The following is a 458,091-nucleotide window of genomic DNA, read 5'->3' on the forward strand; positions in this document are numbered from 1 at the left end:
GGGTCCGCATCGGAGACATAGGCCTCGGCGGGAAGGACGGTGATCGCGCGGGTATCCACATCCGCTATCTCTCGCAGCTCGCGGTCATCCAGTCCGGTCAGGGATTTCACGCGCTCCGGGCGCGTCTCGACCAGGTATTCGACCAGCACCACCCAGAAGCTGAGCAGGCCACCCATGATGATGAAGCCGCCGGCGATATCGGCGATGGTGAAGGAGGCGTCGCGGAGGCCCTGCCCGAAAAGTACGGTCGCGACCGAGGTGCCCTGCTCGTAGCTGTGCACGGAGTCGACGACGAAGAAGCCGTAGACGATCACGGCGAGGTACCAGATCGAGAGCAGCCAGGCATCGGCGTGAGTGACCGCCCCGGCCATCCGTGACTTCTTACGAGCCCAGCTGAGCGTGGCGACGACCGCGAGGAACACCAGCAGGAGCGGCGCGAGAAAGAGCTGGATCGCGTAGTGCCAGCCGAGGATGACGCCGAAGAAGACGCGCCCGATCAGCATCCAGAGCGGGAGCACGATGGTTGCGGCGAACTGCGAGTTGAAGAGTGCTCGCCGGTACCACATGCCCCAAAGTCTACGCAACCCACGGGGGCACCCCGCCCCGGGAGACAATGGGGGGACCACGGTTCAGACAGAGGAGACACGTGATCGAGCTCAGGACCCCGGCCGAAATCGAGCAGATGAAGCCAGCCGGCGCCTTCGTGGCGCAGGTTCTGACGACCGTGCGCGAAGCCGCAACGGTCGGAGTCGACCTGCTGAGACTGGATGCGATCGCGGCGGAGATGATCCGCAAGGCCGGGGCTAAGAGCACCTATGTGGACTACCACCCGTCGTTCGGCGCTATGCCCTTCGGCAAGGTGATCTGCACCTCGGTGAACGACGCCGTCTTGCACGGGCTCCCCCACGCCTACCGACTCAAAGACGGAGACCTGCTCACCCTCGACTTCGCCTGCGAGGTTGACGGCTGGGTCGCCGACTCTGCCGTCTCGTTTGTTGTGGGCACTCCGCGCGAGGCTGACCTGACGATCATCGAGACGACCGAACGTGCACTCGACGCGGCCATCGCGGCGGCGCAGCCGGGCGGACGGATGGGCGACGTCTCCGCCGCAATCGGCGAGGTCTGCCATGCGGCCGGGTACAGCGTCAACCTCGATTTCGGCGGTCACGGGGTAGGCCGCACGATGCACGGCGATCCGCATGTGCCGAACGATGGGCGGGCTGGACGCGGCGTCCATCTGCGCCCCGGGCTGGTCTTCGCGATAGAGCCCTGGCTGATGGAGACCACCGATCGCATCTTCACCGATCCGGATGGCTGGACCCTCCGCAGCGCGGACGGCTCGCGGGCCGCACACTCCGAGCACACCATCGCGATCACCGAGGACGGCCCGCTGATCCTCACCGCCCGCGACTCCTTGGTCGAGTAGGCCGCGACTCGTTGGTCGAGTAGCGCCCGAGCGTCCGCGCGAGGACGCGTATCGAGGCCTCGATACGGCTGCTCCTCGACCAGCGGCAGTTACAGCGGGGGCAGCAGGTCGGGGCGCACGCGGCGGGTGCGCTCCAGCTGCTGCTCGTGCCGCCAGGTCGCGATTGCGCCATGGTTGCCGCTCAGCAGCACCGGGGGCACGGCGAGGCCGCGCCACTCCGCGGGCTTGGTGTAGCTCGGGTACTCGAGCAGGCCATCCGAATGGCTCTCCTCGACCAGGCTCGCCGGGTTGCCGACGACACCGGGGATGAGTCGGCCGATGGCCTCGATCATCGCCATCGTGGCGACCTCTCCCCCGTTCAGCACGTAGTCACCCATGCTCACCAGGCGCACCCGGGCGCGGGTGGCGGCATAGTCGACGACGCGCTGGTCGATGCCTTCGTAGCGACCGCAGCCGAACACGAGGTGCTGCTCGGCCGAGAGTTCCTGTGCCATCGCCTGGGTGAAGACCTCCCCGGCGGGTGAGGGAAAGAGGATGACCGGGGCCGCGCCCGCAGCCCCGTCAAGAATGCCGTCCAGGGCCTCGCCCCACGGCTCCGGCTTCATCACCATGCCGGCACCGCCGCCGTACGGGGTGTCGTCGACGGTGCGATGCCGGTCGTGCGCGGAATCGCGCAGATCATGAACGCCGAGATCGATCAGGCCGGTCTGCCGGGCTTTGCCGAGCAGGGACACGTCGAGCACGGAGAAGAACTCCGGAAAGATCGTGACGATGTCGATGCGCACGACGGAAAGCTATTCGGCAGGCTGGTCGGTCGAGCCGGTCTTGTCGTCCGCTACTTCTGACGCAATCTCGTCGGCGGTGTCTGCGACCTCCGACTCGTCGTCATCCTCGTCGTCGTCATCCTCGACCGGCTCGAAGAGCCCGACCGGAGGCGTGACGGTGAGGGTGCCCGCAGCGATGTCGACCGCCGGGACGATGGCCTTCACGAACGGAACCAGCACCTCACCGGACTCCGTCGTCACGTGCAGCAGATCCTGCGCGGGAAGGTGGTCGACGAGGGTGACCGAGCCGATCTTTTGGCCGTCGCGGATGACCGCGAGACCGACCAGCTGGTGGTCGTACCAGGCGTCTTCCTCGTCCGAGGCTTCGGCGAGGTCCTGGTCCACCCAGAGGATGGCCTTGATCAGGGTCTCCGCCGCGGAGCGATCAGAGACACCCTTGAAGAAGGCGACCGGGTGGGAGTTGTACCACTTCAGTTCCTGCAGCTCCAGCGTCTTGCCGTGCCAGGGTGAGCTGGTCGGCACCTGGAGGGTGAACACGGCGCCCGGAACGAAACGTCGCTCCGGGGCATCCGTGTACAGCTCGATTTTGATTGCGCCCTTGAGGCCATGGGCCTTCGTCAGGCGGCCGACCCTGAGCTGGTCGGTTGTCACTGGTTTTCCTGCTGATGTTTCCAAGCTGAGCGGCTGACTAGAAATCGGTGTCCACCACGTCGACGCGCACCTTGCGGCCGTCGGCGAGAGCCGAGACCAGGGTGCGGAGCGCCTTCGCGGTGCGTCCGGCGCGACCGATCACGCGACCGAGGTCTTCGGGGTGCACGCGCACCTCGAGCACATCGCCGCGCGGCGAGTTCTTCGCGAGGACCTGAACATCGTCGGGGTTATCGACGATGCCTTTCACCAGGTGTTCGAGAGCCGCTGAAAGCATGGGTCTTAGGCCTTGTCGGCGTTCGCAGCGTCGACGCCGCTGTTGTCGACCTGGGCCGGGGTCTCGTGCGTGACGGTGGTCGAGTCGTCAGCCTCTTCGGCACGAACGGCGTCGGCAGCAGCATCCGCTTCAACCGGGGTCGCAGCCGCGGTCGCCTCGGGGGCAGCCTTGACCTCGGCCTTGGGCTTGAGCACCGGCTTCTTCTTCTCGTCGGCGACGAACTCTTCCTTGGCCTGCTTGGTCTTCACCGTGCTGACCGCGTTCTTGTCACCCTTGAAGATGCCCCAGTCGCCCGTGAGCTTCAGCAGCGCGGCGACCTGCTCGGTCGGCTGGGCGCCGACGCTGAGCCAGTACTGCGCACGCTCGGAGTCGACCTCGATCAGCGAGGGCTCCTCGGTGGGGTGGTACTTGCCGATCTCCTCGAGCACACGACCATCGCGCTTGGCGCGCGCGTCGGCGACGACGATGCGGTAGTAGGGAGCGCGGATCTTGCCCATGCGCTTCAGACGAATTTTTACAGCCACAATTTCTCCGTGAGTTTTTGTTGGGGCGAGTTGCTTGCCGTGAGCGTGGGGTGCACACCCGGCATGAAAGCTCTAATGGGAGTCGATGCCCTTTGATTAGAGGGTCGAAGGGCGAAAGACTCGACTGACCATTCTTGCAGATTTCTGGGGCCTCGGTAACCAGTCCTGGTGGGGACTGGTTATGCGGGGCGCGCACTCCGTCCGATCATGGCGACTCAGCGCGGGCGACGGCGGGAGAGCGCAACGCCGACCAGGCAGACGACGCCGCCGGCAATGGCGAGCCAGCCCGGAATCTCGCCGAAGAACAGGAAGGCGAAGATGACGACGATGGTCGGTACGACGTAGGTGGTGACGCCGAGCTGCCCCGCCGGCATCTTCGACAGCGCGTAGGCCCACGTGCTGAAGGCGAGCGCGGTCGGCACCGCACCGAGATAGACGGCACCGAGGATGCTGCCCACCGGAGCGCGGGACAGATCGTGCACCAGCTGCCCGGCGAAGGGGCTGCACGCCACCGCGCCGATCACCGCACCGAGGAACGTGACCTGCCGCGCAGGCAGCCGCTTGAGTGCCGGCTTCTGGCAGAGCACTCCGATTGCGTAGGTGATCGCGGCGACAAGGGCCCAGATCAGCCCGATCGGGTCACCGAGGCCGGGTTGTTGCAGGGCCGAGAGCCCGGTGGAGATGCCGATCAGCACGACGCCAACGAAGGCAACGCCTGCCCCGATCGCCAACCAGCGCGGAATGCCCTCGCCCAGGAAGACGCCGGCACCGAGCGCGATCAGGATCGGCCCGATGTTGACCACCATGGCGGTGGTACCCGCGTCGAGGGTGTGTTCGGCCAGGTTGAGCGTCACGTTGTATGCACCGAACCAGGCCACTCCGAAGACGATGACCAGCAGCCACTCCCGCGCGGACATCCTGGTCCACCGACGGCCAATCATGACCACGCCCAGGATGATCGCGCCCACGGTTAATCGCGCCAGCGCTAACGCTCCCCCGCTGAAGTGCGGTGCCACCCCGCGAATCACCAGGAACGCGCTCGCCCACGCCAGCACCGTCACCACGATCGCGACGATTACGGAGGGGCGGAGTCCGGGGGCGCGAACGGGAGCGAGGGAGGCGGACGACGATGAGGAGGGCGTCGGGGAAGTCACGCTCACGAGGCTAGCGAATGCCGGAGTGCTCCTCTTCCGAAATGAAGGTCTTCCGAAATGAAGGTCTTCCGAAATGAAGGTCTTCCGAAATGAAGGTCTTCCGAAATGAAGGTGATTTTGAACTGGGCGCGGAGTGTTGACGACGACACACCGCATCCGTTCTGAAAAAGCCTTCATTTCGGAAATGTGCACGCCATCGGAAATGTGCAGGCCGTCGGAAATGTGCAGGCCGTCGGAGATGTGCACGCCATCGGAAATGTGCAGGCCGTCGGAGATGTGCATGCCATCGGAAATGTGCACGCCATCGGAAATGTGTACGCCGTCAGGTCAGCAACGTGCACAAGGTGCAGGGCCCCGCTTCGGAGAAATGGAGCGCCGGAAGCGCCGCTACTTCGCGTTTTTCGCGTCGCGCCAGTCGAGCCAGTCGCGCACCGGCGAGAGGTCGTAGTCGGGGCCGCTGATGCCGAGCGTGAAGAGCGTTGTACCGAGCTCGAACACCTCGTCGGCGTCGGCGACGGTGCGGCGAGACAGTTCGGTCGAGATCTCGATCTGGCTCGTGTCGCGACCGACGGCGTCACCGTGCTCGGCCAGGATGCCCAGCTTGCGCTCCAGGGTCGCCGCGTCGCTGAACGAGTGCCAGATGTCGGCGTGCTTCGCGACGATACGCAGCGTCTTCTTCTCGCCACCGCCACCGATCAGCACCGGGATGTGCCGGGTGGGCGGCGGGTTGAGCTTGGTCCAGCGCTCCTCGATGACCGGCAGGTTGGCGGCGAGCGCGTCGAGCCGCTGCCCGACGGTGCCGAACTCGTAGCCGTACTCGTCATAGTCGCGCTCGAACCAGCCCGAGCCGGTGCCGAAGATGAAGCGCCCGGTTCCGGTTCCCTTCGCGCTGATGTGGTCGATGGTGCGGGCCATGTCGGCCTGCAGGTTCGCGTTGCGGTAGCTGTTGCAGTTGACCAAGGCACCGAGTTCGACGCGGCTGGTCTGCTCGGCGAGGGCCGCGAGCATCGTCCAGGACTCGAAGTGCAGGCCATCCGGTTCGCCGGAGAGCGGGTAGAAGTGGTCCCAGTTGAAGAGGATGTCTACGCCCATCTCCTCGAGCTCGGCCGCGGTGTCGCGGATTTTCTCGTAGTAGGCGTGCTGGGGGGCGATCTGCACCCCGAGGCGGACAGGCCTGCCACCAACTGTGCTGCTCTTCTCTGAAGTCATGAAATCGAGCCTACGACTGCAAGACGGCGCGGAGGTGTCGACCCGGCAAATTCACGCTCGCGTGATCTCGCGCGCGGCGGCCAGCGCCTCGGCCGTCGCTCGAACCGCATCCACCCCGGTCGCGTCGCGGGCGCCCCCGACCACCAGATGACGGATGCCGGCGGCCACGAGCCCCGGCACGAGCGAGTCGTTCCGCTCCTGCCCCGCACACACGATCACCGTTCGCCCGGGGATCATCTCGATCCCCTCGGCGGTCTCGATCTCGACACCGTCAGCGGTGATCCGCCGGTAGCCGAGGTCGGTGCGCATGCTCACGCCGTGATCGCGAAGGCGCCCGAGCGCCACCCAGCGCGAGCTGATGCCGATCCCGGCGCCGAAGCGGCCGGAGCGGCGCAACACGGTCACCTGACTGCCGGGGCGGAGTCGCGTCGTGTGCCCCACCCGCGCCAGGTGATCGGTGGGCGGCAGGTCGAACCGCGCGGAGAACTCCACGGCGCGGGTGCGTTCGTCGTGCGACTCGACCAGGTACGCGGCGACATCCACGCCGATCCCTCCCCCGCCGATGATCGCCACCGTTCCCGGCGGCACCCCCTCGCGCAGCGCACGCTCGTAGCTCAGCACGTGCGGCAGATCGGCGCCGGGGATGTCGACCCGACGCGGCACAACGCCGGTCGCCACGATCACCCCGTCAAAGTCTGCGAGGTCGTCAGCGGTTGCGAGTGTCCCGAAGCGCAGCTCAGAGCCGGCGAGTTGCGTCAGCGCCGCACTCACGGTGAGCGCGTAGTCCTCCTTGCCCGGGATACGGGCCGCCAGAGCGAACTGGCCGCCCGGTTCGTCGGCGTCGAACAGGGTCACCGCGTGCCCCCGTCGATGGAGATCGGCCGCAGCAGCGAGGCCCGCCGGCCCGGCGCCCACTACCGCGACCGAGCGTCGTGTCTCGAGCACCAGCGGATAGCGCGTCTCCCGCGCCGCCCTCGGGTTGACCAGGCACGACACCGGTTCGAAGACGAGCGACCGGTCGATGCAGGCCTGATTGCAGCCGATGCAGGAGTTCACGGCACCGAAGTCTTCCGCGAAACTGCGCTCCACGATTCGCGGGTCGGCGAGAAAGGGCCGCGCCAGGGCGACCGCCGCGATGTCGCCCCGGGACAACACCGCCTCCACGTCGCGCAGGTCGGTGAGGCGGTTGCTCGCGATCACCGGGACAGCACCGTCGACAACGGCAGCGATGCGCTCGGCGTACACGAGCCAGGCGCCGTGCGGCACCGACGCCTGCACGGTCGGCACGCGCGACTCGTGCCAGCCGACGCCGACGCTCAGACCGTCGACACCAGCACCATACTCAGTTCTCGGCACCAGTGACCGAGCGAGGTCATCCGTCTCCTCCTGGGTGGACGATCCTGGCATCAGGTCGGCGCCCGACATCCGCACCAGCACCGGGAGGTCGCCCACCGCCGCCCGCACCGCGCGCAGCGTCTCGACCGCGAACCGCCGCCGCCGAGCGGCGTCACCGCCCCACTCGTCGTCGCGCAGGTTGGTGAGCGGAGAGCAGAACTGGTTGATCAGATAGCCCTCCGAGGCCATGATCTCGACCGCGTCGAAGCCGACCTCCCTGGCAACGGATGCCGCGCGCGCAAAGTCCTCGATGGTGGCGAGCACTTCGTGCCCCGAGAGCTGTCGCGGCACGGCGCCACGCGCGGCACTCCACGGCACAGCGGAGGGAGCCACCGCCTGCATCGGCCCGTCTGCGTCGGCGAGGCTCAGCGCGTATCGTCCGGCGTGGAACAGCTGCGCGGAGATCAAGCCGCCCGCCTCGTGCACGGAATCGGTGACCTTCTGCCAGCGTGAACGCTGATCGGTCAGCACCCCGTAGTCGGGACCGCCGCGGCCGACCGAGCTGACCGCGAGGCCGCCGGTGATGACGAGCGCGGCACCGCCGATCACCCGTTCGCGGTAGAACTCGGCGAGAGCCGCTCCCCCGTCGTCGGCCACCTCCAGCCCGGTATGCATCGAGCCCATGACGACCCGGTGCTGGACCTCCAGCCCGCCGAGCCGCCACGGACTGCGGGTGAGCGGAAGGAGGTTCACTCAGAACCGAACACAGCCGCGCGCAGGTCTCCCGTGGTGTCGGCCCAGAACGGCGGCGCGACCACGGTGAGCCCGCCATCGACGACGAGCGTCTGCCCGGTGATGTAGCCGGCCTGCGGAGACAGCAGGAATTCGACGGCGGAGGCCATGTCATCCGCTGTTCCGGGGCGGCCGAGCGGGATCTTCTCGATCACCGTCTCCATGGGGGCCATGCCGGGAACGCTGTTGTAGAAATAGTCGAGCGAGTCGGTATCGATGAGGCCGCCGTTGACCGCGTTGACGGTGATATTGCGCGGGCCGAACTCGGTGGCCATGAACTTCACATACGACTCGTTCGCGGCCTTGGCCGCGCCGAGCGAGGCATAGGTCGGGAACGCCCGCAACGACCCGTAGCTGGTGACCACCACGATGCGCCCGCCGGTCGCCGGCATGAGGTCGACCGCGCGCTGTGCGCCGAGCACGAAGGAGCGCACGTTCATCGCCCAGTTGCGATCGAGGTGGTGCAGCTTGAGTGCGCTGACCGGCTTGAAGGCGCTGGCGGCGGCGTTCGCGACGAAATAGTCGAGCCGGCCGAACCGCTCCCGTGCCGCCTCGAACAGCGCGTCGATATCGTCGGGCTCCTCCATGTCGGCGCGTACGGTGATGCCGTCGGCACCGGCAGCCCGCACCTCGGCGAGCGCCTCCTCGGCGAGGTCGGCGTTGGCTTTGTAGTTGATGACGATGTCGACACCGCGAGCGGCGAGCTTGCCGGCCAACAGTCGACCGATCCCGCGGGAGCTCCCGGTGATGAGGGCGACGGGCGAGTCTTCTGACATGTCTTCTCTATTCAGTTCTCGGGGGTTAGTTCGTCACAGCGCCGGTGACGACCGCGCGCCCGACGATGAGTTTCTGAATCTCATTGGTTCCCTCTTCGAACCGCTGCGCCCTGGCGTCTCGGTACACCCGCTCGATCGGGTTGCGCTTCCAGTAGCCGCTGCCGCCGTGCACCTGCAGTGCCTTGTCCGTGACCCGGGTGAGCATGTCGACGGCGATCATCTTCGAGGCGCTCGAGAGCACCCCCGCATCGGCTGCGCCCTCTTCGAAGGCCTTCGCCGCGTGGATGACCAGTGCTCTCGCCGCGGCGATGTCGGCGTAATTCTCGGCCAGGTAGAACTGGATCGCCTGCCGATCGGCGATCTTCTTGCCGAAGGTCTCGCGGCGATTCGCGTACTCGACGGCGAGCTCCTGGGCACGCTCGGCCAGGCCGACGCAGCTCATCGCGACGGAGACCCGGCTCGGCAGCAGGAATCCGCCGAGCATGATCGTGAGTCCCTGCCCCTCCTCGCCCAGCCGATTCGCCACGGGCACCGGGGTGTTATCGAAGTGCAGGATGGCGTGATCGGTGCCGCGAACCCCCATGGTCTCGGAGTCGTCGATCACCTCGGCGCCCGGAAGCCCGGCGTTGGGGACCAACAGCGCGACGGTGCCGTCCTGCCCGGTCGAGCCCTCGAGCCGGGCGAGCAGCAGCCAGTAGTCGCATTTCACCCCGAAGGTGATCAGCTGCTTCTCGCCGCTGAGATAGTAGGTGTCGCCCTCTCGACGGACGGTGGTGCGGATGTCCGCGCCGGTTCCGGCCGTCGCCTCCGTGAGTGTGAAGGCCACCAGCACATCGCCCGCCACCGACGGGCGTACGATCTGGTCGCGCTGCGCCTCGGTCGCGAACTCATCCATGGCCCGCCAGGTGCCGTTGATCACATGCACCAGCATGCGGATCGAGGCGTGCGAACGGGAGAAGATCTCCATCAGCTCCAGGTATCGGCTGAACGGGATGTCTTTGCCGCCGAGTCGTTCCGGAGCCGCCAGCCCGAGAAAACCGTGGGCCTTCAGGTCGAGAAACAGCTCGGGCGGCACGATCCCGGTCGCTTCGATCTGGTTCGCGAAATCCTCGCCGGGGCCCCGCACCCACGCATCGACGTCGGCTTTGAGCAACTGGAACGCCGCGTCGTCGAGGACGGCCATGTCGAGGACGGTCATACTGTCTCCTTCTGCATTGAGTGAGAAGTCTGCGTTGACTGAGAAGTCTGCGTTGACTGAGAACTCTGCGTTGACTGAGAACTGTCCGGTGGAGCGGCATCTCCCAGCGCAGCGGCGCGCTCTCTGAGGATATTCTTCTGCACCTTGCCCACGGCGTTTCGGGGCAGCGCGTCGATCGGCTCGATCCGCTCCGGCCAGTAATACTTCGAGACGCCGGCCCGATCGAGATAGCGCTGCATCTCGCGCAGCCCCAGCAGCGAGCCGCGGGCCGGAACGATGAACGCGCACGCGCGCTCACCGAGCCGCGCGTCGGGCATGGCGACGATTGCCACGTCGGCCACCTGCTCATGCTGGTAGAGCAGATTCTCGATCTCGGCCACCGGAATCTTCTCCCCTCCCCGGTTGATGACATCCTTCACCCGTCCGGTGAGATGCAGAAACCCGGACGCGTCGAGATACGCGAGATCGCCGGTGCGATACCAGCCGTCGGCGGTGAAGACATCTGCGGTGAGGTCGGGCCGCTCGAGATAACCGTCGAACATTGTGGGCGACAGCAGCTCGAAGTTGCCCTCGACCCCCGCGGGCATCCGGGCTCCGGTGTCGTCGACGATGCGGATGCGCACACCGCGCAGGGCGCGCCCGTCGCTGCCCCAGGCATCCGCTGCCCTATCGCCGGGGGCTGCCAGAGCGCCGAGACACGTCTCGGTGGTGCCGAACGCGCCGAGAACCGACGCGTCGAGCACCGTGGTGGCCCGCCCGGCGAGGTCTCGGGGAACCGCTGCACCGGTCACCACGAAGATGCGCAGCGACTCCGGCGCCGGAGCGCCGTGTTCCACCAGGTCGACCAGATCGGTGAGAAACGGGGTCGCCGCCTGCACGAACGTCGCCCGCGCCTGCCCGAAGGCATGATCTAGCGCGAGCGAGGCATCCCAGGCGGGCTGGATCACGCTGGCGACCCCGAGTCGCCAGGCCAGCAACATGCCATAGAGAAACCCGGTCTGGTGGGCGAGCGGCGAGGGAACGTAGATGCGGTCGTCGGCGGTGAGATCGAGGTGGCGCACCTCCATCGCCGTGGCCAGGGCGAGGGTGCGGTGAGAGTGCTGAACGCCCTTCGGCTCCCCCGTCGTGCCGGAGGTGAACAGTAGCTGGAACAGGTCATCGGGGCGAGGAGCGCGCGACCGGATCAGCTCGAGGTCAGGGGTCACGGCGGCGAGCGCACTGTCGTAGTAGCGCCATGACCAGTTGGTTGGGGCGTTGCGGTCGTTCGCTGCCTCCGGAATGGGAGCGGATGACGTCGACTCCTCGCTCCCATATCGGCTCTCGGAGCGCAGCACCACGATGTTCTCCAGGGCGAGCGACCTACCCTGGGAACGTGCTTCGGCCACCACGTCGATGAGTTCGGCCGCCGGGCGCCGCCTGCGAAAGACGTTCGGGAGGAACAGCACCCTGGCGTGCGAACGGGCGAGCGTCATCGTGACCTCGCGGGTGCCGAACACCGGCATGATCGGTGTCACGACGGCGCCGATCTGCGCGATGCCGAGGGTGATCGCCACGAACTCGCGCCAGTTGGGCAGTTGCAGTGCCACGGCATCCCCGCGCTGCACGCCGAGGTCGAGCAGCAGCGCCGAGATGCGATCGGCCTCGTCCTGGAGTTCGCGCCACGAGGTCGAGGCTGGCTTCTCTGCGCCCACCTCGATCACCGCCGGCGCATCGGGCTGTGCCACGGCGAGCGCGCGAACGGCCTCGGTGAGCACGAGCGGATCGGCCGCCAGACCGTCAGACCACCCCGGGGCTGCGCCGTCGACATCCGTAGCACCCTCCCGCGCGCCGCCCTCTGCCTCGGTCGCTACCTCTTCGGCCGCCTCCGCCGCTGCGGCCGCGGCTGGCGCCGCGATACACACGTCCAGCGCGATCGAGGTCATCGATTCGAGAAAGGTCGGGTAGCTGATGCGATAGGCCCGCGGATACGTCAGATCAGACTGCCCTGCCGCCCGCGTCGCAGCGACGGCAAGCGCCATCAGCACGCGATGGTCATTGAACGACGACATCCCGGCCGCGCGCAGCCCGGCCGACTCGAGACCCGTCACCCCGGTCACCCGCAGCTCATCGGCGGACTGCTCGACGGCGCCGCCCATGCGGTTCAGCTGCAACATCGCCGCCACCCGATCCGATTCCTTCAACCTGATGTGGCCGATGTTGCGAAAATTGCTGGTGCCGTCTGCGAACGTCGCCATCGTGGCCAGCACCGGCAGCAGGTCGGGAATGGGCTGACAGTCGATATCGAGCGGTTTCAGACGGATGCCGTCGTGCCGAATGCGCACGAACCCGGTCTCGTCCCGCTCGAGTGGCACTCCCATCGCGGTCGCCAGGTCGAGGAACTCCGCTTCGGGGTGATCGGTCTCGGCGGCGGTGGTGGCATGAAGCCCACGGAACAGCACGTCGGAGGGATGGATCGCCGCTGCCGCGATGCCGAATGCGGCCGAGCCGATGTCGGGCGGAAGCACGTATGTCGTCGGCGCGGCGGTCTGATTCGCCGGGATGCGGTAGGTGAGCCAGTCGTCATCGTGCTCCACCATCAGGCCGAACTGCCGCATCATCCGCACGGTCAGCTCTACGTACGGCTGCTCGTTCAGCGCCCCTCCGGTCACATGGATGACGGAGTCGTTCATGGCGAAGGGCGCGAGCAACAGCAGACCGCTCAGCCACTGCGACAGGGTGCCGGCGATGGAGACCTCACCGCCCGTCGGGCGCTGCGGGTGCACGGTGATCGGCGGGCAGTCATCCGTCGCTTCGAGGCGCACGCCCAGCTGGCGCAGCGAATCGAGCAGCGCTCTGATGGGGCGCCGACGAAAGTACTTCATACCGGTGAGCGTCGTCGGCCGGTCGGATAGTGCGGCAAGACCGGTCATGAAGTACAACGTCGTACCCGAAGAACCGACGTTGAGCAGCCCCTCGTTCCCCCGACTTCCGCGCTCGATCAGGTCGGTACCGTGGTAGCGACTGCTGCCGGCCGGCGCGCCGGTGACGAGGTAGTCATTTCCCTCGATACGGATGTCGGTGCCCAACGACCGCAAGACGCTCACCGTCCACTCCACCTGCCTGGTCGTCGAAATACCGGTGATCACTGACGTGCCCGGTGCGAGGGAGGCCAGCACGAGCGCGCGATGCGCGTGGTATTTCGAGACCGGGATGTGGAGCTCTCCGGTCAGACGGTGGTCGGTTCCCCTCACCAGCAAGCGCACGGAGCTTCACCTTTCCTCCGTCGCGAGGGCGGAAGAGGACGGTGCGGCCGAGACCGCACAGGCGGCGCTCCGCTCGGCTCACCACACGGAATCAGCGGGGAGCCGAGCCAGAGCGACGGGGATCGCCCGTCGCTAAAAAAGCTATTGCCTGATCGCCGCGGCGATCAACACGCGGAGGGGCCTTTTCTGGGCCAGGCTCAGCGCCGGGCAGGTTCAGCGCCGGGCAGGTTCAGCGCCGTTCAGGTTCAGCGCCGTTCAGGTTCAGCGCCGTTCAGGTTCAGCGCCGTTCAGATTCAGAGCCGGGGTCAGCCGCGGCCGAGGAACTTCTGCAGCGAGGCGAGTTCTTCCTCGCTCGGTCCTCCCGCTGACCCGGGGTTGCCCCCACCGAGCCCGAAGCCCGAGCCTGCAGCGGCGCCACTGGACGGCTTCGCTCCCGCGGCCATGGCAGCGTTCTCCGCCGCGCGCTTGGCCGGGTTGCCCGACTTCGAGCTCTTCTTCTTCGGCTGCTGCTTGCGGCCACCGCCAAAGTTCGCTCCCGGAATCGGGCCCATGCCGGGAACCTGTGGCACACCGCCCTTGGCGACGGTCTTCATCATCTTGGCGGCCTGCTCGAAACGGTTGACCAGGGCGTTTACCTCGGTGACCGTCGTGCCGGAACCGCGAGCGATGCGCACCCGACGCGAGCCGTTCAGCACCTTGGGCTGGCGGCGCTCCTGCATCGTCATCGACTGGATGATCGCCTCGGTGCGCGTGATCTCCGACTCGTCGAAGTTCTCGAGCTGCTGGCGCATGCCCTTGGCGCCGGGCAGCATCCCGAGCATGTTCTTGATCGAGCCCATGTTCTTGAGCTGCTGCATCTGCTTCAAGAAGTCGTCGAGGGTGAAGCTGTCCGTCGCGAACTTCTCCGCGGTCTTGCGCGCCTCCTCCTCATCGAAGGCACCCTGCGCCTGCTCGATCAGGGTGAGGATGTCACCGAGGTCGAGGATGCGGCTGGCCATGCGGTCGGGATAGAACGGCTCGAAGTCATCCAGGCCCTCACCGGTCGAGGCGAAGATGATCGGGCGACCGGTGACAGAGGCGACGGAGAGCGCCGCGCCACCGCGGGCGTCACCGTCGAGCTTGGTGAGCACGACCGCGGTGAAGTCGACGCCCTCCTGGAAGGCCTTGGCCGTCGCGACCGCGTCCTGGCCGATCATGGCGTCGATGACGAAGAAGACCTCATCGGGATCGATGGCCTTGCGGATGTCGGCAGCCTGCTTCATCAGTTCTTGGTCGACACCGAGACGGCCGGCCGTGTCGACGATGACAACGTCGTACTGCTTGTCGCGGGCGAACTTCATCGCGTCTTTGGCGACCTTGACCGGGTTGCCGACGGTTCCGCCGAAGAAGCCGCGGCTCGGGGCCGCGTCCTCGGCGCCCACGTTGCCGGGCTCAGGCGCGAAGACCGGAACGCCGGCCTGCTCGCCGACGACCTTGAGCTGGGTGACGGCGTTAGGGCGCTGGAGGTCGGCGGCGACCAGCAGCGGAGTGTGATTCTCTTTGGCGAGCCACTTGGCGAGCTTGCCGGCGAGGGTCGTCTTACCGGCACCCTGAAGGCCGGCGAGCATGATGACCGTCGGCGGATTCTTGGAGAACTGGATGCGGCGGGCTTCGCCACCGAGGATGGCGACCAGTTCGTCGTTGACGATCTGCACCACCTGCTGGGCCGGGTTCAGCGCCTTCGAGACCTCGTCACCGAGGGCGCGCTCGCGCACCTTCGAGGTGAAGTCTTTGACGACATCGAGCGAGACGTCGGCGTCGAGCAGGGCGCGACGGATCTCGCGGACGGTACCGTCGACATCCGCCGGGCTGAGCTTGCCCTTGCCGCGGAGGTTCTTGAAGGTATCGACGAGTCGGTCGGTGAGGTTTCCAAACGTGGCCATGGTGTCTCCAGTTTAACCCGGCATCCCCTGGGCACCCGCACTCTCTAGGCTCGGGGCATGCGCTTCGGAATCGTCATCCTCCCCCAACAGCCCTGGACGGATGCTCGCCGCCTGTGGGTCTCTGCCGAGACCCTGGGTTTCGACCACGCCTGGACCTACGACCATCTCTCCTGGCGCTCGCTCGCCGACGAGCCATGGGGCGCGACTATTCCGACGCTCACCGCGGCAGCGACGGCGACCTCGACCATCCGGCTTGGCACGTTCGTCGCCTCGCCCAACTTTCGGCATCCAGTGACGTTCGCCAAAGACATCGCAACCCTCGACGACATCGCCGGTGGGCGGTTCATCCTGGGAGTCGGGTCGGGTGGTACCGGATTCGATGCGTACGTGCTCGGCTATCGCGAGCTGAGCCCGAAGGAACGCTACGAGCGTTTCGCTGAGTTCGTCACCCAGCTGGATGCGCTGCTCCGCTTCGAAACGGATGGCCCGATCTCCCTCGATGGCGACTGGTTCACGGCGCACGAGGCACGCATGGTCGGGGTGCCGGCGCAGCTGCCGCGCGTGCCGTTCGTGATGGCGGCGAACGGGCCGAAGGCGCTCGCTCTGACCGCCCGCTACGGGCAGGGCTGGGTGACCACAGGGCGCGATGGCGCGACGGGCGAGGAGTGGTGGGAGTCGGTTCGCGAGCTGTCGTCGCGGCTCGACGACACGGGTTCCTCCGTCGATCGCTACCTTTCTCTCGACTCGGGCGGGCAGTACGCGCTCGAGAGCGTCGCGGCTTTCGACGACCTGGTCGGTCGTGCCGAGCACCTCGGATTCACCGATGTGATCACCCACTGGCCGCGCGAGTCGGGGATCTACGCGGGATCGGAGAGCGTGCTCGACGCTGTGGCAGCGCGCATCGCAGAACTCAGAGAAGCACAGTCTTTGGGAGAAGCACAGTCCTTTGGAGAAGCACAGTGATCACGCGTGACCTTGGCACCAGCGGTATCCCGATCACCGAATACCTCGTCGGTGGTGCAGCGATCGGCGGTATCGGTTCGGCTCCCTCCCGTGTCGGGCTCGGCATGAAGACCGATGAGGCGCTCGAGCGACTCGACGAGGCCTACGAGGTCGGCATCCGTGCGGTCGACACGGCCAACTCGTTTGCCCGAGGCGAGAGCGAACGCGTGATCGGACGCTGGCGTGAGGAACGCGAGCATGACGACGTGCTCGTCTCCACGAAGGTCGGCAATGTGGTCGAGCGAGGTCAGGAGACCATTTCCCTCTCGGCCGACCACATCGACCGCCAGCTCGCGCTCAGTCGGTCGCGGCTCGGGCGGGTCGATCTGTACGTCACGCATGCTGCAGACCCGTACACGCCGCTCGAGGAGACCGTCACGGCTTTTGCTGGGGCGATCGACGCCGAGCAGATCAGGGCGTGGGGATGTTCCAACGTCACCGTTCGCGAAGTCGAAGCCTGGCTGCTCGCCGCCGACCGGGCGGGGCTGCCTCGTCCAGCGCTGGTGCAAAACGAGTTCAGCCTGCTCACCCGAGCCTCCGAACCCGACCTGTTGCCGTTGCTTGCGGCGGAGGGCATTGGTTTCGTCGGGTTCTCGCCTCTAGCCGGCGGCATCCTGTCCGACCGGATGGTGGATGCTGCACAGCAGTCCGGCGGCGATCCGGACGAGTTGCCCGACCCCGCGCCGGGGAGTCGGCTTGCGCTGGCACCGGCGATGTACGCGTCGTCGTTCACGCTCGAGAACCTGGCCCGCGTCACCGCACTGCGGAAGCTGGCCAGGGAACTCGACGTGTCGACCAGTGGTCTTGCTCTCGCGTGGCTACGACGGCATCCGTTGGTCACCGCGACGATCGTCGCGCCGAGGCGGACCGCGCAATGGGATGCAGTCACCGAGTCGCTCGCGCTTGACCTTCCTGAGGATGTGGCCGAGCAGGTGAGCGCGCTCTTCCCGCTCTGAGCAGCGCGCGGGGTCTAATCGGGGGTGCGCTGGGTCCGACCGGTGGCGCCTGGGTCTGACGTGCGCTGGTCTGACCGGTCGTGCCACCGCTACCCAGTGCCCATCGGGATCACCACCTTCCCTCCGCGTCGGGGCACCCGGTCGGTGTCGATCCACGGTGGTGGGACGAAGTATGGCACCCGTTCGCGCATCACGATCTCCCATCCGTCGTCGTGGATGCGGTGGTGGTGGAACGAGCACAACGGGATGCCGTTGGCCAGATCGGTCGGCCCGCCGTTCGACCACCAGTGGAGATGGTGCGCCTCGGTGTAGCTGGGTGGGTGCGCGCAGGACGGGAAAACACAGCCGCCGAAGTGTTCGGCCAATGCCTGTCGTTGTGCGGTGCTGAACAGTCGTCGTGACCGGCCCAGGTCGAGCACCTCGCCCTCCCCACCGAGCACTGCGGGGATGATGTTCGCCTCCGCCGCAAGGAGACGTGCGGTGGTGGCGGAGATCCCGGCCTCGATGCCGTCTATCTGTGCGGCACCGCACCCGTCGAGGAGCTGGTCGAGAGTCATCCGTATAACCATCGTCACCAGAGGAACCGTTGGCGCCGTCCCGAAGGATGCAATGGCCGCCCGGAACAGCTCTTCGGCGGCATCGGCGCGGCGTTGTGGCATGGTGCGGTCGTCGAGATCCACCATCCCATCCGTGGCGAGCCCCTGCTGGTCGCGGTCGCGTTTTTGCCGCAACTGCTCCCCTACGAGATGGTCGATACCGGCGCGGACGAGTCCGGCTGTTTCGGGTGGCATGGTCCACACGAACCGGGTCATTCCGTCCGGAAGCTGCACCATCGTCAACGACCGGCGGTGCCGGCGGATCACATCTCGTGGTTCGGCACCGTCTTGGTCGAGGTGGTCACGGACGTGCCGGGCGATACCGGCGACCTGTTTCACCGTCAACCCAGGCGCGTGATCGACCAGTGCCCGTTCGCCGGCAAGACGTGCGTCGGCACTGCAGCGGGGGGCGGCCTGCTCGAGTTCGTGCACGATCACCGCCGCGGCGTCGGCACTGACCGCACCCGTGGCCAGCGCCTCCCCGATGGCTGGGTAGCGGGCGGGAAGCGCTGATCCGTCCACCGCGGTCGCCGCCCTGGTTGCCTCACCAACCTCACACAGTCGGACACCCTCAGCTGAGGTGAGCTGCCACAACTCGGCAAGGAACAGCCCCGGTCTCGAGTGACCCGCCCGTCGCGCTATGCCGTCGCCACCGAGGTGAGGTGCTGAGCGGTGCGCGAGTTCGCCAGCGACCTGCGTCTGTGCATGATCGAGAGCCCGCCGCACACTGCGGAGATCCGCGGTGAGCGCGAGAAACTCGTCCGCCGACAGCGCCTCGAGATCGACGTCTCCCCACTCGTCAGCGAACGCACCGATGCGTGACGCGAGGGCCCGGGTGGAGAGCATCATAGGATGAGTTTCTCACCGACCACCGACATTCCGATCGGGCCAATAATGCTGACCAGAGGGTTTTTATAAGTCCAACGAGTGGTGGGCCTGTGGAGGAGAGGAGGCGCCCTTCGACGAGCTCAGGGACCACACTCGCCACCATCCCGGCTACCGTTGCCGCATGAGCCTGATCCTGCCGTTCGGTGACCGCACACCCTCCGTCGCCCCCACCGCCTGGGTCGCGCCGACCGCCACGCTGATCGGCGGCGTCACACTGCACGATTCCGCGAGCGTGTTCTACGGCGCAGTTCTGCGCGCCGACACCGACGACATCACGATCGGCCCGGGCAGCAACCTCCAAGACAACGTGGTCGTGCACTGCGACGCCGGCATCCCGACGGTCGTCGGCGCGGGCGTCAGCGTCGGCCATGCCGCCGTGCTGCACGGCTGCACCATCGAAGACGACTGCCTGATCGGGATGTCCGCGACAGTGCTCAACGGAGCCGTGGTCGGCAAGGGCTCGCTGGTGGCCGCCGGTGCCGTGGTGCTCGAGGGCACGGTCATCCCGCCCCGGTCACTCGTGGCGGGAGTGCCCGCCAAGGTGCGCCGAGAATTGACTGCCGAGGAGATCGAGGGCGTGCGCGAGAACGCCAGACACTACCTGGCGCTCTCCGTGCAGCATCGCGAGCTGTAGCGCCCTAGTGCCGGGCGCGAAGCATCGCGAGCTGTAGCGCCCTAGTGCCGGGCACCCAGCGCCGCGACGATCAGCCCGGCGATCGGAATAAGCGCGACGACGAGCGCGACGGTGGAGAGCACTTTCGCGCTGGTGCGCAGCAGTCCGACGATCGAGAGCACCACGGCGACCACGAGGAGACCTGTGCCGACGTAGAAGATGACGATGCTGGCATCCGAGAGCCGACCGCCGAGAGCCGCGTCGACGCCACTGATGAACCCGCCGTAGCCGAGCCCGGCACCGACGATCGCGAGCACGAGGGCGACGAGGGCGGTGCGTCCGGGAAAGTAGCGGGGCTCGGGCGTCGACATGAGCTTCCTAACCGATGAGGTTCGTCACGAACACGTGCGGGGTGAAACCGGTGAGGTCACCGATCCCCTCGCCCTGGCCGACGAGCTTGATCGGGATGCCGGTCTTCTCTTGCACAGACAGCACGAAGCCGCCCTTGGCCGAGCCGTCGAGCTTGGTGAGCACGAGCCCGGTCACCCCGGCGTGTTCGATGAACGCCTGCGCCTGGGCGAGACCGTTCTGGCCGGTTGTGGCGTCGAGCACCAGGAGAACCTCGGCGATCTCGGTCTGCTTCTCGACCACGCGCTTGATCTTCCCGAGCTCGTCCATGAGCCCGCTCTTGGTCTGCAGGCGGCCCGCGGTGTCGATGAGCACGATCTCGATGCCCTCGCGCTGCGCCCGCTCCACGGTCTGGAAGGCCACGGATGCCGGGTCCTGCCCCTGCTGCTGCGGCCTCTGGATGGCGGCTCCACCCCGCTCCGCCCAGGTGGCCAACTGCTCGACGGCGGCCGCACGGAAGGTGTCTGCGGCACCGACGATGACGCTGCGACCGTAGTTGCCGAGGAACTTGGCGAACTTGCCGATGGTTGTCGTCTTGCCGACCCCATTCACCCCCACGACCAGCACGACGGCGGGGCGGTTGGAGAGGTGGAGGGTGGGATCGAGTGTGGAGAGACGCTCCTCGAGGGTCTCGCGCAGCATCCGTCGCAGGTCGGCCGGGTCGGTGGTATTAAACCGTCGAACGGATGCGCGCAACTCGGCCACGATCGACTCGGTGAGGTCTGGGCCGAAGTCGGCGGTGATCAGGGCGTCTTCAAGGTCGTCCCAGGTCGCGTCGTCGATGGTCTTGCGAGCGAACATGCCCTTGAGAGCGCCAGACAGGGACCACGGTGTTGCCATGGCACCATGCTACCGACCAGATCGGCGACGCCCGGAGCACGCCCACGCTGTCAGCGGGCAATTACCGCGGTGCGAAGGTTTCGCCGCGGTGCTCGAGCACCACCTCACGAGCGATCGAGGCGCCCCAGACTGCGTAGCTGTGGGAGAAACGGAGGTCGTTGGTCTCGGCGATCCAGACCTCTGCCGCGAGGCCCTCGGGAAATTCCGTGAACTGGCAGCGGGGATACCGCTCGGCGACAGTCCTCGACACCGCGTTGAGCTCTCGGCATTCCCGCCCGATCTCTCGCTGGGTGAACCTGGTCAGAGATCCGATTTTCTCAATCGGCGGGATCGCGGCGATTACCACGCAGCCCGCGGTACCGACCGCGGCCTGCACCGCCTCGATCGCGGCGACGAGGCCGTCGCTCCATTGACGCGGTGATACGAACATCATGCTCTCCAGCGCGCCGAGTTGGATGATGGCCACATCGACATCCGCAAGTTTCGATGCGCTCGCCGCCGCGGAATCCGGTACGGCTGCCAAGTGGAAGCCTTCGACGGGCACCAGCTGCCAGTTCACGCCGTGCCCCGTGCGGTGCGCGAGCGCCCGCGAGAAACAGGCACCGAGCGACAGATCGAAGGTGATCACTCCAAGACCGACGCTATTCCAGTCCCCGAGAATGGCGACGGAAAACGGATCTGGCCCCTCGACCGCACCCCGCGGTTCGTCGGTCGGGTACACCGAGTTCGACGAGATCTTGCGTCGGTACGACAGCTCCAACTGACACGCCGTCTTCGCGATGATGCGGCGTATTTCAGCTGCACGTTCTTGAATGGAGAGCATCACTGATCCCTCGTACGTTGTAACGAGTCCCCGCCCGGTGTGTCCCCCATTATGCCGACACGGCGCATCAGAGTCAACGTGTTTACAAGGCTCCGCGATGTAAACACACGTGGGTCAGGCGGTCTTCGACTCGATCCGTTGCCCGACTACCGCGCTGATCCCATCCGCCCGCATAGAGACGCCATAGAGCGCATCGGCGATTTCCATCGTGCGCTTCTGGTGCGTGATCACGATGAGTTGGGATGTCTGGCGCAGGTCTTCGAAGATCTGCAGCAGGCGACCGAGGTTGGCATCGTCGAGCGCCGCCTCCACCTCGTCCATGATGTAGAACGGGCTGGGGCGCGCTTTGAAAATCGCGATGAGCAGCGCCACCGCGGCCAGCGATCGCTCCCCACCACTGAGCAGCGAGAGCCTCTCGATCTTCTTGCCTGCCGGCTTGACGGTCACCTCGATGCCCGTGGTGAGCAGGTTCTCGGGGTCGGTGAGATGGATGCTGCCGCTTCCGCCCGGGAATAACACGGGGAACACCTGGTCGAACGCCGCACGGGTGTCTTCGAACGCGCTGGAGAAGATGTCCTGCATCTTCTCGTCGATCTCCTCGATGATCGTGAGCAGGTCTTTGCGCGTGCTAGTGAGGTCGGTGAGCTGTTCGGTGAGGAACTTGTGCCGCTGTTCGAGAGCCGCGAACTCCTCGAGAGCGAGCGGGTTGACCCGGCCGAGCTGAGCGAGTTTTCGCTCGGCCTTGGCAAGGCGCGCCTGCTGCTCGGCCCGCACGAACGGGATGCCGGGTGGCGGCGCTTCGACAGCCGGGTCGATTAGCTCGGGGCCGGCGTCGAGGGGCACCAGCTGGTCCGGGCCGTACTCCGCCACCAGCACGTCCTCGACCAGGCCGAGCTCGCCGCCGGCGCGCTCGAGCAGGCTCGACAGCTGCAGCTTCTTCTCGTAGACCTGCATCTCCAGGCCATGCACGTCATCGCTGACCGCGGTCAGCCGCTCCCGCAGCGCGCTCTCCCCGCGACGGAGTTCGGTCAGTTCCTCATTCTGCGCGGCACGCTCGGCCTCGCGCGCGGCGAGCTCCACGCGGGCTTCCGACACCGACCTGTCGACCGCGTCGAGCACGGCAGGCAGCGCGTCGACCACCGACTGTGCCGACGCGACCTGACGACGACGGATGACCGCGCGCCGCGCCGCTTCCTCGGCCGCGGCCCGTTCGGCCTGGAGCTGGCGCGCGAGTTGCTCCGCGCGGAGCTGTTCCGCCCGAACCCGCTCCCGCGCGGTCTCCACCTGCAGTCGGGCCTCCAGCTCCCGCTCGCGAGCTACCTCGAGTTCCTCGAGCACTCCATCACGGGCGGCGACGTCGAGGATCGGCCGGGGACGGGATGCCGCGTTCTCGAGTTCGTGGCGTGCGGTGTCGGCCGCGGCAGCGGCATCCGTCACCGTCTCTTCGGCGAGGGCGAGACCGCGCTCGAGGCGCTCGGCCTCGGCCTGTGCGGCCTCGACCTGCACGCGCAGGCGGTTGAGTTTCTCGGTCTGAGCAGCCAGGCGGGAGTCGAACTCGCGCAGCGACGCGAGAGCACGGCTCGACTGCTCCTTGGCGACCTGCAGGCGTCCGCGCTGCTCGGCCAGGGCGAAGCGAGCCCGGTCGAGCAGGGCCGTCACCTCGGTGAGGCGGTGATCTGCGGCATCCCGGTCGGCGACAAGTTCGAGGCGGGAGCGCTTGGCCCCGGAGCCGCCCTTGAGCACGTGGCGGCTGAGTACGTCACCGGACTTGGTGATGACTGTGAGGGAGTCGGTGGCGCTCGCCCGGTTCCACGCTGCGCGGGCGGACGGGATGTCGTCGGCGATCAGCACATCGCGCAGGATCGCCTTCACCCCGTCGGGCGCGGTGACCACGCTCAGTGCGCTGACGACGCCGGGGCCGGTGGCAGGAGCCACGGCATCCGTATCGGAATCGGCGATCACGAGCTCGATGCGGCCGAAGTCCGCCTCTCCCGCGTGCGCGAGCGCGTCGATCGCGGCGTCGCGATTCTCCGCAAGCACCGCGTCAGCGAGCGACCCGAGGGCCGCCGCAATGGCCGCCTCATACCCGGGTTGCACCTGCACGTTCTCGGCGACCAAGCCACGGATGCCCGCGAGCCGCGCGTTCACCAGAGCGCTCGAGCCGTCCTTCTGGTCGAGTGCCATCGACAGGGCGCCGGTGCGAGCGGCGAGCGCGTCACGTTCGCGCTCGTGGCCGTGCAGCTCGTCGCGCAGCCGGTCGATCTCGGCCTCCGCCTCCGTCACCTCGCCCTGGGCGATCTGATACGCGGCGTCGAGATCGGTGTCGGCGGTGTCACCGATCGCCGCCTCCGCTTCGAGGGAGGCGAACTGGGTCTGCGCGTTCTCGCGGCGTTGGAGGGCAGCATCGAGCGCGTTCTGCTGGCGCAGCACCTCGCCACGCACTGCGGCGAGACGGGAGGCGGCGGCGTCGCGCTGACCGGTGAGTTTGGAGAGCTCGAGGTCGTGCCGAGAGACGAGGGACGACTGGTAGGCGATCTGCTCGTCGAGGCCGTCGAGGTTGGCCCTGGCGACCGCCGTGGCTCCCTGGGCGTCACGCCAGACACCCTCCGCGTCCTCGATCGCGAGCGCGAGGCGCTGCACCTCCTCGGCAGCGTCGGCCACCATCTGGCGGGTCACGCCCTGACCGGTCTCCTGCACCTCGGCCTGCTGACCGAGGAGGGCGAGCCGCTGGCCCGCCAGCGTATAGAGGCCGCGGAGGCGTTCCTGCACCGACTCGAGTCCGAAGGCGGTACGACGGGCGAGGTCGACGGCGTCGCCCACCTGCGCCTGCTCGATGCGGGACTCGCGCAGTTTCGCCTGATCCAACTGTTCCTGCAACACGATGCGCTCGGTCTTGCGCTCGCTCTCGCTGCGTGAGTTCGCGGTGATGGCGGCGCGCAGCTCGACCACCTCGTCGGCCAGGAGGCGAGCCCGGGCATCCCGCACGATCGCGGCGATCGACTGCGCCTCTTTGGCGATCTCGGCCTGATGACCGAGCGGCTTCAGCTGACGACGGATCTCACCGGCGAGGTCGGAGAGCCGGGTGAGGTTGGCCTGCATGGCGTCGAGTTTGCGGAGCGTCTTCTCTTTGCGGCGGCGGTGCTTGAGGATTCCCGCGGCCTCCTCGATGAACCCGCGCCGCTCCTCGGGGGTCGCGTGCAGCACCGCGTCGAGCTGCCCCTGGCCGACGATGACGTGCATCTCGCGGCCGAGTCCCGAGTCGCTCAACAGTTCCTGCACGTCGAGCAGACGCACCGTACTGCCGTTGATCGCGTACTCGCTGCCGCCGTTGCGGAACAGGGTGCGGGCGATCGTCACCTCGGCGTATTCGATCGGCAGCGCGCCATCCGAATTGTCGATGGTGAGGATGACCTCGGCTCGCCCCAGCGGACCCCGGGTCGACGTGCCGGCGAAGATGACGTCTTCCATCTTGCCGCCGCGGAGGGTCTTCGCGCCCTGCTCCCCCATCACCCAGGCGAGCGCATCGACGACGTTGGACTTGCCGGAGCCATTCGGCCCGACGACGCAGGTGACGCCCTGCTCGAAGGCGAAGGTGGTGGGCTGGGCGAAGGACTTGAATCCCTTGAGGGTCAGGCTCTTCAGATACACGCCCGCCCCCTTCTGTTCGCCAGGAATGACTGCTATCGACCAGGCACCACGGTACCGGAACCCGCCCGCAATCCTCGGCAGGCCAGCGCTCAGACACAGGGGCCTGACAATTGTCACGCTCCGATCGTGACGACCGTCGTGGGCGGGCGGATGTCTGCTCCGCAAGGCTTGCAGTCATGACGACTCCTGCCATCCAGCTCAGCTCCCTTCGCAAGGACTTCGGCCATCTGCACGCCGTCGACGGAATCGACCTCACGGTGCGACAGGGCGAGGTGCTCGCGCTGCTCGGCCCGAACGGCGCCGGCAAGTCCACGACGATCGACCTGACCCTCGGGCTCTCCAGACCGACCGCAGGCAGCGCGACCCTGTTCGGTGCCGACCCGCGTGCGGCAATCGTCTCCGGGCGAGTCGGCGCGATGCTGCAGGGCGGTGCCCTGCTGCCGGAGACGACGGTGTCGCAGAGCATCGCGCTCGTGGCTGCAGCACACCGGGCGCCGCTCTCCGTCGCCGACGCGATGGAGCGGGCCGGCATCAGCGAGCTCGCTCACCAAAGGGTGTCCAAGCTCTCGGGTGGACAACTGCAGCGGGCTCGCTTCGCTGTCGCGGTGGTGTCCGACCCGCAGCTGCTCATCCTCGACGAGCCGACGGCGGCCATGGACGTCGAGTCGCGCCGCGAGTTCTGGCGCTCAATGCGCGAATTGACCGCTCAGGGAACCACCGTGGTCTTCGCTACGCACTACCTCGACGAGGCAGACAGCTACGCCGACCGCATCGTGATCATGAACGCCGGGCGCATCGTCGCCGACGGAACTCCGGCCGAGGTGAAGGCCGTGGTCTCGGGGCGTAGCCTCCGGTTCGCGGTAACCGGGGGTGGGGCGGATGCCGCGGCCGAGGTCATCCGTTCCCTCCCTGCCGTGCGCGACCTCCGCCGCCTCGCCGACGTCTTCACCCTGGTGTCGGACGACTCGGACTCCACCCTGCGCGAGTTGCTCCGCCGGGTGCCAGACGCCCGCGACATCGAGATCACCTCGCACAGCATGGACGACGCCTTCCTCGCGCTCACCTCCGCCGCTCCCCGTACCGCACACACGATCACTGAAGGGGTCTGACTATGCCGATCCGCTACATCCTGCTCGAGTCGTGGCGCCAGCTGCGCAACGTTCGCTCGCTCGCCTTCACCTTCGTGGTTCCCCTCGTCATGCTGTTGATCTTCGGATCGATCTACGGCGCTGCCGGACAGCAGGAACAGACCACGGGGCTGCCCTGGCTGATCGTCACCACTGTGCAGATGGCGTCGTACGGCGGCATGATGGCCGCCCTCTCACAGGCCTTCGCGATCACCACCGAGCGCTCGATCGGCTGGAACCGCCAGCTGCGGATCACTCCGCTCTCCGGTGCCGGCTACCTCCTGTCGAAGGTGTCGGCCGCGCTCCTGGTCGCCCTCACCAGCATCGTGCTGCTCTGTGCAGTGTCGATCGTCGCCCTCGGGGCGAGGATGGATGCCCTGCACTGGCTGCTGGCGATACTCGGGGTCTGGGTGGGCGTCATCCCGTTCGCGCTGATCGCCGTCGCGATCGGACAATTCGCGAAGCCGTCGTTCGCCCAACCGCTGTTCATGGTGGTCTTCCTCGGTCTCGCCGTGCTCGGCGGGCTGTGGATCCCGCTGGAGATCATGCCGAACTGGGTCATCGGCATTGCGCAGGTGGTGCCCTCCTACTGGTTGAACAAACTCGGGCAGATCGGCGCGCACGGCAGCGGAGATGCCCTCGTTCCGATCGCCATACTCGCGGCGTGGACTGTCGTGCTGGCCGCCCTGATCACCTGGCGCTACCGCCGCGATGCAGCGCGGTCCTGAGCTGGTGGAGACGGTTCGACTAGCGTGACTGACATGAGTGCCACCACCGATGTCATGACGCTCGGTGAGCGTCTGCGCGCACCGGGTTCTCGCAACTGGTACATCGGCAGCGGCGCCGGGCTGCTCTGGCAGACCCTCCTGGTCGTCTCGATCGTGGCGCTGCCGCTACCGGTCGGGCAGAAGGTCGGCGGGCTCGCGCTGCTTGCCGTGATCTACGCGGCGTTCCTGCTCGTCGGGCCCATCATCTGGCGGGAGAGCGCGCGCACCAAGATCCTGGTGACGCTCGGCTTCTGGGCAGTCAGCGCGATCCTGATCCCGCTCGTCGGGCCGGTGGCGATCTGGGTGTGGCTGCTGATCGTCTCCTTGGCCGCGTTCACGAACCTGCCGGTGGCGGCATCCGTTCCAATCAGTGCGGGGGTAGTCGGACTGCAACTGGCGATCGGCGCGGCGAACGACTTCACGCTTGGACTCGGCTTCGCCCCGATCGTCACCGCGGTCTGCGCAGCCACCTTCATCGGGCTCGGATTGCTCGGACGGTCGAACCAGCGGCTCGAGGTCGCCAACACCGAGATCGCCCGGCTCGCCGTGGAGGCCGAGCGTGCGCGATTCGGCCGCGACCTCCATGATGTGCTGGGGCACACGCTCACCGTCGTGACCGTGAAGTCGGAGTTGGCGCGCCGCCTGGTCACTATCGACCCGGCACGGGCGGAGTCCGAAATCGTGGATATCGAGCAGCTCGCCCGCGGCGCTCTCGCCGACCTCAGACTGGCGGTGACCAGCTATCGCGAGGTGACGCTGGAGTCGGAGCTGGCCACCGCGCGCACGGCTCTCGCGGCCGCTGACATCCGGCTGGACTTAGAGGATCGCGGAGCCCCAGACGATGCCGCACTGCGCAGCGTATTCGCCTGGGTGCTGCGCGAGGGGGTCACCAACGTCATCCGTCACTCGGGGTCGTCGACCTGCTGGGTGACGGTGAGCCCGGACGCGCTGACCGTGGCCGACGACGGTCGAGGAGGCACCGTCGAACCGGGCACTCTCGAGAGAGGCAACGGTCTGCGCGGACTGCGCGAGCGCAGCCGCGAGGTCGGCGCCGAGCTCGCGATCAGCCCGAGTGCGCGCGACGGCTTCGCCCTGACCGTGCGGGCCGCACAGAAGTTCCGGACAGCGCGGTGACCATCCGCATCGTGATCGCCGACGACCAAGCACTGGTTCGCGGCGCCCTCGCCTCCCTGCTTGACCTCGAGACCGACTTCGAGGTCGTCGGGCAGACCGGTCGTGGAGACGAGGTGCTCCCCCTGGTGCAGACCACGGCCGCTCATGTCGCCCTGCTCGACGTGGAGATGCCGGGCCTCGATGGATTGTCGGTGGCGCGTCAGCTCACCGAATCGGGATCGTCGTGCCGATCGCTGATCGTGACGACGTTTGGCAGACCCGGGTATCTGAGGCGATCGCTGGAGGCTGGGGCATCCGGATTCATCGTCAAGGACACCCCGTCCGATCAGCTGGCCGATGCCGTGCGTCGGGTCGCCTCCGGACTGAGAGTGGTCGATCCCGCGCTGGCCACCGAGTCGCTGGTGACCGGCGATTCGCCGCTCACCGCGCGCGAGACCGACGTGCTGCTCTCGCTGCGCACCGAGGGACGGATAGCGGATGTCGCGGCCGCTCTGCATCTCTCCGAGGGAACGGTGCGCAACCACCTGTCGTCCGCGATCGGCAAGACCGGCGCGCGCAACGGCGGCGAGGCCGTGCGTATCGCCGCCGACAACGGCTGGCTGCTCGGCTGAGTTCTTCGCCCGGCACAGCAACGCTTCGGTATCGATCCGCGCAGATCGCGACCCCAGGAGACTAACCTGGTCGGCTGCCCGGAACCGAGTGGCAGAGAGGTAGCGATGAGAACCCTCATCGACGAGATCCCCGTTCCTCACGCCGTCGACGACGGCGACTGGCCCGCTTTTGCCGCGGCCATGGTCGTACGCAACGCGGTGCAGGCCGCCGCCTACGGCACCGACGAGATGTTCATGTCGGCCGCGGACCTCCTTCCGTACTGGCGCGACCCGCACGAACCGAAGCGTCTCCTGGTCGCCAGGGTCGACGGCGGCATCGTGGGCAGGGCGGTCGTCGAGCGCCAGGACGAGTCCACCGAGGTCGCATGGGTCAGCGTGGAGGTGCTTCCCGAATTCCGCGGCCGCGGCATCGGACGCGCGCTTGCCGATCGAGCCGAGGAGCTGGCCGCCGACGTCGACAGACTCGTCGTCTACTCGCCGATCCCCGACGCACCGGGCGAGCGCCTGCATCCACCGACCGGCTTCGGATCGGTGCCGCAGGCGCGCGCCGAGGTGCGCTTCCTCCTCGCCCGCGGCTACACGCTGGAACAGGTCGAGCGGGCGAGCCGCCTGCCGCTCCCGGCGCACGACCTTCCGGCCGCACCCGCCCCCGACGGCTACCGGATGCACCGGTGGATCAACCGCACCCCGCCAGAGTGGCTCGCCGACATGACTGCGCTGTTCACGCTGATGAGTACGGACGAGCCGTCTGCGGGGCTCGACGAACCCGAGGACATCTGGACGCCCGAGCGCCTGACCGCCTACGAGGAGCGTCGCGAATCGAGCGACCGCACCCACCTCGTCAGCGCGGTCGAGAACACCGCCACCGGCACACTGGTGGGGATGACCGAGCTGGCGGTACCGTCGGAACTCTCGCGCCCCGCGATGCAGCAGGACACCATCGTCGACCGGGCCAACCGCGGACATCGGCTCGGGATGGTGCTCAAGGTCGCGAATCTCGAGTATTTGCAGAGGGAGCGGCCGGGACATCCGTCGGTCATCACGTTCAACGCAGAGGAGAACCGGCACATGCTCGACGTGAACGAGGCGGTCGGGTTCGTGCCGATGGGATTTGAGGGCGCCTGGAAGAAGGTGCTGCGGTAGGCCCGCTCAGCTGCCGCAACTCTGCCAGGCGTCGCTCGACTGCACCGCCTTCGCGAACGTCTCGACCGTCGCTCCGTAGCCGCCGTCGAGCGCCGTGGTCGCGATGGTGTCGAGCGTCGTGGCTCGTTCGGTCTTCGTCTCGCCCCGGAGCGACTTCAGGTCGGTCTTGAGTGCGTCCGGCAGCGGGCGAAGGCGAACACCCGGGTTCTCCGCGCGCCACTGCGCCTTGGCCTCGACCCCGGGGCCGTAGCCGCCATCCGCCGCCTTCGCGCGAATGGTCTTCACCTCGGCGCGGCGTTCCGCTCCTGGCTTCATGGCCTTGAGCGTCTTTAGATCGCTCCGCAGGTCGGCCGGTGCCGCCCGCAATGCCACCCGCAGGTGCTGGGCGAACGAGCACGTGGTGGTACTGGTCGTGGCATCCGCGGTACTGGCGTTCGCGGCGACCGCCCCGCCGCCGATCACGAGGGCGATGCCAGCCGCGAAGGCGGTGCCAGAGGTCAAGATCTTGCGTCCGGTGTTCATGGTGCGCTCCTGTCGAATCGTGGGTCGCTCCGTGCGACCGGGCTTCAGCATCCGCTGCGCCGATCAGCGGGATGTTCGGTGCATGTTCGGGGAATGTAAAGTCACTCCCCTTCCCCGCTGGCATCGCCGTGCGACCGAGCAGAATGGTGCGATGAGCGAGTCGCGCGGGCTGATCGTGGTGGTAGAAGACGAGCACGCCATCGCCGACCTCGAGCGGCTCTACCTGGTGGATGCCGGCTTCGGTGTGCACGTCGAGCGGGAGGGCAGCGCCGGGCTCGCCGCGATCCGACGCCTGCGCCCGGTGGCGGTGGTGCTCGACGTCGGACTCCCCGGCCTGGACGGCATCGAGGTCTGCCGTGCGCTCCGGGCTGCGGATGACTGGACGCCGGTGATCTTCGTCACCGCCCGTGACGACGAGGTCGACCGCATCATCGGGCTCGAGCTCGGTGCCGACGACTACCTCACCAAGCCGTTCTCACCCCGCGAGCTGGTGGTGCGAGTGAAGACGATCCTGCGCCGCGGCAGCATGGCCAGCGGCCCCGGTACGGTGAGAGTCGGCACGGTGACGCTGCACTCGGCGGAGCGGAGGGTGGAGGCATCCGGACGGCCCGTGCCGTTGACCAGTCTGGAGTTCGACCTGCTCGCCAAGCTGATGAGCGCCCCGGGGCAGGTGTTCACGCGCGAGCAGCTGCTCGCCACGGTGTGGGGACAGGCCGACTACGGACTCGGCCGCACGGTGGATGTACACGTGGCACAGCTGAGGTCGAAGCTCGGCGACGACAGCCCGATCGTCACCTCGCGCGGCGTCGGCTACGCCGCGCGCGACCTACGGAGCGAAGCGTGAGGGCCTGGCTCGGATCGCTCAGCGGGCGGATCACCCTCGTCACCGCCGGCGTCGCCGTGCTCGCTGTGCTCGTCACCGGGCTCCTGTCCCTGCAGCTGGTGCGCTCGTCGAACCTCAGCGAGGCGCGCAGCCAGCTCGCCACGCAGGCTCAGCTGCTGAGCGAGCATCCGGCGACAGCCTCGCGACTCGGCGAGCAGGCGCGACTCGCCCTCGGCGACACTGCCGTCGCCGTGGTCTCGCCCGACGGCACGGTGACCGGCGATGCCGCGGCCTATCTGCGGCCGGCGCAGCTGCGTGCCCTGCTCGCCGGGCGGCCGGTGTCGGTCGTGGAGCGACGCGCGGTGACGCCGGTGGTCGTCGAAGGCCGACCGACCGCGGCCGGCGGCGCCGTGGTGCTCGCCCGCACCGAGCAGAACCTCGAGGCACCCGCGAGGGCGACCACCGGCCGCATCGTGATCGCCCTGGTGGTGGGCGTCGTGATCGCGTTGGTCGCGGGGGCGCTACTCGGGCGCTGGATCGCCCGCCCCCTCGTCGTCGCGGCCGCTACCGCCCGACGGATGGCGTCGGGCGAGCGCGATCTGCCGCTGCCGGCGCGGGGGCCGTCGGAGATCACGGATGTCGGCCACGCTCTCGCCGCACTCGACACCTCCCTTAGCGCCAGCGAGGGGCGGCAGCGGGAGTTCCTGCTGTCGATCTCGCACGAACTTCGCACGCCGCTGACCGCGCTGCGCGGCTATGGCGAGGCACTCGCCGACGGCGTGATCCCCGCCGCCGAGACGGCGACCGTTGGCGCGACCCTGGTCGCCGAGACCGAGCGTCTCGACCACTTCGTCGCCGATCTGCTCGAGCTCGCTCGGCTCGAGGCCGACGACTTCGCCCTCAACCCGCAGCCGGTCGACCTGCACGAACTACTCGCCCAGGTACGGGACGCCTGGGGTGGTCGCAGCGCCAACCTCGGGGTGGCGCTCACCGTCGAGTCCGCCCCTCTCGACTCCGCCTCGCTCAAGCCCGCCCCTCTGGTTATCGTCACCGACGGGAGACGCCTCCGCCAGGTCGTCGACGGTCTGGTCGAGAACGCCCTGCGAGTGTCACCCGCCGGGTCGACGGTCACGATCGCGGCGCTGCGCGACGACGACGAGGTACGGCTGTCGGTGTCCGATGGCGGCCCGGGTCTCAGCCCGGAGGATGCGGCGCACGCCTTCGAGCGCGGGTTACTGCAGGCGAAGTATCGCAACGAACGCCCGGTCGGCACCGGACTCGGCCTGTCTATCGCGGCGCGGCTCGTCACCCGGCTCGGGGGAACCGTCGTGGCGGGCCCAGCCCCCGGCGGTGGTGCACGCTTCACGGTGACGCTGCCCGTCTGAACCTGCCCCGGTGACTCTGCCCCCGTGACGCTGCCCGAATTCAGGACACCGTGTCACTCGTGAGGCAGGAAGGACGGATGTTCTCCCCTCCCGCATCAGCCGCCACTTTCGCCACACGACCTCCTGAATTACGGGACTGGGCGGGGCGTGACGCCGGGAGCGGGGCGTCAGGTGGTGCGGAGGCGCTGGCAGAACGGGCAGTAGTGGCTGCCGCGGTTCATGAACTGGTCACGCACGATCGGGCGACCGCAGCGCGGGCAGGCCTCGCCGTGCTGCCCATAGGCGTTCAGCGAATGCGAGAAGTAGCCGCTCGCCCCGTTGACGTTCACGTATTGCGCGTCGAAGCTAGTGCCGCCCTCGGCGAGAGCCTTGCGCAGCACGATCCGCACCTCGGCCAGCAGGGTCTTCGCCCGCGCCCGGCTGAGCGTGTTCGTCGGCTGGTCATAGTGGATCCGCGATGCCCAGAGTGATTCGTCGGCGTAGATATTGCCGATCCCGCTGATCAGGTTCTGGTCGAGCAGCGCCCGCTTGATGCCGGTCTTGCGCTTCGCGAGGGCGGCGAAGAACCTGCCGTCGTCGAAGGCCGGGTCCAGCGGGTCGCGCGCGATGTGGGCCACCTGCGACGGGATCAGCGCGAGCTCCGACCCGAGACCGGCGGCACGGCCGTCATCCGTTGGCACGAGCCTGTCGATCGCCATCGAGCCGAAGATGCGCTGATCCACGAAATCAAGGCGGATGAGTTCGGCACGCAGATCGCGGTGGCCACTGTCTGGGCTCGGGGTGACCAGCCCCAGACGGATGCGCAGGAGGGAATCATCCGGCTGATCCAGCGAGCGCAACAGCACCTGGCCGCTCATGCCGAGGTGCACGACGAGGGCTTCGGGTTCGTCGACGCTGCCCGACAGCGGCAGCCAGAGGAACTTGCCGCGGCGCACCGCCGCCTCGATGGAGCGTCCCTCGAGGCGCTCGATGAAGTCTTCGCTCGGGCCTTCGTGGCGCCGAAGCGACCGCGACTCGAAGACCGAAACGGATGCGATCCGCGCACCCACCACGGCCGGCTCGAGGCCTGCGCGAACGACCTCGACCTCCGGCAGTTCGGGCATTTACAGCTCTGGCTCGAGGGGTCGAACTAGACGGTCGCGGAGGAGAGGGTGGTCCAGGCCTCGAGGGCCGCCGCCATCTCCGCCTGCTTCTTGCTGGTGCCGTCGCCCTCGGCGATGTTCTCGCCGCCGAGCGACACAATGGCGTGAAAACGCTTCGAGTGGTCGGGGCCGCTGTCGCTGACCTCGTAGCGCGGGAGCCCCTTGCCCTGGCGGGAGGCGAGCTCTTGCAGGCTGGTCTTCGGATCCATCGCTGCGCCGAAGCGCTCCGGGTCTTGGAGCAATGGGGCGATGAGTCGCAGCACCAGGTCGGTGGCGGCGTCGCCGCCGGCATCGAGGTACGCGGCACCGATGATCGCCTCGACCGTGTCGGCGAGGATCGAGGACTTGTCACGCCCGCCCGTCAACTCCTCCCCGCGACCGAGACGCAGGTGGCGGCCGAGGTCGATGGTGCGCGCTACTTCGGCAAGCGCGACGGACGACACCAGGGAGGCGCGACGCTTGGCGAGGTCGCCCTCGTCGAGATTCGGGTTGTTGCGGTAGAGCATCACCGTAACGGCCTGGCCGAGAATGGAGTCGCCGAGAAACTCGAGGCGCTCGTTGTGGCCGGTGCCGCCGTTCTCGTACGAGTACGAGCGGTGGGTAAGCGCGAGTTCGAGGAGTTCCGGGCTGATCGCTACAGCCAGGAACTCCTCGAGTTCACCCCGCGCGGCACTGGTGCCGGGCATGAATGTATTCGCTGGTGAGGCGGGCGTCTTAGACGTCTGCGACCTTGCGGCCCTTGTACTCCATGTACAGGGGCTGGCCGGTCGAGTCCTCGACGACCTTCGCGCGGTGGGGAAGGCTGTAGACGGTCTTGCCGCCTTCGACGGTCTTCACCAGGGTGGGAGGGGTGGCCTTCCACTGGGCGCGACGAGCACGGGTGCTGGCGCGCGACATCTTGCGCTTCGGAACTGCCATGGCTTTTCTCTCTCTCTCGCGGCGCCGCTGCGGGCGGCACCGTTCACTTCATTACTAAGACTGGGGCTGGTCTGTCGTGTCTTCGAGGCCGGCCAGATTGCCCAGGGCCGCCCACCGTGGATCGATGGCGTCCTCGTGCTTGTGGCCCGGGTTGTCGAGGAGTCGCACCCCACACTGCGGGCACAGACCGAGGCAATCGTCTTGACAGACCGGTTGGAACGGGAGTGACAGCACCACCGCATCCCTGATTACGGGTTCGAGGTCAATAGTGTCCTCGTGAACCTCGTACTCGAAAGCTTCGTCTTGAGAATACGCGAAAAGCTCCTGGAATTCGACCTGAAGCGGTTCTTCGACCTCGATGAGGCATCGAACGCACTCACCGGCGGCCGTTCCGTCGACCTCGGCAGAGACCAGGATGCCGTCATGCAGGGACTCCATGCGGAGGTTGATGTGCAGGTGCGCGCCCTCCTTCACACCGATGACGGCGTTGCCGAAGGACTCCGGCACGGTGACGTCGAGGGTGCGTTCGCGCATCTCGCCTGGGCGGTGCATGAGGTCATGGACTTCGACGGTGTACGGGGTTTTGATCACGTGAGGCACCCGACGAGTGTACGCGGGTGCCGCGGGGTCACGGCCGGTGCGGCGTGCGCCCTGGGCGAACCGCTTGTCGGTTTCGATACGCGAACGCGCCAGAGCGCGTGCGCTACTCATCCGGCGTTGGTCTCGACCGCGGTGAACGCCTCGTCGTAGATGGCGAGGGCACGCGCGACCTCGTCGGCGGTGATCACGCACGGTGGCACGACGTGGATGCGGTTGTCCGCCGAGAACGGAAGCAGTCCGCGCTGCAGCAGCTCCGTCTTGAGCGCGGCGATCACGGCGGGCGACACCGGTGCCCTGGTGGCGCCGTCATCCACCAGGTCGAGCGCCCAGAACACGCCGAGCCCACGCACCTCGCCGATCATGGGGTGCTTGGCCGCGAGCGCGGCGAGGCCCGGGCCGAGGACATCCGTTCCGATGGTCTTCGCGTTCTCGACGATGCCCTCCGCCTCCATTGCGTCGAGCGCGCCGACGATCGATGCCATGGCGAGCGGATGTCCGGAGTAGGTGAGTCCGCCGGGGAACACCGCATCCTCGAAGGCGTTGGCGATCGACTCGGAGATGATCACCCCGCCGGCCGGCACGTAGCCGGAGTTGACGCCCTTGGCGAAGGTGATGAGGTCCGGCGTCCAATCGCCCTCCTGCGCCGCGAAGCCCTGCCAGGCAAACCACTCCCCCGTGCGCCCGAAGCCCGACATGACCTCGTCGATGATCATGCGGATGTCGTACTTGTCACAGAGGGCTCGCACGCCGGCGAGGTACCCCGGCGGCGGCACCAGCACGCCGGCGGTTCCAGGAACTCCCTCGATCAGGATGGCCGCGATGGTCGACTGCCCTTCCGACAGGATGACGCGTTCCAGGTGGTGCAGCGCGCGCTCTCCCTCCTGCTCCACCGAGTCAGACCAGAACTCGGAGCGGTAGGCGAAGGGTCCGAAGAAGTGAACGTGTCCGCGGGCGAACTCGTTCGGCATCCGTCGCCAGTCGCCCGTGGCGACGATGGCAGCGCCGGTGTTGCCGTGGTACGAGCGGTACTGCGAGAGCACCTTGTCTTTGCCGGTCGTGAGCCGCGCCATCCGGATCGCGTTCTCGTTCGCGTCCGCGCCGCCGTTGGTGAAGAAGACCTTGTTGAACGGCTCGCCTGCCCGATCGAGGATGCGCTGGGCCGCCTTGCCCCTGGCGAGATTGGCGTTGGCCGGGGCGACCATGGTGAGCAGCTCGGCCTGTTCCGTGATGGCCCGGATGACCGCGGGGTGCTGGTGCCCGATGTTCATGTTCACCAGCTGGCTGGAGAAGTCGAGATACTCCGTGCCGTCGTAATCCCACACCGTGCTGCCGAGGGCTTTCGCAATGCTGAACGGCTTCAATGCCCCCTGCGCCGACCAGGAGTGGAAGACATGAGCTCGATCGAGCTCGAGGGTGAGTTCGGCGTCGCTGAGGGTGGTCGTGGTGTCGGTCATTTCGGTCTTCTTTCGGAGTCTTTCGATGGTGCTGGGCGGAGGCCGGTCGCCCGACCTCCGCACCGGTGATGGTGACTACTTGCCGCCCTCTGTGAGCTCGACTGTCAGGGGCGTGAAGGAGGTTCCCTTCACATCCACCCCCTCGGCTTCGAGCTCTGTGAGCGCCTTCTTCACATAGGTGTTGCTGTAGGCCGTCGACGGCGGGGCCTTCGTGATGATCGTCGAGCCGGTGTTGTCTTTCGTGCCCTCGGCGATCTTCGCGGTGCGATCCCACGATGACTTCTGGATGACGCCCAGCCCGTCGGTGGACGGCCAGAGCAGCTTGTTCACCTCGTTGGTCATCCAGAGCTGGTGGCTCGTCCCTAGCGTCGAGCCTGCTGCCGTCACGATGTCGGCCGCCTTCTGTGCGTTGTCGCGCGCGTAGACCCAGCCCTTGATCGAGGCCTTGATGAACTTCACGGTCTCGTCCTGGAACGCCTTGTCCTTCAGCTTGTCGGCGTCGGCCCAGATCGCATCCTGCAGCATCGCGGTGCCCTCTTTCTCCCAGTTGATGACGTTGAGGTCATCCGGCTGGTAGAGCTTGCCGGTCGCCGGGTTGACCGTCTCGAGCACCTGCGCGTACTCGTTGTAGGTCATGGCCTGCGCGGCGTCGATGTCCCCGGCGAGAAAGCCCTTCATGTCGAAGGCCTGCTGCACCAGGCTGATGCCGGTGTCAGTGTTGATGCCGGCCTTCTGCATGCCGGCGAACAGCTCCCACTGGTTGCCGAAGCCCCAGCTGCCGACCTTCTCGCCCTTCAGGTCGGCTGCGGTGGTGATGCCTTTGTTCTTGAACGAGATCTGCGTGGTTCCGCTGCGCTCGAAGATCTGGGCGACATCGGTGACGTTGACGCCCTGCTCTATCGACCCGAGCACCTTCGGAACCCAGGAGATGGCGTAGTCGGCATCGCCGTCAGCGACCGATTTGATCGGAACGGTGTCCGTTCCGGCCTCCTTGATCTTCACGTCGAGGCCCTCGTCTTTGTAGTAACCCTGTTCGACCGCGGCGTAGTACCCGGCGAACTGGGCCTGGGCCACCCACTGCAGTTGCAGGGTGACGGGAGTGAGCTTGCCGTCCGTCGAATTCGATGAACCACTGTCGCTCGAGCTGCTGCAGCCGCTCAGGACGAGGGCGGTCGCCGATGCGATAGCCGCCGTGCCGAGCACGATTCGTGTGCTGTGTCTCATTGGTGCTTCCTCCTTGGTACGTGTCTGTGGTGCGGGCCAGGGTGGTGCAGTGGTGATGTGGTGCAGTGGTGCAGCCGGTCGAGGGGCGACCGGACATCAGGACGGAGCGGGGCTGTGCCGCGTTGCCAGCTTCTCCAGTGCGAGGGTGACGAGGTAGAAGGCGAGTCCGAGCAGGATCGCACCGAGCACGAAGGCGTAGGCGAGCGTGTAGTTGCTGTAGGCGGCCGCGCTGGTGATCGAGCTGGCGAGGCCGTCGACCGGGCCACCGAAGTATTCGGCGATCAGCGCCGAGATCACAGCGAGCGAGGATGCCACGCGCAGCCCGGTGAAGATGTAGGGCAATGCTCCCGGCACGGTGACCGTGCGAGTGCGCTGCCAGGGCGAGGCTGCGTAGGCCCGCATGAGGTCTTGCAGAACCGGCCGAACCTGGCGCAGCCCGCGAAGGGTGTTGAAGTAGACCGGGATGAACACGGCGAGCGCCGCGACCAGCTGCCGGGCCGTCTCGGCTCCCGCGCCGAACATCGTGTACAGCACGGGGGCGAGCGCGACGATCGGCACCACCGACAGGGCCGTGACCACGGCGGCGGAGAGCTGATCGAGCACGCGAACGAGGGCGGAGAGGATGGCGCCGACGATGCCGATGATTCCCCCGACCACCAACCCGATCAGGGCGTTGAGTCCGGTGATGCGAGTGCCGGTCCAGACCGTGCCGACCGACTGCCCGAACCGGTCGGCGATGCTCAGCGGGCTCGGCAGCACGTACGGCTTGATGCCGAAGCCGACCACGATCAGCTGCCAGAGCAGCAGGGCGAGGATGCCGAGAATCAGCGGGGCGAGGATGGTGCGCGTTCTCGAGCCCCGCACCGTACCGGCTCTCATCGGGTCTCGACCCCGCGCGCTGCACTGGCGGCCTCGGCGACCGGGCTGCCATGCAGGGCCTCGCGCACCGCGCTGACGGCGGCGAAGAAGCTGGAGGCCTCACGAAGGTCGTCGGCACGTTCCCCCGCGGAGCCGAGCGCGACATCCACGATCTGACGGATGCGGCCGGGGCGCGGCGACATCACCACCACCCGGTCGGAGAGGAACACCGCCTCGGGGATCGAGTGGGTGACGAACACGACGGCGGCCCCGGTCTCGCCGCAGATGCGCACGAGTTCGGCCTGCATCCGTTCGCGGGTCATCTCGTCGAGCGCACCGAAGGGCTCGTCCATCAGCAGCAGTTCGGGGCTCTCGGCGAGCGATCGGGCGATCGCGACGCGCTGTTGCATGCCGCCGGAGAGCTGGTCCGGGTAGCGGTCGGCCACGTCGCTCAGACCGACCAGGGCGAGCAACTCCGCTGCCCGCGACTGCCGGGCGGGCTTTCCGACCTTGTGCAACTCGAGCGGCAGCTCGATGTTGCCGGCGACCGTGCGCCACGGCAAGAGCCCCGCCTGCTGGAAGGCGATTCCGTAGTCCTGGTCGATGCGCGCCGCGCGGGCCGTCTTGCCGAACACCCGGATGTCGCCGGAGGTCGGCTGGTCGAGGTCGGCGATCAGTCGCAGGAGCGTCGACTTGCCACATCCGCTCGGACCGATCAGCGAGACGAACTCGCCCGGAGCAACCGCGAGGTCGATTCCGTCGAGGGCGACCGTCTCGGCGCCCTTGGCCAGCCGGAAGATCTTGGACACTCCCGTTACGTGGACTGCGGCCGTGGTCATGCCGGCACCTCTCCCCTGCGATAGCGCTTCAGGGCGAGCCCGAGAAGTGCAATGAAAGCGGCAGCGATCAGCCCGATGGCGACCGCGCCGAAGATGGGTGCCCACGGCTTTCCCGGGTCGCCGCTGGACGCGGAGGCGTACTCGACCATCATTCGGCCGACCCCGCCCTTGAGACCGATGGAAACCTCCGCCACCACGGCACCGATCACGGCGTTGGCCGCAGCCAGGCGCAGCGCCGGCAACAGATAGGGCACGCTGGCGGGCAACCGCAGGCGGATGAGGGTCGTCCACCAGCCGACCGCGTAGGTGCGCATCAATTCGACGTGCGCTCGGTCCGGGGACCCCAGCCCGCGAAGGGCACCGATAGACACCGGGAAGAAGGCGAGGTAGGAGGCGATGACGGCAACCGTCATCCACTCCTGCCAGCGTGCATCGCCGAAGCGGATCTGGTTGCCGATGCCGGCGACGAGCGGCGCGAGAGCGATGAGGGGCACCGTCTGGCTCAGCACGATCCAGGGCAGCAGTGCCGCCTCGGCGGTACGAAGGCGCTGCATGAGCATGGCGAGTAGCAGCCCGACGACGACCCCGACCACCCAGCCGACCGCCGCGATGCCGAGCGTGAAGGCGGATGCCTGCAGCACCGCGACCCACAAAACCGGGGAGCCGGATGTCGCGGTCACCGGTTCTCCGAGCCGCGTGAACATCGTGATGAGGTGCGGCATCGCGAGATCGCTGGTGCGCGGAAGCACCGTCACCCCGCCGACCACCACGCCCGTCGCAGGGCCGACCGATTTGTACAGCTCCCAGAGCACCCCGAGCAGCACGACGCCGATGGCGCCGAGCAGCACCCCGGTCGCACCACTGCGCCGGGCACGGATCGTGGCTCTGTCAGTCACGACCGCGCCACCACGCGGTCGCGCATTGCGGGGATCACGGTCTCGCCGTAGACGCGGAGGGTCTCCTCCTTGTTGTCGTGCTGCAGGTAGGCGGCGAACTGGTCGACGCCGAGCTCTTTCAGCGCGGTCAGCTTCTCGATGTGCTGCTGGGCGGTGCCGAGGAGGCAGAACCGGTCGACGATCTCGTCGGGCACGAAGCTCGCGTGGGTGTTGCCGGCCCGACCGTGTTCGTTGTAGTCGTAGCCCTCCCGGCCCTTGATGTACTCCGTCAGCGCCTTCGGCACCGTGGAGTTCTCGCCATACTTGGCGACGATGTCCGCGACGTGATTGCCCACCATGCCACCGAACCAACGGTTCTGGTCGCGCATGTGGGCCCAGTCCTCGTCCGTGCCCGACGCCGAGACGTAGGCGGGGGCCGCGACGCAGAACGTGATCGACATCGGGTCGCGGCCGGCCTTCTCGGCAGCGCTTCGCACGGTCGCGATCATCCACTCGGCGACGTCGAGGTCGGCCATCTGCAGGATGAAGCCGTCCCCAACCTCGCCGGTGAGCTTGAGCGCGAGCGGGCCGTATGCGGCCACCCACACTTCGAGCTCGGAGCCGACGCTCCACGGAAACTGCAGCGTCGCACCGTTGTACTCGACCGACCGCGAGTTCGCCAGCTCACGGATGACGTGGATGGCCTCGCGCAGCGTCTTCAGCGTGGTGGGCGCGCCGTTCGTCACGCGCACCGCCGAGTCCCCCCGCCCGATGCCGCAGATGGTGCGATTGCCGTACATCTCGTTCAGGGTCGCGTAGGTGGAGGCGGTGACCGTCCAGTCGCGGGTGGCCGGGTTGGTGACCATCGGACCGACCTTGATCTTGTGTGTCTCGGCCAGGATCTGGCTGTAGATCACGTACGGCTCCTGCCAGAGCAGGTGAGAGTCGAAGGTCCAGGCGTAGTCGAAGCCGAATTGCTCGGCAAGCTTTGCGAGGTACACCGTGCGCGAGGCGGGCGGGTTGGTCTGGAGCACTGCGCCGAATTCCATGGGGTCCCGTTCAGTTACTCGCTGGTTGAGTAAGCCCCGACGGAGAAGGAGCCGTATCGAAACTGGGTTTCGATACGCGTGCTCCTTCGTCGCGCGCTACTCAACCAGCGTTGGTGTGGTCAGATCAGATACTGCGAGAGGCCGCGGGAGATGTACTTGCCGTCGCCCTTCGTTCCGAGGTACTGGCCTCCGTCGACGACGACCTTGCCGCGGGAGATCACCGTGTCGACGTGGCCGTCGATCTCGAAGCCCTCCCAGGCCGAGTAGTCCATGTTCATGTGGTGACTGCGGCCCTCACCGATGCCGATGGAGGTGTGCCCGTTCGGGTCGTAGATCACCACGTCGCCGTCGGCACCGGGCTGGATGACGCCCTTCTTGCCGTACATCCCGAACATGCGGGCCGGCGTGGTCGAGGTGAGCTCCACCCAGCGCGGCAGCGAGATATGCCCGTCGACGACACCCTGATACATGAGGTCCATGCGGTGCTCGACCGAGCCGATGCCGTTCGGGATCTTCGAGAAGTCCCCGATTCCCATGTCCTTCTGTCCCTTCATACAGAACGGACAGTGGTCGGTGGAGACCATCTGGATGTCGTTGGTGCGCAGCGACTGCCACATGTGGTGCTGGTGACCCTCCGCCCGCGATCGCAACGGCGTCGAGCACACCCACTTCGCGCCCTCGAAGTCGCCCCACTGCTCGCTCACCGCTCCCAGCTGCTCCTCGAGCGACAGGTAGAGGTACTGCGGGCAGGTCTCGCCGAACACGTTTTGGCCGTTGTCGCGAGCGATCGAGATCTGGTCGACCGCCTGCTTGGCGCTGACGTGCACCACGTACAGCGGCGCCCCCGTGAGGTTCGCGATCATGATCGCGCGGTGGGTCGCCTCCTCCTCCGCCTGCCACGGCCGTGAGGTGCCGTGGAAGTAGGGGGAGGTGTTTCCGGCCTCGAGCGCCTGCTTCACCAGAACGTCGATCATGGCGCCGTTCTCGGCGTGCATCATCATCAGCGCACCGTTCGATGCGCCCTTCTGGAACGCGCGCAGGATCTGGCCGTCATCGCTGAGGAAGACGCCCTTGTACGCCATGAACAGCTTGAAACTGGTGACGCCCTCGTCGATCAACTCGTCCATCGCCACCAGGGACGAGTCTTGAACGTCGCTGAGGATCTGGTGGAAGCCGTAGTCGATGGCGCAGTTACCGGCGGCCTTCTCGTGCCAGGCCTGGTAGCGGTCGATCACGTTCTCGTTCGGGTACTGCACCACGAAATCCACGATGCTCGTCGTGCCGCCCCAGGCCGCGGCCCGGGTGCCGGTCTCGAAGGTGTCGGAGGCGAAGGTGCCGCCGAACGGCATCTCCATGTGGGTGTGCCCATCGATTCCGCCCGGGATGACGTACTTGCCCGCCGCATCGATCACGGTGTCAACGTTGGCTTCGAGGTCGAAGCCGAGCAGGGTCGATCCCGGGGCGAGCACGGCGGCGATGGTCTCGCCGTCGATCAGCACGTCTGCCAGGCCGGTTCCGGTTGCGTTGACGACCAGGCCGTTCGTGATCAGGGTCTTAGCCATGTGGCACTCCTTCGCGGTCTACGGCTTCGGGATGCTGGTGTACGACTCCGGGCGACGGTCGCGGTAGAACTGCCAGTTGTCGCGCACCTGCCGCACCATGTCCATTTCGAGGTCGCGGATGACTACCTCCTCGACCTCGCCGCTGCCATAGCCGCCGATGATGTTGCCCTGCGGATCGACGAACTGGCTGTTGCCATAGAAGGTGACCGCCAGATCGCCGTACTCGTTGTCTTCGGTTCCGACCCGGTTCGCGGCCGCCACGAAGTAGCCGTTGGCGCCGGCCGCCGCGGGCTGCTCGATCTCCCAGAGCCGATTCGACAGACCCGGCTTGGTCGCGTTGGGGTTGAAGACGATCTGCGCACCGTTCAGGCCGAGCTCACGCCAGCCTTCCGGGAAGTGCCGGTCGTAGCAGATGTAGACGCCGATCGGGCCGACCGCGGTCTGGAAGACGGGGTAGCCGAGGTTGCCCGGGCGAAAGTAGAACTTCTCCCAGAACTTGTCGAGGTGCGGGATGTGGTGCTTGCGGTACTTGCCGAGGATGGTGCCGTCGGCATCCACCACCACGGCCGTGTTGTAGTAGACGCCGGGCATGTCCTCTTCGTAGATCGGGAGGACCATCACCATGCCGAGTTCTTTGGCGAGGCCTGCGAAGCGCTGCACGATCGGGCCGTCGGCCGCTTCGGCGTACGCGTAGTACTTGGCATCCTGAGTGATGCCGAAGTACGGACCGTAGAACAACTCCTGGAAGCAGATCACCTGGGCGCCGGCCGCGGCCGCATCCCTCGCGAACTGTTCGTGCTTGGCGATCATCGATTCTTTATCGCCCGTCCACGTGGTCTGGGTGATCGCTGCGCGTACGACAGTCATCCGTGCCTCCATTGGTCCTTTTTGTTATTCTGCTCCGTAAACATTTCTTTTACGTTTCTGCGACGTAAAAAAGTTCAGGTCTGGGGCGCCATGAGAGCGATCACCGATTCGGTCGAAGAGACGACACCGCACGGAATCGCCGCCGCCGTCGCTCGGCTGATCACCTCGGGGGAACTCGCTCCAGGCGACCGATTGCCGACCGTGCGGGAGCTGGCCGCCGAGCTCAGCGTGAGCCCGGCCACCGTCAGCCACGCCTGGCAGGCCCTCTCCGGGGTCGGGCTCATCGTCTCGCGCGGGCGCAGCGGCAGTTTCGTGCGGGCGGCACCGAGGCGCTGGCTGCCACCTCGCTACCAAGGGCTCGCGGGGCAGCTGGAGGCCACGCGGCTCGACCTCTCCACCGGCACGCCCGACCCGCTGCTGCTGCCGGCGCTCGGTCCCGCCTTCTCCCGAATCGCCCTCCGCGCCGATACCCCGAGCTACCTCGACCAGCCGGTGATCCCCGAGCTCGAGGCGGTGCTGCGCGCGGCCTGGCCGGCGCCGGTCGACGCGCTCACCGTGGTGGACGGCGCACTCGACGCGATATCCCGCGCAATGGATCTCGTGGTGCGGTTCGGCGACCGCGTCGTGGTCGAAGACCCCGGCTTCCCCCCCATCTTCGACCTGGTCGACCACGTCGGAGCCGTGCGCGTGCCGGTCGGTGCGGACGAGGAGGGCATGCGCCCCGAGTTGCTCGAGCGGGCACTGACCCTGCGGCCGAGCGTGATCCTGCTGCAACCGCGGGCGCAGAACCCCACGGGACGCTCGCTCAGCCGGGGCCGCGCAGAACAGCTGGCCCAGGTCATCCGTCGCAGTCGGCACGCCAGCGGCGCGATCGTGATCGAGGACGACCACTCCGCCGGGATCTCCGCGGTCGCCGACGTGAGCCTGGCGCAGTGGCTTCCGCAGCAGGTGCTGCATATCCGGAGCTTCTCGAAGTCGCACGGGCCCGACCTGCGCATCGCGGCCATCGGAGGGCCTGCCGAGCTCATCGAGCCGATCGTGTCGCGGCGGCTGCTCGGGCCCGGCTGGACCTCGCGCATGCTGCAGGCGATGCTGCACGACCTGCTCACCGATCCGGCGTCGATCGCCGAGGTGGCGGATGCCCGGCGCATCTATGCGGCTCGGCAGCGTGACCTCTCCGCGGCCCTTGCCGCCCACGGCGTTTCGCTCGCCGCGGCAGACGGCATCAACACCTGGCTCCCGGTGGCCGACGAGCGCGCGGCCATCGTCCAGCTCGCGGCGGCGGGCCTCCGGGTCGCGGCGGGAACGCCGTTTCAAGCGGATGCGGGGGCGTCGGCATCCTTCGTGAGGGTGACGGTCGGCGCACTCCGCGAGGACGTCGACTGGGTGGCCGCCCAGCTCGCCGCGGCCGCGAGCGCCTAGCTCATAGGCAGTCGCTCGGCGCGGCGCTCCCGCAACAGAACAAGCGCCAGCACGCCGCACAACAGGTAGAGCAGCGCCTGCGCATCGAGGATCGGCAGCACCCCGAACCGATCGGCGAGCGCCCCGGCGAGCAGCAGCCCGATGCCCTGAGCCGCCAGCATCGCCGTCTGCATGATGGACGTCACCCGGCCGAGCGCGGCGGCCGGAGCCGTGGCCTGCGCGAGCGACAGCTCCGCGGCTCCCGCCACGACCGCCGGGATGCCGATGGCGATGAAGAACCCCACGTAGACGGCGGTGGCCGAACTCACCGGGGCGAAGTTCCAGATCAGCAGCGCTGCCACGCCGAAGACGACGTTGCCCCACCCGATCAACGGCCGCGGCTCGAGCTTGCGCGCCAGAACACCGAGCACGAGCCCGCCGAGCACGCCACCGATCGCCTGAACCCCGCGGAACAGTCCGACCTCGGTGTCCGTGGCGTGCAATACGTCGACCACGAACACGACGAACAACACCAGAAAGATGCCCTGCCCGATCGCGCCGATCGACTGGATGACGAGCAACCCGCCGAGCGGACGTGACCGTCTCACCACCCGCCAGCCTTCGCTAAATTGCCGCAGCACCCCGCCGGGCGAGCCGGGCGACCGGGACAACGCAGGCGCGTGACAGACGAGGATGAGCGCGGCGCTCACGAGGTAGGTCGCACTGTCGATCAGCACGACACCGCCGAGGCCCATCGTGGCGAACACCAGTCCGCCGAGCGGCGAGCCGATCAGCCGCGACAGGTTGTCGCCGACCGACACCAGACCGTTCGCGCGAGTGAGCTGATCCCGCGGGACGATGCCGGGAAGAAAGGACTGTCGAGCCGGCAGGAAGACCGCCCCGAGACCGGCCTCGAGCGCCGCGATGAGGTAGACGACCCAGAGCCGGTCGTGCAGGGCGTCGGGGTCGACAGCGGCCCACAGCAGAGGAAGCAGAGCGGCTCCCTGCGCCAGATTAATCAGCACCATGGTGGGCCGGCGGTCAAAGCGATCGACCAGAACCCCCAGGAAGGGACCCAGCGTAAGCGCCGGAACCAGCTCAGCGAGGAACACGGTCGATGCGCCCAACGCCGAGCCGGTGATGCCGAAGACGTAGAGCGGCAGCGCGATCATCAGCAGCCAGTCGCCGGTGTCGGAGAGGAATCCCGCGGTCAGTGTCAGACGAAAATCACGGATGGCCAGCGGTGACCGCGTCGACGCAAGCGCCGTCACAGCGCACCGTCCGGGTGCGGGAAGGCGTCGAAGGCGAGGTGGACGACAGCGGCGTCGGCGGGAGCGTCGACGCGTGTCATGGCGATGTACGGACGGATGAGCGCATCCACCGCACCCCGCAGCGCCGCGAGTTCCTCGGCCGTCGCCCGCAGCCCGTAGTTCGACAGGCCGCTGGACTCCTGCCACTCCGTCGGCAGCGCGCCGAACCCGGCGATGTAGCGGCGGGCGAGGGCCGCGTCGTCGTCGATGGTGCGCTCGGCGAGGGTCGCGGCGAGCGAGCGTGCGGCCAGGTCATCCTGATCCCCCTCCAGACCGTGCCCGAGGTCGCCGAGATCGAGACCGGTGGCGACGCTGCGCCACGGGCGCTCGCGGGAATCCGTCGACTCGGCCTGCTCGACCAGGCCGAAGCGCGCGAGGGAGCGCAGGTGGTAGCTGCAGTTGGAGCCGGTCGACCCGAGTGCCTCGGCGCACTCGGTCGCGGTGCTCTGCCCGAAGGTCATCAGGTGATTGAGGATGCCCAGGCGCAAGGGGTGGGCGAGCGCCCGGAGCGCGCGGACATCCGTGACCGCCACCCGGTTTTCGGGGCGCGCGTCATTTGTGAAAGACATGTTTCACATATTAGCGTCCGGCGCGCACCCCGGTCAGTCGCGCAGGCCGACTGCCCCGCGCATCCGTGACCATACCGACGGCGGGAAGAGCACGGCGAGGGTTCGGGTACGCCCGGGAACCCCGCGCCGAAGCACGGCGATCACCGCCCGCATGTCGTCGACGGCGCCGCCATCGGCGACAGGGAACTCGGAGAATCGCTCGCGCTCGAGGGCCGCGACCAGCCGCTCGACGGCGTCTCCTCCCCCGAGCTCCGCCGCCGCCTCTCTGGGCGTCATGGTCTCTGAGATCGGTCGGCGGAGGTCCTCAGCGCTCTGTAGCACCTCCAGCCAGGCCACGAGCACGGGCGCACGCCCGAGCGCCAGATCGCGGGCGCGACGACGGCGTTCCCGCTGACGGATGACCGCGGGCGCGAGCAGGAGCACGAGCAGAAGCAGCACCACCAGGGCGATCCACCACGGCACATCCGCCGACTCCGCGGCCGCCGCGCTGCCGTCGGCCCGGGCCGACGCAGACGGTTCGGGCGCGGCGGTCGGCGCGACGGAGGCCGATGCCGATGCCGAACTGGTCGGCGTCGGGTTGTCGCTCGCCGAGGGGATCGGCACGTCGGGGGTCGAGAGGTCCGCGTAACTCGGCAGATCACCGCGACTCACGGTGGGCTCGAAGCGGGTCCAGCCGATCCCTTCGAAGTACAGCTCGGGCCAGGCATGCAGGTCGTGCGAGTCGACCTGGAAGGTGCTCCGACCGTTGACGTCGGCGATCTGGGTGCCGGGCAGGAACCCGACGGAGATGCGTGCAGGGATTCCGAGCACCCGCGCCATCACCGCCATCGCCGACGCAAAGTGGATGCAATACCCGGCCTTCTCGGTGAGGAAACGGGCAACGACTCCGGCGCCGGTGCCGTCGTAGCCATCGGCGACCGGTGCGGTCTCCGAGTATTCGAAGTCGCCGTCATGGAAAAACGCTTGCAGCAGCAGCGCCTTCTCATAGTTGGTCGGGGCGGTGCCCACCACCTCGCGGGCGGTGTCGGTGACCAGCGACGGGAGGTTGGCCGGCACCGCGAGATACTGCTCAAGGCCGGCCGGAACGGTGGTACCCGCCGCAAGCAACTGCTCCGGCGTCGGCTGCACCTCGAGATCGGAGACCTGATACTGCTGCCCCGTCACCGAGCGATTGGGGCTCGAGACTGCGCGCCCCTCGCTGTCCCAGAACCAGTCCCCCTGCAGCCCGGTGACCTTGGTCGCCGGATACGGCATCGGCAGCCATTCACTGGTCAATGACTCGATGGTGACGGATGTCGTGTCCCGTTTGCGCGGAACGTCCTGCCGGAGACCGGGGGCAGTATCGATCGCGTCGACCGAGTTCCTGCGGTCGAGGCGGAAGTCATCCGGCTCCCAGTTGACGCCGCGGAAATTCCCGACGCTCACCAACCGCAGGTAGTGGGCGTTGCCCGAACTGGTGGAGTAGGTGAGCACGTCGCGCGCCGAGCTGCGCCGTAGGTCATCTCCGAGCGACAGCACCGGGTTGACGCCGGTGCCGAACCCGGCTGACTGGCTCGTGGTGGAGTCGTCGATCTGCGGCAGCACGGCAGGGACAACCAGAGCAAGCACCACGGCGACCGCTCCCATCGCGAGGCTCAGTCGCCCCTGGCGTCTCGGCCCGCCCACCCGCAAGAGCAGCAGGTACAGCACGGTGGCGATGACGAAGACGATCGGGTCGGTCGCGCCGGGTTCGACGACACTCGGGACGGCCAGCAGCACGATGACCGGCACGCCGGCGAGCGCCGGTGCCCTCAGCAGGATGGCGAGCACGTCGGCGGCGAGCGCGATCCCCGCCACCGCGAAACAGAGCAGGAACGTGATGCCGGCGTCGGCGACCGCCGGCAGGGACTGGCCCGCGATCGAGAGATTCGCCTGACTCACCAGAGCCGAGAATGCGCCAAAGGTATCGGGCGTCGGGATGGCGGCGAGGATCGCCGTGGGCTGGGCGAAGAAGGCCGTCATCGCGCCGAGAAATACCGCCGCGGCTATCACCGGCGGCAGCCAGAGCGCACGCGAGAAGGTACGAACGAGCGCAGACACACCGAGGACGAGCAGAGCGACGAGCGACAGTTGGAACGCCCAGGCCGCCCCAGAGAGGATCACGTGCAGGCCCGAGATGACGACAATCAGCAGCGCGAGCAGCAGCAGGCTGACCTGCCAGTCGGAGGATGCCTTCCGGCCGTTCCACCGCGCCCGCTGGCGGTCGGCGCCCAGCGCTCGCCGCGGGTCGGCCGTCGTGGCGCCGGCGCCCCCTGCCCCGGGCGTGAGGAGGTCAACCCTGGGCACGCGCGGCCTCCAGCTCCGAGCTCAGGGAGAGCCAGGCATCCGCCGCGCTGTCGTCGGGATGCACGGCGACGCACACCCAGCCGGCGTTCTGGAGTGGTTCGGTCAGAGTGGAGGTCCATGGGTCGACCAGAAAGGCGACGGCGAGGTCGAATGACGAGCGCTGGTGCCGCAGCTGATCGACGATCGCGGTATCGGTTGCCGAGAGGATCGCGAACACCGAGCCCTGCGACCGACCCGCCCTGGCCGACTGGGGCACGAGGGAGAAGTTCTCCGCCTGCCGGGCCGACAGCTGGATCGCCGCGAGCGAACGCAGATAGCCGTCGATCTCCTCCACGTCTCTCAGCTGCCGAGCCCCTGTCTCGTTCACCTGCACGACGAAGCCACGTTCGGCCAGGTACACGCTGAGCGAGGCGCAGAACTCGATCGCCCACTCGAAGCTCTCGCTCTCGACCTCGTCGACCGTGCTCAGTCCGCGAGCATCGCGATAGCCGTGCCGCAGGGTCTCGAGCACGATGTGGGCCTCCGCGTGGCTGCGCTGCTCCTCCTGCCGCACCATCAGCTCGCCGTGGTGGGCCGAGGCGCGCCAATGGACGCGACGCATCGGGTCGCCGTCACGGTACTCGCGGGTCATCAGATCGTCTTCGCCACCCCACGATCTGCGCTGGCGCATGCGGGTGGCGCCGTCATCGGCGGCGATCGTCACCGCGCCCTCCGGCAATTCCTCGATGCGTGGGGTGACGGTCAGCTCCCCGGTGCCCTCCGCCACCACGGCACCAGCAACCAGCCCGAACGGGTCCGCGAAGTCAATAATGACGGGACCGACCTCGAACAGTCCGCGCCGGTCCGGTCGCAGCGCGTAGCCGAGACGCACCGCGCTGCCGCGCGAGGTGTGACGGATGCCGCGGGCCTCCAGCATCCCGAGTTCGAGCGGCACCGTCACGAAGGGTCGCCACGGCCAGGTATCGCGCCAGTGCGCCGAGGGACTCCGGTAATTCGAGAGGTTGGCGATCTCGAGCTCCACGGTGGTGATGCCACCCGCCTCGATCAACGGCGGGGTGAAGGTGCGATCGACGCGGTAGGCGAGGGGGCGGAACTGCACGTAGATCCAGGCAGAGAGACACAGCGCGAGGGCGAGCAAGGCCAGCACCAGCAGCTCGCGGTTCTGGAGCCCGTAGGCGATCGTCACCCCGAGCACGCCGGCCGCGCCGGTCACCCAGCCGCGCACCGTCGGCCGCGCTATCCGTCGCTTGGTCTTTCGCGCCGCCATGTCGTGGTTCAGGCCGGGCCGACAGCACCGAGCGGCACGGCGGTCGTCGCGACGATTCTGCGCACCGCCTCGCTCGCGGCGGCGACGCTGGCGGCTCCCCCGCTCGATGACAGTCGATTGGCCGGGATGAGGCGGTGGGCGAGCACGGACACGGCCAGGGCGTCGATGTCGTCGGGCAGCACGAACTCGCGTCCGTCGAGAGCGGCGCGGGCCTTGGCGGCGCGCACCAGGTGCAGCGTGGCACGCGGACTCGCACCAACACGCAGGTCGGGGTCGGAGCGGGTGGCCTGCACGATGGTCACCGCATACTGTTCGACCGGCGACGAGACGAAGACCTCGCGCACGGTGGCGATCATGGCGATCAGCTCCATGGTGCTCACGACAGGTTGCACGTCGTCGAGGGGGCTGGAGTTCTCTCTCGTGTGCAGCATGGCGAGTTCGGCAGCGGCATCCGGATATCCCATCGAGATGCGGGCCATGAACCGGTCACGCTGCGCCTCGGGGAGCGGGTACGTACCCTCCATCTCGACCGGATTCTGGGTGGCGATGACGGTGAACGGAGCGGCGAGGGCGCTGGTCTCGCCATCGACGGTGACCTGCCCCTCCTCCATGCTCTCGAGGAGTGCCGACTGGGTCTTCGGGCTGGCCCGGTTGATCTCGTCGCCGATCACGATGTTGGCGAACACGGGTCCGGGCTTGAACTCGAACTCGCGGCTCACCTGGTTGTAGATCGAGACGCCGGTGATGTCGGAGGGCAGCAGGTCCGGCGTGAACTGGATGCGGTTCACCGTGCAGTCGACCGTCTTGGCCAGGGTGCGCGCCAGCATCGTCTTACCGACGCCAGGAACATCCTCGATCAGCAGGTGCCCTTCGGCGAGTAATACGGTGAGGGCCATCTCCACGGCGTCGCGCTTGCCATCGATGACGGTCTCGATGCTCTCCAGAATGCGCGTACTCGTCCGGTGGAATTCCACACTCGACAGGATCCGCACCGCAGAATCGTTCGCCATTGACCTGACCTCCAGAAAGCCGTTCGTCGCCATCTCACCATACGGCGGGCCGCCTGGTCTCCTGTTTCTACACGATGCCGGTGGCCGGTTCGTTCACCCGGGGTATTTTCTCAGCGCGTGTCGACGAATGTTCACTGTTGCGCTGGGCCGTTCGTCATCCAGGAGGTGGCGGGGATGCCCGGCTCAGGTGCGCACGCGGGCGCGGCGCAATTGCGGCACGACGGCACGGCCGAGCAGGGCGATGCCCTCGAGCTCGTCGGGGCCGTGCGGGGTGCCGAACTCGACGCGGCTGGCGCCGGCATCGATGAGGAGCTGAGCCTGGCCGGCGACGTCGTCCGGGTCGCCGCTGAAGGCGAACAGGTCGAGAACGTCGCCGGGGATCGCTCGGCCGGCCCCCGCAGCGTCGCCCGACCGGAGACGAGCAGCGACGAGCTCGAGCAGCCCCTCCGGCAGCTCGACGGTCGGATCGAAGGCGGCGATCGCGTCGAGGTACAGGGCGACCTCGCGACGGGCGAGGGCGCGGGCCTCCGTGCGGCTGCGGGAGACGACGGTGACCGCTCCCGCGATGACGCCGACGGTGCCGCGGGGCCGGCCCGCGGCATCCTCTCCGACGGCGACCCTGCTGCGGGTAAGACGAACCATTGCCGGGTTGGCGGTTCCACCGACCTTGATCTCGTCGGCGATGCGGCCAGCCAGAGCTGCACCACGCGGACCCCAACTGCCGATCATCAGCGGCACCGTCTGCGGCGGGACGCTCGGGTCGAGACGCGTGCCGGGTTCGAGGGTGAAAACCGATCCGAGATACCCCACGCCGTCGCCCGAGAGCAACGCCTTGATGAACCCCGCTGCCTGCTCCAGGTGCGCGAGTGGCCGCGGCTGCTCCAGGCCGATCTGGGTTAGCCAGGTTCCCTTGACCAGTCCGAGGTAAGCGCGACCGGGTGCTCGGGCAGCGAGGGCCGCGTACTGTCCGGCGATCTCGTACGGATGCATGGTGAACGGGTTATAGCCCGCCACGCCGAGCCGCACGCGGGACGTAACCGCAGCCATCTCTAGCAACGCGGGAAGCGGCGGCTGAAACAGCAGGTCGGAGAACACCGAGACCACATCGAGACCGACCTCTTCGGCCAGCGCGGCGACCCGTGCATACCTGCCCGGTGCCTTGTCGGATTGAACGCCGATACCCATCTCGACGTCAGAACTCACGTCAGGTCGCCGCTCACGTCAGGTCGCCGCTCACGTCAGGTCGTCCGTGGCCAGGTCGACCCTGCCGATGCGATCAATGCGCATGATCAACCGTTCCTCCGGATCGGGGCAGGCGACGAGGGTGTCCCGCTCGAGCCAGTCACCCGCGGGCAGGTCGCGCTGCTTGGCCGGGATGAGCGGAAGAACCGATTGCAGCGCGTAGATGCAGAAGTGGCGATCATCCGGGATCCGCAGTTCGTTGGAGTTGGTGACCTCGCAGAAGTCCCCGACCCGCATGCCGCAGACCGAGCGCCCTTCGATCGCCTCGACCGTGACACGGATGTCGTGGAGGCTCGTGACTGCCCCCTCGAACTCTGCGCCCTCCCCAGCCTCAGACATCGAGCACCGCGTTTTTGTCGTCCCGCACCAGATCGCCTTCGATCATCACCCAACGGATGCCGCGGAGCGCAGCACTGTCGGCTAGCGGGTCGGAGTCCATAGCGATCAGATCGGCCCGCTTGCCGACCTCGATCGACCCGACCTCCGCATCCGCGCCCAGCCAGGCCGCCGGGTCGATGGTGGCGGCCTTCAGCGCGGCCGCCGGTCCGAGCCCGAAGTCGCTCATGTGCTCGATCTCGCGCACGGAAGCGCTCGTGCCCTCGAAGCGCCAGAACGGCGGCATGTCGCTGCCCATCAAGATCGTGACCCCGGCGTCGAGCGCCATCCGATAGCTCTCGACGTGCTGCGGCCCGGCGCCCAGCGACCGCTGCTGCATCCAGGCCGGCACCCCCAGCTGGTCGAAGAACGCGCTTGCGCGTGTCACGACCAGCGTCGGCACCAGCGCCGTGCCCTGCGCCGCCATCGCGGCGGCGACCTCGGGCGTGAGCTGGTAGCCATGCTCCACACAGTCGAGTCCGAGCTCGACCGCCTGCAGGATGATCGGCGCCGGCCCCGCGTGCGCCGTCACCTTCTTCCCCCACGCGTGGGCCGTCTCCAGCACCGCCTCCAGCTCGTCGGCAGCCAGTTGCGGGGTGGCGATCGCCTCGTGCTCGCCCGCGATACCGCCCGAGATCATCACCTTGATCAGGTCGGCTCCGGCCTTGAGCTGCGAGCGCACGCCGTGACGAAACCCGACCGGCCCGTCGCACTCCAGGGTGTCGGTGCCCTCGAAACCGTGCCCGCCGGTGCAGACCAGCGCCCGCCCGGCCGTGAAGATGCGCGGCCCGATCGTGCGTCCGGCGGCGATCGCGTCGCGCAGGGCGAAGTCGGCGTGATCTTTTTCCGCCACGCAGCGCACGGTCGTCACGCCCTCGAGCAGGGTGCGGCGAGCGCCGTCGGCCATGTACAGCGCGAGCTCATGCGCGGTCATCGCCGAGACGGCGTCGCCGCCCGGTCCCGGCAGCGACAGCGAGAAGTGGGTGTGCATGTTGACGAGGCCGGGAGACAGGTACGCCCCGCCGAGCGAGACGGCCGGGAGATCGCCCCACTGCGTTTCGACCGAGTCCCGCGCTCCCACCGCGGCGATGACGCCGTCGACGATTGCGACCGCAGAATTCGGGCGGATGTCGCCGCTCACCACATCGACGACCGACAGGTCGACCAGCAGCCGGTTCACCACTCCACCACCGTGCTCTCGAACGAATCCAGTTGATCGACCTCCGAGCGGTCGCCCAGCAGCTCCCAGCGCTGCAGCGAGAAGGGCAGATTGCCGTTCTTCCAGACCCAGTCATGGAAGGCGCGGAAGGAAAAGTCGCTCCCGTCCCGCTCGATGGCGTCCGCCAGTATCGCGATCAGCTGCAGTTTGCCGACCTGGTACGACATGGCAAGACCGGGGGTCGCCACATACATGGCGGTCTCCTCCGTTGCCGTTTCGACATCCATCGGCACCCGGCGCACGAAGGTATCCGCACCGGCGGCCAGGTCGAAGACACCGGTGGCAAGGTTCACGTCGACCAGCACCCGGAGCGCCCTCAGGCGCATGAAGTTCTGCACCACCGAGCGCGAATGCGGCGACCCGTCGAACAGCCCGGCCTGCAGCATCGCCTCCTCGTTGTAGAAGGCGATGCCCTCGTTCGCCACCGAGTCGAAGTAGTGCCGGCGCAGTGGGTTCTCGTGCGCCCATGACCGCACCAGCTGCTGATAGTGCGTGCCCTCGTGGATGATCCCGAGCCGAGGATCGCGGGCGTTCGCCGCGTAGAAGTAGGGCAGTTCTGGCCCCGGGTCGGGCGTGTAGGCCACCCCGTCGACACCCGGGCGCTGAACGTCGGTGAGATCGTCGTTCACCGCGAACCACTGCAGCGGACTCAGATACGACGGCGCGGGGTGCACGTGATAGTGCCCGTAACCCTCCTGGCTGAGCAGGTCGCGCTGCTCATAGAAGTCACGGATGCTTTGCTCATCCACCCGCTGCTGCGCGGTCTGCTCCTCCACCGCCGCGAACAACGGGGGCAGCTCCGACCCGCGAGGGCGGCCGATCGACTCCCAGACCACGGCGCGGCGATACTCCTGCTCGGCGGCCGCGGTGAGCTGTTCGGGGTCGTGCGCGATCAGGGCGACGTTGCGCAGGTACCAGAGAAAGCGCTCGCGGCCGACGACGACGGGAGGGCCGAAGGTCGGCAGCGCAGCGGCCAGCCAGTCGCGGTAGCCGGCGAGCGCGGAGCCCGCGGCAGCGGCGGATGACTCGAGTCGGGCGTGCTGCTCGGGCGGGACGACATCCCGCAATCCGTCGACGGATGCCGCCAGCCGCGGCTCGATGCCGTGCAGCATCGAGACGGCCGCGCCAGCAAGATCGGCGACCCCGGTTCCGGTGAGGTTGGCCTGCGCGACGGCGACCTGGGCGGGAACGGCGTCGAGCGCGGCGATCAGGCCAAGCACCCGGCGGTCACCGAACGGCGGTAGCGGAAGGAGGAGGTCGACGTACGGCCCGAGGATCTGGCTGAGCAGGAAGTTGGCGTCGCGCTCCCAGGAGCGCAGCACCTCGATGTCCCACTTCGCGCGGGCGAGGGTGGAGCCGATCAGGCGGTGGTCGACCTGCACCGAAACGGGTTCGGAGATCACGTCGTGGGCGCGCCACGCGGCGGTGAACTCGGCGATCGCGGCGATCCGGTCGGCCATCGAGTCGGCATCGATGCGCGGCAGCCAGAGCGGGTCGTGCGCGATCCGCGGGATGTCGTCGGCCGAGCGGAAGCTGGTCTCCTCGCGCCAGGCCCAGACCCGCGCGCCGAGGTCTGCTACCTGTTCCGAGAGGGTTGTCATACGGTCACTCCAGTCAATCGGGGCAGGACGGTCTCGCCGATCAGCTCGACGGCGGCTACGGGATCCGCGCCGAGCGGGGGTCCGAACGACAGGTGCTCCACCCCGGATTCGATGAGGGACAGGCAGCGGGAAACCACCGCATCCGGGTCGCCGGAAATGCCCAGCCGCAGCATCGCCGGGGTGACCTGATCGGCCGCACCCTCGGGGTCTCCGGCCCGCAGGGACGCGTCGATGCCGGCGAAGTCACCGCGGGAGAGTCCGGCCCGGGTGAGAAGGTAGGGCGAGAAGGCGGATCCGTAATAGGCGAGTTTGTGCGCGAGGGCGCGATCGGCGACCTCCTGATCGTCGTCGACCGAGAGCCAGACGCAGGCGGGAAGATCAAAGTCGGCGAGATCGCGGCCGACCTCGGCTGCGGCGGTCTCGACCTGCTCGCGTACCACCGTGAAGTGCTCCGGCGGGAAGAGCAGGGCGAGCACGCCGTCGGCCTCCTGGGCCGCGAAGGCCACCATCTTCGGGCTCATCGCACCGATCGAGATCGGTGTCGGAACCGGCGGGACGCGCAGATAGGCCTCCTCGGCCCATCCGCTCCCCGTGCCAGGAACGTCGACCGGCCGACCGCCATCCAGCAGGGCCTTGATCGCCCGGAATGCCTCCCGAGTGGTGGTGAGCGGTGTCGGCTGCGAGATGCCGACCCAGCCGAGGAACTCGGCGGCGCCCGCGGCCAGACCTAGGCGGAAGCGTCCGCCGGAGAGCTCCTGCATGGTGGCGGCCATCATCGCGATTTCCGCCGGGTGCACCGTGTACGGGTTCGCGATGCCGATGCCCAGCTCGATGCGCGAGGTCGCTGTGGCCAGCGCCCCGAGCAGCACCGGCGCCGAGCGGATCATCAGATCGTTCGACACCCAGAGCTGATCGAAACCGGCCGACTCCGCGGCGCGCGCCAGATCGAGCAGAGCGGATGACTCGACGTCGTTGTTGAGGCGGAGGCTGACGGTCACGGGCGCCCGACCACGCTGTTCTGATCCACGCTGTTCTGATCCACGCGGTTCCGATCCACGCTGTTCCGAACGACGCTCAGGTCCAGGAGCCGTCGCGCGGGACCGCCCTCCGGCTGCAACCAACACGCAGCCTCCCTGGTCTCCTCGATGTGCACGAGCGCGGGATCGTCGGTGATGCAGCGGTCCATCGCGTACGGGCAGCGCGGGTGGAACCGGCAGCCGGTGGGCGGGTTGGAGGGGTCGGGCACCTCGCCACTCGGGGCGACGGGAGCCGCGGCATCCACCCCCAGCTTTGGGATCGCCTTGATCAGCGCCTCGGAGTACGGGTGCAGCGGGTCGCCCCAGAGCGGCTCGGTCGGCGAGTTCTCGACGATGCGTCCGAGGTACATCACCGCGACCCGGTCGGCCATGTGCCGCACGCCCGAGAGGTCGTGCGAGATGAACAGCAGGCCCATTCTCCGGTCGGCCGCGAGGCTGGTGAGCAGGTTGGTGACCTGCGCCCGGGTGGAGGCGTCGAGCGCGGAGACCGGCTCGTCGGCCACGATGATCGACGGGTTCGGGGCCAGTGCGCGGGCGATCGCGATGCGCTGGCGTTGCCCGCCGGAGAACTCGTGCGGAAAGCGCGAGGCGACGTTCGCCGACAGCCCGACCGAGTCGAGCAGCTCGGCCACCTGCTCGGTCACTGGGCGCGGGTCGGTTGACGCCGCCAGGCCGTCGGCGATCTGCTTGCCGATGCGGCGACGCGGGTTGAGCGAGGAATACGGGTCTTGAAACACCATCTGCAGGCCGCGGTCGCGCACCGGGCGGGCTCCGCGACCGACCGGGGCGACCGGATGTCCCTCGAGCGACACTGTGCCGGAGCTCAGTTTCTGCAGACCAACGATCGCCCGGCCGAGGGTGGACTTTCCGCAGCCAGACTCCCCCACGAGGCCCACGATCTCGCCGGCCTCCACGCTGAGGGAGACGCCGGCGACGGCGTGCACCGTGGCGCGACCGGGCACGTGGTAGTCGACCACGGCATCCTGCACATCGAGCAGGGCTGGATTATCTGCAGCCATCGTCACACTCCTGTCTCGACGAGAAGGGTTACCCGGTCGGCCGGATCGAAGGGATCGACGTGGCAGGCGAGCTCACGCTCCGTGCCGACCGGACGCAGCGCCGGCACGTCAGTGCGACAGGCGTCGACCGCGAACGCGCAGCGCGGGTGGAATGCGCAGCCGCTCGGCCGGTTCTCCGCGGTCGCGGCGTCCCCGGGGATGGCCACCAGCGGCTCACCCAGGTTGTGGGCGTTCGGAAGCGCATCGATCAGGGCGCGGGTGTACGGATGCCGCGGGGCTGCGAGCACATCGCGGGTGACCCCGTGCTCGACCACCCGGCCGCTGTACATCACGTAGAGCGAGTCGGCGGTGACGTTCATGACGCCGAGATCGTGGGTGATGAAGACGACGGCCATGCCGGTGTCGCGCCGGATCTGCTGCAGCAGTTCGAGGATTCCGGCCTGCACGGTCACATCGAGCGCGGTGGTGATCTCGTCGGCGATGAGCAGCCGAGGGTCGCAGGCCAGAGCGCTCGCGATGGCGATGCGCTGCCGCATCCCGCCGGAGAAGTGATGCGGAAAGGCGGACAGCGCGTGCTGGGCGTTCGGGATGCGCACCAGATCGAGCAGCTGCACCGCGCGGTCCTGTGCCGCGCGCTTGCTGATGCTCTGGTGGGCGCGCAGTTGCTCGGTGAGCTGCGTCTCGATCGAGAGCATCGGGTGCAGGGAGGTCATCGGGTCCTGGAACACCATCGCGACGGTCTGTCCACGAACCCCGCGCAGCTGCTTCGGCGACATGGTGAGCACGTCGGTGCCGTCTAGCCGCACCTCGCCGGTGGCGCTGGAGCCGTTCGGCAGGAAGCCGAGGGCCGAGAGCGCGGTCACGGTCTTACCGCTTCCGCTCTCGCCGGCCAGCCCGACGAACTCACCCTCGTTCACGCGCAGCGAGACGCCATCTACCAGCACGCGGGGCGCGCCATCCGTGGGGAGGGAGATGCGCAGGTCATCGATTTCGAGAAGGCTCATGGCTCACCGATCCGTCGTGGCGAGGGACTGCGAAGAGCGCGGGTCGAGCCCGTCGCGCAGCACGTCGCCGAGGAAGTTGAAGGCGATCACGACCGAGAAGATCGCGATGCCGGGGAAGACGGCGATCCACCAGTAGTAGAAGACCCTGGCACCGTCGGAGACCATCGCGCCCCACTCCGGCGTCGGAGGGATGGCGCCGAGGCCGAGAAACGACAGGCCGGAGAGCAGCAGCACCGCGCTGCCGAGCTCCAGGGTCGACAGCACCAACATCGGACCCGCCACATTCGGCACGATCTCCCGCCACAGTGCTCGCGCCGACGAGATGCCCAGCAGTCGGGAGGCGGCGAGGAAGTTGCTTCCGCGCAGGGTGAGGACGAGCGATCGCATCACCCGGGCGTACGACGGCCAGGAAACCGCGACGATCGCAAACACCGCATTGAGCAACGACGGGCCGAGGGCAGCGGAGACGGCCATCGCCAGGATGATGCTGGGGAAGGCGAAGAACAGATCGACGATGCGCATCAGCACGCCGTCGACGGCGCCGCCGACATAGCCCGCGATCGCGCCGATCGTGCCGCCGACCAGCAGCGACAGCGCGACAAGCACGACGGCGATCGGCAGGCTGATTCTGGCGCCGTAGATGACGCGGGAGAGAACGTCGCGCCCGACCGCATCCGTTCCGAACAGATGCGCGCCCGACGGCGCGAGAAACCGCGGGGAGGCCTGAGCCAGTGGGTCGAACGGAGCGATGAGCGGCGCGAAGATGGCGACCAGCGCCCAGATGGCGATGATCGCGACGCCAACGTAGGCGAGGGGACGACGCCAGGCGCGCGGCACCCGGAATCGCACGCTCCAGCGATTGCGCTGGCGCTTCGATCCGGGGTGCGCCGGCCCGTCAGGTACCAGCATCGGGTCGGAGACGATGGTGCTGCTCATACAGTGCTCCAGGTCTTCATACAGCTCTCCAGGTCTTGGGCGTCACTGTCATGACGTACGGATCCGGGGGTCGACGAAGCCGTAGAGCACGTCGACGACGAGGTTGACCACGATGAACACGGCGGCAACGAACAGGGTCACTCCGACGATCGCCGGCAGGTCGAGGTTGGTCGCGCTCCGGAAGGCATACTGGCCGATTCCGGGCCAGGCGAAGATCTGCTCCACCAGCACGGTGCCCGCAAGCAGGGAGGCAAAGGCCGTGCCGAGCACGGTGATGATCGGCACCAGCGCGGCGCGCAGCACGTGCTTGCCGATGATGGTGCGCGGCGACAGGCCCTTCGCGTACGCCGAGCGCACGTAGTCGTTGCCGAGCACCTCGAGAATCGACGAGCGGGTGAAGCGCAGTAGCAGTCCGATCATCGGCGCGGAGAGCACCACCGCCGGAAGGATGAGGTGCGAGAGCGCGACGCCGAACGTGGTCCACTGACCGGAGAGCATGGCATCCACCGTATACAGCCCGGTGACGGTCGGCGGCGGAGTGTCGCCGGGGTTCAAACGCCCCGACGACGGGAAGATCCGCAGCTGCGTCGAGAACAGGAACATCGCCACGAGCGACAACCAGAAGATCGGGATGCTGACCCCACCGAGGCTGAACAGGCGCAGCGCCTGGTCGATCGGCCGGTTGGCGCGGAGGGCGGCGACGACCCCGAGACCGATGCCGAAGATGATGGCGAGCAGGGTCGCGGCGATGGCCAGCTCCGCGGATGCCGGGCCGAACTGGGCGAGGTCCGTCGCCACCGAGCGGTGACTCTGCAGCGACTCGCCGAGGTCTCCGCGCAGGAGATTCACGACGTACAGACCGAACTGCACGTAGAGCGGCTGGTCGAGTCCGTGCGCCTTCTTGTACGCGGCGACGATCTCGGGGTCGGCCGAGGCGCGATCGCCGAGCTGCGCGGTGGCCGGGTCGCCCGGCAGCACCGAGGTCAGCGCGAACGTGACGATGATCACGCCGATGCCGAGCAGCAGCGCGGCGCCGATCCGCTTCAGCAGGAATCGCCAGAGCATGCGGTCCTCCGTTGGGGCAAGTGTCGGGCTGTGGTGCTTTCCGGGCGGCCGTGACAACGACCGCCCGGAAAGGTGGTGGGGCTACTTGATGGCGGGGATGTCCAGTCCGTAGACCGGGCTGTACGTCACCGTGCCGACCGTACTGGATGACACGATCGAGGCGGCGGGCTGGAACAGCGGGTTGAAGACCCCGGCCTTGTTGAGGCCCTTCTGCAAATCCTCGTAGAGGGCACCGCGAGCGTCGTTGTCGACAGTGGACGATGCCTTCGTGGCGATGCCCTCGACCGTGGCATCTGACCCCGTGGCCCAGCCGGCGCGCAGACCGACCGTGGCACCCGGGCCGAAGACTAGGTAGTCCGACGGGTCCGGGAAGTCCGGGTTCCAGAGCCAGAGGCCCATCTCCTCGGTGCCGGCACGGTAGCTGTCCAGCGCCGTGCTCACGGGCGAGGGAACCAGCGTCACCGTGATGCCCACCTCCTTGAGGTTGGCCTGGATGCGCTCCGCGATCGGACCGAAGTCGAGACCGGCGACGGTGATGTCGCTGGGGTACTCGAGCTTCACCGTGGGGGCCGAACCGAGGGCTGCGACGGCGGCCTTCGCCTTGGAGACGTCGCGGACTACCGCGTCGCTCTCCTTGAGCGCTCCGAGGAACGAGTTCGGGATGACACCGGCGGCCCGCACTGCGCCGTCACCGGCCAAGTCGAGCAGGGACTTGTAGTCGAGGCCGTAGGTCACCGCCTCGCGGAACTTCGGGTCGGAGGTGATGGTCGAGATCGCCGGGTTGGCGTTCGAGAACAGGAAGAACAGCGTCGGAGACGGGGCGGTAGTGATCTCCACCGAGCTGTTGCCCTTGAGCGAGGCGATCTGGTCAGACCCGAGGTCGAGCGCCACCTGCGCGGTGCCCGAGGTGATGTCCTGGTTCTGGGTCGCCGCGGTGGCGTTGCGCAGCACGACCTTGTCGTACTTGGGCTTGTCGCCCCAGTAGTACTTGTTCGGCACGATCACGGTCTCCGTGGTCGTGTTGAACGTCTTCAGCGCGTACGGGCCGGTTCCCGCCGAGGTCTTGTTGAGGAATTTCTCGGCCTTGTCGGTCTCGTCGGCACCGACAGCGTCGGTACCGCCGTTCTTCGTGACCAGCGCGGAATCCAGGATGCCGAGGGTCGGGCTGGTCACGATCGCCGGGATGGCGGTGTTCGACTTCTCCGAAATGATCTCGACGGTCGTGTCGTCGACCTTCTTCGTGGTGAGGCCGTCCATGAGGAACGAACCGTTGCCCTTGATGTTCGTCACGCGGTTGAGGGAGAAGACCACGTCATCCGCCGTCAGTTTGTCGCCGCTGGAGAACTTGGCGTCTTTGCGCAAGGTGAAGGTGTACTTCGTCGCGTCGGCGTTGCCCTCCCACTTGGTGGCGAGCATCGCGATCGGCGTGGAGCTGTCGCCGTTCTTGAACGTGAGCAGGGTGTCGTAGACGGCGCGGCCGAGGATGTTTCCCGCGGTCTCGAAGTTGCGGGCCGGGTCTGCCGTCTTCAGGTCGAACGACTTGTCGATGACGAGGGTTCCGCCAGACGACTTCTGCGGTGTTGCTGCCCCGCTGCAGGCGCTGAGCAGAAGGGCTGCTCCGACTGCGCCCGCGAGGAGGGCGGTACCACGTGCACGATTTCTCATGGTGGTCCTTTCATGGGATGAGGTGAAGGTAACGTGCGTGCTGCTGGTGCTGTGCTGGTGCTGCTGTGCTGGTGCTGCTGACTGCGTTGCGGGTGCTGCGGTGTTTCCGGCCGGAGCCGGTCCTTCCCTGCCGACGCCCCTGCTGTCGGCGAGGGGCGAGAGCTCAGGGCAGGACGTCTTCGTGGTTGTGCACGTTCAGCCACGCACCGTTGACGCGGCGCCAGACGCCGGTGACGCGCACGCGCTCCGCGGGCAGGCTCGCGTCGCTGAAGGTGACGGTGAGCAGATGGCGGGTGAGCGCGGTATCGCCCCAGATGTCGATCACGGGTTCCGTGGCATCGAGGTCGTCCACCTGCGGTGCGTCGGCGCCGGTCGGGCGGGCTGCGCGGACCTCGTTCAGACCGGTCAGGCCATGAATGAGAGGTTCGTGGGCGGAATCCCACATCGTACCGTCAGCACTGATGTGCCGATCGACCCGGGCGCGGTCTCCGGTGAGAAACCCCTGGTACAGGTCGAGTTGGATCGCCCACAGGTCGGTCGCCTCACCATTGAGCAGCGGGTGGGCGGACGACTGAGTCTTCGAATCCATGACGCCATATAACCGTATAAACGTCACATGCAAGGTTCAATTGTGTTTCGAACGTGTAACTGAATGGCAAAAGTGCTGAAAATCTACTCAATTGCAAGTCCAGAGCAGTTGAGAGGGCCCGAGCTACGGCTCGTCGACGACCGCGGGTCGCGGGGCCAGCATCCGTGCCGCGTAGTCCTCGGTGATGAGGTTGCCGAGGCCGAGCATCGTCTCGATGCGGGCCACGTTGGGAATCTGCCAGACCTGGTCGAGCAGCAGTTCGCGCAGGTGTCGTTGATCGCTGAGTCGGAACCGGGCCAGCAGGTCGTATCGTCCGGCCACGACGGTCAGTTCTTCGAGCTCCGGGATCTCGCGGAAGGCCGCGAGTGTCGGCTCGATATCTCCACCCGATTCCAGGGTGATCGGCATGAACACCACGACGTCGTAGCCGAGACGATCCCAGTCGATGTCGATCGAATACTGGCGGATCACCCCGCTGCGCTCGAGCCGGGCGATCCGCTCGGCAACAGCCGGAGCGGACATGTTGATCTGCCGCGCCAGTGCTCGCTGCGACTGGCGGGAGTCCCTGGCGAGCTCCTGCAGCAGCGCCAGGTCGACCTCGTCGAGCTTCGCCCGCTCCTGCGGTCGCTCGATGGCGCCGGCCAGCACTGCGGTGTGACTCTTCTTGGCCATCGTCTCTCCAATGTCGAGGGGTATGACGTGTCGAGGGGTATGACGTGTCGAGGGGTATGACGCGTGTGTCGAGGGGTTATGACGCATTCTCAGCGACCCAGGTGACGCTCGGTCAGTGTAGTGAATGGCGCTGCACCAGCAGTCCGCCCTGACTCTCGGTGTACCAGTCGAGAAAGCGGCCGAGACCACGCCGAATCGTCTCCGGAGAGCTGGCTAACGACATCCGCAGCTGGTCGGATGCGACGCTGCCGAACGCACTCCCCGGCGCGAACGACACCCCGCGGCCGACCAGCTCGAGTGCCGCATCCCGTGAGCTGACGCCAGGAGCCAACGGCACCATCAGGTAGAACGCGCCGGAGGGGCGGCGCGGACGGATGTCGGCCTCGCTCAACAGCGACAAGGCCAGATCTCTGCGATCCCGGTATGCCGCGCGCATCGTCGCCACGGCATCTTGCGGCCCGGTGAGGGCGGCGAGCGCCGCGGCCTGATTCACCGAGGAGACACAGGAGATGAGCGCCTCTTGGACGTGCCCGACAATGGTCGCCAACCACGCGGGCATCACCAGGTAGCCCACTCGCCAGCCGGTCATCGCGTAGGTCTTGGAGAAGCTGAAGACCGAGACGACGTTGTCGCCGAACTCGTGTGCGCCCGACGGCTCGCCCTCGAAGATGATCTCGTCGTAGACCTCGTCGGAGACCACCATCACCCCGCGCTCGGCCGCGCCCTCGACGATGCGGCGCACCACGGCGCGCGGCAGAACGGCGCCGGTCGGGTTGCCCGGCGAGTTGAGCACCACGATGCGGGTTTTCGGTCCGATCAGCGCGAGCACCTCCTCCGGGTCTGGCACGAAACCGGCCTCAGGGCGCAGCGGGTAGCGCACCGGCTCCGCCCCGCGGATGCGCGTCATCGCCTCGTAGTTGGGCCAGGCAGGGTCGGGCAGCAGCACCTCATCGCCCGGCAGCACCAGCGCCTCGAACACCGCCGCAATGCCCTGCGATCCGCCCTGGCTCACCACGACGCAGCCCGGGTCGATCTCTGCTCCGTAGCGCAGCGCGAGCGAGTCGACCAGGGCGGTGCGCAGCGCCAGCGTGCCGGAACTCTGGGTATAGCGCACATCCCCTCGGGCCGCGACGGCGGCGGCGGCGGCCACGTGGGCAGGGGCCGCGAACCCTGGTTCGCCGATCTCGAGGCGATCGATCTCCACGGGTGACGTGAGCACGAGGTCGAGGATCTCCCGGATTCCCGAGGCTCGCGGGGCTCGCGGGGCGAAGGCTCTGGTGGGGTTGGGCACTGCGTCCTCTTTCTCGACTGTGGTGTGGAACATCATGGCGGGGCGACGATTCCGTCAGGTAACCGCGTGTGAATTCGATGTTACTTAAGGCAGATCGGGTCGATTACTTTTCAAACGTCAAGTCTGACTGTCATCATCGCTATAACCAACCACAACGGCAACCCACCAGGAGGAGTGTCATGTCCCCACAGCGCGGAGCCTGGGCGGTGGCGGGCGAGCCATTTATCGCCGCCCAGCTCACCCGACTCGGATTCGACTGGCTCTGCCTCGATCAGCAGCACGGCCGTTTCGACGATTCCCGAACCGACGCGGTACTCACCCACCGCCGTGACGACGCGGTGCCGGTGTATGTGCGGGTGCGCGCCCTCGACGCCGGACTGATCGGACGCGCGCTCGACGCGGGTGCCGCGGGCGTGATCGTGCCGCTGGTCGAATCGGTCGAGCAGGCCCGCGCAGCGGTCGCGGCCTCCCGCTACCCACCCGTCGGGACTCGCAGCTGGGGTCCGAACCTCGGGGCTCCCGATCGGATGCCTGCCACTGCCACGACCGCCAACTCCGAGATCCAGGTCTGGGTGATGATCGAGACCGCCACGGCGCTGGAGCACGTGGAGGCGATCGCCGCCGTGCCCGGTGTCGACGGGCTGTTCGTGGGCCCGTTCGACCTGGCGATCGCCCTCGGCGTGCAGGTCGACGCCATGATCGCGGATGACTCCCTCACCGCACCACTGCGTCGCATCCTGGCCGCGGCATCCGAGGCCGGCATCTCCGCGGGAGCGTTCGGCGGGGCGCCCGCACGCGGCGCGGTGCTGGCGTCGATGGGCTTCGCGTTCGTCGCGATCGCCACCGACACGGGGTTGCTCGAGCTGGGGTCATCCGCCGCCCTCGCCGCGGTGCCCGCTGATTGAGTAGCCCCGCTGGTTGAGTAGCGCACGCGCTCTGGTGCGTCCGCGTTTCGAAACCCCTCCGCACGTCCGCGCCGTCCGCGCCGTCCTGCGCCGCATCGAACGCCCGTTAGCGTTGACCGGGTGAAAATCACTGTAATTTCCGGCGGCGTCGGCGGCGCCCGGTTCACCCGAGGCCTGCGCGAACACGTCCGACGAGCACTCCCGGGAACGGATGTCCACGGCGCCGATCTCACCGCGATCGTCAACACCGGCGACGACATGTGGCTCACGAGCTTGCGCATCGCGCCCGACCTCGACTCGGTCATGTACACCCTCGCGGGCGAGAACGACGAGGTGCGTGGCTGGGGTCGCATCGGCGAGACCGAGCGCGTCAGTGCAGAACTGCGCGCATACGGCGTCGGCTGGCCGTGGTTCACCCTCGGCGACCTCGACCTCGGCACGCACATCACCCGCAGCCACTATCTGCGCTCCGGCCTGCCGCTCAGCGAGGCGACCAGGCTGATCACCGCTCGCTGGCCGCTCGGCGTCGAGCTGATCCCCGCCACCGACGACGAGGTGGAGACTCACGTGGTCACCGACGCGGGCACCATGCACTTTCAGGAGTGGTGGACCAAGCACCGCGCGGCACTGACCGCCCGTGCGTTTGTGCAGAAGAACGTCGACTCGGCGACGCCGGCCCCCGGGGTGCTCGACGCGATCGCCTCCGCGGATGTCGTGCTGGTGGCGCCCTCGAACCCGGTCGTGTCGGTCGGCACGGTGCTGGGCATCCCGGGTATCCGTGAGGCCTTGGCCGCGACATCCGCCCCCGTCGTCGGTGTCTCGCCGATCATCTCGGGAGCGGTCGTGCGCGGTATGGCGGATGCCTGCCTCAGCGCGATCGGCGTCGAGACCTCGGCGTTCGCGGTGGCCGAGCATTACGGCTCGCGTCGAAACGGAGGCCTGCTCGACGCCTGGCTGGTAAACGAGACGGATGCCGCGTCCCTCCCCGACATCGAGGCGCTGGGCATCCGGGCCGCCGCCGCCCCACTCTGGATGCGCGACGCCGACACCAGCGCCCAGCTCGCCGCCGACGTGCTGGCCCTCGCTACCGCTGGTTGAGTAGGCGGCTCGTTCCTCGCTGCCTACTCAACCGGCGTTGTAGGCTGACTCTCGAATCCGGTTCCACGCCCGGCTATGGGCGGCATCTTCTCAACGAGAGAGCGCCGCTGTGCCCGAAATAGATCTGCCTGCAATCGCCGAACCGTTCATCCCCGCCGCGTCAGCCATCTCCCGGGCGCTGAAACGCGCTGAGACCGGCGTGATCGTCGATGCCACCGAGGCCGAGATCCTGCTGCACGCCCGCGGCGCCGACCTCGACCGGCTGCTGATCGTTGCCTCCCGCATCCGCGACGCGGGTCTCGAGCGCACCGGACGACCTGGCGTGATCACCTACTCCCGCAAGGTCTTCATCCCGGTCACCCACCTCTGCCAGGACCGCTGCCACTACTGCGCCTTCGTCAAAACGCCAGCGCAGCTGAAGCGCGCAGGCAAGGAGATGTTCATGTCTCCCGACGAAATCCTCGAGGTGGCCAGGCAGGGCGCTGCGCTCGGCTGCAAGGAGGTGCTGTTCACCCTCGGTGACCGCCCGGAGGAGCGCTGGCCCGAGGCCGCGGAGTGGCTCGACGCCAACGGCTATGACTCCACACTGCAATACCTCCGCGCGATGGCGATCCGCATCATGGAGGAGACCGGCCTGCTGGTGCACATGAACCCGGGCGTGATGACCTGGGAGGAGATCCAGCGCCTCAAGCCGGTCTCCCCATCGATGGGCATGATGCTCGAGACGACCTCGCGCCGCCTGTTCGAAGAGAAGGGGCAGGCGCACTTCGGGTCTCCGGACAAAGACCCGGACATTCGTCTGCGCGTCATCGAAGACGCCGGTCGCAGCAACGTGCCATTCACCACCGGGCTGCTGCTCGGCATCGGCGAGACCTACGCCGAACGGGTCGACGGGATGTTCGCTATCCGCGCCGCCGCCCGTCGCCACGGGCACATCCAGGAAGTGATCATCCAGAACTTCCGCTCCAAGATGTCCACCGCGATGATGCGCCGGGACGACCTGCCGCTCGAGGAATACATCGCCGCCGTCGCCGTCTCCCGCGTCGTTCTCGGGCCGGGCCTGCGCCTGCAGGCACCGCCGAACCTCACCGACGAGACCGAGCTCGGGATGCTGGTGCGCGCGGGCATCGACGACTGGGGCGGGGTCAGCCCGCTCACGCCCGATCACGTCAACCCGGAGCGTCCATGGCCGAACATCGACGAGCTCGCGCGTCTCACGCTTCTCGCCGGGTATGAGCTGCACGAGCGTCTGACCGTGCACCCGCATTACGTGCGGGCGGAGGAGCCGTGGCTCGACCCGCGCCTCCTGCCCCACGTGCGCGCGCTCGCCGACGAGCGCGGTCTGGCGATCGAGGGCACGCTCCCGGTCGGACTGCCGTGGCAGGAGCCCGACCCCGAGTGGCTCGGCTCCGGTCGCGTCAACCTGCACACCGAGATCGACACCGTCGGGCGAACGGATGACCGGCGCAGCGACTTCGAAGACGTCTACGGCGACTGGTCAGAACTCCGCGAGACCGTCGGGGATACTCGCCGCGTGGCGGGTCATTCGGGCGACCCGGCCGTCGCCGCCGCCCTGGCGAAGGCCGAGACGAACCCGGCCGGGCTCTCCGACGCCGAGTACCTCGTGCTGCTGGGCGCGGAAGGAGGCGACCTCGACGCTCTCGCTGGGTTGGCCGACCGCATCCGTCGAGACGTCGTCGGCGACCGCGTCGGGTACGTGGTCAACCGCAACATCAACTTCACCAACGTCTGTTACACCGGGTGCCGCTTCTGCGCCTTCGCGCAGCGCCGCACCGATGCCGACGCCTTCACGCTCTCGATGAAGCAGGTCGGCGACCGCGTCGACGAGGCCTGGAAGATCGGCGCGACCGAGATCTGCATGCAGGGCGGCATCCACCCGGATCTGCCGGGCACGGCGTATTTCGACCTGGCTCGCCAGGTGAAAGAACGACAGCCGGGCATCCATCTGCACGCGTTCAGCCCGATGGAGATCGTCAACGGCGCGAGCCGCACCGCGATGTCATATCGGGACTTCCTCACGGCCACGAAGGAGGCCGGGCTCGACACGATTCCCGGGACCGCGGCGGAGATTCTCGACGACGAGGTGCGCTGGGTGCTCACCAAGGGCAAGTTGCCAGCTGCCGCGTGGATCGACATCGTCTCGACCGCGCACTCGCTCGGTATCCGCTCGTCGTCGACCATGATGTATGGCCACGTCGATAACCCCTCCCACTGGGTCGGGCACCTGCGCACGCTGTCGAAGATCCAGGATGATACCGGCGGGTTCACCGAGTTCGTGCTGCTGCCGTTCGTTCATATGTCGTCTCCGGTATATCTCGCCGGCGTCGCCCGCCCCGGTCCCACCGCACAGGAGAACCGGGCCGTTCACGCGGTTGCCCGGCTCATGCTGCACGGCCGCATCGACCACATCCAGACGTCGTGGGTGAAGCTCGGCACCGAGGGCACGCAGCTCATGTTGCAGGGCGGGGCGGATGACGTGGGCGGCACCCTGATGGAGGAGACGATCAGTCGCATGGCCGGCGCCGACAATGGGTCAGAGAAGACCGTCGACGAACTGGAGGCGCTGACGGCGGCGATCGGGCGCGAGGCGTATCAGCGCACCACGACCTACGGCGAACCGACCGACGAGCGCCGCGCCGTGGCCCGCGCGCACGCCGCCACCGGTTACGCCTCGACGGGCAAGTCCCTCAAGCTGCTGCCCCTGGAGGTCGCGCAGACCGCCCACTGACTACCCCTGCCGACGGTTGAGTAGCGCACGCGCTCTAGCGCGTCCGCGTATCGAAACCTGCCCGGGCCGGGCCTCGATACGCGTCCTCGCGCGGACGCTCGGGCGCTACTCGACCAGCGAACTGGTGCGGGGGCCGAGCCGGCCCACCAGCGCCTGCAGCTCCTCGCGCGTGTCGACGTCGCGGCGCAGGCCGGAGTCTTCCGCGATCTCCAGCGCCACGTAGCCGACGGCACGATGTGCCTCCGCCGAGCCGACACCGAACGCGGGAGCGTGGCTGGCCCCGTCTGCGGCGGTGATCAGCGTCGTTCCGGTGCCGGCGGCATCCGTCACCATCGCGCGGTCGTGCGCGGCGGCCGCGACCAGCGCTGCATCGAGTTCGGCGGGCGTCATGGCCGGCAGGTCACCGAGGAGAACGGCCACCCCGCGCCCCGGAGCCCCCATCGCCTCGGCGGTCTCCACCCCGAGGGCGATGGCGGCAGCGAGCCCGTCTGGCTCTTCTTCGACCAGCACCAGGGCATCCGTCTCGTCGAAGATCACGGATGCCTCGGCGCTCGTCACCACCAGAACCCCGCTCACGGCGGCCGTCGCCACGGCGGCCTGCACGGTGTCGTAGGCGATCGCGAGCGCGAGCGCGGCGCGGTTGCCGTCGTTGTCGGTGTCGCCGAACCGCGACTTGGCGTCTGGCGTGCCCTTCACCGGGATCACGACTACCCATTCGGTGGTCGGCTGCGGCTCGTGCGTGTCGGGAATCGTCTTCCCGGCCTTGCGAATGCCCGTCGTCGTCGGCAGCCGATCCGCCCTATACGCCTTGACCATGTGATGCCTTTCCTGCCGCGAAGCCCTCCGCATATGCCTCGTCACTGCCGAGGCGGAACATGTCATTCGGCCCGGTACGCGTGAGCACCCGGGCACCGGGCGCCTCGGGGTCGAGCAGGTGGCCCACACCCCGCACGACCGCGACCGGCAGCCCCTCGCTCTTTCCCTTGACCAGGTCGGCAGCGGCCGCGATCTCGTCGCCGACGGCGGGAACGGTGACGTCCAGTCGTCGCCCCTGGGCATCGAGGGTGCCGCGCAGGTCGTCGAGAACGCGGACTCCGCTGGAGCCGATGGCGACATCCGTCTGCCCCTCACGCCAGGCGCGACCGAGAGTATCGGTGATGATCACGCCGAGGCGCACGTTGAAGCGTGCCTCGAGCGCCGCGCGAAGCGCCGCGGCGGAGGCATCGGGATCGAGCGGCAACAGCAGCACCGTACCGACAGGCGTATTAGAGCCGTCGACCCCGGCCGCGGCTCCCACGATGCCTAGCCGGTTTTCGACGATGCGGGTCATTCCGCGGGTGGCGACGACGCGCACGGTCTCGTCGGTGATGGCTTGATCACGATCGTCCGCCTGGACGAATCGCCCCTCAGCCTTCGACACGATCTTGGAGGTCACGGCGAGGATGTCGCCGTCGCGCAGGTCGATCTCCCGCTGCCCGATCACCTCGGCGAGGTCGTCGCCGGTCACGATCTCGGGAATGCCCGGGATAGCCCAGATGGTGAGCGGGGCGGTCAGCACTGGGCTCGCATGGTGTCGATGGTCACGCTCTATTCTCCCGCCCCGCACTCAGTGATTCCGCACCAGCCGTGGCAGCACCTCGCGACCGAACAGCTCGATCCACTCGCGCTGGTTGCGGCCGACATTGTGCAGATAGATGCGATCGAAGCCGAGATCGAGGTAGCGCTGAATGTGCTCGCGGTGCGCCTCGGGATGCTCGGACACGAGCATCCGTCCGTCGAAGTCTTCGGGCCTCACCAAGCGCGCCAACTGCTCGAACTCATACGGTGAGCGGATGTCTGAGCGCGGAAAGCGCATGCCGCCGTTCGGCCATTCCGTGATCGCGTTAGCCATCGCCGCTGCCTGGGTAGGCGCCCAGCTGAGATGCAGCCGTAGCACCTTCAGGCCGCGCCGCGGGTCACGCCCGACCTCGCGCGCGCCCTCGTCGAAGCGCTCGAGCAGGCCGGCGATCTTGTCGATCGGGGCGCCATCGACGATGATCCCGTCAACCGTGCGGCCGGCACGCTTGGCGGTGACGGGGCCGGATGTCGCGATCAAGACGGGCGGCGGAACCGCGGGCATCGTCCACAACCTGGACGTTTCTAGCCTGAAGTAGGTTCCGCTGTGCTTGGTGTCGCGTCCGGAGGCGGAGGCCGCGAACAGCTTGCCGATGATCTCGACGGCCTCGAACATCCGGTTGATCCGCTCGGCGGTCTCCGGCCAGTATGTGCCGGTCACGTGCTCGTCGATCGCCTCACCCGAACCGATGCCCAGCCAGTGCCGGCCCGGGTACATCGCCTCGAGCGTCGCACTGGCCTGGGCGACCATTGCCGGATGCCAGCGGAAGGTGGGCACGGACATCCCGGTTCCGAGATCTCCCGTGGTCGTCTGACCGAGGGCGCCGAGTACGTTCCAGACGAAACTCGCCTCACCCTGCCGCGGCACCCATGGCTGGAAGCGGTCGGCAGCCATCACTCCGGTGAAGCCGTGTGACTCGGCGAGCGCGCTGAGTTCGAGCGCCTCCGTCGGGTGGAATTGCTCGAGCATCGCCGCGTAACCGATATGCACTGCATGATCATGCACTGCGCCGTCGTGGGGAAGCGCTGGCGAGGTCATTCCTCCATTCTGGCGTGGCGCACATTCTGGCGTGGCGCATCGTCGAGTCGGACCGGCCCGAAAAAGTTCTTGCGAATCCGCTGAGAGTGCGGCTACGGTGGTGCCCACGCCAACAGACGAGAGGAGCCAGCGTGTTTTACAACAAGATTTGGGAAATGACCCCAGCCACTGCCGCCGGCCTCGTCGGCGTCTTCTCCGCCTGACCGGTCGGTAGTCCACCACCGGTTCTGACGGTGGTGACGCTCACGAAGCCCGACCCTCGATCGCACGAGATTCTTCTCCGCGTCGACGGGTGACCACCACACGTTCGATCGCGCTTCTCCGCGCTGTCATCTGCACCGGGTTCCCTGGTTCATGGACGCGATCGGCCGTCCCCTCCCGCCGCCACGAGCGGCATCCGTCGGTCATGACGTCGCGCAATCCGCGCGCCGTCGTGTCGTCACGTAAGGAAGATCATGACCAACAGCCTCACGACCCGCCCCGGTCGTACCGTTCACCACGAGCATCTCAACCAACCCGAGCACGTCGTGGTCGTACGCCGTGTGGGCCTGCTCGACCGCGCTGCGCTGCACCTCGGAGTTGCGCTGGTCACGTGGAGCCGCCGGCCGCTCGAACTCGAGACGCGCGAACGACGCGCGAACCGGGCCGAGCAGCACCTGGCCCGCCTCGCTCGCGAGCGCGAGGCCGAGCGCCTGCGCTACCTCTGCGCTGCCCAGCGCTGATGCCGGCGCTGTCGTCGGCGCTCACACCGAACACCCCACCGAACCCCGTCGCCGTGCGGGTCTCCGCAGCCGAGACCCGCACGATGGCGGGGTTCGTGGCTTAATTGACGGCATGACCGAGCGCAACTTCACCATCGCCCGCACTCTCGACGTTGCCCCCGAGCGCGTGTACCAGGCCTGGACCGAGCCCGACCATCTCGGCTGGTTCTTCGCCGAGCCGGAGGCCGAGAACAAGCTCCCCGAGGTCGACCTCCGTGTCGGCGGCGCCTGGCGCCAGCTGATGGTCGTGGACGAGGATGACTCGTACATCACCGGCGGCATCTAGCGCGAAGTTGTCCCGAACGAACGTCTCGTCTTTACCTGGGGGGCCGTAGGCGGCTGGCCCGCCATCGACCCCGACGACCTCGACAACGCCCCTCTCGTCACCATCGAGCTCGCGGATGTCGACGGCCGCACCGAGCTGACCTTGCGTCTTGAACTCCCCGCCTCCCTCACCGACGAGGAGGTCGAGGACGAGCTGGCCACCGGCATGCAGCCCGGCTGGACGGCGACCATCGATCGCCTGGTCGCGGAGCTGAACGGCTGAGCCTTATGGACCGCCGAGCCAGTGGTCGATGCGATGGTGGTCAGGCGTGAAGCCGTGTGCGACGCCCCAGAGCACCGCTCTCGTCCTGCTGCTCGCACCGATCTTGCGGTAGATGTTGCGGATATACGACTTCACCGTGTTCGGGCTGAGGTAGGTGAGAGATGCGACGTCGGCATTGCTTTTTCCCTGGGTGATGAGGGCGAGTATCTCTGACTCTCGATCACTCAGGCCCTCGCTCTTGCCGGGCCAGTCGAGCGCTCGGGTGCTCGTGCCGGCGCGGGGCGGTTCGCTTACCACCTGCTCTCCCGCGTGCACGGTCTCGAGCGCCGCGACGAGGTCGCGCGCCGGAAGCGTTTTGGACAGGTACCCGTGCACCCCTTGCTCGAGCGCGCTGTCGACGAGCGCCGGGTGGAAGTTCCATGTGTACACGACCACTCTGGCCGCCCGCGGATTCGCCACCAGCTTCGCCAGCTCGCTCTGATCCGATTCTGGTTGAGCGAACGAGTCGTACATGACGATGTCAATCTCGTCAGATAGTTCGGCGTTTGCGTCGATCTCGCAGACGACAATGCGGTCGCGATACTGATCGAACATGTGGGCTAGTCCGGTCAGCACAACGTCATAGCCGTCGACCAGCGCCACGCGCACGGGTGGACGGGGTCTCGCCATAGGGGTGAGATTACACCCCCAAGGGGGTAACGCTAGACCTACGTCAGGGGTTTAGTGGTTACTTGCGAGGCTGTCCTCGCAAGCCAAGAGTGCGCGACAATCGCGCCACCCGAAAGGAATTACCAATGCTCGGTCTCATCATCAGCATCATCGTCATCGGTCTCATCGCTGGCGCCGTCGCTCGACTCCTCGTGCCCGGCAAGCAGAACCTCTCCATCGGCATGACGATCGTGCTCGGCATCGTCGGATCGTTCGTCGGCGGCTTCCTCGGCTACCTGATCTTCGGCGCCGACCCGTCCGGCGGCTTCTTCCAGCCCGCCGGTATCGTCGGCTCGATCATCGGCGCCATCATCGTGCTGCTGATCTGGATCGCCGTGCGCGGACGCCGCACGGCCCGTCGCTAGCCACCAGTCGCTAGCCACCAGCCACTAGCCACCAGCCGCAGACACAGCAATGCCCGGTCGACCCCATGGTCGACCGGGCATTGTCGTGCAAAGTGGGGCTAGCCGAGCGCACGCAGGCGCGGCGCCAGATCGCGCTCGAACAGGTCGAGGAACCGGCGCTGGTCCTGCCCCGGAGCGTGGAACACGAGGTGGTTCAGCCCGGCGTCGACATACTTCGTGATGTCGGCGACCACGGCATCGGGGTCGTTACCGACGATCCAGCGTGAGGCGACCTGCTCGATGGGGAGGGCATCCGCTGCCTGCTCCATCTCGATGGGGTCGGTGATGTCGTGCTTCTGCTCCTTGCTCAGCGCCAGCGGTGCCCAGAAGCGCGTGTTCTCGAGCGCCGTGTCGTAATCGGTGTCGTAGCTGAGCTTGATCTCGATCATCTTGTCGATGTGGTCGGTGTCGCGACCGACCTTGTCGACGCCCTCCTGCACGGCGGGCAGGAGCTGCTCGGTGTAGAGCTCCATCCCCTTACCGGACGTGCAGATGAAGCCGTCCCCCTCACGCCCGACGTAGCGGGCGACGACCGGCCCGCCGGCCGCGATGTACACCGGGATGGGGACATCCGGTCGGTCGTAGATGGAGGCACCGTGGGTGGAGTAGTACTCGCCGCGGAAGTCGACGCGGTCTTCGGTCCAGAGCTGGCGCATCAGGCGGATCGACTCGCGCAGGCGGGCGAAGCGCTCCTTGAAGTCGGGCCAGTCCTGCGGGCCGGCACCACGAAATCCGGTGGCCACCTCGTTCAGGGCCTCACCGGTGCCGACACCGAGCATGATGCGGCCGGGGTACAGGCAGCCCATGGTGGCGAAGGCCTGGGCGATCACGGCGGGGTTGTAGCGGAAGGTCGGCGTCATCACTGAGGTGCCGATCTGCACCGTGGAGGTGCGCTCCCCCACCGCGGCCATCCAGCTGAGCGAGAACGGCGCATGGCCTCCCTCGTGCCGCCACGGCTGGAAATGGTCGCTCACGGCGACGCTCTCCATTCCGTGCCCTTCCGCGGCGACCGCGATCTCGACCAGCTCGCGCGGGCCGAACTGTTCAGCGGATGCCTTGTAGCCGAGTTTCAGAGGAAGCATGAGTCCATTGTGCTCTCGTCAGGCCCGCAGCGCGGGCTCACGCGCTCTGCAGGAAGTGCGCCACCGCGTGCGGCACATAGGGCGAGACGTCGCCGCCGAGCGCGGCGACCTGGCGCACCAGTGAGCTGGAGACGTGTGCGTGGGCCGGGTCGGGGAGCATGAAGATGGTCTCGACTCCGGCGAGGTTACGGTTCACGATCGCCATCGGGGTCTCGTAGGCCACGTCGACCTGCGAGCGCACGCCCTTCACCAGCACGGTGGCGCCGACATCGGTCGCGTAGTCCACCAGCAGTCCGACACTCCACGAGGTGACGACGATGTTCTCGGGCAGGCGGCCCTCGACGATCGAGCGCTCGATCAGCTCGACGCGCTTGGCGACCGGCAGCAGTGCCGACTTGCTCGGGTTGTGCACCACCAGCACGTGCAGCTCGTCGAAGATGCCGGCCGCACGCTCGATCACATCCAGGTGACCGAGGGTGATCGGATCGAAGGAACCAGGGACGACGGCGATCCTGCTCATGCGGTCAGACTATCGGCCCAGCGTTACCACGCTGTTACCGACGGACGCCAGAATTCCAAACGGTCAGTTCTTCGCCAGGAAGTCGCGGCTGGTCTCGTCGAGCCGCCGCGCCAGCGCATCCCGCAACTCGGTGTGTTTCGCCAGCGACGGATCCGACGACAGGATGCCCGCGGCCAGCTCCCTCGCGTCGGTGATGAGTTCGCCGTCCCGGGCGACCCGCAACAGCCGCAGCGACGATCGGCCGCCGGACTGCGTGCTGCCGAGCACGTCGCCCTCGCGCCGCAGCTCCAGGTCTTTCTGCGCGAGCTCGAACCCGTCAAGGGTGGATGCGACGGCCTCGACCCGTTCGCGGGCGAGAGTTCCTTCCTCCGCGCGGGTGACCATGAGACAGAGTCCCGGCACCCCGCCCCGGCCCACGCGGCCACGCAGCTGGTGCAGCTGAGAGACCCCGAAGCGGTCGGCGTCGAGCACGACCATCGTGGACGCATTGGGCACGTCGACCCCGACCTCGATCACCGTGGTGGCGACCAGCACGTCGATCTCGCCGGCGGCGTATGCACGCATCGCCGCGTCTTTCTCCTCGCTCGGCATGCGGCCGGTCAGCGGCTCGATGCGGCGACCGGCGAGAAGTGGATGCGCGCGCAGCAGGGCCAGCGTGTCGGTGACGTTGGCAATCACGGTCGCTGAGCCTGTCGAAGCGTCGCCGTCCGGCCCTTCGACAAGCTCAGGGTCCGAAGTGTCGGCCGGGTCGATTGCCGGGCAGACGACGAACACCTGGTGCCCTTTGGCGAGTTCCTCGGCGGAGCGCTCCCAGACGCGGTTCACCCAGCTCGGCTTCTCGGCGAGGGGCACGACGAAACTCTGGATCGGCGAGCGCCCCCCGGGCAGCTCTGCGATCGTCGACACGTCGAGGTCGCCGAAGACGGTCATGGCGACCGTACGCGGGATCGGCGTTGCGGTGAGCACCAGCACGTGCGGTGGAGTCGCCCCTTTGCGGCGGAGCGCCTCGCGCTGCTCCACACCGAAGCGGTGCTGCTCGTCGACGACCACCAGCCCCAAATCGTAGAAGCCCACCGTGTCGCTCATCAGTGCGTGCGTTCCGACGACGATCTGCGCCTGACCGGTGACCGCCGCGAGCAGCGCTTTCTTGCGGTCGGCCGTCGCGAGCTGACCCGTGATCAGCGTGGGGCGCAACTGCGCTGCGAGGTCGGGACCGAGCGTCTTCACGATCGAGCGCAGGTGCTGCCCGGCGAGCACCTCGGTGGGCGCAAGCAACGCGGACTGCCCGCCGGAGTCGGCCACCGCGAGCATCGCCCGCAGCGCGACGAGTGTCTTGCCGGAGCCGACCTCGCCCTGCACGAGCCGGTTCATCGGGGAGGTCGAGCCGAGGTCATCCGCGATCTCCTCGCCGACCCTGATCTGGTCGCCGGTGCGGGTGAACGGCAGCCGCGCGTCGAAGCGTTCGAGAAAGCCGCCGGGCTTTGGAACACGGGAGACGGATGTCTGCTGCCGCAGAATCGCGCGCTGCTCGAGCAACGCGGCCTGCAACACGAACGCCTCTTGGAAGCGCAGCGACTTCTGCGCCGCGCGCCAGTCGATCTCCTTCTGCGGGCGGTGGATCAGTTCGAGCGCGCGCGAGTACGACATCAGTTTGCGCGCGGTGCGCACCTCGAACGGCACCGGGTCGGGCAGCGGCGGCAGGCCATCGAGCACCACGCCGACGGCGGCGGCGATCTGCCAGGACGCGATGGTGCCGGTCGCGGCATAGATCGGGATGGGGAGCTCTGCCCACTGCCGGGCCCGCTCATCCGCCGCGCTCGTGTCGCCGTCATCCGTGTCGGCCGGGAACAGCTCGTAGTCGGGGTGGGCGAGCTGCGGGGTGCCGCGGTACTCGTTGACCTTGCCGGCGAAGATGCCGCGCGAACCGACGCGCAGCTCGTTCTTGCGCCAGGCCTGGTTGAAGAAGGTGAGCGTGAGCACATCTGTGCCGTCACTGATCGTCACCTCGAGGATGGAGCCTCGCTTGGCCTGCATGGTGCGCTCCCGCACGTCGACGACCTCGGCCACGATCGTGACGCTCTCGTCGATGGAGAGTTGGGCGAGGGCCGTCAGCTCACCGCGCAGTGCATAACGACGCGGATAGTGGCTGAGCAGGTCGCCGACGGTGGCCAGCCCGAGGCCCTTCTGCAGCGCGGTCGCGGTGCGGGGACCGACGGAGACGCTGAGCTTGGCGTCGAGCGGGGAGTCCACCCCTTGAGGCTACCTGCGACGACCGACACGCCCGTCATGAGTCGGCAGCTATAGCCACTTCTTGCCCTTGAAGATCGAGTAGAGGGTCACGGCGACGACGAGCATCAGCCCGATCGCGACCGGGTAGCCGAATTCCCACATCAGCTCGGGCATTATTCGAAAGTTCATGCCGTAGATGCCGGAGATGATCGAGGGGGCGAAGAGGATGGCTGCCCAGGCCGAGATCTTGCGGGCCTCCACCGCCTGCCGGTTGCTCGCCTCGGTGACCCGCTGCATGTCCTCGTTCTGACGTTGACCGACCAGTGTGCCGTTGACGGTCAGAATGTCGCGCAGCAGGATGCGGAACTCCTCCACCCGATCGGTGATGCTCGCCACGTGGTCGGCGACGTCGCGCAGATACTGCTGAAGCTCGACCTCGATCTTGTACTTCTCGAACCCTTTGGTCAGGGTGGTCAGGATGTCGACCAGGGGACGCGCGGCGCGCTCGAAGTCGATCACCTCACGCGACAGCTCGTAGATGCGCCGCGAGACCTGCGGGTCACCGTCGAACACCTGCGTCTCGATCTCATCGATGTCGTTGGCCAGACCGGCGACCACCGGTGCATAGCCGTCGACCACGGCGTCCAGGATCGCGTAGAGCACCGCCTCGGTGCCGCGCGCGAGCAGCTCCGGTGTCTGCTCCAGCCGTCGGCGCACGATGCTGAGGTCGGGTGACTCGCTGTGGCGCACGGTGATGACGAAGTTCGGGCCGATGAAGACGTGGAGTTCGCCGAACTCCACCTCTTCCTCCACCTCCACGTAGCGGGCGGCGCGCAGCACCACGAACAGGGTGTCGCCGTAGCGCTCGATCTTTGGACGCTGATGCGCGACGATCGCGTCCTCCACGGCGAGCTCGTGCAGCCCGAACTCGCGGGCGAGCGAGCTGATCTCCTCCGGCGTCGGGCGGTACAGGCCGATCCAGGCCATGGCATCCGGTGCGGCGTCGAGGGCGGCGTAGGTGTCTGACAGGTTCTTGGGGCTGGCGATGCGCTTGCCGTCGCGGTACACGGCGTCGGCGATGAGGCTCGAGCGATGCTCCGAGCGCTCGGGCTCGAGCTGGAGTTGCGCTGTCTCGAGGGCGGGCCGCTTCAGCCGCGGGGTGAGCGCGCGAAAGGGCTTGCGGAAGTCTGGTGCCATGCCGCCACGGTAGACCCGCGGGGTGAACATCCGTCGCTCCCACACGCAATCCTGATGCCGCTACCGTGGAGACGATGACACGCATAATCTCCGGGTTCGCCGGCTCGATCACTCTGGGCACTCCGGGCAACGGCACCCGCCCGACCAGCGACCGGGTGCGCGAGGCGATCTTCTCCGCTCTCGACGCCCGCGGAGTGCTCGATGGAGCCCGCGTGCTCGACCTGTACGCCGGGTCAGGTGCGCTCGGTCTGGAGGCCGCCAGCCGCGGTGCTTCGCGGGTGCTGCTCGTCGAGCGCAGCCTTCCCGCCACCCAGACCAGCCGCAAGAACGCCGCACTGGTGCTGCGGCAGGCACCGAAAGGGTCGACCCTCACGATCGACGTGAGCAGCCAGCCGGTGCAGTCGTTCCTGTCGTCGAATCTGGCGGAGTGGGATGTCGTCATGCTCGACCCGCCGTACGACCTGGGCGAGATCGAGCTCATGCACAATCTCGCGGTGCTGGTGCCGCGCCTCGCTCCGGATGCCGTGGTGCTGGTGGAGCGCAGCTCCCGATCCCCCGAACCGGCCTGGCCCGAGGGGCTCGAGCTCGACCGTCGCAAAGACTACGGCGACACGACGCTGTGGTGGGCGTCGCCCACACCGCCGGTTGAGTAGGCCGCGACGAAGGAGCAGCCGTATCGAAACCCATCACGCGGCGGGCCTCGATACGCGTCCTCGCGCGGGCGCTCAGGCGCTACTCGAACGGCGGAGGGGTCAACCGGCGGCGCTATCCCACTCGCGATACGGATCCCAGCCGCCGGACTTCTCCAGCGGAACACCGGCGACCAGTACACCGCTTCCGGCGATCGCTCGCCCGATAACGCGGAACTCCGCCGGAATTTCCGCGCCCGGGGGAAATGCCGCGAGCAGGGAGTGATCCTCCCCGCCGAACAGAGCCTCCGCCGTCGGCAACGGGTCGAGGTCGATCGCCAGGCCGCTGGCGCTCGCCATGCGCCCGGCATCCAGGGCGAGGCCGTCAGACAGGTCGAGCATGGCGGTCGCTCCGGCGATGGCCGCGATCGGTCCTGCGGCGATCGGCGGCTGCGGAGCGAGTTGAGCGGCGGTGCTCGCACGAAGGGATTCGGCGAGCCGGGCATCCGGAATCCCGTCGGCGTCGACGGCCCCCTCGAACAGCAGGCGGAGGGCAGCGGCCGACTCCCCCAGCACGCCGGCGACGGCGATCACGTCACCGACCCGAGCTCCCGAGCGGAGCACCGGGGTGCGGCCCTCGAGGTCGCCGAACGCGGTCACGGCGATGGTCAACGTCGGCGAGACCGACAGGTCGCCGCCGACGACACCGCAGCCGGGAGCGAGATCCGCACATCCGTCGCGCAGACCGTCGGCGATGCCCTCCAGCAGCGCAACCGGGGAGTCGGCGGGGGCAGCAATGGCCACGACCAGGGCGGTGGGCACGGCGCCCATAGCAGCGACATCCGCGAGGTTGGAGGCGGCTGCCTTCCAGCCGAGATCGTGGGGCGTAGACCAGGCCAGCCGAAAGTCGGGTCCGTGGATCATCATGTCGGTGGTGACGACGTAGCGGCCGTCGGGGGCAGCGACCACTGCGGCGTCATCGCCGGGGCCGAGCAGCTGCGCGGAGGCGGCCGGGAGCCGCGGAAAGATGCGGGCGAGCACAGCACTCTCGCCGACATCACCCAGGGTGTCGTCACCTTCTGGAGATCCGGCAGGCGCACTCTGGGGCTTCGTCACAGTCGACAACGGTAGCCTGAATACGATGAGATCCGCCGCCCGCACCCGACTGCTGCCGTCACTGCTACTCGCTCCCCTGTTGCTGCTGACACTGGCCGCCTGCACCCCCACCGTCGCGCTCGAACCGGCGGCGGATGCCACCAACCCGAAGTGTGCGGACGTGATCGTGCACCTCCCCACTGCCGTCGCCACCTACCCCATCCGCCAGACGGACGCCCAGGCAACCAGCGCCTGGGGCAACCCGGCCTCGGTGCTGCTGCGCTGTGGTGTGGCGCAGACCGGCCCGACCGCCGACCTCTGCTATTCGGTGAAGGGTATCGACTGGGTCGAGGATTCGAGCCGTAAGCCCACCTATGTGTACACGACGTTCGGCCGCAAGCCCGCCGTGCAGGTGGTGATCGACTCGAAGCTGACGGATGGCCAGGGCACGATCATCCTCGACGCGCTGGCCGACGCGGTCGGCTACATCAAGCAGGACGAGCACGTTTGCACGACGGTGATCGATCCATACAAAAACGCCCCCAGCCCGACGCCGACTCCCTCGCCGTAACGCTGGTCGAGTAGCAATCGCGCGACCACCGCGGGCGGGTTTCGATACTCGTCCTCGTCCCTCGGGAGCTACTCAACCGACGAAAGCACCTACTCGACCAGCGGGAGGACCTTGCCGGAGTCGGTGTCGGTGGTGAGGTGTGGCGCGATGTCCCGTGGGTCCATGGTGCCGGCGAGCACCTCGGCGACCTGCGACACGATCGGCATGTCGACACCCTTCGCCTGGGCGAGCTCCAGAACGGGAGCGACCGACGACAGACCCTCGGCAGTCTGGTTCATCTGCTTGACGACATCGGTGAAGCTGTAGCCCTGGCCGAGCAGTCGGCCGGCCGTGTTGTTGCGCGAAAGCGACGACTCGCAGGTCGCGATGAGGTCACCGAGCCCCGCGAGGCCCGACAGCGTCTGCGGCAGTCCGCCGTACGCGACCGCGAAATCCGTCATCTCCACCAGCCCGCGCGTGATGATCGAGGCCTTCGTGTTCTCGCCGTACCCCACCCCGTCCACGATGCCGATGGCCACGGCGATGAGGTTCTTGAGCACTCCGCCGAACTCGGTGCCGATGACATCCGTGTTCACGAACGAGCGAAAGTACGGGTTGGTCGCAATGGTCGCGACCGTGGTGGCCGTCTCCAGCGAGCTCGACGCGACGACCGCCGCGGTCGGCTGCTCCTTCGCGATCTCGAGCGCCAGGTTGGGGCCGGATGCGACGGCCACGAGGTCGGGATGGATCTCCAGCTCCTGACCGATCACCTCGCTCATCCGAAAACGGGTGTCCTTCTCGACGCCCTTCATCAGGCTGACCACGATGGCACCCTGCGGGATGAGCGTGCGCACGGCTCTGAGGTTCTCGCGCAGGCTCTGGCTCGGCACCGACAGGAACACGATCTCGGCCCCGTCGAGCACGTCGGTCAAACGCGAGCTCGACCACAGGTTGCGCGGCAGGTTGATGCCGGGCAGGTAGTCGCTGTTGCGCTTCGATTCGGAGATCTCGCGGGCGAGCTCGGCGCGACGTGCCCAGATGGCGACATCCGCTCCACCGTCGGCGAGGACTTTGGCGAATGTCGTGCCCCAGCTGCCGGCGCCCAGCACCGCGACCCGGCGCGCCCCCGGCTGGGGAATGCGGATCGGCATGGTCATCGTGTTGCTCAAAATCGCCCGATCTCGCTCTGGTTGTGTTCGGCGGGGTCCCACAGTTTCGCGGGCGGCGTCTCGCCACGCAGCTCACCGAGAAGTGCCGCGATGTCGTGCATCAGCAGCGTCGTCGCCTCCGTGAGCATCGTCGAATCGAAGGGTCGTCCGCGAAAGGCAGACAGGTCGACCGGGTCACCGAACTTGACCGTGACGGTGTGCCGGGGAAACGGGTGGAAGCCTTTGCCGTAGCGCGGCATGATCTGCTGGTCGCCCCAGTGCGCGACCGGAATGAGGGGGATGTCGGCCTCGAGAGCGATTCGGACTGCACCGAGCTTGCCCCGCATCGGCCACAGGTCGGGGTCGCGGGTCAGCGAACCCTCCGGGTAGACGATTACGGCGAGGCCCTCCTCGGCGATCTTGCGGCCGGCGGCGAGCGGATCGGAGGTGCGGTCGGTGCCGGTGCGCTCGACCGGCACCTGGCCGGACTTGCGCAGCATCCAACCCACGAACGGGATGCGGAAGAGCGAAGCCTTGGCCAGGAAGCGCGGGGCACGGCCCAGCTTCCAGACCACCCGACCGATGACCACCGGGTCGATCTCGGTGAAGTGGTTCGGCGCCAGCACGAACGCCCCGGTGTTGGGCATCTTGTCGCCGTCGACGATCACGAACCTGGTGAAGACCTCGAACACCGGGATGACCGCGCCCGCGATGAACCGGAAGACCGCCGTCTTCTCAGAACGGGTCTTCCCTGGACTGGTCTTCTGTGGCTTCGGAGCTGTGCCCACCGCGCGATCAGCCTTCGAAGACGAAGTCCGCGCCGAGAACGGCGAGCTTGTCGACGAAGTGCTCATAGCCCCGGCTGATGATGCCGACGTTGCTGATGGTCGACTGCCCCTCGGCGGTGAGCGCCGCGATGAGGTAGCTGAAGCCGCCGCGCAGGTCGGGAACGCGAACATCCGCCCCCGTGAGTTTGGTCGGGCCGGTGATGACCGCCGCCTGCTCGAAGTCGCGACGGGCGACCCTCCGCGGGTGGTCGGGAAGACCCTGCTTGTGCACGACGATGTTCGCGCCCATCTCGTTGAGCGCCTCGGTGAAGCCGAAGCGGTCTTCGTAGACGGTCTCGTGCACGATCGAGATGCCCGGCGCCTGGGTGAGGGCCACGATCAGCGGCTGCTGCCAGTCCGTCATAAAGCCGGGGTGGACATCCGTCTCGATGGTGACCGGCTTGAGCTCGCCGCCCGGGTGGTAGAAGCGGATGCCGTCCTCTTCCACATCGAAGGCGCCGCCGACCTTGCGGAAGACGTTGAGGAAGGTCATCAGCTCGGACTGCTGCGCGCCCTCCACGAAGATGTCGCCGTGGGTGGCGAGTGCCGCCGCCGCCCAGCTGGCGACCTCGTTGCGATCGAACAGCGCGCGGTGCTTGTAGCCCTCGAGGCGATCGACACCCTCGATCAGGATGACGCGGTTCGGCTCGACCGAGATGATCGCGCCCATCTTCTGCAGGATGGCGATGAGATCCATGATCTCGGGCTCGATGGCCGCGTTCGTCAGCTCCGTGGTGCCCTTGGCGCGAACGGCCGAGAGCAGAACCTGCTCCGTGGCGCCGACGCTCGGGTACGGGAGGTGGATGTTCGCGCCGTGCAGTCCGTCGGGGGCGGTGATGTAGATGCCCTCGTAGCTCTTGTCGACGATGGCACCCATCGCGCGGAGCGCGTCGAGGTGGAAGTCGATCGGACGGTCGCCGATGCGGCAGCCGCCGAGGTCGGGGATGCGTGCCTCGCCGAGCCGGTTGAGCAGCGGACCGCAGAACAGGATGGGGATACGGCTCGAGCCGGCGTGCGCATCGATTTCGGCGAAGTGCGCCTTCTCGACGTTGCTGGTGTCGAAACGCAGTTCACCGGGGGCCGGGCTCGAGACCTTGACGCCGTAGACCTCGAGAAGCCCGCGAACGACCTGAACGTCGCTGATGTCGGGAACGTCGCGCAGAATGCTCGGGGTTTCTCCTAGCAGCGCCGCAACCATCGCCTTGGTGGCGAGGTTCTTCGCCCCGCGGACCGAGATCCGGCCCTTCAGCGGGTTGCCACCGGTGATCGTAATCTTGTCAGACTTCAATCCCACGCGAGCGCCCGCCTTCAGTGCGTCCCTGGCCTGTGCATCGGTCGCGATGGAGTTCATTCAGTTACCTGCAGTCTGTCGTTCGGGAATCGTTCGCGGACGCCAGCTTTCGCGGCGAGCCTCGAACTCGGTGATGTGCGCTTCGTCGCGCAAGGTGAGGCCGATGTCATCGAGGCCTTCGAGGAGCCGCCATCTAGTGTATTCATCGATCTCGAACGAGGCTGTGTGATCCCCGATGGTGACCGTCTTGCCGACGAGATCGACCGTTGCTTCGATGCCGGGATTCGCCCGGATCGCCGCCCAGGCCGCCTCGAGGGTCTCTTCACTGATCTGCCCGGTGAGCAGACCCTGCTTGCCCGAGTTTCCCCGGAAGATGTCGCCGAAGCGGGGACTCAGCACCACGTCGAAGCCGTAGTCGCGCAGAGCCCAGACGGCGTGCTCGCGGCTGGACCCTGTGCCGAAGTCGGGCCCGGCGAACAAAACGCGAGCGCCGGCGAAGGCTGGCTGGTTGAGCACGAAGTCGGGATCCTGACGCCAGGCGTAGAACAGGGCGTCTTCGAAGCCCGTCTTGGTGACCCGCTTGAGGAAGACCGCGGGGATGATCTGATCGGTGTCGACGTTTGCCCGCTCGAGCGGTACGGCGACGCCGGTGACGACGGATACCTTTTCCATTACGCGACCACCCCGTTCCGTACTGGCTGCTGAGCCGCTTGGTCCTGGTCTGAACCTACGCCTGCATTGGCCAGATCCCACGGACTGGACAGCGTGCCGCGAATTGCGGTCGCCGCGGCGACGAGCGGGGAGACGAGGTGCGTGCGACCGCCCTTGCCCTGCCGCCCCTCGAAGTTGCGGTTCGAGGTGGAGGCGCAGCGCTCTCCCGGCGCGAGTTGATCCGGGTTCATGCCGAGACACATCGAGCAGCCCGCGAAGCGCCATTCCGCGCCGAACTCCTCGACGATCTTGTCGATGCCCTCGGCTTCAGCCTCGAGGCGCACCCGGGCCGAGCCCGGTACGACCATCACGCGCACGCCATCCGCTTTCTTCTGCCCCTTGATGATCGACGCGAACGCGCGCAGGTCTTCGATGCGGCTGTTGGTGCACGAGCCCATGAACACGGCGTCGACGCGAACGTCTTTGAGCGGCGTACCGGGCGCGAGGTCCATGTACTCCAGCGCACGTTCGGCCGAGGCACGGGCATTCGGGTCCACGATGTCGGCCGGGTTCGGGATGCTCTCGCTCAACGAACTTCCCTGCCCGGGGTTGGTGCCCCAGGTGACGAACGGCTCCAGGGTGTTCGCGTCGAGGTAGACCTCGGCGTCGAAGACCGCGTCGTCGTCGGTCGCCAGCGTGTTCCAGTAGGCGACCGCGGTATCCCAGTCCTCCCCCTCGGGCGCGTGGGCGCGACCCCTCAGGTAGTCGTAGGTGGTCTGGTCGGGCGCGACCATGCCGGCGCGCGCGCCTGCCTCGATCGACATATTGCAGATCGTCATGCGGCCCTCCATGGAGAGCGCGCGGATGGCGCTCCCACGGAACTCGAGAACGTAGCCCTGGCCGCCGCCCGTTCCGATCTGCGCAATGACGGCGAGGATGATGTCTTTGGCCGACACCCCCGGCCGCAGTTCACCCTCGACCGTGATGGCCATGGTCTTGAACGGCGTGAGCGGGAGGGTTTGCGTAGCGAGTACGTGCTCGACCTCACTGGTGCCGATGCCGAACGCCATGGCACCGAAGGCACCGTGCGTGGAGGTGTGCGAGTCACCGCAGACGACCGTGATGCCCGGCATGGTCAGGCCGAGCTGCGGGCCGACGACGTGGACGATTCCCTGCTCGATGTCGCCCAGCGGGTGGAGCCGAACCCCGAACTCCTCGCAGTTGCGGCGCAGCGTCTCGATCTGCGTACGGCTGGTGAGGTCGGCGATCGGCTTGTCGATCGCGAGCGTCGGGGTGTTGTGGTCTTCGGTGGCGATGGTCAGATCGAGGCGGCGCACCGGGCGGCCGGCCTGACGGAGGCCATCGAATGCCTGCGGGCTGGTGACCTCGTGCACGAGGTGCAGGTCGATGTAGATGAGGTCGGGGTTGCCGTCTTCGCCCTTGACGACGAGGTGGTCGTCCCACACCTTCTCGGCGAGGGTGCGCGGGCGCGTGATGATTTCGCTATTCATGGTGCTGTCTCCTACAGAAAACGGTGGTCAGCCAACGAAGAACCCCGCGACGAGGGAGGCCTGGAAACTAGGACTCGTCGCGGCCGGGAAGGAGAAGCAGACCGGAAAACACATTTTCAGGCTAACACCGTTTGCGGTGGGGCCGTCTTTAGCGTCGCTCCCGGCCCACCGTGCTGGCCCGCCGTGCTGGCTCAGGCGTGCTGGCTCAGGCGTGCTGGCTCAGGCGTGCTGACTCAGGCGCGCTCGACCCGCACGACGTACTCGCCGAGCTCGAGCTCGGCACCGGCTGCGACCGCGGCCCGACGGCCGGGCTCGACATCGACCACGGAGGCATCCGGTTGCACGATGTAGACGCCATTGGTCGAATCGAGGTCGTGCACATAGAGCACGTCGTCGTCGACCTCGAGTAGGGCGTGGGTCTTGGAGAGCGATTTCGCCGGGTCGTCCACGGCCACAAGCTCGGCATCGGGTCTGTCAGCGGTCCGTACCGGGTTTCGACCGATGTAGAGCGCGCCGGCAAGCGGAACGACCTGTCCGCCGCGCGGAAGGATGATGCGCCAGCCCGGTGTCGCGGGTGCGGTGATGCGCGTCTCCTCGTCGACCGCGGGCTGAACGGGCACGCCGGCAACCACGGGGAAGAACACGATCTCCGCCGAGCTGCGGGTCTGCTCCTGCTGGCGCTCGGCCCGCGGGGTAGGCAGCCGAAAGGTGCCGGAGTCGACGATGCCGGGCGGCAGAGTGATGAAGTTCTCGGGGTCGGGCGCCAACGTCTCATCGGGCGCCGGCGTCTCGCCGGCGGCGTGAACTGCCGCGGGTTTCGGCACGGATGCCGGCGGTCTCGAGATCAGGAACGGGTTGTCGTCGCTCGCCACCGAATCCCCCTCGTTGCACGCCGGATACGCAGCTAACCTAACGCACGCTCCAGTGCCAGCCAGAGTCGGGCGGGCCAGAACCGCGAGGGTCAGAGCTTCGCGATCGCCGCAGTCCGCGCCTTCTGCCGTCTCGTCCGCTCGCGACGGGTCGCCGCACGCGCAGCACGGCGATACCGGAACGCCGCGATCATCCGTCGCAGACGCCCGGCGGAGGCGAGCGAGGCCGCGGTCGCGGCATCCGCCTGTGCCCAGAGCGAAGCGATGGTCTCGTCCTGCACGTCCTCGCCGGAGAAGACCGCGACATCCACTCGACCGGCAAGCGGCACGAATCCGCCCTCGGGCGCAACCAGGCCTTCGGCGGCAACGGACTGGTCGATCAGCGCGGCGGCCTGGATACGCGTGGTCTTGGCCGGGATGCCGACACCGAGTTCGCTGTACCGGTCCTGCAACTCGTCCCACGATCCGGCCGCACGCCGGTCGGCTGATCCGCCGGTGAGACGCCGACGACGCCGACGCCGTTTCAGCCCGCCGATGATGAGGAACGGCACGAAGAACAGCAGCAGCGGGATGAGTATGATGCCGCCCACGATGTAGGCCCAGACCGGAACCTGGAAGCCGGCCTTCTTGTCATCCGGGTTCTTGTCGCTGATCTTGACCGGGGTCAGCACCTCGTCCTGCTGCTGATTGGATGTCGGCGGCTGACGCACCTGCGGCTGCGGCTCGATCTTCGGCTTGGTGGTCTGCTCCTGGGGAGCATCCGTCTTGGTGGGGGTCGGGTAGAACGGAACCCAGCCGACTCCCTCGAAGGCGACCTCGTCCCAGGCGGTGACATCTTTGCCGGTGACGACGACCTCGTTCGTTCCCGTCGAGACCTTCGGGGCGAAGCCCATCACGACCCGCACCGGGTACCCGAGGCTCCGCGCCATGAGCGCGAAGGCGGAGGCGTACTGCTCTTCGTCGCCGACCATCGGTTCTTTGGTGAACAGCTCGGTGATGCGGTCGGAGCCCTCACCTGCGCGCGACGGGACCGGGTCGGAGGCGAGCCCGTGGCTGAGGAAACCGACCGTCGTGAGCGAGCGTTCGATATTGCGCAGCTGCTGGATCGTCGTCTTCGCCGTGCCCGCGTACTCGGTCGCCTTCGCGGAGACGACGTCCGGGACCTTCGTCACCGGCGGCAGAGTCAGGCGCGCGGTCGGCACCTTCGCGAGCGCCCTGTCATTCGGCACCGTGGGGCTAGTGACGCCGACCGAGTAGACGAGCCCCTTCTTCACGCCGCTGGTCACCGCTGCGGTACCGGTCGTCGGGTTGATCCGCACGGTGGTCGTGGGGTCGACGCCGGTGTACCTGTCGAAGTCGAGCGTGGTGGGGTATTCAGCGGTCGGGAGCCAGACATCCGCGTAGCCGTCGACCGTGACCTTCACGGTCGAGGTGCCACCGGGTTTCGCGAGCGGCGGGGCCGGGATGTCGCGACCGAGCAGCTCGAAGCCGCCCGAGTCGCTGGTCTGGGTGCTCGGGCTCGCCACGCTCCAGACCAGGCCGTCGTAGCTGTCGAGGGTCGCCATCCGCAGCTTCTGGCCCTCCTGGAGCCCCCGCACGGTGAAGAGGTCGGTCTTCGCCTCCTTCTTGGTGAAGTTGCGGAAGCCGGCGAGCGGGCTCGGATACTCGAGCGGATCGAACGGCGGGGTGATCTCCTGCCGCAGCACGAAGCGCGAGTCGGGCTTCGGGCTCAGCAGGTATCCGCCGCCCCCACCGATCACGACCGCACCGATCACGACGATGGCCACGCCGATGATCTTGCGCTGGCGAGCCGAGCCGTCCACGGTGATCGATACCGCGCCGCTCTGCTTGCGGCGCCAGCCCAGCCAGACCAGGGCGATCACGGCGAAGGCGACGCCGCGGATGCCCGCGAAGTACGGCTCGCGGGTTCCGATGATGATGCCGGCGAAGTAGAGGACCAGCGCGGGGATGACGAGCACGCTCGAGCGCAGCGCAGTGCGCTTCTTCCGCGGCAGCCAGCGCACCGCGACCGACACGCTGATCAGCGCGACCAGCCAGGTGGCGAAGTACGGCACTACGGCGATGTACGGGGGCGCCTCGACCGGCGTCTGCAGGGTCACGATGTCGGCCCAGCCGAACACCGCTCCCTGGAACGTGCCGGCCAGGCTGGTCAGGCTCGGGATGACTCCGCCGATTGCCTGCGCCGGCATCGCGAACGCCGTTCCGAACAGCACGTACGCGCCCAGAGCGATCGCGATGCTCGGCACGATCGTGATCCGGAACAGGAAGCAGACCAGGGCGGCCGCAGTGCCGACGACGAGTCCGCCGATCGCGGCGAGCAAATAGTTGTACGGACCGAAGGCGGGTTCGAAGCCGGCGATGGACAAACCACTGAGTACCGTGAGCACCGCGAGGTCGACCCAGGTGGTGCGGCTCACCGTCTGCAGTCCGCGCGCCCGATCGCGCGGCCGCATCGTCGCGGTCGCGGCGGTCATCGGCCGGTCCGATCGAGCAGGGCGGGCAGGTCGCTGAGTTTGCCGACCGTGGCGACGACGGTGTTGCCGATCTTGGAGAGCCCCGCGGGGGCATCCAGATCGATGCGGACAGCGATCATCACGGTGTCGCTGCCGTACAGGGTCGACACGGAGCGGATCTCGGTGGTCGGCGCCTGGGAGCCGACGACGAGGATCACCAGCGACGGCACCGGCAGCGCACGGGTCGTGGACCGCACGAATTCGCGAAGGTTGGGGAACGCGTCCGTGGTGGGAGCGATGCGGCACGAGTCGTCGAGCAGGGAGGTCATCGAGCGGCTGCGCAGCCGCGCCTCCTCCCAGATCACGTGCAGGCTGGTCTTCTCGCGGATCACTTGGCACCCGATGGAGGCCATCACCGAGATGGCGAGTTCGAACTCATCCTCGGAGGCGTAATGCGTGGTCTCGGCGCTCTGCATCAGCAGCAGTTGCGAACGACGGGTCTCGGTGTACTGGCGCACCATGAGCATTCCGGTACGGGCCGATGTGCGCCAGTGGACATTGCGGATGTCGTCGCCGGGCTCGTACGACCGCAGCGCGTGGAAGGCGAGGTCGCTGTCGGTGATGACGGTGCTCGTCTGCCCCTCGAGGTCGCGCACCAGGCCGGGCGCAGTCGCCATGAGCCGCGTCGTCTTGGGGTGTACGAAGAGCTCGACCTGGTCGGTCCACTTGACTGTGCGGCGGATGAGTCCGAGCTGATCCCCCCGCACCGAGATGGCCGGACCGGCGAGGATGAGCGCGCGCCGATGCGTCGGCATGGCGAAGAGTTCCTCGCTCTCCGCGCCCGGAGCCAGGCGCGGGATCGAGAACTCGGCGACTCCGGCACCGACGGGCAGTTCCATCCGGGTCGGGATGACCGGACGCTGGCCGGTGTTGACCACGAGCATCCGCCCGAGCGCACGCTCGCCCGCCGTCACCCGACGCGGGTTCAGCTCGATGGTCACCGCGTAGGTGGCTCGGCCGAACGAGAAGCAGGCCGCGACCAGAAGCCCGCCGAGGAGAGTCGCCCCCAGGAAGGTGAACTCGACCCAGCCGAGGATGATGCTGATCAGGAACGACACGATCGCCGCGCCCAGCGTCAGTCGCCCGACCATGCTGATCGAGGCCAGCACGGGCCCGAGATACCGCCACGCAAAGGCTCCCCCGCGCCGGGCGAGCGATCCGAGGGCACGACCAGCGTCCGCGATGGCGCGCCGAAGTTGTCGCACAGCGATGAGCGACTGCGACGGGCGGCGGGCGGGAGCTGTCGTCATCCGATCAGGCGGCCCGGTATGCCGGCGGCTCGACCTCGACGATGGCGCGGGAGACGATGTCGGCACCGCTGACGCCGGCGAACTCCGATTCGGGGTCGACGATGATGCGGTGCGCCAGCACGGGTACGGCGAGTTCGCGCACGTCGTCGGGGGTGACGAAGGTGCGGCCCTGCGAGATCGCCCAGGTCTTGAGGGCGCGGGCGAGGGCGAGGGCGCCACGGATGCTCACGCCGAGGGCCGCATCCTTGTCGACGCGGGTGGCGCTGACCAGCTGGCTCACGTAGCCCATCACCGCGGCATCGACGTGCACTTCGCTGGCGAGCTGCGACATCATCACCACCGACTCCGAGGCGATGATCGGCTTGATCGAGGATGCCCTGGCGCGGTTCGAGGAATCCATCAGCAGGCTGACGGTGGTGTCGTGATCGGGGTAGCCGAGGGAGGTCTTGATGAGGAAGCGGTCGAGCTGCGCCTCGGGGAGCGTGTAGGTTCCGGCCTGCTCCACCGGGTTCTGTGTGGCGATCACCAGGAACGGCTCCCCCACCGGGTGGCCGACGCCGTCGATGGTGACAATGGCCTCCTCCATCACCTCGAGCAGTGCGCTCTGGGTCTTGGGGCTGGCGCGGTTGATCTCGTCCGCAAGTACGACGGAGGCGAAGATCGGGCCAGGGTGGAACTCGAACTTGCCCTTGCTCTGGTCGTAGATGGTCACACCGGTGACGTCGGACGGCAGCAGGTCAGGGGTGAACTGCACGCGGGAGTGCGTGCCATCCACCGTATTCGCCAGCGCCTTCGCGAGCACGGTCTTACCGGTTCCCGGCACGTCTTCGAGCAGAACGTGGCCATTCGACAGCATCGCCGTGAGCACTAGACGGATGCTGTGCTTCTTCCCCAGGATCGCCTGGTCGATGTTGTCCACCAGACGCTCGAAGGCGCCGGAGAACCAGTCGGCTTGCTCTTGGGTTACGGGCATCGGTGTCGTCCTCTTGGTATCGGGATCGGGATCAGGGGTTGAAGTCGGCGTTGTTGCTGGTGACACCATCGACGATGACGTATTGGGTGTCGTATCCACACCACGGGCTGGGCGAGGTCGTCGGCTGACCGTCGGTGGTGGTGATCGTGGTTGTCGACGTCGTCTGCTTCTGGCCGTTGCAGTAGAACGAGATGCTCTTGCTGCCGTTGCCCATGTTGTGGGTAGTCACCTTGAACCGGTAACAGGTACCGCCCGTGTCACAGGTCGCGGTCGACCCACGTTCGAGATCGACGGACTTGACCGGGTCGGGCTTCTTATCGACGGTGATCGAGTTTGAGGCGCGGTTCGGGCCGGTATTTCCGCTTCCCGTGTTGATGGCGCGCACCGTGAACGAGTGCGATCCGACATCGCCGGTGCGAGTCGTACCGCTGGTGGCTGCGGTCCAGGCTCCCCCGTCGTAGCTGACCTCGTAGGTGACATTTCCCCCGCCGGTGTTGCCCGGAGCGGTCCAGGTCAGCTTCAACGACGCTGGGCCGTAGTCGTTGCCCGGGTTGCTGATCGTTGCGCTGGCGGGCGCGGCCGGGGTTCCGTAGGGGATGACGGTGTTGCTCGAATCCGACCACGCACCCCATCCGTCGGAATTGTAGGCACGGACCTGGAAGGTGTAACCCTGGCCGTTCCTGAGGCCCTTCGCAGTGTAATTTCCGGTCGCGGTGACGACGTCGTCACTGTCGTTCGGCGTGGACTTGATCTCGTACTTCGTGACCGAGAGACCGTGGTTGTCGGACGGCGCCGCGATGGTCATCTTCACCTGGCCGTCGCTCGAGCCGCTCGCCTGGCTGGTCGAGGGCGCCGGCGGCGCATCCGGCACGTCGTGGATCGTCGCCGTGAGCTGACCCGTCACGTTGCGGGCCGGATCCTTGGTCGCATCCTGCACGGTGTACGTCACATTCACGTCGCCGGTCTTGGCTGCGGTGGATGCGGAGACGGTGATCGAATTCGCCGTAAACGACACGGTGACCCCGGCGGGCGCGCTTGCTGCTTTCGCCGCGATGATCGTCAACGCCTGGTTCGGGAACGGGTTGATCCAATACGTCTCGGAAACGGCACCGTTCTGCGATGCACCCGCGCCACCGCGCTTGAAGTCGATCTTCTGAACGCTCTTCTGGTACGCGAGCGGACGGCTCGAGGAGACCACGCGTACGTTCACCTGGCCGGGGATGTGGAACTCGCCCGAGTTGACCGTGAACGTGATGGTCGACACGGCGCCGGGTTGCACGCCGAACGGCGCCGACAGGCTGAGCTTCGACCCGCTCGGCGATGAGACGACCTCGCTGTTCGAGCTCGAGAAGTCGCTGTAGGTGACTGCCGCGAGCACCTGCGGGTTGGGCTGGAAGGTCGAGTCACGCAGGTCGATCACCTGCGGGTCTTCACCGGCCTCGACCTGCACACTCGGCGGCGTGAAGGTCGGCGGAACGTCGGACTGGTCCGCCGAGCCGACCGTGATAGGCAACGTGAGGAGGGTGATCCGGTCCTCGGTCATGCCGGGGTCCTTGCCGTCGTTCACCCTGAAGGTGATGGCGGCCGGCCCGCGGTAGTCCTTGGCTCCGGTGAATTTCAGGGCGGAGGTGCTGACCCAGGGGGATCCGGCGGCGTTGGTGGCGCTGACATCCGCTTCTTTGGTGATCTTGGCCGGTCGCCCGGATGGGACGGTGATGATCTGCGACAGGGTGTACTCGCCTGTGCCGTTCATCTTCACGATCTCGGTGAGACCGGGCTTGATGCTGGGCGGAGCAGTGGATGCCTCGGCCGACCCTGGCTTCGGTGGAACGACCACGAACGCCTCACCGGCCAGGCCCGTCGTCTCGTCGGTGACGGAATAGGTGATGGCCATGCGGTGGTCGCTGGGGGTGACGACGATCTTGCCGTTGGGCTGGACGTCGCCGGCGGAGGCGTTCGCGCCCTTGACCGCGACGGTGAGGTCGGAGGCGACGCCCGACGGGTTGGACGCTCCGTCTAGGGCGTTCACCGTGATCGAACTCTTGCCGGTGAGCTGCTCGATCGTGATCACGTGATCGGCGGCCGACGGGTAGATCGGCTTCGCGTCGTTGGTCACCAGCACCTGCACGAACGCCGTGGCGGATCCGCCCTGCCCGTTCGTCACCTGGTAGCGCACCACGTAGGCGCCCTCGTTGTTCGGCGCCGTGATGAGCACCAGCGCTCCGCTGACCTTCGCGACGAGCGGCTCCTGCACCTCGGGCAGCTTCGGCTTGAGACTCAGCTCGTAGCCGTTCGGGTCGGAGTCGTTGAGTAGCACGGGCACGGCGGCGGTCTTGCCTGGCTTGACTTCGATCTTGTCGTCGACAGCGGTGGGCGGCTTCACCGTGGACGGACGCGGGATGACGCCAACCGAGATCGTGCCGGTCGCGGTCTTTCCGGCCGTGTCTTCGACGATGTACGTGAAGGTGTCCGTGCCGGCGGATGCCTCGTAGGCCTGGTAGGTGAACGAGCTGCCGGTGGTGCCGGTGATCCGTCCCAAGCTCGGCGCGGAGCCGATGCCGGTGAGCGCCACCGAGTCACCGTCAGGGTCGATGCCGTTCAGCGGAACCACGATCTCGACCGCCGCGCCCGCAAAGGCACGCCCGGTGAGGGTCTGCGGTTGCGGAGCGAGGTCTTTGTCCTTGCTCTTCGCGGTCACGGTGAAGGTCACGGTGGCGCTGGCCCGCTGGTCGTATTTGTCGGTGATGCCGTAGGTCACGCTGTAGGTGCCCGCGACGGTGGGTGCCTGGTACCGCACGAGGGATCCGCTGACGAAGGCACTCGCACCCTCCCCCTGGTCAGCCGTGGACGCGAGGGTCGGGTCAAGCGTGAACGGCACGTTGTCGGGTGACGTGTCGTTGTCGAGCACCGGAACGCTGGCGATGTCACCGGCCCGAACGGTGGCCGCGTCATCCGTCGCAATCGGGGACTGATGGTTCACGAGCGGCGGGATCGGCACCACGGTGACCGCCGCGCTCGAAGACTTGAGCCCATCGGAGACGACGTAGGTGAGCTGCACCTGCTGGGCGAGCACTCCGGGCGCGGTGACCCGCACGACCGAGTTGCCGAGCACCTCGACATTGAGCGCGCTGCCGTCCGGTCCCTTGTCCACCGACTGCACCACGAGCACCCGCCCAGACGGCGAGACGTCGTTGGTCAGCACGTCGACGGTGGTCGGCTCCCCCGGTCGCACGTACGCGACGTCCTTCACCGCAATGGGCGCGGCGTTGGAACCACTGGGGTTGGCTACGTTCACCAGGGCGATCCCCTGCACGGTATGTGCGCCCGCCGCGATCGTGTAGGCGAGATAGTACGAACCGGCCACGTTGGAGGTGAACTCGATGGTCGACTTCCCCTGGTCCACCGAGACCGTGGCGTTGCCGCCCGACTCGAGCTTCGCGCTGACAAGAGACAGGGGCTGGCCGGATGGCGAGAGGTCGTTCTCGAGTGGATGGATGACCACCGGCGTTGCACTCACCGCCGTCGCGAAGTCGGGCACTGCAACCGGGTCGAGGCTGTCGACCGGCTTCACGTCAACCTCGAGGCTCCCCGCGGTGGTGGTCTTGCCGTCGGAGATAGTGAACGCGACCTGTTTGGCGCCCGTCTGACCGGTCTTGCTGGTGAAGGTAATGGTGCCGTCGGCGGTGAACTGCACCAGGTCGGGCGTCGTCGCGGCGGCGCCGACCAGGTAGATCTCGTCGCCGTCCGGGTCGATGAAGTCGCCCAGTACGTTGTACGGGATCGCCTGCCCGACCTCGACGGTCGCCGTGCTGGTGCGCTTCTGGGTCGGCGCCGTGTTGGCGCTGAGCGGTCGGATGGTCACGTTGACCTGCGCCGACGCGTAGGCCTGACGTCCGTCGCTGATCGTGTAGCGGAAGGATGCGGTGGTGATCGCCCCGAGCGGCGGCGTGTACTGCAGGGCGCGCCCACCCTCGATGACGTCGACGGTGCCGATCGACGGGTCGATGTCGTCGACCTTCGTGATGGTGAGGACGTCGCCATCCTCGTCCGTGTCGTTGTCGAGCACCGGGAGCACGGTCGTGCGCTGCGGTCGCGCGCCGAAGTTGTCATCGACGGCCACCGGCGGATGGTTGGTTGCCGTGCGGTTCGCCACCGCATCCTCGAACGACTGCTTCACCGGGCGTTCCTTGCCGGTTTCGCCGTCTTTCGTCACCTCGTCGGGGTTTACCTGCGCCCAGTTGTTGACCAGACGGATGTCCGAGGACGCGATCCAGGCGTTGCCGTTCTGCAGATTGTTCAGCGCGATCACGCCGTGGTTGACGCGGAACTCGAGGTCACTGCCGCTTGTCGGCTCCCCGATGTCCTGCGCGATGGGCTGCTTGTCGTCGCAGGCGTAGAGGTACTTCTGCGCATCGGCCCAGGCCCCATAGGCACAGCCTCCCAAGAACACCGGGGCGGAGACGCCGCTCGCCGAGGTGACCGGTGTCGTGATCTTCGCCTGTACTGTCGCGGGGGCGCCGCCGCCCAACGGAACCTCGAGCAGCGAGTTGCCGGTGGCGACCAGCACGTAGTCGTTGTCGGGGCCGGCCTGCTGGATGCGCAGCGCGTCAGCGGTGAGTTTGGTGACCGATCCGTCCGAGCGGATCACCGTGTTCGCCCTCGTGTCAAGCACGACCGGGTGCTCCCCGACCGCGGTCAGCTGAGAGTTCTTCTTCGGCACGCCGAAGGTGACGGAGGTCGCTTTCGCACCGGGACGCTCCACGGTGACCAGCTTCTGCTGGGCGGGCGAGGTCGCAAAGATCTGACCGGTCTTGCTTGCGACGACGAGCGCGCCCAGACCGAGCTTGGCGGTGGGAGTCGTCTTGCCCGCGTCGAAGGTGAGCTTGTCGGCGGCGTCGATGACCCAGAGCTTGCCGTCCTGACCCAGAATGGCGAGCGTATTGGCGCCATACGCGACCTTCGCGCCGACCGGGATGGTGATCTTCTGGGTCAATGAGACGAAGGCGGGGTCGATGACCTGCGCGGTGCCCTGGGTGGTGTCGGTGAGGATCGTCGCCCCGCCGTCCTGCAGCACGTCGAGGTGGGTGGATGAGCCGTTCACCTTGGCGTCGAGCTCACCGATCTGGTGGTTGAGACGACCGCCGAGCAGCTGCTTGCCGTTCGTCACCCAGACGTTCTGGGCGGTCAGGTCGACATCGGTGACCGGGAAGCCCCGGTGCGCGATAGCCAGGGTGATCGGCACGCCGGCCAGCACCGCGATGGCGACGACCGACGAGATGACCTTGCGCCCGCGGAGTTTCGACCAGAACGCATTCTTAGTCGGCATCGTCACTCCCCCGCTTCCATTCAAGCAGAGGCAGGTCTTCCACACTCACGAGGTGGGTGGCGAGCGAATACTCCACGAGCCGCGCACGACGGTTGTTCGCGAGCTTGCCCTTGCCTCCGCGCAGCCCGGAGACCCCGATCTTGTCGAGCTTGTCGCACACGTTGTCGAGCTTGCGATTGAAGGTCGTCATCGACCAGCCGAGGCGGGCCGCGGCATCCGCAGAACTCGGCACCTCTCCTCGCCCCGGCACGGCCTGGGTCAGGATGTTCTCCGCCAACGACAGGATCAGCTGCTTCTGTGTGGCGGTGAGCGTCACCGGCATGATCGTTGTGGAGGTGGTGGTCGACGAGGCGAAGGGCGACATGCTGAAATACTGCTCGTCCGTGTGGATGGTGAAGTCGTAGGTGGTCGACCCCGCGCTGAACATGACGTGCATCGTCGGGAAGACGAGCGGCAGGCGCGCCCCGGACGCGAGCCAGGCCTGCACCGAGCCGGTGCCGTCCGACACTGTGGCCGCGAGCAGATTGCCGACGTTGCCGAGCCACCACATCTCGTGGTCCGCGTAGATGCGCAGGAATTGCCGATGAAGGTAGGGATTGTCGTCGATGGCGAGATCGCCCTCGCGACCGACGAAGAAGTCGCCGGGTTCTTCGATCGAGTACCACTCGCCGCAGAACTCCACCTTCACCACGTTCACCGGTCGCACACCGCCAAGGGGTTAGCCGAACTGATTCCATCGCGCAGCACGGCGACATTGATGCAGGTCTTCGAGCCGGGCACCACACCGGTGACGACGGCGGTCGGCTGGTCGGTCGGTGTCTGCTCGGTGGGCGACTCGGCCTTGGCCCAGAGAAAGCTGTCACCCTTCTTCGGTTTCGGGTTGGTCCAGGTGAAGGTGACGGTACTGCCGTCGGCACTGGCGACCGCCGCACCGTTGGTCGGCGCCGGTACCGAGGAGACGTCGATCACGCCGCCGTTTCCTCCGGGTGCCGCGGTCGGTCCGGCCGGGGTGGATCCGCCCTGCGGAACGACGAAGAACAGCACTGCGGCGATCACGATCACGACGATTGCGGCAGCGATGCCGATCAGGGCACCGCGCTTGCGTCGCGGCTGGTGCGCATCGGGCTCGGCACCGGTCTCAGCGCCGGCCTGAGCACCGCTCTCGCGCTGCGTAGAAGTCGCGGGCGGCGGGGGCTGCGCGGTCTCGCGGGGACGCATCACCGTCTCCTCGACGGCTACCTGAACCGGTGCGCGCAGTCGGGTGGATTCGACCTGCGATTCGACCTGCGATTCGACCAGCGATTCGACCTGTGCCGGATGCGGGACCGGGCGCTCGATGATCGGGGGCTGGATGATCGGGGGCTGGATGGCCACGGTCGCAACGGAGCGCACCCGTGTCTCGTCGGCATCCTGACCATCGCTCTCGCGAGCGGTCGCCTCGATGTGCAGGTTGGGCACGTCGATGGTGGTCGGGGCATAGCCGAGTTCGAGTTCCACCCGCTGGAGGGCACGAGCGAAGTCGAGCGCTGTAGCGAAGCGGTCGCTGCGGTCGGAGGCCATCCCCTTCCGCAGCACGGCGACGAGAGAGCGCGGCAGGTCGGTGCGGGAGAACGGGGTGATGGCTCCACGCTCGATGCGGCCGATCAGATCGAGGGTTCCATTCGAATGACCGCGCACCTCGAATGGCGTCTGCCCGGCCAGGATCGTGTAGATCGTCGCGGCGAGGGAGAACACATCGGAGCGCACATCGGGCTCGGGGTCGTCATCGAACATCTCCGGCGGCGACCAGGGAACGGACATCCCGACCGAAGCGCCTGTTCCGCTGGTTCCGGTGGTTCCCGTGGTGCCGGCCGCGCCCGCGAGGGCATCGGCGAGAGTGCCGGTGTGCAGCGGCAGAACGTCTTCTTCGACGGCGGAGGAGATTCCGAAGTCGGTGAGTGCCGGCCATCCGTAGTCGTTGGTGAGCACGTTCGCCGGCTTGATGTCGCGGTGAAGAATGCCGGCAGAGTGTGCGGTCGCCACCGCGCTCGACAGTCGCACGCCGATGCGCAGCGCGTCGGCGACCTCGAAGGTCTCCTGCTTGTATCGCTCGGCGAGGCTCGGGCCAGAGCAATACTCCATCACGAAGTACGGACGGTCGTCGGAGGCGACATCCGCCTGGTAGATCGTGACGATATATGGATGGGTCGAGAGTTGCGCCATGAGGTTCGCCTCACCGACGAACGCGGCTCGCGTCGCGGGCGTGAGGTCTTCGGTGAGCAGCACCTTCACCGCGACCCGGCGCTTGGGCAGCTTCTGCTCGTAGAGGAAGACGTCGGAGAACCCGCCGGAACCCAGCACCTTGACGAAGGTGTAGCCCGGCAGCTCGGGCGGCTGTGAGGTGGAGCGACGCATCAGTCTTCGTCCACCCGGAGGGTTATGCCGCCGCCGAAGTCGACGACGGTGCCGATGATCACCGCGGTCGGTTCGCCGGCGCGCAGCTTCTGGGGCTCCTTGCCTGGCAGCACCACCATGGTGCCGTTGCGCGAGTGGAGGTCGGTGACGACCACGGTCTCACCCTCGAGCACGAACCGTGCGTGGGTTCGTGAGATGTCCTGGTCGGCGGTGCCGACGGTGATGAGTCGAGGCACCTGGCCGCCGGAGATCTGCGTCACGCTCGGCGCTCGACCGACGAGGATCGGCTGCGCGAGCGGCTCCCGCGATCCGTTCGGCAGCGTCAGCACGATGTGGGGGGCCGGAGCGGGAACGGGCGTCGAGTGCGCGGTGCGCTTGGCCTTGCGCTCGTTGCGTTCCGTGCGGAGTTTGGCGATGTCCGAGGTCAGCACGGTCTGGCCGTCGTGGTCGCCCTCGACTTCTGTCTCGTCGCCGGCAGCCGGGACGGCGGATGCCTGCGGCTCCTCGGTCGCGGACGCCTCGGGTTCTTCGGCCACCGCCGCTCCCGCGACATCGCGGTACATCGTGTCGCCGAACAGGTCGTCGTAGCGCCCGCGCTCGGTCGTCGGTGCTGGTGCAGCTGCGGCGACGGCCTCGGGCAGCTCGCTCACGGTCGCCTCGGGGTCGATGTCCACTCGAACGGGCTGCGACGTGACGGCCGTGGGCGCGAACCCGGCAGCACCAACGGACAGCGAGGCGACCCAGGAGATGCCGTCGGAGATCGGCAGCCTTCCGACGCCGCTTGCCGCGGTCGCGCCCTCGATCGAGACCGTGAGACGGGTAGCTCCGGCCAGCACCTGTTCCGACCAGGTGGTGACTCCGGCGCCGGTCACGATGCGCTCAGCATCGGGACCCATAGCGGTGACGGTCACGCCACCCCGCACGATCACCCGTGGCTCACCGGTCGCCTCCACGAGCGCGAAGGAGGGGATGGCCGCCAGACCGTTTCTGGCGAGCAGGTCGAGCGCAGCGCGGATGCCGCCGTCTTCGCGAATGGCCGAATGCAGGGAGGTGATGAGCGCGGCATCCGTCGTTGTCTCGATCAGCAGCACTCGCTGCGGGGAGCACAGGGCGAGCCAGCCGTCGCTGACAGCGGGTACGTAGTCGAGAGTCATTGTGTGGAGAGTGGTTGTTGTGTGGAGAGCGGTCATTGCGCGGTCACCCTCTCGGCCGAGTCTCTTCGAGTTGTGCTGGCATCGCATCGCGATCGACGGTGTCGTCGCTCACGACCGCAGTTCCGACCGCCTCGGACTGGACGACGATGACGGTGACATTGTCGGATCCTCCGGCGGCGACGGCGGCATTCACCAGTCGTTCGGCAACGCTGATCGCGTACTCCCCCGGTGCCGTCCGTGCCGACTCGGCCGCGTGAAACACGATGATGCGCGCGATCTCGTCGTCGTCGAGCTCTTTGGTGAGGCCGTCGGAGCAGACGAGGAAGGTCTGGCGATCTCGAGCGGGGAGTAACCAGATATCGGCGTCGACCTCGGCCTCTGCACCGAGCGCGCGCGTGACGACGTTGCGCTCCGGATGGCTGTGCGCCTCCAGCCGGGTGATCTCGCCCTGGTCGACGAGTTCCTGCACCGCGGAATGGTCGACGCTCAGCTGCAGGAGGGTGCGACCGTCCCAGCTGTAGACGCGCGAATCGCCGACATTGAACGCCATCCAGTGGTAATTGCCGCGGGGTCCGGTTTCGACGAAGGCGACGCCGGAGAGCGTCGTTCCCGAGAGGGATCCGTCGGCATCCGCGCTGTCTCCGACGGCCAGCACCGCGTCGTTCGCATGGCGGATAGCGTCGAGCACGCGCTGTGGTGATGCGACCTCGGTGTCGACGAAAGAGTCGGCGAAAGCGGCGATCGCGGCCTGACTCGCTCGGTCTCCGAACGCGTGACCGCCCATACCGTCGGCCACGACGAACAGGGGTAATGCAGCGAGGTAGCTGTCTTCGTTGATGCGGCGAACCGCGCCACGATCGGAATACCCGGCGAACCGGAATCGCACAGTGTGGTTTGGTGCGGCGTGGTTTGGTGCGGCGTGGTTCGGCGCGGCGCCGTCAGACAGCACGATCTCGCGCTGGATCTCCATCGTCGGCGACACCTCCCCCCGCAACACTCTATGCGCTGCTCACACGGGCGCCTCCCGCAACCGTAACCGGCATCCGGCGCTCCCGACATGGGGACTGCTGCCCATGGGGCGCTCGCCCGTCAGCCGGCGCTCGCTACGACGAGACGGATGCCCGGTTCTTGTCGATGCGGATCTTGATCAGGCTGGCCACGACTGCAACCGCCATCGAGACGACGATCACACCGAGCGACATGAGCGTGGAAATCTCGGGTGCCCACTCGATGCCCTTGCCGCTATTGATGAAGGGCAGCTCGTTCTCGTGCAGGGCATGCGCAACCAGCTTGACGCCAATGAAGGCGAGGATGAAGGCGATGCCGTACTTGAGGTACACCAGCTTGTCGATGAGGTCACCGAGCAAGAAGTACAGCTGGCGCAGCCCCATCAATGCGAACACGTTGGCGGTGAACACGATGAACGCGCTTTGAGTGATGCCGAAGATCGCCGGTATCGAGTCCAACGCGAAGATGAGGTCGGTGGAGCCGATCGCCAGGAAGACGATGATCATCGGCGTGAGCACCTTCTTGCCGTCGATCACAGTGCGCAGCTTCGCCCCGTCGAACTCATCGGTGATCGGTACGCGCTTGCGCAGGAGACGGATGACTCCGCTCTCCTTATCTTCCATCTCGTCGCTGTTTTCGAATGCCTGCCTAATGGCGGTGTACAGCAGGAAGGCGCCGAAAATGTAGAAGATCCAGCTGAAGTGTTCGATCAGCTGTGCGCCGAGAATGATGAAGATCGCTCTCAAGACCAGTGCGATGATGATGCCCACCATCAGCACTTCCTGCTGGTATTTTCTCGGGACCGAGAACCTCGCCATGATGATGACGAAAACGAACAGGTTGTCGATCGACAGGCTGTATTCGGTCAGCCAGCCGGCGACGAATTGTCCGGCATGGTCGGCGCCGGCGAAGACGAACATCAACACAGCGAAAATCAGTGCAAGCAGCACGTAGAAGCCCACCCACAGGCTCGACTCTTTGGTGGACGGGATGTGCGGACGCTTGTAGGCCAGCACCAGGTCGGCGATCACAATGAGGATCAGCACGACGATGGTCGTGATCTCAAACGCGATCGGGAGTTGAAGTTCCAAGGGCGGGCCTTTCATCGGGGTCGGCGGGTACGCCGGATTCCCGAAAGTCTCTTCCGCGCGGCCGCGGTCTGACCGCTGTGCTGCACCACCGCACCCGGGTCGGCACCTTCGACGACCGTATTGACGATTGCGGCGTAGGGCGTGAGCCCCTGGGAATACTCCCCTTCGCTATCGCCAACCCTACCGGGTGAACTGGAGTGATGCCGGGCGTCGACCGTAATGCCGTGCGCTCGTGCTCGTGTCGTGCGGGCGCAGCGCGATGGGCATGCAGTTGCAGTGGGATTGGAATCCGGTTGGTGTGCGGAGTGGCATCACGTTTTCTTTCGCGTTTCCCCTCTCCCTCCTTTTCCTTCTCGTTCTCGTTCTCGTTCTTTTTTGTCGCGTTCCCTCATCCTGACCACGTCAGGTTGACCACCTTTCCTCCTCGTCTGGGTGTCTGGTCGGGGTCGATCCACGGTGGCGGGATGAAATACGGCACCCGGTCGCGCATGACGATCTCCCAGCCGTCGTCGTGGATGCGGTGGTGGTGGAACGAGCACAACGGGATCGCGTTGTCCAGATCCGTTACCCCACCACGGGACCACCACTGGAGGTGGTGGGCTTCGGTGTAGCTGGGTGGGTGTGCGCAGGCCGGGAACGCGCACCCGCCGTAGGTTTCGGCCAACGCGTGGCGTTGGGCGGGACTGAACAGCCGCCGCGACCTGCCCAGATCCAGGACTTCCCCGGCACCGCCGAGCACTACGGGGATGATGTTCGCATCTGCGGCAAGACGGCGGGCTGTGGTGGCGGAGATCCCGGCATCGATCCCATCGATCTGGGCGCTGCCGAGCCCGGTGACCAACTGGTCGAGGCTCATCCGCACGATCATCGTCACCAGCGGACCGCCACCACCCCGACCAGCAGCGCACGTGCAGTTGACCGCCTGCCGGAATAGGTCTTCGGCGGCATCGGCGCGGCGGTGCGGCATGGTCCGATCATCGATGTCGGCACTACCGTCCTGTCCCAAGGATTCGGGAACCCGGTCGCGGGCAGCCCGTAGCTGCTCGCTCACGAGCTGGTCGATCCCGGCGCGTGCTCCACCAGCAGTCGCTCCCCCGCCGCGCGCGCTTCGGTGGAGCAGAATGGGGCGGCCAGGTCCAGTTCGCGCACGATCACCACGGCCGCCTCCACCCCCACCGACCCGGCGGCGATCGCCTCGCCCACAGCCGGGTATCGGGCCGGCAATAGCGCGCCGTCCAAGGCGGTCCGTTGCCGCGTTGCCAGACCCACCTCACACAGCCTGGTTGCTTCGGCGACGCTGATCTGCCACAGCTCGGCCAGATAGGAGCCTGGTCGGGCATGTCCGGCCCGGCGCGCCATCGCCTCGCCGCCGCGGTGGGCAGCGGACAAGTCCGCAAGTTCTCCCGCAACTGCAACCCGGAGCGCATCGATGCGGCGCTGCACCGCCGCCAGATCCCCGATCAGCTGCAACAGCATGCCGGGTTGGTCAACGATGGTGTCGTCCCACGCCTGCGCGAGGGCCGCGAGATGGGCGGTCAGTGCGTGGGTGGAGACCTTCATGACCCGATTGTTGCAGCGACCACCGACATTCGAGTCGGCACCAATAATGCTGACCAGACCCTGTTTATAACCCACCACACCGGGCTACCTGTGGAGGAGAAGAGGGCCACCCTTCGACAAGCGCAGGGACCGAAATACTGACCGAGGGAGTCGGGAACCGGTTAGCGCAGTTTCGGGTTTTCCACGTCATCGGCCATGGCGAGGTAGCCACTCAAGCGATCGACGAAGTCGTCAGTCGGGCGGTATCCGGGGTCTGCCGAGGCCTTCGTGTACTCGGCCTGCAACTCGTCGATGGCCTGGTCGATCTCGAGCACGGCGAGTGCGTCGCGCTGCGAATCGTCGAGTGCCACCATGAACCCGATCGCGCGGTCGATATCGGCAGCTCCGCCGTAGACGTATTCAGACATGCGCTCAGCGTAGCGCTGAGCGCACACAGCACTCCTACCGGGCGTTTTCCCATCCATCACACCTAGGCTCACCGCCATGACGCCGCCCAACCAGCCCCGCCAGTTCCGCCCGCAATCCCGAAATGTCTCCGGCATCGGATACCTGATCTTCTTCAGCCGCTGGCTGCAGGCCCCTCTGTACGTGGGCCTCATCATCGCCCAGGTGATCTACGTGGTCGTTTTCATGGTCGAGCTCTACCACCTTGCCGAAAAGGTCGTCAAAGACCCGCTCCATATCGAAGAGGCCGCGATCATGCTCGGCGTCCTCGGCCTGATCGACGTCGTCATGATCGCCAACCTCTTGATCATGGTGATCATCGGCGGCTACGAGACCTTCGTCTCAAAGATCAAGATCGACGGGCATCCCGATCAGCCCGAATGGCTCTCCCACGTCAACGCGAATGTGCTCAAGGTGAAACTCGCCATGGCGATCATCGGCATCTCGTCGATTCACCTTCTCAAGACGTTCATCGAGGTCGGCGACATCGGCTCCAAGAATTCGGACACCAAATCGGTGACCGGGGAGACCTACACCGAGGACGGCGTGTTCTGGCAGGTCGTCATTCACATGGTCTTCATCCTGTCCGCGGTCGCGCTGGCCGGGATCGATCGGATGTCGCGGGGCTCGAAGCCGAACGCGATCGAGGCCGCACATTCTTCACCCGACCGGCCCGAGCTTCCCGCGTACGCGTCGTCCGCCTCCGCCCGCGACGAGCGCGAGGCTCAGGCACAGCACTACGAGCAACTCGCCCGCGATTTGCGCAGCACCCAGCACTAGCGATACCCAGCAGTAGCAGCACCCAGCTCTAGCAGCACCCAGCACTAGCAGCACCCAGCTCTAGCGGCGCCGAGCTCGAGCAGCACTGAGTACAGCCTGAGGGGTGCCCACGGGGCCACGTCGATTCGTCTGATGATGCTGAATAATCTCAGCACGAGCCATCACCGTGCCCACTCGGAGGAAAGCGCTGTGTCTTACTACGATCTGATCGACCAGCCCCACGAATCACCGACCATCGAGACCCTGGTCGGGGCGTGGCGGCTGCACCGCGTGGAGGGCATCTACAGTGATGGCGAGGTGCTGCAGCAGAGCGATCCGGAGGTGACCGGGTACCTCACCTACGCCGATGACGGCGTGGCGTCGATCGTGCTCGGAGCTCTCGATCGTCTGTATCTGGATGCCGGAGACTACCGACTCGACGAGCACTCGGCAACGGTCAGCCACCAGTTCGACATCGCGCTGTTCCCGCACTGGCACTGCGCTCCCTTCATGGCGCGAGCGCAAATCAAGGACGGCACGCTGAGTCTGCGACTGACCCCGTGCCTCGCTCCGGACGGTCGGACCCTACTGTTGCAGTTCTGGTGGACCAGAGTCGATGTCGGGTAAACCCGAAAGCACGAAACAAATGCTGTCAGGACGGAGACGTGAGAGGTATATTCATCAGACCTTCCCGCGATAGGGAGTTCCCTGTCGCGGAACCCTCCAGCCCGGAAGGAGGACTCGTGAATAACGGATCTCTCCTCGCGACGTACTTCAGAGCCCGCCGCGAACTCATCCAGCCGGAAGATGTTGGAATCACGCGCGAACCGAACCGGCGGGTGCAGGGCCTGCGCCGTCAGGAGGTCGCGGCCCTCGCCGACATCAGCTTCGACTACTACCTGCGACTCGAACAGGGCCGCCACCACCAGCCGTCCGAGCAGGTGCTCGCCTCCCTGGGCCGAGCGCTGATGCTCGACGAAGACGCGATGGCGTATGTCCACCGTCTGGCACACAACGCCGCCCGGCCGTTGCTTCGACCTGCCCCGCGCGCCGAAAGTCTGGATGAGAATCTCATTCGCCTGCTCGAGTATTGGTCGCACACCCCCGCGATCATCCTCGACCGCAATCAGGACGTTATCCGAGCCAATCGCATGGCGCTCGCGCTGGGCAGTGGCCATTTCAATCCCGGCTGCAATCTCGTCATGGCGCTGTTCGATGCCGAAGTGCGCGACACGTTCCCACGGTGGGAGGAGTCGGTCTCGCAGGCGCTCGCCGCGCTGCGCTACGAAAGCGACCCGTTCGATCCGCGATTGCGCGAGATCGTCGACATCCTCTCGACTCGCGAACCGGAATTCGCGCGGGTGTGGGCCCGCCATGACGCTCGGCCAATCATGTCGGGAACGATTCGCAGCGGCGACACTGCACTCGGACCCATCGACCTGCGGTTTCAGAACTTCTCTGTGCCCGGTCACGGCGGATATGCGCTGCGTACCTACTTCGGTGAGCCGGGAACGGATGGGGCCGCGGCCCTCGGCCAGCTGGCCCTGACCGTAGACCGAGACGTGGCTACGGAAAGCCAGCCCATTCCCATCGCGGGTTGGATGCCCGCACCCTAGTGACGCCAGGTCGGATGCATCAGACTGTGACCCTAGCTGACTTGGACGGTGAGAAACCATGGCCACTCCCGACATGACGGACATCGACCCGACCGTCGCCCCGAGCGGCGCCGGCTGCGTCGAGTGTGATGCCGACGGCTCGTGGTGGGTGCATCTGAGACGCTGTGCCCAATGTGGACACGTCGGATGCTGTGACGACTCGATCAACAAACATGCGACTGCGCACTACCGCGAGACCGGGCACACCATCATCCAGAGCTTCGAACCAGGCGAGGACTGGTTCTGGAATTACGAAATCAACCGGGTCGTTGCTGGCCCCGTCCTCGCCGCGCCGGACTGTCATCCGCTCTCCCAAACCAGCCCGGGGCCGGCCGATCGAGTGCCGCGAGACTGGCAGCTGATGCTGCAGTAGGGCGCGATCTCGAGCGGATGTCGCCAGCTCCCTGGGCTTCAGCCTTCAGTCCTCGTCGGCCGGGACCAATCGGAAGGTCGCGTCCGCGGCATCCGCCGACACCACGGGGTCGACATAGTCATCGGAGTACCGCGCGTACTTCAGGCGGTAAGCCGCGTCGATCTTCTCCGTGAGCGAAGAGCCGGCCTCCTCGAAAACGACATCCTCCTCGATGCCGCCGCCGCTGATGCGTCCGCGGTGTTGCACGAGCGCCCGCTGGAACCATGGGTTATCTCGGCCACCGCCGGAACGCACATAGAGGTCGTTGCCCACCGCCACCACCCAGACGATGACGGCCGGGCGCAGGCTTCCGTCCTCGCGCCGGGACTTCAGGTAGATCTCGTCGGCGCCGCTGAGCGCATCGAGCTGATAGTCGGTCCATGCCGTCATGATCTGTCCCTCTCGCTGTCGGCGGGCGCGGGGGTTCTCCTCCACCCGACAGCAGCAGGGTACTCCCGCACCGAGGGTCGGGACGGTGTCCCGGGAAGGGCGATCCGCGACGAGAGTACGTCTAGCGCGCTGAGGGGTCAGCGCGTCACCGTGCTTCGGGCCGGCCATTCCGCCAGGTCTGCGGCGGCATGGTAGGTCGCGTCGAGAAAGTCGAGCACCAGCCGGTCGGGATCCGCCGACGCCCGCACCACCTCGTACGGCAGAAGGAATTCACCGTACTCATCGCTATAGAAAGCCCCGGTTGGCACCGCGGCATCAGCGAAACCGTCGGGGGCCGGGTACGCGTAGGAGTAGAAGGCACCCTCCGCTCCGCCGCCCGGCCAGAACCCTGCGCTGCTGAGCTCGTGCGAATAGCCCTCGACCATCACCCGGTTGGGGCAGTTCGGCACCTCCCCGGGGTACCGGGGGGCTGGGCGCCCGGAGAACCGGGTCACCGCCAGGTCGAGCGCGCCCCAGAACAGGTGCACCGGGCTGGCCTTGCCGATGAATCCCGACCGGAACTCGCGCAGCACCCGCTGCGCCTGCACCAGCTGGCGCCAGAACAACACCATGCTGCTCGCGTCGTAGCTGGCGTGGGTCTCATCCTGCGCAAAGGGGATGGCCGGGTCGACCTCGTTGGGGACCGCGTAGATCGAAACCTGGATGCCGAGCGCGAGCATGGCATCCGTCACCTCCCGGTAGAAGGTGGCGACCGACATGGGGCGCAGAGCGATGGAGCGTCGGTCGCCCGTGCTGCGGCGGATCACCAGCTCGTGCGCAAGCAGATCGAACTCGATGTCGAATACCCCGTCGGTGTACGGGATCGCGCCCGTCGTAAGTCCGCGCGCGCTGACATACAGCGGCACGTGCCACCAGTGATTCTCAGCAGGCGTCGACACCATGCGAATCTTGCCGACGATCTGCGTCCAGAGGTGGAAGGTGTCTCGGGTTTCGTTCCAGTCCTCGACCGCGAGGGCCGGCCATCGTGCATCGGTCATGATTCGATCATGCATCGGTGCCCGCGGATTGGCCATCCGGAAATAACAGTGCATCCGGAAATAAAAGTGCCCGGCCCCCTTTTTTTACAGGGAGCCGGGCAGTTGTTGTGACCCCAACCGGATTCGAACCGGTGTTACCGCCGTGAGAGGGCGGCGTACTAGGCCGCTATACGATGGGGCCGTAGCGGACAACTCATCGAGTATGCCACACGCTGAGCCCGGTTACCAAAACGGCTAGGGACGCGCCGGCGCGAGCACCTTCAGAGCCCCGGGCCGCACCTCGATCGTGACCGGCAAAGGCCCGACTCTCTCGCCATCGCCATAGGCCGCAACGCCCTCCGCGGCGATCGTGACCCTCTTGACCCGACGCACGGTCACCCGGGGATCGGTCAGATGCTCGCCCCGGAATACGCGCGGAAAGATGCGCAGGAATTGCAATCGCGTCAGTCGCCCGACGACCAGAACGTCGAGCAGCCCGTCGTCCACCTCGGCATCGGGCGTGACGAGCATGCCACCGCCGAGCGAGACACCATTGCCGACCGAGATCATCATGCCCTCCACCTCGGTCACCTCTCCATCGAAAGTGAGGGTGTACCGAATGGGCTTCAGCCCGATGAGTTCGTAGAGCAGCGCCAGGTTGTACCGCATCGGACCCTTGGGCCAGGTCATCCGGTTGGCTCGCTCGTTGACGACCGCGTCGAAACCGGCCGAGACCATACAGGCGTACCAGGTCTCGCCGCCGTCCGATCGGTGGATGAGTCCGGCATCGATGGTGCGCGCGGGCAACTGCAGTTGCTTCAGCAGCAGGTCGATCGCGCCCGCACTGTTCTCGTGCGGGATGCCGAGGGCTCGCGCCATGTCATTGCCCGTGCCAGACGGAACGATGCCGAGCGGCACGTCCGTTCCCGCGACCAGGTTGGTTCCGAGGTTGACCATGCCGTCTCCCCCGACCACGATCAGCGCGTCGGGGCCGGTGGCGATGGCCGCCTTCGCCGAGGCGATCAGCTCGGCGTAACTGGGCTCCTCGAGCCTCGTCACATCGTGCCCTGCGGTGAGCAGTGCGGCGACGACCGCTGGCCCCACCTTGCTGCCCTTACCGAACGATGCCGTCGGATTGATCGCGACGAATACTCTGCGCGGCTTCGATGCCTCGACCATGGGACCTCTCGTGGTGCTGACGGTTCGCGCCAGTGTATTGGTGTCAGAGGATATTCGGGGGCAGGGCACGATCCGACGGGAGACGGATATGCGTCCTCGTTCCGTACGTCGTTGGTTGAGCAGGCCGCGACGAAGGAGCAGCCGTATCGAAACCCGCGCGGGCCTCGATACGCGTCCTCGATACGCGTCCTCGTCCCTCGGGCGCTACTCGACCGGCGAGGTCACCTCGGGCGGGAAGCGACCAACGTCACTTCAGGCGGGTCAGCCGCAGCAGCTGCGCATTGAGCGCCACGATGATCGTCGACACCGACATGAGCGCGGCCGCGAGTGCGGGCGGCAGCAGGATGCCCACGCCGAACAGCACGCCGGCCGCCAGCGGGATGCCGAGGATGTTGTAGCCGGCAGCCCACCACAGGTTCTGCACCTCTTTGCGGTAGGTCGCACGGCTCAGCGCGATGACGTCGGCCACCGCGCGGGGGTCGCTCGAGGCCAGCACGATGCCGGCCGATTCGATCGCGACATCCGTCCCCGCCCCGATCGCGATGCCCACGTCGGCCTGCGTAAGCGCGGGCGCATCGTTCACTCCGTCGCCGACCATCGCGACGCGCAGCTTCTGCGCCTGCAGCGCCGTCACGACGTCGGCCTTGCTGCCCGGCAGAACCTCGGCATGCACCTCGTCGATATCGAGCTGGCGTGCGACCCAGCCGGCGACTGCCCGCGAGTCACCCGTGACCATCGCCACCCGCACCCCGCGTCTCTTCAGTCGCTCGACAGCCTCCACCGATTCCGGGCGGATGACGTCGGCCACGGCGATCGCCCCGAGCACCGTCTGCCCATCGAGCACGAACACCACACTCTTGCCCTGCGCCCCGAACTCGCGGCTGACATTGACGAGATCGGCGGAGAGCTGGATGCCCCGTTCCGTCAGCACCCGCGGGCCAGCGACCGTCACCGTCCTTCCGCCGACCTTCGCCTGCGCACCCCGCCCGGCCAGCGAGGTGAATTCCGTCGCCGACTCGACGCTGAGCGCGGATGCCTGCGCCACGATCGCCCGGGCGATCGGATGTTCGGAGCGCCCCTCGACAGACGCGGCCAGCGCCAGCACCGCATCTTGCTCCCCTGCGGCGACGGGGACGACATCCGTCACCCCCTGGCGGCCCTCGGTGAGCGTGCCGGTCTTGTCGAACAGCACCACGTCGACGCTGCGAGCCTCTTCTAGCGCGAGCTTGGTGCGCACCAGGATGCCCGCACGAGCGCCCTTGGTGGTGGCGATGAGCGAGACCAGCGGGATGGCGAGCCCGAGGGCGTGCGGGCAGGCGATGACGAGCACGGCTACGACGCGTTCGAGCACGAAACCGGGGTCGCCGGGCGCAAGGATGAACCAGACCACGAGGGTCAGCACCGCGGCGCCGACGGCCACGTAGAACAGCAGCCCCGCGGCACGGTCGGCCAGCACCTGCGCACCCGACTTGGAGGCCTGAGCGTCGGCTACCAGCTTCATGATGCCGGCAAGTGCCGTATCTCCGCCGACTTTGGTGACCCGCACGGTAATGGCCCCAGCCCCGACGATGCTGCCCGCGATGACGCTGGAGCCGGGACTCTTCGCTATCGCTCTCGATTCCCCGGTGAGCAGCGCCTCATCGACGTCAGACGCGCCCTCGGTCACCTCGCCATCGGCGGGCACCGCGGCACCCGGCCGCACGACGACGACGCTGCCGACGGTGAGGTCGGCGACCGCCACCATCGTGCCGTCCTCGAGCTCGGCCTGGTCGGGCAACAGCTTGGCGAGCTGCCCAAGCGCGTCCTGCGCGCCCATTACCGCCGCCATCTCGATCCAATGGCCGAGCAGCATGATCGTGATGAGAGTCGACAGCTCCCACCAGAAGTCCATGCTGGGCAGTCCCAGCGTCACGGCGATGCTGTAGCCGAGCGCGACCACGATGGCCAGCGAGATCAGCAGCATCATGCCCGGTGTGCGAGACCGCAGTTCGGCGATGCCGCCCCGCAGAAACACCAGACCGCCGTAGAAGAACAGCGCGATACCGAATACCGCAGGGATGTACTGGCTGCCCGGGAATCGCGGACCGGAGAGTCCCAGGATGTCTTGGAGGCCGGTCGAGAACACCAGCGTCGGCACGGTGAGCACGAGACTGAGCCAGAACTTGCGCCGGAACATCCGCGGATCATGGCCGCTGTGGCCGCTGTGATCGCCGCCCCCGGCGTGATCGTGCACGTCGCGCGTGTCGTGCATCGAATGGTCGATCGTCGCGTCGCGTGCGGGCTGGTTCGTCATGCGCTCCATAATACCCCCGGGGGGTACTATCGAGCAACGAAGTGAGGCGAGTAAAGTCTCAGGTATGCGAGTGACCAAACAAGAACATGCCGCCCTGATCCTTCAGTCAGCGGAGAAGGTGCTGGTCGTCGATCCGGGGTCGTTCACCACCGCGCTCGTCGGTCTCAGCAACGTCGTCGGCATCGTCATCACCCACGAGCACGCCGACCATTGGACCGCCGAGCAGCTCACCCGCATTATCGACCGCAATCCCGACGCGGTCATCTACGGGCCCGCCGGGGTCGTCGCGGCGGCGAGCGACTTCCATGTCGTGGTGGTCGAGGCGGGTGACACGGTCACGGTAGAGCCGTTTACCCTGCGCTTCTTCGGCGGCGAGCACGCTGTCATCCATTCATCCATCCCGGTCGTCGACAACCTGGGCGTGCTCGTCAACGACACCCTGTACTACCCCGGAGACTCCTACACGATCCCTGAGGGCGTCGAGGTCGACACCCTCGCGGCCCCGGTTGGAGCTCCGTGGCTGAAGATCGGTGACGCGATGGACTTCGTTCTTGCCGTGAAACCGCGCCGCGCGTTCGCCGTTCACGAGATGACGCTCTCTACGGCGGGCAAAAACATGCAGCGCGAGCGGCTGGCCTGGGCAACAGAGCAGGGCGGCGGCGAGTTCTTCGTGCTCGAGCCCGGCGAATCGCTCGATCTCTAACCGCGGGTCAGGCCGCGACCATCTGCTCGCCGCGAACAGTGGCACGGATGACCGCGGCCGCGGCGCCGCGCGCCCAGTCGTCGAAGGTGTGGCTGGTCGTCACGATGCGGGCGTTCGCTGCGGAACCGAAAGCGTGCTCGGCAAAGGCCTCCCGCAGGCGCGTCTCGTATAGGTCGTAGTTCGCCACCGATTCGCCGGCGACCAAGACGATCTCCGGGCCTACCAGGTTCACCATCGCCGCAACAGCGGTGCCGATCACGCGGCCGGCCCGATCGAAGGCCGCAACGGCTGAGGCATTACCGGCGTGGGCCAGGTCGATGGCGTCCTGCAGGCTGAGCTCTGGGCGCTCTTCACTTGCACGGATGGCGGCGAGGATCGAACCGGACGACGCGACGGCCTCGACGCAGCCGTGGCGGCCGCACGTGCAGAGGTAACTCTCGGGAGCGAGCGGCAGGTGGCCGATCTCCCCCGCGACGCCGTTCGCCCCGGACACGACGTCACCGTTCACGTACAGCCCGCAGCCGATTCCGGCACCGATGGTGACGATGGCGAAGGTGCCAGCGTCGACCCCGACGCCGAACCACTGCTCGGCAATAGTGAGGGCGCGCACATCGTTCTCAATGAGCACCGGCGACTGGAGCTCGTCGGCGAGAATGCGTCCGAGCGGCACCTCGTGCCAGCCGAGCAGCGCGGAGTCGCGGACCACTCCGCCTCGCGTGTCGACGTCGCCAGAGACCGAGACGCCGATGCCCGCGACGCGCGCGGCCGAATCGCCGAGATCAGCCCGCAGCGAACTGACCGCGGAGACGACGGCGGTGACGATCGTCTCGACGGAGGTGTCTGCGACCGGAAGGTGCACGGAGTGGATGATCTCCGCGCGCATCGTCGTCGCGACACCGATCACCTCGTCGGCATTCACCTTCACACCGATCGACAGGAGCGAGTTCGGCATGACCCGCAACGGATACACCGGGCGCCCGGGGGCGAGACCACGCTGTTGCTCGTCGTCGACCACGACGAATCCTTCGACGATGAGCGGAGTGACCGCCTTAGTGACGGCCGCCTGCGACAGTCCAGTCTGACGGGTGATGTCGATCCGCCCGATCGGCCCGTGCGTGAGGATTCGGGTGAACACATCGATGGCGGCCGGCGTGCGCAGTTCGAGCCGCGGCGGCGCAGCGACGACCGGATCCGGTCGTGCGGTCGAAAGGGTCGTCATTCTCCTGCTCCCCGTGTGCCATCACGCTGATCGTGAAGGCGAGTGTATTGCCCAATTGATGGAAAGTGGACCTGCCCGCCGCGGTCGACGGGCAGGTCCACACTGCTAGTTCTTGCCGGCGATGACGTTCTTTGCCGCGGTGTACAGCTTCGGGAAGACCTCACCGTTGGTCTCGTGCAGCATGTACGACTCGAACATCGGGGTCAGAGTGGTGCCGATGTCCGACCCGTTGGCGTACGGCGAAGCCGGGTAGATTTCTTTCTTTTGCGCAGCGTTCTCGAACACGCTGAGATCGACGCCCTTCGACTTCTGCGATGCGGCGAAGGTCTTCATCGCGCCGGGAATCGACGGGAAGAACGAACCGCTGACGAGGGCAGCCTTCGTCTGGCAGCCCTCCGTCCCCATGTAGGAGATCCACTTCCAGGCTGCTTCCTTGTTCTTGCTGCCAGCCCAGATTTCGTTGCCGTTGGAGTTGCTCAACGACGCGCGCGTGGTGCCGTCCGGGCCGAGCACGGTCGGCGCGACACCGATCTTGAGGCCGGGCAGTTGCAGGGCGGTGGATGCGGTCCACGAGCCGTCTTCGAGAAGCGCGACCTTGCCGGATCCGAGCTGCTCGGTACCGCCGATGGTGAACTCACCGAACTTCGGCGCGATGCCGCGGTCACTCAGCCCACGCATGTACTCCATGGTCTGGGCGAAGATCGGCTTGTCGTACTGGAACGCGGTCGGCCACGAGTCTTTGTTGCCGAGGCGCCATCCGGTGGTCGAGATGAACGAGCCCCACGTGGTCTGCCCGAGGAAGTCGCTGCTGCCGAGGAGCCCGGAACCGTAGACGGCGACGTGGTCCTTGTCGAACCCGGCCTCGTCGGCGTGCTTGCCGTTGACATCCGTCGTCAAGCGAGCAGCGATCTTGTCGAAGGTGCCGCCGTCCTTCGGGTTCCAGGTCATCGTCTGGATGTCCTTGTCGGTGAGCCCGGCCTTCTCAACCATGTCTTTGTTGTAGAAGAATGCGGGCGCTGCCCAGTCGAGCGGAAGTCCGTACTGCTTGCCATCGGTGTACTTCCACGCGCTCACCCCGACGTTGAACCGGTCGAGGCTGTACTTGTCTGCCGTGATGTAGCTGTCGAGCGGCTCCAGTTGGTGCTGCTTGGCGTAGGCGTCGAAGAACTGCACGCTGTTCTAGAACGCGTCTGGCGCATTGCCTGCCACGAATCCCGCGGTGAGTTTAGTGAAGTAGGCATCCACCGCGTACTGCGAGATCTTGATCGTGATACCGGGGTTCTCTTTCTCGAACCCGGCGAGGCAGGACTTGTACGACGCTGCCTGCTTCTCGTCCCAGGTCCACCAGTTGACGGTCGTCTGGCCCGACCCGGAGTTGCCGCTGCCGGCGGCGCAGCCGACCAGCGGGATCATCAGAGCCGCCACCACGAGGGCGGGTATCAGTTTCGTGAGCTTCATTGTCTCTCTTTCTGTGGGGGGACATCCGCGGCGGCGCGCGACATTGCCGCGCCGCTCAGGATGGGTTCTCGGTGTTGTCGGTGAGTTCTGTGGAGTCGGTGAAGTGTGCTGATGAGCCCGGCGAGATCGTCGCTGCCTCCGGCCTCGTGCCCGTTGAACGGCCAGATCCGTATGGACTTCTCTCCGCGGTACGCGTTGTGGGCGGCGAAGACGCTCGACGGCAGGCTGATTCCGTCCATCAGTCCGATGGAGAACCATCCAGGAGCGACAGCGCGCCGGGCGAAGTTGACGCCGTCGAAGTACGAGAGGGTCTCAAAGATGAGGTCGCGATCGTGATGCCGCTGCGCAAGAGCGTCGCCGAGCTCGCGATAGGGATACGCGTCGGTGGCGACGGATGCTCGCGGGAAGTCGCAGAGGAACGGCGCCTGGAAGAAGCCCGCGACCAGGTCATCGACCAGCCCGCTGACCGCCAGCGCGATGCCACCGCCCTGACTGTTGCCAGCGACGGACACCCACGCCGGGTCGACCGAGTCAAGCGAGCGCACGGCATCGACCGCTCGCACCGCGTCGGCGAAGACGCGACGGTAGTAGTAGGTCTCGCGCGAGGCGATGCCACGGGTGAGCAGGCCTTTCGACGCCGGGCCCACTCCCGGGATGTCCTCGGTGACGCCGCTGCCCTGCCCGCGGGTATCCATGAGAAGGCTCGCGTAGCCGGACGCGGCGAGCACGATGTCGTCGAGCGGATGCCCGCGGCCAGCGCCATAGCCGTTGAAGTGCACCACGGCCGGGAGCGCTGCCGCGCGCTGCCGCGGAAGGCGAAGCCAGGCGTGCACGCGCGTGGCGTCGGATCCGGTGAAGGTGAGGTCGAAGACATCCACCTCGCGCAGTCCGGTGTCGACCGGGTTCAGTTCGAGGTCGAGCGGATATGCGCGTGCCGCGGCGATCGTCCGCGCCCAGAACTCGTCGAAATCGGCCGGGTCGTGCACCGAGCTGCGGTACTCCCGAAGCTGGTCTTCTGGCAGGTCGACGAACATCAGCGGGTAACCAGGGCGAAGTCGTAGGCCGACAACTCGATCGGCTCTGCACTCAGGAGCAGACTGAGCTCGGCGCCGCGGTACGTCACTCGCACCGGTTCGGCGCCCCCGGCCGTGTGGACGAGACTCGCTCGAACGAGCTCACCCGCGGCCCACTCGACATCGATCGACACCGCGCCCGGCAGGCGGATGCCGCGAACCGATCCCTCCGACCAGGCCTCGGGCAGTGCGGGGAGCAGGCGCACCACCCCGCGCTCCCCCTGCACGACGGTGGCCGCGATGCCGACGATGAATCCGTAGTTTCCGTCGAGTTGCACCGGCGGGTGCGTACTGAAAAGGTTCGGCGCCAGGCCGCCCCAGTCGCCACCATCAGCCTCGGCGAGCGCGTGGAGGTCGCGTTCGTAGGGCCGGGTCGCCTCGAGCAGCAGGGACCGCACCGCCTCCCCGTCGCCCAGCCGCGCGCGCAGCGCCATCTTCCACGCCCACGACCAGCCCATCGCGCCCGAACCTCGGCGATCAAGCAGCTGTCGTGCAGCCTCCGCGAGCTCCGGGGTGCCTTCGGGATGGATCTGCCCGAGCGGGAACAGCGCGACCACCTGCGATATGTGACGGTGCGCTGGATTCAGTTCTTCGTAATCCTCCGCCCACTCCTGCAACCAGCCACCGGCGGTGATCGCAGGAGCCGGGAGCAGCGGGATGGCCCGCGTGATGCGGGCGGTGAGGTCATCCTGCAGCCCGAGTACGGTCGCGGTGGCGATCGTGTCCGCGAAGACCCGGCGGATCAGGGAAATGTCCATCGCCGTGGAGCTGCCGAGCGACTCACGGTGTCCGTCGGGTCCGATGAACAGGTTCTCGGGGGATGTCGACGGGATCGTCCGCAGGCGACCGGCACCGTCTTCCGTCAACCAGGAGAGGGCGAATTCAGTCGCTCCCCGGAGAAGCGGGAGCGCGGTGCACTCGAGGAACTCCCGGTCGAGGGTCGCTTCGTAGTGCGTCCACAGATGGGTCGCCAGCCACATGCCCCCCATCGGCCAGAACGCCCACGACACATCGCCGTGACCCGCGCCGACCGGCAGCGCCCAGCCCCAGAGATCGGTGTTGTGGTGCGCGACCCAGCCGTTGGCCCCGTAGAGCTCCGCGGCGACGGCCGTGCCGTTCTCCGCCACCCGCTGGATCAGGTCGAACAGCGGCAGATGCGTCTCAGAGAGCCCAGCGAGCTCTGCACCCCAGTAGTTCATCTGGGTGTTGATGTTGATCGTGTAATTCGACGACCACGGCGGACGCTGCTGGTCGTTCCAGATGCCCTGCAGATTCGCGGGCGGTCCGCCCGGGCGCGACGAGGAGGCGAGCAAGTACCGCCCGAACTGGAACATCACGGTGGCAACCAGACGATCATCGCCGGAGCGCAGCACGTCGGTCGCGACTTCGAACCGGCCCGAGCGACGCTTTCCGATGGTGAGCGACGTGCCGCCGAGCAGACCACCGAGATCGCTACGGTGGTCGGCGAGCAGCCGTTCTGCGCCAACGGCGAGTGCCGCGGATGCCCGACTCTCCGCCTCGGCCACCCGGGCATCGGTCGCTGAACGCCCGACATCACGGCCGTCGCGGTGCCACCAGTGCTCGGCGTTCGTGGACGAGGAAAGAGTCAGCAGCACCCGCGTTGCGCCGGTGATAGTGACGACATCGTTTCCGGTAGTCAGCTCGCCATCGGTGTCCGCCGCGAGAGCGGCGACAGCGAAAGGGTCGAAGCGCTCGGCGTCGACCGCCGCCGCATACCGGCGGTCTACCGCAGACTCCTCGTGCAGCGGAGCGCCGTCGACAGGCAGCTCCACCCCGAGACTGACCACCCCGTCGGAGGCGGCGCGGTGACGGATGCGCTCCCCACTTCCCAGCGCGATTCTGAGGTCGAGCGGTGCTTCTGCCACGATCTCGACGCACATGGCTTGCGCGGGGCGCGATGCCCAGCTGCGGCGCATGACCGGCACGTCGCCGACGCGGAATCGTTCGGTCACGACTCCGTCGTCGAGATCCAGCTCGCGTCCCCCGTATGACGAGTCGCCGGGGCTGGTGACGTCGATGGTGAGATCCACGAAGGGGAGAAATTCCTGACTCCACCGAGCCTCGAACAGGTCGAGCAACAGAGACTCCGCGCGGCGGTAGTCACGAGCGTCGATGGCGGACCGGACCTCGGCCAGGCGTTCGGGCCCCGCACCGGCGGCGGTGCGCTCGGCGAGCGCAACGGCCGGGCCGTCAGGGCTGCCGGACCAGGCGAATCCGTCATTGATCTGCCAGCGGGCGGAGGTCGCACCACCGAAGACCATGGCGCCGAGTCGGCCATTGCCGATCGGGGCCGCCTCGACCCACTCCTCGGCGGGAGTGGGCCAGAACAGGCGGAGAGTGTCGGCGGGCATCACTTGATTCCCGAGAAACCGATGGAGTTGACGATGCGCTTGCCGAAGACCATGAACAGGATCAGCATCGGCAGCGCGGAGATCAGCGTCGCCGCCATGAGTCCTGCCCAGTCGGGCGATGCCTGCAGCACGGCGAGCACGAGAAGGCGAGCCGGGCATCACCGCGGTGTGCTGGCGAATTCGCGTTCAGGGATCCCCGCGGAACCTTGCGCTGTGGCCGGGCTTTGGAAGCTCGGGGTACTACCGTGATCGCCATTGACTTCACCTATCGTCGAGATCGACGAGGCACGAGGACGGCATCGTCGAGAACTGCGTGAATCGCCGGGCGATGTGCTCGTCGAGTCGCTTTCGGTAGCATAAGTATGAATAATTGATGCTGTCAACTAATTCGACGATGAAGGACAAAAGCATGCACCCCGAGCGCGACAACGTTATTCACCTGCGGGCCGGAGGGGTGTCCGTGGTCTTCGACGCGCGCCGCGCCCTGCCGCGCGTTCTGCACTGGGGCGCCGACCTCGGCGACCTGTCGACGGAGGAACTGGATGCGTTCGCGCTCATTGCTGGACCGTCCCAGTTGCATAACTCCCCCGACGAACCGCGTGCCTTCACCGTATGGCCGACGCAGTTCGACGGATGGTCGGGCACGCCGGCGATTACCGGTCATCGCGCCGGGGTCGCCACGACCCCGCGGGTCGCACTCGACCGGGTAGAGCGCGACCTCGAACCAGACGGCGGAACGGGCATCACCTTCTGGCTGACCGATCGGGTGAGCCTGCTGGAGATCCGACTGACCTACCGGCTCACCACGCAGGGACTGGTGGAGGTGCAGTCCACTGTGCGTTCCACCGCCGAAGCCGAATCGGCCGTCTACGACCTCGGCTCGGTCCTCACTCTGATGCCCGTGCCGACACGCGCCGGCGAGATCGTCGACTTCACCGGCAAGTGGTGCCGGGAGCGTTCGCCGCAGCGCGGCCCGCTGCGGGATGGCTCGTATACGCGCAACGTGCGCCGCGGCAAGCCGGGCGCCGACACGCCGTACTTGCTGATGGTCGGCACGCCCGACTTCGGATTCCGTCATGGCGAGATCTGGGCGACCCATGTTGCCTGGAGTGGCGACCAGACCTGGCTGGCCGAACGACTGCCAGAGGGCGCGGGCGGCTCGTCGTCGGTGCTCGGCGGCGGCGAAGCCCTAGTCCCGGGCGAGATCCGATTAGCGGCGGGCGAGTCGTACACCTCGCCGGTCACGGTGTTCGGCTGGTCCGACAGCGGGATGGACGGCCTAGCCGATCGGATGCACGCGCGCCTGCGCGCGCGGCCCCAGCATCCGAAGTCCCCGCGTCCGTTGGTGCTCAACACCTGGGAGGCGGTCTATTTCGATCACGACATCGACCTCCTCAGCGAGCTCACCGACCTCGCGGCCGAGGTCGGCATCGAGCGCGTCGTGCTTGACGATGGCTGGTTCGGCGGGCGCCGCAACGACGCTGCCGGACTCGGCGACTGGACGGTCAGCGCAGACGCCTGGCCGAACGGGCTGCATGCACTGGTGGACAGGGTGCGCGCCCACGGCATGAGCTTCGGGCTGTGGTTCGAACCAGAGATGGTCAACCTTGACTCCGATCTGGCGAGGCTCCACCCCGAGTGGATATTGGCCCCGAGCGCCGGGGTCGGGCCCTCCGCACGCCACCAATACGTGCTTGACATCGCTCGACCCGACAGCTTCGCCTACCTGCTGGAGCACATCGACTCCCTCGTCACCGAGTATGCGATCGACTTCATCAAGTGGGACCACAACCGCGACCTGCTCGAGGCCGTGATGCGGGAGCCGTCAGGAGATATCCCCGGCGTGCATCGCCAGACCGCGGCTCTTTACGCCCTGATCGACGAGCTGCGTGTACGGCATCCCGCGCTCGAGATCGAGAGCTGCTCTGCCGGTGGCGGACGCATCGACCTCGGCATCCTCGACCGCACCGACCGGGTCTGGGCGTCGGACTGCAACGACCCGATCGAGCGACAGGCCATCCAGCAGTGGACCGGGCTGCTGCTGCCGCCGGAATTGGTCGGCTCGCACGTCGGTGCCGCCCGATCACACACGACCGCGCGCGTGGCCGACGCCCCGTACCGATTCATTACCGCTCTGTTCGCGAGCGCCGGGGTCGAATGGGACCTCACCGCGACAACGTCGGAAGAGCTCGCCTCGGTGAAGGTCTGGGCCGCGCTGTACAAGGAATTCCGCGGTCTGATCCATAGTGGGCGCTCGGTGCACGCCGACCTCCTCGATGACGCGGTGCAGTTGCACGGGAGCGTGGCCCAGGACGGGTCGCACGCACTGTTCGCGTGGGTTCGGCTCGCGACATCCGGTGCTGGCCAGGCGGGACTCACGCAGATCCCCGGCCTCGACCCGAGCCGGAACTACGCCGTGCGGGTGCGCACCGATCTGGGCGAGCCCAGCCTTCACCAGGGCTTAGGCCCGGGCTGGTTCGAGGCCGCGAGAGCCGGTTCGCTCACGGTGAGCGGCCACGTGCTGTCGACGGTCGGGCTCACCATGCCTACACTCAATCCGTCGCAGGCGCTGCTGCTGGAGTTCACTGCCGTCTGATCTGCTTGCCGCTAGCTCAGGCCGCCCATGCGCTCGAGGGAGGCGGTGATGAGCGCGGTGGCGCCGTCGGGGATGATGTGGTGGTTGAGGTACGTGCCCTCGAACCAGCTGGAGACCTCGTCGGCGGGGAGCCCGACGGCATCCCAATCGATGCCCGGTGCCACCGAGGTGACCGGCTGGTCGGTGGCCGGGTCGACCCAGGCGCGAGCGATCTCGCGGTCGGGCGAACCACCGGCACCATTCCAGAGCAGGGCGACCAGGTGATTGTCGCCCTCGAGGTGCTCCTGTGCGACCTCGCCGGAGCCAAGCCATGGCAGGGTCAGCAGCTCACCCTCGATCTCTACCTCGAGAAGTTCGAGGAAGGCAGGGTCGGTCTCGCAGACATAGAGCGGGTACCCCGCCTCCTGCCACGCGGCCGCCTCTTCGAAGTCCTCCATGAGATCGGGCATCCGCGCGAAAAAATCGGCGGACAGGATGGTGGCCCACTCGAGCAGCACGGCCGTGTCACGCGACGACCAGGGGCTGCGCGCACTGCTCTCCCCGTTGGCGCGGTGGAAGTGGTGCTCGGTGCCGCTGGCGCTGCGGTCGAGATGCAGTTGGCCGTCCTCGTATTCGACGAAGAGCGAGCAGACCGAGTTCTCCTCGTCCCAGTCGGCAAACAGCTCCGGATGCGCGAGCGCTTTCGGCAACTGGATGCGCGCGGCGTTTTTCAGACCGAGATTGAACACCCCGCGGAAGATCGTGGTGGGAAGGCGAAGGGTCTCGTCGGCTGCCATGGCGGCTGGTTCTCTCTGTGGGGCGGGTCGCGGTGCAAGCTGCCAGGGTATCCGGTCACTCGGCGGTATCCAAAGACTGCGGCCGCGGCTAGGGCGTTCCGCCACGCCTGCGCAAAAGCGCGAGACTAGTGCGGTGACCACTCCCCCGTTGCCGCAGCTCCGCGACACGATGGCGCGCGCCGTCAGCGAAGCCGCGCCGTCGCTCATCGAACTCTCCCACGACATCCACGCCCGCCCTGAACTGGCCTGGAACGAGACTTTCGCCGCCGAGCGAACCGCGGCGCTGCTGGAGACATACGACTTCCGGGTCGAGCGCGGCGTGGCCGGCACCCCCACCGCCTTCGTGGCGACCGCGGGCAGCGGCAGCATGACCGTCGCGTTCCTGGCCGAATACGACGCCCTGCCCGGCATCGGCCACGGCTGCGGCCACAACGTGATCGCCGCGACCGGTGTCGGCGCGGGAATCGCCCTCGCCGCGGTCGCGGATTCCCTCGACGTCACCGTGCAGGTGATCGGAACCCCCGCGGAGGAGAGCGGCGGCGGCAAGATCCGCATGTTGGAGGCGGGCGTCTTCGATGGCGTCGCCGCCTCGCTCATGGCCCACCCCGGTCGCGAGGAGATCGCCGGCACCGTGTCCCTCGGCCTCACCGACCTGCAGGTCACCTTCCGCGGTCGGGAATCGCATGCCTCTGCCGCGCCGGAACACGGCCGAAACGCCGCGGATGCCGCCACCATCACCCAGGTCGCCATCGGTCTGCTGCGCCAGCACCTCCGTGCCGGGCAGCAGGTGCACGGCATCGTCGAGCACGGCGGGGTCGCCCCCAACATCGTGCCGGCCGAGACGGTGATGCATTATTATCTTCGCGCCCGCACCGCCGAGGCGCTCGACGACCTGACCGAACGGGTCCTGGCCTGCTTCGAGGCGGGCGCGATCGGCTCGGGCTGCACCGTCGAGGTCGAGGAGGTCTCGGCGCGCTACGACGCCCTCGAGCCCGACACCGACTTGGTGGAGCTGTACCGCGAAGAGCTCGCTCGGGCCGGACGCACCGCGATCCCCGCGGCCCGCGAGCAGGACTTCCCCCTCGGCAGCACCGACATGGGCAACCTCAGCCGGGTCGTGCCGAGCATCCATCCGGTGATCGCCATCGACACGGATGCCTACACCCACCAGCCCGGGTTCACCGCGGCGAGTGCGGCTCCCGGAGCCGATCGGGCGATCACGGATGCCGCGGTCGCCCTCGCGGGCACGGCGGCCAGCGCCCTGGCCGACCCGGTCATCCGAGCCCGGCTGGCCGCCCGGCTGGCGGGTAGGACGGTTCCGCCGGTCGAGTAGGCCGCGAGCGCTAGCGAGCAGCCGTATCGAGACCCGCAGGCACGCCGCCCCGGGCCTCGATACGCGTCCTCGTCCCTCGGGCGCTACTCGACCAACGAGAACGCTACTCGACCGACGACGGCGCTACTCGACCAGCGCCGCGAACCGCTGGCGGATGTCTGCCAGCTGCGCCTGGAGCTGCGCTGGCAGGCGATCACCAAACAGGGAGAAGAACCTCTCGGTGTCGTCGAGCTCGGCCGACCACGCGACCGGGTCGAGGGCGAACAAGGCGCTCTCGTCGACATCCAGTCCGTCGGTGTTCAGCCCGCCGCTGTCGGGTCCGCCCTCGACCGGAGCCCAGCCGAGCGGGGTGTCTCGGGCCGCGGCACTCCCGTCGACCCGATCGAGGATCCAGGCCAGCACACGGGAGTTCTCGGCGAATCCCGGCCACAGAAAAGAGCCGTCGTCGCCCTTACGGAACCAGTTGACCTGGAAGATGCGCGGCGCGCGGCCAGCCGACCGTGACCCGGTGCCCACTTCGAGCCAGTGCGACCAATGGTCGGCCATGTTGTAGCCGCAGAACGGCATCATGGCGAACGGATCGCGCCGCAGCTCGCCGAGAGTGCCCTCGGCCGCCGCGGTGCGCTCCGACGACACGGTCGCACCGACGTACACCCCGTGCTCCCAACTGCGGGCCTCGACGACCAGCGGTACGTTTGTGGCGCGCCGACCGCCGAAGACGATGGCGTCGATGACGACACCCTCGGGGTCGTCCCAGGCGTCGGCGATCGAGGGGCACTGCGCCGCCGGAACGGTGAACCGGGAGTTCGGATGCGCGGCTGTCGTTCCGGACTCCGGCGTCCATTCCTCGCCGCGCCAGTCCCGTAGCCCGGTCGGAACCTTCTCGGTCAGCCCCTCCCACCAGACGTCTCCGTCGTCGCGCAGCGCCACGTTGGTAAAGATGGTGTTTCCCCACAGCGTGTCTACCGCGACCGAATTGGTTGCGGCTCCCGTGCCGGGCGCGACACCGAAGAATCCCGCCTCCGGGTTGATCGCCCGCAGCCGTCCATCGGCGCCAGGGATCAGCCAGGCGATGTCATCGCCGATGGTCTCGACCTTCCAGCCGGGAATCGACGGCGCCAGCATGGCGAGGTTGGTCTTGCCACACGCGCTCGGAAACGCGGCGGCCACATGGAACACCCGCCCGCGCGGATTCGTCACCCGGATGATCAGCATGTGCTCGGCAAGCCAGCCCTCGTCGCGAGCCATCACCGAGGCGATGCGCAGCGCGAACGACTTCTTGGCGAGCAACGCATTGCCTCCGTAGGCCGATCCGAACGACCAGATCTCGCGCTGCTCGGGAAAGTGGCTGATGTACTTCGTGGCGTTGCACGGCCACGGCACATCCGCGGCTCCGTCGATCAGGGGCGCGCCAACGGTGTGGGCGGCCGCGACCCAGTCGTTCGTTTCGCGGATCAGGCGCAGGGCATCCGTTCCCATGCGGGTCATGGTGCGCATGCTGGCGACCACGTAGGGGGAATCGGTGACCTGCACCCCCAGCTTGGAGTACCGGCCGCCAACCACTCCCATCGAGAACGGCACGACGTACATGGTGCGTCCTCGCATGCTGCCCGCGAACAGACCATCGAGAGTGGATCGCATCTGCGCCGGATCACGCCAGTTGTTGCTGGGCCCGGCGTCGTCCTCCGACTCGCAGCAGATAAAGGTGCGCGCCTCCACCCGCGCCACGTCGCTCGGGTCGCTGCGCGCCAGGAAGCTCGAGGGACGAAACTCCGGGTTGACCTGCAGCAGGGTTCCGGTGTCGACCATCTGCCGGGTGAGCCGGTTGTACTCGACCCGCGATCCGTCGCACCAGACGACCTCGTCGGGACGGGTGAGCGCGGCGATCGCATCAACCCACGCCTCGACTCCCAGCGCCCGAGCGGCAGACGGGGAAACGGAGGCGGTGGGCTGGTCGATAGTGAACGGGCTGGGCGGGGCGATGGTCACGGCGGTCTCGTTTCGGTCGGTATCGATTGGAGCGGGGGCGACAAAGAACTGCTGGTTCTTCTACCCTGCGCGCAAATGAGAGGGAAAGATCGCCCCTAACGCTGGTAAAAAGCTCGATTCTTTCACTATGGTCAAGCCATGACCGATCTGATGACTCTCGGACAGCGCATCCGCTTCTACCGCACCGGCGCGAGACTCACCCTCGATCAGCTCGGCGCGGCCGTCGGCATCGCCGGCAGCCAGCTGTCACTGATGGAGAACGGCAAACGGGAGCCGCGCCTCTCCCTGCTTCAGTCACTCGCCCGCACGTTCGGCGTCGAGGTCGCCGACCTGCTGACCGTGACGCCGCCCACCGAGCGCGCGGCGCTAGAGATCGAATTGGCGAGCCTGCAAAAGTCGGCGGTGTATCGGTCACTCGGGCTCGCCGACATCCGTCCAAGCCGGGGAATGTCGGATGAGACCCTGCGCTCGGTCATCGGCCTGCACCGTGAGCTGGCTCGCCGCGCGCGCGAGGCGATCGCGACGCCCGAGGAGGCACGGCGAGCGAATACCGAGCTGCGCCAACACATGCGCACTCAGAACAACCACATCGCCGAGATCGAAGTGCTGGCGGAGGAGGCCGTCGCCGCCGCGGGTTACCGGGTGGGGGCGCTCACCCATCGAGCCGTCGGGCTGATGGCGGAGCGGCTCGGCTTCGAGCTGATCTATGTGAACGACCTGCCCCACTCCACCCGCTCTGTCACCGATCTGGAGAACGGCAGGATCTATCTGCCGCCGGCGTCGATTCCCGGCGGACATGGACTGCGCTCGATGGCGCTGCAGGCCATCGCCCACCGAGTGCTCGGGCACCACGAACCTGACACCTACGCCGACTTTCTGCGGCAGCGGCTCGAAATCAACTACTTCGCCGCCGCGTGTCTCATGCCGTTGAGCCAGTCGCTCACCTTTCTGCGCGCGGCCAAGGCCGAGCGCAACCTCGCCATCGAGGATTTCCGCGACGCCTTCGGGGTCACCCACGAGTCTGCGGCGCTGCGCTTCACCAACATCGCCACGGTGCACCTCGACATGCCGGTGCACTTCCTGCGGGTCGGCGAAGATGGCGCGCTCTATAAGGGCTACGAGAACGACGGGCTGCAGCTGCCGACGGATGTCACCGGCTCGACCGAAGGGCAGCTGGTCTGTCGACACTGGAGCGCCCGCACCGCCTTCACCCGCGCCAACCGCACCACGGAGTTCTACCAGTACACCGATACCCCCACCGGCACCTACTGGTGTTCGACGCAGACCGGCACGGCGAGCAGTGAGGAGTTCTCCATCACGTTCGGGGTGCCGTTCGCCGATGCGAAGTGGTTTCGGGGGCGCGATACGACCACGAGGGAGGCATCCCGGTGCCCGGATGACGGATGCTGCCGCCGACCGAGCGCGGAGTTGGCCGACCGTTGGAGCCACCGGGCCTGGCCGAGCGCACGGCTGCACGCGCACATCCTGGCACCGCTGCCGTCTGGCACCTTCCCCGGAGTCGACGACACCGAGCTCTACGATTTTCTCGAAGCACACTCGGCGCGATAACGGGCAATAAATCAGTTGCCGTCACCTCTTGCCGAAATGCGCAGACGAGAGAAAGGTTGATGTGTGACAAACAATTCGATGACCACTAACAGCACCGGCACCCAGCTCCACGAGATGATGGCCCCGGAGCAGAACCTCACGCGCATCATGCGAACCGGCACGGTCTGGTTCGCGGCGGCCGTTGGAGCCACCGCTTTCGTGCTCGGCACCCTGTTGGCTTCGGGCTGGCGCCCGACCGTTCTCCACGGCGGAGTTGCACTGCTGTGGTGGGTCAGTGCAACGGTGGTCGTCGGCAGCATCGGCCTGATCGGTTGGTCTGGTTGCCCGATCCTCGAGGTCGACGTGCCCACCGCTGACCGCAACAAGACCCGCACCATGCAGCTCGGCACGATGCTCTTCATTCTGGGCGGTGCCGGGGCGCTCCTCGCTGTCCTGCTCGGCCCCGCCTGACCTGTCGGCCAACAGATCTTCCTGGCACGGCGAGGTCGGCAGTGAGCATGGCGAGGCGGCGGTGGGTCTTTGCCGGCCAGCTCGGCCAGCAGTTCGACGACGGCGGGCCCATGCTGATCATCGAGGCGAAATCGGTCTTCGGGCGTCGCCCCATCCACCGGGCGAAAGCCCACCTCATTCTCTCCGCGCTGCGGCACCGGGCCCGCGAGCTGGGCGATCGCGCGGAGTTCCACCAGGTGCAGCGCTACTCCGACGTCGTTGACGGCCGAGGCGATCTAGAGGTGATCGATCCCCCTTCGTGGAGCGCGCGCCGCTTCGTGCAACGCCGCGATATCACTGTCTTGCCGAGCCGGGGATTCGTGACCAGCGAGGCGGACTTCGAGCGCTGGGCCGATTCGCGGGGAGCGCGCCGCCTCCTGCTGGAGGACTTCTACCGCGACGTGCGGTCGCGCACCGGAATTCTCATGGAGGGGCAATCCCCCTCGGGCGGAAACTGGAACTTCGACCACGACAACCGCCGCCCACCGCCCAAGAACGCCGCGACCCTGGGCCATGCACCGTGGTGGCCAGAAGAAGACGATATTGACGAGCGGGTGCGCCGCGACCTCGACCACTGGCAGGCGGAGGGATCCGTACGACTCGTGGGCGACGACGGCCCGCGGCGTTTCGCCGTCACCGACGCGGAGGCCAGGCTCTCGCTCGACGACTTCCTCGACTACCGGCTTTCCGACTTCGGCCCGTACGAGGATGCGATGCTGCAGGGTGATTGGACGATGGCGCACTCGCTTCTCAGCGTTCCCCTCAACCTTGGCGTGCTGAATCCGCGCGAGGTCGTCGATGCGGCAGAGGAGCGCTACCGCGCAGGCCACGCGCCGCTCAACAGCGTCGAGGGGTTCGTTCGGCAGATAGCAGGATGGCGGGACTACGTCTGGCACCTGTACTGGCATCTCGGCGAGTCATATCCGACCGATCACAATCATCTGAACGCCACGGCCCCGCTCCCCCCGGCCTTCCTCACGCTCGACCCCGACCTGATCACGGCGCACTGCCTGCACGAGACGATCGACGGCATGCGTCGGCATGGTTGGGCCCACCACATCCAACGCTTGATGGTTCTCGGAAACTGGGCGCTGCAGCACGGCTACGCCCCAGCGGCGCTCAACGACTGGTTCGTCGACATGTTCGTCGACGGCACCCCGTGGGTAATGCCCGCCAACGTCATCGGCATGTCTCAGCACGCCGACGGCGGCATCGTCGCCACCAAGCCGTACGCGGCCGGCGGCGCCTACATCTCCACCATGTCGGACTACTGCGGCTCTTGCCGCTTCAACCCGAAGGTGCGGCTCGGCGACGACGCGTGCCCATTCACCGCCGGGTACTGGGCGTTTCTCGACCGCACAGAGGGGAGGCTGGCCGGCAACGCACGGATGCGAGAGCCGCTGGCCGCGCTCCGTCGACTCTCCGACCGCGAGGCCGTCGTCGATCAGGAGCGGCGTCGCGAGGAGTGGTAGCCAGACGGCCCCATTGTGTGCGCGCGCATCATTCGTTTGCCCGGCGTTCCAGCGGGTTGTCGAACAGCGTGCAACTGCGGGCGAGTGGCGATCTCCAGCGCGCCGCGGGGCGCCGCGGTGCCGGGAATGGCGATGTCAGCGAGCCTCACGACGCGACCTCGTCCGCGCTCATCCGCACGATCGTCTTCCCCGTCGCCGAGCCGGGCGAGGAAAAGGCCGCGGCCGCCTCGTCGAGCGACACGACGGAGCCCACCAAGGTGCGCAGCCGGCCAGTCCTTACCCGCTCGGCGAGCTCCGCGAGGTCGCTTCGGCGCGGTTCCACCACGAAGAAGATTGCCGTCACACCGGCCCGCTGCGTTTCGGGGGGCGACGCTATGGAGACGAATCTGCCGCCCTCGGCGACCAGAGCCGCCGAGCGCGCTCCGATCTCACCCCCGATCACGTCGAAGGCGAGGTCGACCGAGCCGACATCGGCAGAGAAGTCGGCGTTCACGTCGACGAACCTGTGTGCGCCAGCATCCAGCGCTCGGTCTCGCTGGTCGGCCCGGCCCGTGCCGACCACGACCGCGCCGGCCTCCCGCGCGAGTTGAGCGACGACCGAGCCGACCCCGCCGGCCACCCCGTTGACGAAGACCGTCTGGCCCGACGTCAGTCGGCCGTGCTCGAACAGCCCCTGCCAGGCGGTCGAGCCCGAGATCGCGAGGCTCGCGCCCGTGACGAAATCGACGTCGGCGGGCAGTGGGGCCAGATTACGCGCCTCGACCGCGACGAACTCCGCCAGCGATCCGTCGCGCGCCCAATCAGTGAGCCCGTAGACACGCTGGCCGATCGACAGGCCGGTCGTGCCGTAGCCGAGAGCGGTCACGATCCCGGCAACCTCGTGGCCGGGAATGGACGGGGTGCGGTCGCGGCCGGCCCGGTCTGTCCAGGTCGCCGGCCACTCTAACTCACCGGGCGTGAATCCCGCGGCGTGAACCCGAACGATCACGTCATTCTCCGCGGCATGCGGGGCGGGCCGGTCATCGAGGCGCATCCCCGCGACCGAATCGACGCGATTCGGCACGACGATGGCCTTCATGGCGACTCCTTTTCAGGATGTTTTCTGGCGCCTATTTTGCCTCGGTGTCGCGGTGTGCGCCACAACCGAATGCCCCTCGGGCGTCACGCAGGCTGCCGGTCTGCGGAGCGTTAGGCCACTCAGCCTGCCTCGTGAGCCAGCGCGCCCGAGATGAGCAGCTGCACGAGCACATCGGCCTCGTAGTTGGCGTCATTGGCCGCGCCGATGCAGAGGTTTCCGACACCCTTGAGCAGGTTGTAGGCGTCGACCGTCGCAGCCGAGTCGACGGATTTTAGTGCCGCGTGGAGTAGAGAACCGCACACCGGGACGAGGCGATCGACGAAGTAGGAGTGCAAAGCATCGGACCCGGCGCTGTCTCCCTGAAGAGCGCCGGCAAGGCCGTGCTTGGTGACCAAGAACTCGACAAAGAGCGCCACCCAGGCTCGCAAGGCCGCCTCGGGCGTCGCGCTCTCCGCGAGCAGTCGCGGTCCGGCGTCGGCGCACGCCTCGACCTGATGGCGGTAGACCGCGACCACGAGTTCTGATCGGGTGGGGAAATGACGGTAGATCGTCCCCATACCGACTCCTGCCCTCGCCGCGATCGCACGGACGGGAGCGTCGACGCCGGACGTGACGAACACGGCCGCCGCCGCCTCGAGGAGTGCCTGCTCATTTCGTCTCGCATCGACGCGCATCGGCCGCGCCGCAGGTGGTCGCGACTCGTCGGTATCAGTCACAATCTCGCAGACCTTTCGATGTCGTCGACACTCGTATTTGCTATTCGGAACAATGCTCCGTATATTTCGGAGCGGTGCTCCGCTTCCAGTATGGCAGAGCCCGTTCCCGTTCGAAAGGAAGCAATCATGTCCCCAATTACGTCCCCAACCGTCGAGGCACTCAATTCCATCGTCGGCGCTGGAGTTCCGGTCGTCTCGGCTTCTCCCGTCGAGCTTCTCGCCCCCGCACGACCGGTCCCGCTCGAGGTGCGGATATCCGCCCCGGCAACCGGCACGGACCTCCCCGTGGTGCTGTTCTCTCACGGCAACGGGTGGAATCTAGACGGCTACGCGCCGCTCGCGGCGTTCTGGGCCTCCCGCGGATTCGTCGTCATCCAGCCCACGCATCTCGATTCCCGCCGCATCGGATTCGGATTCGACCACCCCGTGTTCCCGTCGATCTGGACAGAGCGGATCGCTGATCTCGGGCACATCCTCGACCAGCTCGACACCGTCGAGGCCGCAGTCCCCGGCCTCTCCGGTCGCATCGACCCCAGCCGCATCGCCGCGACCGGTCACTCCTGGGGCGCGCAGACCGCGCAGTCACTCCTGGGCGCACGCATCGTCGACAAGGCCGGCCACGTCGGTGACGACATGTCCGACCACCGCATCAGCGCCGGCATCCTGCTCTCCGCGACCGGTCTCGGGGGCGAGCACCTACATCCGTTCGCGCAGGCGAACTTCCCCTTCATGCACCCGTCCTTCCAGGAGCTGACCACGCCGACGCTCGTCATCGCCGGTGACCACGACCAGTCGAAGATGTCTAGCCGCGGACCCGACTGGTTTACCGACGGATATACGCACAGCCCCGGCGCGACCGACCTCATCACCCTGTACGGCGCCGAGCACGGGCTCGGCGGGATCGTCGGTTACGAGGTCGCCGAGACGACCGACGAGAACCCGGAGCGGGTCGCCGTCATCCAGCGAATGACTACTGCGTACCTTCGGAGCGCCCTCGACGTCGATGACGCGAGCTGGCCCGCTGCGCGCGCCGCCTTCAACGACGGCACGCACGAGATCGGTCGCGTCGAGACGAAGTGATGCTCGACGGATGCCGCGGCGAGGCCCCGCCGGCTATTCCCGAATAGCCTGGGACAGCCCCACCCTCTCGCCACTCTCGACCGCCTCCAACCAGCTCGCGAATACGGTGCCCCCCGGCCGCGTCGCCGAGCGACTCGGGGCGGTGAACGGGTCTCCCGCGTCGAACTCGATCGTCGAGGTGCGCTCGACCGGGGCGGTGGGATTCGCGCGTTCACTCTGAATCAGTTCCGCCAATCGACGCCCGATCGGTTTGACGACGCCATCGCTGTCGATCAACCCCAGGGTGTACTCGAGCTCGGGGAAGTCACCAAGCGTGCGACTCACATCGTGCGAGCACCACCAGGTGACGCCCCACAGCTGCGGGGAGTCGAGCGTGTTGCGCAGGCTCGACTCCAAGAAGTCGGGGGCGTCGGCCTCGGCCACCGCCGGGAAGGGAGCACCGATCTCCTGCAGCCAGACCGGTCGCTGCGGGTCATCCGACCATGCGGCCGCGAGCTGAACCAGATACTCGGCAAATCTCGTGCGGGCCGGATGCCCCGCGGGAAACTCGCGAGCCACCGCCGTGAAGATCCACGAATGCACCGTGGTGACATCCCCCAGAGCCGCGGCGTGCAGCGGCGTCACGGGAGACCGATCGTCAAACCACACATCGTCGTCGAACGAGTGCTGATGCTGACCGTGCGGCCAGCCCTCCCGCGCCGCCGCGAGCATCGTCTCCAGCCAGGCGCCCATCTGGTCGGCGCTGGTGACGAAGGCCTCCGGATGCCGGTCCAGCGCGAACTGGTCCGTCTCGTTTCCGACCGTGAGGCCGATAACGTTCGGTCTGGCCGACACCTCGCGAGCGATCGCGGTGATCAGCTCCGCTTCTGCCGCGACGACCTGCGGGTCGGTGAAGATGTTTCGGCGATGCCAGCTGGTCACCCAGCTCGGCAGGAAGTCGAAGCTCGACAGGTGCCCCTGCAGACCATCGACGGCGACATCCATTCCGAACTCCGCCGCGACGTCGACCACTGTCCCGACCTTTGCCAGCTCCGCACCGCGAATCAGCGTCCGCGACGGCTGCAGAAGCGGCCAGATCGGGAACACCCGCACGTGGTCGAGTCCGAGCCCGGCCAACACCTCGAAGTCGCGCCGCACGGCGTCGGCGTCGAAGTCGAGCCACGAGTGGAACCAGCCGTCGCGCGGGGTGTAGTTGGCGCCCCAGCGCAGCGGCCGAGAACGGGTGAGGGAAACGCTCATCGGCGGCGGAGCCTCACGGTGACGATCTGGAACGGACGGAGGCGCAACGCCAACTCGCCACCATCCGAGCTGACGAGAGCGGCACCATCGAGCGGCTGCTCGAGCAGATCGGTCTCCCACGCGGAATCGAATGCAAAGTCCGGGGTCACCGTCGCGCGGGCACGCGAGCCGAGGGGCTCGTACAGACGCACGATCACGTCGCCGCTCTCATCCTCTGCGAGCTTGACGGTCTCGAGCACCACGGCACCTTCGGTCCGCGCGATCGGAGCGACCGGGGTGGCCCCGAAGATACGGCGCTCGGGCAGGTTGATCGCGTAGCCGGCCTCAACCGCCTCGCCGAGCTCGGCACCGACGACCAGTCCGAAGCGCACGCGATGCTCGCCCTGGTCGGTCTGCGGGTCGGGGTACTTCGGCCCGCGCAGCAGCGACAGGCGCACGGTCGTGTAGCTGCCGCCGTCTTCGGACTCATGGCGCGCGACGTCGTGCCCGTAGGTCGAATCGTTGACCACTGCCGCGCCATAGCCGCGCTCCCCCACGTGCACCCAGCGATGCGCAGAGACCTCGAATCGTGCGGTGTCCCACGTCGTGTTCACGTGGGTCGAACGCACCAGGTGACCGAACTGCGTCTCGAATGCGGCCTGGTCGGTGTGCACGTCGATCGGGAAGGCGACCTTGAGCAGCTTCTCCTGCTCGTGCCAATCGACGATCGTGTCGATGTCGACGGTGGTGGAATCCGGAGCGACGGTGACGTTCTGCACGATGTGCGACGAGCCGAAAGCACGCGCGATCCGAACCGTCGCGCTGCCGTCGGCCGAGCGCAGCAGTTCGAGCGATTCGACGTCGCGCAGGTCGACGACCGTGTTCTTGTAGAACTCGTCGATGTCCCACGCGTCCCACATGTTGGGAAAGTCGTTGTGTACCTGCAGCAGGTTGCCCGACTCGCCGGCGGGCAGAACCTCGCGATCGGCGGCGAGGTCACGCACCGAGCCGAGCGTGCCGTCGGCCTCGACGACGATGCGGATACGCCCGTTGTCGAGCACGAATCCGCCGTTCTCGGCGACGGCGTCGACCGGGGTGGTGGCGACGACGCTCAGCGCGGCACCGTAGCTCGGCACGCCGTCTCGGGCGAACGGAGAGGCGTTGAACACCAGCTCCGCGTCGCCCTCGCCGGCCAGCGCACGCTGCGACGACTCGATGATCGCGTGCAGGTCTTCAGCGATCTGCTGGTAGCGCTCGGCGGCCTCGCGATGAACCCAGGCGATCGAGGTGCCGGGCAGCACGTCGTGGAACTGGTGCACCAGCACGAGCTTCCAGATGCGGTCGAGCTCGGCGTGCGGGTAGTCGGCCACGCCTCGGATGGCCGCCGTCGCCGCCCACAGCTCGGCCTCGTGCAGCAGATGCTCGCTGCGGCGGTTGCCCTGCTTGGTCTTGCCCTGCGAGGTCAGCGTGCCGCGGTGCAGCTCGAGGTAGAGCTCGCCCTTCCAGACCGGTGCATCGACATACTCGCGCTGGGCCTCGGCGAAGAACTCTGCCGGCGTGCGGATGACGACCTTCGGCGATCCCTCGAGGTCACGCGTGCGCTTCGCCGCCTGCAGCATCTCGCGGGTGGGCCCGCCGCCGCCGTCGCCCCAGCCGAACGGCACCAGCGAGTGATTCGATGCGCCTTTGTCACGGTAGTTGCGCACAGCGTGGGCGAGTTCCTTGCCCGACAGATTGGAGTTGTAGGTGTCAGCGGGCGGGAAATGGGTGAAGACGCGCGTGCCGTCGATGCCCTCCCAGTTGAAGCTGTGGTGCGGAAAGAGGTTGGTCTGGTTCCACGAGATCTTCTGCGTGAGAAACCACTTCATGCCGGCCAACGTCACGATCTGCGGCAGGGCCGCCGAATAGCCGAACGAGTCGGGCAGCCAGACCTCGTGCGCGTGGATGCCGAAGTTCTCCATGAAGAACTTCTGGCCGTGGACGAACTGCCGGGCCATCGCCTCGGAACCGACCATGTTGGTGTCCGACTCGACCCACATGCCTCCGACCGGCACGAAGCGACCGTCGGCGACGGCCTTCTTCACTCGCTCGAAGACCTCGGGGCGGTACTCCTTGATCCAGGCGTACTGCTGCGCCGACGACATGGCGAATTGGAAGTCGCCATCGCTCTCGAGCAGGTTGAGCACGTTCGACGACGTGCGCGCGACCTTGCGCACCGTCTCGCGCATCGGCCAGAGCCACGCGGAGTCGATATGCGCGTGTCCGATCGCGGTGACGGTGTGAGCGCTCGCGTTGGCCGGCGCAGACAGCACCTCCACCAGTTCCTGGCGAGCGGATGCCGCGGAGCCGGGCACATCGGAGAGCTCGAGAACATCCATCGCCCGTTCCATCGCCCGCAGGATGTTCCACCGACGCGGCTCGCCCAGCGGCAGCTCCAGCTCCAGCTCGAGCAGTGCGGTGAGGTCGGCCGCCAGCTCCCAGAGCTCGCGGTGGAAGACATCCACATCGGCCCGGGCGAGCGTGTAGATCGGCTCGTGCGATGAGGTCAGTTTGTCGCCCTCGTCGGTGGGGAGAAAGGGGTGAACGTCGAGCAGCAGGGGGTTGGCTGCCGCCTCGATGTAGAGATCGATGGGGTCGCCGGCCGCGCCTTCGACGGGGATCCAGACGTTGCGGGGGTTGAGTGCCTTGACCACCGAGCCGTCGGGCCGATAGACGAGGCCCTCGCTCTGGAATCCCGGCGAGTGATTCTGCCAGCCGAGGTCGATGACGATCTCCAGCTCGTTGCCCTCCGCCTCGGGGGGAACCGTGCCCGTGACATGAAACCAGGTCGTGCCCCAGGCGGGGCCCCACGGGTCGCCCACCGCGAACGGCTGATAGTCGACACCCGCGTCGGCCTTCGCCGTCGCGTCTCCTCCCGGGAGTGCGACGGAGGGCTGGACCGGCTCGCCACGACCGCCGGCGACATGCCATGCCTCCACGGTCAGTGGAGCCACCGGCTCGTGGACGGTGGTCGAGATGCGCTCGAGCAGCACGCGGGCGACTCGGTTTTCGATCAGGACGTGGTTGTCGTGCATGAAAAGCCTTTCGATGTGAAGCGGTAGAGCGATGGAGAAGATGCGCGAGAAGTCAGCCCTTGACGGCGCCCTCGCCCACGCCCTTGAAGAACTGACGTTGCAGGGCGATGAACAGGATGATGAGGGGCACCACCGCGATGATGGTGCCGGCAGCGACGACCCGCGGGTCGCCGGCGAAGGTGCTCTGCAGGTAGTTGAGGCCGATGGTGAGGGTGTATTTGTCGGTGTCGGTCAGCACGAGCAACGGCCAGAGGAAGTCATCCCAACTGCCGATGAACGACATCAGCCCGACGACGGCGAGAGTTCCGGTCACCGCGGGCATCGCGATGTTCCACAACCGGCGCCACGCGTTCGCCCCGTCGAGTGCTGCCGCCTCGTCGATCTCGTGCGGGATGGCCAGGAAGGCATTGCGCATGAGCAGCACATTCAGCGCGCCGATGCATCCGGGCAGCACTACCGCGACCAGCGTGTTGGTGAGGTGCACGGAGTTCATGATCTGCAGCAGCGCGATGATCGAGGCCTCGCCAGGAATCAGCAGTGCGCCGACGAACACCGACAGGGCGAGCGAGCGCCCCCGGAACCGGAGTCGGGCGAGCGCGTAGCCGGCCAGGGCCGACCCGATCACATTGATCGCTACGTTGGAGACCGCCACGATGAGCGAGTTGCCCACGAAGCTCAGCACGGGCACGATCGACGTCACCCGTGCGTAGTTCTCGCCCGTCGCGTGCTTCGGCAACCAGATCGGGGGGATCGCGTAGAGGTTGTCGCCGACGCCCTTGATCGAGGTGAGGAACTGCCAGACGAACGGCCCCACAGTGATAGCGAGCACGAGCAGCAGCAATAGGTAGCGCACCGCCAGCTCGGGCCCGCGAAGACGGTAGCCGTCTTTGGTCTCGTAGCCACGTCGGCGGCGCACACGCGTGGAGGTCGCTTCGGCGGTCATGACAGATCCTTCGAGTTGGAGACGCGCAGGTTCACTGCCAGCAATCCGACGGTCAAAACGAAGAGCACGACCGAGACGGCCGACGAGTAGCCGAGTTGGGCCGAAAGCCCGGTGCCGGATGACTGGATGAGGGTAACGAGGGTGCTGTCAGCGCCTCCCGGACCGGCCGTGGGACCCGCCAGCAGGTACACCTCTGAGAAGACCCGGAACGCCGAAACGGAGGAGATCACCCCGACCAGGATCATCGTCGCCCGCATGGCGGGCACGGTCACGATGAGGAATCGCCGGATGACACCGGCCCCATCCATCTCCGCGGCCTCGTGCAAATCGCGCGGAACGTTGCTGAGCACAGCCAGGTACACGACCATGTAGTAGCCGAGGCCCTTCCAAATGGTGACGACCATCGCGCAGAACAACAGAAGCACGGGGTCGGAGAGGAACGGGATCGGCTTCGAGATCACGTGTATCGACTGCAAGATTCCGTTGATCAGGCCGCGATCGTTGAACATCCACTGCCAGATGATGATCACGACGACGGTCGAGGCGACGACCGGGGTGTAGACGGCCGTGCGGAAGAACGCCGACCCGGGGATGACGCGTTGCATCAGAATCGCGAGCAGCAGGGGCAGCACGATCATGAACGGTACGACGCAGACCACGTAGAGCAGGCTGTTGCGGAACGCCACCCAGAACAGCGGATCAGTGAAGACGGTCGCGTAGTTCTCGAGGCCGACGAACTTGCCCGCGACGAACGGGCGGGCGTCGGTGAACGAGGTGACGATCGTCTGCACAAACGGCCAGAAGACGAAAGCCAAAGCCACGAAGAGCCCAGGCAAGAGGAACAACCACGGCGCCAGTCGTCCGTTCAGTCGCACCTGCGAACCGGCGGGAGCTGTTCGTTCCCTGCGGCGCTGTCCCGCGGGGGCGGCGGGTGCCGCCACCCCCGCAGGAGTCGTTCCGACGCTGGTCATACTCAGCCCAGCAACTGGTTGCACTTGGCCACAGCGTTGGCCAGCGCATCCTTGATCGGAGTCTTTCCGAGAATGGCGTCGGCGAACTGCTGCTGCACGTACGTCTCCATCGCGGCGGTGAACACGGGCGGGCGGAACGACTCGGCAGATTTCAGCTGAGCGGCGGCCGCGACGCGGAGTTCGGTGTTCTGGGTGCCGTCGGTCTTGGAGAAGAACGGGTCGTCGAGCGAGCCGGTCGACGACGGGAAGATGTTGACGATCTTCGCGAAGGCCATCTGGTTTTCGGCGTTCGTGACGTACTTCGCAAAGGCGACCGCGGTGGGGGTGTTCTTGCTCTTCGACGAGACCGACAGGTCTTGCACCGACATCTGATAGACACCGGTGCTGCTGAAGGCCGGCGCGATGCCGAGGTTCTGAGCAAGCTCGGGCGCGTTCTTGTCAAAGTTCTTGAGGTCGTAGGCGCTACCGGAGTTCATGGCGACCTGCCCGCTCATGAATGCGTCACCGACACCGGTGTAGCTCGCGCTGAGCCCGGCCGGCAGGATGCCCTTGGCGTCATACGCGGCCTTGAATTCCTTCAGCAGCTCTTCCGCGCGGGAAGAGTCGAAGGTGAACTTCGTCTGGTCGGCGGTGATCACCTTCACACCGTTCTCGGCCAGGTCGATGATCGTGGGAACGTTTCCCCACATGTAGAACTTGCCGTTCGCTGCCTTGCCGAGTTGTGCCGCCTGCTTCAACATGTCGTCGTACGACTTCGGCGGAGCTGCGGCGTCGAGGCCCGCCTCGGTGAACAGCTTCTTGTTGAAGAAGGTCGGCCCCGTGTTCAGGTACCAGGGGTAGGCGAACGAACCAGCGGGATCGGCGTACTTCGTGCTGTCCCAGGCGTCTGCGAGGTACAGCGACTTCGCTTTCGGGTCGGCCTTACCGAGATCGAGCAATGCTCCCGCCTGCGCGAGCGGGTAGGCGAGATCGGGCGCGGTATTGACCACGTCGGGAAGGCTGTTCGACGTCACCTGCGCCTGCAGCTTCTGGGCATAGTTGTCGGCGGGCTGATCGAGCCACTTGATCTCTGTGCCGGGGTGCTTCTTCTCGAACGACGAAATCAGGCCCTCGAAGTAGTCCTTGAACCCGGCCTTGAGGTTCCAGGTCTGGAACGTGATTGCGCCGGTTATCTTCCCATCGATGCTCTGGGGACTGCTCGATCCCGCCGAACCTCCCGCACAGGCGCTGAGCGCCAATGCCGCTCCTGCCGCGATCGCGATGATTCCCATCGTCCGTTTTCTCTTGCTGAACACCATTGCTCGCTCTCCTCTGAACTGCAGTCGTGATACATCCTGCGCACACCTTATGCGCATAAGTACGGGTGTAACCATATAATCACTTAAGCGCCTAAGTGACAACCGGTCCACCCGAGCGCGAGCAGCCGAGGAGGTGGGCGCAGTGAAGCGAGCCAGAATCCAAGACATCGCGGATGCCGTCGGAGTATCGGCCGCCGCCGCGTCGTTCGCCCTGAACGGCAAGCCCGGAGTCTCGGAGGCCGTTCGCCGCAAAGTACTCGACGCCGCGGAGACGATGGGCTGGCAGCCGAACGTCGCGGCGCGCTCCCTGGCGGGGGCGCGAGCAGGCGCAATAGGTCTGGTGATCGCCAGAACCACCGACAGTTTCGGCACCGAGAACTTCTTCCTGCGCCTTATCGCGGGTATCGAGCAGAGCATCGCGAGTCGATCGCTGTCGCTCGTTCTGCAGTTGGTCGATTCCGTGGAGGCGGAGATCGCCACCTACCGTCGGTGGTACTCGGAGCATCGGGTTGATGGCGTACTGCTCGTCGATCTGCGCGTGGACGACCCCCGCCCCGCTGTCTTGACCGAACTCTCCTTGCCCGCCGTGGTGATCGGCGGCCCCGAGTCGTTCGGCCTCCCCCACGTGACGATCTCCGACGACGCCGCGATGCGCATCATCGTCGCGCACCTTGTTGCTCAGGGGCACACCCACATCGCCTACGTGAGCGGGCTCAGCGAGCTCTCGCATACCCAGAGCCGCATCGACGCGTTCGAGCAGGCATCCGCTGCAGCCGGCATCATCGCCGACCCCGCGTATTCCACCGACTATTCAGCAGCCGACGGATCTCGGGCGACCATCGAACTGCTCATCCGCGAGCCGCGGGCGACCGCGGTGATCTTCGACAACGAGGTGCTCGCAATCGCCGGCCTCAGCGAGCTCGCCGACGCCGGGCTCGCCGTCCCCGAACAGATGGCCGTCGTCGCCTGGGAAGACAGCCCGATCTGGCTGGCATTGCGTCCCCACCTGACCGCGCTGCGGCGCGATCCCACCGTGCTCGGGAACGACGGCGCCACAGCGCTCCTCGCCGCGATCGACGGCGAACCGGTGCAGACGGTCGCCGAGCCGGTTCCGACCCTGATCATCCGGGAGTCGACAGGCGGATGACGTCGTGATGGAACCGGCCATCGAGCCGATCGGCATTGAGGTGGATGACGCGATTGACTAGCTCATCGCCGCGTCGCGGGCTGTCGCGCGTTCGCGCGCAGCCGCCACTGCCCCGCTGACACCAGGGGCGACAACGGTCAACGAACCCACGCCCGTTGCGACGAGCTCGATGCGGGCTCCGGCTTCCTGCGCGAAAAGAAGACCGGCCATATCGTCGATCGGGTCGTATGCCCCGAGGATCGTCGCAACACTGCGCCCGCAGCCGGTCGTGACCAGCGAGAGAGCGGATGATCCCATGATCCTGGTTGTCGCGTGATCGTTCGCGAGCTCTGTGATCACGGAATACATTCCCTCCCACGGAAGGTGACCCCGCCACTCGGTGAGAACGACGGTTCCGGCAAGCGACGAGGCTGGGGAACAATGAACCGGCAGGCCATTCAGTCGAGCACCATTTCCTCGTTCCGCAGTGAATATCTCCCCGCGAGAGGGGTCGACGACCACTCCGAGAAGAGGTCCATCGCCGTCCTCCAACGCCAGACTGAACGAACTCCACGGAATGCCGTTGGCAAAGTTGGTCGTGCCGTCTATCGGGTCGAGGTACCACGTCGGCGATCCCGCGTTGCCTCCTGTCGTTCCGAATTCCTCGCCGCTAATCGTGTGCGACGGAAACCGTCGGGAGAGCACGTCTCGCACTCGCGACTCGATGCGCTGGTCGACATCCGTCACGATGTCCGCGAGGTTCGCCTTCGCCGTCAACTGCAGCGGCTCCGAGTTGCGCATCTCCTCTGCGGCCCACCGGCCCAGTTCGAGTGCGGCTGCAGCCCACTCGTCGATGGTGGCGCGATCAGTCATGGGTACCCCCTGTCGAGCGGGCGGCGGCGCGCTCCCGCATGAGCATTTCGATGTCGTTCGAGATGATCGCATCGATTCCGAAGGACATCAGCCTGCGCATCATTTCGGCGTCGTCGACCGTGTAGGTGCTGGCGAACATTCCCCGGTCGTGAATCCAGCGCACTAGATCGCCTGTCACCAGGTCGTGAACCTGGTTGAAATACTGCGGTGCGATCCTGCCGAAGGTCGAGTCATCGGGCAGATCCGGTTCTTCCCAGCTCAGCGCGATCGTCGCGTCGCTCGACCGTTCCCTAACGCGCGCGAGGGCGTCAGGCGACCCGGTGAAGATTCCTCCTCCGGCGACATTCCGCGCTTCGACGGCATCGAGGCCCGCATCGGCTTCCGCAACGCTCGCGACATCGATCATGAGTGCGACCGAAAGCTTCCCCGCCACCGCCAGTGCTTCATCGAGGGTCGGGATCATCAGACCGTTCCCGCCCGCCCTGCCCGGAAGCTCGTCGACAGGCACCCTGATGACGGGTCGAGGGTCATCCCACAGACGTTCCAACGTCTGATCGTGAAGCACGACCGGCACGCCGTCGCTGGTGAGCTTGATGTCGATTTCGACCCAGTCCGCTCCGCAGGCGGCGGCTGCAGCAATCGAGTCGAGAGTGTTCTCCCGCGCCAGCATCGGCGCGCCCCGGTGGGCGATGGTGATCGTCACTGGTTCGCGCTCGCAAAAGTCGATGCCCGGGAGATCGTCACGAAGACATCGTTGCTGGCCCATCGGCGCAGTGCGGAGTCGAAGACGCGCAGTTCCTGGTCGCCCACCCGGACGATCAGTTCGCGATAGTGACCCAGCGGGATGTCGCGCACGATGGTTCCCGGCGCACCCGCACCGACCGCGGCGAGCTGAACGTCTTCCGGCCGGATGGCGACGAGGCTCATGCCTCCGGGTAGACGCTCGCCGCCGGTTACTGGCACGTGCACACCCGACGGCAGTTCGATCGACTGGACGTCACCGCCGTGCACGAACGCGTCCACGAGATTCATCGTCCCGACGAATCGGGCGACGAAGGGCGTCGCGGGATTTCGATAGATTTCGTCTGGGACACCGAGTTGTTCGATCTTGCCGTTGTTCATTACGGCAATCCGGTCGGCCAAGGACAGCGCTTCCTCTTGATCGTGGGTCACGAATACCGTCGTGATTCCGCTGCGCTTCTGGATCTCGCGGATCTCCTCGCGCACTCGCACCCGCAGTTTGGCGTCGAGATTCGACAGGGGCTCGTCGAGCAGAAGGAGGCTGGGTTCGAGCACGAGCGCCCTGGCGAGGGCGACACGCTGCTGCTCTCCGCCGGAGATCTGTCCGGGGCGGCTGCGGAGGTGGTGGCTGAGGCCCACCAGCTCGAGAACCTCCTCGACTCGGCGTGTGATGTCGCTCTTCTTCGTCTTGCGCACCTTCAACCCGTAGGCCACGTTGTCGAACACGGTCATGTGCGGCCACAACGCGTAATTCTGGAACACCATCGCGGTGGGGCGACGCTCCGCGGGAGTGCGCGTGTGGTCTGTACCGCTGATCGAGATCACCCCGGAGTCGGGTGACAGAAATCCCCCGATCATGCGCAGGGTGGTCGTCTTGCCGCAACCCGACGGGCCGAGGAGGCAAATGAGCTCCCCTGCCGCGATGTCGAGGTCCAGAGCGGAGACGATCTCTCGCCCTCCGAGCGATTTCGTCACGCCAGAGAGCCGCAAGTTATTCGGATTTTTCGATGTCATTCGTGGGATGCCTAACGGAGTTGAAAACCATCGGCTACGGCGCCGCTCATGACGTGCTTCCGCACGGTGAACAGAAGCAGTACCGACGGGATGGCCAGCAGGATGGAAAAAACGGCCGAGACTTGGCCCGGGTAGTGGCCGATGAGCGAGTACATCTCGGTGGGCATGGTGATGAAATCGGGTGCGCCGACGAGGAACGTGCCCTGCGCTTCGTCGAAGGCAGCGAGGAACGACAGGATGACGGCGACGAGAATGCCAGGCGCGGCAAGGGGGAATGTGATCGTCGCGAAGATTCGGAACGGACCCGCGCCGGCATCCCGGGCGGCTTCTTCCAAGTTTCGCGGGATCGCGGCGAACGCCGCGGCCGGTATCCACGTCATGAAGACGATGGTGCCGATGAGCTGAACGATGACGATCCCGAGGAATGTGCCCATCAGGTTGAGTGAGTAGAACAGGCTAGCCATCGCGATGAACAATCCGAAGCGAGGGAATGCGTTGGTGGCGAAAATGGCGATCAGTAAGAACCGCCGCCCCGGGAAGTCCATCCGAGCGAACGCGTACGCGGCGGGCAGACAGATGATCATCGACACGACGGTGACGACAGGGCTGATGATCAGGCTCAACCGAATCGACGGCAGCAGGTTCGCGTCAGCGATTACCTGATTCCACCAGGACAGGGTCCATTCGGTGGGAAGGAAATTCGGATAGAGCCATTTCGCGGAGAACGCGTTGATTCCGAGCCAGACCAGTGGCCCGACGATGAAGACGGCCATCACAATGACGAAAATCAGTCGGGCGGTTGAACCCATGGCCGCGTGAAAGAAACGTGAGCCCTGGCGGGTGACGGTCATCGTGAGTTCCTTGCTTTCTTGCTTCCCCGAAAATTGGCCCAGATATAGGCGACGGCGGCAACCGAGGCGAGCGCGAAGACAGCGATCGCCATGACCTGGGCTTGTTGCGGCATGTTGAACGCTGAATACGTGCTCGACATCAAGGGCCCGAGCATGTTGCCCCCGGTGGGCCCGACGATGTACGGGAGCGTGAAGCTTCCGATGATCCCGATCGCGGTGAACGTGGCGGCGATGATGCTGGGAACCGCGGTGAGTGGCACGAGGATGGTCCAGAGGCGTCGGTTTGCCGACGCTCCGACATCTTTCGCCGCCTCGATCAATCCTTCTGGCACGGAGGCGAGCCCCGACGAGATCATCAGAACGGCGAACGGAAGATTCGACCAGATCGAGCCGATGATCACGCCGACGATCGTGTAGCTGAAGGTCGGCGCATCCTCCCAGCCGAACTGCGCGGCGAGCGTCCTGACAAACCCATTCGGGGCATAGAACGTCACGATCGCGTAGGCACCGATGACCGCCGGGATGAACATGGGAACTACCGCGAGCCCGGCGATAGTCCGCGACATCCAGCCGTCACGGAATCGAAGGGTGAGTGCCAAACACCACGCCAGCACCATGACCACCGCTGTTGACACCACCGTTACGACGATGGTGACGCCCAGGCTGTCGAGGAACTGTGCGCTCGTGAAGACCTCCCGATATGCCTCGAAAGTGACAAGCCCGTGCGTCGGGAGGTGCTGATGCTGCGCGATGGTCGAGATGGTCTCGTTGAAACCACCGGTGTCGCCGAGGGTGTACATCAGGCCGGACACCACAGGGAGGCCTATGAAGAGAGCAATCACCAACACGGGTGCTGAAACGAGGAGGAGCCCTCTGATTGCGGAGTGATTTTTCATGTCAGCTTCCTGGGATGTCGCGGCCTGATGGTAATCACGGGTGGGCTGGCTCGTTATGGGACGAGCGTCATCCACTTGCTGTTCATGTCAGCCGCGGACTTGGACGAGTAGAACTGTGCGCCGCCTTCGGTGTCGAGACCCTTCAAGACGCTCTGCGTGTCTGCGGGCAGGTCGGTCTTGGGGATGACGGGGAAGCCCGCGATCTGCGAGACCATCTGCGCCTGCTGGGCCGGGTCGAGGACCCAGTTGAGAAGGGTTTCGGCGGCCTTGACGTGAGCGCTGTTCTTGGGGATAGCGAGGTAGGAAGCGCCGCCGGGCATAGCGGGGCCGGAGATCGACACGGCCTTCACCGATTTGCCGAGACTTCCGGCCTTCTTCGCGGTGAGGAAGATGTCAGACCAGCTCGGGACCATGCTGACTTCGCCGGTGCCGAGCAGGTTGAGCGAACCGGTGTTGCCGTCCGGGTAGTGCTGCTGGTAGATCGCGGGGGTCAGCGACTTGAGCACATCGAAGCCGTCCTTCCACTTCGACTGTGCCTTGACGTCGTAGCCGGTCGCCATCTTCGTGACCGAAGCCTCGTCCATGCCGCTGTCGAGCACCGCCTGCACGAATCCCTGGCCGGATCCACCGGTGCTGGGGTTGTTGTAGGTGAACTGGCCCGGGTGGGCTTTGATCCAATCGATGAGCTTGGGGAGGGTGGTCGGAGGCGCGGCGACCTTTGCCGAGTCGTAGGCCAAGATCACAGCAGAACCGCGATAAGGAATCTCGTCGTGCGTGCCGAGCATGTTCTCTGTCACGTTGGCGAGGTTCGGGATAGTGGTTTTCGAGATCGGTTTGAGCAAGCCGGCTTCGGAAGCGTCCGCGATAAAGCTCGCATCGATGATGACGTCCATCGGAGAGCCCTTCCCCGATTTGGCCGAGGCTGCGATCTTGGCGAGCTGAACAGCGTCGGTCGAGGCGTCCGCATTGCTGAACTTGACGGTGATGTTCGGGTATTTGGCCTCGAATGCGGGGATCAGTGTCTTCGTCCAGAGGTCCTGCACGCCGACGTCGCTGTTGGTGAAGAGCGAGATGGTTTCGGGAGCGGCTTTCGTGCCGGCATCCGCGGTGTGGGTGGATGACGCGCATCCAGCCAATGCGACCACGGCGCTCACGGCGATTGCTGCAACGGAGATTGTTCTTGAGATTCTCATTTTTCTTTCCTGGTTGGTTGCGTCTGCGACGGTGAAGATGGAAGAGCTTGGTCGGCGTGGCCGCAATCGTCGATCCACGCGGTGATCAGGTCACTGACGGCGGACGTGTCGGCGGCAATTTCAGATCGGTGGCCGAGTAGCCATGACTCGAGGCCGTGGAGAGTGGGGTTGCTGACTGCGCCGCCCAGTCCGCTGGCGGTGTACGACGCACAGAGGTTGGCGAAAAGAAGTCGGTCGGCAACCGCCATATCTGACGAGGCAGTGCGCATCAAGGCCGCCACGAATTCATCGCCGGCTCCCGTGGGATCGACCGCGCGGACGCGGATACCCGGAGATTCGCTGAGTACGCCCGATCCGGCGTCGAACGCGAGCGCACCGGAAGGCCCGCGTGTGATCACCGTCATGGCTACGAATTCGCCGAGACGACTGATCGCGTGTTCGACGGTGCTGGTGCGCGTGTAACTGAGCGCCTCGCGCTCGTTGAGCACGAAAACGTCGACATGCTGTAGCTGCGTGAGCACGTCGTCCGACCAGCCGTGCCGCTCATCCCAGCCGACGCCGCCGAAGACCGTCGTGCCCGCGGCGCGACGCTTGCGCACCCACGTCGGCAGCTCCAGGTCGAGGGCGACGAACATGGTGGCAGCATGGCCGACCGCGTCGACCTCGGAGGCGAGGTCGATCGGGTCGAGCTGACCATGACTGATGAACGACCGGTCTTCGGCCGTGGACAAAGCCACGCTTAGCGCGGTTTGCATCCCGCGCTGGCGACCGCTCGGAGCTAGCGAAAGTCTCTTTTCAGCGCCGAGCATGTCCGAAACGAGATCGCCCACCTCGTCGTCGCCGATCGCGGTGACCAGTGCGGTCGACGCCCCAAGCCGCGCAGCCCCGACGGCCGCGTTGGCGATGCCGCCTGGCGAAAGGGCGCGGTCAGTCGCCCAAACTTCTTCCCCAGGCGCTGGCGGCACCGAGATGCCCGCCATCACGACGTCGAGAAACACCGTGCCGACGAAGAGGGCGTCGATCGTGTCAGCCGTGGTTGCGGGCTCACTCTGTCGATTCATCTGGCCTCCTTCTGGTCGAACGGCATGACTGCCGCGGTGTAGATGTAGCGGCGATGCACCGCGCCGAAATGACACTAAGCGGTGTGAGCGTTTCGGAACGACCTTGAACGTCTCTGTTCACCGAGTGTTCAGAAGACCGCATTTTGTACGTCATTTGCGGGTCCGCGACGGCAATTTGGGCTAATTTTTCACAGCGTGATCGATTGTGATCGCTTTCCGGTGCTAGCATCCGATCATGCTTGCTCATCAACGCGACGAGAAAATACTCGACAGACTCCGGGAAACCGGGAGTGCTTCCGCTCAGGACCTCATGGCTTTGCTGAATGTCAGCGGTCCGACGATCCGACGCGATCTGGAGCGGCTCGAACAAGAGGGCGCGCTTCAGCGGGTACACGGAGGCGCCTACCTCGCCGGCGGCGCACCAGAAGCTGTGGCCGAACAGCCTTTCGGAGCCGTCGTGGATCAGAACGCATCAGTGAAAGACGCGGTCGCCGCCGCCGCCGCCGCGCTCGTAACCGATGGGCAGGTCGTCTTGCTCGACATCGGTACCACCACGATGCGTATCGCCCACCATTTGCGCGGTCGCAAGGTGACGGTGATCACGAGCAGCCTGGCGATTCTCGACGTGCTCAGAAACGACGATGTCGTCGACTTGGTACTTCTCGGCGGCGCTGTTCGCCGCAACTATCAAACTCTCGTCGGACCGCTGACCGAAGACGCTCTGGCGAGCATCAGCGCCGACATCGCATTCCTGTCGTGCACCGGAGTTCGCAGCGACGGCGCGGTGGTCGATGACATCTCGCGAGAAGCTTCAGTCAAACGCGCGATCGTGAGCGCCGCGAATCAAGTTGTGCTCGTCGCACCGGCGAACAAGTTTCCGGGCACTGGCTCGTTGAAGATCTGCGCCCTGTCGGAGATCGACGTACTCGTGACGAGCTCAGGCGCCGTCGAAGCGACTCTCGCCCAGTACACCGAGGCCGGCGGACGGGTGGTCTTCGCATGAAACTCGCAATCTTGGGCGGAGGTGGTTTCCGTGTGCCGCTCGTATTCCAGGCACTCGTAGAAGGCGAACATCTCGTCGACGACGTGTGGCTTTACGACGTCTCCGAATCTCGACTCGCCGTCATCACGGCGGTGCTCACGCAAATGACACCGCAGGGAAGTCGGATCCGCGTGCATTCGACGACATCGCTCGACGAGGCTATCGAGGGAAGCGACTTCGTCTTCTCGGCGGTCCGAGTCGGCGGTCTCGAAGCCAGAGTCGCGGATGAACGCGCCGCGCTCTCGCTCGGGGTGCTCGGGCAAGAGACCACGGGCCCAGGAGGCATCGCGTATGCCCTTCGGACGATTCCAGTTGCCATGCGGGTCGCCGACGTTGTGGCTCGACTGGCTCCGCTGGCGTACGTAATCAACTTCACCAACCCGGCTGGAATGATCACCGAGGCCATGCAGTCGATACTTGGAAACCGGGTAATTGGCATTTGCGACACTCCCAGCGGCCTAGGGCGGCGTATCGCGTCGATGTTCGGTCTCCCCACAGATCGCCTCGAGCTCGACTACGTCGGGCTGAACCATCTCGGATGGCTGCGCGGAGTGCGCTATCTCGGCAACGAAATCCTTCCCGATCTCTTCGCCGACGACGACAAACTCGGTCGCCTAGACGAAACCGGGCTCTTCGGGGCCGAATGGCTGCGCTCGTTGGGAATGATCCCCAACGAGTATCTGCACTACTACTACAACAACCGCGATGCTGTGGCAGCGATCTCGAAGGGTCGGACCCGCGGCGAGTACCTCCACGAGCAGCAGCACCGTTTCTACGAGCGCGTCGCGTATGACCCGTCCATTGCCTTGGCACTGTGGCACAGCACGAAAGCAGACAGGGAGGCGACCTACATGGAGAATGAGCGCGATCCCTCCGCCGCGCCCCATGATCTCGTCGGTGGAGGTTACGAGAAGGTGGCCCTCGATGTGATGCGCGCGATAGCGCACGATCAGCGAACGACGATGATCCTCAACGTACGAAACGGCTCCACGCTCGCCGGGTTGCCGGCGTCGGCGGTGGTCGAAGTGCCCAGCCTTGTCGATGCGTCCGGCGCCCATCCCCTCTCGACCGATGAGCCCGGTGGATCGGAGCTTGGCCTCATGCAGCAGATGAAGTCCGTCGAACGCCTGACGATCGCGTCGGTAGTGAGCTCAGATCGCAGTCTCGCCGTCAAGGCTCTCGGTCTCCACCCGCTGGTCGGGTCTGTCTCGACCGCCCGACAACTTCTGGCTGCGTATGAGGCCAACACCACATCGCTGTTCGCGGTAGCGGGCACGCACTAGCGCTGGTCAAAGAAACGAACCCCCGTCGGCTCTCGCCGGCGGGGGTTTTTTCGTCGGCCGACAGCGTCAGCAGCCGAACGCATGAGAGCCGATTAGACCTGAGCACAGCCAGCAGAGTTCATCCGCAAACACATGCGCAAAGCGGCGTAGATCTAATGCGAGTCGATTAAGCCAAAAAGGCGCGTGATCCGGGAAGTAGCCGGTCACACGCCGCGATTGAACGAATTTTGCTGGGGTACCTGGACTCGAACCAAGAACAAAAGAATCAGAATCTTCCGTGTTGCCAATTACACCATACCCCACCGGACTTCTCCGCGGAGGAGCCGACTAGTAACTGTAACCTACCCGCGCGGGCTGCTCCAAACCGAGGCGACTTCACGGCGTGTACACGGGTCGATGGTGCCAGAATCGCGATGTTCTTCGACGAATGGAGACCCCACGCCCGACCTGCTCACTTTCCTCTCCACGTGGCGCCTTGACCCTGTCGCGGTGGTTGCGCTGGTCGTCGCGGGCGGGCTGTACGGAGGGTCGGTGGGGATGCTGCGGCGCCGCGGCATCCGGTGGCCCCCGCTTCGCACGCTGGCGTTCTTCGCGCTCGGGCTGGGGTCGTTCGCCGTGGTGCAGTTCGGCTTTCTCGGGGCGTGGAGTACCGAGCTGCGCTGGGCGTTCACGACGCGTATCGCGCTGCTGCTGTTCGCGGTGCCGGGGTTACTGAGCCTCGGCTCCCCGGTGCAGCTGGGGCGGGCGGCACTCGCGGGGCTGCCCCTGCGGATGCTCGAGGCCGTTCTACGCTCCCGTCCGGTACGGATCATGGGCACCGCCGTCTTCGCCCCGCTGTTCGCTCTGGCGGCGTTCAGCGTCTTCCTGACCCCCCTCGCCGGAAGCCTGAGGGAGAGCGCGGTCGCGGGCGATCTGATCACCGTCGTCGTGCCACTGATCGGACTCGTCATGGTGCTGCCGATCGTGGAACACACCACGCAACGGGCGAGCTTCTTCATCACGGTCGAATTTCTGCTGGTGTTCGTCGAACTCGTGGCCGATGCCATCCCGGCCATCATGATCCGGCTGAACGCGCATGTGCTCGATATGGTCGGGCCGGTGCTGGGTGCGCTGCCGAGCTGGTTTCCGACTCGCTTACACGACCAGCACCTATCCGGCGATTTCCTGTGGTTCATCGCCGAGGTCGCGGACGTTCCGATTCTCATCCTGCTGTTCATCCGGTGGTCGCGGATCGATCGCACCGAGGCGCGCTCGTTGGATGACCTCAGCGACGAAGAGATGGATGCGTTGACCCGCGAACACCTGCGCGGCCCGCGGGAGTGAGCCGGGCATCCCGGTATCCTCGAGAGGCTCCCCCGCTCCACGAAAGGCCCCTGTGACGATTCGCGCCGCCGCTGACGGTTCAGCCCTCGGAAACCCCGGCCCGGCTGGCTGGGCCTGGTATATCGACGACGACAACTGGTCGGCTGGCGGCTGGAAGCACGCCACCAACAACCAGGGTGAGCTCACCGCTGTGCTGCAGTTCTTCCGCGAGACCAAGCACCTCGACGACGACCTTCTCATCCTTTGCGACAGTCAGTACGTAATCAATTGCGTGACCAAGTGGATGCCGGGCTGGAAGCGCAAAGGCTGGCGCAAGGCCGACGGCAAGCCGGTGATGAACGTCGACCTGCTGAAGGAGATCGACGCCGAGCTGGTCGGCCGCCGCTACCGGTTCGAATGGGTCAAGGGGCACGCCAATCATCCGCTGAACGAAGCGGCGGATGCCCGCGCCCGCGCCGTCTCGGAAGCCTTCCAGCGCGGCTCGGCCATCCCGTCCGGGCCAGGGCTGGCCGGGCGTGCGGCGCCTGCCGCCCCGGCGGTCGCCGTTCCTGCCGCCCCCGCCACTGAGGCTCCGTCGCTGTTCTCGTTCGATGACGAGGAGACGGTGTCCCTGACCGTGAACCTCACGCGGTCGGAGTACGACCGGCTCGCGGCACGGGCGAAGCTGCGCAAGTCATCTGTGGAAGACACGCTTCGCGGCCTGATCTAGTTCTGCGGGTCAGTGGCGGGGAATCCCGATCAGGTCTCGATTGATGGTCGCGGCGACGCGGGCCCCCGCGCCGGCTGCCACGATCAGCTGCTGCGGCCCGGGAGCGGTGGAGTCTCCCGCCGCGTAGATGCCGGTCGCGCTGGTGCGGCCGTCGGCATCCGTCACCAGCAGCCCCCAGCCGTCGAGGTTCGGGTTGAGCGCGTCGAGGTAGCCGAGCTGCGCATCCCAGTGCGGGCGCACGAAGCCGCCCTCGACGGGGATCAGCTCGCCATCCGCGAGTTGCACGCCGGCGACGACGCCGCGGTCGCCGACGACATCCGCCAGCTCGCGCCGCTCGATGCGCACACCGCGCTCGGTGAGCAGCGCCTCCTGGCCCGCGCTGATGCGCCCGACGCCATTGGTGAAGACGATGAGGTTGTGGCTCCACTGCGCAATCAGCAACGCTCGCGCCGCCAGATCGCTGGTCTCGCCGATGAGGGCGAGCGGCTTGTCGCTGTGCTCGTAGCCGTCGCACTCGATGCAGCTGAACAGCCCGAGGCCGTAGAACGCACGGATGCTGGGCAGCGTCGGCAGCGTCTCCTTCAGTCCGCTGGCCACCAGCACGGCCTTCGCGCGCACCGACCGGGCCGGGGAACCGTTGACGCCGCGGGCCTCCACGGCGAACCGCACCCCGTCATCCGCCCTCCCGACTTCCCCACGTTTGCCCGAAAATGCAGGTTCTGACCCCTCCAAACCTGCATTTTCGGGCAAACGTGGGCTTACGGAGGTGACTGTCGCGAGCTGGTGCTCGGCCTCGGGGTAGCCGGCGAGCTCCTCGCGAGCGAGGCGGCGCAACTCGTGCGGGGGCACACCGTCGCGGGTGATGAACCCGTGCGAGATCATCGTGGCCGCATTGCGCGGACGGTTGCCGTCGAGCAGCAGCACGCGCCGACGCGCCCGCGCCAGGTGGAGCGCCGCGCTCAAACCCGCGGGGCCCGCACCGACGATGACGACGTCGTAGTCGTCATCCTGCCGCTCTGCCATGGTCACAGGCGGGCCTGCAGCCTCGCGATCCGGGCCAGCGTGGACTCCTTGCCGAGCAACTCCATCGACTCGAACAGCGGCGGGCTGATGCGCTTGCCGCTGAGCGCGGTGCGCAGCGGACCGAAGGCGAACTTGGGCTTGATTCCCGCGCCGTCGACCAGGGTGGAGCGCAGCAACTCTTCGATCTCGGTCGCGCCCCACTGGTCGAGCTGCTCGAGAGCGCCATACGCAGCGTTCAGGATGTCGGCCCCACCCTCCTTGGGGAGCGCGTCGGCGTCGTACTCGATCTCGCCGTCCGGGGTGAAGATGAAGCCGAGCAGCGGGCCGGCCTCGCTGAGCACGGCCATGCGCTCCTGCACGAGCGGCGCACCCTCGTGCAAAAACACCCGCTCGGTCGGGGTGGGCGGGTCGGAGATGTACCCGGCGAGGTACGGAATGAGTCGCTCCTCGAAATCGGCCGGCTCGAGCATCCGGATGTGGTCGCCGTTGATCGACTCCGCCTTGCGCTGGTCAAACCGGGCCGGGTTGGGGTTGACGTTGGCGACATCGAAGGCGGCGACCATCTCGCCGATCGAGAACACGTCGCGGTCGTGGCTGATGGACCAGCCGAGCAGCGCCAGGTAGTTGACCAGGCCCTCGGGAATGAACCCGTGCACCCGGTGGTGGAATAGGTTCGATTCAGGGTCACGCTTGGAGAGCTTCTTGTTGCCGTCGCCCATCACATAGGGCAGGTGTCCGAAGCGGGGAACGAAATCGGTCACGCCGATCGCGATGAGGGCGTGATACAGCGCGATCTGGCGCGGGGTGCTGGAGAGGATGTCTTCGCCGCGAAGCACGTGCGTGATGCCCATCAGCGCATCATCGACGGGGTTGACGAAGGTGTAGAGCGGGGCGCCGTTCGGGCGCACGACCACGAAGTCGGTGAAGCTACCGGCCGGGAAGGTGATCTCGCCGCGCACCAGGTCGTCGAAACTCAGATCGTCGTCGGGCACGCGCAGACGCAGTGCGGGCTTGCGCCCCTCGGCGCGGAACGCCTCGCGCTGCTCCTCGGTGAGGTCGCGCTCGAAGTTGTCGTAGCCCTGCTTGGGGTCTTTGCCGTTCGCGACGTTGCGGGCTTCCATCTCCTCGGGGGTGACGTAGCTCTCGTAGAGGTAGCCGGCAGCCTTGAGCCGCTCGATCATGTCGAGGTAGATGTCCGTGCGCTGCGACTGGCGGTAGGGGCCGTTCGGGCCACCGACGACGACGCCCTCGTCCCAGTCCAGGCCGAGCCACCCGAGAGCGTCGAGCAGCTGCTCGTAGCTCTCTTCGCTGTCGCGGGCGGCATCCGTGTCTTCGATGCGGAAGATCAGCTTGCCGCCGTTGTGCCGGGCGTAGGCCCAGTTGAACAGCGCCGTGCGGATCAGCCCGACGTGCGGCGTTCCGGTGGGCGACGGACAGAAGCGGACACGGATGTCGCTCCCGGTCGCAGTGGTGAACAGGGCGGTCGAAGATGTGGTCGGCATGGCCATCCGATCCTATCGTTCGGGTGCCGTGGCGGGCTTATCGCCCTTCGACAGGCTCAGGGACCGCACGGCTCCAGACCGAGCGACCGAGCAGAATGCCGGTCACAATGGCGGCGACGCCAGGGAGGATCAACCCCCCGAGCACGAGCAGATGCCAACCGAAGATGCCATCGGATCTCAAGAAGTTCGGCAGGAACAGCAGGAGGGCGACAGTCGGCGGCACGATAGTGGTGACTAGCTTCTGACTTCTGGACCAGAGGGTGGAGGCCCACATCATCACGATCCCCACCGCCCAGCCGATAATCGGGAACACGATGCCGCCGAACATGATGAGCAGGACAGTGAGGATCGAGAACCAGCGCGATGGAGCCAGCGCCGGCTGCGTAGCGGGACTTTCCGCGCGCGCCTCTGCGGCGATGAAGGCAGGGTCGCCGAGGGACTCGATCCGCGCGGCGGCGGCCGCGGCATCCAGCCCACCGAGCTCTTCGGCGACGCCGGCGACGATGCCGTCGCGGACATCCGTCGCCACTCCGCTCAGCGCGGTCTCGAGCTGGGCAAGGTAGTTGCGCACGACCTGCGGTGCGGTCTGATCGATCATGATGCGTCCTCTCCGATGAAACCTTCGACCGTCTTCGCGAACGGCCCCCATTGCTGGCGGAAAAGGTCGAGCTGCCGCTCCCCCGCCCCGCTGAGCCGGTAGTACTTGCGCACCGGGCCCGACTCCGAGCCCTGGTCATACGTGGTGACGAGTCCTTGCGTGCGCAGGCGCGACAGGACGGGGTAGAGGGTGCCGATGCTCGCGATCATTCCGCGCGACTCCAGCGCCTCCGACAGCGACCAGCCGTACATCGGCTCGCGCGCGAGCAGGCCGAGAATGCAGTACTCGACCACTCCCTTACGGAGCTGAGCCCCCACATCCGCTGTCATGCGATACACGCTACCTTGCAACGCAAGACAGTGCAATCACACCGCGGGATATCGCGAGCGTCAGGCGGTGCGGGCCCAGGCGCGACGGGCGAGCAGCACGCCGATGGCGAGCGCCAGAATCACGGGCACCCCCGGAATCAGCAGCAGGGTGAGGTGCCAACCGGGCGCGGCAGCGGCCGCTGACTGCACCAGGGAGAGCACGATGAAGACGACGAGCCCCGATGCCGGCGGCGCGATCGAGGCGAGAAGCTTTTCGACGGTGCTGAACAACGGAGAGATCCAGAGCATCACGACGCCGGCGATCCAGCCGATCAGCGGCACGACGAAGGTGCCGACAGCAATGAGGGCGAGAGACGTGATGACCCACCAGCGCTGCGAGCTGGCGGCTCGTGGGGCGATGACGGACGGAGGGGTCGTGACGGTATCGCTCATGTTCATACCCTAGGGACATGTCGGCGGCTCTCGTTATCGTGGCACTGTGATCGAACGCGAGATCGTCTACTGCGAGAGCGCCGAGGCGTGGGAGGCCTGGCTCGATCAGCACGCGGCGGACAGCGACGGAATCGCCCTCGCCATCGCCAAGAAGGGCGGGGCTCACCCGAGCGTGAGTTACGCCGAGGCGGTCGACATCGCCCTCTGCTTCGGCTGGATCGACAGCCAGAAGAATCGCCTCGACGACCATCACTTCACCCAGAACTTCGGCCCGCGTCGGGCCCGCAGCATCTGGTCGCAGGTCAACCGCGACAAGGTCACAGCGCTGATCGAGGCGGGGCGGATGCGGCCAGCCGGGCTGGCCGAGGTCGAGAAGGCCCGGGCCGATGGCCGGTGGGAGCGCGCATACGCCGGGTCGAAGACGATCGAGGTTCCGGATGACCTGGCCGCCGCCCTCGCTGCGAGCCCGGATGCCGCGGCCTTCTTCGCGACTCTGACCAGCGTCAACCGGTACGCGATTCTGTTCCGCATCGGCAATGTGAAGCGCGCGGATACGCGGGCCCGCAACATCGCGAAGTTCGTCGCGATGCTCGAGCGGGGCGAGACGATCTACCCCTGACGTCGCATCAGGTGACGTAGACGAACGCCAAGCCGAGCCCGAGAATCGCGCCCCAGGCCACGAGCCCGGCGAGGATCGAACGGATGCCGGACCGCACGAGTTTCTCGAGGCGCAGCGATGCACCGATCGCGAACAGTGCTGTCGCGAGCAACGCATCGTGGACGACATCCGTCACCGCGTAGACGCCGCTCGGCAGCGGGACAAACGACCGGATCAGTACCGCCACGACGAAGCCGACGATGAAGAGCGGCACGATTGGCGGGAGTTTCGTCGCGCGCCCTTCGACGAGCTCGCGCCCTTCGACGAGCTCAGGGGCCATGTCGGTCCCTGAGCTCGTCGAAGGGCGGGCAATGCGCCGGCGGGTGTCGAACGACGCCACCGCCACCATCGGTGCGAGCATCAGCACCCGGGTGAGCTTCACGACGAGGGCCACCGCCAGCGCTGCCGCTCCCCCGGTCTGCGCGGTCGCGACCACCTGCCCGACATCGTGAACGCTCGCCCCGACCCAGCGGCCGAACTGCGCGGCGTCGAGGCCGAGCAGCGATGACAGCACCGGCAGCACCACGATCGCGAGCGTCCCGTACAGCGTCACGAGCGCGATCGGTCGCGCCGTCTCGCGCTCATCGACACCGCGCGCTCCCGCCATCGCCGCGACCGCCGAAACGCCGCAGATCGAGAATCCGGCGGCGAGCAGCACGGACTCCTCTCGCTCCAGCCGGAACAGCCGCGCGATCAGCCAGGTCACCCCGAAACTGACGACGACCAGCACCACGATCGCGACGATGCTGAGCCAGCCGAGCGAGGCGATGTCGCGCAGGCTCAGGTCGAGCCCCAGCAGAACGATGCCGAGGCGCAGGATGCGGCGGGACGAGAGAGCGAGCCCGGCCCGGAATGCCCCGTCCAGCGCCGATCGCGCGGGAGGCAGACATCCGACGATCGCCCCGAGAACGAGCGCGGCAGTCAGCCACGGCACCGCGGGAACAAGCAGGTGGATGCCGTACGCCGCGGCAGCGCCGGCCGCCGCGAGCGCGAGCCCCGGCAGCCAGCGCTCGCTCATGCCCGGTCGCGGGTCGGGTTGCTCAGGGTGCCGATGCCGTCGACAGTCACGTCGACGGTCTGGCCCGCGGTGATCTCGCCGCGGCCGATCGGCGAACCGGTCATGATGACGTCGCCGGGCAGCAGCGTGAATATGTCGGAGACGAATTCGATGATCTCGGGCACGCTGTGCAGCATGTCCCTGGTGTTGCCGGCGCTGCGTTCTTCGCCGTTCACCGCACTGCTTAGATCGGCGGCGGCCCAGTCGAACTCGGTCTCGATGACCGGGCCGAGCGGGGCGAAGCTGTCGTAACTCTTGCCGCGACTCATCTCGCCGTCGGCCTCGATGACATCCCGAGCGCTCACGTCGTTGCCGACCGTGTAGCCGAAGACGACGTCAGCGTAGTTCTCTGCCTTCACGCGCTTGGCGATGCGTCCGATCACGATCACCAGTTCGGCAGCGTGATCGATGGTGCCGACCGGCGGCAGCTGAATGGCGTCGCCCGGGCCGATCACGGTGGTGTTCGGCTTGAGGTACACCAACGGCGATGCCCCGCGCCCGCCCTCGTAGTTGCGCGCGATACCGACGACCTTGGAGCGCGGGATGACCGGCGCGAGCAGCTTGGCGGCCGCGACATCCACCCGCTCCCCCGTCGTCTCCATCCCCTGGAACATCGGGTCGCCAGTGAACACCACCCAGCCGTCGCCGTCGAGCACGCCGTAGCGGGGGTCTCCCCCGTCGACGCTGAATCTGCCGATCTTCATGGGTTACTCCGTCGCAGAATCGGCCGCAGCATCGGAGTCGAGACGCATCATCCAGCCGTGGGTGTCTTCGACCCGGCCGTATTGGATGTCGGTGAGCTCCTGACGCAGCGACCGCGCCAGCGACTCGTCGCCGTCGAGGTGGGTGATCTCGAAGTCGGCGCCCTTGAGGCTGCCGATCGGGGCGAGCACGGCGGCGGTTCCGCAGGCGAAAGCCTCCACGATGTCACCGGATGCTGCGCCCTCCCGCCACTCGTCGATGGTGACCTTGCGGCGCTCGACGCGGTGACCGCGGTCTTCGGCCAGCTGCAGGATCGAGTCGCGCGTGATGCCCTCGAGGATGCTGTCGGAGGCGGGCGTGACGAGTGTTCCGTCCTTCTTCACCAGCACGATGTTCATGCCGCCGAGCTCTTCAAGGTAGCGGCCCTCCTCGGAATCGAGGAACAGCACCTGGTCGCAGCCGTGGTCGTAGGCCTCGGCCTGGGCCACGAGCGAGGAGGCGTAGTTGCCACCGGTCTTCGCGGCACCGGTGCCGCCCTTGCCGGCGCGGGCGTAATCCGTCGACAGCCAGATCGACACGGGGGCGAGGCCGCCCGTGAAGTAGGCGCCGGCGGGGCTGGCGATCACGTAGTAGTTGACCTTCTCGGCCGCGCGCACGCCAAGGAAGGCCTCTTTGGCGAACATGAACGGGCGAAGGTACAGGCTCGTGTCCGGCGCCGACGGCACCCAGGACGCGTCGGCCTGGATGAGTTCGCGAAGCGACTGCAGGAAGTACTCGGTCGGCAGCTCGGGCAGCGCGAGGCGGCGGGCTGATCGCTGCATGCGCGCGGCGTTGGCCTCCGGGCGGAAGCTCCAGATGGAACCGTCCTGGTGGCGGTACGCCTTCAGGCCTTCGAAGATCTCCTGCGCGTAGTGCAGCACGGCAGCGGCCGGGTCGAGCTGGATCGGGCCGTATGGCTGCACGCGCGGGCGGTGCCAGCCGCCTCGGGCCGACCAGCAGATGTCGACCATGTGGTCGGTGAAGTGCTTGCCGAAGCCCGGGTCGGCGAGGATCTCGGCGCGTTCCATCTCGGCCAGGGCCGCGGTGTTGGGGTGACGCGTGAACTCGAGCGTCGAGGGGGCGAGCAGGTTCTTGATCATGCGGATCCTTTTATCGAAAAGAGTGGTCTAATTCTGCGCCAGGCGGGCGGCGATCGCGTCCCCGACCTCCGCGGTGGAGCGCCGGGTGGTGCCGCGCGCGGCGAGGTCGCTCGTCACGGCCGCGGTGACGGAGGCCGAGGCATCCGTCAGTCCCAGGTGATCGAGCAGCAGGGCGGTGGAGAGGATCGCCGCGGTGGGGTCGGCGAGCTGCTTTCCCGCGATGTCGGGCGCTGACCCGTGCACGGGCTCGAACATCGAAGGGTAGGTGCCGTCGGGGTTGATGTTGCCCGAGGCGGCCAGTCCGATGCCTCCGCTGATTGCGGCAGCAAGATCGGTGAGGATGTCGCCGAAGAGGTTGTCCGTGACGATGACGTCGAATCTACTCGGGTCGGTGACCAGGAAGATCGTCGCCGCGTCGACGTGCAGGTAGTCGACCAGGATGTCCGGGTACTCGGCCGAGACCGCGTCGACGGTGCGCTGCCAGAGGCTTCCCGCATTGACCAGCACGTTGGTCTTGTGCACCAGCGTGAGCTTCTTGCGCTGCCGTGTGGTGGCGGTCTCGAAGGCGAAGCGCACGACGCGCTCGACCCCGTAGGCGGTGTTGACGCTGACCTCGTTGGCCACCTCGTGCGGCGTGCCGACGCGGATGCTGCCGCCGTTGCCGACGTACGGCCCCTCTGTGCCCTCCCGCACGACCACGAAGTCGACGGTGCCGGGGTTGCTCAGAGGCGACTCGCTGCCCGGGAACAGCCGGGTGGGGCGCAGGTTGACGTAGTGGTCGAAGGCGAATCGAAGCTTCAGCAGCAGCCCGCGCTCGATGATGCCGCCCTTGAGGCGCGGGTCGCGCGGGTCACCGCCGACCGCGCCGAGCAGGATCGCGTCGAAAGCCTTGAGGTCGTTCAGCGTCTCTTCATTGAGGATCTCGCCGGTTTCGAGGAAGTTGGTCGCGCCGAGCGGGAACAGCGTGGTGTCGACGGTGACGCCCGAGGGCACCGCGGCCTTCAGTACCTTGACCGCCTCGGTGACGACCTCCGGTCCGATTCCATCCCCGGGGATGAGCGCGAGCTTGATGGTTCTGGACATGCCGGTGCTCCTCGAAAGACGTCTGCGGTATGCCTTTCAGCGTACCGGTCGGCGCTCGGGGTTCTCGGGGCGGCGTACTGTGCGGAGCGCTGCAGTCCATCGGTTGCAGTTCACCGCACGGAAGGGACTCACATCATGGGTATCGGCACCGGCATTTTCCTGTTCGTCGTAGGCGCGATTCTTACCTTCGCCCTCAACTTCCAGGTCACCTGGATCAATCTCGACCTCGTCGGCTACATTCTGATGGGCGCGGGCGTCGTGGTCTTCGTCATCTCGCTGATCTTCCTGCTGCGCCGCCGCTCGACGGTCTCGACGACCCGCACGGGCGTCGATCCGTCCGGAACCGAGCGCGTCACCCAGCGCGAGACCCGCGGCGACGGCCTGTAGCGGGCGCTCTCGATCGGTCGGCTACCCGAGGCGGCGTGCTCGCCGGGCGAGGCTGGCCGACGGCTTGTCGATTTCGTGTTGTCAGTTCGCGCTAACATCAGCGCGAACTGTCTTCACGTTTCGCAGATGACGCTGCTCCGCGACACGCGGCAATGTCAGTTCGGGCTGACATTAGTCCGAACTGTCATTACGAATGCGCGCATCCGTTCCGCCGCGACACTCACCCCACCGTGATCGGCAACAGCGCAACGCCCGTGGACGGGTCCGTGGCGAGACGACCATGCGTCTCCACGTCGAAACGGTCAGTTCCGTAGCGCAGCTTCTGGCGCTCGACGCCCTCCGCGATGAAACCGGCAGCGCGGGCGACGGCACATGATGCGGGGTTGTTCGTGCGGTGTCCGAGTTCCAGGCGGAAGAGCCCGCGGTCACTGAACGCCCAGTTCGCCGCTGTCGCGAGCGCAGCCGACGCTAGGCCGCGGCCGCGCGCCTCGGCAGAGAGCCAGTAGTACACCCACCCGGTGCCGTGCCGATCCTCCATCGCGGAGATTCCCACATTGCCGACGGCAATCCCATTCAGCTCGATTGCGAAGTTGCAGACGGCGTCGGATGTCGCGCCGAGAATGCCGATAGCCCGCCGCGCGCCATGGATATCCGCGGGTGTGGTGCCGCCGAATTGCGGGCCGAGATCGTCGGAGACGGTGACGGCTCGCAGGAGCGCGGAAGCGTCATCCGCTCTCCAACCGCGCAACAGCGCGGCGCCGCGGTCAGTCGTGGTTCGGTGCCTTCACCATGGCGACGATCGCCATGACAGTTCCGACGAAACCGACGAGCACGAAGACGCCGAGAAATCCGACGATGATGTCTGCAGCCATGATGTGTCTCCTTGTGCGCGTTCGGCGGTGCCCTTAACGGTACCAAGCCCGGATGGCCGAGAAATTACATCTCCATGTTCCACACGGGGCGCACCTCGATCGATCCGCCCGTCGGGCAGAGCGCCGCGAGGTCGCGCGCGATCGCCGGGGTATCGACCTCGATCAGGTAATACCCGCTGAGGAAGTCCGCGGCCGGATCGGAGAGCGGGCCGTCGGAGTACATGGCGGGCTGCCCCTCCCGGGACGGAACCACGGAGTAGCCGGTTTCGAGGCCCTGCAGCGCCTCTCCGCTGAGCACCTTTCCGCCGGTCGCGACGACCGCGGCCATGAACGCTTCGTGCTTCGCCATCTCCTCGGCGAAAGACTCCGGGCTGGGGTTCTCCCACGCGCCCTCGATGATGAGGAACAGATATCGATCGGCCATGTAATCCTCCAGTGGGTTTAGGACAAAGTACTCGCCGAGTTGCCCAAGATGGTCGTCGCTTCTCGCGATCGGGCAGCCATCTCGGGCAGTTCGCTCACGTTTGCCCAAATATGCAGGTCTTAGATGCCCAAAACCTGCATTTTCGGGCAAACGTGCGAGAGAACGTGGGGCCTGTGCGCGGCGCTAGCGGCCGCCGCCGCCTCCACCGCCGCCACCGCCGCCGGAGAACCCACCGCCGAAGGAGCCGCCGCCGAAACTGCCGCCGCTGCTTCCGCCACCACTGGTCCAGGTGGGCGTCGGGGTGGAAGTCGTTCCGACCGACGACGAGAAGCCGCTGAACGCCTGCGCGAACAGCAGCGAATTGAAGACGTTGGTGTTCGAGACGTACCAGTTCGGCGACTGGGAGGCCGCGTCGTACTTCACCGCGAGCTCCTTCGACCATTCCTCTTCCATGCCCCAGAGCACGGCGAACGGGAGCAGCTTCTCGTAGAGCTTGACGAGTTCCGCGCTGTCGCCGACATCCACCCGGTCCGCCCCTTCTGGGCTCTGCAACATGCGGAACCGGTCGGCTTCGGCGAGCTTCAGGTAGTCACGCATGCCGAGCAGATAGTCGCGCTGCTCCGCCCCGGCGTCGGTGAGCAGCGGGCCACGGATAGCCAGCCCGATCGTGATGAAGAATCCGACGAAGGTGAGGATGAGGGCGGCGATCATCCACGGACTGAACACCCCGGCGGCCGCGGTGAGGAAGCTGACGGCGACCACCACGACGAACAGGACGACGTCGATCAGGATCGCAACGAGGCCGGGAATGAACGATGCCTTGCGGGTGAACCCGCGATCCTGCAATCGCTTGGCCTGCGCGCCGGTGACGACGGCGAGTTTTCGAGCGAGAGCATCGTCAGTGATGCCGAGAGCCTGGGTGTCGCCCGGCTTCAGATCGGCACCGAATATCGCCACGAGCAACGAGCGTTCGTCGTCATCCACCCCGGTGTCGTTGAGGAGCTGCACGGTGAAATCGCCGCCCCCGTCGTCGACGGCGTAGTCGAGGATTCGCAGGTTGCCCCGCACCGCGAAACTCACGACCTGTGCGGAAACTGCGGATGCCGTGCGCCCGACGATCGCGCCAGCCTCCAGCAGATTGAGCTGCTTCGGCACGCTGTACTGGGGGATGATGACGCCGCGACCCTTCGCGTCCTGCTGGCCGAAGGCGAACCGACGGATGACGACGCCGATGAGGAACAGCAGGCTGATCACCGAGAGGGCGATGGCCAGAATCGTCGACCACAGCGGCACGTTGAATCCGAAGCCCTCGCGCGGAACTTCCACGAAACTCTTCGCGTCGAAGCCGATCGCGACCGTGAGGTTCTGCCGCGGACCGAGATTCGAGGCGGTCGCGGTGAAGAGTTGCTTGTCGTCAGTCTGGGTGATCGGGCAGGTCGTGTTCGAGTTTTGCGCTCCCTGGTAACAGGCCGCGCTGCCGTCAAGCAGATCGACGATCGACGGGTCGATGTGCACGCGGGCGGTGACCCTGCCGAAGCTCTGGGCGAACCCGGTGCCGTTGGTGTCCCAGTAGAACTCGTCGTTCTTCGCGTCGGGGAAATACCGCACGACGTTCTCTTGGGTGTAGGTGATGCGATAGGTCTGCTGGCCGCGCACGTACTCGTCGGTGCCGAGAGCGAGCTCGACATAGCCGTCGTTCTCCGTCTTCTCGAAGTTCACCGGGGCGCCGGTCGCGTCGGTAACCGATTCGACGTCGGTGTGCAGCGGCACGCCGTCGTAGTCCGTCGGGATCGCGCGGATGATCCCGCGGTTCTGGTCGAAGTCGGGGAACTGAGCGACGAAGGTCTCGACCGTCTTCAGCGTGCCGTGCCTCTGGGCGTTGCGGGAGAGATAGAAGTCGGCGTCGTACGACACGAAGCTGAAATCGCTGACGTCGCGCGGGGCCGTTGGAGCGTGGAGCGGGGCAGCGGATGCCGCCAGCGGGGTTCCGAGGAAGAGCGCGACGAGCGTGGTGACGGCAAGCGTTCGAACGACCCGGTTCACGGGACCGAGCCTAGGGGACGGGCTATTCGGTGATGTCGATCTCGCGGAGCAGGTCGGCGGAGATGGCGGTGCGCACGGTCTCGAGCAGGCCGTCCGGCACCGGCGAGTCGACGGTCAGCACGCTGAGCGCCTGGCCACCGGCCTCACGACGGCTGATCTGCATGCCGGCGATGTTGATGCCGGCGTCACCGAACTCCTTGCCGTAGACCGCGACGATGCCGGGGCGATCGGTGTACACCATGACGATCAGGTGATCCGCGACCGGTACCTCCACGTCGTAGCCGTTGATCTCGACGATCTTCTCGGTCTGCTTCGGCCCGGTCAGCGTTCCCGAGACGGAGATCTGGGTGCCATCGGCAAGCGCGCCGCGCACGGTCAGGAGGTTGCGGTATTCGTCGCTGACGGCATCCGTCACGAGGCGCACGGCGATGCCGCGCTGTTCGGCGAGCAGCGGCGCGTTGACGTAGCTGACCGACTCGCTCACGACGTTGGTGAACACGCCCTTCAGCGCGGCGAGCTTGAGCACGCTCACGTCGAACGCGGTGATCTCTCCGCGCACCTCGACATCGATCGAGGTGACCGGGCTGCCCGCCAACCCCGAGAAGATCTGGCCGAGCTTCTCCATCAGCGGGATGCCCGGGCGCACGGTCGGATCGATGATGCCGCCGGCAACGTTGACGGCATCCGGCACCAGCTCACCGCCGAGCGCGAGACGCACCGACTTGGCCACCGAGACCCCGGCCTTCTCCTGCGCCTCATCGGTGGAAGCCCCGAGGTGAGGGGTGACGACGACGTTGGGAAGGTCGAGCAGCGGCGAGCCGGTCGGGGGCTCGTGCACGAAGACATCCAGCCCGGCGCCCGCGATCTCGTTCGTGGTGAGGGCACGGTACAGCGCGTCCTCGTCGATGAGGCCGCCGCGGGCCACGTTGACGACAAACGCGGTCGGCTTCATCAGGGCGAGCTGGGCATCCGAGATCATGCCGGTGGTCTCCGGCGTCTTCGGCATGTGAATGCTGATGAAGTCCGCAGTGGCGAGCAGCTCGTCGAGCGGCAGCAGGGTGACGCCGAGCTGCTGTGCGCGCGAGGCCGTGACGTAGGGGTCGTAGGCGACGATGTTCATGCCGAAGGCCTGCAGACGGGCGGTGATGAGGGCGCCGATACGGCCGAGGCCGATGATGCCCACCGTCTTCTCGAACAGCTCGACACCGGTGTACTTCGACCGCTTCCACTGCCCCTGCGCGAGCGCGCCGTGCGCGGCGGGGATGTGGCGGGCGAGACTCAGAATGTGGCCGACCGTCAGTTCCGCGGCCGAGATGATGTTCGACGTCGGCGCGTTGACCACCATGACGCCGGCGGCGGTCGCCGCCTTGATGTCGACGTTGTCGAGACCCACACCGGCGCGGGCGATGACCTTGAGCTGCTTCGCCGCGGCGATGGCCTCCTCGTCGACCTGCGTCGCGGAACGAATCAGGATCGCATCCGCATCTTCCAGGGCCGCGAGCAGGGCGGTCCGATCGGTTCCGTCGACGTTCTTCACGTCGAAGTCGGGGCCGAGGGCCTCGACGGTTGCGGGGGAAAGTTCTTCAGCGATCAGCACGATCGGCTTGGCCACGAATCGAGTCCTTCGGTCAAAAGATGGGCAGCACGGAACGGCTACCCGAAAGCCCCTTCACCCTATCGGCAGCGGTCTGTGTGTGACTGCGCGTGACGCACAATGGAGCAATGAGCGCCTTCGACATCGTCCAACTGGTGCTCCGCATCCTCGTCGCCCTGATCTTCGTGCCGATGGGGATCAATCACTTCGTGCCGAAATCCGCGCGCGCTATGGTGGCGATGATCCCGCCATCGCTCAAGACCCGGGTGAGCGGAAAGACGCTGGTGCGGTTCACAGGAGTGTGCGAGATCGCGGGGGGCGTCGGCATCCTGATTCCGGCATCCCTGGTGCCCGGTCTCGCTTTCGCGGCCGGAATCGCGCTGGCGGTGTTTCTGATCGCGGTGTTTCCGGCGAACAACTTTGCCGCTCAGAACCCGGAGCGCTTCGGGCGAGCAGCGATCCCGTTCTGGCCGCGGTTCGTGGCGCAGGTCGTGCTGATCGCGGTCATCCTGGTCGCGGTCGTCTGAGCTACGCCGTCGTCTGACGGGGCGGGCGGATGTCGCGGCTCAGGTAATGCGCGTGAGCGAGAAGGCGATCGACTCGAGGGTCAACGCGCCGGCGGACAGCACGGCGAGCGCCATCACGAATACCCCGACGAAGGCGAGGATCGGGCGACGGCGGGCGATCACGAAGGCGAGCCCGAAGGTGATGAACGGCAGCGCCAGCAGCGGGGCGATCGCAGCCCACGGGAACACGAGCTCGGTACCGCCCGCCTTCTTCAGTACGCCGTTCTGCGTCTGGAGGTAGCCAGACAGCTCGAGGGTCTGCGCGAGCGCCTCGTAGAAGTAGAAGGCGAAGAGCAGCCCGAACACCACGGCGATGATCGCGTGGATCACGCCGAACTTGGTGCGTTCGGTGCTGAGTTCTGCGGCGCTCACGATCCGAATCCCAGCACGAAGGGCCACGGCGCAAGCACGACCACACCGAGCAGAAGCCAGAGGATGCGCCGTCGGGCCTTGGTGTTCGGCACCAGCAGCAGCACGCCGAAGAACCAGATCGCCGGCGACAGGAAGGCCAGGAACTGGGCGACCCGATCGAGGATCAGCGCCAGCGCACCTGCCGATCCGACGCCGATCGACTGGACCGCGATGATCCACCCCACGACGTAGAGCAGAAAGACCCCGGCGAAGATGCCGTAGACGACGAGCAGCACCGAGCTGGTCGGCTCCGGCGCGTCATCGATCTCGTCCTCATCGACAACGGGAGCATCGACGGCCGACTCGACATGAGTCGCGTCGCGCTCCGTGCCCCAGGTGAAGGCGTCGTCGTCGGACTCGTCAGAGGGATGCCCCTGTGCGCCCGATCCACTCATGACTTCAGCGTACTGACTTCGGCGCACCCGGGGCGCCCGTTACACCGCCGTCACATTCGTGATGTTGACTGCTGGAACAATGGATCTCATCAGCGTTCGAGAGGTGCGCGTCGCCCGAAACCGCGACGACATCGTCTTCGCGCCCGGTGAGCAGCCGCTTGGCGGCGGCACCTGGCTGTTCTCCGAAGAGCAAGACGGCCTCACCGGCCTCGTGGATCTCACCGGCATGGGCTGGCCGTCGATTACCGAGACCGATGCCGCGCTCACCATCTCCGCCACCAGCACGATCGCCGACCTCGCCGCCCTCACCCCCGCTGACCTGCGCTCGGACCCGCTGGCCGGCGGCCGCGACCGCGGTATCGGCGATGCCCGAGCGCTGTTCTGGCAGTGCGCCAACTCGCTGCTCGCCTCCTTCAAGATCTGGAATGTCGCCACCGTCGGCGGCAACATCGCCACCGCCCTCCCGGCCGGCCCGATGACCTCTCTGGCGGCTGCCCTCGACGCCACGGCGATCATCTGGACAGCGGATGACGGCGAGCGCACGCTCCCCGTCGCCGACCTGGTCACCGGGGTGCGGCAGACCGCTCTCGCACCCGGCGAGGTGCTGCGCGCGATCGAGATCCCGCGGAGTTCCCTCGAATCACGCACCGGGTTCCGGCGCATCGCGCTCTCGCCGCTGGGACGTACCGGCACCATGGTGATCGCGCGGGCATCCGCTTCGGGAGCCAGCCCCGAGGTCGTGTTCACGGTCACCGGGGGCACGACCCGGCCGGTGCAGCTGCGCTTCGACGAGCCGCCGTCGGCCGCCGCGCTCGAGCGGGCGCTGCTCGGCATCGACTGCTGGTACACCGATCCGCACGGCGCCGCGGATTGGCGTCGGGCGATGAGCGCGCGTTTCGCCGAAGAATTACGAGCGGAGCTGCAATGAGATTCACCGTGAACGGCGAGCAGATCGAGGCGAGTCCCCTGCCCGGCCAGGTGCTGCGCACGGTGCTGCGCGACCACGGCCACTTCGAGGTGAAGAAGGGCTGCGACGCGGGCGACTGCGGGGCGTGCTCGGTGATCCTCGACGGGTCGCCGATCCACTCCTGCATCTACCCGGCGCACCGCCTCGACGGAGCCGAGGTGACGACGGTGTCTGGGCTCGGAAGCCCGGAGGCGCCGCATCCGCTGCAGGAAGCCTTCGTGCACGCCGCAGGATTCCAGTGCGGGTTCTGCACGGCGGGGATGATCGTCACGGCGTCTACCTTCGACGAGGCCGACCGCGAGGATCTGCCGCGGATGCTCAAGGGCAACCTGTGCCGGTGCACCGGGTATCGGGCGATCGCCGACGCGATCCACGGCCTCGACAACATCGTGCAGCCGCAGGCCGGCGAGGCAGCGGGCCGCTCGGTGAAAGCCCCCGCCGGAATGCGGGTGGCCACCGGGCGCGAGGAGTACACCCTCGACCTGACGACCACCTCCCTGCTGCACCTCGCGGTGCTCCCCAGCCCGCACGCGCACGCGCGCATCCTCTCCATCGATACTTCCCGGGCGGAGGCCGCGGATGGCGTGCACGCGGTGCTGACCCACCGCGACTCCCCCGCCACCCTGTTCTCCACCGGTCGTCACGAGCATCGAACGGATGACCCCGACGACACGCTCGTCTTCGACACCGTCGTGCGCTTCCGCGGGCAGCGCGTCACCGCCGTCATCGCCGACACCGTTGCCCACGCCGAGCTGGCTCTCTCGCTCATCGATGTCGAATACGAGCAGCTGCCCGCCGTCTTCGACCCCGATCTCGCCCGCGCTCCTGGCGCCCCTCTCGTGCACGGCGAGAAGGGTCCGGAGAACCGGATCTCCGATGCGAGCCGCAACGTGCTCGCACAGCTGCACGGCGAGACCGGCGACGTAGACGCCGCGATCGCCGAGGCGGATGCCGTGGTCACCGGCGTCTGGCAGACCCAGCGGGTGAACCACGCGGCCCTCGAGACCCACGCCACCCGAGGCTGGCTGGACGCCGACGGCCGGGTGGTGTTGCGCACCAGCTCGCAGGTTCCGTACCTCGTGCGTGACGAACTGTGCCACATCTTCGGCGTCGAGCAGGACCGGGTGCGCGTGTTCACCAAGCGGGTCGGCGGCGGGTTCGGCGGCAAGCAGGAGCTGATCACCGAAGACCTGGTCATGCTCGCAGTGCTGCGCACCGGGCGTGCGGTGCAGTACGAGCTGCGCCGCAGCGACGAGTTCACGGTGGCGTCGCCCCGGCATCCGATGCGCGTCGGGGTGACCCTGGCCGCCCGCGCCGACGGCACGCTCACGGCGATCGCGATCGACGAGCTCATGGACACCGGCGCATACGGCAATCACGGCATCGGTGTGATGTTCCACAGCGTTCACGAGTCGATCGGCGTGTACCGCTGCGCGAACCGACGGGTGGATGCCGAGTCGGTCTACACGAATAATCTCCCGTCCGGCGCCTTCCGCGGTTACGGCCTCGGGCAGGTCATCTACGCGGTCGAGTCGGCGATGGACGAGCTCGCACTCAAGCTCGGCATGTCGCCATTCGAGCTGCGGCGCAAGAACGTGGTCGTGCCCGGCGACCCGATGGTGGTCGTCGATCCTGACGAGAAGACAGACCTCGACATGCACTCCTACGGGCTCGACCAGTGCCTCGACCTGGTCGAGGCTGCGCTGGCTGGTCCGTCGACGAGTTCAGGGACCGTGCGGTCCCTGAGCTCGTCGACGGGCCATGAGCTTGTCGAAGGGCGATGGAAGTACGGCACCGGCATGGCGATCGCCATGATCGCGAGCATCCCGCCGCGCGGCCACTATGCCGACACGGTGGTCACCCTGCTCGACTCGGGCGACTACGAACTCCGCGTCGGCACTGCCGAATTCGGCAACGGCACCACCACCGTGCACGGACAACTGGTGGCGACCGAACTCAATACCACCGTCGACCGGATACAGATCAAACAATCGGACACGGATGTCGCGCGTTACGACACCGGGGCGTACGGGTCTGCCGGTGTCGTGGTCGCCGGTAAGGCATTGCTGGCCGCCGCAGTGAAACTCAAACAGAGCATGCTCACTCGGGCATATGACCTGACCGGTGAGCACGGGGAGGTGGTTTCTGGCGGTGTGCTGGTGCCATCACGGCTGGTGTCGGCATCCGAACTGGGCGCGCTGAGTGCGGACGGCAGCCACGACGGCACACCGCGCTCGGTGGCCTTCAATGTTCACGGTTTTCGCGTCGCGGTCGATCCCGCGACCGGCGAGGTGCGCATTCTGCAGTCGGTTCAGGCCGCGGATGCCGGGGTCGTGCTCAACCCGGAACAGTTGCGCGGACAGATCGAGGGCGGCACGGCGCAGGCCATCGGCACGGCCTTGTACGAGGAAGTTCTGCTGGACGGCGCGGGAACGGTGACCACCACGGCGTTCCGCAACTATCACGTACCGCAGTTTGCGGACATCCCGGTCACGGAGGTGCTGTTCGCCGACACCTTCGACGACACCGGGCCGCTCGGGGCGAAGTCTATGAGCGAAGCGCCGTACAACCCGGTCGCCCCCGCGCTGGCGAACGCGATTCGGGACGCCCTCGGCGTGCGACCGTACGAGCTGCCGATGTCGCGCGACCGCCTCTGGCGCCTGCTGCACGCCCCCGTCTCGCCGGTTGAGTAGGCCGCGGCTGCCGCTGCTTGAGTAGCGCACGCGCTCTGGCGCGTTCGCGTATCGAAATCGGGGCAGGCCTCGATACGCGCCTCGTTCCTCGGGCGCTACTCGACCAACGGGAGTTCCGCGGTGGCTCGCCGATGGATCGGCCCGGCCGTCGCCACCAGCGGGAGCGTCGACGCTCTCGTTCGCACCGCGATGATCTCGGCCAGGATCGCGACGGCGGTCTCCTCGACCGTGCTCGCGCCGATGTCCAAGCCGATCGGCGACCGGAGCCGGGAGATCGACTCCTCACTGACCCCGCGCTCGCGCAGCGACGCGACCCGGCGGTCGTGTGTGGTGCGCGATCCCATCGCGCCGACGAAGGCGGCCGGGGTATCGAGGGCCGCGGCGATCAGTTCGGCGTCGAAGCGGGCGTCGTGACTGAGCACGCAGATCATCGTGCGCTCGTCGACCTGCTGCGCGGCCAGCCAGGTGGTCGGCCAGCTGACGACGACCTCGGCACCGGGGAAACGGGTGGGGGTGGCGAAGAGCGGACGCGGGTCGCACACCGTGATGCGATAGCCGAGCATCCGTGCCGCCTGGGCGAGGGCCGCCGAGAACTCCATCGCACCGAAGACGATGAGGTGGGGTGCGGGCGTCGACACCTCGAAGAACGTCTCGATGAGCTCACCGTCGCAGTCGATCACCCCGAGGCCCGTCTCGCCGATCGCGATGCGGGCGGCGAGTTCGGCGTCGAGGCGGGCCCGGTGTTCGCTCCGGACGAGCGAGAGCACGGATGCCGTGCCGGCCGCCCCGCCGGCCGTCACGACGCGCAGTTGGTCGGCCACGTCATCCGTCAGCAGCCGCACGTGCACCCGGATCTGTCCGCCGCAGGTCAGCCCGACCGAGAACGCGGTCTCGTCGCTGACGCCGTACTCCACGGTGCGCGGTAGCCCGTCGCCGAGCACCTCCTCGCAGACCCCGACCACCGCGCCCTCGACGCAGCCGCCCGCGATGCTGCCGATCACCTCGGCGCCGTCGAAGGCCATCGAGGTGCCGATCGTACGGGGGGCGCTGCCGTCGATGGAGACGGCCGTGGCGACGGCGATCGGGCGACCGCGCTCGCCCAGCGCGAGCAGGCGGTCGGCGAGTTCGAACATGCCGTCAGCCTCTCACGGCTGCGTTTCGAACGAGTTAACCGACTCCCACCAGTGCGGCGCTGCGGTCCCACAGGCCACGGCAGAGCGTCTCGTCGTAGGCCTGACGATTGGACTTGGAGACTGTGCGATGGGTGAAGTACTCGCCGTGCGGCCAGTCGACGCCGGGACGCGTGGTGGCCAGCCAAACCAGGGTGTCCGCCCCCTTCTCCGCCGTGGTCAGAAAGCGTCGAACCCCGCGCGCATAGAAGCGCCGAAGATGGCTGTTGCTGCCCGACGAGAAATTGGTGGCCACGATTCCCGGGTGGAATGAGGCGGCCGAGATGCCGCTGTCGCGATAGCGCCGGTCGAGCTCACGGGCGAACATGATGTTCTGGAGCTTCGTGGTGCCGTAGGCGCGCGACGGTCTGTAGTCGTGCGCGCTCTCCAGGTCGTCCAGGTCGACGCGGCCGAAGACGCGCCCCGCCGAACTCGCGGTGCCGATGACCGTCGCCTGCGACTCGACCAGGCGGTCGTGCAGCAGGCTAGTGAGCAGGAAGGGCGCCAGGTGGTTCACCTGGAACGTCAATTCGTGACCGTCGACCGTGACCGTGCGGTCGCCCATCAGGCCGCCGGCGTTATTCGCCAGCACGTCGATCCGCGGGTACGCGGCGAGCAACTTCTCGGCGAGCTCGCGCACGTCGTCGAGCTCGGCGAAGTCGGCCAGATACCAATTCGCACCGATCTCGCGTGCCACGGCCTCGGTCTTCTGCGGCGAGCGCCCGACGAGCACCACCCGCTCCCCCTGCTGCGTCAACTGCCGCGCGGCGGCGGCGCCGATGCCGTCGCTGCCTCCCGTGATGACGATGGTCTTGCCAGGCATGAGTCCCCTTCGCTCCCTGAAAGAATCGCACACCAATGACCGGCCGCCGCACCTGGTAGAACATGTGCATGCTCACCATTACCGGCGCCGACCACATCCTCATCGACGAATTCACCGAGGTCTCGGGCAACCTGCACCTCGACGACGGTGTCGTTCTCGCCGGCGCTCCCGCCGAGCGCGGCGAGGTGATCGATGCGAGCGGTTGTGTGGTGACGCCGGGGCTCGTCAACGCACACCACCACCTGCTGCAGAGCGCATTCCGCACCCTGCCCGGAACGCGGGGCGTCGTCATGTCGGAGTGGCTGCCCACGATGGCCGCGGCCTACACCCGGGTCGGTGTGGATGCCGAACTGGCGCACGCTGCGGCATCCGTCGGTCTCGCCGAGGCTCTGCTCAGCGGCGTGACCACCGTCGCCGACCACCACCTCACCTGGCCGTCGGGCGCCGACACCGTGGCGATCGCGACCGCGACGACGGATGCCGCCCGCGCGCTGGGCGCGCGCCTCGCCTTCGTGCGCGGCTCGGCCCGCGACGATCCGCAGGACGCGGCCGCCTCGGCCGCGGCGATCGTCGAAGCGCTGCTGCCCGGCACCCGAGGCGGCGTGAGCGACGACGGGATGCTGCAGCTCGCGGTCGGGCCGGCCGGGGTGCACAGCGACAGCAGGGAGACCTTCGAGCTGCTCGGAGAGGTCGCCGCGACGTACGCGCTGAAGCGTCGGACCCAGGCCAACGAACAGGTGGACGTCGCCATCGCGCTCGAGAAGTACGGCAAGCGCCCGATCGATCTGCTCGAGGAGTGGGGCTGGCTGGAGACGGGCGTGACGCTCGCGCACCTCTGCGACGTGACGGACGATGAGATCCGTCGGCTGGCGGCATCCGGAATCACCGCGACGCACGCGCCGGGCTGCGACCTGCCGATGGGCTGGGGCATCGCGCCGGTTTCCGCTCTGCGCGAGGCCGGAATCGTCGTGGGGCTCGGCACCAGCGGCGGCGGCAGCAACGACGCCGGACACCTGCTGGCGGATGCCCGGCTCGCGATGCAGGTGGCACCCCTGGTCGGCGCGCCGATCGCCGCTCGCTCGGTGCTCGGTATGGCCATGGCAGGATCCGCGGCGGGGCTCGGCCGGCCCGAGCTCGGGCAGCTGCGCCCCGGCGCCGCCGCCGACCTCTGCGTCTGGGACGTCTCCGGGGTCGCGGATGCCGGGGTCGCCGACCCCGTCGCCGGGCTACTGTGGGCGGCGCCCGGTCGCCGCCCGAAGCACGTGGTGGTGGCGGGAAGGGTGGTCGTGCGCGACTACGAGCTGGTCACCGCCGACGAGCGTGAGATCGTGGCGACCCTGAACTCCCGTCTCGGTCGTTCGTCGGTCGAGTAGGCGCGCGGGGGTTTCGATACGCGGACGCGCCAGAGCGCGTGCGCTACTCAACCAGCGGCGGCGGGCTAGAGCTCCAGCACCAGGCGGGGACAGGCCGCGCGCGAGACACAGATGTACATCACACGGTTTTCGGCCTGCTCGCTGGGCGTGAGAATCGAGTCGCGATGCTCCACCTCGCCCTCCAACACCTGCGTCTCGCAGGTGCCGCAGGTGCCCTCGTGGCAGCTCGAGAGCACGAACACGCCCGCCTCCTCCACGACCTCGAGGATGCTGCGATCCGGCGGAACGGTGAGCGTCTCGCCCGACAGCGCGAGTTCCACCTCGAAGGCCTCCGCGTAGACCGGGGCACCGAGTTCCTTGGCCTCGAACCGCTCGACGTGCAGCGGATGATCGCCCGCCGCCGCCTCGACCGCCTCGATGAAGTGCGCCGGCCCGCAGCAGTAGATCGCGGTCGCCGGGTCGAGCGCGGAGATGATGGCTGGCAGGTCCATCCGCGTTCCCTCGTCGGAGACGTGCAACTCGGCCTCCGGCACCTGGTCGAGCAGCGCCATTGCACCGCGGGTGCGTCCCGCGTAGTGCACCGAGAATTCGACCCCGGCCGAGCGTGCCGACGCCACCATCGCGGCGATCGGCGTGATGCCGATTCCCGCGGCAAGAAACAGGTACCGCGTGCCGGTGACCGGTGCGAATCCGAAGTGGTTGCGCGGGCCGCGCACTCGCACGGTGTCACCGACACCCAGGGAATCGTGAAGCCACGCCGACCCACCCCGGCCCGCGGTCTCTCGCAACACGGCGATGCGCCAGCGGCCGGCATCCGTCGGGATCAGCGAGTACTGACGCTCGCCCGCTGCCAGCAGCAGATCGATGTGCGCGCCGGGCTCCCACGCGGGAAGCGCGGCGCCCGGAGCCTCCAGATCGATCAGGACGACGGATGCCGCGGCCGGCGTCACCGCCACGACCCGGGCATCGATCTCCCGCTCGCCGCCCGAACTCACGGCTCGTCCCCCACAGCACCGTCCGCCAGACCATCGTCGTCGAACGAAGCATCCCCGATCAGGCCACCGACGAAGCGGGACTTCACCAACCTCGCCTCGGGCTTCTGCTTGACCACGAACAGGCGATATCCGCCCGGTTTCACGGCGTGCCAGCGATGCCGGATCCCGCCTTCGAAGTAGATCGAGTCGCCCTCGGTGAGCACCGAAGAATCGCGCCCCTCGAAGTCCACCGCCACGGTGCCCTCGAGAACGTAGAGAAACTCGTCGCCGTCGTGCTGGTAGAACTCCCCGAGCTCCTCGCTGTCGGCGGTGAACTCCATCGGGTGGAATCCGCGACGACCGTGCACCAACAGGCGACCGAGGCCGGCGCCGTATGGCCCTCGGGTTCCCTCGTCGGAACGCACCACGACGATATCGGGCTGGTCGGGCTGATCGTCCTCCTCACCGGCGGCGATGAGTTCGAGCTGGCTGCTGCCGAGTGCGTGGGCGATGCGCTCGAGCGAGGCCATGCTGGGGCGGGCCCGACCGCGCTCCAGCTGGCTGAGAAACGGATGCGACAGCCCGGCAATCCCCGCCAACTGCACGAGGGTCAGACCCCGCGCGAGGCGCAGTTCACGGATGCGAGCGCCGAGCCTCTCGGCGTGACGGTCGGTCTCGGCCTCGGTGGTCGTGACGGGGTCCTCCAGATGTCGTGGGCACAGAAATTGTGATGGGCACAGGATTTTATCGTGCGCAGAGCTCGCGAGTGCGGCTGCGCATTCAGGATGCTGTCGAGTTCGTCACCTCCCGCTATCTATGCTTAACAGATCGCAATGGGGCCGTTACATGTCGGAAACAGGATGTCCCTAGATTTTGTGATGTTGACAATATCAACATTCAGGTGCGACTGACTCGACGGTGCGACGGTCGCAAACATCCCCCCTTTGTTTTCCGCCACGACGTTTCCGGAGACACCGCATCGTGCCAAACCTCCCCCGCCGGATCTCTGTGATCCGGAATGCGACCCTCGCCAACGGTGACGTCGTGGACGTGCGGATCGACGGCTCCACGGTGGTCGAGGTAGCCCCGGCCCGTTCGTCCATCGGCGCCGGCGACCGCGACCGTGACGCCGACCGTGACAGCGACGCTCTCGACCTGCGCGGTTTTCTGCTTCTGACGGCACCGGCCGAACCGCATGCCCACCTCGACAAGGCGATGTCGTGGGATCTGATCAACCCGCCGATGGGCGATCTGGTGCGCGCCATCGACTCGTGGCGCGCCTACTCCTCGGTAATGACCGAAGACAGCATCGCCGACCGTGCCCGCTCCGCCGCACTCCGGCTGCTCGCCAACGGCACGACGGCCATTCGCAGCCACGTCGACCTGCTCGTCGGCGACGAGCCGCTGCGCGGGGTCCGTGCCCTCGTGCGGGTGCGCGACGAGCTGCGCGACCTGATGGATATCGAACTGGTCGCGCTGGCGGCATCCGATCTCCCCGACTCGACCATTGAGGAGGCGATCGACCTCGGCATCGACCTGGTCGGCGGGGCGCCGCACCTCGCGCCGGAGCCTCTGGCAGACCTGCGCCGCCTGCTCGCCGTCGCCGAGCGGCGAGGCGTGGGCGTGGACATGCACACCGACGAGAGCCTGACCGGGGCTCCGACGCTGGGCGAGCTCGCCCGCATCGTGCGCGACTGGGAGACTCCGGTCTCGGCCGGCCACTGCGTACGACTCGGCACCCTCGAGCCCGCCGAGCTCGCGGATGTGATCACAGAGGTGCTCGCCAGCGACATCGGCATCATCTCCTTGCCGATCACCAACCTCTACCTGCAGGGTTGGCAGCAACCGGTCTCCACCCCGCGCGGGCTCACGGCCCTGCGCGCGCTCCTCGATGCCGGGGTGCGGGTGGCCGCGGGCGCCGACAATGTGCGTGACCCCTTCAATCCGGTGGGCCGCAGCGACGCGCTCGAGACGGCATCCCTGCTGGTCACGGCTGGCCATCTCACGCTGGATGAGGCCTACGCCGCCGTGAGCGCTGGCGCTCGCGACGTGATGAATCTGCCGGTCGCCGGTGTGCAGATCGGCGCCGCAGCGGAGCTGGTCGCCGTGCGGGGCACCAATCTGTCGGATGTCGTCGCCAACGCCTCGGCCGACCGGTACGTCATCCACGCCGGCAGCCTCGTCGCTCAGAGCACCGTGAGCTACGAGATCGCCGCCATTCGCAGCAATTCACCACTAGTTACAGAAGCGAGGTGATGCTGCCCGTGTCCACGACAGCACCAGCACCCACACGAACGACGACGGGCACCCTGCTCGACTTCACCGACGTCGCCATGCAATTCCCCAACGGCACCGTCGCGCTGCAACACGTCGACCTCACGGTGAACCGCGGCGAGTTCGTCACCGTCGTCGGCCCGTCCGGCTGCGGCAAGTCCACGCTGCTGCGCATCGCCTCCGGACTCGAGATCGCGTCCCAGGGCACCGCCGAGGTCGATACGAACCGCATCGGCTACGTCTTTCAAGACGCGACGCTGCTGCCCTGGCGCTCGGTGCAAGACAACGTCGAGCTGTTGGCCGAACTGAATGGCGCCAAGAAGGTCGATCGGCAGGCGAAGGCAACCGAAGCGATCGAGCTGGTCGGCCTGAAGGGCTTCGAGAAGAACCTCCCCAAGCAACTCTCCGGCGGAATGCGGATGCGCGCATCCCTCGCCCGCTCCCTCACTCTCGAACCGGAGCTGTTCCTGTTCGACGAGCCGTTCGGCGCGCTCGACGAGATCACGCGTGAGCGCCTCAACGACGAGCTGCTGCGCCTGTTCGTGGAGAAGCAGTTCGCCGGTCTGTTCATCACCCACTCGGTGTCAGAGGCCGTCTACCTGTCGACCAAGGTCATCGTGATGTCCGGCCGCCCGGGAACCATCGTTGGGTCTTTCGACGTTCCGTTCCCGATGCCGCGGGACCCCGACATCCGTTTCACCGCCGAATTCGCCGAGCTCGTCGGCGAGGTCTCGCACGCACTCCGAGAGGGGCACCGCTGATGTCACAGAGCCCACTGACCATGACCTCGGGCGAGGTCGCCGCGGCCGTGGTGAACGCCCGTCGGGTGCGAGCGTTCTCGCGGAGCGGACGCGGCGGCAAGGCCGCGCTCTGGATTCTGCCGATCGCCGTGTTCTTCGTACTCATCGGTCTCTGGTACCTGATTGCGCTCTACTACGACAAAGCGCAGCAGCTCAGCTTTCTGGTGCCGTACCCGCACCAGGTGGTCGCCGTGGTGTTCTTCCCGAACTCCGCGATCGTGCCCTCCTTCTCCAGCCAGCTGCTCAACGGGCTGCTCAATTCCACCGAGGTGGCGCTGACCGGTCTCGCTATCGCCATCGTGATCGGCGTCGTCTGGGCCGTGTTGATGTCGCAGGCGAAGTGGGTCGAGCGCTCGCTCTACCCGTACGCGGTCATCCTGCAGTGCGTGCCGATCCTCGCGCTCGTCCCACTGATCGGCTCGCTGTTCGGCTTCGACTTCCCTTCCAGGGTGATCGTCACGGTGATGATCTCGCTGTTCCCGCTGGTCGCGAACACCCTGTTCGGGTTGCAGTCGGTCGACCGCGCACAGCGCGAATTGTTCCGCCTGCAGGGCGCGGGTCGCTGGACTACGCTCACCAAACTGCAGGTGCCCGCCGCGATGCCATCGATCTTCATCGGCCTGCGCACGGCCGCCGGTCTCTCGGTGATCGGCGCGATCGTCGGCGATCAGTTCTTCCAGCGCGGTACGCCGGGCCTCGGAGTGCTGATCCAGGTGGCCACCTCGCGGCTGAACGGCGCCGGCGCCTACGCGGCGATCATCACCGCCTCCCTGCTCGGCGTTGCCGTCTTCCTGCTGTTCGGCTGGCTGGGGCGTCTCGCCGTCGGTAAGTGGTACGACTTCAGCTGATTTCCGCTCTCTCGCTTTCCTGAATCACCTTCCGCACAGCACCCGCCCCATCCCCACCAAGGAGTATCAATGAACAAAACAGCAGTTCGCTCCACGATCGCGATCGGCGTCGTCTTCGCCGCCGGGCTCGCCCTCACCGGCTGCGCCGGAGGTAGCTCTACCCCCGCAGCGACGAGCGCCAGTGGCATTGGGGACGTGAACCTCTCGAAGGTCTGTCCGGCGGATGTCGTCATCCAGACCGACTGGAACCCGGAGTCGGAGCACGGCCACCTGTACCAGTTGCTCGGCCCCAACCCGGTGATCGACGCCGACAAGAAGTCCGTCTCCGGAGACCTGGTCTACAAGGGCAAGTCCACCGGCGTCAAGGTCGAGATCCGCTCCGGTGGACCCGCGATCGGCTACTCCACCGTCACCAGCCAGATGTACAAGGACAAGGACATCACCCTCGGCTACGTGACGACGGATGAGGCGGTGCAGCTCTCGGCCAAGAACCCGACCACCGCGGTCTTCGCACCGCTCGACATCGGCCCGCAGATGATCATGTGGGACCCGGCCACCTACCCCAAGGTCAAGACCGTCAAGGAACTGGGCACGGCCCTCGCCGCCGATGGCGGAGTGGTGCGCTACTTCGGTGGCGCCGCGTACATGGACTACCTGACCGGCTCGGGCACGCTGCCCAAGAGCGTGGTCGACGGAACCTACGACGGAACTCCGGCGAAGTTCGTCGCAGCCAAGGGCAAGGATGCGCAGCAGGGCTTCGCGAGCGCCGAGCCGTACATCTACGAGAACGAGATCCCGGCTTGGGGCAAGCCGATCGACTTCCAGCTGGTGCACGACACCGGCTACCCGGTCTACGCCTCGGCGATGTCGGTGCGCAGCGACGAGCTGTCGTCGCTCAGCCCCTGCCTGAAGAAGCTCGTCCCCGTGCTGCAGCAGGCCGAGGTCGACTACTTCAAGTCCCCTGCGGCCACCAACAAGCTGATCCTCGACCTCGTCGGTGCGTTCAACAACGGTTGGGTCTACACCCAAGGAACGGCCGACTACTCGGTCAAGGAGATGAAGAAGCTGAAGCTCGTCGGCAACGGCGACAACGCCTACATGGGCGACATGGACTCCGCCCGCGTGCAGAAGGTCATCGACATCGACACCCCGATCTTCACCGCGAGCAACTCCGCCCCGAAGGCCGACCTGAAGCCGGCCGACATCTTCACCAACGAATTCCTCGACCAGTCGATCGGATTCTGACCCGTTCATGAGTGAGCCATCGATGACGACGAGCGGCGGCGACCGGCTCGCCGGCAAACGCGTCGTCGTCATCGGTGGCGCTCGCGGGATCGGCGGCGAGATCGCCACCCGATTCGCGAGCGAGGGCGCACAGGTGGCCGTGCTCGACCGCCTGGTCGAGTGCGGCACTCTGCTTGCCGAACAGATCGGGGCGTCGTTCTTCGAGGTCGACCTCATCGACCCGGTCTCCGCCGAGACCGTGACCGCGGATGCCGTCGCCGCCCTGGGCGGTGTGGATGTCCTGGTCAACAGTGCGGGCATCCTGCGCTTCTCCCCGCTGCTCGATGTGACAGTCGCAGAGTGGAACGAGATCTTCTCCATCAACACCCGCGCGATGCTGACCACCATGCAGGTGGCAGCTCGCGCCATGATCGCGGCCGACCACGGCGGCAAGATCATCAATATCGCCAGCATGGCCGCCAAGGCGGGCGGCGCGAACGAGGGTCACTACGCCGCCTCGAAGGCCGCCGTCGTCGCCCTCACCCGCGTTGCCGCGCTGGAGTGGGGCGTGCACGGCATCACCGCGAACTCCCTCTGCCCGGGCTACATCCTCACCGAGATGGGCGCGGACACCCGCACCGACGACGATGTCGCGACCTGGTCATCCTTCTCCCCGCTCGGTCGACTCGGCGACGCCGCCGACGTTGCCCGGGTTGCGCTGTTTCTCGCCTCCGAAGACTCCGACTACCTCACCGGCCAGGCGATCAACGTCACCGGTGGGATGGTCATGCACTGATCGCTCACCCGCTCCACCCGAAAGGCACCACACCATGACCGACACCATCGACGCTCTCGTCGCGGAACTCCGCGGCATCCTCGGCGATCGCGGCGTGACGACCGAAGACGCCGTGCTCGACCGTGCCTCGGTCGACGGGTCCCGCCTCTCCCCCGTGATCAGCGAACAGCTTCCCCTCGGTCGCGCGGAGCTCGTCGCCTACCCGACCACGGCCGAACAGGTGGCCGAGGTCGTCGCCGCCGCGGTGCGCTACGAGGTGCCGGTCACACCGCGCGGCAAAGGCACCGGCAACTACGGTCAGGCGATCCCGATGAGCGGTGGCCTGGTGCTCGACCTCTCCCGCGCCCGTGCCATCGTCGAGGTCGGCGACGGCTATCTGGTCGCCGAGGCCGGGGCATCGATGGCCGCGCTCGAGCAGGCGGCGAACAAGGCCGGACAGCAGATCCTGATGTACCCGTCCACCGCCAACTCCAGCGTCGGCGGATTCATCTCCGGCGGATCCGGCGGCACCGGCTCGATCAAGCACGGCTCCAACAGTGACGGGTTCGTGAAGGCACTCGACGTGGTGCACGCGGTTCCGGATGCCCGGCTCGTGCACGTGGAGGGCGAAGCAGCCCAGCCCTACGTTCACAACTACGGCACCGCAGGAATCATCGCCCGCGCCACCATCGCGCTGGAGCCACTACAGGACTGGCGCGGCTTCTACGCGAGCTTCGACGACTTCGAGCAGGCGCTCAGCCTCATCCGCCCGTTCGCCGATCTCGAGCCGACACCGCGTCTGGTCTCCGCCGACCTCCCGACGCTTGCCGCCGCGCTGCCTGCCGACGAAGCGATCCCCGCCGACCGCTCGAGTCTGCGCGCGATCCTCGACGCTGCGACCATCGAGGAGGCGACTCGGCTGGTCGAAGCAGCGGGTGGCCGGGTCGAGGCGGTGCGCGAGGGCGCTCAGGCGTCGATGAAGATCAGCATGATGTCGTACAACCACCCGATCGAGTTCTTGCAGAAGGCCTACCCGGACACCTACTTCCACGTGGAGGTCTCGGGCGACGCGCTGGTCGACCGCATCGACGAGGTGCACGCCGTCTACCCCGGCGGCATGCTGCACATCGAGTCGCAGCACGGCCGCCCGATCGGCATGCTGGCCGGCATCTACACGAACGCCGAAGACGTCTTCGCGGGGTTCGAGAAGCTCACCGCGCTGGGGGTCGGGTTCCACAACCCGCATCAGTGGTACGTGGACTTCGAACCGGAGCGCACCATCGCCCTCGCCGCGACCACCGACCCGCAGGGCCTGCTCAACCCGGGCAAACTGGTCGACCCGACGCTCGTTACCGGACGGAAGGTGTCATGAACCGCGACCTCGTCAATCTGAGCGGGCCCGCGGCATCCGCTGCGCTCACCGCGGAGTCGATCCTGGTGCTGCCCACCGGCGCCATCGAGCACCACGGGCCGCACCTGCCGCTGTCGACCGACTACCTGATGGCCGACATGATCGGGCGCGCGGTGGTCGAGACCGCAGCGGACCAGGGACAGGATGTCTGGCTGCTCCCGTCGCTCGCCTACACCAAGTCCGACGAACACCACTGGGCTCCCGGCACCATCTGGCTCACCTGGGACACCCTGATGCAGACCGTGGTCGACATCGGCAACTCCGTGGCGAATACCCCCGCCAAGACGTTGGTCTTCTACAACGGCCACGGGGGCAACATCGCGCTGCTGCAGGTCGCGCTGCGCGAACTACGCCGCCGGTTCGGCCTGCGTACCTTCCTGATGGGCACCGGAATCACCGCCGGCGATGGGGTGAACGGGCCAGACGAACGCGGCTTCGGCATCCACGGCGGCCATGGCGAGACCTCGATGATCCTGCACCTCCGCCCCGACCTCGTCGACATGACGCTTGCCGACCGCTGGGTGCCCGACCACATCGCCGACACCGAATTCATCAAGTTCAACGGTGGCGCGGTCAGCTTCGGCTGGCTCAGCAACGACTTCGGGCCCGCCGGGGTGATCGGAGACGCGACCGGTGCCACCGCAGAGTGGGGAAAGGTCGTCTACGACCGGGCAGTGAGCAACGGGGTGGCAGCCCTGGCCGAGATCACCGGTTTCAGGCACCAGCCGTGAGCGAGCCTGCAAACCCCTGGGATGTCGTGCGCGCCTGGCTGCCCGCCAACGGCGATCCGGAGCGCCCGCAGATGACGCTCTCCACGGTCACCCCGGCGGGGGAAGCGGATGCCCGCACCGTGCTGCTCAGTGAGTTCGGCCTCGAGGGCTTCTATTTTCACACCGACGCGATGTCGCGCAAGGCGAGTCACATCGTCAACAACGCCTCGGTCGCGCTCACCTTCCTCTGGCCCGGGTTCACCAAACAACTCGTGGTGCAGGGCCGTGCCGAGATCGCCCCGCCGGCTGAGGCGACGGCGGCGTATCGCGCTCGATCGCCGTACCTGCAGCAGCTCGCCTGGCAGAACACCTTCGCGTTCGCGCAGCTGCCGGATGAGGAGCGCCACGCAGCCTGGAAGGCATTCGCCGAGGAGCATCACGGCGTGTTCGCCCAGCCCGACACCTGGATCGGCTTTCTGGTGCGCCCCACACGAATGACCTTCTGGCGCAGTGATCCGGAGGCAGCGAGCCGCCGGGTCGAGTACCGCGAGAGTTCGGGCGGCTGGACCGTCGCCTACCTGCCGGGCTAACCCACCCGCTCCTCGTCGACAAACCGCCGGTCGAGTAGCGCCCGCGCGAGGACGCGCGGGATTTCGATACGGCTGCTCCTTCGTCGCGGCCTACTCAATCAACGCCGGTTCGCCGCACCAACGCGCTAGAGCGCGTGCGCTACTCAATCAGCGGCGGGGAGGGGCTTGCGCGCGAGCAACACCGCGTCGATCGCGGTGCCCTTCGGCGTGTCCCGCTCGTACTGGCCGCTGTCGACGATGTCCAGGCCGGGCACCGCCTCGCGCAACTGCTCCGCCGTGGTCAGCACCGCAGCATCCTGAGGGCCGCCGACCCCCCGGATGATGTTGTCCCGGTCGTGATTGATCACCGCGAGCAGCCCGCCGGGGGCCAACGCCGCCGCCGCGGTGGCGAGGGCCGCGGCCAGTTGCTGCGCCGGCAGTTGCAGGTAGGCGATCAGCACGAGATCGACGGGTTCGCGGGCTCGCCAGGTCGTCGCATCCGCTTTCTGCCAGAGCACCTCGAGACCGAGCTGCTCTGCCCGCCCCGAGCCGACCGCCAGACCGGCCGCGGCGAAGTCGACCGCGGTAACCTGCCAACCGCGCTGTGCCAGCCAGAGCGCATTGCGCCCCTCGCCGGCGGCCAGATCGACGGCCGTGCCCGGCGTCAGCCCGGAGAGATTCTCGACCACCCAGACGTTCGGCTCGAGCGACCACACACTGTCACGGCTGTTCGCCGCCTCGCGATACCTCGCGTTCCAGTCATCCGAATTCATTTCGCGCGTATTCATCGCAACTCCGCTCCGATTCGGGCAATGGCCTCGGCGAACCAGGCCTCGCGACCGGCGGAGGTGCCGCCGGAGAGATTGACCCCGCGCACCCCGTCGAGCTGCAGCAGTTCGCGGCTGAGTTCGACGGCCGCCGCGATGCCCTCCTCGAACGGATCGCGGGCGGCGAGAATGCGGGCAAGAAGCCCCTCGGGGAGAACCAGGGTAGTGAAGCTCTCAAGCAACTCGGCGCTCTCCCGATCGACGACGACCGGGACGCAGGGAATGAACGCCATCGTCGCCCCGAGCTGCTGCGCGCTGTCGATGAACTCGCGCACCGGGCGCACCCCGCCGGCGTGATTCACGAAGCAGACCTCCGCGCCGGCGCGCATCTTCTCGACCAGCCGAGCGGCGCGGCGATCGACGGGCGGGGTCGCCGGCGCTTCCCCCACGGAGACCAGGTGGCCGGCTGCGCGGGCCACGGTCGTCGTCCGGGTGGAGTCCAGATCGAAGACAGGGGCGGCATCCGGCCGGTCGCCGGTCAGGGTGTGGTCGCCCGTGACGCAGTGCACCCCGGCGACGCCGACATCGGCGAGGGCGGCCAACTCGCCCTCGATCGCGACGCGGTTGCGGTCACGATTGTTGATGCCGGTCCAGACCGGGATGCCCGCGCTCTGGATGAGGTGCGCACGATAGGCGGGCGGGAACTGCACGCGAGCGTTGCCGGCATCGCCGGCGAGCACGGCATCCGCGTGCCCGACCAGGATGGCAGCACACTCCGCGATGGACGAAGCCGACAGCGCCCGCGCCGGGAAGTCGGCGACCACGATCTGCGTGGTGGCCAGCCGCTCGCGCATCGACGCGGCTGCGGCCGTCGGCGGTGCGATGGTGACCTCCCCCCGAAACTGCACGGTGGCGGTGTCGAGGAAGACGCAGGCGTGCGGGGAGACCTCGCAGCTTCCATCGAACTCGACGCCGCCGCACGGCCCGAACTCCATGTGCTTCGGACAGGCGAGGAGCGCGCTCATGACAGCGAAGTGCTCAGTCCTCTGTAGTGCGCGCCTCGGCGACACTCTCGTCGTAGCCGGCGTTCTTCAGCATGCGGCGCAGGTCGACGACCATCTGCTCGTCGACATCCTTGTGGCGTGGTCGCTCGAAGATCTCCGTCTCGGCGCCGAGGGTGACCTTGAACTTGCCGTCGTGGCGTTCCTCGACCGTGCCGGCGTCTTCGAGCAGCGCGACGACGTCTTTCCATTCGAGGTTGTGACTCACCGGATGCTGCAAGATCTTCGACAGGGTGTCGCGGTGATGGTTGCTGAGGTGTTGGATGTCCGCCATGGTGATCTTCCTTTCGCTGAGTCCGAGCGTAGTGGCGGCACGGGCGACAGTTCCGACCAATTCCAGCCCGATAATTGTCAGGGTCGGGCGTACGCCCGTAAACGGCGGGAGAGCGGATGTCTGAGACCTTCGAACTGGTTCTGAGAGGGTCATCCGTGCTCATCGACGGCGCCTTCCGCCCGGCCGAGATCGCAATCACGGGTGGGCGCATCGCCGCGATCTCCGACACCCACCTCATCGGTATCGAGACCGTCGAGTTGGCCGACGATGAGGTGTTGCTGCCGGGCCTGGTCGACAGTCACGTGCACATCAACGAGCCGGGACGAATCGAGTGGGAGGGGTTCGCCAGCGCCACCCGCGCGGCCGCCGCCGGCGGGGTCACGACCCTGATCGACATGCCACTGAACAGCATCCCGCCGACGATCGACGTGCCCTCGCTCGAGATCAAGCGAGCCGCCGCGACCGGTCAGATCGGCGTTGACATCGGTTTCTGGGGCGGCGCCGTTCCCCAGAACCTCGGCACGCTGCGCACACTCTGGGACGCCGGAGTCTTCGGCTTCAAGTGCTTCCTGTCCCCGTCGGGTGTCGACGAGTTCGACCACCTCAGCGCCGACGAGCTCGACCTCGCGATGGCCGAGATCGCCGGTTTCGGCGGGCTGCTCATCGTTCACGCCGAAGACCCGACCGTGCTCGACGCCCATGCCAACGACGGCGGCGCGGACTACCGCCGGTTCGTCGAGTCCCGCCCCGACCAGTCCGAGGTCACGGCGATCGCGCGGGTGATCGAGGGCGTGCGCCGTCACGGCACCCGCGCGCACATCCTTCACCTCTCGTCGGCCGCGGCACTGCCCGCCCTGCGCGCCGCCCGCGCCGAGGGCCTGCCGATCACCGTGGAGACCTGCCCGCACTACCTCAGCTTCGACGAGGAGCACATCCCCGACGGCGCCACCGAGTACAAGTGCTGCCCGCCGATCCGTTCCAATGCCAACCGCGACCTGCTCTGGCAGGGGCTCGTCGATGGCGACATCGACATCGTCGTCACCGACCACTCGCCCTCCACCGCCGAGCTCAAGTTCGCCGGTGACGGCGACTTCGGCGCGGCCTGGGGCGGCATAGCCGGCCTCCAGACCGGGTTGGCCGCGGTCTGGTCAGAGGCCCAGCGTCGCGGCATCCCGTTGCAGCAGGTGGTGGGATGGATGTCGCGGGGCCCGGCCGATCTCGTCGGACTCACCGACCGCGGCCGCATCGAGGTAGGCGCCCGCGCCGACCTCGTCGCCTTCGCCCCCGCCCAGGAGTTCACCGTGCACGCGTCGGACCTTCAGCACAAGAATCCCGTCACTGCGTTCGAGGGGCGCGAGTTGCGCGGGGTGGTCCGCAGCACCTGGCTGCGTGGCCGACTCACCGACGACGTTCCGCACGGTGAGCTGCTGACCCGCGCGTAACGCGAAACACACAATGGTGATGGCGGTAACACCCCCGTCACACGCGCGGTCCATGATTCGAGGATGGCAATCATCCTGGGCGACCACCAGTACGGCAAGGCCGAATCGCGCCTGGTGCGCATCTACCGCGACAGCCCGCGGCACGAGATCCGCGACCTCAACGTCTCCACCGCGCTGCGCGGCCCGTTCGAGGCGGCATATCTCACCGGCGATCAGTCGAAGGTGCTGCCCACCGACACGCAGAAGAACACCGCGTATGCCTTCGCGAAGTCGAAAGGTATCGAGTCGATCGAGGAGTTCGGTCTCGACCTGGCCCGACACTTCGTCGCCGATATCGACCCCGTCGAGGGTGCCCGGATCGAGATCGAGGAGTACGCCTGGGAGCGGGCGATCGTCGACGGCGCCGAGCACGACCACACCTGGCTGCGCAAGGGTCAGGAAATCCGCACGGCCGCGGTGACCGTCGGCGCGAGCGGAGAGCACGTGATCGGCGGACTCAAAGATCTGGTGCTGCTCAAGTCGACCGGCTCCGAGTTCGCCGGCTTCCTCAGCGACGAGTTCACCACGCTGCCCGAGACCCACGACCGGGTGATGGCAACGGCGCTCGACGCGAAGTGGCGCTACAGCAGCACGGCTGTCGCCTGGGACGAGGTCTACGCCGACGTGAAGAAGCTCATGGTGAAGCAGTTCGCGACGCTACAGTCGCTCGCCCTGCAGCAGACGCTCTGGCACATGGGCACCGCGGTGCTGGAGGCGCATCCGGAGATCGCAGAGCTACGCTTGAAGGCACCAAACAAGCACCACTTCGCTTACGACCTGGGACGGTTCGGCATCGACAACAACAACGAGGTCTTCACTGCCGCAGACCGCCCGTACGGCCTGATCGAGGCCACCATCACCCGCGATGGCGCTCCGGACTCCGGGGACGCCTGGCGCGCATCCGCGGGTCTCGCATGACTCCCGTGACTGCAGGCACGGCCGCGGTAGACGCTCGCTGGCTCGCCCGCACCGTCGAACTCGCGGTCGAGAACGTGGCGAACGGCGGCGGTCCGTTCGGCGCCCTGATCGTCAAGAACGGCGAGCTGATCGCCGAGGGGCAGAACCGCGTCACCGCGAACCTCGACCCCACCGCCCATGCGGAAGTTGTCGCCATCCGTGCCGCCTGTCAGGTCGTCGGCGACTTCTCACTCGCGGGCGCGACGCTGTACACGTCGTGCGAACCCTGCCCGCTCTGCCTCGCGGCGGCGCTCTGGGCCCGGGTCGACCGCGTGGTGTTCACCGCAGATCGGCATGACGCGGCCCGCGGCGGCTTCGACGACCGGGAGTTCTACGAGCTCTTCGGCAAGGAGCGCACCGAGTGGCACATCCCGATCGACTCGGTGCGAACGGATGACGCGCCCGCGCCGTTCGACGCCTGGCTCTCGCGCCCCGACCGCACCGACTACTAGCTCAACCGCTGGTGCCCTTCGGACCAACGCTGGTTGAGTAGCGCCCGAGGAACGAGGACGCGTATCGAAACCCACCACGCGATGACATCGACCCGGCTGCTCGCCCCTCGCGGCCTACCCAACCAGCAAAGACCTAGTTTCCGCGGTACGTCGAGTACGCGAACGGGCTGAGTAGCAGCGGCACGTGGTAGTGCTCGACGCCGTCGACGACCTCGAAGTCGATGGTCACCTGCGGGTAGAAGGTCGTGGTGCCGGTCATGCCGTAGTACGCCTTGGTGTCGAAGATCAGGCGATAGGCGCCCGCCTCGAGCGAGTCCGGTCCCAGGTCGGAGATGCGACCCTCGGCATCCGTGGCGGCGATCGCCAGCGGAGCGCCGGTGCCGTGCAGCAGCGCGACGGGAACGCCGACCGCGGGGGTTCCGGTCGCTGCGTCGAGGATGTGGGTGGTTACATGGCTCATGGTGCCTCCGGTGCGAAGAGTTTTTCGAGTCGAATGAGTGCGATCTCGCGCAGCTGGTCGCCGACGATCTCGAGCTCGGTGGAATTGGGGAGTTCGAGACGTCGCTCGAGCTCTGACAGGATCTCGGCCCGGTCGCGACCGGCGGCGCGGATGATGAACACGCGTCCGAAGCGCTCCTCGTAGGCGGCGTTGCCCGCGGCGATCGCGTCGACCAGGTCGGTCTCCTCGTCACCGAGCCCGGCCTGCTCATCGCGGCTGAACTGCCGCGAGCGGCCCTCGCCGACCGGCTTCTCGCCGATCCGCGGATGATGGGCGATGGCCTCATCGATCTCGCTCGGGCTGAGCGGCGACGCGGCCTCGTTCGCCCGCTGCAAGAGCTCGGCGACGGTGTCGTACGGCGAGTGCGACAGCACCTCGGTCACCCAGCGCTCGACGGCGAGGCTGGCCCATAGGCCGTCGCTCAGCTCGGTATCGCTCACGGGGATCATCTGCTTAACATTACCCATGACCGACCTCACCGGGATCGTCCTCGCCGCGGGAGCCGGCCGCCGCATGGGCGCGCCGAAGTCCCTGATGCGCACCGTCAGCGGGGATCCGTGGAGCGCACGCGCCGTCGACTTCCTCCGAGAATCCGGCTGCGATCGGTTCATCGTCGTCCTCGGAGCGGAGGTCGAACGGTCGAGCGCACTCGCCCCGGTCGACGCCGAGATCGTGGTCGCCGAGCACTGGGAGCAGGGGATGTCCGCCTCCCTCCGCGCGGGAATCCTCGCGGCGAGCGGGGCCGCAGCCCTCATCACGCTGGTGGACCTGCCGGAGCTGCCGTCATCCGTCGGGCAGCGGGTGGTCGGCGATACGTTCTCCGGCAGCACGCTGCGGCGTGCGGTGTTTTTGGGGCGGCCCGGGCATCCGGTGCTCGTCGGTGCTGAACACTGGCAGCCGCTCATCGCAACCCTCGACGGCGATCGCGGCGCGCAGAGCTACCTGAAGGCCAACGACGCGCTCGAGATCGAGTGCGGCGACCTCTCCGACGGCCGCGACATCGACACCTGACGCCGGGGGCGGCGTCGATGCGCGTCCGGCGAAGTTCTACCCGATGGTCGCGACCACCACGCCATCGGTGCCGTCGCTGACCTGCCAGACGTTGCCTCGTCCGCGAACGAGCAACTCGCCGTCGCCCACCACGAGCACTGTCGACTCGTCGATCGCGATGCCGCCCTGCACGAGCCCCGCCTCGGTGGCAGCGATCAATCGAGTGAGCGTCCCCCACTGGGCGGCGTGCACGTCGATGGCGAGATCGACGAAACCGAGCCCCTGCGCGATGGTGACCTCGTCGAGTTGCTCCGAGAAGTCCTCGTCGCAGATCGGAACTCCGCCAAGTCGCCATCCGCCGATGATCGCGGTGTCGGCCGCGATCGCCGCGCCCGCGGAGAAGCCGAGGTACGGGAGTCCGTCGGCCACAAGGAGGCGCAGTTCGTCCATGCGGGGTTCGAAGGCCGCAAGATAGGCCGGCGTGAGACCACCGGCGACGAAGATTCCGTCGATGTCGGTGAGCGCGCTGGAGGGCAGCGTCTGACCGAGCCGGACGAATTCGACGACGGGATCACAGGGCGCGACTCTCGCGAGCGCTGCCAGGTATTGCGCCTGGTGGTCGATGCTCGCCTCATCGCCGACGAAGACCAGGGCGAAGCGGGGCACGAGGCGTTCGGAGCGTTCCGCCCGCTCGGCCGCCTCTAACAGGAAGCCGCCGAAGATCTCGGTCTCGTGTTCGACGGACCAGCCGCCCCCGACCAGGTGGATGCTCATGCGATCACGGTAGCGCGAACCGCTGGTTGAGTAGCGCACGCCGTCTACGGCGTACGCGTATCGAAACCCGACGAACTACCACGCGGCCGACGCTTGACACTCAGGCCGGGAAGGGAATCCAGATTTCGAGCAATCAACGCCTCTCGCTTCTTGCGGCTCCACCCTTGGATCTGCTTTTCGCGCTGATACGCCTCGTCGATGCGCTCGCATTCTTCGGCGAACACGAGTTCGGCCGGAAGCCGCTTTCGTGTGTAGGCGGCGCCCATTCCGTCGCGTACTGCTGCGGGGGGTCTCGATACGCGTCCTCCCGCGGACGCTCGGGCGCTACTCGACCAGCGGGAACGCCGTGGACTACTCGAGCTCGTGCAGGGAATCGTAGGCGGCGCCGATCGCGGCGAGCCGGGCGCGGCCGCGCGCCGGGTCGGCCGCGAGCACCGCCGAGGCGAGTAGGCCAATGATGCTTGCGACCGCAGCGTAACTGTCGAAGGATGTCACGCTGCCGACGGCGATCTCGACGATCTCGTCGACGCGGCTGGCGTACCCGCGTCCCGTGGCATCCGTCAGCAGCACGACCCGCGCCGGCGACGCCGCGAGACCCGTGACCAGGGCACCGAACTCCCGAGGGCGCCGCGGAAATCCGACCAGCACCGCGACATCCCGAGCGTCGAGGGAGGCGATCTCCTCGCCGATCGACTGGCCGGGCTGCGGGGCGACGGCTACCGCATCCCGCGCCTGGGTGAGCTGTTGGCGCAGGTGTAGCGCCATCGGATAGCTGGTGCGGAACCCGATCACGACCACCCGCCTGGCCTCGGCGATCAGCCCGGCGGCGGCGGCCAGGTCGAGCCCGCTGACCGCCATCCGCAGATTCGAGATCTCCCGGTCGAGGTGCGCGCCGAAGTCGGACGGATGCTCACTCACCCGGGGCGCGCCGCGCAGCGTGCGCACATGGTCACGCAGCTCCTCCGCCGAGTCGAAGCCGAGGCGGCGATACAGCCGGGACACGGTCGCCTTCGATACCCCGCTGAGGCCCGCGACCTCCGTGGCGTTGTACACCGCGAGGTCATCGAGGTGGGCGTGCATGAAGTCAGCGGCTCGCCGTTCTTGGGGGGTCAGCGCCGGATACTGCTCCCGGATCCGCTCCAGAATCGTCTTCATGAGTGCCGCGCGGCCGTGGCGAGCACCGCCGCGTGCAGCGCGTCGACGGCGAGCGCGACATCCTCGACCAGCACCGACTCGTCGGCGTGATGGCTGATGCCGCCGCGGCAGCGCACGAACAGCATGGCGACGTCGGTGATCGCCGCGACCGCCATCGCGTCGTGGCCGGCGATGCTGAACAGCTCTAGCGGATGCTCGTCCCCGGTCGCGATGATGCCAGCACGGATGTCGTCCCGCAGTTCGGTCGCGCAGTGCACCGCCGGGGCGCTGTGCGTCTCGGTCACCTCGAGGGTGAGCCCGCGGGCATCCGCTATCCGTTCCAGATCGGTCAGGATCAGCGCCCAGGTGGCGTCGCGCCCCTCGGCGGACTCGTCGCGCAGGTCGAGGCTGAACTCGGCGAGGCCGGGGATCACGTTGACCGCGTCCGGCTCCACGCGGATATGCCCGACGGTGGCCGGGCTGCCGTTCGCGCGGGCGATGCGCTCGATCGCGACGATGGCTTCGCTTGCACCGAGCAGCGCGTCGTGGCGCAGCTCCCAGGGCGTCGCGCAATGCCGCGCCTCGCCGACGAGGGTGATCGAGAGGCGGCGAGCGGCGGCGATCGAGGTGACGACGCCGAGCGCACGCCCGGCGCTCTCGAGCCGAGGTCCCTGCTCGATGTGCGCCTCGAGGTAGCCGACCAGGGTGGCGGGATCGCGGGCCGCGTCGGCGATGCGGGACGGATCCAGGCCGAACCCGATGGCGGCATCCCAGAGCGTCTCGCCGGTGTGGTCGGTGAGTTCGGTCCACTCCGGATTCCACTGTCCGGCGAGCGCGCGCGAGCCGAGCAGCGTGGTGCCGAAGCGCGTTCCCTCCTCGTCACCGAAGGCGACGACCTCCACCGCGAACGGCAGCTCCCCCGCGGTCAGCCGACCGACGACAGCGATCGCCGACAGCACACCGAGGATGCCGTCGTACCGCCCCGCGCCGGGAACCGTGTCCAAGTGCGATGCGACGAGCAGCGCGGGAAGGCCGGGGACTCTGCCCTCGAGACGTCCGCACTGGTTGCCGGCGGCATCCTGCCAGGTGTCCATGCCGACCTCGCGCATCCAGCCGTCGGCGAGAGCGTTGACTCGGGCGTGCTCGGGCGAGAGATAGACCCGCTCGATGCCGTCGGGGAGGGAGGTGTAGGCCGCGAGCTCGTCGCAGCGGTCCATGATGACGTTGGCGTCGCGCCGATCAAACAGCTCAGTCATTGTAGAAATCCAGAGCCGCGCCGACTCCCGATCCCGCGGTCAGCGAGAAGCCGCGACGCCTCAGCACCTGCTCCAACGCCGCGAGGGTGGTGAGCACGGTGTCCCGTCTGGCGTTGTAACCCATGGTGCCGATGCGCCAGACTCGGCCGTGAAGCGGACCGAACGACGTGCCAATCTCGATGCCGAAGTCCTGCAGCAGGGCGGCACGAACCCCGTCGCCGTCGATGCCGGCCGGGATCTCGACACCGACGACGTTGTTCATGCGCACCGACTGGTCACCGAACAGCTCGAGTCCCATCGCGCTGAGCCCGGTGACCATCGCGGTGCCGTGCAGGCGGTGCCGCTCGACGGCGTTGTCCATCCCCTCCTGCACCAGCAGGCGCGCGCACTCGCGGGCGGCGTAGAGCATGCTGGTCGCCTCGGTGTGGTGGTTGAGGCGTTTCGGGCCCCAGTAGTCGAGGATCTGACTGAGGTCGAAATAGTTCGAGCGGATCGGGCTTGCGCTGACGGCATCCCCCTCCGAACGGATGCCGGCCTCCACCGATTTGCGGGAGTTCACGAGTTCCACGGCCTTTGCGGAGAGGCTGATCGGCGCGCTGCCGGACGGCCCGGCCAGGCACTTCTGCAGGCCCGCGGTCGCGACATCCACACCCCAGGCGTCGAGCTCGAAGGCGTTTCCGGCGAGAGAGGCGGTGACATCCGTGTACAGGATGACCCCGTTCCGCTCGCAGATCGCCCCGAGTTCGTCGAGCGGCTGCGCGAGGGTCGTCGAGGTGTCGCCGTGCACGATCGCGAGGATCTTCGGACGGATTCCGGTGATCGCGGCCTCGACCTCGGCCGGGGTGAAGACGGTCCCCCACTCGCGCTCGATCACGTGCACGTCGGCGCCGCAGCGCTCCGCGATCTCGCGCAGCAGGTGGCCGAACCGTCCGAAGATCGGCACGAGCACGCGGTCGCCCGGCTCGATCATCGAGACCAGCGCGGCCTCGATGCCGGCGCGGCTGGTGCCGTCGATCAGCAGGGTCGCCTCGTTGTCGGTGCGGAAGACGGCGCGGTAGAGCGCCATCGTCTCGTTCATGTACGCGGTCATCGCCGGGTCGTACTGTCCGACCAGCTGCGCGGACATCGCACGGAGCACGCGCGGGTCGGCATTGATCGGACCCGGCCCCATCAGCAGCCGTTGCGGTGGGTTGATCGGGGCGCTCTGAGTCAGTTGTTCCACGAGGGCAGTCTACGGAACAGGTGTTTCATGCGGGTTAATACTCAACCAACGAAATTCCGCTGGTCGAGTAGCGCCCGAGGAAGGAGGACGCGTATCGAGGCCCACCGCCCGAAGGGGTTTCGATACGGCTGCTCGCGCGGGCGCTCGCGGCCTACTCAACCAACGGGGCCATCAGCGCAGCACCCAGGGCGATCAGCGCCAGGTCGCTGTACCGCGGGCCGACCAGGCACAGGCCGACGGGGGCGGCGGCCGTGGTCTCCACCGGCACCGTCATCAGCGGAACGCTCAGCGCCGGCCGACCGGTAATCCCGGCGATGCAGGTCAGCCGCAGCGTGCTGCCCCGGATCGCCTCCAGCTCGGCACCCTCCGCCGTGGTCGACGGCGCGGCCGACGACGCGGAGGGCAGCAGCAGAATCCGGTCACCGAGCACCCGATCGAGGTGCGCTCGGGCGCCGTCGAAGGCGGATGCTCCGGCGAGCGCCTGTCCCTCGGTGATCCCTTTCGCCACGGCGAACCGCGCGGCGATGTCCGAACCGAGCGCGCCGGGATGGGCGTCCACCCAGGCGCCGTCCGACATCCAGGCTTCGGCTGCCTGCGTCACGCGGAACGCCTCGACCAATTCGTCCGGGTCGCCGAGATCAACCGAGGTGACGGAGAGGCCGGCGACGGCGGACGCGAAGGCGGCCTGCACCTCCGGCGTCGCCAGCGCGACCAGAGACGGGTCGACGACGAACGAGGGTTCGAGGGAACGCTGCGCCGCGGCATCCACCGAGACCGAGGCCGCCAGCTCCAACGTCGCGGCATCGCGGGTGAGCCAGCCGACGGTGTCGAAGGAGGGCGCGAGCGGCAGCATCCCGGCACGGCTCACGGCGCCATGGGTGGTGCGCAGCCCCCAGAGCCCCTGGTACGACGCGGGCACCCGAATCGATCCACCGGTGTCGGTGCCGAGGCCGATCGACGCCTGCCCGAGGGCGACCGCGGATGCCGGACCACTCGACGAACCACCGGGAATCGCCCCCGGCACCGCCCCATTCGGCGGGGTGCCGTAGTGCGCGTTGCGGCCGGCGATGCTGTACGCGAACTCGTCCGTCTGGGCGATGCCCTGCACGCTGGCGCCTGCCGCAAGCAGTTCAGCGACCACGGTGGCGTTGTCTCCGGCCGGCGCGCGCGCGGCGAGAAACGCCGGCACTCCAGCCCCGGTGGCGAACCCCGCGACGGCGAACAGATCCTTCACCGCTACCGTCTGCCCGACCAGCGGTCCGGATGCCGCCCCCGCGACGAGCGGGCTGCCCACGACCCGCCAGACGGCGGCCGCGATCGCCGCCGCTGGCTGACTCACGTGCGCGGCCTCGATCACCCACGACCCGTCTGTCGTGCGGCACCAGACCTGCGTCTGCTGACCACGTCCGCCGGTCGACGGGAGGGTCTGCGCGATGACGACGGCCGTGTCATCCGTGATCCGGCGCACGTGAACGTCGCCGATGGTGCGCGCGGGCGCTCCCCCGCGACCGCGACGGAAGGCGCTGATCGCGTCATGTCCAACCAAGATGCCGCCGGCATCCGCCCGGAGCGTCTGCGGGCCGGGGGCGAAAAACCCATCGAGTGCGACGAGGTCGTTCGCCATGAGCGCTCGCTCGTAGCCCCAGAACGCGTCGAGCAAACCGGCGGGCGCCATGTCGTACGTTTCTTCAGGCAAAGTCGGCCTTCCTTAGTCGAGCATGAACACCGGTGACGATGTCGACCACCTGGGAGATGTTGAAGTCGGTCGCGGCGCTGAGGTAGGCGTAGGCGTGAGCCGCATCCATCCCGAACCGCGCCTGAAGCAGAGCGATGGCTGCGCGGACGCAGCGCCGCACCGCCTCGTCGAGGTCCTCGCTCATGCCCGTCGGGATAAGGAACTCGGTCGTCTCGGCGAGCGGTCCGACCAGTTCCCCGAAAGCGGCAACGGCGGAAGCCTGCGGGATCACCTCGAAGCGCAGCGTCGCCCGCAGCGATGCCTCCATCGCGGTCAACGCGACCTCACCATCGCCCTGAGCGAAGTGCGGGTCACCGACATAGGCGAGCGCGTCCGGCACCTGAACGGGCAGGTACAGGGTGCTGCCGACGGTCAGCGGGTTGATGTCGATGTTTCCGCCGTGCGGCCCCGGTGGCACCGAATGCGGCCGCACGTCGCCGGGCACCGCCACCCCCATGATTCCGAGAAACGGATGCAGCGGAAAGCGCACCGTGTGCGCACCGTCCAGCACCCGCGGCATGGTGCCGTGCGAACCGTCGACGGCGGCGAACACGCTCACCACGTCCCCGTCGACCGGGTAGTCGGCTGGAAGCGCGCCGCGGCCGTGGCGATTCGAGATGACCCCGTACGGCACGCGCGGCAGCGTCTCCAGCACGGTGATCGCCAGCAGGTCCCCCGGCTGCGCGCCGGTCACCGCGATCGGTCCGGTGATGACGTGCGGGCCGTCGAGAGCGGGGTCACGGCGGTAGTCCGAGGCGGCGAGCGCGACGACATCCGCCAGCACCTCATGGGGCAGGACACCGAAGCCGTCGAAAAAGGCGAGCGGATCGCGACCCTGGTCTTCGTGGATGCCCTCGTGGCTGATCGTGTCGATCGTCACCTCAGTGCCGCTGGCGACCGTGAGCACCGGGACATCGGCGGCGCACGGCAGCCGTCCCCAGAGCACCCGTGCGGGATCCGCGGGCAGATAGACGTCCGAACGGATCGGCCCGACACCCGGTTGCAGGATCATGCGGCCACCATACCCATCGCGCGTTTCGTGCTGATCACACCGCATACAGCGACACATCGTGCGCCGCGAAACTGAACCACGCGGCACTCCCTGGCACCAGGTCGAGCGCGGCCGCCTGAGCCGGCGTCAGGTCGGCGAACAGCGCCTCGCTGCGCACCCGGATAACGTCCCCTCGCGGTTCGAGATCGCTCACCTCGATCGGCACGAGGTTCTGTCCCGGGCGAACGGATGGCTCGGCCGCCAGCACCTCGATCGCCGACGGTCGCACTGCCGCCGCGGCCGCGCGGCCGACCGGCAGGTCGGAGGTCGCGGTCACCACGCCGACCGCGGTGTCGATGCCCGCCGCGACGCTCCGGCCGAGCAGCAGGTTGAGCCCGGCCAGCTCCGCGGTGAACGGATGCCGCGGCCGCTCCAATACCTCGCGTGTCGGCCCCTGCTCAACCACGCCGCCGCGCCCCAGCACGATCACGTGATCGGCGAGGGTCAGCGCGTCGAGCACCTCGTGCGTGACGATGATCGCGGTGCGGCCCCGGAGCACCCGGCGCAGCATCCGGCGCAGCGTCGGCGTGACGGCGATGTCGAGCGCAGCGAGGGGCTCGTCGAGCAGCAGCAGGGCCGGCTCGGCGGCGAGGGCCCGCGCAATCGCCACGCGTTGTGCCTGCCCGCCGGACAATTCGCCTGGCTTCTTCTGGGCGAGGTCGCTGGCCTCCACCTCGTCGAGCCATCGCCGGGCCGTCTCGCGAGATGCGGCGCGGAGCTCGCCCGCGCTCCGGGGACCGAAAGCGACGTTCTCGAGCACGGTGAGGTGGGGAAAGAGCAGCGCCTCCTGGGCGAGCAGCGCGACGCCGCGACGATGGGGTGGCAGCCAGACGCCCGGGCCGAAGAACACAGTGTCATCGAAAGAAGAACTTCCGGAGTCGGCTTTCAGCAACCCGGCGATCAGAGAGAGCAGGGTTGATTTTCCGGCACCATTCGGCCCGAGCACCGCAACCGTCGTGCCCTCGGGAACCTCGATCGAGAGGTCGAAGCGGCGCGTGGCGACCGTCGCCTGGAAGGTGAGCCCGGTCACAGTGCCGACCGCCTCGTGATGCCGGAGGTGCGCAGCGTGAGTCCGACGACGAGCAGCGACACGACCACGAGCACGAGGGCGAGCGCGACCGCGGCATCCGGATCGGTCTCCCGCTGCAGATAGATCTCGAGCGGCAGCGTGCGAGTGACTCCTTGCAGACTGCCCGCGAACGTGAGGGTCGCCCCGAACTCGCCGAGTGCGCGGGCGAAGGAGAGCACCGCACCGGAGAGGATCGCGGGTAACACCAGCGGCATCGTTACGCGCCAGAGCACCGTGGACGGGCTTGCACCGAGCGTCGCCGCCACCGCCTCATATCGGGTCCCGGCGATGCGCAGCGCCCCCTCCAAGCTGAGGACGAGAAACGGCAGGGCGACGAAAGATTGGGCGAGCACGACGGCGGTGGTCGAGAAGGCGATCTGCACACCGAGCACCTCGAAGGTCTTGCCCAACAGCCCGGTGCGACCGTAGGCCGCGAGCAGCGCGATGCCCCCGATCACCGGCGGCAGCACCAGCGGGAGCAGCACCAGGGCCCGCACCGCCCGCTGACCGGGGAAGGTGGTGCGAGCAAGCACGAGCGACATGGGCACGCCGAGCACCACACACACCGCGGTTGCCGAGAGCGATGTGCGCAGGCTCAGCAGGAGGGCGTCACGGGATGACGGGGACGTGATGAGCGGAAGAAAATGCACCCAGTCGACCCGGGTGGTCATCGCCACGATCGGCAGCAGCACGAAGACCGCGCCGACCGCAGCGATGACGACGATCCATCGCGGCACCGCCGAATTCGTCATAGTGCGACCCTCGTAGCGAATGACACGTCCATATCGAGGGATTACGGCTTGCCGAACCCGGCGTCAGCGAGAACCTTCTGCCCTACCTTGCCGGTGACGTAGTCGATGAAGGCCTGGGCGACCTTCGGCGTCTTGCTCGCCTTGAGAGCGGCAATCGGATACGTGTTGACCGCCTTCGATGAGTCCGCGAACGGGATGCCCTTCACGGAGGAACCCGCGCCCGTGACGTCTGTGACGTAGACGAGCCCGGCATCCGCCTGTCCGGAGCTCACCTTACCCAGCACGTCGGTGACCGCGGTCTCCTCGCTGACGGGAGAGAGCTTCACGCCGGTAGCGGTCTCCACGGTCAGCGTTGCGGCACCGCAGGGCACGGCCGGAGCGCAGATGACGGTCTTGACGCCGGGCTTAGCCAGATCGGCGAAGTCCGTGATGTTCGCCGGGTTCGACGGCGGTACGGCGATCTCCAGCACGTTGGTGGCGAAGTCCACGGGAGTGCCCTCGACCAGCGACGCCGTTGTCAGCTTGTCCATGTTCTTCGTGTCGGCGGAGGCGAAGACGTCGGCCGGTGCGCCCGCGGTGATCTGGGTGACGAGGTCGGCCGAGCCGGCGAAGCTGGTCGCTACCGTCACGCCCGGATGCAGCTTCTGGAAATTGGCGGCCAGCTTCGTGAAGGTCTTGGTGAGCGACGCGGCACCGAACACGGTGATGCTGCCGCTGAGTGTGTCGGCCGTGGCGGTGGTGCTCGGGCTGGCGGCCGGTTTCGGAGCAGAGCAGGCGGTTGCACCGAGCATTAGTCCGAGAGCCACGGCGGCGATGACGATCTTTTTCACGGCGGTCCTTCGTTTGTCAGGCGGATGCGTGTCAGGCGGATGCGGGGGTTTCGACGATCACCGTCGTCGCCTTCACGACCGCCACGGCGATCGATCCCGGTTCGAGGCCGAGTTCGCGCACGGCCTCGCTGCTCATGAGGGAGACCACGCGATGCGGGCCGCACTGCAGCTCGACCTGCGCCATCACGGTGTCCATGACGATGTTGGTCACCAACCCGACGAATCGGTTGCGGGCCGAACTCCCGATGCCGGAAGGGTCGCCGGGGAGCACCGCGTGCTCACGGGCGAGGGTCGCCAGGGCCAGTCCGTCGACGACCGCGCGGCCGGAGTCATCCTTCGTGCTCGTCAGCACGCCCTGGTCGATCCAGCGGCGCACGGTGTCATCGCTCACGCCCAGATACAGCGCGGCATCTTTGATCCGTATTTGCGACATGGAGGTGAGTGTATATCCGAATCCTCGGAGATATGGGCCGAACTGTCTGGCTCACCCGGACGATTCCCCCACCACCTGCGAGAATTGGGGGATGTCCGAGACCCTCTCTCCCGACGTGCGCTACAGCCGTCAAATCGCTCTCCCCGGCTTCGGGGAGAAAGCCCAGGCCAAACTCGCCGGAGCCCGCGTGCTCGTCATCGGGGCGGGCGGACTGGGCAGTTCGGTGCTCCCGAGCCTCGCCGCCGCGGGCGTGGGGACCAGCGGCATCGGTGCGATCGGCATCGTCGACGACGACCGTGTCGAGACCAGCAATCTGCACCGCCAGCTCATCCACACGCCGGCGGATGTCGGCGCCGCCAAGGTCACCTCGGCCGCCGAGAGTATCGCCGCGCTCAACCCGGCTACCCGACTCGAGATCATCGACCAGCGACTTACCTCCGACACCGCCCTCGAACTCTTCGCCCTCTATGACCTCGTCCTCGACGGCAGTGACAACTTCCCCACCCGCTATCTGGCGGCCGACGCGGCGACGCTCACCGGCATCCCGCTGGTCTGGGGCGCCGTCTCGCAGTATGCCGGGCAGGTCGGCGTGAGCTGGGCCGAACGCGGGCCGCAGTACCGCGACCTGTTCCCCACACCGCCGGCGCCAGGCTCCGTTCTCTCCTGCGAGGCGGGCGGCGTTCTCCCCACAGTGGTCTCGGTGATCGGCTCGCTGATGACCGGCGAGGCGATCAAGATCATCACCGGCATCGGCGACCCGCTGATCGGGCGCGTCACCACCTTCGACTCGCTCAGCGGCGGATTTCGCGAGCTCTCCTACGAGAGAGACCCGGAGGCCGAGGCCGTGACCGAGCTGATCGAATACGACCTGTTCTGCGGCGTCGGCACGGGACTCAGCGCGAACGACCTCGCCACGCAGCTCGCGACGGACGACAACGGCATCGACCTGGTCGACATCCGCGAGCCGTGGGAGGTCGAGATCGCGAGCATTCCGGGATCACGAGCCGCGACCGTGGACGAGTTGCTCGCCGACCCACCGACCGGCGCGGTGCTGTACTGCCACCACGGCGTGCGCTCCGCCGCCGCGGTGGAGCGCCTCGCCGAACACGGCGTCACCGCCCGACACCTCGAGGGCGGCATCGACGCCTGGTCGCGCGAGGTCGATGCCGAGATCGCCCGGTACTGAGACGATGCGCATCGGACAGCACCGGCCATCGGTCGACGAGCACGCCGCGCTGATGCGGTCGCTTCTCGTGTTCGAGCGCCGCACCGAGACCGTTGCCCTCGACGAGGCGTTGGGGCGAATCACCGCGCGCGCCGTGACCTCGCCGGTCGACCTGCCGTTGTTCCGCAACTCGCAGATGGACGGCTTCGCGGTACGGGCCTCCGACATCGCCGCGGTTCCGGCCAAGCTCCCGATCGTCGGCGAGATTCCGGCCCGCCCCGGCCAGCCCGCTCCCCTCGCACCGGGCACCGCCGTTCGCATCATGACCGGCGCCGTGGTTCCCGACGGGGCGGATGCCGTGGTTCCGGTCGAAGACACGACCGTCGTCGACGGCGTGGCCGTCATCGAGACGCCGCGCGTGGTCGGCGAGTATGTGCGCGATCGCGGCAGCGACCTCCGCGCCGGCGACGAACTGCTTCCGGCCGCCACCGTGCTTCGCTCCCGTCACCTGGCCGCGCTGGCGGCCGCGGGAATCGCGAGCGTCGAGGTGCTTGCGCCGGTTCGCGTGGCCGTGATCACCACCGGCGCGGAACTCGCCGCGCCGGGTGTCGATCCCCAGCCAGGACAGGTCTACGACGCGAACGCGATCGCAATCGTGTCTGCTGTACGGGCGGCCGGGGCATCCGTCGTCATCAGCGCGCGGGTGACCGACGACCACGACACCTTCCGCGCTGCCCTCGCCGCCGCGACCGATGCCGCCGATCTGGTCATCACCTCGGGCGGTATCTCGATGGGCGACTACGAGGTGGTGCGCGAGGTGCTCGAGCCGCTCGGCGCGACCGTGACCACCATCGCTATGCAGCCTGGCGGCCCGCAGGCGACGGCCGTGATCGACGGCGTGCCCGTGATCAGCTTTCCCGGCAACCCGGTGAGCACCCAGATCTCGGTGGAGATGTTCGTTGCGCCCGTGCTGCGCGAGCTGGCCGGTCTGCCCGCCGCGCGGCGACAGTCTCGAGTGCTCGACACCGACGTTCGCTCCGTGCCGGGCAAGCGTCAACTGCTGCGCGGTCGCGCCGTGGGCGAAGATGGAGTGACCGTCGTCGGCGGCCCGAGCTCGCACCTGGTGGCGGGCCTCGCCGCATCCGACCTGTTGATCGACATCCCCGAGGCGACCGTGCAACTGAGGAAGGGCGACACCGTGGAGACTCTGGCCCTGTGAGCGACCTCAGCCATCTCGACTCCGAGGGTCGCGCCCACATGGTCGATGTCGGTGACAAGTCCGTCACCGCCCGCACTGCCACGGCATCCGGCCGCCTCACGACGACCCCCGAGGTCATCGCGCTCGTGAAGGCCGACGGGATGCCCAAGGCCGACGTGCTGTCCACCGCGCGCATCGCGGGCATCTTGGGTGCCAAGCAGACCAGCGCACTCATTCCGCTCTGCCATCCGCTGCCGCTCAGCTCGGTGAATGTGGACTTCGCCTACACCGATGAGGCGATCCTGATCTCCGCGACCGCCAAGACCACCGGTAAGACCGGCGTCGAGATGGAGGCGCTCACGGCCGTCGCCATCGCCGGGCTCACGCTGCACGACATGGTGAAGGCCGTCGATCCCGCGGCGGTGCTCGGCGAGATCCGACTGGAGGAGAAGACCGGCGGCAAGCGCGGGCACTGGACCAGAGACGGCGTCATCCCGCCCGCACCGCTTCGGCCGAATGCCGCCGCCGTGATCGTGGCCTCGACCGGTGGCGCCGCTGGCGTCCGCGAGGACACGACCGGCCCGCTCATCGCCGACTGGCTGCGCGTACACGGATTCGCCGTCGATGCCGTCACGGTCGTGGCAGACGCGGATGTCGCAGCCGAAGTCACCCGCGTGGTGGCCAGTCACCCCGCGGTCATCCTGACCACCGGAGGCACCGGGCTGAGTCCGACCGACCAGACCCCGGAGGCGACGCTCCCCCATCTCGACCGACAGTTGCCCGGCATCGCCGAGGCGATCCGCGCCGCGGGGCTGGCGAAAACGCCGACAGCGGCCCTGAGCCGCGGGCTGGCCGGTACCGCCGACGGCACCATAATCGTCAACCTGCCCGGCTCCCGCGGCGGGGTGAAAGACGGACTGGAAGTGCTCGACGGGCTGCTCGTGCACCTCGTCGCCCAGATCGCCGGTGGAGGCGCGCATGAGTGAGTTCGCCCTGGTCTCCGACACCCCGCTCGACGCCGCAGCAATCGAACAGACCGTGCTCTCGGACGAGCACGGAGCACTGGTGACTTTCCGCGGGATCGTGCGCAATCACGATCACGGGCTCGCGGTCAGTGCGCTCGAATACCAGGCTCATCCGGAGGCCGCCCGCTTCCTGGCCGAGTGTTGTGCGACCATCACCGCCGAGACCGGACTGCCCGTCGCCGCTGCACACCGCACCGGACATCTCGTGGTGGGCGACATCGCCCTGGTCGCGGCGGTCGCCGCCGGACACCGCGGTGAAGCCTTCGCCGCCTGCGAAAAGCTGGTCGACCTGATCAAGCAGACCGTTCCGATCTGGAAGCGCCAACATCTCGCCGACGGCGCCACCGAGTGGGTCGGCCTGTAGCCCCTACGGCGACGCCACTCAACCGAAGTTGCCGCTCAGCGCGGGGCCGCCCGTGTTCTGACTGATGATGTACTGCAACGGTGCGGTCGCGACGTTCGCGGAGGCGAGCGCGGGTGATTTCTGCACCAGGTCGTACACGCTCTCGAGGTGCTCTGGGCTCTCGGCGATCACCGCCGGAGCGGCCTGGCCGAGTGCGACGCTGACGACGCCCGGAACGGCGAGCACGGCCATCACCTGCCGCACGGATTCGCCGGGCGTCTTCCACACGGTCGGATACACCGGAAACCTGCCCGCGCTGTACGGCGTGGTGTCGGTGTCCGCGCCGCCGATCGTGCGCCCCAGGCTGAACTGGGCGTCCCACAGCTTCGCGTCTGGCACGGCGAACTTCTCGGAGATCTGCCGTTCGGCCGTCGCCGCGGCGGAGGCCTCGTCAGCGGTTGCCGTCTCCGCCATCGTCACGGAGACCGTGATGCGCCACAGGCTGGCATCCCAGCAGTCCGGCCCGGTCGGCCGCGGCGACGGTGAGGGGGTCGATGACGATGACGCGCTGGCAATGCCGCATTCCCCGACCAATCCTGACTCTTTCGACACCTGCGACGTGTCAACCGAGCTCACACCGGGCAGAGCGCTCAGCTCCGATCGCACGAAGGCGGCGATCGACGGCCCCCGCGCATCGGCCGGACGAGCGGACGCACTAGCGCACCCCGCAAGCCCGATCACCATCAGCACTGCAATACCAGCCCGCGTAGAAATCCTCACCAAGTGAGTCTGCCCCATCTCTCACGTTTGCCCGAATATGCAGGTTTTCGACCCCGAAAGTCTGCATATTCGGGCAAACGTGGGGTGGTGGGAGAGCGGATGCCGCGGCTCAGCCGCCGGCGAACGGCGGAAGCACGTCGACCCGGGCGCCGACCGCACGCCCGTCATCGCGCGACACCACCCCGTCGACGAGGAACGACCCGGACGCGAGCACCCGGCGCATCGCATCCCCATACCGCTCGATCAGCGTCGCGCGCAGCTCCCCAACCGTGGGCACCGCGGCGAGCGACTCTTCTTCGACGCCAGCGGCCTCGGCGGCGGCGGCGAAGTAGCGGATCAGTACCTCAGCCACCGATGGCCCCCATGCTGCGCTGCGGGCGCACGAAGTCATCCCGATCCATTCCATGCCCGGCCTGCTTGCCCCACATCGCCGCACGCCACCAGTCGGCGATGGTCGCATCATCCGCCCCGCCCCGCAGCAGTGCACGCAGGTCGGTCTCGTCGTCGCCGAACAGGCAGGAGCGCACGGTGCCCTCCGCGGTGATGCGGGTGCGGTCGCAGTCGGCGCAGAACGATCGCGTCACCGAGGCGATGATGCCGACCGTCGCCGGCCCGCCATTCACCAGCCATTCCTCCGCCGGTGCCGACGGGTCTTCGCGGTGCGGCTGAGTGAGCGTGAACCGCGCACCGAGCAGATCGAGCAGCTCGGCAGCATCCACCATGTTGTCGCGGGCCCATGCTTCGTCGGCGTCGAGTGGCATCTGCTCGATGAAACGCAGTCGCACGCCGTTGGCCAGCGACCACTCGAGCAGATCGGCAGCCCCGGCCAGGGTGTCGCGCATGAGCACGGCGTTGATCTTGAGCGGCGTCATCCCGGCCTCTTTGGCCGCCTGGATACCGGCGAAGACGCTCGGCAGCCGGTCGCGCCGGGTGAGGCGGGCGAAATGATCGCGGTCGACCGTGTCGAGCGAGATGTTGATGCGGGTGAGGCCGGCCTCGACCAGCTCGTGGATGCGGTGGTCGAGCCCGATCGCATTTGTCGTCATGGAGATGGATGCGCCGCCGCCGACCGCGGACGACCTGCGGATGATCTCGGCCAGATCCGCCCGCATCAGCGGCTCTCCGCCGGTGAAGCGCACATCGTGAACGCCGAGATCGCGCACGCCGATGCCCACCAGCCGTCCGATCTCCTCGGGGGTGAGGAGGTCGTCGCGGGCGATCGAAGGTAACCCAGCTTCGGGCATGCAGTACGTGCAGCGAAGCGAACACTTCTCGGTGATCGAGATGCGCAGATCGCGAGCGGTGCGCCCGAACCGATCGATCAGGCCCGGCACCTGGGGCCGACCATCCACCGGCGGAATGGTCGCCGGGTCGCGACGAATCGACGGGATGCCGAGCGCGAGGGATGCCATACGGTCGATCTTAAGCGAATCCCTTTCCGCCCTGGCCGCCGCATCACTAATCTGGACACATTCGATGAAAGGGGCCGGACATGGCTGTGATTTCTCGTGGGTTCGGCGGACATCGACGCGAAAGCGACCCCGACTTGCCGCCCGGCCAGTATCTGACCACGGACTTCCCGGTGCTTTCCGCCGGTCCGACGCCGCGCATCCACACCGACGAGTGGGAGTTCTCGATCGCCACCGAGTCCGGCGCCGTGCACAAATGGAGCTGGGACGAGTTGCACGCCCTCCCGATCGCCGATGTCGACACGGACATCCACTGCGTCACGCGCTGGTCGAAGCTCGGCACGCACTGGCGCGGAATCTCGCTCGACACCCTCTTCGAGGGCGTCGACACCTCGTATCAATACGTGATGGAGCACTCCTACGGCGGGTACACCACCAACGTGCCGCTCGCCGATCTCATGGGCAACAAGGCCTGGATCGTGACCGAGTTCGACGGCGCGCCGCTCGATCCAGAGCACGGTGGCCCGGCACGATTGCTCGTTCCGCATCTCTACTTCTGGAAGAGCGCGAAGTGGATTCGTGGCCTGGTCATGCAGAAGTCCGACCAGCCCGGATTCTGGGAGCAGAACGGCTACAACCTCTACGGTGACCCGTGGAAGGAACAGCGCTATTCGTGAGTGACCTCAGCGCGCCGCTATTTCACGACACCGAGGTCGACTCCGCGAGCGGCGTCGACACGACGGTCTGGCGCGTCGGCACCGTGGTCTCGGCCGCGCGGGAGTCGACATCCGGTCGCAGCCTCACCATCGACGTGCCCGGCTGGACCGGCAACCTCGCGGGCCAGCACACCGACCTGCGGCTGACCGCACCCGACGGCTATCAGGCGGTGCGCTCCTATTCGATCGCCTCGGCAGGCCCGGGCGAGCGCATCCAGCTCGCCGTCGACGAGGTGCCGGACGGCGAGGTTTCGCCGTACCTCGTCGAGGATGTCATGGTCGGCGACCAGCTGGAACTCCGCGGGCCGCTCGGCGGCTGGTTCGTCTGGCGCCCCGACGACATCGGACCGGTGCAGCTCATCGGCGGTGGTTCCGGCATTGTTCCGCTGATCGCGATGACGCGTGCCAGGGCAGCAGCGAAGAGCGCGACGCCGTTCCGCTTGCTCTACTCGGTGCGCACGCCCGAAGACGCCTTCTTCCGCGCGGAGCTCGAGGCCCCGGCGCCCGGGCTCGACGTCACGTGGCTGTACACCCGCAGGACTCCGGATGACTGGCCTCGCCCCGCCGCGCGGATTTCCCCCGCCGACCTGGCCGCCAACACCATCGCGGCAGACAACAACCCGATGGTGTTCGTCTGCGGCCCGACGGGGTTCGTCGAGGCGGTCGCAGACGCGCTGGTGAACCTGGGCCATCCGCCAGCACGCGTGAAGACCGAACGCTTCGGAGGTGCGTGATGACAAGCCATGTCGACGGCAACATTCTGGCCGGTCCGCTGTCGGAGCTGTTCAGGTTCGACGTGACGGTCGCGTCCGCTCGCTGCGTAACATGCGGCGAGGTCGCGATGCTCGCACAAGCGATGGTCTACGTGCAGCCGCGCGCCTACGTCGTGCGGTGTTCCCATTGCGACGACGTGCTGATGACGGTGATCGACGAGGGCGACGCAACGCAGCTCGACCTCAGCGGCATGGTCTGGATGCACATTCCCCGGTGAAGCCGTGACTCGCCCTGCGCAGGTCATCTAGGGCGGTTCTCCCGCTTTCCGCAGGCTCTCGGCGTAGGGTGCAGGCCATGAACCCGCACCGTGCCCCCCATTCCGGGGGTGAATCCTCGCAATCCCCGGCCCCAGGCCCTACCCTGGAGTCGTGGCACGGGGGTGTCACACGAGCGGGGGCTCCGATGACCAGCATTGCCGATTCGACCGACCGGACTCTCCCGCGCGCGGCCGTCTTCGCCGCGGCCGGTGAGAGCGCCCTCAAGCACCGCCGTCGCATCCAGGGACTCGCGGTCGCTTTCGGCGTGTCCGCCCTGGTCTGGGGCGGCATCATCACGGGTGTCATCGCCCTGGTCAACGTCCTCAACTAGATTTCCTCCCCGAACTGCCCGGGATGGCGGTTTCGGAAACAGTGCAGTTCGGAAACGGTGCACAGCGGATGCCGCTGCCCGCGAACAGCGAAACAGCCCGGGTTCTTTCGAACCCGGGCCGTTCCTGTATTTAGCTGGCTACTTAGCGCGCTGCGGAGCCATCGGTGTAATCGGTGTCCTGCTGCTTCCAGGCGAAGAGCGCACGCAGCTCCTTGCCGGTGGCCTCGATCGGGTGCGCGGCACCCTTCTCGCGCAGGGCGAGGAACTCGGGGGCGCCCGCATCCTGGTCCGCGATGAAGCGCTCGGCGAAGGCACCCGACTGGATGTCCGCGAGAACGGCCTGCATGTTGTCCTTCACGTGCGGGTCGATGACGCGCGGGCCGGAGACGTAGTCGCCGTACTCAGCGGTGTCGGAGACCGACCAGCGCTGCTTGGCGATGCCACCCTCCCACATCAGGTCGACGATGAGCTTCAGCTCGTGCAGCACCTCGAAGTACGCGATCTGCGGCTGGTAGCCGGCCTCGGTCAGGGTCTCGAAGCCATACTGAACGAGCTGCGAGACACCGCCGCAGAGAACTGCCTGCTCGCCGAACAGGTCGGTCTCGGTCTCCTCGGTGAAGGTGGTCTTGATGCCGCCGGCGCGCAGGCCGCCGATCGCCTTGGCGTACGACCAGGCGAGGTCCCAAGCCTGGCCCGATGCGTCCTGCTCGACGGCCACGATCACCGGCACACCACGGCCGGCCTCGTACTCGCGGCGCACGGTGTGACCGGGTCCCTTCGGGGCGACCATGATCACGTCGACACCCTCAGGCGCGGTGATGTAGCCGAAGCGGATGTTGAAGCCGTGACCGAACAGGATGGCCTTGCCGTCGGCGAGGTGCGGCTGGATGTCTGCGGCGTAGAGCCCACGCTGGTGCTGGTCGGGCGCCAGGATGACGATGACGTCGGCCCACGCGGATGCCTCGGCAGCGGTCAGCACGGTGAAGCCGGCCTCCTGCGCCTTCGCGACCGACTTCGAGTCGGGCTTGAGGCCGACGACGACCTCGACGCCCGAGTCGCGGAGGTTCTGCGCGTGGGCGTGGCCTTGCGATCCGTAGCCGATGACAGCGACCTTCTTGCCCTGGATGAGTGCGAGGTCGGCGTCGTTGTCGTAGAAGATTTCGGTCACTGTGCTTTTCCTTTTCGTTTTCCGCTGATTGCGTAGCGCCCGAGGGACGAGGACGCGTATCGAAATCGGCTGTTTCGTGGTTCTTTTTTAGTTGGAAAGATCTCGATCCGGCCCTTCGACAAGCTCAGGGACCGTGATATTCGGACTAGTTCTTGAAGACCCGCTCGGTAATGCTCTTGCCGCCACGGCCGATGGCGAGAAGGCCCGACTGGGCGATCTCCTTGATTCCATATGGCTCGAGCACCCGCAGCAGCGCCTGCACCTTCGCGGTGTCGCCGGTGACCTCGATCACGAGGGCGTCGGGGGCGACATCCACGATCCGGGCCCGGAACAGGGTGGCGGCCTCGAGGATCTGGCTGCGGGTGGTGTTGTCGACGCGCACCTTGATCAGCATGTGCTCGCGCTGCACGGTCTGTGCAGGGTCGAGCTCGACGATCTTGATCACGTTGATCAGCTTGTTGAGCTGCTTGGTGACCTGTTCGAGCGGAAGTTCTTCGACATCCACCACCACGGTGATGCGGGAGAGACCGGGGATCTCGCTCGCACCGACGGCGAGGGATTCGATATTGAACCCGCGACGGGCGAACAGCCCCGCAACACGCGTGAGCAGGCCGGGCTTGTCTTCGACCAGCAGGGAGAGCACGTGGTGACTCATCGCGTTACTCGCCTTCCCACTCGGGCGCGTGGTCGCGCGCGTACTGAACTGAGGAGTTGCCGACGCCCTGCGGCACCATCGGCCAGACCATGGAGTCGCGACTCACGATGAAGTCGATCACCACCGGGCGGTCGTTGGTAGCGTTGGCCAGCTCGATGGCCGCGTCCACTTCGTCTTTCGACGTCACGCGGAGCCCCAGGGCACCGTACGCGTCGGCGAGCTTCACGAAGTCGGGAACCATCGCCGTGCCGTGACCCGTGTTGAGGTCGGTGAACGAGTGGCGGCCGTCGTAGAACAGCGACTGCCACTGACGCACCATGCCGAGCGAGGAGTTGTTGATGATCGCGACCTTGATCGGGATGTTGTTGATGACGCAGGTAGCGAGCTCCTGGTTGGTCATCTGGAAACATCCGTCGCCATCGATCGCCCAGACGATGCGGTCGGGCTCTGCCACCTTGGCGCCCATGGCGGCCGGGACGCCGTAGCCCATGGTGCCGGCGCCGCCGGAGTTGAGCCAGGAGTTGGGACGCTCGTACTTGATGAACTGCGCCGCCCACATCTGGTGCTGGCCAACGCCGGACGCATAGACCGCCTCCGGTCCGGTGATCTGGCCGATGCGTTGGATCACGTACTGCGGGCTGAGCAGGCCATCTTCCGGCTCGTCGTAGCCGAGCGGGTAGAGCTTGCGCAGCTGGTCGAGCCGGGTCCACCATTCGGTGAGATCGGGCTTTCCGCTCTTCGCGGTCGCCTCGGCGAACGCGGTGGTCAGATCGGCGATGACATCTTTGGCATCGCCGACGATCGGAACATCCGCCACGCGGATCTTCGAGATCTCGGCTGGATCGATATCCACATGGACGACCTTGGCGTGCGGGGCGAACTCGCTCGGCTTGCCGGTCACCCGGTCGTCGAAGCGCGCCCCGAGCGAGATCAGCAGGTCGGATTCCTGAATGGAGAGCACCGCGGGCACCGTGCCGTGCATGCCAGGCATGCCGAGGTTGAGCGGGTTCGAGTCAGGGAATGCGCCGCGGGCCATCAGCGTGGTGACGACGGGCGCGCCAACGGCCTCGGCCAGTTCGAGCAGTTCAGCGGATGCCTGGGCCCGGATTACCCCGCCACCCACATAGAAGACGGGCCGCTTCGCCTCGGCCAGCAGCTGTGCCGCTGCCTGGATCTGCTTGCCGTGGGCCTTCGTCACCGGGCGGTAGCCGGGCAGGTCGACCTTGGGCGGCCAGATGAACGGCGCGCTGGCCTGCTGGGCGTCTTTGGTGACGTCCACCAGCACGGGCCCGGGGCGGCCGGTCGTGGCGATGTGCACCGCGGCCGCGATCGTGGCCGGCACGTCCTCGGGACGCGTCACCAGGAAGGAGTGCTTGGTGATCGGCATGGTGATGCCGGAGATGTCGACCTCCTGGAAGGCGTCCGTGCCCATCAGGGTCGAGAACACCTGCCCGGTGATCGCGAGCAGCGGCACCGAGTCCATGTAGGCATCCGCGATGGCGGTGACCAGGTTGGTCGCGCCCGGGCCGGAGGTCGCGATGGCGACGCCGATGCGGTTGGACGACGAGGCGTAGCCCTCAGCGGCATGTCCGGCACCCTGCTCGTGCCGCACGAGGATGTGACGGATGCCGGTGGAGGACATGAGCTCGTCGTAGAAGGGCATGATCGCGCCACCGGGCAGGCCGAAGACATCCGTAATTCCCAGCGCTTCGAGGGAGCGCAGGATCTGGCCCGAGCCGGTGAGGATCTCGGGGGACTTCGGCGTGGATTTACCGGCGGCAGGCACGGGGCTGGATTCCGTGGGCATCGATGATTCCTTGGGTATCTGTGGTGCGCGAGTGAGATGGTGAGGCGATCAGCCGGTACTGGTGTTAGCCAGTGATGGCGCCCTCCGCGGCGGAGTGCACGAGCTTGGCGTATTTCGCGAGGACGCCACGGGTGTAGCGCGGGGGAAGCGGAGCCCAGCCAGAGCGGCGAGCTGCGAGCTCAGCGGGCTCGACGAGTAGGTCGAGGGAGCGAGCGGCGATATCGACCCGTATTAGATCACCATCGCGCACGAAGGCGATAGGACCTGCGTCCACCGCTTCGGGTGCTATGTGGCCGATACACAGTCCGGTTGTGCCGCCTGAGAATCTGCCGTCCGTCAAGAGTAGTACATCCTTGCCGAGCCCGGCGCCCTTGATGGCCGCGGTGATGGCGAGCATCTCGCGCATGCCGGGGCCGCCCTTCGGGCCCTCATAGGTGATGACGACGATGTCGCCCTTCTGGATCGTGCCCTCCGTGAGGGCATCCATTGCCTCGCGCTCGCGCTGGAACACCCGCGCCGGGCCCTCGAACACGTCGGCGTCGAAGCCGGCGGTCTTGACGACGGCACCGCCGGGAGCCAGCGAGCCCTTGAGGATGGTGAGTCCGCCGGTCTTGTGGATCGGGTTGTCGAGGGTGCGCAGCACCGTGCCGTCGAGCGCGTCGGGGTTCAGCTCCGCCAGGTTCTCGGCGACCGTCTTGCCGGTCACGGTGAGGCAGTCTCCGTGCAGCAGTCCCGCGTCGAGCAGCGCCTTCATCAGCACCGGGATGCCGCCGTGCCGGTCGATGTCGGCCATGACGAAACGACCGAACGGCTTCATGTCGGCGAGGTGAGGAACCTTGTCGCCGATGCGGTTGAAGTCGTCGATGGTGAGGTCGACCTCGGCCTCGTGCGCGATGGCGAGCAGATGGAGAACGACGTTGGTCGAGCCGCCGAGCGCCATGGCGACCGTGATCGCGTTCTCGAAGGCCTTCTTGGTGAGGATGCCGCGGGTGGTGATGCCGAGGCGCAGCATGTTCACGACGGCCTCGCCCGAGCGGTGCGCGAAGTAATCGCGACGGCGGTCGGCGCTGGCCGGACTCGTGGAGCCCGGCAGCGACATCCCGAGTGCTTCGGCGACGCTGGCCATGGTGTTGGCGGTGTACATGCCGCCACAAGCACCCTCGCCCGGGGCGAAGGCGCACTCGATGCGGTGCGCATCCTCCGCGCTCATCGTGCCGGCCTTGAGACCTCCGACCGCCTCGAAGGAGTCGATGATCGTGATCTCCTTCTCGGTGCCGTCGGTGAGCTTGACCCAGCCGGGCGCGATGGAGCCGGCGTAGAGGAAGACGGATGCGAGGTTCAGTCGAGCGGCGGCCATGAGCATGCCGGGCAGCGACTTGTCACAGCCGGCCAGAAGAACGGAGCCGTCGAGGCGCTCGGCCTCCATGACCACCTCGACCGAGTCGGCGATGACCTCGCGGCTGACCAGCGAGAAGTGCATGCCGACGTGACCCATCGAGATGCCGTCGCTGACGGAGATGGTGCCGAACTGCAGCGGGTAGCCACCGCCGGAGTGCACGCCCTCCTTGGACGCCTGCGCGAGGCGGTCGAGCGAGAGGTTGCAGGGGGTGATCTCGTTCCACGAGCTGGCGATACCGATCTGCGGCTTCTCCCAATCGGCGTCTCCCATTCCGACCGCGCGAAGCATCCCGCGGCTGGTGGTGGCTTCGATTCCGTCGGTGACGACGCGAGAACGGGGCTTCCAGTCAACTGTTTCCGGCATGTGACGAGTTTAGGGGCGCGCGGGGTATGCTCTTGCGCTACTGCTCGTGGACGTCGCCGTCGCGCAGGTCGGCGAGCAGATTGAGCGCCCGCGCCACGTCGATCGGTCCGGCCACCCGGAAGTTCGCCAGTGTCGCGCCCTCGCCGCTCTTGAGGCCGACGTCATCCGCACCGAGCGCGTCGAACGCGTCTTCGTCGGTGACATCGTCGCCGGCGTAGAAGACGGCGCTGGCCGCGGTGTACTCGCGCAGGTGCTGCACCGCCTCGCCCTTGGTGGTCGACCGCACCGAGAACTCGAGCACGTTCTTGCCGTCGCGCACCGTGAGACCGGAATCTTCTGCGGCCGTCTCCTGACGCGCCACGAGGTGGGCGATTCGAGAATTGTGCTCCGTCGCGAGCCTGGTATGCAGCGCGAAGCCGGCGGGCTTCGGCTCGATCCAGACCTGGTCGAAGTTGTCGGCGACCTCGTTCAGCACGTCCTTCAGCACGTCGACCCGCTGCAGCTCGGTGGTGTTGAGCGACACGGCGTCCTTCGGATCGTCGAGGCGCAACTCGATGCCGTGCGAGCCCACGAGCAGCACGCTGTCGGGAACATCGGCCACGTGGATGAGGCTTTTCAGGGCCCGGCCGGAGACGAGCGCGACCCGGGTGTTCGGCATCCGGGCCAGCCGCAGCACGGCAGCGCGGGCCTCGGGCAGGGCTCGGGCCTGCTCCGGAACGTCGACCTCGGGCGCGAGGGTGCCGTCGAAGTCGAGCGCGATCAGCAGACGCTTGGTGCGGGCGAGCTCACGCAGCGCACCGATGAACGGCTCGGGCAGGCGGGAATAGGCGGGAGGGGTATCGACGTCGACCATCAGCGCAGTTCGTGCCCCGCCGACCCGTGATGGGCGTAGCTGCCGAGCACCTGGAGGAACTCGTTCGACCAGCGCGAGACATCGTGCTCGAGCACGCGTTTGCGCAGCGAGCGCATGCGGGCACGCCGGTCACGCTTGGGCATACCGATCGCCTGCAATATGACCTCCTTGAGGCCCTCGATGTCGTGCGGGTTGATCAGCAGTGCGCGCTTCAACTCGTCGGAGGCGCCCGCGAACTCGCTGAGCACCAGCACGCCGTCGTCGTCGAAGCGGCAGGCGACGTACTCCTTGGCGACGAGGTTCATTCCATCGCGGAGAGCGGTGACCAGCATGACGTCGGCGGCGAGGTAGAGCGCCACCATCTCGTCTCGCGGAAATCCGTGATGCTGGTAGCTGATCGGCGAGTGGGCGATGGTGCCGTAGTCACCGTTGATGCGGCCGACCGTGAGCTCGATCTCATCCCGCAGCTCCATGTAGGCCTGCACCCGCTCGCGGCTGGGGTTCGCGACCTGCACCAGGGTGACGTCCTCGGCGCTGAGCTTGCCCTCGGCGAGCAGCTCGCCGTAGGCCTTCAACCGATGGCCTATGCCCTTGGTGTAGTCGAGCCGGTCGACGCCGAGCATCACCGTCTTCGGGTTACCGAGCTCTTCGCGAATCTGCTGCGCGCGCTCCTGCACCGACGCGCTGCGGGCCAGTTCTTCGAAGCTCGCGGAGTCGATCGAGATCGGGAAGGCACGGGCGATCACCGTGCGGAAGTTACCCTGACGTTTGATCGGGCCGAATACCCGCACGCCCGGGGTCTGGTCGACGAGCGGCACCTCCACCTGCGTGCCCTTGGTGACGTAGCCCTTGAGCCGGCGAACCGCGCGCTGGAAATTGCTGGCGTCTGCCACCCGCTGGAAGCCGATCACGTCGGCCCCGAGTAGGCCCTCGACGATCTGGGCGCGCCAGGGCAGCTGCGAGTAGATGCCGTATGGCGGGAACGGGATGTGGTTGAAGAACCCGATCGTGAGGTCGGGCCGCAGCTCGCGCAGCATCTTCGGCACCAGCTGCAGCTGATAATCCTGCACCCAGACGATCGCACCCTCGGCAGCCGCCTCGGCGGCTGCGCGGGCGAAGCGCTGGTTGACCTCGACGTAGCTCTCCCACCACTCGCGATGGAAGCTCGGCGGCGCAATCACGTCGTGATAGAGCGGCCAGAGGGTGTCGTTAGAGAAGCCCTCGTAGTAATTCTCGATCTCGTCGGCGGAAAGCGGAACGGGAATGACACGGATGCCGTCGCTGTCGAACGGCTCGAACTCCAGATCCGGCTGCCCGCCCCATCCGATCCACGCGCCCTCGTTCTTGCGCATGACGGGTTCGAGCGCCGTCACCAGTCCCCCGGGGGAACCGGCCCAGCTCGCGTTACCCTCGGCGTCGATCACCCGGTCGACGGGGAGACGGTTCGAGACGACGATGAAGCTGTATTCGCCTGCAACGACGAGGCTCGGCTCGGATCCTGCTGCTGCTGCTGCTGCTGCTGCGGATTCTTCAGGTGTAGTCATGAATGTGTGATTGCTCTCTCCGGGGTACTGCGGCGCACCCTCGCCCGTAAGCAAACCCCAGATTAGCAAAGGGGCAAGGGCTAGCATTGCCCGCATGGTCACCACTCGCCTCTACTGCGCTGGTGCGCTCACCATGCAGGACTTTCCGGTCGACAGCATCTCTGATCACATTTCCGAACCAGACTCGTCGGTCTGGGGCGATTTCGAGTCGCCCACCGCGCAGGATCTGGCGGCCATCGAGGAGGAGCTGTCGCTGCATCCGCTCGCCGTCGAAGACGCCGTCAACGCGCATCAGCGTCCCAAGGTCGACCGCTACGACACCCACCTCTTCCTCGCCGTGTACGCGTTGCGGTTCGACCCGAAGACCAGCGAGCTGACCAAGACCGAGGTGCGCGCGTTCATCACACCGCATGCCCTCATCACGGTGCACGAGCCCGCCTTCGACATGAGCGCGGTCAAGAAGCGCTGGGACGAGAACAAAGACCTCGCGAGGTTCGGCGTCTCATTTCTGCTCTGGGGGCTGCTCGACGTGATCGTCGACGGTCATCTGGATGCCGTGCAGCTCTTGGATGCCGGCATCGACAGCCTCGAAGACAATCTGTTCGAGAACCGGCCGCATGACGAATCGGTCGTGCGCAAGTCGTTCGAGCTGCGCAAATCTCTGGTCGAGCTGCGGCGCTCCATCCAGCCGATGCGCGAGGTTCTCAACGCGTTCATGCAGCGGGATGCCGAGAACATCGCCATCGACATGCGCCCGTATTACCAGGATCTCTACGACCACGCCATCCGCTCCGCCGAATCAGCGGATGCCCTGCGCGACCTGGTCGCGACGATCCTCGAGACAAACCTCAGCATCCAGAGCAACAACATGAACCTCGTGATGAAGAAGGTCACCAGCTGGGCGGCCATCATCGCGGTGCCGACGGCGATAACCGGCTTCTTCGGCCAGAATCTGAAGTTCATCGGCTTCGGAACGACGTGGGGCGTCTGGTTCTCGCTCGCGCTGATCGCGGGAACCTCGGTGAGCCTGTACATCTCGTTCAAGAAGCGCGACTGGCTGTAGGCACCAGCGGTCAGCGGACGAGCGCGGTCGCCGCCCGCAACCGCGCCCGCGGCGCGATCACCGGCGTCAGCCCCAGCGCCCCGGCCCGCCGGGTGCGGCGGATCGCGAGCATCGACACCAGAACAGAGCCGATCCCGAACGCGAGCAACACCAGTGCCGACTGCACGACAGGACCGACGTCGCCGCCGGCGATGATCCCCTGCATGCCCTGCACGCCATACGTCAGCGGCAGGAACGGGCTGATCACCTGGAACGGTGTCGCCAGCAGTTGCACCGGATAGAGACCGCCGGTCGAGGTGATCTGCACTGCCAGCAGGAACAGCGACACGACCAGTCCGGCCCGGCCGAGTCCGATAGTGAGTAGGTAGTGGAACGCGGTGAACGCGAGCGCCATCAGCACCGAGAACGCGAGTACCGCGGGCAGCGACGCCCACGACACCCCGACGGCGAAGTGCACCAGCGCCGTGAGCAACAGGGCCTGGCCGACGGTCACGACCGATGCGCGGGCGATGGTCGACACCACCAGCCGTCCGTTGCCGGCGGTGGATCCGAGAGCACGGCGCGTGAGCGGGCGTAACACCAGGAACACGGCAAGAGCCCCGATCCACAGCCCGAGCGGCACGAAGAAGGTCGCGATGACCTGCCCGATGTCCTTGATCTGATTCTGGCGAATGACCGTCACTCCGATCGGGTCGGCGGCCACCGACGCGGCCTTCTTCGCCGCGGCGGCATCCGTCGTCGGCAGTTGTGCGACGCCGGCTTTCAGGCCATCGGCGAGCTGCGTGGCTCCGCTGCTCAGCTGCGTGGCTCCGGATTGAGCGGATGTCGCCCCACCAGTGAGCGAGCCGAGCCCGGTCGCGAGGCCGCTGGCCCCCGATCGCAGCGCCGCAGAACCCGAGGAGAGTCGGGCTGCACCCGAGGCGCTTTGCGCCACACCGGAGGCGATCCCTGGGGACAGCTGCGCGTTCTGAGCGGCGAGCGCGGAGAGTTGGGCCGAGGCCGCGGCCAGCTTGGGCGGGATGGTCGGATCCTGCGGATCCGCCGAGAGCTCGGCCGAGTACTGGGCGACGGCGGCCGACGCCGCGGAAATGCCTTGACTCAGCGGGGTGAGGTTCGCCGCGTTCGAGTTCAGCGTGGCGAGACCGGAGCTGAGGGCATCCGCCCCTGAGGTGTACTTGGACACTCCGCTCGACAGCTGCGTGGCGCCCGACTGCGCGGAGGTCGCGCCGTCGGCGAGCGAGGCGAGCCCGGTGCTGAGATCGGTAGCTCCGCTCGCGAGCCCGGTCGCGCCATCCGCCGCGCTGCTCAACGAGGTTCCGAGGGTGCCGACGCCGCTGGACAGGCCGGCGATGTACTGCTCGGTGATGGTCTTGCCGAACGCGCTCGTGAGGCTGGAGCCCACGATCTGCGCGACGGCTCCGGTGAGGTAGCTGTGCGCGTCATCGGTGTGAATCGACAGCTCGCCCTTCACCGGGTTCGCCGAGCTCAGCGACAGGATCGACGACGAGAAGTCCTTGGGCACGGTGAGCACGGCGTCCACTGTGCCGTTCTTGAGTGCCTTGGCGGCATCCGCCTTGTTGGAGATCGTCCAGTCGAAACCGCCCTTGCCCCCGGTGAGCTCGGTCACCAGCTGGCGCCCGGCGAAGACCGGGGTCTTGGTGCCGTCGGCCGCTGTCTGGTAGACGAGTGTGTCGTCGTTCACCACCGCGGCCGGGATGCGGTCGATCGAGGTGGTGGTCTGGGACAGCGCGCCGACGAACAGTCCGGCGAAGGCGAGCGGCACGAGTACGACCGCTCCGATCGCGATGCGGCGCAGCCACCGGCTGCGGGTGGCGGGTGCCGGGGTCTGCTGGCTCACAGCGTCGCTCCTGTCGTTGCTGCTCCGGTGCTGCTCGCGTTCTCGAACAGGTCGATACCGACGAGCGCGCGCCCATCGCTGGTGCTGAGGGAGGCGACTCGCACCGGCACGGGGGTGCTCAGCACGATCGTCGTCTCGGTGCGGGCGAGGCGGCAGACCGTTCGGATGAACTGGGTCTCGTCGTCTTCGACCGCGAAGGTGTCGAGCTGATCGAGCACGACCACCGGCGTTCCCTCGGCAAGCGCGACCGCGGCCAGGGCGACGGCACGTTCACGCTGCGGGAGCGCGTCGAGCGTGGTCGCCGCGGTCACCCCGATACTCATCGGGTCGACCGCGAGCATGGCGGCGTTGATGCGCGCGATCCAGCGCTGCACCCGTCGCCCCATGCCGAATGGGCCGATCGTGAACGTGCGGTACCAGGGTTGGGTGAGCTGCAGTCGCTCTTCCAGCAGCTGGCCGAGAGACAGCGTCGACTCGGATCGCTCGAGCCCCGCGACATCCGCCATCGCGACCAGGCGCGAGACCGCTCCGGCCTCGGAGGGAAGCGGATGTCCCGCCACCTGGGCGCGTCCGCTCTGCACATCGAGTCGGCCGGCCAGAGTCGCGGTGAGCAGCCTGCGGTCGGTGGTCTCTCCGCTGATCAGCAGCAGACCGCCCGGCGCCACGGCCAGGTCGAGCGGCCGCACCGCGTACTCCTCGGTGCCGGCACGGAGGGCTTCGGCGCTGATCGCCAAGCCGCGCTGGTCGAGCGCCCAGCCCACCGCCTCGCGGTGTTCGCGCAGGTTCTCGCCCTCGATGTCCATATTCGGCAGCAGCTTCTGCAGCCACTTCGGCATCCACCACGCGGCTTTGCCCAGCAGGGTCATCACCGCGGGCACCAGGGTCATCCGCACGAGGAAGGCGTCGAAGGCCACACCGGTGGCGAGGCCCATTGCGATCGGCTTGATCGTGCCAGAGCCGTCAGGCACGAACGCGATGAAGACGAAGAACATAATCAGCGCGGCGGCGGTCACCACGCGCGCACCATTGGCGAATCCTTTGCCCACCGCCTCGCGGGCGTTGCCGCTGTGCACGTAGGCCTCACGCATGCCGGAGACGAGGAACACCTCGTAGTCCATGGCGAGGCCGAACAGCACGGCCATCAACAGGATCGGCATGAAACTCAGGATCGGTCCGGGGTTCTCGACGTTGAAGACATCCGCAAACCACCCCCACTGGAAGATGGCGACGACGACCCCGAACGAGGCGAGCACCGACAGCAGGAAGCCCACGGCGGCCTTGATCGGCACGAGCACCGACCTGAACACCATCATCAGCAGGATGATCGAGAGCCCGACCACGATCGCGCCGAAGGGCAGCAGCGCACCGCTCAGCCGGTTTGAGATGTCGATCCCGACCGCCGTTGCGCCGGTGACCGAGATCGGGGTGTCGTAGGAGTCTTTGATCTTGGGCTGCAGGTCGCGGATGGACTGCACCAGCGCCTTGGTCGCGGGGGCGTCCGGCGCGCTCGATGGGGTGACCTGGATGATCGCGGTATCGAGGGTCGCATCGGGGATGCCCTGGCTCACCATCTCGACGTCAGGCAAGGTCTTCAGGTCGTCGGCGATCCCGGCCAGATCCTTCTCGATATTGGTGGTCTGCGTGATGTCGACGGCGACGATGAGCGGACCGTTGTACCCGGCGCCGAAGCCCTCCTTGATCATCTCGTAGGCCTGACGCTGCGTGGATCCCTTGGGCTCCGATGCGCCGTCCGGCAGGCTCAGGTCGAGCGAGAGCGCGGGAATGGCGAGCACGCCGAGCACGGCGACGACCGCGATCAGGGCGAGCACCGGTCGCTTCATCACCCCCCGCACCCAGCGCAGGCCGAGGGTGGGCTTGCTTCCCTCATCGTGCACGTTCGCACGGGCGAAGGCGCGCGAACCGGGCTTGGGCGCGAGGCGGCCCTTGGCCAACCCGAGCAGCGCTGGCACCAGGGTGGTGGCGACGCCGATCGCGATGAGCACCGCGAACGCCGCACCGACGCCCATGACGCTGAGGAAGGGGATGCCGACCACGAGCAGACCGAGCAGGGCGATGATGACCGTCACGCCGGCGAACACCACGGCGCTTCCGGCCGTACCGACCGCGGTCGCGGCAGATTCCTCCGGGTCGACGCCCTGGGCGAGCTGATTTCGATGGCGGGACAGGATGAACAGGCAATAGTCGATTCCGACCGCCAACCCGATCATCAGGGCGAGCAGCGGAGCCGAACTCGACACCGTGGTGAAGGCGCTGATCACGCTGATACCACCGGTGACGATGCCGACGCCGAGCAGCGCGCTGAGCAGCGGCATGCCCGCGGCTATGAGCGAACCGAAGGTGATCAGCAGCACGATGCCGGCGAATACGACGCCGATGACCTCGGTGATGCTGATGCCGAAGGAGTTGTCGGAGAAGACCTGGCCTCCGAATGCGACGGTGAGACCGGCATCCTCCCCGATCTTCGCGGTCGCCTTCAGCTCGGTGAGCGTCGCGGGCTTCACGTCGGCGGCCGTGCCGTCCAACTGGATCTGCGATCGTGCGTACTGGCCGTCGCTCGAGATCGCGCCGGTGGCGTACTCGGAGAACGGACTGAGCACCGAGCTGACACCGTCGATCGTGGCGATCTTGTCGTCCATCGCGGTGATCGCTGCTTTGTAGGTGGGATCGGAGACGGATGCCCCATCCGGAGCCTCGACGACGGCCTGCGCACTGGCGCCGGCCACCGACGGGAACACGGCGTCGAGTCGATCGAGCGCTGCCTGTGACTCCGTTCCGGGGATCGCGAAAGACTCCTGAGTCTGACCGCCGAGGGCGACGCCGCCGCCGATGACGCCGACGGCCAGCAGCAGCCAGACGCCGATGATCAGCCACGGGCGACGGAACGAGAAGCGACCGAGTCGGTAGAGAAGAGTTGCCACGGTGTTCTCCTGGGTCAGACGGCGGAAAGAGGTGCGGTGGGAATCGGTGCGGTGGCGATCGGTGCGAGCAACTCGCTGAGGATCGTGATGAGCGCGGCACGGGTTTCGGTGATCGGGATGTCGTACCCGAACGTGTCTTGTGAGCAGAGCGTGTACGCGGCCCCGCCGAGAGCGATACCGAAGCGCATCTTGTCTTCGACGGATCCGGTGGTCGCCTGGAAGTACTCCGCCAGTGTGATCACGAGCTCATTCGCCCGATCGATAACCGGCACGTCGACCAGCGACGGACCCTGGTTGATGAAGAGGTTGACCTCGCGGCGGTACTGCAGGATGAAGTCCACGAATTCGGTGAGGAAGGCCGACCGGCGCTCGGGAGTAAAGGGGCCGGAGGCCAGTTCGTCGAGGATTTCGGCCATCCGGTGGATCGCCGGAGCGACCGCGGCTTCGAGCAGCACCTCCTTGGAGGCGAAGTGGTACAACACGCTGGATTTCGAGAGGCCGGCGAGCTCGGCGATGCGATGCAGCGACGTGGCTGCATAGCCGGAGACGGTGAACTCGGCGAGCGCGATGGCACGCAGGTCATCGGAAGAGGTCGACATGAGGCCCAGGGTATTCTGACCGATCGGTCAGAAACTGTCCGATCGGTCAGTTTGCCAGACTCTTGCCAGCGCCCGCCCAGGTTTCAGCGGACTGGTTACCGAAACGAGTCAGGCGCTTAGCCACAACCCCACGGTCGCGGAAGCCACCGTGAGCGGTGCTGCTATAGCCCCGAGCATTATGTAGCGATGCCAGGAGATCTCCACGCCAAGCGCCGTCAACCGCTGATGCCAAAGCAGGGTCGCGAGCGACGCCCACGGCGTGATCAGGGGGCCGGCATTCACCCCGATCAACAGCGCTGCCAACCGCACCGGGCTACCCGCGACCGGTTCCAGAGCCAGGTAGGCCGGCAGGTTGTCGAGCACGTTTGCCCCGAGCGCGCCGGTGCCAGCCAGCCGCAACAGGCTCAAGAGGTCACTTCCCGAACCCGACACGCTCGCGAGCAGGGAAGTCAGCCCCAGCGAATGCGCCGCCTCCACGACCAGGAAGAGTCCGGTCGCGAAAACCACGAGCTGCCACGGAATGAGCGAGAGACGCAGCACCTCGCGACGCCGCACCAGGAACACGATGCCGAGCACGATGGCCGCCGCGAGCGCCGGCATCCATACCGGCAGTCCCGAGACGAGCAGCGGCAGCAGAGCCACCACCACGATCGCGCTCGCCACGAGCACCAGGCGGTCGTCTGGCTCGCTGCGCTGCTCTGCGGTGTACCGCTGAAGCAAACTCTTTCGGCTGACGATGAACAGGATGACCGCGGGCACGACGATCGCGATCAGCGCCGGCAGCGCCATCAGCCCCGCGAACCCGAGCGGACCGAGTGATCCCATCTCGTGTTCGGCGAGCAGATTGGTGAGATTCGAGACCGGCAGCAGCAGGGAGGCCGTGTTCGCGATCCACACCGTGGTGAGCGCGAACGGCAGGGGTGACAGCCCCACGTGGCGAGCGAGCACCACCACGACAGGGGTGAGCAGCACCGCGGTGGTGTCGAGCGAGAGGAAGATCGTGCTCAGCACCGCGAGCACCAGCACGAGCAGCCACAGCAACCACGCTCTGCCTCGACCCCAGCGGGCCGTCTGCTCGGCGATCACCCGGAACAGCCCGGCCTCGGCCGCGAGTTCGGTCACCACGGTGATGGCGACCACGAACAGCAGGATCGGCCAGACCCGTTCGCCGAGCGCCGAGGCCTCGGGAACCGGCAGAATGCCCACCGCGATGGCGACGGCGCCGATCACGATCAGGGCGGCTCCGAGGATTGCTGTGCGCACGGCATCCTTTCGGGTCTTCCGCCGGTCTCGGTTCACTGTACGGGCCGCCAGGGCTTGCGCGTGCGGGGTAGCGTGGTGCAGACCGAACCCAGGAGGACCTGTTGCGCAAATTCATCTTCAGCGGCACCATGCTCAGCGCCGTCGTGGGAGGGTGGGGTGTGCTGCAGACGACCCGTAAAGGTCCGAGAGACTGGCGACTGATCCTGATGTGGGTCAGCTGGGGACTCAGCGTGGCGATTGCCGTCGGCACCGTCATTCAGCAGGCACAGGACGCCGACGAACTGGAAGACTGACCCCATGGTCAATCCACTGATTCCGGCTCCCTTCCACCTGTTCAGCATCTTCGGCGGCATCCTGAGCGTGTTCATCGGGCTGCTCGTGTTCGCCGCCGTGATCGCGGTGCTGTTCCTGCTGATCCGCTTCCTCATCGTCGGAACCCAGGCCGCGCAGCTCTACGTTGCGAAGAACGCTCCGGCGACGCGGGGTGCTTCCATAGCACCGGCCGGTCCCGCCGCTCCGGCCGGTCCCGCCGCTCCGGCCGGTCCCGCCGCTCCGGCTGAGCCCGCTGCCAGCTCGGTGGCTCCGCCGGCCGCTCCCGCAGCTCCCGCTTCACCCGCTTCCTCCTCCGGTTCTGCGACGGCGGCCCCCGTGGTCGGTGAGCCCGTGGCATCCGTCGCCCCAGTCGCTGCCCCTATCGCCGCCCCGGTCACCAAGGTCACCCCGACTCGCGCCGTCAGCACCCCGGAGACCACGCCGACCGCGACCACGGCAGTCGCGACGAAGCCTGCAGGGAGGGCTTCCGCTACCAAGTCGCCGGCTAAAGCGCCGACAACCCCGCCCGTGTCCACACCGGATGACGTCGCCCCCGCGGCGAAGGCGCCGGCGAAGCCCCGCGTGCGCAAGACCCCGCCGCCCACGGCGTAACCCCGCGTACGCCCGCCGGATGCGGCTCAGGCCAGGAAGCCGCGCAGCAGGGCCGCGGAACCGTCCAGGTGCTCCTGCATCGCGGCGGCGGCCCGCTCGACGTCGCCCGTGAGAATCGCCAGCACGATGGCCTCGTGCTGTTCGTTCGAGTGCTCGAGGTTGGGCTGCAGCAACGGGATTTCCTCGAGCAACTCGTTCACGCGCATCCGGTTGTCGGCGAGCAGCGGGACGAGCGACGGGGCGCCCACCAGCTCACCGATGGTCAGGTGCAGCCGGGAGTCGAGCCTCCGATAGTCCTCAATCGACGCGGCAGATGACTCTTTCAATCGCGACCACAGCACCTCGCGATCCGTCGCAGATAACGCCCGCGCCGCGGCGGCCCGTGCCGCACCTACCTCGAGGATGTCGCGCAACGCAAGCGCATCCTCCAACTCCTCCGGGCTGGACGGCACTGCATCCGCGACCCCCTCGATCCTGGCGCCCGAGCCGCGGGACGGCAGCACGTCGACCACGAAGGTCCCGCCATAGCGGCCGCGCCGCGAGACCAGAAACCCGGCGTCGGTGAGAGAACGGATGGCCTCCCGCACGGTATCCCGACTGACCGAGAATCGCGCGGCGAGGTCACGTTCGGCGGGCAACGCCTCGCCTGGTGCGACGATTCCCAGCCGTACGGTCTGCAGCAACCGGGCGACGGTCTCCTCGAAGGCGTTTCCGGCCCGCACGGGACGGAACAGCGCACTCTCGGCCAGGTCAGACACCTGAAGATCCTAGATCGGAGTGACGTAGGCCGCGCCGATGCCCCCGTCGACCATGAAGGTCGAGCCGGTGATGAACGACGCGTCGTCACTGGCGAGGAAGGCGACGGCCGCTGCCATCTCCTCGGGCTCGCCGAAGCGTCCGACGGGAACATGCACCAGACGCCGCTGAGCGCGCTCCTCGTCTTTGGCGAATAAATCCTGCAGCAGGGGCGTGTTCACCGGGCCGGGGCACAGCGCGTTGACCCGGATGCCCTGTCGGGCGAACTGCACGCCGAGCTCGCGGCTCATCGCGAGCACTCCGCCCTTCGACGCGGTGTAGGAGATCTGGCTGGTGGCCGAGCCGAGAACGGCTACGAAGGATGCGGTGTTGATGATCGACCCACGCTGCTGCGGCACCATGTATCGCAGCGCCGCCCGGCAACACAGGTAGACCGACTTCAGGTTGACGTCCTGCACCTTCTGCCAGGCGGGCAGCTCGGTGGTCTCGATCGAGTCGTCGTCCGGCGGGGAGATGCCCGCGTTGTTGAAGGCGATGTCGACAGAGCCGTACACCTCGTTGGTGGTGTCGAAGAGCGCGTTGACCTGGTCCTCGTCAGAGACGTCGACCTGAACGAACAAACCGCCGATCTCCGCCGCGGCCGCGAGTCCGGTCTCCGGGTTGAAGTCGCCGATCACCACGGTCGCCCCCTCCGCGGCGAACCGGCGGGCGGTGGCGAGGCCGATGCCGCTCGCCCCTCCGGTGACGACCGCGACCTTGCCGGCCAAGCGTTGAGTGAGGTCGATAGGGGTCACTGCCATGGTGATGCCTTTCTGATGGTGCTGGGCTCGGTCACGGGGCGTCCGAGAGGAAGACGTTCTTGATCTCGGTGAAGGCGGCAGCGGCATCCGGCCCGAGCTCCCGGCCGAGGCCGGACTGCTTGAAACCGCCGAACGGCGTCGAATAGCGCACCGACGAATTGGAGTTGACAGACAGGTTGCCGCTCTCGATGCCCCGGGATACACGGATGCCGCGCCCCAGGTCACGCGTCCAGATCGAGCCGCTCAGCCCGTAGTCGCTGTCGTTGGCCAGCGCGATCGCATCGGCCTCGTCATCGAACGGGAGCACACTCACGACGGGGCCGAAGATCTCGTCCCGCGCCACGCGATCGTCACGCGAGCCGGGCAGCAGCACCGTCGGCGCGAACCAGAAGCCCGGGCCATCCGGGGCACTGCCGCGAAACGCGACCTGCCGGTCGTCGGGCACGTAGGAGGCGACCTTGGCGAACTGCGCGGCTGAGACCAGCGGGCCCATCTCGGTCGCCTCATCGCCCGGGGCTCCGACCATGACCTTCTTGACGGCGGGCTCGAGCAGCTCGAGAAAGCGGTTGACCGCGCTGCGCTCGACCAGGATGCGCGACCGCGCGCAGCAGTCCTGTCCGGCGTTCTCAAATACCGCACTCGGCGCCATCGCCGCGGCCTTCTCGAGGTCGGCGTCGGCAAACACCACGTTCGCGCTCTTGCCACCGAGCTCCAGCGTGACCGCCTTCACGTTCGCGGCGCAGCCCGCCATCACGCGCTTGCCGGTCGCGGTCGAGCCGGTAAAGACGATCTTGCGAACGAGCGGGTGGGACACCAGACGCTCACCGACCACGTCGCCGCGGCCGGGCAGCACCTGCAACAGCCCCTCCGGCAGCCCTGCGGCGAGCGCGAGGTCGCCGAGCCGCAGCGCGGTCAGCGGCGTCCACTCGGCGGGTTTGAGCAGCACGGCGTTGCCGGCGGCGAGCGCCGGGGCGAATCCCCAGGCCGCGATCGTCATCGGAAAGTTCCACGGCACGATCACGCCGACCACGCCGAGCGGTTCGAGGAAGGTCACGTCGATACCGCCGGCCACCGGAATCTGGCTGCCGAGCATCCGTTCCGGCGCCGCCGAATAGTAGGTGAGCACATCGCGTACGTGTCCGGCCTCCCAGCGCGCCTGGGAGATCGGATGCCCGGAGTTCAGTACCTCCAGCCGCGCGAGCTCCTCCACCGCCCCATCCACCACGGCGGCGAAGGCACGGAGTGTCGATGCACGTTCAGCGGGCGCCAGGGCAGCCCAGCGCTTCTGTGCGGCGACCGCCCTGGCCACCGCCTCGTCGACCTCCTCGACGCTGGTGTGCTCTATGGATCGGATCAGCGTCTCGTCGGCCGGGTTGATGAGGTCGATCGAGGTGGCTGTCACGCGGAAACCTCGGTCACTGAGCTTGTCGAAGTGTTCGCAAAGACGCGCGCAGCATCGACCAGCGCCTCGAACAGCCGACCGTCTTCGGGCGACTGCTCCGGGTGCCACTGCACGGCGATGCCGAACGGCACTGACTGCACTTCCACCGCCTGCACGGTGCCGTCGTCGGAGCGTGCGGTCACCACCAGACCCTCTGCCACCCTGTCGATCGCCTGGTGGTGATAGGAGAGCACAGGCAGCGTCGGGGTGTCGGCGAGGATCTCCGGAACGTGACCGCGCTCGCCGAGGTGCACATCGTTCAGTGCGAAGACTCCGTCCTTGCCGCTGTATCGTTCGGTGCCGACGACCTCGGGCAGGTGCTGGTGCAGCGTGCCGCCGAGCGTCACGTTGAGCATCTGCAGACCGCGGCAGATACCGAGGAAGGGCGTGCCGCTCTCGATCGCCGCGGTGAACAGGGCTTCCTCCCAGGCGTCGCGGTCGGGGCGGGACTCGTCGGTGAGCGGGTGGCGGTGCTGTCCGTACAGGGCCGGGTCGACATCCTTTCCCCCGGCGACGACCAGGGCATCGAGCCCGGAAACGACGCGCGCGGCGATCTCGGCGTCGACCGGCTGCGGCGGCAGCAGCACGGCGATGCCGCCGGCGTTCGTCACCGCGTCGATGTAGACCTTCGGAAGGAATGACGCCACAACGTCCCATACCCCGGTCTGCGACCGCTCCATATAGGTGCTGACCCCGATGATGGGCGCCCGTCCGCTCGTATCTCTAAAGGCGTTCAAAACCGCGCACCCGCTCCCAGTCAGTGATTGCCGCGTCGTAGGCCTGGACCTCGATGCGGGCGTTGTTCAGATAGTGGTCCACCACGTCTGCTCCGAACGCCTCGCGGGCGATCTCGGATTCGCCGAACAGGGCCGCGGCGTCACGCAGGGTGCTCGGCACGCGCGGCAGGTCGCTGTCGTAGGCGTTGCCCGCGAACATCGGCTCGAGCTCCAGCTCGTGCTCGATGCCGTAAAGGCCGCCCGCGATCAGCGCAGCGGTGGCCAGGTACTGGTTGACGTCGCCGCCTGGCACGCGGTTCTCCACGCGCATACCGAACCCCTTGCCGACGACTCGGAGCGAGCAGGTGCGGTTGTCGAGACCCCACGCCACGGCGGTCGGGGCGAAGCTGCCCTCGACGTAACGCTTGTACGAGTTGATGTTGGGGGCGAAGAACAGGCTCAGTTCTCGCATTGTCTTCAGTTGCCCGGCGAGGAAGTGGCGGAACATTTTCGACATGCCGAGTTCGTCACTCGGGTCGGAGAACACCGCGCTGCCGTCCGCGCCACGGAACGAGATGTGGATGTGGCAGGAGTTGCCCTCCTTCTCGTTGAACTTGGCCATGAAGGTCAGTGACTTGCCGTGCTTGTCGGCGATCTCCTTGGCGCCGTTCTTGTAGATCGAGTGGTTGTCGCAGGTGGTGAGTGCGTCTTCGTAACGGAACGCGATCTCTTGCTGGCCCAGGTTGCACTCCCCCTTCACCCCCTCGCAGTACATGCCGGCTCCCTCCATCGACACCCGGATGTCGCGCAGCAACGGCTCCATGCGGGTCGAGGCGAGCAACGCGTAGTCGATGTTGTAATCACTGGCCGGAGTCAGCCCGCTGTAGCCCTTCGCCCAGGCCTCCCGGTAGCTGTTCTCGAACACCAGGAACTCGAGTTCGGTGCCGACGTACGGCACCAGACCCTTCTCGGCCAGCCGGGCGATCTGCCGCTGCAGGATGGCGCGCGGAGAGGGAGCGACGGGCGTCTCGTCGAGATAGGTGAGATCGGCGATCACCAGCGCGGTGCCCGGAATCCACGGAACCAGCCGCAGCGTCGATAGGTCGGGCATCATCGCCATGTCGCCGTAACCGGTCTCCCAGGACGAGATGCGGTAGCCGTCGACCGTGTTCATCTCGACGTCGACGGCGAGCAGGTAGTTGCAGCACTCCGCTCCGTGACTCGAGATCTCCTCGTGGAACAGCCGCGCCGAGGCGCGCTTGCCCACCAGCCGCCCCTGCATGTCGGTGAAGGCCACGATGACGGTGTCGATCTCCCCCGCATCGATCAGGGTATTCAGTTCATCGGTGGTCAACATGCCAGTGCGTGCGGCCATGGGCTACTCCTGACGAGACGAGCGAAGTGGGTGGATGCCGACCATTACATCACGCGAGAACGCCGGTGCCGCAAGCACAAAGTAACAGGATGTTTACACCCAAAGGTAGACATTAAGTACCAATAGCGGCCATGCTCGGCTCCAGCACCACGCACCACCGCCCGAGAACTTTTTTCCCAGGAGGAACGGCATGGCAGAGAACACCACGGCAGGCGTCACCTACACGAAGGCAGCCGACGGCTACTTCGAGAAGCGCAGCCTGAAACGCACGGCAGGCTTCTGGGGAATCTGGGGAATCGGCATCGCCGCAGTCATCTCCGGCGACTTCTCCGGGTGGAACGTCGGGCTGGGCACCACCGGGTGGGGCGGCCTACTCATCGCGACGATCGTGATCATCGTCATGTACTTCACCATGATCTTCTCGATCGGCGAGATGTCGGCGGCCATGCCGCACACCGGCGGCGCATACTCGTTCTCCCGCGCAGCGATGGGGCCGTGGGGCGGGTTCGTCACCGGCATCTCCGAGTCGATCGAATACGTCGTGACCACCGCGGTGGTCGTGCTGTTCTCGGCGAGCTATCTGGGCAGCATCATCACCGATCTGACCGGGGCGGAGGTTCCCGGGTGGATTCTCTGGATCATCCTGTACGCGGTATTCATCGGCCTGAACTCACTCGGCGCTGCGGTCGGCTTCCGTTTCGCCCTCATCGTGGCCATCATCTCGATGGGCGTCATCCTGCTGTTCGCGGTGCTCTCGATCGCGAACGGCGCCGTCGACTTCTCCCGACTGCTCGACATCAAGCCCACCGAGGGCAACTCGAACTTCCTGCCCTTCGGCGGCATCGGCATCCTGTTCTCCCTGCCGTTCGCGATCTGGTTCTTTCTCGGCATCGAAGAACTGCCGCTCGCCGCGGAGGAGGCGAATAACCCGGCCAAGGACATCCCCAAGGCGGGCGTCTGGGGAATCATCACGCTGGCCTTCTTCGGCCTGCTGATTCTGTTCCTCAACCCCGCGGTCACCGGGTCCAAAGCGCTCACCGTCTCCCCGGGCGACGGTGACGAGCCGCTGCTGGCCGGATTCCGCGCCTTCCTTCCCGACAGCGTCGCCGCACTGCTCGCGCTCTTCGCCCTGATCGGTCTCCTCGCGTCGCTCCAGGGCATCATGTTCGCCTACGGACGCAACATGTACTCGCTCTCCCGGGCCGGTTACTACCCGAAATTCCTCTCGCTCACCGGCCGCAAGCACCAGACGCCGTGGGTGTCGTTGCTGGTCGGCGGTGCGATCGGGTTCGTCATCCTGCTGGTGGTCGCGCTCATCATCCCCGCGGTGAACCCGGATGCCGCGGGCGCAGCCACCGGCGTCATCCTCTTCATCGCGGTCTTCGGTGCGGTCATCTCCTACCTGATGCAGATGATCTCGTTCATCGTGCTTCGCCGGAAGTTCCCCAACGCCAACCGCCCGTACACCAGCCCGACCGGAGTCGCTGGCGCGGTCACCGCCGGGGTGATCGCGATCGGAGCGTTCTTCGGCATCGTGCTCAATGCCACGTTCCAGCTCGCGGTGATCACGTTCCTGGTGATCTTCGTGGTCGGACTGGTCATCTTCGCCCTGGTAGGTCGCAAACGACTCGTGCTCTCGCCGGAGGAGGAGTATGCGCTGAGCGGTGGCTTGCACGGCGACCCGCAGATCGAGGGCTACGACGCGATGGAGTCTGAGGTCTTCGACGGCAAGGCCTGACTCCCATAGACCCAGCTGGGCCCACCGGAGGCAAGAGCCGGTGGGCCCTGCTGCAGTTCGCGGCATTTATCCGCGAAAGTGGCTGGTCGGGTCGCGTGTCGACCGGGATTTCGGGGGCCGGTAACCGACAATAGGCGAATACCCCGCTCCTCATGTCGAAAGGCCGACCGTGATCAACCCGCTGCGCAGACGCAACAGAGACCGCGGGCTGACCCTGGAGCAGCGCGATGAGGTGCAGAAACTCGTCTACGAACTGGTGCAGACGCGCCTCATCCACGCCTTCGGACCGCGCGGTCTGTTCACCGTGACCCCGCACGACTCCAGCGCGGTCGACACCTTCTTCGCCCAGGCCGTTGCCGACACCATCGCGTGGGATGTCGCGGCCAAGCTCGCCTCGCCCGGTGCGGTTTCCGCGCCGATCGAGCAGGTTTCTGCGGTGCTGGCAGCCGCGGTTGCCGCGGCACCCGCCGCCCCATCGCCGGTCACAGTCCCCGTCGCCACCGTTCCGGCCGCAATCGCGCCGGTGCCCGCTGAGCCGGTTACCGCGGCGCCGGTCAACCCCGAGACCGAAGCCAGCGTCTCCGTCGACACCGCGGGCGTTGCCACGGTCGTCGCCAGCCGTTTCGCTCCGCCTGCCGAGCCGACGGCAGCATCCCAGGTCGCCGATGCGCGCGCGCAGAGCTCCGCAGCATCCACTGAGCGCCGCCAGCTCGTCGCCTAACCACCCCCGTAACACTTCTCCGCAGGGCGCGAGTAAGTCGGCCGTGCGCTGCCCCGTGTGCATGGCGCTGCCGGTGTTCATGGCGCTGGTTGAGGACTGATCGCCGCCCCCTCCTGGCAGAGGTGGCGGCGATCGGGTCTCTAACCCCGGTACCCGAACCAGGGCATACCTAGAACCACTCGGATTTCCACGCCCCCGCGTTTCCATCACGATCTAGGAGACCCCCGGAAGACTGAGTCCCCCGGCTATCCGGGACAAAGTTAGCACCGTGAAGTAATTCGCGAAGCCCCTCGGTCGCCCCCAATTCGGGGGCTCTTCTCAGATCTGCCGCGGGCGAAGGCCGCGGGCGTTCGAGCACGATGGCGCAGCCATCCATGAGACCCAGCGCCGTGTGGTCAGGGAGCGATGCTGCGTGTGCGGCGATGTCGACGATCAAGCACGCGCTGGATCGGGATGTCGACGAAGAGCAACAGCAGCGCCCAGAGACCCACCCCCGGCACAACCAGGGCGAGCACCAGCGCCACACCCATGGTGACGACCGCGACCACGGACGCCCCCAGCGCAGTAGTGGACCCCGCGTCGGCGCTGAGGATCTCCGGATGCCGGGAGATGATGACCTTCAGCATCAGGCCCGACAGGCTGGTGACGAACATCGTGCCGATGTAGATCGCATCGATCGTGGGACTCTGCGACGCTTTCCCGGCGATCAGCTGGGTGGGAAACGGAATGAACACGATGCTCAGCAGCCAGAGCGCGTTCACCCAGAACAGCGGCGGAGTGAAGGCGACAAGACCGTCGAACAGCGCGTGGTGAATGAGCCAGAACCGCAGGATGACCGTAAAACTGAGGGTCAGCACGAGCACCTGGCTGCCGTTCTTGGCGAAGAATTCGGAGAAGCTCGTGAGGTTCTCGTTCACCGCCGTATCGACCAGGGGAAGCACGAGAAGCGTGGCGGCGATCGACACGACCCCGTCGCTGAAAGCAGTGAGCCGACCGATCGACCGATGAGCACGGGGAGTGAGCGCGATGTTCGTCATTGCCCTATCGTCCGCTTACTACGAGGAAATCGGAGCGGATCGGAGCACCCGCGAACCAACTCTCCAATATCTCCCGCACCGCAGCGGCGGAACGGGCTTGCGCCGGAAGGGTCGCTCCCGCGACGTGCGGGGTCATGGCGGCGTGCCGCATACTCCGCCACGGGTGCGTGATCGGGGGCGGCTCGGGGTACCAGGCGTCGCCGCCGTAGCCAGCGAGCCGACCGGAGGACAGCGCCCTCACGATCGCGTCACGCTCGACCAACTCCGCTCGCGCCAGGTTCACCACATACGAGCCGCGCGGCATCGACTCGATCATCGCCTCATCGACCAAGTGGTAGGTCTCGGGGGTCAGCGGGGCGTGGATAGACAGGATGTCCACCGATCGCACGAGAGCTGCGACATCCGGAACATAGGTGAGCGCCAGCTCGGTCTCGAGCTGCGGGCGCAGCCGCACCGGATCACTGTAGTGCAGGCCGACACCGAAGCCGGCGAGGCGGTGCAGCACGGCGAGACCCACCGCGCCGGCCCCGACCACCCCCACCCGCATTCCCTGTAGATCGTAGGAACGCTCGACGCTCCCGGCGATGTCCCACCCCCCGTCGGTGACGCAGGCGTGGGCGGCGAGGAAGTCGTGGGCCATCGTCAACATGAGCATCACCGCGTGTTCGGCGATACTCACGGTCGCCGTGGCGGAGGTTTCGGCCACCGTGATCCCGCGTCGCGCGGCCGCTTCCAGATCGATTCCGTCGGTGCCGGCGCCGGCCACCACGGCCAGCTGCAGGCGGGGAGCAGCGGCGATCCGCGCGGCGCTGAGGTGGATCGGCCAGGATGGCTGCGACACCACGACATCGGCGGTGGGGAGTTCACGAAGGAAGTCAGACCTGTCCCCGGTGACGTCGGAAACCACCACGTACTCGTGCCCTGCTGCCTCCAGAAACCGGCGCAGTCCGAGCTCGCCCGACACGCAGCCGAGCAGTTGGCCCGGGGCGAAGTCCAGGGCGTCCGCGTGGGTCAGCAAGACGTCGCCGACCGCATCGACTGCGGGGATGCCATCGCGCGCGTATTCGGGCGGGTACCCGGAGGCGGGATCCGGGTACAGCACGGCGAGGACCTTGGCCACGAACCATGTCCTTTCGACGATCGGAGGACGGGTTGGCTGGTGTTCGGCCGGGCTTTAAGGCCGCCCTCCGAGAGCCGGTCCGAACCACCGACCCTCACTACCGAGAGTGGCGTTCAGCGACGACCGCAGAAAGGGTCATCTGACTGAACTTGACCGGCGCTGAACTAAACCGGCGCGCTCAGCCCTGCGACACCATCTCGCTGAGGGCGGAGTGCAGGGCGGCTCGCGAAGAGATCCCGAGCTTGGGGAAGATCTTGTAGAGGTGTGACGACACGGTGCGCGGCGACAGCGAGAGCAGGGCCGCGATGTCCTTATTGCTGCGGCCCTGGGCCGCGAGGGTCGCGATCTGTCGTTCCTGCGCGGTCAGCATCACGGCGGTCTGCGAGGTCGAGTGCGCATTCTGAACGCCGACAAGTCGCAGGGAGTTGCGCGCATCCGCCAGCCAGGCCTGAGCGCCGAGACGCTCGAACACGTCCGCGGCCACGCGAAGGTGCGATCGGGCAGCAGTGCGCTGCTTCGCGCGACGCAACCACTCGCCGTACTCCTGCTGCGCCCGGGCGTAGTCGAGCGGCCAGCGCTCGGCATCGCGATCTGCGAGGGCCGCGTCGAACAGTGCCGCGGCATCCTGGGCTGGCGCCAGAAGCGCACGGATGACCGCGACCTGAAACCCGAGTCTGGGTGAGATTTCGCCCACCCGGGCCTGCTGCGCGGCAGCAAGGTGGCGGCGCGCCGCGTCCTCGTCTCCGGCGTGCAGAGCGGCCAGCGCGGTGTCGAAGAAGGTGGACAGGGCCAGTGGGTGGTAGCGCCGCAGCTCTCCCGCCGGGCTGATCCGGGTGGTGGCCATGAAGGCCGCGTCATAGTCGTGTTCGCCGAGAAAACCGAGCGCCTCCGCCCAGAGCGCCCAGGACTCTAGGTGCATCATCCGCCGCGGCCCCGCCCAGGCCCGCACCGTCGCGATGTTCTGCCGCGAGCTGTCGATGTGACCGGTGACCGCGTCGAGCAATGCCAGGTAGACCCGGAACTCCGACACGATCTCAGCGAAGTCGAGGTGAAGCGCCGTCTGAAGACCGCGCTCCGCCAGCGAGCGCGCGTACTGCCACTCCCCCGACCCGATGCAGTCCACCACGACCAGTCCGAGGGCGCGCAGATAGCTGTCATATGACCCGCTCAGCTCTTCCGCTTCGATGATGGAACGAAGCGCAGGACGCCGTGCGCCGAGGTCGTCGATGAACAACCCGGCGCGATAGACCCAGACCAGCCGCCACGGTTCGAGACTCCCGGGACGGGGAAGGGCGATCGCGAGCCGTTCGGCCAGGCCGTGGGCGCGACGGGCCGGGTCGCTGATTCCGTCCCGGGTGTTGCGGATCTCTGCGGGCACCCGCTCGCCCAGGGCATCCAGCAGTCGGTCGACACCCTGCCACATGTCCTCGCGCTCGGCGCGGAGACAGACGATCAACAGCAAATGGAGTAGCGCGTCGACCTCGGCACTGACCGGCCCTGCCTGGCGCCGGGCAGCCTGCATCAGCAGGTCGTACGCACCCTGGAGGTCGCCGTCGACGCGGAGCAGGATGCCCGCCTTGGCCGTGACCGCTCCCGCCAGGGTGTCGCCCAGGCCGCCGGCGAAATCATCCAGGGGGACGGTGTCTTCCAGCCTGCTCAGCAGGGAATGGGTCAGCTCCACGCGATCGGAGTCGGCCGCGAGCAGCGCGGCGTAGGCGAGGCGACGCTCCCGCGCGGGCTGGTCGGCCGTCAGCTCGATCGAACGCAGCATGGTGCGGAGGCTGGTTCTCGTGCCCCCTCGCCGCGCGTATTGGCGCCCGAGCTGTTCGAGCGCGTCGGCGACCGTCGCATCCGGGCCCGTCGTCGCCGCGGCACTATGCCGCGCCCACAGCTCGAAATTATCGCTGAGGGCGTCGGCGAGCCGGCCGTGAGCGCGACGCAACTGCTCCTCCGTCGCCATCTGCACTATGCCCGATCGGATGAGCGGATGCCGGAAGGAGATGTGCCCATCCTTGATGCGCAGGATTCCCGCCTCGCCTGCCTCGACCAGGTCGGGAAACCACCAGTCCTCGCCGGATGCCCGCTGCACCGTGTCGAGCGAGCTGGTCTGGTCAAGGGCGCACAGCAGCGCCACAGCACGCGCCCCGGAACTGAGCGCATTGGCTCGGCCCGCGAACACGATCTCCAACCGTCGAGTGAGCGGCAGCAGCCCGTTCTCCATGCGATCGTCGTCCCCGCGATCCGACGCGAAGGTCTCTGGCAGTTCGGTGAGGGCCAGCGGATTGCCCACCGCTTCCCGCAGGATTCGCCGACGTACGACATCTGACAGCCCGAGGGCGCGCTGAGCGAGCAGTTCTTCGGAGTGCCCTGGTCCCAGCGGCGCGATGTCGAGGAGCGGGATGCCGGCACGATCCCAGATCGCATCGCTGTGCTGGCCGGCATCCGTTCGGACGCCCCCGATGAGGCTCACGCGGGGGTTCACGATGCGCCGGGCCACGAAGGCGAGGGTCTGCACGCTCGACTCGTCGATCCACTGCACATCGTCGACGACGAGCAGGAGCGAGCGGGTGAAGCTGGCACATGACACGAGTTCGAGTACCGCGTTGGCCAGCGCGAATCTGCCCGCGCTTCCCCCGGAGTCGCCGTCGAACGCGTCCTGCAGCACGGCACGGGAGCGAGCGGGCAGAGATTCCGTGTGCTCGATCACGGGTCGGAGCAACTGGTGCAGGCCCGACAGCTCGATGCCCGCTTCCGTCTCCACGCCGACGCAGCGGTAGACGGCGGCCCCGTCGGAATCAGCGCGTGCTGCCGTCGCATCCAACAGTGCGGTCTTGCCCACCCCCGGCTCACCCCGCACGAGAAGCGCCCGTTGCGGGGTCGACCCCGATAGGACCGCGGCCAGGGCTGCGAGACTGCCGTCGCGTCCGATCAGCTTCACTCTGTACTCCGGTCCGTCGGTGTGAAACGGCATGGCTCATAGCGGTGAGGAGCTGCGGTGACCCTCGTTTTCCATTATGGGTTCGTCGTTCCGACGCCGCTGAAGAAATCCTCCGAACCGACTGTCTCTCGTGAGCGGTCGTCAGAGCTTCATTTCCCGGCGACCGGCTGCGCTACGAGGCCCTCCCATCGCGCGCAATCCCCGTATTTGCGGGGGTAGCAGCACACGTTTCGGTGTAGCTATAGCAGCGGAATCTCGTTCGACCGGCCCGAGAACGTTCCGAGATTGCAGATCACGAGCTCGGACCGATATCCCTCCTAGGGCTATGTTCCGACGCCGCCAGCTGGCTCACGCCGACCAGCGTGTAGAGGAGCTGCCCGCCGAATTCGGAGTTCTCCCGGGAACGAAAAAACCCGGACTGCGAGCAGTCCGGGCTTCTGTGGTGCACCCCCCCGGACTTGAACCGGGAACCCACTGATTAAGAGTCAGTTGCTCTGCCAATTGAGCTAGAGGTGCGAGTTTTGGACCAGGAATCACTCCCCGAACCGAAGATCGACTATAGCAGGGTCCCCGGGTGCTCTGCCAAATCGTGGCGGGCGTCAGCGCTGCCTAGAATCGAGGCCGAGGCGCACCCGGCGCACAAGGGAGAGAACATGTCGGAAAACACCAGACTCACCGCGGGAGAGACCGCACCGACCTTCACCCTGAAGGACCAGGACGGAACGGATGTCTCGCTCGCCGACTTCGCCGGACACAAGACGATCGTCTACTTCTATCCCGCCGCGAGCACCCCGGGGTGCACGACCGAGGCCTGCGATTTTCGCGACAACATCAACTCGCTGAAGTCGGCCGGCTACCAGGTGCTCGGCGTCTCGAAAGACGAGCTGCCCGCGCTAAAGAAGTTCCGCGACGAGCAGGGCCTCAACTTCCCGCTGCTCAGCGATCCCGACCTTGCGGTGCACACGGCATACGGCGCCTACGGAGAGAAGTCGCTCTATGGCAAGACCGTGACCGGAACCATCCGCTCTACCTTCGTCGTCGAAGACGGCACCATCGTGCTCCCGCTGTACAACGTCAAGGCAACCGGACACGTCGCGTCACTGCGCAAGAGGCTCGGCATCGATTCCTGAGCAGACCCGACTCCCGCGAGCATCCGGTTCACGGCGTCCAGATCACTCGTCTGCGGGCGATTCCGGCCGCTTCGTCGCGCGAATCACCGTCGGGGTGAACAGCAGCACCAGAACGACGACGGCCGGGATGATCAGCACCCAGCCGATGTCGGGGCGCGAGAACAGCCCGCCGAAGCTGCCGATGCCGATCGCGATCTGCAGCACCTGCCAGGTGACCGTGCCGCCGCGGATCCAGGCCCGCCCAAGCAGCGCATGGGTAGCCATCACAGCCAACCAGGCTGTCGCCAGGAGCGCGAGAATCAGGATGGCGACCCCACTCGCGTAGGAGTCGGGGCGCTGGGTAAGAAGGTCGATCAGCAGCACGACGCTGATCACCGCGAGGGCGGCCGACTCTAGGTAAATCAGGGCCGCGAGAAGGATCAGCAACGCCGGACGACGCCGCACATTCGGTTCACTCACAGCTAGTTACCTCGATCGACTATTGATTTGCTACAACCAATATGCGAGTCTATGTGAGGTTGATTTGCGCTACAGGGCCGTGGCAGCATCCCGAAATTCCCTCCAAAGTCCCCCCACCCGAATTTTCGGTCGATGACCCCTGCACAGAGATCCCTTTTTCTCTGTGTTCGCAACACAATAAGGAGCACCACACATGGATTGGCGCGACAAAGCCGCTTGCCTCACGGCCGACCCAGAACTTTTCTTCCCGGTCGGCAACACCGGCCCGGCAGTAGACCAGATCGACAAGGCCAAATCTGTCTGTGGGCGCTGCAGCGTCACCGAGATGTGCCTTCAGTACGCTCTCGAGACCAGCCAAGACTCCGGAGTGTGGGGTGGCCTGAGTGAAGACGAGCGTCGCGCACTCAAGCGCCGCGCAGCCCGCGCCCGTCGCGCCTCCTAGAACTTCTCACCACCGCTCGCCGAGCGAGCACCGCCGCATTCCAGTTCCGAAATGCAGGCAGATTTCACCGGATGCCGGTGTGTCGTCACCGACACACCGGCATTCGTTGCGTCGGGCCTGCATTTCGGACGGGGTGGGGCGGGACGTGGTCGGGCGGGACGCGGTGGGGCCGGGCGCGGTGGGGCTGGACGGGGAAGAAACTCGCTAGAGCTTCGTGAGCCAAGCAAGCGGGATGTCGATGGTCACCTCGGTGCCGTCCCCCACCATGGTGTGCCAATCGATGGTTCCGCCCAGCTCGCCCTGGATGAGCGTGCGCACGATCTGAGTGCCGAGACCCGAACCGACCTTGCCCTCTGGTAAGCCCGAGCCGTTGTCGCGCACCGTCACCATCAGCGTTTCCGCCGAGCGCTCCGCGATGATCTCCACGATGCCCTCCCGACCTGCGAGGCCGTGCTCCACCGCGTTCGTGACGAGCTCGGTGAGGGCCAGTGACAGCGGGGTCGCATACTCGCTCGGCAACACCCCGAAACTCCCGGTGAAGATCGGATGCGCCTTCGTTCCATGGGTGGACGCGACCTCGGCGATCAGCTTGAGCACGCGGTCGAACACCACATCGAAGTCGACGTTCTGGTTGAGACCCTCGCTGAGGGTGTCGTGCACGACCGCGATGGCCGCAACGCGCCGCATCGCCTGGTTGAGCGACTCGCGCGCCTCATCGGAGTGCGACCGTCGCGCCTGGATGCGCAGCAATGACGCCACCGTCTGCAGGTTGTTCTTCACCCGGTGGTGGATCTCGCGGATGGTCGCATCCTTGGTGATGAGCTCGCGCTCCTGATGACGGAGTTCCGTGACATCCCGACACAGCACCATCGCACCGATCCGCTCGCCGCGATCCCGGATGGGGATGGCACGCAGGGAGACCGTGACGCCGCGAGCCTCGATGTCGGTGCGCCAGGGGGCACGGCCGGTAACGACCAGCGGCAGCGACTCGTCGATGATGAGCTTGCCGCTGAGCAGTGCGGTCGTCACCTCGGCGAGGGACTCCCCCTCGAGTTCGCCGGCGAAGCCCATGCGATTGAAGGCCGACAGACCGTTGGGGCTGGCGAAGGTGACGATGCCGTCGACATCCAACCGCAGCAGTCCGTCGTTAGCGCGGGGCGCACCGCGGCGCGGGCCGGTCGGCGCCCCCAGGTCGGGGAAGTCGCCGGCGCAAATCATCGCGAAGAGATCGTTCGCGCACTCGTTAAAGGTCAGCTCCTGGCGGCTCGGGCTGCGGGCCTCGCTGAGATTGGTGTGGCGGGTGATGACGGCGATCGGGAAATCGGTGGTCTGGGCGCCGGTGACCGACAACCGGCGGAGCACCGGAACAGCGCGCACGCGGGTCGGGGTCTCCTCGTACCAGTCCGGTGCGGCCGAGTCGATGATCTGCGCCGAGTCGAAGGCCGCAGTGACCTGGCCGAGCCATTCCGGCTTGATGTTTTGGCCGACGAAGTCGCGGTAGAACAGCGTCGCCGAGCTCGACGGACGGGCATGCGCCACGGCGACGAAGCTGCCGTCTTGGGTGGGCACCCACAGCACGATGTCGGCGAAAGCGAGGTCGGCCAGCAGCTGCCAGTCTCCGACGAGGAGGTGGAGCCATTCGATATCGGCCTCATCGGACCGGCCCTGCGCGAGTACGAGATCGGAGAGGGTCGACACACGGCAAGTTTAGGCGCGCCGGAACTGGGTGCGAGCCACGCGGGTGCGGGCACGGCGCCCTTGGCGTCTCTCGATCGCGACCGGAGGAAGGATGCGCTCGGCGACCAGACCGGCGACGGCCAGCCGCGCGGGCGACCGCGGCGCGACATCCGCCAACGTCTTGCCGCTCAGCACCGCAGCATCCACCGCGGCCTGATCGTGCGGGATCAGCACCGGCGCGGCGATGCCACCGAACCGCAGCAGGGTCTGGCGCACCTGCGCCGCGGCATCCAGCCCGATCGCGCTTGCCCGTACCCGGTTCATCACCACCGCAACCCGTTCACTGTCGACCACCTCGACCAGGTCGACGTGGGCGCGCAGAAACCTCGACAGGCCCACCGGGTCGGCCGAGCCCACCGCGATCACGCGATCTGCATCGGCAAGCGCGGTGAGCGTCGCCGCGTTGCGTCGGGGAGCGAACAGGTCGCTGGAGATCTCCTCGTCGTTCTCCAGGCTCGCGCCGGTATCGAGCACGGTGTAGTCGACCCAGGTTCGACACTCGGCGATCACGCGGGAAACACGTTCGGCCGACAGCTCCGGCCAGCGGCTCGGGCGGCCGATGCCGGTGAGCACCCAGAAGCCGCCGCGCGCCGTCGCGTAGCGCTGCCCGATGCGTTCGAGCTCCGCGCGGTTCAGACTGTCGGATCCGGCTAGACGGCAGGCCGCCGCGAATCCTGGGGCCTCGTCGAGTAGTCCGATCGCCGGCGCGATCGATCCGCTGTGGGTGTCGACGTCGGCGAGGGCGACCGTGTGCCCGGCCGCGGCGAGTTCGGCGGCGATCGCGATGGACAGGGTGGTGCGACCCGGCGATCCGGCCGGTCCCCAGACCGCGATCACCGTGCCACGGGTCGGGTCGACCGCGGCGGGGGCGGTGAAGGCAGGCGAGCCGAGCAGCATCAGTTCGAGCTGTGACCATTCGGATGCCGCATCCGCCGTCTCGTGAAGGCCCAGCTCTGCCGCGTGCCGGCGCTCGCTCTCCTGCGCTACCAGCGCGATGATACGCACGCCCGCGGCATCCGCCTCAACGATCAGTCGATCGTTGAGATACCGTGCGGTCGCGGCGACTACCGCGTAGTCCGCGCGCCCCGTCGCGAGCAGTGCGGCCAACTCGTCGGCGCTCGAGCACCGCCCGGCGAGTTCGTGGCCGTGGCGCACCAGATCGATACCGAGCCGGTCTTCGTCGCTGAGCGGCAGGGCCAGAGCAATGCGAGCCATCGGTCAGCCCTTCGCCACTGCGCCAGCCGGAACCAGCGAGATCGCGTCGTCGTTGGCCACCGCCTCGAGCACCCGGGCCACCTTCGCCCTCGGCACCAGCACCTCGACGGATCCGGCGCCGCCGTCGGCGATGATGCCGTCGGCGGCGATCACTCTGACCACCTGCGCCGCGGGAACCAGCACGCTCGGCGCTCCGAAGTCGCGGTCATCGGTCTGCTCGGCAGCCCACAGGTCGACCTGCTCCCCGGCGTCGATGGCTTTCGCGAGTTGCTGACGCACCGGCACGACCACCGATGCGAGACGCCGGCTCGCGCTCGTGCCAACCGCCGAGGCGGGAACCAGCTCGCCTTCGGCCACGGCCCGGGTGACGATCAGCCCCGACGCCGGAACATCACGGATGCCCAGATACCGCGACGAGGCCTCCCCCAGTTGCACACTCTGCCGCACCAGGTCACCGCCGCTCAGCCGATCCCCGGGGCTGAGGGCCGTGCGCGCCACGTAGACCAGCACCGTGTGATCCGCCGCAGAGACCACCACGAAGACGCCGGCCACAGAGAGTGCGACAAGCCCCAGGCCGATCGCGAAACGCACGTCGAACCACCATCGACGCGGTGCGCGACCGCCCGATCCTGCGTTGTCGATTGCCATCTGGACTCCCCTGTCTCGGCTCGATTAAACGGTGTGCGCGTCTATCGTCTAGAACTTCCGCCAAGCGGTCCGAAAGTTATCCACAGGCCGGTCCGCGGCGGGGCGCGATCTGCATAATCGACTCATGAACGAAGCCGAACTGCCCGGGGAGAGCCGATTCCTCACCCTCGCTGACGTCGCCGATGTGCTCAATATCTCGGCCAGCCAGACGTACGCTCTGGTTCGATCGGGCGAGCTCCCCGCCATCAAGGTCGGCGGTCACGGGCACTGGCGGGTCGAACGCACCATGCTCGAGCGGTACATCCAAGACAAGTACGAGGAGTCGCGGCGCATCGGCCTTTGGAATCAGGCGGAGTTCGCCAGCCTGCAGGAATACTCGTTCGATTCTCGAGACTGAGGGCACAATCGCCCGAATACCCTCAGCTCAGGCGGAGGTACACGAGGCGCTCGAACGGCAGCACGCGATACTGCAGCACCGCGGACTCGCGCCGCGCAACACCGATCGGGTGTTCGGCGAGGTCGAGATGATCCCTCCCCACCCGATCGATCGTCCCGACGATGATTCCGGATGCCGTCACCAGTTCCACGGCGCGTCGCCGGCGACAGAGATCGCGGAGCACGAACGCGAGGCCGAGCCGCGCGGAGAGACGCGAACCGTCTTCTTCGGGCTGGGGAACCAGGCTGAGCCGCACCTGCTTCCGGTCGACGATCACCGCGTCTATCGACGCCAACGGCACGATGCACTGCAATCCCCGCGCCGTCCCGTCGACGAGGTCGCCCGAGAGCCAGTCCTTACCGATGCTGACCGGACGCACGGACACGCGATGGTCGGCAAGCTGAAGGGTGACGGCGTCGCACGCGGGGTCTCGGTGGAGTGCCAACAGCCGGTCACGGAGGCTGAGCCGCCCGAGACGCAGCCGTTCCTCTTCGGCACGGAGATCGACCTCCTCGGCTTCCAACTCCTGCTCTAGTTGGCCCTCGAGGTCGTCGAACAGCTTGCCCCAGCGCATGCCCGGGCGCTCCATGTCAGATCTCCCCGCCGGTCATTCTCCGAACCCTAGCCCCGGGCGAGGGCAGGTCGCTGGAGTTGTCCACAGCCTTCCACGACTACTGCTTCTCACGCCGACTTATGCACAGCCCCCACGTGGGGGCATGGACACGACACCACATGCGGTGGTTGAGTATCTCCTCACCGGAGGTCTACCCCCGTTCGGGGCACCCCCTTCGAGAGCTGGCAACGGGATCGGTGAGGGGGCACACCATGGGGGATGCAGTTCGAGCGACGCCGCAGAGGCGAAGAAGCACGAACGGGCGGGTGGAAGAGATTCTCGCGAGTCGGATCGTGCGCCGCACCGTCGACGACGAGGAGTACTTCGACCCGCAACCGACCGGCCGTGATCGGCTGCCCAATCCCCAACCGCTGCTTGAGAATCTCACCCGCTGCGTCATCGAGATCCTCGCCGGAGCCCGCGAGCTCGAGCAGATTTCGCGCTGGGTCGACGATTCGGTGTACCGAAATCTGCTCAAACGGGTCGTCATCTCATCCCGCGCACGGCAGGCGACCGGCCAGCCGGTGCGCCGGCCGGTGTTTGCGATCGGCTCGGTGTCGATCTTCGAGCCGAGCGACGGCGTGGTCGAAGGCGTGGTGATCGTGCGCAGTCGTGCGCGCACGCGCGCCGTCGCGATACGGCTCGAAGGTCTCGACGATCGCTGGCGCGCGACCGTCATCAACGTGCTCTGACCCCCTTCGCGCAGTGTCATCCGCGCGGTCGAGCTGTCCGCGATCACGTCGGGCAGCCGCGGGCGTTGGCGGGTCGAGCGGTACATCGAAGACAAGCACCAAGAGTCGCGCCGCATCTGCACGTGGCGAGAGGCAGCTCGGTATTTACTCAACACGTAAACGCTCTGGAGGGATGCCGCTACCTCACGCCCGAATCTATGTGGACGGATTCAATCTTCACCGTCGCATCTTGTCAGGTGATCCTGACGTCGAATGGCTGAACCTCCCCGCTCTCGCCGCCCACCTGATGCCTGGCTACGAAATCGACCTAGTGCGTTACTTCACTGCCCTGCTGCGCCCCGGCATCGCTATTGATCCGCAAACTCCGCGCTCCATGGTGGTACCTACCACGTGTTCGCTAGAGGAAAACGGGCTTCGCGCCGAGCGGCTGGGGCAACTGTCATCAACGTTCTCTAGGTCCGCTCGAATTCATCCGCGCTGCATTTTGTCATCCCCGCGGTGGTTGTAACTGGCGCGCGGTTAACTAATTCGCGCGCGATCGCTCGCCGGAGGGCGAACGATCGCGCGCAGGTCGGAGCTAGTTGCGCTTGCCCTGCGCCCGGCGGTCGGCCCGGTTGTTCGGAGTCGCGCCACCGGCGTTCTGGCCGAAGGCTCCACGCTGGCCGGCAGCAGTTGCCGCCTTGCCGAAGGAGGCTCCGGTGGTCGGCATTTCGCCTTCCGCCTCGGCCTCGAGCTGCGCGGTTGCCCGGTCGCTGGATGCGCGGTCGAGCTGCCCACGTTGGTTGCGCACCTCGACCTCTCCGTCGGCGTTCGGCGCGGTATAGCTGAAGCGATCCTCCGGGGCACCGGACTGGCCGAGACCCTTGGCGGCAACAGTCGGCACCGCGGCCGTGGCCTCGCCGCCGGTGACCTCGACCTCGAGGTTGAACAGGAAGCCGACCGATTCCTCTCGGATCGAGCCCATCATCTGCTGGTACAGAGCGAAACCCTCGCGCTGGTACTCGACCAGCGGATCGCGCTGGGCCATAGCACGCAGGCCGATGCCGTCTTTGAGGTAGTCCATCTCGTACAAATGATCGCGCCAGCGGCGGTCGATCACCGAGAGCACGACACGACGCTCCAGCTCGCGCATTGCCGGCTCGCCGAGGGCCGCGGTGCGGGCGTCGTACTGGATGCGCGCATCGGAGAGGATCTCGCGAGCCAGCAGCTCGCGAGTTACCCGGTTGCGGTTGCCCGCCTCGGTGAACAGCTCGTCGGTGGTGATGGAGACCGGGTACAGCGTGCGCAGCTCGGTCCAGAGGCCGTCGAGATCCCAGTCATCCGCATTGCCTTCGGCGGTGTGCACGTCGACGACCTCGGTGATCACGTCTTCGAGGAACTTCGAGGTGCGGTCCTGAAGGTCGTCGCCCTCGAGAATGTGCCGCCGGTCGCCATAGATCGCTTCGCGCTGGCGGTTGAGCACGTCGTCGTACTTGAGCACGTTTTTGCGGATCTCCGCGTTGCGTGCTTCGACCTGGCTCTGTGCGCTACGGATGGCCCGGCTCACGACCTTCGACTCGATGGCCAGATCCTCCGGAACATTGCCGCGCCCCATCAGGGTCTCGGCCGCTGCGGAGTTGAACAGGCGCATCAGGTCGTCGGTGAGCGACAGGTAGAAGCGGCTCTCGCCCGGGTCTCCCTGGCGCCCGGAGCGACCGCGTAGCTGGTTGTCGATGCGGCGGGACTCGTGACGCTCGGTGCCGAGCACATACAGGCCACCGGCAGCGATGACCTTCTCGGCCTCTTCGCTGACCTCGAGCTTGACCTTGTCGTAGACCGGCTCCCAGGCCGCCTCGTACTCGTCGGGGGTCTCGATCGGGCTGAGTCCGCGGCGGTTCATCTCGGCGACGGCCAGGAACTCGGCGTTGCCCCCGAGCATGACGTCGGTGCCACGGCCGGCCATGTTGGTGGCGACGGTGACGGACCCGAGGCGGCCGGCCTGTGCCACGATCGCGGCTTCACGGGCGTGGTTCTTGGCGTTGAGCACCTCGTGCTTGACGCCACGGCGGGCGAGCAGGCGGGAGAGGTACTCGCTCTTCTCGACGCTGGTGGTACCGACCAGGATGGGCTGGCCCTTTTCGTGCCGCTCCGCGATGTCGTCGACGACCTTGTTGAACTTGGCTTCTTCGTTCTTGTAGACGAGGTCGGGGTTGTCGATGCGCTGCATCGGCTTGTTGGTGGGGATCGCGACGACACCGAGCTTGTAGGTGCTCATGAACTCGGCGGCCTCGGTCTCGGCGGTACCGGTCATGCCCGAGAGCTTGTTGTACAGGCGGAAGTAGTTCTGCAGGGTGACGGTGGCGAGGGTCTGGTTCTCGGCCTTGACCTCGACGCCCTCCTTCGCCTCGATCGCCTGGTGGATTCCCTCGTTGTAGCGGCGGCCCATCAGGATGCGGCCGGTGTGCTCGTCGACGATGAGCACCTCGCCGTTCATCACGACGTAGTCCTTGTCCTTCTTGAACAGGGCATCGGCCTTGATCGAGTTGTTCAGGAACGAAATCAGCGGGGTGTTGGCCGACTCGTACAGGTTGTCGATGCCGAGGTAGTCCTCGACCTTCTCAATGCCGGGCTCGAGCACGCCGACGGTGCGCTTCTTCTCGTCGACCTCGTAGTCCTCACCGGGAACCAGCGTGCGGGCGAGGTTCGCGAACTCGGCGAACCAGCGGTTGGCCTCGCCCGAGGCCGGGCCGGAGATGATCAGCGGGGTGCGTGCCTCGTCGATGAGGATCGAGTCGACCTCGTCGACGATGGCGAAGTTATGGCCGCGCTGCACCATGTCGCTGGCCTGCCAGGCCATGTTGTCGCGCAGGTAGTCGAAGCCGAACTCGTTGTTCGTGCCGTAGGTGATGTCCGCGTTGTACTGCTCGCGGCGCTCCTCCGGGGTCTGGCCGGAGAGGATGACGCCGGTGGACATCCCGAGCGCACGAAACACGCGGCCCATGAGCTCGGACTGGTAGCTGGCGAGGTAGTCGTTGACGGTGATGACGTGAACGCCGCGCGACGGGATGGCGTTGAGGTAGGCGGCGAGGGTCGCGACCAGGGTCTTTCCCTCACCGGTCTTCATCTCCGCGATGTTGCCGAGGTGCAGGGCAGCGCCGCCCATGAGCTGCACGTCGAAGTGGCGCATGCCGAGGGTGCGGGATGCCGCCTCACGCACCGCGGCGAAGGCCTCGGGCAGCAGGTCTTCGAGCGACTCGCCGCCCACATAGCGCTCGCGGAACTCGACCGTCTCGTTCTTCAACTGCTCGTCGGTGAGCTCCTTGAAGTCGTCTTCGAGGTGGTTGACGGCCGCCGCGTAACGCTCGAGTCTGCGGAGGGTTCGCCCCTCGCCGACGCGGAGGACTCTTTCGAGGACGTTTGCCACTGATTACTCCAGAATGATTTCGCCGTAGATAAAAGCGCAGATAACGGGCTGGTAACTGTACCAAGACTAGCCCGTGGCTCCGCTGAGAGATGGGCTGTCCGCCGCCCGCGAAAAGGGGCCACCGCACCCAGTGCGATGGCCCCTTCCTGAAACGGACTCAGGCTTCAAACAGACTTAGCGACGTCGGCTGCGGCTCCCCGCGAGCTCTGGCACGTCGGTGGCCTGATTGCGCAGGCCGATCACGCCGTAGTCCCAGCCCTTATCGCGCCGGTAGACCACGCTCGGGCGGTCGGTCTCGGCGTCGATGAAGAGATAGAAGTCGTGGCCGACCAGCTCCATGTAATACAACGCGTCATCGACGGTCATCGGCAGCGCGTCGAAGACCTTCTTACGGATGACGACCGGACTCCAGTCATCCCCGTCGTCCTCGGCGACCGTGGTGTCGATCACGTCGATCGCACCTGTTCGCACCTTCTCCATCACCTCCACGGAGGCCGCCTGGATGTCGGCGAAGCCGCCCGCTGTAGCTGCCTCGCGCAGCGACACCGGGCGATGCTGACCCCGATGCACTTTTTGTCGATCCTTGGCTTTGCGCAATCGCGCCATCAGCTTGTCTATCGCGAGATCGAGGGCGACATACTTGTCCGATCCCGTGGATTCCGCACGCACGAGCGGTCCCGATCCGATCAACGTCAGCTCGACCCGGTCATCGCCGGTCGACCCGTTCTTCTCGTTGTGACGACTGACCTTCACTTCGAAAGCGAAGACCTTCTCGTCGGCGAGGTGGGCGATCTTCTCGGCCTTCTCCGTCGCGTACGAACGGAATCGGTCGGTGATCCCTAGGCCCAGACCGTTGATGGAAATGTCCATGTGCGTCCTCCTAGATCCTTCTGTTGCGCTACCCGCCCAGGTGGACCCAGGCGGTTATTCCGCGCCTCTTTCGAATCACCGTAGACCCCTCTGTATGGTGCTGTCACTGGTTTCGGTGGGAAGCCCCTCAGAATGGGGAAACAGTCGCGGCGTGTACGCCAGGGTGGCCGCACCGACCACCTCCGCGCCCGCCGCGCGCAACACCCTGGCGGCCTCGGCGAGGCTGGCGCCCGTGGTCACGACATCGTCGACGAGCACCAGACGACGGCCCCGGATGTCGCGGCTCACCCGCAGCGAACCCGCGAGATTCTCAGCTCGGGCCTCCCTCCCGAGCCTCTTCTGATCCACCCGGCGCTCGGCCGTGCGCAGCAGCGACGCTGGTCGACCGAGCCGAGCACGACGCAGTAAGAGCCGCACCGGGTCGTAGCCGCGGCGACGGAACGCGGCAGCGCCGATCGGGAGCGCGACCAGCTCGCACCGGCCCGTGAGCGCGGCGCTGAGGGCGGACAGGAGGGGCGTCGCCAGCGCGCGGGCGACATCCGTTCTTCCCTGCTCCTTGTAGGCGAGCACCAGTTCGCGCACCACGCCGTCGTACCGCAGGGCAGACACCACGGGAGTGCCGTCGGCCAGGCTCTGCTCGTGCAGCCGCGGGATGAGCGCGAATCGACATTCGGCGCACAGGGCTCGGTCGACGGCGCCACAACCCGCGCACTCGACCGGCGAGATCACGGCCATAGCATCGAGCAGCACGGCGCGCAGCAGATCGAGCCTCGGAGACGGATTCATGTAGCCAGCATTGCTCGCCGGCGTGTCGCGCAGCGGAGACGCTGCGATGGCTGTGGATAGCCCGCCTGGGGATAGTTATCCCGCGATACCGCGCTGAGTGGCGATGAACGAGACCCGAGCCTTGGTACTCTGCCAGCTGCTGCCGGGATAGCTGTACAGCACACCATCGTCGCCGAGCACGCGCAATCCGTCCAGGCCGTTACCGCCCACGATCGATCGAGAATCCGTGAGCGCCGCGAGGTCGGTGCGCTGCCCGCCGATCACGAAGGTGACCACCTGTGACTGCGTCCCGGTGGTCACGAGAGTTGCCACGGTCAGTTCGTCGACCCAGGTGACCTCTCGAGCATCGCCGCCCGAGAACGGCACGTCGAGAATCGACGGGCCGATGCCGACCGGAACCCGCTTGGAGTCGCGGAGGATGGCGGCGACCAAGAGTCGCGGACCGGTACCCGTGGAAAGCAGGAACGCGATCCGTGCGCCGTCCCGAGACACCTGCATGCTGGTCACCGTCGCATCTGCCGGCAGCGATGGCGCCACCGGATTCTGTTTTCCGGTGGCGTCGATCGCCAGGATCGCATCCGGCTGGTCGCTGGGCACCGACCAGACGAAGCCGTCCTCATCAAGCGACGGCGCAATGAGGTTCGGTCGCTCGTCGAGCAGCCGGGCTGGCGTCGACGCCTTGGCGACGAGGGAGACCCCGGCGCTACCGAGCACCGCCACGTCACCACCGTCGGAGGACAGCGTCGCCGCCGTCGGCGCCAGCGCCGCCACCCTGCTGCTCTGCGGGATCGGCGCCACCTTACCGTTGGCGTAGAACCCGAACTGCTTGCGCAGGAACACCAGGGCCTGTCCATCGACCTTCGGATCGGGCTGCGGACCGGTCGCCCCGAGATCGGGGATCGCCAGGGGGGTGCCGTCCACGGAGATCTCCACCCGGGAAATGCTCGCGATGCTCCGCAGGCTGTCGGTCAGCTGCAGCAACATCAGCTGCTGTTGCTGCGCCGTAGCTGTGCTCGCCTGTTTGGTGAGGTCGACCCGCGCGATGCCAGAGTCGACAGTCACCAGGCTGCCGGAATCCGACAGCTGAGTGCCGTCGGGAAAGTAGGTGCGTACTGCCCCTTCCAGCCACTGCGGGGGGCCGTTCAGCAGCGCGGAGACGATGCGGGTCGGGGCGGTCCCGAGGGCGAACCAGCGCAGATCGGGGACCAGATTGCGCCCGGTCGGGTCGAGGAAATAAATCGGGTGCTTGATGAACACGCGCTGGAAGGTCTGGTCGGAGAGCACGATGCCGTTGGGCGCCGAACTGATCCGCCATTGACCGCCCTCCTTCACGAAGGTGAACGGAAGCGATACCGGGGCGTCGGCCTGCTTGTACGAACCGACCGCGTCCACGGTGGCCGACGTGGTGAAGGCGTAGCTGATGCTGCCGTCGCTCTGCTGCGCATAGCGCGGGGCACCGCTGCGTACCTGCACGCTCTGCTGCGGCTGCCACTTGTCAGAGAACGAGGCCGACAGGTACTGCTTCGCCACGCTGTACCCCCCGGTCGACGACTGGAACGCGGCAACGAAGCCCTTCACAATGTCGAGCTGGCTCGCGCCCTTCTCCGGGCCTTCCGGGTTGACCTCGAAACTCGTGCCGCCGGTGCCCGAGGCGATAGCGAGGCCCTGGTCGACCGGACCGGACGAGGGGATGCTCACGCAGCCGGCGAGGAGGGTCGCGACAGAAACAACCGCGGCGACGATCGCGGCGCGACGAATTCTGCGATCAGTCATCCGCGTCTCCTTCGATTGCCGGCTCGAGTGCGAGCGGCGATGCGGCGATCGGGCGACCACGCTCGCGGGGCAAGGTCAGGCGGAAGCACGTGCCGGAGCTCGGCTCCGACCACACCTCGAGCCAGCCCTCGTGCACGGTGGCGTCTTCGAGCGAGATGGCGAGGCCGAGGCCGGTTCCGCCGATGGTGCGTTGGCGCGACGGGTCGGCGCGCCAGAACCGGTCGAACACGCGCGATGCCTCGAGTGCGGTCATCCCGATGCCGTGGTCTCGCACCGAGATCGCGATCGCCGTGGCATTGCTGTCGACCGACACCACGATCGGCTTTCCCTCACCGTGCTCGACCGCGTTGCCGAGCAGATTGCGCAGGATGCGACGGATGCGACGGGCGTCGACCTCCGCCTCGAAATAGCCGCCGGGCGCCACCACGGTCAGGGACGACCCGCGGCCCTCTGCCAGCGGCGTCATGCTGTCGACCGCCTCCTCGACCAGCCGGACCAGGTTCGTCGGTTCGAATTCCAACTCCACGGCCCCGGCGTCGTACCGGCTCACCTCGAGCAGGTCGGCGAGCAGCACCTCGAACCGCTCTACCTGGGTGTGCAGCAGTTCTGCGGTGCGGGCGGTGGAGGGGGCGAATGACTCTCGCTGGTCGTAGAGCACGTCGCCGGCCAAGCGGATCGTGGTGAGCGGGGTGCGCAGCTCGTGCGACACGTCGGAGACGAAACGCTGCTGCAGTCGGGAGAGTTCGGCGAGCTTCACGATCTGCTGCTGGAGGCTGTCCGCCATTCCGTTGAACGAGCGCGCGAGTGTCGCGATGACATCGTCGCCGCGCTCGGGGATGCGTTCTTCGAGCTGCCCGGCCGCGAGCTTCTCGCTGGTCTCGGCCGCCGTGCGGATCGGGCCGACCACCAACCGCACCACCACCCAGGTGACCATGGCGATCAGCACGATCAGTGCCAGGCCGCCCAGCAACAGCGTCTGCAACACGAACCCGAGGGTGTTCTGCTCGTCTTTCAACGAATAGACCAGGTAGAGCTCGTAATAGCCGGCGGACTGCACGGTGACGCGCGAGCCGACGACGATGCCCGGCGACCCGTCGGGGAGCGCGACCGACTGGAGCTGCACATGACTCGGGTCGGCGGTGACGCGTGACCGCAGCGCGTCGGAGACGACGTCGGGAAAGTCGCTCGTGCTGGTCGACTGCATGATCTGCGGGGTCGACTGCCCCGGCGTGCGCAGGATTTCCAGAGCGGTATTGCCCGGATTAGAGGTGGAACTGAGGATCTTCTGCTGCGCCGTGATGCTGAGGGTGTCGAGTTCGACCGTCGGACCGGCATCGGCACTCGTCGGGATGGCCGAGTCGAAGACATCCTGCGCCAGATTGTGGGCGCTGCGAGCGTCATCCTGCACCTGCTGACTCTTTGCGGCGAACAGCTGATTGCCGATGCTGACCGAGATGTAGCTGCCGATGGCGAGCACCGCGACGCCCGACAGCACCACCGTGATGGTCACGGTACGAAACTGCAGCGACGTGCGCCAGAGCCGGAGCAACCGACCGGGGTATGTGCGCCAGGCGAGAGGCTTCATGGGCGAGGCGTCAGCTGGACCCCGCGCGATAGCCGACGCCACGCACGGTCATGACGATGCGGGGATTGTCCGGGTCTTCTTCGACCTTGGCGCGCAGTCGCTGAACGTGCACGTTGACGAGCCGCGTGTCGGCCTTGTAGTGGTAGCCCCAGACCTGCTCGAGCAGCATCTCCCGGGTGAACACCTGCTGGGGCTTGAGGGCGAGGGCGAGCAACAGCTCGAACTCGAGCGGGGTGAGGTTGATCTTGGTGTCGCCGCGGCGCACCTCGTGGCCCTCGACGTCGAGGTGCAGGTCGCCGACCTGCAGGGTGTTGGTCGCGCCGGTGGGCGTCGGGCGCAGGCGGGTACGGATGCGCGCCACCAGCTCCTTGGGGTTGAACGGCTTGACGACGTAGTCGTCGGCTCCGCTTTCGAGCCCCCGCACGACATCCGCAGAGTCCGACTTGGCGGTCAGCATGATGATCGGCACGCCCGATTCGCCCCGGATCTCGGCGCAGACCTCGATGCCGTCTTTGTTCGGCAGCATGAGGTCGAGCAACACGAGATCGGGCTTGGTCTCGCGGAATACGGCGAGCGCGGCTCCGCCGTCTGCGCAGAAGAAGGGCTCGAAGCCCTCCGAGCGCAGAACGATTCCGATCATTTCCGCGAGGGCGGTGTCATCGTCGACAACGAGAATGCGTGCGGTCATCGTCCCAACTTGGCTAAATAGGCAACTACGAGGCTGGCGGGTTTCGCATAACAGTAGTCGAGTGTGGAAGCATAACCGTGAGGCCAAGGGAGCAGTTGTGAGCGAAGATCAACAGCAGTGGCAGGCTCCGGATGCCGCGGCTCCCGTTCCTCCGCCCGCTCCGGCAGATCCGAACCTTCCCACCGCGCCCCCGCCCGCGGGCTACACCTATCAGCCGCCGGCCGGTTACACGGCGGCGCAGGCCACTGGCGCTCCGGTCATGGGCAGTCCGGCCATGGGCACGCCGGGATGGACTCCCCCGCCGAAGCCCGGCCTCATCCCGCTGCGGCCGCTGACGCTCGGCGACATCCTCGGTTCGTCGTTCCGGGTGCTGCGACGCAACCCTCGGGCCACCTTCGGCGTCTCCCTCCTGTTGCAGGGCATCGTCACGATCGTCACGATCGTCGTGGTCGGTCTGGTGACGTTCTCGGTGCTCTCGCGGGTCGACTTCAGCACCACCGAGGATGCCGCAACGATCATGGACGGCGCTCCCTTCCTGATCGGGCTCGCGGCGCTCATCCCGATCCTGTTCTCCGTGGTGATCGGCGCACTGCTCCAGGGAATCGTGGTGCTGGAAGTTTCCCGGGCTGCCGTCGGTGAGAAGCAGCGCGCGGGCGCGCTGTTCCGTCGTCTCCGTGGACGCATCGGCGCGCTGATCGGCTGGAGTGCCATCGTCGCCGGCGTGGTGCTGGTGGCCGTCGGCATCCTGGTGGGCCTCATCGTGCTCTTCGTCGCCACACTGGGTACGGCCGGGATCGTGCTCGCGGTGCTTCTCGGGCTGGTCGGGCTGCTCGGCGGACTCGTGCTCTACTTCTGGCTCGGAACTCGGCTGTCGCTCGTGCCGAGCGCGATCGTGCTCGAGCGCCTGAGCATCCGCGACGCGTTCATCCGCTCCTGGACGCTCACCCGCGGCTACTTCTGGCGCACTCTCGGAATCGAGCTGCTCGTCGCGGTCATCCTCAACGTCGCCGCCCAGATCGCCAGCGCGCCGGTGAGCTTTCTCAGCCCAATCATCATCGGCATCGTCGACCCGAACGGCCAGAACGGCCCCACCACGATCGCCATCACCGTGGGGGTGGGCGTGCTTACCCTCATCCTCAGTCTGGTGGTCGGCTCGATCGTCGCCGTCGTGCAGGCCGCCGCCACTGCTCTGATCTACCTCGACCTGCGCATCCGCACCGAGGGCCTCGATCTGGAGCTCGCCCGCTTCGTCGAAGCGCGGCAATCCGGCGAGGAACCGCGCGACCCGTACCTGCCGAGCGCGACCGCGTGAGGCTTCCGCACTCTTTGCCGCTCGACGTCCCGCTCGACGTCCCGGTCAATCCTGACGCAGGCCAGGCTCGCGACTGGATCATCGCCGAGCTCACCAAGCCCGAGTACCGAGCCCCCGAACCCACCTGGTTCGACCGGCTCTCGCAGGGCTTCCTCGACTGGCTCGGTTCCCTCAAGTTCAGCGTCGGCGGCGCGGCCCAGGGACCCCTGCTGTTCATCGTCGGCGGAGTGCTCGTCGCTGCAGCCGTCACCGCGTACCTCATCTTCGGCCCACCACGACTCGGCCGCCGCAGTGCCATCGTCGGCAGCCTGTTCGGCCAGGACGACAGCCGCGACGCGGCAGCGATGCGCCGGGCGGCAGCGGATGCCGCGGGTCGCGAGGACTACACCCTCGCGATCGAGGAGCAGTTCCGTGCCATCGCGCGCGCCCTGGCCGAGCGGACCGTTCTCACGGTCAGCCCGGGCACGACGGCGCGCGACTTCTCGGGCCGAGCCGGGGCATCCTTCCCCTCGCTCGCCGGCCGCCTCGCCACGGCCGCGGAGACGTTCGACGCCGTGCGCTATCTCGGGCGACCGGGAACGAGAGACGGCTACCTCGAGCTCACCGCGCTCGATACGGAGCTGCGCGGTGCTCGTCCCCTGCTCGCCCCGGTGGGCGTCGGATGACCGTCACCACCCCGACGCTGCGCGTCGCGACCCGACGTTCGCTGTTCTGGATCATCGCCGGCGTGTTCCTCGTGCTGATCGCCGCGATCACGCTCGTGATCAACGGTGCCGCCCGGGGCGCGAGCACTCCGTTCTCGGCAACCGACCCGAGCCCGAAGGGCAGCAAGGCCATCGCCGAGGTGCTGCGTCAGCAGGGGGTGACGGTCACGGTCACCGCGACGCTGCGGGACACCGAGCGGGCGCTGGCCGCGCATCCGTCAACCCTCTTCCTGGCCGATCCGAACTCGCTCCTGACTGCCGCCCGACTCGAACGGATCGCCGCCCCGGCGCAACACCTCGTGATCGCGGGCCCTACCTTCACCCAGTTGCGGGCACTCGCGCCCGACGTGCGGGGAGCGGGAAAGGTGAGCAAGGCCTCCCTCGCCGCGGACTGCTCGGTGCCCGCCGTTCGCGCCGCCGGCTCGGTCACGGGAACCGGCAGCGGACTGCGACTGGACCCGACCTCCGACGCCACCGGCTGTCTCGAGAGCCGCTCCGGCGTGTTCTCGCTCGTGCAGCGGGACACCATCACACTGCTGGGTGCCACCGCCGCGCTGAGCAACGAGAAGGTGGACGAGCGCGGCAATGCCGCTCTCGTGCTCACCCTTCTCGGTCAGGACGATCACCTCGTCTGGTACCTGCCGACCGCGGACGACGCCGGCCTCGGTGGCGGCCCGACCATCGCCCAGCTCACCCCCTCGTGGGTGGGCCCGGTGTTGGTGTTGCTGATCATCACCGCCCTCACCGCAGCGATCTGGCGCGGGCGCCGATTCGGACCGCTGGTGATCGAGAACCTCCCCGTCGTGGTGCGGGCGAGCGAGACGATGGAAGGCCGGGCGCGGCTGTACCAGCGCGGCGCCGCGCGACTCCACGCACTCGATGCCCTGCGGATCGGGACCGTCTCGCGACTCGCCGCCGCCTGCGGGCTCCCGCGCACCGCGACGGTGACCGAGGTGATCGACGCGGTCGCCGGCATCACCGCGCGGCCGGCCCACGACATCCGTTCGCTGCTGATCGACACCGCGCCCACCAACGACCGTGACCTCGTACGGCTCTCGGATGCCCTGCTCGAACTCGAGCGGGCCGCCGTCACCGCACTCACACCCACCGACGACCGGCCCAAGGGAGAATGAACGCATGACCGACAGCCCAGCCTTCACCACGACCGCGGACACCGACCTGCGCGAACGATTCACCCAGGTGCGCACCGAGGTGGGCAAGGCCGTAGTGGGGCAGGACGGCGCGGTCACGGGTCTGATCATCGCGCTGCTGGCCGGCGGTCACGTTCTGCTCGAGGGAGTGCCGGGCGTCGCCAAGACCCTGCTGGTGCGCACCCTCAGCCGGTCGCTGCACCTCGAGACCAAGCGCGTGCAGTTCACGCCAGACCTGATGCCGGGCGACGTCACCGGATCGCTGGTGTATGACGCCAAGCGGGGCGACTTCGAGTTTCGTCCGGGGCCGGTGTTCACCAACATCCTGGTCGCGGATGAAATCAACCGCACGCCCCCGAAGACCCAGTCGGCACTGCTCGAGGCCATGGAGGAGCGTCAGGTCAGCGTCGACGGCGAGTCCCGTCTGCTGCCCGCGCCGTTCATGGTCGCCGCGACCCAGAACCCGATCGAGTACGAGGGCACATACACGCTGCCCGAGGCACAACTCGACCGATTCCTGCTCAAGCTGGTGCTCGAGATCCCCGAGCGCAGCGACGAGGTCGAGGTGCTGGTGCGCAGCGCCGCCGGGTTCAGCCCGCGCGACCTGGCCGCCGCGGGCGTCACTCCGGTGCTCGACGCGACCCAGCTAGCGGATGCCCAGGCCCTGGTCGCGAAGGTCGGCTCCAGCCCCGACGTGCTCGCCTACATCGTCGACCTCGCGCGCGCGACCCGGCAGAGCCCGTCCGTGCGGCTCGGCGTCAGCCCGCGTGGCACCACCGCGTTGCTCGCCGCCGCCAAGGCCTGGGCCTGGCTCACCGGCTTCGACGCGATCACGCCCGACCACGTGCAGGCGATGGTGCTGCCGGCCTGGCGGCACCGCCTGCAGCTGCGGGCCGAGGCGGAGCTCGAGGGTGTCTCGCCCGACACGATCCTGCGCTCCATCGTGCAGCAGGTGCAGGTACCGATCTAACCGTGGCCGTCTCTTTCTAATGGCCATCTCCGGGTGGTACGTGCTGCTCGTCGCCCTCGGCGTCGTGCCGCTGGTCGCGGTCGGCGATCCGATCTGGCTGCTGGTCTGGCTCGCGATCGTGCTGGTCGTCGGTGCCATCGATCTGCTACTCGCCGGCTCCCCCCGACGGCTCACCCTGAGCCGCGAGCTGCCCGACCGCCTGCGCCTCGGGGAGAGCGCGACATCCACTCTCCTGCTGCTGAACGGCGGGCGTCAGCGGGTGCGCGGCATGGTGCGGGACGGCTGGCAGCCCTCCGCCGGGGCTGCGCCGACGCGGGCATCCGTCAGCATTCCGGCCGGGGAGCGGCGCGCGATCACGACGACGCTGACGCCGTTCCGTCGCGGCGAGCGCCGGGCCGCACAGGTGACGGTGCGGGCGTTCGGACCGCTCGGGCTGGTGGCCCGCCAGGCGAGCATCGCCGTGCCCGGAGTGATCCGAGTGCTGCCGCCGTTCGCCTCACGCAAGCACCTCCCGTCGAAGCTGGCCCGCCTCAGGGAGCTTGATGGTCGCACCAGCGTGATGATCCGCGGGCAGGGAACGGAGTTCGACAGCTTGCGTGAGTACGTGCGCGGCGACGACGTGCGCTCGATCGATTGGCGGGCGACGGCCAGGCGCAGCGACCCGACCGGGAGCTCCGGGCCCGACCTCGTCGTTCGCACCTGGCGGCCGGAGCGCGATCGCCGGGTGGTCGTGATCGTCGACAGCGGCCGCACCTCTGCCGCCCGCATCGCCGACGAGCCGCGCATCGACACCGCCTTCGAATCCTCGCTGCTGCTCGGGGCGCTGGCAACCCGCGCGGGGGATCGCGTCGACCTCGCGATCTACGACCGCCGGGTGCGCGGACGGGTGCAGGGGGCGACCGGCGCCGAGCTGCTCTCGCGGATGGTCGAGACGATGGCACCGATCGAGCCGGAACTCATCGAGATGGACTGGGCAGGCGTGCCCGGGCTGGTGCGCTCGATCACCGCACATCGCGCGCTGGTGGTTTTGATGACCTCGATCGATGCACCCGGCGCATCGCGGGGGCTGCTCAGCGTGCTGCCGCAGCTCACCCGGCAGCACCTCGTCGTGGTCTCGTCGGTGACCGACCCGTCTGTGCTCGACCGGGCCGCCGACCGCAGCGATCGGGATGCCGTCTACCTCGCGGCCGCGGCCGAGCGGGCCCTGCTCGACACGGCGCGGGTATCTGCCGCCATCCGTCAGCTCGGAGCCGAGGTCGTCACCGGCGCCCCGGCAGACCTGCCGCCCGCCCTCGCGGACCGCTACCTCGCACTGAAGGCCGCCGGGCGCCTCTAGCCCGTCGCGATCTCGAGTCGGCCCGGCAACGCAGAAGCGGCCGGGCACCCGAAGGTACCCGGCCGCGTCTAGGGAGAGGTGCTACTTGGCGACGCCGACGAATTCGGCCGCCTCGTTCGCGGTCTCGATACCGGCCGCAGCCTTTGCCAGCTCAGCACGGAGCTTGGCGCCAAGGGTCGCGTCGACGTTGGTCCAGTACTGGATCGCGCGCTCGCGGATCTCGTCGCTCTTCACGCCACCGACCGCGCCGGTCAGCGTCTCGAGGATGCGCTGCTTGGCCGCGTCGTCGAAGACCTCGCGATAGAGGGTTCCGGGCTGGCCGAAGTCGTCGTCCTCGGGATGCAGCGTCGCCGCGGCACGCACCAGTGCGCCGTCGCTCTCCCAGCTGCCCTCACCGGCGGCAGCGGCATCCGCTGTCGGTCCACCGAAGGAGTTGGGAGCGTAGACGGGCGCGTCGGCTGGCTTGAAGCCGTGGCGGGCGGCGCCATCCTGCGTGTAGCTGTTGACCTGCGACTTGGGCGCGTTGACCGGCAGCTCGTTGTAGTTCGTGCCGACGCGGTAGCGCTGAGCGTCCGGGTAGGAGAACACGCGGGCCATGAGCATCTTGTCCGGGCTGATGCTGATGCCGCGCACGGTGTTGGCGGGCGAGAACGCCGCCTGCTCGATCTGCGCGAAGAAGTTCTCCGGGTTGCGGTTGAGCGTGAAGATGCCGATCTCGTGCAGCGGGAAGTCCGCGTGCGGCCAGACCTTGGTCAGGTCGAAGGGATTGAAGCGGTAGGTCTTCGCGTCTTCGTAGGGCATGATCTGCACCTTGAGCGTCCAGGACGGGAAGTCGCCGGCCTCGATCGCCTCGTACAGGTCGCGGCGGTAGTAGTCAGCATCCGCTCCGGCGATCGCCTCGGCCTCTTCCCCGTACATCTCGACGTTGCCCTGGTTGGAGACGAAGTGGTACTTCACCCAGAACTGCTCGCCCGCGGCGTTGATCCACTGGTAGGTGTGCGAGCCGAAGCCGGGCATCGTGCGCCACGACTTGGGCAGACCGCGGTCGCCCATCAGGTAGGTCACCTGGTGCGCCGACTCGGGCGAGAGCGTCCAGAAGTCCCACTGCATGTCGGCGTCGCGCAGACCCGAGCCCGGCAGGCGCTTCTGCGAGTGGATGAAGTCGGGGAACTTGATCCCGTCTTTGATGAAGAACACCGGGGTGTTGTTGCCGACGATGTCGTAGTTGCCCTCGGAGGTGTAGAACTTCGTCGAGAAGCCGCGGACGTCACGCCAGGTGTCTGGACTGCCCTGCTCGCCGGCGACACTGGAGAAACGGATGAGCGTCTCGGTCTCGGCGCCCGGCTGAAACACCGCGGCCTTCGTGTACGCCGACACGTCGCCGGTGACGACGAAGTCACCGAAAGCGCCGCCGCCCTTGGCGTGCACGATGCGCTCCGGGATGCGCTCGCGGTTGAACTGCGCGAGCTTCTCGACGAGGTAGCGGTCGTGAAGCGCCGTGACGCCGTTGTTGCCTGCGGTGAGGGACTGGTCGTCGCTCGAGACCGGGGTTCCGGTCTGCGAGGTTGTGTGGTCGGTCACGTTGTCTCCTTCTTTAGTGGTTCGCGTTCGGTGAGTTTCTGGCAGTCGGCGCAGGTCCCCCAGAAGGTGACCTCCGCCTGCTGGATGGTGTAGCCGGCGGCATCGCCGGGCGTGAGGCAGGGTGCGTCACCGTGCACACAGTCGATGTCGGCGACCGCCCCGCAGCTGCTGCACACGACGTGGTGATGGTTGTCACCGATCCGGCGTTCGTATAGCGCGGCGGACCCCGCCGGCTCGATACGGCGCAGGAGGCCGGCGGCGGTGAGGTCGGCGAGCACGTTGTGCACGGACTGCACGGAGATTCGTGGCACCTGAGCGCGCATCATCCGCCAGAGGGTGTCAGCGTTCGAATGCGGCGCGAACTCGATCGATCGGAGCAACGCGACCCGCCCATCCGTGACGCGGAGCCCCGCTTCGCGGAGGTCGTGGTGCGACGTGGACTGCATCCGCCCAGTCAACCAGTAATCGTGAACTACTCAAAACGACGCGGATGAACATTCGGTATCGGTCCTGACCCTGGCAGGACTATCGTTCCGGTAACGCGCTTCATTCACAGCTAAGGATCAGAATCATGGCCGATTCCCCCGCCCCCGCGCTCCACTCTCTCACCGCTCGTCTCATCGCCGAGGCTGTCGGGACCTTCTTCCTCGTCGTGGCCCTCATCGGTACGGCGCTCTTCACGTCTTCCTACGTCAGCGTTCTCGGCGTCTCGCTCTCTATCGGCCTCGTCGTGCTGGTCGGTGCCTATGCTTTCGGTCCAATCTCCGGCGGCCACTTCAACCCGGCCGTCACCCTCGGGGCCGCCGCTGCCGGACGACTCCCCTGGAAGGATGTGCTGCCGTACATCGCGGCACAACTCGTCGGCGGCATCGTCGGGTCGAGCCTGCTGGCGTTGATCGCGCTCGACGGGCCGAAGGGATTCTCCACGTCGGCCCATGCCGGCGGCTTCGCGTCCAATGGTTTCGGCGACCACTCCCCCGCTGGCTACGGTCTGGTCGCGGCGATCATCGCCGAGGTCGTGCTCACCGCTCTGTTCCTCTATGTGATCCTCGGGGTTACACACCTGCGGGCCGCGGCAGGCTTCGCGCCGATCGCGATCGGGCTCACGCTGACGATCATCCACCTGGTTTCGATCCCGATCGACAACACCTCGGTGAACCCGGCGCGCTCGATTGCGACGGCCATCTACGGCGGGCCGGAATACCTCGCTCAACTGTGGGTGTTCATCCTCGCGCCGATCGCCGGGGCGCTGCTCGCGGGCTACACGTTCCGCTTCCTGTTCGACCGCAAGCCGATCGTGGGCGAGGGCTCGTACCTCGACACCTACGAGCTGTCGGGCGAGGGTGACGCGAGCGCACAGCCGACCACCTGACCCCCCACGTTTGCCCGAATATGCAGGTATCCGGCACCCGAAACCTGCATATTCGGGCAAACGTGGCAGCTACGCGTCGACCGGATGCGGATCCTGCGGCTGTGCCTTCACGAACCGCGAACGAATCGCGAGTTCGCAGACGAGCTGGGCCTCAACCCGGGCACGATGCTGCATCACGTCCGCACTCTCGTCGATACCGGATTGCTCCGCGCCGATGAGGCACGCCGAGGCGCGCGCGGCGCCCGCGAGGTGCCATACCTGGCTACCCGCGTGTCCTGGAACACCTCTGTCGAGGGCATCTCGCCGATCCTGATCGACACCTTTCTGCAGGAGATCGAAGGTCTCCCCGCTGACGAGATCCGCGTCATGCGACTGGGACTCAAGCTCACTGACGCTCGCCGAGATGAACTGATCGGCAGAGTGCACGCGCTGTTCCAGGAGTACGCGTCGGCAGAGGCGGATGTCGACGGCTCGCCGCTCTCGCTGCTGTTCGCCGAGCATCCTGACGTCCCCCGCGCAGAGCGGGGCATCCCAGAGTAGGAGGAAGCGCGAAAAGCCAGCGTTACCCGGCCACCAGCTGCCGCGCCCCCGCCTCGAACTCCTCCACGTCACCGGTCTGGCCGGCCCGGTGGGCACGACCGCCGAGCACCCACTGGTAGACCAGGAAGGCGGCCAGCGCGATCGTGCCGATGCCGATCTTGATCGGCCACGGCCACGGCTGTTTGGTTACGAAGCCCTCGATGATGCCAGACACGAGGAGCGAGGCGATCAGTCCGATGACGACCGTGAAGAGCGAGCGGCCGGCGTCGGCGAGCGCGGCGGCCCGGGTGCGGGCGCCCGGCGCAATCCAGGCCCAGAAGATCGCGATTCCGGCCGCGCCGCCGGTGAATACGGAGTACAACTCGAGCTGCCCGTGCGGGGCGATGTAGAGAAAAAAGGTGTCGAGGTGGCCCTGCGAGCCGAGCAGGGCTGCCGACAGTCCGAGGTTCTGAGCGTTGTTAAACAACAGGTACGGCGCGTAGACGCCGACGATGCCGAAGGCGATGCACTGTGCTGTGATCCAGGCGTTGTTGGTCCAGACCTGGCTGGCGAACGACGGTGATGGCCGGTTCGAGTAGTAGTCGACGAACTCCTTGACGTAGTCGGAGCGATCGGCAGCGGTGCCGACCGCGGCGAGCACGCCAGGGGTATTCAGCGCCCAGAGCGCGTAGAGCAGCGCGATGATCGTGGTGCCCGCCGCCACGGCCAGGGTGAGCCAGCGGATGCGGTACAGCGCCGCCGGCAGCTGTGCGCCGACGAAGCCGGAGAGCTGGCTGGTGACGTCGCGTCCGGCACCGGTGAAGCGCATCCGTGCCCGCGAGAGTGCGAGGGAGAGCCGGTCACCCTGCACGGTCTGGCCGAGGCTGGTCTTGATCGCCGAGAGCTCGGTCGCGCCGGACTGGTAGAGGTCGATCAGCTCATCTGCCTGTTTTCCGTCGAAACGGCGGGAGCGCCCCAGCCGGGCAAGCCGGTCCCACTCATCGCGGTGAGCGGCGGAATAGGCGTCGAGGTCCATCTGCTTGAATACTACGCATGGCCGAGCCCGGTACGACTGCGGAATGGATCGACGATTCCGAGCTGATGACCGGGGAGGCCGTCGCCCTCGACGTGCGCCCCACCGGCTTCGTGCTGCGGGGCGCGGGCGCTGCCATCGACTTCCTGGTCAGCGGGGTGACGCTGGTCCTGGTGCTTCTGGCCATCAATTCCCCGCCGATCTCGCGCCTGCTCGACAAAGGCACCGGTCCGGCGGCGACGGTGACCGCGCTGGTGTTCTGCCTCGTCGTGCTCCCGACCGTCATCGAGCTGGCGAGCCGGGGCAAGTCGCTCGGTCGGTTGGCGGTCGGCGCCCGCATCGTGCGGGATGACGGCGGCGCCATCGGTTTTCGGCACGCCTTCGTGCGCGCGCTCACGGGCGCGCTCGAACTGTTCTTCACCCTGGGCGGCCTGGCGGCCGTCGTCGCTCTGCTTGCGCCACGCTCCAAACGGCTCGGCGACCTGCTGGCCGGCACATACAGCCAGAACGAGCGCGTTCCCCGCCTGGTCGAACACTCCGCGCTGATGCCCGCCGAGTTGGCGACATGGGCCGCGACCGCAGACGTCGGGCGGATGCCAGAGGGCCTCGCCCGCCGCGTCTCCCAGTTTCTGGGGCAGGCGCCTCGTCTCGTCCCCGCCGCCCGCCTGCGTCTCGGCATCGAGCTGAGCGCCGAGGTCTCGCGGTACGTGTCCACCGTCCCCGGTGCGAGCCCGGAGTCCTTCCTCACGGCCGTCACCGTCGTGCGCCGTGACCGCGAGGCGGCTGCCCTGCGACTCGAACGCGAGCGACTCGACCGGGTACGGCCCGTGCTCGATGCGTTGCCGCACGGGTTCCCCGAGCGCGACTGAGGCCATTCGCTCCCGACTGAGCTCACTCGCTCCAGTAGGGGTCGATGAGCAGTCGGGTGCCCCACCGCTGGCGGAGGGCCGCGAGCTCGGAGGGCGCAACGGCAGCCTCGCGGGTCTTCGATTCGAAGTGGTAGAGCCGGGCATCCGGAGTCCAGACGATGGAGCGCCCGGCCGCGCGCACCTTCAAGGAGAGGTCGACGTCGTTGTAGTTGCCGGCGAATACCGACGAGAGTCCGCCGATGCTCCAGAACAGTTCGGCGGAGATCAGCGCGCAGGCTGCCGTCACGCCCGACACCTCGCGAGTCACACGCATGGAGCCCAGGGCATCGTCGCGGTCCATCGGCCAGCCCCAGGCGATGTGTCCGGCCCAGCTGTCGCGATACAGGTGCCCACCGTGCTGCACCGTGCCGTCTTCGAAGAGCAGCAGCGAACCGACCATCCCCACGCCGGGCTGCTGTGCCAGCCCCAGCATCGTCCCGATCCAGTCCTCGCTGATCGGGTCGGTGTCGTCGTTGAGCAACAGCAGGTACTCGCCCGACGCGAATGCGGCACCGCGGTTCACTTTCGCGGAGAAGTTGAAGCTGTCGGTCCAGCGCACGAGCCGCACGCTCCCGGCGCCAACCGTGATCAGGTCGTCGATCACCGACTGCGGAGTCTCGTCGTCGGCGACGATCACGATCTCAAACGACCGGTACGTCGACCGCTCGACGATCGCCCGCACCGCGTCGACCACCAGCACCCGCTCCGTTCCTCGGATGACCGCGCTGCTTCCCCGGGTCGGGATGATGATCGAGACCAGCGGCTCCCCCTGCACCGGGTAGCGAACTCGACGAGAACCGTCGCCCCGGCGGGTCACCTCCGCCTCCGGCCAGTGCGACTGGACCTCGTCGCCGCGCGGCACGGCCACGCGATGAGGAGCGCTGCTCAGCACCCGTGGCACGTGCACGACGTCGGTCAGCAGCGACGGGTCGGTGCCGAATACCGTGCGCGAATACACGCGCAGCGGCCCCAGGTAGTCCTGCTCCCTCAGCCGCAGGGGCGAGAACACCGGGCGGCGCAGCACCGCACCGCCCTCGCGGCTATCGCCGTAGAGGAGCTGGCTCGGAAATCGCGCGAGAACGGCCGCAACCTCGTCGAGCGCTCCCGGTTCGAGATGCGCGCCATCGGCGAGCTCGACGATGTAGTCGTCGCCGAGAGCGCGGCCGGCGTCGATCTCGTGGAAGCCGATGGTCACCGCGTGCGCGCCCGGGAGATGAATCGCTGGGCCACCCTCAGCGGTGCCGTAGCCGCGCGACCGACGCGCCACGCGAGCGAGGACTGCATCGCGATCAGTCGCTGCTCGGTGCGAAGGCGCTCTGAGGGCGTGAGGGAGTTCTCCGCGGACACCTGGGACAGCTGGGCTTCGAGCCCGAACACCCGGTCGACCAACGCGAGCTGACGCTCACGCGCCGCGAGTTCGTCCGCGGGGAGAGTGCTCTCCTCGCCCTCCCAGGCTGCCTTCTTCGCGTCGCTCACAGTGGTTGGATCTCCTCGCAGGTTGACGCCCCCACTGTAGCGGCGAGCCCGCCGATCGGCCTGTGCTCGATAATGGCGTGTGACCGAATCGCCCATGGACCGCCCGTCGACCGTGATCGCGGTCGTGCCCACCTTCGTACCGGATGTCGGCGTACTCGAGCGCCTGCGCTCGCTCGCGCAACAGGTCGACTCGATAATCGTGGTCGACGACGGGAGCCCGGAGCGGGCATCCGTCGTGCTCGACAGTATCGATGCGGCGGGCTTTGAGCTGATCCGCACGGGACGCAACTCCGGCATCGCTTCGGCGCTCAACACCGGCACCCGGTTGGCGCTCGAGCGGGGAGCGCACTTCGTGCTCACCCTCGATCAAGACTCGCTGCTCCCGCCCGACTACGTCGCCGACTGCCTCCACGCCTTCTCCCTGGCTGCGCCCGAGACCAAGGTCGGCGTCGTCTGCGCGGATCGGATCAACGGCGCGCCCTCCATCCCAGGTTCGTACACGCCCGAGGGTCTCGGCGTCGTGCGGGAAGCGATTCAGTCGGGCTTCGTGATCCGGCGGGAGGTGCTCGAGCAGTGCGGTCTCTTCGATGCCCGCCTGTTCATCGACGACGTTGACACCGAATTCTGCCTGCGGATCGCCCGCCACGGTTGGCTGACCGTCGTCGGCCCCGGCACGGACATCACCCACTCGCTCGGTGAGCAGGCGCTGCTCCGGCCGTTCGGGCTGCAGAGATACATCAACGGCGAACCGGCCCGCTATCAATACCACCGCCCATTCCGCCGCTACTACATCACGCGCAACAACATCGATCTCTATCTGCGCTATCTGCGGTCATCACCACGGTGGGTGCTCTCATCGGTGCGACGTGAGCTCTCGCCGACGTTCACCACGATCGTCTCAGGGCCTCATCGGCTCCGACACCTGCTCGCTGCGAGCGTTGGCCTCGTCCATGGCCTAGCGCGACACCGCGGCCCGCTGTCCCCCGCGCTCGCGAAGGTACTCACTCCGGGGCGCTAGAGCCCGACCCGGTAGTCGAGCACCGCGGCGATCACGCGTCCGACCTCGTCGTCGCCCATTCCCGCCCACAGCGGCAGACGTACCAGGCGGCGAGAGAAGTCAGCGCTGCGCTCGAGTTCGCGCAGCGTGCGCCCATAGCGCTGGCCAGCGGGGCTCGTGTCGAGGGGAACGTAGTGGAACGCTGCCTGCACTCCCTGCGAACGCAGGTGGGCGATGAATGCGGTCTGGTCGCCCCAGGTCGGCATGATGACGAAGAACAGGTGGGAGGCGTGGATGCCGCCAGGTGGGTCCATGAGCTGCACGCCGCTTTCCGCGGCCCACTCGGCTAGCTCTGTCGAATAGCGGTTCCACACCGCTGTGCGCAGCAACTGGATCTCCCCGAAGTCCGCAAGCTGCGAATCCAGCACCGCCGCGTTCAGCTCGCTGGGGAGGTAACTCGACCCCCAGTCCATCCAGCTGTACTTGTCGACCTGGCCGCGCAGGAACTGCGAGCGGTTGGTGCCCTTCTCCCGCATGATCTCCGCGCGTGCCACCATCGACGGGTCGTTGATCAAGAGCGCTCCGCCTTCGCCGCAGTGCACGTTTTTCGTGTCGTGGAAACTTTGCGCGGCCAGCACTCCCGCGGTACCGAGGCCCTGCACCCCGAGCCCGTGAGCGTTGTCTTCGATGATCGGAAGACCGTGCTCGACGGCGATCGACTGGATGGAAGCGACATCCACCGGGACACCGCCGTAATGCATGATCGAGATCGCCGCGGTCAGCGGTCCGACAGCCTCGGCAACGTCAGCCGGGTCGATGTTGCCCGTCGCCGGATCGATGTCGACAAAAACGCAGGTCGCCCCGGTGCGGGCGACGGCATCCGCAGCCGAGGGAAAGGTGAAGCTCGGCATGACCACCTCGTCACCCGGCCCGATGTCGAGAAGCGAGCTCGCCATCTCGAGCGCGTGAGTGGCGGATGTCGTGAGCAGCACATTCTCGGACCCGGTCAGTCGAGAGAGGCGAGCGGTGGCACTCCGTGTGAAGTCCCCGTCGCCGTGGACGTGACCCGAGCCAAGCACGGTCTCCAGGTTCGTCAGCTCAGCGGAGGAGCGATACGGACGCGAGAACGGGATGACATCGACCGCCGAGGCGACAGATTTGCGCGCCATGTTCCACCCGTCCTTCTGGCCCACCGGGCTTCTGGCTCATCTTATGCAGCACGGATGACGCAGCCCCTATCAGAAACGCCCAAAAAGCGCCCCAATTCTGGGTCACGATTCGCTATGAGAATCGTGGCGCGCAGATCAGCCCTGGATGAGAGCCAGCACCTGATCGCGGATGCGTTCCATTGCCTCGGGGGTGCCGGCCTCCACGTTGAGTCGCAGCAGCGGCTCGGTGTTGCTCGGACGCACGTTGAACCACCAGAATGGCTTGTCCCCCGAGACATTGCCCGTCACCGTGAGGCCGTCGAGCTCGTCGAACGAACCGACACCGGTGAATGCCTCGACGATGCGGTTGTAGGCGGCCGGGACATCCTCCACCACCGAATTGATCTCGCCGCTGAGCGCGTACGGCGTGTATTTCGCCGAGATCGTTGACAGCGGGCCCGGCTGCGAGCCGAATTCCGCGAGGAAGTGCATGGCGGCGAGCATGCCGTTGTCTGCCCCCCAGAAATCGCGGAAGTAGTAGTGCGCCGAGTGCTCGCCGCCGAAGATGGCGCCGGTCTGGGCCATCTGATCCTTGATCAGGGAGTGCCCGACACGGGTGCGCACCGGAATAGCGCCCGCTGCCTCGATCGTCTCCGGCACGATGCGCGAGGTGATGAGGTTATGAATGACATAGATGTCACCCTCCGGCTGCGAAGCACGCACCCGGGTGATCTCGCGCAACGCCACCACCGCGGCCACCGCCGAGGGAGTCACGGCGTCGCCGCGCTCGTCGACGACGAAGCACCGGTCTGCGTCGCCGTCGAAGGCGAGACCGATATTTGCGCCGTACTCGACCACGGCCTTCTGCAGGTCGACGATGTTCTTCGGGTCGAGCGGGTTGGCCTCGTGGTTCGGGAACGTGCCGTCGAGCTCGAAATACATCGGGATGATCTCAATCGGCAGCGCGGGCAGGCCGGCAGCGGTGCCGAGCACGGCGGGAACCGTGAGTCCGCCCATGCCGTTACCGGCATCGACGACCACCTTGATCGGGCGGATGCCGCTGAGGTCGACGAGCGAGCGCAGGTACGCCGCGTAGTCGGCGAGCACGTCGACGTCGCGGGAGGAGCCGGGCGTCTCGACGGGCGTGACACCGGTGGACAGGTACTCCTGCGCCCGGTCGCGGATCGACTTGAGGCCCGTGTCGAAGCTGATGCCCTGCGCGCCGGCCCGGCTGAACTTGATGCCGTTGTAGGTCGCCGGGTTGTGACTGGCCGTGAACATCGCGGCGGGAGCGTCGAAGTGGCCGGAGGCGAAGTAAGTCTCATCGGTGGAGCAGAGGCCGATGGAGACGACGTTGCCGCCACGGGCCTGGGCGCCGGCGGCGAATGCGGCGGCGAATTCCGGGGACGAGTCGCGCATGTCGTGGCCGACCACGACATCCGTTCCCGCTCCCACTTCGTCGACGAAAGCCGCTCCGAGGGCCGTCACGACCTCGGTCGTCAGCTGAGAGCCGACGAGTCCGCGAACGTCGTAGGCCTTGATGAACGGGGAGAGGTCGATCGGTGAATCCATGCCCATCAACTTACCCGGCAGAGGCGGTGTCGGCTGGCCGGTCGGACTGCTAACTGGCGAGCGACACGTGGCGCACGACCTGCCAGCCCAGGGGAACGGAGAGCCGTTCCGCGTGCTTGGTGCAGAGGTCGTAGCTGTGCGGTTCGGCCACCAGGCTGAGCGGCCCGAGCACGGCCATGGAGTCGGCGTAGTCGTAGGTGAGCGTGGCGATCGCGGGGTGCGAACACGCGACCTTGCTGCACAGCCTGACATTCATTTGATTCGAGCCTAAGCCACGCGGCCGTCTGAGCCGCGGAGGTCGCCGGTAGAATCTCAGGATGCCCCGCGACAGCGCACGATCGTCTCGCACCGGCGACCGCGACCGCCACGGCCGCGGGCTGCGCTCCCCCGTCACGGGTCCGGATCTGCCGCCGCTGCACAGTCGTGCGGAGCTGTTCGACCTGATCGTCGGCTCGACGGCGGAATACCTCAAAGACATCTGGCCAGACGAACTAGCGACCGCGACGTTCGAGGTCGCGGCCCTCCCCGCCCAGATCGGCGCGGGGGACGGCATCGACCGGTGGCAGGTCGACCCTGTCGCGCGTCGCGTGACGCTCTACCGTCTGCCGATCGAACGGCTGGCGCGCAGCCAGCGCGGCGATGAGACGCAGCGACGGATGATGATCGAGAGCTGCGTTTTTCGCGCGGTGGCCGAGCTGCTTGGCAAAGACCCGTGGGATCTGGCGCCGGAGCGCTTCCGCCACCTCTAGCGGGTGCAGCCCAGGCCGGCTCAGCTCAGCCGAACACCCGGATCGGCGTCGACACCGGTGTCGGGGCACTCGCGGCGAAGGATGCGAGCTGGCCGTCGCCGAGATAACTCACTGACACCGCCACTCGTCCCGTCGCCGAGAGCGAATAGGTCTCCCCCGGCGTCACGGGAATCGCGCTGGCACCTCGGGCCCCGAGGGTGGTCACGATGGGGGCGCCGACCGTCGGAGTCAGAGTGACGGTCACCGCCGAAGTCGCCACGCTGGCGAGGCTGAGCGTCGCGGCCGGTCCCGGCGCGATGGCGAGCTCGCTCTTCCCGTTCTGGGCGGCGGCGGCGGAGAACCAGGCGAAATCGGATGACCGGCCGGTCCCGACCGTCGAGGTGCGGGCAGCGGCGACCACGGGCTCATCCGTCGTCACGCGCACGGTGTAACTTCCGTCGGGGTACGACCCGAGCGGAACCTCCGTCACCATGCCGGCGCGGAGGGTCAGCCTGGCGGTCGTCACAACCGAATCGGGGGCGTTCTGCGGCTCGATGGCGATCTCGGCGTGAGCGTCTGTTGTTCCCGGCACGAGCAGCCGGATCACCGAGGTCAGGTCGCCGGATCCCGCTTCGCTCTGTCGGGCGAACGTCGCGGCGGAATTTGCGATCACGATCCCGGGAATGGTGGTCTCGGTCGAGGGCGCCGTGGTGGCGCCGATGATGTCGACACCGCCGGGCTCGAGCGTGCGAACCACGGTCTGCTGCAGGTTCGCCACGATCGGGCCACCGCGACTCTCGACGTGCACCACGGGGGCGTCGACACCGGGGGCAAAGGCCGCCAAGGAGAAGACGCGCTCGGACCCGGCTGGCACCACGATGCCGTCCGTGCCCGTGCCGACGACGATGCCCTGCGCGGAATAGGTGGTCAACGACACCGTCGCGGAAACCTCACTCGGGTTGCTGAGGGTGATGAGTGTCGTGCGACCGGTCTCGGTCGAACCGCCGACCAACCAACTGTCCGCAGTGCCGACTGAACACTCGGCCGCGGCAAAGCCGACGATATCGCCGGATGCCGCGACCTGCGCTTGGCTCCCGGCGAACAGCACCGGCTTGCTCGATGCTGGCACGCTGAGCACCATCGGTGCCACCCCGGTGGAATTCTCCGTCGTCGGCAGCGCCGCCGCACGCACGCTGTCACGGTTGGCGGCGGATCGCACCGTCGGGCGGCCGAATGAGGATGCCTGGGTTGCCGCAGCACCGGTGTCGTCGCCCAGTCGCAGCAGAGGCCCCGCACACACCCGCTGCTGCTGCGTCGAGACGGGAGTAACGCGCTCGGAGGGGACCGCCACCGTGTGCTGTGGCCATGGCAGGAATGTCGCTCCGAGGATTGCCGCAGCCGCCGCTGCCGTGCCGATGGCGCCGACAAGCACTCGTGCGCTGAGCACCACGACCCCGCGTGCGCCGAGCTTCTGTTTGGGCTCTACCCACTCGTCGTCGTCCGTGCTCCGCACACCAACGAAGTCATCCGTGGCGAGGGTATCGCCCACCGGCTCCCCGGCCAGCGGGGATTCGGGCGCGAGTTCGTCGTCGGGGTCAGCCATTGTCGTCCTCCTCCTCGAAGGTCGTTGCGGGAGCGGTAGCGGTCGAACCGCTGACGGTCGTGCGACGACGCCTCCGCGCGGTGGGGATGCCGAGCAGCAGCGTGAGACCGAAGACGATTCCCTGACCGATGAGCACGACGCGACCCCAGGCACTGTCGACGTTGGACGGCTGACCGGCTGTCGTCGCGATGCCGGGTTCGTTTACCCGCCAGAGCAGCCCACTCGAGGTGCTCCCCACGGCGGCGAGCACGGGATTACCGTCGAGCGCCTCCGAGGCGCGCTGATGCACCTCTCGATGCCCATCGGCCGGGGTGAGCACGACGAATCCGATCGAGAATTTCGCCAGTTCTTTCTTCGTGTCCAGCCCGCTCTGCGAGGCCAGGTTTCCCGCGAGGTCGGCCAGGGAGCGACCGCTGCGCGGGAGGGAGGTCGCGGTGGAGCCGAGCGTCGACTGATCGTCGAGAGTCGCCCCGGCACCCCGCTCAAGCTGAGCGATCAGGCTCCCTCCGGCGTTGGGCGTGAGCACGAGCGTTCCGACGGCAGGGTGGTCGTCGGCTTCCGCGGCGACGACGGCCGGAAGTATCCGCCCGTCGCCCTCGCGCACCGTCGGATTCGGGAGGTACTGAGCGCCGAGAAGGGGGATGGCGAGAATGACCGTCGTGACCGACGCGAGCACCGCGAGCGGAATTGCGGCGCGACCGACGGCGTCCAGAGCGACCAAAACCGCCCCGATCAGCCCCAGCCAGAACAGGCTGAGTGCAGCCCCTGGCCAGATCGACGCCACCGAGGCCCCGGTCACCGCGACGTCGATCCGCGAACCGATCACGGCGGTGGCGAAGCCCATCAGAGCAAGCACGAGCGACGGGATCGACCGCCGGGATCCGGGCACGAACAGCGCGAGCAGCGCGAGCGCGGCCACGGGCAGCAGCAGAGCGGCGACCACGATCGCGGCGCCGGCACCGGGAAGCGACAGGGCGGATGCCGCGCCGGTCCAGCCATCGAGGCCGGGCGCGGCCGAGCCGAGCGCGAGCTGCCACGCGCTTGTCTCCGCGCCACTCACCGGCACGCCCGGCTCCGCAAGAAGTCCCAGCGGATTTCCGCGCTGGATCTGCTGGATCACCAGCGGCGCGAAGAGTGCGGCAAGCGGCACGGGAATGGCGATGAGGCGAAGCACGGCAGCGGGACGCGACACGAGCCAGGCAAACCACGCCACCAGGAGGGCGGGCACCAGTATCGGAGCCGACGCCCCGATCGCGGCGAGCAGCAGCGCGGATGTCGCGGCCGCGGCCCACGACCGCGGCGCCCCGAGCGCGGCGAGCACCAGCCACGGCAGCAGGAGGTGGGCGATGACCGCACCCAGATGCCCGCCGCCGAGGGAGCTCAGGAGCGACGGCGCGAGCGTCCACAGCAGAGCAGCGATGGCAGGCAGCCACGGCCGCGAGCTCACCCGGCGGGCGGCGAACCACGCGCCGAGCGCGGACAGGGGGAGCGCGAGCAGGTAGAGCAGAACGACACCGAAGGAGGGCGACCAGAACGTGATCGAACCGAGCACCGCGAGCACATAGGCGAAGGGATCGGAGGCTCCGACGAAGCCACCACCGATCTCCCGCCAGCCATAGCCGACGTGACTCCACAGTTCACCCGGCGTTCCAGACAGCGGCAGCAGCCCGCCGCCCACGAGCGACTGGGCGCTGAGGATCGGGCCTAGCGCGATCGCGGCGATCACCGCGGCCAGCACGACCATCCAGAGCCCGCCGTGAGCCACGAATCCGGCGACCGGTTCCATCGGAGCAGCGGATGTCGTCGCCGCGTTGTTCGCGGCCTCGCGCGCCTGAAGGCGACGCTCGCGCACATCTCTGGGCGACATCCGGAGTGGTGCGATTGCGCCCCAGCCGACGCGGCGAGTGCGACGGATGCGGCGGCGCGCGCCGAGCACACCGCCAGTGAACGCGGAGGCGAAGGCGGCGCCGAACTCGCCGCCGACGGAACCGGGGCGCTTGGCGAGGATCTGCCCGATCGCGCGGAAGAATGCGAGCGGGACGAGACTGAGCCAGTGCAGCGGCAGTGCGGCGGCCGGCGAATAGACGAGTCGGCGATGCAGCTGAGCACCGCGGGCGATGCGGGCGCGCCTGGAGCCGGAGACGCTGCGACGCCCGAAGGTCTCCGCTGGTCCGGCCGAGGAGACCTTGGCGCCCGGGACCAGGGCGACCCGATACCCGGCGAGCCTGGCACGGATCGAGAAGTCGAGGGCGGCGTCGATGCTCGGGAGCCCGGGGTCGAATCCGCCCAGCGCGCTGAACACCGACCGGCGCACCAGCATGCCGTTTGCCGCGACGCCGAGGGCATCGTCCTGCACGTCGTGCTGGGCCTGATCGAGCTCGCCGTCGACCAACAGCGCCGACGACCCGTATCTGGTCATGGTCTCGCCGAACTCGGCGATGACGTCCGGCTGGTCCAGTCGCATGAGCTTTGGCCCCGCGATGGCCACCGACGGGGAGATCTCAACGGCGGCGAGCAGTTCGGCGAGCGCGTTCGGCTCGGGAGCGTTGTCGTGGGCGAGCAGCCAGAGCCACTCGTCCTCGGATTGCGGTGGAGGCCCGACCTCCAGTGCCCGCTCGACCGCGGAGCCAAAGGGCTGAGCTCGCGTCGTCACCAACTGAGTCGGGGCGGATGCCGCGAGCGAGTCTGCACTGGAGTCGGCCGACCCGGCGTCGACTGCGACTATCGCGTCCGGTCGGCGCGTCTGCGCGGCCACCGCGGCGAGGGTTCGCCCGAGGTACGCCGCCCCGTTGCGGGCGACGAGGATCACGGTGACTCTCGCTTGCATCTAGACGACCCTAAGCGCGACTCGCCTCACGAACAGCGGGACACCCCGGTAACGCGCCGGTTGAGTAGCGCGCGAGGAACGAGCACGCGTATCGAAACCCGACGAAAAACCCCTACGCCCGCTTGCGCAGCTTGCGACGCTCGCGCTCCGACAGGCCGCCCCAGATGCCGAACCGCTCATCGTTCTGCAGCGCGTACTCGAGGCACTGGTTGCGAACCTCGCACGACACGCAGATCTTCTTCGCGTCGCGGGTCGAACCACCCTTCTCCGGAAAGAAGGCCTCCGGGTCGGTCTGAGCGCAGAGCGAATCAGTCTGCCACGCGAGCGGATTCTCGTCTTCGGTTACTGCCTGCCGAACCCCCGGCACCCCCAGCCGTACGGGGTCGACGAACCAGTCTTCCGGCACACCGCGCCGACTGCCACTGGCAGTGCTGTTCTCCTCGAACGCCATAGCACAAGCTCCCCTCCGCGATGCGTACGACGTGCCACATTCGCGTTAGGGATAATTACACCCGTGTAGTTACCTCGAGTCAAGTCGCAGATCGTAAAGCCTCGACATGGTGTCGAGGGTTCACGACGCGCCGTCACCCCCAAAGGAGTGACACGCCCGGGAAGCGACTCAGACGGTGGTGGCGGCGGTGCGCGCGCTCCACGCGCTCTGCACCATCTCGGCCAGGCTGTGACGCATCTTCCAGTCGATGTCGCGGGCGGCGAGCTCACCGGCGGCGACGATGCGAGCAGGGTCGCCCGCGCGCCGCGGTGCGATCTCCGGGGTGAACGGGATGCCGGTGACATCCGCGATCGCCGTCATGATCTCGCGCACCGAGACACCCTCGCCGCTGCCCAGGTTGTACGCGGGTTCGATCGGCTCGCCAGCATCCAGTCGACGGGCCGCCGCAACGTGGGAAAGCGCGAGATCGGCCACGTGGATGTAGTCGCGCACGTTCGTGCCATCCGGTGTCGGGTAGTCATCGCCGTTGATGCGCGGGGTGCGGCCGTTGACCAGCGCATCGAACACCAGCGGGAACAGGTTGTGCGGGCTGGTGTCGTAGATGCTCGGGTCACCCGAGCCGACGACGTTGAAGTACCGCAGCGAGGTGTGGCGCGTGCCATAGGCGACCCCGGCATCACGCAGCAGCCATTCGCCGATCAGCTTGGACTCGCCGTATGGCGAGGCGGGCGCCTTCGGCGTGTCTTCGGTGACCAGATCCACATCGGGCGTTCCGTACACGGCGGCGCTCGACGAGAAGACAATGCGATCGATCTCGCGGTCCGCCATCGCGGCAAGAAGGGTGGCCGTACCGGTGACGTTCTGCTCGTAGGTGTGCAGAGGGCGCTGCACCGAGACGCCGGCGTACTTGTAGCCGGCCACATGGATGACGCCGGTGACGTCGTGGCGCTCGATCGTGTCGAGGAGAGCTTCGCCGTCGAGGATCGTTGCCTGCACGAACGGCACATCCGCGGGTACGAAGGCCGCGAATCCGCTGGAGAGGTCATCGAGCACAACCGGGGACATCCCCGCCGCGTCGAGAGCCCGAACCACATGTGCACCGATATAGCCGGCCCCGCCGGTCACAAGCCACGTCATGCTCCTTAGGCTAGCGGCGCGGCGAGGCGCAGTCGGCAACGCGGTCGTGGCCATCAGGCGAAATGCTCACCGTCAACCCGTCCGCCCGTCCGCCCGACCGCCCGTCCGCCCGTCCGCCCGTCCGCCCGTCCGCCAACAGGATCAGATCGGCAAATCGGCAGTCAACAGGACGAAATCGGGACTTTCGGTGTCGCCATCATGTTGACGGACGGGTGCGGGAACGGATGCCCTACTCCCCCGTCGTCGCGAGGAACACGGTGCCCTCACCGCGGAACGCCAGCGTGCCCTCCTCGGGCGTGACAAAGAAGCTCTCGCCGCGAGCTATCGACGTCGACGACACCGCCCCGGTGATCGTCATCGCGCCGGCGGTGCACAGCGCGATCGCGGGCCCGTCGACGCGGTAACCGGCATCGCCGGTCACGCGCACCAGCAGAAAGTCGGGCACGTCGGGCTGGAACACCTGCACGGTCGGCGCCGGCGTCGACGGATGCAGGTACGGCACGGGTACGGCGCGAAAGTCGAGCACGCTCAGCAGTTCCGGCACATCCACGTACTTCGGCGTGAGCCCTCCGCGCAGCACGTTGTCCGACGCCGCCATCAGCTCGACACCGAGCCCCTGCAAATACGCGTGGATGTTGCCGGCCGGCAGGTACAGCGCCTCGCCCGCCGACAGCGTCACGCGGTTGAGCAGCAGCGAGATCACGATGCCGGGGTCTCCGGGATACTCGCGGGCGAGGTCGCCCACCGTCGCGAACTCGCGGTCGAAGCGGCCCGATGACGCGAGTGGCGCGATGTCCGACACCAGCCGAACGAGGGTGGGCACACCCGCGCCGTTCGACAGGAGCCATTCGAAGGTCGTGCGGAGCGCGTCATCCGCAGACCCGGTAGACGGTGTTGACAGCGCAGCGAGCAGGTCTTCGAGCGGCTGCGGCTGCGGGTCTTCGCGGCGCTGATCGGCGTCGAGCAGGGCGTGAACGATCTCCCGTGTTTCGTCGAGCGAGCGGAACCCGCACAGCGCGTCGAAGGTCTCGCTGAGCGCGAAGATCATCTCGGGCTTGGCGAAGGCATCTTTGTAGTTGCGGTTGCGGGCATCCAGCGGGATTCCGAGCGCGTTCTCCCGCTCGAAACCTTCGAGGGCCTGCTCGGGCGTCGGGTGCGCCTGCAGGGAGAGAGCGGATGACGCGGCCAGCACTTTGAGCAGAAACGGAAGCTGCCCGGCTCCCGCCGCCCCACCCAACGTCTTCGCCGGATCGGCGGCGATCCAGTCCAGCAGAGTGGCGGACCCCTCGGCCTCGGCCGGGTCGACGATGCGACTCGGTGATCCGGGATGCGCACCGAGCCACAGCTCGGCTTCCGGCTCACCGCTCGGGGTGGTGCCCAGCAGGTCGGCGATCGCCGAGGTCGATCCCCAGGCGTATGGACGAGGGGTGTTAGCGATCTTGACGAACATGTACTGCTTCTCTCTAGTCTGCTTGGCAGCGATCTACAAAGCGCGCTCCGCGTCAGTGAGGGCCCGTGCACCAAAAGTACAGCGCGGCCCCGGGCAAATCCGCATCACCTTAGAGTCGACAGGGCAACCCGCACGAGCAATGGAGCAGAACACAATGACGTCATTCGAGCCCATCCCCAGCGACTTCTACGGTTTCGAGAATGCGCTGAGCGATCAAGAGAAGCAGACCATCGTGGCGCTGCGCGAGTTTCTCGAGGCGGAGGTGCGCCCGATCATGAACGACCTGTGGATGAATGCTGAGTTCTTTCCCCGCCACATCGTGACGGGTCTCGCCGACCTCGGCCTGTTCGGTCAGCCGTGGGAGGAGACCCGCCAGTTCGAGAACAGCGCCGTCTTCCGCGGCTGGATCGCTCTGGAGCTCGCCCGCGTGGATGCCTCGGTCGCCACTCTGGTCGGTATGCAGAACGGTCTCGTCATGGGTTCGATCGCGGTCGCCGGCTCCCCGGAGCAGCGCGCAGAATGGCTGCCGAAGTTCGCCAGCGGTGAGCTGCTTGGCGCGTTCGGTCTCACCGAGCCGCTCTCCGGCTCTGACACCGCCCAGGGCCTGCAGACCGTTGCCAAGCGCGACGGTGACAACTGGATCATCAACGGCGCCAAGCGCTGGATCGGCAACGGCTCGATCAGCGACGTCACCATCGTTTGGGCGCGCGACGCCGACGACAACCAGGTCAAGGGCTTCATCGTTCCCACGAGCACCCCCGGCTACTCGGCCAAGCGCATTGAGAACAAGCAGGCGCTGCGCATCGTGCAGAACGCGGACATCGTGCTGACGGATGTCGTGGTGCCGGAGTCGAACCGCCTCCAGGGTTCCAAATCGTTCCGCGAGACGGCCGCCGTACTCAGGCTCACTCGCGCCGAGGTGGCGTGGGCTGCGATCGGCAACTCGATCGGTGCATACGAGGCGGCCGTGAAGTACGCCGGCGAGCGCATCCAGTTCGGCAAGCCGATCGGTTCGCACCAGCTCATCCAGGAGCTGCTGGCCAAGAGCCTCGGCAACATCACCGCCTCGATCGGTCTGGTCACCCGCGTCTCGGCGATGCTCGACGAGGGCACTCAGCGCGATGAGCACTCCTCGCTCGCCAAGGAGTACACCACCAGCCGCATGCGCGAGACCGTCGCCTGGTGCCGCGAACTGTTCGGCGGCAACGGCATCGTCATGGACTACGGCGTGGTCAAATACTTCGCCGATGCCGAGGCCATCTACTCCTACGAGGGCACCCGCGAGATGAACACGCTCATCGTCGGGCGCGCCATCACCGGCAAGGCCGCCTTCGTGTAGTCCCGTCCCGCCGGTCGGCTGCGCGCGACCCAATTCCGCCGGTCGAGTAGCGCCCGAGCGCCCGCGCGGGGACGCGTATCGAGACCCGCCCTCTCACAAGCTCGGCCCTATTCGGTGTTTGGCCGGGTCATGATCCCCGTGGTCAGACCGTCGACCAACTCTCGTCTGCGGCCTCGTGCCATAGGCCAACCGGGCAGAGACGAATCGCCAAACGCCTTCGCTAGCGCATCGAGATCGAGCAACCTCCACAGCTCGCGCAGCTCATCCGCCCGCTCCGTGCCGATCGCGGTCATGGACTCGCATCCCATGAACTGAGCGGCGGCCACCGCGTAGTCGAAGTCCGATGCGACAAGGATCTGTCGTCCGTGATCGGTACCCCACAGCGTCGTGTCGACGTCAGAATCGTTCGCATACCAGAACGCAACGGTCGCCAGGTCGGGGCCGTCCTTGTCGTCGTTTGCAGAGGTCCATCGGTCATGCCACGCCCGCAACTTCAATGCCGAATAGCCGGCGGGCGTTGGCACCCGAATGGACGTCCCGCTCGGCATCCGGAGGGGCGCAGCCCCGGTGAACACTTCTTGGAAAGCGAAGACGCTGAAGGGGTCCGTCTTACGCGTCGCCGGCGCCACTTCGCCCCGCGGATCTTCGACCGAGCCGAAAGGCATGATGTCGACCGAAATGTCCGAGATACGGTAGCGAATGCCTGTGTGACCGGTGCGAGAAAAGCGTCTAACGATCTGCTCGTGGGAATCCCAATCGTCGATTGCCAGGGCGAGATCGATATCCGACGTTCGTCGAAGAGCGAACTCGTGCCCGAGCGAGGCATGGAGGATGTCCCGGCATTCGGCACCCACTAGCATCACTCGATCGCCCGCGATCGAACCGTCGTCGACGATCGTGCTGATCACCTCATCGAGTAGATGAAGCTGAGCTTCGTCAATCCCCCGCAAGTTCACTGTTCTGCTCTCTGTAGATCCCTGCAGCCTCGCGCTGCCGTCCGTCTCCGCTGCTCATAAGGTCCGCGTACACGAGCAGTGAAGGCACCTCGTGCTCAAACCGCTCGTATTCCACCCCTCGCTCTGCGCGAAGAATCTCGGCCGGCGTCTTCCAGAATTGTCTGCGGATTTCGATGTTGGGATTTTCGTCCCGCCTCCATCGATTGGCGAAGATCAGCTGCGGGTCCAGCTCCCGCACGTAGAGAGTCAACGTGGTCGGCCGCAGAAGCGACGGAACGGCAAGTTCACCGCTAATCGAGAACGGCGCGCCGGGACCGATTCCGACCACGCTCACGATGTCGCCGCGAAAACGCTCCAACTGCAGTTTGTTCTTGAGTCCCGTCTGATATGCGGTAGTCCAGTTGTCTATCAACTCTCGTTTGCGCGCGATCGTCGGCAGCCCCTCCCCGACTAGGTAGCCGATCTCTTTGAGAAATTCGATTGTGTTAAACGCACTGCCCACTGACACGCCTGCGACCTGGCCTGTGTAGCGCACAGGCATGGTCAGCAGCTCAGGCCACGTGAGGAGGGCAAAAATTACCTGCGATCGGCTCAGGCTGAAGGGATTCCGCGGCGATTGCACACGCGTTTCTTTCGACCGCGGCGCTGCCGATCGCCGCCCGCGTACGTCGATGAGCACGTCACCGAACTGAATGGAGGCGTTCCCGGCAAGGTCAAGGTAGTCAATGCCTTGCACGCGCAATGCGTTCGCTGTTCTCGGATTGAACTGCTCTCCGAACATCAGCACTCGAGAACCTGATTGTGCGTTCTTCGTGATTGTACGAAGCGCCGATGGGGCACCGGTCTGCATCGGAAAGTAAACGGCGTCGTACTCCTGCGCTGACTGCCCGCGGCGAAGCTCGACCTTCTCGGAGTGTCCCGCCAAAAGGTTCGACCATCCGGCGTCCGCGCGGACTTCCACGCCGAGTTCTCGAAGCATTGACTGAATCGCCGCTGATTGCACCTTGGCTCCACTCGCCTCGTGTTCATTTATCGTGCGCGTTCATTCTATTTGAATTGCGCTTCAAAATATAAAAACCTGGGAGCTACCTCCATGCATAGCTTCGCGCAACAATGGCCGAAGAAAGCTGGCCGCTAGGCTATCCCGGCCAAGTGGCAGCCGCGAAGGGAGCTCCGGATGACGCGCACTCACGCCACCCGCGCGCGCGGAGTCGAGGCGGCCGTCGTCGCCGCCATCGCCATCCTCGCCACCGCTGCCGCGTGGTTGCGCCTGCCGCCGATCGCGCAGCGCACAGTGTGGGCGGAAGACGGAACCATCTTCGTGAATGACGCAATCTCCGGCAGGCCGCTCGAGCACCTGTTCGCCGGGTACATGGGCTACCTGCAGTTCGTGCCCCGTTTGCTCGCCGATGCGGCGGTGTCCTTCGCCCGGATCCAGGACGTCGCGCTGTTCATCAACCTGTCGGCCTGCGCGGTCGCCGGGCTCTGCGCGGCGCTCGTCTTCTGGTGCGCGCAGGATGTCGTCCCCGCCCGTGCGCTGCGCTTCGTCCTGGCGGCGATCACCATCGGTGCGCCGCTGCTCCCCATCGAGGTGCTGGGCAACGCCGCAAACGTGCACTGGATCTTCATCTGGACGATGCTGTGGGTGCTGCTCTACCTGCCGCGCACACGGGTCGGAGCCTGGCTGCTGGGGCTGGTCGCGCTGATCTGCGCACTCTCGGACATCCAGTTGCTGTTTCTCGTTCCACTGTTTTTCGTGCGCCGCCGCTCAGCCCTGGTGTGGCCGCCGCGCATCGGACTCGTCGTTGGCTTGATCGCACAGATCGCCACCAGCCTGCTCTCCCCGCGCGAGGCACATTCCGGGGGCCTCGGCGGAGCGATCCGCGCCTACATCGGGCAGACCGCTCTTGCCAGTTACCTTCCCGACCCGAAGCTTCTGGACGCCGCGCTCGGCAATCTCCGCGTGCTCTGGCTCGCTCTTGCCATTGCGCCCTTCGTCGTCGCGTTCGTCTACGTGCTGAAACGCGGTTCGGGCCTGCAGCGCATCACCGTGCTCTATCTGGTCCCGGGGTCTGCGGTGCTCTGGACCGCTGACTCCTACCTCAACGGGTACGGCGGTGCCGCGCTGACGCCGCACGCCTTCAGCTTCGTCCGCTACGCCGTGGTGCCGAGCATGATGCTGTTGGCGTCGGTGATCGTGGCGGCGCAGATCTTGCTGACGAGGTCATCCCGTCCCTGTCGAGTCGTCGGTGCCGTAGCGGCCGTGGCGGTGGTCGCCCTGCTCGCTATCCACTTCGTTCCCTACGACACGAACCGCTCGAACGGCCCGACCTGGGATACGGCGATCGAGCGCGCACAGATGGCCTGCAATTCCGAGCCTGGAAGCGCCGAGGAACCGATCACCACCGCACCGAAGTATGGAACGGTGCGGTGGGTGGTCTCCGTTCCGTGCTCGCGCATCGACTAATAGGCAGCTATTCGCGCGCGTGCAATGATTCTCTAGCTGTTTCCGCCTCACAGAAGGACTCGCCCCGCATGCTCCCCGAGCCCGCTGACTGGCGCACTCTCGTCGTCATCCCGACCTACGACGAAGCGGAGAACATTGGCACAGCTGTCGCGAACGCACTCGCCGCAGTGCCGACAACGCACGTGCTGGTCGTCGACGACGCCAGCCCCGACGGAACCGGCCGCATCGCCGACGACCTCGCGCAAGCCGACGAGCGCATCCACGTGCTGCACCGCACTGCGAAGAACGGCCTCGGCATGGCCTACGTCGACGCTTTCGGCTGGGCACTCGAACGGGATTACGACCTGATCGTGGAGATGGATGCCGACGGCTCACACCCGGCCGACACTCTCGCCGAGATGCTCGACACCATTCGCGCCGGTGCCGAAGCCACCCCACCGGTCGGCGTCGTCATCGGCTCGCGCTGGGTGCAGGGTGGCCGGGTCGAGAACTGGCCGAAGTCGCGCGAAGCTCTCAGCCGTACCGCGAACCTCTACGCCCGCGCAGCTCTCGGCATCCGTACGAACGACCTCACCGGCGGCTATCGCGTCTACCGCGCAGATGCCCTTGCGGGCATGACTCTGACGGATGTCGACTCGCAGGGGTACTGCTTCCAGATCGACCTCACGATCCGCACCGTGAACGCCGGCTTCGGCGTCGTCGAGGTGCCGATCGTTTTCAAGGATCGGGAGTTCGGCGTCTCGAAGATGAGCGGCAACATCGTCGTCGAGGCCATGCTCAAGGTCACCGCGTGGGGCATCGGCCGCCGCGCCAGCCAGCTGCGCCACCTGCTCGGCTCCCGCGCATCCGTAGCGGGGTCGTCTAGCCTCTAGGCATGGCAATACTCGACAGTCGCGGCTTCCGCCTGGGCTTCGCGACTCTCGCGGTCTTCTCCACCATCGCCAGCGATTTCTGGCGCGATCTGACCACCTGGTACGGCTACGGCGCCGTCGTGCTGATCATCGCGGTGACCACCATCCTGCTGCTGGTCCGCAACCGGGCGAAGATCCGGCTGACCAAGCTGCCCTACCCGTTGATCGCCTTCCTCGCCCTCGCACTGCTGTCGATCGCCTGGTCTGCCTATCGTCCCGAGACCGTGCTCGCCTTCGTCACCCAGACGCTCACGAGCCTCGCTGCGGTCGTCATCGCCGCACTCCTCAGCTGGGCCGAGCTTCTGCGCGTGCTCGGCTGGGTGTTCCGCCTCATCCTCGGGCTGTCGTTCGTCTTCGAGTTCATCGTCTCCGCGTTCATCCGCCATCCGATCTATCCGGTCTGGGTCGTGCCGGATGACCCCGCGCACCCGGCCAAGCTCCTGTACTGGTCGCGCAATCTCTTGTTCGAAGCGGGCAAGATCCAGGGCATCGTGGGCAATTCGAGCCTGCTCGCCCAGGCCGCGCTGATCGGCCTGATTGTTTTTGGAATTCAGCTCGCCGCCCGATCCGTCGGCCGCGCCGGCTGGGTGTGGTTCGCGGTCGCGCTCGTCGCGATCGGGCTCACCCGGTCAGCGACGATCTTCCTCGCAATCGCGGCACTGCTGGTGGTGACGCTGGCCGTCGTGCTGGTGCGGCGGGCGCGAACACCGCGCACTCGCGCGTACACCTACGGCGGGATTGTGGCCGTGGTAGCCGTGCTCGTGCTCGGCGCGCTGGCCGGGCGCGGGGTCATCCTGTCGGTCCTCGGTAAGAGTTCGGAGCTCACCGGCCGCACCAACATCTGGGAGCACGTCATCCACACCTGGTCGCAGCGCCCGGCCTTCGGCTGGGGCTGGATCAGCTACTGGGTGCCGTGGGCGTACCCCTTCACCGACAAGAAGCTGCTCTACGTTGAGGCCGGTGGCGTGCAGGTGCTGCACGCACACGACGCCTGGCTCGACGTGCTGTTCCAGCTGGGGGTGGTCGGGCTCGTCGTCTTCGCCGCGCTCGTCGTGTCGACCGTGTGGCGCTCGTGGCAGCTCGCTGTGGATCGCACCTTCACCGGATCGACGGATCGCGGCACCCACAGCTGGCTCTCGCTGCTGCCGCTGCTGGTGCTGGTCGCGCAGCTTATCCAGAGCATCGCCGAGAGCCGCATTCTGGTCGAGGGCGGCTGGCTGTTGCTCGTGCTGTGGGCGGTCAAGACCAAGTGGGATCGCTCCGTCACCGAACTTGCCGCGGGCAGGCCGAGGCGAGCCGGATGAGGCGAGCCAGATGAGTTCACCCGCCCCCTCGGCATTGGATGTCGCGGAGCACTTCTTCGCGTCGCCCCGGCTTTCTTCCGCCCTCACGCTGGTCATCGTCGCGAGCGAGCTTGCGGCGGTGCTGGCGCGCGACCTGATCGGCTGGCCTGGCGCTCTCGCGGTGCTCGGGGGCCTCGTGGTGTTGGCGTCGCTGTCACTGCTGGCTCAACGCCACATGATCGAGTGGAACGGCCTGCTGCCAATCTCCCTCATGGTCTTCGTGGGTTGGGCTGCTGTCTCGGTGTTCTGGAGCCAGTATCAGTGGGCGAGTCTCGGCAGCATCCTGTATTTCGGAGCGGTCAGCCTGCTCGGCATCTACGTCGCGCTCGTTCGCGACACGATCCAGATCGCTCGCGCCTTCGGGGACGTGCTGCGGGCCGCCTTGCTGCTGTCGCTGGCACTGGAGATCTTCTCCGGCGTGCTCATCGATACCCCGCTTCCGTTCCTCGGGGTGGCCGGTCATCTTGCGGATTTGGGTCCCATTCAGGGCATCTTCGGCGGACGCAACCACCTCGGGGTCATCGCGCTCATCGCCATAGTCACCTTCGGCCTTGAGTTGCGGACGAAGTCGGTGCGTCGCGGCACCGCAATAGCTTCGCTGGTGCTCGCCGGCGCGCTGCTGCTGCTCTCCCGCTCCCCCGTCGCCATTGGCACCATGGTGATCGTCGCGCTGGCGACGCTCGCACTCTTCGGCATTCGCCAGCTTCCGCCGCAGCGCAAGCGGATTGGCCAGGTCGCCCTGCTCGTGCTCGCGATCGTCGCCACGATCCTCGCCTGGGCGTATCGAACGCCGGTCATCAACGCCTTTGCTGCAAGCAGCGAGCTCTCCAAACGTCTGCGCCTGTGGCAACAGATCCGGCTCCTGAACCCGCTGCACGAACTCGAAGGCTGGGGCTGGATCGGGCAGTGGCGCCGCAGCATCCCGCCGTATTCGAACATCGTGGATGCGCCGACCTCTGGCTTGAACGCCTACCTCGACGTGTGGCTGCAGATCGGACTGATTGGGCTGCTGCTCTTCGTCGGGTTGCTCGGGCTCGCGTTTATCCGTTCGTGGCTGCTCGCCTCACGCCAGCGCAGCGTGGTCTACGCGTGGCCGGCGCTGGTGCTGGTCGTTCTCGCCGTCTCGTCGCTGGCCGAGAGCTCGATTCTGGTCGAGTTCGGCTGGCTCACGTTCGTCGTGTGTTCAGTGAAGGCTGCGCGGGAGCTCAGTTGGCGGCGGGCGTTTGCCGAGACGATGTCACCCCGGCCGCTCGAGGAATAGCTCGTCGGAGTTGGCTCGGGCCTCGGGTCAGGGACGGCCGAGCCCCTGGTAGGTCCACCCTGCAGCGCGCCAGGCGGCCGCGTCGAGCTTGTTGCGGCCGTCGATGATCACGGAGGTACGCACGAGGCCAGCGGCCCAAACTGGGTCGATCTCAGCGAATTCCGGCCATTCCGTCACCAACACCACGGCGTCCGCGCCCCGCAGGGTCTCTTCGACGCTCGCGGAGTAGGAGAGTTGTGGATGCCGGGCGCGCGAATTCTCGATGGCCTGCGGATCGGTCGCCACGACGTCCGCTCCGAGTCCGCGCAGCTGCACGGCGACGTCGAGCGCCGGCGAATCGCGCACGTCGTCGGAGTGGGGCTTGAAGGCGAGGCCGAGCACGGCGACCTTCTTCTCGTTGACCACCGGACCGAGCGCTGCGACGGTGAGGTCGACGACGCGCTGGCGGCGGCGGAGGTTGATGTTGTCAACCTCTTTCAGGAAGGCGACCGATTCGCCACGCCCGAGTTCCTCGGCGCGGGCGGTGAAGGCGCGGATGTCCTTCGGGAGACACCCTCCGCCGAAGCCGACCCCGGCGTTAAGGAAGCGGCGCCCGATGCGGTTGTCGAAGCCGATCGCGTCGGCGAGTTGGGTGACGTCGGCGGCGGTGACTTCAGCGATCTCGGCCATGGCGTTGATGAACGAGATCTTGGTAGCGAGGAAGGCGTTCGCGGCGACCTTGACCAGCTCGGCCGTCGCATAGTCGGTGACGACGACGGGGGTGCCGGAGGCGATCGCCGTCGCGTACACCTCGTCCAGAATGGATGCGGCGGTCTCGTCGCCGGCGGCGACGCCGTACACGAGGCGGTCGGGGGTCATCGTGTCGAGCACGGCAAAGCCCTCGCGAAGGAACTCGGGGTTCCAGGCCAGCACCGCTCCGCTTCCGGATGCCGCTATCACGTCGGCGAGGCGGGCGGCCGATCCGACCGGTACGGTGCTCTTCCCGACCACGATGTCGCCCTCGGACAGATGGGGAAGCAGGGAGTGGATGGCCGCGTCGACGTAGGTCATGTCGGCGGCATTGCTTCCGTCGCGCTGCGGGGTACCGACCGCGACGAAATGCACGCGCGATCCGCGCACCTCGGCGATGTCGGTGCTGAACCGCAGACGACCGGTGGCCATCGCGGAGGTCAGGATCTCCGGCAGCCCGGGTTCGAAAAACGGCGGGCGACCGTCGGCGAGCTGGGCGATCTTGGCTGCGTCGACGTCGATACCGACGACGTCATGACCGAGTTCGGCCATCGCCGCAGCATGGACCGCCCCGAGATACCCGCATCCAATGACTGAGATCTTCATGTGTTGCTCCTGTTGTTCACGCGTCGGGCACGCGTAACTGGGTAATTCAATCAGATGGTTGGACTGTCAGTTCTTCAGAGACTCGCAGTCGCGCGTATTGGATTGCCAGAAGCACTGCCTGGATGATCGCGGCCACACACAGCCCCCAAATGGCGCCGACCACGCCGTCAATGCCGAATCCGACGAAGAAAAGAATGATGACGATCACCGCCCCGGCGAGACGGATCCACAGAGTCGCTTTGGGATCGATCATCCGAAGCGCGATCACACACACCGTGCTGATCGAGAGCGCGATCGCTTGCACACCGATCGGCACGAGCAGAGTCCGCGCGCCGGCCCAGGTGTCACCGAGTAAGAGGCGTCCGGCTTCATCCGGCAGGACCAGCAAGACGACCATGAGCGTCGCGGAGACCAACGCAAGGGCACCGGCGAGAGCGAAAGTCCACCGGTCGCGTACTCGAGGCTCAAACCGACGCAGGATGGGGATCGTAAAGGCGACCACCGCGTTGAGGAGCACGTTGAGCGGCCCGAATAGGGTCGAGACCCCCCGAAGAGCTCCCGTCGCCGTCAGACCGGCAAGACCCCCGAGCACGATAGTGAGTCCCTGACTGGTCGCACGGACGGCGAAAAACTCTCCGAAAAACCGATGCCCGAGATAGCGCCGCTCGAACACCCGGCGGAATTCGATGTGGTTGCCGAGCAGACGGATTCGCGGCACGAAAAACGCGAGCGGAACCAGCGAGACCAGTCCGGCGATCCCCCACAACAACGTGACCATCGTGGCGTTGGGGACTCCGAATACACCGAGCGCACAGAGCGCGATGAGAACAGCGACAGCCCCGACCCAGACCGCATCGATAGCCACCGCTAGCTGGGTGGAGTCGAGTAGCGCAGCGCCGAACCGCGCGGTCTCGTGCACGGCCAGCGGCCCCAGAATTATCGCGAGAACGACAAGAGGGCCCCGCACCTCCTCGACGAGGATCGCCCAGACGACAAGGACAACCACTACCGGAATCGATAGCGCAAGAGCCGCGCGGCACGCGGCCACCGCCCGTGCGGCGAGATATCTGCGGTCGCCATTGGCAAGAACGAGCTCCTGGCCGATGAAAGCTTGATAGCCACCGATGATGATCGAGTAGGTGATGAAGACAACCGAGAACGCCCCGAACTCCTCAGCGGAGAGGAGCCTCGCTGCGGCAATAACGATGAAGAAGTTCGACACACTCGAAAGGCCCTGATCGACGATGCCGAGTACGGCAGAGCGGCGGCGGGAAATCGGCCGCACAAGGTGATCTAGCACGACGGACAATCGTCGAGAGTTGCGGAATCCATCGTGAACGCAGCCTATCGTTGTGGCGCATTTCATCGAGCATGAGCCGCCAGTACACTCGATCCCGGCGCTCGTTCGCCGGAAGGCTGGTGTCGATTGCCCCGACTGCTCGATCGTTTCGTCGCATTTGCGATCCTTGTGGTCCCGCCGTCTACGATCATCGCGATTCACGGATTCGGCGACGACGAGGAGAACGCGCTCCGGATCGCCCATTCGGCGCTCGATGCGTCAACGCCGAAAAGCCGGGTAGTGCTTCTCTCGAAGAACCCCGACGACTCGCGGGCGCTCTATCGAATCGCCAACCGGCAGAACAAGCCACTCGATCGAGAGCCTCGCTTCGTTTCGAAGAATACGATTCGTGGACTCTGGATATTCCTCCGCGCCCGGGTGGTCTTCTATACCCATGGATTGTTCGGCAGCCCCCGATCCGGAAGAAGACGGATTCACGTGCTTCTCGGCCACGGTCACGGTCCGAAAAGTGCGAAGCCGAACGGAGCCCAATTCCACTACCTCGCAGATCTCGCCAGCACGAACTCGAGCACATGGGGGCTCCAGGTCATCCGTGATCTGGGGATAACCGCCGAGGATGCCGCTGTCGTCACCGGCAATCCGCGCGAAGATGCGTTCGACGAGTCAGCCGATCGAAGCAGACTCAGCGCACTAGGCATTGATCCGGGTCGCCCGGTTGTCGTATGGCTCCCCACCTACCGGGTCAGTGATCATGCAGCCTTCGGCGGGTGGGTCGACGGCGAGCGGCTGGACACGATGGATGAGTACCGACGGTCGATGGCTGAGCTCAAGACGCTCTGTGCTCAGCACGACATCACCCTGGTGACCAAATCCCACGTGCTCGACGCCCAAGGCGTCTCTGACGAGTGGGAGATCTCCTCCATCACCAACGAGAGCCTGCGCAGCGCGGGCCTCTCGTTCTATCAGTTCCTGCAGCTCAGCGACGGTCTCGTATCGGATTTTTCCAGCGTCTGGGTCGACTACCTCTCGTCAGGTAAATCGATCGGCTTGCTGATCCATGACGTCGATGCATACGCAGAGGCGCGCGGGCTCAATACGCCATCGATCCGCACAGTCGCAGCAGAACTCGAGTTGTCCGACAGCTCCCGGCTGGAAAGATTCGTCGAGTCGATCGCCAATGGTGCGATCTGGAAGTCGGAGGCCCTTGCCGCGGTGAAAGAGTCCATTGAGTTCCCAAAAGTGGATCACCGTTCGGACGCCGTCATCGATTCCGTGATCTTCTACGCGGGCGCCCATTCGGTCTCGGTACCCCTCACCCTTAGGTAAGCTCGCTGCCATGACTCAAGCGCTCGTTGCCATCGGGGCGCTCGCCACCATTGCACTCATCTTCAGTTCCCGCGAATATCGTTCGGGCTGGGGACCGGCGCTCCGGCGAATCCCGCTTCTGGTCTACCCCGCCGCAGCGGGCGTCTGGCCGATCATCGCCACCATTTTCGGGTACTACCTGAAAGATGCGAATCGGCCGCTGCGCACGGAGCAACTGTTCGCGTTCCAGTTCGCGCCACTGCTTCTTGTCAGTGTGATTGTCGCTGTGATTGCAATGGTTCGCGGCTTTCAATTCGTGCTGCTTCCGACGTTCGCTCTGGTTGCGATCCTTCTCGCGGAAGCTGTGGGCGCTCTCGTGCTCGGCCAGTCGTGGGGGCATGTGCTCGCTGCCACCGCAGCTCTGGCTCCCGCGCTCTTCGTCCGGCGAGAAGGCGGCCAGTTGGACATCCTTAAACGGGGCGTGACCTTGGCGCTCGCGCTTCTTGTTCTGGTTCTTGCGGTCTTTGTCTTCGTGAAGCCGGAACTCGCTCTCCGCCCGTGCGCTCAGAGCTTCAAATGTCTGCTCAGCGACCGCGCACTCACTGTCGACTTCGGAGCCGGGAGCAATGTGACCGGTGTGACCCTTGCCCTCATCGCGCCGGCTGTCGTCTACACCATCAAAGGATGGCGCGCCTGGATTCTGCCGCTACCCGTGCTGATGATCGTGATGCTCAGCGGAAGTCGCACCGCGATGGTGGCGGTAGTACTTGGGTCGGTTCTCTCGTTGTTCCTTCGTATCGACTGGTTCGGACGGCGCCCGTGGGTGCTCGCCGCTCCGGTACTCCTGGTGAGCCTGATACCCGCATTCGTGGCTTTTCCACACGCGGCCTTCACAAATCGAGGGAACCTCTGGGGACTCGCCCGTGGACTGATTGAACAGTCTCCTCTGTTCGGCCAGGGCGCATCCTTCTGGATCCGCAACTCCGGTCCGATCAACAATGGCCTGACTTCGTACAGCCCACACAACCTCTGGCTCGGTCTGGCTGTCGACATCGGCATCGTCGGCGTCATCGCGGTTATCGCGGCGACCGTGGCCGGCTATATCACGTCGTCGAAAGCCGGGCGTGGATACGCCTGGCCGTTCATTTTCGCGATGCTGTCGGCCGGCATTCTCGAGGCAACCGTGCTGTACCAGCGTCTGAGCCCCTTCCCGGTCGGACTGCTCATGGCCCTCACCGCGCTTGCCATCGGCTACGCCGACCGCAAGCTCCCAGCCGAACCCGACGTTTCAACAAATGGACCGACGGAGCGGACGACCCCGGCGCCCATCGACGGCCCGACCGCCGAAGAGCTCTTGCGTCCTCGGAACTAGCTCGGTCGGTTCTGCCGTTTCCAGCGGAGCCCGACTGGATACCCGGCCATCTTGGCCAGATCACCGGCGACGACGATGACTGGCACGAGCGCGAGCCCCCGGGTGAGCCCGGTACCGAACTCCTCTCGTGCACGCCACACACGACGTACGTACTTCGACAGGTAAAGGCTTCCCGCGGCGACGAGCGGGATGAGTACGATCGGCTGCCAGAAGGCGACGACGACCAGCGCAATCCCCCCGGAGTACGCCAGATAGCGCACGGAGTGCCGCTTCGCCCACAACCCGGCCTTGCCGTCGCCGCGGGCGTACCGGTAGTACTGCACCATGAATTCGCGCACGCTATGCCGGGCGGACCACGTAACAGTGGCCAACGGAGCGAATGCGAATCGGTGCCCCAGTTCCTTCAGCCGAAGATCAAAGACAAGGTCCTCGCAGTAGTCGAGCCATTCCGGATACCCGCCGGCCTGAGACCACGCGTCGCGCGTAAACGCGATCGATCTGCTTGACGGCAGGAACGTCGCTGAATCGATCTCAGTCAACCGCGGGGTGGCGGTGAACGCGATGGCTCGTTCGACAAGAGATTCGCCCGTCGGGCGGAAGAAACCGCTGACAACTGTGGGCGTCGGTTGCCCGTCGAATGAGTCGAGCAACGACTCGATCCACCCCGGATCAAGCACGGTTCCGCCGTCAGTCACCAGAATCCATGGCGATTCCGCAAGTGAGATGGCGGTATTCCGCCCCTGGGAGATATTCGCGCCGGGGCGCTCGACGATCCGAACGGCTGTTCCGGCTGGAGGACTCCATGCCGTCAATATCTCAACGGTGTCATCGGCGGACCCTCCGTCCACGATCACCACCTCGCTCGGTAGATGGCGCTGTGCGGAGAGGCTTCGGAGGAAGGTCGGCAAGCTGTGGCCCTCGTTCAGCACCGTGAGCACGAGGCTCGCCGGACGCACGTGTGAGTTCGGTACCGCCGCGAGGGTCACGCGCCAGGAACTTTTCCTGAATTGGCCGATGCCTCGGGGTGCCGGCGTTCTGCGAACCGACCGCCGAAGATGAACTCCGGGTATAGGGCGTAGAACTTTACGAGGGATGCGATCTCATGCGCCCAGGGCGACAGTCTGAAATGCGCGGTTTCCCGCGCCCAACCGTGGTTCCAGCGGAACTGGCCCGCAAGTACGACCGGACGACCGGATCGCCAGGATCGGATGGCGATGTCCTTGTCCTCGTAGTAGATGAAGAACCGCTCATCCCACCCTTTGAGCGCGGCGAACGTCGCAGCGGAACCTGCGACCACTGCGCCCATGCTCCAGAAAATGAATCGCTCCTGACCCGGCTCTGCGAAGACCAGATAGGAGTGATGAACCGCGGACTGACGTGAGACACGATTGACCACCTTCGACAGCAGCAGTGGTGCTCCGCGCCCGTTCGGCTGATCTCGGCCGTCGTTGTTAACGAGTTGGGGACTCACCAACCCACCATTCCGTTCAATTGTTTGCGCGAGGTCGGGCAGATCATCGAATTCGACCGAGACGTCAGGATTCACGAACGCGATGAATTCCCCACGCGCAGCGGCGAGGCCGACATTGTTCGCGGCACTGAAACCGACGTTGTGATCGAGTCTGATCACGGTGGCGCCCAGCCGTTCAGCTACGAGCGCGCTGTCGTCCGTCGAGCTGTTGTCGACGACGATCCATTCGACGTCGGCGGGGGTCGGACGCGACCAGTACCGCTCCAGTTCACTGGCACTGTTGAACGCGACGGTGATCAACGTCCACGGAAAAGGCACGATAGTCGATTCCCTTGTGGCCAAAGAGCGGGGATATCCCGGTCGACCCATCCTAATCCTCTCGTTCGCGACAGGCCCGGCCCACGCCGTGCGTCGTCGCACCGAGTAAAGGTAAGCTCGCCCATCGGCATTCCATTGTCGAGATGCGGGAACCACCCAGCTGTAAATGAGAGGTCCTCGTGAGAAACAACGCCCCAGCGCCCACATTGGTGAGACGCGCCCTCCGAACCACCCGTGTCGCTGCCTGCGTCGCGCTCATCGCTGCCATCGTCGCGGGGTGCACGTCCCCGACGCCGACACCGACGCCGAAACTGACAGCGTCGTCGGCTCCCGTCGCGGCCCAGCCTCCGTTTACGCGCACTCCCATCTCTCAAACAACTCCGGAGACGTCGACCGCCACTTCGACCACCTCGACGCTGGCTGCGGACTACACGAAAGCCAACGGGACAGTCGATCAGAACGTCTTGATGAACGCATCACAGGGCGGCTACGCACCGATGCAGAATATGAACTGGTTCCCGGCGCAGGCCGCGCAGATGTCCAGCATGGGGTTAAGAGACATCCGTATCGACCATGTCTTCGACGACAACTATTACCACGTTGTGAATATCGCGGCCGACGGAAAAGCAACCTTCGATTTCACCAACCTGGACCGCGTGGTACTTCCTCTGGTGCGAAACGGCATGACGCCATTCTTCTCGCTGTCGTACTCTCCGTCCGTGTCGGGTAAAGCGCTCTACAAGGCCCCGGTCTCCACAGAGATCTTCGCTGCGGCGAGCGGCGCGCTCGTCGCGCATTACAAGGCGATGGGGATGTCAGGCCGCAATTGGGAGGTCTGGAACGAGATCGACAGCCTGTACACGTACACCGGCACCATCGAGCAATACGAGGCACTCTATGCGGCAACCGTTGCCGCAGTGAAAGCCGCCGACTCGACGGCTCAGGTGGGCGGTGCCGCGACCTCGACGATCGGCGAGCTCGGCGGCTGGTCCTCCCGGTTCCTGCAGTGGCTTACCGCGAACCCGACCGTTCCGGCCGACTTCTTCTCGTACCACAGCTACTACATCGGCGATTTTTCTGACGGGCCGAAGGCTCAGGCCTGGTTGAAGGCGACCGGTCGCAACATCCCGATCTACATCACCGAGTGGAACAGCAACCCGGCCTCCGGGCTCGGGGTCGGCCAGGGGTCGGACACCAACTCGAGTGTCAGCGGATCGAGTTACGTTGCGAAGCGGCTGTACACCGCGATCGGAGCCGGTGCCGCCAAGATCTTCTGGTTCGGCCCCCTTGAGGGTGCGAATCCGAGCAAGGCCTATCTCGGCGACCTCGGACTGATCACCATGGATGGGCACCGGAAGTCAGTCGGAAACGTCTTCGAGATGTACTCCCACCTTGATCCGACGAGGATCGCCGCGACGATAGCGGGTGCGGGAACAGACACCAAAGATGTCTTCGGGCTGATGACGAAGAATCCCACGAAGAAGAAAGCCACCCTGCTTCTCTGGAACAACACTGCCGTGGACAGCACGATGGCCGTCTCGCTTACCAAGCTCCCCTACTCGAAGTCGAACTTCGAGATCTCGCAGACCATGGTGAGCGATCACAAGGGCAACTCGTTCGCCGACACCTCGACCGCAGTCGACTATCGCTATCCGAGCCCGAATGAAAACGCGCCGGTCATCAGCGATACCATCGTCGCAGGAGCCTCCGCGTACAAGAAATCCATTCGAATTCCAGCCCACGGGATCACCGAGCTCACGTTCACTCCCTCTACGAAGAAGGCACAGGCGGCCACACCCGTTGCGCAGCCATCCAACATCGACCTCGCCGCGTCCGGTGCAGGCTCGACAGTGACGACGACCTCCTCGTCTGCGGAGGTACCGATCGCGGGTTGGGGCACCGCAAACCTAATCGACGGGCGCCGGATCAGCGTGCCGTGGGTTGGAAAGGGCGCCGAAGGATGGAGCTCCGCCGGTCACGCGGACCAGTCGGCTACAGAATCCGCCAGAGTCGACTTCGGAAAATCAAGGGCGGTAGATTCCGTCGTCATGTGGTCTCGCAACTCAGCGGGCCACGAAGGAGAAGGATTCCCCTCCGACTTCACGATCAAGGGTTCGAGCGACAACGCCACCTGGACCGATCTGAGCGCCGTCACCAACTATCACGCGAAGACAACTGTGATCGGCCCGCAGACTTTCACCTTCGAACCGAAAAGCGTCCGTTATCTCAAGGTGGAAGCGACCAAGCTCGCTCGCCCGTCTTCGGAGAATGGAGCCTCGGTGTACCACTTTCAGCTCACCGAGCTCGAGGCCTATCGGAATGGTCTGAGCAATGGCGGATTCGAGGGAACGAAGCTGTCACCCTGGAAGGCTCGCGGCAGCGCGAAGGTGCAATCGCTCGTCGTGCACGGCGGAAACGCTGCGGTCGCGCTGACCAAGGCCGGATCTCGTCTCACCTATGCCGTGGCCGGCCTCACGCCCGGCACTACCTACACCGTCGGGGGCTACGTGAGGTCGAGCGCCACCGGGGGCGGTATGACCCTTCAGGCAGGCAGCAGCGCGGCTTCCACGGTGTCCCCGAAGTGGGCAGCCACTTGGGTCACGTTCACGACGGCCAAAGGCCAGACCACGGCCGATCTGACGATCACCAAAACGGGCGGCGGCACAGGCTGGGCGGACGACCTCACCATGACCTCGAAGACCGGCCAGAACTAGCTCGATCCCAAGCCGAAGGCGGCCCTCACAGTGAGTTGTTCATCCACTCGGTGAATGACGCGTCGAACGCTTCGCGGGAGAACTTTCCGCTCCAGCGGCGGCAGTCGTCCGGGTCGAGAGCCAAGGCCTGGCCGATCGCACGGCCGACGTCTTCTTTCACCAGAGCCTCAAAGTGGACGCCGGAGACACCGGCATCCACGGTCTCGGCCGATCCGCCGATCGCGTTGGCGACGACCGGAGTCCCGAGCGCCATCGCTTCCACCGGCATGATCCCGAAATCCTCGAGCGGGGGGAATACGAATACCGATGCCCGCTGGTAGATGGCGTAAAGGAGCGCACTCGACGGGTCGTCGACGAAGGTAACGGGAACTGATGCCTCCGCCCCCTGTGCAACGAGCCGAGGCCTTTCTGGGCCGCCTCCTGCAAGCACCACCGGCATCCCGACTTCTTCGCCGGATGCGATCACCAGATCAAGCCGCTTGTACGGAATGAAACGTGATGCTCCGAGTACGAAATCGGCAGGGAGGGAATCGAGAATCGCCAACTCGTCGCCACCGAGGTGAGTTCGCCAGTCCGCGACGGACTGGAGCGCCGTCGTTTCGACCGGCGGATAGATCACCGTCGCGTCACGATGCCAGTTGAAACTGATGCGATCGCGCACGAAGTTGCTTATTCCCGCGACAGCCGTTGCTTCCTGTGCCCGCTTGCGATCGAGCGGTCGCAACACGACGGACCCCGCTTTGGCGATCAGGCCGTTGCCTCGCTCGTCCATCTCCCGATTCCAGATATATCTGGCCGGCGTATAGGCGTAAATCAACTTTGGCGCGTCGGCGTTCAGGCCGCGTGGGCGAATGTGGTGGCTGAAGAGGTGGGAGCTTGCAAGCACCCAGTCGTATTCCTTGTTCGACGGTATGGCCGAGCGCCACGCCGCAGTAAGAAAGGGAACCGAGGCCGCCTTGCGACCGCGCAGTGGCGAGTCGGCTAGCCAGAGCTCTCGAACGTTGCGATCAGGAAATCGATGCGGAGCGTTCGACCAAGGCGTGACCAGGTCGGCGTCGGGATAGAGCGCGGCAATCGCCTCGAGAACATTCTCGGAACCGCCACGAGCTTCGATCCACTCGTGGGCAATCAGGCCGACCATATCAAACGCTTTCCGCGCCCCTCGGCGATAAGCAGTAACCGTAATGTCTGCCGCGATTCGTCCGAGGCTCCACAATCCTAGAACAGTCAGGACACGCCGGCTCGCGGCACCTTAGAAGCCGCGTGCGGCAAGCCTTTCAAACGACTTCACGTGACCTGTGTTACTTAGCCGTGACTCGATTTAGGTCTTACCTCGTTGAACGCTTCGAGGTGAAAGCTCTCGGTTGATTGAGAGACCTGCGGACTGCCCTGTACCCGTTGAGAAGCCTCACAAAGCCAGCATCCAGTCTTCGCGCCCACGGCGGATATTGAAACCGCTCCGAGCGGACTCGATGTAACAGCATGGGAATCTCATCTTTGCGCTGAGCAGACAACCCAGTTCCGTCGTAGTCGACAGAAACTCGATCGCTTCCAAGTATTCTCCCCATCAACCCGAGTCGGAGGATCAGGTCGTAGTCGCCCGCGAACCCTGCTCGGAGTGAGTACCCGCCTGCTTCCCGTACTGCAGATGCGGAAAATACAGTAGCTGCATGGCAAGCCGAGCGCATTCCAAACGCATGAAGAAACCAATTATGAGGAACATTTCGTAACAGTTTCTCCGGTTTCCCGGGTTCGACCTGTACGGCGCCAAAGACGATAGCTGGCGACTCAAGCTTTTCCGTAGAAACTTGGATCATGTGTCCCAAAGACGCCTGATCATGGAACTTGTCCCCAGCATTCAAATAGAGGATAAACCTGCCGTTCGCAAGTCCAGTTCCCTTGTTGAGCGCATCGTAGATCCCCGAATCCCCCTCCCTGACATATCGCAGATCGCTGCGCGCCAGGGATTCCATGAATTCTCTAGTACCGTCGGACGACAAATTATCGACCACGATGTGCTCGATGACTTCTCTATCGGAAATGTCCTGAATCCTGACGGAATTCATCGTCTCTTTCAGACCCGCAAGGTTATTCCACGTGATCGTAACGATGCTCAATACTGGCTGTTGCACAGTGTCCTAACCAATCGTCGGCCCGTTCGCGACCCGTGTTTCGCTCGCAATGCCTGTTCCTCTTGCAGCTCCATCGTCATCGACTACGACGGGTTTTCCGTTCCGACTTAGGAATATCAGGGCCGGCACGAGTTGGAAAGTGAGAATGGACACGGCAGAAACCCACACCGGTCCTGGGGCACCCCACAATTTGGCGGCACCGATGCACGCCGGCAGCCCTACCACCAACATGAGTGCCACACAGATTGCCTGAAATCTGAGCTCGCGGTCTCGAGTGAGGTACACACCCAACGGGTAGAAGGCCGATTGAGCAAATATAAGTGCGCCGAATCCTCCAGCCAACCACCACGAAACCGACGTCTGGCCGTGGCCGATGAGCAAAGCCGCAGAGGGCAGCACTAAGACAAGCGCCAGCGAGGCAAGGGCAGACGCGGATGCAACGAGGACCAAAGTTCTTCTCAAAACGCGAAGGGTATCCCGACTAGAGGAAACCGAACGAGCAGCCGCAAAGGCTGGCCAGAGCGCTAGAAGGGTCCCAGACACGGCGGCCCAAGCGGGCGCGTAAATCTGGCTGGCAAATGTGTAGGCCACGAGTTGATTAGAACTTGAAACATGACTCAATATCAATTTGTGCCCGAAGAGTAGAGCGGGCAACGCCGCCATGATTACAAGCATGGGGAGCGCACTCCCCCGTATCGAGATTTGCTTCACTGTTCTCGGCCTGAAAATATCGATGACGATACCGATATAGGAATATCCGCTCCACTTGCCGGCTAGCAGGCTAGCCACCAGGGCGAAAATCGCCGCAGAAATAGTCTGTGCCATAACAAACCACACTGGCGCCAGTTCGAGTGCAACTCCGCCCCAAATAAGCAAGACGCTGAGAATACTTGCACCGCAACTGAGCAAAGACCCAACTTGATTTTTTCCGATACCTGTTAGAACTCGGTACCCAAGTTGGAAGAAAATGAAGGCCGAGAACATTCCGAAGAATGCGATTGCCAACAGAGTCGGGTCGTTGAGGAATTTCGATCCCGATCCCAGCACAATCGGCCAGATACCAATTATCGCAAGAAGGATCGCGGCGAGGATGATAGCTGCGCCAGCCACCAGCAAAATACGCTGCGCCGACACGAGAACCCTATATACATGCTGACTCCTATCACCCTTGCGTTGCGCCGCAACCTCGTTGATCACAGCCGCGCCGACACCCATGTCCGCGAAAGGCAAGAGTTGCGACAAAGTCGTTATGAGGATTATGGACGCATACAGTTCAGCTCCCAGGTAGCCGACAGCTAGCCAAGCGCTGACGAGCCCAGAAACCAGAGCTATCGGAGTTGTTATCGCTCGAACGGCAAGATTCGAAACCAGAAGGCGGCGCACATCGGATCCTTTTACGTTTGTATGCCGGCTGGCTCCCGTAATTCGGGGCTCCCACTAAACTTCTCTGCGCTGGCCACTAGCACCAGCGCGAGAGCGATCCCGACCCACCGCCCATTGGCACCAAGCGGGGAGAAGAGGAGATCCCATAGCCCCTGAACTGCGGCGAAAGCAATCACTACATAGTTGGTTCGGGTTGCAAGTATCCCACGCCCAACAACAAAGATCAGGAACAGTCCGATTACTAGGCCGATCAAACCAGCGTCGTACCAAAACGTGCCGACTATGGAATGCAAGTCGACTCTTTCGCCCACCAGCCGTTCGTAAATGTAGTCGGTGTTTAGATTTTTGAAATTTGCTCCGGCGCTCAACTCATGTATTGCGGCAGCACGATCAGTACGCGACGGAACGACACCGATTCCGACACCCAGCGGGGAGTTTTTGAAGTAACCCAAGAGCGCAAGCGGCTCAATACGTCCCGCGAGAAGGCCAATCGCACCCTGTGAACTCTGACGAGATTGCAGGACATGGCCAAATAGTCCAGCGCTCACCATGCTTGTCAAGGCAATGAACACAGCGGCGCAGGTGAGGACAATTGCCCCTCCAAAAGCAACGACTCGACCAGGTGATAGTCCGCGCTTTCGTCGCTTGATAATGACCGCCAATACCGCGGCCAGCACCAAGGCGCCCGCAGCATTCCGTGACTCGAACGCGAAGCTCACGTACGCCAACCCAAGCATGGACACCACCGAGATCAGCAGTGGTGCGCGAGCCAACAACGACGCGAACAGCAGTGACAACGGCCAGGCAAGCACATACTTCCATGGATTTTCCGCTTGAGCACTCGTTATGAAAACTATGGAGAAAAGGGCTCCGAACGTTCCAAGCACGATCCCGGTTACTTGGATTCCGTTGACCTTCGCGCACCACCCGCACGCGACCATCGCACCGACAAAGGCGACGTATTCAAGCAGCCGCTGGATTAGTGAATTTGTATTCCATTCTCGTCCCGATGGCAGGGAAAGTGACACTAACGCGGTCACCAGCGCGACCGGCACAATCGCGAAAGTGGCCCACAGCACCCATCGAGCCGGGCGATTACTCGCAAATTGCCTCGCGGCAAAAGGGAAACAAACAATGGCGATGATCGTGCCGACTGTAAGTCGGGTCGCAACAGGAGATGGCAGAAAGATAGTTGCTGCCGCCACTATCGACAGAATGCGCTCGACTCTTGCGAATCCTTTTCGTCCGTAAATGCACGCACCGGCCTGGTGAATTCGCGAAATAATGGCGCTGATCGGGTTCTGCATGCGGCTCACCAAAGCCACAACTTCTTCGTCGGCCCTCCTAGGCGATAACCCATATTATGTGGACGGTCGCCGATCTTCTTGGCGGGTACGCCAGCGTAAAGGGACCAAGCGTCCAGATGGCCGCGAACGACGGCTCCAGCTGCGATCACAACTCCGTCTTCGATAACACTTCCCGGCAGTACGGTAACTCGGGGTCCAATCCAAACCCGGTCCCCGACCACGACGCTGCTTTCGACATATTCGAAGCTCTCCGACTTCCAGTCATGTTGCGCGCTCCATATTTGCACTTCGCTGGAGACGTTGACAGACCGCCCAATGCGAAGCCCGCCACGCGCGTCTAGAACCGCTTTCTCCCCTATCGATGAATCCTCGCCGATGAAAAGACCTCGGGGGTTTCGAACTTGGTAGCCATGGTAGATGACGACATCGCGCTCTATGGTCACTCCCGCAGCCCGAAGCGTTGCGATCCGAATGAAGTGAATCGGCCACCGGCCAAAAACCGACAGGAAGACGATTTTGAATCCTTGCTTCATTATATTAAACAGCCGATCGTGTAGTGAAGTTATGAACTTCCGGATCGGGGCGATAGCAGTTCACGATAGCTCCCCGGCAAATTTTTGGAGAATCGACTCGATCCTCAATTTGAATTGGCTCGTGCCATATTTGGCCTGAGCCCATCGCTGCGATTCGCCGTTCCCCAGAACCCCCACTCCGCCGCGGAGGATCTCTATGACGGCCGTCGCGAACTCGGCTGGATCGTCGTGAACCGAAAACGGATGACCGCCGCGATTGTCGGTAATTCCCTCGGCACCGATGTTTGTCGCGACCAGCGGCACGCCTCGGAGGAGAGCGTCCAGACTTTTGAACTTCACTCCGGCGCCGGACAGCAACGGCACCACGGCAACTGTGGCCGATGCGTAGTAAGGCTCGACACTGTCGACGTAGCCCGTGAAAGTGACGTTCGCAGCGTCGGCTGCCGCCGCTTGCAGCTGTGCGCTGGGGGAAGCACCAACGATGGCGAACTCCGCGGAAGGTTCAGACTCGATTATTTTGGGCCACACCTCGCGCAGGAACCATGTTGCACCGACATTGTTCTCAGGACGCTTGAACGCGCCGACCATAATCACCCGAGCTAGCCGAGGTTCCCGCTTGACGCGTTCGGCTGAAATTGAATCATCCCAAAGAGGAGGGTCGATATGTTCGACAGAAACCTGGGGAACAATTTGGTGGACTAACCCCGCGTCCTTTTCACTGAACGCGATAACCATTCCCGCACTCGACAGCTTGCTGTGCTCTCCGGGGCCCGTCCTCTTAACGCGGAGCCACCCGAGAGCTCGGCGCATGATCCGACAACGGGGAGTTGCGTCGAGGCTCCGTTGTTCTCGCTGGCCGAGTACGTCCTGAGAAAACAACAATGGCTTCGGGACAATTAGATTGACCGGGAGCAAACTCATAGTTTCGGTCCAGTGAACCTCAACAATGTCTGCCGCTTCCAGCATCGTGCGCGAAAGAGAGTCTTGCTTCATCGCTCGGCGGAAGCGGGGAGCCAGATTCGTTGGGTCTATCGTCGTCCAAAATTTGTCCGTGAATTTCGTCAACCGAGGCCAACCGGACGTACCGATCAATCGGACTTCAAAATCCAAATCGTTTAAAGCCAAGGCAGCGCGATTTCGTCCGTCATTTGGCGCAAGTACGGTTACCGTGTGACCGAGGCTTAACAAAGCGTCAACGTGCCTGCGAACATATTCGCCGCCCGCATGGGGAATTCCCTTGAAAGGAATGACTTTAGAGAGGCTTACGATTCTCAAGACGGGTTCCTGAGCATCGCGTACTTACTGGGCCACTGAAGTCGATTCGGCCGCTGCTCCGATCCGGTTCTTATCATCGACCTGACTCCCCTTTAATTGCATCTTCACACGCCCGTCGAAAGTCAGGCAGGACAGCCTCGACGGTGAAGCGAGAAAGTGCGCGCTCACGAATTGCATCCCCAAATTTCCGGCGAACGACCGGGTCCGAAAGTTTCCTGAGCGAATCAGCAAGCGCTGATATGTTGTCCGACTCTACAACGAGGGCTGCTTCTCCAACCGCCCAGATCAGTGGCTCCGCATTAGTTACAACTATTGCCCTTCCGGCAATCATTGCGTCCATAAGCTTGGCAGGAAGTTGCGCTTCGGTGACCATCGAAGTCTGGATGCTCGGCAGCACAACAATGTCTCCAGTTCGCACCAGTTCGAGTCCGCCTTCGAAAGTTGTGTTTCCGACCCAGTCTTCCCAGGGTTCGGAGTCCGCTGGCGGTGCATCTGTTACCACGAGCGTGACTCCGAAATCTTGGAGTTGACGCACTGCGCCCCGCAATGTTTCCACCCCTTTGTGTTTTCTATTTGTCCCGACGAACACGACCCGAGGCTCGTGGGTTTCATGAACTCGCCCTGGCCCGGTGTCTTCCCGCGCGTGGGGCACAATAGTTCCACCATAGCGACGCTGCAGAACGGGGTTGCTTACTATTCGCGAAACGCCAAACGCCTTCGACCTCATTACAAGAGCTGGCCAAAAGGTCCGAGGTCGAAGTACGGACTTGGCGACCATATGGGTCCATCGTCCTCGGCCGATCCTTGCCTCTATATCAGGGTCGTCAATATCCAGCAGGATCGGTGTACCTGTTAGCTTCTTTAAGCGAAGCGCTCGGCCGAATGACCGGGGAAGTGGCTTGACAGCGATAATCAGGTCAGAGGACTCTGCGAGTCGAGATAGCTCGTCCTCGTCCGATTTCCGCCCGACCGTAAGGGCGACGCAGTCCCGCGAAAATGCAGAATTCGCAAGCGGTGGCCAGAAACGCTCCTCGACTGGGCCGACTACCACAGTCTTCCATCCGAGTTTTCGAGCGAGCATCCAAATCACATACGCTCGTCCTACCGAATTTCCGGACAGTTCGCTCACGAGTATCACAACTGAAGATGTTGTCTCGGGCACTGGCATTTGTTTTCTGACCTTTTCTATCGCCCACGACTAGCAAGCTCGTCACTCGATGGTCCGTGAATCACCGATATCGACGTTTCAAGTTTGACATGTCGTGTTCACAGACAGAGCCTTTGCCTATCCCGCCGAATGGGATGGAACTCCACAGCGATGGAGCGGATGGCCTCAGTCAATAGCGGAACAGTCACTCGGTCGCTGAATCTCGAGGCAGCCCTTTGAGCAGCTTCAGCCACCCGAGTCCGCGAAGCCGGATCCTCCAAGAGGGCCTGAATCGTACGCGCGAGAATTGCACTTTCATTCGGTGTTACCAGATATCCGGTCTCGCCGTGGTCGATTTGCTCACGGGGCCCGCCCTCGTCCCCGGCGATAACTACGAGACCGCCAAGCATTCCTTGATTGATCACTTGCCCGAACGGCTCAGGAGACGTAGACACAGAGACTAAGCAGTCCGCGTCGGCAATGAGCGCTTCGACGCGGTCGACGTGTCCTAGAAACTGAACTGGGCTTCGAAGCAAGCGAGCCTGCGTCTCAAGCATCGACGCGTAGCGCGGATCCGAATGCGCACTCGAGCCCGCAATCATTAGGCTGAAACGCCCGCTGTACCCAGCCACTTCGAGCTCGTGCAGCGCATCGAGCAACACGTGAATGCCCTTCCAAGGGTCGAGCCGGCTCAGAGTGAGGATCCGAAGGGGTTCACTAGGAGCCGAGTTGCGCTTCGTTGCAATCGACCCAGACACTGGATACGCGACACGCTTTGGATGTGAGTCGAATTTCGCCGGCAGCGTCGATAGCGTCCATTCGCTATTCGCGATGAATGCGTCAAACCTCGGGAGAACGAAGCCATTAAGCACCGCTAATTTCAGACGCGAATTTCGTTTCGGGTTGAGATCATCTCTCATGTAGTAGATACGGATGGTGCCTTTGGGCAGTCGAATGCTTGAGAGCACAACTGCCGCCTTGGGACTATTTGCGACGATGATGTTCGGGTCGAGCATTCTCAACCGCCCGGACAGACGCAGGCCCATCCCTAGAAACGCAAATTTGTGGGGGGACGCCGTGAGCACTTCCACCGGTATGCCTGCCGACGTTGCACCAGAAAACGCGGTACCCGGGCCCAACGAGATGAGTCTCGTCAGCTTGGCCTTGCACTGCACCAGGTAGCGGTTTAGTCCCATTTGCCCCCCGCCCGGCAACGCAGAGCTATCTACAAAGACGACGCGTGGCTCGTCTGATAATTCGTTCAAGGTGGAATCAAGTCCCTGCTGGCAGAAGTTCGATATGTCCCAGTTACTCTATGTCGCCACTTAAGGGTGAGGCACCGATGTCGACTTTCGAAGCGGCCGAACAGATACGACGAGACCTTTGTGCGGCACCTTGCCATCAGTCTCAACAACCTCCAGCGCGCATCCCAGCTCGATCAGTCCGAGCGAAAGAACGTGGCGCGTGAGCTGAAATAGTCCGCCAAGGGTCGCCGCTGCCACTGATCGAACCCAAAGGCTGACCCATTTTTGGCGGCGAAATACTAGAGTCGACACAGAATGCTGAGGGCCTGGGGGAGTTTGGCGTCGGTACGCCAGCAAGAACGCGCGATTGATCCTCAATGTTGGTGATTCACTGCGTACAACTGAGGATATATTTGCGAGGACCGAAAGTTCTGCGCACCCGACGGATCACACGGTCATGACGGCGAACTGAGGTTTTGTGACAACCAGTACTGAAAGCGCAACGGCGCGGCGGTCGAGAACTTGGCAGCGAGTGTACGCCCGGCGCCTGATCGTGACCGATCTTCTCGTAGTCGTTCTTGCCGTCTACGGCTCGCAATTGCTGTGGTTCGGACTTCGGCCCGTCGCCCTGGAACAGAAGTTTCAGATCGGAATCGGCTACAACTCTGTCTCGATCGCCATCACTCTTTTGTGGATGTTTGTCCTCAGCGCCTATGCCACACGGGACCTCAAGGTCATCGGCAGTGGAACTCTCGAGTATCGGCGCGTTGTCGACTCGACTATCCGCCTGTTCGGGATTTTCGCGATCGTCGCATTTCTTTTGAGGATTGATCTCGCGCGCGGCTACTTCCTGACCGCGCTGCCAATCGGGGTATTCCTTCTGCTCTGGACCCGATGGGCGTGGCGACAGTGGCTCCGCCGCGAACAGGCACGCGGCCTTCACGTTTCCCGCGCAATTGTCGTTGGCGAACGCGTCAAGTCGGAAAACGTCACTGCCACAATCCGGCGGGCGCAGGGTTCGGGAATTAACGTCGTCGGAGCGCTTACTCGTGACGGTTCGGTTGACAAGCCCTTCTTCGGAGGCGTTCCCGTCCTGGGTAAATACGCCGACATCCTCGTCGCCCTCGAAGAAGTACAGGCTGACACGGTTGTGCTCACGGGAGCAGATGAGATCAGCCACCTCGACATGCGTAAGCTCGGATGGGACCTCGAAGGCAAGGAAGTCACCCTCATCGTGGCGCCCGGACTTACGGGGGTGGCGGGGCCTCGAATTCATGCCCGACCGGTGTCCGGTCTTCCGCTAATTTACGTGGAGTACCCCGCATTCACCGGGGTTAAGCGTCTCTCGAAGCGAGCTTTCGATCTAGTCGGGGCCGGCTTGATCATCCTCATCTCTTCGCCCGTACTTATTGCTGTCGGAATCGCCATCAAAACTTCCAGTCCGGGCAGCATTCTTTACCGGCAGGAACGGATCGGACTTCAGGGAACCCCGTTCGGCATGTTGAAGTTCCGCTCGATGATCAAGGATGCGGACGACCAGCTGGAAAGTTTGCTTGACGCGCAGGGACGAAGCGCAGAGCCCTTGTTTAAGGTGATGAACGACCCTCGAATTACGCGGGTCGGAGGTTTTCTCCGACGTTCATCCCTCGATGAGTTCCCCCAACTGTTCAATGTACTCCTGGGCCACATGAGCCTCGTTGGCCCGCGTCCTCAGAGACAGGCCGAGGTGGCGCTGTACGACGACGCAGCCCACCGCAGGCTCATGATGAAACCGGGCATGAGCGGGCTCTGGCAAGTGAGCGGCCGGTCAAACCTCAGCTGGGATGACGCGATCCGGTTGGACTTGTATTACGTCGAGAACTGGTCAATGACCGGAGACATCATCATCCTGTGGCGAACGATTCGTGCCGTTGCGATGTCGGACGGCGCGGTCTAACTACTTCGTCGAGGGCTGGCAACCCGGCGAGGATAGCGTCACAGCCGTCGGATTGACCATCGGTGTCACGCGCGCGGATAGCGGACCGTAGTCGCCTTTTGTTCCAGCGAATGTCACAGTGAACGTCGCTGTCTGGCTGGCGAGCAGATCGACCTGAATATGAGCAACGGGTCGTCCGAGGTCGCGGGTTGAGCCGACAAGGTTCATGGCGAGCGCGCCACCGCCATCAGAAAAACTGGCATTGGTCGCCCCGGGCGGCCCATAAACATAAACCTGGGTCCGCGTCTTGACGGGCTTGAGGTAGACCTGCGAGCGCACGTAGGACGGAAGAGCCTTCTGCGCCGCTTCAGTAATGTTGGAATTGAGAACCACAACAGCGGTGAAAGTCGGATTGCCAGGGCTCTGGCACGCTGTGGACGTGAGCGCGGCCGAGGTGTTGAGGTAGTAGGACATCTTGGATGCCGAGTTGTCGTTGAAAAAGACGCCGATTTGCGTATTCACTTTGTTGGTAGTGTCCATGATCCCACCGAGCTGGATCGACGACAGGACTTTCTGTTCCTTCAGGTGATCGCTCCAGACCATCAATCGGTTTTCGGAAACCGAGCGTGTGAGCGCCGCTATGAGCTTGTTGGTATCAGGGGCAGAGGATGTGAGCGCCCCGAACACCGAAGCCGCAGCGCTAGCGAAGAAGGCGTTCTGCACCTTCACTCCCGAGTATTTGGCGTAAACCTCGGAGAGCAGGATCGGAACCGCCGTAGTGGAGGTCAAGCTCTCCCCCGATGGCAGCTTCAGAGGCCCGGTCGCAGTGAGCAGGTAGCTGAGTGCGACGGGGTCGAAAGACAGCACACCGTCGACCTTCTGGCCCGACTCGCGCAGCCAGAACGCTTGAGCGAGTTTCGCCGCGGTCGGGAAGTTCGGACGAAGCGTGACGTTGTTCGAGAACTGCAGTCCGTTTTGGCTGAACAGGTCGACCACCGTCGGGTCGAGCGGAATGGGAATCGGCAGATTCCTGGGAAAACTCTCGGTCGCCGGCTGAGCTCCTAGTGTGATCGAGCCATTGTCGACGTTCAAGATCGTCCAGGCGCTCGCTGCCCCGCCGAGGCTCGCTGCCTCAGCATTGTTCTGGAACAGCATGATGTAAGTGCGGGGTCCGCCGGCTCCCATCATCCGCGGAAGCAACTCGAGAGCGTTCCGCGCTGGACCAGTGATGCCTTTGGCCTTGACCAAGAGCCGATCGAGCTTGACTACAGCGTTCTTGACAACCGAGATAGACGTGCTGTCGTTGATCGAATCAACCGTTGAGGAGGCTGCGCCGACCACTTTATCGGCGGAGGTGATGATCGTTCCCGCTTTTGCCAAAGGCTCAAGGTTGATATGCCCGTCAACCGGTTTCAACGCATCGAGATTGAACGTCGACGCGAAGTCCACGGCAGGGTCAATCGCACCGACGGCGACGTCGTTGACCGCACCGGCGAGTTGTCGAACCACTGTGAGATTCTGTCCAAGCACCGGGACCAACTCGACCACTCGCCATATCGGGTCGCTCGTCATGGATACCGCGTTGGCGGTGTCCTTCTTGATCTTGCCTGCGTCGTCTTTTGCCCCAGCGAAGTCTCGTGCGGTCACCTTGGTCTGCAGATCCGCGATCAGGCTCTGCGCCGATTCGAGAGATTTCTTGGCCGAGAGCGCCCGAACCCCGACCCATGCGCCGACTCCGACTCCGACGATCAGAACGGCCGCCACGACGATAAGAGTCGTCCGACCCCGAGTGTTTTGCCGCCACAGTCCATGACGCCCAACGATATGGGAATGCTTGATCGGTACTCGTTTGTCATCTGCCACCGCACAAATGTACCGGAGGGCATCCTGAGAAAGCCCGTCCCGAGCACTGAGCGGACAATCGTGTTCAGGCAGCGGGCAGAATATAAGGGCTGCTGCGCGCCGCGCGCACCGTTTTCACTCGCACTGGGGGTCGGATCATGACCGAACGGATCTCCGTTGCGCTGTGCACGCACAACGGCGCCCGCTTCATCGAGGCCCAGCTGCGCAGCATCCTCGCCCAGTCGACCCCTCCCGATGAGATTGTGCTCTCCGACGATGCGTCGACGGATGACACGGTGGATGTCGCCATCGCGCTCGTGGGGTCAATCGCCCTCCCCCAGCTCGATTTCGTCGTGCTTCGCAACCCGAAGGCGCTCGGCGTCACCGCGAACTTCGAGAGCGCGATTCGGGCAACGACGGGGGAGCTCATCGTTCTGAGCGACCAGGACGACCTCTGGTATCCGGACCGCCTCTCCCGCGCCATCAAGGAGTTCGACGCACGCCCCGGTCTCGACTTCCTGTTCGCCGACGCCCGCCTCGTCGACGCCGAGGGTGTGGACCAGGGCCGCAACCTCTTCTCCGTACTCGAGGTGAGCGAGCAGGATCTCACCGCGCTGCATCGCGGCGACGGGTTCTCGGTGTTCATCAGGCGCAACATCGCGACGGGAGCAACCTCGATGTTCCGTCGCCGGCTGCTCGAGGTGGCCCTGCCGTTCCCCACCGGATGGGTGCACGACGAATGGCTTGCCGTCGTCGCCGCCACCGTCGGACAACTCGACTCGCTGAATGCCGCACTCATCGACTACCGGCAACACGCGTCGAATCAGATCGGCGTCGACTATCCGACCTTCCGGCGTAAGGTGCGGCGAGCGCTCGAGCCGCGCGGCGGACGGAACGACCGGCTCGCCACACAGTTCGCGCAGCTCGCGGAGCGGCTGGACAGCGTTCAGGACCGAGTGCTCCCGGAACGGCTGGCCCACGCGCGCACCAAGGCGGCGTTCGAAGCAATCCGTCAGGCACTGCCCGCGCAACGACGGCGCCGACTCTGGCGCGTGCTCGCGGCGGACCGGCGCGGCTGGTACTCCGAATACGCGAGCCAGGGTCGACTGGATATGGTGCGCGACCTGCTGCAGCCTCACGGAGAGTGACGGCATCCCTCTCGATAAGATGAACGGATGACTGACGCGAGGCCCGTGGGTCGACCACCGGCACGCCTCTCCGGCTTCGTCATCATCCTGGTCGCCACCGGGATTGCCGGCGTGATCTCGTACGTGGTGACGATTCTCGTGCCGAACCGCGTGGGCCCGGCGCTCTACGTGCCGTTCGCGGTCTTCTGGTCGTCGATCTATCTCGTCGTCGGGGCGCTCGGGGGCATCCAGCAGGAAGTGACCCGCGGAACGCATCCGGTCAGCGGCGACGGTCCATACCGGGTCAGTCGGGCGCGCAACTTCGGTCTCGTCGCCGGGCTTACGGTCTTAGCCCTCGTGCTTGCGACGGCGCCACTGTGGGTGCGAGCCGCGTTCCCCACCGAGGGCTGGGCTCTCGTGCCGCCGCTCGCGATCGGCACCTCATCCTTCGTCATGGTCGCCGTGCTCGCCGGCTCACTCTACGGAGTGTCGGCCTGGACGCCGATCGCGCTGATGATCACCGTTGACGCCCTGCTACGCCTCATCGGGTTGGCGATCGCCCTGGCGTTCACCACCGATGTCGTCGTGCTCGCGTGGGCGGTCGCGTTGCCGTTCCCCGTCACGCTCATCGTGCTCTGGCCGTTCATCCGCCCCTCGATAGTCGGACGCTCGCAATTGGATGTCGGCTATCGCGCCCTCACCTGGAACGTCGCACGAACCGTGGTGGCGGCTACGGCGACCGGCATCATGGTCAGCGGATTTCCCCTGATGCTCGGGCTCACCTCGCACTCGGTTCCGCGGGCGCTCCAGGGCATGTTCGTGCTCGCCATCACGCTCACCCGGGCCCCGCTGATCGTTGTCGCGATGTCGCTGCAGAGCTACCTGGTGGTGCAGTTCCGCAATCACTCCGAGCGCTTCTGGCGCCAGTTCCTACGTCTCCTCGGCATCGTCGCTGCGGGCGGAGCGGTGCTGGCCTTTGGCGGGTGGCTGCTCGGTCCGGCGATCTATGGGCTGATCTCACCGACTGGGCCACAGCCCGACGGCCCCTTCTTTGCGATCCTGGTGGCGTCATCCGCCCTCGTTGCGGCGCTCTGCATCACCGCCCCCGCGGTTCTCGCGAGGTCGCAGCATCTCGTCTACACGGCGGGATGGGTTGCCGGGGCGGTCGTCACCGTCGCCGCGCTTCTTCTTCCGCTGGATTTCGCCACGCGAACGATCTGTGCGCTCGTCGCCGGTCCGATCGTCGGGCTGCTCGTGCACGGCACATATCTCGTGTCGGCGGGATTGCGGGAGCGGCGCGCGCGCTGAGCTGCATCCGTCTGCATCCCCCAGCGGCACTTCGGCAGCTCGCCCGCTGCGCGAGGTGAGGACGACGGGCAGCTAGGAGTTCTTCGGGGCTTTCTCGTCCACCTGGACGACTTCGAGCACCGGAGCGGCGTGGCCGGTGAGGTGTTTCTCCAGCTCACCGATGCGGATCTCCTGCAGCGCTGAGGTCTCCGCCAGGGAACGAGTTTTCGCCTCGAGCTCGGTCAATTCCGCACTGTGTTGGATGCAGACCAGGAACAGGACGGCGACGCTGACGAAAAAAACCAGATTGATCGGCACGGCAACCCCGACGAGGCCGGCAGCCCAAATGAGGGTGGAGGGAAACACGCCTGCGATGAGGGCGAGCACACCCGCGACGAGCCACCAGACCGCGTGGCGTTCCCGAAGGCGCCGCCTCCGCAGCATCTCGATGACGACCCCGAGGGTGATGAGCGCGGACACGACACCCAGGATGTAGCTTGCGACGGTCATGAGACAGCCACCTCCTGGAGCTTCACTGGAGGGCGGATGATGGCAAACATCAGCGCAAGCACCGCACGCGCCAGATACGCGGCGGCCTTCACCGGATTGTGAGACGGACGACCGCCGGCCCGCTCGCGCATAGCCACGGGCACCTGAACGATGACGATCTTCGCTCGGGCCGCAATCACCAGGGACTCGATCGTGTCGCCGAGGTACTCGGCCGGATAGTGCTCAGCGAAGAGTCGGACGGCCCGCGGGCCGCTCATCTTGAAACCAGATGTCGTGTCGGTGAGCGTGGTCCGAGCTGTGCGGCTGAGGAACTTGGAGAGCAACACCATCGCCCAGCGACGCGGACCCTTCACCGTGTACTCACCCTCGCCGGCGAATCGAGCGCCGATGACGAGGTCGGCAGTGTCGAGCTGGGCGAGGAGGGCAATCACTCCGGCCGGATCGTGCTGGCCGTCGGCATCCACCTGCACCACATTGTCGAACCCATTCTCGAGGGCATAGCGGAACCCCACACGCATGGCTCCGCCTACTCCGAGGTTGAACGGCAGGCGCGCGACTATGGCACCGGCGGCGAGAGCCTCGCTCGTCGTGCCGTCGCTCGATCCGTCATTCACGACGAGACACGTGATGCCGGGCAGCTTCTCGAACACCTCGAGAACGACGTTTCTGACCGACTCTTCTTCGTTGAACGCCGGCATGACCACAAGCGTTTTTTCGAGGGAGTTGACCATAGAGAGATAGTACCAATCAGCCCGGGGGCTACTTCTTGCGCAACGCCTCGAGGTTCTCGAGGTACCAGTCGTAAGTGTTCGCTACACCGTCGCGGAGCCCGGTCGTCGCCGCCCACCCGAGTTCGCGAAGCCGGGTGACATCGAGGAGCTTCTGCGGTGTGCCGTCCGGCTTCGACGTGTCCTGTGTGAGCTCGCCCCGGTACCCGACCGTTTCCGCGACCATCGTGGCGAGTTCGCGGATCGAGAGATCCTCGCCAACGCCGACGTTGATGGTCTGCGGATCGTCGTAGTTCTCGAGGAGGAACAGGCTCGCCTTCGCGAGGTCATCCACATGGAGGAATTCACGACGCGGAGTACCTGAGCCCCAGATCACGACCTCGGCGTCGTCATTGACCTTCGCCTCGTGGATGCGACGAAGGAGCGCCGGAAGCACGTGCGAGTGCTCGGGGTGGAAGTTGTCGCCCGGTCCGTAGAGGTTCGTCGGCATGGCCGAGATCCAGTGGCGGCCGTACTGCTTGCGAGAGGCCTGCACCTGCATGATGCCGGCGATCTTCGCGATGGCGTAGGCGTCGTTGGTGGGCTCGAGCACACCTGTCAGCAGGGACGACTCCTTGATCGGCTGCTCGGCGTACTTGGGGTAGATACAGGACGAGCCGAGGAACAGCAGGCGGTCCACGTCGATGTCGTTGGCAGCATCCATCACGTTGACCTGGATCTGCAGGTTGTCGCTGAGGAAGTCGGCGCTGAAGGTGTCGTTGGCCTGGATACCGCCCACCCGTGCAGCGGCGTCGATGACGACATCCGGCTGGTTCTCGCGCATGAAGTCGAAGACACCGGCGCGGTCGCGCAGGTCGAGCTCGGCGGATGTCGCGCCGATGATGTCGGTGAAGCCTTCAGCTTTGAGATGGCGCCAGATCGCGGACCCGACGAGGCCGCGATGACCGGCGATGTAAATGCGGGACGATCTGTCCACGGTCCTCCGATAGTGCAATCTCGTTATACTCACCTTGCGCATCGCGCCTGTGGGAAAAACGTTCCTTCGCCGCCCGAACACTCAGGGTGCAGCGCTTTTTCGTCTCACCGATCTTAGCAATCCTGAAAGTGAGAGACATGTCCGACCCTGAGGTCCTCGTTGTGCTGCCGACTCTCGGCGATCGACTGGACACACTCAAGATTACTCTCGACTCGGTAAACGAGCAGCGCAAAGACCTCGGGGTTACCCTTGTCGTCGTGGCGCCTCCCGGAGCCACCGCCGCCCGCGAACTGGCCGCGTCTATGGGCGCCGTCATTGTCGACGATCCCAAGGAAGGCATCTCGGCGGCCATCAACTACGGACTCGCTGCCCGCACAACGGAGAAGTACTACGCGTGGGTCGGCGACGATGACCTGTTCCGTCCGGAGGGACTCGTTACACTCCGTACCGTTCTCGAGGCGACGCCCGGCGCTGTCCTGGCTTTCGGCGGATGCGACTACATCGACCCCGAGGGACGCACCATCACGGTGAGCAACGCCGGCCGCCTCGCCACCTTCCTTCTCCCGTGGGGGCCGGACCTTATCCCGCACCCCGGCACGATGATCACACTCGATGCTCTCGAGGAGATCGGCGGATTCGACCGCGAGCTCAGATTCGCCATGGACCTGGATGCGTTCCTCAAGCTCCGCAAGCACGGGTCGTTCGTCTGGACTCGCCGTTCGGTCTCGGCGTTCCGCTGGCACGCGGAATCTCTCACGGTCGCGAATCGCCTGAGTTCCAGCCGCGAAGCCGAGTCTGTGAAGCGCCGCCACCTCCCCGCGATCCTCCGCCCGGTGAGCGGCCTGTGGCATCGACCGATCCGCTGGGCGTCCGCCGTAGCGGCCGGCCGGGTCAACGCTCAGGCGCGCGCGCTGCGGTAGCGGTCGACCCCGCGCCGCTGCGCTAGGCTGTTGGAGTTTTGAAGCGACCCTGCCCTGGCCTCAGTGCCGTGCAGCCCACCGTTACCCATCGGAGTGAAGTGAATGACTGAGACCACGGCGAAAAAAGCCATCATCACCGGAATCACCGGACAGGATGGCAGCTACCTCGCCGAACTCCTGCTCGGCAAGGGCTACGAAGTCCACGGTCTGATTCGTCGGTCCTCCACCTTCAATACCGACCGCATCGACCACATCTATCAGGACCCGCACACCCCGCATCCCAATCTCTTCCTTCACTACTCCGACCTGAGTGACGGATCGCGACTCGTCACCCTGCTCAACGAGATCCAGCCCGACGAGGTCTACAACCTCGCCGCGCAATCCCACGTGCGCGTGAGCTTCGACGAGCCCGAGTACACGGGAGACGTGACTGGCCTCGGCACTATTCGCCTCCTCGAAGCGATCCGGGCCATCGGGCTCCAGACCCGCTTCTACCAGGCGTCGAGCTCCGAGATGTTCGGCGCCACCCCGCCACCGCAGAACGAGGGCACCCCGTTCTACCCGCGCAGCCCCTACGGTGTCGCGAAGCTCTACTCCTACTGGATCACCCGAAACTACCGCGAGGCCTACGGTCTCTTCGCATCCAACGGCATCCTCTTCAACCACGAGTCCCCTCGCCGTGGCGACACGTTCGTCACTCGCAAGATCACCCGCGCGGTGGCCCGGATCGCCGCCGGCGAGCAGACCGAGCTCTACATGGGAAACCTCGACTCCGTGCGCGACTGGGGCTATGCACCGGAATACGTCGAAGCCATGTGGCGGATGCTGCAGCACGACACACCCGGAGACTTCGTCGTGGCGACCAACACCGCATACACGGTCAAGGACTTTCTGCAGCTCTCGTTCGAGCACGTTGGGCTCGACTGGGAGAAGTACGTCAAGTTCGATGAGCGCTACCTGCGCCCGACCGAGGTCGACTCGCTGATCGGTGACTACTCGAAGGCTGAACGCGAGCTCGGCTGGACTCCCACCATCCTCACGCCCCGTCTCGCACAGATCATGGTCGACTCCGACATCAAGGCACTCGAACTCGGTGGATCGCGTCACGTGGACGCTGTCCAGACCGTCTGATCCTGTGCTCGATGTAGCGCTGTCGATGCTCACTCTCGTTCCAGGAGGCATGGGCGGAAGCGAGACCTACGCGCGAGAGCTCACCCGGCAGTTGGCGACGGTCGACGAGGTCTCGGCCACCGCCTGGGTGCCATCGACGGCGCGGGGCTTCAGCGAGGGCATCGCGGAGCGCGTGATTGCGCAGGTGCACGGCGGCCCGACAACGCTCGACCGCCTGCGGGCGCTGACAACGGCGACGGTCTTCGCCCGATCGATTCGCCGCGAACTGGCTTCCGCGCGCGTCGTCCACTATCCGTTCACCGTGGGGGCTCCGAAGCCGTCGAAAGACCAGGCTTTCGTACAGACCCTCCTCGATGTGCAGCACCTTGACCTCCCCCAACTCTTCTCCCGACCGGAGCTCGCCTATCGCCGCCACTACTACGAGGGAGCGGCCCGGCGTGCCGACGCGGTCATCACGATCAGCGAGTTCGCCAAGACCCGCATGGTGGAGCTGCTCGGACTCGACCCGGCGAAGATCCACGTCGCCCACCTCGCCGTCGATACCCGGCAGTTCACTCCGAACCTCGGGCCGCGTGAGGGGTTCGTGCTCTACCCGGCGCGCGGCTGGCAGCACAAGAACCATGCGCGACTCGTCGAGGCCATGCGCCTGGTGCGTGCTGAGCGCCCCGACATCCGCCTCGTGCTTACCGGTGGTGCGCTCGACCAGCTCGGCGAGCTTCCGGACTGGGTCGAGCGACGCGGCCTCGTCAGCACGGACGAGCTGAAGAACCTGTACCGGTCAGCCGCAGTGCTCGCCTTCCCGAGCCTGTATGAGGGTTTCGGGCTTCCCCCGCTCGAGGCCATGGCGTCCGGGTGCCCGGTTGCGGCATCGAATGCAGGTTCCATCCCCGAGGTGTGCGGCGACGCCGCCGTGCTCTTCGACCCTGAGGATCCGGAAGCGATCGCCGCCGGCATCCTCGATGCCCTCGTACGAGCACCGGAGCTGACGCGTCGTGGGCTCGACCAGGTGCAGGACTTCACCTGGGAGAAGTGCCGCGACGTTCACGTCGACGTCTATCGGAGGGTCGCATGACCATCGCGGAATCCGTGACTCGCCAGCGATCCCTCGTCACCGGGGCGAACGGTCAAGACGGGGTCTACCTTGTGGAGAAGCTGCTCGCCCGGGGGGACGAGGTCCACGGCATGTGCCACTCCCATGCGGGGGCCGCGCTCCTCGCCGAACGCTTCCCCTCGGCGACGGCCCATGTGGCCGATCTCGGGGACGCCACCGGCATCCGCGAACTCGTCGACGCGACGGAACCGACCCGGGTGTTCAACCTCGCCGGCAACACCTCGGTAGCCCGCTCGTGGGAGTTCCCGGCCGAGGCAGCCGATGTGCTCGGGGTGGGACCCATCCGTCTTCTCGAGGCGTCCTGGAATCTCTCGCAGCGCACGGGGCGGCCGGTGCGGATGCTGCAGGCGTCGAGCGCAGAGATCTTCGGCGACGCGACCGAGGTGCCACAGACCGAGCGCACGCCGCTCGTGCCGGTGACCCCGTACGGTGCGGCAAAGATGTTCGCCCATGAGATGGCGGGCGTCTACCGCGCGCGCGGGATGTTCGTGAGCTCGGCGGTGCTCTACAACCACGAATCCCCGCGGCGTCCAGACTCGTTCGTCGCCCGGAAGATCGCGATGGCCGTCGCACGGATCGCGCTCGGTCGCCAGGAGACCATCACGCTCGGCAACATCGACGTGCACCGGGACTGGGGCTACGCACCGGACTTTGTCGACGCGATGATCCGGATCATCTCGCAGCCGACCAGCGACGACTTCATCGTCGCGACCGGTGTGTCGCACTCGGTGCGCGAGTTCGTCTCCGAGGCCTTCGCCGTCGCCGGTGTCACCGACTGGGAAGATCGCGTGATCATCGATCCAGCGCTCTACCGACCGGCAGACCCAAAACAACTGGTCGGCGACCCCACAAAGCTGCGTTCGATCGGCTGGGAGCCGAGCGTCTCGTTCCACGAGCTGGTCGGCATCATGATTGCGGCTGAGCTCGAGCAGCTGTCGTGATGATGGGTGAGGCTCAGTGAGTAAAATCCGCGTGCAGTCAACGGCGCCTCGACTGCGAGCGATCTGGACGACTTCGGTAATGAAGTACGCCCGCTTCGCTCTGCCCCGACCAGACGGCTTGCCCAACCGACGCGTACTGCTCATTTTTCCGGCTCTCGTCGTGCTGTTCGGAATCATCGTCGTCGGTTTTGCTCTCAACGGGACGTCGTCCGGCGAGATGTACGGCCGGATCTATGCGGGAAACGATCCGGCGCTCCTCGCCGGGCATCCTGAGCTGATCCGCTCAGACGAGTGGTACGTGAACACCGCTTGGTCGATCTCGCAGGTCGAGCAGGGGCTCCCGGAGATCAATCGGACGATGCCGGGGGGAATGGATGCGGCGCTCCCCCACGACCTGCCGCGCTCTGACTGGTCGGTCGTCTTTCGACCGCAGCTCTGGGGCTATCTGGTGTTCGACGTCAACCACGCCACAGCGTTCAAGTGGTGGATTGCGGCCCTGACCTTCATCGGCGCCGCCTACCTCTTTCTCGTGACAGTGTTGCCCCGGCGGCCGCTCGTCGCTGCGGCCCTTTCGGTCGGCTTCTTCTTCAGCCCGTTCTTCCAGTGGTGGTTCCAGACCGTCATCTTCTGGCCGATGGCCTGGGCACTGGTCACCATGGCAGCGATGTTGTGGGCAGTTCGCTCGGACAGCCGTGCGTCTCGATGGATCTGGGCAGCGCCGGTGGCATTCCTCACCGTGGTCATGGCAATGGGTATCTACGCGCCGTTCATCGTGCCGATCGTGCTCGTGGTCGCGCTGTTCGCCATCGGCACCGTGATCGAACAGAAGAGACGCGGGGCTGCGTGGCTGGCTCTTCTTGCAAGGGCGGTCCCGATCCTCATCGCCGGCGCGCTTGGCGCGGTGGTAACGCTGATCTGGCTGCAGACCAAACAGACCACTCTCAACGCTTTCTTGGCCACGTCCTACCCCGGCGAACGTCTCACCCCCACCGGGTCGAGCCTGCTCGCGACGGGGGCACGCACGATCGGTTCGTCGTTCTCGCAATCGCTGTCCCTCGGCGATGGCTTGCTCAACATCAACGCGTCCGAAGCTTCGACCTTCTTTCTGATCGGGGCGTTCCTGATCCCCGTCGTCGTCTGGATCGTCGTGCGCGCCGCACGGTCGCGCGTCCCACTGCCATGGACTCTCATGGCCATGGTCGGGTTCATCCTGTTGATCGTGGCGTTCTGCTACATCCCCGGCTGGAATGCAATCGCGCACTTGCTCTTTCTCGACCGCTCCATGGATGCTCGACTGCGAATTGGGCTCGGGCTCGCGTCCTTCGTGATTCTGGCCTACGTCATCCGCTATTTCGACGACGAGAAGAGCCAGGCGGGACTTCGGATCTCCGTGCTTTCAGCGGTGCTGTTCGTTCTGTCGCAGCTCGCTGTCGCCTTGGCGGTGATCCATTTCGGTGGACGTGCGACGCTCTTCCGGAACTCGCCGCTCTGGTGGCTCGACGCGCTTGCCTCAGCCGCGGCCATCTTCTTCGTCGCGCGCAGGCGACCTGCACTAGGCACCGCTCTCTTCCTCGCCATCAGCGTCCTGAGCACCGCGGGCGTCAATCCCGTCTATGTCGGAGTCTTCGATCTGCGAAATGCGCCGGTGACGAAGGGAGTGCAGCGGGTCGATGCCGAACGGCCGGGAGACTGGGTCGGCGTCGGTGGTGTCGAAACCTCTGCCATCCTGATGGAGTCGGGAGTGACCGCGTTCAATGGGATGCAGGGGGCACCGTCGCGCACCATGTGGAAAGAGATTGATCCAACGTCGCAGTACAAGTACACCTGGAATCGACTCGCGGGCATCGGCTGGGTCTTCGCACCGGGCGAGCCCGTCGTCAGCAATCCTGCGGCCGATCAGATCGTCTCTACGTTCGACGCTTGCTCTGAATTCGCACAAAAGCATGTCGCCTATGTGCTGTCGACCGAGAAGAAGGTCACTTCGAAGTGCCTTGTCGCCGACCGTTCGTTCCCCGCTCCGAAACAGACCTTCACCATCTACCGGGTGATTCCGAAGACCTGATTGTTCGCTAGAGCCGCCGGCCGAGTCGAAGAGCGTCGATTGCTGCCGGGAAACGGGCCAGCGAGACGAGAGCGGATCGTCGAAGACGCGCGCGTGGACCGATACGCGCGACCTCGGTGATGGTGCGGGCGATCTGGCGAGCCGTTGCGTGGTCTTTCGCCGCGAGCGCGGCCCGGTAGGCGTGCCCCAGACGCTCACTGGCGGACGGGACGAGGACATGGTGGATGAAGGCCTCGGTCTCGTCGTCGGTGGCTGATCTGCCGCGGAGCTGTCGGGCCAGTCGGAGCCGAGATGCGGCACTCTCGAACCTGCGGCTCGCGATGTCCATGTCGGCGAGGGCGAATACGGACCGAATGGCCGGAACCGTTCGACCCCCCGTCTGACCGTCCGAGCGCGCCACGAGAGCCTCGGCATCCGCGCGGATCGATTCCGCCGCGTCAAAGCGGGCGAGTGACACCAGCTCGGTGAGGATGCGCGCTGTCCAGACATCCGCGCTCCCGCGGGAGTCGACTGTTGAGAGAAGCGAGAGTGCGGCCGGAAGCGCATCCGGGTCGAAGCGGGCGAGCGCAAGGGCACGGTGGCGCGCTGCGTTGATCATCAGGTCGGACGAGTCGCCGTCAAGCACATTCGCCTGTTCCACCCAGAGCGCCGCAGCCCCGAGGGTGAAGTCGAAGTACTGCAGGGCGAGTGGCGCGTCATTGCGGTCGACCAGTTCCCGCATCCCACAGTGATATGCGAGCGATATGGAATTCCAGGGCACGGGCGTGCCGGCGTGCAATGCAGCGAGAGCGGATGTCGGGGACGCCAGGTCGACTCCATGCCTGTCGCTCACCGCGGAGATGGCACGATCCCGGCTGGCGCCAGCGATTTCCCACGCTCCGCGGTTGACCAGCGACCTGAAATGCCGAGTGGCCATGCCGCTTCGGAGGGCGGACCCGGCCGGACCCAATTCGGCGCTCTGGTCGTAGTACCGCTCGAGCGTGGAGGGGTCCGGACCGAAGTCTCCGAACTCCACCGGCTCCGAAGAGTCGATGGCGGCGATCGCCCGAAGGGTGCGACCGTCGAGTTCGATCCGGACGGCGCCGAATCCTGCCTCTCGAAGAAGCATCTCGAGCCCGCCGGAGCTCGCGAGGAAGAGGTGATACCCCGGACTCAACGCAATGATGATTTCGACGTCCGGCTCGTCCGGGGAGACGATCTCCGCTGCGGGTGTCGTCAGTATCAGGCGTCCGGTCGGGGAGAGATGAGCCGCGATCGCCTGCAGGAATCCGAGCGGATCAGGAACGTGTTCGAGTACCTCCGACGCGACAATCAGATCGAAGGCACTGTCGAAGCGTGTCTCTTTTAGAAGGAATTCATCCCGGATGACGATGCCGAGTTCACGCGCGCCCCGCCGTCCAGAGGTCCCCGGTTCGATGCCCATCGCATCCCACCCGAGAACGGTCTTGCCGAGGTGAGCGCCGAATCCGTAGTTGCACCCGACATCGAGCATGGTGGAAACCTGGGCCGGGTCGATGTAATAGAGGTTCCGGGCGATGCCTTCGAGACCAGCTCCGTTTTCGACGTACGCGTCGACTATCGACTCGGGAGTATTGATACTGAACAGGCCGCCGAGAATGGAGATGGAACGGCATCGAGGACACCGCACAGTCTCAATCCGGCCGACCGGCATCCCCAGTACCGCGACGTCGCCCGAAGCATCGCCGTCGTAGCGACACACCGGGCACACGATGTGGGCTGACCCGGACTCCCACACGAGAACAGCAACCAAGCGACTACCTAATCCTTTTCGATAAGAGCCCTTGAGCAGACCCGGAGACATTCTGCCAGCGGATCCAGCGATCTCGGTCAGGAACACGGCTTCGCCGCCGAAGGGTCACAGCTCGGGTTCACTCCGTCTTAATCGGCTCTGGATGCGCCGCACAACCATGCGGGGACCTCCATTGTTCAGGTAGTGAGTGACGAGCCTCAAGTCATGGCGAAGACCCGAGGGCTTAACCCGTTGCCTGGGGCGCGCGACGGAGACAGCGGTTCCCCCCATCCCTTGCCTGTCTCTGGCGTGATGCGCGTCGGCGACGAAGTCGACGAGGGGAGCAAGCGCTCGCTCCCAAAAGTACAGCTCTCGAACCCTGGCGATGTTGGCCTTCGCCTCGTCGATCAACTCGTCGTCGAAGAGCACGCGCTCGAGGGCCGCCGACAACGCCTCCATGTCGCCGGCGGGGACGACGAGACCGAGATTCTCGGCCTCGATGAGCTCCGCGAAATGGTCCCCCGCCGTGACCACCATGGGAAGGCCGGCCCACAGGTAGTCGAGGATGCGGGTGCGGAACGAGAAGGTCGTCTCGATGTGGGAGAAGTGGGTACTGACGCCCGCATCCGCCTCCATGAGGTAGTTCTCGCGATCGGCGTAGTCCACCCAGGACGGATTGAAGAACACGGTCCTGTCGAGCGCGCCGAGGCGGGCCGCAAGCTCACGTGATTCTGAGACGATCGCCATCTCGGGCACTCCGGGATGCGGGTGCTTGGTTCCCTGAAAGAACAGGCGCACGTTCGGTCGGCGCTCGGACAGATCGGCTACCGCCCTGATCAGGATCTTCGGGTCGAACCAGTTGTAGAGCCCGCCACTCCAGAGCACGACCTTGTCCGTCGCTGCGATGCCGGGCACAACGCCCTTCAGTACCTCGCGGCGGTGCTCGGGCGGGGTCGAGGAGAGTCCGAACGGCGCGACACCGATCAGTCCGTCGAGGTCGGGGTCGCCGTCGTAGGTCGCGGGGTTGATGCGGCCGAGAGAGGCGAGCTGTCCCAGCCAGAACATCCGCTGGCGATCTGAAGCGCTGAGGAAGAAATCTCCTCGACTCATCTGCTCGTTGAGCACACCGGTGGCATCGCTGACCTGGGTGGCCCACTCGGCGGAGGGGAGGTGACGTCCCTGCTCGAGCTGTTCGAGGTGCATCGGGTCGTAGATGTCGACCACGACGATCTTGGTGGTGCGACGTAGCGCTTCGAACACCGCCATCGCATGGCCCTGGAACACAATGACGTCGGCCCACTCCTCGAGCTTGTCGAACGCCCGGTCGTCGCCCGGCGCCACGTGCGCGATGTCGAATGGCGCATCGATCTGTTCGGTGCCACTCAGGGTGACGAGTGTGACCGAGTTGTCCCGAGAAAGCAGTTCGGCCATGTTCCAGGCGCGGATCGCCGGTCCGGCGAGTTTCTTGCCGATCGGATCGCCGGTGATGATGAGAACCCTCGTCGCGATGGGAGGGTCGGCGACGTCGAAGACCGTGACGATGTTCTCGTATCCGCGCAGGTAGTCCTCGTCCTGGTAGACGGGCGCATCCGCTTCGCCGAACAGTCTCCAGATTCGGCTGTCCGACACCGTTCTCGTCGCCTGGATCTGGTCGCGAGCGGCGCGAAGGGAAGGGAGTCGTTCGACGAACTGATCGATGGCGTACAGTGCCGAGACGGTGATCTTGGGAATCTCGATGTCCGACTCGCTGTCGCCACCCGGCTTGCGCAGGTCGAAGGCCGAAGAGTCGATCTTTCCGCGCGCGATGGCGCGTCGAACGGACAGCGCCATAGCGGCCGGAAGCGCCTCCGCGAGGTTCTTCTCGTCCATATTCTTATAGAGGGTGAAGAGGGCATTCCGTTCGAGAAGGTAGGTCTCCTTATACGAACCGAACTCTTTCATCGAAGCATGGTGCTTGTGATACGCAAGCGATCGCGGCTCGTAGGCGAAGCGCCAACCGCGCAGGTTGAGTCGCCAGCCGAGGTCGACGTCTTCGAAGAACATGAAGTAGCGCTCGTCGAACCCCTCGAGCTCGTCGTAGACGGATCGCCTGACGAACATCGCCGACCCGGTGCCGAACAGCACGTCCTTTGGAAGGTCCGGCGTTGCGGGGATGGCTTCCGCGGTGTCGGGTTTGTAACCCATTCCGTACCAGGTCATTGCCGACCCGATGTAGTCGACGAGGTTTCCTTCCCAATCGAGCACTCGGCTCGCGACGGCGCCGATGCTCGCCGACTCGGCGAACCGCTCGACGGCGGTCCGCACCCAGAGCGCATCAGGTCTCGCGTCGTTGTTCAGCAGGGCGACGAACTCGCCGCTCGACTCTGCAACACCCAGGTTGCAGCCCCCGGCGAATCCCAGATTCTTGGGAGAGACCACCACCGTCACGTGCGGTGCTGCGGCTCGGATGCGTTCCTCGCTGTTATCGCCAGAAGCGTTCTCCACCACGACGATCTCAAGCCGATCACTCGGCCAATCGAGGCGTCCGAGATTGCCGATCGCCTCAATCGTGTCGTCCGTGCCTTTGTAGTTGACGAGCACAACGGAGACGACGCCTGGTCGCAGTGTGGGCATGCCGGCCTCTCTTGGGCGATTGGGAGCCACGGAAGTCTATAACGGAGGTCAGCCGCGGAAGCGGCGAAACAGGCCCGTCACCGCGCGGACCGGGGCGGTGATCCTCCAGGAGAAGCTCTGCTCGAGTCCATCCACCCTAGTCTGGAGCGAAATCTGCTTATCGAGGCCAGCAAGGATCATCTTGCGAGCCAGGTCGGGTGCGCGCTCCCCCGTGAGGCAATAGGTCACGAGGGGCTGCAGCACGCGCTCCCAGGTCATCGTGGCGGCAAACGACTTCACCCGGTCGACCGTGGCTGCGTGCTCGACGTCATCGAACAGCACAGACTCGAGGGCCGATTCCAACCCGGCGACATCCTGAGGTGCGACTACCCGTCCCAGCTCATGATGTTCGATGATCTCCGCGAACGTGTCGCCGGCGGTGCTGACAATCGGCAGCGAGCCCCAGAGATAGTCGAGGATTCGGGTGCGGAAGCTGAAGGCGGTTTCGAGATGATCGAGATGGGTGCTCACCCCGACATCCGCATCCAGAATGTAGTCGGCGCGTTCGTCGTAGGGAACCCAGCCCTCATTGAAGAACACGACCGACCCGAGAAGGCCGAGCTCTTTCGCTAGGTTCTGCGCGTCGTACGACATCTGCATGGTCGGCACGTTCGGGTTCGGGTGTTTCACGCCGAGGAAGAAGAGGCGCACATTGGGTCGGCGTTTGTGCAGCTCCGCGACCGCTCGGATCAGAGTGAGGGGATCGAACCAGTTGTAGATGCCACCGCCCCACAAAATGACCTTGTCCTCGGCGCTGATGCCAGGAATAGTTCCTTTTATCGCGTGGCGCCTCTGCACCGGAGGCGTAGCATCCAGCCCGAACGGAACGACGTCGAGAAGGCTGCGAAGACTCGCGTCCTGATCGTAGGTCGCTGGGTTGATCCGCCCCATACCGGCAAGCTGGCCCATCCAGAAGTCACGTTGTTTGTCCGACGCGCACACCATGAAGTCCGCGCGGAGAATCTGGTCGTTGAGAACGGTGACCACATCGAGACCCAGCGATACCCGGTCGCTCCAGGACCGATCCTTGCCCTGCTCGAGTTGTTCGAGGTGCATCGGATCGTAGATGTCCGCGACGATGATCTTCTCGGAGTCCTTGAGCCACTTGTGGGTGGCTAGGAGATGTCCCTGGAAGACGATGACATCCGCCCACTGCTCGCTCTCTCGCAGGCCGATGGAAGACGCGTCGAAGATCTCGAAGTCGGGGTGGGTCAGAGACGAGTGGACAGTGGACGCCAATTTAACATTGGCCACCGCAGAGAGTGCCTTGGCCATCTCGAACGCTCTGATGGCTGGCCCCGCCATTCGAGGCGCCAATGAATCGGCGGTTACAACGAGTATGTTGCGCTGGTCGGGCATTGGGAAAAAACATCCTTAAAATCAATCAACCGTCGGCCCCCGGATACCGACCCGGACGACGAGGGAGATCCGGCACGAACCCCGCGTGCCTGCCTCATGTTAACACTGGGCGGTGCCGAAGACAGTGTGAACGCGCGTGGGTGCGATTAGGCTGACCTGCGTTATTCCGCACGAGAAACTACGTTGGGGCCACCAGTGACCATCCAGATCAATTCGAGCCCACCCCGAGATATCAAAGCGACAGCCGTCCGATGGATCACCAGGTTCTGGGCCGTGGCACTCCTCGTGATCGTGGGGTTCTCGGCGACCCTCACGAACGTCGATAAAAATGGGCCGACGTTTTCGCCGTACGACGAGTGGGTCTACTACGACTACATCACGAAGGTTCCGACCGAGGGCTTTGTGCGCCAGGGCGAAACGATCGGCGAGGCTGGCCTTGAGGCCATGGCCTGCAACGGCGACACGTTCGGTCCAAGAGGCGAGCCGTGTACCGGGCCGACGGGCACCTACGACACGCCCTCGGTCTACCCGCAGCAGGGACTCACCACCGCCGACCTCTACACCCCCGCCTATTTCGCCCCCACCTGGGCGGTAGCGAAGGTCATTCAGTTCGTCACCGGCGTTTCGCTCCTGACCGCCGCGCGAGCTGTCGGGTCACTCTGGCTAGTCGCCGGGCTCATCATGCTCTATCTGCTGTGCCGCGAATTCAAGCTGAGTAAGAGACTGACGCTCGGGCTCGGACTCGGAGTGATCGGCCTCGTCTCGACGCACTACGCCTTCAGCTACATCAGCACGGATGCTCCGAGTCTCGTCGCCGGAGCCACCGTCGCCTTCCTGGGCGCGCGGTTTGTGAAGTCAGGGAGATTCGGAGGTTGGTTGGTCGCCGCCTCGGTGATCGGAACTCTTCTCAAAGTCACCAATATCTTCGCTGTCGGCCTCGTTGTCATCATGCTGGTCATCTACGCGATCGTCCGGCGGCGCGCGCCCGTGAATGATTCCATTCCGCGATCTCGCACGATGATCAAGTGGGCCCTGATCGCCGCCGTGTCGTCCGCCGTCGCGCAGGGGATCTGGCTCCTGATTCGACGGGCGACGCGCGTGGGCGACGGACCCGATCAGGGTTTGTCTGGCAACGTCACGCCCCACGGGCTGGCCGCGAACGTATTCGTCTTCTTCTTCCCTCGCGATGGGATATCAGGAGTCAGCCCGATACCAACCCTGTTGACCGCACCTTTCATAGTTCTGGTCATGGTCGGGATCTTCGGATGGTTCATTAGCACCCGAGGCTGGACCCTGAATCGAGCGTGGGCCATAGCCACGGCGGTGGCGTTCACCGTGTTCGCACCCTTGCTCGCGCTATCGATGCAGGTGGTTCTTGGAACCGGCGCGCCGGTCTCGCCCCGCTACGGGCAACCGCTCGCGCCGATGTCCGTGGTGGCGGTCGGAATGCTGGTTCGCAACAACCTCAGCGAATGGCTGATTCTTGCCTACGGAGCCGGGCTCAGCGTGCTCGCCCTGTTCTGTCAGATCGGATAGTCGAGCGTCTCAGCGATCCGATGCATTCAGCGCGGCAGGCTCTCGCAGGCGATGCCGTCGTTGTCTCGATCGAGGCGAGCGATGTCACCGTAGGCGGGGTAGTAGAGGTTGTAGAAGGCCTGCGCCTCAGGTTGCGTCGAGAAGCTCGAGCAGTTAATGCCGGAGCTCGGCCGCGGCGGAACCGTCGGCTGCACATCAGGAACGGGCTGGCTCAGCGACTCGCAGGTGATCAGGTTCTCGACACCGGAAGTCAACGCCGCCGGACCGCCGAGAAGCACGTGGGTCGTAGCGCCGAGGCGCGCCATCTCGGCGAGAGTCGAGGCGTAGACGCAGTTGCCCGGGGTCACGAACAGCGGCGCGTGATCGTGGCCGGCGAGCGCCGCGCCGGCGAGCGCGTCAGCAAATCCTGAGCCCACAGCCAGGAACACGGTCGGCGCGGATTCGAACGACCCGTTGTTGATGGCCACGGATGTCGAGTAGCGGTCCGCTCCGGCCAGGCGCGAGACGACGCCCACCCCGGTCACCGTCCGGAGGGACGCCGAGAGGCTTTCCGACACGACTGCGGTGCCGCCCGCGATCTTCACCGACGTGACGTGAAGCGAGGTGAGCAACTCGCTAGTGGCCGGCGCGACGGCGGAGGCGGAACCGTCCACCAGGACGACCGGAGCGCTGACGCTCCCTGCTGCGGCGGAGGCGCTCAGCGCATCCGGGAAATTCGTTCCGGTTGCGACAAAGGCGCTCGGGCTTCCCGCGGGGAATGCGTTGCGGTTGATGGTGCGGGAGGTCTCGTACCGATCCACTCCCGAGTCGCGACGAATCGCCGGTGTCATCGCGGAAAGCTGGTCGTAGACCTCCGGCGATACCGCCGCGTTGCCGCCCACCACAACGATCAGCTGCGGCGCGAGACGCGTGATCTCCGCGGCCACCACGGCGGGAAGCGAATCAGGGGCGGTCAGCAGCAGCGGACCTCCGAGAGCGGCCGCAGCGGGCGCAGCACTCAGGGCGTCCGGATAGTTCGTGCCTGTCGCGACATAGGCCACCGGTACGCCTTCCGCGAATCGGGAGGCTATCGCCACGGACGTCGAATACCTGTCGCCACCGGCCAACCTCTGCGGCGTCGAGGTGACCGCCCCCGAGGTGACCGCCCCCGAGGTGACGCCGGGCACAAGGGCATGCGCGGCAGTCACCGGCATGACGAGGGCGATGGCTGTGACGAGGACGGGTAGAAGGCGGAGCGCTATCACAGAGACCAATCATGGAGTTCGGGTTGGTCTGAGCATAGGAGACGCGATTCATCGTCAACACTCCCCGTATGGGGGCCGCTGGGTGCCCCCTATGCTCCGAGGAGGCTCGACAGGTAGACGCCGTATCCGCTCTTCCGCAACGGCACGGCAAGACCGGCGAGTTGATCGTCGTCGATCCAGCCCGCACGCCAGGCGATCTCTTCGATGCAGCCGACCTTGAACCCCTGCCGGTCTTCGATGACACGCACGTACTCGGATGCCTGCATCATCGATTCGAAGGTGCCGGTATCGAGCCAGGCGACTCCTCGGTCGAGCACCTGCACCTGCAGCGCCCCGGCGGCGAGATAGCGCTCGTTGACCGTGGAGATCTCCAGTTCCCCTCGAGCACTCGGCTCGATGGTCTTGGCTATCTCCACCACGGAATTGTCATAGAAATAAAGACCGGGCACCGCATAGTTGCTCTTCGGGACGACCGGCTTCTCCTCGATCGACTTGGCGACCATGTTCTTGTCGAACTCGACAACACCATAGGCCGTCGGATTCGCCACGTGGTACGCGAAGATGAGGCCGCCGACGACCTCCCCATTCGTGCGAAGCGACTGCCCCAGCCCCGCGCCGTGGAAAATATTGTCGCCCAGCACGAGAGCGACGCTCTCGTCCCCGATGAACTCCTCACCGATGATGAAGGCCTGCGCGAGGCCATCCGGCGACGGCTGTACCGCGTACTCGAGACGGATGCCGAGGGCGCTACCATCGCCGAGCAGCGCCCGGAACTGCTCGTTGTACTCGGGAGTCGTGATGATCAGGATCTCCCGGATGCCCGCCATCATGAGCGTCGACAGGGGGTAATAGATCATCGGCTTGTCGTAGATCGGCATCAGCTGCTTGGAGATACCACGGGTGATAGGCCACAGGCGTGTTCCGCTGCCGCCGGCAAGGATGATTCCGCGCATGGTTCAGACGACCTTCGTATCGAGCGATTTGTAGAACGCGCGCGCATCCGCCCACCGGGGAAGCAACCCGAGTTCGGCGGCTTCCGCGAGCGACGGCGCGTCCGTGTCCTTCGGGGAGAGCAGGAGTTCGCCGATTTCCGGGGGGAAGACCAGTCCGATAGCCGGGTCCGTCGGATCGATCCCGTGCTCGCGGCTCGCGTTGTAGGTGTCGCTCACCAGATAACTCACCGTCGCGTCATCGGTCAGCGCCACGAACGCGTGCCCGAGCCCCTCGCCCAAATAGATCGCACGTCGATCGATGCTGTCGAGCAGCACCGAGTCCCACTCGCCGAAGGTGGGCGAGCCGACCCGGATGTCGACGACAAAGTCGACGACGGCCCCATGCGGAGCCGTGACGTACTTAGCCTGTCCCGGCGGGATATCGGCGAAGTGAATCCCGCGCACCACGCCTTTCTGAGACACCGAGGTGTTGGCCTGCCGGAGATCGAGGGAGTGGCCGACGGCCTCCTCGAGCAGGTCATGTCGATACCACTCGAGAAAGACGCCGCGATCATCTCTACGTTGGATCGGGGTTATCTCGTAGGCGTCTGGTATTGATAGCTCTCGGATTTGCACGTCTACGAGCCTATCGGAGGGCACCGTTCGGCAATCCCGATCGGGCTACTCGGGAATGTGGAGTGAGTCCAGGTAGGCCGCGATGGTCGGCTTTGCTGCGCCGACGGCCCTGAGCTCTCCACGGTTGAGCCACGCTGCGTGGTCGCACATGTTCTGGACGGTGTCCATCGAATGGCTGACCAGGATGACGGTCTTGCCAGCCCTCTTGAAGTCCTCAAACTTGCGGAAGCACTTCTCCTGGAATTCGGCGTCTCCTACCGCAAGGACTTCATCCACCACGAGGATGTCCGGGTCGACATTGATGGCGATAGCGAAACCGAGACGCACATACATGCCGGAGGAATAGTTCTTCACCGGCTGGTCGATGAACTGCTCGACGCCCGAGAAGTCAACTATTTCGTCGAACTTGCGGGTAACTTCCTTCTTCGACATCCCGAGGATCGAGCCGTTGAGGAAGATGTTCTCCCGGCCGGAGAGCTCGGCGTGGAAACCGGATCCCACCTCGAGCATCGCCGCGATCTTGCCAAAGTGGGTGATTTCGCCCTTGTTCGGGTAGTAGATGTTCGCCAGGCACTTAAGCAGAGTCGACTTTCCCGAGCCGTTGCTCCCGATCAATCCGAAGGTCGACCCGATGGGAACGTCGAAAGAGACGTCGTCCAGAGCCAGGAAGTCCTCATGCACGGATGTCCGACCGCGCATGATGGCGGATTTCAGGCTCTGATTGCGCTCGTGGTACATCCGGAAGCTCTTGGTGACATGATCCACACTGACAGCGATGTTGCTCACAGGGCCTCCGCCAGGTTGCGTTCGTTCTTGCGGAAGACCAGCATTCCGAACCCGATCGCGGCAAGCGACCAAAGCACACAGATAAGCCATTCGTTCGTGTCTGGCCAGCGATTGTCGTAGATCAATTCTCGGAAGATCGCCGTGAAATGCACCATCGGGTTGAGTTCGTAAAGACCGAGAATCGTAATGGGTGTTCCCAGCAGGCCATCGTGTTTGGCTGATTCATTGGTCACCAGGGAGATCGGGTAGATGATCGGCGTGAGATAGATCCAAAACTGGAGAACGATCCCGAGGAGATATTCTGTGTCACGGAAGTACACCGTCATGATCGAGAACAAAAGACCGATCCCGGCGGCGAACACCGCGAGCAGCGCCATCGCGACGATAACCAGCGGCAGCCACGGAAGCACAAACCCACCGGCGATCGTAATTGCAATAAGCAGCACGACCATTTCGAACGCCCAGTTGTAGGCGCTCGCCCCGACTGTCGACAGTGGGAGCACTATGCGACTGAACGACACTTTCTGAATGAGACCGGAGTTCGCGACAAGCGAACCGGCACTTGTCGACACCACGCTGGAAAAGAAGGTCCACGGGAGCAATCCACACAGAAGCCACAACGGAAACACATCGAGACCGCTCGGGCTCCCGGGAGGAGGGTTGCTCTTGAAGATGAACCCAAAGACGAACGTATAGATGAGCATCAAAGCAAGAGGGTTGACCAATGACCAGAGTTGGCCGAACACCGTGCGCTTGTACTTACCCCTGACCTCGCGAGAGGTGAGGTTGAAGAGCAGCTCGCGGGAGCCCCACACTTCGTTCAGGTATTTCATCGATCCTCGCTGGAGTTCACGTGCGCTCACGAATCGAGCCGTGAAGCTCGGAACAATCTAGCCTAGAAGTATGATTACCTACCGATGACACCCTCCGCGCACCAGCCTTCCCCGCCCGTGGTCGGTGTCGTGACGGTCAGCTTTGGCTCGGCCGACGTGCTCGGCGGATTCCTGGATTCCGTGCCGGCCGCGAGCGCTCTTCCCCTCGCCGTCGTCGTAGCAGACAACCGCGCCAACGACTCCGAGGCCGAACGCCTGGCTCGCGCGGCCGCGGCGTCCTATCTGCCTCTCGATCACAATTACGGCTACGGTGGCGCGATGAACCTGGCGGTGCGCACCCTGCCGAATTCGATCGAGTGGGTGCTGATCAGCAACCCGGATGTTGTGCTGCAGCCAGGCTCGATCGACACTCTTCTCGCTGTCGGAAGCACAGATCCTATGATCGGAGCGGTTGGTCCGTCGATTATGACGGATGGCGCGGTGTATCCGTCGGCGCGAGCTGTGCCCTCCCTGCGCACCGGGATCGGTCACGCCCTCTTCGCCAACATCTGGATCGGCAACCCGTGGACGCGTGCCTACCGGCGCGACACGTCCACCACTGAAGAACGCCGGGATGCGGGCTGGCTCTCGGGGGCATGCCTACTCGTGCGTCGCTCGGCATTCGACAGCCTCGGCGGATTCGATGACGGATACTTCATGTACTTCGAAGATGTCGACCTCGGCTACCGACTCGGCAAGGCCGGGTTCAGGAACGTCTACGAGCCGGACGCGGTCGTGACGCACAGCGGGGCCCACTCGACCAGCGACAACTCCGGCCTGATGATCAGAGCCCACCACACGAGCGCGCGCCGGTTCCTCAGCCGAAAATACTCGGGTTGGGTGCTATGGCCGGTGCGGGTCACTCTGTCGATCGGACTCGCCGTGAGGTCGGCCTTGCTCGCGCGGCGTTCGCGGCGCCCCTGATTGGCAACGGGAGATCATGACCCTCATATCCCGCTCGGTCTCGCTGGTGCGCCGGCTCGGCCTCGAGTCACCGGCTCGCCGTGCACTCACGAACACCCGTAGCGCCGTCGCAACCTGTCGGCGACTTGTTCAGGCCATTCTGAACGGCACCCACAAAACGGCGGCAACGATTCGGCGACTGCCGGAGCAATGTCGGCGGACACGGGCCTACCGGGACCTCCTTCGGGGCCCGATCGTTTTCGAGGAACTCGTCGGCACCCCGAGTTCGACTGCCGTGGCCGTCATCGTCTGTCTCTGGAACCGGCCGGAACGGTTAGCCGACATTCTTGGCATCCTCTCTTCCCAGACGACGGAGTCGACGATTCGACTTGTGCTCTGGAACAACCAGCCTGACCATTCCGCCCAGTATCGGCGGGCCATCGACGAGTTCACACCGACGGAGATGTTGAACAGCGTCGAGTTCGTCGAGTCCCCGCACAACATCGGAGGGATGGGCCGGTTCCTCGCAGCGCGCGAGCTGGTAGCGCGAGGCTACACCGGTGCGTACATCATGATGGACGACGACCAGAACTTCGGGCCGACCTTCGTCAGCGACCTCCTCGCCGCAGCTACTCCGCGATCGGTGCGAGGGGTCTGGGCGTGGACGAACGACGGGGCGTACTGGAATCGCACGCAGCTCGAAGCGACCGGCCAGCTAGCGGATCACATCGGTACCGGTGGATGCGTGTGTGATTCGGCCATCGTCAACGACCCCGAATTCTTCCACTCAATCCCCCCACGATTCCTCTTCATGGAGGACATCTGGATGAGCCGCTACGCAGCACACAGTGGATGGACGCTCGCGATGGTCGAGTCGCCGTTCTCGTTCGTGCTGAGCGAGCGGGACCAGGGTCACGCGCTCTTCGATCGCAAGGAAGACTTCTTCGACTGGCTGAGCATCCCGGGGCACATCCCCACGAGACCAGCCTCGCGCTCGTGAGAGCGAGCGATCAGCGCGGATGAAAGAGTGACAGGACTCTTCGAATGGGAGCCGTGAGTTTCCACGAAGCGCTGGATTGGAACGAGGCGGCGAGTTCGTTCGCCTCGAGGACCTCTTCTTTCAGCACCTGGCACTCAGCCATGAGGTTCGACTGGTCCGCCCGGATGGCGGCCAGTTCGTTCTCGAGTCGACCGATCTCCGCGGAGGGGATGCGCAGCGCCGATGTCATCCGGTCGCGCGTGACGTCCCACTTGCGATCAACTCGAATGGGCCACTCGTGCCAGAGGGATGATGAATTGTCCAAGACCATCCGAGTGACAGCCACCTCGGAGCTCCGCAGGGCGAAATTGACCGAAAGCTGGTCTCGGCGAGAATATCGCAGAAGGTGGTCCCACCAGAGCTGCATGGCCGCATCCACCTCGGAAGTCCGGCGCCGAGCCAAAAGCGCCGTCCAGTACGGCACCTCCTCCAACACGGCCGGGACGATGGTCGAGTAGTGGATCAGCTGTTCGTACACGCGGGAAGGGTCGTCGTAGCCGTCCGCGGCGACCGCGTCAAACTCCCCGATCACACTGGTTCTCCAGCTATGGCCGGGAATGGCGAGATCGGTCTCCCTGAGCCATTCGTCCAGCAGCAGATTGGGTGTCGCCCGCAGCCTGACACTGTTGTCGATCCAGAGAGTTTCGTCGTAGTCGCCAAGAATCTCCGGCCCACGCACCTTGAGGTAGCGCGCGCTCCTGATGGTGTCGAGAGGAAACCTCGGAGTAATCAGCCGAATATTCCAGGTCTTGCTTGTGAGCTGTTCGTCATCAGTGAAGCAGATGAATTCGATATCGGTCTCTAGCGCGACAGGCTGCTCATTGAGTTGCTCGTACCTGCCGATGAGTGCGGTATAGACGACTCGGCGTGGTTCTGCCGTCAACTGATGGTCCTCTCCAGTCGGGTAGAGCACGAGGTGCTGGACGGGAGACGGCCATATCCACTCGGCCCAAGAAACGCTAGCAGGGCATGAGACCAGAAACACCATCGCCGAGCGCTGACGCGCCACCGAGCAGGGTCAGAGTCGCCGTGCGCGTTCTCACCATCTGATCGATGACGGATGCCGGAACACAAGACTGCGGGGAGAGGAACAGAGGTACGGAGTTCGCTCCGGCGACAGCGCCTCCGGTGAGCCCGTCCGCGTAAGCCGTGCCGGTCGCGAGATAGGCAGAGGTCGCCGCGGGGAAGGCTGCAGCATTGACGCTGGCGGAGGTGGAATACCGGTCCGGGCCCGCAATTCGCGTGACGGTACCGAACGCACCAAGAGCGGAAGTCATGCCGGCTGAGATTGCCGCCTCACCGCCCACGATGACGAGTTTCGTCACGCCAAACGAGCGAAGAGAGTCTGCAATGGCGGACGGAACTGCCGTGGCCGACCCGTCGACCAACAACAGGGGAGCCCTCTGCGAGCCTGCGGCCGACGCTGCCGAGATCGCATCGGGGAAGTTCGCTCCGGTCGCGATGTAGGCGGTGGTCGCGGGGTTCGCCGGGCCGTACAGGCTGCTTCCCACAGCGATGGAGGTACCGAAACGATCCGTGCCGCTGATCCTCACGACGCTCGGCGAAACGGAGGACAGCTGCGCGAAAGCACTGGCCGAGATAGCAGAAGGGCCACCGACAACAACAATCTGTTGCGGCTGTAGTCGCGCGAGTTCAGCCAGGACATTGGCTGGCACCGCCGCGCTGGTCGCGAGCAACAACGGTGCCCGGCGAGCAGCGGCGATCGGAACAGCGCTGAGAGCATCCGGGAAATTCTCGCCCGACGCGATGTAGGCGACGGGCACCCCGGCAGCGAAGTTCTTCTGCGAGATCTGAACGGCCGTGTCGTAGCGATCCGTACCGGCAACTCGAGACGACGATGTGACAACGGAGCCAACGGTGACCGTGGTGCAGCCGAGGTTGATGTCGGTACCGAGCGACTGGTTCTCCGCATCGGCGCAGACCGATTGGGTCCCAGGAGCGGCGGTGACCGTCATGGCGAACCCGTGGTTCGGTCCGGCCCCGGGGACGGCCGCATCGGCTGCGGCATTCGCTCCTCCGGCTGGGATGAGAGTGCTCCAGCCGTTACCGCGCACCCTCACGTTGATGGCGGTGCCCAGCACGTCCGGGTCGACCGCCCATCCCGTGACGGAGAGGCTGTTTGCCGCCCCGGTCACGGTCTGCAGTGCTCCGGTAGGATCTCCGCTCGGTCCGCCGAACCATTGGTTGTAGTAGACCCAGAAGTTGCGGTTGCCATAAGCGCCGCACGGCGCGGTCCCGTAGAGGTTCGCGAGGGCCGCGGCGTTCGGGGTGTAGGGGGTGTAGTTGTACAGAGCGGCGGTCGCATAGTTGTCGACGTTGACTGTCTTCGACCCGCAACTCGCCACGGTGCTGTAAGCGACCTCCTGCACGCCGGGCTGCCGGGCGAAACGCCCCGCCTTGTAGACCTTGAGTTGCCAGGTTCCCCAGTAGATCTGGTTGAAGAATCCGTAGTACTTCGTGTCGCACACCGCACCGTGATCTGGGCAGGCGTACCCCATTGCAATTCTCAGATTGGCCAGCGTCGGCGAGGTGCCGGTGATGAGCGCCTCCTCCTTTTGCAGGGTCACCAGAATTACCCGGGCGCTGATGCCACACGCCTGCTGCACTTTGAAGATGATGCGAGCGGCCGACTCGTTGCCTTCACTCGGATAGGCGCTGCAGACCAGATTGCCGGTAGCCGAAGAGCTCCGTGACGGCTGGCTCGTCGTTGGGGTCACATAACTCTTGAGACAGCCGTTCGCCCCACATGCGCCCGGTTGCTTCGACTCCAGAAACGACTGGATCTGCGCCTGCGACAGGGCGTTGCCGTCGTAGAACTTCGAGTCGTCGATGATGTGGCCAGCGTTGAACTGGGAGCCGTCGAGAGCCTGTGCGGCAGTTGGAGACTGAATCGCCACCAGCCCTCCGACGAGCAGCGCCAGCGAGAGACCCGCGGCGACCAGTCGGCCGCGATTACGTGCCCCCATAAGAGGAATCGATGTCCTGTACCGCATGTGTCCACATCCCGAGTCGGTCATACCAAAGCTCTTGCATACTAACGAGCGACCAACCTTGGACGCCTAAGCGCTACAGCGCGCCGCACAGGCGCTGTTTCGAGAAGAGACCGGGTTTTCTTCCCTCGACGATATAACCAGTCAACGCCGGTCCAGCCAACCCCCCGTCCGGGCAAAATAGCCCGACCGGTAGGATCAGGGAGACCTTTTTGCATAGGACCGCTCCCTTCCGAAAGATTTCAGGCATGAAAATTCTCGTCACCGGCGGCGCCGGTTTTATCGGCTCGAACTTTGTCCGTCGCACGCTGCAGGACGCCTACCCCGGCCTCGAAGGCGCCGAGGTCGTCGTGCTCGACGCGCTGACCTACTCGGGCAACCTCGAGAATCTCGCCCCCATTGCGGACTCGCCGCGGTATTCCTTCGTCAAGGGCGACATCCGCGATTCTGAACTTCTCGACCAGCTGTTCCCGACCGTCGACGCCGTCGTGCACTTCGCCGCTGAGTCGCACGTCGACCGCTCGGTGCGCGACTCCGGCATCTTCGTCGAGACCAACGTGCTCGGCACGCAGCGACTGCTGGATGCTGCGCTCCGCTCGAACCTCCAGCGCTTCGTGCACGTCTCCACCGATGAGGTCTACGGCTCCATCGCCGAGGGATCGTGGGACGAGACCCGCCCGTTGGAGCCGAACTCGCCGTACTCCGCGTCGAAGGCCGGCAGCGACCTGCTCGCGCGCAGCTACTTCCGCACCCACGGCCTCAACGTGTCGATCACCCGCTGCTCGAACAACTACGGCCCGTACCACTTCCCCGAGAAAGTCATCCCGCTGTTCGTCACGAACCTCATCGACGACAAGCACGTGCCGCTCTACGGCGAGGGCAACAACATCCGTGACTGGCTGCATGTGGATGACCACACCCGCGGCATCGCGATGGTGCTCACGCGCGGCCGCGCCGGCGAGATCTACAACATCGGTGGCGGCACCGAACTCACCAACAAGGAGCTGACCGAGCTGCTGCTGCAGGCGACCGGCAAAGACTGGTCGTACGTCGACCGCGTGCAGGACCGCCTCGGCCACGACCTGCGTTACAGCGTGGACATCTCCAAGATCCAGGCCGAACTCGGCTACGAGCCGCAGGTGCCGTTCGAGCAGGGCCTCGCCGACGTCGTGCAGTGGTACCGCGAGAATCGTGCATGGTGGGAGCCGCTGAAGGAGCGCGCAGCGCTGTGACCCGCTACCTGATCGCCGGTGCACACGGCCAGCTGGGCCGCGACCTGCAACTCGCGCTTGCCGGACGACACGTCACCGCTCTCGGTCGCGCCGACCTCGACGTCACCGACCTGGAGTCCGTGCGTGCTGCGGTTGCCGGGCACGACGTGATGATCAATGCATCTGCCTACACGAAGGTCGACGCGGCCGAGACCGACGAGGATACGGCCTATGCCGTGAACGCTGTCGGCGTGCAGAATCTCGCGATCGCGGCATCGGAGACCGGCGCCAAGCTGGTGACCGTGTCGACCGACTACGTCTTCGACGGCTCGGCCACGACGCCGTACGCCGAGAACACCCCGCGCGGACCGATCTCGGCCTACGGCCGCACGAAGGGCGAAGGCGAGCGGCTCGCGCTGGAAGCGCACCCCGATGGCACCTACGTCGTGCGCACGGCCTGGCTTTACGGTGCCGGCGGCGCGAACTTCGCTAAGACCATGGTGAAGCTGGCTGCCACCCACGACACCGTCTCGGTCGTCGACGATCAGCGCGGACAGCCGACCTGGACCGGCGACCTCGCGGCCCAAATCGTCGCGCTGGTCGATTCGGATGCCCCAGCCGGCATCTATCACGGCACCAACAGTGGCGAGACGACCTGGTTCGACTTCGCCAAGGCGATCTACATCGAGGCCGGCCTGGACCCGGCGCGGGTGCTCCCGACGACCAGTGCCGACTTCGTGCGCCCGGCACCACGGCCGAGTTACTCCGTGCTCGGGCACGACGCCTGGGCCGCGGCCGGGCTTGCTCCGATGCGCGACTGGCGCGAAGCGCTGAGCGAGGCGGCCGCGAACGGCGCCATCACGCCGTAACGACAGCGCACCGTAAAGTTCGAGTCGTGACCAGCGCGCCGAGCCCGACCATCACTGAGAAACCGGCCATTGGCTGCGGTCGCGCGCGCTGGCGCGCCCCTGTGTTCGACGGTGGGACAGCCTCTACTTCGCCGACATCGCGAAGAGCGGTTACTTCTCTGTCGACTCGCACTCCACTTGGGTGGCGTTCTTTCCGGGCTACCCCGCGCGGGCGGGCGGGCTCGCCCGCCTGTTCTCGGGTGCGGCAAGCCCGCTGCGGACGTGCGTTTTCAGCTCGTAATCGACATCGTATTCGCGCTGCTCTGCTGCGCCGGACTGGTAGCGCTGCTGCTGAAGCGGCGCTGGGTGTACTGGGCGTTGCTGGCCTTCGGGCTTGTGCTGCTCGGCATCAACACCTGGTTGTTCACCCTGGGAGCGTGGGCCGACTAGCTGCGAAGGGCTTTGGACCCCGCGGGTAAACTCCCTGTGGGGGTTCGGACAACATCCGGCAATCACATTGGAGCACCATGACCACGACTCTGCGCGTGATCGTCGACCAGATCGTCGCCCCCATCCCGGGCGGTATCGGCCGATACACCGAGGAGTTGACCCGGCAGCTGATCGCCACTGCTCCACTCGGCTGCAACGTCGCCGGGGTGGTGTCCGCCTCCTCTGAGGCCGACTACGAGCTCATCCAGACACTCCTTCCCGGTCTCGCGGGACTGCACAAGACAACCCTCGCCCGCCGCGAACTCGAGCTCGCCTGGCAGCACGGCTTCACCCGGCTCCCGGGCTCTGGCATGCTGCACGCCACCGGCTTGTTCGCACCCCTGGCCCGTCACGACCGCGTCAACAACCAGGGCGAACAGGTCGTCGTCACGATCCACGACGTCGTTCCGTGGACCAATCCCGAGGCACTCACCTCGCGCCGGCTCGGCTGGTACAAAGCGATGGCCAAGCGCGCATACAAGTACGCGGATGCCGTGGTCGTCCCCACCCACGCGGTAGCAGCGGGGCTGAAAAATATCTTCGATTTCGGCGAACGGGTGCGGGTGATCGGCGGGGCCGTCAGTTCCAAGCTGCGACTCCCGGTCGACCCAGACGAGCGCGCAGCTCGCATGGAGCTGCCCGACCGCTATCTGCTCAGCGTGGGAACGCTGCAGACGCACAAGGGCGTCATCGAGCTCATCAACGCCCTGAAGCAGCCGGAGTTGGCGGACATCCCGCTGCTCGTGGCCGGACCGGAGGGGTGGCAGGGGCTCGATCTGGCCGCGGTGGCCGCCGAGGCCGGACTCGAAGAAGGCCGCGTACGGTCGCTGGGGTACCTGGCCGACGCCGACCTCGCCGTCGCGCTCGACCGCGCATCCGTTTTCGTGTACCCGAGCCTCGCCGAGGGTTTCGGACTCCCGATGGTGGAGGCATTCAGCCTCGGTACGCCCGTCGTGCACTCGGATGACCCGGCTCTGCTTGAGGTGTCGGCGGGCGCGGGCATCGCGGTCGCCCGCGCTGACCGGGCGACGTATCCTGAACGGCTCGCGGAAGCGATCGCCACCGTGCTGAACGACCCGGCCCTGGCCGAGCGGATGGGCTACGAGGGGCAGGACCGCGCCAAGACCTTCAGCTGGAAAGACTCCGCCGAGAAGGTCTGGCAGCTACACGCCGACCTCTAGCGGTTAAGGAGTTGGCGTCGCCGTCACCGGGGACGTCGCAACCTTCACCGCGGCGTGGATCTTGTCGTAGTTTGGGTTGCCGTTGTCGAACTGCGGCGGCACCAGCTCGAGCTGCGTCACCGGGAGTTTGCGACCCTTGCCGGCAAGGTCGATGAATCCGGGAATCGCCGCGGTAGGGACATCCGTCTTGATCACCTGGGCCCCCGCCGCCGCGATCTCCTGAAACTTTGTGACGACCACCGACGGCTGCACCTGCTGGATGATCGCCGTCTGCACCTGGCGCTGGCGCTCCATGCGATCGAAGTCACTGCCGTTATAGCGCGAGCGGCCGTACCAGAGCGCGAGGGCACCATCGAGGTGCTGTTTGCCGGCCTCGAAGTAGCCGTAGGGCTGCTTGGCCGTCACGGGCCCGTAGGCGAGCCGGGCCGGCACGTCGACCGTGACGCCGCCGACTGCATCGACCAGGTCGGCGAAGCCCTGCATGTCGATCAGGGCGAAGTACTGGATCGTGAGTCCCGTGACCCCGCCCGCGGCATCCATCATCGCCTGAATGCCCGGCGACGATCCCTGCTCGGTCGCCTTCGGGTACAGGGACGGATGTTCTTCGGCATACGTGTAGATGTAGTCGATCAGGCATTGATCACCGCAGTTGTAGCCGTCGGGGAAGGGCCCCCACAGAGGCGAACCCTTCGTGAACGTCGCCTTCTCCAGGTTGCGGGGGATGCCGATGATCGTCGTCGCGCCGGTTACGGCATCGACGCTGGCCACCGAGGTACTGTCGGGCCGGAGACCCGTGCGGTCGGGGCCGGCGTCGCCACCGAGCAGCAGGATGTTGTACCGGCCGTCGACCGGCGTCGCCATTGACGAGCCCCCGAATATCTGGGAGAGAGCCGATCGGGCGGCTCCGGTCGAGACGGCCGCATAGCCGGCGCTGCCCGCGGTGAGTACGAGCCCCGCAACGGTGACGAACGCGACCAGCACACCAGCCGCCGGCGCGAGCTTCACGAGCCGCACCATCCGGAGCGTGTCGAGGGTGAGGATCGTCCAGAGGATCGCGAATGCGGCGAACAAGACCTGCAGGGCGGTCAGCCCGATCACACTGGTGACGATCGAGTAGATCGCCGTGTGCGCGACCAGCCAGGTGACCAGGGCGACGAGGGCCAGGCCCCAGAGGAAGAACGTGGTCGAGACAGCAAACCGGCCGACCTTACGATTGCCGGCGAGCAACTGCGCCGACCCCGGGATGAGCAGGTTGAGCGCGACCAGCCACCAGGCTCGACGCGCCATCACCTCGGAGGGCGCCGCCCCGGGGAATCGAACGGAGGTGGTTGCGCTCACAAGCTCGCCTGTAACGCCGTGTTCTTCTGCTCCACCAGCGCCGCCAGCGACGCGGCGTACTCGAGCAGTCGCTCCGTGAGCTGGGGGTCGGATGCCGCGAGCATCCGCACCGCGAGAAGACCGGCGTTCTGCGCTCCCCCGATGCTCACCGTCGCCACGGGAATCCCGGCGGGCATCTGCACGATCGACAGCAGAGAATCGAGACCGTCGAGCTTGGCCAGCGGAACCGGCACGCCGATGACGGGAAGCGTGGTGACGGAGGCCACCATGCCGGGGAGGTGCGCCGCGCCACCGGCGCCGGCGATGATGACGCGAAGCCCGCGACCGGCCGCCTGCGTGCCGAACGCCATCATCTTGTCAGGGGTGCGGTGGGCGGAGACGACCTCCACCTCGAAATCGATGCCGAACTGGGTGAGCACGTCGGCGGCGGCCTTCATCACGTTCCAGTCGGAGTCTGATCCCATGATGACGGCGACGCGGGGCTCGGGCATGGCAATCAGCCTAGGTTCTGCTCCTGAAAGTAGGCCGCAGCGGCGCGCGCCAACACCACGGTTTCGGTGAGATCCGGGCCGTACGCGTTGACGTGACCGACCTTGCGCCCCGGGCGCGGGGTCTTGCCGTAGTTGTGCACCTTCACGGCCGGCTGATCGGCGAACGCGTGCGGGTAGCGATCCGCCAGCGAACCCTCGGCCGGCCCACCCAGGATATTGACCATGACCGCCCAGGTGTCGCGGGCATCCGTCGACCCCAGAGGCAGGTCGAGCACGGCACGCAGGTGCTGTTCGAACTGGCTGGTGACGGCGGCATCCTGGGTCCAGTGGCCGGTGTTGTGCGGACGCATCGCGAGCTCGTTAATGAGCAGGCGCTGGTCGGTGGTCTGGAACAGCTCCACCGCGAGAACGCCGGTGACGCCGAGTCCCTCGGCCACCGTCCGCGCGATCTGGGCCGCGACATCCGCCACGCGCCCCTCGGAGTCGGGAGCGGGGGCGATCACCTCGGCGCAGACGCCGTCACGCTGGATGCTCTCCACCACGGGCCAGGCGACGAGCTCGCCCGAATCGCGGCGGGCCACCAGTTGCGCGAGCTCGCGCTGGAACTCGACCAGCTCCTCCGCCAGCAGCGGCTCGCCGAGGGCCAGCCAGTCCTCGATCTCGGCGGCGCTCGACACCACGCGCACGCCCTTGCCGTCGTAACCACCTCGGGCGGTTTTCACCACCACCCGCCCGCCGTTGTCGGCGAGGAACGCGTCCAAGTCAGCCGCTTTTTCGATGCGTGCCCACTCCGGCATCGGCAGGCCGAACTCGGCCAGCTTCTCGCGCATCAGCAGCTTGTCTTGTGCGTACAGCAGCGCGTCGGGGGCCGGACGCACACGGATGCCGCGGCTCACCAGTTCGCGCAAAATCTCCTGCGGCACGTGCTCATGGTCGAAGGTCACCACGTCGACGGTCTCGGCGAAGGCCAGCACGTCGTCGAGGGAGGTGTGACTGCCGATGGACGTCACGGCCATCGCTGCTGACTCCCCTGCAGTCTCGGCCAGCACGCGCAGCTCGAGCCCGAGGTTCACCGCCGCGGGGATCATCATCCTGGCAAGCTGGCCGCCGCCGATCACTCCGACTGTTGGCATGGTTTCTCCCTGGTCAGTTCGCTGGCATTAGACGCAATTAGGATTGCTCCGACCCCTCAATCTTCGCTCATCGCACAAGGAACACATGCGCCGTCTGTTCGCCCAGCTCGTCCGCTTCGGACTCGTCGGCGGCGTCGGCTTTCTGATCGACGTCGGGGTGTTCAACCTCCTGCGCGCCACGGTCCTGTCACCGGATGACGTGTCGCACGGCCCGCTCTACGCGAAGATCGTCTCCACCCTGCTGGCCATCATCGTCAACTGGATCGGCAACCGCTACTGGACGTTCGGTGATCGCAAGCGCCCGAACGTGGCCCGCGAGGGTCTCGAATTCGCCCTCGTCAGCGGTGGCGGCCTGCTCATCGGCCTCGGCTGCCTGTGGGTGTCGCACTACGTGCTCGGCTACACCTCGGTGCTGGCCGACAACATCTCCAGCAATGTCATCGGCCTGGTGCTCGGCACCGCGTTCCGGTTCACCTTCTACCGCCTGTGGGTGTTCCGCGAGGAGAAGAACGACGAGCCGCGGCCGCTGACGCTGCACGAGAGCCACGTGCCGACGCCCATCCCGGCGGACGACTAGCGCGGACATCCGCTCTCCGGGGGGCCCCTCCCTCCCCCACCCCGGCTCGTCCGCTGTCTCCTCCCCTCACCCCGTCCGCCGCTCCCGGCCGTCCCTCACCCCTCCGTCGTTCCCGGCCGTCCCTCACCCCTCCGTCAACAGGATGAGATCGCCGAATCGTCCGCCAACAGGCCAGATTCGGGGATGTGGCCGGGCCTAGCCTGTTGACTGCAGCTTGCTCCGGTCTAACCGAGCCGGGCGGCCCCGGCGGAGGTGACTCTCGACGACCGAAACGCACCAGTCGAGGTCGGACATGATCTGTGAGTGGTGAAATCGGGCGCTCCCGTAGCTGCTGAGCGAGGCTTCCCCGTCACGACGCCGATCGGCGATCTGCTGCGGTTCACCGTCGTGAAACTGCCTGCTGTCGCATTCGACGATGAGCCAGTCATCGACAACGAGATCGACCTGCCCGACCCGCCTGATCGACACCTGACTTCGCACCCTCAGCCCGCGCCGTCGAAGCGCCACGCGCATCCGAGATTCCGTGCCAGACATCGCGAGTCCGTCGAGCTCGCGGCGGCCCGGTCGGGCGACCTCGCGCACGAGCGGGAGCACCTCGTCCACCTCCTGCCAGGTGAGGAAGCGCTGAAATAGCGCGCTGTCCATCGTCGCGATGAGTTGGTCTCGCCCCGCGACCAGGCCGTACTGCAGGATCGCGTCGCGCACTGACGCCCGCCACCGCACATCCGTCAGCTCGGGAAAGCGCTCGGGCAGCCAGACGCGACTCTCTCCCGGCTGCAGGGCGGGAAGCCGGCTCGCGGTCGGGGCGGTGGAGACGACGAGCGGCGGGGCATCGTCGACCCAGATGCCACGGTGTGCCAAAGCGGATGCGCCGCCGAGCTTGCCGCCCAAACGCACGGCTCTCAGCGCCAGCGGATCCACGCCAGCCGCCGCGACCCAGCCGCGGCGGGGAACCCGAAGGATCCCCGATTGGACGGCAGCGCTGACGCTCGAGCGAGAGTGACCGAGTGCGAGGAGATCGGCTCGGCGGGCCAGCATCCCGAACCGGGTGAGATCGAGCATGAGGTCGCGGCGCACGGAGCAATGGTGCGCACAACCGCCCGCGCGCACCGGTCTGCTGACGCAAGTTGGGGACGGATGCCCGACTCGCCTCCCTGGGGAGGAGGACGGATGCGCGGCACACCGCTCTCAGGCGGATGCAGGGCTCACCGCTCCCGACTCACCGCTCCCCGCTCCCCGCCGGCTGCAGTCAACAGGATGCGGCCCACAGAACTCCCGATCTGGTCCTGTTGGCGGACGATTAGGCGATCTGGTCCTGTTGGCGGACCGGAGGGTGCGGGGGGGGGGGGGGGAGTACCGGGCGGGGGGGGGGGGGTGGTCTCTACAGCGCCGCGAGGGCGGGAGGTCCCCGATGCCGGTGCGTGGACAGCACGACGAGCCGGGGAGGCAGCATGGCGTCGGCGGCGGGAACGGAGGCCGGGGGAGTCGAGACGCGCACCGGGCGCGCTAATGCCAGCAGCATCCGGAGCAAGGGGGATGCCAAGGCGAGAAGCTGCCAGAAGGCCCGTTCCCCGAAACGCAGGGCCAGCACCGTGATGACGGCGGCGACCGCGTGAGCGAACCACATCCAGCCGGGCATCGCCATGCCCGAGTCTGCTGCGGCGAGCGGCAGTGGGGAGAGCATCGGCTGTGCGCTCATGGTCAGCTGCGGGTTCATGTCCATGTGACCGCCGGAGATCGACATGGGGGCGGCGCCCAGCATCCCGAACACACCGTGGAAGAGGAATTGGCTCGCGCCGACCGCGATGGTGAGTCTGGGGGTCGACAGCGCGCGCCCGGAAAGGGCGATGCAGATCATTCCAGCGAAGGCGAGACAGAGCAGGATGCCGGGGAGGCCAGGTGAATCCCCGCCGGCGAGCAGATGCGAGCACAGAGCGACGAATACGGAGACGACCGCAGCGATCCACCCGCGGGCGAAGCGCGCCCACCGTGTGCTCATACTTCGCTGGTTGATCATGAGGGTTTCATTCTAAAGTGCCGTCTCGCGTGCGGCTCGCCGCGAAGCTTTACGCCTCGGTGCGCCCGGTGTCGCCCGCTCGGGTTAGGCTCATAGCCAGATACATCGTCGTACCGACTATTTCGCTGTAGGCAGTTCTCAACTGTCAGGCCCGGGAAGGCCGCTACTCGTACTCGGGCGATGGCCGTCAGGCATTGTGGATGGGCACCAGGAGGAAACCGCATGGCACGCATAGGCGAGAGCGCCGATCTCCTCAAGTGCTCGTTCTGCGGCAAGAGCCAGAAGCAGGTCCAGCAGTTGATCGCCGGGCCGGGCGTGTACATCTGTGACGAGTGCGTCGAGCTGTGCAACGAGATCATCGAGGAGCGTCTGGCCGAGGCCGGCGAAGAGACGACGAGCGAGTTCGATCTGCCGAAGCCGCGCGAGATCTACGACTTCCTCGAGGAGTATGTGATCGGCCAGGAGGCGGCGAAGAAGTCGCTCTCGGTCGCGGTCTACAACCACTACAAGCGCATCCGCGCTCGCAACACGCTCACCTCGGCCGACGCCGTGATCGACGACGTGGAGATCGCCAAGTCCAACATCCTGCTGATCGGTCCGACCGGATGCGGAAAGACCTACCTGGCGCAAACGCTCGCCAAGCGCCTCAACGTGCCTTTCGCCGTTGCGGATGCGACTGCGCTCACCGAGGCGGGCTATGTCGGTGAAGACGTCGAGAACATCCTGCTCAAGCTGATCCAGGCCGCTGACTACGACGTCAAGCGGGCCGAGACCGGCATCATCTACATCGACGAGATCGACAAGATCGCCCGCAAGGCCGAGAACCCGTCGATCACCCGCGACGTCTCCGGTGAGGGAGTGCAGCAGGCACTGCTCAAGATCCTCGAGGGCACGGTCGCCTCGGTTCCGCCGCAGGGTGGCCGCAAGCATCCGCACCAGGAGTTCATCCAGGTCGACACCACCAACGTGCTCTTCATCGTCGCCGGTGCTTTCGCCGGGCTGGAGGAGATCATCTCCCAGCGCGCGGGCAAGAAGGGCATCGGCTTCGGCGCCCCGCTGCACAGCAAGGGCGACGAGGTGAACCTGTTCGGTGAGGTTCTGCCCGAAGACCTGCACAAGTTCGGACTCATCCCCGAGTTCATCGGCCGTCTTCCCGTCGTCACGACCGTCACGCCGCTCGACCAGGTGGCGCTCATGGAGATCCTGACCAAGCCGAAGAACGCGCTGGTGCGTCAGTACCAGCGCATGTTCGAGCTCGACGGCGTCATCCTCGACTTCGAGCAGGATGCGCTCGAGGCCATCGCCGACCTCGCCGTGCTGCGCCAGACCGGTGCTCGTGGACTGCGGTCGATCATGGAAGAGGTGCTCGGGCCGATCATGTTCGACGTGCCATCGAGCGACGAGATCGCCCGGGTCATCGTGACGCGCGCTGCAGTGCTCGAGAACGCCGCGCCGACGATCGTGCCTCACAAGGCGATCCGCCAGGAAAAGTCGGCGTAACCAGTTCCTCTAGATTGGCCCGCGAGGTGCTGCGTCAGCGCGCCCTAGGCTGAGCGGATGCTGCAGCCCATCTCGGCCGGTTTCGTCGCTGCCGTCGCCGGCTTCGCGAGTTCTTTCGCTCTCGTCATCGCCGGGCTCCGTGCCGTCGGAGCGACCTCTGCAGAGGCGTCATCGGGGTTGCTTGCGCTGTGTCTCGCGGTTGCGGTCGTGGCGATCGTCGGGTCGCTCTGGCTGCGCATCCCGCTTGCCATCGCGTGGTCGACCCCGGGAGCGGCGGTTCTGTTGGCGGCTCGCGGCGAAGAGGTGCACTTCTCCGACGCGGTCGGCGCCTTTCTGATCAGCTCGGCTCTCATCGTGCTCTGCGGGCTGTGGCCGGCACTCGGCCGCGCGATCGTGCGCATTCCGCGCCCGCTCGCGAGTGCGATGCTCGCCGGGGTGCTGTTTCCGATCTGTCTCGCGCCGATCCAGGCCGTCGCTACTCTTCCGCTGCTGGCCGCTCCCGTCGTCATCGTCTGGCTCGTGCTTTTTAAACTCGCTCCGCGGTGGGCGGTGCCCGCGGCGATGGCGGTCGCCGTCGGTGCCGTGTTCGTCTCGGCCGGCAGCGGTTGGCTGAGCGGCGGAAACCTCAGCCCAGCGCTGGTCTTCGTGCAGCCCACCTTCGACCCGTTCACGATCCTCAGCATCGGTCTGCCGTTGTTCGTCGTCACCATGGCCGGCCAGAACGTGCCGGGGTTCACTGTGCTCTCGACCTTCGGCTATGCGGGCCCGCCGCGCTACGCCCTGGTGGCGACGGGACTGGGCTCCGGTGCAGCGAACCTGTTCGGGGCGCACGCGATAAACCTCGGCGCCATCACCGCCGCGATCATGTCTGGGCCGGAGTCGCATCCCGACCTGGCGAAACGCTGGGTGGCCACCCTCACCAACGGGATCCTCTACATCCCGCTCGGCCTGGCCGCGGGGGTGGCGGCGGCACTGGTGAGCGCGGCACCGACGGTGCTGATCACCGCGGTTGCGGGCCTCGCCGTGCTCGGCGCTCTCGTGACCAGCGTGGTGAACGCGATGGAAGACCCCGCCCATCGCATCAGTGCCATCGTCACGTTTCTGGTGGTGGCATCCAAAGTGGTCGTGCTGGGCGTCGGGTCCGCGTTCTGGGGCCTCGCGGTGGGTGCGATCGTCTACGCGTGGCTGGGTTGGCGCCGTCGCTCCGCGGCTTCGGCGACTAGCGAACTGCCCAAGAAGGCTGCCGGATAGGCGATCCCGGCAGCAATCTCGGGCAGTTCGACGCGCGGGCAGTTCGACGCGCGAGGCTGGCTCAGCCGTCCAGGCCGCGACGCTTCAACAGCGGCTCGATCACGGCGTCGCGCCCGCGGAAGTCGCGGTAGGCCTCCAGCGGATCCTTCGACCCGCCGACGCCGAGCAGGCGCTGGCGGAAGCGGTCGCCGTTCGCCCGGGTGAGCCCGCCGTTCTCCTTGAACCACTCGACAGTGTCGGCATCCAGAACCTCACTCCAGATGTAGGAGTAGTAGCCGGCGTCATAGCCGCCCGAGAACGTGTGGGCGAAATAGTTGCTCGAGTAGCGGGTGGGCACTGCAGGGTTGTCGAGTCCGGCGTCGGCGAGTGCTTCCGCCTCGAACTCCGCGACATCCCCGACGGTGTCGTCCGCGGTGATGCGGTGCCAGGCCTGGTCGAGCATGGCGGCGGCCAGATACTCGCTGGTCTGGAATCCCTCGTTGAAGGCGGATGATTCGGTGATCCGGTCGACGAAGTCCTGAGGCATCGGCTCGCCGGTCTGGTGGTGCTTGGCGTAGTTGCCCAGAACCTCGGGCCACAGCATCCACATCTCGTTCACCTGGCTCGGGAATTCGACGAAATCGCGGAAGACATTGGTTCCGGCGAACTTCGGATAGGTCACCCGCGCGAACAGGCCGTGCAGGGCGTGTCCGAACTCGTGGAACAGGGTGTTCACCTCGTCGTAGGTGAGCAGGGTCGGCTCGCTGGCTGCGGGCTTGGACACATTGAGGTTGTTGACGACAACGACCGGCTGGTCGAGCAGGGTGTTCTGCGAGACCAGCGGATTCATCCACGCGCCACCCCGCTTGGAGTCGCGGGTATACAGATCGAGCACGTACAGCCCCACCGGCGAACCATCCTCGTCGTGCACCTCGAAGACACGGGCGTCGGGGTGGTACGCGACGAGATCGGGGCGCTCGGTGAAGCTAACGCCGTAGACCTGGCCCGCGGCGAAGAACACGCCGTCGTGCAAAACGCGTTCGGCTTCGAAGTACGGGCGCATGGCCGCAGTGTCGACGTCGTACTTCGCCTGGCGCACCTTGCTCGTGTAGTACGCCCAGTCGGCGGCGGTGATCGGCGCGTCGGAGAGCTGCTGCAGGTCGGCCTGCTCGGCACGCGCGTTACGCGCGGCGATGGGGGCGAGCCGACCGAGCAGGTCGGCGACCGCGCGCGGGGTCTTGGCCGTCTCATCCGCTGTCACATATGCGGCGTGGTTTTCGAACCCCAGCAGTCGTGCCCGCTCCGCGCGCAGGCGGGTGATCTCGAGCACGAGCTGACGGTTGTCGTTGGCGTTGTCGCGTCCGCCGCGCGCACGGGATGCCGCCATGATGCGTTCGCGCACAGCGGGGTCGGTGAGGGCGTCGAGGTACGGATGTCCGGTCGGCAGCACGAGCGTGATCAGATACTTGCCGTCGAGACCACGCTCCTTCGCGGCCTCTGCCGCCGCGGAGATCTCCCCGGCACCGAGACCCTCGAGGTCGGCGACATCGTCGATGACCACGGCGAGGTCGTTGGTGTCGGTGAGGAGGTTCTTCTCGAATCGTGTGGTGAGGGTCGAGAGCTGCTGGTTATAGTCGCGCAGGGCGGCCTTCTGCTCATCGTCGAGCCCCGCCCCGGCGAGAGTGAACTCCGTGTAGTACCGCTCGACCAGGTAGCGCGACTCCGCATCGAGGTCGAGACTGCCCGAGTCAGACCCGGCGAGCTGGTCGTGGATGGTCTTGATGCGCCAGTAGAGCTGGGAGTCCAGCCGAATCGCGTCCGAGTGCGCGGACAGCAGGGGAGCGATCTCCTCTTCGAGCGCATTGGTGAAGTCGTTGCTGTCGGACGAACTCTTGTTGAAGAACACCGTGGCCACCCGCTCGAGGGTCTGACCCGACTTCTCGAGCGGGATCAGCGTGTTCTCGAACGTCGGCATGTCCCGGCGACGGGTGATGTTCGCTACCTCCGCGAGTTGCTCGGCAAAGCCGGCGTCGAACGCGGGTCGGTAGTCATCGTCGGTGATGTCTGCGAACGGGGGCAGCTGGTAGGGGAGCGTGCTGGGAACGAGGAAGGGATTCTGATCAGCCATCCCCACAGCCTATGGCTCGGCCCTATGGTCGAGAATGGCGCTGCGAGTGCGGCGCTCCGAGCCAGACCCATCGAGCCAGACCCATCGAGCCACAGCACTGTGGACGACGTACGGAGAGGGCATGCCATGATCAATCGGGCCAGCATCGACCGCGCCAGCATCAATCGGGCCACGCTGGCCCGCCTGCACGAGCGAGAGCTCGCCGAGTTCGCCCGCCGCAATCCGCGGTCGGCGGAGGCATACGCGGCCGCGGACCATCTGTTCGGGCGCGTCCCGATGACGTGGATGAACAAGAAGGCGGGTGGCTTCCCGCTCTATTTCGAGTCAGCCAGGGGCAGTCGTATCTCCGACATCGACGGCCATGAGTACCTCGACTTCGCGCTCGGGGATACCGGGGCGATGGCCGGCCACTCGCCGCAGGCGGTTCTGGATGCCGTCAGCCGCCGCATCGACACGGTCGGCGGCATCACGACCATGATGCCGACCGTCGACGCCGAATGGGTGGGGGCGGAACTCAGCCGCCGTTTCGGCATGGACGTCTGGAGTTTCTCGCTCACCGCGACCGACGCGAACCGCTGGGCGATCCGGCTGGTGCGGGCGCTGACCGGCCGATCGAAGATCCTGTTCCACAGTTACAGCTATCACGGCAGCGTCGACGAGTCGCTCATCGTGGTCGGCCCAGACGGCGAGGGCATGAGCCGCCCCGGCAATGTCGGGTCGCCGGTGGATGTCACGCTCACCAGCCGGGTCGCCGAGATCAACGATCTGCCCGGTCTCGAACGCCAGCTCAAGCACGGCGACGTCGCCGCCGTTCTCATCGAGCCCGCTCTCACCAATATCGGCATCGTGCTGCCCGAGCCCGGCTATCACGCCGCGGTGCGGGAGCTGACCCGGCGCTACGGTGCCCTGCTCATCATCGACGAGACCCACACCTTCTCGGCGGGCTCCGGCGGCGCAACACGAGCCTGGGGGTTGGAGCCCGACATCGTGGTGATCGGCAAGGCGATCGCCGACGGCGTGCCGAGCGGTGCGTATGGACTCTCCCAGGAGCTTGCCGAGCGCGCACTCGCCCGAGACGACCTCGACCTCATCGACATGGGCGGGGTGGGAGGCACCCTCGCCGGTAGCCCGCTATCGATCGCGGCGATGCGTGCGACGCTGCAGCACGTCCTCACCGACGACGCCTTCGAGGGGATGATCGCGCGGGCCACGACGTTCGCCGCCGGCATCGAGGCGGTCATCGTCGAGCACGACCTGCCGTGGGCGGTCGCACAGCTCGGTGCGCGGGTGGAGTACCGGTTCGCCCGGCCGTACCCGACGACCGGCACGGCATCGGCCGAGAGCGCGGATGCCGACCTCGAGGACTATCTGCACCTCGCCTTGGCCAACCGCGGCATCCTGCTCACGCCCTTCCACAACATGGCGCTGATGGCGCCGACGACGACGGATGACGACGTGGCCCGCCACCTCGCTGTCTTCGCCGAGATCGTGGGCGAGCTCGTCGCCTGAACCTCCCAGCCTCGTGAGTTACACGTTCGAGTGGTTTTGAGCGCGGAATAACGACTCGAACATGCAACTCAGGGGAGGTTGGAGGCGTTGCGGGGGCGATGCAAAAACATTGCAAAGAATTGCTTCCAAAGGAGTCTTTGCAATGTTGGCTTTGCACCATGAAACGGCTGGGGGAGTCCAGCGGGGCAACCAGCTATCACCTGCGCCAGCTCGAACGGCATGGCTTCGTCCGCGAGGTGGAGGGTCGTGCGTTCGGCCGCAGACTCGCCTGCAGCTCGGTCCGCCGCCCGTCTCGTCATGCGCAACTGGGAGCAGAATCGTGCGCAACTGCTCACCGACTTCAGCGAGCAGGGCATCGAAGTGCTCGGCTCGGAGTGGACGGATGTCGCGGAGCTCTCGACCATCAATCTCCGGCTCACCCCGGCGCAACTCGGCAGCATCACCGACGCATTTCAGACCTTCATGAACGACCACATCGAAAGCCTGCGCGGTCGCAACGATCCGGGTTCACGACCGGTGCAGATCCACTTCAATGCCTTCCCCGTCATCGACGGTGACATCACTCCAGGAGGCGACATCACTCCAGGAGAGGTCGCGCAACCGTGATGGAGACCGCCAAAAGCACCCCGTCCGGCCGCGCCGAAATGTCGGTGGTGGGCCGTAATTTCATACCAAGCACCACCAATCAGATAGAGGTGATCCAGATGTCAACCACCGCCGCCGTTGCCAGCGACACTGTCCCTCGCGCCGTTTCACTGTCGGAAGCCGACGTGCGCGCCATACTCCTCGAGCAGAACGAGCGTCGCCGGGTTTCCGGTTTCGACCGCGTCGTGATGCGGGTCAGTCTGGTTGCACTTCTCTGGGCGCGCCATCACACCGAGCCTGTGTCACTGCCGCACGAGGAGCAGCTGCGACTCGTGCTCAACGACCGTGCTCGCGAAGCACGCCTGCACGAGCACTCGCTGGTCGCGCTGCTTCTGCGGCTGCCCTAAACAGGCGTCAGTCGCGGGCGGCGGTCGCTTCGCCATCGGGGCCGAGACGGATGACGGTGCCGTCGTCCAACTCGACGATGGGCCTGCCTTCCAGCCAGGTCAGCGTCCAGCGCCAGTTCGTGGTGTCGAGGTCGGCGACCTCCGCCTCCACCTCGCGGATCGCCGCGACCACGGTGTCCGGCAGGCGAGCGGGGGTCTCCCCGCCGACCGGCCAGCGGGTTCCGAGCTGCATCAGTCGGCCTGCTCTTCCAGCACGACCGCGGTGACGGCGACCTCGTCGCCTTCGGTGAAGGTCAGTTCCTGAATGCGTCCGACCGCCTTGAGGTCCTCGGCCGCGGCAGCGAGCAGCGCCGGACCCGCGATTGTCGCGCTCGTCGCGATCGTCTTCTGCGATGCCTTCGCGTCGGTCTTCGCACGACGGATGCCGATCAGAGCCTGACTGACTAGAACTCGCAGTCCCGTGGGCTCCACAGTCCCGCCCGCGATACCGGCGAGTTCCGCCTCGGTCGGCCATGCAGACGTGTGGATGCTGCCCTCATGGGTCCAGCTCCAGACCTCTTCGGTGGCGAACGGCAGGTACGGCGCGAGCAGACGCAGGAACACGTCGACGGCACCGCGCAGGGTGAGCACGGCCGAGGCCTGCTCGTCCGCGCTGGCGGCTCCATAGGCGCGCTCCTTGACCACCTCGAGGTAGTCGTCGCAGAAGATCCAGAACTGGTGCTCGATCACCTCGAGTGCCTTGGCGTGGTCGAGGTCGTCGAAGGCCGCCGTGGCGGTGCGCACTACGGCCGCGAGCTCGGCAAGCAGGTCGAGGTCGAGCGGGTTCGTGATCGTCGCGTCCGTGGAGGCGGGCTCGGGGAACGAGTACACGAACTTGGCCGCGTTGAGCACCTTGATCGCGAGCCGCCGGCCGATCTTCATCTGCTTCGGGTTCTGAGGATCGAAGGCCGCGTCGGTTCCCAGGCGACTCGACGCTGCCCAGTAGCGCACCGCATCCGCCCCATGCTCGTCGAGAACGGCCGCGGGGGTGACCACGTTGCCCTTCGACTTCGACATCTTCTTGCGGTCGGGGTCGACGATGAAGCCAGAAATACCGGCGTTCTTCCACGGGATGGTGCCGTGCTCGAGCTCTGCGCGCAGCACTGTGGAGAACAGCCAGGTGCGAATGATGTCCTGCCCCTGGCTGCGCAGCGAGTACGGGAAGACCAGGTCGAACAGCTCGGGGTCGCGCTCCCAACCGCCGGCGATCTGCGGGGTGAGTGAGGATGTCGCCCAGGTGTCCATGATGTCGACCTCGCCGATGAAGCCGCCGGGCACGCCGCGCTGGTTCTCGTCGTAGCCGGGAGCGGTGGCGGATGACGGGTCGACCGGGAGCAGATCCTCGCTCGGCACGATCACGCCGGCCTTCTCGCCGTCCGCATCGAGTTCGTACCAGACCGGGATCGGCACCCCGAAGAAGCGCTGGCGCGAGATCAACCAGTCGCCGGTGAGCCCGCCGACCCAGTTGTCGTAGCGCACCCGCATAAAGTCGGGGGCGAAGGTGATCTCGGTGCCTCGATTCAGCATGGTGTCGCGCAGCGCGAGATCGCGGGCACCGTTAGAGATGTACCACTGGCGGGTGGAGACGATCTCGAGCGGCTTGTCGCCTTTCTCGAAGAACTTCACCTGGTGGGTGATCTTGCGCGGTTCGCCAACCATCTCGCCGCTGGCCTGCAGCAGTTCCACGATCTTCGCCTTGGCACTGAACACCGTCTTGCCCGCCAGCTCCGCGTAGGCTGCGCGCGCGGCATCCGTCACGATCACGTCGGGGGCGTCGGCGATGAGGCGCCCGTCGCGGCCGATGATGGTGCGGTTCGGCAGGCTCAACTCGCGCCACCAGGTGACGTCGGTGATGTCACCGAAGGTCGCGATCATCGCGATGCCAGAGCCCTTGTCTTTCTGGGCAAGGTGGTGTGCGAGAACCGGGATCTCGACGTCGAACAGGGGAGTGCGCACGGTGGTGCCGAACAGCGACTGGTAGCGCTCATCGTCGGGGTGCGCGACCAGGGCGACCGCGGCCGGGATCAACTCGGGGCGGGTGGTCTCGATGAAGATGTCGTCGCTCGGGCCATGGAAGGCGACGCGGTGGTAGGCGGCGGGCTGCTCCTTGTCTTCGAGCTCGGCCTGGGCGACGGCGGTGCGGAAGGTGACATCCCACAGGGTCGGGGCGTCGGCCTGGTAGGCCTCGCCGCGGGCGAGGTTGCGCAGGAAGGCGCGCTGGGCCGCGGTCTGCGCCTCGTTGCCGATCGTGCGGTAGCTGAGGTCGTAGTCGACGCTCAGACCCAGCTGACGGAAGACATCCTCGAACTGCTTCTCGTCTTCGACGGTGAGGCGCTCGCACAGCTCGGTGAAGTTGCGTCGCGAAATCGGCAGCTGGTCGGCGGCTTTGCTGCTCGAACTGGACCCATCAGCATTGGCACCACCCTGCAGCGGGGGAGCGAAGTCGGGGTCGTACGGAAGCGAGGGGTCGCAGCGCACACCGTAGTAGTTCTGAACGCGCCGCTCGGTGGGCAGACCGTTGTCGTCCCAGCCCATCGGGTAGAAGATGCTCTTGCCCTGCATGCGGTTGTAGCGAGCGAGCAGGTCCATGTGCGTGTAACTGAACACGTGGCCGATGTGCAGGCTGCCGGAGGCGGTGGGCGGCGGGGTGTCGATCGAGTAGACGTTCTCGCGCGTTGCGCTGTCACGATCGAACCGGTAGGTGCCGTCGGAGGCCCAGTGTGCTCCCCATCTGGCTTCGAGCCCCTCGAGGGCGGGCTTGTCTGGGATGGCGGCGGCCATGATTACTCCGGTTCGATATGTGCGGCACCGAGTCGATGGTGAGGTGCCTGAGTGTGACGGGACTGCAGCCATTCTACCGCCGTGCCGTTAGCGCGTTATCGTCACCGTGCGGTTGGTGATGAGTCCTGCCGCGTTCTCCAGCGTCACCGTGTACACCTGGCTCGGCTGAGAGCAGTCGTAGGTCAGGTCGGTGTACGTGTCGGTCGGCGGCAGGTCGCTCGCGTACGGGTCCTGTTTGGCGTTGGTGGTGCCGACGCCGATGTACGCGGTCTTCGCGTCGGTGCTTCCCCAGGTGAAGGTGAGGGCGACGTCGCCGCTGTCTGACGAGCATCCCGCGCTGCTCTGAGCGCTGAAGGTCGCGAACGTCGGGTTGGTCGGGGCGGGCGGAGCCGTCTGGGTGGGGCTCGGCGTCGGGCTCGGTGTCGGCGTGGCTGAGGGCGTCGTCGACGGGGTGGGTGATGGCGTGTCGGATGTGGTCACTGAGGGGGAGGGCGATGCGGCGGTCCCTCCGCCGATGGTGCGGGTCAGCAGGAGCAGCACCAACACCAGGACGGCCACCAGGAGCACGGCACCGACGACGATCAGGATGATGAGGGTGCGCTTCGACTGCGGAGGTTCGGTCGGTGGGGTGCGGCGCCCCATCGCCTCGGTCGCCGGCACTGACTGGGTCGCCTGCGGTCCGGCGGGAAACAGGGGATCGAACGCTCCCGCTCCCGGGTAGGCTTCGGGCGGCTGCTGGTCGAACCGGCGGGTGGCCTGGTCGTCTGCGGGGCTGCGCGTGGCGGCCGGCCAGCCCCCGAAGGGCTGGTCGTAGCGCTGGGTCGCGGGTTCGTCGACGGGCGCTGTGGTGCCCGGAAAGGCGAAGAGCTCGGTCGCGGGGCCGTCGTCGGTGACGGATGACTCGGTGACGGATGACTCGGTGCCGGACCGCTCGTCTGGGATCTCGTTGGCGGTGGAGGCGTCCTCGTCGCTGAGCCCGGCATCCCGAGGTTCGCCCTCCGGTTCGCGCTGCGATGGAGGCGTAAACAGCTGCGTCATCGGGCCAGGGACGGCAGGCTCGGCTGTGGCTGTGGCTGTGGCTGTGGCTGTGGCCGAGTCGGTGTCGGCCGGGTCGCTGGTGGCCTCCTCGGCGAGGTCGCCGTCGGCGTCGGCGTCGTCGTCGTCGGGGTCGCTGAAATCGAAGATGTCGGTGCCGACCCCGCCGTCCGCCTGGTCATCTGCTCCCGGGTCGACGTCCACCTGCTCGCCCGGTAGCTGCTCCGCGACCGGCAGCTGCGTGGTGGGCTGCTCGCCGGTCGACGCGTGTCCCGCCTCCTGCTCGTTCGGGTTTTGGCTGTTGTTGCTGGCTGCAGCCGCGGCTGCTGCTTCCTCTGCTGCGCGCCGCTCCCGCCGCGTGGGGAGGTCGCCGGACTCGCCGGGGGTGAAGCTTTCGGTGGGGGTGTCGTCGCTCATGGGCTCTCCCGGATCGCGTGGCATCGGGGCGCCCCACTACGCGAACGTGCTGTGATCGAGCAGGGGTGCCGCTCGCAATCCTATTCGCGGGCGGCTCTGCGGGTTACTCCGTGCCTGATCAGCCGGGCAGTGTGGTCATCCGTCCGACCAGCAGCGTGCCCGACCTGCAGCCTGCCCGACCAGCAGCCGACATTCCCTGCAGCCACCATCCCCTGCAGCCAACAGGATGGCGGTCTTGATATTGCCGAATCTGTCCTGTTGAGCGACTAAAACGCCCATTTCATCCTGTTGGCGGAGGGGGATGGGGGAAGCGAAGGGACGGGAACGCCGCGGGGGCTGCTGCTGGCGCTAGCGTCGCAGATCGGGCACCGCTGCGAGAAGGGCCTGGGTGTATGGATGCTGCGGGGCGGCGAACACCGTCTCGGTCGCGCCGCGCTCCACCACACTGCCGTTTTTCATCACGAGCAGCTCATCACTCACCTGCCGTACCACGCCCAGATCGTGGGTGATGAATAGATAGCTCAGCCCCAGGTCACGCTGCAAGCGGTCGAGCAGCGCGAGTACCTGCGCCTGCACCGAGACATCGAGGTTCGACACTGGTTCGTCGCAGACGATCACATCGGGTCTGGCGGCGATCGCGCGGGCGATGGCGACCCGCTGCTGCTGGCCACCCGACAAGACCCGCGGATGCCGCGGCAGCACGCTCGCGTCCAACCCGACCTGCTCCACCAGGGTGACGAGCTCGGCGGTCGTCGGTCGCCCACCGAGCGCATCGGCGAGGATCTGCCGCACCGTCAGCCGCGGATCGAACGAGCTCAGCGCATCCTGGTAGATCGCGCCGATGCGCGCTCGCCGGGAGGTGCGCTCGCGCTCGGGCACCGCGGTCCACGGCTGGCCGAACAGCTCGACGGCTCCCGCGTCCGGGCGTTCAAGCGCCAGGGTGAGCCGCGCGAGGGTCGTCTTTCCCGAGCCGGATTCGCCGACCACGCCGAGCGTGCGACCTCGGCGCAATCCGAATGACACGGCATCGACCGCAACCAGAGACCCGAATCGCTTGGTCAGCTTCGTTGCCGTTACGACCGGCTCACCGGCCGGCATCCCGTCGTGTGCCCGCCCGCCCGGCACCGCCGCGACCAATTGCTGCGTGTACGGATGCCGCGGCTCCCGCAGCACCTGCTGCGTGCTCCCCGACTCGACCACGACCCCCTCGCGCATCACGACGACGTGGGATGCCAGCCGCGACACCACCGACAGGTCGTGGCTGATCAGCAGGATCGCGGTGCCGGCGTCTCGAAGCCCTCCCAGCAGGTCGAGGATGCCGGCCGTGACGGTGGCATCGAGCGCGGTGGTGGGCTCATCGGCGATCAGCAGGCGAGGGCCCGCGGCGATCGCTGAGGCGATGATCGCGCGCTGTCGCAGGCCGCCGGAGAGCTCGTCAGGTCGCTGGTTCGCGCGGAATGCGGGCATCCCGACCGAGTCCAATAGGTCGTTGACGCGATCCTGTCGCTGGCGCGCGGTCGAATTCGTGTGAATGCGAAGCGCGTCGGCGATCTCACGACCGACCGTGCGCAGGGGATCCAGCGCGACGAGGGCGCCCTGCGAGACGAAGCCGATGTCCCGCCCGCGGAGAGTACGCAGGCTGCGCGGGGAGGCGTCGGTCACCTCGACGCCATCGAACCGGATCGACCCCGACACGCGAGCGCCGCGGCCGGCCAGCCCGAGGAGAGTGCGTGCGGTGACGCTCTTTCCCGATCCGGATTCGCCGACGATGGCGACGCATGCCCCGGCGGGAATGTCGAACGAGACATCCCGTACCGCAGCGAGCGATCCGAAGCTCACTGAGAGATTTTTCACCGAGAGGAGGCTCACGATCGCACCCGCTCCTGCAGTCCGCGTCCGAGCAGGGTGGTAGCGGCGGCGGTCAGCACGATGAAGAGCCCGGGAAAGAAGGTCAGCCACCAGAACGAGGAGATGTAGGTGCGACCGGCCGAAAGCATCGCGCCCCATTCGGCGGCGGGCGGCACGGTGCCGAGTCCGAGATAGCTGAGCGACGAGGCCCAGACGATCGACTGGCCCACTCCGAGCGTGACCAACACGAACAGTGAGCCGGCGACGTTCGGCAGCAGGTGGCGAGACACCCGAAAGAATGTGCTGCGGCCGAGCACGAGCGATGCCTCGAGGTACGGCGCCCGCTTCACCACGAGCACGCGGCTGCGGATGATGCGGCTGTAGCCCGGCGCGGTGGCGAGCCCCACCGCAATGGTCGAGGTCAGCACGCCCGGTCCGTAGATCACGATGAAGAGCAGCGCGAACAGCAGCCCGGGAAAGGCAAACAGCACCTCGACGAATCGGGTGGTGCCGAAGTCGAGCCAGCGCGGTCCGAGCCCCGCGAGCAGTCCGAGCACCACCGCGAGTGCCACCCCGATCGCCGTCGCGGTCAGGCCGATCAGCACCGAGGCTCCGGCACCATGAACGATGCGGGTATAGACGTCGCGCCCCGACTCGTCGGTGCCGAACGGATGCCCGAACGACGGCGGCAGAAAACTCGCCGTCGGGTGGATGGCGAGTGGGTCACCCGGCGCGAGCAGGTTCGGTGCGATCGCCGCGAGCGCAATGAAGAGCAGGACGGCCAGCGAGACGATGACGGTAGGGCGCCTCATCATGTTCGCGCTCGCACTGTTCGCGCGTGTACTGTTCGGGCTCGTAATGATGGCGCTCGAAGTCGCGGGTCGACGAACCGGTCCGCGAGGTCGGTGAGCGTTGTGACCAGCATGTAGCCCACCGCGACGACCAACACCACGCCCAGCACGAGCGGGACATCCCGATCCTGCACGGCGGAGAGCAGGCTGCGGCCGATGCCGGGGCGCGCGAAGATCGTCTCGACCACCACCGCCCCGCTGATCAGCGATCCGAACGACCAGCCGGCCAGCCCGATCGCGGGCAGCGCGGCGTGCCGCAGGGCATGGCGCCAGAACACCCCCGCCTCGCCCTCGCCCCGCGCCCGAGCGGCGAGCACGAAGGGGGAGGCGAGCGCGTCGAGCAGAGCCTCGCGCATCACCTGGCCGAGGAATCCGGCGAGCGGGATGGCCAGAGTGAGTGTGGGGAGAATCAGCCCGATCGGCCCGGGAACGCTCACCGGGGGCAGCCAGCCGAGGCCGGTGCTGAGCAGCAGGATCAACGCTATCGCGAGCCAAAAGTGTGGGATCGCCGAGGCCACGATCTCGAGCACCGAGCCGATCGAGACGGCGACCCGGCCGCTGCGTGACGACCAGAGCGCGAGCAGCAGCGCGAGGACGACGCCGAGGCCCAGAGAGCACAGCGCCAGCAGCAGAGTCGGCCCGAGGTTCTGACCGATCACCGTCGTCACCGGCGTCTTGAGCGAATACGAGGTTCCGAGATCGCCCATCGCGAGGCGACCGAGATAGTGCAGGTATTGGATGCCGAGCGGCAGGTCGAGGCCGTAATCCTTGCGCGCCTGCGTCAGGGCTTCCTTGCTCGCTTGGGATCCCGGCCCGCCGAGGATCGCCTCGGCCGGGTCCCCGGGGATCAGGCGAATGGCGAAGAAGGTCACCGTGGCGACCGCCCAGAGCACGAAGACCACGCCGCCGGCCCGAGCGATCGCCCAGCGGAGCCACGACCGCCGTCGACCGGTGTCGGCGGCAGTGGTAGCAGTGGTGGTGGCGGCGGTGAGCGGGAGCGCCACGGTGCTAGCGCGAGAGCCAGGCGTCGTACAGCGTCGGGGTCGACACGGTCGGCATCGCCCGGAAACCCGTGAGTTTGGTGCTCAGTAGGTAGTGATTCTGCTGGTCGTAGAGGGGAAGGATGTAGTACCCCTCCAGCACGATCTGCTGAGCTTTCTTGTAGTCGGCGCTGCGCTTGGCCGCGTCAGACGACTCCGCCGCATTCTCCAGGAGCGTGTCCAAAGCAGGGTCGTTGATCTGGGCATGGTTGGCGAAATATCCGCTCGGCGCAGGCTTGGTGCCGGCGGAGTCGAACAGGATGCGCAGCACGTCGGGGCCGACCTTCGTGTACGGCGCGCTGACCAGGTTGTAGTGGTTTTCGCCGAGCGCCCCGTACCAGCTGGACAGGTCGAGCGGATGCAGGTCTACCTTGAACCCGGCCTGCTTGGTGGTGGCCTGCAGCTGCTCGAACAGCGATTGCTCCGCCGGGATCGACTGGTTGGTGCTCACGGGGAAGTCGAGTTCGAGCACCTTCCCGTCTTTCACCCGGTACCCGTCCGCGTTCTTCTGGGTCCACCCGGCCTCGTCGAGCAGCTTCGCGGCGGCCTTCTGGTCGTAGTCGAAGAGCTTCGGTTCGGAGTAGCCGTCTTTCTCGACGCTCGACAGCGGCGAGTACGAACGCTTCGTGGTGTCGAAGAACAGGCTGGTGATCGCCCCGCTCACATCGGCGGAACGGATGAACGCCTCCCGCACCTTCTCGTCGTCGAACGGTGTGATGCTCGAGTTCAGTTCGATGCGGTTGGATGCACCCGGTCGCGGGGCGTCGACGACCACGAGATTCTTCTGCTTCTCGGCTGCGATGATCGTGTCGGGTTGCACATTGTCGATCACGTCGACGGTGCCGGACTGCACGGCCGCATAGCGCGAGGCCGAGTCGGGCAGGAAGCGCCACTCAATGGCTTTCAGGTACGCCGGGCCCGAGTGCGCAGCATCCGCCGGCGGGGAGTTGTACGAATCGTTGCGGGTCAGCTCGATCGATTGCTGATGATTCCACTTCGTGACCACGAACGGGCCGGTGCCAACGGGCGACTCGCAGTTGACCGCCTGGGTGCGCTTCAGAGCTGTGGGTGACTCGATGGCGAGCCAGGTCTGGCTGAGCGAGTCGAGCAGGGCGCTGTCGGGGGCGCTGAGGTCGATGCGCGCGGTGAGATTGTCGACGGCGGTGACCTTCGTCACCTTCTGCAGCGCGAGATAGCCGGTGGACGATGCCGTCTTCGGGTCTTGCAGGTGCGCGACGTTGGCGACGACCGCCTCGGAGGTGAGCGGGGTGCCGTCGGTGAACTTCACGCCCTTCTTGAGGGTGAAGTCCCAGCTGAGGCCGTCGGCCGATTCGGTCCACTTCGTCGCAAGCCACGGGATGATCTTCCCGGCCTTGTCCTTCGAGACCAGGGACTCGAGGTACTGGCTGGCGACCAGCGCCTGCGGGTAGTTGCCGCCGACGTGCGGGTCGAGGCAGGTGGGTTCTGCGTCGCCCGACGCGTAGACCAGGGTGCCGCCTCGCACCGGGTTCGCGCTCGAGGAGTCGGGGGTGCCGGCGGCGCAGCCAGTGAGCAGAAGTGCTGCGGCCGCAAGAGTGGCGAGGGAGGGGAGGAGTCGGTTCACGGTGGGCTTTCGTAGATGACCTGGTGATGAGGACGCGCTAGGTGGAGAGGCGGCGGAGGCTATTATTGGACTGAGTCCAGTATTACACCCTCGGAGGCTGCATGAGCTCGAGATCGGCCGGTCGCCCCCGCACGTCGTCGCGCGCATTGATCGAAGACGCGGCCGCCGAGCTCTTTCTCGAAAACACCTACGGCGCCACGACGATCGACCAGATCGCCCAGCGCGCCGGCGTCAGTCGCAACACCTTCTTCAATTACTTCGGTGCCAAGAGTGATCTGCTGTGGGTCGAACTCGATGCGGCAATCGACCGCCTCGAGGTCGAGCTACGCGCCGTGGCTCCGGATGCTGCCGCTCTCCCCGCCCTGCGTGCGACGATTCTGGCTGCCGTTGCCGATATCGGCGTCGAGAGGGTGCCGCTCGCGCTCACCCAGGAAGACGTGATGGGCACTCGCGAGGAGACACGCTCCTCGGGTCTCACCCGGTACGCGCGACGCGCCGACGTGATCGCGTCTTTCCTCGGGCGGCAGCAGGGGCTGCCCGACGACGACCTCGCCGTGCTCGCGAAGGCGCATGCGGTCAGCGGTGCGATCTCGGCCGCCTGGACGGTCTGGGCGCGCGCGGGCGTGCGGCGGCATCCGCTCTCCGAGTACGTCGCCCAAGCGCTCGACGCGGTCTAGCCGCTTGTCGCGCTATCACCCCCGTTGTGCAGGCATTGCTGCATAACCCGATCAGTCGGGCAGCTCCGTCATACTCGCCATTCGGGTAGCATTGACAACCAACGACTGCGATCCGGCCATCACCGGGGAGTCGCCGGAAGAACGGTCGGCTCGCCGGCTCACTAGAACCGGGCCGGGTTCGGGAGAACCCAGACAGAGTGGCTCCGAACACAGCGTGACCGCTACCACAGCGTGATCACGAGGTGCGCCGGTTGCAAGCGGGGTGGTACCGCGGCGGAGATCGTCGTCCCCGTACAGGACGCAACCGCAGGAGACTCGATGGCCTACCCCCTCAACTCGGATGACGCGCTCACGCCGAGCCCGAACTTCCCCGACGTCGAGCGCGGCATCCTCGCGTTCTGGAAGGGCGACGACACCTTCCAGGCGTCGATCGACCGACGCGAAGGCTGCGAGGAGTGGGTCTTCTACGACGGCCCTCCGTTCGCCAACGGCCTGCCGCACTACGGCCACCTGCTGACCGGGTACGCGAAAGACCTGTTCCCGCGCTACCAGACCATGCGCGGCAAGCAGGTGCATCGCCGCTTCGGCTGGGACACCCACGGCCTTCCCGCCGAGCTCGAGGCGATGCGACAGCTCGGCATCACCGAGAAGTCGGAGATCGAAGAGATGGGCATCGCCACCTTCAACGCGAAGGCGCGCGAGTCGGTGCTCGAGTACACCTCCGAGTGGGAGCGTTACGTCACCCGCCAGGCCCGCTGGGTCGACTTCGAGAACGACTACAAGACCCTAGACACCACGTTCATGGAGTCGGTGCTCTGGGCCTTCAAGTCGCTGCACACGAAGGGCCTCGCCTACGAGGGCTTCCGGGTGCTTCCGTACTGCTGGCACGACGAGACGCCGCTCTCCAACCACGAGCTGCGGATGGATGACGACGTCTACCGCATGCGCCAAGACCAGACCGTCACGGTGACCTTCCCGCTGGTCGGCGCCAAGGCGGAAAGCCTGGACCTCACCGCGGTCAAGGCCCTGGCCTGGACGACGACGCCGTGGACTCTGCCCACGAACCTGGCGCTCGCTGTCGGCCCCGGCATCCGTTACGCGGTCGTGCCGAGCGGCCCGCTCGGGGCGGCGGATGGCGCTTCCGACGGTCAATCCGAATACCTGCTCGCGAGCGACACCGTCGGTGCGTACGCGAAAGACCTCGGTTACGACTCGGCCGATGCCGCGAAGGCCGCCATCAGCCGCGAGGTCGATGGCGCCGAGCTCGAGGGCGTCGAGTACGACCGGCTCTGGGACTACTACGCCGACACCGAGGTCTGGGGCACGCAGAACGCCTGGCGCATCCTCGTCGCCGACTACGTCGCCACCGGCGAGGGAACCGGCATCGTGCACCAGGCGCCCGCCTACGGTGAAGACGACCAGCTCACCTGCGCCAGGTACGACATCCCGGTGATCATCTCGGTCGACGACGGCGGTCGATTCCTGAATAACATCACGGATGTCGCGGGCCTCCAGGTCTTCGAGGCGAACAAGCCGCTCACCCAGAAGCTGCGTGCCGACGGGCGCCTCCTCCGCGTGGCGAGCTACGAGCACAGCTACCCGCACTGCTGGCGGTGCAAGAATCCGCTGATCTACAAGGCGGTCTCCAGCTGGTTCGTGCGCGTCACCGAGTTCCGTGACCGCATGGAAGAGCTGAACCAGGAGATCACCTGGGTGCCCGAGAACGTCAAGGAGGGCCAGTTCGGCAAGTGGGTGTCGAACGCCCGCGACTGGTCGGTCTCGCGCAACCGGTACTGGGGTTCGCCGATCCCGGTCTGGAAGAGCGACGACGCGAACTACCCGCGCGAAGACGTCTACGGGTCGCTCGAGGAGCTGGAGCGCGACTTCGGCCGCCTGCCCCTGAATGCCGACGGCGAGGTCGACCTGCACCGCCCGTACATCGACGAGCTGACCCGCCCGAACCCCGACGACCCGACCGGCCTCTCGACCATGCGCCGCATCGAGGATGTCTTCGACGTCTGGTTCGATTCCGGCTCGATGCCCTTCGCCCAGGTGCACTACCCGTTCGAGAACCAGCAGTGGTTCGAGGAGCACAACCCGGCCGACTTCATCGTCGAGTACATCGGGCAGACCCGCGGCTGGTTCTACGTGATGCACGTGCTGTCGACCGCCCTGTTCGGCCGGCCCGCGTTCACCAACGTGATCAGCCACGGCATCGTGCTCGGCAATGACGGCCAGAAGATGTCGAAGAGCCTGCGCAACTATCCGGATGTCTCCGAGGTCTTCGACCGTGACGGCTCGGATGCGATGCGCTGGTTCCTCATGGCGTCCTCGGTGATCCGCGGCGGCAACCTCGTCGTCACCGAGGAGGGAATCCGCGAGGCCGTGCGCCAGCTGCTGCTCCCGCTCTGGAACACGTATTACTTCTTCGGCCTGTACGCGAACGCCGCGTCAGGCCCTTCGACGAGCGCAGCGACAGGGTCGGGCTACCAGGCGACCTGGCGCACCGACTCGACGGATGTCCTCGACCGCTACCTCCTCGCCCGCACCCGTCAGCTCGTCCTCGACGTCACAGCCCACCTCGACGCCCTCGACAGCCCTCTCGCCGCCGCGGACCTGCGCGACTTCGCCGACGTGCTGACCAACTGGTACGTGCGTCGCAGCCGCGACCGGTTCTGGTCGGGTGACGTCTCGACCGAGCAGGGCCGTGCCGCCTTCGACACGCTCTACACGGTGCTGGAGACGCTCACCCGCGTCGCGGCCCCTCTCCTGCCGCTGGTCTCCGAGAAGATCTGGAAGGGTCTGACCGGCGACCGCAGCGTTCACCTCACCGACTGGCCCGACGCATCCGTCTTCCCGGAAGACGACGAGCTCGTCGCCACCATGGACCGCGTGCGCGAGGTAGTCTCCGTCGGCCTGGCGGTGCGCAAGTCCACGGGCCTGCGGGTGCGTCTGCCGCTGGCGAAGCTGACCGTGGTGACCCGCGACCCGCGCGGTCTCGACGGTTTCGCGGACATCCTGCGCGACGAGTTGAATGTGAAGAGCGTCGAGTCGATCGAGCTGGCCGAGCACAGCCTGGAGAATTTCGGCATCACCCGCAGTCTCACCGTGAACGCCCGTGCCGCTGGTCCTCGGATCGGCAAGCAGGTGCAGGCCGCGATCGGTGCGGCGAAGGCCGGCGACTGGTCGCAGCAGGGGGAGAACGTGGTCGTGGGTGGCCTCGAGCTGTTCCCTGGTGAATTCGAGCTGAAGTTCGAGCTGCCGGCGGGGGAGAGCGCGATCGCGTTCCTGGCCGATGGCGGCTTCGTCATCCTCGATACCGAGGTGACGCCGGAGCTCGCGGCCGAGGGACTCTCGCGCGACCTCACCCGCGCCGTGCAGGAGACCCGCAAGGCCGCCGGACTCGACGTGAGCGACCGCATCGACCTGGTGCTGTACTTCGCGTCGGACGATGATCGGGATGCCGTGGCCGGCTTCCTGCCCACCATCGCCGCCGAGACCCTCGCCCTCGAAATCAACGGCTACCGCACCGACGGAGAAGACGTCGAGGCCTACGCTGCTCAGCACGGGCGGGTCGGTGCCCACCGCTCGCGCGTCACCGCCGGGCAGTACGCTAACGCCGGCGACGTGCTCGTCGAGATCACCATTTTTGGAGCAGAGATCCATGTCTGACAATCACGATTCCGAACTGCACGACGACCCCGAGCTCGGAGACGATGCGCTGTTCCAGCGCGAAGCCGACGCGGTATATGCCGAACTGCTCGGCCGCATCGGCGAGGCGAACCCCCAGCCGCGCCTCGAGGCGACGCGCAAGGTGGTCGAGTTGCTCGGCGATCCGCAGCGCTCGTACCCGATCATCCACATCACCGGCACCAACGGCAAGACGTCGACGAGTCGCATCGCGGAATCGATCCTGCGCGCGTACGACCTCCGCACCGGGCTCCTCACCAGCCCGCACCTGGTCCGGGTGAACGAGCGGATCGTGATCGACGGCGAACCCATTTCGAACGAGGCTTTCGTCGCCAACTACCGCGACATCCAGCCATACCTGGAGATCGTGGATGCCGAACTCACCGCAGCGGGCGAGCCGGCGCTGAGCTTCTTCGAAGCCTTCACCGCGCTCGCCTTCGCCAGTTTCGCCGACGCGCCCGTCGACGTCGCCGTGATCGAGGTCGGCCTCGGCGGCGAGTGGGACTCGACCAACGTCGGCGACGGTCAGGTGGCCGTGTTCACCCCGATCTCCCTCGACCACATGTCGAGGCTCGGCAACACCATCACCGAGATCGCCCGCACCAAGGCGGGGATCATCAAGCCCGCGGCATCCGTCGTCACGGCGACGCAGGTGCCGGAAGCGCTCGTCGAGCTGGAGCGGGCGGCGGAACTGAGCGAGGCGACCATCGCCGTGCAGGGCACCGCGTTCGAGCTGCTGTCGAACACCGTCGCCGTCGGCGGCCAGGTGATCAGCGTGCGCGGACTCGCCGGCACCTACACCGACCTCTTCCTTCCCCTGTTCGGCGACCACCAGGCTCAGAACGCCACCGTGGCGATCGCCGCGGTCGAGTCGTTCCTGGGCGGTGGAAGCCAGCCGCTGGTCGGCGACGTGCTCGCCGAAGGCATCGGATCGGCGACCTCGCCCGGTCGCCTGCAGGTCATCGGTATCGAGCCGACCGTGATCGTCGATGCCGCGCACAACCCCGACGGCGCGCTGTCTGCGGCAAAGGCGATCGCCACGTACTTCACCTTCGACGAGCTCGCGGTCGTCGTCGGCGTGCTGCAGGACAAGGATGCCCGGGGCATCGTGAGTGCGCTCGCCACGGTCGCGACGCGCTTCTATGTCACCTCGTCGACCTCCGAGCGTGCAGTTCCCGCCGACGAACTGCAGGAGATCGTGCTCGAGTCGGCGGGCGAGGAGACGATCTGGAGCTTCGACGAGCCAGCCGACGCGATCGCCGAGGCCCGTGAGTGGGCAGAGGCCGCGCCGCGCCGCGGTGTGCTGATCACCGGATCGATCACTCTGATCGGCGACGCGCTGGTGATCTCCGCGAACGAGGGGTGGAAGCGGTGACCGACGGTCCGGTAGCCGACGAGCCAGCGTTCGACGAGCCGGCTGCTCCCGCGCCGCGCCTGCGCCGTCGCCGCTCGGCCACCGAATCGCTGCTGTCGATCACCCTGCTTCTCGAGGCGATCCTGGTCTTCTTCATCGTCATGGTCGTCTTCGGCCTGCGCGTGTTGCCGCCCGCCGTCGCCTTCGGCGGGGGAGCGGCGCTCGTCGTGGTGCTGCTGCTCGTCGGGCGGCTCGTGCGCTACCGGTGGGGTGTCTGGATCGGTTGGGTCGTGCAGGCCTTTCTGATCAGCCTCGGACTCCTGCTGCCGGTCATGTACTTCGTCGGCGCGATCTTCACCGGCATCTGGATCTACTGCGTCATCACCGGCCGTCGACTCGACCGCCGCAACGCCGCCTTCTCTGAGCCGACCGAAACCTCCTAAACCCCCACATCCACCGAAACCAAGGAGTCTCAATGACCGACATTCAGGAAACCCTCGTCCTCGTGAAGCCCGACGGCGTCTCCCGTAACCTCACCGGTGAGATCCTGCGCCGCATCGAGGCGAAGGGGTACCAGCTCGTGGACGTGAAGCTCGTCGAGCCGAGCCGCGAACTGCTGGCGAAGCACTACGAGGAGCACCAGGGCAAGCCGTTCTACGAGCCCCTGGTGGAGTTCATGGAGAGTGGCCCGATCGTCGCCCTGCGCATCGCGGGCGAGCGCGTGATCGAGGGCTTCCGCTCGCTGGCCGGCACGACCGACCCGACCACCGCCGCGCCCGGCACGATCCGCGGTGACCTCGGCCGCGACTGGGGCCTCAAGGTGCAACAGAACCTGGTGCACGGCTCCGACTCGCCCGAGTCGGCCGAGCGCGAGCTGGCCCTCTGGTTCTAGGCCCGTCGCTTTAGGCACGGCGCTTAGGCCCGTCGTTTTAGGCACGGTCTGCCCTCAAACCCCCTCCGTTGTGCAGGATTTCCTGCACAACGGAGGGGGTTTCGTGCATCCGGAGCGCGCGTCGCCCGCCGAGTCTTCACAAACGGCGGGTCGTTTCGCAACGAACCGCCGTTTGTGAAGACTCGCCGGGTGGGATGGGGCGGGCGGGATGGCGCAGCCGGGGGCAGCACAAGAACGGGCCGGACTCCCGAAGGAACCCGGCCCATCAAGCGCTAACTCGGATTAGCTGTTCTGCTTCACGAAGGTGAGGAAATCGCCCTTCGAGTCCCAGCGCTTGCCATCGACGAAGACGGTCGGTGTGCTGAACCCGCCCTGCGTCGCGTCGATCAGATCAGGGTTCGAGGTGACCTTGGCCGTAACGTTCGAGACCCATTTTTTGTACGTCTCGTTGTCGACGCATTTGTTAATCGCATCCGTTCCCACGCCCGATTCGCTCAGCAGGCTCTTGATCTGGGAATTCGTCAGTCCATTCGAGCCTTCTTGCGGCTGCTTGTCGTAGAAGACGTTTTGTGCGTCGAGGAATTTGTCCGGTGCGAAGTTGGCGACACACGCGGCCGCATTTGCCGCGCGGGAGGCGTATCGACTCGTCTGATAGTTACGGTCCAGGATTGATACCGGCTGCACATCAAGCGTCGCTTTGCCCGACTTCACGAGGTCAGCGATGTCGGCAGCGTAGGCCTTTTCGAAAGACTGGCACGCCGGGCAGGCCCAGTCGACGTAGGTTACGATATTGGCCACGCCATCGCTGCTGTCTCCTGCCTTGGGAGTCACCGCATCGCTAATCTTCGCCGCGGGCGTAACCGCAGCAGTGAGCTTCCCGTCGGATCCGCTGAACAGGATTCCGCTGCTCCCCATGTTCTTGGGCCCCTTGCTGCTTCCGCCGCCGCCTCCGCCGCTCGATGCGCCGTTGCCGACGACGACCAGCACGATGATCACGACGATGGCGACCACCGCGGCACCGATACCGCCCTGTAGGAAGATCTTGTTGCGACGCTGGCGTTTCTTCTCCGCCTCGCGTTCGATGCGCGCTTTCTCGCGAGCGTCTTCGCGTCGATCCTTCTTACCGGGGGTATTGCTGCCGGGAGTGGCCATTGCTTGTCTCTAGTTCTCTCGGTTGACGGAAATCTCTTGCGAGGCTAGCGGACGAATTCTTGAGGATGGCTGCGCAAAGCCCGCCGGTCGCCTAGATGCGGGTGATGACATCCAACTGCACCTGGGCGAGCAGGAAGATGACCACGAAGCAGAGCAGCGAGATCAGTGGCACGAAGCTGTACAGCGACGAACCGATGCTGCGCGCCCGGGCAGATCCGCCGAACCTGCCCTCTTTCAGATTGAAGAAGGTCACCAGAAGGAAGGTCGGGATGACCGCCACCCAGGTAGTCATGCACCACGGGCACAGCGTGCCGAGGTGGAAGATGCTCTGATTGATCAGCCAGATGATGAAGACAAGGGCTCCGAGCATCCCGAGGTTGAAGGCGATCCAGAACCAGCGCGCGAATTTCAGGCCGGCGAGCACCATCACCCCCACCAGCAGCACGGCGATCCACCCGCCGACGCCGATCAGCGGGTTCGGAAACCCGAAGACCGATCCCTCGGGAGAGGAAAGGTTTTTGCCGCATTGCACGAGGACGCTGACGTTGCAGCTCGGCGCGACATCGGGAGAAACGAAGGTGCCGACCTTGTCGGTGACCAGGCGGATCGCGGCGAAGAAACCGGAACTGGAAGCAAGCACCAACCAGATGCCGAGCGCGGTGGCGTTGCCGGTGCGCGGAAGGCGTCGCACACCGAACGCGAAGATCGCGATGAACACCAGCACCTGAATGACGAAGAACGGCGTGACCGAGGAGCGCCAGATCGCCAAGTAGATCACCCAGAGCTCGAACACCGCTCCGAGCGCCGCCAGCGGCGTGATCGCCAGCCACCACCCGGGCCTGAGCTCCGCGCCGGCGAGCTGCGCCACGCCGAGCGCCAGCATGGCGGCGAACAGCACCAGCGCGAAAGCCGATGAGGGGTAGCCGAGTTCGTTGTCGGCGCCGATGAGCTTGACACCTGTGCCGGCAGCCTCGATTCCCGTGAAGGCGAGGATCACGCTGAGGAACGAGGACAGAACCCCGACACCCCCGAGCATTGTCAGGCTGATCGCGGCGGTTCTCGGGGCACGGATCGCGGTCTCGGTTGGCACCCTCGCGATTATTGCATGGGCGAAATGCGGGGTCCTGGGCAATGCGTGCGATAATTTGGTGTAGTCACCCGGGCCGCGCCCGATGTGACGCCAGAGAATGCTTACCGGGCACCAACCCGGGCCACGCAGGAACGGTGCGAACGCACCGCTATCGAGAACGTGTCGCATAGCCAGTTGCGAGTAGTGACAGTACATGAACGTGACAGCAACGAACGTGACCAGAGCCCGAGCCGATTCAGGCCGGAGCCGGTCACGGAACGTCAAGGATTAGCGGGGACCTGCGCAGCAGGAAGTCGCGAGAGAGAGTACCCGGTGGGCGGCGCGGCCACTCATTCCGGGCTAGGAGTGCACCAGCGATGGTGGAGACAAATTCACAGAACAATGACGGATCAACCGAACCCACCGAGGTGAAGCGACGCGGTCGCCTCTTCGGTCGGGGTCGAAAGGCCGCCGCCGCAGCCCAGGCACCGGTGACGCAGACCGCGCCGCCGGTCGTCGAGCAGACCCCGGCAGCGCCGGTCGAGACGGCCGCGCCGATCGAGACAGTTGTGCCGATCGAGACAGCAGCGCCGGTTACGACGCCAGCTGCCGAGCCGGTGACGGATGCCGCGGCCTCCGTCACTAGCGACACCACCGACACCGCGGCGATCGCGGCCGACGCCGCCACCGCCAAGCGTGCACCGGCGCGTCGTAGCGCCCCCAGGGCGAACGCGGACGCGCCAGGTACAGACGCAGCGGGCGACGAGAAGCCCGCGGTCAGAACCCGCACCCGCAAGCCGGCAGTGGCCAAGGCCACCGCCGCTGGTTCCAATTCACTCGAGGCCGACACCGAGGCCGATGCCGACGACGACCAGAAGCCCGCGAAGCAGGCCCTCGCTCGCCCGACGACCTCTCTGATCTTCCAGGCGCCGGACATCCCGGTGCTTCCGCCGCGCGCGAACCGCGGCCCGATCGATGATCGTGACGACCGCGATGACCGCGACGACGAGGAGCCGGGCACCCTGCGCCGCCGCTCGCGTCGCCGCGCCGGCGACGAGGACCGCGACAACGGCGGCAACGGCAATGGCAACAACCAGCCCGCTAACACCGTCGTAAAGGTACGCACGCCGCGCCCGCAGCCGGAGCTCAGCAACGAGCCGACCAAGGTGCGTGGCTCGACCCGCCTCGAGGCGAAGAAGCAGCGCCGCCGCGATGGTCGTGACGCCGGACGTCGCCGCCCGGTGATCACCGAGGCCGAGTTCCTGGCCCGCCGCGAGAGCGTCGACCGCAAGATGGTCGTGCGGTCGAAGTTCGACCGCATCCAGATCGGCGTGCTCGAAGACGGCGTGCTGGTGGAGCACTACGTGGCGAAGGCCGCCGACGCCAGCCTGATCGGCAACGTCTACCTCGGTCGTGTGCAGAACGTGCTCCCGAGCATGGAGGCCGCCTTCGTCGACATCGGACGGGGCCGCAACGCCGTGCTCTACTCCGGCGAGGTCGACTGGGATGCCGCCGCCGAGAACTCCGCCGAGGGCAAGAGCCAGGCACGCCGCATCGAGCTGGCGCTAAAGCCGGGCGACAAGGTGCTGGTTCAGGTCACGAAAGACCCGGTCGGTCACAAGGGTGCCCGGCTCACCAGCCAGGTGTCGCTGCCCGGTCGCTATCTCGTCTACGTGCCGAATGGCTCGATGAACGGCATCAGCCGCAAGCTGCCAGACACCGAGCGCGCGCGTCTCAAGAAGATCCTCAAAGAGGTGCTGCCCGACAACGTCGGCGTCATCGTCCGCACCGCGGCCGAGGGTGCGACCGAAGAGCAGCTCACCCTCGACGTGAACCGTCTGACCGCGCAGTGGGCTGCCATCAGCGAGACGCTCGAGCACGTGCAGGCGCCCGCGCTGCTGCACAGCGAGCCCGATCTGCTGGTCAAGATCGTGCGCGACGTCTTCAACGAAGACTTCGACTCCCTGATCATCGATGGCGCAGATGCCGAAGCCACGATCTCGACGTACCTGAAGCAGGTGGCGCCCGACCTGGTCGACCGCGTCACGACTTACGACGGCACGGCCGACTCCTTCGACGAGTACCGCATCAGCGAGCAGATCGAGAAGGCTCTCGACCGCAAGGTCTGGCTGCCCTCCGGCGGCTCGCTCGTCATCGACCGCACCGAGGCCATGACCGTGGTCGACGTCAACACCGGCAAGTTCGTCGGCTCGGGGGGAAACCTCGAGGAGACCGTCACCAAGAACAACCTGGAGGCGGCCGAGGAGATCGTTCGCCAGCTGCGTCTGCGCGACATCGGCGGCATCATCGTCGTCGACTTCATCGACATGGTGCTGGAGTCGAACCGCGACCTCGTACTGCGTCGACTGGTCGAAAGTCTCAGCCGCGACCGGACCAAGCACCAGGTCGCCGAGGTCACCAGCCTGGGCCTCGTGCAGATGACCCGCAAGAAGCTCGGCCTCGGCCTGATCGAGTCGTTCTCGGAGGCCTGTGAGGTCTGTGCCGGCCGCGGAATCATCGTGCACCACGACCCCGTGACCAAGCACCGCCAGTCGGTGCAGCCCGAGGTGCGTCGCAGCCGCGGCGGCCGCGGCGGCAACGGTGGCGGCAACAACGGCAACGGCGGCAACAACGGCAACAACAACAACAACGGCGGAAACAACGGCGGCAACGGCGGCGGAAACAACGCCGGTGGCGGCGGCCAGAAGGCTCCGGCCGGTGGCGGCACCCACGCCATCACCGACGACGTGAAGAACGCCCTCGCCCAGATCGCCGCGTCGACGATCCACGACGCCCCCGTCACGGCATCCATCCCCGTGCAGAAGCCCGCAGCGCAGAAGTCAGCGGAGCAGCAGCCCGCTGAGCAGCAGCCCGCTGCACAGAAGACTCCGGATGTCGCGGCTCCTGCCGTCGACAAGGCTCCCGCCGAGCAGGCCCGTGACGCAGGGCAGCCCAGTGTCACCGAACAGCCCAACGTCACCGAACAGCCCAACGTCGTCGAGCAGGCGAGCGTCGCTGCGGCGGAAGCAGCGGTCGCTATCCTCGACATCCCGGTGCAGAAGGCGCAGCGCCAGCCGCGCCGCATCTCCACCCACGATGCCGAGCAGATCCTCGACTCCGTGTTGGATGCACTCCCGGAGCCCAAGCAGCCAGGGCAGGGTCGTTCGCGCACCTCGCGCCGGGCATCCAGTGCCGGAACTGTGCGCACCTCGACCGACGGCACGTCCGAAGGCTAATCGCAGCAACGCCCACGTAGTATGTGGCGGGTGGGTACACGGGTAGCAGAGCGGCGACGCGAGCAGTCCGGGCCCACCCGCCGTTCTTCGTCAGGCAGTTCGTCGTCTGGCCCTTCTTCGTCTGGCCCTTCTTCGTCAGCACAGGCGTCGCGAGGCGCGCGCATCCCGATGCCGGTCGCCCTCACGATCGGCGGGGTCGGCATCCTGCTGGTCTTCGCCATTCGGGCAGTGACGCCGGCCTTCGGCCCATGGTCACTGCCGAACCAGGTGCAAGACCTGCTCACGCTGAGCATCAGCGTCATCATCGAGTCGCTGCCCTTCGTGATTCTGGGCATCCTGCTGTCGATCCTGGTGCAGGTCTGGATTCCCGACCGCTGGATCGTGAAGGTGTTGCCGCGCAATCCGTGGGCGCGGCGAGCGGTGATCTCGTTCATCGGCATCCTGTTGCCGGTCTGTGAGTGCGGAAATGTGCCTCTGGCCCGCGGGCTGATGATCAAGGGGTTCAGCGTCTCGGAGTCGATGACGTTCCTGCTCGCGGCACCTATTCTCAACCCGATCACCATCGTGACCACCGGACAGGCCTTCGGTTTCGACAGCCCGATCTTCCTCTGGCGCGTCATCGGAGGATTCGTCGTGGCCAACGTCGTCGGCTGGCTGTTCTCGCGTCATCCGGATCAGGACAGCCTGATGACCGACCGGTTCGCCGCGGAGTGCGCCATGCCCGATGACCATCATCACGGCACTGATGGTTGGATGCGTGGCCGGTGGAAGAAGAGCATCGAACTCTTCACCCACGAGGCCGGGACGATCATGCCGGCGCTGTTCATCGGCTCGCTCGTCGCCGGGCTCGTGCAGGTGGCTGTGCCGCGCGCCGTGCTTCTCGGGCTCGGCAGCAATCCAGTCTGGTCGATCCTCGCCATGATGGCCCTGGCCTTCGTCATCTCGGTCTGCTCGAACGTCGACTCCTTCTTCATCCTTCCGTTCGCGAACACGTTCATGCCGGGTTCCATCACGGCGTTCCTGGTGTTCGGCCCGCTCATCGACATCAAGATGCTCACCCTCATGCGCACGACGTTCCGGGTGCGGGTGCTCGTCATCCTCACCGTCGTCGTCGGGTTGCTCTCCGCGCTGATCGGATTGGTCGTGAATTACATTGCCTAGACACACTCACGGGCGAGATCGCGCTCGTCGCTGGCCGGCGATCCAGCGCTGGCAGGGCGTCGTGCTGGTCGTGGCCGCACTGGTCTCCACGATCTGGCTCGCGGTAACCAACCAGCTGATCCTCTACATCCACCCGCGCTACATCGTCTTCACGGTCATCATGGCGCTATTCGGGCTGGCACTGGTGATCGGCAGCTTCGTCAGTCGACCCGACCACGATCACGAGGAGCACGAGCCCACGGGGGGCGGTCGAGTGCTCTCGGTCATCGGCAGTGTCGTCACGCTCGTCATCGCCGTCGCGCTCGTGGTGGTTCCACCGGCGACGCTCACCACCGCTACGGCCGACCAGCGAGTGATCAACGCGAGCCAGTTGAGCAGCACGTCGAAGAGCGTGGGCTCCGCAGCATCCGCTCCCACCGGCGCATCGGCGGGGTTCTCGGTGGCCGACTGGGCCTCGCTGCTGCGCCAGACCAGCGACCCCGGCTTCTACGCGAATAAGCCGGCGGATGTCGTGGGCTTCGTGAGCGCAGACAAGACAGACCCAGACAACGTCTTCTATGTCTCGCGCTTCGTCATCACCTGCTGCGCCGTCGACGCGCAGCCGGTGGGCGTCCCCGTGTACCTCCCGAACTGGAAGAACGGCTTCGCGGCCGATTCCTGGGTGCGGGTGAAGGGTGACTTCAGCACCAATCCGAGCCGCAGCAGCAGCCAGACCGTCGTGCTCATTCCCACCTCAACCGCGAAGACCGAACAGCCCAGTGATCCCTACCTCTACTGACCCACACGCGGCTGGCCCAGATCAGGTGCAGCACCGCCGGTACGTACGCGGCATCATCGCGACAGTCGTCGTGCTCGCCATTCTGTGCGGGGCGTTCCTGGTGCTGAACACGCTTCGAGGCCCGAAGCTGTCGAGCGCCACCGTCGATCGCACCCTCGTCACGTCGCAGGCCGGCCAGCAGCTGCGGTTGTTCGCCAACCAGAATCTGGCCAAGGTCACCCCCAAGCAGGTCGTCGTCACGCCCGCAACCCCGGTCACGGTGACCAACACCGGTCAGGTGATAGCGGTGCAGTTCGACCAGCGGCTCGACTACGCAACGCGGTATTCGGTCAGTATCGACGGGGTGCACAGCAGCTATCAGAACCAGCGCGCGACCTTCAGCTATCGGTTCACCACGGCGGCGGCGAGCCTCTACTTCCTCGACCGCGCCGACCCCGGAAAGGCGTCGGATGGGCTCGACTCCATCGTGCGAACCGGTCTTCGGGGTAGTGCGAGCGACACGGTGTACTCGGCCCGGCACATCCAGGAGTTCGTGGTCTTCTCGCGTCTGATCGCGGTGGTGACGATCGCCGACGACGGAACCGATCGACTGGATCTCGTGTCGATCGGTAACGACGCAGCGGTCGAGCACATCTCCCTGCCTCGGTCGGGCGTGATCGAGAATCTGCAGGCATCGCCAGACGGCACCCGCATCGGGTTCACCTTCGGCAGCGCCGATCAGCCCGACGAACTGATGACGGTCGATCTCACCGGCACACACCTCGTCACGCCACTGCTGGGCCTCGACGGCCAGCCGCTGCAGATTCTCGACTGGTTCTTCCTCAACGGCAGCAGTTCCATCGTCGCTCAAGCCGTCGACCAGTCCGTTCTGCTCGTCGACCCGAAAGACCCGAAAGTATCGACACCGCTCGGCAATTTCTCCGCGCTGGAGACGCAATCTCCCGACGGTAGCGCGATCGTCGTGGCCGACCCGCTCAGCCGCATCGCGCTGCGCCTCAAAGATCTGCACGAAACGCGCCTGTACACCCACGAAGTGGGGGGCAACCAGACCTTCGGCGGAGCCATGCAGCTGCTGTCAGACGCGGGCGGCCAGACGACGTCGATCCAACAGGCGGTCGTTCCCGACCCGCAGACCGGCGCCTATGTGAGCTATCTGCTCTACCAGCGGGGCGCGGCCACCACCCGCATCCTGTTCGGCGGAGCGCAGTACAGCGGGAGCATCGACGACTTCCACGTCTCACCCAACGGACAGTATGTCGCCATCACGACCGTGCCAGACTTCGCCACCAGCGTCAGTGACGGCTATGCGCACGAACCGCGGGCGACCTCCGTCAGCACGATCTTCGTCGATGTGGCGACCGGCACCATCGTGCGCAGCGTCGACGGGTTCGACGTCACCTGGTGACCTGTGGCGCCCTGCTCAGCGGATGCCGCGGCGCTCCCTCTGGCTCACCCTCAGGCCGCTGGACCGCAGTCGCTCCACCAGCTGGCGCATCGTGACCGGCTCCGCACCGGCGGCCACGAGCTCGCTGTAGCGCGCCTCGGGAACGTCGTAGTGATCGAGGTCGAAGCCGCGGCGGGGAATGCCCATGGCCTCGGCGAATGCGTGCAGTTCGTCGAGCGAGGAGTCGCTGACGAGGTGCGACCAGAGCGTGCCGTGGGCGGGCCACCGGGGCTGGTCGATCAAGATCATAGGGTCCCGTTCGCGAGAATGCTGAAAGACGAGAATGCTGAAAGGACATGCTAGTTGGCTGTGGCGCGGGGCACGGTGCGTACCGGGTCGAGGCGAGGATAATTCGAGTGCGACCTGAAAGGAACTGAGCCATGACGCCGACGTCTGAGCAGATCGAATCCGAGCGCCGGGGTGCTCCCGAACTTCTGAAGGGGGCGGCTGTGGTCTCCGGGGGAGTGCTCGTGGTCCACGCCGCGGAACTGATCGCCAGCACGGTAGCGAACTTCGGACTGTACACGGACTCTGGCGGCGTCTTCGGGTTGACCTTGCTGTCGGTATTCGGTGAGATCGCATTCGCGCGACTTCCCTTCGCGGTCGGGATCCTGTTGACGTTGTGGTTGGTTCGTCCCGCCGTCGCGAGATCGAGCATCCAGCGGGTCATTGGCACCGGGGCGATCGCGGCGCTCGGGGGCGGCATCCTGTTATTTGTCGTCCAGCTTGCGATGCAGATCGTCCAGGCACCGAATTACTCCCTGATGGGTCGCGTGCCCGGCGTTAACCCGTTCTATTCCGTTACCTTCGCGCTGAACATCGCAATCACAAGCTTTCCACTGGTCATCTTGGGCGTCGTGCTTCTCTGGTTGTACCTGCGCCGTCGCTCGATCTAGGGCGCCTCGAGTGCGCGCGACGGGCTGAAGCACCTCGAATATCGGGTACCCTCGAAGAAGCGTGAGTGAGGCGCGACCCGAGTTTGACCGGGTGGTCGGTGATCGAGTATTGTTGACCCTTGGTGTGCGCTGGGCTGAGCCCGCAAATCTGCACGCCAGGACTTCTTCCGGAATCTCCTCCGGTCACATAGTTAGGGTTACAAGTGGTTTACGCAGTTGTGCGCGCCGGCGGTCGGCAGGAAAAGGTCGAGGTCGGAACGATCGTCGTCCTTGACCGCATCAAGGCAGACAAGAACGGCAACGTCGAGCTCGCTCCCGTGCTGTTCGTCGATGGTGACAAGATCACCCACGAGGCTTCGGCACTCGCGAAGATCACCGTGACCGCTGAGGTCGTCGGAGACCTGCGTGGCCCGAAGATCGTCATCCAGAAGTTCAAGAACAAGACCGGGTACAAGAAGCGCCAGGGCCACCGCCAGGAGCTCACCCGTCTCAAGATCACCAGCATCAAGTAGTCGAGGAGCTGACTAATGGCACACAAAAAGGGCGCAAGCTCCACCCGTAACGGTCGCGATTCCAACGCTCAGCGCCTCGGCGTGAAGCGCTTCGGCGGCCAGGTCGTCGGCGCCGGCGAGATCATCGTCCGCCAGCGCGGCACGCACTTCCACCCCGGCGTCAACGTCGGCCGTGGCGGCGACGACACGCTGTTCGCTCTCGCGGCGGGTTCGGTCGAGTTCGGCGCGAAGGGTGGCCGCAAGGTCATCAACATCGTCGCGGCAGCAGCCGAGTAACACTCGTCGTCGGCGCACAGCCGACACCCGGTGGAGCGAGCTTCGGCTCGCTTTCACCTTTTAACCCCAGTTCCAGGCACGACAAAACGAAGGGATGCGTTGTGGCTACCTTCGTTGACCAGGTAACGCTCCACCTCAAGGCGGGCGACGGCGGCGACGGTTGCGTCTCGGTCAAGCGCGAGAAGTTCAAACCTCTCGCCGGCCCCGACGGCGGCAATGGCGGAAACGGTGGCGACATCTTCCTCGTCAGCGACAGCTCCGTCACCACGCTCCTCGGCTTCCACCGCGCCCCGCACCGCAAGTCCGACAAGGGCGGCCCCGGTATGGGTGACCACCGCAACGGTTTCAACGGCGAGGCCGTCGAACTGGCGGTTCCGGTCGGAACCGTGGTCAAAGACGCCGAGGGCAATGAGCTCATCGATTTCGCCGAGCCCGGCATGCGCTACCTCGCCGCGGCAGGTGGCCAGGGCGGGCTCGGCAACGCCGCTCTCGCCTCGACCAAGCGCAAAGCGCCGGGCTTCGCACTGCTCGGTACGCCGGGCATCGATGGCGATGTCTACCTCGAGCTCAAAGTCGTGGCGGATGTTGCGCTCGTCGGTTACCCCTCGGCGGGCAAGTCGAGCCTGGTCGCTGCGGTCTCCGCGGCCAAGCCCAAGATCGCCGACTACCCCTTCACCACCCTGCACCCCAACCTCGGCGTCGTTCAGGCGGGCGAGGTTCGCTACACAGTGGCGGATGTCCCCGGCCTCATCGAGGGCGCTAGCGAGGGAAAGGGCCTCGGCCTCGAATTCCTCCGCCATGTCGAGCGCTGCTCCGCACTGCTGCACGTGCTGGACTGCGCCACGCTCGAACCCGGGCGCGACCCGCTGAGCGACCTCGACGTCATCCTGGGCGAGCTCGCGGCATACCCTGTGCCGGAGGGTCAGCTGCCGCTGCTCGACCGCCCCCAGCTCATCGCTCTCAACAAGGTCGATGTTCCCGAGGGGCGCGACCTCGCCGACCTCGTTCGCCCCGACCTCGAAGCGCGCGGCTACCGCGTGTTCGAGATCTCTGCGGTGAGCCGTGAGGGGCTGCGCGAGCTCTCGTACGCTCTTGCCGAGCTGGTCGAGAAGCACCGGATCGAGCTCGCCGCCATCCCGGTGGCTCCGCGCATCGTGCTGCGCCCGCGTGCCCAGAACGACGCCGGTTTCGTCGTGCGTGTCGAAGGCGGTTCCGGCGGCAACGTGTACCGCGTCGTCGGCGGCAAGCCCGAGCGCTGGGTCGCTCAGACCAACTTCAGCAACGAAGAGGCGATCGGCTATCTCGCCGAGCGTCTCGCCAAGGGCGGCGTGGAGGACGCGCTGTTCAAGGCCGGCGCGGTCGGCGGTTCGACGGTCATTATCGGTCCGGTCGAGTTCGACTGGGAGCCGACGCTCACCTCTACCGCGGAGCTCATTGCCGCTCCGCGCGGTACTGACCCGCGTCTGCTGCAGAACGATCGCCCGACGAGCAAGACCCGTCGCCAGGAGTACCTCGACCGCATGGATGCGAAGGCCGAGGCCCGTGCCGAGCTGGAGCGCGAGCGCGAGGCCGGGCTGTGGCAAGACGACGAGGGCTTCGCCGTGGTGAACGCTGACACGGATGCCGCGGCTGACGCTCCCAGCGCTGACTGAACACGCAAATGACTGAACTGGCGCATGACTGAACCGATTACGTCCAGGGCCGAGATCACCTCGGCCCGCCGCATCGTCGTCAAGGTGGGGTCATCCTCTATCAGTGGCGCCAACACGGGGCAGATCGCGCCTCTCGTCGACGCCCTCGCCGCCGCGCACGCGCGCGGCTGCGAGGTGATTCTGGTGTCATCCGGCGCGATCGCCACGGGGATGCCCTACCTCAAGCTCGACTCCCGCCCTACCGACCTCGCCACCCAGCAGGCGGCGGCGGCGGTTGGGCAGAACCTGCTCATCTACCGCTATCAAGAGAGCATGCGTCGGTTTGGGATCGTCGCGGCCCAGGTCTTGCTCACCGCCGGTGACCTCGAGAACCCCACCCACCGCGGCAATGCACAGCGCGCGATGGAGCGGTTGCTCGACCTGCGCATCCTGCCGATCGTGAACGAGAACGACACGGTCGCCACGCACGAGATCCGGTTCGGCGACAACGACCGCCTCGCGGCCCTCGTCTCGCAGCTGGTCCACGCCGACCTGCTCGTGCTGCTGTCGGATGTCGACGCGCTATACACACGACCACCCCAGTTGCCGGGTGCCCGCCGCATCGATCACGTCGCCTTCGACGAGGATCTGTCGGGCATCGAGTTCGGTGACATCGGCGCCGCCGGCGTCGGAACCGGGGGAGCGGGCACCAAGGTGGCGGCAGCCCGGCTCGCCGCGTCATCCGGAACCGCCGTGCTGCTGGCATCCACTTCGCAGGTCGCGGAGGCGCTCGACGGTGCCGACCTCGGCACCTGGTTCGCCGCAGCCCACCCGCCGGTCGAGTAGCGCACGCCGTCTACGGCGCCCACCCGCCGGTCGAGTAGCGCACGCCGTCTACGGCGTCCGCCTATCGAGACCAACCGACGAAGTGTCAAGATGGCGCGCGGTGCAGTCAACAGGATGGGCCCGCCGTTAGTGCCGAATCCATCCTGTTGACGGACGATTCGACGATCTCATCCTGTTTGCGAACGGAGCAACCTGCCCGACGTTCCCCGTTCTGGGGACTGGGTTCCCCGCGACGACCGCCGTAGCGTCAGAGTGGAGAAGCTCGGGGGAGCTATCAGCACGAGGCAGCACGAGGCTCGGGGGAGCAATGGCACAGGTAGTGACGCGCGCGGCAGACGGTTCGGCGCTCCGCACGAGGATTCCGGCGTTCGACGCCAGCACCGCGTGTCTCGCGGTGCCGACACGCGAGCGCGGCAGGGTCGGGCGGATGTTCGGCGCGAGCCCGCTGCATCCCGACGCCGTCGCTTCTTTCCGCAAGGCCATCGCAGAACACCGGGTCGCCGCGATCCTGGGCCGCTTCGGCGCGGACTGGACCATGCTGCACTCGCTCCGGCTTCTCGACGGGTCGGTCATCGACCATCTCGCGGTGGGCCCACGCGGTGTCTACGCGATCACGTCCCTCGACCTCCGCGGCGTGAGGGTGCGGGTCGACGACCTGTCGGTCTCCGCCGACGGCGACCGCACCGACCATCTGCGTGACGCGCACTATGTTGCCGAGCTCGCCGCACGACACCTCAGCGACTTGGCGGGCGTGGCCGTACCCGTCATCCCGGTGGTCGTCATCCGCGCGAAGGAGCTGCGGTTCATCAGTGAGAGTCCTATCGTCGCCGTGGTCGCACCGATCGAGCTGAGCAGATGGTTGCTGACTCGCCACCGCCGCCTCTCCAGTCGGGTCAGCGCGTACTTCTCCCTGGTCGCCGAAGACCCCCAGACCTGGCTGGCCGCCCCGGTGTCGAAAGAAGCGGTGTCGAAAGAAACAACGAGCGAGATGCCGAGCGGCGACCCGACCGAGGAGCCGAGCGACGCCTTCCGCGCATTGCGTCAGCAAGTGGATGCCGCGGCTCGCCGTCGTCGCGTCTGGAAGTCCGCTCTGCTCGGCACGGCCGCGGCCGCCGCGCTGATCGCGGTGGCTCTCGGTCACGCGACGCTGGTCGCCTTCAGCTGACCGGCTGAGCTGACACGCTGACCGGCTGACCGGCTGCCCGGCTGACCGTGGCTGACCAGCTGACCGGCTGACCGGCTGACCGTCGCGATCTGGGCGCGCGTACAATCGCTGCATGCCTGAGATCGCCGTCGTCGCGCCTTCGCGCACGCAAAATACGCTGCTCGCTGTGCTCGACGACGCCAGGGTCGCCTCCCGCACGCTCGCCACCGCAACCACCGACCTCAAGAACCGCGCCCTGGCCGCAATCGCCGATGCCGTTGAGGCGAACGCGGGCCGCATCATCCCGGCCAACGATCTCGACCTGGCGAATGGACGCGAGAACGGTCTGAGTGACGGCCTCCAAGACCGCCTCCGACTCGATCAGACCCGCTTGACCGCCCTCGCCGACGCCGTTCGACAGATCGCCGCGCTGGCCGACCCGGTGGGCGAGAACGTGCGTGGTCAGAGCTTGCCGAACGGCCTGAAGCTCAGCGAGGTGCGGGTTCCCTTCGGCGTCGTGGGCGTCATCTACGAGGCCCGCCCGAACGTCACCATCGACATCGCGGCGCTGGCGCTGAAGAGCGGCAACGCCGTCGTGCTGCGCGGCGGCAGCGCGGCCCAGAATACCAACCGCGTACTGGTCGAGCTGATTCAGGAGTCTCTCGCACGCGTCGGTCTGCCGGGGGAGTCGGTGCAGACCATCGATGAGTTCGGTCGAGACGGAGCGCATCAACTGATGCAGGCCCGCGGCTACGTCGACGTGCTCATCCCGCGCGGAAGCGCCGAGCTCATCAGCACCGTCGTCGCCGAATCGACGGTTCCCGTGATCGAAACCGGAGCCGGTGTGGTGCACGTCTTTCTCGACGAGTCGGCGAATCCGCAGTGGGCGGTGGACATCGTCGCGAACGCCAAGCTCCAGCGCCCGAGTGTCTGCAACGCGCTCGAGACGCTGCTCGTGCACGAGGCGGCGGCCGAGCGACTGTTGCCCTCCGTGCTGGGAGAGCTGCGGTCATCCGGCGTCACGATTCACGGCGACGAGCGCACCCGTGCGCTGTTCCCGGATGCCGTACCGGCCACCGAAGAGGACTGGTCGACCGAGTATATGAGCCTCGATCTATCGGTGCGGGTCGTCTCCGGACTCGACGAGGCGCTCGAGCACATCCGCACCTATTCGACCGGGCACACCGAGTCGATCGTCACCAACGATCTCGCCAACACGGAGCGCTTTCTGGCCGAGGTCGACTCCGCCGTGGTGATGGTCAACGCCTCGACCCGCTTCACCGACGGCGGCGAGTTCGGGTTCGGCGCCGAGGTGGGCATCTCCACCCAGAAGCTCCACGCGCGCGGTCCGATGGGCCTGTCGGAGCTCACCAGCACGAAGTGGATCGTGCGAGGGGCCGGCCAGGTGCGCGGCTGACGCCGTGCCCGTTGGTAAGATTGTCGCGTTGTACTCGGCGACGTTGTGCCTCGAGACATTTTTTTGAGTCGTAGTATCCAAAGATTGGGACTGGTGGATTTCGGTGCTGAGCACGATCGTTCGCGCTGCTGAGGAGACCTCGCACGCGCTCATCTTCCCCAACTGGGTCTTTCCGATCATCGCCGCCGTGGTGTTCACGGTGCTCGGCTTCGTCGTCTACAGCTTCCGCGACGTGGCAAACCGTCACAGCGAGAAGACCGGCGGCAACGCCAGCGGCCACACGACGGATCACTGACCACGGCATCTTCCGTGACCGAGCCCGCGCAGCGTCGCGCCCGAATCGGAGTGATGGGCGGCACCTTCGACCCCATCCACCACGGTCACCTGGTGGCGGCCAGCGAGGTCGCCCAGTCGTTCGACCTCGATGAGGTCATCTTCGTTCCCACGGGAACGCCGTATCAAAAGAGCGGTGTCACCGAAAGCGAGCATCGCTATCTGATGACGGTGATCGCCACCGCCGCCAATCCGCGCTTCAACGTCAGTCGGGTCGACATCGATCGGGCAGGCCCGACGTACACCATCGATACCCTGCGCGACCTGCGCGACCTGCACCCCGACGCCGAGCTTTTCTTCATCTCTGGTGCCGACGCCATCGCCCAGATCTTGGACTGGAAAGACGTTCGCGAGCTATGGTCGCTTGCTCACTTCGTTGCTGTGACTAGGCCGGGACATCAGCTGAGTATTTCCGGTTTACCATCCACCGACGTAAGCTTGTTGGAGGTGCCGGCCCTCGCAATCTCCTCTACTGATTGCCGAAGCAGGGTCAGCAGGGGATTCCCGGTGTGGTATTTGGTCCCCGACGGCGTTGTTCAATACATCTCCAAGCACCACTTGTATCGGAGTGCGACATGACAGCATGGCAAGATCAGCCGCCGCTGAGCAGGCGACAGGTTCGACAGAACGAACGCAACGGGTCCGCCGACGGACAGCTCGAGGTGGATTCCGCGCGCCCTCGTGAGGGCTGGGATGTCGACGCTCGTCGCGCCGCCACGCCGGAAAATGTCGCTGCCGGTGACGCCACCGGTACCGCTGGTGACAATGCTGCTGCTACGGATGCTGCGTCAGCAGACCACGCCACAGGTCGCGCCGTCGACCAGAGTGCGGTGACTCGTCCCGCTGTCGCCGGAGGGCGTCGGGCGCAGCGCGCCGTCGGCCCCGCAACGGTTGATGACGTCGCCGCCGAGACGCCCGAGGCTGGTAACCCCGAGCAGACCCCGTACCGAGTGCGTGACTTCAGCCCGGAACAGCGCCCGCGCTTGACGGCGCCGGAATCGGCGGGATGGGCACCGCCCGTCACCCCGTCTGATCTCGACAATCGCGCGCAGTCAGCCGCGTTCCCGCCTCCGGCATCGCCCACAGCTGTCGTGATGCCCCCGATCGTTCCGGTCGCACCCGTCGCCGGCACAGCGGAAACCTCGGTCGTCCCGCTCACCCGCCGCGAGCGTCGCGCTCTCGAGCAGCGCGGCCTGGTGCGCCCGCCGGTCGAGTTCGCTCCGGTTGCCGCGCCGGCCGCCGAGTCTTCGGCGATTGCTGCCGCCGAGCTGCCCGCGGCGTTCGATGACCTGCTCGCGCCGACATCCACCGCCCCGGTCCAGGCCGACGTGGTCGAGACCGTCGCTCCGCCAGCCCTAGTAGATCCGCTGATCTCTCCCGCGACATCCTCGTCCGACGTGGCCGCCCAGAACCTGGTTCTCGGCGAGTCGCTCTCCCTGCTCGACCTCCCCGCCGAGGAGCAGGCTTCGGCCGCTCCGGTGCGGCTGCGCGACCGCTTCCGTCGGCAGTCGGCTCCGGTCGAGACGGCTGCTGTCGAGGACGACGAGGTCATCGTCGCGGAGATCGTCGAGGCTCCTGTCGCTCCTAAGGCTCCTGAGCTTCCTGCAAGCGCCGTTGCTCAGCCCGCGCCGAGTGCGGAGGCTCGCCTCGCCCCACAACCCGTTGATCAGGCACCCGTTGCGCCAGCGCCCGTAATCACTCCGGCGTCAGCCCCGGTAGCCGAATCGCCGGCAGAACCGAGCACCGAGACCGGGAGCTTCGTACCGCCGGTCGGTCACTGGTCCACCCAGGCCAGCATCGATGACGACGAGCAGTTTCAGCAGCAGCCCCTCGCGCGCAACATCGGTGCGACCAGCGGCGCAATCACCACCAATGCCCTGGTCATCCCGTCCCTCCCCTCGGAGGAATTGCTGCGCCCGCTCGGCGCTACCGGCGAGATCCTGATCACCGGCTCCATCGACCTGCCTCGCAGCATGGGCGCAACCGGCGCCCACCCCGCCCGGTACGACCACTCCGACGTCGACGCCCTGCTGGACGCCGACGACCGCGAGGATGCGCACCCCGAATCAGCCCCCGTGCGCGCCATCCGCGCCGTGAGCACCCACACCTCCACCCGTGGCGTCATGGACGCCCGCAAACCCAAGGGCAATTCGCGACTGCCGATCATCTTCGGCATCATCGGTGCCGCGTTGGTCGTCGGAATCGTCGCCCTCGTCGTCGCTGGAATGGTTTTCAAGATCTTCTAGATCTTGTGCGCCGTCTGCCTGTGACATCCGTTTCTTACTCTTCTTTCTCCGTTAGGACTCCGTGACCGCGACCGACCATGCCCGCGAACTGCTTCACATCGCCGCCAATGCTGCCGACTCCAAGCAGGCTGAGGATCTTGTCGCTCTCGACGTCTCCGGCCCGCTTCCGCTGACCGACATTTTCCTTCTCGCCACGGGACGCAACGAGCGCAACGTCGTCGCGATCGCCGGCGAGATCGAAGACAAGCTCATCGAGGCTGGCCACAAGCCGCTACGTCGCGAGGGCCGCGCCGAGGGGCGCTGGATCCTGCTCGACTTCGGAGACCTCGTGGTTCACGTCTTCCACGAGGAAGACCGCATGTACTACTCGCTCGAGCGCCTCTGGAAAGACTGCCCGGTCATCGCGATCGACGTTCCCGTTCGCGAGAACGCCGACTGACAGCGATCGAACTCCCCTCCTGGAGGGGACCGACGGATGACCCGGCTCGGGTCATCGCCCTGGTCGACGCCTGGGCGCATTCCGCCGACCTGGCCGCGCTCGTCGCGGCCTTCGGCGGACGAATCTCTGCCGTCGACCCGCTGCCCTGGCTCGATCGATTCTCGGCCGCGCACTGGGACTTCCGCGGCGGACTCGAGCGCAATCTGGCGCGCGCACCGCAGCTGACGGCGGCGCAGGAGCGACTGGTGTTCGACCTTGCGCCAGCGCTCGGCCTCGCCGACCAGGATGTCCCCGCCCTGCGGCAGTACGACACCGTGCTGATGACCGGCGGAATGGTGCGGGCCGATCTCGTGAAGCCACGCCACGTCAGTGCCCTGCTCGATGAGGGGCTCGACGCGCGCAGAATCGTCTTCCTGGGCGGCTTCCGCCCGTTCGCCGGAGACGAAGCCGAGCTCGCACGCGCGATCGGTATCGACGCGAACGACGAGTTCGGCGCCATGGTCGCGGGAATGAAGGCAGCGTTCGGTCCACTCGGTGAGGCCGTGGTCGCCGGTGTGGAGGAGTCGACACCGTTCGGGTCGTGGCGAGAACTGCGCTGGAGCCGCGGGGCGATGGAGTTCGTGGTGCTGGCGGCACCGTCATCCGTTCCCGAATCTCGGCGGGCCGATACCGCAGACACCTACCGCTTCTGGGCGGAGCAGCGCCGGGCGCCGGGCGAACGAAACGCGCTGATGGTGACCACCCCAATCTACGTGCCCTATCAGGGTGCCGCGGCGGTGCAGGAGCTCGGGCTCGCGCACGGACTCGCGGTGCAGACCGTCGGGACTAGTGCGGCCGCGAACGATCTGGGGGAGTTCAGCCAGGTCTTCACCGCCGCCCATCACCTGCAGGAGTTGCGGTCCGCGATCCGGGGGATGCGTTCCTTGCGTGCCGCTCTGAGCTGAGTCGTTCGGCTCTGTCACATGCAGTAACACGGTTTGGTTGAGCCCGATCCGCTTGCCATACTCGGCTTTTTCCCGTCTTCCTCGTTTCAGTAATGGCGCTGTCGCGTGACGTGTCCACCCCTTCCTCGTATCGGTGCCCATGATCTCCCTTCACAGCGTGAGCAAAACCTTCGGCGACCACACGCGCTCCGTCGCAGCGCTCGATGACGTCAGCCTCGACGTCGCGCGTGGCGAGATCTTCGGCGTGGTCGGCCAGAGTGGCGCGGGCAAGAGCACGCTCATCCGTACCGTGAACCTGCTGGAGCGACCGGATGCCGGGGCTGTCGTCGTCGACGGGGTCGATCTCACTTCGATCGGTAGCGGTCAGCTGCGGCTCGCGCGGCAGAAGATCGGCATGATCTTCCAGCACTTCAATCTGCTCTCTAGCCGTACAGTGCGCGGCAACGTCGAACTGGCGCTCGAGGTGACGGGGGCTGAGCGCCGGGAGCGCCGCCGTCGGGCGGACGAGATCCTCGACCTGGTCGGACTCACCGACAAGGCCGAGGCGTACCCGGGCCAACTGTCCGGTGGTCAGAAGCAGCGGGTGGGTATCGCCCGCGCCCTCGCTGCCGAGCCGACCGTGCTGCTCTCCGACGAGGCCACCTCGGCGCTCGACCCGGAGACCACCCGCTCGATTCTCGAACTGGTGCGCACCATCAATCAGCAGCTCGGGCTTACGGTGCTGCTGATCACGCACGAGATGGATGTCGTCAAGACGATCTGCGATTCGGCTGCGCTGCTCGAGAGTGGGCGCATCGTCGAACACGGGCCGCTGGTCGAGCTGATCTCCCGTCCCGGCTCGCGTCTTGCCGCCGACCTGTTTCCGCTCGGCGCTGTACCGCCTCACGCCGGCAACACGGTCATCGACATCACGTTCAGCGGGGGATCCGCAGACCGCCCGGTGATTGCACAGCTCGCACGTACGCACGGTCTGGATGTCAGCATCCTCGGTGCGGTGATCGAGACCATCGGGGGCAGTCAGGCCGGTCGCACCCGGCTGGAGCTTCCGGGCAGCGCGGCGGCGAACGCCGCAGCGATCGCGGATCTGCGGTCACAGGGGCTTCTGGTCGAGGTGGCGGCATGAACAACGATCCGAGCGCTCCCGGGTTCTGGTCGGCGCTGGTGCAGGTGCTGCTCACGGGCACCGGGCAGACGCTCTACATGGTCTCCGTCGCGCTTCTCATCACGCTGATCGTCGGCCTTCCGCTCGGCATCGTGTTGGTTGGAACGGAACGCGGTGGCCTGTTCGCGGCGCCGTTCGGCCGCCGCGGCCTGGGCGTTGCGATCAACCGGGTTCTCGACTTCATCGTCAACCTGGGGCGCTCCATCCCGTTCATCATCGTGATGATCGCGATCATCCCGTTCACCCGGTTGATCGTCGGAACCTTCATCGGAACCACCGCGGCCATCGTGCCGCTCTCGATCGTGGCCATCCCGTTCTTCGCCCGCATGGTCGAGATCGCGCTGAAGGAGATCGACCCCGGCCTCACCGAGGCGGCAGAGTCGCTGGGGGCCACCCGCGGCCAGATCGTGCGGAAGGTGTTCATCCCCGAAGCGCTGCCGAGTATCGTGCTCGGACTCGCAACCACCATCACCTCGATCATCAACTTCTCCGCGATGGTCGGTGTCGTCGCCGGTGGCGGCCTCGGCGACGTGGCCTTCCGCTATGGCTACCAGGGCTTCAACACCCCGTACATCATCGCCGTGATCATCGTCATCTTCGTGATCGTTCAGATCATCGCCAGCGTCGCCGCCCTGATCGCCCGACGCCTGTTGCACGAGACGGCGTCGCAGGTCAGCCTCGGCAGTCTCGTCTCCTTCCCGAACGGTACCCAGCCCACCCGCTCGCAGCAGAGCATCTGACCCACCTCCCCGCAGGCCCACACCCTGCCCGCGCAATCCCTGCCTGCCCACACCCTGCCCGCCCACATTCGAACGGACACAGCACCCATGAAGATCACCGCCCGCATCGCCGGCATCGCCACTGCGGTGGCCCTCGCCGCCACCCTTGCCGCCTGCTCCTCGAGCACCCCCGCCGCAGAGGCCGGTGCTGCCGCGGTGAAGGACCTCGGCACGATCAAGGTGGGCGCGCTGCAGACGCCAGCCGGCGACATCCTGAAATACGTCAACGACACCCTGGCCAAGAAGGCGGGTCTCAACATCGAGTTCGTGCCGTTCACCGACTACAACACGCCGAACACAGCGCTTGCCGACGGCTCGATCGACGCGAATCTGTTTCAGAACTCGACCTTCCTGAAGACGTTCAACACCGCGACTTCGGGCGACCTGGTGAGCGCGGGCGAGGTCTACCTGCCGACCGCCGCGTTCTACAGCGACAAGCTCACCAGCCTCAAGCAGCTGAAGCGCGGCGCCACCATCGCCATCCCGAGCGACCCGACTAACGAGGGTCGCGCGCTGAAGATCCTGGCCTCGAAGAAGCTCATCGAGACGACGGCCGAGCCGACCAAACTCAGCGACATCACCGCGAACCCCAACAAGTACGTTTTCAAGGAGATCGACAACGCGACCCTGGCGCGGTCGCTGCCCGACGTGGACACCGCGTTCGTCACCATCTCGTTCGCGCTGCCCGCCGGCCTCACCGCCAAGCAGGCGATCCTGATCGAGCCGAGCGACAGCCCGTACTACAACGTGCTGGCGACCACGCCGAAGCTCGAGAAAGACCCGCGCGTCGCGGCCCTGTACAAGCTCCTGCGCTCGGCGGAAGCCCAGAAGTTCATGGACACCACCTGGGGCGGCCTCGTAGTGCCATTCACGAAGTAGCCGAGACCGTCCGTCGTCTCGTGCGCTCTAGGCTCGAATCCGGCGCGGGCGCATCAACCACGGACGCAGGGCGCGGGTCACCAGCGGCAGCGCGAAATAAGTCATGATCGGCGACACGATCAAAACGAGAACCAGCACGCGCAGAAACAGCGGCCACTCTCCGTCGACGAACGACAGCACCCAGTTGAAGAACAGGCTGAGCGGATAGAAGACGACGATGATGCTGATCATCTGCTTCCAGCGCGGGGGAACGGATGTCGTCGCCGCCAGCACCTCCACCGTGGCGGGCTCGTCGAACCACCCCTCGATACCGGTGCGCTTCTCCTGGCGAGTGTCTTCGACCAACCCCAGCGCGCTGGCGACCCACCACTCCCGCTCGGTGGAATTCTCCCAGCCGGCGAGGCTCTCCGCGTCGGCGAAGCGATAGAGCATGTGCCACTGGGGGGACTCGGGGTCGGGTCGTACCCAGCCGGAGCCGAGGTAACCCGGCGTTGTGCTGAGCAGGTCCTGCCCGGCGCGAGCCCAGGCCGAGACCTCCTTGATGCGGTCGGGGGAGACGGTGCGGGTGATCGATACCGTGATGGGTTCTACTGCCATGACCCCAGTGTGCACGCGTTCTTGAGCGCTCGCGAAATGTAGTAATCTAAACAGGTTGCTTGATCGAGAGATCGAAAAACATGGGTCCATGGCGCAGCCCGGTAGCGCACCTGCATGGCATGCAGGGGGTCAGGGGTTCGAATCCCCTTGGATCCACAGAAATACCTGACCAGAGGTTCTTTTTCATAAAGCCGTTCGGCTGGAAAAGGACCTCTGGCCCAGTTAAGGGCCACTATAAGTCGTGGGCGATCTGGTCTGTCGCGGCGTCTACCGCCCCAACCCGATCCCACTGCACCACCCTTGGGTTCTCCCAGCGGCGTACGCGAGCGAAGCCGCTGCCGCACAGGGGCGGGACATCCAAGGATGCCGACCTTCTTCCCGAACGGGCACAGACACTTCGGGCCGTGGGACGCGAGCTCGATCGTCCGCGAGCTTCGCAAGTCGGGAGCGGACGCAACTTCCACCCCGTCGTCCGACGCGAGTAGATTCAGTCAATGAGCAAGCAATACGGCTGCATCGCCTTCACTGACACGGTCGACGCTGAGCAGCAGGCGTACGGTAGCGCAGAGTTCTATCGCCGCATGACTAGCAGGGGACACGGTTTGATCGCCGGTGATCCGTTGGGTGCAAGAGAGCAAGCGTTTTTCGCCACCCGAGACTCGTTTTACCTGGCTACCGTCAGTGAGACTGGTTGGCCCTACGTCCAATTCAGGGGAGGGCCTCCTGGGTTCGTTCGTGCGGACGAGCACACTCTCAGCTGGGCCGATTATCGCGGCAATCTGCAACACGTAAGTACAGGCAACATTCGGGCCGACGAGCGGGTATCAATTATCGCCATGGATTATCCCTCGCGAAGCAGGTTGAAACTTTTCGGACGAGCGCACGTAGTACGAGTCGAAGACGACGAAGGCTTTGTTGAAGGTTTGCGTCATCCGGACGAGACGGATGCCGTCGTCGAGCGGGCGATAGTGATAACCGTCAGTGCATTCGACTGGAATTGTCCACAGCACATAACCCCGCGCTACACCGCAAGTGAAATTGAGAACATATCCGGTCACAAGGCCGAGTAAGAGCGTGCGCGCGGCGACGGATTGGTCGGCATCTAGACAATCCACGTCGCAAATGACACCCCGTGCCAGACTCCAACCGGCGCAGGGTCCAAGCCACCATTGGCACCCCTCGGTCTCGACTGATGATGACTGCCGAAATATTGGCTGGGGTCCGTCCCGGATTCGCAGATAGCTCGAACATGGTGTCCTGCCCAACGATTACAACTCGACGATAGGCGCACAAACCCAATAAAGAACGAATACAAATATGAAAGTAGGAGACGAAAATGAGTACCTCCGAAGTCGTAACCCAGTTCCTTCAGCGCGTTGGCGAGCAGGACGCTGACGGCATCGGCAACCTCTTTGCCGAAGAGATCGATTGGTTCGTGCCCGGAAACCCTCGATTGCCGTGGACGGGCACTCGGTCGAAGCGGGCAGAAGTGCCGACGTATTTCAGGACGATGTGACCGTATTTCACCCCGGCGATGAGCGTTGTTGAAGTCGAAGACGTCCTGATCCATGGGAACACGCAGCGATGTTCGCTCACTTCAGCCACGTGGTGGACAGCACAGGCACAAAGTTCGAGACTCCCAGCGCTTTTCACTTAGTTGTGCGCGACGACAAGATCATCAAGCTGCACCTCTACGAAGACACAGGCACCGTGAGCGAAGCGTTCACGACTGGGCTCTGATCGATACCAAACAGCAGCTCCGCACTCCGCCTCATATCTGCAGGGCAGAGGGGGCGCTTTCAACGGAACGACGGAGGGCGATAGTGATCACGGTCAAGCCACGCTCGATGGAGGGTCAGGGGTTCGAATCCCCTTGGATCCACACAAGAGCACGGACAGTCGTGCAGGGAGGCCGTTCTCGGACACCGAGGACGGCCTCTTTCCGTTCACGACCGCTTACGCGGCCCCCGCCGCGCCTCCGTGGGCGTCCAGCCGCGTGGCCCGATCCGCGCGCCGGTGTGCGGTGCCGCACAATGAAGCCATGAAGATCTATGGCCGTGATGCTCCGGCATCCCGACGACAGCGTGCGGCCGATGCCATCACCAAATTCAGCGGGTCGATGACCTTTGTTCTGCTGCACGTCGTCTGGTTCGCGATCTGGATCGCCGCCAATGTGTTCGTGCCGCACAGCTTCGATCCATTCCCCTTCGGGCTTCTCACGCTCATCGTCTCGCTCGAGGCGATCTTCCTCTCGACCTTTGTGTTGATCACTCAGAATCGGCAGTCGGGCAGGTCGGACGAGCGTGCGGAGCAGGACTTCGAGACCAACCTGTATTCCCAGGCCCTGTCTGAGCTGATTGGCGAGCGACTCGGGGTGAGTGACCGAGACGTGCACCTGCGTTTCGAGAATCTCAAGTCTCAGGCGAAAAAAGAAGACGATGCAGATCCGAAGACCTGATCGCCTCGTACGCCGGAAAAACGTCGTACGGCCAGGGGCACCGATCTGGGTATCGATCACTTAGAGTAGATCGAGATCGGGGGAATCGATGAAGTATACGGCCGTGGCCACCGCGCCGACGGAGCAGAAGGCGGGCCAGAAGAAGCGGAAGAAGCACGGCACGCTGCGGTTCGCGCGTGACGTGGTGGTTGTGCTGGTGGTCGCGGTGATCCTCTCCATCGGGGTGAAGACCTTTCTGGTGCGGGCGTTCTACATTCCCTCGGCGTCGATGACCAACACCCTGCAAATGCATGACCGCATTCTGGTGAACGAGCTGATCCCGAAGCTGTCTCCGCTCCACCACGGCGACGTCGTCGTGTTCACCGATCCGGGCGGCTGGCTACCCGGTGAGGTGAAGGCACCGGCCACCGAGCAGAACCCGATGGAGTGGGTGCTCAGCGCGATCGGCCTCACCGCTCCGGCCACCAGTGACAATCTGGTCAAGCGGGTGATCGGACTCCCGGGTGACACAGTGTCGTGCTGCACCGCGTTCGGCCAGGTGAGCGTCAACGGCACCCCGATCAACGAACAGCAGTACATCCATCTGAACAACGGCGCACAGGACGCCTATCCGAGGCCGTTCGAGGTGACCGTGCCCGAAGGCTCGCTCTGGGTGCTCGGCGATAACCGCGACAACTCGGGCGATTCTGGCTACCACTACCGGGCGAACGTCCCTGGCAGCGGTTTCGTCCCCCTGCGCAATGTCGTCGGTCGCGCATTCGTCATCACCTGGCCGTCCGCGCACTGGGCCTGGCTCGATGATTATCCGGATGTCTTCGCCGGCGCCGATCGCTGACCTCCGCCCATCACGGCTCGCCGTGGCTCACTGCACGCCGTGGGTCAGCGCGATCGCATCGGTGACGACGTCTCTCAGGTTGCCGGAGCGCGTGAACGAGGCCCGTTGGTGGGCGGAACCCGTTCCCTCGGCGAGCAGGCGATTGAGCTCCCTTGGCACCACCGTCGCGTCCCCCGAGGCGATGAGCGCCTCGCCGATGTGGGCGAGCAGAAGGTCGATCGCTACTCGCGAGGTGACCGGAACCCCGTCGATCGGATGCAGCAGCTGCTCCTCGAGCGCGGTCTGCGCCGCGCGGAGTGACGCCAGCCTGATCAGCGCCGACGGCACCGGGGGAGCCGGCTCGCCCGCGTGCCAGTCGCGAACCGCGGTGTCGACGAGTGCACGGCAGATGGCGGCGACCGCTACCGTCGTCGACGGTTCGAGGCAGACATCCGACACCCGGATCTCGATGGTGGGATGGTTGCGCGACAGCCGGGCGTCGAAGTAGAACATTCCCGCATCGAGCAGCACGCCGGTGGCAAGCAGACTGTCGCAGTACGCCGCGTAGGCATCGGCAGTGCCGAAGAGGTCGTTCGGACCCGTCGTCGGCCATTGGCTCCAGGCGCGGGAACGATAGCTCGCGAACCCGGTGTCTTGACCCCCGGCAAAAGGCGAATTGGCGGAGATGGCCGTCAGCAGTGGCAGCCAGCTTCGGATGCGATCCAGGACCGCGACACCCTCCTCGGGCCCGTCGATGGTGACGTGAACGTGAAGCCCGCAGGTGAGGCTGTTGCGCGCGGTGACGCCAAAGCGCTCACGGATGAGGGCATACCGCGAATCGGCCATGATGTGCGGGTGCACGAGCAGGGGAGAGATCGCGACGGCCACGGCTCGGGCTCCCACCGCCTGCGCCGCGCGGTCGGCGTGAGCACGGCCCTCGATGACATCGGTGAGCAACTCGTCGAGGCTCTCGTGCGGTTCGGTCACTGCTTCGACCATTTCCTGCTGCAGTTCCGCTGTCAGTTCGCCGCTGGTCGTGTCGACGGATGACTCCAGCCGGCGTAGCAGCGCACGCGCCACCGGCACGGCCTGACCGGTCTGCTCCTCCACCAGAAGGAGCTCTTCCTCGACGCCGAAACTGCGCATGAGCACATTGTCCTCCCGCCGAGCAAGCCCGACCCGACGCGCGTTGCCGCTCAGCCGATGGCGGTTGCCACGACTCGGGCGAGGCGCTTACCGATCAGGTGATCGCTGCCGAGGACGCGGTGGGTCGTGACTCCCGACATCCGTTCCACGATGCGCAGCACCCCGTCGGATCGAAACTGGTCCATGCTGCCGTAGACCATCTCGATCGGCGCGGTTACCGAGGCGAGATCGCTGATCGTGGTCTGCGATTCGATCGAGTGCTCGAGCGATTTGACGAAGGGCGTCCACGTGCGTTCGTTGATGTCCATCGCCTTCGGAATCGGCAGCAAATGTTCGACGAACTCTGCGCTTCGAAGCGTGAATGCCTCATTGGCCCGGAGGTACTTGTAGGCGCGCAGATAGAAGTCCATCACCCCACGATCGAGGAGATTACTCAGCTCCTCCGGCTTTACGTAGATCGGTGGGCTGACCAGCACCAGCTTGCTCACCTGCTTGGGAAACCGCAGCGCTAGTCTCGCGGCGATCAGCGCGCCCATGGAATGCCCGACGAGCGTGAACGGCTCGTGGAGGTGGATGGTCTTGAGCGTCCGTTCGATCGCGGCGGTGTGCTCGGCGATCGTATATTCCGCGTCAGGAGGAATCGGCGACTCCCCGAAGCCCAGCAGATCGATCGCGATGCATCGGTGGTGCGGGGAGACCAGCGGCACCACGTTCTGGAAGGTGACCGACGAGGAGGCGATGCCGTGCAGCATCACGACGGGAGCTCCCTCTCCCTCATCGAGCGCGACGTGGAGAAGGGGGGTGCGGTCTCGGGTGAAGGCCATGTCCGAGTATCGCAGCGCTCGCAGTCGCGGGGAAGGCCCGGGGTAACCCAGGGCCTCCCACGCGCTGTTCGATAGGCGCCGGCCGGCCGTTATGGCACGGAGCGAGTTATGGCAGGTAGTACGTCGGGTTCGGCAGCTTGACCGAGTGATCCGCCGCCCCACCGATCAGGTCGCTGAACTGGTCACCGAAGTTCGCGACGATGTCGTATTTGCCGCCCGCCTTCGACTCGATGTACTTGCGGGTCTGCGACTTGTACTCGATGGTGGTGCATTTCGCGGTGGCGCAGCTGATGTAGCTGGGCTGCTGCGAGGTGCCGACGCCGGTCCACTTCGTGTAGTAGTTCGCCGCAGTGAAGCCGGTGTAGCCGACCTTCGCCAGGTTGGCGATCGTTGCCGCCTTCTGGTTGTCGTTTCGTCCGGTCAGACCGATGATCGTGCATCCCGACTTCTGGGCAATCGAGGCGAGGCTCACCATCGACGGTGTCGCTGGGAACTTCTGTCCCTGCACGTAGACGTCCTGGAGGGCCGGGTCGAAGGTGAAGTGCATGCCGGCCACCTCCATGTCGTAGGTCCAGAGCGTGGTGTCGTCGGCATCCAGCACGATCGCCGGGTTCTTGTGCAGCTTCTTCTCGATGAAGCAGGCGGCGGCCACTCGCGGCAGCTGCTGCAGCACGACCTTGCGCATCTCGCGGATGTATGGCGAGTCGGTCTTGTTCGCGATGCCGGTGCCCGGGTCGCCGTAGTAGGTGTAGATCGTCGACTTCACCGAGTCGATGTTCGGGATGCCCTCACCGCCCTGGGTGAGGCCGCTCGATCCGTCTGGTGCCATGGTGAAGGTGGTGCGTGGGGCCAAAGCCGGCTCCGAGACGCCGGGCAGGTCCGCCGACGGCAGGTAATAGGTCGGGTTGGGCAGCTTCAGCGTGCTCTGCGTGTACCCGCCCTGCAGGTCAGACCACTGGTCGCCCACGTTCAGCGTGATCGTGTAGCCCAGGTCCTGGATGTGCTTGCGGGTGAGTGCCTTGTACTCGACGGTAGTGCACTTGGCCGCGGCACAGGTGATGTACGAAGGCTGAACGGATGTCCCGACCCCCGTCCACTTCGTGTAGAAGTTGTCTGGCGTGAAGCCGACATAGCCGACCTTGCTCAGGTTGGCCAGAGTCGCGGTCTTCTGATCGTCGTTGCGCCCGGTGAGGCCGAAGATCGAGTAGCCGACGGCCTTGGCCGCGGCGGCGAAGCCGACCATGCTCGGCGTCGCCGGGAATTTCTGCCCCTGCACGTAGACATCCTGCAGGGCGGGGTCGAAGGTGAAGTGCATCCCCGCGACCTCCATGTCGTAGGTCTCGAGCATGGTGTCGTCGGCATCGAACACGATGGCCGGTTTCTGCCCGGCGGCGATCGCCGTGTCGTAGGCGGGCTTGAGGCTCGCGCTGGCCTTCGCCACGATCGACGCCATCTCGCTGATGTAGGGAGACGCCGTCTGGTTGGCGAGCCCGGTGCCCGGGTCGCCGTAATACGTGGCGATGGTCTTCTTCGCCGAATCGATGTTCGGGATGTTCTCGCCACCGACGGTCGCGCCACTCGACCCATCGGGAGCCATCGTGAATCGCGTGTTCGGCGCGAGCGTCTGGCCGGAACGCGAGGCCGCACCGTCGTCTTTGCTGCCGTTATCCCACGCCTGCGCCGAGGTCGCGCCCACCAGCGTCGAGCCGAGCACCAGGGCGATCGCAGCCCCGGTCACAGCTAAGCGGCGGGAACGGATGCCCCGGGCCGCGGTTGAGGATCGATCCAGAGTCATCTGCCCACCACTTCGTCATCACATGCGCACCCCCCGAATGAGGCACAGGAGCACCCTAATCGCGGTCAGGCCGCTGATCAATGTCCCTCGCCCTCCGAGCGAGTCTTCACGAACGGCGCTTCCTTCGCGAACGAAGCACCGTTGGTGAAGGCTCGACGAGCGGATCCGACCAGACTGGGGCCCGCTCGCGTTATGTGTCGAGATCGGCAGCGAGCTGCTCGTCACTGAGCTTCTCGCCGGGGTGCGGCGTACGGAACCGGGGGGCACCTTCGCGGGCGATCTCGGACTCGAGCGTCGGCTCCTGCTCGCCGTCTTCTTCGAGCACGTCTGGTCCGTCGCCGTCGTCGAGTGGTTCGCCCGACGCTACCCTCAGGCCGAGATCATCCTTGATGTTCTCGGGGCGGTCGTCTTCGCGGAAGGGGTCTGGGCGCGGCGAAAAAGGCTCTGACATGAGGTGATCATGCCACGCCGAGGTGTCGTGCCGGTATGGGGACCCAGGGGCTAGGCGGAAACGGTCGCCAGCACGTCGTCGATGAGCAGCTCGGCATCGGCAGGGGAGACCTGCTTGGCCAGGGCCAGCTCCGAGATGAGTACCTGGCGCGACTTGGCCAGCATGTTCTTCTCGGCGGCGGACACACCCTTGTCCTGGTCGCGACGCCACAGGTCGCGCACGACCTCGCTGATGCGGAAGACGCTGCCGCTCGCCATCTTCTCCTGGTTGGCCTTGTAGCGGCGCGACCAGTTGCCGGCCTCGACCACGTAGTCGCTACGCAGTACCTCGAAGACCGCCTCGACGCCGGCCTCATCGATCACGTCGCGCACGCCGACGAGCTCGGCGTTGTCGACGGGCAGGGTGATGGTGAGCTCGCTCGCGTGCACGTTGAGAGTCATGTACTTCTTCTCCTCACCCTTGATGGTGCGGGTCTCGACCTTGGTGATCGTGACTGCGCCGTGGTGGGGGTAGACAAGAGTCTCGCCGACTTCAAAAATCATCTGGGATGTGCCTTCGGTTGTAATCGGATCTAGCGGGGAAGATCTAGCGGAGAAGTCTCTGCTGACGAAGCAATTCGACGAACTCGTCGGCCAACGCCAGGTGTTCTTGGAGGGTGGCTCTGCGTTCGATCGCCTGGTCGATAAATGAATCGAGATCGGCGGCCACGGACTCGTCATTCGCGGAGGCTGTCGACGAACCCACGGTGTCGATGATGCGCAACACCTCGGCCATCTCATCGAGCGAAAAGCCAAGCGGCTTCATGCGGCGGATGACCAGGAGACGCATGAGATCGTCGTGCGTGTAGAGGCGGAAGCCACCTTCCGAGCGCCCGGCGGGCTTGAGCAGGCCCACCTCCTCGTAGTGTCGGATCGTGCGCTGCGACAGGTTCGACTTGTCAGCGAGTTCGCCGATGTGCATCGTGTCCGGTGCGGAGCCAGTCATGAGATCCATTTCGTCCAGTCAATTCTACCTTAACGTCAGGGTAGAGTTGACCGAGATCGCTATTTGCCGGTCGCGGCTGCCACTGTGACCCTCACGGGGCACCCCTGAATTGTGCTTTCAGCGTCACACTGGGGGTACGCACCCCCGTCGATGCGGTCGTCACTGGCTACTGGGGACGCCCGATGTCTCTGGTGCAAAGAGGGCACGTTCCTGGATCCCGGACGGGTGCCGCGCCTTCCCCCTGTGCGGCATCCGCCCGGTCACACCGGCTGAGCCGATTTCGGGCGTATGGATGATCATCCAGGTAACGCGTCGAAGTGTCCATGACATGATTTCGGGGGCACCTTCGCGCAACCCAACTGACTCCATCGTCGTGATTTAGTTCACGGCGTGGAGGAAGTGATACAAATAAGGCGAAGTGCCGCATTCACACTGAGCCCGAGGAACCGCTGTGACGACGTACGATGCCTATCATCACGGTGACCTGCGCAATGCGCTCGAGCATGCGGCTCTGGCGCTAGTCGAAGAGAAGGGCGCAGAGAACTTCAGCCTCTCCGAGGCAGCTCGGCGGGCGGGGGTGAGTCCGTCTGCTCCGTACAAACACTTCGCCGAGCGGGATGCCTTACTCGCCGCCATCGCCGAGAAGGGCCATCGGTTCCACTACGGCATGCTGCGCACGGCGCTGGCTGGCGTCGAGTCTCCGGCGGAGATCATGCGCATCACGAATGAATTGTTCCTCACCTTCGCGGTCGAGCAACACGCCTTTTATCAGGCAAGCTACCGCTCGCATCTCGATGCTGCGCGCTACCCGCAACTCATGGTGGCGTACCAGCGAGTGCTCGACATCACGGATGCCGCGGCCGCCGCGTTACGCACAGACCCCGAAATCGCGGCCGGGCTGGCCCTCGCCAGCAACGCTCTTCGATACGGGTTCGCCGCGACATTCCTCTTCGACCGAAATAAGCCGACGGGGGAGTCGCTCGATACCGCGCGACGTCAGGTCGGGCGGGCGACCCTCGCGCTGGTCGACGGTTACTGAGCCGCTCCTCGCCGGAGCCTGAGGATCGCGCAGCTCTGCGCCGCGAAGGCGCATCTCCGACGCTGCAGACTCGAGGGCTGATCATGCTGATCGACGGCTGGCTGTTCGCTCAGGGTTGGGATGCGCCGCGCGTCTCCCAGGAAATCTCCTTCTGCCGCAGCTGACCCCCGCCCGGACAGCTCGATAGCCCCCGCCTGTCACCGGCGGGGGCTAGCCTTTTCTGCGGGAAGGTCAGTGATACGCACCATGGTCAAGCGCATGCGGAAAATTCCGCCGATGCCTACGCTCGATCCCACAGCGCTCCGACACTCCATCGACGACGGGATGATCATCACCCGTTCGGCCATCGTCGTGGCCCTCGATAACTGGATCATTCTGCGGGCTCTCAGTGCGGGGAAGCCGTTCGACGCGGGCGCCACAACAGCGGAGGCGCGGTCAGAACTGGGCCGCATCGAGACCGAGCAGCGCGAACTTTCTCGCCGCGCGTCCGACATCCGCACTCGGGTGGCGCGGCAGCGCGGCAGTGCGCGGCACGGTCACGATTACAAGCAGGCGGATGACACGGCGCTCGCCCTGCGCAGTGCGGCTCACGCGGAGATTGCCGACCGACTCGCCCACCAGCGAGACGACAAGGCATATCTGGCAGAGCTGGTGGAGGACGCACGGAGGCGAGCCTGGGCGGATGTCGGCTCGGCCATCCTCGGTCGAATCGGCTCGCCCGTGGTCGGCTACGCTCCGGAAGACGACGGCCGCGAGGACCGGCTTCGCGAATTCCGCGAGGTCGATCTCGCAGGACTGCTGGCCCGCAGCCGCGCGCAGGCCGTCGAACACGAACTCGACGATCGCTGGTAGCGGTGTCGGCGCTCCTCTGCGCTCCTCTGCGCCTCTCGGCGATTTGTGTCACGTGTTTCGCGTCCGAAATGAAGGCAGAATTTGAGACACGCCGAGTGGTCGCATTGGGGGAGCGGCGTGTCTCGAAAATTGCCTGCATTTCGGACAGGTAATTGCGGCGAGGTCGTGGCGGACGCCTGACTGGCATCCGTCCGCGTGCAGTTAGCAGCGGTGTAGGTAGACGCGGTTTTGTCAGCCGCGGTGCGCGCGACGGCCGCCGCGGCGGGCCGGGAGCGTACGCACGGCGAAGGCGCCGCGCAGAGCCTCGAGCGCCCGGGCGTCGTCGTCGATGCCGCCGCCCTCGTGATCGTTGAACGGCCAGATCGCGATGTCCTTCTCGCCCTTGTATGCGTGGAAGGCACCGAAAACGCTCGACGGCGGGCAGACCCGGTCCATCAGTGCGACCGACAGCCAGGCGGGCGCGGTTGCGCGTTTGGCAAAGTTCACGGCGTCGAAATAGGGGAGGGTGGTGTCGATCAGGCCGAGACGCTCGCGATGAACCGCGAAGTACGTGACCAGCTCGGCGTACGGGCCTGACGACGAGACGACCATCGATCGCGGGAAGTCGCTGAGAAACGGCACATAGGCGACGACGGCGGAGAGATCGGGGACGAGTCCCGCGACCGCAAGGGCGATTCCGCCACCCTGACTGCCACCGAGCACGGCCACGCGGGACGAATCGATGGCGTCGAGGGCGCGAGCAGCCTCGACGGCGCGCACGGCATCAGTGAACAGCCGCCGGTAGTAGTAGGTGTCGCGGTCTTCGATGCCTTTGGTGAGGAAGCCGCCGGTCTGCGAGCCGGAACCGTGTGGATCATGGGTGTCGCCCACGCTCGCTCCGCCGCCCTGGCCGCGAGTGTCCATTTGGAAGTGTGCGAAGCCGGCGGAGGCCCAGAGCAGATTGTCGATCGGGCGACCGCGGCCGCCGGAGTACCCGACGAACTGCACGACGGCCGGGAGGGGAGCGCTCGCGCCAGCGGGCAGCCGCAACCAGGCCTTGATCGGCTCGCCGTTGTACCCGGCGAAGGTGATGTCGAAGACGTCGACCGTGGTCAGGCCGGTGTCGACCTGTTCGACGCGCACGTCAAGATCGAAGCCGCGCGCCTCGTCGAGCGTGGTCGACCAGAACTCGTCGAAATCGGCCGGGTCGAGCTGCGAGGAGCGGTAGCTGCGGAGTTCGGTCTCCGGAAGGTCGACATACATTCCACCAGAGTATCCGTGCCACACCGCGCTGGGGCTGCCCGCTCCGGTCTGGACCGATCGATCATGCCGACTCAGCGTGGCCACACCGGTCGAAACTGAACACTGATGCGGGGACCGACCGCCTTGGCGGTCTTGAGGATCGCGTGCTCGTGGGTGCGCTGGCAGCTGCCTCCCATGACGATCAGATCGCCGTGGCCGAGCGCGAAGCGCCGAACCTCGCCCGGACGGACCTTCGGGCGCAGGGACAGAACGCGCGCCTCGCCCACCGAGAGTATGCCCACCATGGTGTCCCGATTGATCGTGCGACCGACGCGGTCACCATGCCAGGCGACGCTGTCGTCGCCCGTGCGATAGAAGCACAGCCCCGCTGTCTGAAACCGCTGCTCAGCGGTGATGCCCGATCGGGTGGAGTAGTAGGCATTGAGGTCGCCCATCGCCTCGTCGAGCACCGGATCGGGAAGCGGGTCGCCCGCGCCGAACCAGGACACGAGCCGGGGAACATCGACCACCCGGTCGTACATCTCACGCCTGTCTGCGCGCCAGGGAACGGCCTCGACGAGCCGCTCGAACACCGCATCCGACCCGAGCAGCCAGCCCGGCCGTAGGTCGACCCATGCGCCATCCGTGAGTGCGATGTGCTGCACGGTGCCGCTCTCGAGGGGAGACAGTCGAGGCGACGAGTCCAGTTGATCGAAGAGCGATGGCTGGAAGACGAGAGACATGCGTCGATGGTATTCGAAAGTATGTTCGAAAACCAGCGAGCAACACCCGAGAGCTAGTCTTGCGGACCGCCGGCGACGTAGAGCACCTGACCGGACACGAACCCGGCCTCTTCCGAACAGAAGAAGGATGCGGCGGCGGCCACGTCATCCGGCTGGCCCACCCGGCGCACCGGGATCTGCTTCGCAGCTCCGGTGAGAAACTCCTCGAAGGTGACACCCATGCGCTCGGCGGTTGCACGCAGCATGTCGGTGGCGATGAATCCCGGAGCGATGGCGTTCGCCGTGACGTTGAACTGACCCAACTCGATCGCGAGGGTCTTGGTGAAGCCCTGGATGCCGGCCTTGGCAGCCGAGTAGTTCGCCTGCCCGCGGTTGCCGAGCGCTGAGGTGCTCGACAGGCTGACGATGCGGCCCCACTTCGCCTCGACCTGATGCTTCTGCACCTCGCGGCTCATCAGGAAGGCGCCGCGCAGGTGAACGGACATCACGGCATCCCAGTCGCCCTCGCTGAGCTTGAACAGCAGATTGTCGCGCAGGATGCCCGCGTTGTTGACCAGGACGGTGGGCGCACCGAGAGTGGCCACGGTGCGCTCGACTGCCCGCTGGACATCGGATGCGACGGAGACATCCGCCCCGATGCCGACCGCAGACCCGCCGGCCGCTCCGATCACGCTCACCGTCGACGCGGTCGCGCTCTCGTCGAGGTCGACCACGGCGACGGCCATGCCATCAGCGGCCAAGCGGATGGCGATAGCGGCACCTATGCCGCGGGCGGCACCGGTGACTATCGCGACACGGCGTTCGGACATCGTCGTCCTTTCGTGAACTGGAGTGACTCAGGCGGCGATTCCCCGTGCCTCGAGGGAGTTCTCAACGATCTTGAGGCCTTGCAGGCCCGGCATGCGGGAGATGTGCTCGTCGATCTTGCGCACCTCTTTGCGTCCCTCTGGACCACCCATGAGGTGGTTCATCACGTGGTACACCTCAGGCTCATCCATGACGCCGGAGCCGACCGGACCCCAGAACTTGGAGAGAGCGAAGCGAGCGAATACGCGTGCCTTCTTGCTGCGGGCGAGACGCTCGCGGGCCTGGGACGCATAGAAGGCGACGTGACGTGCCTCCTGCTTGGCGATCCGCCGCAGCAGTACGGCGAGCACGGGGTGCTTCTCCATGTCGGCAAGACGGTTGTATGCAGCGATGGCCGACCACTCGTTGGCTGCGCCCCAGATCATGTGCACGGCGGTGAAATCGGAGCCGACGATGTTGCCGAGCAGGGACTGCTTGATCGGGTCGAGCCGATCCTTCCAGCCGATCTTGAGTCGCGTGGACTTCAGCTCGTCGAAGTCAACGGTAACGCCGTGCGCGCCGAGAACGGCGGCGAGGGCCTCGCCGTGCCAGAACTCTTCGCGGTTCCACATGGTCATGAAGGCCGAGACGTCGGCGTCCTTGTGCGAAGGGGTGACCAGCATGTCGCGCAGGTAGCACACCGTGTGGTACTCGATGTCGCACATGTAGCGCAGGCTGCGGAGGGTTCCCTCCGGCAGCGGGTTGGTGACGAAGTCGTCAAAGTCGAGGTCTTGCCAGTTCACTCCGACAGACGTGCTCGTGTACCGATCGATGTCAAATGCCATGTGTTGTGGTGGACCGGGCGGATGCTGCATCCGCGGTCGATCCATCTCCTTTCGAGATCGTCGGTAGTTCGGAGGCGATGGGGGAAGTCGACTGGTGTGCGGCGGGTCCGCGCTTCCAATCGAGGATATTCCAGCGCTTTTCTTGGGCGTGACGGTACAACGGCAGGTCGGGATTGACCGCCGCCGGATTTCCGAGCAACTGGAGCCAGACCAGGTCGGCGTGGCTGTCGCCGTAGCCGTATGACTTGCTCAGGTCGTACCCGTTGACCTCGGCGTAGTTACGCAGCCAGGCCGCGCGCGCTTCGTCGACCAACGGGGGATCGGCGAGATAGCCGGTGAGCACGCCATCACGCTCGTGCATGCTGCCGGCGACGACCTCGTCGAAGAACGGAAGGAACGGCTGCACCGTGAGATCGATGCTGCCCGTGACCAGGATGGTGCGATGCCCGGCGGCGCGATGCTCGGCAACCCGCTTGAGGGCGTCGGGAAGCGCGCGGCGCATCATGGCCCGGCCGAAGCCGCCGCGCACCTGGCGCTCGATCTCGCTGACCTTGAAACCCTCGTAGCGGCGCATGAAGGTGCGGATGAAGTCGCCGCGATCGCGTCGTTCCGCCTTCACGTACTTCGGTAGCGAGAAGGCGAAGTTGCCGAGGTCGTGGGCGACCCGACTGCGCGGAACGCTGCCAGACCAGAGCTGAAGGTACTGCTTGACCAGGTTGGACTCGAGCACGGTGCCCTCGAGGTCGAAGACGGCCACGACATCCGACCGCGCCGGCAGCAGCGGAGTCGACCGCGGCTTGGCCGCCGGGCGATTGGCGAACGCGCGGGTGAGGGTGGTCACCGCGGGGAAGTGCACTTTCTGGAAATAGTCTTCCCAGTCGATCTTGTCGAGATCGATGCCGCGGTCGTCGCGCAACTCGGCGGGCAGGCTGAGGTGCAGGGCCTTGGTGTTGGTGTCGTCGAAGATGATCTCGGTCTGCACGTACGCGCGGTAGAGGTTGGTGTAGCCGCGCAGCACCTCGAGCTGGTGCTGGCCGTGCTTGATGCCGTCGAGCCACTTGCGGGTGCGCGGCGTGGTGGGAAGCTGCGACACGAATTTCTCCGCGCGCTCCGCCTGCTTCTCGCGCTTGACCAGTGCCTTCTCTACGCGCTGACCGCCGGGGAAACGCCACAGCGGAACCCGGATGTCGCCGTGCTCGTCCGGCAGCGGATTGGCCGTGAAGTAGGCGTTGACGTTTTCGTACATGCGGTGAAAGGGCAGCGGATTGCTCTTGCCGGAACTGACGTGGTAGTACTTCGGGTCGTCGGGGTCGGCCTTAGTCGCGGCGACCGCGATGATCGCATTGACCACGTAATCGACCGGGATGACATCGAGGATGCTGTCGGGCAGGCCGGGGAAGTCGGGCAGCTGGCCGCGACCGTAGGCGAGGATCAGCGGGTCGGCGACTTTGAAGCCGTCGATCCAGCCGGGGAACGGATGCTGCAGTGAGCTCTCGATGATCGAGGGGCGCACCACGGAGAGACGGTGACCGGCCTGCGCCCAGCGCTCCTCGGCGACACGCTCGGCGAAGGCCTTGGTGAGCGTATACACGTCGGTCCAGCCGAGGCTCTCGGCACGGGTGCGTCCGTAGTCGACCAGGCGTTCGCGCACCCACTCGGAGCGCGCGAGCTCGGCGAACTGCGAGACCGCCTGCGGGCCGGTCTTGCCGTGTCGGGCGCGGGCATCCGCGAGGAAGCCGCGCAGCGCCTCCGGCTGGCGGGACTCGAATTCGACGCGGGCGCGGGCGGTCTTCGCCGCCTCATACTCGGCCGCCCAGTCGACGGTGTGCTGCAGGGAGGCCTCTGGGGCGATTCCCTTGCGGATTCCCTGCACGTAGGCGGTGGAGACGTGCACGACATGCGGGTCGCTGCCGCTCTCGAGAAGAGCGCCGTAGACGCCGTTGGCTCCGCCGACGTTGGTGTCGAAGGCCTCGTCGATGGGCGGGTCGAATGAGACGGTCGACGCGCTGTGGATGACGACGTCGATATCGTCGGGGAGCGTGCCAACGTTGCTGAGGCTGCCCTCGATCACGCTGACCCGGCGGGCGACCTCGGCCTTGGCCGCATCTTCGCCGATGCGCTCGATCCAGGATTTGAACACCGGCTTGCGCATCAGATTCTGCAGGCGGCCCTCGCCGGTCTGGCTGCCCTTGCCGCGCACCAAGAGCGAGATGCGGGTGTCGGGGTAGTCAGAGAGCAACCGCTCGAGGATGGCCTGGCCGACGAACCCGGTGCCGCCGGTGAGGAAGATGTGTTCGTTCGTCAGCCCGATGCCCTCTGGCTTCGAGCTGGCGGGGGCGACCGCGGCGGCGGCTTTTCGTACCGCTGGCTTGCGTGCCGCTGGCTTGCGCGCTGCTGGCTTACGAACTGCGGGCTTTCGCGCTGCCGGCGCCTCGTCGGCCGGGGTGTTCTCGGTCGAGCTCATGCGCGCGAAGCCTTTCGAATGAGGGAGAGTCCGGACTGGCCGGGGAGGGTGTCGATGCGGGCGTCGAGCGCCGTCACCGTGGCAGGGGAGGAGGCGATGAGACGCGCGAAGAAGAACGCGGACTCCTGCTTCGGTTGGGCGAGCCGTCCGATCGGCCAGGGCGTGCTGCGCAGGCGACGACGGGTGATGGAACGGGCGCGGCGCGAGAACAGCAGGCGGTAGCGGGCCTGCGCCTCGAAGAACAGCAGCTGACGTTCTTTGACGGCGAGAAGCCGCTCGATCGTGCGGACCAGCTCGGGATGCGGCTCGAGCTCCGCGACGCGAGCGTACGCCGCCTGCATCAGCCACTCGTCGACGGTTCCGACCGCCATGTGCACGGCGGTCATCGGCACGCCGATGATGTTGCCGACGATCGACTCGCGGATGGTGTGCTCGCCGTGGGTGTTGATCTTCGCCTGATCGAGGGCGAGGTCTGCATCGTTCGTCTCGATGATCGCATCGAGCGCATCGGCGATCCAGAACTTTTCGAACGCCCAGGTGGTGAGGAACGCGGTCACCCGAGCGTCTTTATGGGTCGCGGTGACGAGCAGTCCGCGGAGGTGGCTCATGGTCGCTCGCTCGATGTCCCGCAGATAGACGAGAGTGCGGAGCGTCTCATTGCTCAGGGGCGCGTCGGCATAGGCCTCGAGGTCGAGTTCGTCGCGATGGTTTCCCGCTGCGGTGCGAGCGAAATGGCGCACGTCGAAGTCTGCCGCGGGAAGGCCCATGTCGATCACGGAAGCCTCATCGTTATCCGGCATCGTGCCAACCTCCAATAAGAGCGAGGCCCGCTAGTGCGGTACCCCTCGTCGGGTTCCTCTTCGAGCAGGCGAGCTTCGATGAGTCTACAGAACTAACGCTACGGGACCCGTAGCGTAATGTAAGCGTCATGGCAACGGCTCTCATCACGGGCGGCACATCGGGCATCGGCGCCCAGTTCGCCCGTTCTCTGGCCGCTCGCGGCTTCGACCTCGTGCTCGTTGCGAGAGACTCGGCACGACTCGACGCGATGGCAGCCACGCTACATGCCGATTCGGGCATACAGGTCGAGGTGCTCTCGGCCGACCTCTCGAAGCGCGCTGACGTCGACCGCGTCGCGGCACGCCTCGAGGATGCCGAGCATCCGATCGAGTATCTGGTCAACAACGCGGGCTTCGGCGTGCACACCAAGCTGCTGGATCGCGACACGACCGCGCACGAGCTGGCGTTCGACGTAATGGGTCTCGCGGTTCTGCTGCTCGGCGGCGCAGCCGGACGCGCAATGCGCGAGCGCGGGCACGGCACCATCCTCAACGTCTCGAGCACCGCCGGCTTCATCACGATGGGGTCGTACTCGGCGATCAAGGCGTGGGTCACCTCGTACACGGAAGGACTGGCTGTCGAGCTGCGCGGAACGGGGGTGCACGTCACCGCACTCTGCCCGGGATGGGTGCGCACCGAGTTCCATAAGCGCGCAGGCATCCGGGTCGGGTCGATTCCCGGGCCGCTGTGGATCGACGTGGAGCCGCTCGTGGAGACGGCGTTGCGCGACGCCGAACGCGGCACGGTGATCTCCATACCGACAGTTCGGTTCAAGGCACTGATGTGGTTTGCTCGGCACGCTCCGAAGTCGGCGATTCGCAGGGTTTCCGCAGCCATCTCGTCGAGCCGCAGCAGTTCGAACACGGATGCGACCCATCCGGTTGCCCCGTCCGGTCCGAACTCCACAGGTCCAAGCACGACAGTGGGCACGACCGGCGAGGGGCACTGACGATGGCGGACAGGTTCACCTCGTCGACAATGGCCGGAATGCGCTGGGTGGCCCAGCGGGGCATCCTTCGTCCCATCGTCTGGCGCATTACCAAGGTGACCGTTACCGGCCTCGACAACATCCGCGACCTCGAGGCGCCGTTCGTCGCCGTCGCCAACCACTCCAGCCACCTGGACGCCCCGCTCGTGATCGGCGCGTTGCCGTCCAAGATCTCGCGCTATCTCGCCGCCGGTGCCGCCGCGGATTATTTCTTCGACGTCCGCTGGCGCAAGTGGCTCACCGCCCTGTTCTTCAACGCCTTCCCGGTCGAGCGCGGGGCATCCCGCACCCGAGTGGGCGTGTCCAAGTCGCTGCTCGAACGCGGCGTACCGCTCCTGATCTTTCCCGAGGGAAGCCGCTCGAAGACCGGCGAGATGGGCAGATTCAAGCCCGGCGCCGCATCTTTATCCACCGCCGCCGGCGTGCCCATCCTTCCGATCGCGCTGATCGGCGCGAGCACCGCGATGCCGCGCGGAAGAAACTGGCCGGTTCGCGGTCGCCTGCCGGTCTGCGTCGCTTTCGGCGCGCCGATGCGGCAGGGCGCCGAGGAGACGGCTGAGGAGTATTCGAACCGGGTCGCGCAGACCATCAGGCATCTGCGCGAGACGATTCAGCCCACAGGAGTGCCCGTGCATGCAGAGGAAGGAACACGATGACAGACGAGAAGGCCACCAGCGCCGACCACAGCACCGTCAAGCACATGAAGTGGTGGGGGTGGGGTGTCGAGGGCGTCGGATTCCACCACGAGGACAAGCCCGATTTTGCCCCGTTCGTGCTGAAGGCGGTCGATGTGGACCTCTGGACGGCGACGAAGGCGCAGCCGCTCCCGTTCGACAAGCTGGACGTGCCAGACTCCAACGTCTCTCCCGAGTTCTTCGCGGCGCTCACCGCTGCGGTCGGCGATGACAACGTCACCAGCGACGCCATGGACCGGGTGGTGCACACCTTCGGCAAGAGTCTGCGCGACCTGGTGCGGGTGCGCAGCGGCAAGATTGAGCGCACGCCGGATGTCGTGGTCTACCCGGCCGACGAGGCCCAGGTTCAGAGCGTGGTCGATGCAGCCGTCGCGGCGGGAGCCGTCATCATCCCGTTCGGTGGCGGCAGCAACATCGCCGGCAGCCTCGAGCCGATCGTCGGCGAGACCCGCACCGTGGTTTCCCTCGACCTCGGCCGCCTGAACCGCGTGATCGAGGTGGATGCCGACTCCGGTCTCGCCCGGATTCAGGCCGGTGCTCTCGGCCCCGACCTCGAAGCACAGCTCACCGAGCGCGGCTGGACCCTCGGTCACTTCCCCGACAGCTTCACCCACTCCACCCTCGGGGGGTGGGTCGCCACACGGTCCTCCGGTATGCAGTCGGACAAGTACGGCGACATCGCAGACATCGCGCGGGGCCTGCGCGTCGTGCGGCCGGGCGGAACGCTCGTCATCCGTGCCATCCCGAGCGCGTCTACCGGCCCGAGCGTGCGCGAGATGATCGTCGGCAGCGAGGGACGCCTCGGCGTGATCACCGAGGTGACCGTGCAGGTGCACCGCATCCCGGAGAAGCGCGACATCTATGCGTACTTCTTCCCGAACTGGGCGACCGGCCTGAAGGCGATGCAGGAGATCTCGGAGAGCGACGCGGCGCCGTCGATCACCCGCGTTTCCGATGCCCGCGAGACCGGCTTCTCGCTGGCAACCAGCAAGGCGAGCAAGGGGATGTCGAAGTTCCTCTCTGGCACCGTGCTGCCCACGCTGATGAAGCGCAAAGGGTGGAACCTCGACGACATCTGCCTCTCGTTCATCGGCTACGAGGGCGGAGAGGCGCACGCGAAGCGCCAGAAAGCCATCGTCGACGCGATCGTCAAGAAGCACAACGGCATGGGCGTCGGCAAGGGCCCGGGTGTTCTCTACGACCAGAAGAAGTTCGACACCCCGTATCTGCGCGACTTCTTGCTCGACATGGGGGCGGCGGGGGATGTCTCCGAGACCGCAGCACCGTGGTCGAAGCTCGCCGCCGTGCACGATGGCGCGTACGCGGCAGCCCAGGGCGCATTCGACAAGCTGGGCAAGGTCGGCTGGATCATGAGCCACCTCTCGCACTCGTACCACTCGGGCGCGTGCCTGTACTTCACCTTCGCGTTCAAGTTCGGTGAGGGCGACCCGATCGCCGAGTACGACGTCGTGAAGAGCGCGATCCAGCAGGCGTTCATCGATAACGGCGGCACGATCTCGCACCACCACGGCGTGGGCCTGGAGCACTCGCCATGGCTCGAGCAGGACATCTCGGCCGGGGGCGTTGACCTGGTCAAGAGCCTGTTCGCGAGCGCCGACCCGGACGGAACCTTCAACCCGGGAAAGATCGTCGGCGGGCGCCTCGTCGGAGGTCGTGTCGCGACGCTCATCGACACGGACGCCATCGAAACCGAAGAGGTGCAGGCCTAGCCTGACTCGCACGCGAACCCCGCCGAACAGCGGGTGCCGGATTCCCGCACCCGAAGTCCGGCGGGGTTCGCTGCGTCTCGGCTTCTATCAGGCCCTGGCAGCGCAGCGTTAGGCGACGTGGACCGAGACCGATCCGGGGTCGAGCGCAAACTCCGCCCAGACCGCCGTGCCGATGAGGTCGCCGTCGGCCTGGAAGATCGCCGGATCGTGCATCTCCACGGTGACGGCGCGCGCCGTCGTGTAGCGAAAGGCTCCGTGCGGCTCGGTTCGTGGCTCCGGCGGCACGGGCTTGCGGGGCCCCTGATACGGCGTCAGCCAGCCGAGAAAGCGCGCGCGATCTCGGCCATACAGCGACCGCACCGCGAGCACGTCGAGCAGTCCGTCGTCGATCTCCGCCGTGGGCAGAAGGCGCAGCCCCGCCGTGACCGTTCCGCAATTGCCGACGACCAGGGTGTGCAGCCGTGCCGAGGTCGCCGGGCCACCGTCGAGACCGTAGGTGACCGACGCGCGCGAGCGACGATTCGCCGAGCGCAGGATCGGATTGACGTAGGCGAGCCAACCGAAGCGCTTCTTCGCCGACGGGTCGGTGCCGGAGACCATGTCGGCGTCCAATCCGAACCCCGCCATGACGAAGAACGGTCGGGTCCCCGAGCTGCCGTCGACGAGTCGATAGCTGAGCACGCCGACATCCATCGCCCGGTCCGTTCCGGTGAAGGCGATGCGGGTGGCTGCACCCAGGTTGCTGAGCGGAAGACGCAGATTTCGGGCAAGCAGATTCGCCGTACCGCAGGGCAGGATTCCGAGCGGAACGCCCGACTGACGCAGAGCGGATGCCGTCTCGCTCACGGTTCCGTCGCCGCCGGCAGCGATCACGAGCTCGACGCCGGCCCCGAGCGCATCGTCGACGAGTTCGGAGGTCGGCCGCTCGAGCGAGGTGGCCAGCCACAGTGACTCTGACCAGCCGGCCTTGGTCTCCCACGTCGCGACGATGCGCCGCAGGCGGAGGAGGTCGACGCGCACCGGGTTGTAGACGATGGCGGCGCGCCTCACGCCGTGCGTCCCTGCAGGGTCACAGCCCGTCGGAGGACTGTTCGGGGGCCAGCGCTGGCCAGAGGAACTCGAGCACGCTGTCGGCCCAGCCGTCGTCCGAACTGCTGCCGCGGATCGATTCGGCGATGAAGGTTCCGAGCAGCAGGCTCATCACCAGCTCGATGTCGAGGTCGGCGCGCAGCTCGCCCGACGCGCTCCGCTCACGCAGATTGTCGCGCAGTGGCTTGGTGTTTGCCCGGATGCGCTCGTGCAGCAGCGCGGCGAACTCCGGGTCTTCGTTGAGCATGATCGCGGCGACCGCCCCGCGTCCGACGATGTGCTCGATCATCTCCCGCGCGTGCACGAGAAACCACCGGAAGGTGTCGTAGGCCGAGAGCGAGGTGGGCACCGCGATGCGGATCGACGCAGCATCCACCACCGCACGCAGCAGCGCTTCCCGGTTGCGGTGTCGACGGTAGATCGTGGTCTTCGCGACGCCCGAGGTCGTCGCAACCGCCTCGATGCTCACCGCGAGCGGGCCGCCGTTGCGCAGAAGCTCGAGGGCAGCGTTGGTGATTCGAACGTCGACGGTCGTGTCAAGGTGCGGATCATCTGCGTGCGGTTGCGACTGATCGAGCTCGGTGAGAGGACTGTCGGTCACGGCAGTCCTCTCCACGCGGCTGATTCCCTCATCGTACCGGTCCAGCTATGTGCGCCCCGGGAGCCCAGCGGTTCAGGCGAAGGCGTCTACACCGGTGAGCTGAGCAGAGACAGCCCACAGCCGCGCTGCGTCGTTGCGATCTATCGCATGCGCGTCCACGCCGGCAACGCGCGCCGTCGGAGAGCCGGGCACGGTCGGGAGGGCGACATCGACATCCTCGAGGTAGACCCCGCCCATACCGTCGAGCTGAGGCGAGGTCGCGGCCCACACCGTGGTCGCCGCGCCCTGCTCGGGAGTCTTGAACCGGGAGTCTGGCACGCCGTTCTCGTCGATCCAGCCCAGAGCGCGCTGCTCTTCGAGCGGGAGGTGGCGCTGAAGCGGGGTGAGAATACCGCCGGGGTGTACGGCGAAGGCGCGAACACCCTGGTCGCGGCCCAGTGCGTCGAGCTCGATCGCGAACAGGCTGTCGGCGGACTTCGCCTGGCCGTATGCCTGCCACTTGTCGTAGCCCTGCTCGAAGTTCAGGTCGTCGAAGCGCACCGGTGAAAGCTTGTGACCGGTCGAGGAGAGCACGACGACGCGTGCGGGGGCGCCGGCGACGAGCGCGGGCCAGAGCAGATTCGTGAGCGTGTAATGGCCGAGGTGGTTGGTGGCGAACTGCGCCTCCCAGCCGGGCCCTACGCGAGTGAGCGGCGCAGCCATGATCGCGGCGTTGTTGATCAGCAGGTTGAGGGGGCGGTCGCTCGCCAGGAATCGTGCGGCAAAGCCGTGCACGCTCTCGAGATCGGCCAGGTCGAGAGCGTCGACCTCAACATCCGTGAGCCCCTCCGCGTCGAGCGCCTCGCGGGCGACCTCGGTACGGCGAGCGGGAACCAGCACCCATGCGCCGGCGCTGACCAGGGCACGAACGACCTCGATGCCGAGGCCGGAATAGCCGCCCGTGACGATCGCCTGCTTGCCGCTGAGGTCGATGCCCTGGATGACCTCCAGTGCGGTGCTGCGGGCACCGAAGCCCGACCCGATCGGATGCTGCGGGGTCTCTGTCCTGTCGATCTCTGTCATGTCGATCTCCTTGCTCTGCAGTGCTGTCGGTGCTGTGTGAGTGCTGCGCTGACGCTGTGCTGGCGGTGTGCCGACTACCAGGCGGCGGGTTTGTAGTCCTTGAGGAAGATGCCGGAGAGGTCGTCACCCGCCTCCCCGCGAACGATCGGGTCGTAGACGCGAGCCGCGCCATCGACAAGGTCGAGCGGGGCGTGGAAGCCCTCCTCGGCCAGCCGGACCTTGGTGGGATGCGGCCGCTCATCAGTGATCCAGCCGGTGTCGACGCTGGTCATCAGAATACCATCGGACTCCAGCATCTCCTTGGCGCTGGTGCGGGTGAGCATGTTGAGCGAAGCCTTGGCCATGTTGGTGTGCGGATGACCCGGGCCCTTGTAGCCCCGACCGAATTGCCCCTCCATGGCGGACACATTGACGATGTACTTGCGACGCGCCGCGGAGGCTGCCATCGCCGGCCGCAGCCGGGAGACCAGCAGGAACGGTGCGGTCACGTTCGCGAGCTGCACCTCGAGCATCTCCAGCGGGTCGACCTCGTGAACGAACTGCGTCCACGAGTTCTGGTCGTGGTGGTCGGGGACAAGGCCCCCGGCGTCGATCGCGGTGCCAGCGGCCAGGCGCTCGAGGCTCGAGGATCCGGCGGCGAGGGCCAGGTCGGTCAGCTCATCGGCGGTCAGGGCTAGTGCGCTGGACAGGATGGGGTGGCTGGCCACCGAGGCCGCGAGCGCCTGCGGGTGGGCGTCGTTCGTGTGGCCGAAGGTGAGCAGCTCGGGGAGGGGACCGTCGGGCAACGGGGCCGACTCGGCATCCGCCAATGGCGCGTACGAGCCGGGGGAGCGGCGAACGGTCTGCGCGGCGTTGTTGATCAGGATGTCCAGCGGTCCGGCCTCGATCATCGCGTCGGTGAGTCCGATCACCTGCGCCGGATCGCGCAGGTCGATGCCGACGACCCGGAGGCGGTGCAGCCAGTCCGACGAGTCCGGGAGGCTCGAGAAGCGGCGGACGGCATCGCGGGGGAATCTCGTCGTGATGGTCGTGTGCGCGCCATCCCGCAGCAGGCGAAGGGCGATGTACATGCCGATCTTGGCGCGGCCACCGGTGAGCAGGGCGGACTTGCCGGTGAGGTCGGTGCGGGCGTCGCGCTTTGCATGGTTCTCGAGCGCGCAGTCGGGGCAGAGCTGGTGGTAGAAGGCGTCGACCTGCGTGTAGTGCTGCTTGCAGATGTAGCAGGGTCGGGATTTGAGCAGGGTGCCGGCGGTCGGGGCCGCGACGGTGATGGCCAGCGGGATGCCGCGGGTCTCGTCGTCGATGCGATCGGCCGCGCCGGTGGCGGTGTTGGCGATGACGGCCTTGTCGGCGTCGGCGATCTCGGCGCGCTTTTCGAGGCGGCGGGACTTCTTGACCGACTTGAACATGCGGGCGGTGGCCTGACGCACGCGGATGAAGTCGACGTCGTCCTCGTCGAGCTGGTCCATCGAGGCGAGTACGCGGAGGGTGGTCTCGAGATCGGTCGGGTCGATGGCGGGATCGGAAGGCACGCGGTCGGAAGGCACGCGGTCGGAAGGCACGCTGTCGGAAGGCACAGAAGATTCTACGTCGGGGCGGTTGTGCTCTCGGGCGCCCAGGGGAAGTCAGGAGGCACGCCCCGGCCGTCGCTCAACAGGATCAGATGGCCGAATCGTCCGCCAACAGGACGGATTCGGGATTTTGGCGAGCTCCAGCATGTTGAGTGCATGCTGCCACCCGGTTCACGTCAGATCGCCACAGGCGCGGCCGTGAGACTGCGTGCCTTTGCTTTTGCCTTTGGGAACTCAGGACTTCGGCCGGACACCCACCGGCACGCGCAGCGGCTCGCACCTTCGGAAACTCAGGAATGTGGTCATCCCGTGTCTGGCGCTTGCCCGCGACGGCGCGCACTGCGAGGGCCGCGCGCGAACAGAGTCCTGAGTTTCCATAGGGCCATAGCAAAGCCCGGGCGACCAGAGTCCTGAGTTTCCGAAGGGGGAGCGGGCAGGGCGGACCGGGCCGGGCGGCAGCGGCGCGTGGCGGGCTGTGCCACGGTTGACCCATGGCGAAAAAGATCCTGCTCGACTGTGACCCCGGTCTCGACGACGCGTTGGCGCTGTTGCTCGCGCACGGCGATCCTGATCTCGAGCTGGTCGCCGTCACCACCGTGGGCGGCAATGTCGGTCTGCCGCTGACCACCAGGAACGCGCTCGAGTTGCGGGATTATCTCGGCTTCGACGCCCCCGTCGCCGCCGGGGCTGGCGAACCGCTGGTCGGACCGACCCGCGACGCGTCCGCGGTGCACGGCGAAACCGGTCTCGGCAGCACCAACCTCCCGGCCGCCACCACGCCGCTGGACAACCGTCACGCGGTCGAGGTCATCATTGACACCCTGCGCGCGCAGCCCGGCGCCATCCACCTGGTCGCCACCGGGCCGCTCACCAATATCGCGCTGGCGCTCAAGCAGGAGCCGGCCATCGCCCGCTGGGCGGCGTCGTTCACCATCATGGGCGGATCGTTCACCCGCGGCAATGCCACCCCGGCGGCGGAATTCAACATCTACGCCGACCCCGAGGCCGCGCGCATCGTGTTCGACGCCGACTGGCGCGTGACCATGATCGGCCTCGACGTGACACTGCAGGCGCAGGTGAATGGCTCGGTGATCGAGCGACTCGCCGCCCACGGGCTGCTCGCGGAGGAGTTCATCCTGCCGCTCGCCACCTTCTGGGCCGGCGACACCGACGGGCAGGCGGTGCACGACGTCTGCGCGGTCGCCTACGTCTCGCGTCCCGACCTGTTCGCCGGAAGGAGCGCCAGAGTGGATGTCGAGACCCGCGGCCAGTTCACCCTCGGGGCGACCGTGGTCGACTTCGAATCCGCCGAGCCGAACGCCTTCGTGCCGGTCAGCCTCGACGTTGCAGGGTTCTGGGCCTACGTCGAGCACGTCTACGGGCAGGTCGCCACAAACCATGGCTGACCTGCTGCTCGACCGCATCGACCGCACCGCCGCCTACGATCCCGACTCGGTCTTCGACCAGTTCGTCGAATGGGCGGGCGGGCGCGGGCTGAGCCTGTATCCGGCGCAGGAGGAGGCGATCATCGAGATCGTCTCTGGAGCGAACCTCATCCTCAGCACCCCCACCGGCACGGGCAAGTCGCTGGTCGCTATCGGCGCCCACTTCGCCGCACTCGCGCAGGGCAAGCGCACCTACTACACCGCGCCGATCAAGGCGCTGGTGTCGGAGAAATTCTTCGCCCTGGTCGAGATCTTCGGCGCCGAGAACGTGGGCATGGTCACCGGCGACTCCAGCGTCAACGCCGATGCGCCCATCATCTGCTGCACGGCGGAGATCCTCGCCAACCTCGCGCTTCGCCATGGCGAGGATGCCCCGGTCGACCAGGTGGTGATGGACGAGTTCCACTTCTACTCCGACCCCGAACGCGGCTGGGCCTGGCAGGTGCCGCTGCTGACGCTGCCGCGGGTGCAGTTCATCCTCATGTCAGCGACGCTGGGGGATGTCGACTGGCTCGCCAAAGACCTTACGAAGCGGAACTCCCGCGAGACCGCCGTCGTCACCGGGGTCGATCGCCCGGTGCCGCTGCACTATTCCTACGTCACCACGCCCGTGCACGAGACCGTCGAGGATCTGCTCGGTACCGCCCAGGCGCCGATCTATATCGTCCACTTCTCCCAGCTCGCGGCGCTGGAGCGGGCTCAGGCCCTCACCAGCGTGAAGATCGCGAGCCGGGAGCAGCGCGACGAGATTGCCGAGGCGATCGGCGACTTCCGCTTCACCACCAACTTCGGACGAACCCTGAGCCGCCTCATCCGTTCCGGTATCGGTGTGCATCACGCCGGCATGCTGCCCAAGTACCGCCGGCTGGTCGAGCAGCTCGCCCAGCAGGGACTGCTCAAGGTGATCTGTGGAACGGACACGCTCGGCGTCGGCATCAACGTGCCGATCCGCACCGTGCTGCTCACCGCGCTGACCAAATTCGATGGCACCAAGATGCGGCAGCTAAGCGCGCGCGAATTTCACCAGATCGCCGGTCGCGCGGGTCGCGCGGGCTACGACACCGCCGGCACTGTCATCGTTCAGGCGCCCGAGCACGAGACCGAGAACGCGCGCCTGCTCTCCAAGGCCGGTGACGACCCGAAGAAGATCAAGAAGATCGTGCGCAAGCGGGCGCCAGACGGCTTCGTGTCGTGGGGCGAGGCGAGCTTCCAGCGCCTGGTCGCGGCGCAGCCGGAGACCCTCACCTCGAGCATGCAGATCAGCCACGCCATGGTGCTGAATGTGATCGGTCGCGGCGGCAAGCCCTTCGACGAGCTGCGCGCTCTGATCGAGAACAACCACGAGCCGCGGCCGCGCCAGCGCGAACTCGCCCGGCAGGCGCTCGCGATCTACCGCACCCTGCGCACCGCCGAGATCGTTCAACAGAGTCCGGATGGCGCGATCACCCTCACCGTCGACCTGCAGCAGAACTTCGCGCTCAACCAGCCGCTCTCCCCGTTCGCGCTCGCCGTGTTCGACCTGCTGCAGCCGGCCGACCCTTCGACGAGTTCAGGGACCGCGGTGCAGACGAGCCCGACCTACGCGCTCGACCTGATCTCGGTGCTCGAGGCAACGCTCGACGACCCGCGCCCGGTGCTCTCGGCCCAGCAGCACATGGCCCGCGGCGAGGCCATCGCCGCGATGAAGAGCGAGGGCATCGAGTACGAGCAGCGCATGGAACTGCTCGAGGAGATCACCTGGCCGAAGCCGCTCGACGAGCTGCTGGATGCCGCCTTCCAGACCTACCGCGCGTCGCAGCCGTGGGTCGGTGACTTCGAACTCAGCCCCAAGTCGGTCGTGCGCGACCTGTATGAGCGGGCGATGACCTTCAACGACTTCATCGGTTTCTACAAGTTGAACCGCTCCGAAGGGCTGGTGCTGCGCTACCTCTCCGATGCATACAAAGCGGCTCGCCAGACCATCCCCGACGAGGCCAAGACCGAAGAACTGCTCGACCTCATCGAGTGGCTTGGCGAACTCGTGCGTCAGGTTGACTCGAGCCTGCTCGACGAGTGGGAGCAGCTGATCAACCCGGCTGCGGCACCGGATGTCGCGGCTCCCGTTCTGCCACCGACGCCGCACCACGTCACCAGCAACATCCGTGCCTTCAGGATTCTCGTGCGCAACGAGCTGTTTCGTCGGGTGCAGCTGGCCGCCCTCGAGGACTACGAGCAGCTGGGAGAACTGGATGCCGCGGCCGGCTTCGACGCGGACGCCTGGGGCGACGCCATGGACGCCTACTTCGAGGCGCACAACAACCTCGGAACCGGCGGCGATGCGCGCAGCTCCGCCATGCTCATCGTGGAGGAGGGCGCGCAGCAGTGGACGGTGCGCCAGATCTTCGACGACCCGGCCGGCGATCACGACTGGGGGATCAGCGCCACGATCGACCTCGCCGAGTCGAACGAGGCGGGAGTTGCGGTCGTGCGGGTGACCGGGGTCGGGATGCTGTAACGCCCTTCGACACGCTCAGGGTCGTTCGGCCATTCGTCCAGGCTATAGGCGAGCGTAGGCTCGCAGCATGACCGTGTGGAGGGATGCCGCAGACATCGTCGGCGACCGGCTCTACGCGATGCGCCAGCAGGCCCGGCTGCCGTTCGAACAGCAGAGTCCGGTGATCCGCTACCGCGGCGGTCGTCTCGCCCCGGTGCTCCTCATCCCCGGCGTGTACGAGACCTGGCAGTTCATGCGGCCGCTGGGCGACTACCTGCACGGGCTCGGGCATCCGATCCATGCGCTTACCGAACTCGGCTACAACCGGAAGACGATCGCGGCTACGGCCTCGATGGCGCAGGCGTATCTCGACGCGAACGATCTGCGCGAAGTGATTCTGATCGGGCATAGCAAGGGCGGCATCATCGGCAAGCACATGATGGTGACGGATGACGTCTCCGGCCGCATCGCGCAGCTGATCGCCGTCAACTCGCCCTTCGGCGGCTCCTCGCTCGCTCGGTTCGCGCCGAACCCGGCTCTTCGCGTCTTCGACCCGCGCAACGAACTGATCGTCACGCTCGCGAAGAACATCGACATCAACGCACGCATCACCTCGATCTACTCACGGCTCGACCCGATCATCCCGGGTGGCAGTCGCCTCGACGGTGCGACCAACATCGAGCTGCCCATGGTGGGTCACTTTCGGCCACTTGGATCGCCGGATTTATTCCGCGAAGTCGGCTCGGCCATAGCCGCGAGGTAGAAGAATAAGCCGCATGTTGCAGAGACATCAGAAGCTCGTTCTCGCCATCGCGATCCTCGCCTCCTTCGTCTCGTTTCTCGACGGCTCTGTCGTGCAGGTGGCCCTGCCGGCGATCCAGCGCGAGCTCGGCGGCGGTCTGAGCACCCAGCAGTGGGTGGTCGACGCCTACCTGATCACCCTCGGCTCGCTGATCCTGCTGGCCGGCTCGCTGTCGGATGTCTACGGCCGCATCGTCATCCTGCGCGTGGGGTTGATCGGTTTCGGCGTCGCCTCCATCGTCTGTTTCGCCGCCGTATCGCCGGAGATGCTGATCGCCGCCCGGGCGGTGCAGGGAATCGCCGGGGCGCTTCTTGTTCCGAGTTCGCTCGCGATCATCCTGTCGAATTTCACTGGGGCGGCCCAGGCGAAGGCGATCGGGCAGTGGACGGCGTTCACGAGCGTCGCCTTCATCGCGGGGCCGCTGCTCGGCGGGATCTTCGTCGACACGATCTCCTGGCGTTACATCTTCGCGATCAATGTGGTGCCGATCGCAACCGCCCTGGTGCTGCTCGCCGTGCTGAAGCAGAAGGATGTGCGCGATCATGGGGTGAAGATCGACTACCCGGGCGCGGTGCTGGGGGTGATCGGCCTCGGGCTCCCGGTCTTCGCGCTGATCGAACAGGGAAATCTCGGCTGGGGGAATCCCCTGATCTGGGGCTCGATGACGCTCGGGCTGCTCGCCTTTGCCGGGTTCATCGTTCGGGAGAGGTTCGCCAGGCAGCCGATGATGCCGCTCGGCCTGTTTCGGGTGCGCAACTTCGCGATGGGCAACATCGCCACTGCCGCCATCTACGCGGCCCTGTCGCTCGGTGGTTTCGTGCTCACCATCTTTCTGCAGCAGGTGGGGCAGTACAGTGCCCTGTTCGCCGGGCTCGCGTTTCTCCCGGTCACAATCATCAGCACCCTCCTCTCGTCGTATGTCGGAGCATTGGCCGGGCGACTCGGTCCGCGCTTATTCATGACGGTCGGGCCGATCATCGGCGGCCTGGGCTACCTGTACTTTCTGTTCTCCGACACGCGGCCGAACTACTGGACCGAGATTCTGCCCGGCGTGATCCTCTTCGGGTTGGGGCTCACGATCACGGTGGCACCGCTCACCAGCGCGATCCTCGGATCGATCAGCTCTGCCCAGTCGGGGATCGGCTCGGCCATCAATAACGCCGTTGCCCGGGTGGCTGGTCTGATCGCGACGGCACTCGTGGGAATCATCGCCGGAAGTCAGATCGGCCTTGGTGGCTTCGACCGCGCGATGATCGTGACCGGGGCTCTCCTGATCATCGGCGGAATCATTTCGTTCATCGGCATCCGCAATCTGCCCGCACTGACCGCATCGACGGATGCCGCGGCCCCCGCATCGCCCGCAGCCCCCGCCCCATCAGCAGGCCCGGGCGCCGTGCCCGCGCCCCCTGCCGGCGGGCCCGCGAGCTAGCCGTACGGTCAGCCGAGCAGGCGGTCGCCGCTGAACACCAGCAGCACGACGTTGACCAGCGCAGCGGCGATGATCAGCTGAAACAGCAGCCGCGTCGGCGGGCGCCGCAGCACGACCGCGATCGCGGCGGCGAGCAGGAGGGTGATCGCGAGGCCGACCCACTGCACCGGGATTTTCGCGCCAGAGGGACCGACGAAAGCGAACACCGCGCCCAGCCCGAGCGCTACCCAGATGACCACGCCGGATGCCCGGCGCCCGATGCGGTGCGGGAGCCCGGCGATGCCGGTGCGGGCATCGTCCTCGAGATCGGGCAGCACGTTGGCAAAATGGGCTGCGACGCCGAGCATGGCGCCGAGGCCGAACGCCCACGGCGCCGCGAATACCGGGTCCGGTCGCGACAGCGTGGCGACGGAGGGCAGCAGGCCGAAGCCCACGATATAGGGCAGCACCGAGATCGGCGTGTTCTTCAGGCCGGCGTTGTAGGCCCAGGCCGCGCCGATGAAGACCGCATGGGTGATGGTCGCCCAGAGCCCGAGTGGCACGGTAAGCAGCACTCCCAGGGCGGCGGCCGCGATCGCGCTCGCCCGCACCAGGCGGACGCTGACCAGACCAAGCGCGACTGGCTTGTCGGTGCGTCCGACCGCCCGGTCTCGCTCGGCATCCAGCCAATCGTTGGAGAGCCCGACCGAGACCTGGTTGGCCAACACCGCGAGGCCGAGCAGCACGATGCGCCACGGTGCGAGGTGCAGGCCGATGCCGAGCAGCACGGCGACGACGGTGACTGCGAGTCCCGGCCCGGGATGTGTCGACAGCGCGAGCGCGCGGAGTCGAGAGGCCATGGGCCCATGTTACGTCGACGCAGCCTCAGCTTCGGCGGCGCGGCCCGCGGTGAGGGGGCCTTACTTCGCACTAAATTGGGGGCATGACGTTTGTTCCATCTGCCGGCTCGCTTGCCGAGTTGTTGCCGGGTAGCTGGCACATCGGCGCCACCAATTTTCCGATGTGGCTGCGCGGCGACCGCCTGAACCCGACGCTCAGCTACGAAGTGCGCTCCGAACAGCCGCTCAAATTTCTCGACACCGTGACGTACAGCACTCGGGCAGGCGTGCGGAAGTCGATCGTGGGGGTCGACACCCTCCGTGGCGACGGGCTCGTATGGCGCGGGCGCGGAATCCTGTTGCCGTTCCGCAGCCACTGGAAAGTCGAGGGGACCGGGCCGTCTGACGAGTTCGTCGTCACCCGGTTCTCGAAGTCGCTGGTGACTCCGGCCGGTGTCGACATCATGGTGCGGCACGGTGCCAGGCTCGATTCCCAGGAGCTCAGAACCATCGTCGCCACGAGCGCAGGCGAGTTCGGTCTCACCCCCGAGGACCTCGCGACGCTCACCTGGCTCGAGCTGCCCGCCAGCGCATAGCGCGAAACCTAGCCCGCGAAACCTAGCGCCGCGAGTACCTCTCGGGGCCTCTCGACCGGGCCGAAGTGGCCGCAGTCCGGGATGACCGTGTGCACGGAGTGGGGCAGGAGTCGGCCGAGCTGATCCAGGTCGGAGGGGGAGACGAAGACATCTCGATCGCCCTTCAGCGCGCGCACCGGGCAGCTGATTGCGCCCCAGAGCGCCTCGGCAGGATACGCACGGGTCGCCCGGGCCGCCGCGCTGAACGACCGCGGTCGAAGCTCGTGCGCGAGAGCGTCGATCTGTGATCGCGGTACCCGAAACGGATGCCGGAACAGCGGGGAGGTCGCCAGCCGCAGCAGCCCGATCCGGTCGACGCCCCGCACGAACGCGCGCCCGGAAGCACCGAGCGGCGCGAGCACCTGCATCACGCGCCACAGCATGACGAAGCCCGGTAATTGCCCGAACCGGCGCAACGGATGCTCGACCGTCCGCATCACCGAAAACGTGGTTCCCGACACGAGGCCGACATCTCGGGTGCGCTCGGGCCACGTCGCCGCCATGTGCAGCGCGACGAAGCCGCCGAGCGAATGCCCCACGAGGCGCCACTCGGTGTACCCGAGCCGAAAGACGACGTCGCGCACCAGCGTGCTGATGGCGAGCACGGTCTGGTCGGCGTGTGCCGCGAGCGTCGCCGAGCCCCAGCCCGGCAGATCGAGCAGCACCGTCTCGCCGAGGTCGACACCGTCTTCCCGTGCGGCGAGAAGGAGCGGAGTCCAGGTGGTCCACGACCCGGCGGCACCGTGCAGAAACACCGTGGCGATCGTCGACTGCCGCGCAGGGGGATGCCGCGCGACGCAGCTTCCCAGGTCGCTCGAGACCGTCGTCGTGACCAATCCGAAGGCGGAAGGATCGGTGTGTAGCTCGAAGGGGCCATAGCCGGGAACGGCGGTCAATCCGGGTCTCCGACGATCTCGTCGCGCACCCGGCGCAGATCCTCGAGCAGGAAGCCGACCAGCACCCAATTCTCCTCGTCGGGGCGCAACACCACCAAGGGCGCGGTCAGGGCGGGGAGCTCCGCGGTCACGGGCGGCGGTTCGTCCGCCCCGCGGGGGGTCCGGGTCAGCAGCAACAGGTCGTGGGCGGCGCGGTCGAGTTCCGTGGCGATCGACTGCACCACGGCATCCGCCGTGAGGGTGACGTCGTAACGGTCGCGCACGGCACGCGCCATGCCGGGAACCCGGGTGGCGAGCACGGTAAGGGTGTCGAGGAAGGCGCGGTCGCGCACGAGCTGCCGGCGATGCTTGCCGCCGCGGGGGTTGAGCGTGAGGCTCTCCTCTGCGCTGTCCAGGCCGGCAGCGGCCGTCTCGCGCAGACCGCGAAGGGTGCGGGCTCGCTCGAGCACCGCCTCCACGCCCGTGCTGTCGGTGGGGGTACGCAGAATGCGGGCGAGATCGCTGAGGGTTGCCGCGATCTCCTCGGCAAGCCGGGTGACCGCGTCATGGGCGGGACCGAACAGCACCGGGGGCACGACGAGCACATTCACGGCGAGGCCGATCACGGCGCCGATCACCGTCTCCACGATTCGGTCGAACGCGTAGCCGGGGGTCTGCAAGCCGAGGGCGAGCACCAACATCGCGCTGATCGGAATCTGGTTGGCCGAGCCCGGGGAGAGTCGCAAGGCCCAGGCGAGCAGCAGGGCTACGACGATGATGCCGAGCACCACCCAGGTGGAGTTGCCGAACAGATCAGCCGCGGCGTAGGCGAGCAGAACACCGACGATGACACCGACGCTGCGCTCGACGCCCTTGGCGAGAGATTGGTTGACGCTCGGGGCGACGACGAGCAATGCCGCAATCGCGGCGAAGATCGGCAGCGGCTGATTCAGCAGCAGTGCACACGCGAGCCAGGCGACGACGGCGGCGATGGAGGTCTTGACGACCTGCAGCAGCGGGCTGCGAGATGATGCTCGCAGGGAGGCGATCGGTCGCATCCTGCCAGAGTATCCCGGGTGTTTCGTATCCTCGGGTGTTTCGGTTGCCCCGGCTATTTCGTTGAAAGCTGGTATCCGCTCGGGAGGCTGGATCCCGGAGTCGTCGAGGAGGCCGTGGTGGCGCTCGCGGCCCCACCGACGGCAAGGCTGAGCGCTAGGGCACTCATGACGATGCCGACGGCAGAGACTCCGCTCGCCACTGCCGAGGCGGGGGTAAGACCTCGGTCGCGGCGGGCGTTGCGCACGATGACCGCGATCACCACGAGGCTGACGGTTGCCAGGGCAACCGTCAGCATCAGCGGGACGGTGAACGCGGCGCTGACCGCGGGTACGGTTTCGAGCGCTCGATTCATTTCTGTGTTCCTCTCGGGTAAGGAACTACTCGTGTCGGGTGCACGAGCGGATGTCGCTGTCCGCATTTCGGGGGACTGCGGTGGCGACTCATCGAAACTAGCAGCGGCACATTCTCGAACTCAACTCGTCGATGGCCCCAGTTCGGGGGTGTGGTCGGATGTTTTCAATAGTGAACTAATCATCCGGCGGTGGAATCGGCGACAAACTCGGGGGCGGGCGACGATATCCGCAGTTTCAGCGACGATATCCACCACCGATTGGCCGCGAAAGCAGCAATTCGCCGTCGGACGCTGAGGTGAGAGAGTTCTCATCGATGCCTCCCGGGGCTCTCATGTACGCAGAAGACCGTTGTACTGTGACCAAATGGTCGCCAAAGAAAGTGGGCCGCAGCCCGCGAAAGAGGCAACGATCATGCGTACTCGAGCGAAATTCATTATTACCGGTGTCGCCACCCTCGCGATTCTGAGCATCGGCACCGCCGGAGCGGTCGCCGCGACCAGTTCGCTCGGGGTCACAGATCAGACCGGCCGGGTGCAGCAGATCGATTCGGTGACGACGGGGAGCGACGACAGCACTGCCGCCCCGACGCCGTCGCCATCGACCAGCACCGACCCGAGCGGCACTTCCACGGTGGCGCCCGCCTCACCGGTCTACATCGACGACGATGGCGGCGATCGGCCCGACGGCGTCTCCGACGATGGCCCCACCCACGACGTGAACGACGACCACGGCGGCACCAGCGGCAGTGGCTTGGATGACAGTGGCTCGAATGACAGCGGCTCCGGTCACGGCGGCAGCAGCGGCCACGGCAGCGACGACTAAGCCGCACCCGGAGCACCGCAGCCCTTCGACGAGCTCAGGGACCGTACGGTCCCTGAGTTTGTTCGAAGGGCGGGCCTGTCGAAGGGCCAGCTCGTCGAGCGGCCGACGCATCGAAGACGGCGTCAGCGCAGCCGATAGCCCATCCCGCGCACCGTCTCGATTCGATCGGCGCCGAACTTGCCGCGCAGGTAGCGCACATACACATCCACCACGTTCGAGCCGGGATCGAAGTCGAAGCCCCAGACTCGGCTGAGCAGTTGCTCGCGGCTCAGCACCTGATCGGGATGTCGCAGAAATTCTTCGGCCAGCCCGAATTCCCGGGCAGATAAGTCCACCTGCGCTCCGTCTACGGTCGCCCGCCGAGTGCGGGTGTCAAGACTGAGCCCGTCGTGGCTGAGCGTGGCATCACCCACGTGGCTGGCATCCCGTAGTCGCAGACGAATCCGTGCGAGCAGTTCGTCGAATCCGAACGGTTTGGCCATGTAGTCGTTGGCGCCGCCTTCGAGGCCCGCCACGGTATCCGCCCGGGAATCGCGCGCGGTCAGGATGATCACGGGCAGCGTGGAGCCGGATGCCCGCAGCCGTCGCAGCGCGTCGAAGCCATCGATGTCGGGCAACCCGATGTCGAGAACCATCAGATCGAACGAGCCGGTGCTGGCGAAGTCCACCGCATCGAGCCCGGTCGCCACGACGCGAGTGCTGAAGCCCGCCGCGCGCAGGCCCTTCTCCACGAACGAGGAGATGCGTTCCTCGTCCTCCACGATCAGGATTCCGCTCATGGTCGCCCCTCCGATATCGGCAGTACCAGGGTGAACGTAGACCCGACCCCCGGTGCGCTGTCGAGCAATACGGTACCGCCGTGAGCCCGCGCAATCGCGGCGACGATCGCGAGCCCGAGGCCTGAGCCCGTCTCACCACGCCCGCGCTGCTGCGCGGTGCCGCGGCGGAAACGCTCGAAGATTCGCCCGTGCGCCTCGCTCGGGATGCCCGGGCCGACATCCCTGACCCAGAGCAGAAGGGAGTCTCCCGACACCCGGCTTCCCAGCTCGACCCGCGTTCCGGGGGTGGCATAGCGATCGGCGTTGGACGCCAGCTGCAGCCATGCCTGGGTGATGCTGTCCGCATCGAGTCCGGCCACGGCCTCTGCGGTTTCGGTCAGTGACCACGAGCGGCCGTCACGAGCGCCGTCGAGAGCGGACACCTTGGCGTACACGCTCTCGGTGAGGGAGGCGACATCCGTCGGCGCGATATCGACCGCGGTGTCGCGCGTCGCACGGGCGAGCAGGGCGATGTCGGCGACCAGACCCCGCATGCGATCGACCTCGTCGAGGGTGAGGTCGCGCGTCGCGCGTACCTGTTCGGCGTCGACCGCGTCGAGCAGCTCGAGGTGGCCGCGCACGATGGTGAGAGGCGTGCGCAGCTCGTGCCCGACGTCGTCGAGCAGGCGCCGCTGCCCGACGATGGCGTGCTGCATCCGATCGAGCATGGCATTGACGGTGCGGGTGAGTTCGGACACATCGTCGTGCCCCGACAGCGGGATTCGCTCGTCGAGGTCGGTCGCGGTGATCCGCTCGGCGGTCTCCCGCAGCACTCGCAGCGGACGGAGCAGCCGACCCGCCACGAACCAGCCCACGATCGCCACGACGATGAGGGCGCCGAGCGACACCAGCGCGAAAGTGGCCGAGGCCTCGGCGATCGGGGCCAGCTCGGCGTCGATGCTGAACGCGGCGACGTAGAGCCCCGTGGCGCTGTCGCCAGCCGCGCTCACCGGCACGGCGATGTAGCGCAGCGCGCCCTGATCGGTGATGGTGGTGCCGATCACCACACGACCTTTCGTCGTCTCGCGGTTCACTCGATCGATGAGAGCGGTGTCTTTCTCCAGCGACAGCCCGACCTCGCTCCCCGGGATGACTGCGGCGCGCCCGTCGACGATGCCGAGAATTCCCTCATTGGTATCGGGGGTGATCTGCTGGATGGCGGCGCCGAGCAGGTCGCGCACGGTCGCGAAGTCGGTGCCGGTGGCGATCGAGCGCAGCCGGGAAGCGGTGTCGGTGAGGCGAGTGTCGACCTGCGACAGCACCCGCTCGCGCTGCAGCAGAAACGAGGTGCCGCCAGCGACCGCCATGCCGAGGGCGGTGACCACGAGGATGACGGCCAAAATGCGCACACGTACCGGCACGGTGATTCTGCGCACAGAATTTTTCGGCCCCGTCGATCCCTCTCTGGAGCGCATGCTCTCATTATGGGTTGGCAACGCCGCGATCGTCGGCAGATGAGAGGGCTCTCATCCGTTCCGCCGCTCATCCATTTCACCGCTTAGGCTGCCGACATGGATCTCGAGGATGTCGCCGTCAGTCCGTTGCTCGACGGGGCCAGCCCGGCGCTCGCCGGAGTGCTCTGTGTGCCAGACGGCGCCGGACCGTGGCCGGCCGTGGTGATCGTGCACGAAGCGTTCGGGGTCACCGAGGTGATGCGTCGCCAGGTGCAGCGGATGGCCGCGGCCGGCTATCTCGTGCTGATGCCCGACCTGTTCACGGCGGGCGGCGCACGCAGGTGCCTCACCGCGACGTTCCGGGCGATGGCCAGCGGGCAGGGGCGGGCCTGGGTCGACATCGAGTCAGCCAGGCAGATGCTGATGGCGCGGGACGACTGCACCGGCCAGGTGGGGGTGCTCGGCTTCTGCATGGGCGGAGGCTTCGCGCTCGGCGCCGCCACCCGCGGCTTCGACGCCTCGTCGGTCAACTACGGACGCCTGCCGAAAGACATGGACTCCGTGCTCGCCGGCGCCTGCCCGATCGTCGGGAGTTATGGTGCCCGCGACGGTTCGCTGAAGGGCGCGGCCGCGAAACTCGATACCGAGCTGACGAAGCTCGGGGTGGTGCACGACGTGAAGGAGTACCCGACCGCCGGCCATGCCTTCCTCAATGACGCGATGGAGGGCTCGAAGGCGACACAGTTTCTCCTCGGCCGCTTTCTCGGAATGGGGCCGAACCCCGAGGCCGCCGTAGACGCGTGGCAGCGCATCGACGGTTTTTTCGCCGAGCACCTGAGCACCTGAGCACCCCGAGCAGCCCGAGCACCTGAGCGCTAGAGCGACTTCTCTCGCGCCATCGCCGCCGCGATCGCATCGGCCGCCCGCACCAATGACAGGTGCGAGTATGCCTGCGGGGTGTTGCCGGCCTGACGTCCGACAGAGACGGCGTACTCCTCGCTGAGCAGGCCGACGTCGTTGGTGAAGGCGACGAGTCTGTCCATCAGCTGCCGGGCATCCTCGAGCCTGCCGCTGCGGGCGTACTGCTCGACCAGCCAGAACGAGCAGGCGAGAAACGGATGCTCGCCGGACGGCAACCCGTCCACTCCACTCTCGGTGAGGTAGCGCTTGAGTAGGCCGCCCTCCATCAACTCTGCTTCGATCGCGGCGACGGTGCCGAGCATCCGCGGGTCGTTCGAATCGATATAGCCGACCTGTGGCAGAAGCAGCAGCGACGCGTCGACGGCCGATCCACCGAAGAACTGCGTGTAGCTGTTCTTGGCGACGTCGAAGCCGCGACTCTCGATGTCGTCTCGCACTTCGTCGCGCATGCGCTCCCAGAGCTCGACGGGGCCGTCGAGACCGTACTCGCGCACCCCGTTGATGGCGCAGTCGAACGCCGTCCAGATCATCACCTGGGAGTGGGTGAAGTGCCGCTTCTGGCCACGGATCTCCCAGAGACCGTTGTCGGGCTTGCGCCAGTTCTTTTCGACGAACGACATGAGGGCGCGCTGTAGCGGCCAGGAGGACTCGGTCTCTTTGATGCCGCGATCACGGGCGCCGCGCAGGGCGAACATCACCTCGCCGAAGATATCGCCCTGGTACTGCCGCCAGGCATCGTTGCCCACCCGCACCGGAGCCGCGCCGTGGTATCCGGGCAGGCTGTCGATCTCGCGTTCGGTGAGACGGCGTTCGCCGGAGAGCCCGTACATGATCTGGATGTCCGCGGGGTCGCCGGCTACCGCCCGTAACAACCATCTCCGCCAGGCGTCGGCCTCGGCGGCATAGCCGTGCTCCATGAGCACGCCGAGCGTGAGAGACGCATCGCGCAGCCACACGTAGCGGTAGTCCCAGTTACGCTCGCCGCCGAACTGCTCCGGCAGGCTGGTCGTCGCCGCGGCGACGATGCCGCCGGTGTCTTCGTGCGTGAGTGCGCGCAGCACCAACAGTGAACGGTGAACCTGCTCGCGATAGACCGGTGACGCCGTGCTCATCGAGGCCCAATCCCGCCACCACTTCTTGGTGTAGCGCAGCCGCCGCTGCACGTCGAGTGGCTTGGGGATGTCGCGGTGCGCGGGGAACCAGGTGAGGGTCATGTCGACGACGTCACCCTCGTTCACGGTGAGTTCGGAACGATGGCTGTGGTCTCTCGCCGTGAATTCCGCGCCGCGGACGACCACGGCATCCGGACCGGCGACCGCGACCAGAGCGGGCCCATGCTCGTCGGGTATCTGCCGCATCCACGGGATGGCGTTGGCATAGTCGAATCGCACCCGTAGCTCCTGGGCCATCACCACGCTGCCCCGGATGCCGCGGATGCGACGCACCAGGTCGGCGCGCCGGTCGCCGATCGGCATGAAGTCGACGACCTCCACCTCGCCATCGTCGGTGACCCATCTGGTCACGAGCACGAACGTGTCCTCGATGTAGGCGCGGCTCGTCTCGAGCACTGTTCCCTGCGGGGCGAGTCGCCAATGCCCGTGATCCTCGGTGCCGAGGAGAGAGCCGAACGTCGATGCAGAATCGAACCGCGGCAAACAGAGCCAATCGATGCAGCCGTCGCGCCCGATCAGCGCAGCCGTATGGAGGTCTCCCACCATCGCGTAGTCCTCAATGCGCAACGCCATGCTCGCCAGTCTTGCAGAGGTAGCCTGAGCGCATGAGTCACGGCATAGGAACACTCATCATCCTCGGTGCCGGTGGAGACCTCACCGCTCGCCTGCTGCTGCCCGGCCTCGGCCAATGGTTACAGAGTTCGCGGGGTCACAACGTCGAGCTCCTCGGCGTCGGGTACGACCCGATGACGGATGCCGACTGGCGCGCCAGAGTGACCGCCGCGTTTGCTGCGGGGGGAGCATCCGCTGCCGTGTGCACCAAGCTCGCCGCGCGGACGCGCTATCTGCAGGCCGACGTGACCCTGCCCGATGACCTGGAACGCGTTCTCGGCGAGGCCGAGGGCACGCCGGCGCTGTACTTCGCGCTGCCGCCCAAGGTCACCATCGCCGCCTGTGCCGCCCTCGGCAAGATCGAGATCCCCGAGGGTCTCGTGTTGGCGCTGGAGAAGCCCTTCGGAACCGATCTGCGCAGCGCCAAGACGCTCAACCGGCAGCTGCTTAAGCTCGTGCCGGAGAGCCAGATCCACCGGGTCGACCACTTTCTCGGCAAATCGACGGTGCTCAACATCCTGGGGCTGCGGTTCGCCAACCGCATCTTCGAACCGATCTGGCGCGCCGACCATATCGAGAGCGTCGAGATCGTCTTCGACGAGACGCTCGCGCTGGAGGGCCGAGCCGGCTATTACGACAAGGCCGGGGCGCTGGTCGACATGATCCAGAGCCACCTGCTGCTGGTCATGGCCGTGGTGGCGATGGAACCGCCGTCGAGTGTCGAGGCGGACGACCTGCGCGGGGCCATGACGCAGGCTCTGCGCGGCGCCCGGGTCTGGAAGGGCGACGCTGTCACGGGCGCTCGCCGCGCCCGCTACCGGGCCGGAACGATCGACGGCCGAACCCTGCCGGCCTATGCCGACGAGAAGGGGGTCGACCCGAAGTCGGAGACCGAGACCCTGGCCGAGGTCATGATCGCAATCGACAACTGGCGCTGGGCCGGAGTGCCCTTCGTTCTGCGCTCGGGTAAGGCGTTGGCCACCCGTCGCCAGGAGATCGTCATCACCTTCCGGCCGGTGCCGCATCGCCCGGACGGTCTCACCGGAGACCCGGGCCCCGCCCGACTGCGCATCAGCCTGAGCCCAGACACGATCAGCCTCGACCTGAACATCAACGGCGAGGGCGACCCGTTCAGCATCGGCCGGGTCAGCTTCGACGCGGACTTCGCTGGGGGAGACCTTGGGCCGTACGGTGAGGTGCTCAATGGCATCCTCACCGACGATTCGACCCTGTCGGTCGGCGCAGAGGAGGTCGAGGAGTGCTGGCGAATCGTCGGGTCGGTGCTGTCGGCGTGGCGTCGGGATGCCGTGCCGATCCAGACCTACGCGGCAGGATCGGCCGGTCCGAGCGCATGGAAGCGCCCGCTCTGGAAGTGATCGGGCCCTAGCGTGTGCCCTCTTCGCCGAGAAGTTCTCTGGCGAGCCCTGCACCATCCGGCGAGTAGACCCAGCGCACCACGCCGGTGCGCTGTTCGGCCTTGCTTCGCCCACCGGCGAGTACCGCCTCGCTGTTCGACAGCTGACGGATGGCGATCGCCTCGACGTTCTGCTCGTGCTCGGCCTGGAACTCGCCGTAGATCTCCTCGTCGTGCTGTCCGTCGTCGCCGACCAGCATCCACTTGATGTCGGGAAACTCGTCGGCGAGGCGGCGCAGGCTCTCGGTCTTGTGCTGCCGTCCGCTGCGGAACCACCGGTCGTGCGTCGGCCCCCAGTCGGTGAGCAGCAGGGGGCCGGCCGGGTAAAGGTTGCGGGAGAGGAAGCGCGTGAGCGTCGGCGCGACGTTCCAGGCTCCGGTCGACAGGTAGATCACCGGGGAACCGGGATGCTCGCGGCGCAGCCTGTCGTAGAGCACTGCCATCCCCGGCACCGGTCGGCGCGCGTGCTCATCCAGCACGAAGGTGTTCCAGGCTGCGAGGAAGGGCCGGGGCAGGGCCGTCACCATGACCGTGTCGTCGATGTCAGAGATGATGCCGACGCGCGATGCCGGGTCGACGATGAAGACCGGCGCCTCGACGGTCTCCGAGTCATCCGTCACGATGCTGATGGTGTGCCAACCCGGCTCAAGTTGAACGTCGACGACATGGTCGACGACCCCGCCGCGATCGGCGGTGACCCGAAACTCGCTGTCGCCGATGCGAACCGTGACGGCGACGTCGTTCACCGGCACACTCGTGAAGCTGCGCCATCCTCGGATCTTCTTGTACTGCGCTCGCCCGTCAGACGAGGGGCGCGTCAGCAGCACCCGACACAGCACGCGTACCCACCCCGCGGCGCCGTAGCCGGTGTAGGGGATGACCGTGGGCACGTAGCCGCGACGGCGTGCGCGTTTCTCACGGAACGCGTGGGCGCGATCTTCCCAGCGCGCCGCGAGATGCATTATCGGCTCGGCCGCCTGGGGCACGACGGAGTCTTTGCGGAACCAAGCCATTTGCCCAGTCTTCCATGCCGCGCCACGCGCAGACCGATGATCGTGGTTGTGGTCACATGCGAATAAGTTGTCAACCAAGAATTAATGTGATGCCCCCTCACCGGGGGCGCGGTAGGATTTCTCGTGATTGGAAAAGAGGTCTGCCTTGCCCGAACGCACTCTTGTCGCCGAAGTACCGGATGGCGTCGCCCTACTGCGTAACGAACCCGTACAGGCGCGCAGCACCGCGCGCCTCGCCACTCTGCTCGATGCTGCGGCCGCCGTCGTCGACGAGGTCGGGTACGAACGCCTCACCACAGCCATGGTCGCTGAGCGCGCCGGCGCCTCGATCGGCACCGTCTACCGCTACTTTCCGGATCGCGTCGTCGTGCTGCAGGGGCTCAGTGCCCGCTACCAGCAGCAGTTCGGCGAGCGGGCCGTCACCATCGCGCAGGACCCGCGCTACAAGACCTGGCAGGATGCCGTCTCCGCGATCATCGACGCCGTCGCGTCCGATTTCCGACGCGAGCCCGGTTTTCGTTCTCTGCGCTTCGGCGACGTGCTCGACCTCGGACAGGCTCCCGGCAGCCGCTCCGGCGTGTCGTCGATCGCGGGTCAGATCGCGGCGGCGCTCACCGCGCGATTCGACCTGAGCATCGACGATCTGCAGCATCGGCTGGATGTCGCGCTCACCATTGTGGACGCGCTGTTCTCCCGCTCGTTCGCCGAGAAGCGATCCGGTGACTCGAAGTTCCTCTCCGAGGGCAAGGCGCTCGCACTCGACTATCTCGGTACCGCGGCCTGACCTGGGCTAGCACGCAGGTTCCGATACACGCCGCCGACACAAAGCGCAATGGTGGGCCATCCGATAATGACGGTGGTGCCGAATAGTGTTTAGCTAGTCAGGTCCGGCAAGTGTCGATTCGCGTGTCAGCGAGGAATGAGCCGAGGTTACCCATGATGCGCCAGCGTTGCACCATCGTCGCGAGAACGTCGTCCGCGTGATCGAATTCCGCGAGGTCTCCAAACAGTTTCCCGACGGCACGCTTGCCGTCGACAAGTTCAGCTTCACCATTCCGTCACGGCGTCTGGTGGTGTTCGTGGGGTCGTCTGGGTGCGGCAAGACGACCATCCTGCGCATGATCAACCGGATGATCGAACCCACCGGAGGCCAGATCCTCATCGACGGCGAGGACATCGCCGACCGTGACGCGGTCAAACTGCGCCGCAGCATCGGATACGTCATGCAGCAGTCCGGTCTGCTCCCGCACCGCAAGATCGTCGAGAACGTGGCCACCGTGCCACTGCTCACCGGAGTGCCCAAGAAGAAGGCCTATGCGGATGCGCTGGAGCTGCTGAATACGGTCGGTCTCGACCCTGCGCTGGCGAATCGCTACCCGGCCCAGCTCTCGGGCGGCCAGCAGCAGCGCGTCGGAGTCGCGCGCGCGCTCGCGATCGACCCGAACATCCTGCTCATGGACGAGCCGTTCGGCGCGGTAGACCCCCTGGTGCGAGCCGAACTGCAGACCGAGATCACGCGACTGCAGAAGGAACTCGACAAGACGGTCGTCTTCGTCACTCACGACATCGACGAGGCTTTTCTGCTCGGCGATCAGGTCGTCATCTTCGAAAAGGGCGGCATCATCGCTCAGCAGGGCACACCCGACGAGATTCTGGCGCGGCCGGCGAGTGACTTCGTCGCCGAATTCATCGGTGCAGATCGGGGCAAGCGCCGCCTCAGCGTTTCCGACGTGCCGGCGCGCGATGGCGAGCTTCTCCTCGTCGATCAATACGGCCACCCGGCCGGTCTGCTCGAGAGTAACGATCCGCTGCTCGCCGGCACCGGCCCGAAATCTCGTAGCGTCTCGAACAAGACGGACCAGGCGGGAGACGCCTAGTGGACTGGGTATGGACGAACTTCGGACTGATCTGGGGTTTGACGCTGAGCCAGGTATGGCTCAGCGCTCTCCCGGTCGTGATCGGATTCGTGCTCTCCATACCCCTCGGTTACCTGGCCAGCCGCTCGAGGGTCGCGCGGTCGATCCTGCTCAGCGTGGGCGGCATCCTGTACACGATCCCTTCGCTGGCGCTGTTCATCGTGATCCCGGTAATCATCGGAACGTCCCTACTCGACCCAACCAACGTCATCATTGCTCTAACCGTCTACGCGGTGGCAATCATGGTGCGGTCGTCGGCTGACGCGTTTGCCTCTGTGCCGGGCTCGGTACAGGATTCCGCAACCGCGGTCGGCTTTTCGCGAGCACAACGGTTCTTCGCCGTCGACTTCCCGTTGTCGGGCCCGGTTCTACTCGCCGGGATCCGAGTGGTGTCGGTCAGCACTGTAAGCCTGGTGAGCGTCGGATCCGTGATCGGTGTGTCCAGCCTGGGCTTCCTCTTCACCGACGGATTCCAACGAAAGTTTTATACCGAGATCTGGGCCGGGATCGTCGGAACGCTTGTGGTCGCAGCGGTGTTCGATATCGTGCTGGTACTCATCGGACGTGCTCTGATGCCGTGGAACCGACGGGCAACTCCGAACTTGGCTCGGATCGTCGGCAGCAAGAGATCGCTGGTGCCGCATAAATGAATCTCTTCATCGAAGGCTTCGCCTGGCTCTTCGACCCGATGCACTGGGTCGGCGGTTCATCGATCGCGGTGCGCCTGGGTGAGCATTTCCAGTACACCGGAGTGAGTCTGTTTTTCGCAGCCCTCATCGCGGTCCCGCTCGGCCTGTACATCGGGCATACCGGCAAGGGGCGAGGAATCGCCATCGCGGCCAGCAATGTGGCGCGCGCGTTGCCCACGCTTGGGCTCCTCGCGGTGTTGATCCTCTCCCTCGGGATTGGGCTCATTCCCGCTGCGATCGTGCTCGTCATCCTCGGCATCCCTCCGCTGCTCGCGGGTGTCTATGCGGGGATCGAGTCGGTCGATCCGCAGACGGTCGACGCCGCACGGGCGATGGGGATGACCGAGTTGCAGATCCTGCGCAAGGTCGAGGTGCCGCTGGGCGCGTCGTTGATCTTCGGCGGTTTCCGCGCCGCAACACTCCAGGTGATCGCTTCCGCGGTCGTCGCCGCGTACTTCTCGCTCGGAGGGCTCGGCCGGTTCCTCGTCGATGGGCTGGCGCAAAACAACAATCCCCAGCTGGTCGGTGGTGCGATCCTCGTCATCGCCCTGGCGCTGGTCGTCGACGGCGTGCTCGCCATCATCCAGAGATTCGTAGTTCCGACTGTGTCCAGCGGAACTCGGAGCACCAAGCGCACAGCACGCGGGGGAGCGATTCCTCCCGTGGCGCAGTCCAGGACACTCATCAAGGAAGGTCACTAATCATGTTCAATACCAAGAAGAAGGTCCTGGCGATAGCCGGGGTCGCGACAGTCGCGGCCCTTGCCCTCGCCGGCTGCTCCTCATCCAGTTCGCTGAGTGGCGGCTCCGGTTCCAGCGCGAAGGAATCCATCGTCGTCGGCTCCGCAAACTTCTCCGAGAACACGATCCTCGCCCAGATCTATGGTCAGGCGTTGGCGGCCGACGGGTTCAAGGTCTCCTACAAGCCGAACATCGGCGCTCGCGCGGTCTACTTCCCGGCACTCGAAAAAGGCACCGTCGACCTGATTCCGGAATACTCGGGAAGCATCCTATCGTTCGTCGACAAGTCCGCTGTCGCGACCTCGCCGGACGACGTGAACGCCGCGCTGGCAAAGGCGCTGCCGTCCACCGTCGTCGCCTACCAGTCGGCTGAGGCGGCCGACTCCGACTCGCTCAACGTCACCGCCGAGTTCGCGAAGACGCACAGCCTGAAGTCGATCGGCGATCTGAAGAACGCCGGGCCGATCACTGTCGCCGCGAACCCCGAGTTCGAGACGCGCCCCGACGGTCTCCCCGCGCTCAAGTCGCTATATGGGCTCGACAACATCACCTTCCAGGCGATCAACGACAGCGGTGGCCCTGCCACGCTGAAGGCGCTGCTCGATAACACCGTGCAGGTCGCAGACATCTACTCGACGACCCCGTCGATCGAGGAGAACAAGCTCGTCACGCTCACCGACCCGAAGAACCAGTTCGCGTCGCAGCAGGTGATTCCGCTGGTCAACAAGAAGAAGGCCAGTTCGAAGGTCGAGGCGGTACTGAACAAGGTCTCGGCGAAGCTCACCACCAAAGACCTGCTGGCGCTCAACGCGGAAGTCTCCGGCGACAAGAAGACCGAGCCTGACGTCGCAGCGAAAGACTGGCTGAAGAGCGCCGGGCTGGTCAAATAGTCGGGCTGGTCAAATAATAGGGCCGAATAAGTAAGCCGGTCTGAACAGTAAGTACGAGCGTCTGGAGAGCGGGGCTCGGTGGCTGCGGCTACCGGGCCCCGTTGTCATTGCGGTGGTCGTTGCGGTCGTCATCCAATCCGGTGACGGCATCCCTCTCGACCGCGCCCATGTGCTGCGCCTCCCGCTTCTCCACCACCTTCTTGATCACGAGTACCGCCACCAGAAACACCACGATGATGCCGGCAAACAGAAATCCGGCGCCATGCAATTGATCGGCGAGGCGGCGATACGAGCCAGCAGCCAGCCAGCCGACCGAGACGTACGCGAGCGCCCACACGATGCAGGCCGGTGCCGTCCAGCGCATGAAACGGCGGTAGGTCATCGGACTGGTCCCCACGGTGAGCGGGATGAGGGCGTGCAGTACCGGAAGGAAGCGCGAGATGAATACCGCTATCCCGCCGCGACGGGCCAGATAGTTCTCGGCGCGATTCCAGTTCTTCGCGCCGATGCGCCGACCCACCCAACTCGCCCGCAGGTGCGGGCCGAACCAGCGCCCGAGCGCGAAGCCCACGCTCTCGCCGGCCAACGACCCGACGATCACCGCGGCGAGCGTGCCCAGGTACTGCGGCCAGCCATCGATGGCGGTGGACGAGACCAGAACGATGGTGTCGCCCGGAACGACCAGACCGACGAGGATCGACGTCTCGCAGAACATGCCGACCAGCAGGATCAGCAGGCGCACCAGCGGCTCGACATGGCGCACAGTGTCGAGAATCCAGGTCAGCACTTCGTTCACACGGGCAGGCTTTCCGCACCGATCTGATCCATCGCGATCCGGCCAGGGGCGATCTGGTCCGGGGCGATCCGTTCGGGCAGAGCGCGCCGCAGCCGGTCGAGTCGAGCTCGCCAGGTCGCGAGGCGTCCGGGTTGTTCCGCGACTAATGGGCCGTCCACCCACGACGTGACGATTCGGATGCCGTGGAGCGCGCTGAGGGCCCAGATCTCCAGTCCGTCGAGGTCGGCGGGCGCTACCGATTCGTAGAGCACATCGATGCCGAGCGCCGTCGCCAGCGCGATCACCGAGCGGGCGGTGACACTGTCGACTCGCTCCAACTCGGGCGAGGGGGAGCAGAGGGCATCCCCGCGCCACCAGAGCAGCGCGCTGTACGCGCCCTCCACGACATAACCAGCGCCGCCGTTCCCCTTGGCCCCGGAGCCATCGCCATCGGCAGAGAGGATGACGGCCTCACCCGCGCCGCGCGGCTGCACCGATGTGCGGGCGGCGAGCAGGGCATCCGTGTCCGGACCTTTGATCGTGGGGGAGCGGCGCGGGTCGGGACCGTCGAAGGTGGCGAGCACCACCGAGCGGGTGCGTTCGGGGGCGGAGCGCAGACGCAGTACGAACAGGGTGCCGTCGGAGCGGCTCTGCAGCTCGACCCGGGGAAACCAGTCGCCCTCGCGCGGGATGAGGTCGATGGCGGCATCCCAGAAGCGCGGCGCCTCGGCCCGGGGGTCCGTGGCCAGACGATGAGTCTCGGCGAACACCTCGACCGCGTCGAGGAAGCGCTGGCGGTGCAGATCGAGGGCGAGCGCCGTGCCCTCGGTGACCAGCCAGGAGTCTGCGGCAGCGACGAGCGTGCGCGACATATCGCAGTAGTCGAGCGGTTGAAGCACGCCTTCGTGCCACCGGTGGATCGAGGTTTCGCTCATAGACTCAGGGTATGCGCCTGCGCCCCCTCGAGGCTGAACTTCCCTGGGCGGAGCCGGTTGAGCTGTTTTCCACGGTATTCGCCGAGGAGCCGCTCGCGGTCTGGCTGGATGGCTCCCCGATGTCGTATATCGGCTTAGGCGATCGCCTGGCGACGGCGTCGGTCACCGACGGAACGGTGACGCTCGACGGGGTGACGCGGGCGGGAGAGTTTCTCGACCTGCTGCGGGACGAGCTGGCCGCGACGGATGTCGCCTCGGGCGAGGGTTTCCGCCTCGGCTGGGCCGGGTGGTTGGGCTACGAGCTGGGCAAGCAGACACTGGGGGTGCCCGTCACCCGGTTCTCGGACCGCCCGGATGCGGCGCTGATCTTCGTCGACCGGCTGCTGGCCTTCGATCATGTCGCCCGCACGCTCACCGCGCTGGCGCTGACGGAGCACGGCCTGGCCAACCTCCGGACCCGCCATGACCGTTGGTCGAGTAGCGCGCGAGCGCCAGCGAGCACGGGTATCGAGGCCCGGCGGGCGATTGATACGGGTGCGAATGATTTCGATACGCGTCCTCGTTCCTCGGGCGCTACTCAACCGGCGGCAGTTCCTCGTTCCTCGGGCGCTATTCAACCGGCGCACGCCACCTGGGCGCACACCGACGCCCAATACCTCGCCATGATCCGCGCCTGTCAGGCAGCGATCCATGAGGGTGAGGCCTACCAACTCTGCCTGACCACGGAGGCGACGGTGCCGCACGCCCCCGACCCGCTCGCCACCTACCTGCGCCTGCGCGAGACCAGCCCCAGCCACCACGGCGGCTTTATCCGGGCGGGCCAGGTGACCCTCCTCAGCGCCTCACCCGAGCAGTTTCTCAGCGTCACCCCCGACGGAATTGTGGAGTCCAAGCCGATCAAGGGGACCAGGCCTCGAGGAAGCACCGCGGCATCCGACAGCGCACTCGCCCGCGAACTCCTCGACAGCGACAAGGAGCGCGCCGAGAACCTCATGATCGTCGACCTGATGCGCAACGACATCGCGCGGGTCAGCGAGGTCGGCTCGGTCAGCGTGCCCTCGCTGCTCGCCATCGAGAGTTACGCCCACGTACACCAGCTGGTCAGCACCGTGCGCGGCATCCTTCGCCCCGGACTCGGAGCGGTGGATGCCGTCGCCGCCTGTTTTCCCGCGGGCTCGATGACCGGGGCACCCAAGATGCGTGCCGTCGAAATCCTCGATGCGCTCGAGGACCGAGCCCGGGGCGTGTACTCCGGGGTCTTCGGGTACTTCGGCTTGGACGGCCGTGCCGACCTGGCCATGGTCATCCGGAGCATCGTGATCGACCCGCAGGGCGCCACCATCGGGGCGGGCGGCGGCATCACCGCTCTGTCGGTGCCCGAGGAGGAGCTCGCCGAAGTGAAGCTCAAGGCCGCAGCCCTCCTGGCAGCCCTCGGGGTCGTCTAACCGTCCCAGTTCGCTAACCTTGTGTTTCGGGCGTGTTTCTCTCCGCCCACATCCCCGCATACGAAGTGAGAATGCCCTTGCCACACGACTCCGCGCCCCACGTTTCCGAGCCGCACAGCGCATCCCCCCGCGGCACCGAAGACGACGGCCCGCGCTACGACCCGGTGGCGCTGCAGAACAAGTGGCTGCCGCGCTGGGAAGAGCTGAAGCCATTCCGCGCCGACATCGAGGGCGACAAGCGACCGCGCAAGTACGTGCTCGACATGTTCTCGTACCCCTCGGGCGACCTGCACATGGGCCACGCTGAAGCTTTCGCGCTCGGCGATGTCGTCGCGCGCTACTGGCGTCAGCAGGGCTTCAACGTGCTGCACCCGGTCGGTTGGGACTCCTTCGGTCTGCCCGCCGAGAACGCCGCCATCAAGCGCGGGGTCGACCCGCGCGAATGGACCTACGCCAACATCGACCAGCAGAAGGTGTCGATGAAGGAGTACGCGACATCCGTCGACTGGGACCGCGAACTTCACACCAGCGACCCCGAGTACTACAAGTGGAACCAGTGGCTGTTCCTCAAGCTGTACGAAAAGGGCCTCGCCTACCGCAAGGAGAGCTGGGTCAACTGGGATCCCGTAGACCAGACCGTGCTGGCGAACGAGCAGGTGCTGGCCGACGGCACGTCCGACCGCTCGGGCGCCGTCGTGGTGAAGAAGAAGCTCACCCAGTGGTACTTCAAGATCACGGATTATGCCGACCGCCTGCTCGATGACCTCAACCAGCTCGAGGGTTCATGGCCCTCGAAGGTGCTCGCCATGCAGCGCAACTGGATCGGTCGCTCCGTCGGCGCCGATGTCGACTTCGAGATCGAGGGTCGCCCCGAGAAGGTCACCGTCTTCACCACCCGCCCCGACACCCTCTACGGCGTGACCTTCATGGTCGTCGCCCCCGATTCCGACCTGGCCGCCGAGCTCGTCGCCGGCAGCGCCGATCCGGCGGTGCGCGCGAATTTCGCCGAGTACCTCACTCAGGTGCAGAAGTCGACGGAGATCGAGCGCCAGGACGCCAGCCGCGAGAAGACCGGCGTCTTCCTCGACCGGTTTGCCATCAACCCGGTGAATGGGGAGCGCATCCCGATCTGGGCCGCAGACTACGTACTCGCGGACTACGGTCACGGCGCCGTCATGGCCGTGCCGGCGCACGACCAGCGTGACCTCGACTTCGCCCGCAAGTTCTCGCTTCCGGTGCGCGTGGTGCTCGACACCAACGCTGCCGTCACCGGCGCCATCCCCGTTCTGCCGATCAACCCGGAGACCGGCGAGGCCGAGCTTCCGGATGACCTCCCGCCGCTCGATCCCGCCCACACGGGTCAGGCGCTCACGGGTGAGGGGCGCATGATCAACTCCGGCCCGCTGGACGGCCTGAGCAAGTCGAATGCCATTCGTCGCATCACCGAGATCCTGCAGGCCGCCGGCAACGGTCGCGCCGCGAAGAACTATCGCCTGCGCGACTGGCTGATCTCCCGGCAGCGTTTCTGGGGCACCCCCATCCCGATCCTGTACGACGAGGATGGCGAGCTGATCCCGGTCGCCGAGGAGCAACTGCCCGTTCTGCTGCCGCCGACCGAAGGGCTCGACCTGCAGCCGCGCGGCCAGTCGCCGCTCGGCGCCGCCGAGGACTGGGTGAACGTCACCCTTCCCGACGGTCGCCAGGGTCGCCGCGACGCCGACACGATGGACACCTTCGTCGACAGCTCGTGGTACTTCCTGCGCTTCATGAACCCGAACGACGAGACGCAGGCGTTCGCGCCCAAGGAGGCCGACAAGTGGGCCCCCGTCGACCAGTACGTCGGCGGCGTCGAGCACGCCATCCTCCACCTGCTCTACGCACGCTTCATCACCAAGGTACTGTTCGACCTCGGCTTCGTGAGCTTCACCGAGCCGTTCAGCGCGCTGCTCAACCAGGGAATGGTGCTCTCCGGCGGCTCGAAGATGTCGAAGTCGAAGGGCGGCGTGAACCTCGGTGACGAGATCGCCCTGTACGGCGTCGACGCGATTCGCCTGACCATGGTGTTCGCCGGGCCGCCAGAGGACGACATCAACTGGGAAGACGTCTCGCCCGCGGGTTCGGCGAAGTTCCTCGCCCGCGCCTGGCGTCTTGCGCAGGATGTCACCAGCGCTCCCGAGGTCGAGTGGAAGACCGGGGACAACGGCCTCCGCCGCGTCACCCATCGCTTCCTCGCCGAGGCTCCGGGGCTCGTCGAGTCGTTCAAGTTCAACGTCGTGGTCGCCCGCCTGATGGAGCTGGTCAACGCCACCCGCAAGGTGATCGATTCCGGGGCGGGCGGCGGAGACGCCGCAGTACGTGAGGCGACCGAGACCGTCGCGCTCGCCCTGTCGCTGTTCGCGCCGTACACCGCCGAAGAGATGTGGGAGGTGCTCGGCTACCCCGCCAGCGTGGCACAGCACGGCTGGCGCAAGGCCGACCCGACTCTCCTCGTGGAGAGTTCCGTCACGGCGGTGGTGCAGGTCAACGGCAAGGTGCGCGAGCGCCTCGAGGTGAGTCCCACGATCGACCCCGCAGAGCTTGAGCAGCTCGCCCGCACGTCGGCCGCGGTCATCCGGGCGATCGGCGACGGCGAGATCGTCAACCTCATCGTGAAGGCCCCGCGTCTGGTGAGTATCGCGGTCAAGGGCTAGTCGCTCTCTGCTGGGAGGTCTCCTCTCCATCACCGATCGCTGAAACGGCCGCTCTCCCCAGCCCGGGGTGAGCGGCTGTTCCGCCTTCGGCGCTGGACGTAGCGTGCTGAGGTGCCGTCCACCGATCTGCCTCTCCTCGTCCGGCCGCGGTCGCGGCTGCGGGTCGGGGTAGGGGCGGTCGTGGCGCTCGGGCTGCTCGGTCTGAGCATCGCGGTGATCGTCACCGCCATTGGCCCGCACGGGGCGACGACGCTGGTGGGCACGTCGCCCTCCCCGCCGTCGCCGTCATCTCAGTCGGCGCGTTCTGCTGACTCGCGTGCCGAGATCTACGTTCATCTCCTCGGCGAGGTGGAGCATCCCGGACTGTTCGTGCTGCACGACGGCGACCGGGCAGTGGATGCGGTGGCCGCGGCCGGCGGGTTCACCCCCGCCGCAGACCAGGCGCAGCTCAATCTCGCCCGCGCGCTTGTCGACGGAGAGCAGATCGTCGTGCCGGCGATCGGGGCGGCGCCACCGGTCGTTTCGGGTCTTCCCCCGCCCTCGGGTGGTGCTGCCGGCGGCGGAGCGGGGGGAATCGGCGGCAAGGTCAATCTCAACACCGCCGACCAGGCCGCGCTGGAGACACTGCCGCGGGTCGGTCCCGCGCTGGCGCAACGCATCCTGACCTGGCGGAGCACCAATGGCCGATTCACCGCGATCGAAGACCTGATGAGCGTGACCGGCATCGGCGAGAAGACCTTCGACGGTCTGAAAGAGCTGGTGACGGTGTGAGAGCGCGCGGGGTGGATCTTCGGTTGGCGATTCCGGTCGCCGCGGCCTGGGCGGTCACCGCCGTGATGATCGGGATGCCCGGTGTGCTTCCCTGGGCGGTCGGTGCGTTGGTCGCGCTGGCGGTCGGCACCGCGGTACTCGGGCGTCGGTGGCGCTGGCTGCTCGTCGTGTCCCTCGCGTGTGCAACTGCGGCGGTCCCGGTCTCCCTCGCGGCAGCACAGGCCGGAGCGCGTCACCCCGCTGCGTTGGTGGAGGCGGCGCGTGCGGGTCGGCAGGTGACGGTGCTTCTCGTGGTCGACGAAACGATGCGGGACGGGCATCCGTTCGCGGCAACGCTGACCGACGCGTCGTTCGGGGAGACCGCGCTCAGTGCGTCGGTGCCGATAGCGGTTTTTCCGCAGCGCGGTGAGGTGGTTCAGCGCGCAGCGATCGGCTCGACGGTGTCGGCGCGGGGAGTGCTCGTGGCCGAAGACCCGGGGGAGAGCGCCGCGTTCCGATTCTTCGTCTCCGGCGATCAGCGCGTGGTTCGGGGGCCACCGTGGTTTCTCGCCTGGGCCGATGGACTCCGCGCCGATTTCCGGCGGCTGGTAGCCGACCTGCCTGGCGATGGCGCGAGGCTCCTGCCCGGACTGTCGATCGGCGATACCTCCGCGGTCACCGACGAGCTCGACGCATCCATGAAGGCATCATCGTTAACCCATTTGACCGCGGTCTCCGGGGCGAATTGCGCGGTGATCATCGCCCTGGTGATGCTGGCCGGGGCACGGCTCGGCCTGCCCCGCGGTGGGCGGATCGGCATTTCGCTGGTGGTCTTGCTCGGATTCGTCGTGCTGGTCACCCCCGAGCCAAGTGTGCTGCGTGCTGCGGTGATGGCCGGGATCGTATTGGCGGCCCTGGCGAGCGGTCGACCGACGCGCGGGCTGCCGGTGCTCGCGCTGGCGGTGATCGTCCTGCTCATCGTCGATCCGTGGTTGGCGCGAAGCTACGGGTTTGCGCTGTCGGTTCTCGCGACCGGCGGACTGCTTCTGCTCGCCCGTCCTCTCGCTGGCGCTCTCGCACGATGGCTGCCGATGCCTCTGGCCGTCGCGCTCTCCGTGCCGTTAGCCGCGCAGCTCGCCTGTCAGCCGGTATTGATCCTGCTGAATCCGTCCATTCCCACCTACGGGGTGATCGCCAATGTGCTCGCGGAGCCCGCCGCGCCAGTGGCGACGGTGCTCGGACTTGTGGCCTGTGTGCTGGCGCCGTGGGTGCCGCCGCTCGCGCATCTCGTGGCGGCCATCGCGTGGGTGCCGTCGGCCTGGATCGCCGCGGTGGCCGGCTTCTTCGCCGGGCTGCCGGGCAATGCGCTCGCCTGGCCGGGCGGGGTCGTCGGGGTGGTACTGATCGGTGTCATGTCCGCGCTCGTGATGATGCTCGCGCTCGGTGTCGGCGGGCGCCGCGGGCGACGGGTCTTCGGCGTGCTGGTGGCCGCGTCATCCGTCGGCTATCTGGGAGTGGTGGCCGGCGACCACGTACGGGGCGAGCTGTCGCGCCCGGCGGACTGGCAGATCGCCGCCTGTGACATCGGTCAGGGCGACGCGGTGCTGGTGAGAAGCCTCGGAACGGTGGCCCTCATCGATACGGGACCCGACCCGAAGCTGCTGAGCGGATGTCTCGACACCCTCGGAATCTCGCGGATCGACCTGCTCGTGCTCAGCCATTACGACCTCGACCATGTTGGGGGCACCCCGGCGGTGTTCGGGCGGGTGGATCGCGCTCTTCTCGGCCCGGTCGCCGATAAGAATGACCAGCGACTCGCCGATGACCTTGCCGCGCACGGCGCCGCCGTCGAGCACGTGAGCAAAGGAATGACCGGTGTGCTCGGCGAACTCGGTTGGGAGGTGCTGTGGCCGAAAGCGAAGCTCGCCGGTGTGCAGCCTGGCAACGACGCGAGCGTGACACTGCGGTTTCGTGGAGTGGGGGCGTGCGCGGGCGGGTGTCTCAGTGCGCTCTTCCTCGGAGACCTGGGCGAGCAACCGCAGACCCTACTCATGGCGGCGAACCGACTGGATCATGTCGCAGTCGTGAAGGTTGCGCACCACGGCTCGGCCGACCAGAACGAGCGGCTGTACGGCGCGATTAGCGCCGACGTGGGAGTGATCGGTGTGGGCGCCGACAACGACTACGGGCACCCCACCGATGCGTTGCTGGGCATTCTGAGGTCGTCTGGCACCGCGATCACCCGCACCGATCTGCAGGGGATGGTGCTGATCAGCGCGCGGGTGGATGGAGGCGAGACCATCTGGACGGAGCGGTCACCGCCGGGCGACCGGCTCTCACGCCACTAGTGTTCCTGGCCACGGAGCGTCACGGGCCACGGAGCGTCACAGGCAGCTGACAGTCACAGGCAGCTGCCGATGCCGCCATCGGTCGCGTAGACGGTCGACGGAGGGTTGCCGCTGGCGGCCCGAATCACGATGTAGACCACGCGGTCGGAGAGTTCCGGTTCGTAGTCGGTGTTCGGTGCGAGGATCTCGAACGAGACCATTCGATTTCCGCTTTGCAGCAGCTCGGTGTGCGACAGGCTGCCCGTGACGCCCGGTTGCAGGCCGGGGTAGGCCGCGCGCAGCTCAGCGGCGGTCGAACCGAGGTGGATGCCTTTCGCGGTGCGGAGCGAGGGGCTTGCCGGAGCGATTCCCGCGACTTTGCCGTCGACCACCTCGACATCGAAGGTGTTGTCCCCGGCGTAGTTCGCAACCCATCGGTCCGCCGCAGCGTCTCCGGCGGAAAAGCCATCGCCGTCTCCCTCGAGCTGGCAGTACTGCGGCATGAACTTCAGCAGCGGGCTGTCGGCTGCCGCCATTCCGATGCGGAGCGGGCCGAGTCCCTCCGGGGTGATCACCAGCGAATCGAGAGCGGGCGTGCCGGAGACGGTGGTCGGACTGGCCGACGGTTGCCCGGCATCCGCTGGCTGGGTCGCGGTCGGTGAGAGCGACGGACGGATCGGGTTCGTCGTGCATCCGGTCACCGCAAGGCCCGCGACGGACAGGATGACGATTGCTCGAACGATGCGCATGGGGCGACGATATCCCGTAGTCGCCGCGCACGAGCCGTTCGGTTCAGCACGTCACGATAACGATTGCCTGCGCGAGCTGGACGGCGCTGTCAGAGCTACCCCGTACGCTTGATCCGGGCATCTGATTCCGGCTTCAGCGGAACGATTACGGCGACCAGAGGGAATGGGCAGAATGGCGACGAAAGCTCCCGCGAAGACGGCGGTCGCCATCCCGCAGCTGTCCTGGGACAAGGTTCGCCCGGCGCGGGTCGTGTTGGTCTCCGGGCCCGAAGACTTTCTCGCCGACCGTGCGATCCGGATGCTTCGGGACACACTCAAAGCGGAAGACCCGAGCCTCGAGGTCAACGACATCGACGCCGGCTCGTACGGTCCCGGCGAGCTCGTCACGCTCGCCAGCCCCTCGCTGTTCGCCGAGCCGCGCATGATCCGTGCTTTCACGGTGGAGAAGTGCACCGATGCGTTTATCGCCGAGACGCTGGCCTATCTCGCTGCTCCGGCGGACGACACCTACCTCGTGCTGCGTCACGGTGGGGGAGTGCGAGGCAAGAAGCTGCTCGACGCGGTGCGTGGGGGGCTCGGTGGCGGCATCGAGATCGTCTGCGCCGACCTGAAGAAGGACTCGGAGAAGCTCGACTTCGCTACCAAAGAGTTCTCCTCTCGCGGGCGCCGCATCACCAGTGGCGCGCTTCGGGCGCTCACCTCTGCCTTCGCCGACGACCTGGCTGAGCTCGCCGCTGCCTGTCAGCAACTGTTGTCTGACGCCACGGAAGAGATCACCGAGGCGACGGTCGAGAAGTATTATTCCGGGCGGGTGGAGACGAACGCCTTTCGTGTCGCCGACATCGCGATCTCGGGTCGGCACGGCGAGGCGCTCATCTTGCTTCGGCATGCACTCGCGTCCGGCGCCGATCCGGTGCCGATAGTCGCGGCCTTCGCCAGCAAACTGCGCACCATGGCCAAGCTGGCTGGTGCGCGCGGCACTTCGGGACAGCTCGCCCAGCAGTTCGGACTCGCGCCGTGGCAGGTCGATCGTGCGCGCCGTGACCTGCAGGGCTGGGACGACGCCGGCCTTGGGCGCAGCATCGAACTCTTGGCCGAGACGGATGCCGCGGTCAAGGGCGCAGAACGCGACCCGGTGTACGCGCTCGAGCGCATGATCGGCGTGGTCAGCGCCCGCGGCCAGCAGCCCCGCTAACCCCGGCCCCGTTCGTCGAGTAGCGCCCGAGCGCCCACACCCGTTCGTCGAGTAGCGCCCGAGCGCCCGCGCGCGGACGAGGACGCGTATCGAGGCCTCCACGCGAATCTCCCCGAGCCCCAGCCCCGGGCACGCGAAAAGACCCCGTCACGGCGGTGACGGGGTCTTTCGTAAAAGTCTCTAGTTAGAGCGCTGCAACCTGCTTGGCGATGGACGACTTGCGGTTCGCCACCTGGTTTTTGTGCAGCACGCCCTTGCTGGCGGCCTTGTCGAGCTTCTTGGTGGCGAAGAGCAGGGCAGCGGTGGCCTTGTCCTTGTCGCCGGCGACGATGGCCTCGCGGGTGGCGCGGACGGCCGTCTTGACCTCGCTCTTGACCGCCTTGTTGCGCTCCTGAGCCTTCTTGTTGGTTCCGATGCGCTTGATCTGCGACTTGATGTTTGCCACGTTGGTAACTTCCTGTATCTATGAACGGTGAGGGCAGCCGCGAAGCCGGTGATCCAGACCTGAGGTCTGGCCGATCCGGGCTGCGATCCGCGGACATTTCGGGTGACGAAACTGAACGCGTAAGCCAACAGGCAACGATACCAGCATCGAGGCGGTTTCGGGCAATCGGGCCGGTTGTTGCGTGTCGGAGAGCGAATGGGCGAGTCGGGCTGAGGTTCGGCCCACCCCGCTACCGTGGAACCATGCCCTCTCTCGCGCCGCACGCGCTCTCGGTCCCCGGCTCCGGCATCCGTCGCATCTTCGAGATCGCGGTCGAGCTCGACGACGTGATCTTCCTTGCGGTGGGGGAGCCGGACCTGCCCGTCGCCCCGCACATTCTCGCCGCCGCCGCCGAGGCCTGGGCGGAAGACCGCACGAACTACGCACCCAACGCGGGAATCGCGCCGCTGCGAGCCGCGATCGTCGAGAAGCTCGCGCGCGAGAATGACATGGTGGTCGACCTCGAGCAGGTCTGGGTCACCGTGGGGGCGACACAGGCGCTGCACCAGGCTCTCGGGCTGCTGCTCGAGCCTGGCGACGAAGTACTCGTGCCCGACCCGGGCTACACCACCTTCACGATGAGCACCCGGCTGCTGAATGCGGAGACAGTGCCGTATCAGCTGCGTCCGGAGAACGATTTCGCCCCGGACCTCGCCGAACTCGATCGCCTGGTCACTGACCGAACGAGAGTGCTGATCGTCAACTCCCCGTCGAACCCGCTCGGCCGGGTCTTCGACGAGAAGCAGCTGCGCGCGCTGCTCGATTTCGCTAAGCGGCACGACCTCTGGGTGCTGAGCGACGAGGTCTACGAGTTTCTCACCTACGGCGAAAAGCACGTCAGCATCGCGAGCCTCGACGACGAGAATCGCGTCTTCACCGCCTTTTCGCTCTCGAAGACCTATGCGATGACGGGCGTGCGGGTCGGCTATCTGGTGGTTCCGCCGGGGCTCGCGTCCACCATGCGCACGGTGCAGGAGACCACGGTGAGCTGCGTCGCGATGCCAGACCAGTTCGCCGCGATCGCCGCTATCACGGGAGACCAACAGCACGTCTCCGATGCGCGTCAGCACTATCGCGCCAACCTCGAGGCGGCCTGCGCCCTGCTAGATGAGCGCGGCATCCGTTATCTGAAGCCCAAGGGCGCGATGTATCTCTGGCTCGACGTGTCTTACGCCAGCGGTGGAGATGTCGCCGGCTGGGCCGAAAGGTTCCTGTTGCACGAGCGCGTGGCCGTCGCACCCGGAAGCGCTTTCGGCCGCTCGGGCGAAGGCTGGATCCGCGTCTGCGCCGCCGCCACCGAAGCCGACCTGCTCGAGGGGCTGCGGCGACTGCCGAGCCCGAACTAGGCGGGAAGCCGAGGCACGCTCGCCAGCAACCGCCGGGTGTACGGATGCTGCGGGGCTGAGAGCACCGCATCGGTGCGGCCCTGCTCGACCACACGTCCGTTCTCGAGCACGAGCATCCGCTGGCACAGCGCCGCCACGACGCCCAGGTCGTGGGAGACCACGACGACCGTGAGCGGGCTCTCGCCGGAACCCAGCTCGGCGAGCAGTTCGATGATGCGCACCCGGGTGGAGACATCCAGGGCGCTCACCGGCTCGTCGGCGAGCAATAGCCGCGGGTTCGGCACGATCGCGCGGGCGATGGCGATGCGCTGGCGCTGCCCGCCGGAGAATTCGTGCGGGTAGCGGCCCGCGGCATCCGCCGGCAGCCCCACCGACTCGAGTGCCGCCGACACCCGCTGGTGGACCGCGGCGCGAGCGCGTTCGATGCCGAGCGACCGCAGCGGCTCGGCGATGATGCGCTCGACGCTCTGCCGCGGGTCGAGCGAGGAGTACGGATCTTGAAACACGGCCTGGGCGAAGCGGCGATGGGCGCGCAGCGCGGAGCGGGAGCGGGAGTCGAAGGCAGAACCGTCGGTGAGCAGCGTGCCGCTCGACGGGCGGGTCAGCCCGAGCATCAGCCTCAGCAGCGTGGACTTGCCCGCACCCGACTCGCCGACGATCCCCAGGTTCTCACCGGTCTCGAGGGTGAAGCTCACGTCGGCGAGGGCGTCTGGTCGGCCGCGGTAGGCGAATCCCAGCTCTCTCGCCTCGAACAGTGCTGTCACGCGAGGCTCCCGGGATTGTCTATTGCGCTGTCGAGTTCCCGCGCTCCCGCGACGAGCTCTCGGGTATACGGATGCTGCGGCCGCGCGATCAGGTCGGCCAACGACCCACGGTCCACCACCTCGCCGTGCCGCAGCAGCACCACCCGGTCGGCGACGCGCGAGACGACGGCGAGATCGTGGCTGATGAAGAGCAGCGACATCCCGCGCTCGGAGATGACGCGATCGAGCAGGTCGAGGATTCCGGCCTGAACGGTGACGTCGAGGGCGGTGGTCGGCTCGTCGGCGATCAGCAACTGAGGTCGGGTTGCGAGAGCCATAGCGATGGCGACGCGCTGGCGCTGTCCGCCCGACACCTCGTGCGGGTAGGCCCGGGCGATGCGATCGACCTCGTCCAGTCCGACCTCGACCAGCGCATCCCTCACGGCAGCGCGCAACTCGGCGCGGGAGAGCGTTCGGTAGCGCTGAATCGGCTCCGCAATCTGGCGGCCGAGGCGCATGAGCGGGTCGAGTGCGGTCAGTGGCTCCTGAAAGACGACGGATGCCACCCGCCCGCGCAGCTCGACGAGGTCACGTTCCCGGCTCCCGACGACCTGCGCACCGCCCAGCAGGATGCTGCCATCGGCGGCGAGCCCGTCGGGGAGCAGTCCGGTGATCGAGAGTGCGGTGAGCGACTTTCCGCTGCCGGATTCGCCGATCAGGCCGAGGCGTTCACCGGCCGCGAGCTCGAAGCTCACGTCGCGGAGCAGGGCTCCGCCGGGGGAGCCGGAGCCGGGGGAGTCGACACTGAGAGAGTCGACACTCAGCGCATCGACACGGAGAAGGGGCTCGGTCATCGGCGTCTCCGTCTCGTCGGGTCGCCGACATCCCGCAGCCCGTCGGCAACCAGATTGATGCCGACGACGAGGATGACCAGCAGCACACCCGGGGCGATCGCGCCGACCGGAGCGACCAGAACGGTGCCCTGTGCCTCCTGCAGAATGCGGCCCCAGGACGCATTCGGCGGCGGGGCGCCCAGCCCGAGGTAGGAGAGGCTCGCCTCGGCGAGCACCGCGAGTCCGAACTGCAGCGCGAGGTTGACCACGAGTGTCGGCCAGATGTTGGGCAGGAGGTGCAGGAAGACGATGCCGAACCGGCCGGTGCCCGATACCCGTGCCGCGGTCACGTAGTCCTGCGACAGCACTCGCTTGCCCAGGATGCGCGTGAGCCTGGCCACGATCGCGCTCATGGCGACTCCGATCGCGAGGATGGCGGAGTCGAGCGACGCCCCGCGCGCGGCCACGATGAGCATCGCCAGCAGGAGCGTGGGAAAGGCGATCAGCACGTCGAGAAGGGCCGACAGAGTGTCGTCGAGCCAGCGAGTGGCGAACGACACGATGACGCCGATCGTCACGCCGAGGGCGGCGCCGAGGGCGACCGAGCCGATGCCGACGGTGAGAGCGATCCGCGCGCCGATCATGAGCTGGGTCAGAAGGTCGCGGCCGAGTTTGTCGGTGCCGGCCCAGTGCTGCGGGCTGGGCGGCGCGAGACGGGACCCGCTTGTGTCGCTCGGCGGGTAGGGCAGATAGAACAGCGACACGACGGCGATCACGACGATGATGCCGACCAGCACACAGCCGATCGCCAGGGTCAGCGACCGCCGCCGCGGCGCTCGTTTGGCGGTCTCGATTGCGAGTTCGACCGCAGTGCTCACGAGCGGGTCCTGCTTCCCGACAGCGTGTTTCCCGATACGCTCTCGCGCAGCCGCGGGTCGACGAGCCGTTGAGATAGATCCGCGAGGAAGCCGATCACCAGCACGGCGAAGGTGCTGACGAACAGGATGCCCTGGATGTCGGGGTAGTCGTGCTGCGCGATCGCCTTCAGCAGCATGCTGCCGAGGCCCGGCAGGGCGAAGACGTTCTCGACGACGACGGCGCCGAGGAAGGTGGTGGCGAGCTCGATGCCGAGGATCGAGATCACCGGCACAGAGGCGTTGCGCAGCCCGTGTCTCCACATCGCCGACGCGAAGCTCGCCCCGAGGGCGCGCGAGGTTCGCAGATAGTCGCTGCCGAGCACATCCAGAACCGCGGACCGCACGTAGCGGGTGATCGACGCCGACATCACGATCGCCACGGTGATCACGGGAAGAGCAAGCGAGCGGATGGCGTCGAGCGGATCGGCCCAGTCGTCGCGGGGGAAGCCGCCCGCCGGGAGGACGCGCAACTGGAGCGCGAATGCGGTGATGAGCAACACGCCGATCCAGAACACCGGCACCGCTATGCCGAGCTGGGAGAGGGCAGACAGCGCCAGCCCATACCACCGGCCGGAGCGGTATGCGGCGATGAAACCGACCGGCACCGCGATGATCACGGCGAGCACGAAGGCGATCAGGGTGAGGGGAACCGTGACGACGAGGCGGGAGATGATCTCCGGCCCGACCGGTAGGTCGCTGATATAGGAGGTGCCGAGGTTGAGGGTGACGAGCTGACCAATCCAGGTGCCGAACTGCACCAGCACCGGCTGGTCGGCGCCGACCCGGGCGCGTGCCGCGGCGATCTGCTGTGGACTCGCACCGAGCGAAAGGAGGGCGTTTGCCGGGTCTCCGGGCAGGAGCCGCAACAGCAGGAAGAGCACCGCCATGGCGAGAAACAGTGTGACGACGAGGAACAGCAGTCGCCGCAGCAGGTATGTCGTCATTGCTCGTCGTTCGTCAATGCAGTGTGTTCATCATGGGCATATCCACGGTAGCGGGGCGCCCCGGGCGGGGGGGGGGCCCCCGGGGGGAGAAATAGCGAAGAACAAAGTGATAAAAATGTGGGATGC

The 458,091-nt window shown here is 66.5% G+C and carries 417 protein-coding genes, 4 tRNA genes and 3 pseudogenes (1 of these 424 running past the window's edge); 163 read left to right on the forward strand and 261 right to left on the reverse strand.

Going from position 1 to position 458,091, the window contains the following annotated elements; all coding sequences use genetic code 11:
- Positions 1–566: the 5' portion of a hypothetical protein gene (locus IV501_RS00845; protein WP_200554523.1), read on the reverse strand. Its footprint begins 40 nt before the window's first position; only the first 566 of its 606 coding nucleotides appear in the window; the start codon lies at positions 564–566; the stop codon falls past the left edge of the window.
- Between the two features lie 80 nt (positions 567–646).
- Between IV501_RS00845 and map the strand changes: the two genes are divergently transcribed.
- Positions 647–1,426 carry a type I methionyl aminopeptidase gene (gene map, locus IV501_RS00850; RefSeq protein WP_200554524.1) on the forward strand — a complete coding sequence of 260 codons (780 nt, stop codon included), beginning with the start codon at positions 647–649 and terminating at the stop codon, positions 1,424–1,426.
- Between the two features lie 89 nt (positions 1,427–1,515).
- On the opposite strand, the gene trmD is transcribed toward map, so the two are convergent.
- From trmD to ffh, 11 genes are all read right to left on the reverse strand, one after another.
- On the reverse strand, positions 1,516–2,211 hold the full coding sequence (gene trmD / locus IV501_RS00855) for a tRNA (guanosine(37)-N1)-methyltransferase TrmD (RefSeq protein WP_200554525.1): 696 nt from the start codon (positions 2,209–2,211) through the stop codon (positions 1,516–1,518).
- 9 nt (positions 2,212–2,220) lie between these two features.
- A complete protein-coding gene (gene rimM / locus IV501_RS00860) occupies positions 2,221–2,862 on the reverse strand; it encodes a ribosome maturation factor RimM (RefSeq protein WP_307812117.1) in 642 nt (213 codons plus the stop codon).
- 37 nt (positions 2,863–2,899) lie between these two features.
- Positions 2,900–3,136 carry an RNA-binding protein gene (locus tag IV501_RS00865; RefSeq protein WP_200554527.1) on the reverse strand — a complete coding sequence of 79 codons (237 nt, stop codon included), beginning with the start codon at positions 3,134–3,136 and terminating at the stop codon, positions 2,900–2,902.
- 5 nt (positions 3,137–3,141) lie between these two features.
- Complete coding sequence (gene rpsP, locus IV501_RS00870; RefSeq protein ID WP_200554528.1) at positions 3,142–3,660, reverse strand: 30S ribosomal protein S16; 519 nt, start codon at positions 3,658–3,660, stop codon at positions 3,142–3,144.
- A gap of 215 nt (positions 3,661–3,875) precedes the next feature.
- The gene (locus IV501_RS00875) at positions 3,876–4,814 is read right to left on the reverse strand and encodes a DMT family transporter (protein WP_307812118.1); all 939 of its coding nucleotides are present in this window, start codon (positions 4,812–4,814) and stop codon (positions 3,876–3,878) included.
- A 387-nt stretch (positions 4,815–5,201) separates the two neighbouring features.
- Positions 5,202–6,023 carry an LLM class F420-dependent oxidoreductase gene (locus tag IV501_RS00880; protein ID WP_200554529.1) on the reverse strand — a complete coding sequence of 274 codons (822 nt, stop codon included), beginning with the start codon at positions 6,021–6,023 and terminating at the stop codon, positions 5,202–5,204.
- Positions 6,024–6,074: 51 nt separating this feature from the next.
- Positions 6,075–8,111, reverse strand: coding sequence for an FAD-dependent oxidoreductase (locus tag IV501_RS16475; protein ID WP_200554530.1), 2,037 nt, complete (start codon positions 8,109–8,111; stop codon positions 6,075–6,077).
- The gene (locus IV501_RS00890; RefSeq protein WP_200554531.1) at positions 8,108–8,926 is read right to left on the reverse strand and encodes an SDR family oxidoreductase; all 819 of its coding nucleotides are present in this window, start codon (positions 8,924–8,926) and stop codon (positions 8,108–8,110) included. The genes IV501_RS16475 and IV501_RS00890 overlap by 4 nt, the downstream gene beginning before the upstream one ends.
- Positions 8,927–8,951: 25 nt before the next feature.
- Positions 8,952–10,124: an acyl-CoA dehydrogenase family protein gene (locus tag IV501_RS00895; protein WP_200554532.1), complete on the reverse strand. Its 1,173-nt coding sequence runs from the start codon at positions 10,122–10,124 to the stop codon at positions 8,952–8,954.
- Complete coding sequence (gene aroA / locus IV501_RS00900) at positions 10,121–13,366, reverse strand: 3-phosphoshikimate 1-carboxyvinyltransferase (protein WP_200554533.1); 3,246 nt, start codon at positions 13,364–13,366, stop codon at positions 10,121–10,123. Before aroA ends, IV501_RS00895 begins: the two co-directional genes overlap by 4 nt.
- 305 nt (positions 13,367–13,671) lie before the next feature.
- Positions 13,672–15,288 (reverse strand): signal recognition particle protein, encoded by a 1,617-nt coding sequence (ffh, locus tag IV501_RS00905; protein ID WP_200554534.1) that lies wholly within the window; start codon positions 15,286–15,288, stop codon positions 13,672–13,674.
- Positions 15,289–15,345: 57 nt separating this feature from the next.
- Between ffh and IV501_RS00910 the strand changes: the two genes are divergently transcribed.
- The gene (locus tag IV501_RS00910; RefSeq protein WP_200554535.1) at positions 15,346–16,251 is read left to right on the forward strand and encodes an LLM class flavin-dependent oxidoreductase; all 906 of its coding nucleotides are present in this window, start codon (positions 15,346–15,348) and stop codon (positions 16,249–16,251) included.
- Complete coding sequence (locus tag IV501_RS00915; protein ID WP_200554536.1) at positions 16,248–17,246, forward strand: aldo/keto reductase; 999 nt, start codon at positions 16,248–16,250, stop codon at positions 17,244–17,246. The genes IV501_RS00910 and IV501_RS00915 overlap by 4 nt, the downstream gene beginning before the upstream one ends.
- A gap of 89 nt (positions 17,247–17,335) precedes the next feature.
- Here the strand turns inward: IV501_RS00915 and IV501_RS00920 are convergent, their stop codons facing one another.
- Positions 17,336–18,691: an HNH endonuclease signature motif containing protein gene (locus tag IV501_RS00920; protein ID WP_200554537.1), complete on the reverse strand. Its 1,356-nt coding sequence runs from the start codon at positions 18,689–18,691 to the stop codon at positions 17,336–17,338.
- A 160-nt stretch (positions 18,692–18,851) separates the two neighbouring features.
- Here IV501_RS00920 and IV501_RS00925 point away from each other — a divergent pair, with 160 nt between their 5' ends.
- Entirely contained in the window at positions 18,852–19,364 is a 513-nt protein-coding gene (locus tag IV501_RS00925) for a gamma carbonic anhydrase family protein (protein WP_200554538.1), read from the forward strand.
- Between the two features lie 41 nt (positions 19,365–19,405).
- Here the strand turns inward: IV501_RS00925 and IV501_RS00930 are convergent, their stop codons facing one another.
- From IV501_RS00930 to smc, 4 genes are all read right to left on the reverse strand, one after another.
- Entirely contained in the window at positions 19,406–19,714 is a 309-nt protein-coding gene (locus IV501_RS00930) for a hypothetical protein (protein WP_200554539.1), read from the reverse strand.
- Between the two features lie 7 nt (positions 19,715–19,721).
- Complete coding sequence (ftsY, locus tag IV501_RS00935; RefSeq protein ID WP_200554540.1) at positions 19,722–20,591, reverse strand: signal recognition particle-docking protein FtsY; 870 nt, start codon at positions 20,589–20,591, stop codon at positions 19,722–19,724.
- Positions 20,592–20,652: 61 nt separating this feature from the next.
- On the reverse strand, positions 20,653–21,414 hold the full coding sequence (locus tag IV501_RS00940) for an SGNH/GDSL hydrolase family protein (RefSeq protein ID WP_200554541.1): 762 nt from the start codon (positions 21,412–21,414) through the stop codon (positions 20,653–20,655).
- A 114-nt stretch (positions 21,415–21,528) separates the two neighbouring features.
- A complete protein-coding gene (gene smc / locus IV501_RS00945; protein ID WP_200554542.1) occupies positions 21,529–25,062 on the reverse strand; it encodes a chromosome segregation protein SMC in 3,534 nt (1,177 codons plus the stop codon).
- A 176-nt stretch (positions 25,063–25,238) separates the two neighbouring features.
- Here smc and IV501_RS00950 point away from each other — a divergent pair, with 176 nt between their 5' ends.
- The 5 genes from IV501_RS00950 to IV501_RS00970 all read left to right on the forward strand — a co-directional run bounded on the left by IV501_RS00950 (position 25,239) and on the right by IV501_RS00970 (position 29,844).
- Entirely contained in the window at positions 25,239–26,171 is a 933-nt protein-coding gene (locus IV501_RS00950) for an ABC transporter ATP-binding protein (RefSeq protein WP_200554543.1), read from the forward strand.
- Positions 26,172–26,173: 2 nt separating this feature from the next.
- The gene (locus IV501_RS00955) at positions 26,174–26,917 is read left to right on the forward strand and encodes an ABC transporter permease (RefSeq protein WP_200554544.1); all 744 of its coding nucleotides are present in this window, start codon (positions 26,174–26,176) and stop codon (positions 26,915–26,917) included.
- Positions 26,918–26,950: 33 nt separating this feature from the next.
- Complete coding sequence (locus IV501_RS00960) at positions 26,951–28,090, forward strand: sensor histidine kinase (protein WP_200554545.1); 1,140 nt, start codon at positions 26,951–26,953, stop codon at positions 28,088–28,090.
- A complete protein-coding gene (locus IV501_RS00965) occupies positions 28,087–28,701 on the forward strand; it encodes a response regulator transcription factor (protein ID WP_200554546.1) in 615 nt (204 codons plus the stop codon). Before IV501_RS00960 ends, IV501_RS00965 begins: the two co-directional genes overlap by 4 nt.
- 105 nt (positions 28,702–28,806) lie before the next feature.
- Positions 28,807–29,844, forward strand: coding sequence for a GNAT family N-acetyltransferase (locus tag IV501_RS00970; protein WP_200554547.1), 1,038 nt, complete (start codon positions 28,807–28,809; stop codon positions 29,842–29,844).
- A gap of 6 nt (positions 29,845–29,850) precedes the next feature.
- Here IV501_RS00970 and IV501_RS00975 read toward each other — a convergent pair whose 3' ends face one another.
- Positions 29,851–30,366 carry a hypothetical protein gene (locus IV501_RS00975; RefSeq protein ID WP_200554548.1) on the reverse strand — a complete coding sequence of 172 codons (516 nt, stop codon included), beginning with the start codon at positions 30,364–30,366 and terminating at the stop codon, positions 29,851–29,853.
- 151 nt (positions 30,367–30,517) lie between these two features.
- Here IV501_RS00975 and IV501_RS00980 point away from each other — a divergent pair, with 151 nt between their 5' ends.
- The gene (locus IV501_RS00980; protein WP_200554549.1) at positions 30,518–31,210 is read left to right on the forward strand and encodes a response regulator; all 693 of its coding nucleotides are present in this window, start codon (positions 30,518–30,520) and stop codon (positions 31,208–31,210) included.
- Positions 31,207–32,574 (forward strand): sensor histidine kinase, encoded by a 1,368-nt coding sequence (locus IV501_RS16480; RefSeq protein ID WP_200554550.1) that lies wholly within the window; start codon positions 31,207–31,209, stop codon positions 32,572–32,574. Before IV501_RS00980 ends, IV501_RS16480 begins: the two co-directional genes overlap by 4 nt.
- A gap of 167 nt (positions 32,575–32,741) precedes the next feature.
- Here the strand turns inward: IV501_RS16480 and mutM are convergent, their stop codons facing one another.
- The 12 genes from mutM to IV501_RS01045 form a co-directional block, all read right to left on the reverse strand.
- Positions 32,742–33,677, reverse strand: a complete 936-nt coding sequence (gene mutM / locus IV501_RS00990; protein WP_200554551.1) for a bifunctional DNA-formamidopyrimidine glycosylase/DNA-(apurinic or apyrimidinic site) lyase — start codon at positions 33,675–33,677, stop codon at positions 32,742–32,744.
- Positions 33,678–33,703: 26 nt separating this feature from the next.
- Positions 33,704–34,402: a ribonuclease III gene (gene rnc / locus IV501_RS00995; RefSeq protein ID WP_200554552.1), complete on the reverse strand. Its 699-nt coding sequence runs from the start codon at positions 34,400–34,402 to the stop codon at positions 33,704–33,706.
- A gap of 28 nt (positions 34,403–34,430) precedes the next feature.
- Positions 34,431–34,634, reverse strand: a complete 204-nt coding sequence (gene rpmF / locus IV501_RS01000) for a 50S ribosomal protein L32 (protein WP_200554553.1) — start codon at positions 34,632–34,634, stop codon at positions 34,431–34,433.
- A gap of 54 nt (positions 34,635–34,688) precedes the next feature.
- Positions 34,689–35,345, reverse strand: a complete 657-nt coding sequence (locus IV501_RS01005) for a YceD family protein (protein ID WP_200554554.1) — start codon at positions 35,343–35,345, stop codon at positions 34,689–34,691.
- Positions 35,342–36,688, reverse strand: coding sequence for an aspartate aminotransferase family protein (locus tag IV501_RS01010; RefSeq protein WP_200554555.1), 1,347 nt, complete (start codon positions 36,686–36,688; stop codon positions 35,342–35,344). Before IV501_RS01010 ends, IV501_RS01005 begins: the two co-directional genes overlap by 4 nt.
- Positions 36,689–36,763: 75 nt before the next feature.
- On the reverse strand, positions 36,764–37,912 hold the full coding sequence (locus IV501_RS01015) for an ABC transporter substrate-binding protein (protein ID WP_200554556.1): 1,149 nt from the start codon (positions 37,910–37,912) through the stop codon (positions 36,764–36,766).
- Between the two features lie 96 nt (positions 37,913–38,008).
- Positions 38,009–38,791, reverse strand: coding sequence for an ABC transporter permease (locus IV501_RS01020; RefSeq protein ID WP_200554557.1), 783 nt, complete (start codon positions 38,789–38,791; stop codon positions 38,009–38,011).
- The gene (locus IV501_RS01025) at positions 38,788–39,609 is read right to left on the reverse strand and encodes an ABC transporter ATP-binding protein (protein ID WP_200554558.1); all 822 of its coding nucleotides are present in this window, start codon (positions 39,607–39,609) and stop codon (positions 38,788–38,790) included. Before IV501_RS01025 ends, IV501_RS01020 begins: the two co-directional genes overlap by 4 nt.
- On the reverse strand, positions 39,606–40,505 hold the full coding sequence (locus IV501_RS01030) for an ABC transporter permease (protein WP_200554559.1): 900 nt from the start codon (positions 40,503–40,505) through the stop codon (positions 39,606–39,608). Before IV501_RS01030 ends, IV501_RS01025 begins: the two co-directional genes overlap by 4 nt.
- A complete protein-coding gene (locus IV501_RS01035; protein WP_200554560.1) occupies positions 40,502–41,533 on the reverse strand; it encodes a TIGR03842 family LLM class F420-dependent oxidoreductase in 1,032 nt (343 codons plus the stop codon). Before IV501_RS01035 ends, IV501_RS01030 begins: the two co-directional genes overlap by 4 nt.
- Before the next feature lie 119 nt (positions 41,534–41,652).
- A complete protein-coding gene (gene hydA / locus IV501_RS01040; RefSeq protein ID WP_200554561.1) occupies positions 41,653–43,095 on the reverse strand; it encodes a dihydropyrimidinase in 1,443 nt (480 codons plus the stop codon).
- An 18-nt stretch (positions 43,096–43,113) separates the two neighbouring features.
- Entirely contained in the window at positions 43,114–43,962 is an 849-nt protein-coding gene (locus tag IV501_RS01045; protein ID WP_200554562.1) for a nitrilase-related carbon-nitrogen hydrolase, read from the reverse strand.
- Between the two features lie 90 nt (positions 43,963–44,052).
- Between IV501_RS01045 and IV501_RS01050 the strand changes: the two genes are divergently transcribed.
- On the forward strand, positions 44,053–45,384 hold the full coding sequence (locus IV501_RS01050; RefSeq protein WP_200554563.1) for an aminotransferase class I/II-fold pyridoxal phosphate-dependent enzyme: 1,332 nt from the start codon (positions 44,053–44,055) through the stop codon (positions 45,382–45,384).
- On the opposite strand, the gene IV501_RS01055 is transcribed toward IV501_RS01050, so the two are convergent.
- The 18 genes from IV501_RS01055 to IV501_RS01140 form a co-directional block, all read right to left on the reverse strand.
- Positions 45,381–46,634, reverse strand: coding sequence for an MFS transporter (locus tag IV501_RS01055; protein ID WP_200554564.1), 1,254 nt, complete (start codon positions 46,632–46,634; stop codon positions 45,381–45,383). The genes IV501_RS01050 and IV501_RS01055 overlap by 4 nt on opposite strands.
- Positions 46,631–47,242, reverse strand: a complete 612-nt coding sequence (locus tag IV501_RS01060; protein WP_200554565.1) for a winged helix-turn-helix domain-containing protein — start codon at positions 47,240–47,242, stop codon at positions 46,631–46,633. Before IV501_RS01060 ends, IV501_RS01055 begins: the two co-directional genes overlap by 4 nt.
- Positions 47,243–47,275: 33 nt before the next feature.
- Positions 47,276–49,567, reverse strand: a complete 2,292-nt coding sequence (locus IV501_RS01065) for a transglutaminase TgpA family protein (protein ID WP_200554566.1) — start codon at positions 49,565–49,567, stop codon at positions 47,276–47,278.
- The gene (locus tag IV501_RS01070; RefSeq protein ID WP_200554567.1) at positions 49,554–50,834 is read right to left on the reverse strand and encodes a DUF58 domain-containing protein; all 1,281 of its coding nucleotides are present in this window, start codon (positions 50,832–50,834) and stop codon (positions 49,554–49,556) included. The genes IV501_RS01065 and IV501_RS01070 overlap by 14 nt, the downstream gene beginning before the upstream one ends.
- An 8-nt stretch (positions 50,835–50,842) precedes the next feature.
- Entirely contained in the window at positions 50,843–51,844 is a 1,002-nt protein-coding gene (locus tag IV501_RS01075; protein ID WP_234698084.1) for an AAA family ATPase, read from the reverse strand.
- A gap of 183 nt (positions 51,845–52,027) precedes the next feature.
- Positions 52,028–53,047: an LLM class flavin-dependent oxidoreductase gene (locus tag IV501_RS01080; protein ID WP_307812120.1), complete on the reverse strand. Its 1,020-nt coding sequence runs from the start codon at positions 53,045–53,047 to the stop codon at positions 52,028–52,030.
- A gap of 30 nt (positions 53,048–53,077) precedes the next feature.
- Complete coding sequence (locus tag IV501_RS01085) at positions 53,078–53,425, reverse strand: TIGR04076 family protein (protein ID WP_200554569.1); 348 nt, start codon at positions 53,423–53,425, stop codon at positions 53,078–53,080.
- Complete coding sequence (locus tag IV501_RS01090) at positions 53,418–54,644, reverse strand: amidohydrolase family protein (protein ID WP_200554570.1); 1,227 nt, start codon at positions 54,642–54,644, stop codon at positions 53,418–53,420. The genes IV501_RS01085 and IV501_RS01090 overlap by 8 nt, the downstream gene beginning before the upstream one ends.
- Positions 54,638–56,281, reverse strand: coding sequence for a DUF885 family protein (locus tag IV501_RS01095; RefSeq protein WP_200554571.1), 1,644 nt, complete (start codon positions 56,279–56,281; stop codon positions 54,638–54,640). The genes IV501_RS01090 and IV501_RS01095 overlap by 7 nt, the downstream gene beginning before the upstream one ends.
- On the reverse strand, positions 56,278–57,279 hold the full coding sequence (locus IV501_RS01100; protein ID WP_200554572.1) for an LLM class flavin-dependent oxidoreductase: 1,002 nt from the start codon (positions 57,277–57,279) through the stop codon (positions 56,278–56,280). The genes IV501_RS01095 and IV501_RS01100 overlap by 4 nt, the downstream gene beginning before the upstream one ends.
- Entirely contained in the window at positions 57,276–58,337 is a 1,062-nt protein-coding gene (locus IV501_RS01105) for an ABC transporter ATP-binding protein (RefSeq protein WP_200554573.1), read from the reverse strand. The genes IV501_RS01100 and IV501_RS01105 overlap by 4 nt, the downstream gene beginning before the upstream one ends.
- 2 nt (positions 58,338–58,339) lie before the next feature.
- Positions 58,340–59,341, reverse strand: coding sequence for an ABC transporter ATP-binding protein (locus tag IV501_RS01110; RefSeq protein WP_200554574.1), 1,002 nt, complete (start codon positions 59,339–59,341; stop codon positions 58,340–58,342).
- Between the two features lie 3 nt (positions 59,342–59,344).
- The gene (locus IV501_RS01115) at positions 59,345–60,277 is read right to left on the reverse strand and encodes an ABC transporter permease (RefSeq protein WP_200554575.1); all 933 of its coding nucleotides are present in this window, start codon (positions 60,275–60,277) and stop codon (positions 59,345–59,347) included.
- Between the two features lie 48 nt (positions 60,278–60,325).
- Positions 60,326–61,342 (reverse strand): ABC transporter permease, encoded by a 1,017-nt coding sequence (locus IV501_RS01120; protein WP_200554576.1) that lies wholly within the window; start codon positions 61,340–61,342, stop codon positions 60,326–60,328.
- 81 nt (positions 61,343–61,423) lie between these two features.
- Positions 61,424–63,007, reverse strand: a complete 1,584-nt coding sequence (locus tag IV501_RS01125) for an ABC transporter substrate-binding protein (protein ID WP_200554577.1) — start codon at positions 63,005–63,007, stop codon at positions 61,424–61,426.
- A gap of 163 nt (positions 63,008–63,170) precedes the next feature.
- On the reverse strand, positions 63,171–63,596 hold the full coding sequence (locus tag IV501_RS01130; protein ID WP_200554578.1) for a nuclear transport factor 2 family protein: 426 nt from the start codon (positions 63,594–63,596) through the stop codon (positions 63,171–63,173).
- Between the two features lie 123 nt (positions 63,597–63,719).
- Positions 63,720–64,268, reverse strand: coding sequence for an Lrp/AsnC family transcriptional regulator (locus tag IV501_RS01135; RefSeq protein ID WP_200554579.1), 549 nt, complete (start codon positions 64,266–64,268; stop codon positions 63,720–63,722).
- 112 nt (positions 64,269–64,380) lie between these two features.
- Positions 64,381–65,559 (reverse strand): pyridoxal phosphate-dependent aminotransferase, encoded by a 1,179-nt coding sequence (locus IV501_RS01140; protein ID WP_200554580.1) that lies wholly within the window; start codon positions 65,557–65,559, stop codon positions 64,381–64,383.
- 179 nt (positions 65,560–65,738) lie between these two features.
- Between IV501_RS01140 and IV501_RS01145 the strand changes: the two genes are divergently transcribed.
- From IV501_RS01145 to IV501_RS01155, 3 genes are all read left to right on the forward strand, one after another.
- On the forward strand, positions 65,739–66,464 hold the full coding sequence (locus tag IV501_RS01145) for an HpcH/HpaI aldolase family protein (RefSeq protein WP_200554581.1): 726 nt from the start codon (positions 65,739–65,741) through the stop codon (positions 66,462–66,464).
- Between the two features lie 120 nt (positions 66,465–66,584).
- Positions 66,585–67,562 (forward strand): 2-phospho-L-lactate transferase, encoded by a 978-nt coding sequence (cofD, locus tag IV501_RS01150; protein WP_200554582.1) that lies wholly within the window; start codon positions 66,585–66,587, stop codon positions 67,560–67,562.
- A gap of 109 nt (positions 67,563–67,671) precedes the next feature.
- A complete protein-coding gene (locus IV501_RS01155; protein WP_200554583.1) occupies positions 67,672–70,311 on the forward strand; it encodes a bifunctional FO biosynthesis protein CofGH in 2,640 nt (879 codons plus the stop codon).
- A gap of 105 nt (positions 70,312–70,416) precedes the next feature.
- Here IV501_RS01155 and cofC read toward each other — a convergent pair whose 3' ends face one another.
- Genes cofC through IV501_RS01170 form a run of 3 tightly spaced genes read right to left on the reverse strand, consistent with a single transcriptional unit; the run spans position 70,417 to position 72,964 of the window.
- Complete coding sequence (cofC, locus tag IV501_RS01160; protein WP_200554584.1) at positions 70,417–71,127, reverse strand: 2-phospho-L-lactate guanylyltransferase; 711 nt, start codon at positions 71,125–71,127, stop codon at positions 70,417–70,419.
- Complete coding sequence (locus tag IV501_RS01165; protein WP_234698173.1) at positions 71,111–71,866, reverse strand: coenzyme F420-0:L-glutamate ligase; 756 nt, start codon at positions 71,864–71,866, stop codon at positions 71,111–71,113. The genes cofC and IV501_RS01165 overlap by 17 nt, the downstream gene beginning before the upstream one ends.
- A 51-nt stretch (positions 71,867–71,917) precedes the next feature.
- Positions 71,918–72,964, reverse strand: a complete 1,047-nt coding sequence (locus IV501_RS01170; RefSeq protein ID WP_200554586.1) for a TIGR03557 family F420-dependent LLM class oxidoreductase — start codon at positions 72,962–72,964, stop codon at positions 71,918–71,920.
- 455 nt (positions 72,965–73,419) lie between these two features.
- On the opposite strand from IV501_RS01170, the gene IV501_RS01175 reads away from it, so the two are divergent.
- Positions 73,420–73,686 (forward strand): hypothetical protein, encoded by a 267-nt coding sequence (locus tag IV501_RS01175; protein WP_200554587.1) that lies wholly within the window; start codon positions 73,420–73,422, stop codon positions 73,684–73,686.
- A 112-nt stretch (positions 73,687–73,798) separates the two neighbouring features.
- A pseudogene (locus IV501_RS16050) lies at positions 73,799–74,272 on the forward strand (SRPBCC family protein).
- Positions 74,273–74,275: 3 nt separating this feature from the next.
- Here IV501_RS16050 and IV501_RS01190 read toward each other — a convergent pair.
- Positions 74,276–74,941, reverse strand: a complete 666-nt coding sequence (locus tag IV501_RS01190; protein WP_200554589.1) for a response regulator transcription factor — start codon at positions 74,939–74,941, stop codon at positions 74,276–74,278.
- A 125-nt stretch (positions 74,942–75,066) separates the two neighbouring features.
- Between IV501_RS01190 and IV501_RS01195 the strand changes: the two genes are divergently transcribed.
- Entirely contained in the window at positions 75,067–75,345 is a 279-nt protein-coding gene (locus tag IV501_RS01195) for a GlsB/YeaQ/YmgE family stress response membrane protein (RefSeq protein ID WP_200554590.1), read from the forward strand.
- Between the two features lie 98 nt (positions 75,346–75,443).
- Here IV501_RS01195 and fgd read toward each other — a convergent pair whose 3' ends face one another.
- From fgd to IV501_RS01215, 4 genes are all read right to left on the reverse strand, one after another.
- Entirely contained in the window at positions 75,444–76,466 is a 1,023-nt protein-coding gene (fgd, locus tag IV501_RS01200; protein ID WP_200554591.1) for a glucose-6-phosphate dehydrogenase (coenzyme-F420), read from the reverse strand.
- 37 nt (positions 76,467–76,503) lie between these two features.
- Positions 76,504–76,986: a pantetheine-phosphate adenylyltransferase gene (gene coaD, locus IV501_RS01205; RefSeq protein WP_200554592.1), complete on the reverse strand. Its 483-nt coding sequence runs from the start codon at positions 76,984–76,986 to the stop codon at positions 76,504–76,506.
- Positions 76,987–77,049: 63 nt separating this feature from the next.
- Positions 77,050–79,236, reverse strand: coding sequence for an ATP-dependent DNA helicase RecG (locus IV501_RS01210; protein WP_200554593.1), 2,187 nt, complete (start codon positions 79,234–79,236; stop codon positions 77,050–77,052).
- Positions 79,237–79,284: 48 nt separating this feature from the next.
- The gene (locus IV501_RS01215; protein ID WP_200554594.1) at positions 79,285–80,412 is read right to left on the reverse strand and encodes a magnesium and cobalt transport protein CorA; all 1,128 of its coding nucleotides are present in this window, start codon (positions 80,410–80,412) and stop codon (positions 79,285–79,287) included.
- A gap of 74 nt (positions 80,413–80,486) precedes the next feature.
- On the opposite strand from IV501_RS01215, the gene rsmD reads away from it, so the two are divergent.
- The gene (rsmD, locus tag IV501_RS01220; RefSeq protein ID WP_200554595.1) at positions 80,487–81,065 is read left to right on the forward strand and encodes a 16S rRNA (guanine(966)-N(2))-methyltransferase RsmD; all 579 of its coding nucleotides are present in this window, start codon (positions 80,487–80,489) and stop codon (positions 81,063–81,065) included.
- A 99-nt stretch (positions 81,066–81,164) separates the two neighbouring features.
- Here rsmD and thiL read toward each other — a convergent pair whose 3' ends face one another.
- The gene (thiL, locus tag IV501_RS01225) at positions 81,165–82,157 is read right to left on the reverse strand and encodes a thiamine-phosphate kinase (protein WP_200554596.1); all 993 of its coding nucleotides are present in this window, start codon (positions 82,155–82,157) and stop codon (positions 81,165–81,167) included.
- A gap of 25 nt (positions 82,158–82,182) precedes the next feature.
- On the opposite strand from thiL, the gene IV501_RS01230 reads away from it, so the two are divergent.
- Positions 82,183–82,707, forward strand: coding sequence for a DUF3515 family protein (locus tag IV501_RS01230; RefSeq protein WP_200554597.1), 525 nt, complete (start codon positions 82,183–82,185; stop codon positions 82,705–82,707).
- A gap of 89 nt (positions 82,708–82,796) precedes the next feature.
- Here IV501_RS01230 and IV501_RS01235 read toward each other — a convergent pair whose 3' ends face one another.
- From IV501_RS01235 to IV501_RS01320, 18 genes are all read right to left on the reverse strand, one after another.
- The gene (locus tag IV501_RS01235) at positions 82,797–83,843 is read right to left on the reverse strand and encodes an NAD(P)H-dependent glycerol-3-phosphate dehydrogenase (protein ID WP_200554598.1); all 1,047 of its coding nucleotides are present in this window, start codon (positions 83,841–83,843) and stop codon (positions 82,797–82,799) included.
- Positions 83,844–83,851: 8 nt separating this feature from the next.
- Positions 83,852–84,622 (reverse strand): lysophospholipid acyltransferase family protein, encoded by a 771-nt coding sequence (locus IV501_RS01240; RefSeq protein ID WP_307812121.1) that lies wholly within the window; start codon positions 84,620–84,622, stop codon positions 83,852–83,854.
- Between the two features lie 7 nt (positions 84,623–84,629).
- A complete protein-coding gene (gene murA, locus IV501_RS01245; protein ID WP_200554600.1) occupies positions 84,630–86,012 on the reverse strand; it encodes a UDP-N-acetylglucosamine 1-carboxyvinyltransferase in 1,383 nt (460 codons plus the stop codon).
- Positions 86,013–86,624: a 3-isopropylmalate dehydratase small subunit gene (gene leuD, locus IV501_RS01250; protein ID WP_200554601.1), complete on the reverse strand. Its 612-nt coding sequence runs from the start codon at positions 86,622–86,624 to the stop codon at positions 86,013–86,015.
- Positions 86,624–88,114, reverse strand: a complete 1,491-nt coding sequence (gene leuC, locus IV501_RS01255; protein ID WP_200554602.1) for a 3-isopropylmalate dehydratase large subunit — start codon at positions 88,112–88,114, stop codon at positions 86,624–86,626. The genes leuD and leuC overlap by 1 nt, the downstream gene beginning before the upstream one ends.
- 233 nt (positions 88,115–88,347) lie before the next feature.
- Positions 88,348–88,986, reverse strand: coding sequence for an FHA domain-containing protein (locus IV501_RS01260; RefSeq protein ID WP_307812122.1), 639 nt, complete (start codon positions 88,984–88,986; stop codon positions 88,348–88,350).
- A gap of 89 nt (positions 88,987–89,075) precedes the next feature.
- On the reverse strand, positions 89,076–91,478 hold the full coding sequence (locus IV501_RS01265) for a transglutaminase TgpA family protein (protein WP_200554603.1): 2,403 nt from the start codon (positions 91,476–91,478) through the stop codon (positions 89,076–89,078).
- The gene (locus IV501_RS01270; protein ID WP_200554604.1) at positions 91,475–92,767 is read right to left on the reverse strand and encodes a DUF58 domain-containing protein; all 1,293 of its coding nucleotides are present in this window, start codon (positions 92,765–92,767) and stop codon (positions 91,475–91,477) included. The genes IV501_RS01265 and IV501_RS01270 overlap by 4 nt, the downstream gene beginning before the upstream one ends.
- Positions 92,768–92,771: 4 nt before the next feature.
- On the reverse strand, positions 92,772–93,740 hold the full coding sequence (locus tag IV501_RS01275) for an AAA family ATPase (protein WP_200554605.1): 969 nt from the start codon (positions 93,738–93,740) through the stop codon (positions 92,772–92,774).
- Positions 93,741–93,771: 31 nt separating this feature from the next.
- On the reverse strand, positions 93,772–99,066 hold the full coding sequence (locus tag IV501_RS01280) for an Ig-like domain-containing protein (RefSeq protein WP_200554606.1): 5,295 nt from the start codon (positions 99,064–99,066) through the stop codon (positions 93,772–93,774).
- The gene (locus IV501_RS01285; protein ID WP_200554607.1) at positions 99,056–99,763 is read right to left on the reverse strand and encodes a hypothetical protein; all 708 of its coding nucleotides are present in this window, start codon (positions 99,761–99,763) and stop codon (positions 99,056–99,058) included. Before IV501_RS01285 ends, IV501_RS01280 begins: the two co-directional genes overlap by 11 nt.
- The gene (locus IV501_RS01290; RefSeq protein WP_200554608.1) at positions 99,760–101,460 is read right to left on the reverse strand and encodes a serine/threonine-protein kinase; all 1,701 of its coding nucleotides are present in this window, start codon (positions 101,458–101,460) and stop codon (positions 99,760–99,762) included. The genes IV501_RS01285 and IV501_RS01290 overlap by 4 nt, the downstream gene beginning before the upstream one ends.
- Positions 101,460–102,614, reverse strand: coding sequence for an FHA domain-containing protein (locus tag IV501_RS01295; protein WP_200554609.1), 1,155 nt, complete (start codon positions 102,612–102,614; stop codon positions 101,460–101,462). The genes IV501_RS01290 and IV501_RS01295 overlap by 1 nt, the downstream gene beginning before the upstream one ends.
- 43 nt (positions 102,615–102,657) lie before the next feature.
- Positions 102,658–103,584, reverse strand: coding sequence for a PP2C family protein-serine/threonine phosphatase (locus tag IV501_RS01300; RefSeq protein WP_200554610.1), 927 nt, complete (start codon positions 103,582–103,584; stop codon positions 102,658–102,660).
- A gap of 133 nt (positions 103,585–103,717) precedes the next feature.
- Positions 103,718–104,713 carry a TerC family protein gene (locus IV501_RS01305; protein WP_200554611.1) on the reverse strand — a complete coding sequence of 332 codons (996 nt, stop codon included), beginning with the start codon at positions 104,711–104,713 and terminating at the stop codon, positions 103,718–103,720.
- A gap of 388 nt (positions 104,714–105,101) precedes the next feature.
- On the reverse strand, positions 105,102–105,764 hold the full coding sequence (locus IV501_RS01310) for an HNH endonuclease signature motif containing protein (protein ID WP_200554612.1): 663 nt from the start codon (positions 105,762–105,764) through the stop codon (positions 105,102–105,104).
- Positions 105,761–106,273 carry a DUF222 domain-containing protein gene (locus IV501_RS01315; RefSeq protein WP_200554613.1) on the reverse strand — a complete coding sequence of 171 codons (513 nt, stop codon included), beginning with the start codon at positions 106,271–106,273 and terminating at the stop codon, positions 105,761–105,763. Before IV501_RS01315 ends, IV501_RS01310 begins: the two co-directional genes overlap by 4 nt.
- Before the next feature lie 161 nt (positions 106,274–106,434).
- On the reverse strand, positions 106,435–106,680 hold the full coding sequence (locus IV501_RS01320) for a hypothetical protein (RefSeq protein ID WP_200554614.1): 246 nt from the start codon (positions 106,678–106,680) through the stop codon (positions 106,435–106,437).
- A 76-nt stretch (positions 106,681–106,756) separates the two neighbouring features.
- Between IV501_RS01320 and IV501_RS01325 the strand changes: the two genes are divergently transcribed.
- The 4 genes from IV501_RS01325 (at position 106,757) to IV501_RS01340 (ending at position 109,504) form a co-directional block, all read left to right on the forward strand.
- Positions 106,757–107,497 carry a TIGR00645 family protein gene (locus tag IV501_RS01325; protein ID WP_200554615.1) on the forward strand — a complete coding sequence of 247 codons (741 nt, stop codon included), beginning with the start codon at positions 106,757–106,759 and terminating at the stop codon, positions 107,495–107,497.
- A 189-nt stretch (positions 107,498–107,686) separates the two neighbouring features.
- Positions 107,687–108,103, forward strand: coding sequence for a lipocalin-like domain-containing protein (locus IV501_RS01330; protein WP_200554616.1), 417 nt, complete (start codon positions 107,687–107,689; stop codon positions 108,101–108,103).
- Between the two features lie 116 nt (positions 108,104–108,219).
- Positions 108,220–109,092: a helix-turn-helix transcriptional regulator gene (locus tag IV501_RS01335; RefSeq protein ID WP_200554617.1), complete on the forward strand. Its 873-nt coding sequence runs from the start codon at positions 108,220–108,222 to the stop codon at positions 109,090–109,092.
- A gap of 58 nt (positions 109,093–109,150) precedes the next feature.
- Positions 109,151–109,504: a UBP-type zinc finger domain-containing protein gene (locus tag IV501_RS01340; RefSeq protein WP_200554618.1), complete on the forward strand. Its 354-nt coding sequence runs from the start codon at positions 109,151–109,153 to the stop codon at positions 109,502–109,504.
- A 45-nt stretch (positions 109,505–109,549) separates the two neighbouring features.
- Here IV501_RS01340 and IV501_RS01345 read toward each other — a convergent pair whose 3' ends face one another.
- The 5 genes from IV501_RS01345 to IV501_RS01365 all read right to left on the reverse strand — a co-directional run bounded on the left by IV501_RS01345 (position 109,550) and on the right by IV501_RS01365 (position 114,421).
- The gene (locus IV501_RS01345) at positions 109,550–109,933 is read right to left on the reverse strand and encodes a DUF2255 family protein (protein ID WP_200554619.1); all 384 of its coding nucleotides are present in this window, start codon (positions 109,931–109,933) and stop codon (positions 109,550–109,552) included.
- Positions 109,934–110,070: 137 nt separating this feature from the next.
- Positions 110,071–110,970, reverse strand: coding sequence for a DUF5996 family protein (locus tag IV501_RS01350; protein ID WP_200554620.1), 900 nt, complete (start codon positions 110,968–110,970; stop codon positions 110,071–110,073).
- Between the two features lie 108 nt (positions 110,971–111,078).
- Positions 111,079–111,151, reverse strand: a tRNA-Glu gene (locus IV501_RS01355).
- Between the two features lie 53 nt (positions 111,152–111,204).
- Positions 111,205–112,128 (reverse strand): YegS/Rv2252/BmrU family lipid kinase, encoded by a 924-nt coding sequence (locus IV501_RS01360; RefSeq protein WP_200554621.1) that lies wholly within the window; start codon positions 112,126–112,128, stop codon positions 111,205–111,207.
- Positions 112,129–112,375: 247 nt separating this feature from the next.
- Positions 112,376–114,421 (reverse strand): copper-translocating P-type ATPase, encoded by a 2,046-nt coding sequence (locus tag IV501_RS01365; protein WP_234698085.1) that lies wholly within the window; start codon positions 114,419–114,421, stop codon positions 112,376–112,378.
- A gap of 64 nt (positions 114,422–114,485) precedes the next feature.
- Between IV501_RS01365 and IV501_RS01370 the strand changes: the two genes are divergently transcribed.
- A complete protein-coding gene (locus IV501_RS01370; RefSeq protein ID WP_200554623.1) occupies positions 114,486–115,124 on the forward strand; it encodes an MBL fold metallo-hydrolase in 639 nt (212 codons plus the stop codon).
- Between the two features lie 7 nt (positions 115,125–115,131).
- Here IV501_RS01370 and IV501_RS01375 read toward each other — a convergent pair whose 3' ends face one another.
- The 6 genes and pseudogenes from IV501_RS01375 to IV501_RS01400 all read right to left on the reverse strand — a co-directional run.
- Complete coding sequence (locus IV501_RS01375) at positions 115,132–116,343, reverse strand: ROK family protein (RefSeq protein WP_200554624.1); 1,212 nt, start codon at positions 116,341–116,343, stop codon at positions 115,132–115,134.
- A 105-nt stretch (positions 116,344–116,448) separates the two neighbouring features.
- Entirely contained in the window at positions 116,449–117,516 is a 1,068-nt protein-coding gene (locus IV501_RS01380; RefSeq protein WP_200554625.1) for an extracellular solute-binding protein, read from the reverse strand.
- Between the two features lie 6 nt (positions 117,517–117,522).
- Entirely contained in the window at positions 117,523–117,801 is a 279-nt protein-coding gene (locus IV501_RS16485; protein WP_200554626.1) for an extracellular solute-binding protein, read from the reverse strand.
- Positions 117,798–118,835, reverse strand: a complete 1,038-nt coding sequence (locus IV501_RS01390; protein WP_200554627.1) for an acetylxylan esterase — start codon at positions 118,833–118,835, stop codon at positions 117,798–117,800. The genes IV501_RS16485 and IV501_RS01390 overlap by 4 nt, the downstream gene beginning before the upstream one ends.
- Positions 118,835–121,246, reverse strand: coding sequence for a glycoside hydrolase family 95 protein (locus tag IV501_RS01395; protein ID WP_200554628.1), 2,412 nt, complete (start codon positions 121,244–121,246; stop codon positions 118,835–118,837). The genes IV501_RS01390 and IV501_RS01395 overlap by 1 nt, the downstream gene beginning before the upstream one ends.
- Positions 121,246–121,371, reverse strand: a pseudogene (locus IV501_RS01400) (carbohydrate ABC transporter permease); the annotation flags it as partial. The gene IV501_RS01395 and the pseudogene IV501_RS01400, both read right to left, overlap by 1 nt.
- A 269-nt stretch (positions 121,372–121,640) precedes the next feature.
- Between IV501_RS01400 and IV501_RS01405 the strand changes: the two are divergent.
- The gene (locus tag IV501_RS01405; protein ID WP_234698086.1) at positions 121,641–123,842 is read left to right on the forward strand and encodes an alpha-galactosidase; all 2,202 of its coding nucleotides are present in this window, start codon (positions 121,641–121,643) and stop codon (positions 123,840–123,842) included.
- A gap of 11 nt (positions 123,843–123,853) precedes the next feature.
- Here the strand turns inward: IV501_RS01405 and IV501_RS01410 are convergent, their stop codons facing one another.
- Positions 123,854–124,618, reverse strand: a complete 765-nt coding sequence (locus tag IV501_RS01410; protein ID WP_200554629.1) for a hypothetical protein — start codon at positions 124,616–124,618, stop codon at positions 123,854–123,856.
- Positions 124,619–124,751: 133 nt separating this feature from the next.
- Between IV501_RS01410 and IV501_RS01415 the strand changes: the two genes are divergently transcribed.
- Positions 124,752–125,951, forward strand: coding sequence for a M20 family metallopeptidase (locus IV501_RS01415; protein WP_200554630.1), 1,200 nt, complete (start codon positions 124,752–124,754; stop codon positions 125,949–125,951).
- A gap of 123 nt (positions 125,952–126,074) precedes the next feature.
- On the opposite strand, the gene IV501_RS01420 is transcribed toward IV501_RS01415, so the two are convergent.
- Positions 126,075–127,910, reverse strand: coding sequence for a phosphoenolpyruvate carboxykinase (GTP) (locus tag IV501_RS01420; protein WP_200555385.1), 1,836 nt, complete (start codon positions 127,908–127,910; stop codon positions 126,075–126,077).
- A 168-nt stretch (positions 127,911–128,078) separates the two neighbouring features.
- On the opposite strand from IV501_RS01420, the gene IV501_RS01425 reads away from it, so the two are divergent.
- The 3 genes from IV501_RS01425 (at position 128,079) to IV501_RS01435 (ending at position 131,470) form a co-directional block, all read left to right on the forward strand.
- Positions 128,079–129,509 (forward strand): helix-turn-helix domain-containing protein, encoded by a 1,431-nt coding sequence (locus tag IV501_RS01425; RefSeq protein WP_200554631.1) that lies wholly within the window; start codon positions 128,079–128,081, stop codon positions 129,507–129,509.
- A 78-nt stretch (positions 129,510–129,587) separates the two neighbouring features.
- Positions 129,588–129,959: a hypothetical protein gene (locus IV501_RS01430; RefSeq protein ID WP_200554632.1), complete on the forward strand. Its 372-nt coding sequence runs from the start codon at positions 129,588–129,590 to the stop codon at positions 129,957–129,959.
- 47 nt (positions 129,960–130,006) lie between these two features.
- Positions 130,007–131,470, forward strand: a complete 1,464-nt coding sequence (locus IV501_RS01435; protein ID WP_200554633.1) for a cryptochrome/photolyase family protein — start codon at positions 130,007–130,009, stop codon at positions 131,468–131,470.
- A gap of 145 nt (positions 131,471–131,615) precedes the next feature.
- Here the strand turns inward: IV501_RS01435 and IV501_RS01440 are convergent, their stop codons facing one another.
- Both IV501_RS01440 and IV501_RS01445 read right to left on the reverse strand, forming a co-directional pair.
- On the reverse strand, positions 131,616–132,548 hold the full coding sequence (locus IV501_RS01440) for an NADP-dependent oxidoreductase (RefSeq protein WP_200554634.1): 933 nt from the start codon (positions 132,546–132,548) through the stop codon (positions 131,616–131,618).
- A 119-nt stretch (positions 132,549–132,667) separates the two neighbouring features.
- Entirely contained in the window at positions 132,668–133,264 is a 597-nt protein-coding gene (locus IV501_RS01445) for a TetR/AcrR family transcriptional regulator (RefSeq protein ID WP_307812125.1), read from the reverse strand.
- A gap of 126 nt (positions 133,265–133,390) precedes the next feature.
- On the opposite strand from IV501_RS01445, the gene IV501_RS01450 reads away from it, so the two are divergent.
- The gene (locus IV501_RS01450; RefSeq protein WP_200554635.1) at positions 133,391–134,344 is read left to right on the forward strand and encodes an alpha/beta hydrolase family protein; all 954 of its coding nucleotides are present in this window, start codon (positions 133,391–133,393) and stop codon (positions 134,342–134,344) included.
- Positions 134,345–134,377: 33 nt separating this feature from the next.
- On the opposite strand, the gene IV501_RS01455 is transcribed toward IV501_RS01450, so the two are convergent.
- The 5 genes from IV501_RS01455 to IV501_RS01475 all read right to left on the reverse strand — a co-directional run bounded on the left by IV501_RS01455 (position 134,378) and on the right by IV501_RS01475 (position 141,821).
- Positions 134,378–135,583: a glycoside hydrolase 5 family protein gene (locus IV501_RS01455; protein WP_200554636.1), complete on the reverse strand. Its 1,206-nt coding sequence runs from the start codon at positions 135,581–135,583 to the stop codon at positions 134,378–134,380.
- Positions 135,580–138,636 carry an alpha-mannosidase gene (locus IV501_RS01460; protein ID WP_200554637.1) on the reverse strand — a complete coding sequence of 1,019 codons (3,057 nt, stop codon included), beginning with the start codon at positions 138,634–138,636 and terminating at the stop codon, positions 135,580–135,582. The genes IV501_RS01455 and IV501_RS01460 overlap by 4 nt, the downstream gene beginning before the upstream one ends.
- Positions 138,637–138,688: 52 nt before the next feature.
- Positions 138,689–139,579, reverse strand: coding sequence for a carbohydrate ABC transporter permease (locus tag IV501_RS01465; protein ID WP_200554638.1), 891 nt, complete (start codon positions 139,577–139,579; stop codon positions 138,689–138,691).
- Positions 139,576–140,400, reverse strand: coding sequence for a carbohydrate ABC transporter permease (locus IV501_RS01470; RefSeq protein ID WP_307812126.1), 825 nt, complete (start codon positions 140,398–140,400; stop codon positions 139,576–139,578). Before IV501_RS01470 ends, IV501_RS01465 begins: the two co-directional genes overlap by 4 nt.
- Positions 140,401–140,552: 152 nt before the next feature.
- Complete coding sequence (locus IV501_RS01475; RefSeq protein WP_200554640.1) at positions 140,553–141,821, reverse strand: ABC transporter substrate-binding protein; 1,269 nt, start codon at positions 141,819–141,821, stop codon at positions 140,553–140,555.
- A gap of 169 nt (positions 141,822–141,990) precedes the next feature.
- Between IV501_RS01475 and IV501_RS16490 the strand changes: the two genes are divergently transcribed.
- Positions 141,991–142,995, forward strand: a complete 1,005-nt coding sequence (locus tag IV501_RS16490; RefSeq protein ID WP_200554641.1) for a LacI family DNA-binding transcriptional regulator — start codon at positions 141,991–141,993, stop codon at positions 142,993–142,995.
- A gap of 57 nt (positions 142,996–143,052) precedes the next feature.
- Here the strand turns inward: IV501_RS16490 and IV501_RS01485 are convergent, their stop codons facing one another.
- The 7 genes from IV501_RS01485 to IV501_RS01515 all read right to left on the reverse strand — a co-directional run bounded on the left by IV501_RS01485 (position 143,053) and on the right by IV501_RS01515 (position 149,540).
- On the reverse strand, positions 143,053–143,847 hold the full coding sequence (locus IV501_RS01485) for an inositol monophosphatase family protein (RefSeq protein WP_200554642.1): 795 nt from the start codon (positions 143,845–143,847) through the stop codon (positions 143,053–143,055).
- Positions 143,840–144,550 carry a glycerophosphodiester phosphodiesterase gene (locus tag IV501_RS01490; protein WP_200554643.1) on the reverse strand — a complete coding sequence of 237 codons (711 nt, stop codon included), beginning with the start codon at positions 144,548–144,550 and terminating at the stop codon, positions 143,840–143,842. The genes IV501_RS01485 and IV501_RS01490 overlap by 8 nt, the downstream gene beginning before the upstream one ends.
- Positions 144,547–145,563 (reverse strand): ABC transporter ATP-binding protein, encoded by a 1,017-nt coding sequence (locus IV501_RS01495; RefSeq protein WP_307812127.1) that lies wholly within the window; start codon positions 145,561–145,563, stop codon positions 144,547–144,549. Before IV501_RS01495 ends, IV501_RS01490 begins: the two co-directional genes overlap by 4 nt.
- Positions 145,564–145,613: 50 nt before the next feature.
- On the reverse strand, positions 145,614–146,453 hold the full coding sequence (locus IV501_RS01500) for an ABC transporter permease (RefSeq protein ID WP_234698087.1): 840 nt from the start codon (positions 146,451–146,453) through the stop codon (positions 145,614–145,616).
- Positions 146,450–147,268 carry an ABC transporter permease gene (locus IV501_RS01505; RefSeq protein ID WP_200554645.1) on the reverse strand — a complete coding sequence of 273 codons (819 nt, stop codon included), beginning with the start codon at positions 147,266–147,268 and terminating at the stop codon, positions 146,450–146,452. Before IV501_RS01505 ends, IV501_RS01500 begins: the two co-directional genes overlap by 4 nt.
- A 134-nt stretch (positions 147,269–147,402) precedes the next feature.
- Positions 147,403–148,542, reverse strand: a complete 1,140-nt coding sequence (locus IV501_RS01510) for an extracellular solute-binding protein (protein ID WP_200554646.1) — start codon at positions 148,540–148,542, stop codon at positions 147,403–147,405.
- Complete coding sequence (locus IV501_RS01515; RefSeq protein ID WP_200554647.1) at positions 148,539–149,540, reverse strand: carbohydrate kinase family protein; 1,002 nt, start codon at positions 149,538–149,540, stop codon at positions 148,539–148,541. The genes IV501_RS01510 and IV501_RS01515 overlap by 4 nt, the downstream gene beginning before the upstream one ends.
- Positions 149,541–149,838: 298 nt before the next feature.
- On the opposite strand from IV501_RS01515, the gene IV501_RS01520 reads away from it, so the two are divergent.
- Positions 149,839–150,606: a DeoR/GlpR family DNA-binding transcription regulator gene (locus tag IV501_RS01520; RefSeq protein WP_200554648.1), complete on the forward strand. Its 768-nt coding sequence runs from the start codon at positions 149,839–149,841 to the stop codon at positions 150,604–150,606.
- On the forward strand, positions 150,603–151,928 hold the full coding sequence (locus tag IV501_RS01525) for a 6-phospho-beta-glucosidase (RefSeq protein WP_200554649.1): 1,326 nt from the start codon (positions 150,603–150,605) through the stop codon (positions 151,926–151,928). Before IV501_RS01520 ends, IV501_RS01525 begins: the two co-directional genes overlap by 4 nt.
- A 230-nt stretch (positions 151,929–152,158) precedes the next feature.
- Here IV501_RS01525 and IV501_RS01530 read toward each other — a convergent pair.
- A tRNA-Gln gene (locus tag IV501_RS01530) sits at positions 152,159–152,230 on the reverse strand.
- Between the two features lie 187 nt (positions 152,231–152,417).
- Between IV501_RS01530 and IV501_RS01535 the strand changes: the two genes are divergently transcribed.
- Both IV501_RS01535 and IV501_RS01540 read left to right on the forward strand, forming a co-directional pair.
- Positions 152,418–153,251 carry a cytochrome c oxidase assembly protein gene (locus IV501_RS01535; RefSeq protein ID WP_307812128.1) on the forward strand — a complete coding sequence of 278 codons (834 nt, stop codon included), beginning with the start codon at positions 152,418–152,420 and terminating at the stop codon, positions 153,249–153,251.
- Positions 153,252–153,303: 52 nt separating this feature from the next.
- Positions 153,304–153,960, forward strand: coding sequence for an RNase H family protein (locus tag IV501_RS01540; RefSeq protein ID WP_200554651.1), 657 nt, complete (start codon positions 153,304–153,306; stop codon positions 153,958–153,960).
- 9 nt (positions 153,961–153,969) lie between these two features.
- Here IV501_RS01540 and IV501_RS01545 read toward each other — a convergent pair whose 3' ends face one another.
- From IV501_RS01545 to IV501_RS01565, 5 genes are read right to left on the reverse strand one after another with little or no spacing between them, the layout of a single operon-like run.
- Positions 153,970–154,983: an NAD(P)/FAD-dependent oxidoreductase gene (locus IV501_RS01545; RefSeq protein ID WP_200554652.1), complete on the reverse strand. Its 1,014-nt coding sequence runs from the start codon at positions 154,981–154,983 to the stop codon at positions 153,970–153,972.
- Between the two features lie 2 nt (positions 154,984–154,985).
- On the reverse strand, positions 154,986–156,485 hold the full coding sequence (gene gltX / locus IV501_RS01550) for a glutamate--tRNA ligase (RefSeq protein ID WP_200554653.1): 1,500 nt from the start codon (positions 156,483–156,485) through the stop codon (positions 154,986–154,988).
- A 37-nt stretch (positions 156,486–156,522) separates the two neighbouring features.
- The gene (locus IV501_RS01555; protein WP_200554654.1) at positions 156,523–157,083 is read right to left on the reverse strand and encodes an HAAS signaling domain-containing protein; all 561 of its coding nucleotides are present in this window, start codon (positions 157,081–157,083) and stop codon (positions 156,523–156,525) included.
- Positions 157,080–157,412, reverse strand: a complete 333-nt coding sequence (locus IV501_RS01560) for a PadR family transcriptional regulator (RefSeq protein WP_200554655.1) — start codon at positions 157,410–157,412, stop codon at positions 157,080–157,082. Before IV501_RS01560 ends, IV501_RS01555 begins: the two co-directional genes overlap by 4 nt.
- A gap of 60 nt (positions 157,413–157,472) precedes the next feature.
- A complete protein-coding gene (locus IV501_RS01565; RefSeq protein ID WP_200554656.1) occupies positions 157,473–157,844 on the reverse strand; it encodes a hypothetical protein in 372 nt (123 codons plus the stop codon).
- 46 nt (positions 157,845–157,890) lie between these two features.
- Here IV501_RS01565 and IV501_RS01570 point away from each other — a divergent pair, with 46 nt between their 5' ends.
- Positions 157,891–158,463 carry a YdeI/OmpD-associated family protein gene (locus tag IV501_RS01570; RefSeq protein WP_200554657.1) on the forward strand — a complete coding sequence of 191 codons (573 nt, stop codon included), beginning with the start codon at positions 157,891–157,893 and terminating at the stop codon, positions 158,461–158,463.
- A 7-nt stretch (positions 158,464–158,470) separates the two neighbouring features.
- Here IV501_RS01570 and IV501_RS01575 read toward each other — a convergent pair whose 3' ends face one another.
- The 4 genes from IV501_RS01575 to IV501_RS01590 are packed head-to-tail and all read right to left on the reverse strand — an operon-like array spanning position 158,471 to position 162,483.
- Entirely contained in the window at positions 158,471–159,520 is a 1,050-nt protein-coding gene (locus IV501_RS01575) for a YeiH family protein (protein WP_200554658.1), read from the reverse strand.
- Positions 159,517–160,263, reverse strand: a complete 747-nt coding sequence (locus IV501_RS01580; protein ID WP_200554659.1) for a fumarylacetoacetate hydrolase family protein — start codon at positions 160,261–160,263, stop codon at positions 159,517–159,519. Before IV501_RS01580 ends, IV501_RS01575 begins: the two co-directional genes overlap by 4 nt.
- A 3-nt stretch (positions 160,264–160,266) precedes the next feature.
- Positions 160,267–161,400: a branched-chain amino acid aminotransferase gene (locus tag IV501_RS01585; protein ID WP_200554660.1), complete on the reverse strand. Its 1,134-nt coding sequence runs from the start codon at positions 161,398–161,400 to the stop codon at positions 160,267–160,269.
- A gap of 27 nt (positions 161,401–161,427) precedes the next feature.
- A complete protein-coding gene (locus IV501_RS01590; RefSeq protein ID WP_200554661.1) occupies positions 161,428–162,483 on the reverse strand; it encodes a 3-isopropylmalate dehydrogenase in 1,056 nt (351 codons plus the stop codon).
- Positions 162,484–162,618: 135 nt separating this feature from the next.
- Here IV501_RS01590 and IV501_RS01595 point away from each other — a divergent pair, with 135 nt between their 5' ends.
- Positions 162,619–162,870 carry a DUF6458 family protein gene (locus IV501_RS01595; protein WP_200554662.1) on the forward strand — a complete coding sequence of 84 codons (252 nt, stop codon included), beginning with the start codon at positions 162,619–162,621 and terminating at the stop codon, positions 162,868–162,870.
- A 220-nt stretch (positions 162,871–163,090) separates the two neighbouring features.
- Here IV501_RS01595 and IV501_RS01600 read toward each other — a convergent pair whose 3' ends face one another.
- The 4 genes from IV501_RS01600 to serA form a co-directional block, all read right to left on the reverse strand.
- Positions 163,091–163,618, reverse strand: coding sequence for a GNAT family N-acetyltransferase (locus IV501_RS01600; protein ID WP_234698089.1), 528 nt, complete (start codon positions 163,616–163,618; stop codon positions 163,091–163,093).
- Between the two features lie 188 nt (positions 163,619–163,806).
- Entirely contained in the window at positions 163,807–164,166 is a 360-nt protein-coding gene (locus IV501_RS01605) for a YciI family protein (RefSeq protein WP_200554663.1), read from the reverse strand.
- 183 nt (positions 164,167–164,349) lie between these two features.
- The gene (locus IV501_RS01610; protein ID WP_200554664.1) at positions 164,350–166,209 is read right to left on the reverse strand and encodes a DUF2207 domain-containing protein; all 1,860 of its coding nucleotides are present in this window, start codon (positions 166,207–166,209) and stop codon (positions 164,350–164,352) included.
- Positions 166,210–166,231: 22 nt separating this feature from the next.
- Positions 166,232–167,821 (reverse strand): phosphoglycerate dehydrogenase, encoded by a 1,590-nt coding sequence (gene serA / locus IV501_RS01615; RefSeq protein ID WP_200554665.1) that lies wholly within the window; start codon positions 167,819–167,821, stop codon positions 166,232–166,234.
- Between the two features lie 110 nt (positions 167,822–167,931).
- On the opposite strand from serA, the gene IV501_RS01620 reads away from it, so the two are divergent.
- Positions 167,932–168,330: a DoxX family protein gene (locus IV501_RS01620; RefSeq protein WP_200554666.1), complete on the forward strand. Its 399-nt coding sequence runs from the start codon at positions 167,932–167,934 to the stop codon at positions 168,328–168,330.
- 39 nt (positions 168,331–168,369) lie between these two features.
- On the opposite strand, the gene IV501_RS01625 is transcribed toward IV501_RS01620, so the two are convergent.
- Together IV501_RS01625 and IV501_RS01630 are read right to left on the reverse strand one after the other, a co-directional pair.
- A complete protein-coding gene (locus IV501_RS01625) occupies positions 168,370–168,741 on the reverse strand; it encodes a hypothetical protein (RefSeq protein WP_200554667.1) in 372 nt (123 codons plus the stop codon).
- Positions 168,738–169,175 carry a hypothetical protein gene (locus tag IV501_RS01630; protein ID WP_200554668.1) on the reverse strand — a complete coding sequence of 146 codons (438 nt, stop codon included), beginning with the start codon at positions 169,173–169,175 and terminating at the stop codon, positions 168,738–168,740. The genes IV501_RS01625 and IV501_RS01630 overlap by 4 nt, the downstream gene beginning before the upstream one ends.
- A 79-nt stretch (positions 169,176–169,254) precedes the next feature.
- Between IV501_RS01630 and IV501_RS01635 the strand changes: the two genes are divergently transcribed.
- Complete coding sequence (locus tag IV501_RS01635) at positions 169,255–170,103, forward strand: FAD binding domain-containing protein (protein ID WP_200554669.1); 849 nt, start codon at positions 169,255–169,257, stop codon at positions 170,101–170,103.
- Positions 170,100–172,835, forward strand: a complete 2,736-nt coding sequence (locus IV501_RS01640; protein WP_200554670.1) for a molybdopterin-dependent oxidoreductase — start codon at positions 170,100–170,102, stop codon at positions 172,833–172,835. The genes IV501_RS01635 and IV501_RS01640 overlap by 4 nt, the downstream gene beginning before the upstream one ends.
- A gap of 95 nt (positions 172,836–172,930) precedes the next feature.
- Here IV501_RS01640 and IV501_RS01645 read toward each other — a convergent pair whose 3' ends face one another.
- Together IV501_RS01645 and IV501_RS01650 are read right to left on the reverse strand one after the other, a co-directional pair.
- Positions 172,931–173,968 (reverse strand): XdhC family protein, encoded by a 1,038-nt coding sequence (locus tag IV501_RS01645; RefSeq protein ID WP_200554671.1) that lies wholly within the window; start codon positions 173,966–173,968, stop codon positions 172,931–172,933.
- Positions 173,969–174,002: 34 nt separating this feature from the next.
- Complete coding sequence (locus IV501_RS01650) at positions 174,003–174,827, reverse strand: SDR family NAD(P)-dependent oxidoreductase (RefSeq protein WP_200554672.1); 825 nt, start codon at positions 174,825–174,827, stop codon at positions 174,003–174,005.
- A 68-nt stretch (positions 174,828–174,895) separates the two neighbouring features.
- Between IV501_RS01650 and IV501_RS01655 the strand changes: the two genes are divergently transcribed.
- Positions 174,896–176,200, forward strand: coding sequence for an amidohydrolase family protein (locus tag IV501_RS01655; RefSeq protein ID WP_234698090.1), 1,305 nt, complete (start codon positions 174,896–174,898; stop codon positions 176,198–176,200).
- Between the two features lie 65 nt (positions 176,201–176,265).
- Here the strand turns inward: IV501_RS01655 and IV501_RS16495 are convergent, their stop codons facing one another.
- Positions 176,266–177,195 (reverse strand): PDR/VanB family oxidoreductase, encoded by a 930-nt coding sequence (locus tag IV501_RS16495; RefSeq protein ID WP_307812129.1) that lies wholly within the window; start codon positions 177,193–177,195, stop codon positions 176,266–176,268.
- Positions 177,192–177,881, reverse strand: a complete 690-nt coding sequence (locus IV501_RS01665; RefSeq protein ID WP_200555390.1) for a helix-turn-helix domain-containing protein — start codon at positions 177,879–177,881, stop codon at positions 177,192–177,194. The genes IV501_RS16495 and IV501_RS01665 overlap by 4 nt, the downstream gene beginning before the upstream one ends.
- A 274-nt stretch (positions 177,882–178,155) precedes the next feature.
- On the opposite strand from IV501_RS01665, the gene IV501_RS01670 reads away from it, so the two are divergent.
- The 8 genes from IV501_RS01670 (at position 178,156) to IV501_RS01705 (ending at position 185,806) form a co-directional block, all read left to right on the forward strand.
- Complete coding sequence (locus IV501_RS01670) at positions 178,156–179,430, forward strand: amidohydrolase family protein (RefSeq protein ID WP_307812130.1); 1,275 nt, start codon at positions 178,156–178,158, stop codon at positions 179,428–179,430.
- Positions 179,430–180,209: an ABC transporter ATP-binding protein gene (locus tag IV501_RS01675; protein WP_200555392.1), complete on the forward strand. Its 780-nt coding sequence runs from the start codon at positions 179,430–179,432 to the stop codon at positions 180,207–180,209. The genes IV501_RS01670 and IV501_RS01675 overlap by 1 nt, the downstream gene beginning before the upstream one ends.
- Positions 180,209–181,096, forward strand: coding sequence for an ABC transporter permease (locus IV501_RS01680; RefSeq protein WP_200554674.1), 888 nt, complete (start codon positions 180,209–180,211; stop codon positions 181,094–181,096). The genes IV501_RS01675 and IV501_RS01680 overlap by 1 nt, the downstream gene beginning before the upstream one ends.
- Before the next feature lie 69 nt (positions 181,097–181,165).
- Positions 181,166–182,341 carry an ABC transporter substrate-binding protein gene (locus tag IV501_RS01685; RefSeq protein WP_200554675.1) on the forward strand — a complete coding sequence of 392 codons (1,176 nt, stop codon included), beginning with the start codon at positions 181,166–181,168 and terminating at the stop codon, positions 182,339–182,341.
- A 7-nt stretch (positions 182,342–182,348) separates the two neighbouring features.
- Entirely contained in the window at positions 182,349–183,116 is a 768-nt protein-coding gene (locus tag IV501_RS01690; RefSeq protein WP_234698092.1) for an SDR family NAD(P)-dependent oxidoreductase, read from the forward strand.
- Positions 183,117–183,150: 34 nt separating this feature from the next.
- A complete protein-coding gene (locus IV501_RS01695) occupies positions 183,151–184,467 on the forward strand; it encodes an FAD-binding oxidoreductase (RefSeq protein ID WP_200554676.1) in 1,317 nt (438 codons plus the stop codon).
- A complete protein-coding gene (locus IV501_RS01700) occupies positions 184,464–185,237 on the forward strand; it encodes a creatininase family protein (RefSeq protein ID WP_200554677.1) in 774 nt (257 codons plus the stop codon). Before IV501_RS01695 ends, IV501_RS01700 begins: the two co-directional genes overlap by 4 nt.
- A complete protein-coding gene (locus tag IV501_RS01705) occupies positions 185,234–185,806 on the forward strand; it encodes a pyridoxine/pyridoxamine 5'-phosphate oxidase (protein ID WP_200554678.1) in 573 nt (190 codons plus the stop codon). The genes IV501_RS01700 and IV501_RS01705 overlap by 4 nt, the downstream gene beginning before the upstream one ends.
- A gap of 143 nt (positions 185,807–185,949) precedes the next feature.
- Here IV501_RS01705 and IV501_RS01710 read toward each other — a convergent pair whose 3' ends face one another.
- From IV501_RS01710 to IV501_RS01720, 3 genes are read right to left on the reverse strand one after another with little or no spacing between them, the layout of a single operon-like run.
- Positions 185,950–186,573 (reverse strand): class I SAM-dependent methyltransferase, encoded by a 624-nt coding sequence (locus IV501_RS01710; RefSeq protein ID WP_200554679.1) that lies wholly within the window; start codon positions 186,571–186,573, stop codon positions 185,950–185,952.
- Positions 186,570–187,577, reverse strand: coding sequence for a methylenetetrahydrofolate reductase C-terminal domain-containing protein (locus IV501_RS01715; protein WP_200554680.1), 1,008 nt, complete (start codon positions 187,575–187,577; stop codon positions 186,570–186,572). Before IV501_RS01715 ends, IV501_RS01710 begins: the two co-directional genes overlap by 4 nt.
- Before the next feature lie 13 nt (positions 187,578–187,590).
- Entirely contained in the window at positions 187,591–187,887 is a 297-nt protein-coding gene (locus IV501_RS01720; RefSeq protein ID WP_200554681.1) for a hypothetical protein, read from the reverse strand.
- Positions 187,888–188,003: 116 nt separating this feature from the next.
- On the opposite strand from IV501_RS01720, the gene allB reads away from it, so the two are divergent.
- The 3 genes from allB to IV501_RS01735 all read left to right on the forward strand — a co-directional run bounded on the left by allB (position 188,004) and on the right by IV501_RS01735 (position 190,777).
- On the forward strand, positions 188,004–189,329 hold the full coding sequence (allB, locus tag IV501_RS01725) for an allantoinase AllB (protein WP_200554682.1): 1,326 nt from the start codon (positions 188,004–188,006) through the stop codon (positions 189,327–189,329).
- Positions 189,330–189,392: 63 nt separating this feature from the next.
- Positions 189,393–190,286, forward strand: coding sequence for a factor-independent urate hydroxylase (gene pucL / locus IV501_RS01730; RefSeq protein WP_200554683.1), 894 nt, complete (start codon positions 189,393–189,395; stop codon positions 190,284–190,286).
- Positions 190,283–190,777: a nucleoside deaminase gene (locus tag IV501_RS01735; protein ID WP_200554684.1), complete on the forward strand. Its 495-nt coding sequence runs from the start codon at positions 190,283–190,285 to the stop codon at positions 190,775–190,777. The genes pucL and IV501_RS01735 overlap by 4 nt, the downstream gene beginning before the upstream one ends.
- Positions 190,778–190,910: 133 nt before the next feature.
- Here the strand turns inward: IV501_RS01735 and uraH are convergent, their stop codons facing one another.
- Complete coding sequence (gene uraH, locus IV501_RS01740) at positions 190,911–191,237, reverse strand: hydroxyisourate hydrolase (RefSeq protein ID WP_200554685.1); 327 nt, start codon at positions 191,235–191,237, stop codon at positions 190,911–190,913.
- Entirely contained in the window at positions 191,234–191,725 is a 492-nt protein-coding gene (gene uraD, locus IV501_RS01745) for a 2-oxo-4-hydroxy-4-carboxy-5-ureidoimidazoline decarboxylase (protein WP_200554686.1), read from the reverse strand. The genes uraH and uraD overlap by 4 nt, the downstream gene beginning before the upstream one ends.
- 16 nt (positions 191,726–191,741) lie before the next feature.
- On the opposite strand from uraD, the gene IV501_RS01750 reads away from it, so the two are divergent.
- The gene (locus IV501_RS01750; RefSeq protein WP_200554687.1) at positions 191,742–192,287 is read left to right on the forward strand and encodes a nucleotidyltransferase family protein; all 546 of its coding nucleotides are present in this window, start codon (positions 191,742–191,744) and stop codon (positions 192,285–192,287) included.
- Between the two features lie 36 nt (positions 192,288–192,323).
- Here the strand turns inward: IV501_RS01750 and IV501_RS01755 are convergent, their stop codons facing one another.
- The 11 genes from IV501_RS01755 to IV501_RS01805 all read right to left on the reverse strand — a co-directional run bounded on the left by IV501_RS01755 (position 192,324) and on the right by IV501_RS01805 (position 202,522).
- Entirely contained in the window at positions 192,324–193,040 is a 717-nt protein-coding gene (locus tag IV501_RS01755; RefSeq protein ID WP_200554688.1) for a Type 1 glutamine amidotransferase-like domain-containing protein, read from the reverse strand.
- A gap of 44 nt (positions 193,041–193,084) precedes the next feature.
- A complete protein-coding gene (locus tag IV501_RS01760; protein WP_200554689.1) occupies positions 193,085–193,306 on the reverse strand; it encodes a GIY-YIG nuclease family protein in 222 nt (73 codons plus the stop codon).
- Positions 193,307–193,391: 85 nt separating this feature from the next.
- Positions 193,392–194,195, reverse strand: a complete 804-nt coding sequence (locus tag IV501_RS01765; protein WP_200554690.1) for a MurR/RpiR family transcriptional regulator — start codon at positions 194,193–194,195, stop codon at positions 193,392–193,394.
- Positions 194,192–195,430, reverse strand: coding sequence for an allantoate amidohydrolase (locus tag IV501_RS01770; RefSeq protein ID WP_200554691.1), 1,239 nt, complete (start codon positions 195,428–195,430; stop codon positions 194,192–194,194). The genes IV501_RS01765 and IV501_RS01770 overlap by 4 nt, the downstream gene beginning before the upstream one ends.
- On the reverse strand, positions 195,423–196,652 hold the full coding sequence (locus IV501_RS01775; protein WP_307812131.1) for a pyridoxal-phosphate-dependent aminotransferase family protein: 1,230 nt from the start codon (positions 196,650–196,652) through the stop codon (positions 195,423–195,425). Before IV501_RS01775 ends, IV501_RS01770 begins: the two co-directional genes overlap by 8 nt.
- A 151-nt stretch (positions 196,653–196,803) precedes the next feature.
- Positions 196,804–198,348: an AtzH-like domain-containing protein gene (locus IV501_RS01780; protein WP_234698093.1), complete on the reverse strand. Its 1,545-nt coding sequence runs from the start codon at positions 198,346–198,348 to the stop codon at positions 196,804–196,806.
- Positions 198,341–199,399 carry an acetamidase/formamidase family protein gene (locus IV501_RS01785; RefSeq protein ID WP_200554692.1) on the reverse strand — a complete coding sequence of 353 codons (1,059 nt, stop codon included), beginning with the start codon at positions 199,397–199,399 and terminating at the stop codon, positions 198,341–198,343. The genes IV501_RS01780 and IV501_RS01785 overlap by 8 nt, the downstream gene beginning before the upstream one ends.
- Before the next feature lie 34 nt (positions 199,400–199,433).
- On the reverse strand, positions 199,434–200,468 hold the full coding sequence (locus IV501_RS01790) for a sulfate/molybdate ABC transporter ATP-binding protein (RefSeq protein WP_200554693.1): 1,035 nt from the start codon (positions 200,466–200,468) through the stop codon (positions 199,434–199,436).
- Complete coding sequence (locus IV501_RS01795; RefSeq protein ID WP_200554694.1) at positions 200,465–201,259, reverse strand: ABC transporter permease; 795 nt, start codon at positions 201,257–201,259, stop codon at positions 200,465–200,467. The genes IV501_RS01790 and IV501_RS01795 overlap by 4 nt, the downstream gene beginning before the upstream one ends.
- A gap of 41 nt (positions 201,260–201,300) precedes the next feature.
- The gene (gene modA, locus IV501_RS01800) at positions 201,301–202,050 is read right to left on the reverse strand and encodes a molybdate ABC transporter substrate-binding protein (protein ID WP_200555396.1); all 750 of its coding nucleotides are present in this window, start codon (positions 202,048–202,050) and stop codon (positions 201,301–201,303) included.
- Positions 202,051–202,120: 70 nt separating this feature from the next.
- Positions 202,121–202,522, reverse strand: coding sequence for a TOBE domain-containing protein (locus IV501_RS01805; RefSeq protein ID WP_200554695.1), 402 nt, complete (start codon positions 202,520–202,522; stop codon positions 202,121–202,123).
- A 91-nt stretch (positions 202,523–202,613) separates the two neighbouring features.
- Between IV501_RS01805 and IV501_RS01810 the strand changes: the two genes are divergently transcribed.
- From IV501_RS01810 to IV501_RS01825, 4 genes are read left to right on the forward strand one after another with little or no spacing between them, the layout of a single operon-like run.
- Positions 202,614–203,708, forward strand: a complete 1,095-nt coding sequence (locus IV501_RS01810) for a ThiF family adenylyltransferase (RefSeq protein ID WP_200554696.1) — start codon at positions 202,614–202,616, stop codon at positions 203,706–203,708.
- A 4-nt stretch (positions 203,709–203,712) separates the two neighbouring features.
- Positions 203,713–204,906, forward strand: coding sequence for a molybdopterin molybdotransferase MoeA (locus IV501_RS01815; protein ID WP_200554697.1), 1,194 nt, complete (start codon positions 203,713–203,715; stop codon positions 204,904–204,906).
- Positions 204,903–205,871: a bifunctional molybdenum cofactor biosynthesis protein MoaC/MoaB gene (moaCB, locus tag IV501_RS01820; RefSeq protein WP_200554698.1), complete on the forward strand. Its 969-nt coding sequence runs from the start codon at positions 204,903–204,905 to the stop codon at positions 205,869–205,871. Before IV501_RS01815 ends, moaCB begins: the two co-directional genes overlap by 4 nt.
- Positions 205,864–206,274, forward strand: coding sequence for a molybdenum cofactor biosynthesis protein MoaE (locus IV501_RS01825; protein ID WP_200554699.1), 411 nt, complete (start codon positions 205,864–205,866; stop codon positions 206,272–206,274). The genes moaCB and IV501_RS01825 overlap by 8 nt, the downstream gene beginning before the upstream one ends.
- A gap of 18 nt (positions 206,275–206,292) precedes the next feature.
- Here the strand turns inward: IV501_RS01825 and IV501_RS01830 are convergent, their stop codons facing one another.
- The 3 genes from IV501_RS01830 to moaA all read right to left on the reverse strand — a co-directional run bounded on the left by IV501_RS01830 (position 206,293) and on the right by moaA (position 208,445).
- The gene (locus tag IV501_RS01830; RefSeq protein WP_200554700.1) at positions 206,293–207,033 is read right to left on the reverse strand and encodes a hypothetical protein; all 741 of its coding nucleotides are present in this window, start codon (positions 207,031–207,033) and stop codon (positions 206,293–206,295) included.
- 109 nt (positions 207,034–207,142) lie between these two features.
- The gene (locus tag IV501_RS01835) at positions 207,143–207,385 is read right to left on the reverse strand and encodes a MoaD/ThiS family protein (protein ID WP_200554701.1); all 243 of its coding nucleotides are present in this window, start codon (positions 207,383–207,385) and stop codon (positions 207,143–207,145) included.
- Positions 207,378–208,445: a GTP 3',8-cyclase MoaA gene (gene moaA, locus IV501_RS01840; RefSeq protein WP_200554702.1), complete on the reverse strand. Its 1,068-nt coding sequence runs from the start codon at positions 208,443–208,445 to the stop codon at positions 207,378–207,380. The genes IV501_RS01835 and moaA overlap by 8 nt, the downstream gene beginning before the upstream one ends.
- Before the next feature lie 80 nt (positions 208,446–208,525).
- Here moaA and IV501_RS01845 point away from each other — a divergent pair, with 80 nt between their 5' ends.
- The 4 genes from IV501_RS01845 to IV501_RS01860 all read left to right on the forward strand — a co-directional run bounded on the left by IV501_RS01845 (position 208,526) and on the right by IV501_RS01860 (position 210,520).
- Positions 208,526–209,119: a sulfite oxidase-like oxidoreductase gene (locus tag IV501_RS01845; protein ID WP_200554703.1), complete on the forward strand. Its 594-nt coding sequence runs from the start codon at positions 208,526–208,528 to the stop codon at positions 209,117–209,119.
- Entirely contained in the window at positions 209,116–209,892 is a 777-nt protein-coding gene (locus tag IV501_RS01850) for a ferredoxin reductase (RefSeq protein ID WP_307812132.1), read from the forward strand. Before IV501_RS01845 ends, IV501_RS01850 begins: the two co-directional genes overlap by 4 nt.
- Positions 209,892–210,149 (forward strand): DUF6510 family protein, encoded by a 258-nt coding sequence (locus tag IV501_RS01855; RefSeq protein ID WP_200554704.1) that lies wholly within the window; start codon positions 209,892–209,894, stop codon positions 210,147–210,149. Before IV501_RS01850 ends, IV501_RS01855 begins: the two co-directional genes overlap by 1 nt.
- Before the next feature lie 185 nt (positions 210,150–210,334).
- Positions 210,335–210,520 carry a hypothetical protein gene (locus IV501_RS01860; RefSeq protein ID WP_200554705.1) on the forward strand — a complete coding sequence of 62 codons (186 nt, stop codon included), beginning with the start codon at positions 210,335–210,337 and terminating at the stop codon, positions 210,518–210,520.
- Positions 210,521–210,662: 142 nt separating this feature from the next.
- Here IV501_RS01860 and ilvC read toward each other — a convergent pair whose 3' ends face one another.
- The 6 genes from ilvC to IV501_RS01890 all read right to left on the reverse strand — a co-directional run bounded on the left by ilvC (position 210,663) and on the right by IV501_RS01890 (position 218,309).
- Entirely contained in the window at positions 210,663–211,748 is a 1,086-nt protein-coding gene (gene ilvC, locus IV501_RS01865) for a ketol-acid reductoisomerase (RefSeq protein WP_200555398.1), read from the reverse strand.
- Positions 211,749–211,833: 85 nt separating this feature from the next.
- A complete protein-coding gene (ilvN, locus tag IV501_RS01870; protein WP_200554706.1) occupies positions 211,834–212,343 on the reverse strand; it encodes an acetolactate synthase small subunit in 510 nt (169 codons plus the stop codon).
- 4 nt (positions 212,344–212,347) lie between these two features.
- Complete coding sequence (locus IV501_RS01875; protein WP_200554707.1) at positions 212,348–214,150, reverse strand: acetolactate synthase large subunit; 1,803 nt, start codon at positions 214,148–214,150, stop codon at positions 212,348–212,350.
- 64 nt (positions 214,151–214,214) lie between these two features.
- On the reverse strand, positions 214,215–215,912 hold the full coding sequence (gene ilvD, locus IV501_RS01880) for a dihydroxy-acid dehydratase (RefSeq protein WP_200554708.1): 1,698 nt from the start codon (positions 215,910–215,912) through the stop codon (positions 214,215–214,217).
- Between the two features lie 37 nt (positions 215,913–215,949).
- Positions 215,950–216,765, reverse strand: a complete 816-nt coding sequence (gene otsB / locus IV501_RS01885; RefSeq protein WP_200554709.1) for a trehalose-phosphatase — start codon at positions 216,763–216,765, stop codon at positions 215,950–215,952.
- Complete coding sequence (locus IV501_RS01890; RefSeq protein ID WP_200554710.1) at positions 216,765–218,309, reverse strand: alpha,alpha-trehalose-phosphate synthase (UDP-forming); 1,545 nt, start codon at positions 218,307–218,309, stop codon at positions 216,765–216,767. Before IV501_RS01890 ends, otsB begins: the two co-directional genes overlap by 1 nt.
- Positions 218,310–218,403: 94 nt before the next feature.
- Between IV501_RS01890 and IV501_RS01895 the strand changes: the two genes are divergently transcribed.
- On the forward strand, positions 218,404–219,372 hold the full coding sequence (locus IV501_RS01895) for a magnesium transporter CorA family protein (protein ID WP_200554711.1): 969 nt from the start codon (positions 218,404–218,406) through the stop codon (positions 219,370–219,372).
- Positions 219,373–219,382: 10 nt separating this feature from the next.
- On the opposite strand, the gene IV501_RS01900 is transcribed toward IV501_RS01895, so the two are convergent.
- The 4 genes from IV501_RS01900 to IV501_RS01915 all read right to left on the reverse strand — a co-directional run bounded on the left by IV501_RS01900 (position 219,383) and on the right by IV501_RS01915 (position 226,031).
- On the reverse strand, positions 219,383–221,230 hold the full coding sequence (locus IV501_RS01900) for a YhgE/Pip family protein (protein WP_200554712.1): 1,848 nt from the start codon (positions 221,228–221,230) through the stop codon (positions 219,383–219,385).
- Positions 221,227–224,169 (reverse strand): MMPL family transporter, encoded by a 2,943-nt coding sequence (locus IV501_RS01905; RefSeq protein ID WP_200554713.1) that lies wholly within the window; start codon positions 224,167–224,169, stop codon positions 221,227–221,229. Before IV501_RS01905 ends, IV501_RS01900 begins: the two co-directional genes overlap by 4 nt.
- Before the next feature lie 14 nt (positions 224,170–224,183).
- Positions 224,184–224,768, reverse strand: a complete 585-nt coding sequence (locus tag IV501_RS01910) for a TetR/AcrR family transcriptional regulator (protein WP_200554714.1) — start codon at positions 224,766–224,768, stop codon at positions 224,184–224,186.
- 108 nt (positions 224,769–224,876) lie between these two features.
- Positions 224,877–226,031, reverse strand: a complete 1,155-nt coding sequence (locus tag IV501_RS01915; RefSeq protein WP_200554715.1) for an SLC13 family permease — start codon at positions 226,029–226,031, stop codon at positions 224,877–224,879.
- Between the two features lie 101 nt (positions 226,032–226,132).
- Between IV501_RS01915 and IV501_RS01920 the strand changes: the two genes are divergently transcribed.
- Positions 226,133–226,324 (forward strand): hypothetical protein, encoded by a 192-nt coding sequence (locus tag IV501_RS01920; protein ID WP_200554716.1) that lies wholly within the window; start codon positions 226,133–226,135, stop codon positions 226,322–226,324.
- Positions 226,325–226,328: 4 nt separating this feature from the next.
- A complete protein-coding gene (locus tag IV501_RS01925) occupies positions 226,329–226,955 on the forward strand; it encodes a hypothetical protein (RefSeq protein WP_200554717.1) in 627 nt (208 codons plus the stop codon).
- 26 nt (positions 226,956–226,981) lie between these two features.
- Here IV501_RS01925 and IV501_RS01930 read toward each other — a convergent pair whose 3' ends face one another.
- From IV501_RS01930 to IV501_RS01950, 5 genes are read right to left on the reverse strand one after another with little or no spacing between them, the layout of a single operon-like run.
- Positions 226,982–227,713, reverse strand: a complete 732-nt coding sequence (locus IV501_RS01930) for a FadR/GntR family transcriptional regulator (protein WP_307812134.1) — start codon at positions 227,711–227,713, stop codon at positions 226,982–226,984.
- A 9-nt stretch (positions 227,714–227,722) separates the two neighbouring features.
- Complete coding sequence (locus tag IV501_RS01935) at positions 227,723–228,511, reverse strand: 3-oxoacyl-ACP reductase (RefSeq protein WP_200554718.1); 789 nt, start codon at positions 228,509–228,511, stop codon at positions 227,723–227,725.
- Between the two features lie 31 nt (positions 228,512–228,542).
- Positions 228,543–229,913 (reverse strand): aldehyde dehydrogenase family protein, encoded by a 1,371-nt coding sequence (locus IV501_RS01940; RefSeq protein ID WP_200554719.1) that lies wholly within the window; start codon positions 229,911–229,913, stop codon positions 228,543–228,545.
- The gene (locus IV501_RS01945) at positions 229,910–230,632 is read right to left on the reverse strand and encodes a gamma-glutamyl-gamma-aminobutyrate hydrolase family protein (protein WP_200554720.1); all 723 of its coding nucleotides are present in this window, start codon (positions 230,630–230,632) and stop codon (positions 229,910–229,912) included. The genes IV501_RS01940 and IV501_RS01945 overlap by 4 nt, the downstream gene beginning before the upstream one ends.
- Before the next feature lie 43 nt (positions 230,633–230,675).
- Positions 230,676–232,043 carry a glutamine synthetase family protein gene (locus IV501_RS01950; protein WP_200554721.1) on the reverse strand — a complete coding sequence of 456 codons (1,368 nt, stop codon included), beginning with the start codon at positions 232,041–232,043 and terminating at the stop codon, positions 230,676–230,678.
- Between the two features lie 190 nt (positions 232,044–232,233).
- Here IV501_RS01950 and IV501_RS01955 point away from each other — a divergent pair, with 190 nt between their 5' ends.
- Together IV501_RS01955 and IV501_RS01960 are read left to right on the forward strand one after the other, a co-directional pair.
- The gene (locus tag IV501_RS01955; protein WP_200554722.1) at positions 232,234–233,781 is read left to right on the forward strand and encodes an amino acid permease; all 1,548 of its coding nucleotides are present in this window, start codon (positions 232,234–232,236) and stop codon (positions 233,779–233,781) included.
- A gap of 169 nt (positions 233,782–233,950) precedes the next feature.
- A complete protein-coding gene (locus IV501_RS01960; protein WP_200554723.1) occupies positions 233,951–234,502 on the forward strand; it encodes a hypothetical protein in 552 nt (183 codons plus the stop codon).
- Positions 234,503–234,897: 395 nt separating this feature from the next.
- Here the strand turns inward: IV501_RS01960 and IV501_RS01965 are convergent, their stop codons facing one another.
- The 4 genes from IV501_RS01965 to IV501_RS01980 form a co-directional block, all read right to left on the reverse strand.
- Positions 234,898–235,539, reverse strand: coding sequence for a TMEM175 family protein (locus tag IV501_RS01965; RefSeq protein WP_200554724.1), 642 nt, complete (start codon positions 235,537–235,539; stop codon positions 234,898–234,900).
- 4 nt (positions 235,540–235,543) lie between these two features.
- Positions 235,544–236,659 carry an NAD-dependent formate dehydrogenase gene (locus IV501_RS01970; protein WP_200554725.1) on the reverse strand — a complete coding sequence of 372 codons (1,116 nt, stop codon included), beginning with the start codon at positions 236,657–236,659 and terminating at the stop codon, positions 235,544–235,546.
- A 178-nt stretch (positions 236,660–236,837) separates the two neighbouring features.
- Positions 236,838–239,630 (reverse strand): helix-turn-helix transcriptional regulator, encoded by a 2,793-nt coding sequence (locus IV501_RS01975; RefSeq protein WP_200554726.1) that lies wholly within the window; start codon positions 239,628–239,630, stop codon positions 236,838–236,840.
- Between the two features lie 407 nt (positions 239,631–240,037).
- Positions 240,038–240,113, reverse strand: a tRNA-Lys gene (locus tag IV501_RS01980).
- Positions 240,114–240,250: 137 nt separating this feature from the next.
- Here IV501_RS01980 and bcp point away from each other — a divergent pair.
- Positions 240,251–240,727 (forward strand): thioredoxin-dependent thiol peroxidase, encoded by a 477-nt coding sequence (bcp, locus tag IV501_RS01985; protein ID WP_372430733.1) that lies wholly within the window; start codon positions 240,251–240,253, stop codon positions 240,725–240,727.
- A gap of 42 nt (positions 240,728–240,769) precedes the next feature.
- On the opposite strand, the gene IV501_RS01990 is transcribed toward bcp, so the two are convergent.
- A complete protein-coding gene (locus IV501_RS01990; protein ID WP_200554727.1) occupies positions 240,770–241,186 on the reverse strand; it encodes a hypothetical protein in 417 nt (138 codons plus the stop codon).
- 193 nt (positions 241,187–241,379) lie between these two features.
- Here IV501_RS01990 and IV501_RS01995 point away from each other — a divergent pair, with 193 nt between their 5' ends.
- A complete protein-coding gene (locus IV501_RS01995; RefSeq protein WP_200554728.1) occupies positions 241,380–241,628 on the forward strand; it encodes a WhiB family transcriptional regulator in 249 nt (82 codons plus the stop codon).
- Between the two features lie 204 nt (positions 241,629–241,832).
- On the opposite strand, the gene IV501_RS02000 is transcribed toward IV501_RS01995, so the two are convergent.
- From IV501_RS02000 to IV501_RS02010, 3 genes are read right to left on the reverse strand one after another with little or no spacing between them, the layout of a single operon-like run.
- Entirely contained in the window at positions 241,833–243,326 is a 1,494-nt protein-coding gene (locus IV501_RS02000; RefSeq protein ID WP_200554729.1) for a sensor histidine kinase, read from the reverse strand.
- Positions 243,327–243,335: 9 nt separating this feature from the next.
- A complete protein-coding gene (locus tag IV501_RS02005; RefSeq protein ID WP_200554730.1) occupies positions 243,336–244,580 on the reverse strand; it encodes a CpaE/TadZ family protein in 1,245 nt (414 codons plus the stop codon).
- Positions 244,581–244,583: 3 nt separating this feature from the next.
- The gene (locus tag IV501_RS02010; RefSeq protein ID WP_200554731.1) at positions 244,584–245,228 is read right to left on the reverse strand and encodes a hypothetical protein; all 645 of its coding nucleotides are present in this window, start codon (positions 245,226–245,228) and stop codon (positions 244,584–244,586) included.
- 124 nt (positions 245,229–245,352) lie between these two features.
- Between IV501_RS02010 and IV501_RS02015 the strand changes: the two genes are divergently transcribed.
- The gene (locus tag IV501_RS02015; protein ID WP_200554732.1) at positions 245,353–245,625 is read left to right on the forward strand and encodes a helix-turn-helix domain-containing protein; all 273 of its coding nucleotides are present in this window, start codon (positions 245,353–245,355) and stop codon (positions 245,623–245,625) included.
- A 22-nt stretch (positions 245,626–245,647) separates the two neighbouring features.
- Here the strand turns inward: IV501_RS02015 and IV501_RS02020 are convergent, their stop codons facing one another.
- Positions 245,648–246,253, reverse strand: coding sequence for a hypothetical protein (locus IV501_RS02020; RefSeq protein ID WP_234698094.1), 606 nt, complete (start codon positions 246,251–246,253; stop codon positions 245,648–245,650).
- 290 nt (positions 246,254–246,543) lie between these two features.
- Between IV501_RS02020 and IV501_RS02025 the strand changes: the two genes are divergently transcribed.
- Complete coding sequence (locus tag IV501_RS02025; RefSeq protein ID WP_307812136.1) at positions 246,544–246,969, forward strand: Rv3235 family protein; 426 nt, start codon at positions 246,544–246,546, stop codon at positions 246,967–246,969.
- A 577-nt stretch (positions 246,970–247,546) separates the two neighbouring features.
- Here the strand turns inward: IV501_RS02025 and secA are convergent.
- The 6 genes from secA to mtrA all read right to left on the reverse strand — a co-directional run bounded on the left by secA (position 247,547) and on the right by mtrA (position 256,074).
- Positions 247,547–250,372, reverse strand: coding sequence for a preprotein translocase subunit SecA (gene secA / locus IV501_RS02030; RefSeq protein WP_200554733.1), 2,826 nt, complete (start codon positions 250,370–250,372; stop codon positions 247,547–247,549).
- Between the two features lie 174 nt (positions 250,373–250,546).
- Positions 250,547–251,242, reverse strand: a complete 696-nt coding sequence (gene hpf, locus IV501_RS02035) for a ribosome hibernation-promoting factor, HPF/YfiA family (protein ID WP_200554734.1) — start codon at positions 251,240–251,242, stop codon at positions 250,547–250,549.
- A gap of 75 nt (positions 251,243–251,317) precedes the next feature.
- The gene (locus IV501_RS02040) at positions 251,318–252,028 is read right to left on the reverse strand and encodes a ComF family protein (RefSeq protein ID WP_200554735.1); all 711 of its coding nucleotides are present in this window, start codon (positions 252,026–252,028) and stop codon (positions 251,318–251,320) included.
- Positions 252,029–252,103: 75 nt separating this feature from the next.
- Positions 252,104–253,801, reverse strand: a complete 1,698-nt coding sequence (locus IV501_RS02045; protein ID WP_200554736.1) for an LpqB family beta-propeller domain-containing protein — start codon at positions 253,799–253,801, stop codon at positions 252,104–252,106.
- Complete coding sequence (gene mtrB / locus IV501_RS02050; RefSeq protein ID WP_200554737.1) at positions 253,794–255,386, reverse strand: MtrAB system histidine kinase MtrB; 1,593 nt, start codon at positions 255,384–255,386, stop codon at positions 253,794–253,796. Before mtrB ends, IV501_RS02045 begins: the two co-directional genes overlap by 8 nt.
- 10 nt (positions 255,387–255,396) lie before the next feature.
- The gene (mtrA, locus tag IV501_RS02055) at positions 255,397–256,074 is read right to left on the reverse strand and encodes an MtrAB system response regulator MtrA (RefSeq protein ID WP_200554738.1); all 678 of its coding nucleotides are present in this window, start codon (positions 256,072–256,074) and stop codon (positions 255,397–255,399) included.
- 97 nt (positions 256,075–256,171) lie between these two features.
- Here mtrA and IV501_RS02060 point away from each other — a divergent pair, with 97 nt between their 5' ends.
- The 5 genes from IV501_RS02060 to IV501_RS02080 are packed head-to-tail and all read left to right on the forward strand — an operon-like array spanning position 256,172 to position 261,547.
- Positions 256,172–257,386, forward strand: a complete 1,215-nt coding sequence (locus tag IV501_RS02060; RefSeq protein ID WP_200554739.1) for a DUF7847 domain-containing protein — start codon at positions 256,172–256,174, stop codon at positions 257,384–257,386.
- A 14-nt stretch (positions 257,387–257,400) separates the two neighbouring features.
- Positions 257,401–258,051 carry a DUF4129 domain-containing protein gene (locus IV501_RS02065; RefSeq protein WP_200554740.1) on the forward strand — a complete coding sequence of 217 codons (651 nt, stop codon included), beginning with the start codon at positions 257,401–257,403 and terminating at the stop codon, positions 258,049–258,051.
- A complete protein-coding gene (locus IV501_RS02070) occupies positions 258,048–259,223 on the forward strand; it encodes a DUF4350 domain-containing protein (RefSeq protein ID WP_200554741.1) in 1,176 nt (391 codons plus the stop codon). Before IV501_RS02065 ends, IV501_RS02070 begins: the two co-directional genes overlap by 4 nt.
- A gap of 4 nt (positions 259,224–259,227) precedes the next feature.
- The gene (locus IV501_RS02075; RefSeq protein WP_200554742.1) at positions 259,228–260,211 is read left to right on the forward strand and encodes an AAA family ATPase; all 984 of its coding nucleotides are present in this window, start codon (positions 259,228–259,230) and stop codon (positions 260,209–260,211) included.
- 19 nt (positions 260,212–260,230) lie between these two features.
- Entirely contained in the window at positions 260,231–261,547 is a 1,317-nt protein-coding gene (locus IV501_RS02080) for a DUF58 domain-containing protein (RefSeq protein ID WP_200554743.1), read from the forward strand.
- Between the two features lie 81 nt (positions 261,548–261,628).
- Here IV501_RS02080 and IV501_RS02085 read toward each other — a convergent pair whose 3' ends face one another.
- Together IV501_RS02085 and IV501_RS02090 are read right to left on the reverse strand one after the other, a co-directional pair.
- Positions 261,629–263,128 carry a catalase gene (locus IV501_RS02085; protein ID WP_200554744.1) on the reverse strand — a complete coding sequence of 500 codons (1,500 nt, stop codon included), beginning with the start codon at positions 263,126–263,128 and terminating at the stop codon, positions 261,629–261,631.
- Positions 263,125–263,574: a Fur family transcriptional regulator gene (locus IV501_RS02090; RefSeq protein WP_200554745.1), complete on the reverse strand. Its 450-nt coding sequence runs from the start codon at positions 263,572–263,574 to the stop codon at positions 263,125–263,127. The genes IV501_RS02085 and IV501_RS02090 overlap by 4 nt, the downstream gene beginning before the upstream one ends.
- Before the next feature lie 125 nt (positions 263,575–263,699).
- Here IV501_RS02090 and aqpZ point away from each other — a divergent pair, with 125 nt between their 5' ends.
- Positions 263,700–264,500, forward strand: a complete 801-nt coding sequence (gene aqpZ, locus IV501_RS02095; RefSeq protein ID WP_200554746.1) for an aquaporin Z — start codon at positions 263,700–263,702, stop codon at positions 264,498–264,500.
- A gap of 84 nt (positions 264,501–264,584) precedes the next feature.
- Positions 264,585–265,040: an ArsR/SmtB family transcription factor gene (locus tag IV501_RS02100; protein WP_200554747.1), complete on the forward strand. Its 456-nt coding sequence runs from the start codon at positions 264,585–264,587 to the stop codon at positions 265,038–265,040.
- Between the two features lie 22 nt (positions 265,041–265,062).
- Here IV501_RS02100 and IV501_RS02105 read toward each other — a convergent pair whose 3' ends face one another.
- The gene (locus tag IV501_RS02105) at positions 265,063–266,055 is read right to left on the reverse strand and encodes a stage II sporulation protein M (protein ID WP_200554748.1); all 993 of its coding nucleotides are present in this window, start codon (positions 266,053–266,055) and stop codon (positions 265,063–265,065) included.
- Positions 266,056–266,072: 17 nt separating this feature from the next.
- Here IV501_RS02105 and IV501_RS02110 point away from each other — a divergent pair, with 17 nt between their 5' ends.
- On the forward strand, positions 266,073–266,921 hold the full coding sequence (locus tag IV501_RS02110) for an RDD family protein (protein ID WP_234698095.1): 849 nt from the start codon (positions 266,073–266,075) through the stop codon (positions 266,919–266,921).
- A 22-nt stretch (positions 266,922–266,943) separates the two neighbouring features.
- Here the strand turns inward: IV501_RS02110 and IV501_RS16500 are convergent, their stop codons facing one another.
- Both IV501_RS16500 and IV501_RS02120 read right to left on the reverse strand, forming a co-directional pair.
- Positions 266,944–268,155: a glycosyltransferase family 2 protein gene (locus tag IV501_RS16500; protein ID WP_200554749.1), complete on the reverse strand. Its 1,212-nt coding sequence runs from the start codon at positions 268,153–268,155 to the stop codon at positions 266,944–266,946.
- On the reverse strand, positions 268,152–268,436 hold the full coding sequence (locus IV501_RS02120) for a hypothetical protein (RefSeq protein ID WP_200554750.1): 285 nt from the start codon (positions 268,434–268,436) through the stop codon (positions 268,152–268,154). Before IV501_RS02120 ends, IV501_RS16500 begins: the two co-directional genes overlap by 4 nt.
- A gap of 79 nt (positions 268,437–268,515) precedes the next feature.
- Between IV501_RS02120 and IV501_RS02125 the strand changes: the two genes are divergently transcribed.
- A complete protein-coding gene (locus IV501_RS02125; protein WP_200554751.1) occupies positions 268,516–269,454 on the forward strand; it encodes a glycosyltransferase in 939 nt (312 codons plus the stop codon).
- Here IV501_RS02125 and rffA read toward each other — a convergent pair.
- From rffA to IV501_RS02140, 3 genes are all read right to left on the reverse strand, one after another.
- On the reverse strand, positions 269,451–270,602 hold the full coding sequence (gene rffA, locus IV501_RS02130; protein ID WP_200554752.1) for a dTDP-4-amino-4,6-dideoxygalactose transaminase: 1,152 nt from the start codon (positions 270,600–270,602) through the stop codon (positions 269,451–269,453). The two genes, IV501_RS02125 and rffA, sit on opposite strands and share 4 nt — an antisense overlap.
- Positions 270,603–270,737: 135 nt before the next feature.
- The gene (locus tag IV501_RS02135; protein ID WP_200554753.1) at positions 270,738–272,159 is read right to left on the reverse strand and encodes a phosphomannomutase/phosphoglucomutase; all 1,422 of its coding nucleotides are present in this window, start codon (positions 272,157–272,159) and stop codon (positions 270,738–270,740) included.
- Between the two features lie 43 nt (positions 272,160–272,202).
- Positions 272,203–272,409, reverse strand: coding sequence for a DUF3499 family protein (locus IV501_RS02140; protein WP_200554754.1), 207 nt, complete (start codon positions 272,407–272,409; stop codon positions 272,203–272,205).
- 61 nt (positions 272,410–272,470) lie between these two features.
- Here IV501_RS02140 and IV501_RS02145 point away from each other — a divergent pair, with 61 nt between their 5' ends.
- Positions 272,471–272,902, forward strand: a complete 432-nt coding sequence (locus IV501_RS02145) for a metallopeptidase family protein (protein ID WP_200554755.1) — start codon at positions 272,471–272,473, stop codon at positions 272,900–272,902.
- Between the two features lie 25 nt (positions 272,903–272,927).
- On the opposite strand, the gene IV501_RS02150 is transcribed toward IV501_RS02145, so the two are convergent.
- From IV501_RS02150 to manA, 5 genes are all read right to left on the reverse strand, one after another.
- Entirely contained in the window at positions 272,928–274,484 is a 1,557-nt protein-coding gene (locus IV501_RS02150) for a DUF5719 family protein (protein ID WP_200554756.1), read from the reverse strand.
- Positions 274,477–277,311 carry a glycosyltransferase family 2 protein gene (locus IV501_RS02155; RefSeq protein WP_200554757.1) on the reverse strand — a complete coding sequence of 945 codons (2,835 nt, stop codon included), beginning with the start codon at positions 277,309–277,311 and terminating at the stop codon, positions 274,477–274,479. The genes IV501_RS02150 and IV501_RS02155 overlap by 8 nt, the downstream gene beginning before the upstream one ends.
- A 112-nt stretch (positions 277,312–277,423) precedes the next feature.
- A complete protein-coding gene (locus tag IV501_RS02160) occupies positions 277,424–277,762 on the reverse strand; it encodes a WhiB family transcriptional regulator (protein ID WP_200554758.1) in 339 nt (112 codons plus the stop codon).
- Between the two features lie 168 nt (positions 277,763–277,930).
- Positions 277,931–278,899, reverse strand: coding sequence for a UDP-glucose 4-epimerase GalE (gene galE / locus IV501_RS02165; RefSeq protein ID WP_200554759.1), 969 nt, complete (start codon positions 278,897–278,899; stop codon positions 277,931–277,933).
- 229 nt (positions 278,900–279,128) lie between these two features.
- A complete protein-coding gene (gene manA / locus IV501_RS02170; RefSeq protein ID WP_200554760.1) occupies positions 279,129–280,349 on the reverse strand; it encodes a mannose-6-phosphate isomerase, class I in 1,221 nt (406 codons plus the stop codon).
- 154 nt (positions 280,350–280,503) lie between these two features.
- Here manA and IV501_RS02175 point away from each other — a divergent pair, with 154 nt between their 5' ends.
- Positions 280,504–281,688, forward strand: a complete 1,185-nt coding sequence (locus IV501_RS02175) for an acyl-CoA dehydrogenase family protein (RefSeq protein ID WP_200554761.1) — start codon at positions 280,504–280,506, stop codon at positions 281,686–281,688.
- A 107-nt stretch (positions 281,689–281,795) separates the two neighbouring features.
- Here the strand turns inward: IV501_RS02175 and IV501_RS02180 are convergent, their stop codons facing one another.
- On the reverse strand, positions 281,796–282,596 hold the full coding sequence (locus IV501_RS02180) for a hypothetical protein (RefSeq protein ID WP_200554762.1): 801 nt from the start codon (positions 282,594–282,596) through the stop codon (positions 281,796–281,798).
- Positions 282,597–282,624: 28 nt separating this feature from the next.
- Positions 282,625–283,623, reverse strand: a complete 999-nt coding sequence (locus IV501_RS02185; RefSeq protein WP_200554763.1) for a type IV toxin-antitoxin system AbiEi family antitoxin — start codon at positions 283,621–283,623, stop codon at positions 282,625–282,627.
- 198 nt (positions 283,624–283,821) lie between these two features.
- Here IV501_RS02185 and IV501_RS02190 point away from each other — a divergent pair, with 198 nt between their 5' ends.
- The 4 genes from IV501_RS02190 (at position 283,822) to IV501_RS02205 (ending at position 288,626) form a co-directional block, all read left to right on the forward strand.
- The gene (locus tag IV501_RS02190; protein ID WP_200554764.1) at positions 283,822–285,111 is read left to right on the forward strand and encodes a hypothetical protein; all 1,290 of its coding nucleotides are present in this window, start codon (positions 283,822–283,824) and stop codon (positions 285,109–285,111) included.
- 68 nt (positions 285,112–285,179) lie between these two features.
- Positions 285,180–285,983: a polyprenol monophosphomannose synthase gene (locus IV501_RS02195; protein ID WP_200554765.1), complete on the forward strand. Its 804-nt coding sequence runs from the start codon at positions 285,180–285,182 to the stop codon at positions 285,981–285,983.
- 2 nt (positions 285,984–285,985) lie between these two features.
- Entirely contained in the window at positions 285,986–287,326 is a 1,341-nt protein-coding gene (locus tag IV501_RS02200) for an O-antigen ligase family protein (protein WP_200554766.1), read from the forward strand.
- 10 nt (positions 287,327–287,336) lie between these two features.
- Positions 287,337–288,626, forward strand: coding sequence for an O-antigen ligase family protein (locus IV501_RS02205; RefSeq protein WP_200554767.1), 1,290 nt, complete (start codon positions 287,337–287,339; stop codon positions 288,624–288,626).
- A 27-nt stretch (positions 288,627–288,653) separates the two neighbouring features.
- On the opposite strand, the gene IV501_RS02210 is transcribed toward IV501_RS02205, so the two are convergent.
- Together IV501_RS02210 and IV501_RS02215 are read right to left on the reverse strand one after the other, a co-directional pair.
- On the reverse strand, positions 288,654–289,961 hold the full coding sequence (locus tag IV501_RS02210) for a UDP-glucose dehydrogenase family protein (protein ID WP_200554768.1): 1,308 nt from the start codon (positions 289,959–289,961) through the stop codon (positions 288,654–288,656).
- A gap of 46 nt (positions 289,962–290,007) precedes the next feature.
- On the reverse strand, positions 290,008–291,261 hold the full coding sequence (locus IV501_RS02215; RefSeq protein ID WP_200554769.1) for an MATE family efflux transporter: 1,254 nt from the start codon (positions 291,259–291,261) through the stop codon (positions 290,008–290,010).
- A 126-nt stretch (positions 291,262–291,387) separates the two neighbouring features.
- Between IV501_RS02215 and IV501_RS02220 the strand changes: the two genes are divergently transcribed.
- Positions 291,388–292,587, forward strand: coding sequence for a CDP-glycerol glycerophosphotransferase family protein (locus tag IV501_RS02220; RefSeq protein WP_200554770.1), 1,200 nt, complete (start codon positions 291,388–291,390; stop codon positions 292,585–292,587).
- A gap of 10 nt (positions 292,588–292,597) precedes the next feature.
- Positions 292,598–293,938, forward strand: coding sequence for an O-antigen ligase family protein (locus IV501_RS02225; RefSeq protein WP_200554771.1), 1,341 nt, complete (start codon positions 292,598–292,600; stop codon positions 293,936–293,938).
- On the opposite strand, the gene IV501_RS02230 is transcribed toward IV501_RS02225, so the two are convergent.
- Together IV501_RS02230 and IV501_RS02235 are read right to left on the reverse strand one after the other, a co-directional pair.
- Positions 293,935–294,924, reverse strand: a complete 990-nt coding sequence (locus tag IV501_RS02230) for a glycosyltransferase (protein WP_200554772.1) — start codon at positions 294,922–294,924, stop codon at positions 293,935–293,937. The two genes, IV501_RS02225 and IV501_RS02230, sit on opposite strands and share 4 nt — an antisense overlap.
- Complete coding sequence (locus IV501_RS02235; RefSeq protein WP_200554773.1) at positions 294,921–295,727, reverse strand: glycosyltransferase; 807 nt, start codon at positions 295,725–295,727, stop codon at positions 294,921–294,923. The genes IV501_RS02230 and IV501_RS02235 overlap by 4 nt, the downstream gene beginning before the upstream one ends.
- Before the next feature lie 179 nt (positions 295,728–295,906).
- On the opposite strand from IV501_RS02235, the gene IV501_RS02240 reads away from it, so the two are divergent.
- Complete coding sequence (locus IV501_RS02240; protein WP_200554774.1) at positions 295,907–298,441, forward strand: GH39 family glycosyl hydrolase; 2,535 nt, start codon at positions 295,907–295,909, stop codon at positions 298,439–298,441.
- A 25-nt stretch (positions 298,442–298,466) separates the two neighbouring features.
- Here IV501_RS02240 and IV501_RS02245 read toward each other — a convergent pair whose 3' ends face one another.
- The 8 genes from IV501_RS02245 to IV501_RS02280 all read right to left on the reverse strand — a co-directional run bounded on the left by IV501_RS02245 (position 298,467) and on the right by IV501_RS02280 (position 307,309).
- Positions 298,467–299,582, reverse strand: coding sequence for a glycosyltransferase (locus tag IV501_RS02245; RefSeq protein WP_200554775.1), 1,116 nt, complete (start codon positions 299,580–299,582; stop codon positions 298,467–298,469).
- Between the two features lie 187 nt (positions 299,583–299,769).
- Positions 299,770–300,558 (reverse strand): glycosyltransferase, encoded by a 789-nt coding sequence (locus IV501_RS02250; protein WP_200554776.1) that lies wholly within the window; start codon positions 300,556–300,558, stop codon positions 299,770–299,772.
- 21 nt (positions 300,559–300,579) lie between these two features.
- On the reverse strand, positions 300,580–301,956 hold the full coding sequence (locus tag IV501_RS02255; RefSeq protein WP_200554777.1) for a polysaccharide biosynthesis protein: 1,377 nt from the start codon (positions 301,954–301,956) through the stop codon (positions 300,580–300,582).
- An 11-nt stretch (positions 301,957–301,967) separates the two neighbouring features.
- The gene (locus IV501_RS02260) at positions 301,968–303,263 is read right to left on the reverse strand and encodes a hypothetical protein (protein WP_200554778.1); all 1,296 of its coding nucleotides are present in this window, start codon (positions 303,261–303,263) and stop codon (positions 301,968–301,970) included.
- Positions 303,264–303,268: 5 nt separating this feature from the next.
- Positions 303,269–303,796 carry an acyltransferase gene (locus IV501_RS02265; RefSeq protein ID WP_200554779.1) on the reverse strand — a complete coding sequence of 176 codons (528 nt, stop codon included), beginning with the start codon at positions 303,794–303,796 and terminating at the stop codon, positions 303,269–303,271.
- Positions 303,797–303,856: 60 nt separating this feature from the next.
- Positions 303,857–305,071, reverse strand: a complete 1,215-nt coding sequence (locus IV501_RS02270; protein WP_200554780.1) for a glycosyltransferase — start codon at positions 305,069–305,071, stop codon at positions 303,857–303,859.
- A gap of 73 nt (positions 305,072–305,144) precedes the next feature.
- Positions 305,145–305,660 (reverse strand): glycosyltransferase, encoded by a 516-nt coding sequence (locus IV501_RS02275; RefSeq protein ID WP_200554781.1) that lies wholly within the window; start codon positions 305,658–305,660, stop codon positions 305,145–305,147.
- 677 nt (positions 305,661–306,337) lie between these two features.
- A complete protein-coding gene (locus IV501_RS02280; protein WP_200554782.1) occupies positions 306,338–307,309 on the reverse strand; it encodes a glycosyltransferase family 4 protein in 972 nt (323 codons plus the stop codon).
- A gap of 706 nt (positions 307,310–308,015) precedes the next feature.
- Here IV501_RS02280 and IV501_RS02285 point away from each other — a divergent pair.
- Entirely contained in the window at positions 308,016–309,398 is a 1,383-nt protein-coding gene (locus tag IV501_RS02285) for a sugar transferase (protein WP_307812137.1), read from the forward strand.
- Here the strand turns inward: IV501_RS02285 and IV501_RS02290 are convergent, their stop codons facing one another.
- Positions 309,399–311,141 carry a DUF4012 domain-containing protein gene (locus IV501_RS02290; protein ID WP_200554784.1) on the reverse strand — a complete coding sequence of 581 codons (1,743 nt, stop codon included), beginning with the start codon at positions 311,139–311,141 and terminating at the stop codon, positions 309,399–309,401.
- Positions 311,142–311,377: 236 nt separating this feature from the next.
- Between IV501_RS02290 and IV501_RS02295 the strand changes: the two genes are divergently transcribed.
- Positions 311,378–312,367, forward strand: coding sequence for a glycosyltransferase family 2 protein (locus tag IV501_RS02295; protein WP_200554785.1), 990 nt, complete (start codon positions 311,378–311,380; stop codon positions 312,365–312,367).
- A gap of 27 nt (positions 312,368–312,394) precedes the next feature.
- A complete protein-coding gene (locus IV501_RS02300) occupies positions 312,395–313,654 on the forward strand; it encodes a hypothetical protein (protein WP_200554786.1) in 1,260 nt (419 codons plus the stop codon).
- Positions 313,655–313,726: 72 nt separating this feature from the next.
- Here the strand turns inward: IV501_RS02300 and IV501_RS02305 are convergent, their stop codons facing one another.
- From IV501_RS02305 to IV501_RS02315, 3 genes are read right to left on the reverse strand one after another with little or no spacing between them, the layout of a single operon-like run.
- Positions 313,727–314,143, reverse strand: a complete 417-nt coding sequence (locus tag IV501_RS02305; RefSeq protein ID WP_200554787.1) for a DUF2304 domain-containing protein — start codon at positions 314,141–314,143, stop codon at positions 313,727–313,729.
- Positions 314,140–314,874 carry a glycosyltransferase family 2 protein gene (locus tag IV501_RS02310; RefSeq protein ID WP_200554788.1) on the reverse strand — a complete coding sequence of 245 codons (735 nt, stop codon included), beginning with the start codon at positions 314,872–314,874 and terminating at the stop codon, positions 314,140–314,142. Before IV501_RS02310 ends, IV501_RS02305 begins: the two co-directional genes overlap by 4 nt.
- Positions 314,875–314,902: 28 nt before the next feature.
- Positions 314,903–315,847: a GDP-L-fucose synthase family protein gene (locus IV501_RS02315; RefSeq protein WP_372430735.1), complete on the reverse strand. Its 945-nt coding sequence runs from the start codon at positions 315,845–315,847 to the stop codon at positions 314,903–314,905.
- Between the two features lie 137 nt (positions 315,848–315,984).
- Here IV501_RS02315 and IV501_RS02320 point away from each other — a divergent pair, with 137 nt between their 5' ends.
- The 5 genes from IV501_RS02320 (at position 315,985) to IV501_RS02340 (ending at position 322,012) form a co-directional block, all read left to right on the forward strand.
- Complete coding sequence (locus tag IV501_RS02320; RefSeq protein ID WP_200554790.1) at positions 315,985–316,767, forward strand: glycosyltransferase; 783 nt, start codon at positions 315,985–315,987, stop codon at positions 316,765–316,767.
- Positions 316,768–316,869: 102 nt separating this feature from the next.
- Positions 316,870–317,898 (forward strand): GDP-mannose 4,6-dehydratase, encoded by a 1,029-nt coding sequence (gene gmd, locus IV501_RS02325; RefSeq protein ID WP_200554791.1) that lies wholly within the window; start codon positions 316,870–316,872, stop codon positions 317,896–317,898.
- A gap of 4 nt (positions 317,899–317,902) precedes the next feature.
- Positions 317,903–318,970 (forward strand): glycosyltransferase family 4 protein, encoded by a 1,068-nt coding sequence (locus IV501_RS02330; protein WP_200554792.1) that lies wholly within the window; start codon positions 317,903–317,905, stop codon positions 318,968–318,970.
- Positions 318,967–319,950, forward strand: a complete 984-nt coding sequence (locus IV501_RS02335) for a GDP-mannose 4,6-dehydratase (protein WP_234698097.1) — start codon at positions 318,967–318,969, stop codon at positions 319,948–319,950. Before IV501_RS02330 ends, IV501_RS02335 begins: the two co-directional genes overlap by 4 nt.
- A gap of 79 nt (positions 319,951–320,029) precedes the next feature.
- The gene (locus IV501_RS02340) at positions 320,030–322,012 is read left to right on the forward strand and encodes a DUF7657 domain-containing protein (protein ID WP_200554793.1); all 1,983 of its coding nucleotides are present in this window, start codon (positions 320,030–320,032) and stop codon (positions 322,010–322,012) included.
- 7 nt (positions 322,013–322,019) lie between these two features.
- Here the strand turns inward: IV501_RS02340 and IV501_RS02345 are convergent, their stop codons facing one another.
- From IV501_RS02345 to IV501_RS02355, 3 genes are all read right to left on the reverse strand, one after another.
- Complete coding sequence (locus tag IV501_RS02345) at positions 322,020–323,783, reverse strand: class I SAM-dependent methyltransferase (protein WP_200554794.1); 1,764 nt, start codon at positions 323,781–323,783, stop codon at positions 322,020–322,022.
- A 105-nt stretch (positions 323,784–323,888) separates the two neighbouring features.
- On the reverse strand, positions 323,889–326,375 hold the full coding sequence (locus IV501_RS02350; RefSeq protein ID WP_200554795.1) for a glycosyltransferase: 2,487 nt from the start codon (positions 326,373–326,375) through the stop codon (positions 323,889–323,891).
- A gap of 48 nt (positions 326,376–326,423) precedes the next feature.
- Positions 326,424–327,653 carry a glycosyltransferase family 4 protein gene (locus tag IV501_RS02355; protein ID WP_234698098.1) on the reverse strand — a complete coding sequence of 410 codons (1,230 nt, stop codon included), beginning with the start codon at positions 327,651–327,653 and terminating at the stop codon, positions 326,424–326,426.
- Between the two features lie 393 nt (positions 327,654–328,046).
- On the opposite strand from IV501_RS02355, the gene IV501_RS02360 reads away from it, so the two are divergent.
- Complete coding sequence (locus IV501_RS02360) at positions 328,047–329,309, forward strand: glycosyltransferase family protein (protein ID WP_200554797.1); 1,263 nt, start codon at positions 328,047–328,049, stop codon at positions 329,307–329,309.
- Between the two features lie 26 nt (positions 329,310–329,335).
- Here IV501_RS02360 and IV501_RS02365 read toward each other — a convergent pair whose 3' ends face one another.
- From IV501_RS02365 to IV501_RS02385, 5 genes are all read right to left on the reverse strand, one after another.
- Complete coding sequence (locus IV501_RS02365; protein ID WP_200554798.1) at positions 329,336–330,553, reverse strand: cell wall-binding repeat-containing protein; 1,218 nt, start codon at positions 330,551–330,553, stop codon at positions 329,336–329,338.
- An 89-nt stretch (positions 330,554–330,642) separates the two neighbouring features.
- The gene (gene rfbA, locus IV501_RS02370) at positions 330,643–331,506 is read right to left on the reverse strand and encodes a glucose-1-phosphate thymidylyltransferase RfbA (RefSeq protein ID WP_200554799.1); all 864 of its coding nucleotides are present in this window, start codon (positions 331,504–331,506) and stop codon (positions 330,643–330,645) included.
- A gap of 3 nt (positions 331,507–331,509) precedes the next feature.
- Positions 331,510–332,121, reverse strand: a complete 612-nt coding sequence (locus IV501_RS02375; RefSeq protein WP_200554800.1) for a dTDP-4-dehydrorhamnose 3,5-epimerase family protein — start codon at positions 332,119–332,121, stop codon at positions 331,510–331,512.
- A gap of 45 nt (positions 332,122–332,166) precedes the next feature.
- Positions 332,167–332,907: an ABC transporter ATP-binding protein gene (locus IV501_RS02380; protein ID WP_200554801.1), complete on the reverse strand. Its 741-nt coding sequence runs from the start codon at positions 332,905–332,907 to the stop codon at positions 332,167–332,169.
- A complete protein-coding gene (locus IV501_RS02385) occupies positions 332,904–333,740 on the reverse strand; it encodes an ABC transporter permease (protein WP_200554802.1) in 837 nt (278 codons plus the stop codon). Before IV501_RS02385 ends, IV501_RS02380 begins: the two co-directional genes overlap by 4 nt.
- A gap of 84 nt (positions 333,741–333,824) precedes the next feature.
- Between IV501_RS02385 and IV501_RS02390 the strand changes: the two genes are divergently transcribed.
- Positions 333,825–334,703, forward strand: a complete 879-nt coding sequence (locus tag IV501_RS02390) for a glycosyltransferase family 2 protein (RefSeq protein ID WP_200554803.1) — start codon at positions 333,825–333,827, stop codon at positions 334,701–334,703.
- Positions 334,704–334,719: 16 nt separating this feature from the next.
- Positions 334,720–335,682 (forward strand): glycosyltransferase family 2 protein, encoded by a 963-nt coding sequence (locus tag IV501_RS02395; RefSeq protein WP_200554804.1) that lies wholly within the window; start codon positions 334,720–334,722, stop codon positions 335,680–335,682.
- A 10-nt stretch (positions 335,683–335,692) separates the two neighbouring features.
- Here IV501_RS02395 and IV501_RS02400 read toward each other — a convergent pair whose 3' ends face one another.
- Together IV501_RS02400 and IV501_RS02405 are read right to left on the reverse strand one after the other, a co-directional pair.
- Positions 335,693–336,709, reverse strand: coding sequence for a glycosyltransferase domain-containing protein (locus tag IV501_RS02400; protein ID WP_200554805.1), 1,017 nt, complete (start codon positions 336,707–336,709; stop codon positions 335,693–335,695).
- The gene (locus IV501_RS02405) at positions 336,681–338,708 is read right to left on the reverse strand and encodes a cell wall-binding repeat-containing protein (protein ID WP_200554806.1); all 2,028 of its coding nucleotides are present in this window, start codon (positions 338,706–338,708) and stop codon (positions 336,681–336,683) included. Before IV501_RS02405 ends, IV501_RS02400 begins: the two co-directional genes overlap by 29 nt.
- A 272-nt stretch (positions 338,709–338,980) precedes the next feature.
- Here IV501_RS02405 and rfbB point away from each other — a divergent pair, with 272 nt between their 5' ends.
- The 4 genes from rfbB to IV501_RS02425 all read left to right on the forward strand — a co-directional run bounded on the left by rfbB (position 338,981) and on the right by IV501_RS02425 (position 342,461).
- Positions 338,981–339,964: a dTDP-glucose 4,6-dehydratase gene (rfbB, locus tag IV501_RS02410; protein WP_200554807.1), complete on the forward strand. Its 984-nt coding sequence runs from the start codon at positions 338,981–338,983 to the stop codon at positions 339,962–339,964.
- The gene (gene rfbD / locus IV501_RS02415; RefSeq protein ID WP_200554808.1) at positions 339,961–340,812 is read left to right on the forward strand and encodes a dTDP-4-dehydrorhamnose reductase; all 852 of its coding nucleotides are present in this window, start codon (positions 339,961–339,963) and stop codon (positions 340,810–340,812) included. Before rfbB ends, rfbD begins: the two co-directional genes overlap by 4 nt.
- Before the next feature lie 261 nt (positions 340,813–341,073).
- Entirely contained in the window at positions 341,074–341,241 is a 168-nt protein-coding gene (locus tag IV501_RS02420) for a hypothetical protein (protein ID WP_200554809.1), read from the forward strand.
- Positions 341,242–341,318: 77 nt separating this feature from the next.
- Positions 341,319–342,461 (forward strand): glycosyltransferase family 4 protein, encoded by a 1,143-nt coding sequence (locus IV501_RS02425; protein WP_200554810.1) that lies wholly within the window; start codon positions 341,319–341,321, stop codon positions 342,459–342,461.
- A 3-nt stretch (positions 342,462–342,464) separates the two neighbouring features.
- On the opposite strand, the gene IV501_RS02430 is transcribed toward IV501_RS02425, so the two are convergent.
- From IV501_RS02430 to IV501_RS02440, 3 genes and pseudogenes are all read right to left on the reverse strand, one after another.
- A complete protein-coding gene (locus IV501_RS02430) occupies positions 342,465–343,799 on the reverse strand; it encodes an LCP family protein (RefSeq protein ID WP_307812138.1) in 1,335 nt (444 codons plus the stop codon).
- Positions 343,796–344,290 (reverse strand): 5-(carboxyamino)imidazole ribonucleotide mutase, encoded by a 495-nt coding sequence (purE, locus tag IV501_RS02435; protein ID WP_200554811.1) that lies wholly within the window; start codon positions 344,288–344,290, stop codon positions 343,796–343,798. The genes IV501_RS02430 and purE overlap by 4 nt, the downstream gene beginning before the upstream one ends.
- Positions 344,291–344,295: 5 nt before the next feature.
- Positions 344,296–345,435 (reverse strand): annotated as a pseudogene (locus IV501_RS02440) (5-(carboxyamino)imidazole ribonucleotide synthase); the annotation flags it as partial.
- Positions 345,436–345,508: 73 nt separating this feature from the next.
- On the opposite strand from IV501_RS02440, the gene IV501_RS02445 reads away from it, so the two are divergent.
- The gene (locus tag IV501_RS02445) at positions 345,509–346,000 is read left to right on the forward strand and encodes a GtrA family protein (RefSeq protein WP_200554813.1); all 492 of its coding nucleotides are present in this window, start codon (positions 345,509–345,511) and stop codon (positions 345,998–346,000) included.
- Between the two features lie 195 nt (positions 346,001–346,195).
- On the opposite strand, the gene IV501_RS02450 is transcribed toward IV501_RS02445, so the two are convergent.
- Both IV501_RS02450 and IV501_RS02455 read right to left on the reverse strand, forming a co-directional pair.
- Entirely contained in the window at positions 346,196–347,077 is an 882-nt protein-coding gene (locus IV501_RS02450) for an endonuclease domain-containing protein (protein ID WP_200554814.1), read from the reverse strand.
- A gap of 304 nt (positions 347,078–347,381) precedes the next feature.
- Positions 347,382–347,999: a hypothetical protein gene (locus tag IV501_RS02455; protein ID WP_200554815.1), complete on the reverse strand. Its 618-nt coding sequence runs from the start codon at positions 347,997–347,999 to the stop codon at positions 347,382–347,384.
- A 240-nt stretch (positions 348,000–348,239) separates the two neighbouring features.
- Here IV501_RS02455 and clpX point away from each other — a divergent pair, with 240 nt between their 5' ends.
- Together clpX and IV501_RS02465 are read left to right on the forward strand one after the other, a co-directional pair.
- A complete protein-coding gene (gene clpX / locus IV501_RS02460) occupies positions 348,240–349,517 on the forward strand; it encodes an ATP-dependent Clp protease ATP-binding subunit ClpX (protein WP_200554816.1) in 1,278 nt (425 codons plus the stop codon).
- Between the two features lie 57 nt (positions 349,518–349,574).
- Positions 349,575–350,768: a benzoate/H(+) symporter BenE family transporter gene (locus IV501_RS02465; protein WP_200554817.1), complete on the forward strand. Its 1,194-nt coding sequence runs from the start codon at positions 349,575–349,577 to the stop codon at positions 350,766–350,768.
- Between the two features lie 61 nt (positions 350,769–350,829).
- Here IV501_RS02465 and IV501_RS02470 read toward each other — a convergent pair whose 3' ends face one another.
- On the reverse strand, positions 350,830–352,875 hold the full coding sequence (locus tag IV501_RS02470) for a M3 family metallopeptidase (RefSeq protein ID WP_200554818.1): 2,046 nt from the start codon (positions 352,873–352,875) through the stop codon (positions 350,830–350,832).
- A gap of 126 nt (positions 352,876–353,001) precedes the next feature.
- On the opposite strand from IV501_RS02470, the gene IV501_RS02475 reads away from it, so the two are divergent.
- From IV501_RS02475 to IV501_RS02485, 3 genes are all read left to right on the forward strand, one after another.
- Positions 353,002–354,384, forward strand: coding sequence for a transaminase (locus tag IV501_RS02475; protein WP_200554819.1), 1,383 nt, complete (start codon positions 353,002–353,004; stop codon positions 354,382–354,384).
- Between the two features lie 246 nt (positions 354,385–354,630).
- On the forward strand, positions 354,631–354,990 hold the full coding sequence (locus tag IV501_RS02480; protein WP_200554820.1) for a hypothetical protein: 360 nt from the start codon (positions 354,631–354,633) through the stop codon (positions 354,988–354,990).
- 98 nt (positions 354,991–355,088) lie between these two features.
- Positions 355,089–355,376, forward strand: coding sequence for a hypothetical protein (locus IV501_RS02485; RefSeq protein ID WP_200554821.1), 288 nt, complete (start codon positions 355,089–355,091; stop codon positions 355,374–355,376).
- A 7-nt stretch (positions 355,377–355,383) separates the two neighbouring features.
- Here IV501_RS02485 and IV501_RS02490 read toward each other — a convergent pair whose 3' ends face one another.
- From IV501_RS02490 to IV501_RS02520, 7 genes are all read right to left on the reverse strand, one after another.
- Complete coding sequence (locus IV501_RS02490) at positions 355,384–355,608, reverse strand: hypothetical protein (RefSeq protein WP_200554822.1); 225 nt, start codon at positions 355,606–355,608, stop codon at positions 355,384–355,386.
- Entirely contained in the window at positions 355,608–358,196 is a 2,589-nt protein-coding gene (gene valS, locus IV501_RS02495) for a valine--tRNA ligase (protein WP_200554823.1), read from the reverse strand. Before valS ends, IV501_RS02490 begins: the two co-directional genes overlap by 1 nt.
- A gap of 87 nt (positions 358,197–358,283) precedes the next feature.
- Positions 358,284–359,648: a hypothetical protein gene (locus IV501_RS02500; RefSeq protein WP_200554824.1), complete on the reverse strand. Its 1,365-nt coding sequence runs from the start codon at positions 359,646–359,648 to the stop codon at positions 358,284–358,286.
- Positions 359,649–359,996: 348 nt separating this feature from the next.
- On the reverse strand, positions 359,997–361,487 hold the full coding sequence (locus IV501_RS02505) for a dipeptide ABC transporter ATP-binding protein (RefSeq protein WP_307812139.1): 1,491 nt from the start codon (positions 361,485–361,487) through the stop codon (positions 359,997–359,999).
- A 26-nt stretch (positions 361,488–361,513) separates the two neighbouring features.
- Positions 361,514–362,311, reverse strand: a complete 798-nt coding sequence (locus IV501_RS02510; RefSeq protein WP_200554825.1) for an ABC transporter permease — start codon at positions 362,309–362,311, stop codon at positions 361,514–361,516.
- Positions 362,308–363,351: an ABC transporter permease gene (locus IV501_RS02515; protein WP_200554826.1), complete on the reverse strand. Its 1,044-nt coding sequence runs from the start codon at positions 363,349–363,351 to the stop codon at positions 362,308–362,310. The genes IV501_RS02510 and IV501_RS02515 overlap by 4 nt, the downstream gene beginning before the upstream one ends.
- 4 nt (positions 363,352–363,355) lie before the next feature.
- Positions 363,356–364,990, reverse strand: a complete 1,635-nt coding sequence (locus tag IV501_RS02520; RefSeq protein WP_307812141.1) for an ABC transporter substrate-binding protein — start codon at positions 364,988–364,990, stop codon at positions 363,356–363,358.
- Between the two features lie 101 nt (positions 364,991–365,091).
- Between IV501_RS02520 and IV501_RS02525 the strand changes: the two genes are divergently transcribed.
- The 5 genes from IV501_RS02525 (at position 365,092) to ndk (ending at position 371,603) form a co-directional block, all read left to right on the forward strand.
- A complete protein-coding gene (locus tag IV501_RS02525) occupies positions 365,092–365,667 on the forward strand; it encodes a TetR/AcrR family transcriptional regulator (protein WP_200554828.1) in 576 nt (191 codons plus the stop codon).
- 318 nt (positions 365,668–365,985) lie between these two features.
- The gene (gene ileS, locus IV501_RS02530) at positions 365,986–369,339 is read left to right on the forward strand and encodes an isoleucine--tRNA ligase (protein ID WP_200554829.1); all 3,354 of its coding nucleotides are present in this window, start codon (positions 365,986–365,988) and stop codon (positions 369,337–369,339) included.
- Positions 369,332–370,732, forward strand: coding sequence for a bifunctional folylpolyglutamate synthase/dihydrofolate synthase (locus IV501_RS02535; RefSeq protein WP_200554830.1), 1,401 nt, complete (start codon positions 369,332–369,334; stop codon positions 370,730–370,732). The genes ileS and IV501_RS02535 overlap by 8 nt, the downstream gene beginning before the upstream one ends.
- Positions 370,729–371,154 (forward strand): DUF4233 domain-containing protein, encoded by a 426-nt coding sequence (locus IV501_RS02540; RefSeq protein WP_200554831.1) that lies wholly within the window; start codon positions 370,729–370,731, stop codon positions 371,152–371,154. Before IV501_RS02535 ends, IV501_RS02540 begins: the two co-directional genes overlap by 4 nt.
- A 32-nt stretch (positions 371,155–371,186) precedes the next feature.
- The gene (gene ndk / locus IV501_RS02545) at positions 371,187–371,603 is read left to right on the forward strand and encodes a nucleoside-diphosphate kinase (protein WP_200554832.1); all 417 of its coding nucleotides are present in this window, start codon (positions 371,187–371,189) and stop codon (positions 371,601–371,603) included.
- Positions 371,604–371,885: 282 nt separating this feature from the next.
- On the opposite strand, the gene IV501_RS02550 is transcribed toward ndk, so the two are convergent.
- Together IV501_RS02550 and IV501_RS02555 are read right to left on the reverse strand one after the other, a co-directional pair.
- Complete coding sequence (locus IV501_RS02550) at positions 371,886–372,755, reverse strand: DsbA family protein (protein ID WP_200554833.1); 870 nt, start codon at positions 372,753–372,755, stop codon at positions 371,886–371,888.
- Positions 372,756–372,846: 91 nt separating this feature from the next.
- The gene (locus tag IV501_RS02555) at positions 372,847–373,845 is read right to left on the reverse strand and encodes a vitamin K epoxide reductase family protein (protein WP_307812142.1); all 999 of its coding nucleotides are present in this window, start codon (positions 373,843–373,845) and stop codon (positions 372,847–372,849) included.
- Positions 373,846–374,201: 356 nt separating this feature from the next.
- Between IV501_RS02555 and IV501_RS02560 the strand changes: the two genes are divergently transcribed.
- The 4 genes from IV501_RS02560 (at position 374,202) to IV501_RS02575 (ending at position 380,404) form a co-directional block, all read left to right on the forward strand.
- Positions 374,202–377,060 (forward strand): Rne/Rng family ribonuclease, encoded by a 2,859-nt coding sequence (locus IV501_RS02560; protein WP_200554834.1) that lies wholly within the window; start codon positions 374,202–374,204, stop codon positions 377,058–377,060.
- A gap of 168 nt (positions 377,061–377,228) precedes the next feature.
- Positions 377,229–378,221, forward strand: coding sequence for a permease (locus IV501_RS02565; RefSeq protein ID WP_200554835.1), 993 nt, complete (start codon positions 377,229–377,231; stop codon positions 378,219–378,221).
- Positions 378,214–378,999, forward strand: a complete 786-nt coding sequence (locus IV501_RS02570) for a TIGR03943 family putative permease subunit (protein WP_200554836.1) — start codon at positions 378,214–378,216, stop codon at positions 378,997–378,999. Before IV501_RS02565 ends, IV501_RS02570 begins: the two co-directional genes overlap by 8 nt.
- Positions 378,980–380,404, forward strand: a complete 1,425-nt coding sequence (locus IV501_RS02575; protein ID WP_200554837.1) for a hypothetical protein — start codon at positions 378,980–378,982, stop codon at positions 380,402–380,404. Before IV501_RS02570 ends, IV501_RS02575 begins: the two co-directional genes overlap by 20 nt.
- Before the next feature lie 15 nt (positions 380,405–380,419).
- Here the strand turns inward: IV501_RS02575 and IV501_RS02580 are convergent, their stop codons facing one another.
- Positions 380,420–380,692: a DUF4031 domain-containing protein gene (locus tag IV501_RS02580; RefSeq protein WP_200554838.1), complete on the reverse strand. Its 273-nt coding sequence runs from the start codon at positions 380,690–380,692 to the stop codon at positions 380,420–380,422.
- Between the two features lie 131 nt (positions 380,693–380,823).
- On the opposite strand from IV501_RS02580, the gene IV501_RS02585 reads away from it, so the two are divergent.
- The 15 genes from IV501_RS02585 to IV501_RS02655 all read left to right on the forward strand — a co-directional run bounded on the left by IV501_RS02585 (position 380,824) and on the right by IV501_RS02655 (position 393,947).
- Complete coding sequence (locus tag IV501_RS02585; RefSeq protein ID WP_200554839.1) at positions 380,824–381,339, forward strand: hypothetical protein; 516 nt, start codon at positions 380,824–380,826, stop codon at positions 381,337–381,339.
- Positions 381,340–381,542: 203 nt separating this feature from the next.
- Positions 381,543–381,851 (forward strand): 50S ribosomal protein L21, encoded by a 309-nt coding sequence (gene rplU / locus IV501_RS02590; protein ID WP_200554840.1) that lies wholly within the window; start codon positions 381,543–381,545, stop codon positions 381,849–381,851.
- A gap of 15 nt (positions 381,852–381,866) precedes the next feature.
- A complete protein-coding gene (rpmA, locus tag IV501_RS02595) occupies positions 381,867–382,127 on the forward strand; it encodes a 50S ribosomal protein L27 (RefSeq protein ID WP_200554841.1) in 261 nt (86 codons plus the stop codon).
- Between the two features lie 101 nt (positions 382,128–382,228).
- Positions 382,229–383,779: a GTPase ObgE gene (obgE, locus tag IV501_RS02600; protein ID WP_200554842.1), complete on the forward strand. Its 1,551-nt coding sequence runs from the start codon at positions 382,229–382,231 to the stop codon at positions 383,777–383,779.
- 24 nt (positions 383,780–383,803) lie between these two features.
- Positions 383,804–384,604 carry a glutamate 5-kinase gene (gene proB / locus IV501_RS02605; RefSeq protein WP_200554843.1) on the forward strand — a complete coding sequence of 267 codons (801 nt, stop codon included), beginning with the start codon at positions 383,804–383,806 and terminating at the stop codon, positions 384,602–384,604.
- 307 nt (positions 384,605–384,911) lie between these two features.
- The gene (locus IV501_RS02610; RefSeq protein WP_200554844.1) at positions 384,912–385,769 is read left to right on the forward strand and encodes a nuclease-related domain-containing protein; all 858 of its coding nucleotides are present in this window, start codon (positions 384,912–384,914) and stop codon (positions 385,767–385,769) included.
- A 112-nt stretch (positions 385,770–385,881) separates the two neighbouring features.
- Positions 385,882–387,165 (forward strand): glutamate-5-semialdehyde dehydrogenase, encoded by a 1,284-nt coding sequence (locus tag IV501_RS02615; protein WP_200554845.1) that lies wholly within the window; start codon positions 385,882–385,884, stop codon positions 387,163–387,165.
- A gap of 103 nt (positions 387,166–387,268) precedes the next feature.
- Positions 387,269–387,460, forward strand: a complete 192-nt coding sequence (locus IV501_RS02620; RefSeq protein ID WP_307812143.1) for a hypothetical protein — start codon at positions 387,269–387,271, stop codon at positions 387,458–387,460.
- A gap of 14 nt (positions 387,461–387,474) precedes the next feature.
- The gene (nadD, locus tag IV501_RS02625; protein ID WP_200554846.1) at positions 387,475–388,077 is read left to right on the forward strand and encodes a nicotinate-nucleotide adenylyltransferase; all 603 of its coding nucleotides are present in this window, start codon (positions 387,475–387,477) and stop codon (positions 388,075–388,077) included.
- Positions 388,074–389,744, forward strand: a complete 1,671-nt coding sequence (locus IV501_RS02630) for a ribonuclease E domain-containing protein (protein ID WP_200554847.1) — start codon at positions 388,074–388,076, stop codon at positions 389,742–389,744. Before nadD ends, IV501_RS02630 begins: the two co-directional genes overlap by 4 nt.
- A gap of 61 nt (positions 389,745–389,805) precedes the next feature.
- The gene (gene rsfS, locus IV501_RS02635) at positions 389,806–390,183 is read left to right on the forward strand and encodes a ribosome silencing factor (RefSeq protein ID WP_200554848.1); all 378 of its coding nucleotides are present in this window, start codon (positions 389,806–389,808) and stop codon (positions 390,181–390,183) included.
- Positions 390,184–390,188: 5 nt separating this feature from the next.
- Positions 390,189–391,127: a hypothetical protein gene (locus IV501_RS02640; protein WP_504739218.1), complete on the forward strand. Its 939-nt coding sequence runs from the start codon at positions 390,189–390,191 to the stop codon at positions 391,125–391,127.
- 157 nt (positions 391,128–391,284) lie between these two features.
- On the forward strand, positions 391,285–392,250 hold the full coding sequence (locus IV501_RS02645; protein WP_307812144.1) for a methionine ABC transporter ATP-binding protein: 966 nt from the start codon (positions 391,285–391,287) through the stop codon (positions 392,248–392,250).
- The gene (locus IV501_RS02650; protein WP_200554851.1) at positions 392,247–393,029 is read left to right on the forward strand and encodes a methionine ABC transporter permease; all 783 of its coding nucleotides are present in this window, start codon (positions 392,247–392,249) and stop codon (positions 393,027–393,029) included. Before IV501_RS02645 ends, IV501_RS02650 begins: the two co-directional genes overlap by 4 nt.
- Positions 393,030–393,116: 87 nt before the next feature.
- Entirely contained in the window at positions 393,117–393,947 is an 831-nt protein-coding gene (locus tag IV501_RS02655; RefSeq protein WP_200554852.1) for a MetQ/NlpA family ABC transporter substrate-binding protein, read from the forward strand.
- A gap of 27 nt (positions 393,948–393,974) precedes the next feature.
- Here IV501_RS02655 and IV501_RS02660 read toward each other — a convergent pair whose 3' ends face one another.
- Positions 393,975–394,544, reverse strand: a complete 570-nt coding sequence (locus IV501_RS02660; protein ID WP_200554853.1) for an antibiotic biosynthesis monooxygenase — start codon at positions 394,542–394,544, stop codon at positions 393,975–393,977.
- A gap of 82 nt (positions 394,545–394,626) precedes the next feature.
- Here IV501_RS02660 and IV501_RS02665 point away from each other — a divergent pair.
- The 5 genes from IV501_RS02665 (at position 394,627) to lepB (ending at position 397,837) form a co-directional block, all read left to right on the forward strand.
- A tRNA-Ala gene (locus IV501_RS02665) sits at positions 394,627–394,700 on the forward strand.
- Positions 394,701–395,038: 338 nt separating this feature from the next.
- Entirely contained in the window at positions 395,039–395,614 is a 576-nt protein-coding gene (locus IV501_RS02670; RefSeq protein WP_200554854.1) for a pyridoxamine 5'-phosphate oxidase family protein, read from the forward strand.
- Positions 395,615–395,880: 266 nt separating this feature from the next.
- Positions 395,881–396,060 carry a nuclear transport factor 2-like protein gene (locus IV501_RS02675; protein ID WP_200554855.1) on the forward strand — a complete coding sequence of 60 codons (180 nt, stop codon included), beginning with the start codon at positions 395,881–395,883 and terminating at the stop codon, positions 396,058–396,060.
- Positions 396,061–396,585: 525 nt separating this feature from the next.
- Positions 396,586–397,002: a DUF1003 domain-containing protein gene (locus IV501_RS02680; protein WP_200554856.1), complete on the forward strand. Its 417-nt coding sequence runs from the start codon at positions 396,586–396,588 to the stop codon at positions 397,000–397,002.
- A gap of 88 nt (positions 397,003–397,090) precedes the next feature.
- On the forward strand, positions 397,091–397,837 hold the full coding sequence (gene lepB / locus IV501_RS02685) for a signal peptidase I (protein ID WP_200554857.1): 747 nt from the start codon (positions 397,091–397,093) through the stop codon (positions 397,835–397,837).
- Positions 397,838–397,864: 27 nt separating this feature from the next.
- Here the strand turns inward: lepB and IV501_RS02690 are convergent, their stop codons facing one another.
- From IV501_RS02690 to IV501_RS02715, 6 genes are all read right to left on the reverse strand, one after another.
- The gene (locus tag IV501_RS02690) at positions 397,865–398,962 is read right to left on the reverse strand and encodes a carboxylate-amine ligase (RefSeq protein WP_200554858.1); all 1,098 of its coding nucleotides are present in this window, start codon (positions 398,960–398,962) and stop codon (positions 397,865–397,867) included.
- 50 nt (positions 398,963–399,012) lie between these two features.
- Entirely contained in the window at positions 399,013–399,786 is a 774-nt protein-coding gene (locus IV501_RS02695) for an alpha/beta fold hydrolase (protein WP_200554859.1), read from the reverse strand.
- A 106-nt stretch (positions 399,787–399,892) separates the two neighbouring features.
- The gene (locus IV501_RS02700; protein ID WP_307812145.1) at positions 399,893–401,524 is read right to left on the reverse strand and encodes an HAD family acid phosphatase; all 1,632 of its coding nucleotides are present in this window, start codon (positions 401,522–401,524) and stop codon (positions 399,893–399,895) included.
- Positions 401,525–401,771: 247 nt separating this feature from the next.
- A complete protein-coding gene (locus tag IV501_RS02705; RefSeq protein WP_200554861.1) occupies positions 401,772–402,032 on the reverse strand; it encodes a hypothetical protein in 261 nt (86 codons plus the stop codon).
- Between the two features lie 50 nt (positions 402,033–402,082).
- Complete coding sequence (locus IV501_RS02710) at positions 402,083–402,574, reverse strand: CarD family transcriptional regulator (protein ID WP_200554862.1); 492 nt, start codon at positions 402,572–402,574, stop codon at positions 402,083–402,085.
- A gap of 43 nt (positions 402,575–402,617) precedes the next feature.
- Positions 402,618–403,025, reverse strand: a complete 408-nt coding sequence (locus tag IV501_RS02715; protein ID WP_372430736.1) for a MerR family transcriptional regulator — start codon at positions 403,023–403,025, stop codon at positions 402,618–402,620.
- Between the two features lie 442 nt (positions 403,026–403,467).
- Between IV501_RS02715 and IV501_RS02720 the strand changes: the two genes are divergently transcribed.
- Entirely contained in the window at positions 403,468–404,055 is a 588-nt protein-coding gene (locus IV501_RS02720; RefSeq protein WP_200554863.1) for a TetR/AcrR family transcriptional regulator, read from the forward strand.
- A 276-nt stretch (positions 404,056–404,331) separates the two neighbouring features.
- Positions 404,332–404,907 carry a hypothetical protein gene (locus tag IV501_RS02725; RefSeq protein ID WP_200554864.1) on the forward strand — a complete coding sequence of 192 codons (576 nt, stop codon included), beginning with the start codon at positions 404,332–404,334 and terminating at the stop codon, positions 404,905–404,907.
- A gap of 231 nt (positions 404,908–405,138) precedes the next feature.
- Here IV501_RS02725 and IV501_RS02730 read toward each other — a convergent pair whose 3' ends face one another.
- The 6 genes from IV501_RS02730 to IV501_RS02755 form a co-directional block, all read right to left on the reverse strand.
- The gene (locus IV501_RS02730; protein WP_200554865.1) at positions 405,139–406,149 is read right to left on the reverse strand and encodes an acetylxylan esterase; all 1,011 of its coding nucleotides are present in this window, start codon (positions 406,147–406,149) and stop codon (positions 405,139–405,141) included.
- Positions 406,150–406,220: 71 nt separating this feature from the next.
- Entirely contained in the window at positions 406,221–406,871 is a 651-nt protein-coding gene (locus IV501_RS02735) for an alpha-ketoglutarate-dependent dioxygenase AlkB (RefSeq protein ID WP_200554866.1), read from the reverse strand.
- A gap of 53 nt (positions 406,872–406,924) precedes the next feature.
- The gene (locus tag IV501_RS02740) at positions 406,925–407,680 is read right to left on the reverse strand and encodes an SDR family oxidoreductase (RefSeq protein ID WP_200554867.1); all 756 of its coding nucleotides are present in this window, start codon (positions 407,678–407,680) and stop codon (positions 406,925–406,927) included.
- Between the two features lie 27 nt (positions 407,681–407,707).
- Entirely contained in the window at positions 407,708–408,502 is a 795-nt protein-coding gene (locus IV501_RS02745; protein ID WP_200554868.1) for a ferritin-like domain-containing protein, read from the reverse strand.
- The gene (locus IV501_RS02750; RefSeq protein ID WP_200554869.1) at positions 408,492–410,966 is read right to left on the reverse strand and encodes an SDR family oxidoreductase; all 2,475 of its coding nucleotides are present in this window, start codon (positions 410,964–410,966) and stop codon (positions 408,492–408,494) included. The genes IV501_RS02745 and IV501_RS02750 overlap by 11 nt, the downstream gene beginning before the upstream one ends.
- Complete coding sequence (locus IV501_RS02755) at positions 410,963–411,766, reverse strand: hypothetical protein (protein ID WP_200554870.1); 804 nt, start codon at positions 411,764–411,766, stop codon at positions 410,963–410,965. The genes IV501_RS02750 and IV501_RS02755 overlap by 4 nt, the downstream gene beginning before the upstream one ends.
- A gap of 128 nt (positions 411,767–411,894) precedes the next feature.
- Here IV501_RS02755 and IV501_RS02760 point away from each other — a divergent pair, with 128 nt between their 5' ends.
- From IV501_RS02760 to IV501_RS02770, 3 genes are read left to right on the forward strand one after another with little or no spacing between them, the layout of a single operon-like run.
- Positions 411,895–412,755 (forward strand): SDR family NAD(P)-dependent oxidoreductase, encoded by an 861-nt coding sequence (locus IV501_RS02760; RefSeq protein ID WP_200554871.1) that lies wholly within the window; start codon positions 411,895–411,897, stop codon positions 412,753–412,755.
- A 2-nt stretch (positions 412,756–412,757) separates the two neighbouring features.
- Complete coding sequence (locus tag IV501_RS02765; protein ID WP_200554872.1) at positions 412,758–413,450, forward strand: lysophospholipid acyltransferase family protein; 693 nt, start codon at positions 412,758–412,760, stop codon at positions 413,448–413,450.
- Positions 413,447–415,219, forward strand: a complete 1,773-nt coding sequence (locus IV501_RS02770) for an FAD-binding oxidoreductase (protein WP_200554873.1) — start codon at positions 413,447–413,449, stop codon at positions 415,217–415,219. Before IV501_RS02765 ends, IV501_RS02770 begins: the two co-directional genes overlap by 4 nt.
- A 108-nt stretch (positions 415,220–415,327) precedes the next feature.
- On the opposite strand, the gene IV501_RS02775 is transcribed toward IV501_RS02770, so the two are convergent.
- The 4 genes from IV501_RS02775 to IV501_RS02790 all read right to left on the reverse strand — a co-directional run bounded on the left by IV501_RS02775 (position 415,328) and on the right by IV501_RS02790 (position 419,503).
- The gene (locus IV501_RS02775) at positions 415,328–416,269 is read right to left on the reverse strand and encodes a diacylglycerol/lipid kinase family protein (protein WP_200554874.1); all 942 of its coding nucleotides are present in this window, start codon (positions 416,267–416,269) and stop codon (positions 415,328–415,330) included.
- A 19-nt stretch (positions 416,270–416,288) separates the two neighbouring features.
- The gene (locus tag IV501_RS02780; RefSeq protein WP_200554875.1) at positions 416,289–416,909 is read right to left on the reverse strand and encodes a TetR/AcrR family transcriptional regulator; all 621 of its coding nucleotides are present in this window, start codon (positions 416,907–416,909) and stop codon (positions 416,289–416,291) included.
- Between the two features lie 72 nt (positions 416,910–416,981).
- A complete protein-coding gene (locus IV501_RS02785; protein ID WP_200554876.1) occupies positions 416,982–417,971 on the reverse strand; it encodes an SDR family NAD(P)-dependent oxidoreductase in 990 nt (329 codons plus the stop codon).
- A gap of 74 nt (positions 417,972–418,045) precedes the next feature.
- Positions 418,046–419,503, reverse strand: coding sequence for an SDR family NAD(P)-dependent oxidoreductase (locus IV501_RS02790; RefSeq protein WP_307812146.1), 1,458 nt, complete (start codon positions 419,501–419,503; stop codon positions 418,046–418,048).
- Between the two features lie 530 nt (positions 419,504–420,033).
- Here IV501_RS02790 and IV501_RS16070 point away from each other — a divergent pair.
- From IV501_RS16070 to IV501_RS02805, 4 genes are all read left to right on the forward strand, one after another.
- Positions 420,034–420,948, forward strand: coding sequence for a nucleoside hydrolase (locus IV501_RS16070; RefSeq protein WP_234698100.1), 915 nt, complete (start codon positions 420,034–420,036; stop codon positions 420,946–420,948).
- Positions 420,941–423,481: a DEAD/DEAH box helicase gene (locus IV501_RS02795; RefSeq protein WP_234698101.1), complete on the forward strand. Its 2,541-nt coding sequence runs from the start codon at positions 420,941–420,943 to the stop codon at positions 423,479–423,481. Before IV501_RS16070 ends, IV501_RS02795 begins: the two co-directional genes overlap by 8 nt.
- 67 nt (positions 423,482–423,548) lie before the next feature.
- On the forward strand, positions 423,549–424,223 hold the full coding sequence (locus tag IV501_RS02800) for an esterase/lipase family protein (RefSeq protein WP_200554878.1): 675 nt from the start codon (positions 423,549–423,551) through the stop codon (positions 424,221–424,223).
- 13 nt (positions 424,224–424,236) lie between these two features.
- The gene (locus IV501_RS02805) at positions 424,237–425,691 is read left to right on the forward strand and encodes an MFS transporter (RefSeq protein ID WP_200554879.1); all 1,455 of its coding nucleotides are present in this window, start codon (positions 424,237–424,239) and stop codon (positions 425,689–425,691) included.
- 8 nt (positions 425,692–425,699) lie between these two features.
- Here the strand turns inward: IV501_RS02805 and IV501_RS02810 are convergent, their stop codons facing one another.
- On the reverse strand, positions 425,700–426,530 hold the full coding sequence (locus IV501_RS02810) for a UbiA family prenyltransferase (protein WP_200554880.1): 831 nt from the start codon (positions 426,528–426,530) through the stop codon (positions 425,700–425,702).
- A gap of 83 nt (positions 426,531–426,613) precedes the next feature.
- On the opposite strand from IV501_RS02810, the gene IV501_RS02815 reads away from it, so the two are divergent.
- Entirely contained in the window at positions 426,614–427,105 is a 492-nt protein-coding gene (locus IV501_RS02815) for a hypothetical protein (protein ID WP_200554881.1), read from the forward strand.
- Positions 427,106–427,113: 8 nt separating this feature from the next.
- On the opposite strand, the gene IV501_RS02820 is transcribed toward IV501_RS02815, so the two are convergent.
- Genes IV501_RS02820 through IV501_RS02830 form a run of 3 tightly spaced genes read right to left on the reverse strand, consistent with a single transcriptional unit; the run spans position 427,114 to position 429,430 of the window.
- Positions 427,114–428,040 (reverse strand): alpha/beta fold hydrolase, encoded by a 927-nt coding sequence (locus IV501_RS02820; protein WP_200554882.1) that lies wholly within the window; start codon positions 428,038–428,040, stop codon positions 427,114–427,116.
- Positions 428,037–429,077, reverse strand: coding sequence for an FUSC family protein (locus IV501_RS02825; protein ID WP_200554883.1), 1,041 nt, complete (start codon positions 429,075–429,077; stop codon positions 428,037–428,039). The genes IV501_RS02820 and IV501_RS02825 overlap by 4 nt, the downstream gene beginning before the upstream one ends.
- 53 nt (positions 429,078–429,130) lie before the next feature.
- A complete protein-coding gene (locus tag IV501_RS02830; protein WP_200554884.1) occupies positions 429,131–429,430 on the reverse strand; it encodes a hypothetical protein in 300 nt (99 codons plus the stop codon).
- Positions 429,431–429,794: 364 nt separating this feature from the next.
- Here IV501_RS02830 and IV501_RS02835 point away from each other — a divergent pair, with 364 nt between their 5' ends.
- Complete coding sequence (locus tag IV501_RS02835; protein ID WP_200554885.1) at positions 429,795–430,253, forward strand: hypothetical protein; 459 nt, start codon at positions 429,795–429,797, stop codon at positions 430,251–430,253.
- Positions 430,254–430,375: 122 nt separating this feature from the next.
- Here the strand turns inward: IV501_RS02835 and IV501_RS02840 are convergent, their stop codons facing one another.
- Entirely contained in the window at positions 430,376–431,032 is a 657-nt protein-coding gene (locus IV501_RS02840) for a response regulator transcription factor (protein WP_200554886.1), read from the reverse strand.
- Positions 431,029–432,447 carry a sensor histidine kinase gene (locus tag IV501_RS02845; protein WP_200554887.1) on the reverse strand — a complete coding sequence of 473 codons (1,419 nt, stop codon included), beginning with the start codon at positions 432,445–432,447 and terminating at the stop codon, positions 431,029–431,031. Before IV501_RS02845 ends, IV501_RS02840 begins: the two co-directional genes overlap by 4 nt.
- Positions 432,448–432,582: 135 nt before the next feature.
- Here IV501_RS02845 and IV501_RS02850 point away from each other — a divergent pair, with 135 nt between their 5' ends.
- Entirely contained in the window at positions 432,583–433,311 is a 729-nt protein-coding gene (locus tag IV501_RS02850) for a dienelactone hydrolase family protein (RefSeq protein WP_200554888.1), read from the forward strand.
- 29 nt (positions 433,312–433,340) lie between these two features.
- On the opposite strand, the gene IV501_RS02855 is transcribed toward IV501_RS02850, so the two are convergent.
- Complete coding sequence (locus tag IV501_RS02855; RefSeq protein ID WP_200554889.1) at positions 433,341–435,131, reverse strand: glycoside hydrolase family 15 protein; 1,791 nt, start codon at positions 435,129–435,131, stop codon at positions 433,341–433,343.
- 32 nt (positions 435,132–435,163) lie between these two features.
- Here IV501_RS02855 and IV501_RS02860 point away from each other — a divergent pair, with 32 nt between their 5' ends.
- Entirely contained in the window at positions 435,164–436,546 is a 1,383-nt protein-coding gene (locus IV501_RS02860; RefSeq protein WP_200554890.1) for a glucose-6-phosphate dehydrogenase, read from the forward strand.
- Between the two features lie 7 nt (positions 436,547–436,553).
- Here the strand turns inward: IV501_RS02860 and IV501_RS02865 are convergent, their stop codons facing one another.
- Positions 436,554–437,597, reverse strand: coding sequence for an App1 family protein phosphatidate phosphatase (locus IV501_RS02865; RefSeq protein WP_234698102.1), 1,044 nt, complete (start codon positions 437,595–437,597; stop codon positions 436,554–436,556).
- Between the two features lie 145 nt (positions 437,598–437,742).
- On the opposite strand from IV501_RS02865, the gene IV501_RS02870 reads away from it, so the two are divergent.
- The 5 genes from IV501_RS02870 (at position 437,743) to IV501_RS02890 (ending at position 441,832) form a co-directional block, all read left to right on the forward strand.
- Positions 437,743–438,381, forward strand: a complete 639-nt coding sequence (locus IV501_RS02870; RefSeq protein WP_200554891.1) for a TetR/AcrR family transcriptional regulator — start codon at positions 437,743–437,745, stop codon at positions 438,379–438,381.
- A gap of 196 nt (positions 438,382–438,577) precedes the next feature.
- Positions 438,578–439,474: an ABC transporter ATP-binding protein gene (locus IV501_RS02875; protein ID WP_200554892.1), complete on the forward strand. Its 897-nt coding sequence runs from the start codon at positions 438,578–438,580 to the stop codon at positions 439,472–439,474.
- Positions 439,474–440,163, forward strand: a complete 690-nt coding sequence (locus IV501_RS02880) for an ABC transporter permease (RefSeq protein ID WP_200554893.1) — start codon at positions 439,474–439,476, stop codon at positions 440,161–440,163. Before IV501_RS02875 ends, IV501_RS02880 begins: the two co-directional genes overlap by 1 nt.
- Entirely contained in the window at positions 440,160–440,903 is a 744-nt protein-coding gene (locus tag IV501_RS02885; RefSeq protein WP_200554894.1) for an ABC transporter permease, read from the forward strand. The genes IV501_RS02880 and IV501_RS02885 overlap by 4 nt, the downstream gene beginning before the upstream one ends.
- Positions 440,904–440,905: 2 nt before the next feature.
- On the forward strand, positions 440,906–441,832 hold the full coding sequence (locus IV501_RS02890; protein ID WP_200554895.1) for an ABC transporter substrate-binding protein: 927 nt from the start codon (positions 440,906–440,908) through the stop codon (positions 441,830–441,832).
- 88 nt (positions 441,833–441,920) lie between these two features.
- On the opposite strand, the gene IV501_RS02895 is transcribed toward IV501_RS02890, so the two are convergent.
- A complete protein-coding gene (locus IV501_RS02895; protein ID WP_200554896.1) occupies positions 441,921–442,628 on the reverse strand; it encodes a DedA family protein in 708 nt (235 codons plus the stop codon).
- On the reverse strand, positions 442,625–443,542 hold the full coding sequence (locus IV501_RS02900) for an aminotransferase class IV (protein WP_200554897.1): 918 nt from the start codon (positions 443,540–443,542) through the stop codon (positions 442,625–442,627). The genes IV501_RS02895 and IV501_RS02900 overlap by 4 nt, the downstream gene beginning before the upstream one ends.
- Before the next feature lie 11 nt (positions 443,543–443,553).
- Here IV501_RS02900 and IV501_RS02905 point away from each other — a divergent pair, with 11 nt between their 5' ends.
- The 4 genes from IV501_RS02905 to IV501_RS02920 all read left to right on the forward strand — a co-directional run bounded on the left by IV501_RS02905 (position 443,554) and on the right by IV501_RS02920 (position 450,775).
- On the forward strand, positions 443,554–444,987 hold the full coding sequence (locus tag IV501_RS02905) for an anthranilate synthase component I family protein (protein ID WP_200554898.1): 1,434 nt from the start codon (positions 443,554–443,556) through the stop codon (positions 444,985–444,987).
- Between the two features lie 71 nt (positions 444,988–445,058).
- Positions 445,059–447,677 carry a leucine--tRNA ligase gene (gene leuS / locus IV501_RS02910; protein ID WP_200554899.1) on the forward strand — a complete coding sequence of 873 codons (2,619 nt, stop codon included), beginning with the start codon at positions 445,059–445,061 and terminating at the stop codon, positions 447,675–447,677.
- A 111-nt stretch (positions 447,678–447,788) separates the two neighbouring features.
- The gene (locus IV501_RS02915) at positions 447,789–448,448 is read left to right on the forward strand and encodes a ComEA family DNA-binding protein (protein ID WP_307812147.1); all 660 of its coding nucleotides are present in this window, start codon (positions 447,789–447,791) and stop codon (positions 448,446–448,448) included.
- A gap of 23 nt (positions 448,449–448,471) precedes the next feature.
- Positions 448,472–450,775, forward strand: coding sequence for a ComEC/Rec2 family competence protein (locus tag IV501_RS02920; protein ID WP_200554900.1), 2,304 nt, complete (start codon positions 448,472–448,474; stop codon positions 450,773–450,775).
- A gap of 53 nt (positions 450,776–450,828) precedes the next feature.
- Here IV501_RS02920 and IV501_RS02925 read toward each other — a convergent pair whose 3' ends face one another.
- Positions 450,829–451,503, reverse strand: a complete 675-nt coding sequence (locus tag IV501_RS02925; RefSeq protein WP_200554901.1) for a hypothetical protein — start codon at positions 451,501–451,503, stop codon at positions 450,829–450,831.
- 172 nt (positions 451,504–451,675) lie between these two features.
- Here IV501_RS02925 and holA point away from each other — a divergent pair, with 172 nt between their 5' ends.
- Positions 451,676–452,698: a DNA polymerase III subunit delta gene (holA, locus tag IV501_RS02930; protein ID WP_200554902.1), complete on the forward strand. Its 1,023-nt coding sequence runs from the start codon at positions 451,676–451,678 to the stop codon at positions 452,696–452,698.
- 184 nt (positions 452,699–452,882) lie between these two features.
- Here holA and rpsT read toward each other — a convergent pair whose 3' ends face one another.
- Positions 452,883–453,143 carry a 30S ribosomal protein S20 gene (gene rpsT / locus IV501_RS02935; protein ID WP_200554903.1) on the reverse strand — a complete coding sequence of 87 codons (261 nt, stop codon included), beginning with the start codon at positions 453,141–453,143 and terminating at the stop codon, positions 452,883–452,885.
- A 242-nt stretch (positions 453,144–453,385) separates the two neighbouring features.
- On the opposite strand from rpsT, the gene IV501_RS02940 reads away from it, so the two are divergent.
- A complete protein-coding gene (locus tag IV501_RS02940) occupies positions 453,386–454,528 on the forward strand; it encodes a pyridoxal phosphate-dependent aminotransferase (protein ID WP_200554904.1) in 1,143 nt (380 codons plus the stop codon).
- On the opposite strand, the gene IV501_RS02945 is transcribed toward IV501_RS02940, so the two are convergent.
- Genes IV501_RS02945 through IV501_RS02960 form a run of 4 tightly spaced genes read right to left on the reverse strand, consistent with a single transcriptional unit; the run spans position 454,525 to position 457,965 of the window.
- Positions 454,525–455,292 (reverse strand): ABC transporter ATP-binding protein, encoded by a 768-nt coding sequence (locus tag IV501_RS02945; protein ID WP_200554905.1) that lies wholly within the window; start codon positions 455,290–455,292, stop codon positions 454,525–454,527. The genes IV501_RS02940 and IV501_RS02945 overlap by 4 nt on opposite strands.
- Positions 455,289–456,125 (reverse strand): ATP-binding cassette domain-containing protein, encoded by an 837-nt coding sequence (locus IV501_RS02950; RefSeq protein ID WP_200554906.1) that lies wholly within the window; start codon positions 456,123–456,125, stop codon positions 455,289–455,291. Before IV501_RS02950 ends, IV501_RS02945 begins: the two co-directional genes overlap by 4 nt.
- A complete protein-coding gene (locus IV501_RS02955) occupies positions 456,122–456,982 on the reverse strand; it encodes an ABC transporter permease (protein WP_200554907.1) in 861 nt (286 codons plus the stop codon). Before IV501_RS02955 ends, IV501_RS02950 begins: the two co-directional genes overlap by 4 nt.
- Positions 456,979–457,965, reverse strand: coding sequence for an ABC transporter permease (locus tag IV501_RS02960; protein ID WP_200554908.1), 987 nt, complete (start codon positions 457,963–457,965; stop codon positions 456,979–456,981). The genes IV501_RS02955 and IV501_RS02960 overlap by 4 nt, the downstream gene beginning before the upstream one ends.
- Between the last annotated feature and the right edge of the window lie 126 nt (positions 457,966–458,091).

Source organism: Lacisediminihabitans changchengi, from assembly GCF_016634425.1.
Lineage (GTDB): Bacteria > Actinomycetota > Actinomycetes > Actinomycetales > Microbacteriaceae > Lacisediminihabitans > Lacisediminihabitans changchengi.

What these genes read in the sequence shown, in the direction of transcription:
- IV501_RS00865 (WP_200554527.1), bottom strand. Translation starts at nt 3,136, where the DNA reads ATGCTTTCAGCGGCTCTCGAACACCTGGTGAAAGGCATCGTCGATAAC.
- IV501_RS00880 (WP_200554529.1), bottom strand. Translation starts at nt 6,023, where the DNA reads ATGACTTCAGAGAAGAGCAGCACAGTTGGTGGCAGGCCTGTCCGCCTC.
- IV501_RS00890 (WP_200554531.1), bottom strand. Translation starts at nt 8,926, where the DNA reads ATGTCAGAAGACTCGCCCGTCGCCCTCATCACCGGGAGCTCCCGCGGG.
- IV501_RS00895 (WP_200554532.1), bottom strand. Translation starts at nt 10,124, where the DNA reads ATGACCGTCCTCGACATGGCCGTCCTCGACGACGCGGCGTTCCAGTTG.
- ffh (WP_200554534.1), bottom strand. Translation starts at nt 15,288, where the DNA reads ATGGCCACGTTTGGAAACCTCACCGACCGACTCGTCGATACCTTCAAG.
- IV501_RS00910 (WP_200554535.1), top strand. Translation starts at nt 15,346, where the DNA reads ATGCGCTTCGGAATCGTCATCCTCCCCCAACAGCCCTGGACGGATGCT.
- IV501_RS00920 (WP_200554537.1), bottom strand. Translation starts at nt 18,691, where the DNA reads ATGATGCTCTCCACCCGGGCCCTCGCGTCACGCATCGGTGCGTTCGCT.
- IV501_RS00925 (WP_200554538.1), top strand. Translation starts at nt 18,852, where the DNA reads ATGAGCCTGATCCTGCCGTTCGGTGACCGCACACCCTCCGTCGCCCCC.
- IV501_RS00930 (WP_200554539.1), bottom strand. Translation starts at nt 19,714, where the DNA reads ATGTCGACGCCCGAGCCCCGCTACTTTCCCGGACGCACCGCCCTCGTC.
- ftsY (WP_200554540.1), bottom strand. Translation starts at nt 20,591, where the DNA reads ATGGCAACACCGTGGTCCCTGTCTGGCGCTCTCAAGGGCATGTTCGCT.
- IV501_RS00940 (WP_200554541.1), bottom strand. Translation starts at nt 21,414, where the DNA reads ATGCTCTCCATTCAAGAACGTGCAGCTGAAATACGCCGCATCATCGCG.
- IV501_RS00950 (WP_200554543.1), top strand. Translation starts at nt 25,239, where the DNA reads ATGACGACTCCTGCCATCCAGCTCAGCTCCCTTCGCAAGGACTTCGGC.
- IV501_RS00955 (WP_200554544.1), top strand. Translation starts at nt 26,174, where the DNA reads ATGCCGATCCGCTACATCCTGCTCGAGTCGTGGCGCCAGCTGCGCAAC.
- IV501_RS00960 (WP_200554545.1), top strand. Translation starts at nt 26,951, where the DNA reads ATGAGTGCCACCACCGATGTCATGACGCTCGGTGAGCGTCTGCGCGCA.
- IV501_RS00970 (WP_200554547.1), top strand. Translation starts at nt 28,807, where the DNA reads ATGAGAACCCTCATCGACGAGATCCCCGTTCCTCACGCCGTCGACGAC.
- IV501_RS00975 (WP_200554548.1), bottom strand. Translation starts at nt 30,366, where the DNA reads ATGAACACCGGACGCAAGATCTTGACCTCTGGCACCGCCTTCGCGGCT.
- IV501_RS00980 (WP_200554549.1), top strand. Translation starts at nt 30,518, where the DNA reads ATGAGCGAGTCGCGCGGGCTGATCGTGGTGGTAGAAGACGAGCACGCC.
- mutM (WP_200554551.1), bottom strand. Translation starts at nt 33,677, where the DNA reads ATGCCCGAACTGCCGGAGGTCGAGGTCGTTCGCGCAGGCCTCGAGCCG.
- rnc (WP_200554552.1), bottom strand. Translation starts at nt 34,402, where the DNA reads ATGCCCGGCACCAGTGCCGCGCGGGGTGAACTCGAGGAGTTCCTGGCT.
- rpmF (WP_200554553.1), bottom strand. Translation starts at nt 34,634, where the DNA reads ATGGCAGTTCCGAAGCGCAAGATGTCGCGCGCCAGCACCCGTGCTCGT.
- IV501_RS01005 (WP_200554554.1), bottom strand. Translation starts at nt 35,345, where the DNA reads ATGAGTAGCGCACGCGCTCTGGCGCGTTCGCGTATCGAAACCGACAAG.
- IV501_RS01010 (WP_200554555.1), bottom strand. Translation starts at nt 36,688, where the DNA reads ATGACCGACACCACGACCACCCTCAGCGACGCCGAACTCACCCTCGAG.
- IV501_RS01015 (WP_200554556.1), bottom strand. Translation starts at nt 37,912, where the DNA reads ATGAGACACAGCACACGAATCGTGCTCGGCACGGCGGCTATCGCATCG.
- IV501_RS01020 (WP_200554557.1), bottom strand. Translation starts at nt 38,791, where the DNA reads ATGAGAGCCGGTACGGTGCGGGGCTCGAGAACGCGCACCATCCTCGCC.
- IV501_RS01025 (WP_200554558.1), bottom strand. Translation starts at nt 39,609, where the DNA reads ATGACCACGGCCGCAGTCCACGTAACGGGAGTGTCCAAGATCTTCCGG.
- IV501_RS01035 (WP_200554560.1), bottom strand. Translation starts at nt 41,533, where the DNA reads ATGGAATTCGGCGCAGTGCTCCAGACCAACCCGCCCGCCTCGCGCACG.
- hydA (WP_200554561.1), bottom strand. Translation starts at nt 43,095, where the DNA reads ATGGCTAAGACCCTGATCACGAACGGCCTGGTCGTCAACGCAACCGGA.
- IV501_RS01045 (WP_200554562.1), bottom strand. Translation starts at nt 43,962, where the DNA reads ATGACTGTCGTACGCGCAGCGATCACCCAGACCACGTGGACGGGCGAT.
- IV501_RS01050 (WP_200554563.1), top strand. Translation starts at nt 44,053, where the DNA reads ATGAGAGCGATCACCGATTCGGTCGAAGAGACGACACCGCACGGAATC.
- IV501_RS01060 (WP_200554565.1), bottom strand. Translation starts at nt 47,242, where the DNA reads ATGTCTTTCACAAATGACGCGCGCCCCGAAAACCGGGTGGCGGTCACG.
- IV501_RS01070 (WP_200554567.1), bottom strand. Translation starts at nt 50,834, where the DNA reads ATGGCGGCGCGAAAGACCAAGCGACGGATAGCGCGGCCGACGGTGCGC.
- IV501_RS01075 (WP_234698084.1), bottom strand. Translation starts at nt 51,844, where the DNA reads ATGGCGAACGATTCTGCGGTGCGGATCCTGTCGAGTGTGGAATTCCAC.
- IV501_RS01085 (WP_200554569.1), bottom strand. Translation starts at nt 53,425, where the DNA reads ATGTCTGAGGCTGGGGAGGGCGCAGAGTTCGAGGGGGCAGTCACGAGC.
- IV501_RS01095 (WP_200554571.1), bottom strand. Translation starts at nt 56,281, where the DNA reads ATGACAACCCTCTCGGAACAGGTAGCAGACCTCGGCGCGCGGGTCTGG.
- IV501_RS01105 (WP_200554573.1), bottom strand. Translation starts at nt 58,337, where the DNA reads ATGGCTGCAGATAATCCAGCCCTGCTCGATGTGCAGGATGCCGTGGTC.
- IV501_RS01110 (WP_200554574.1), bottom strand. Translation starts at nt 59,341, where the DNA reads ATGAGCCTTCTCGAAATCGATGACCTGCGCATCTCCCTCCCCACGGAT.
- IV501_RS01115 (WP_200554575.1), bottom strand. Translation starts at nt 60,277, where the DNA reads ATGAGCAGCACCATCGTCTCCGACCCGATGCTGGTACCTGACGGGCCG.
- IV501_RS01120 (WP_200554576.1), bottom strand. Translation starts at nt 61,342, where the DNA reads ATGCTCTGGCGATTCCTGCTGAAGCGGATCGGCGCCGCGCTGCTGCTC.
- IV501_RS01125 (WP_200554577.1), bottom strand. Translation starts at nt 63,007, where the DNA reads ATGAGAAATCGTGCACGTGGTACCGCCCTCCTCGCGGGCGCAGTCGGA.
- IV501_RS01130 (WP_200554578.1), bottom strand. Translation starts at nt 63,596, where the DNA reads ATGGATTCGAAGACTCAGTCGTCCGCCCACCCGCTGCTCAATGGTGAG.
- IV501_RS01135 (WP_200554579.1), bottom strand. Translation starts at nt 64,268, where the DNA reads ATGGCCAAGAAGAGTCACACCGCAGTGCTGGCCGGCGCCATCGAGCGA.
- IV501_RS01145 (WP_200554581.1), top strand. Translation starts at nt 65,739, where the DNA reads ATGTCCCCACAGCGCGGAGCCTGGGCGGTGGCGGGCGAGCCATTTATC.
- cofC (WP_200554584.1), bottom strand. Translation starts at nt 71,127, where the DNA reads ATGGTCAAGGCGTATAGGGCGGATCGGCTGCCGACGACGACGGGCATT.
- IV501_RS01170 (WP_200554586.1), bottom strand. Translation starts at nt 72,964, where the DNA reads ATGACCTCGCCAGCGCTTCCCCACGACGGCGCAGTGCATGATCATGCA.
- IV501_RS01175 (WP_200554587.1), top strand. Translation starts at nt 73,420, where the DNA reads ATGACCAACAGCCTCACGACCCGCCCCGGTCGTACCGTTCACCACGAG.
- IV501_RS01190 (WP_200554589.1), bottom strand. Translation starts at nt 74,941, where the DNA reads ATGGCGAGACCCCGTCCACCCGTGCGCGTGGCGCTGGTCGACGGCTAT.
- IV501_RS01195 (WP_200554590.1), top strand. Translation starts at nt 75,067, where the DNA reads ATGCTCGGTCTCATCATCAGCATCATCGTCATCGGTCTCATCGCTGGC.
- fgd (WP_200554591.1), bottom strand. Translation starts at nt 76,466, where the DNA reads ATGCTTCCTCTGAAACTCGGCTACAAGGCATCCGCTGAACAGTTCGGC.
- coaD (WP_200554592.1), bottom strand. Translation starts at nt 76,986, where the DNA reads ATGAGCAGGATCGCCGTCGTCCCTGGTTCCTTCGATCCGATCACCCTC.
- IV501_RS01215 (WP_200554594.1), bottom strand. Translation starts at nt 80,412, where the DNA reads ATGGCACCAGACTTCCGCAAGCCCTTTCGCGCGCTCACCCCGCGGCTG.
- rsmD (WP_200554595.1), top strand. Translation starts at nt 80,487, where the DNA reads ATGACACGCATAATCTCCGGGTTCGCCGGCTCGATCACTCTGGGCACT.
- IV501_RS01230 (WP_200554597.1), top strand. Translation starts at nt 82,183, where the DNA reads ATGAGATCCGCCGCCCGCACCCGACTGCTGCCGTCACTGCTACTCGCT.
- IV501_RS01235 (WP_200554598.1), bottom strand. Translation starts at nt 83,843, where the DNA reads ATGACCATGCCGATCCGCATTCCCCAGCCGGGGGCGCGCCGGGTCGCG.
- murA (WP_200554600.1), bottom strand. Translation starts at nt 86,012, where the DNA reads ATGAACTCCATCGCGACCGATGCACAGGCCAGGGACGCACTGAAGGCG.
- leuD (WP_200554601.1), bottom strand. Translation starts at nt 86,624, where the DNA reads ATGGAAAAGGTATCCGTCGTCACCGGCGTCGCCGTACCGCTCGAGCGG.
- leuC (WP_200554602.1), bottom strand. Translation starts at nt 88,114, where the DNA reads ATGAATAGCGAAATCATCACGCGCCCGCGCACCCTCGCCGAGAAGGTG.
- IV501_RS01265 (WP_200554603.1), bottom strand. Translation starts at nt 91,478, where the DNA reads ATGACCGCCGCGACCGCGACGATGCGGCCGCGCGATCGGGCGCGCGGA.
- IV501_RS01270 (WP_200554604.1), bottom strand. Translation starts at nt 92,767, where the DNA reads ATGACGACAGCTCCCGCCCGCCGCCCGTCGCAGTCGCTCATCGCTGTG.
- IV501_RS01275 (WP_200554605.1), bottom strand. Translation starts at nt 93,740, where the DNA reads ATGCCCGTAACCCAAGAGCAAGCCGACTGGTTCTCCGGCGCCTTCGAG.
- IV501_RS01280 (WP_200554606.1), bottom strand. Translation starts at nt 99,066, where the DNA reads ATGCCGACTAAGAATGCGTTCTGGTCGAAACTCCGCGGGCGCAAGGTC.
- IV501_RS01290 (WP_200554608.1), bottom strand. Translation starts at nt 101,460, where the DNA reads ATGCGTCGCTCCACCTCACAGCCGCCCGAGCTGCCGGGCTACACCTTC.
- IV501_RS01295 (WP_200554609.1), bottom strand. Translation starts at nt 102,614, where the DNA reads ATGACTCTCGACTACGTACCCGCTGTCAGCGACGGCTGGCTCGCCCTG.
- IV501_RS01300 (WP_200554610.1), bottom strand. Translation starts at nt 103,584, where the DNA reads ATGGAGATCCAGCGCGAGATCGTGCTGTCTGACGGCGCCGCGCCGAAC.
- IV501_RS01315 (WP_200554613.1), bottom strand. Translation starts at nt 106,273, where the DNA reads ATGAAGGTCTCCACCCACGCACTGACCGCCCATCTCGCGGCCCTCGCG.
- IV501_RS01320 (WP_200554614.1), bottom strand. Translation starts at nt 106,680, where the DNA reads ATGTCTGAATACGTCTACGGCGGAGCTGCCGATATCGACCGCGCGATC.
- IV501_RS01325 (WP_200554615.1), top strand. Translation starts at nt 106,757, where the DNA reads ATGACGCCGCCCAACCAGCCCCGCCAGTTCCGCCCGCAATCCCGAAAT.
- IV501_RS01340 (WP_200554618.1), top strand. Translation starts at nt 109,151, where the DNA reads ATGGCCACTCCCGACATGACGGACATCGACCCGACCGTCGCCCCGAGC.
- IV501_RS01345 (WP_200554619.1), bottom strand. Translation starts at nt 109,933, where the DNA reads ATGACGGCATGGACCGACTATCAGCTCGATGCGCTCAGCGGCGCCGAC.
- IV501_RS01350 (WP_200554620.1), bottom strand. Translation starts at nt 110,970, where the DNA reads ATGACCGATGCACGATGGCCGGCCCTCGCGGTCGAGGACTGGAACGAA.
- IV501_RS01360 (WP_200554621.1), bottom strand. Translation starts at nt 112,128, where the DNA reads ATGGTCGAGGCATCGAAGCCGCGCAGAGTATTCGTCGCGATCAATCCG.
- IV501_RS01365 (WP_234698085.1), bottom strand. Translation starts at nt 114,421, where the DNA reads ATGACGAACCAGCCCGCACGCGACGCGACGATCGACCATTCGATGCAC.
- IV501_RS01370 (WP_200554623.1), top strand. Translation starts at nt 114,486, where the DNA reads ATGCGAGTGACCAAACAAGAACATGCCGCCCTGATCCTTCAGTCAGCG.
- IV501_RS01375 (WP_200554624.1), bottom strand. Translation starts at nt 116,343, where the DNA reads ATGACGACCCTTTCGACCGCACGACCGGATCCGGTCGTCGCTGCGCCG.
- IV501_RS16485 (WP_200554626.1), bottom strand. Translation starts at nt 117,801, where the DNA reads ATGAAGCTCACGAAACTGATACCCGCCCTCGTGGTGGCGGCTCTGATG.
- IV501_RS01390 (WP_200554627.1), bottom strand. Translation starts at nt 118,835, where the DNA reads ATGTTCGTCGACCTGCCAGAAGACCAGCTTCGGGAGTACCGCAGCTCG.
- IV501_RS01395 (WP_200554628.1), bottom strand. Translation starts at nt 121,246, where the DNA reads ATGCCCGCCGACACTCTCCGCCTGTTCTGGCCCACTCCCGCCGAGGAG.
- IV501_RS01405 (WP_234698086.1), top strand. Translation starts at nt 121,641, where the DNA reads ATGAAGGACAAAAGCATGCACCCCGAGCGCGACAACGTTATTCACCTG.
- IV501_RS01410 (WP_200554629.1), bottom strand. Translation starts at nt 124,618, where the DNA reads ATGGCAGCCGACGAGACCCTTCGCCTTCCCACCACGATCTTCCGCGGG.
- IV501_RS01425 (WP_200554631.1), top strand. Translation starts at nt 128,079, where the DNA reads ATGACCGATCTGATGACTCTCGGACAGCGCATCCGCTTCTACCGCACC.
- IV501_RS01430 (WP_200554632.1), top strand. Translation starts at nt 129,588, where the DNA reads ATGACCACTAACAGCACCGGCACCCAGCTCCACGAGATGATGGCCCCG.
- IV501_RS01435 (WP_200554633.1), top strand. Translation starts at nt 130,007, where the DNA reads ATGGCGAGGCGGCGGTGGGTCTTTGCCGGCCAGCTCGGCCAGCAGTTC.
- IV501_RS01440 (WP_200554634.1), bottom strand. Translation starts at nt 132,548, where the DNA reads ATGAAGGCCATCGTCGTGCCGAATCGCGTCGATTCGGTCGCGGGGATG.
- IV501_RS01450 (WP_200554635.1), top strand. Translation starts at nt 133,391, where the DNA reads ATGTCCCCAATTACGTCCCCAACCGTCGAGGCACTCAATTCCATCGTC.
- IV501_RS01455 (WP_200554636.1), bottom strand. Translation starts at nt 135,583, where the DNA reads ATGAGCGTTTCCCTCACCCGTTCTCGGCCGCTGCGCTGGGGCGCCAAC.
- IV501_RS01460 (WP_200554637.1), bottom strand. Translation starts at nt 138,636, where the DNA reads ATGCACGACAACCACGTCCTGATCGAAAACCGAGTCGCCCGCGTGCTG.
- IV501_RS01465 (WP_200554638.1), bottom strand. Translation starts at nt 139,579, where the DNA reads ATGACCGCCGAAGCGACCTCCACGCGTGTGCGCCGCCGACGTGGCTAC.
- IV501_RS01475 (WP_200554640.1), bottom strand. Translation starts at nt 141,821, where the DNA reads ATGGGAATCATCGCGATCGCGGCAGGAGCGGCATTGGCGCTCAGCGCC.
- IV501_RS01485 (WP_200554642.1), bottom strand. Translation starts at nt 143,847, where the DNA reads ATGACTGATCGCGCCACCATCGACGAGTGGGCTGCAGCCGCACTCGAA.
- IV501_RS01500 (WP_234698087.1), bottom strand. Translation starts at nt 146,453, where the DNA reads ATGACCGTCACCCGCCAGGGCTCACGTTTCTTTCACGCGGCCATGGGT.
- IV501_RS01510 (WP_200554646.1), bottom strand. Translation starts at nt 148,542, where the DNA reads ATGAGAATCTCAAGAACAATCTCCGTTGCAGCAATCGCCGTGAGCGCC.
- IV501_RS01520 (WP_200554648.1), top strand. Translation starts at nt 149,839, where the DNA reads ATGCTTGCTCATCAACGCGACGAGAAAATACTCGACAGACTCCGGGAA.
- IV501_RS01525 (WP_200554649.1), top strand. Translation starts at nt 150,603, where the DNA reads ATGAAACTCGCAATCTTGGGCGGAGGTGGTTTCCGTGTGCCGCTCGTA.
- IV501_RS01545 (WP_200554652.1), bottom strand. Translation starts at nt 154,983, where the DNA reads ATGGCAGAGCGGCAGGATGACGACTACGACGTCGTCATCGTCGGTGCG.
- gltX (WP_200554653.1), bottom strand. Translation starts at nt 156,485, where the DNA reads ATGCCGACCACATCTTCGACCGCCCTGTTCACCACTGCGACCGGGAGC.
- IV501_RS01555 (WP_200554654.1), bottom strand. Translation starts at nt 157,083, where the DNA reads ATGATCGATCAGACCGCACCGCAGGTCGTGCGCAACTACCTTGCCCAG.
- IV501_RS01560 (WP_200554655.1), bottom strand. Translation starts at nt 157,412, where the DNA reads ATGACAGCGGATGTGGGGGCTCAGCTCCGTAAGGGAGTGGTCGAGTAC.
- IV501_RS01565 (WP_200554656.1), bottom strand. Translation starts at nt 157,844, where the DNA reads ATGAGCGATACCGTCACGACCCCTCCGTCCGTCATCGCCCCACGAGCC.
- IV501_RS01575 (WP_200554658.1), bottom strand. Translation starts at nt 159,520, where the DNA reads ATGAGCGAGCGCTGGCTGCCGGGGCTCGCGCTCGCGGCGGCCGGCGCT.
- IV501_RS01580 (WP_200554659.1), bottom strand. Translation starts at nt 160,263, where the DNA reads ATGAAGATCGGCAGATTCAGCGTCGACGGGGGAGACCCCCGCTACGGC.
- IV501_RS01585 (WP_200554660.1), bottom strand. Translation starts at nt 161,400, where the DNA reads ATGATCAAGAACCTGCTCGCCCCCTCGACGCTCGAGTTCACGCGTCAC.
- IV501_RS01590 (WP_200554661.1), bottom strand. Translation starts at nt 162,483, where the DNA reads ATGTCCAGAACCATCAAGCTCGCGCTCATCCCCGGGGATGGAATCGGA.
- IV501_RS01595 (WP_200554662.1), top strand. Translation starts at nt 162,619, where the DNA reads ATGGGTATCGGCACCGGCATTTTCCTGTTCGTCGTAGGCGCGATTCTT.
- IV501_RS01605 (WP_200554663.1), bottom strand. Translation starts at nt 164,166, where the DNA reads ATGGCCGATCGATATCTGTTCCTCATCATCGAGGGCGCGTGGGAGAAC.
- IV501_RS01620 (WP_200554666.1), top strand. Translation starts at nt 167,932, where the DNA reads ATGAGCGCCTTCGACATCGTCCAACTGGTGCTCCGCATCCTCGTCGCC.
- IV501_RS01630 (WP_200554668.1), bottom strand. Translation starts at nt 169,175, where the DNA reads ATGAGTGGATCGGGCGCACAGGGGCATCCCTCTGACGAGTCCGACGAC.
- IV501_RS01635 (WP_200554669.1), top strand. Translation starts at nt 169,255, where the DNA reads ATGGATCTCATCAGCGTTCGAGAGGTGCGCGTCGCCCGAAACCGCGAC.
- IV501_RS01640 (WP_200554670.1), top strand. Translation starts at nt 170,100, where the DNA reads ATGAGATTCACCGTGAACGGCGAGCAGATCGAGGCGAGTCCCCTGCCC.
- IV501_RS01645 (WP_200554671.1), bottom strand. Translation starts at nt 173,968, where the DNA reads ATGTTCGAACTCGCCGACCGCCTGCTCGCGCTGGGCGAGCGCGGTCGC.
- IV501_RS01650 (WP_200554672.1), bottom strand. Translation starts at nt 174,827, where the DNA reads ATGCCTGGCAAGACCATCGTCATCACGGGAGGCAGCGACGGCATCGGC.
- IV501_RS01655 (WP_234698090.1), top strand. Translation starts at nt 174,896, where the DNA reads ATGCTCACCATTACCGGCGCCGACCACATCCTCATCGACGAATTCACC.
- IV501_RS01675 (WP_200555392.1), top strand. Translation starts at nt 179,430, where the DNA reads ATGCTGCCCGTGTCCACGACAGCACCAGCACCCACACGAACGACGACG.
- IV501_RS01680 (WP_200554674.1), top strand. Translation starts at nt 180,209, where the DNA reads ATGTCACAGAGCCCACTGACCATGACCTCGGGCGAGGTCGCCGCGGCC.
- IV501_RS01685 (WP_200554675.1), top strand. Translation starts at nt 181,166, where the DNA reads ATGAACAAAACAGCAGTTCGCTCCACGATCGCGATCGGCGTCGTCTTC.
- IV501_RS01690 (WP_234698092.1), top strand. Translation starts at nt 182,349, where the DNA reads ATGAGTGAGCCATCGATGACGACGAGCGGCGGCGACCGGCTCGCCGGC.
- IV501_RS01695 (WP_200554676.1), top strand. Translation starts at nt 183,151, where the DNA reads ATGACCGACACCATCGACGCTCTCGTCGCGGAACTCCGCGGCATCCTC.
- IV501_RS01700 (WP_200554677.1), top strand. Translation starts at nt 184,464, where the DNA reads ATGAACCGCGACCTCGTCAATCTGAGCGGGCCCGCGGCATCCGCTGCG.
- IV501_RS01710 (WP_200554679.1), bottom strand. Translation starts at nt 186,573, where the DNA reads ATGAATACGCGCGAAATGAATTCGGATGACTGGAACGCGAGGTATCGC.
- IV501_RS01715 (WP_200554680.1), bottom strand. Translation starts at nt 187,577, where the DNA reads ATGAGCGCGCTCCTCGCCTGTCCGAAGCACATGGAGTTCGGGCCGTGC.
- IV501_RS01720 (WP_200554681.1), bottom strand. Translation starts at nt 187,887, where the DNA reads ATGGCGGACATCCAACACCTCAGCAACCATCACCGCGACACCCTGTCG.
- allB (WP_200554682.1), top strand. Translation starts at nt 188,004, where the DNA reads ATGTCTGAGACCTTCGAACTGGTTCTGAGAGGGTCATCCGTGCTCATC.
- pucL (WP_200554683.1), top strand. Translation starts at nt 189,393, where the DNA reads ATGGCAATCATCCTGGGCGACCACCAGTACGGCAAGGCCGAATCGCGC.
- IV501_RS01735 (WP_200554684.1), top strand. Translation starts at nt 190,283, where the DNA reads ATGACTCCCGTGACTGCAGGCACGGCCGCGGTAGACGCTCGCTGGCTC.
- uraH (WP_200554685.1), bottom strand. Translation starts at nt 191,237, where the DNA reads ATGAGCCATGTAACCACCCACATCCTCGACGCAGCGACCGGAACCCCC.
- uraD (WP_200554686.1), bottom strand. Translation starts at nt 191,725, where the DNA reads ATGATCCCCGTGAGCGATACCGAGCTGAGCGACGGCCTATGGGCCAGC.
- IV501_RS01750 (WP_200554687.1), top strand. Translation starts at nt 191,742, where the DNA reads ATGACCGACCTCACCGGGATCGTCCTCGCCGCGGGAGCCGGCCGCCGC.
- IV501_RS01755 (WP_200554688.1), bottom strand. Translation starts at nt 193,040, where the DNA reads ATGAGCATCCACCTGGTCGGGGGCGGCTGGTCCGTCGAACACGAGACC.
- IV501_RS01760 (WP_200554689.1), bottom strand. Translation starts at nt 193,306, where the DNA reads ATGGGCGCCGCCTACACACGAAAGCGGCTTCCGGCCGAACTCGTGTTC.
- IV501_RS01765 (WP_200554690.1), bottom strand. Translation starts at nt 194,195, where the DNA reads ATGAAGACGATTCTGGAGCGGATCCGGGAGCAGTATCCGGCGCTGACC.
- IV501_RS01770 (WP_200554691.1), bottom strand. Translation starts at nt 195,430, where the DNA reads ATGACTGAGCTGTTTGATCGGCGCGACGCCAACGTCATCATGGACCGC.
- IV501_RS01785 (WP_200554692.1), bottom strand. Translation starts at nt 199,399, where the DNA reads ATGATCCTGCAACCGGGTGTCGGGCCGATCCGTTCGGACGTCTATCTG.
- IV501_RS01795 (WP_200554694.1), bottom strand. Translation starts at nt 201,259, where the DNA reads ATGACGAATTCGGCGGTGCCGCGATGGATCGTCGTCATCGCTGCGGTC.
- modA (WP_200555396.1), bottom strand. Translation starts at nt 202,050, where the DNA reads ATGCTCGGTGCAACCGCCTGCTCTGCTCCGAAACCGGCCGCCAGCCCG.
- IV501_RS01805 (WP_200554695.1), bottom strand. Translation starts at nt 202,522, where the DNA reads ATGTCGCAAATACGGATCAAAGATGCCGCGCTGTATCTGGGCGTGAGC.
- IV501_RS01810 (WP_200554696.1), top strand. Translation starts at nt 202,614, where the DNA reads ATGTCCGAGACCCTCTCTCCCGACGTGCGCTACAGCCGTCAAATCGCT.
- IV501_RS01815 (WP_200554697.1), top strand. Translation starts at nt 203,713, where the DNA reads ATGCGCATCGGACAGCACCGGCCATCGGTCGACGAGCACGCCGCGCTG.
- IV501_RS01825 (WP_200554699.1), top strand. Translation starts at nt 205,864, where the DNA reads ATGAGTGAGTTCGCCCTGGTCTCCGACACCCCGCTCGACGCCGCAGCA.
- moaA (WP_200554702.1), bottom strand. Translation starts at nt 208,445, where the DNA reads ATGGCATCCCTCGCGCTCGGCATCCCGTCGATTCGTCGCGACCCGGCG.
- IV501_RS01845 (WP_200554703.1), top strand. Translation starts at nt 208,526, where the DNA reads ATGGCTGTGATTTCTCGTGGGTTCGGCGGACATCGACGCGAAAGCGAC.
- IV501_RS01855 (WP_200554704.1), top strand. Translation starts at nt 209,892, where the DNA reads ATGACAAGCCATGTCGACGGCAACATTCTGGCCGGTCCGCTGTCGGAG.
- IV501_RS01860 (WP_200554705.1), top strand. Translation starts at nt 210,335, where the DNA reads ATGACCAGCATTGCCGATTCGACCGACCGGACTCTCCCGCGCGCGGCC.
- ilvN (WP_200554706.1), bottom strand. Translation starts at nt 212,343, where the DNA reads ATGAGTCACCACGTGCTCTCCCTGCTGGTCGAAGACAAGCCCGGCCTG.
- IV501_RS01875 (WP_200554707.1), bottom strand. Translation starts at nt 214,150, where the DNA reads ATGCCCACGGAATCCAGCCCCGTGCCTGCCGCCGGTAAATCCACGCCG.
- ilvD (WP_200554708.1), bottom strand. Translation starts at nt 215,912, where the DNA reads ATGCCGGAAACAGTTGACTGGAAGCCCCGTTCTCGCGTCGTCACCGAC.
- otsB (WP_200554709.1), bottom strand. Translation starts at nt 216,765, where the DNA reads ATGGTCGACGTCGATACCCCTCCCGCCTATTCCCGCCTGCCCGAGCCG.
- IV501_RS01890 (WP_200554710.1), bottom strand. Translation starts at nt 218,309, where the DNA reads ATGACTACACCTGAAGAATCCGCAGCAGCAGCAGCAGCAGCAGCAGGA.
- IV501_RS01895 (WP_200554711.1), top strand. Translation starts at nt 218,404, where the DNA reads ATGGTCACCACTCGCCTCTACTGCGCTGGTGCGCTCACCATGCAGGAC.
- IV501_RS01910 (WP_200554714.1), bottom strand. Translation starts at nt 224,768, where the DNA reads ATGTCGACCTCTTCCGATGACCTGCGTGCCATCGCGCTCGCCGAGTTC.
- IV501_RS01925 (WP_200554717.1), top strand. Translation starts at nt 226,329, where the DNA reads ATGGTCAATCCACTGATTCCGGCTCCCTTCCACCTGTTCAGCATCTTC.
- IV501_RS01935 (WP_200554718.1), bottom strand. Translation starts at nt 228,511, where the DNA reads ATGGCAGTGACCCCTATCGACCTCACTCAACGCTTGGCCGGCAAGGTC.
- IV501_RS01945 (WP_200554720.1), bottom strand. Translation starts at nt 230,632, where the DNA reads ATGGAGCGGTCGCAGACCGGGGTATGGGACGTTGTGGCGTCATTCCTT.
- IV501_RS01950 (WP_200554721.1), bottom strand. Translation starts at nt 232,043, where the DNA reads ATGGCCGCACGCACTGGCATGTTGACCACCGATGAACTGAATACCCTG.
- IV501_RS01955 (WP_200554722.1), top strand. Translation starts at nt 232,234, where the DNA reads ATGGCAGAGAACACCACGGCAGGCGTCACCTACACGAAGGCAGCCGAC.
- IV501_RS01965 (WP_200554724.1), bottom strand. Translation starts at nt 235,539, where the DNA reads ATGACGAACATCGCGCTCACTCCCCGTGCTCATCGGTCGATCGGTCGG.
- IV501_RS01975 (WP_200554726.1), bottom strand. Translation starts at nt 239,630, where the DNA reads ATGCCGTTTCACACCGACGGACCGGAGTACAGAGTGAAGCTGATCGGA.
- bcp (WP_372430733.1), top strand. Translation starts at nt 240,251, where the DNA reads ATGTCGGAAAACACCAGACTCACCGCGGGAGAGACCGCACCGACCTTC.
- IV501_RS01995 (WP_200554728.1), top strand. Translation starts at nt 241,380, where the DNA reads ATGGATTGGCGCGACAAAGCCGCTTGCCTCACGGCCGACCCAGAACTT.
- IV501_RS02005 (WP_200554730.1), bottom strand. Translation starts at nt 244,580, where the DNA reads ATGGCTCGCATTGCTCTGGCCCTGCCGCTCAGCGACGAAGACCGGCTC.
- IV501_RS02010 (WP_200554731.1), bottom strand. Translation starts at nt 245,228, where the DNA reads ATGGCAATCGACAACGCAGGATCGGGCGGTCGCGCACCGCGTCGATGG.
- IV501_RS02015 (WP_200554732.1), top strand. Translation starts at nt 245,353, where the DNA reads ATGAACGAAGCCGAACTGCCCGGGGAGAGCCGATTCCTCACCCTCGCT.
- IV501_RS02020 (WP_234698094.1), bottom strand. Translation starts at nt 246,253, where the DNA reads ATGGAGCGCCCGGGCATGCGCTGGGGCAAGCTGTTCGACGACCTCGAG.
- hpf (WP_200554734.1), bottom strand. Translation starts at nt 251,242, where the DNA reads ATGGACATTTCCATCAACGGTCTGGGCCTAGGGATCACCGACCGATTC.
- IV501_RS02040 (WP_200554735.1), bottom strand. Translation starts at nt 252,028, where the DNA reads ATGAATCCGTCTCCGAGGCTCGATCTGCTGCGCGCCGTGCTGCTCGAT.
- IV501_RS02045 (WP_200554736.1), bottom strand. Translation starts at nt 253,801, where the DNA reads ATGACTGATCGCAGAATTCGTCGCGCCGCGATCGTCGCCGCGGTTGTT.
- mtrB (WP_200554737.1), bottom strand. Translation starts at nt 255,386, where the DNA reads ATGAAGCCTCTCGCCTGGCGCACATACCCCGGTCGGTTGCTCCGGCTC.
- mtrA (WP_200554738.1), bottom strand. Translation starts at nt 256,074, where the DNA reads ATGACCGCACGCATTCTCGTTGTCGACGATGACACCGCCCTCGCGGAA.
- IV501_RS02070 (WP_200554741.1), top strand. Translation starts at nt 258,048, where the DNA reads ATGACCGTCACCACCCCGACGCTGCGCGTCGCGACCCGACGTTCGCTG.
- IV501_RS02075 (WP_200554742.1), top strand. Translation starts at nt 259,228, where the DNA reads ATGACCGACAGCCCAGCCTTCACCACGACCGCGGACACCGACCTGCGC.
- IV501_RS02080 (WP_200554743.1), top strand. Translation starts at nt 260,231, where the DNA reads ATGGCCATCTCCGGGTGGTACGTGCTGCTCGTCGCCCTCGGCGTCGTG.
- IV501_RS02090 (WP_200554745.1), bottom strand. Translation starts at nt 263,574, where the DNA reads ATGCAGTCCACGTCGCACCACGACCTCCGCGAAGCGGGGCTCCGCGTC.
- aqpZ (WP_200554746.1), top strand. Translation starts at nt 263,700, where the DNA reads ATGGCCGATTCCCCCGCCCCCGCGCTCCACTCTCTCACCGCTCGTCTC.
- IV501_RS02100 (WP_200554747.1), top strand. Translation starts at nt 264,585, where the DNA reads ATGCGGATCCTGCGGCTGTGCCTTCACGAACCGCGAACGAATCGCGAG.
- IV501_RS02105 (WP_200554748.1), bottom strand. Translation starts at nt 266,055, where the DNA reads ATGGACCTCGACGCCTATTCCGCCGCTCACCGCGATGAGTGGGACCGG.
- IV501_RS02110 (WP_234698095.1), top strand. Translation starts at nt 266,073, where the DNA reads ATGGCCGAGCCCGGTACGACTGCGGAATGGATCGACGATTCCGAGCTG.
- rffA (WP_200554752.1), bottom strand. Translation starts at nt 270,602, where the DNA reads ATGGCGCGCAAATCTGTCGCCTCGGCGGTCGATGTCATCCCGTTCTCG.
- IV501_RS02135 (WP_200554753.1), bottom strand. Translation starts at nt 272,159, where the DNA reads ATGGGCATGGATTCACCGATCGACCTCTCCCCGTTCATCAAGGCCTAC.
- IV501_RS02140 (WP_200554754.1), bottom strand. Translation starts at nt 272,409, where the DNA reads ATGAATGTCAGGCTGTGCAGCAAGGTCGCGTGTTCGCACCCCGCGATC.
- IV501_RS02145 (WP_200554755.1), top strand. Translation starts at nt 272,471, where the DNA reads ATGCCCCGCGACAGCGCACGATCGTCTCGCACCGGCGACCGCGACCGC.
- IV501_RS02150 (WP_200554756.1), bottom strand. Translation starts at nt 274,484, where the DNA reads ATGGCTGACCCCGACGACGAACTCGCGCCCGAATCCCCGCTGGCCGGG.
- IV501_RS02155 (WP_200554757.1), bottom strand. Translation starts at nt 277,311, where the DNA reads ATGCAAGCGAGAGTCACCGTGATCCTCGTCGCCCGCAACGGGGCGGCG.
- IV501_RS02160 (WP_200554758.1), bottom strand. Translation starts at nt 277,762, where the DNA reads ATGGCGTTCGAGGAGAACAGCACTGCCAGTGGCAGTCGGCGCGGTGTG.
- galE (WP_200554759.1), bottom strand. Translation starts at nt 278,899, where the DNA reads ATGACGTGGCTTGTGACCGGCGGGGCCGGCTATATCGGTGCACATGTG.
- manA (WP_200554760.1), bottom strand. Translation starts at nt 280,349, where the DNA reads ATGTTCGTCAAGATCGCTAACACCCCTCGTCCATACGCCTGGGGATCG.
- IV501_RS02175 (WP_200554761.1), top strand. Translation starts at nt 280,504, where the DNA reads ATGACGTCATTCGAGCCCATCCCCAGCGACTTCTACGGTTTCGAGAAT.
- IV501_RS02185 (WP_200554763.1), bottom strand. Translation starts at nt 283,623, where the DNA reads ATGCTTCGAGAACTCGGCGTGGAAGTCCGCGCGGACGCCGGATGGTCG.
- IV501_RS02190 (WP_200554764.1), top strand. Translation starts at nt 283,822, where the DNA reads ATGACGCGCACTCACGCCACCCGCGCGCGCGGAGTCGAGGCGGCCGTC.
- IV501_RS02195 (WP_200554765.1), top strand. Translation starts at nt 285,180, where the DNA reads ATGCTCCCCGAGCCCGCTGACTGGCGCACTCTCGTCGTCATCCCGACC.
- IV501_RS02200 (WP_200554766.1), top strand. Translation starts at nt 285,986, where the DNA reads ATGGCAATACTCGACAGTCGCGGCTTCCGCCTGGGCTTCGCGACTCTC.
- IV501_RS02205 (WP_200554767.1), top strand. Translation starts at nt 287,337, where the DNA reads ATGAGTTCACCCGCCCCCTCGGCATTGGATGTCGCGGAGCACTTCTTC.
- IV501_RS02210 (WP_200554768.1), bottom strand. Translation starts at nt 289,961, where the DNA reads ATGAAGATCTCAGTCATTGGATGCGGGTATCTCGGGGCGGTCCATGCT.
- IV501_RS02225 (WP_200554771.1), top strand. Translation starts at nt 292,598, where the DNA reads ATGACTCAAGCGCTCGTTGCCATCGGGGCGCTCGCCACCATTGCACTC.
- IV501_RS02245 (WP_200554775.1), bottom strand. Translation starts at nt 299,582, where the DNA reads ATGGTCGGCCTGATTGCCCACGAGTGGATCGAAGCTCGTGGCGGTTCC.
- IV501_RS02260 (WP_200554778.1), bottom strand. Translation starts at nt 303,263, where the DNA reads ATGCAGAACCCGATCAGCGCCATTATTTCGCGAATTCACCAGGCCGGT.
- IV501_RS02265 (WP_200554779.1), bottom strand. Translation starts at nt 303,796, where the DNA reads ATGAAGCAAGGATTCAAAATCGTCTTCCTGTCGGTTTTTGGCCGGTGG.
- IV501_RS02295 (WP_200554785.1), top strand. Translation starts at nt 311,378, where the DNA reads ATGACCGAACGGATCTCCGTTGCGCTGTGCACGCACAACGGCGCCCGC.
- IV501_RS02300 (WP_200554786.1), top strand. Translation starts at nt 312,395, where the DNA reads ATGACTGACGCGAGGCCCGTGGGTCGACCACCGGCACGCCTCTCCGGC.
- IV501_RS02305 (WP_200554787.1), bottom strand. Translation starts at nt 314,143, where the DNA reads ATGACCGTCGCAAGCTACATCCTGGGTGTCGTGTCCGCGCTCATCACC.
- IV501_RS02310 (WP_200554788.1), bottom strand. Translation starts at nt 314,874, where the DNA reads ATGGTCAACTCCCTCGAAAAAACGCTTGTGGTCATGCCGGCGTTCAAC.
- IV501_RS02320 (WP_200554790.1), top strand. Translation starts at nt 315,985, where the DNA reads ATGTCCGACCCTGAGGTCCTCGTTGTGCTGCCGACTCTCGGCGATCGA.
- gmd (WP_200554791.1), top strand. Translation starts at nt 316,870, where the DNA reads ATGACTGAGACCACGGCGAAAAAAGCCATCATCACCGGAATCACCGGA.
- IV501_RS02335 (WP_234698097.1), top strand. Translation starts at nt 318,967, where the DNA reads ATGACCATCGCGGAATCCGTGACTCGCCAGCGATCCCTCGTCACCGGG.
- IV501_RS02340 (WP_200554793.1), top strand. Translation starts at nt 320,030, where the DNA reads ATGAAGTACGCCCGCTTCGCTCTGCCCCGACCAGACGGCTTGCCCAAC.
- IV501_RS02350 (WP_200554795.1), bottom strand. Translation starts at nt 326,375, where the DNA reads ATGCCCACACTGCGACCAGGCGTCGTCTCCGTTGTGCTCGTCAACTAC.
- rfbA (WP_200554799.1), bottom strand. Translation starts at nt 331,506, where the DNA reads ATGCGCGGAATCATCCTTGCCGGCGGCAGCGGAACACGCCTGTGGCCT.
- IV501_RS02385 (WP_200554802.1), bottom strand. Translation starts at nt 333,740, where the DNA reads ATGAAATACCTGAACGAAGTGTGGGGCTCCCGCGAGCTGCTCTTCAAC.
- IV501_RS02390 (WP_200554803.1), top strand. Translation starts at nt 333,825, where the DNA reads ATGACACCCTCCGCGCACCAGCCTTCCCCGCCCGTGGTCGGTGTCGTG.
- IV501_RS02395 (WP_200554804.1), top strand. Translation starts at nt 334,720, where the DNA reads ATGACCCTCATATCCCGCTCGGTCTCGCTGGTGCGCCGGCTCGGCCTC.
- IV501_RS02400 (WP_200554805.1), bottom strand. Translation starts at nt 336,709, where the DNA reads ATGGTGTTTCTGGTCTCATGCCCTGCTAGCGTTTCTTGGGCCGAGTGG.
- IV501_RS02405 (WP_200554806.1), bottom strand. Translation starts at nt 338,708, where the DNA reads ATGGGGGCACGTAATCGCGGCCGACTGGTCGCCGCGGGTCTCTCGCTG.
- rfbB (WP_200554807.1), top strand. Translation starts at nt 338,981, where the DNA reads ATGAAAATTCTCGTCACCGGCGGCGCCGGTTTTATCGGCTCGAACTTT.
- IV501_RS02425 (WP_200554810.1), top strand. Translation starts at nt 341,319, where the DNA reads ATGACCACGACTCTGCGCGTGATCGTCGACCAGATCGTCGCCCCCATC.
- purE (WP_200554811.1), bottom strand. Translation starts at nt 344,290, where the DNA reads ATGCCCGAGCCCCGCGTCGCCGTCATCATGGGATCAGACTCCGACTGG.
- IV501_RS02445 (WP_200554813.1), top strand. Translation starts at nt 345,509, where the DNA reads ATGCGCCGTCTGTTCGCCCAGCTCGTCCGCTTCGGACTCGTCGGCGGC.
- IV501_RS02455 (WP_200554815.1), bottom strand. Translation starts at nt 347,999, where the DNA reads ATGAGCACACGGTGGGCGCGCTTCGCCCGCGGGTGGATCGCTGCGGTC.
- clpX (WP_200554816.1), top strand. Translation starts at nt 348,240, where the DNA reads ATGGCACGCATAGGCGAGAGCGCCGATCTCCTCAAGTGCTCGTTCTGC.
- IV501_RS02465 (WP_200554817.1), top strand. Translation starts at nt 349,575, where the DNA reads ATGCTGCAGCCCATCTCGGCCGGTTTCGTCGCTGCCGTCGCCGGCTTC.
- IV501_RS02470 (WP_200554818.1), bottom strand. Translation starts at nt 352,875, where the DNA reads ATGGCTGATCAGAATCCCTTCCTCGTTCCCAGCACGCTCCCCTACCAG.
- IV501_RS02475 (WP_200554819.1), top strand. Translation starts at nt 353,002, where the DNA reads ATGATCAATCGGGCCAGCATCGACCGCGCCAGCATCAATCGGGCCACG.
- IV501_RS02485 (WP_200554821.1), top strand. Translation starts at nt 355,089, where the DNA reads ATGTCAACCACCGCCGCCGTTGCCAGCGACACTGTCCCTCGCGCCGTT.
- IV501_RS02490 (WP_200554822.1), bottom strand. Translation starts at nt 355,608, where the DNA reads ATGCAGCTCGGAACCCGCTGGCCGGTCGGCGGGGAGACCCCCGCTCGC.
- valS (WP_200554823.1), bottom strand. Translation starts at nt 358,196, where the DNA reads ATGGCCGCCGCCATCCCAGACAAGCCCGCCCTCGAGGGGCTCGAAGCC.
- IV501_RS02500 (WP_200554824.1), bottom strand. Translation starts at nt 359,648, where the DNA reads ATGAGCGACGACACCCCCACCGAAAGCTTCACCCCCGGCGAGTCCGGC.
- IV501_RS02510 (WP_200554825.1), bottom strand. Translation starts at nt 362,311, where the DNA reads ATGATGAGGCGCCCTACCGTCATCGTCTCGCTGGCCGTCCTGCTCTTC.
- IV501_RS02525 (WP_200554828.1), top strand. Translation starts at nt 365,092, where the DNA reads ATGAGCTCGAGATCGGCCGGTCGCCCCCGCACGTCGTCGCGCGCATTG.
- ileS (WP_200554829.1), top strand. Translation starts at nt 365,986, where the DNA reads ATGGCCTACCCCCTCAACTCGGATGACGCGCTCACGCCGAGCCCGAAC.
- IV501_RS02535 (WP_200554830.1), top strand. Translation starts at nt 369,332, where the DNA reads ATGTCTGACAATCACGATTCCGAACTGCACGACGACCCCGAGCTCGGA.
- ndk (WP_200554832.1), top strand. Translation starts at nt 371,187, where the DNA reads ATGACCGACATTCAGGAAACCCTCGTCCTCGTGAAGCCCGACGGCGTC.
- IV501_RS02550 (WP_200554833.1), bottom strand. Translation starts at nt 372,755, where the DNA reads ATGGCCACTCCCGGCAGCAATACCCCCGGTAAGAAGGATCGACGCGAA.
- IV501_RS02560 (WP_200554834.1), top strand. Translation starts at nt 374,202, where the DNA reads ATGGTGGAGACAAATTCACAGAACAATGACGGATCAACCGAACCCACC.
- IV501_RS02565 (WP_200554835.1), top strand. Translation starts at nt 377,229, where the DNA reads ATGCCGGTCGCCCTCACGATCGGCGGGGTCGGCATCCTGCTGGTCTTC.
- IV501_RS02580 (WP_200554838.1), bottom strand. Translation starts at nt 380,692, where the DNA reads ATGATCTTGATCGACCAGCCCCGGTGGCCCGCCCACGGCACGCTCTGG.
- IV501_RS02585 (WP_200554839.1), top strand. Translation starts at nt 380,824, where the DNA reads ATGACGCCGACGTCTGAGCAGATCGAATCCGAGCGCCGGGGTGCTCCC.
- rpmA (WP_200554841.1), top strand. Translation starts at nt 381,867, where the DNA reads ATGGCACACAAAAAGGGCGCAAGCTCCACCCGTAACGGTCGCGATTCC.
- proB (WP_200554843.1), top strand. Translation starts at nt 383,804, where the DNA reads ATGACTGAACCGATTACGTCCAGGGCCGAGATCACCTCGGCCCGCCGC.
- IV501_RS02610 (WP_200554844.1), top strand. Translation starts at nt 384,912, where the DNA reads ATGGCACAGGTAGTGACGCGCGCGGCAGACGGTTCGGCGCTCCGCACG.
- IV501_RS02615 (WP_200554845.1), top strand. Translation starts at nt 385,882, where the DNA reads ATGCCTGAGATCGCCGTCGTCGCGCCTTCGCGCACGCAAAATACGCTG.
- IV501_RS02630 (WP_200554847.1), top strand. Translation starts at nt 388,074, where the DNA reads ATGACAGCATGGCAAGATCAGCCGCCGCTGAGCAGGCGACAGGTTCGA.
- IV501_RS02650 (WP_200554851.1), top strand. Translation starts at nt 392,247, where the DNA reads ATGAACAACGATCCGAGCGCTCCCGGGTTCTGGTCGGCGCTGGTGCAG.
- IV501_RS02655 (WP_200554852.1), top strand. Translation starts at nt 393,117, where the DNA reads ATGAAGATCACCGCCCGCATCGCCGGCATCGCCACTGCGGTGGCCCTC.
- IV501_RS02660 (WP_200554853.1), bottom strand. Translation starts at nt 394,544, where the DNA reads ATGGCAGTAGAACCCATCACGGTATCGATCACCCGCACCGTCTCCCCC.
- IV501_RS02670 (WP_200554854.1), top strand. Translation starts at nt 395,039, where the DNA reads ATGAGCAAGCAATACGGCTGCATCGCCTTCACTGACACGGTCGACGCT.
- IV501_RS02675 (WP_200554855.1), top strand. Translation starts at nt 395,881, where the DNA reads ATGAGTACCTCCGAAGTCGTAACCCAGTTCCTTCAGCGCGTTGGCGAG.
- IV501_RS02680 (WP_200554856.1), top strand. Translation starts at nt 396,586, where the DNA reads ATGAAGATCTATGGCCGTGATGCTCCGGCATCCCGACGACAGCGTGCG.
- lepB (WP_200554857.1), top strand. Translation starts at nt 397,091, where the DNA reads ATGAAGTATACGGCCGTGGCCACCGCGCCGACGGAGCAGAAGGCGGGC.
- IV501_RS02690 (WP_200554858.1), bottom strand. Translation starts at nt 398,962, where the DNA reads ATGCGCAGTTTCGGCGTCGAGGAAGAGCTCCTTCTGGTGGAGGAGCAG.
- IV501_RS02695 (WP_200554859.1), bottom strand. Translation starts at nt 399,786, where the DNA reads ATGGCCTTCACCCGAGACCGCACCCCCCTTCTCCACGTCGCGCTCGAT.
- IV501_RS02705 (WP_200554861.1), bottom strand. Translation starts at nt 402,032, where the DNA reads ATGTCAGAGCCTTTTTCGCCGCGCCCAGACCCCTTCCGCGAAGACGAC.
- IV501_RS02710 (WP_200554862.1), bottom strand. Translation starts at nt 402,574, where the DNA reads ATGATTTTTGAAGTCGGCGAGACTCTTGTCTACCCCCACCACGGCGCA.
- IV501_RS02715 (WP_372430736.1), bottom strand. Translation starts at nt 403,025, where the DNA reads ATGGATCTCATGACTGGCTCCGCACCGGACACGATGCACATCGGCGAA.
- IV501_RS02725 (WP_200554864.1), top strand. Translation starts at nt 404,332, where the DNA reads ATGCCTACGCTCGATCCCACAGCGCTCCGACACTCCATCGACGACGGG.
- IV501_RS02730 (WP_200554865.1), bottom strand. Translation starts at nt 406,149, where the DNA reads ATGTATGTCGACCTTCCGGAGACCGAACTCCGCAGCTACCGCTCCTCG.
- IV501_RS02735 (WP_200554866.1), bottom strand. Translation starts at nt 406,871, where the DNA reads ATGTCTCTCGTCTTCCAGCCATCGCTCTTCGATCAACTGGACTCGTCG.
- IV501_RS02740 (WP_200554867.1), bottom strand. Translation starts at nt 407,680, where the DNA reads ATGTCCGAACGCCGTGTCGCGATAGTCACCGGTGCCGCCCGCGGCATA.
- IV501_RS02745 (WP_200554868.1), bottom strand. Translation starts at nt 408,502, where the DNA reads ATGGCATTTGACATCGATCGGTACACGAGCACGTCTGTCGGAGTGAAC.
- IV501_RS02750 (WP_200554869.1), bottom strand. Translation starts at nt 410,966, where the DNA reads ATGAGCTCGACCGAGAACACCCCGGCCGACGAGGCGCCGGCAGCGCGA.
- IV501_RS02755 (WP_200554870.1), bottom strand. Translation starts at nt 411,766, where the DNA reads ATGCCGGATAACGATGAGGCTTCCGTGATCGACATGGGCCTTCCCGCG.
- IV501_RS02760 (WP_200554871.1), top strand. Translation starts at nt 411,895, where the DNA reads ATGGCAACGGCTCTCATCACGGGCGGCACATCGGGCATCGGCGCCCAG.
- IV501_RS02765 (WP_200554872.1), top strand. Translation starts at nt 412,758, where the DNA reads ATGGCGGACAGGTTCACCTCGTCGACAATGGCCGGAATGCGCTGGGTG.
- IV501_RS02770 (WP_200554873.1), top strand. Translation starts at nt 413,447, where the DNA reads ATGACAGACGAGAAGGCCACCAGCGCCGACCACAGCACCGTCAAGCAC.
- IV501_RS02785 (WP_200554876.1), bottom strand. Translation starts at nt 417,971, where the DNA reads ATGACAGAGATCGACAGGACAGAGACCCCGCAGCATCCGATCGGGTCG.
- IV501_RS16070 (WP_234698100.1), top strand. Translation starts at nt 420,034, where the DNA reads ATGGCGAAAAAGATCCTGCTCGACTGTGACCCCGGTCTCGACGACGCG.
- IV501_RS02795 (WP_234698101.1), top strand. Translation starts at nt 420,941, where the DNA reads ATGGCTGACCTGCTGCTCGACCGCATCGACCGCACCGCCGCCTACGAT.
- IV501_RS02800 (WP_200554878.1), top strand. Translation starts at nt 423,549, where the DNA reads ATGACCGTGTGGAGGGATGCCGCAGACATCGTCGGCGACCGGCTCTAC.
- IV501_RS02805 (WP_200554879.1), top strand. Translation starts at nt 424,237, where the DNA reads ATGTTGCAGAGACATCAGAAGCTCGTTCTCGCCATCGCGATCCTCGCC.
- IV501_RS02810 (WP_200554880.1), bottom strand. Translation starts at nt 426,530, where the DNA reads ATGGCCTCTCGACTCCGCGCGCTCGCGCTGTCGACACATCCCGGGCCG.
- IV501_RS02815 (WP_200554881.1), top strand. Translation starts at nt 426,614, where the DNA reads ATGACGTTTGTTCCATCTGCCGGCTCGCTTGCCGAGTTGTTGCCGGGT.
- IV501_RS02825 (WP_200554883.1), bottom strand. Translation starts at nt 429,077, where the DNA reads ATGCGACCGATCGCCTCCCTGCGAGCATCATCTCGCAGCCCGCTGCTG.
- IV501_RS02830 (WP_200554884.1), bottom strand. Translation starts at nt 429,430, where the DNA reads ATGAATCGAGCGCTCGAAACCGTACCCGCGGTCAGCGCCGCGTTCACC.
- IV501_RS02835 (WP_200554885.1), top strand. Translation starts at nt 429,795, where the DNA reads ATGGTCGCCAAAGAAAGTGGGCCGCAGCCCGCGAAAGAGGCAACGATC.
- IV501_RS02840 (WP_200554886.1), bottom strand. Translation starts at nt 431,032, where the DNA reads ATGAGCGGAATCCTGATCGTGGAGGACGAGGAACGCATCTCCTCGTTC.
- IV501_RS02850 (WP_200554888.1), top strand. Translation starts at nt 432,583, where the DNA reads ATGGATCTCGAGGATGTCGCCGTCAGTCCGTTGCTCGACGGGGCCAGC.
- IV501_RS02855 (WP_200554889.1), bottom strand. Translation starts at nt 435,131, where the DNA reads ATGGCGTTGCGCATTGAGGACTACGCGATGGTGGGAGACCTCCATACG.
- IV501_RS02860 (WP_200554890.1), top strand. Translation starts at nt 435,164, where the DNA reads ATGAGTCACGGCATAGGAACACTCATCATCCTCGGTGCCGGTGGAGAC.
- IV501_RS02865 (WP_234698102.1), bottom strand. Translation starts at nt 437,597, where the DNA reads ATGGCTTGGTTCCGCAAAGACTCCGTCGTGCCCCAGGCGGCCGAGCCG.
- IV501_RS02885 (WP_200554894.1), top strand. Translation starts at nt 440,160, where the DNA reads ATGAATCTCTTCATCGAAGGCTTCGCCTGGCTCTTCGACCCGATGCAC.
- IV501_RS02890 (WP_200554895.1), top strand. Translation starts at nt 440,906, where the DNA reads ATGTTCAATACCAAGAAGAAGGTCCTGGCGATAGCCGGGGTCGCGACA.
- IV501_RS02900 (WP_200554897.1), bottom strand. Translation starts at nt 443,542, where the DNA reads ATGAGCGAAACCTCGATCCACCGGTGGCACGAAGGCGTGCTTCAACCG.
- IV501_RS02905 (WP_200554898.1), top strand. Translation starts at nt 443,554, where the DNA reads ATGCGCCTGCGCCCCCTCGAGGCTGAACTTCCCTGGGCGGAGCCGGTT.
- leuS (WP_200554899.1), top strand. Translation starts at nt 445,059, where the DNA reads ATGCCCTTGCCACACGACTCCGCGCCCCACGTTTCCGAGCCGCACAGC.
- IV501_RS02925 (WP_200554901.1), bottom strand. Translation starts at nt 451,503, where the DNA reads ATGCGCATCGTTCGAGCAATCGTCATCCTGTCCGTCGCGGGCCTTGCG.
- holA (WP_200554902.1), top strand. Translation starts at nt 451,676, where the DNA reads ATGGCGACGAAAGCTCCCGCGAAGACGGCGGTCGCCATCCCGCAGCTG.
- IV501_RS02940 (WP_200554904.1), top strand. Translation starts at nt 453,386, where the DNA reads ATGCCCTCTCTCGCGCCGCACGCGCTCTCGGTCCCCGGCTCCGGCATC.
- IV501_RS02950 (WP_200554906.1), bottom strand. Translation starts at nt 456,125, where the DNA reads ATGACCGAGCCCCTTCTCCGTGTCGATGCGCTGAGTGTCGACTCTCTC.
- IV501_RS02960 (WP_200554908.1), bottom strand. Translation starts at nt 457,965, where the DNA reads ATGACGACATACCTGCTGCGGCGACTGCTGTTCCTCGTCGTCACACTG.